This is a genomic window from Streptoverticillium reticulum (assembly GCF_047456005.1).
Lineage (GTDB): Bacteria > Actinomycetota > Actinomycetes > Streptomycetales > Streptomycetaceae > Streptomyces > Streptomyces reticulum.
This window is the reverse complement of record NZ_CP179755.1, coordinates 3,327,644-3,776,174: the sequence shown is the minus strand read 5'-3', so window position 1 is coordinate 3,776,174 and position 448,531 is coordinate 3,327,644. Positions and strand designations below refer to the sequence as shown.

General features: G+C 71.5%; 413 protein-coding genes, 1 tRNA gene, 3 rRNA genes, 7 pseudogenes and 2 riboswitches (2 of these 426 cut by a window edge). Of the genes and pseudogenes, 253 read left to right on the top strand and 171 right to left on the bottom strand.

Annotated elements, in window-relative coordinates:
* Window positions 1-47, top strand: partial view of a DedA family protein gene (locus tag ACMATS_RS17040; protein WP_414168343.1) — the final stretch only. It extends 646 nt beyond the left edge of the window; the window shows 47 of its 693 coding nt (coding positions 647-693); its start codon lies beyond the left edge, outside the window; it ends in the stop codon at window positions 45-47.
* Between the two features lie 104 nt (window positions 48-151).
* Complete coding sequence (locus ACMATS_RS17035; RefSeq protein ID WP_414168342.1) at window positions 152-1,831, top strand: threonine/serine exporter family protein; 1,680 nt, start codon at window positions 152-154, stop codon at window positions 1,829-1,831.
* 222 nt (window positions 1,832-2,053) lie between these two features.
* Here ACMATS_RS17035 and ACMATS_RS17030 read toward each other — a convergent pair whose 3' ends face one another.
* A complete protein-coding gene (locus ACMATS_RS17030) occupies window positions 2,054-2,551 on the bottom strand; it encodes an inorganic diphosphatase (RefSeq protein ID WP_087926944.1) in 498 nt (165 codons plus the stop codon).
* Window positions 2,552-2,642: 91 nt separating this feature from the next.
* On the opposite strand from ACMATS_RS17030, the gene dacB reads away from it, so the two are divergent.
* From dacB to folE, 6 genes are all read left to right on the top strand, one after another.
* Window positions 2,643-4,112 (top strand): D-alanyl-D-alanine carboxypeptidase/D-alanyl-D-alanine-endopeptidase, encoded by a 1,470-nt coding sequence (dacB, locus tag ACMATS_RS17025; RefSeq protein WP_414168341.1) that lies wholly within the window; start codon window positions 2,643-2,645, stop codon window positions 4,110-4,112.
* A 256-nt stretch (window positions 4,113-4,368) separates the two neighbouring features.
* Window positions 4,369-5,502 (top strand): zinc-dependent metalloprotease, encoded by a 1,134-nt coding sequence (locus ACMATS_RS17020; RefSeq protein ID WP_390776862.1) that lies wholly within the window; start codon window positions 4,369-4,371, stop codon window positions 5,500-5,502.
* Window positions 5,503-5,702: 200 nt separating this feature from the next.
* Entirely contained in the window at window positions 5,703-6,725 is a 1,023-nt protein-coding gene (tilS, locus tag ACMATS_RS17015) for a tRNA lysidine(34) synthetase TilS (RefSeq protein WP_390776861.1), read from the top strand.
* Between the two features lie 92 nt (window positions 6,726-6,817).
* Window positions 6,818-7,357, top strand: coding sequence for a hypoxanthine phosphoribosyltransferase (gene hpt / locus ACMATS_RS17010; RefSeq protein WP_390777381.1), 540 nt, complete (start codon window positions 6,818-6,820; stop codon window positions 7,355-7,357).
* A 259-nt stretch (window positions 7,358-7,616) separates the two neighbouring features.
* Window positions 7,617-9,623 carry an ATP-dependent zinc metalloprotease FtsH gene (gene ftsH / locus ACMATS_RS17005; protein WP_390776860.1) on the top strand — a complete coding sequence of 669 codons (2,007 nt, stop codon included), beginning with the start codon at window positions 7,617-7,619 and terminating at the stop codon, window positions 9,621-9,623.
* Window positions 9,624-9,766: 143 nt separating this feature from the next.
* Window positions 9,767-10,375: a GTP cyclohydrolase I FolE gene (gene folE, locus ACMATS_RS17000; protein WP_336410734.1), complete on the top strand. Its 609-nt coding sequence runs from the start codon at window positions 9,767-9,769 to the stop codon at window positions 10,373-10,375.
* Window positions 10,376-10,443: 68 nt separating this feature from the next.
* Here folE and ACMATS_RS16995 read toward each other — a convergent pair whose 3' ends face one another.
* Window positions 10,444-11,553, bottom strand: coding sequence for an alpha/beta hydrolase (locus ACMATS_RS16995; protein WP_390776859.1), 1,110 nt, complete (start codon window positions 11,551-11,553; stop codon window positions 10,444-10,446).
* Between the two features lie 180 nt (window positions 11,554-11,733).
* On the opposite strand from ACMATS_RS16995, the gene ACMATS_RS16990 reads away from it, so the two are divergent.
* The 6 genes from ACMATS_RS16990 (at window position 11,734) to ACMATS_RS16965 (ending at window position 16,822) form a co-directional block, all read left to right on the top strand.
* Window positions 11,734-13,581: a phosphatidylglycerol lysyltransferase domain-containing protein gene (locus ACMATS_RS16990; RefSeq protein ID WP_390776858.1), complete on the top strand. Its 1,848-nt coding sequence runs from the start codon at window positions 11,734-11,736 to the stop codon at window positions 13,579-13,581.
* Between the two features lie 118 nt (window positions 13,582-13,699).
* On the top strand, window positions 13,700-14,566 hold the full coding sequence (folP, locus tag ACMATS_RS16985; RefSeq protein ID WP_414168340.1) for a dihydropteroate synthase: 867 nt from the start codon (window positions 13,700-13,702) through the stop codon (window positions 14,564-14,566).
* The gene (locus ACMATS_RS16980) at window positions 14,563-15,042 is read left to right on the top strand and encodes a nuclear transport factor 2 family protein (protein ID WP_390776856.1); all 480 of its coding nucleotides are present in this window, start codon (window positions 14,563-14,565) and stop codon (window positions 15,040-15,042) included. The genes folP and ACMATS_RS16980 overlap by 4 nt, the downstream gene beginning before the upstream one ends.
* 294 nt (window positions 15,043-15,336) lie before the next feature.
* Window positions 15,337-15,696, top strand: coding sequence for a dihydroneopterin aldolase (gene folB / locus ACMATS_RS16975; protein WP_390776855.1), 360 nt, complete (start codon window positions 15,337-15,339; stop codon window positions 15,694-15,696).
* Window positions 15,693-16,286, top strand: a complete 594-nt coding sequence (folK, locus tag ACMATS_RS16970) for a 2-amino-4-hydroxy-6-hydroxymethyldihydropteridine diphosphokinase (RefSeq protein ID WP_390776854.1) — start codon at window positions 15,693-15,695, stop codon at window positions 16,284-16,286. Before folB ends, folK begins: the two co-directional genes overlap by 4 nt.
* A 62-nt stretch (window positions 16,287-16,348) precedes the next feature.
* Complete coding sequence (locus tag ACMATS_RS16965) at window positions 16,349-16,822, top strand: DUF3180 domain-containing protein (protein ID WP_390776853.1); 474 nt, start codon at window positions 16,349-16,351, stop codon at window positions 16,820-16,822.
* 67 nt (window positions 16,823-16,889) lie between these two features.
* On the opposite strand, the gene ACMATS_RS16960 is transcribed toward ACMATS_RS16965, so the two are convergent.
* On the bottom strand, window positions 16,890-18,056 hold the full coding sequence (locus ACMATS_RS16960) for an ABC transporter ATP-binding protein (RefSeq protein ID WP_414168339.1): 1,167 nt from the start codon (window positions 18,054-18,056) through the stop codon (window positions 16,890-16,892).
* A gap of 129 nt (window positions 18,057-18,185) precedes the next feature.
* Between ACMATS_RS16960 and ACMATS_RS16955 the strand changes: the two genes are divergently transcribed.
* The 4 genes from ACMATS_RS16955 (at window position 18,186) to ACMATS_RS16940 (ending at window position 21,777) form a co-directional block, all read left to right on the top strand.
* Window positions 18,186-18,911, top strand: a complete 726-nt coding sequence (locus ACMATS_RS16955) for an ABC transporter permease (protein ID WP_414170741.1) — start codon at window positions 18,186-18,188, stop codon at window positions 18,909-18,911.
* On the top strand, window positions 18,911-19,606 hold the full coding sequence (locus tag ACMATS_RS16950) for an ABC transporter permease (RefSeq protein WP_414168338.1): 696 nt from the start codon (window positions 18,911-18,913) through the stop codon (window positions 19,604-19,606). The genes ACMATS_RS16955 and ACMATS_RS16950 overlap by 1 nt, the downstream gene beginning before the upstream one ends.
* Window positions 19,603-20,580 carry an ABC transporter substrate-binding protein gene (locus tag ACMATS_RS16945; protein ID WP_414168337.1) on the top strand — a complete coding sequence of 326 codons (978 nt, stop codon included), beginning with the start codon at window positions 19,603-19,605 and terminating at the stop codon, window positions 20,578-20,580. The genes ACMATS_RS16950 and ACMATS_RS16945 overlap by 4 nt, the downstream gene beginning before the upstream one ends.
* Before the next feature lie 126 nt (window positions 20,581-20,706).
* Window positions 20,707-21,777, top strand: a complete 1,071-nt coding sequence (locus tag ACMATS_RS16940; RefSeq protein ID WP_414168336.1) for a hypothetical protein — start codon at window positions 20,707-20,709, stop codon at window positions 21,775-21,777.
* Between the two features lie 30 nt (window positions 21,778-21,807).
* Here the strand turns inward: ACMATS_RS16940 and ACMATS_RS16935 are convergent, their stop codons facing one another.
* Together ACMATS_RS16935 and ACMATS_RS16930 are read right to left on the bottom strand one after the other, a co-directional pair.
* On the bottom strand, window positions 21,808-22,950 hold the full coding sequence (locus ACMATS_RS16935) for an NADH-quinone oxidoreductase subunit D (protein ID WP_390776849.1): 1,143 nt from the start codon (window positions 22,948-22,950) through the stop codon (window positions 21,808-21,810).
* Window positions 22,951-22,962: 12 nt separating this feature from the next.
* Window positions 22,963-23,988: an SAM-dependent methyltransferase gene (locus ACMATS_RS16930; RefSeq protein WP_391152784.1), complete on the bottom strand. Its 1,026-nt coding sequence runs from the start codon at window positions 23,986-23,988 to the stop codon at window positions 22,963-22,965.
* A 121-nt stretch (window positions 23,989-24,109) separates the two neighbouring features.
* Here ACMATS_RS16930 and ACMATS_RS16925 point away from each other — a divergent pair, with 121 nt between their 5' ends.
* Together ACMATS_RS16925 and ACMATS_RS16920 are read left to right on the top strand one after the other, a co-directional pair.
* On the top strand, window positions 24,110-25,309 hold the full coding sequence (locus ACMATS_RS16925) for a sensor histidine kinase (protein WP_414170740.1): 1,200 nt from the start codon (window positions 24,110-24,112) through the stop codon (window positions 25,307-25,309).
* Window positions 25,310-25,370: 61 nt separating this feature from the next.
* Window positions 25,371-26,048 (top strand): response regulator transcription factor, encoded by a 678-nt coding sequence (locus ACMATS_RS16920; protein ID WP_414168335.1) that lies wholly within the window; start codon window positions 25,371-25,373, stop codon window positions 26,046-26,048.
* 3 nt (window positions 26,049-26,051) lie between these two features.
* On the opposite strand, the gene ACMATS_RS16915 is transcribed toward ACMATS_RS16920, so the two are convergent.
* Entirely contained in the window at window positions 26,052-27,170 is a 1,119-nt protein-coding gene (locus ACMATS_RS16915) for a DUF5937 family protein (RefSeq protein WP_391152790.1), read from the bottom strand.
* Window positions 27,171-27,269: 99 nt separating this feature from the next.
* Here ACMATS_RS16915 and ACMATS_RS16910 point away from each other — a divergent pair, with 99 nt between their 5' ends.
* Window positions 27,270-27,584 (top strand): hypothetical protein, encoded by a 315-nt coding sequence (locus tag ACMATS_RS16910; RefSeq protein WP_390776845.1) that lies wholly within the window; start codon window positions 27,270-27,272, stop codon window positions 27,582-27,584.
* Here ACMATS_RS16910 and ACMATS_RS16905 read toward each other — a convergent pair.
* Window positions 27,504-28,691: a threonine aldolase family protein gene (locus tag ACMATS_RS16905; protein ID WP_414168334.1), complete on the bottom strand. Its 1,188-nt coding sequence runs from the start codon at window positions 28,689-28,691 to the stop codon at window positions 27,504-27,506. The genes ACMATS_RS16910 and ACMATS_RS16905 overlap by 81 nt on opposite strands.
* A 161-nt stretch (window positions 28,692-28,852) precedes the next feature.
* On the opposite strand from ACMATS_RS16905, the gene ACMATS_RS16900 reads away from it, so the two are divergent.
* The 10 genes and pseudogenes from ACMATS_RS16900 (at window position 28,853) to ACMATS_RS16855 (ending at window position 36,866) form a co-directional block, all read left to right on the top strand.
* Window positions 28,853-29,773 carry a Rossmann-like and DUF2520 domain-containing protein gene (locus ACMATS_RS16900; protein WP_414168333.1) on the top strand — a complete coding sequence of 307 codons (921 nt, stop codon included), beginning with the start codon at window positions 28,853-28,855 and terminating at the stop codon, window positions 29,771-29,773.
* The gene (panC, locus tag ACMATS_RS16895; RefSeq protein WP_390776843.1) at window positions 29,770-30,648 is read left to right on the top strand and encodes a pantoate--beta-alanine ligase; all 879 of its coding nucleotides are present in this window, start codon (window positions 29,770-29,772) and stop codon (window positions 30,646-30,648) included. The genes ACMATS_RS16900 and panC overlap by 4 nt, the downstream gene beginning before the upstream one ends.
* Window positions 30,645-32,315, top strand: a pseudogene (locus tag ACMATS_RS16890) (L-aspartate oxidase); the annotation flags it as partial. The gene panC and the pseudogene ACMATS_RS16890, both read left to right, overlap by 4 nt.
* A 30-nt stretch (window positions 32,316-32,345) precedes the next feature.
* Window positions 32,346-33,341, top strand: coding sequence for a carboxylating nicotinate-nucleotide diphosphorylase (gene nadC / locus ACMATS_RS16885; protein ID WP_390777378.1), 996 nt, complete (start codon window positions 32,346-32,348; stop codon window positions 33,339-33,341).
* Window positions 33,341-34,138: a type III pantothenate kinase gene (locus ACMATS_RS16880; protein ID WP_390776842.1), complete on the top strand. Its 798-nt coding sequence runs from the start codon at window positions 33,341-33,343 to the stop codon at window positions 34,136-34,138. The genes nadC and ACMATS_RS16880 overlap by 1 nt, the downstream gene beginning before the upstream one ends.
* 199 nt (window positions 34,139-34,337) lie before the next feature.
* Window positions 34,338-35,021 carry a hypothetical protein gene (locus ACMATS_RS16875; protein WP_414168332.1) on the top strand — a complete coding sequence of 228 codons (684 nt, stop codon included), beginning with the start codon at window positions 34,338-34,340 and terminating at the stop codon, window positions 35,019-35,021.
* Window positions 35,022-35,117: 96 nt separating this feature from the next.
* Complete coding sequence (locus ACMATS_RS16870) at window positions 35,118-35,297, top strand: hypothetical protein (protein WP_227723055.1); 180 nt, start codon at window positions 35,118-35,120, stop codon at window positions 35,295-35,297.
* A gap of 128 nt (window positions 35,298-35,425) precedes the next feature.
* A complete protein-coding gene (locus tag ACMATS_RS16865) occupies window positions 35,426-35,821 on the top strand; it encodes a BlaI/MecI/CopY family transcriptional regulator (protein WP_390776840.1) in 396 nt (131 codons plus the stop codon).
* A gap of 9 nt (window positions 35,822-35,830) precedes the next feature.
* Entirely contained in the window at window positions 35,831-36,367 is a 537-nt protein-coding gene (locus ACMATS_RS16860; RefSeq protein WP_390776839.1) for an amino-acid N-acetyltransferase, read from the top strand.
* A 163-nt stretch (window positions 36,368-36,530) separates the two neighbouring features.
* Window positions 36,531-36,866, top strand: coding sequence for a histone-like nucleoid-structuring protein Lsr2 (locus ACMATS_RS16855; RefSeq protein WP_171083693.1), 336 nt, complete (start codon window positions 36,531-36,533; stop codon window positions 36,864-36,866).
* Here the strand turns inward: ACMATS_RS16855 and ACMATS_RS16850 are convergent.
* Window positions 36,797-37,456, bottom strand: coding sequence for an SCO3374 family protein (locus ACMATS_RS16850; protein WP_390776838.1), 660 nt, complete (start codon window positions 37,454-37,456; stop codon window positions 36,797-36,799). The two genes, ACMATS_RS16855 and ACMATS_RS16850, sit on opposite strands and share 70 nt — an antisense overlap.
* A 480-nt stretch (window positions 37,457-37,936) precedes the next feature.
* On the opposite strand from ACMATS_RS16850, the gene ACMATS_RS16845 reads away from it, so the two are divergent.
* Window positions 37,937-40,465, top strand: coding sequence for an ATP-dependent Clp protease ATP-binding subunit (locus tag ACMATS_RS16845; RefSeq protein ID WP_390776837.1), 2,529 nt, complete (start codon window positions 37,937-37,939; stop codon window positions 40,463-40,465).
* Window positions 40,466-40,796: 331 nt separating this feature from the next.
* On the top strand, window positions 40,797-41,495 hold the full coding sequence (locus ACMATS_RS16840; RefSeq protein ID WP_414168331.1) for a M23 family metallopeptidase: 699 nt from the start codon (window positions 40,797-40,799) through the stop codon (window positions 41,493-41,495).
* A gap of 14 nt (window positions 41,496-41,509) precedes the next feature.
* Here ACMATS_RS16840 and cseC read toward each other — a convergent pair whose 3' ends face one another.
* From cseC to ACMATS_RS16815, 5 genes are all read right to left on the bottom strand, one after another.
* Window positions 41,510-42,811 carry a two-component system sensor histidine kinase CseC gene (cseC, locus tag ACMATS_RS16835; protein ID WP_390776835.1) on the bottom strand — a complete coding sequence of 434 codons (1,302 nt, stop codon included), beginning with the start codon at window positions 42,809-42,811 and terminating at the stop codon, window positions 41,510-41,512.
* A gap of 15 nt (window positions 42,812-42,826) precedes the next feature.
* The gene (gene cseB, locus ACMATS_RS16830) at window positions 42,827-43,534 is read right to left on the bottom strand and encodes a two-component system response regulator CseB (protein WP_390776834.1); all 708 of its coding nucleotides are present in this window, start codon (window positions 43,532-43,534) and stop codon (window positions 42,827-42,829) included.
* 7 nt (window positions 43,535-43,541) lie between these two features.
* Entirely contained in the window at window positions 43,542-44,204 is a 663-nt protein-coding gene (locus ACMATS_RS16825) for a hypothetical protein (protein WP_390776833.1), read from the bottom strand.
* On the bottom strand, window positions 44,192-44,740 hold the full coding sequence (locus tag ACMATS_RS16820) for a SigE family RNA polymerase sigma factor (protein ID WP_336410764.1): 549 nt from the start codon (window positions 44,738-44,740) through the stop codon (window positions 44,192-44,194). Before ACMATS_RS16820 ends, ACMATS_RS16825 begins: the two co-directional genes overlap by 13 nt.
* A gap of 255 nt (window positions 44,741-44,995) precedes the next feature.
* Complete coding sequence (locus tag ACMATS_RS16815) at window positions 44,996-45,901, bottom strand: A/G-specific adenine glycosylase (protein ID WP_414168330.1); 906 nt, start codon at window positions 45,899-45,901, stop codon at window positions 44,996-44,998.
* Between the two features lie 127 nt (window positions 45,902-46,028).
* On the opposite strand from ACMATS_RS16815, the gene ACMATS_RS16810 reads away from it, so the two are divergent.
* The 3 genes from ACMATS_RS16810 (at window position 46,029) to ACMATS_RS16800 (ending at window position 47,727) form a co-directional block, all read left to right on the top strand.
* Window positions 46,029-46,274 (top strand): hypothetical protein, encoded by a 246-nt coding sequence (locus tag ACMATS_RS16810; RefSeq protein WP_390776831.1) that lies wholly within the window; start codon window positions 46,029-46,031, stop codon window positions 46,272-46,274.
* Between the two features lie 53 nt (window positions 46,275-46,327).
* Complete coding sequence (locus ACMATS_RS16805) at window positions 46,328-46,816, top strand: pyridoxamine 5'-phosphate oxidase family protein (RefSeq protein ID WP_414168329.1); 489 nt, start codon at window positions 46,328-46,330, stop codon at window positions 46,814-46,816.
* 107 nt (window positions 46,817-46,923) lie between these two features.
* The gene (locus ACMATS_RS16800; protein ID WP_414168328.1) at window positions 46,924-47,727 is read left to right on the top strand and encodes a hypothetical protein; all 804 of its coding nucleotides are present in this window, start codon (window positions 46,924-46,926) and stop codon (window positions 47,725-47,727) included.
* Between the two features lie 246 nt (window positions 47,728-47,973).
* On the opposite strand, the gene disA is transcribed toward ACMATS_RS16800, so the two are convergent.
* Both disA and radA read right to left on the bottom strand, forming a co-directional pair.
* Window positions 47,974-49,098: a DNA integrity scanning diadenylate cyclase DisA gene (gene disA, locus ACMATS_RS16795; RefSeq protein ID WP_390776828.1), complete on the bottom strand. Its 1,125-nt coding sequence runs from the start codon at window positions 49,096-49,098 to the stop codon at window positions 47,974-47,976.
* Window positions 49,099-49,230: 132 nt separating this feature from the next.
* Window positions 49,231-50,679 (bottom strand): DNA repair protein RadA, encoded by a 1,449-nt coding sequence (radA, locus tag ACMATS_RS16790; RefSeq protein ID WP_414168327.1) that lies wholly within the window; start codon window positions 50,677-50,679, stop codon window positions 49,231-49,233.
* Window positions 50,680-50,947: 268 nt separating this feature from the next.
* Here radA and ACMATS_RS16785 point away from each other — a divergent pair, with 268 nt between their 5' ends.
* The gene (locus ACMATS_RS16785; protein WP_414168326.1) at window positions 50,948-52,435 is read left to right on the top strand and encodes a BACON domain-containing protein; all 1,488 of its coding nucleotides are present in this window, start codon (window positions 50,948-50,950) and stop codon (window positions 52,433-52,435) included.
* Between the two features lie 192 nt (window positions 52,436-52,627).
* Here ACMATS_RS16785 and ACMATS_RS16780 read toward each other — a convergent pair whose 3' ends face one another.
* Window positions 52,628-53,485 carry a hypothetical protein gene (locus tag ACMATS_RS16780; protein WP_390776825.1) on the bottom strand — a complete coding sequence of 286 codons (858 nt, stop codon included), beginning with the start codon at window positions 53,483-53,485 and terminating at the stop codon, window positions 52,628-52,630.
* A gap of 45 nt (window positions 53,486-53,530) precedes the next feature.
* On the opposite strand from ACMATS_RS16780, the gene ACMATS_RS16775 reads away from it, so the two are divergent.
* The 4 genes from ACMATS_RS16775 to ilvD all read left to right on the top strand — a co-directional run bounded on the left by ACMATS_RS16775 (window position 53,531) and on the right by ilvD (window position 57,955).
* Window positions 53,531-54,463, top strand: coding sequence for a Ppx/GppA family phosphatase (locus ACMATS_RS16775; protein WP_390776824.1), 933 nt, complete (start codon window positions 53,531-53,533; stop codon window positions 54,461-54,463).
* A gap of 88 nt (window positions 54,464-54,551) precedes the next feature.
* Window positions 54,552-55,376 carry a sugar phosphate isomerase/epimerase family protein gene (locus ACMATS_RS16770; protein ID WP_171083662.1) on the top strand — a complete coding sequence of 275 codons (825 nt, stop codon included), beginning with the start codon at window positions 54,552-54,554 and terminating at the stop codon, window positions 55,374-55,376.
* Entirely contained in the window at window positions 55,373-55,999 is a 627-nt protein-coding gene (locus tag ACMATS_RS16765; protein ID WP_414168325.1) for a TetR family transcriptional regulator, read from the top strand. Before ACMATS_RS16770 ends, ACMATS_RS16765 begins: the two co-directional genes overlap by 4 nt.
* A 111-nt stretch (window positions 56,000-56,110) precedes the next feature.
* Complete coding sequence (gene ilvD, locus ACMATS_RS16760) at window positions 56,111-57,955, top strand: dihydroxy-acid dehydratase (RefSeq protein ID WP_390776822.1); 1,845 nt, start codon at window positions 56,111-56,113, stop codon at window positions 57,953-57,955.
* 25 nt (window positions 57,956-57,980) lie between these two features.
* Here the strand turns inward: ilvD and ACMATS_RS16755 are convergent, their stop codons facing one another.
* Window positions 57,981-60,113: a protein kinase domain-containing protein gene (locus tag ACMATS_RS16755; protein WP_390776821.1), complete on the bottom strand. Its 2,133-nt coding sequence runs from the start codon at window positions 60,111-60,113 to the stop codon at window positions 57,981-57,983.
* Window positions 60,114-60,315: 202 nt separating this feature from the next.
* On the opposite strand from ACMATS_RS16755, the gene ACMATS_RS16750 reads away from it, so the two are divergent.
* From ACMATS_RS16750 to rrf, 5 genes are all read left to right on the top strand, one after another.
* Window positions 60,316-60,570 carry an SH3 domain-containing protein gene (locus ACMATS_RS16750; protein WP_336417362.1) on the top strand — a complete coding sequence of 85 codons (255 nt, stop codon included), beginning with the start codon at window positions 60,316-60,318 and terminating at the stop codon, window positions 60,568-60,570.
* A 28-nt stretch (window positions 60,571-60,598) separates the two neighbouring features.
* On the top strand, window positions 60,599-61,078 hold the full coding sequence (locus tag ACMATS_RS16745; protein WP_390776820.1) for a hypothetical protein: 480 nt from the start codon (window positions 60,599-60,601) through the stop codon (window positions 61,076-61,078).
* Between the two features lie 530 nt (window positions 61,079-61,608).
* Window positions 61,609-63,134: ribosomal RNA gene (locus tag ACMATS_RS16740) — 16S ribosomal RNA — on the top strand.
* Window positions 63,135-63,414: 280 nt separating this feature from the next.
* A 23S ribosomal RNA gene (locus ACMATS_RS16735) occupies window positions 63,415-66,538 on the top strand.
* A gap of 74 nt (window positions 66,539-66,612) precedes the next feature.
* Window positions 66,613-66,729 (top strand): 5S ribosomal RNA (gene rrf, locus ACMATS_RS16730).
* Together the 16S, 23S and 5S rRNA genes form the textbook arrangement of a ribosomal RNA operon.
* 57 nt (window positions 66,730-66,786) lie before the next feature.
* Here the strand turns inward: rrf and ACMATS_RS16725 are convergent.
* On the bottom strand, window positions 66,787-67,830 hold the full coding sequence (locus tag ACMATS_RS16725) for a hydroxyacid dehydrogenase (RefSeq protein WP_414168324.1): 1,044 nt from the start codon (window positions 67,828-67,830) through the stop codon (window positions 66,787-66,789).
* Window positions 67,831-67,899: 69 nt separating this feature from the next.
* On the opposite strand from ACMATS_RS16725, the gene ACMATS_RS16720 reads away from it, so the two are divergent.
* The 4 genes from ACMATS_RS16720 (at window position 67,900) to ACMATS_RS16705 (ending at window position 71,480) form a co-directional block, all read left to right on the top strand.
* The gene (locus ACMATS_RS16720; RefSeq protein WP_414168323.1) at window positions 67,900-68,463 is read left to right on the top strand and encodes a GNAT family N-acetyltransferase; all 564 of its coding nucleotides are present in this window, start codon (window positions 67,900-67,902) and stop codon (window positions 68,461-68,463) included.
* Window positions 68,464-68,680: 217 nt separating this feature from the next.
* Window positions 68,681-69,073: a histidine kinase gene (locus ACMATS_RS16715; RefSeq protein WP_414168322.1), complete on the top strand. Its 393-nt coding sequence runs from the start codon at window positions 68,681-68,683 to the stop codon at window positions 69,071-69,073.
* A complete protein-coding gene (locus tag ACMATS_RS16710) occupies window positions 69,046-70,152 on the top strand; it encodes a serine hydrolase domain-containing protein (RefSeq protein ID WP_414168321.1) in 1,107 nt (368 codons plus the stop codon). The genes ACMATS_RS16715 and ACMATS_RS16710 overlap by 28 nt, the downstream gene beginning before the upstream one ends.
* Before the next feature lie 158 nt (window positions 70,153-70,310).
* Entirely contained in the window at window positions 70,311-71,480 is a 1,170-nt protein-coding gene (locus tag ACMATS_RS16705) for a helix-turn-helix domain-containing protein (RefSeq protein ID WP_414170739.1), read from the top strand.
* Between the two features lie 127 nt (window positions 71,481-71,607).
* Here the strand turns inward: ACMATS_RS16705 and ACMATS_RS16700 are convergent, their stop codons facing one another.
* From ACMATS_RS16700 to ACMATS_RS16675, 6 genes are all read right to left on the bottom strand, one after another.
* A complete protein-coding gene (locus ACMATS_RS16700; protein ID WP_414168320.1) occupies window positions 71,608-73,113 on the bottom strand; it encodes a type VI secretion protein in 1,506 nt (501 codons plus the stop codon).
* A gap of 1 nt (window position 73,114) precedes the next feature.
* Complete coding sequence (locus ACMATS_RS16695; RefSeq protein WP_390781690.1) at window positions 73,115-74,581, bottom strand: ATP-binding protein; 1,467 nt, start codon at window positions 74,579-74,581, stop codon at window positions 73,115-73,117.
* Between the two features lie 20 nt (window positions 74,582-74,601).
* A complete protein-coding gene (locus tag ACMATS_RS16690; RefSeq protein WP_391153721.1) occupies window positions 74,602-76,155 on the bottom strand; it encodes an SCO6880 family protein in 1,554 nt (517 codons plus the stop codon).
* A gap of 2 nt (window positions 76,156-76,157) precedes the next feature.
* Window positions 76,158-77,558, bottom strand: a complete 1,401-nt coding sequence (locus ACMATS_RS16685; protein WP_414168319.1) for a hypothetical protein — start codon at window positions 77,556-77,558, stop codon at window positions 76,158-76,160.
* On the bottom strand, window positions 77,548-78,381 hold the full coding sequence (locus ACMATS_RS16680; RefSeq protein ID WP_414168318.1) for a hypothetical protein: 834 nt from the start codon (window positions 78,379-78,381) through the stop codon (window positions 77,548-77,550). The genes ACMATS_RS16685 and ACMATS_RS16680 overlap by 11 nt, the downstream gene beginning before the upstream one ends.
* A gap of 207 nt (window positions 78,382-78,588) precedes the next feature.
* The gene (locus ACMATS_RS16675) at window positions 78,589-78,897 is read right to left on the bottom strand and encodes a hypothetical protein (protein ID WP_171086940.1); all 309 of its coding nucleotides are present in this window, start codon (window positions 78,895-78,897) and stop codon (window positions 78,589-78,591) included.
* 284 nt (window positions 78,898-79,181) lie between these two features.
* On the opposite strand from ACMATS_RS16675, the gene ACMATS_RS16670 reads away from it, so the two are divergent.
* Window positions 79,182-80,411 (top strand): serine/threonine-protein kinase, encoded by a 1,230-nt coding sequence (locus ACMATS_RS16670; RefSeq protein ID WP_414168317.1) that lies wholly within the window; start codon window positions 79,182-79,184, stop codon window positions 80,409-80,411.
* A 4-nt stretch (window positions 80,412-80,415) separates the two neighbouring features.
* On the opposite strand, the gene ACMATS_RS16665 is transcribed toward ACMATS_RS16670, so the two are convergent.
* The 8 genes and pseudogenes from ACMATS_RS16665 to ACMATS_RS16630 all read right to left on the bottom strand — a co-directional run bounded on the left by ACMATS_RS16665 (window position 80,416) and on the right by ACMATS_RS16630 (window position 87,823).
* Complete coding sequence (locus tag ACMATS_RS16665; RefSeq protein WP_390781695.1) at window positions 80,416-80,646, bottom strand: DUF397 domain-containing protein; 231 nt, start codon at window positions 80,644-80,646, stop codon at window positions 80,416-80,418.
* Window positions 80,639-81,604 carry a hypothetical protein gene (locus ACMATS_RS16660; RefSeq protein WP_414168316.1) on the bottom strand — a complete coding sequence of 322 codons (966 nt, stop codon included), beginning with the start codon at window positions 81,602-81,604 and terminating at the stop codon, window positions 80,639-80,641. Before ACMATS_RS16660 ends, ACMATS_RS16665 begins: the two co-directional genes overlap by 8 nt.
* A 121-nt stretch (window positions 81,605-81,725) precedes the next feature.
* Window positions 81,726-82,526 (bottom strand): hypothetical protein, encoded by an 801-nt coding sequence (locus tag ACMATS_RS16655; RefSeq protein WP_414168315.1) that lies wholly within the window; start codon window positions 82,524-82,526, stop codon window positions 81,726-81,728.
* Window positions 82,527-82,795: 269 nt separating this feature from the next.
* Window positions 82,796-82,981, bottom strand: a complete 186-nt coding sequence (locus tag ACMATS_RS16650; RefSeq protein ID WP_414168314.1) for a DUF397 domain-containing protein — start codon at window positions 82,979-82,981, stop codon at window positions 82,796-82,798.
* Window positions 82,978-83,789, bottom strand: a pseudogene (locus ACMATS_RS16645) (helix-turn-helix domain-containing protein). Before ACMATS_RS16645 ends, ACMATS_RS16650 begins: the two are co-directional and overlap by 4 nt.
* A gap of 217 nt (window positions 83,790-84,006) precedes the next feature.
* A complete protein-coding gene (locus tag ACMATS_RS16640; protein ID WP_414168313.1) occupies window positions 84,007-84,900 on the bottom strand; it encodes a hypothetical protein in 894 nt (297 codons plus the stop codon).
* A gap of 125 nt (window positions 84,901-85,025) precedes the next feature.
* Window positions 85,026-87,446, bottom strand: a complete 2,421-nt coding sequence (locus ACMATS_RS16635; protein WP_414168312.1) for a hypothetical protein — start codon at window positions 87,444-87,446, stop codon at window positions 85,026-85,028.
* Window positions 87,443-87,823 (bottom strand): DUF6507 family protein, encoded by a 381-nt coding sequence (locus tag ACMATS_RS16630; RefSeq protein ID WP_414168311.1) that lies wholly within the window; start codon window positions 87,821-87,823, stop codon window positions 87,443-87,445. Before ACMATS_RS16630 ends, ACMATS_RS16635 begins: the two co-directional genes overlap by 4 nt.
* Before the next feature lie 154 nt (window positions 87,824-87,977).
* Here ACMATS_RS16630 and ACMATS_RS16625 point away from each other — a divergent pair, with 154 nt between their 5' ends.
* From ACMATS_RS16625 to ACMATS_RS16615, 3 genes are all read left to right on the top strand, one after another.
* Complete coding sequence (locus tag ACMATS_RS16625; protein ID WP_414168310.1) at window positions 87,978-89,630, top strand: serine/threonine-protein kinase; 1,653 nt, start codon at window positions 87,978-87,980, stop codon at window positions 89,628-89,630.
* 47 nt (window positions 89,631-89,677) lie between these two features.
* On the top strand, window positions 89,678-90,685 hold the full coding sequence (locus ACMATS_RS16620) for an NlpC/P60 family protein (RefSeq protein ID WP_414168309.1): 1,008 nt from the start codon (window positions 89,678-89,680) through the stop codon (window positions 90,683-90,685).
* Window positions 90,686-90,878: 193 nt separating this feature from the next.
* The gene (locus tag ACMATS_RS16615) at window positions 90,879-91,592 is read left to right on the top strand and encodes a phosphatase PAP2 family protein (RefSeq protein ID WP_390781706.1); all 714 of its coding nucleotides are present in this window, start codon (window positions 90,879-90,881) and stop codon (window positions 91,590-91,592) included.
* A gap of 22 nt (window positions 91,593-91,614) precedes the next feature.
* On the opposite strand, the gene ACMATS_RS16610 is transcribed toward ACMATS_RS16615, so the two are convergent.
* On the bottom strand, window positions 91,615-93,186 hold the full coding sequence (locus tag ACMATS_RS16610; RefSeq protein ID WP_414170738.1) for an FAD-binding oxidoreductase: 1,572 nt from the start codon (window positions 93,184-93,186) through the stop codon (window positions 91,615-91,617).
* 205 nt (window positions 93,187-93,391) lie between these two features.
* Window positions 93,392-93,559: a hypothetical protein gene (locus ACMATS_RS16605; protein ID WP_390781707.1), complete on the bottom strand. Its 168-nt coding sequence runs from the start codon at window positions 93,557-93,559 to the stop codon at window positions 93,392-93,394.
* Window positions 93,560-93,654: 95 nt separating this feature from the next.
* Between ACMATS_RS16605 and ACMATS_RS16600 the strand changes: the two genes are divergently transcribed.
* Both ACMATS_RS16600 and ACMATS_RS16595 read left to right on the top strand, forming a co-directional pair.
* Window positions 93,655-94,620, top strand: coding sequence for a hypothetical protein (locus ACMATS_RS16600; protein ID WP_390781708.1), 966 nt, complete (start codon window positions 93,655-93,657; stop codon window positions 94,618-94,620).
* Between the two features lie 125 nt (window positions 94,621-94,745).
* Window positions 94,746-94,925 (top strand): hypothetical protein, encoded by a 180-nt coding sequence (locus tag ACMATS_RS16595; RefSeq protein WP_336415391.1) that lies wholly within the window; start codon window positions 94,746-94,748, stop codon window positions 94,923-94,925.
* Window positions 94,926-94,991: 66 nt separating this feature from the next.
* On the opposite strand, the gene ACMATS_RS16590 is transcribed toward ACMATS_RS16595, so the two are convergent.
* Complete coding sequence (locus ACMATS_RS16590) at window positions 94,992-95,363, bottom strand: metal-sensitive transcriptional regulator (RefSeq protein ID WP_390781709.1); 372 nt, start codon at window positions 95,361-95,363, stop codon at window positions 94,992-94,994.
* Window positions 95,364-95,615: 252 nt separating this feature from the next.
* On the opposite strand from ACMATS_RS16590, the gene ACMATS_RS16585 reads away from it, so the two are divergent.
* Together ACMATS_RS16585 and ACMATS_RS16580 are read left to right on the top strand one after the other, a co-directional pair.
* Complete coding sequence (locus ACMATS_RS16585) at window positions 95,616-96,236, top strand: DUF47 domain-containing protein (RefSeq protein WP_171086924.1); 621 nt, start codon at window positions 95,616-95,618, stop codon at window positions 96,234-96,236.
* A 6-nt stretch (window positions 96,237-96,242) separates the two neighbouring features.
* On the top strand, window positions 96,243-97,241 hold the full coding sequence (locus tag ACMATS_RS16580) for an inorganic phosphate transporter (RefSeq protein ID WP_390781710.1): 999 nt from the start codon (window positions 96,243-96,245) through the stop codon (window positions 97,239-97,241).
* Window positions 97,242-97,426: 185 nt separating this feature from the next.
* Here ACMATS_RS16580 and pstB read toward each other — a convergent pair whose 3' ends face one another.
* The 4 genes from pstB to pstS all read right to left on the bottom strand — a co-directional run bounded on the left by pstB (window position 97,427) and on the right by pstS (window position 101,590).
* Entirely contained in the window at window positions 97,427-98,206 is a 780-nt protein-coding gene (gene pstB / locus ACMATS_RS16575) for a phosphate ABC transporter ATP-binding protein PstB (protein ID WP_414168308.1), read from the bottom strand.
* Window positions 98,207-98,273: 67 nt separating this feature from the next.
* A complete protein-coding gene (gene pstA, locus ACMATS_RS16570) occupies window positions 98,274-99,353 on the bottom strand; it encodes a phosphate ABC transporter permease PstA (RefSeq protein ID WP_414168307.1) in 1,080 nt (359 codons plus the stop codon).
* Window positions 99,350-100,345 (bottom strand): phosphate ABC transporter permease subunit PstC, encoded by a 996-nt coding sequence (gene pstC / locus ACMATS_RS16565; RefSeq protein ID WP_414168306.1) that lies wholly within the window; start codon window positions 100,343-100,345, stop codon window positions 99,350-99,352. Before pstC ends, pstA begins: the two co-directional genes overlap by 4 nt.
* Before the next feature lie 114 nt (window positions 100,346-100,459).
* Window positions 100,460-101,590: a phosphate ABC transporter substrate-binding protein PstS gene (pstS, locus tag ACMATS_RS16560; RefSeq protein WP_390781714.1), complete on the bottom strand. Its 1,131-nt coding sequence runs from the start codon at window positions 101,588-101,590 to the stop codon at window positions 100,460-100,462.
* Window positions 101,591-101,924: 334 nt separating this feature from the next.
* Here pstS and ACMATS_RS16555 point away from each other — a divergent pair, with 334 nt between their 5' ends.
* A complete protein-coding gene (locus ACMATS_RS16555) occupies window positions 101,925-102,998 on the top strand; it encodes an NlpC/P60 family protein (RefSeq protein ID WP_390781715.1) in 1,074 nt (357 codons plus the stop codon).
* Between the two features lie 278 nt (window positions 102,999-103,276).
* A complete protein-coding gene (locus ACMATS_RS16550; RefSeq protein ID WP_390781716.1) occupies window positions 103,277-104,518 on the top strand; it encodes a PP2C family protein-serine/threonine phosphatase in 1,242 nt (413 codons plus the stop codon).
* An 8-nt stretch (window positions 104,519-104,526) separates the two neighbouring features.
* Here the strand turns inward: ACMATS_RS16550 and ACMATS_RS16545 are convergent, their stop codons facing one another.
* The 3 genes from ACMATS_RS16545 to ACMATS_RS16535 all read right to left on the bottom strand — a co-directional run bounded on the left by ACMATS_RS16545 (window position 104,527) and on the right by ACMATS_RS16535 (window position 105,992).
* On the bottom strand, window positions 104,527-104,868 hold the full coding sequence (locus tag ACMATS_RS16545; RefSeq protein ID WP_336415383.1) for a DUF2516 family protein: 342 nt from the start codon (window positions 104,866-104,868) through the stop codon (window positions 104,527-104,529).
* Between the two features lie 135 nt (window positions 104,869-105,003).
* On the bottom strand, window positions 105,004-105,573 hold the full coding sequence (locus tag ACMATS_RS16540; protein ID WP_414168305.1) for a hypothetical protein: 570 nt from the start codon (window positions 105,571-105,573) through the stop codon (window positions 105,004-105,006).
* A gap of 17 nt (window positions 105,574-105,590) precedes the next feature.
* On the bottom strand, window positions 105,591-105,992 hold the full coding sequence (locus ACMATS_RS16535; protein WP_390781718.1) for a helix-turn-helix domain-containing protein: 402 nt from the start codon (window positions 105,990-105,992) through the stop codon (window positions 105,591-105,593).
* A gap of 179 nt (window positions 105,993-106,171) precedes the next feature.
* Between ACMATS_RS16535 and ACMATS_RS16530 the strand changes: the two genes are divergently transcribed.
* From ACMATS_RS16530 to ACMATS_RS16470, 13 genes are all read left to right on the top strand, one after another.
* Complete coding sequence (locus ACMATS_RS16530) at window positions 106,172-107,071, top strand: hypothetical protein (RefSeq protein WP_414168304.1); 900 nt, start codon at window positions 106,172-106,174, stop codon at window positions 107,069-107,071.
* Window positions 107,072-107,231: 160 nt separating this feature from the next.
* Complete coding sequence (locus tag ACMATS_RS16525) at window positions 107,232-108,167, top strand: alpha/beta hydrolase (protein ID WP_414168303.1); 936 nt, start codon at window positions 107,232-107,234, stop codon at window positions 108,165-108,167.
* A gap of 5 nt (window positions 108,168-108,172) precedes the next feature.
* Window positions 108,173-109,486 carry an acyltransferase family protein gene (locus tag ACMATS_RS16520; RefSeq protein WP_414168302.1) on the top strand — a complete coding sequence of 438 codons (1,314 nt, stop codon included), beginning with the start codon at window positions 108,173-108,175 and terminating at the stop codon, window positions 109,484-109,486.
* Window positions 109,487-109,538: 52 nt separating this feature from the next.
* Entirely contained in the window at window positions 109,539-110,840 is a 1,302-nt protein-coding gene (locus ACMATS_RS16515; RefSeq protein ID WP_390781784.1) for a sensor histidine kinase, read from the top strand.
* Window positions 110,837-111,523 (top strand): response regulator, encoded by a 687-nt coding sequence (locus ACMATS_RS16510; RefSeq protein WP_390781726.1) that lies wholly within the window; start codon window positions 110,837-110,839, stop codon window positions 111,521-111,523. Before ACMATS_RS16515 ends, ACMATS_RS16510 begins: the two co-directional genes overlap by 4 nt.
* A 219-nt stretch (window positions 111,524-111,742) precedes the next feature.
* Window positions 111,743-112,075 (top strand): hypothetical protein, encoded by a 333-nt coding sequence (locus ACMATS_RS16505; protein WP_390781727.1) that lies wholly within the window; start codon window positions 111,743-111,745, stop codon window positions 112,073-112,075.
* A gap of 20 nt (window positions 112,076-112,095) precedes the next feature.
* On the top strand, window positions 112,096-112,404 hold the full coding sequence (locus ACMATS_RS16500; RefSeq protein WP_414168301.1) for a pore-forming ESAT-6 family protein: 309 nt from the start codon (window positions 112,096-112,098) through the stop codon (window positions 112,402-112,404).
* Window positions 112,405-112,441: 37 nt separating this feature from the next.
* Window positions 112,442-112,858 carry a DUF6507 family protein gene (locus ACMATS_RS16495; RefSeq protein ID WP_390781729.1) on the top strand — a complete coding sequence of 139 codons (417 nt, stop codon included), beginning with the start codon at window positions 112,442-112,444 and terminating at the stop codon, window positions 112,856-112,858.
* Window positions 112,851-115,262: an ADP-ribosyltransferase gene (locus ACMATS_RS16490; protein ID WP_414168300.1), complete on the top strand. Its 2,412-nt coding sequence runs from the start codon at window positions 112,851-112,853 to the stop codon at window positions 115,260-115,262. Before ACMATS_RS16495 ends, ACMATS_RS16490 begins: the two co-directional genes overlap by 8 nt.
* 18 nt (window positions 115,263-115,280) lie before the next feature.
* Window positions 115,281-115,679: a hypothetical protein gene (locus tag ACMATS_RS16485; protein ID WP_390781731.1), complete on the top strand. Its 399-nt coding sequence runs from the start codon at window positions 115,281-115,283 to the stop codon at window positions 115,677-115,679.
* 27 nt (window positions 115,680-115,706) lie between these two features.
* Entirely contained in the window at window positions 115,707-116,828 is a 1,122-nt protein-coding gene (locus ACMATS_RS16480) for an ADP-ribosylglycohydrolase family protein (RefSeq protein WP_414168299.1), read from the top strand.
* An 81-nt stretch (window positions 116,829-116,909) separates the two neighbouring features.
* Window positions 116,910-117,281 (top strand): helix-turn-helix domain-containing protein, encoded by a 372-nt coding sequence (locus ACMATS_RS16475; RefSeq protein ID WP_390781785.1) that lies wholly within the window; start codon window positions 116,910-116,912, stop codon window positions 117,279-117,281.
* A gap of 10 nt (window positions 117,282-117,291) precedes the next feature.
* On the top strand, window positions 117,292-117,702 hold the full coding sequence (locus ACMATS_RS16470) for a VOC family protein (protein ID WP_414168298.1): 411 nt from the start codon (window positions 117,292-117,294) through the stop codon (window positions 117,700-117,702).
* On the opposite strand, the gene ACMATS_RS16465 is transcribed toward ACMATS_RS16470, so the two are convergent.
* From ACMATS_RS16465 to ACMATS_RS16450, 4 genes are all read right to left on the bottom strand, one after another.
* The gene (locus ACMATS_RS16465) at window positions 117,699-118,538 is read right to left on the bottom strand and encodes a phenylalanine 4-monooxygenase (protein ID WP_414168297.1); all 840 of its coding nucleotides are present in this window, start codon (window positions 118,536-118,538) and stop codon (window positions 117,699-117,701) included. The genes ACMATS_RS16470 and ACMATS_RS16465 overlap by 4 nt on opposite strands.
* 53 nt (window positions 118,539-118,591) lie before the next feature.
* Window positions 118,592-119,203, bottom strand: a complete 612-nt coding sequence (locus ACMATS_RS16460; protein ID WP_390781735.1) for an NADPH-dependent FMN reductase — start codon at window positions 119,201-119,203, stop codon at window positions 118,592-118,594.
* Between the two features lie 124 nt (window positions 119,204-119,327).
* Window positions 119,328-120,593: a GNAT family N-acetyltransferase gene (locus tag ACMATS_RS16455; protein ID WP_414168296.1), complete on the bottom strand. Its 1,266-nt coding sequence runs from the start codon at window positions 120,591-120,593 to the stop codon at window positions 119,328-119,330.
* Window positions 120,594-120,704: 111 nt separating this feature from the next.
* Entirely contained in the window at window positions 120,705-121,271 is a 567-nt protein-coding gene (locus tag ACMATS_RS16450; RefSeq protein ID WP_414168295.1) for an ABC transporter substrate-binding protein, read from the bottom strand.
* Between the two features lie 139 nt (window positions 121,272-121,410).
* Here ACMATS_RS16450 and dtd point away from each other — a divergent pair, with 139 nt between their 5' ends.
* Window positions 121,411-121,836, top strand: coding sequence for a D-aminoacyl-tRNA deacylase (dtd, locus tag ACMATS_RS16445; RefSeq protein WP_390781738.1), 426 nt, complete (start codon window positions 121,411-121,413; stop codon window positions 121,834-121,836).
* 43 nt (window positions 121,837-121,879) lie between these two features.
* Here dtd and ACMATS_RS16440 read toward each other — a convergent pair whose 3' ends face one another.
* The 6 genes from ACMATS_RS16440 to ACMATS_RS16415 all read right to left on the bottom strand — a co-directional run bounded on the left by ACMATS_RS16440 (window position 121,880) and on the right by ACMATS_RS16415 (window position 127,042).
* Window positions 121,880-122,860, bottom strand: coding sequence for a YgfZ/GcvT domain-containing protein (locus ACMATS_RS16440; protein ID WP_414168294.1), 981 nt, complete (start codon window positions 122,858-122,860; stop codon window positions 121,880-121,882).
* A gap of 10 nt (window positions 122,861-122,870) precedes the next feature.
* Window positions 122,871-123,308, bottom strand: coding sequence for a Fur family transcriptional regulator (locus ACMATS_RS16435; RefSeq protein ID WP_414168293.1), 438 nt, complete (start codon window positions 123,306-123,308; stop codon window positions 122,871-122,873).
* A 19-nt stretch (window positions 123,309-123,327) separates the two neighbouring features.
* Entirely contained in the window at window positions 123,328-124,344 is a 1,017-nt protein-coding gene (locus tag ACMATS_RS16430; protein ID WP_414168292.1) for an ABC transporter substrate-binding protein, read from the bottom strand.
* Between the two features lie 14 nt (window positions 124,345-124,358).
* On the bottom strand, window positions 124,359-125,132 hold the full coding sequence (locus tag ACMATS_RS16425) for an ABC transporter ATP-binding protein (RefSeq protein ID WP_414168291.1): 774 nt from the start codon (window positions 125,130-125,132) through the stop codon (window positions 124,359-124,361).
* Complete coding sequence (locus ACMATS_RS16420) at window positions 125,132-126,211, bottom strand: FecCD family ABC transporter permease (RefSeq protein WP_390781743.1); 1,080 nt, start codon at window positions 126,209-126,211, stop codon at window positions 125,132-125,134. Before ACMATS_RS16420 ends, ACMATS_RS16425 begins: the two co-directional genes overlap by 1 nt.
* 113 nt (window positions 126,212-126,324) lie before the next feature.
* Window positions 126,325-126,396, bottom strand: a riboswitch (cobalamin riboswitch).
* A gap of 31 nt (window positions 126,397-126,427) precedes the next feature.
* The gene (locus tag ACMATS_RS16415; protein ID WP_391153792.1) at window positions 126,428-127,042 is read right to left on the bottom strand and encodes an FABP family protein; all 615 of its coding nucleotides are present in this window, start codon (window positions 127,040-127,042) and stop codon (window positions 126,428-126,430) included.
* Between the two features lie 283 nt (window positions 127,043-127,325).
* On the opposite strand from ACMATS_RS16415, the gene ACMATS_RS16410 reads away from it, so the two are divergent.
* Window positions 127,326-127,694: a DsrE family protein gene (locus ACMATS_RS16410; protein ID WP_390781745.1), complete on the top strand. Its 369-nt coding sequence runs from the start codon at window positions 127,326-127,328 to the stop codon at window positions 127,692-127,694.
* A 21-nt stretch (window positions 127,695-127,715) separates the two neighbouring features.
* Here ACMATS_RS16410 and ACMATS_RS16405 read toward each other — a convergent pair whose 3' ends face one another.
* The 6 genes from ACMATS_RS16405 to ACMATS_RS16380 all read right to left on the bottom strand — a co-directional run bounded on the left by ACMATS_RS16405 (window position 127,716) and on the right by ACMATS_RS16380 (window position 131,971).
* The gene (locus tag ACMATS_RS16405) at window positions 127,716-127,973 is read right to left on the bottom strand and encodes a DUF3099 domain-containing protein (protein ID WP_414168290.1); all 258 of its coding nucleotides are present in this window, start codon (window positions 127,971-127,973) and stop codon (window positions 127,716-127,718) included.
* A gap of 90 nt (window positions 127,974-128,063) precedes the next feature.
* Entirely contained in the window at window positions 128,064-128,351 is a 288-nt protein-coding gene (locus ACMATS_RS16400) for a DUF1416 domain-containing protein (RefSeq protein ID WP_336415353.1), read from the bottom strand.
* Between the two features lie 29 nt (window positions 128,352-128,380).
* Entirely contained in the window at window positions 128,381-129,223 is an 843-nt protein-coding gene (locus ACMATS_RS16395; RefSeq protein WP_414168289.1) for a sulfurtransferase, read from the bottom strand.
* Between the two features lie 446 nt (window positions 129,224-129,669).
* A complete protein-coding gene (locus ACMATS_RS16390; RefSeq protein ID WP_390781748.1) occupies window positions 129,670-130,374 on the bottom strand; it encodes a DUF2993 domain-containing protein in 705 nt (234 codons plus the stop codon).
* 138 nt (window positions 130,375-130,512) lie between these two features.
* Complete coding sequence (locus tag ACMATS_RS16385) at window positions 130,513-131,649, bottom strand: hypothetical protein (RefSeq protein ID WP_414168288.1); 1,137 nt, start codon at window positions 131,647-131,649, stop codon at window positions 130,513-130,515.
* Window positions 131,650-131,659: 10 nt separating this feature from the next.
* Window positions 131,660-131,971: a MoaD/ThiS family protein gene (locus tag ACMATS_RS16380; protein WP_391153798.1), complete on the bottom strand. Its 312-nt coding sequence runs from the start codon at window positions 131,969-131,971 to the stop codon at window positions 131,660-131,662.
* Between the two features lie 135 nt (window positions 131,972-132,106).
* Between ACMATS_RS16380 and ACMATS_RS16375 the strand changes: the two genes are divergently transcribed.
* The 7 genes from ACMATS_RS16375 to ACMATS_RS16345 all read left to right on the top strand — a co-directional run bounded on the left by ACMATS_RS16375 (window position 132,107) and on the right by ACMATS_RS16345 (window position 141,346).
* The gene (locus tag ACMATS_RS16375; protein WP_390781751.1) at window positions 132,107-133,840 is read left to right on the top strand and encodes an ABC transporter ATP-binding protein; all 1,734 of its coding nucleotides are present in this window, start codon (window positions 132,107-132,109) and stop codon (window positions 133,838-133,840) included.
* A 68-nt stretch (window positions 133,841-133,908) separates the two neighbouring features.
* On the top strand, window positions 133,909-135,807 hold the full coding sequence (locus ACMATS_RS16370) for an ABC transporter ATP-binding protein (protein ID WP_414170737.1): 1,899 nt from the start codon (window positions 133,909-133,911) through the stop codon (window positions 135,805-135,807).
* Window positions 135,808-136,039: 232 nt separating this feature from the next.
* Window positions 136,040-136,843 (top strand): response regulator transcription factor, encoded by an 804-nt coding sequence (locus ACMATS_RS16365; RefSeq protein ID WP_390781752.1) that lies wholly within the window; start codon window positions 136,040-136,042, stop codon window positions 136,841-136,843.
* Between the two features lie 24 nt (window positions 136,844-136,867).
* Window positions 136,868-137,893, top strand: a complete 1,026-nt coding sequence (locus ACMATS_RS16360) for a LacI family DNA-binding transcriptional regulator (RefSeq protein WP_336415346.1) — start codon at window positions 136,868-136,870, stop codon at window positions 137,891-137,893.
* 98 nt (window positions 137,894-137,991) lie between these two features.
* A complete protein-coding gene (locus ACMATS_RS16355) occupies window positions 137,992-139,110 on the top strand; it encodes a S1C family serine protease (RefSeq protein WP_390781753.1) in 1,119 nt (372 codons plus the stop codon).
* A 104-nt stretch (window positions 139,111-139,214) separates the two neighbouring features.
* Window positions 139,215-139,955: a response regulator transcription factor gene (locus ACMATS_RS16350; protein WP_390781754.1), complete on the top strand. Its 741-nt coding sequence runs from the start codon at window positions 139,215-139,217 to the stop codon at window positions 139,953-139,955.
* The gene (locus tag ACMATS_RS16345; protein ID WP_390781755.1) at window positions 139,952-141,346 is read left to right on the top strand and encodes a sensor histidine kinase; all 1,395 of its coding nucleotides are present in this window, start codon (window positions 139,952-139,954) and stop codon (window positions 141,344-141,346) included. The genes ACMATS_RS16350 and ACMATS_RS16345 overlap by 4 nt, the downstream gene beginning before the upstream one ends.
* A gap of 8 nt (window positions 141,347-141,354) precedes the next feature.
* Here ACMATS_RS16345 and ACMATS_RS16340 read toward each other — a convergent pair whose 3' ends face one another.
* From ACMATS_RS16340 to ACMATS_RS16330, 3 genes are all read right to left on the bottom strand, one after another.
* Window positions 141,355-142,608 (bottom strand): DUF2993 domain-containing protein, encoded by a 1,254-nt coding sequence (locus tag ACMATS_RS16340; RefSeq protein WP_414168287.1) that lies wholly within the window; start codon window positions 142,606-142,608, stop codon window positions 141,355-141,357.
* 388 nt (window positions 142,609-142,996) lie between these two features.
* Window positions 142,997-143,212 carry a hypothetical protein gene (locus ACMATS_RS16335; protein ID WP_414168286.1) on the bottom strand — a complete coding sequence of 72 codons (216 nt, stop codon included), beginning with the start codon at window positions 143,210-143,212 and terminating at the stop codon, window positions 142,997-142,999.
* 142 nt (window positions 143,213-143,354) lie between these two features.
* Window positions 143,355-145,178 carry a bifunctional metallophosphatase/5'-nucleotidase gene (locus ACMATS_RS16330; protein ID WP_414168285.1) on the bottom strand — a complete coding sequence of 608 codons (1,824 nt, stop codon included), beginning with the start codon at window positions 145,176-145,178 and terminating at the stop codon, window positions 143,355-143,357.
* Between the two features lie 82 nt (window positions 145,179-145,260).
* On the opposite strand from ACMATS_RS16330, the gene mshD reads away from it, so the two are divergent.
* From mshD to ACMATS_RS16295, 7 genes are all read left to right on the top strand, one after another.
* Window positions 145,261-146,184 (top strand): mycothiol synthase, encoded by a 924-nt coding sequence (gene mshD, locus ACMATS_RS16325; RefSeq protein ID WP_390781759.1) that lies wholly within the window; start codon window positions 145,261-145,263, stop codon window positions 146,182-146,184.
* 89 nt (window positions 146,185-146,273) lie between these two features.
* Window positions 146,274-146,693 (top strand): GntR family transcriptional regulator, encoded by a 420-nt coding sequence (locus ACMATS_RS16320; RefSeq protein ID WP_336415337.1) that lies wholly within the window; start codon window positions 146,274-146,276, stop codon window positions 146,691-146,693.
* The gene (locus ACMATS_RS16315; protein ID WP_391153924.1) at window positions 146,690-147,640 is read left to right on the top strand and encodes an ABC transporter ATP-binding protein; all 951 of its coding nucleotides are present in this window, start codon (window positions 146,690-146,692) and stop codon (window positions 147,638-147,640) included. The genes ACMATS_RS16320 and ACMATS_RS16315 overlap by 4 nt, the downstream gene beginning before the upstream one ends.
* Complete coding sequence (locus tag ACMATS_RS16310) at window positions 147,637-148,644, top strand: ABC transporter permease (RefSeq protein ID WP_414168284.1); 1,008 nt, start codon at window positions 147,637-147,639, stop codon at window positions 148,642-148,644. Before ACMATS_RS16315 ends, ACMATS_RS16310 begins: the two co-directional genes overlap by 4 nt.
* Before the next feature lie 309 nt (window positions 148,645-148,953).
* The gene (locus ACMATS_RS16305) at window positions 148,954-151,296 is read left to right on the top strand and encodes an RNA degradosome polyphosphate kinase (protein ID WP_391153929.1); all 2,343 of its coding nucleotides are present in this window, start codon (window positions 148,954-148,956) and stop codon (window positions 151,294-151,296) included.
* A gap of 88 nt (window positions 151,297-151,384) precedes the next feature.
* A complete protein-coding gene (locus tag ACMATS_RS16300) occupies window positions 151,385-152,374 on the top strand; it encodes a CHAD domain-containing protein (protein ID WP_414170736.1) in 990 nt (329 codons plus the stop codon).
* The gene (locus ACMATS_RS16295; protein ID WP_414168283.1) at window positions 152,371-152,793 is read left to right on the top strand and encodes an NUDIX hydrolase; all 423 of its coding nucleotides are present in this window, start codon (window positions 152,371-152,373) and stop codon (window positions 152,791-152,793) included. Before ACMATS_RS16300 ends, ACMATS_RS16295 begins: the two co-directional genes overlap by 4 nt.
* On the opposite strand, the gene ACMATS_RS16290 is transcribed toward ACMATS_RS16295, so the two are convergent.
* Together ACMATS_RS16290 and ACMATS_RS16285 are read right to left on the bottom strand one after the other, a co-directional pair.
* Complete coding sequence (locus tag ACMATS_RS16290; protein ID WP_390781765.1) at window positions 152,790-153,599, bottom strand: class I SAM-dependent methyltransferase; 810 nt, start codon at window positions 153,597-153,599, stop codon at window positions 152,790-152,792. The genes ACMATS_RS16295 and ACMATS_RS16290 overlap by 4 nt on opposite strands.
* Before the next feature lie 11 nt (window positions 153,600-153,610).
* Window positions 153,611-154,333, bottom strand: a complete 723-nt coding sequence (locus ACMATS_RS16285) for a FadR/GntR family transcriptional regulator (protein ID WP_390781766.1) — start codon at window positions 154,331-154,333, stop codon at window positions 153,611-153,613.
* A 60-nt stretch (window positions 154,334-154,393) separates the two neighbouring features.
* On the opposite strand from ACMATS_RS16285, the gene ACMATS_RS16280 reads away from it, so the two are divergent.
* The 3 genes from ACMATS_RS16280 to ACMATS_RS16270 all read left to right on the top strand — a co-directional run bounded on the left by ACMATS_RS16280 (window position 154,394) and on the right by ACMATS_RS16270 (window position 157,630).
* Window positions 154,394-155,647 (top strand): MFS transporter, encoded by a 1,254-nt coding sequence (locus ACMATS_RS16280; protein ID WP_414168282.1) that lies wholly within the window; start codon window positions 154,394-154,396, stop codon window positions 155,645-155,647.
* A gap of 131 nt (window positions 155,648-155,778) precedes the next feature.
* Window positions 155,779-157,149 carry a D-inositol-3-phosphate glycosyltransferase gene (gene mshA, locus ACMATS_RS16275; RefSeq protein ID WP_390781768.1) on the top strand — a complete coding sequence of 457 codons (1,371 nt, stop codon included), beginning with the start codon at window positions 155,779-155,781 and terminating at the stop codon, window positions 157,147-157,149.
* The gene (locus ACMATS_RS16270; RefSeq protein ID WP_414168281.1) at window positions 157,142-157,630 is read left to right on the top strand and encodes a YbjN domain-containing protein; all 489 of its coding nucleotides are present in this window, start codon (window positions 157,142-157,144) and stop codon (window positions 157,628-157,630) included. The genes mshA and ACMATS_RS16270 overlap by 8 nt, the downstream gene beginning before the upstream one ends.
* Before the next feature lie 205 nt (window positions 157,631-157,835).
* Here ACMATS_RS16270 and ACMATS_RS16265 read toward each other — a convergent pair whose 3' ends face one another.
* Complete coding sequence (locus tag ACMATS_RS16265) at window positions 157,836-159,086, bottom strand: MDR family MFS transporter (RefSeq protein WP_414168280.1); 1,251 nt, start codon at window positions 159,084-159,086, stop codon at window positions 157,836-157,838.
* Window positions 159,087-159,240: 154 nt separating this feature from the next.
* On the opposite strand from ACMATS_RS16265, the gene ACMATS_RS16260 reads away from it, so the two are divergent.
* Window positions 159,241-160,002, top strand: a complete 762-nt coding sequence (locus ACMATS_RS16260; protein ID WP_336415327.1) for a phosphoglyceromutase — start codon at window positions 159,241-159,243, stop codon at window positions 160,000-160,002.
* Between the two features lie 328 nt (window positions 160,003-160,330).
* Here the strand turns inward: ACMATS_RS16260 and phoU are convergent, their stop codons facing one another.
* Window positions 160,331-161,023, bottom strand: a complete 693-nt coding sequence (gene phoU / locus ACMATS_RS16255; RefSeq protein WP_414168279.1) for a phosphate signaling complex protein PhoU — start codon at window positions 161,021-161,023, stop codon at window positions 160,331-160,333.
* A gap of 190 nt (window positions 161,024-161,213) precedes the next feature.
* Here phoU and ACMATS_RS16250 point away from each other — a divergent pair, with 190 nt between their 5' ends.
* A complete protein-coding gene (locus tag ACMATS_RS16250; RefSeq protein ID WP_390781771.1) occupies window positions 161,214-162,482 on the top strand; it encodes a sensor histidine kinase in 1,269 nt (422 codons plus the stop codon).
* Window positions 162,483-162,543: 61 nt separating this feature from the next.
* Entirely contained in the window at window positions 162,544-163,224 is a 681-nt protein-coding gene (locus ACMATS_RS16245; RefSeq protein WP_390781772.1) for a response regulator, read from the top strand.
* 95 nt (window positions 163,225-163,319) lie between these two features.
* Here the strand turns inward: ACMATS_RS16245 and ACMATS_RS16240 are convergent, their stop codons facing one another.
* Complete coding sequence (locus tag ACMATS_RS16240) at window positions 163,320-163,964, bottom strand: DUF461 domain-containing protein (protein WP_414168278.1); 645 nt, start codon at window positions 163,962-163,964, stop codon at window positions 163,320-163,322.
* 599 nt (window positions 163,965-164,563) lie between these two features.
* Between ACMATS_RS16240 and ACMATS_RS16235 the strand changes: the two genes are divergently transcribed.
* The 4 genes from ACMATS_RS16235 (at window position 164,564) to ACMATS_RS16220 (ending at window position 167,116) form a co-directional block, all read left to right on the top strand.
* Window positions 164,564-165,046, top strand: a complete 483-nt coding sequence (locus tag ACMATS_RS16235) for a CarD family transcriptional regulator (protein WP_003953493.1) — start codon at window positions 164,564-164,566, stop codon at window positions 165,044-165,046.
* Between the two features lie 275 nt (window positions 165,047-165,321).
* A complete protein-coding gene (gene ispD, locus ACMATS_RS16230; protein WP_390781774.1) occupies window positions 165,322-166,074 on the top strand; it encodes a 2-C-methyl-D-erythritol 4-phosphate cytidylyltransferase in 753 nt (250 codons plus the stop codon).
* A complete protein-coding gene (gene ispF, locus ACMATS_RS16225; protein ID WP_390781775.1) occupies window positions 166,064-166,561 on the top strand; it encodes a 2-C-methyl-D-erythritol 2,4-cyclodiphosphate synthase in 498 nt (165 codons plus the stop codon). The genes ispD and ispF overlap by 11 nt, the downstream gene beginning before the upstream one ends.
* Window positions 166,562-166,717: 156 nt before the next feature.
* Window positions 166,718-167,116, top strand: a complete 399-nt coding sequence (locus tag ACMATS_RS16220; RefSeq protein ID WP_336415321.1) for a PPOX class F420-dependent oxidoreductase — start codon at window positions 166,718-166,720, stop codon at window positions 167,114-167,116.
* A gap of 52 nt (window positions 167,117-167,168) precedes the next feature.
* Here the strand turns inward: ACMATS_RS16220 and ACMATS_RS16215 are convergent, their stop codons facing one another.
* Entirely contained in the window at window positions 167,169-168,377 is a 1,209-nt protein-coding gene (locus ACMATS_RS16215) for an acyltransferase family protein (RefSeq protein WP_390781776.1), read from the bottom strand.
* A 109-nt stretch (window positions 168,378-168,486) separates the two neighbouring features.
* Window positions 168,487-169,635, bottom strand: coding sequence for an acyltransferase family protein (locus ACMATS_RS16210; RefSeq protein WP_390781777.1), 1,149 nt, complete (start codon window positions 169,633-169,635; stop codon window positions 168,487-168,489).
* 154 nt (window positions 169,636-169,789) lie between these two features.
* Between ACMATS_RS16210 and cysS the strand changes: the two genes are divergently transcribed.
* The 3 genes from cysS to ACMATS_RS16195 all read left to right on the top strand — a co-directional run bounded on the left by cysS (window position 169,790) and on the right by ACMATS_RS16195 (window position 173,952).
* Entirely contained in the window at window positions 169,790-171,187 is a 1,398-nt protein-coding gene (cysS, locus tag ACMATS_RS16205; RefSeq protein ID WP_390781778.1) for a cysteine--tRNA ligase, read from the top strand.
* A 59-nt stretch (window positions 171,188-171,246) separates the two neighbouring features.
* Window positions 171,247-172,197: a 23S rRNA (guanosine(2251)-2'-O)-methyltransferase RlmB gene (gene rlmB, locus ACMATS_RS16200; RefSeq protein WP_390781779.1), complete on the top strand. Its 951-nt coding sequence runs from the start codon at window positions 171,247-171,249 to the stop codon at window positions 172,195-172,197.
* Window positions 172,198-172,326: 129 nt separating this feature from the next.
* Window positions 172,327-173,952: a DoxX family protein gene (locus tag ACMATS_RS16195; RefSeq protein ID WP_390781780.1), complete on the top strand. Its 1,626-nt coding sequence runs from the start codon at window positions 172,327-172,329 to the stop codon at window positions 173,950-173,952.
* Between the two features lie 249 nt (window positions 173,953-174,201).
* Here the strand turns inward: ACMATS_RS16195 and ACMATS_RS16190 are convergent, their stop codons facing one another.
* The 3 genes from ACMATS_RS16190 to ACMATS_RS16180 form a co-directional block, all read right to left on the bottom strand.
* A complete protein-coding gene (locus tag ACMATS_RS16190; RefSeq protein ID WP_390780336.1) occupies window positions 174,202-174,927 on the bottom strand; it encodes a nucleotidyltransferase family protein in 726 nt (241 codons plus the stop codon).
* Between the two features lie 69 nt (window positions 174,928-174,996).
* On the bottom strand, window positions 174,997-175,413 hold the full coding sequence (locus ACMATS_RS16185) for a hypothetical protein (protein WP_390780337.1): 417 nt from the start codon (window positions 175,411-175,413) through the stop codon (window positions 174,997-174,999).
* Between the two features lie 185 nt (window positions 175,414-175,598).
* Window positions 175,599-176,735, bottom strand: a complete 1,137-nt coding sequence (locus tag ACMATS_RS16180) for an ABC transporter ATP-binding protein (protein ID WP_414168277.1) — start codon at window positions 176,733-176,735, stop codon at window positions 175,599-175,601.
* A 161-nt stretch (window positions 176,736-176,896) separates the two neighbouring features.
* Here ACMATS_RS16180 and ACMATS_RS16175 point away from each other — a divergent pair.
* Window positions 176,897-176,969, top strand: a tRNA-Thr gene (locus ACMATS_RS16175).
* 69 nt (window positions 176,970-177,038) lie between these two features.
* Here the strand turns inward: ACMATS_RS16175 and ACMATS_RS16170 are convergent.
* On the bottom strand, window positions 177,039-179,186 hold the full coding sequence (locus ACMATS_RS16170; RefSeq protein ID WP_414168276.1) for an MMPL family transporter: 2,148 nt from the start codon (window positions 179,184-179,186) through the stop codon (window positions 177,039-177,041).
* 250 nt (window positions 179,187-179,436) lie between these two features.
* On the opposite strand from ACMATS_RS16170, the gene ACMATS_RS16165 reads away from it, so the two are divergent.
* Window positions 179,437-180,543, top strand: coding sequence for an aminopeptidase P family protein (locus tag ACMATS_RS16165; protein WP_336416081.1), 1,107 nt, complete (start codon window positions 179,437-179,439; stop codon window positions 180,541-180,543).
* A 121-nt stretch (window positions 180,544-180,664) separates the two neighbouring features.
* Here the strand turns inward: ACMATS_RS16165 and ACMATS_RS16160 are convergent, their stop codons facing one another.
* The 5 genes from ACMATS_RS16160 to ACMATS_RS16140 all read right to left on the bottom strand — a co-directional run bounded on the left by ACMATS_RS16160 (window position 180,665) and on the right by ACMATS_RS16140 (window position 186,156).
* Entirely contained in the window at window positions 180,665-181,153 is a 489-nt protein-coding gene (locus tag ACMATS_RS16160) for an N-acetyltransferase family protein (protein ID WP_414170735.1), read from the bottom strand.
* A 10-nt stretch (window positions 181,154-181,163) separates the two neighbouring features.
* Window positions 181,164-182,687, bottom strand: coding sequence for a DHA2 family efflux MFS transporter permease subunit (locus tag ACMATS_RS16155; RefSeq protein WP_414168275.1), 1,524 nt, complete (start codon window positions 182,685-182,687; stop codon window positions 181,164-181,166).
* A gap of 108 nt (window positions 182,688-182,795) precedes the next feature.
* Window positions 182,796-183,791 carry a zinc-binding dehydrogenase gene (locus tag ACMATS_RS16150; protein WP_414168274.1) on the bottom strand — a complete coding sequence of 332 codons (996 nt, stop codon included), beginning with the start codon at window positions 183,789-183,791 and terminating at the stop codon, window positions 182,796-182,798.
* Between the two features lie 121 nt (window positions 183,792-183,912).
* Window positions 183,913-184,407, bottom strand: a complete 495-nt coding sequence (locus ACMATS_RS16145; RefSeq protein ID WP_414168273.1) for a hypothetical protein — start codon at window positions 184,405-184,407, stop codon at window positions 183,913-183,915.
* A 129-nt stretch (window positions 184,408-184,536) separates the two neighbouring features.
* Window positions 184,537-186,156, bottom strand: coding sequence for a M4 family metallopeptidase (locus ACMATS_RS16140; RefSeq protein ID WP_414168272.1), 1,620 nt, complete (start codon window positions 186,154-186,156; stop codon window positions 184,537-184,539).
* Between the two features lie 507 nt (window positions 186,157-186,663).
* On the opposite strand from ACMATS_RS16140, the gene ACMATS_RS16135 reads away from it, so the two are divergent.
* Window positions 186,664-187,230: a GNAT family N-acetyltransferase gene (locus ACMATS_RS16135; protein ID WP_391153947.1), complete on the top strand. Its 567-nt coding sequence runs from the start codon at window positions 186,664-186,666 to the stop codon at window positions 187,228-187,230.
* A gap of 12 nt (window positions 187,231-187,242) precedes the next feature.
* Here ACMATS_RS16135 and ACMATS_RS16130 read toward each other — a convergent pair whose 3' ends face one another.
* The 4 genes from ACMATS_RS16130 to ACMATS_RS16115 form a co-directional block, all read right to left on the bottom strand.
* Window positions 187,243-187,431: an antitoxin gene (locus ACMATS_RS16130; protein WP_336416074.1), complete on the bottom strand. Its 189-nt coding sequence runs from the start codon at window positions 187,429-187,431 to the stop codon at window positions 187,243-187,245.
* A gap of 85 nt (window positions 187,432-187,516) precedes the next feature.
* Window positions 187,517-187,735, bottom strand: coding sequence for a hypothetical protein (locus ACMATS_RS16125; protein WP_390780345.1), 219 nt, complete (start codon window positions 187,733-187,735; stop codon window positions 187,517-187,519).
* 374 nt (window positions 187,736-188,109) lie between these two features.
* A complete protein-coding gene (locus tag ACMATS_RS16120; RefSeq protein ID WP_414168271.1) occupies window positions 188,110-188,727 on the bottom strand; it encodes a hypothetical protein in 618 nt (205 codons plus the stop codon).
* The gene (locus ACMATS_RS16115; protein ID WP_336416071.1) at window positions 188,724-188,909 is read right to left on the bottom strand and encodes a hypothetical protein; all 186 of its coding nucleotides are present in this window, start codon (window positions 188,907-188,909) and stop codon (window positions 188,724-188,726) included. The genes ACMATS_RS16120 and ACMATS_RS16115 overlap by 4 nt, the downstream gene beginning before the upstream one ends.
* Window positions 188,910-189,024: 115 nt before the next feature.
* Here ACMATS_RS16115 and ACMATS_RS16110 point away from each other — a divergent pair, with 115 nt between their 5' ends.
* The 3 genes from ACMATS_RS16110 to ACMATS_RS16100 all read left to right on the top strand — a co-directional run bounded on the left by ACMATS_RS16110 (window position 189,025) and on the right by ACMATS_RS16100 (window position 191,099).
* A complete protein-coding gene (locus tag ACMATS_RS16110) occupies window positions 189,025-189,864 on the top strand; it encodes a helix-turn-helix domain-containing protein (protein WP_414168270.1) in 840 nt (279 codons plus the stop codon).
* On the top strand, window positions 189,848-190,051 hold the full coding sequence (locus ACMATS_RS16105; protein ID WP_414168269.1) for a DUF397 domain-containing protein: 204 nt from the start codon (window positions 189,848-189,850) through the stop codon (window positions 190,049-190,051). The genes ACMATS_RS16110 and ACMATS_RS16105 overlap by 17 nt, the downstream gene beginning before the upstream one ends.
* A gap of 385 nt (window positions 190,052-190,436) precedes the next feature.
* On the top strand, window positions 190,437-191,099 hold the full coding sequence (locus tag ACMATS_RS16100; protein ID WP_414168268.1) for a pentapeptide repeat-containing protein: 663 nt from the start codon (window positions 190,437-190,439) through the stop codon (window positions 191,097-191,099).
* 28 nt (window positions 191,100-191,127) lie between these two features.
* Here ACMATS_RS16100 and ACMATS_RS16095 read toward each other — a convergent pair whose 3' ends face one another.
* Complete coding sequence (locus ACMATS_RS16095; protein ID WP_414168267.1) at window positions 191,128-191,502, bottom strand: ASCH domain-containing protein; 375 nt, start codon at window positions 191,500-191,502, stop codon at window positions 191,128-191,130.
* 171 nt (window positions 191,503-191,673) lie between these two features.
* On the opposite strand from ACMATS_RS16095, the gene ACMATS_RS16090 reads away from it, so the two are divergent.
* Window positions 191,674-193,344, top strand: coding sequence for a protein kinase domain-containing protein (locus tag ACMATS_RS16090; RefSeq protein WP_414168266.1), 1,671 nt, complete (start codon window positions 191,674-191,676; stop codon window positions 193,342-193,344).
* Window positions 193,345-193,526: 182 nt separating this feature from the next.
* Window positions 193,527-193,793 carry a hypothetical protein gene (locus tag ACMATS_RS16085; RefSeq protein ID WP_414168265.1) on the top strand — a complete coding sequence of 89 codons (267 nt, stop codon included), beginning with the start codon at window positions 193,527-193,529 and terminating at the stop codon, window positions 193,791-193,793.
* A gap of 49 nt (window positions 193,794-193,842) precedes the next feature.
* Here ACMATS_RS16085 and ACMATS_RS16080 read toward each other — a convergent pair whose 3' ends face one another.
* Both ACMATS_RS16080 and ACMATS_RS16075 read right to left on the bottom strand, forming a co-directional pair.
* On the bottom strand, window positions 193,843-194,994 hold the full coding sequence (locus tag ACMATS_RS16080; protein WP_414168264.1) for a methyltransferase: 1,152 nt from the start codon (window positions 194,992-194,994) through the stop codon (window positions 193,843-193,845).
* Window positions 194,991-195,128 (bottom strand): hypothetical protein, encoded by a 138-nt coding sequence (locus tag ACMATS_RS16075; protein WP_414168263.1) that lies wholly within the window; start codon window positions 195,126-195,128, stop codon window positions 194,991-194,993. Before ACMATS_RS16075 ends, ACMATS_RS16080 begins: the two co-directional genes overlap by 4 nt.
* A 372-nt stretch (window positions 195,129-195,500) precedes the next feature.
* Here ACMATS_RS16075 and ACMATS_RS16070 point away from each other — a divergent pair, with 372 nt between their 5' ends.
* On the top strand, window positions 195,501-196,010 hold the full coding sequence (locus tag ACMATS_RS16070; protein WP_414168262.1) for a DUF6879 family protein: 510 nt from the start codon (window positions 195,501-195,503) through the stop codon (window positions 196,008-196,010).
* Window positions 195,992-196,843, top strand: coding sequence for a helix-turn-helix domain-containing protein (locus ACMATS_RS16065; RefSeq protein WP_414170734.1), 852 nt, complete (start codon window positions 195,992-195,994; stop codon window positions 196,841-196,843). The genes ACMATS_RS16070 and ACMATS_RS16065 overlap by 19 nt, the downstream gene beginning before the upstream one ends.
* 92 nt (window positions 196,844-196,935) lie before the next feature.
* Here ACMATS_RS16065 and ACMATS_RS16060 read toward each other — a convergent pair whose 3' ends face one another.
* Window positions 196,936-198,102, bottom strand: coding sequence for a family 2 encapsulin nanocompartment cargo protein terpene cyclase (locus ACMATS_RS16060; RefSeq protein ID WP_414168261.1), 1,167 nt, complete (start codon window positions 198,100-198,102; stop codon window positions 196,936-196,938).
* A 366-nt stretch (window positions 198,103-198,468) separates the two neighbouring features.
* Between ACMATS_RS16060 and ACMATS_RS16055 the strand changes: the two genes are divergently transcribed.
* Together ACMATS_RS16055 and ACMATS_RS16050 are read left to right on the top strand one after the other, a co-directional pair.
* Window positions 198,469-199,908, top strand: a complete 1,440-nt coding sequence (locus tag ACMATS_RS16055; protein ID WP_414168260.1) for a family 2B encapsulin nanocompartment shell protein — start codon at window positions 198,469-198,471, stop codon at window positions 199,906-199,908.
* 56 nt (window positions 199,909-199,964) lie between these two features.
* Window positions 199,965-200,825, top strand: coding sequence for a geranyl diphosphate 2-C-methyltransferase (locus ACMATS_RS16050; RefSeq protein WP_414168259.1), 861 nt, complete (start codon window positions 199,965-199,967; stop codon window positions 200,823-200,825).
* A 56-nt stretch (window positions 200,826-200,881) separates the two neighbouring features.
* On the opposite strand, the gene ACMATS_RS16045 is transcribed toward ACMATS_RS16050, so the two are convergent.
* On the bottom strand, window positions 200,882-201,457 hold the full coding sequence (locus tag ACMATS_RS16045) for a TerD family protein (protein ID WP_336416055.1): 576 nt from the start codon (window positions 201,455-201,457) through the stop codon (window positions 200,882-200,884).
* A gap of 184 nt (window positions 201,458-201,641) precedes the next feature.
* On the opposite strand from ACMATS_RS16045, the gene arfB reads away from it, so the two are divergent.
* On the top strand, window positions 201,642-202,079 hold the full coding sequence (gene arfB / locus ACMATS_RS16040) for an alternative ribosome rescue aminoacyl-tRNA hydrolase ArfB (protein ID WP_390780362.1): 438 nt from the start codon (window positions 201,642-201,644) through the stop codon (window positions 202,077-202,079).
* A gap of 180 nt (window positions 202,080-202,259) precedes the next feature.
* Here the strand turns inward: arfB and ACMATS_RS16035 are convergent, their stop codons facing one another.
* Window positions 202,260-202,820, bottom strand: a complete 561-nt coding sequence (locus tag ACMATS_RS16035) for a flavin reductase family protein (RefSeq protein WP_414168258.1) — start codon at window positions 202,818-202,820, stop codon at window positions 202,260-202,262.
* Between the two features lie 312 nt (window positions 202,821-203,132).
* Between ACMATS_RS16035 and cdgB the strand changes: the two genes are divergently transcribed.
* Together cdgB and ACMATS_RS16025 are read left to right on the top strand one after the other, a co-directional pair.
* A complete protein-coding gene (gene cdgB / locus ACMATS_RS16030; protein ID WP_414168257.1) occupies window positions 203,133-204,896 on the top strand; it encodes a diguanylate cyclase CdgB in 1,764 nt (587 codons plus the stop codon).
* Between the two features lie 129 nt (window positions 204,897-205,025).
* Complete coding sequence (locus ACMATS_RS16025) at window positions 205,026-205,967, top strand: CBM35 domain-containing protein (RefSeq protein ID WP_390780365.1); 942 nt, start codon at window positions 205,026-205,028, stop codon at window positions 205,965-205,967.
* A gap of 136 nt (window positions 205,968-206,103) precedes the next feature.
* Here the strand turns inward: ACMATS_RS16025 and ACMATS_RS16020 are convergent, their stop codons facing one another.
* From ACMATS_RS16020 to ACMATS_RS16000, 5 genes are all read right to left on the bottom strand, one after another.
* Window positions 206,104-206,946, bottom strand: a complete 843-nt coding sequence (locus tag ACMATS_RS16020; RefSeq protein WP_414168256.1) for a class II fructose-bisphosphate aldolase — start codon at window positions 206,944-206,946, stop codon at window positions 206,104-206,106.
* Window positions 206,947-206,967: 21 nt separating this feature from the next.
* On the bottom strand, window positions 206,968-207,882 hold the full coding sequence (locus tag ACMATS_RS16015) for a 1-phosphofructokinase family hexose kinase (protein ID WP_414168255.1): 915 nt from the start codon (window positions 207,880-207,882) through the stop codon (window positions 206,968-206,970).
* A gap of 109 nt (window positions 207,883-207,991) precedes the next feature.
* Complete coding sequence (gene nagA / locus ACMATS_RS16010; protein WP_414168254.1) at window positions 207,992-209,152, bottom strand: N-acetylglucosamine-6-phosphate deacetylase; 1,161 nt, start codon at window positions 209,150-209,152, stop codon at window positions 207,992-207,994.
* Window positions 209,152-210,105 carry an ROK family protein gene (locus ACMATS_RS16005; protein ID WP_414168253.1) on the bottom strand — a complete coding sequence of 318 codons (954 nt, stop codon included), beginning with the start codon at window positions 210,103-210,105 and terminating at the stop codon, window positions 209,152-209,154. Before ACMATS_RS16005 ends, nagA begins: the two co-directional genes overlap by 1 nt.
* Before the next feature lie 269 nt (window positions 210,106-210,374).
* Window positions 210,375-211,271 (bottom strand): SIS domain-containing protein, encoded by an 897-nt coding sequence (locus tag ACMATS_RS16000; RefSeq protein WP_414168252.1) that lies wholly within the window; start codon window positions 211,269-211,271, stop codon window positions 210,375-210,377.
* 169 nt (window positions 211,272-211,440) lie between these two features.
* Between ACMATS_RS16000 and ACMATS_RS15995 the strand changes: the two genes are divergently transcribed.
* The 3 genes from ACMATS_RS15995 (at window position 211,441) to otsB (ending at window position 213,899) form a co-directional block, all read left to right on the top strand.
* Window positions 211,441-212,718, top strand: coding sequence for an extracellular solute-binding protein (locus tag ACMATS_RS15995; protein ID WP_390780372.1), 1,278 nt, complete (start codon window positions 211,441-211,443; stop codon window positions 212,716-212,718).
* A 19-nt stretch (window positions 212,719-212,737) separates the two neighbouring features.
* Entirely contained in the window at window positions 212,738-212,974 is a 237-nt protein-coding gene (locus tag ACMATS_RS15990; protein ID WP_336416044.1) for a DUF3263 domain-containing protein, read from the top strand.
* Window positions 212,975-213,038: 64 nt separating this feature from the next.
* A complete protein-coding gene (gene otsB, locus ACMATS_RS15985; protein WP_414168251.1) occupies window positions 213,039-213,899 on the top strand; it encodes a trehalose-phosphatase in 861 nt (286 codons plus the stop codon).
* A 4-nt stretch (window positions 213,900-213,903) separates the two neighbouring features.
* On the opposite strand, the gene ACMATS_RS15980 is transcribed toward otsB, so the two are convergent.
* The 3 genes from ACMATS_RS15980 to ACMATS_RS15970 form a co-directional block, all read right to left on the bottom strand.
* Entirely contained in the window at window positions 213,904-214,662 is a 759-nt protein-coding gene (locus tag ACMATS_RS15980) for a hypothetical protein (RefSeq protein ID WP_390780374.1), read from the bottom strand.
* Between the two features lie 154 nt (window positions 214,663-214,816).
* On the bottom strand, window positions 214,817-216,307 hold the full coding sequence (locus tag ACMATS_RS15975; protein WP_390780375.1) for an alpha,alpha-trehalose-phosphate synthase (UDP-forming): 1,491 nt from the start codon (window positions 216,305-216,307) through the stop codon (window positions 214,817-214,819).
* A gap of 42 nt (window positions 216,308-216,349) precedes the next feature.
* A complete protein-coding gene (locus tag ACMATS_RS15970; RefSeq protein WP_390780376.1) occupies window positions 216,350-217,324 on the bottom strand; it encodes a glucosyl-3-phosphoglycerate synthase in 975 nt (324 codons plus the stop codon).
* Between the two features lie 174 nt (window positions 217,325-217,498).
* Window positions 217,499-217,639: riboswitch (SAM riboswitch) on the top strand.
* Window positions 217,640-217,656: 17 nt separating this feature from the next.
* On the opposite strand from ACMATS_RS15970, the gene thrC reads away from it, so the two are divergent.
* From thrC to groL, 4 genes are all read left to right on the top strand, one after another.
* Window positions 217,657-218,931, top strand: a complete 1,275-nt coding sequence (gene thrC, locus ACMATS_RS15965; protein WP_390780377.1) for a threonine synthase — start codon at window positions 217,657-217,659, stop codon at window positions 218,929-218,931.
* A 54-nt stretch (window positions 218,932-218,985) separates the two neighbouring features.
* Window positions 218,986-219,261, top strand: coding sequence for a MoaD/ThiS family protein (locus ACMATS_RS15960; protein ID WP_390780378.1), 276 nt, complete (start codon window positions 218,986-218,988; stop codon window positions 219,259-219,261).
* A 411-nt stretch (window positions 219,262-219,672) separates the two neighbouring features.
* Entirely contained in the window at window positions 219,673-219,876 is a 204-nt protein-coding gene (locus ACMATS_RS15955; RefSeq protein ID WP_004954158.1) for a cold-shock protein, read from the top strand.
* A 355-nt stretch (window positions 219,877-220,231) separates the two neighbouring features.
* Window positions 220,232-221,854 carry a chaperonin GroEL gene (gene groL, locus ACMATS_RS15950; RefSeq protein WP_171079049.1) on the top strand — a complete coding sequence of 541 codons (1,623 nt, stop codon included), beginning with the start codon at window positions 220,232-220,234 and terminating at the stop codon, window positions 221,852-221,854.
* 98 nt (window positions 221,855-221,952) lie between these two features.
* Here the strand turns inward: groL and ACMATS_RS15945 are convergent, their stop codons facing one another.
* From ACMATS_RS15945 to ACMATS_RS15935, 3 genes are read right to left on the bottom strand one after another with little or no spacing between them, the layout of a single operon-like run.
* On the bottom strand, window positions 221,953-223,389 hold the full coding sequence (locus ACMATS_RS15945) for a PTS transporter subunit EIIC (RefSeq protein ID WP_414168250.1): 1,437 nt from the start codon (window positions 223,387-223,389) through the stop codon (window positions 221,953-221,955).
* Between the two features lies 1 nt (window position 223,390).
* Window positions 223,391-224,326, bottom strand: coding sequence for an N-acetylmuramic acid 6-phosphate etherase (gene murQ, locus ACMATS_RS15940; protein ID WP_390780380.1), 936 nt, complete (start codon window positions 224,324-224,326; stop codon window positions 223,391-223,393).
* A 48-nt stretch (window positions 224,327-224,374) separates the two neighbouring features.
* The gene (locus tag ACMATS_RS15935; protein ID WP_390780381.1) at window positions 224,375-225,292 is read right to left on the bottom strand and encodes a MurR/RpiR family transcriptional regulator; all 918 of its coding nucleotides are present in this window, start codon (window positions 225,290-225,292) and stop codon (window positions 224,375-224,377) included.
* A 54-nt stretch (window positions 225,293-225,346) separates the two neighbouring features.
* Here ACMATS_RS15935 and ACMATS_RS15930 point away from each other — a divergent pair, with 54 nt between their 5' ends.
* Window positions 225,347-225,718, top strand: a complete 372-nt coding sequence (locus tag ACMATS_RS15930) for a hypothetical protein (protein WP_390780382.1) — start codon at window positions 225,347-225,349, stop codon at window positions 225,716-225,718.
* The gene (locus ACMATS_RS15925) at window positions 225,691-225,987 is read left to right on the top strand and encodes a DUF4031 domain-containing protein (protein ID WP_390780510.1); all 297 of its coding nucleotides are present in this window, start codon (window positions 225,691-225,693) and stop codon (window positions 225,985-225,987) included. The genes ACMATS_RS15930 and ACMATS_RS15925 overlap by 28 nt, the downstream gene beginning before the upstream one ends.
* Here the strand turns inward: ACMATS_RS15925 and ACMATS_RS15920 are convergent.
* The gene (locus tag ACMATS_RS15920; RefSeq protein WP_390780383.1) at window positions 225,977-226,612 is read right to left on the bottom strand and encodes a hypothetical protein; all 636 of its coding nucleotides are present in this window, start codon (window positions 226,610-226,612) and stop codon (window positions 225,977-225,979) included. The two genes, ACMATS_RS15925 and ACMATS_RS15920, sit on opposite strands and share 11 nt — an antisense overlap.
* 68 nt (window positions 226,613-226,680) lie before the next feature.
* On the opposite strand from ACMATS_RS15920, the gene ACMATS_RS15915 reads away from it, so the two are divergent.
* Window positions 226,681-227,379: a copper homeostasis protein CutC gene (locus ACMATS_RS15915; protein WP_390780384.1), complete on the top strand. Its 699-nt coding sequence runs from the start codon at window positions 226,681-226,683 to the stop codon at window positions 227,377-227,379.
* Between the two features lie 226 nt (window positions 227,380-227,605).
* Here the strand turns inward: ACMATS_RS15915 and ACMATS_RS15910 are convergent.
* A pseudogene (locus ACMATS_RS15910) lies at window positions 227,606-229,620 on the bottom strand (HelD family protein).
* Between the two features lie 315 nt (window positions 229,621-229,935).
* Between ACMATS_RS15910 and ACMATS_RS15905 the strand changes: the two are divergent.
* The gene (locus ACMATS_RS15905; protein ID WP_414168249.1) at window positions 229,936-230,073 is read left to right on the top strand and encodes a hypothetical protein; all 138 of its coding nucleotides are present in this window, start codon (window positions 229,936-229,938) and stop codon (window positions 230,071-230,073) included.
* A gap of 42 nt (window positions 230,074-230,115) precedes the next feature.
* Here the strand turns inward: ACMATS_RS15905 and ACMATS_RS15900 are convergent, their stop codons facing one another.
* Window positions 230,116-231,780, bottom strand: coding sequence for a DNA repair helicase XPB (locus tag ACMATS_RS15900; RefSeq protein ID WP_390780387.1), 1,665 nt, complete (start codon window positions 231,778-231,780; stop codon window positions 230,116-230,118).
* A gap of 149 nt (window positions 231,781-231,929) precedes the next feature.
* On the opposite strand from ACMATS_RS15900, the gene ACMATS_RS15895 reads away from it, so the two are divergent.
* Window positions 231,930-232,508, top strand: coding sequence for a Uma2 family endonuclease (locus tag ACMATS_RS15895; protein WP_414168248.1), 579 nt, complete (start codon window positions 231,930-231,932; stop codon window positions 232,506-232,508).
* Between the two features lie 38 nt (window positions 232,509-232,546).
* Here the strand turns inward: ACMATS_RS15895 and ACMATS_RS15890 are convergent, their stop codons facing one another.
* Window positions 232,547-234,967, bottom strand: a complete 2,421-nt coding sequence (locus ACMATS_RS15890) for a helicase-associated domain-containing protein (RefSeq protein ID WP_414168247.1) — start codon at window positions 234,965-234,967, stop codon at window positions 232,547-232,549.
* A gap of 123 nt (window positions 234,968-235,090) precedes the next feature.
* Between ACMATS_RS15890 and ACMATS_RS15885 the strand changes: the two genes are divergently transcribed.
* A complete protein-coding gene (locus ACMATS_RS15885; protein ID WP_414168246.1) occupies window positions 235,091-236,050 on the top strand; it encodes a hypothetical protein in 960 nt (319 codons plus the stop codon).
* A gap of 52 nt (window positions 236,051-236,102) precedes the next feature.
* A complete protein-coding gene (locus ACMATS_RS15880) occupies window positions 236,103-236,780 on the top strand; it encodes an HAD family hydrolase (protein ID WP_390780391.1) in 678 nt (225 codons plus the stop codon).
* Here the strand turns inward: ACMATS_RS15880 and ACMATS_RS15875 are convergent.
* Complete coding sequence (locus ACMATS_RS15875) at window positions 236,738-236,995, bottom strand: hypothetical protein (protein WP_390780392.1); 258 nt, start codon at window positions 236,993-236,995, stop codon at window positions 236,738-236,740. The two genes, ACMATS_RS15880 and ACMATS_RS15875, sit on opposite strands and share 43 nt — an antisense overlap.
* Window positions 236,996-237,216: 221 nt before the next feature.
* Here ACMATS_RS15875 and ACMATS_RS15870 point away from each other — a divergent pair, with 221 nt between their 5' ends.
* On the top strand, window positions 237,217-237,600 hold the full coding sequence (locus tag ACMATS_RS15870; protein WP_390780393.1) for a cold-shock protein: 384 nt from the start codon (window positions 237,217-237,219) through the stop codon (window positions 237,598-237,600).
* 18 nt (window positions 237,601-237,618) lie between these two features.
* Here the strand turns inward: ACMATS_RS15870 and ACMATS_RS15865 are convergent, their stop codons facing one another.
* From ACMATS_RS15865 to ACMATS_RS15850, 4 genes are read right to left on the bottom strand one after another with little or no spacing between them, the layout of a single operon-like run.
* On the bottom strand, window positions 237,619-238,479 hold the full coding sequence (locus tag ACMATS_RS15865) for a 1,4-dihydroxy-6-naphthoate synthase (protein ID WP_391154095.1): 861 nt from the start codon (window positions 238,477-238,479) through the stop codon (window positions 237,619-237,621).
* A 5-nt stretch (window positions 238,480-238,484) separates the two neighbouring features.
* Window positions 238,485-239,213 (bottom strand): futalosine hydrolase, encoded by a 729-nt coding sequence (locus ACMATS_RS15860; protein ID WP_414168245.1) that lies wholly within the window; start codon window positions 239,211-239,213, stop codon window positions 238,485-238,487.
* An 11-nt stretch (window positions 239,214-239,224) separates the two neighbouring features.
* Entirely contained in the window at window positions 239,225-239,701 is a 477-nt protein-coding gene (locus tag ACMATS_RS15855; protein ID WP_171079033.1) for a DUF2771 domain-containing protein, read from the bottom strand.
* A gap of 27 nt (window positions 239,702-239,728) precedes the next feature.
* Window positions 239,729-241,069 (bottom strand): MFS transporter, encoded by a 1,341-nt coding sequence (locus ACMATS_RS15850; RefSeq protein WP_390780395.1) that lies wholly within the window; start codon window positions 241,067-241,069, stop codon window positions 239,729-239,731.
* Window positions 241,070-241,560: 491 nt separating this feature from the next.
* On the opposite strand from ACMATS_RS15850, the gene ACMATS_RS15845 reads away from it, so the two are divergent.
* The 8 genes from ACMATS_RS15845 (at window position 241,561) to ACMATS_RS15810 (ending at window position 248,702) form a co-directional block, all read left to right on the top strand.
* A complete protein-coding gene (locus ACMATS_RS15845) occupies window positions 241,561-242,445 on the top strand; it encodes a DUF3027 domain-containing protein (RefSeq protein ID WP_390780396.1) in 885 nt (294 codons plus the stop codon).
* 94 nt (window positions 242,446-242,539) lie between these two features.
* Window positions 242,540-245,662 (top strand): sacsin N-terminal ATP-binding-like domain-containing protein, encoded by a 3,123-nt coding sequence (locus ACMATS_RS15840; protein ID WP_414168244.1) that lies wholly within the window; start codon window positions 242,540-242,542, stop codon window positions 245,660-245,662.
* Between the two features lie 58 nt (window positions 245,663-245,720).
* On the top strand, window positions 245,721-246,005 hold the full coding sequence (locus tag ACMATS_RS15835) for a hypothetical protein (protein WP_414168243.1): 285 nt from the start codon (window positions 245,721-245,723) through the stop codon (window positions 246,003-246,005).
* A 294-nt stretch (window positions 246,006-246,299) separates the two neighbouring features.
* A complete protein-coding gene (locus tag ACMATS_RS15830; protein WP_390780399.1) occupies window positions 246,300-246,431 on the top strand; it encodes a hypothetical protein in 132 nt (43 codons plus the stop codon).
* Window positions 246,432-246,790: 359 nt separating this feature from the next.
* Window positions 246,791-247,186: a DUF5753 domain-containing protein gene (locus tag ACMATS_RS15825; protein WP_414168242.1), complete on the top strand. Its 396-nt coding sequence runs from the start codon at window positions 246,791-246,793 to the stop codon at window positions 247,184-247,186.
* A gap of 49 nt (window positions 247,187-247,235) precedes the next feature.
* A complete protein-coding gene (locus ACMATS_RS15820) occupies window positions 247,236-247,361 on the top strand; it encodes a DUF397 domain-containing protein (protein WP_414168241.1) in 126 nt (41 codons plus the stop codon).
* 278 nt (window positions 247,362-247,639) lie between these two features.
* The gene (locus tag ACMATS_RS15815) at window positions 247,640-248,458 is read left to right on the top strand and encodes a hypothetical protein (RefSeq protein ID WP_414168240.1); all 819 of its coding nucleotides are present in this window, start codon (window positions 247,640-247,642) and stop codon (window positions 248,456-248,458) included.
* A 55-nt stretch (window positions 248,459-248,513) separates the two neighbouring features.
* Complete coding sequence (locus ACMATS_RS15810; protein ID WP_336414694.1) at window positions 248,514-248,702, top strand: DUF1059 domain-containing protein; 189 nt, start codon at window positions 248,514-248,516, stop codon at window positions 248,700-248,702.
* A gap of 195 nt (window positions 248,703-248,897) precedes the next feature.
* Here the strand turns inward: ACMATS_RS15810 and ACMATS_RS15805 are convergent, their stop codons facing one another.
* Both ACMATS_RS15805 and ACMATS_RS15800 read right to left on the bottom strand, forming a co-directional pair.
* The gene (locus tag ACMATS_RS15805) at window positions 248,898-251,285 is read right to left on the bottom strand and encodes an HAD-IC family P-type ATPase (RefSeq protein WP_391154013.1); all 2,388 of its coding nucleotides are present in this window, start codon (window positions 251,283-251,285) and stop codon (window positions 248,898-248,900) included.
* A 56-nt stretch (window positions 251,286-251,341) separates the two neighbouring features.
* Window positions 251,342-251,614, bottom strand: a complete 273-nt coding sequence (locus ACMATS_RS15800; protein ID WP_390780404.1) for a DUF2530 domain-containing protein — start codon at window positions 251,612-251,614, stop codon at window positions 251,342-251,344.
* 285 nt (window positions 251,615-251,899) lie between these two features.
* Here ACMATS_RS15800 and ACMATS_RS15795 point away from each other — a divergent pair, with 285 nt between their 5' ends.
* From ACMATS_RS15795 to thpR, 4 genes are all read left to right on the top strand, one after another.
* Complete coding sequence (locus ACMATS_RS15795; RefSeq protein ID WP_414168239.1) at window positions 251,900-253,402, top strand: NCS2 family permease; 1,503 nt, start codon at window positions 251,900-251,902, stop codon at window positions 253,400-253,402.
* 132 nt (window positions 253,403-253,534) lie between these two features.
* Window positions 253,535-253,984, top strand: coding sequence for a MarR family winged helix-turn-helix transcriptional regulator (locus tag ACMATS_RS15790; protein ID WP_390780406.1), 450 nt, complete (start codon window positions 253,535-253,537; stop codon window positions 253,982-253,984).
* A gap of 80 nt (window positions 253,985-254,064) precedes the next feature.
* Window positions 254,065-255,474, top strand: coding sequence for an MFS transporter (locus ACMATS_RS15785; protein WP_414168238.1), 1,410 nt, complete (start codon window positions 254,065-254,067; stop codon window positions 255,472-255,474).
* 225 nt (window positions 255,475-255,699) lie between these two features.
* The gene (gene thpR / locus ACMATS_RS15780) at window positions 255,700-256,263 is read left to right on the top strand and encodes an RNA 2',3'-cyclic phosphodiesterase (protein WP_414168237.1); all 564 of its coding nucleotides are present in this window, start codon (window positions 255,700-255,702) and stop codon (window positions 256,261-256,263) included.
* Between the two features lie 191 nt (window positions 256,264-256,454).
* Here thpR and ACMATS_RS15775 read toward each other — a convergent pair whose 3' ends face one another.
* The 5 genes from ACMATS_RS15775 to ACMATS_RS15755 form a co-directional block, all read right to left on the bottom strand.
* A complete protein-coding gene (locus ACMATS_RS15775) occupies window positions 256,455-257,429 on the bottom strand; it encodes an aldo/keto reductase (protein ID WP_390780409.1) in 975 nt (324 codons plus the stop codon).
* Window positions 257,430-257,511: 82 nt separating this feature from the next.
* Entirely contained in the window at window positions 257,512-258,381 is an 870-nt protein-coding gene (locus ACMATS_RS15770) for an AraC family transcriptional regulator (protein WP_414168236.1), read from the bottom strand.
* A 101-nt stretch (window positions 258,382-258,482) separates the two neighbouring features.
* Window positions 258,483-259,166, bottom strand: a complete 684-nt coding sequence (locus tag ACMATS_RS15765) for a GDSL-type esterase/lipase family protein (RefSeq protein WP_414168235.1) — start codon at window positions 259,164-259,166, stop codon at window positions 258,483-258,485.
* Window positions 259,167-259,792: 626 nt separating this feature from the next.
* Window positions 259,793-260,371 carry a hypothetical protein gene (locus ACMATS_RS15760; protein WP_390780412.1) on the bottom strand — a complete coding sequence of 193 codons (579 nt, stop codon included), beginning with the start codon at window positions 260,369-260,371 and terminating at the stop codon, window positions 259,793-259,795.
* A 164-nt stretch (window positions 260,372-260,535) separates the two neighbouring features.
* Complete coding sequence (locus tag ACMATS_RS15755) at window positions 260,536-260,955, bottom strand: TIGR03668 family PPOX class F420-dependent oxidoreductase (protein WP_414168234.1); 420 nt, start codon at window positions 260,953-260,955, stop codon at window positions 260,536-260,538.
* Window positions 260,956-261,002: 47 nt separating this feature from the next.
* Here ACMATS_RS15755 and pip point away from each other — a divergent pair, with 47 nt between their 5' ends.
* The gene (gene pip, locus ACMATS_RS15750; RefSeq protein ID WP_414168233.1) at window positions 261,003-261,965 is read left to right on the top strand and encodes a prolyl aminopeptidase; all 963 of its coding nucleotides are present in this window, start codon (window positions 261,003-261,005) and stop codon (window positions 261,963-261,965) included.
* Window positions 261,966-262,034: 69 nt separating this feature from the next.
* Here pip and ACMATS_RS15745 read toward each other — a convergent pair whose 3' ends face one another.
* The gene (locus ACMATS_RS15745; RefSeq protein ID WP_414168231.1) at window positions 262,035-262,793 is read right to left on the bottom strand and encodes an SDR family NAD(P)-dependent oxidoreductase; all 759 of its coding nucleotides are present in this window, start codon (window positions 262,791-262,793) and stop codon (window positions 262,035-262,037) included.
* A gap of 118 nt (window positions 262,794-262,911) precedes the next feature.
* Between ACMATS_RS15745 and ACMATS_RS15740 the strand changes: the two genes are divergently transcribed.
* The gene (locus ACMATS_RS15740) at window positions 262,912-263,502 is read left to right on the top strand and encodes a TetR/AcrR family transcriptional regulator (RefSeq protein ID WP_414168230.1); all 591 of its coding nucleotides are present in this window, start codon (window positions 262,912-262,914) and stop codon (window positions 263,500-263,502) included.
* 106 nt (window positions 263,503-263,608) lie between these two features.
* Window positions 263,609-264,124: an RICIN domain-containing protein gene (locus tag ACMATS_RS15735; RefSeq protein WP_390780417.1), complete on the top strand. Its 516-nt coding sequence runs from the start codon at window positions 263,609-263,611 to the stop codon at window positions 264,122-264,124.
* Between the two features lie 25 nt (window positions 264,125-264,149).
* On the opposite strand, the gene ACMATS_RS15730 is transcribed toward ACMATS_RS15735, so the two are convergent.
* Window positions 264,150-264,581, bottom strand: a complete 432-nt coding sequence (locus ACMATS_RS15730) for an ester cyclase (protein WP_414168229.1) — start codon at window positions 264,579-264,581, stop codon at window positions 264,150-264,152.
* A gap of 139 nt (window positions 264,582-264,720) precedes the next feature.
* On the opposite strand from ACMATS_RS15730, the gene ACMATS_RS15725 reads away from it, so the two are divergent.
* Window positions 264,721-265,041, top strand: a complete 321-nt coding sequence (locus ACMATS_RS15725) for a hypothetical protein (protein ID WP_414168228.1) — start codon at window positions 264,721-264,723, stop codon at window positions 265,039-265,041.
* A 147-nt stretch (window positions 265,042-265,188) separates the two neighbouring features.
* On the opposite strand, the gene serC is transcribed toward ACMATS_RS15725, so the two are convergent.
* Window positions 265,189-266,307, bottom strand: coding sequence for a phosphoserine transaminase (gene serC / locus ACMATS_RS15720; protein ID WP_414168227.1), 1,119 nt, complete (start codon window positions 266,305-266,307; stop codon window positions 265,189-265,191).
* A gap of 101 nt (window positions 266,308-266,408) precedes the next feature.
* On the opposite strand from serC, the gene ACMATS_RS15715 reads away from it, so the two are divergent.
* On the top strand, window positions 266,409-269,210 hold the full coding sequence (locus ACMATS_RS15715) for an FAD-binding and (Fe-S)-binding domain-containing protein (RefSeq protein ID WP_414168226.1): 2,802 nt from the start codon (window positions 266,409-266,411) through the stop codon (window positions 269,208-269,210).
* 3 nt (window positions 269,211-269,213) lie between these two features.
* On the opposite strand, the gene ACMATS_RS15710 is transcribed toward ACMATS_RS15715, so the two are convergent.
* On the bottom strand, window positions 269,214-269,774 hold the full coding sequence (locus ACMATS_RS15710) for a Uma2 family endonuclease (protein ID WP_414168225.1): 561 nt from the start codon (window positions 269,772-269,774) through the stop codon (window positions 269,214-269,216).
* A 249-nt stretch (window positions 269,775-270,023) separates the two neighbouring features.
* Between ACMATS_RS15710 and ACMATS_RS15705 the strand changes: the two are divergent.
* Window positions 270,024-270,746, top strand: a pseudogene (locus tag ACMATS_RS15705) (RNA polymerase sigma factor); the annotation flags it as partial.
* Window positions 270,747-270,847: 101 nt separating this feature from the next.
* A complete protein-coding gene (locus ACMATS_RS15700) occupies window positions 270,848-271,030 on the top strand; it encodes a DUF397 domain-containing protein (protein ID WP_390780427.1) in 183 nt (60 codons plus the stop codon).
* Window positions 271,031-271,047: 17 nt separating this feature from the next.
* Here the strand turns inward: ACMATS_RS15700 and ACMATS_RS15695 are convergent, their stop codons facing one another.
* The 4 genes from ACMATS_RS15695 to ACMATS_RS15680 all read right to left on the bottom strand — a co-directional run bounded on the left by ACMATS_RS15695 (window position 271,048) and on the right by ACMATS_RS15680 (window position 273,371).
* The gene (locus tag ACMATS_RS15695; protein WP_390780428.1) at window positions 271,048-271,515 is read right to left on the bottom strand and encodes a hypothetical protein; all 468 of its coding nucleotides are present in this window, start codon (window positions 271,513-271,515) and stop codon (window positions 271,048-271,050) included.
* Between the two features lie 74 nt (window positions 271,516-271,589).
* Window positions 271,590-271,820: a DUF397 domain-containing protein gene (locus tag ACMATS_RS15690; RefSeq protein ID WP_391154030.1), complete on the bottom strand. Its 231-nt coding sequence runs from the start codon at window positions 271,818-271,820 to the stop codon at window positions 271,590-271,592.
* Between the two features lie 147 nt (window positions 271,821-271,967).
* Window positions 271,968-272,816, bottom strand: a complete 849-nt coding sequence (locus tag ACMATS_RS15685; RefSeq protein ID WP_414168224.1) for a helix-turn-helix domain-containing protein — start codon at window positions 272,814-272,816, stop codon at window positions 271,968-271,970.
* A 27-nt stretch (window positions 272,817-272,843) separates the two neighbouring features.
* Window positions 272,844-273,371, bottom strand: coding sequence for a DUF6879 family protein (locus ACMATS_RS15680; protein ID WP_390780430.1), 528 nt, complete (start codon window positions 273,369-273,371; stop codon window positions 272,844-272,846).
* A 759-nt stretch (window positions 273,372-274,130) separates the two neighbouring features.
* On the opposite strand from ACMATS_RS15680, the gene ACMATS_RS15675 reads away from it, so the two are divergent.
* The 8 genes from ACMATS_RS15675 (at window position 274,131) to ACMATS_RS15640 (ending at window position 285,478) form a co-directional block, all read left to right on the top strand.
* Window positions 274,131-275,423 carry a helix-turn-helix domain-containing protein gene (locus ACMATS_RS15675; protein WP_414168223.1) on the top strand — a complete coding sequence of 431 codons (1,293 nt, stop codon included), beginning with the start codon at window positions 274,131-274,133 and terminating at the stop codon, window positions 275,421-275,423.
* A 94-nt stretch (window positions 275,424-275,517) separates the two neighbouring features.
* Window positions 275,518-277,242 (top strand): acyclic terpene utilization AtuA family protein, encoded by a 1,725-nt coding sequence (locus tag ACMATS_RS15670; protein WP_414168222.1) that lies wholly within the window; start codon window positions 275,518-275,520, stop codon window positions 277,240-277,242.
* Complete coding sequence (locus ACMATS_RS15665; protein ID WP_414168221.1) at window positions 277,239-278,837, top strand: acyl-CoA carboxylase subunit beta; 1,599 nt, start codon at window positions 277,239-277,241, stop codon at window positions 278,835-278,837. The genes ACMATS_RS15670 and ACMATS_RS15665 overlap by 4 nt, the downstream gene beginning before the upstream one ends.
* A gap of 7 nt (window positions 278,838-278,844) precedes the next feature.
* A complete protein-coding gene (locus ACMATS_RS15660; protein ID WP_414168220.1) occupies window positions 278,845-280,767 on the top strand; it encodes an acetyl/propionyl/methylcrotonyl-CoA carboxylase subunit alpha in 1,923 nt (640 codons plus the stop codon).
* Entirely contained in the window at window positions 280,767-281,924 is a 1,158-nt protein-coding gene (locus tag ACMATS_RS15655) for an acyl-CoA dehydrogenase family protein (protein ID WP_390780435.1), read from the top strand. The genes ACMATS_RS15660 and ACMATS_RS15655 overlap by 1 nt, the downstream gene beginning before the upstream one ends.
* 29 nt (window positions 281,925-281,953) lie before the next feature.
* Window positions 281,954-282,694, top strand: a complete 741-nt coding sequence (locus ACMATS_RS15650; protein WP_414168219.1) for an enoyl-CoA hydratase family protein — start codon at window positions 281,954-281,956, stop codon at window positions 282,692-282,694.
* Complete coding sequence (locus ACMATS_RS15645; protein WP_414168218.1) at window positions 282,682-283,275, top strand: TetR/AcrR family transcriptional regulator; 594 nt, start codon at window positions 282,682-282,684, stop codon at window positions 283,273-283,275. Before ACMATS_RS15650 ends, ACMATS_RS15645 begins: the two co-directional genes overlap by 13 nt.
* 256 nt (window positions 283,276-283,531) lie before the next feature.
* Complete coding sequence (locus ACMATS_RS15640; RefSeq protein WP_414168217.1) at window positions 283,532-285,478, top strand: phosphocholine-specific phospholipase C; 1,947 nt, start codon at window positions 283,532-283,534, stop codon at window positions 285,476-285,478.
* Between the two features lie 117 nt (window positions 285,479-285,595).
* Here ACMATS_RS15640 and ACMATS_RS15635 read toward each other — a convergent pair whose 3' ends face one another.
* Window positions 285,596-286,696: a citrate synthase 2 gene (locus tag ACMATS_RS15635; protein ID WP_390780439.1), complete on the bottom strand. Its 1,101-nt coding sequence runs from the start codon at window positions 286,694-286,696 to the stop codon at window positions 285,596-285,598.
* Window positions 286,697-287,155: 459 nt separating this feature from the next.
* Between ACMATS_RS15635 and pdxH the strand changes: the two genes are divergently transcribed.
* Both pdxH and ACMATS_RS15625 read left to right on the top strand, forming a co-directional pair.
* Window positions 287,156-287,782 carry a pyridoxamine 5'-phosphate oxidase gene (gene pdxH, locus ACMATS_RS15630; RefSeq protein ID WP_390780513.1) on the top strand — a complete coding sequence of 209 codons (627 nt, stop codon included), beginning with the start codon at window positions 287,156-287,158 and terminating at the stop codon, window positions 287,780-287,782.
* Between the two features lie 547 nt (window positions 287,783-288,329).
* A complete protein-coding gene (locus ACMATS_RS15625; RefSeq protein WP_414168216.1) occupies window positions 288,330-289,733 on the top strand; it encodes a PAS domain-containing protein in 1,404 nt (467 codons plus the stop codon).
* A 63-nt stretch (window positions 289,734-289,796) separates the two neighbouring features.
* Here ACMATS_RS15625 and ACMATS_RS15620 read toward each other — a convergent pair whose 3' ends face one another.
* Complete coding sequence (locus ACMATS_RS15620; RefSeq protein ID WP_414168215.1) at window positions 289,797-290,552, bottom strand: SIS domain-containing protein; 756 nt, start codon at window positions 290,550-290,552, stop codon at window positions 289,797-289,799.
* 171 nt (window positions 290,553-290,723) lie between these two features.
* Between ACMATS_RS15620 and ACMATS_RS15615 the strand changes: the two genes are divergently transcribed.
* The 3 genes from ACMATS_RS15615 (at window position 290,724) to ACMATS_RS15605 (ending at window position 294,418) form a co-directional block, all read left to right on the top strand.
* Window positions 290,724-291,416, top strand: coding sequence for a metal-dependent transcriptional regulator (locus ACMATS_RS15615; RefSeq protein ID WP_336414740.1), 693 nt, complete (start codon window positions 290,724-290,726; stop codon window positions 291,414-291,416).
* Window positions 291,417-292,016: 600 nt separating this feature from the next.
* Window positions 292,017-292,883: an alpha/beta fold hydrolase gene (locus tag ACMATS_RS15610; RefSeq protein ID WP_390780441.1), complete on the top strand. Its 867-nt coding sequence runs from the start codon at window positions 292,017-292,019 to the stop codon at window positions 292,881-292,883.
* A 131-nt stretch (window positions 292,884-293,014) separates the two neighbouring features.
* On the top strand, window positions 293,015-294,418 hold the full coding sequence (locus tag ACMATS_RS15605; protein ID WP_414168214.1) for an FAD-dependent monooxygenase: 1,404 nt from the start codon (window positions 293,015-293,017) through the stop codon (window positions 294,416-294,418).
* 172 nt (window positions 294,419-294,590) lie between these two features.
* Here ACMATS_RS15605 and ACMATS_RS15600 read toward each other — a convergent pair whose 3' ends face one another.
* Window positions 294,591-295,265 carry a bifunctional DNA primase/polymerase gene (locus ACMATS_RS15600; protein ID WP_390780443.1) on the bottom strand — a complete coding sequence of 225 codons (675 nt, stop codon included), beginning with the start codon at window positions 295,263-295,265 and terminating at the stop codon, window positions 294,591-294,593.
* A 341-nt stretch (window positions 295,266-295,606) separates the two neighbouring features.
* Between ACMATS_RS15600 and ACMATS_RS15595 the strand changes: the two genes are divergently transcribed.
* The 4 genes from ACMATS_RS15595 to purU all read left to right on the top strand — a co-directional run bounded on the left by ACMATS_RS15595 (window position 295,607) and on the right by purU (window position 300,017).
* Window positions 295,607-296,995, top strand: coding sequence for a transcriptional regulator (locus ACMATS_RS15595; RefSeq protein ID WP_390780444.1), 1,389 nt, complete (start codon window positions 295,607-295,609; stop codon window positions 296,993-296,995).
* Window positions 296,996-297,185: 190 nt separating this feature from the next.
* On the top strand, window positions 297,186-298,535 hold the full coding sequence (locus ACMATS_RS15590; RefSeq protein WP_414168213.1) for a hypothetical protein: 1,350 nt from the start codon (window positions 297,186-297,188) through the stop codon (window positions 298,533-298,535).
* 71 nt (window positions 298,536-298,606) lie between these two features.
* On the top strand, window positions 298,607-299,053 hold the full coding sequence (locus tag ACMATS_RS15585; RefSeq protein ID WP_414170733.1) for an SCO4402 family protein: 447 nt from the start codon (window positions 298,607-298,609) through the stop codon (window positions 299,051-299,053).
* 70 nt (window positions 299,054-299,123) lie between these two features.
* Window positions 299,124-300,017, top strand: a complete 894-nt coding sequence (purU, locus tag ACMATS_RS15580; RefSeq protein WP_414168212.1) for a formyltetrahydrofolate deformylase — start codon at window positions 299,124-299,126, stop codon at window positions 300,015-300,017.
* 110 nt (window positions 300,018-300,127) lie between these two features.
* On the opposite strand, the gene ACMATS_RS15575 is transcribed toward purU, so the two are convergent.
* Both ACMATS_RS15575 and ACMATS_RS15570 read right to left on the bottom strand, forming a co-directional pair.
* On the bottom strand, window positions 300,128-301,390 hold the full coding sequence (locus ACMATS_RS15575; RefSeq protein WP_414168211.1) for a maleylpyruvate isomerase N-terminal domain-containing protein: 1,263 nt from the start codon (window positions 301,388-301,390) through the stop codon (window positions 300,128-300,130).
* Window positions 301,387-301,950: an RNA polymerase sigma factor gene (locus tag ACMATS_RS15570; RefSeq protein WP_390780448.1), complete on the bottom strand. Its 564-nt coding sequence runs from the start codon at window positions 301,948-301,950 to the stop codon at window positions 301,387-301,389. The genes ACMATS_RS15575 and ACMATS_RS15570 overlap by 4 nt, the downstream gene beginning before the upstream one ends.
* A gap of 349 nt (window positions 301,951-302,299) precedes the next feature.
* Between ACMATS_RS15570 and ACMATS_RS15565 the strand changes: the two genes are divergently transcribed.
* Window positions 302,300-302,680 carry an STAS domain-containing protein gene (locus ACMATS_RS15565; protein WP_390780449.1) on the top strand — a complete coding sequence of 127 codons (381 nt, stop codon included), beginning with the start codon at window positions 302,300-302,302 and terminating at the stop codon, window positions 302,678-302,680.
* A gap of 7 nt (window positions 302,681-302,687) precedes the next feature.
* Here the strand turns inward: ACMATS_RS15565 and ACMATS_RS15560 are convergent, their stop codons facing one another.
* The 3 genes from ACMATS_RS15560 to ACMATS_RS15550 form a co-directional block, all read right to left on the bottom strand.
* The gene (locus tag ACMATS_RS15560; RefSeq protein ID WP_390780450.1) at window positions 302,688-303,824 is read right to left on the bottom strand and encodes a sensor histidine kinase; all 1,137 of its coding nucleotides are present in this window, start codon (window positions 303,822-303,824) and stop codon (window positions 302,688-302,690) included.
* The gene (locus ACMATS_RS15555; RefSeq protein ID WP_390780451.1) at window positions 303,821-304,525 is read right to left on the bottom strand and encodes a response regulator; all 705 of its coding nucleotides are present in this window, start codon (window positions 304,523-304,525) and stop codon (window positions 303,821-303,823) included. Before ACMATS_RS15555 ends, ACMATS_RS15560 begins: the two co-directional genes overlap by 4 nt.
* Window positions 304,526-304,690: 165 nt before the next feature.
* Window positions 304,691-306,073: a helix-turn-helix domain-containing protein gene (locus tag ACMATS_RS15550; RefSeq protein WP_390780452.1), complete on the bottom strand. Its 1,383-nt coding sequence runs from the start codon at window positions 306,071-306,073 to the stop codon at window positions 304,691-304,693.
* An 87-nt stretch (window positions 306,074-306,160) separates the two neighbouring features.
* Here ACMATS_RS15550 and ACMATS_RS15545 point away from each other — a divergent pair, with 87 nt between their 5' ends.
* From ACMATS_RS15545 to ACMATS_RS15535, 3 genes are all read left to right on the top strand, one after another.
* The gene (locus tag ACMATS_RS15545) at window positions 306,161-307,474 is read left to right on the top strand and encodes an alpha/beta fold hydrolase (protein WP_414168210.1); all 1,314 of its coding nucleotides are present in this window, start codon (window positions 306,161-306,163) and stop codon (window positions 307,472-307,474) included.
* A 112-nt stretch (window positions 307,475-307,586) separates the two neighbouring features.
* A complete protein-coding gene (locus ACMATS_RS15540) occupies window positions 307,587-308,867 on the top strand; it encodes a M64 family metallopeptidase (RefSeq protein WP_414168209.1) in 1,281 nt (426 codons plus the stop codon).
* Between the two features lie 137 nt (window positions 308,868-309,004).
* On the top strand, window positions 309,005-309,430 hold the full coding sequence (locus tag ACMATS_RS15535; RefSeq protein ID WP_390780454.1) for a VOC family protein: 426 nt from the start codon (window positions 309,005-309,007) through the stop codon (window positions 309,428-309,430).
* A gap of 232 nt (window positions 309,431-309,662) precedes the next feature.
* Here the strand turns inward: ACMATS_RS15535 and ACMATS_RS15530 are convergent, their stop codons facing one another.
* Window positions 309,663-310,850 (bottom strand): winged helix DNA-binding domain-containing protein, encoded by a 1,188-nt coding sequence (locus tag ACMATS_RS15530; protein ID WP_414168208.1) that lies wholly within the window; start codon window positions 310,848-310,850, stop codon window positions 309,663-309,665.
* Between the two features lie 163 nt (window positions 310,851-311,013).
* On the opposite strand from ACMATS_RS15530, the gene ACMATS_RS15525 reads away from it, so the two are divergent.
* The 4 genes from ACMATS_RS15525 to ACMATS_RS15510 all read left to right on the top strand — a co-directional run bounded on the left by ACMATS_RS15525 (window position 311,014) and on the right by ACMATS_RS15510 (window position 317,213).
* A complete protein-coding gene (locus tag ACMATS_RS15525) occupies window positions 311,014-312,090 on the top strand; it encodes a serine hydrolase domain-containing protein (RefSeq protein WP_390780456.1) in 1,077 nt (358 codons plus the stop codon).
* Between the two features lie 82 nt (window positions 312,091-312,172).
* Window positions 312,173-313,759, top strand: a complete 1,587-nt coding sequence (locus tag ACMATS_RS15520) for a serine/threonine-protein kinase (protein WP_414168207.1) — start codon at window positions 312,173-312,175, stop codon at window positions 313,757-313,759.
* Between the two features lie 118 nt (window positions 313,760-313,877).
* Window positions 313,878-315,470: a succinic semialdehyde dehydrogenase gene (locus tag ACMATS_RS15515; protein WP_414168206.1), complete on the top strand. Its 1,593-nt coding sequence runs from the start codon at window positions 313,878-313,880 to the stop codon at window positions 315,468-315,470.
* A gap of 15 nt (window positions 315,471-315,485) precedes the next feature.
* Window positions 315,486-317,213 (top strand): GMC oxidoreductase, encoded by a 1,728-nt coding sequence (locus ACMATS_RS15510; RefSeq protein ID WP_414168205.1) that lies wholly within the window; start codon window positions 315,486-315,488, stop codon window positions 317,211-317,213.
* A 553-nt stretch (window positions 317,214-317,766) separates the two neighbouring features.
* Here the strand turns inward: ACMATS_RS15510 and ACMATS_RS15505 are convergent.
* Window positions 317,767-318,066, bottom strand: a complete 300-nt coding sequence (locus ACMATS_RS15505; protein WP_390780460.1) for a chorismate mutase — start codon at window positions 318,064-318,066, stop codon at window positions 317,767-317,769.
* A gap of 332 nt (window positions 318,067-318,398) precedes the next feature.
* On the opposite strand from ACMATS_RS15505, the gene guaA reads away from it, so the two are divergent.
* From guaA to ACMATS_RS15490, 3 genes are all read left to right on the top strand, one after another.
* Window positions 318,399-319,997 (top strand): glutamine-hydrolyzing GMP synthase, encoded by a 1,599-nt coding sequence (gene guaA / locus ACMATS_RS15500; protein ID WP_390780461.1) that lies wholly within the window; start codon window positions 318,399-318,401, stop codon window positions 319,995-319,997.
* Window positions 319,998-320,240: 243 nt separating this feature from the next.
* On the top strand, window positions 320,241-321,269 hold the full coding sequence (locus tag ACMATS_RS15495) for a L,D-transpeptidase (RefSeq protein ID WP_390780462.1): 1,029 nt from the start codon (window positions 320,241-320,243) through the stop codon (window positions 321,267-321,269).
* 172 nt (window positions 321,270-321,441) lie between these two features.
* Entirely contained in the window at window positions 321,442-321,933 is a 492-nt protein-coding gene (locus ACMATS_RS15490; RefSeq protein ID WP_390780463.1) for a DoxX family membrane protein, read from the top strand.
* 40 nt (window positions 321,934-321,973) lie between these two features.
* On the opposite strand, the gene ACMATS_RS15485 is transcribed toward ACMATS_RS15490, so the two are convergent.
* Together ACMATS_RS15485 and ACMATS_RS15480 are read right to left on the bottom strand one after the other, a co-directional pair.
* Window positions 321,974-322,198, bottom strand: a complete 225-nt coding sequence (locus ACMATS_RS15485; protein ID WP_414168204.1) for a hypothetical protein — start codon at window positions 322,196-322,198, stop codon at window positions 321,974-321,976.
* Complete coding sequence (locus ACMATS_RS15480; RefSeq protein WP_414168203.1) at window positions 322,185-323,537, bottom strand: PspC domain-containing protein; 1,353 nt, start codon at window positions 323,535-323,537, stop codon at window positions 322,185-322,187. Before ACMATS_RS15480 ends, ACMATS_RS15485 begins: the two co-directional genes overlap by 14 nt.
* Window positions 323,538-323,671: 134 nt before the next feature.
* Between ACMATS_RS15480 and ACMATS_RS15475 the strand changes: the two genes are divergently transcribed.
* The 4 genes from ACMATS_RS15475 to ACMATS_RS15460 all read left to right on the top strand — a co-directional run bounded on the left by ACMATS_RS15475 (window position 323,672) and on the right by ACMATS_RS15460 (window position 328,767).
* A complete protein-coding gene (locus ACMATS_RS15475) occupies window positions 323,672-325,465 on the top strand; it encodes a serine/threonine-protein kinase (RefSeq protein WP_414168202.1) in 1,794 nt (597 codons plus the stop codon).
* Window positions 325,466-325,554: 89 nt separating this feature from the next.
* Entirely contained in the window at window positions 325,555-326,823 is a 1,269-nt protein-coding gene (locus tag ACMATS_RS15470; protein ID WP_414168201.1) for a PspC domain-containing protein, read from the top strand.
* Window positions 326,823-327,506 carry a LuxR C-terminal-related transcriptional regulator gene (locus ACMATS_RS15465; RefSeq protein ID WP_390780468.1) on the top strand — a complete coding sequence of 228 codons (684 nt, stop codon included), beginning with the start codon at window positions 326,823-326,825 and terminating at the stop codon, window positions 327,504-327,506. The genes ACMATS_RS15470 and ACMATS_RS15465 overlap by 1 nt, the downstream gene beginning before the upstream one ends.
* Window positions 327,507-327,642: 136 nt before the next feature.
* Window positions 327,643-328,767, top strand: a complete 1,125-nt coding sequence (locus tag ACMATS_RS15460; RefSeq protein WP_414168200.1) for an alpha/beta hydrolase — start codon at window positions 327,643-327,645, stop codon at window positions 328,765-328,767.
* 45 nt (window positions 328,768-328,812) lie between these two features.
* On the opposite strand, the gene ACMATS_RS15455 is transcribed toward ACMATS_RS15460, so the two are convergent.
* Window positions 328,813-329,919, bottom strand: coding sequence for an NlpC/P60 family protein (locus ACMATS_RS15455; RefSeq protein WP_414168199.1), 1,107 nt, complete (start codon window positions 329,917-329,919; stop codon window positions 328,813-328,815).
* A 269-nt stretch (window positions 329,920-330,188) separates the two neighbouring features.
* Here ACMATS_RS15455 and ACMATS_RS15450 point away from each other — a divergent pair, with 269 nt between their 5' ends.
* Together ACMATS_RS15450 and pcrA are read left to right on the top strand one after the other, a co-directional pair.
* Window positions 330,189-330,542, top strand: coding sequence for a hypothetical protein (locus tag ACMATS_RS15450; RefSeq protein WP_390780471.1), 354 nt, complete (start codon window positions 330,189-330,191; stop codon window positions 330,540-330,542).
* 59 nt (window positions 330,543-330,601) lie between these two features.
* On the top strand, window positions 330,602-333,145 hold the full coding sequence (gene pcrA / locus ACMATS_RS15445) for a DNA helicase PcrA (RefSeq protein WP_414168198.1): 2,544 nt from the start codon (window positions 330,602-330,604) through the stop codon (window positions 333,143-333,145).
* 72 nt (window positions 333,146-333,217) lie between these two features.
* Here the strand turns inward: pcrA and ACMATS_RS15440 are convergent, their stop codons facing one another.
* Entirely contained in the window at window positions 333,218-334,669 is a 1,452-nt protein-coding gene (locus ACMATS_RS15440; RefSeq protein ID WP_414168197.1) for a M23 family metallopeptidase, read from the bottom strand.
* Between the two features lie 195 nt (window positions 334,670-334,864).
* The gene (locus ACMATS_RS15435; protein WP_390780474.1) at window positions 334,865-335,662 is read right to left on the bottom strand and encodes an esterase/lipase family protein; all 798 of its coding nucleotides are present in this window, start codon (window positions 335,660-335,662) and stop codon (window positions 334,865-334,867) included.
* Between the two features lie 374 nt (window positions 335,663-336,036).
* On the opposite strand from ACMATS_RS15435, the gene ACMATS_RS15430 reads away from it, so the two are divergent.
* Window positions 336,037-336,447 carry a cobalamin B12-binding domain-containing protein gene (locus ACMATS_RS15430; RefSeq protein WP_336414774.1) on the top strand — a complete coding sequence of 137 codons (411 nt, stop codon included), beginning with the start codon at window positions 336,037-336,039 and terminating at the stop codon, window positions 336,445-336,447.
* 139 nt (window positions 336,448-336,586) lie between these two features.
* Here ACMATS_RS15430 and ACMATS_RS15425 read toward each other — a convergent pair whose 3' ends face one another.
* Window positions 336,587-338,191: a DUF5691 domain-containing protein gene (locus ACMATS_RS15425; protein WP_390780475.1), complete on the bottom strand. Its 1,605-nt coding sequence runs from the start codon at window positions 338,189-338,191 to the stop codon at window positions 336,587-336,589.
* Between the two features lie 13 nt (window positions 338,192-338,204).
* On the bottom strand, window positions 338,205-339,584 hold the full coding sequence (locus tag ACMATS_RS15420; RefSeq protein ID WP_414168196.1) for an SWIM zinc finger family protein: 1,380 nt from the start codon (window positions 339,582-339,584) through the stop codon (window positions 338,205-338,207).
* Window positions 339,585-339,741: 157 nt separating this feature from the next.
* On the opposite strand from ACMATS_RS15420, the gene ACMATS_RS15415 reads away from it, so the two are divergent.
* From ACMATS_RS15415 to ACMATS_RS15390, 6 genes are all read left to right on the top strand, one after another.
* A complete protein-coding gene (locus tag ACMATS_RS15415) occupies window positions 339,742-340,860 on the top strand; it encodes an ATP-binding protein (protein ID WP_414170732.1) in 1,119 nt (372 codons plus the stop codon).
* Complete coding sequence (locus ACMATS_RS15410; protein WP_414168195.1) at window positions 340,857-343,883, top strand: DUF5682 family protein; 3,027 nt, start codon at window positions 340,857-340,859, stop codon at window positions 343,881-343,883. Before ACMATS_RS15415 ends, ACMATS_RS15410 begins: the two co-directional genes overlap by 4 nt.
* Entirely contained in the window at window positions 343,880-345,088 is a 1,209-nt protein-coding gene (locus tag ACMATS_RS15405) for a VWA domain-containing protein (RefSeq protein WP_414168194.1), read from the top strand. The genes ACMATS_RS15410 and ACMATS_RS15405 overlap by 4 nt, the downstream gene beginning before the upstream one ends.
* Window positions 345,089-345,293: 205 nt before the next feature.
* Window positions 345,294-346,472 carry an ADP-forming succinate--CoA ligase subunit beta gene (gene sucC, locus ACMATS_RS15400; RefSeq protein WP_390780516.1) on the top strand — a complete coding sequence of 393 codons (1,179 nt, stop codon included), beginning with the start codon at window positions 345,294-345,296 and terminating at the stop codon, window positions 346,470-346,472.
* A 24-nt stretch (window positions 346,473-346,496) separates the two neighbouring features.
* Window positions 346,497-347,381 (top strand): succinate--CoA ligase subunit alpha, encoded by an 885-nt coding sequence (sucD, locus tag ACMATS_RS15395; RefSeq protein ID WP_390780479.1) that lies wholly within the window; start codon window positions 346,497-346,499, stop codon window positions 347,379-347,381.
* A gap of 245 nt (window positions 347,382-347,626) precedes the next feature.
* Complete coding sequence (locus ACMATS_RS15390; protein WP_414170731.1) at window positions 347,627-349,486, top strand: DUF6350 family protein; 1,860 nt, start codon at window positions 347,627-347,629, stop codon at window positions 349,484-349,486.
* Window positions 349,487-349,605: 119 nt separating this feature from the next.
* On the opposite strand, the gene ACMATS_RS15385 is transcribed toward ACMATS_RS15390, so the two are convergent.
* The gene (locus tag ACMATS_RS15385) at window positions 349,606-350,364 is read right to left on the bottom strand and encodes a hypothetical protein (RefSeq protein WP_414168193.1); all 759 of its coding nucleotides are present in this window, start codon (window positions 350,362-350,364) and stop codon (window positions 349,606-349,608) included.
* A 239-nt stretch (window positions 350,365-350,603) separates the two neighbouring features.
* On the opposite strand from ACMATS_RS15385, the gene purN reads away from it, so the two are divergent.
* Both purN and purH read left to right on the top strand, forming a co-directional pair.
* Window positions 350,604-351,233, top strand: coding sequence for a phosphoribosylglycinamide formyltransferase (gene purN, locus ACMATS_RS15380; protein ID WP_390780482.1), 630 nt, complete (start codon window positions 350,604-350,606; stop codon window positions 351,231-351,233).
* Window positions 351,234-351,238: 5 nt separating this feature from the next.
* Window positions 351,239-352,828, top strand: coding sequence for a bifunctional phosphoribosylaminoimidazolecarboxamide formyltransferase/IMP cyclohydrolase (gene purH / locus ACMATS_RS15375; protein ID WP_414168192.1), 1,590 nt, complete (start codon window positions 351,239-351,241; stop codon window positions 352,826-352,828).
* A 164-nt stretch (window positions 352,829-352,992) separates the two neighbouring features.
* Here the strand turns inward: purH and ACMATS_RS15370 are convergent, their stop codons facing one another.
* Window positions 352,993-353,619 (bottom strand): RDD family protein, encoded by a 627-nt coding sequence (locus ACMATS_RS15370; protein ID WP_414168191.1) that lies wholly within the window; start codon window positions 353,617-353,619, stop codon window positions 352,993-352,995.
* A 95-nt stretch (window positions 353,620-353,714) separates the two neighbouring features.
* Between ACMATS_RS15370 and ACMATS_RS15365 the strand changes: the two genes are divergently transcribed.
* The 13 genes from ACMATS_RS15365 (at window position 353,715) to ACMATS_RS15305 (ending at window position 370,013) form a co-directional block, all read left to right on the top strand.
* Window positions 353,715-354,584, top strand: a complete 870-nt coding sequence (locus ACMATS_RS15365; protein WP_414168190.1) for a bifunctional methylenetetrahydrofolate dehydrogenase/methenyltetrahydrofolate cyclohydrolase — start codon at window positions 353,715-353,717, stop codon at window positions 354,582-354,584.
* Window positions 354,574-355,056: a DUF3017 domain-containing protein gene (locus ACMATS_RS15360; RefSeq protein ID WP_414168189.1), complete on the top strand. Its 483-nt coding sequence runs from the start codon at window positions 354,574-354,576 to the stop codon at window positions 355,054-355,056. The genes ACMATS_RS15365 and ACMATS_RS15360 overlap by 11 nt, the downstream gene beginning before the upstream one ends.
* Before the next feature lie 102 nt (window positions 355,057-355,158).
* Complete coding sequence (locus ACMATS_RS15355) at window positions 355,159-356,373, top strand: NADP-dependent isocitrate dehydrogenase (RefSeq protein WP_414168188.1); 1,215 nt, start codon at window positions 355,159-355,161, stop codon at window positions 356,371-356,373.
* A gap of 413 nt (window positions 356,374-356,786) precedes the next feature.
* On the top strand, window positions 356,787-357,962 hold the full coding sequence (locus tag ACMATS_RS15350; protein ID WP_414168187.1) for a helix-turn-helix domain-containing protein: 1,176 nt from the start codon (window positions 356,787-356,789) through the stop codon (window positions 357,960-357,962).
* Window positions 357,963-358,241: 279 nt separating this feature from the next.
* Entirely contained in the window at window positions 358,242-359,231 is a 990-nt protein-coding gene (locus ACMATS_RS15345; protein WP_390780489.1) for a malate dehydrogenase, read from the top strand.
* A 187-nt stretch (window positions 359,232-359,418) separates the two neighbouring features.
* On the top strand, window positions 359,419-361,035 hold the full coding sequence (locus ACMATS_RS15340; protein WP_414168186.1) for a hypothetical protein: 1,617 nt from the start codon (window positions 359,419-359,421) through the stop codon (window positions 361,033-361,035).
* Window positions 361,032-361,553 carry a hypothetical protein gene (locus ACMATS_RS15335; RefSeq protein WP_390780491.1) on the top strand — a complete coding sequence of 174 codons (522 nt, stop codon included), beginning with the start codon at window positions 361,032-361,034 and terminating at the stop codon, window positions 361,551-361,553. The genes ACMATS_RS15340 and ACMATS_RS15335 overlap by 4 nt, the downstream gene beginning before the upstream one ends.
* 13 nt (window positions 361,554-361,566) lie before the next feature.
* Window positions 361,567-362,322 carry a hypothetical protein gene (locus ACMATS_RS15330; RefSeq protein ID WP_414168185.1) on the top strand — a complete coding sequence of 252 codons (756 nt, stop codon included), beginning with the start codon at window positions 361,567-361,569 and terminating at the stop codon, window positions 362,320-362,322.
* 184 nt (window positions 362,323-362,506) lie between these two features.
* Window positions 362,507-364,009 (top strand): aldehyde dehydrogenase family protein, encoded by a 1,503-nt coding sequence (locus ACMATS_RS15325; protein WP_414168184.1) that lies wholly within the window; start codon window positions 362,507-362,509, stop codon window positions 364,007-364,009.
* Between the two features lie 38 nt (window positions 364,010-364,047).
* Window positions 364,048-365,589, top strand: coding sequence for a GMC family oxidoreductase (locus ACMATS_RS15320; RefSeq protein ID WP_391157184.1), 1,542 nt, complete (start codon window positions 364,048-364,050; stop codon window positions 365,587-365,589).
* Window positions 365,590-365,990: 401 nt separating this feature from the next.
* Complete coding sequence (locus tag ACMATS_RS15315; protein ID WP_414170730.1) at window positions 365,991-367,085, top strand: quaternary amine ABC transporter ATP-binding protein; 1,095 nt, start codon at window positions 365,991-365,993, stop codon at window positions 367,083-367,085.
* Entirely contained in the window at window positions 367,082-369,052 is a 1,971-nt protein-coding gene (locus ACMATS_RS15310) for an ABC transporter permease (RefSeq protein ID WP_414168183.1), read from the top strand. The genes ACMATS_RS15315 and ACMATS_RS15310 overlap by 4 nt, the downstream gene beginning before the upstream one ends.
* The gene (locus ACMATS_RS15305) at window positions 369,039-370,013 is read left to right on the top strand and encodes an ABC transporter substrate-binding protein (RefSeq protein ID WP_414168181.1); all 975 of its coding nucleotides are present in this window, start codon (window positions 369,039-369,041) and stop codon (window positions 370,011-370,013) included. Before ACMATS_RS15310 ends, ACMATS_RS15305 begins: the two co-directional genes overlap by 14 nt.
* Before the next feature lie 70 nt (window positions 370,014-370,083).
* Here ACMATS_RS15305 and ACMATS_RS15300 read toward each other — a convergent pair whose 3' ends face one another.
* The 3 genes from ACMATS_RS15300 to ACMATS_RS15290 all read right to left on the bottom strand — a co-directional run bounded on the left by ACMATS_RS15300 (window position 370,084) and on the right by ACMATS_RS15290 (window position 372,458).
* The gene (locus ACMATS_RS15300) at window positions 370,084-371,181 is read right to left on the bottom strand and encodes an alpha/beta hydrolase (protein WP_414168180.1); all 1,098 of its coding nucleotides are present in this window, start codon (window positions 371,179-371,181) and stop codon (window positions 370,084-370,086) included.
* Window positions 371,182-371,256: 75 nt separating this feature from the next.
* Window positions 371,257-372,012: an isocitrate lyase/PEP mutase family protein gene (locus ACMATS_RS15295; protein WP_414168178.1), complete on the bottom strand. Its 756-nt coding sequence runs from the start codon at window positions 372,010-372,012 to the stop codon at window positions 371,257-371,259.
* Entirely contained in the window at window positions 372,009-372,458 is a 450-nt protein-coding gene (locus ACMATS_RS15290; protein WP_414168177.1) for a carboxymuconolactone decarboxylase family protein, read from the bottom strand. The genes ACMATS_RS15295 and ACMATS_RS15290 overlap by 4 nt, the downstream gene beginning before the upstream one ends.
* An 80-nt stretch (window positions 372,459-372,538) precedes the next feature.
* On the opposite strand from ACMATS_RS15290, the gene ACMATS_RS15285 reads away from it, so the two are divergent.
* Window positions 372,539-373,930, top strand: coding sequence for a PLP-dependent aminotransferase family protein (locus tag ACMATS_RS15285; protein ID WP_414168176.1), 1,392 nt, complete (start codon window positions 372,539-372,541; stop codon window positions 373,928-373,930).
* 198 nt (window positions 373,931-374,128) lie between these two features.
* Here ACMATS_RS15285 and ACMATS_RS15280 read toward each other — a convergent pair whose 3' ends face one another.
* The gene (locus tag ACMATS_RS15280; protein ID WP_414168175.1) at window positions 374,129-374,551 is read right to left on the bottom strand and encodes a MarR family winged helix-turn-helix transcriptional regulator; all 423 of its coding nucleotides are present in this window, start codon (window positions 374,549-374,551) and stop codon (window positions 374,129-374,131) included.
* A 73-nt stretch (window positions 374,552-374,624) separates the two neighbouring features.
* Between ACMATS_RS15280 and ACMATS_RS15275 the strand changes: the two genes are divergently transcribed.
* Both ACMATS_RS15275 and ACMATS_RS15270 read left to right on the top strand, forming a co-directional pair.
* Window positions 374,625-375,641 carry a hypothetical protein gene (locus ACMATS_RS15275; RefSeq protein ID WP_414168174.1) on the top strand — a complete coding sequence of 339 codons (1,017 nt, stop codon included), beginning with the start codon at window positions 374,625-374,627 and terminating at the stop codon, window positions 375,639-375,641.
* Between the two features lie 29 nt (window positions 375,642-375,670).
* Complete coding sequence (locus ACMATS_RS15270) at window positions 375,671-376,999, top strand: aldehyde dehydrogenase family protein (RefSeq protein WP_414168173.1); 1,329 nt, start codon at window positions 375,671-375,673, stop codon at window positions 376,997-376,999.
* On the opposite strand, the gene ACMATS_RS15265 is transcribed toward ACMATS_RS15270, so the two are convergent.
* Window positions 376,924-377,517: an HD domain-containing protein gene (locus tag ACMATS_RS15265; protein WP_414168172.1), complete on the bottom strand. Its 594-nt coding sequence runs from the start codon at window positions 377,515-377,517 to the stop codon at window positions 376,924-376,926. The two genes, ACMATS_RS15270 and ACMATS_RS15265, sit on opposite strands and share 76 nt — an antisense overlap.
* A gap of 208 nt (window positions 377,518-377,725) precedes the next feature.
* On the opposite strand from ACMATS_RS15265, the gene ACMATS_RS15260 reads away from it, so the two are divergent.
* Window positions 377,726-378,832, top strand: a complete 1,107-nt coding sequence (locus ACMATS_RS15260) for an amidohydrolase family protein (protein WP_390780505.1) — start codon at window positions 377,726-377,728, stop codon at window positions 378,830-378,832.
* A gap of 303 nt (window positions 378,833-379,135) precedes the next feature.
* Here ACMATS_RS15260 and ACMATS_RS15255 read toward each other — a convergent pair whose 3' ends face one another.
* Window positions 379,136-379,597, bottom strand: coding sequence for a MarR family winged helix-turn-helix transcriptional regulator (locus ACMATS_RS15255; RefSeq protein ID WP_390780506.1), 462 nt, complete (start codon window positions 379,595-379,597; stop codon window positions 379,136-379,138).
* An 81-nt stretch (window positions 379,598-379,678) separates the two neighbouring features.
* A complete protein-coding gene (locus ACMATS_RS15250; protein WP_390780507.1) occupies window positions 379,679-380,296 on the bottom strand; it encodes a TetR/AcrR family transcriptional regulator in 618 nt (205 codons plus the stop codon).
* Window positions 380,297-380,451: 155 nt separating this feature from the next.
* Between ACMATS_RS15250 and ACMATS_RS15245 the strand changes: the two genes are divergently transcribed.
* Complete coding sequence (locus ACMATS_RS15245; protein ID WP_414168171.1) at window positions 380,452-381,369, top strand: ABC transporter permease; 918 nt, start codon at window positions 380,452-380,454, stop codon at window positions 381,367-381,369.
* Window positions 381,370-381,373: 4 nt separating this feature from the next.
* Window positions 381,374-382,129 (top strand): ABC transporter ATP-binding protein, encoded by a 756-nt coding sequence (locus ACMATS_RS15240; RefSeq protein WP_414170677.1) that lies wholly within the window; start codon window positions 381,374-381,376, stop codon window positions 382,127-382,129.
* 65 nt (window positions 382,130-382,194) lie between these two features.
* On the opposite strand, the gene ACMATS_RS15235 is transcribed toward ACMATS_RS15240, so the two are convergent.
* Window positions 382,195-382,548 (bottom strand): zinc ribbon domain-containing protein YjdM, encoded by a 354-nt coding sequence (locus ACMATS_RS15235; protein WP_390782121.1) that lies wholly within the window; start codon window positions 382,546-382,548, stop codon window positions 382,195-382,197.
* Between the two features lie 57 nt (window positions 382,549-382,605).
* Between ACMATS_RS15235 and ACMATS_RS15230 the strand changes: the two genes are divergently transcribed.
* The 4 genes from ACMATS_RS15230 to ACMATS_RS15215 all read left to right on the top strand — a co-directional run bounded on the left by ACMATS_RS15230 (window position 382,606) and on the right by ACMATS_RS15215 (window position 388,597).
* Window positions 382,606-383,553 (top strand): alpha/beta hydrolase, encoded by a 948-nt coding sequence (locus ACMATS_RS15230; protein WP_414168170.1) that lies wholly within the window; start codon window positions 382,606-382,608, stop codon window positions 383,551-383,553.
* A gap of 116 nt (window positions 383,554-383,669) precedes the next feature.
* Entirely contained in the window at window positions 383,670-384,122 is a 453-nt protein-coding gene (locus ACMATS_RS15225) for a hypothetical protein (protein ID WP_414168169.1), read from the top strand.
* A 3-nt stretch (window positions 384,123-384,125) separates the two neighbouring features.
* Window positions 384,126-385,490: a lanthionine synthetase C family protein gene (locus tag ACMATS_RS15220; RefSeq protein WP_414168168.1), complete on the top strand. Its 1,365-nt coding sequence runs from the start codon at window positions 384,126-384,128 to the stop codon at window positions 385,488-385,490.
* Complete coding sequence (locus ACMATS_RS15215; protein WP_414168167.1) at window positions 385,487-388,597, top strand: lantibiotic dehydratase; 3,111 nt, start codon at window positions 385,487-385,489, stop codon at window positions 388,595-388,597. The genes ACMATS_RS15220 and ACMATS_RS15215 overlap by 4 nt, the downstream gene beginning before the upstream one ends.
* Window positions 388,598-388,663: 66 nt before the next feature.
* Here the strand turns inward: ACMATS_RS15215 and ACMATS_RS15210 are convergent, their stop codons facing one another.
* The 3 genes from ACMATS_RS15210 to ACMATS_RS15200 all read right to left on the bottom strand — a co-directional run bounded on the left by ACMATS_RS15210 (window position 388,664) and on the right by ACMATS_RS15200 (window position 393,601).
* Window positions 388,664-392,365 carry a helix-turn-helix domain-containing protein gene (locus ACMATS_RS15210; protein WP_414168166.1) on the bottom strand — a complete coding sequence of 1,234 codons (3,702 nt, stop codon included), beginning with the start codon at window positions 392,363-392,365 and terminating at the stop codon, window positions 388,664-388,666.
* A gap of 352 nt (window positions 392,366-392,717) precedes the next feature.
* Entirely contained in the window at window positions 392,718-393,143 is a 426-nt protein-coding gene (locus tag ACMATS_RS15205) for a hypothetical protein (protein WP_390782127.1), read from the bottom strand.
* Window positions 393,144-393,277: 134 nt separating this feature from the next.
* Window positions 393,278-393,601, bottom strand: coding sequence for a hypothetical protein (locus ACMATS_RS15200; RefSeq protein ID WP_414168165.1), 324 nt, complete (start codon window positions 393,599-393,601; stop codon window positions 393,278-393,280).
* 119 nt (window positions 393,602-393,720) lie between these two features.
* Here ACMATS_RS15200 and ACMATS_RS15195 point away from each other — a divergent pair, with 119 nt between their 5' ends.
* Window positions 393,721-394,569 (top strand): helix-turn-helix domain-containing protein, encoded by an 849-nt coding sequence (locus ACMATS_RS15195; protein ID WP_414168164.1) that lies wholly within the window; start codon window positions 393,721-393,723, stop codon window positions 394,567-394,569.
* A complete protein-coding gene (locus ACMATS_RS15190; RefSeq protein ID WP_391156994.1) occupies window positions 394,545-394,745 on the top strand; it encodes a DUF397 domain-containing protein in 201 nt (66 codons plus the stop codon). Before ACMATS_RS15195 ends, ACMATS_RS15190 begins: the two co-directional genes overlap by 25 nt.
* Here ACMATS_RS15190 and ACMATS_RS15185 read toward each other — a convergent pair.
* The gene (locus ACMATS_RS15185) at window positions 394,686-395,576 is read right to left on the bottom strand and encodes a hypothetical protein (RefSeq protein WP_391157013.1); all 891 of its coding nucleotides are present in this window, start codon (window positions 395,574-395,576) and stop codon (window positions 394,686-394,688) included. The two genes, ACMATS_RS15190 and ACMATS_RS15185, sit on opposite strands and share 60 nt — an antisense overlap.
* A 143-nt stretch (window positions 395,577-395,719) precedes the next feature.
* Here ACMATS_RS15185 and ACMATS_RS15180 point away from each other — a divergent pair, with 143 nt between their 5' ends.
* Both ACMATS_RS15180 and ACMATS_RS15175 read left to right on the top strand, forming a co-directional pair.
* Window positions 395,720-395,998: a hypothetical protein gene (locus ACMATS_RS15180; protein WP_390782131.1), complete on the top strand. Its 279-nt coding sequence runs from the start codon at window positions 395,720-395,722 to the stop codon at window positions 395,996-395,998.
* Window positions 395,999-396,003: 5 nt separating this feature from the next.
* Window positions 396,004-397,209, top strand: a complete 1,206-nt coding sequence (locus tag ACMATS_RS15175) for a glutathionylspermidine synthase family protein (protein ID WP_414168163.1) — start codon at window positions 396,004-396,006, stop codon at window positions 397,207-397,209.
* Between the two features lie 87 nt (window positions 397,210-397,296).
* On the opposite strand, the gene ACMATS_RS15170 is transcribed toward ACMATS_RS15175, so the two are convergent.
* Window positions 397,297-397,707 (bottom strand): hypothetical protein, encoded by a 411-nt coding sequence (locus tag ACMATS_RS15170; RefSeq protein WP_414168162.1) that lies wholly within the window; start codon window positions 397,705-397,707, stop codon window positions 397,297-397,299.
* Between the two features lie 71 nt (window positions 397,708-397,778).
* Entirely contained in the window at window positions 397,779-398,984 is a 1,206-nt protein-coding gene (gene rocD / locus ACMATS_RS15165; RefSeq protein ID WP_414168161.1) for an ornithine--oxo-acid transaminase, read from the bottom strand.
* A 103-nt stretch (window positions 398,985-399,087) separates the two neighbouring features.
* On the opposite strand from rocD, the gene trpS reads away from it, so the two are divergent.
* From trpS to ACMATS_RS15150, 3 genes are all read left to right on the top strand, one after another.
* Window positions 399,088-400,101, top strand: coding sequence for a tryptophan--tRNA ligase (gene trpS, locus ACMATS_RS15160; RefSeq protein WP_390782137.1), 1,014 nt, complete (start codon window positions 399,088-399,090; stop codon window positions 400,099-400,101).
* Window positions 400,102-400,215: 114 nt separating this feature from the next.
* Complete coding sequence (locus ACMATS_RS15155; RefSeq protein ID WP_390782138.1) at window positions 400,216-400,815, top strand: 2'-5' RNA ligase family protein; 600 nt, start codon at window positions 400,216-400,218, stop codon at window positions 400,813-400,815.
* Window positions 400,816-400,834: 19 nt separating this feature from the next.
* Window positions 400,835-401,662: a YihY/virulence factor BrkB family protein gene (locus ACMATS_RS15150; protein ID WP_391156985.1), complete on the top strand. Its 828-nt coding sequence runs from the start codon at window positions 400,835-400,837 to the stop codon at window positions 401,660-401,662.
* A gap of 173 nt (window positions 401,663-401,835) precedes the next feature.
* On the opposite strand, the gene ACMATS_RS15145 is transcribed toward ACMATS_RS15150, so the two are convergent.
* Window positions 401,836-403,122 (bottom strand): D-alanyl-D-alanine carboxypeptidase family protein, encoded by a 1,287-nt coding sequence (locus tag ACMATS_RS15145; protein ID WP_414170729.1) that lies wholly within the window; start codon window positions 403,120-403,122, stop codon window positions 401,836-401,838.
* A 187-nt stretch (window positions 403,123-403,309) separates the two neighbouring features.
* Here ACMATS_RS15145 and ACMATS_RS15140 point away from each other — a divergent pair, with 187 nt between their 5' ends.
* The 5 genes from ACMATS_RS15140 (at window position 403,310) to ACMATS_RS15120 (ending at window position 407,317) form a co-directional block, all read left to right on the top strand.
* Window positions 403,310-403,552 carry an SCO4848 family membrane protein gene (locus ACMATS_RS15140; protein ID WP_336416182.1) on the top strand — a complete coding sequence of 81 codons (243 nt, stop codon included), beginning with the start codon at window positions 403,310-403,312 and terminating at the stop codon, window positions 403,550-403,552.
* A gap of 129 nt (window positions 403,553-403,681) precedes the next feature.
* Entirely contained in the window at window positions 403,682-405,238 is a 1,557-nt protein-coding gene (locus tag ACMATS_RS15135; RefSeq protein WP_414168160.1) for an ABC transporter substrate-binding protein, read from the top strand.
* Window positions 405,239-405,298: 60 nt separating this feature from the next.
* Complete coding sequence (locus tag ACMATS_RS15130; protein WP_414168159.1) at window positions 405,299-406,318, top strand: alpha/beta hydrolase; 1,020 nt, start codon at window positions 405,299-405,301, stop codon at window positions 406,316-406,318.
* Between the two features lie 305 nt (window positions 406,319-406,623).
* Window positions 406,624-407,034, top strand: coding sequence for a hypothetical protein (locus tag ACMATS_RS15125; protein WP_414168158.1), 411 nt, complete (start codon window positions 406,624-406,626; stop codon window positions 407,032-407,034).
* A gap of 40 nt (window positions 407,035-407,074) precedes the next feature.
* Window positions 407,075-407,317, top strand: coding sequence for a DUF6087 family protein (locus tag ACMATS_RS15120; protein ID WP_336416123.1), 243 nt, complete (start codon window positions 407,075-407,077; stop codon window positions 407,315-407,317).
* Here the strand turns inward: ACMATS_RS15120 and ACMATS_RS15115 are convergent.
* The gene (locus tag ACMATS_RS15115) at window positions 407,285-408,073 is read right to left on the bottom strand and encodes an alpha/beta fold hydrolase (RefSeq protein ID WP_414168157.1); all 789 of its coding nucleotides are present in this window, start codon (window positions 408,071-408,073) and stop codon (window positions 407,285-407,287) included. The genes ACMATS_RS15120 and ACMATS_RS15115 overlap by 33 nt on opposite strands.
* Window positions 408,074-408,126: 53 nt before the next feature.
* Window positions 408,127-408,912, bottom strand: coding sequence for an alpha/beta fold hydrolase (locus ACMATS_RS15110; protein WP_414168156.1), 786 nt, complete (start codon window positions 408,910-408,912; stop codon window positions 408,127-408,129).
* A 60-nt stretch (window positions 408,913-408,972) separates the two neighbouring features.
* Here ACMATS_RS15110 and ACMATS_RS15105 point away from each other — a divergent pair, with 60 nt between their 5' ends.
* Window positions 408,973-409,311 (top strand): MerR family transcriptional regulator, encoded by a 339-nt coding sequence (locus tag ACMATS_RS15105; protein WP_414168155.1) that lies wholly within the window; start codon window positions 408,973-408,975, stop codon window positions 409,309-409,311.
* Window positions 409,312-409,514: 203 nt separating this feature from the next.
* Here ACMATS_RS15105 and ACMATS_RS15100 read toward each other — a convergent pair whose 3' ends face one another.
* The 5 genes from ACMATS_RS15100 to ACMATS_RS15080 all read right to left on the bottom strand — a co-directional run bounded on the left by ACMATS_RS15100 (window position 409,515) and on the right by ACMATS_RS15080 (window position 413,461).
* The gene (locus ACMATS_RS15100) at window positions 409,515-410,273 is read right to left on the bottom strand and encodes a succinate dehydrogenase iron-sulfur subunit (RefSeq protein ID WP_390782147.1); all 759 of its coding nucleotides are present in this window, start codon (window positions 410,271-410,273) and stop codon (window positions 409,515-409,517) included.
* Window positions 410,273-412,027, bottom strand: a complete 1,755-nt coding sequence (sdhA, locus tag ACMATS_RS15095; protein WP_390782148.1) for a succinate dehydrogenase flavoprotein subunit — start codon at window positions 412,025-412,027, stop codon at window positions 410,273-410,275. The genes ACMATS_RS15100 and sdhA overlap by 1 nt, the downstream gene beginning before the upstream one ends.
* A gap of 20 nt (window positions 412,028-412,047) precedes the next feature.
* Window positions 412,048-412,521 (bottom strand): succinate dehydrogenase hydrophobic membrane anchor subunit, encoded by a 474-nt coding sequence (locus tag ACMATS_RS15090; RefSeq protein WP_390782149.1) that lies wholly within the window; start codon window positions 412,519-412,521, stop codon window positions 412,048-412,050.
* Window positions 412,522-412,530: 9 nt separating this feature from the next.
* Entirely contained in the window at window positions 412,531-412,911 is a 381-nt protein-coding gene (gene sdhC / locus ACMATS_RS15085; RefSeq protein WP_390782150.1) for a succinate dehydrogenase, cytochrome b556 subunit, read from the bottom strand.
* Window positions 412,912-413,065: 154 nt separating this feature from the next.
* The gene (locus ACMATS_RS15080) at window positions 413,066-413,461 is read right to left on the bottom strand and encodes a hypothetical protein (protein ID WP_390782151.1); all 396 of its coding nucleotides are present in this window, start codon (window positions 413,459-413,461) and stop codon (window positions 413,066-413,068) included.
* A 41-nt stretch (window positions 413,462-413,502) separates the two neighbouring features.
* Between ACMATS_RS15080 and ACMATS_RS15075 the strand changes: the two genes are divergently transcribed.
* The 8 genes from ACMATS_RS15075 to ACMATS_RS15040 all read left to right on the top strand — a co-directional run bounded on the left by ACMATS_RS15075 (window position 413,503) and on the right by ACMATS_RS15040 (window position 422,849).
* Window positions 413,503-415,128, top strand: coding sequence for a family 20 glycosylhydrolase (locus tag ACMATS_RS15075; protein ID WP_414168154.1), 1,626 nt, complete (start codon window positions 413,503-413,505; stop codon window positions 415,126-415,128).
* A gap of 225 nt (window positions 415,129-415,353) precedes the next feature.
* The gene (locus ACMATS_RS15070) at window positions 415,354-417,429 is read left to right on the top strand and encodes a glycosyltransferase family 4 protein (protein WP_414168153.1); all 2,076 of its coding nucleotides are present in this window, start codon (window positions 415,354-415,356) and stop codon (window positions 417,427-417,429) included.
* 248 nt (window positions 417,430-417,677) lie between these two features.
* Window positions 417,678-418,691 carry a DUF4328 domain-containing protein gene (locus ACMATS_RS15065; protein ID WP_414168152.1) on the top strand — a complete coding sequence of 338 codons (1,014 nt, stop codon included), beginning with the start codon at window positions 417,678-417,680 and terminating at the stop codon, window positions 418,689-418,691.
* 34 nt (window positions 418,692-418,725) lie between these two features.
* Window positions 418,726-419,412, top strand: a complete 687-nt coding sequence (locus ACMATS_RS15060; protein ID WP_414170728.1) for an RNA polymerase sigma factor — start codon at window positions 418,726-418,728, stop codon at window positions 419,410-419,412.
* The gene (locus tag ACMATS_RS15055) at window positions 419,412-420,446 is read left to right on the top strand and encodes a hypothetical protein (RefSeq protein ID WP_414168151.1); all 1,035 of its coding nucleotides are present in this window, start codon (window positions 419,412-419,414) and stop codon (window positions 420,444-420,446) included. Before ACMATS_RS15060 ends, ACMATS_RS15055 begins: the two co-directional genes overlap by 1 nt.
* Window positions 420,447-420,627: 181 nt before the next feature.
* Complete coding sequence (locus ACMATS_RS15050) at window positions 420,628-422,265, top strand: methylmalonyl-CoA mutase (RefSeq protein WP_390782156.1); 1,638 nt, start codon at window positions 420,628-420,630, stop codon at window positions 422,263-422,265.
* A 44-nt stretch (window positions 422,266-422,309) separates the two neighbouring features.
* The gene (locus tag ACMATS_RS15045; protein ID WP_336416138.1) at window positions 422,310-422,525 is read left to right on the top strand and encodes a hypothetical protein; all 216 of its coding nucleotides are present in this window, start codon (window positions 422,310-422,312) and stop codon (window positions 422,523-422,525) included.
* A 183-nt stretch (window positions 422,526-422,708) separates the two neighbouring features.
* Window positions 422,709-422,849 (top strand): hypothetical protein, encoded by a 141-nt coding sequence (locus ACMATS_RS15040; protein ID WP_391156964.1) that lies wholly within the window; start codon window positions 422,709-422,711, stop codon window positions 422,847-422,849.
* A gap of 844 nt (window positions 422,850-423,693) precedes the next feature.
* Here the strand turns inward: ACMATS_RS15040 and ACMATS_RS15035 are convergent.
* Window positions 423,694-424,425 (bottom strand): GAF and ANTAR domain-containing protein, encoded by a 732-nt coding sequence (locus tag ACMATS_RS15035; RefSeq protein ID WP_390782158.1) that lies wholly within the window; start codon window positions 424,423-424,425, stop codon window positions 423,694-423,696.
* Window positions 424,426-424,430: 5 nt separating this feature from the next.
* A complete protein-coding gene (locus ACMATS_RS15030) occupies window positions 424,431-424,913 on the bottom strand; it encodes a hypothetical protein (protein ID WP_414168150.1) in 483 nt (160 codons plus the stop codon).
* Between the two features lie 539 nt (window positions 424,914-425,452).
* Here ACMATS_RS15030 and ACMATS_RS15025 point away from each other — a divergent pair.
* The 5 genes and pseudogenes from ACMATS_RS15025 (at window position 425,453) to ACMATS_RS15005 (ending at window position 431,240) form a co-directional block, all read left to right on the top strand.
* A complete protein-coding gene (locus ACMATS_RS15025; RefSeq protein ID WP_390782160.1) occupies window positions 425,453-425,815 on the top strand; it encodes an STAS domain-containing protein in 363 nt (120 codons plus the stop codon).
* Window positions 425,816-426,909: 1,094 nt separating this feature from the next.
* Window positions 426,910-427,689 (top strand): annotated as a pseudogene (locus ACMATS_RS15020) (IS481 family transposase); the annotation flags it as partial.
* 536 nt (window positions 427,690-428,225) lie between these two features.
* Window positions 428,226-430,028 carry a reverse transcriptase domain-containing protein gene (locus ACMATS_RS15015; protein ID WP_414168149.1) on the top strand — a complete coding sequence of 601 codons (1,803 nt, stop codon included), beginning with the start codon at window positions 428,226-428,228 and terminating at the stop codon, window positions 430,026-430,028.
* Window positions 430,029-430,131: 103 nt separating this feature from the next.
* A pseudogene (locus tag ACMATS_RS15010) lies at window positions 430,132-430,305 on the top strand (integrase core domain-containing protein); the annotation flags it as partial.
* 53 nt (window positions 430,306-430,358) lie between these two features.
* Window positions 430,359-431,240: an IS5 family transposase gene (locus ACMATS_RS15005; RefSeq protein WP_390776174.1), complete on the top strand. Its 882-nt coding sequence runs from the start codon at window positions 430,359-430,361 to the stop codon at window positions 431,238-431,240.
* A 73-nt stretch (window positions 431,241-431,313) separates the two neighbouring features.
* Here ACMATS_RS15005 and ACMATS_RS15000 read toward each other — a convergent pair whose 3' ends face one another.
* The 4 genes from ACMATS_RS15000 to ACMATS_RS14985 form a co-directional block, all read right to left on the bottom strand.
* The gene (locus ACMATS_RS15000; protein WP_390776175.1) at window positions 431,314-431,478 is read right to left on the bottom strand and encodes a rod shape-determining protein; all 165 of its coding nucleotides are present in this window, start codon (window positions 431,476-431,478) and stop codon (window positions 431,314-431,316) included.
* A gap of 103 nt (window positions 431,479-431,581) precedes the next feature.
* Window positions 431,582-431,794, bottom strand: a complete 213-nt coding sequence (locus ACMATS_RS14995) for a hypothetical protein (protein ID WP_390776176.1) — start codon at window positions 431,792-431,794, stop codon at window positions 431,582-431,584.
* Between the two features lie 177 nt (window positions 431,795-431,971).
* Window positions 431,972-433,432 carry an alpha/beta hydrolase gene (locus ACMATS_RS14990; protein ID WP_390776177.1) on the bottom strand — a complete coding sequence of 487 codons (1,461 nt, stop codon included), beginning with the start codon at window positions 433,430-433,432 and terminating at the stop codon, window positions 431,972-431,974.
* 75 nt (window positions 433,433-433,507) lie between these two features.
* On the bottom strand, window positions 433,508-433,708 hold the full coding sequence (locus ACMATS_RS14985) for a DUF4287 domain-containing protein (protein WP_390776178.1): 201 nt from the start codon (window positions 433,706-433,708) through the stop codon (window positions 433,508-433,510).
* A 187-nt stretch (window positions 433,709-433,895) separates the two neighbouring features.
* Here ACMATS_RS14985 and ACMATS_RS14980 point away from each other — a divergent pair, with 187 nt between their 5' ends.
* Window positions 433,896-434,291 carry a hypothetical protein gene (locus tag ACMATS_RS14980; protein ID WP_390776179.1) on the top strand — a complete coding sequence of 132 codons (396 nt, stop codon included), beginning with the start codon at window positions 433,896-433,898 and terminating at the stop codon, window positions 434,289-434,291.
* Window positions 434,292-434,362: 71 nt separating this feature from the next.
* Here the strand turns inward: ACMATS_RS14980 and ACMATS_RS14975 are convergent, their stop codons facing one another.
* Window positions 434,363-434,911, bottom strand: coding sequence for a DNA-binding response regulator (locus ACMATS_RS14975; RefSeq protein WP_390776180.1), 549 nt, complete (start codon window positions 434,909-434,911; stop codon window positions 434,363-434,365).
* Between the two features lie 755 nt (window positions 434,912-435,666).
* On the opposite strand from ACMATS_RS14975, the gene ACMATS_RS14970 reads away from it, so the two are divergent.
* From ACMATS_RS14970 to ACMATS_RS14935, 8 genes are all read left to right on the top strand, one after another.
* Complete coding sequence (locus ACMATS_RS14970; protein WP_414168148.1) at window positions 435,667-436,887, top strand: S8 family serine peptidase; 1,221 nt, start codon at window positions 435,667-435,669, stop codon at window positions 436,885-436,887.
* 287 nt (window positions 436,888-437,174) lie between these two features.
* On the top strand, window positions 437,175-437,888 hold the full coding sequence (locus tag ACMATS_RS14965) for an ABC transporter ATP-binding protein (protein WP_390776772.1): 714 nt from the start codon (window positions 437,175-437,177) through the stop codon (window positions 437,886-437,888).
* 5 nt (window positions 437,889-437,893) lie between these two features.
* Window positions 437,894-439,825, top strand: a complete 1,932-nt coding sequence (locus tag ACMATS_RS14960; RefSeq protein ID WP_414168147.1) for an FtsX-like permease family protein — start codon at window positions 437,894-437,896, stop codon at window positions 439,823-439,825.
* A 199-nt stretch (window positions 439,826-440,024) separates the two neighbouring features.
* Window positions 440,025-442,676 (top strand): class III lanthionine synthetase LanKC, encoded by a 2,652-nt coding sequence (gene lanKC / locus ACMATS_RS14955; protein WP_414168146.1) that lies wholly within the window; start codon window positions 440,025-440,027, stop codon window positions 442,674-442,676.
* A gap of 108 nt (window positions 442,677-442,784) precedes the next feature.
* Window positions 442,785-442,895: a SapB/AmfS family lanthipeptide gene (locus ACMATS_RS14950; RefSeq protein WP_390776184.1), complete on the top strand. Its 111-nt coding sequence runs from the start codon at window positions 442,785-442,787 to the stop codon at window positions 442,893-442,895.
* A gap of 55 nt (window positions 442,896-442,950) precedes the next feature.
* On the top strand, window positions 442,951-443,061 hold the full coding sequence (locus tag ACMATS_RS14945; protein WP_390776185.1) for a SapB/AmfS family lanthipeptide: 111 nt from the start codon (window positions 442,951-442,953) through the stop codon (window positions 443,059-443,061).
* Between the two features lie 75 nt (window positions 443,062-443,136).
* Window positions 443,137-444,909, top strand: a complete 1,773-nt coding sequence (locus tag ACMATS_RS14940) for an ABC transporter ATP-binding protein (protein WP_414168145.1) — start codon at window positions 443,137-443,139, stop codon at window positions 444,907-444,909.
* Complete coding sequence (locus ACMATS_RS14935) at window positions 444,906-446,630, top strand: ABC transporter ATP-binding protein (protein WP_414168144.1); 1,725 nt, start codon at window positions 444,906-444,908, stop codon at window positions 446,628-446,630. Before ACMATS_RS14940 ends, ACMATS_RS14935 begins: the two co-directional genes overlap by 4 nt.
* Window positions 446,631-446,642: 12 nt before the next feature.
* On the opposite strand, the pseudogene ACMATS_RS14930 reads toward ACMATS_RS14935, so the two are convergent.
* A pseudogene (locus ACMATS_RS14930) lies at window positions 446,643-447,107 on the bottom strand (GNAT family N-acetyltransferase); the annotation flags it as partial.
* Window positions 447,108-447,286: 179 nt separating this feature from the next.
* Between ACMATS_RS14930 and ACMATS_RS14925 the strand changes: the two are divergent.
* Window positions 447,287-448,531: the 5' portion of an amidase gene (locus ACMATS_RS14925; protein ID WP_390776773.1), read on the top strand. Its footprint extends 201 nt past the window's final position; only the first 1,245 of its 1,446 coding nucleotides appear in the window; its start codon is at window positions 447,287-447,289; its stop codon lies off the right edge, out of view.

Here is a 448,531-nt window from a genome sequence, read left to right as displayed (position 1 = left end):
GGGAGCGCCCGGTGCCGGTGCAGCGCGGGCGGCACGCGCGCCGCTGAGCCCCGTATTCCGGATAGGTGGCCCCCGTTGAGCGGCCGTCCGGCCCATCGTGCATCGTGGCCCTAGGGCAGGAGACTCCCGGGGACACGACGAGGAGCGCGTGGTGGCGGATCGGCAGCGGGGTGGCGACCCGGACGGAGCACCGGGGGAGGACCGCAAACCGGCCTCCGACGAGGCGCACAGCGCCTTCACACCGCCTCTGGGGGTGCCGCTGCCGGCGCCCCCGGAGGACGAGCACCCCACCTCTGAGTTCGCCCTTCCGCAGGGCATCGCCGCCGACGCCGGGAGCCGCTCGGAGCGCTCGGCCTTCACCCTCCCCGCAGGCACCACGGCCCCGGCCGGCTATGCCGCCTTCACCCCGCCCTACGGCATACCCAGGGTCAGCCTCACCAAGGAGGAGCCCTGGCAGGACCGCATGCGCACCATGCTGCGCATGCCCGTGGCGGAACGGCCGGTGCCGGAGCGCGTCGAGAAGACCGAGGGCGAGACCGGGCCGGCCGTCCCCCGCGTCCTCGACCTGACGCTGCGCATCGGCGAGCTGCTGCTCGCGGGCGGCGAGGGCGCGGAGGACGTGGAGGCCGCGATGTACGGCGTCGCGCACGCCTACGGGCTCGGCCGCTGCGAGCCGACCGTCACCTTCACCCAGCTGTCCGTCAGCTACCAGGCGTCCCTCGTCGACGACCCGGTGACCGTCGGCCGCACCGTGCGCCGCCGCGGCACCGACTACACCCGGCTGTCCGCCGTCTACCGGCTCGTCCACGACATCACCTCCGTGGGCCAGGGGCTGACCCTGGAGGAGGCGTACGGGCGCCTCGCCGAGATCCGCCGCAACCGCCACCCGTACCCGTCCTGGGCGCTGACCGCCGCCGCGGGGCTGCTCGCCGGCGCGGCGAGCATGCTCGTGGGCGGCGGCGTCGTGGTCTTCCTCGCGGCGATGGCCGGGGCCATGCTCGGCGACCGGCTCGCCTGGCTGGCGGCGGGGCGCGGGCTGCCGGAGTTCTACCAGTTCGTCGCCGCGGCCATGGCGCCCGCCGCGATGGGCGTCGCGCTCAGCGCGGCGCACTCGTACGTTCACGTCCAGGCCTCCGCCGTGATCACCGGCGGGCTGTTCGCCCTGATCCCCGGGCGGGCCCTGGTGGCGGGCGTGCAGGACGGCCTGACGGGCTTCTACATCACCGCCGCGGCCCGGCTGCTGGAGGTCGGCTACCTGATCGCGGGCATCGTCTGCGGCGTGCTGATGGTGCTCTACGGGGGCGTGCACATCGGCGGCGCGACGCTCAACCCGGAGGCGGCGCTGGAGCGCCAGGTGCGGCCGGTCGTCCAGACGATCGCGGCCATGCTGCTGTGCTTCGCCTTCGCGGTGCTGCTCCAGCAGGAACGTTCCACGGTGCTGTACGCGACTCTGAACGGCGGGGTCGCGTGGGTCGTCTACGGGGCGCTCGCGGACACCGTACGGCTCGACACGGTGCCGGCCACGGCCGTGGCGGCCGGGCTCGTCGGCCTCTTCGGGCAGCTGATGGCCCGTTACCGGTACGCGTCCGCACTGCCGTACGTCACGGCGGCGATCGGGCCGCTGCTACCCGGTAGCGCGGTGTACTTCGCGCTGCTGAACTTCGCCAAGAACGACCTGAACACGGGCATCGCCGGCCTCACCAAGGCGGCGGCGCTGGCACTGGCCATCGCGATCGGCGTCAACCTCGGCTCGGAGATGGCCCGCCTGTTCATCCGCATCCCGGGCTCGGGAGCGGGGCGGCGTGCCGCCAAGCGGACGCGGGGGTTCTAGGGGTACCCCTGCGCGGGGCTGCACCACGGCGCCCCGTCAGGGGCGCGGGGCTGTTGACATATGCGGCTCCGCCGCGTGGGCGCGACAAGCCCCCACCGGCCCGCAGCCGACGCACTACCCCGGGGGTCCGGGGCGAAGCCCCGAGAACGTCGACTGCGGGCGCGTCGTGGCTGATCGCGCAGTTCCCCGCGCCCCTTCGGGGCGCCGAGCCGATCCGCAGGATCAGTGGTGGGCGCCGCCCGCGGCCTCAAGGCGCTTGTAGGAGGCCTCGATCTCGGCCTCGGCCTCGGCGCGGCCGACCCAGTCCGCACCCTCGACGGACTTGCCGGGCTCGAGGTCCTTGTAGACCTCGAAGAAGTGCTGGATCTCGAGGCGGTCGAACTCCGACACGTGGTGGATGTCGCGCAGGTGCTCCACGCGCGGGTCGTTCGCCGGGACGCACAGCAGCTTGTCGTCGCCGCCGGCCTCGTCCGTCATGCGGAACATGCCGATGGCGCGGCACTTGATGAGGCAGCCGGGGAACGTCGGCTCGTCGAGGATGACCAGGGCGTCCAGCGGGTCGCCGTCCTCGCCGAGGGTGTTCTCGACGAAGCCGTAGTCGGCCGGGTAGCTGGTCGAGGTGAAGAGTCGGCGGTCCAGACGGATGCGACCGGTCTCGTGGTCCACCTCGTACTTGTTCCGCGAACCCTTCGGGATCTCGATGGTGACGTCGAACTCCACGGGTGGCTCCTTCATGATCAACACATACGTCTGGTGATGCGGTGATTAAGTGTCCCCCACGCAGTGGTGTGGTGGCGAAAGGGGCTGGTCCATGGTGCCCGAGGTGCTGCGACGGCAAGCCGGGCGGTGGCGGAACATCCCCCGAGCGCAGCGCCGTACGGTCCGGTTCGTCGCGGCGTCCACCGTCGCGGGTCTCGTGGTCGCGACCGGCGCGGTGGCGGCCGCCGGTCCCTGGGACTCGGGTCAGCGTAAGGCCGAACGGGACCGGGCGGCTGCCGCTGCGCGAGCAGGTGGCGAGCGTCACGCTGCCGGAGGCCCGTCCTCCGGTTCCGGTTCCGCGCCGCCCGTGCTGGGGGCGCTCGGCACGGGCCGGCCGCCGGCCCGGGCGGCGCTCGCCGCGGCGCTGGAACCGCTGCTGCAGGATTCCGCGCTGGGGTCGACGCATGCGGCGTCCGTCGTCGACGCGCAGTCCGGCGACGAGCTCTACGGCACCGGGCAGGACGTCGCGTACACCCCCGCCTCCACGATCAAGCTCGCCACGGCGGCCGCCGCGCTCTGCGCGCTCGGCCCGGAGCACCGCATCGCGACCACGGTGGTGGCCTCGGGATCCGACGGCATCGTCCTCGTGGGCGGCGGCGACCCGACGCTGACGGCGCTCCCCGCGCAGGGCGAGGGGCCGCGGTTCGCGAGTCTGCGCGACCTGGCGGACGCGACGGCGAAGGCGCTCAAGGCGCGGGGGACGAACCGTACGAAGCTGGCGTACGACACCTCGCGCTACTCCGGTCCCGTACTGCACTCGATCGGGCCCAACGACAACATCGCGCCCGTCACCGCCCTGATGGTGGACGAGGGCCGCCTGGACGGCTCGGACAAGGGCCCCGCCGAGCGCTCGGCGGACCCGGCGGGCGACGCGGCCCGCACGTTCGCCGGGCTGCTGCACGAGCGGGGCGTCGAGGTCGACGGCGACCCGGCGGAGGCGCACGCGGACGCGTCCGCGCAGCGCATCGCGGCGGTCTCCTCCGCACCGCTGTCGGCGCTGGTCGAACGGGCGCTGACCAACAGCGACAACGACATCGCCGAGGCGCTCGCCCGGCAGACCGCACTGGCCTCCGGGCAGCCGGCGAGCTTCGAGGGCGCGGCGAAGGCGGTCACGGACCGGCTGGGGAGGCTGGGACTGCCGTCCGGCCCGGCCAGGATCGCGGACGGCAGCGGCCTGGACCGCACGGACCAGGTCCCGGCGGCCCTGCTCTCCCGGATCCTCGCCCGCGCCGCGGACCCCGCCCACCCCGAACTCCGCCCGCTCCTCACGGGCCTCCCCGTGGCCGGCTTCACGGGCACCCTGCGCGACCGGTACGCCTCCGGCGACGGCAAGGGCGTGGTGCGGGCCAAGACTGGCACCCTGACGGGCGTGAACACCCTGGCGGGCACGGTGGTCGACGCCGACGGACGGCTGCTGGCGTTCGCCTTCATGGCGGGCGGCACGGCGGATCCGGACGCCGCCCAGCGCGCCCTCGACCACCTGGCATCCACCCTGGCGGGGTGCGGCTGCCGGACCGGCTGACGCCGGGTCCGCTGCGCGGGAGGCCGGGGCGGCTCCGGCACCGCCGGACTCCGCCGTCGTGGCTGCTCGCCGCTGCGGCGGGGCCGCACTCTTCTCACCCGCCGCAACGGCGCTCAGCCCCCACACGGCAGTCCGGCGGTGCCATCCCGGCGTCAGCCCCCTGAGCGGCGCGCCGCCGGGCCGCACCGCGCAGCGGGCCCGCGGCGGCGCGGCAACCCCTCCACCCGGGCCGTGCGCAGCACGTACCGTGAAAGCCATGACGAGCATCGGTGATGCGGAGATGGTCGACTGGAAGCTCGCGGTGGCCACCGCGACGCGCCTGGTGAAGCCGGGGCCCGAGGTCAGCCGGGACGAGGCGCGCGAGGTCGTCGCGGAGCTGCGGCGGCACGCGAAGGCCTCGGAGCGGCACGTCCGGGAGTTCACGCGGATGACGTCGGCGGGGGAGGGCGCCGACACCCCGGTCCTGGTCGTGGACCGGGCCGGCTGGGTCCGGGCCAACGTCGCGGGATTCCGCGCGATCCTGGGCCCGCTGCTGGAGAAGATGCAGGACCGCCGCGGCAATGTGCCCGGCGGCGCCGTCCTGGGCGCGGTCGGCGGCAAGGTGACCGGCGTCGAGCTCGGCATGCTGCTGTCGTTCCTGGCCTCGCGCGTGCTGGGTCAGTACGAGACGTTCGCCCCGGGCACCCGGGACCTGCCGGGCTCCCCGGCGGGCGGCGGCCGGCTGCTGCTGGTGGCCCCCAACATCGTCCAGGTCGAGCGCGAGCTGGAGGTGGACCCGCACGACTTCCGGCTGTGGGTGTGCCTGCACGAGGAGACGCACCGCACCCAGTTCACGGCGGTGCCCTGGCTGCGCGACCACATCGAGGGGGAGATCCAGGCGTTCCTCGGCGAGACCGAGGTCGACCCGGTCACGCTGCTGGAGCGGATCCGCGAGGCCGCGCAGTCGCTGGCGGGCGGCAGGCCGCCGGAGGAGGACGGGGAGGCCCGCGCGGGCCGCAGCATCGTGGAGCTGGTCCAGACGCCCGCACAGCGCGAGATCCTGGGCCGTCTGACGGCCGTGATGTCCCTGCTGGAGGGGCACGCGGATTATGTGATGGACGGGGTCGGGCCACGCGTCGTACCGTCCGTCGTCGAGATCCGGGAGAAGTTCCAGAAGCGCCGGGCCACCGGTGCCGGCCGCCTGGACGCGGCCCTGCGCAAGCTGCTGGGCCTGGACGCCAAGCTGCGGCAGTACCGTGACGGTGAGCGTTTCGTCCGGGCCGTCGTGGACGAGGTCGGCATGGAGGGCTTCAACCGCGTGTGGACGTCCCCGAACACGCTGCCCACCAAGGCCGAGATCGCCAAACCGGCGGACTGGATCGCGCGGGTGCACCGGCACCCCGAGGGATGAGCCGATCGCGCCCCGTGGCGGATGAACGCTCCCGTAATCACCCGTCCGAGGGACCGTGTGCCAAGGGTGGGCGTGCGATGCTCGGGTAAAGGCTCATCTCTGTCACCATCGACGCACACAGCGTGACGGAATCCGGGGGCCAGTACTGCAGTCGTGCGGCTCCCGCACCCCCCTCCAATGGAATGATTGGACACACGGACATGGGTCCACACCCCGCGGTCGCGGCGATACGCCTGGCGGTCCGCCGCGTACTCCACGACGTCCTCACCCTGACGCCGCCCGCCTCCGTCCCCTCCGCCGCCGGCGACCGGTCGCCGCTCGTCCTGGTCGCCTGCTCCGGCGGCGCCGACTCCATGGCGCTCGCCTCCGCCCTCGCCTTCGAAGCCCCCCGGCTCGGCATCCGGGCCGGCGGCGTGACCGTCGACCACGGCCTCCAGGAGGGATCCGACCTCCGGGCCTCGGAGGTCGCGATCCGGCTCGCCTCCTTCGGCCTGGACCCCGTGGAGACCGTGACGGTGACGGTCGGCAGGGACGGCGGTCCCGAGGCCGCCGCCCGTGACGCGCGCTACGCCGCCCTCGACGCCGTCGCCGACCGGTACGGCGCCGCCGCCGTCCTCCTCGGCCACACCCGCGACGACCAGGCGGAGACGGTGCTGCTGGGGCTGGCCCGCGGATCCGGCATCCGCTCCCTGTCCGGCATGGCCACCGCCTCCGGCGCCGGCGGCCGCTACCGCCGGCCCTTCCTGGGCCTGGACCGCCAGACGGCCCGCAAGGCGTGCCTGGCCCAGTCGCTGCCCGTCTGGGACGACCCGCACAACACCGACCCCGCCTACACCCGCTCCCGGGTTCGCCACGAGGCCCTGCCCGTCCTGGAGAAGGCCCTGGGCAAGGGCGTCGTCGAGGCCCTCGCCCGCACCGCCCAGCTCTCCCGGGACGACGCCGACGCCCTCGACTCCTGGGCGGCCGCCGTGGAGCCGTCCGTGCGGGACGACGCCGGCGGCCTGGAGGTCGCGGGGCTCTTCGCCCTGCCCCCCGCGGTCCGCCGCCGGGTCATCCGCCGCGCGGTCATCGAGGCGGGCTCTCCGGCCGGTTCGCTCTTCGCCCGGCACATCGAGGAAGTCGACCGGCTGATCACCGGCTGGCGTGGCCAAGGAGCGATCAACCTGCCCGGGCGCGTCGCGGTCCGCAGGCAGGGTGGCAGACTGGTCCTTCGGCAGGGCTGATCCGAACGGTGCCGAGCAGGCCTCGGAGCCGGTCTTCCGGAAGCCAGATGAGCCTTAACCAAGCGAGAGTGGCGCGGGTGGACGAAAAGGACATGGGCACCGACCTGAAGTCGGTGCTCATCACCAAGGAAGAGATCGACGCGAAGCTGGCCGAGCTGGCCGCGAAGATCGACGTGGAGTACGCGGGCAAGGACCTGCTCATCGTCGGCGTCCTCAAGGGCGCCGTGATGGTGATGGCGGACCTGGCGCGTGCCCTGTCCACCCCCCTCACCATGGACTGGATGGCGGTGTCCTCGTACGGCGCCGGCACCCAGTCCTCCGGCGTGGTGCGCATCCTCAAGGACCTCGACACCGACATCAAGGGCAAGCACGTCCTGATCGTCGAGGACATCATCGACTCCGGCCTGACGCTGTCGTGGCTGCTGTCGAACCTGGGTTCGCGCGAGCCCGCCTCGCTCAACGTCGTGACCCTGCTGCGCAAGCCGGAGGCCGCCAAGGTGGCCATCGACGTCAAGTGGGTCGGCTTCGACATTCCGAACGAGTTCGTCGTCGGTTATGGTCTCGACTTCGCGGAGAAGTACCGCAACCTGCCCTTCGTGGGCACGCTCGCGCCGCACGTCTACGGCGGCTGAGCGCGGACGGCCCCGGCACCACCGGGCCCGACGGCCGTGCGGGAACCCTTGCCGGGTTCCCGCCGTTGGAGCAGGGCAGGACGGCTTTGTTGACCGTCTGCGGCGGCATCGGGTGACAATGCTGGGGTACCGTCCGAAGGTAAGTCTTTTCTTTTCAAGCTTTCAAGGTCGACTAGGACACCGCACGCACTGGCATCCCGCACCGGGATGACCGTGCCTCACTGTGGCAGGAGGGACGGGGCGTACGCGCCCCGTATGGATGGACGTGAAGCGCTACTTCCGTGGGCCGGTCATGTGGATCGTGCTGGCCGTCCTCGCCGTGGTCGTGTTGATGCAGGTCGTCGGTTCGTCCGGCGGCTACAAGTCGGTGGACACCAGTCAAGTCATCCATGCGATCGACAAGAACCAGGTGAAGTCGGCCGAGCTGACCACGGGCGATGAGAACAAGATCAAGGTCGAGCTCAAAGACGGCGTGAAGGTCAAGGGCTCCAGCAAGATCCAGGCGAACTACATCGGCGACCAGGGCGTCGAGATCTCCAAGGACCTGCAGGCCAAGGCCGATGACGACGACCCGAAGACGCTGCCCGACGGGTACAACGTCTCGACGTCGAAGCAGAACCCGTTCATCGGCGTGCTGCTCTCGCTGCTGCCCTTCGTCCTGATCGTCGTGGTGTTCCTGTTCCTGATGAATCAGATGCAGGGCGGCGGCTCCCGGGTGATGAACTTCGGGAAGTCCAAGGCCAAGCTGATCACCAAGGACACCCCGAAGACCACCTTCTCCGACGTGGCCGGTGCGGACGAGGCCGTCGAGGAGCTCCACGAGATCAAGGAGTTCCTGCAGGAGCCCGCCAAGTTCCAGGCCGTCGGCGCCAAGATCCCCAAGGGTGTGCTGCTCTACGGCCCGCCCGGTACGGGCAAGACGCTGCTCGCGCGCGCCGTCGCCGGCGAGGCGGGCGTGCCGTTCTACTCGATCTCCGGCTCCGACTTCGTCGAGATGTTCGTCGGTGTGGGTGCCTCCCGGGTCCGTGACCTGTTCGAGCAGGCCAAGGCCAACGCCCCGGCCATCGTCTTCGTCGACGAGATCGACGCCGTCGGCCGGCACCGCGGCGCGGGCCTCGGCGGCGGTCACGACGAGCGCGAGCAGACGCTGAACCAGCTGCTCGTCGAGATGGACGGCTTCGACGTCAAGGGCGGCGTCATCCTGATCGCGGCCACCAACCGGCCCGACATCCTCGACCCGGCGCTGCTGCGCCCGGGCCGCTTCGACCGGCAGATCGCCGTCGACCGCCCGGACATGCAGGGCCGTCTGGAGATCCTCAAGGTCCACCAGAAGGGCAAGCCGGTCGCCCCGGACGTCGACCTCGCGGCCGTCGCCCGCCGGACCCCCGGCTTCACCGGTGCCGATCTGTCGAACGTGCTGAACGAGGCCGCCCTGCTGACGGCCCGCAGCGACAAGAAGCTGATCGACAACCACATGCTGGACGAGGCGATCGACCGCGTCGTGGCCGGCCCGCAGAAGCGGACCCGGATCATGTCGGACAAGGAAAAGAAGATCACCGCGTACCACGAGGGCGGACACGCCCTGGTCGCGGCGGCCTCCCCGAACTCCGACCCGGTGCACAAGATCACGATCCTGTCCCGCGGCCGTGCGCTGGGCTACACCATGGTCCTGCCGGACGAGGACAAGTACTCGACCACGCGCAACGAGATGCTCGACCAGCTGGCCTACATGCTGGGCGGCCGCGCGGCCGAGGAGCTGGTCTTCCACGACCCGACCACGGGTGCGGCCAACGACATCGAGAAGGCCACGGCCACGGCCCGCGCGATGGTCACCCAGTACGGCATGACCGAGCGCCTCGGCGCGATCAAGTTCGGCTCCGACAACTCCGAGCCCTTCCTGGGCCGCGAGATGTCGCACCAGCGCGACTACTCGGAAGAGGTCGCGGCGCTGGTCGACGAAGAGGTCAAGAAGCTGATCGAGACCGCGCACAACGAGGCCTGGGAGATCCTCGTCGAGAACCGTGACGTCCTCGACAACCTCGTTCTGGCCCTCCTGGAGAAGGAGACGCTGAACAAGGAGGAGATCGCCGAGATCTTCCGGCACGTGGTCAAGCGCCCGGCCCGCCCGGCCTGGACCGGCTCCTCCCGCCGGACCCCGTCCACCCGCCCGCCGGTGCTCTCCCCGAAGGAGCTCGCGCCGAGCAACGGCGGAGTGACCATGGAGAAGGTCGAGCTCCCGCAGGACGGCCCCGGCACCGAGGGCTGATCCGCCCGGCCCCCGGGGCCCGGAATGGATGCCGCGTCACCCAGGTTTTAGCCTTGGGGGCGCGGCATCGCGCTTTTCTCCCGATCCGCACGCGTGCACACACGCCGTCGCGCAGTAGAGAACCGAGAGAACGAGGCAACTCCATGACCGACCCGGTGACGCTGGACGCCGAGCACTCCGTCGGCGGATTCGACGAGAAGCGGGCCGAGAACGCCGTTCGAGAACTGCTGATCGCGGTCGGGGAGGACCCGGACCGGGAGGGGCTGCGCGAGACGCCGGCCCGGGTGGCGCGCGCGTACAAGGAGATATTCGCCGGCCTGTGGCAGGAGCCGGAGGACGTGCTGACCACGACCTTCGACCTGGGCCACGACGAGATGGTGCTGGTCCGCGACATCGAGGTCTACAGCACCTGCGAGCACCACCTGGTGCCGTTCCACGGAGTGGCGCACGTCGGGTACATCCCGGCGACGAGCGGCAAGATCACGGGCCTGTCGAAGCTGGCCAGGCTGGTGGACGTCTACGCCCGCCGTCCTCAGGTACAGGAGCGGCTGACGACGCAGATCGCCGACTCGCTGATGGAGATCCTCGAACCGCGCGGCGTCGTCGTCGTGATCGAGTGCGAGCACATGTGCATGTCCATGCGGGGCATCCGGAAGCCCGGGGCCAAGACGCTCACGTCCGCGGTCCGGGGCCAGCTGCGCGACCCCGCGACGCGCGCCGAGGCGATGAGCCTCATCATGTCGTCCCGCTGAGGGGACCGAGCGGGAGTCCCGAGGCCCGGCGCCCCGTGAGGGGCGCGGGGACCTGGGAGGGATCGCCGTCAGGCGGAGAGCCGGCTGCCCATCCACTGCAGCGTGCCGGGGATCTCCCGGCGCCACGTGTTGAAGTTGTGGCCGCCGCTGTCGAGGATCATCGACGAGACCCGGGTCGGCTTCTTGGCCGCCAGGCCGATGAACTTCATCGTGTCCGCGTAGTTGTGCTCGCCCTGCTTGCTGCTGGTCACCAGCAGCGAGACGGGCGGAAGCGGCTTGTTCTTCAGCCGCCAGAACAGGTCGTTCTCCTTCTCCAGCTGCTTGCTGCCGCCGAAGAGGTCACCGGTGGTCGGGTCCTGGAGGGCCTTGTAGTAGCCGGACAGCGCGGCCGCGGCACCGTAGGAGTCGGGGTGGCGCATGGCGAACTTCAGCGCGCAGTAGCCGCCGGTCGAGTCGCCGATCATGCCCCAGTTGGCGGCCTTGTCGCCGATCCGGTACTGCTGGGCCAGCGCCTTGCGCAGGTCCTTGGTGAAGAAGGTCTCGGTCTGGGGGCCGTTGGGTATGTCGATGCACTCCGTGTCCCGGGGCGGGGCGACGGTCGGCCGCATCATCACCAGGATGGTGGGCTGCATCTTCTTCTCTTTGGCCAGCTTCTGCGCGGTCTGCGGGTAGTGCAGGCCCTTGTAGAGCGCCTCCGCGGTGCCCGGGAAGCCGGTCAGCACGACCGAGGCGGGAAAGGTCTTGTGGGCGTACTGGGGCTGAAAGTACTCCGGCGGCAGGTAGACATAGGCCGGGCTGCTGATCCTGGACTCGGTGCCCCGGATGTTCACCTTCTCGACCTTGCCCGCGATGCGCGGCACCGTGCCGTGGCCCTTGAGCTGCGCGACGCCGACGACCTGGACCGGCGTGTGGGCGGCGCTGTGGTCGACGACCACACCCTCGCCCTTCTCCAGGCCGAAGAGGTCGGCCCAGGAGGCGAAGAAGCCGAAGGACTGGTTCGCCCACAGCCCGATGGCGGCGAACATGGTCAGCTGGGTGGCGAGCAACATGCCGACCCGGCCCAGGACGCCTCCGACGCTCTTCCTGCCCAGGCGGGGCCAGAGCCAGATGGTCAGAGCGAAGAGCAGTACTGCTGCCACGATGGCGAGCAGCAGAACCGCCATGCTGGTGAGACCCATGAGGTGCTTTCTGCCGTTTTCTGCCGAGCGACCCGGTCCCGGGTCGCGGAATGGTTACTTCTTTCCGGGCTTGGCCCCCGGCGGAACCTCAGCCCCGAAACCGTCGTCCTACAGGGCGCACATTGTCCGGGCACAGCCTCCACATGGCGCAGGCCCACTCGACATGGACGACGGGAAGAGATGTCTGTCAGGGTAGATGGCAAAAAGTCCGACGAGGTTCCTCAGGGACCCAAGTGGCTGTCGGGGCTTGCGCGTATCGCCAAGGGGCCGAGGCCGGAGAAGGTGCCCGCCGTCGTGGGCACCGTCGCCGCGCTCGTCGGGCTGCTGAACATCGCGTCCGGCGTCGTCCCGCGCTTCCGGTTGAGCCGGGCCCACACCTTTGCCGAGGTGCTGCCCGGCACGGTGACCCAGCTGGCCGCGGCCGGCTCGATCATCGTCGGCATTCTGCTGTTGATGCTCGCCCACGGCCTCAAGCGCGCCAAGAAGCGCGCCTGGCAGGCGGCCGTGCTGCTGCTGCCGCTCGGCGCGGCCGCGCAGCTGATCTACCGCCACAACCGTCCGGGCGCCGTCCTCTCCATTCTGCTGTTCATCTACCTCCTGCGCCACAAGAAGTCCTTCGCAGCGCTGCCGGACCCGCGCAGCCGCTGGAAGTGGGTGGCCAACCTGATCCTCATGGGCGGCGTCAGCTTCGTCCTCGGCTGGATCATCGTCGGCGCGCACCCGGACCAGATGGTCGGTGACCCGTCCGTGCTGGAGCAGGTCGAGCACGTCGTCTGGGGCCTCTTCGGCTTCGAGGGCTCGGTCCGCTACACCGACCACGTCGACTACACCGTCGGCTACTCCCTCGGCGCCCTCGGCCTGGTGACGGTCGCCACCACCGCCTACCTGGCCTTCCGCCCCGAGTACCCGGCGGCCGTCCTGACCGACGCCGACGAGGACAAGCTGCGCGAGCTGCTGGACAAGCACGGCGCCCGCGACTCGCTCGGCCACTTCGCGCTGCGCCGCGACAAGAGCGTCGTCTTCTCCCCGAGCGGCAAGGCCGCCGTCTCCTACCGCGTCGTCTCCGGCGTGATGCTCGCCAGCGGCGACCCCATCGGCGACGTCGAGGCCTGGCCGGGCGCGATCGAGCAGTTCATGGAGCTGGCCAAGAAGCACTCCTGGACCCCGGCCGTCAACGGCTGCAGCGAGACGGGCGGCGAGGTCTGGACCCGCGAGACCGGCCTGGACGCCCTGGAGATGGGCGACGAGGCCATCGTCGACGTGGCCGACTTCAGCCTGACCGGCCGCGCCATGCGCAACGTCCGCCAGATGGTCAAGCGCATCGAGCGCAACGGCTACACCACCAAGGTGCGCCGCGTCGGCGATCTCTCCGCCGAGGAGCTGGAGGTCGTCCAGAAGGCCGCCAACGCCTGGCGCGACACCGAGGAGGAGCGCGGCTTCTCCATGGCGCTGGGCCGGATCGGCGACCCGAAGGACCTGGACGCCATCATCGCCACCGCCCACCGGGACCCGGAGGAGGGCGAGGAGGCCCCGTTCGGCGACCTCAAGGCCATGCAGCACTACGTGCCGTGGGGCAAGGACGGCAGCTCGCTGGAGCTCATGCGCCGCGACCGCAGCGCCGACCCGGGCATGAACGAGCTGCTGATCGTCGCCTTCCTGCAGGCCGCGCCCGAGCTCAAGATCAAGCGGCTGTCGCTCAACTTCGCGTTCTTCCGCTCCGCCCTGGAGCGCGGCGGCAAGCTGGGCGCGGGCCCGGTGGTGCGCATCCAGAGCAAGGTGCTGATCTTCCTCTCGCGCTGGTTCCAGATCGAGTCGCTGTACAAGTTCAACGAGAAGTTCCGCCCCCGCTGGGAGCCGCGCTTCATCGTCTTCCCGAACAACCGCGACCTGCCCCGCATCGGCTTCGCGATGATGCAGGCCGAGGGCTTCCTGGAGCTGCCGAGGCTGCTGCGCCGCCGCCCGGCCGCACCGAAGCCGTCCGGCCTGGAGTCGCAGGTCGATCCTGCGGAGGTCACCCGCGCGGCGTGACGGCCGTGCGCGCGACGCCATGACGAGGGCGCCTTCCCCGGGCAGCGGGGAGGGCGCCCTCGCCGCATGTCCCGCCCGGGCCCGCACCGACCCATCCGGCACGCCCTAGGCTGGGTGCATGAGTACGTTGCGCGGCCGTACCAGGCCGGTCGGACTGCCCGAGTGGGACCGTTGTGCGGTGATGGGCGTGGTCAACGTCACGCCCGACTCGTTCTCGGACGGCGGGCGCTGGTTCGACCCGGCGGCGGCCGTCAAGCGCGGCTTCGACCTGGTGGCGGGCGGCGCCGACCTGGTGGACGTGGGCGGCGAGTCGACCCGCCCGGGCGCCGTGCGGGTCGACGAGAGCGAGGAGCTGCGCCGGGTGGTCCCGGTGGTCCGCGAGCTGGTCGGCGAGGGCGTGGTGGTGTCGGTGGACACCATGCGCGCGAGCGTCGCGGAGGCGGCGATCGAGGCCGGTGCGGTGCTGGTCAACGATGTGAGCGGCGGGCTCGCCGACCCGGCGATGGTGCCCGCGGTGGCGACGGCCGGGGTGCCCTTCGTGGTGATGCACTGGCGGGGCTTCAGCCAGGACATGAACAGCCGGGCGGTCTACCGGGACGTGGTCGGCGAGGTGCTCGCCGAGCTGCGGCAGCGGGTGGACGCGGTGGTCGCGGGCGGCATCGAGCCGGACCGGATCGTGGTGGACCCCGGCCTGGGCTTCGCCAAGAACGCCGAGCACGACCTGGCGCTGGTCGCCCACCTGGGCCGGCTCCGGGCGGAGCTGGAGCTGCCGATGCTGGTGGCCGCGTCCCGCAAGCGGTTCCTGGGCCGGGTGCTGGCCGGGCAGGAGGGTGATCCGCCGCCGCCCGCCCGGGAGCGGGACGCGGCGACCGCCGCGGTCTCGGCCCTCGCCGCGCGCGAGGGCGCCTGGGCGGTCCGGGTGCACGAGGTCGGGGCCAGCGCGGACGCCGTGCGGGTGGTACGTGCCGTGGAGGGAGCCGCGTGACCTCGGTCCCGACGGACAGCGAGCAGGTCGAGCGGGCGAACACCGCGCTCTACGAGGCGGTGGAGCGCGGCGACACGACGGCGATGGACCGGCTGTGGCTGGACGACCCCGAGGTCGAGGTGTCCTGCGTGCACCCGGGCTGGCCGGTGCTGCGCGGGCGGAGCGAGGTACTCCGGTCGTTCGCCCTGATCATGGCGAGCACCGAGTACATCCAGTTCTTCCTGACGGACGTCGAGGTGGCGGTGGCCGGTGACACGGCCCTGGTGACGTGCACCGAGAACATCCTCAGCGGCGGCCCGGCCGAGTCGGAGGGCGAGCTGGGGCCGCTGGTGGGACAGCTGGTCGTGGCGACCAATGTGTTCCGGCGCAGCGGCGACGAGTGGCGGATCTGGTCCCACCACGGCTCCCCGGTCCTCGCGAGCGAGGACGAGGAGGAGCCCGAGGAGGGGGAGAGCCCGGGGCCGTCGGCAGCCTGATGCGAGCCTGATCCGGAACGGTCCGGGGCATGTTCGGGGCGTGTTCGGGGCGTGTTCGGGGCGTCAGTGTGAGGGATATGTGATCACTCGTTCGAGCTGTATGAGGGCCGGGTAAGGGTGGATCACGGGGCCTCCGGGTAAGCGCGGCGGGAGTCGGCTAGCACCGCGCGCACTCCTTGTCCATAGCCCCCGTGGGCGAGCGCTGTCGGTGCTCGCAGGTAGATTCGAAGTGGGCGACCCGGCCCCGAGGGGATGGGACGCACCCCGTCCCGACGACCAGCAGGAGTGATTCGTGTGGATCGTGTCGCGCTGCGCGGCTTGAAGGCTCGCGGCCACCACGGGGTCTTCCCCCGCGAACGCGAGGAGGGCCAGACCTTCATCGTGGACCTGGTGCTGAGCCTGGACACCCGGCCCGCCGCGGCCTCCGACGACCTCACGAAGACGGTCCACTACGGCATCGTGGCGGAGGAGGTCGCCGCGATCGTCGAGGGCGAGCCGGTCGACCTCATCGAGACGCTCGCCGAGCGGATCGCCCAGCAGTGCCTCAAGCACGATCCGGTGCGGGAGGTGGAGGTCGTCGTGCACAAGCCCGACGCCCCGATCACCGTGCCCTTCGACGATGTGACGGTCACGATCACCCGGAGCCGAGTATGAGCAGCAGCGACCCGACCGTGCAGCCGGTGCCCGCCTCCGTGGTGGAGCAGGTGGACGCCGCCGATGTGACGTTGAGCAATCCCCAGTGGGCCGTGATCTCCCTGGGCAGCAATCTGGGCAACCGCCTGGAGACGCTGCAGGGCGCGGTCGACGCGCTGGAGGACACCCCGGGCCTGCGGGTGAAGGCGGTGTCCCCGGTCTACGAGACGGAGCCCTGGGGCGTGACCCCGGGCTCGCAGCCGTCCTACTACAACGCGGTCGTCCTGGTGAAGACGACGCTCCCGCCGGATTCCCTGCTGGAGCGCGGCCACGCCATCGAGGAGGCCTTCGAGCGCGTGCGCGACGAGCGCTGGGGCCCGCGGACGATCGACGTCGACATCGTCACCTACCAGGACGTGATCTCCGACGATCCGCGGCTGACGCTGCCGCATCCGCGCGCGCACGAACGTGCCTTCGTGCTGGCGCCGTGGTACGACGTGGATCCGGAGGCTGTTGTTCCGGGCCGTGGCCGGGTGGCCGAGCTGCTGGACGGGCTCGGCCGCGAGGGCGTCGAGCCCCGGGCCGACCTGGAACTCCGACTGCCCGACTGACCGTTGGGCGGAGTGGTTCATCCCGTGCATGAGAACGAAGGACGACGAGGGGCGACGGACAGGTGAAGCAGCTGCGGATCGGAGTGCTGGCCGGCCTGTTCGTCGTGGCCGGGGTGGTCTCCTGGGGCGGCGCCCGGCTGTGGGACGCCTTCGGCACACTGCCGAGCGTGCCCGTGGCGGCTCCGATCGTCCTCGCCGTCATCGCCGTGACCCTCGCGGCGACGGCCCTCTCGCTGCGCGCCCGGCTGCGGGCGCAGCGCGAGCGGCGCCCCGGCGCCAAGGGCGTCGACCCGCTGGTGGCGGCCCGCGCGGTCGTCTTCGGCCAGGCGAGCGCCCTGGTCGCGGCCCTGGTGGCCGGCATGTACGGCGGCGTCGGAGCCTTCCTCCTCATCGACGGCGTCCAGGCCCCGGCCCGCCGCGACCAGGCGATCTACGCCGGCGCATCGGTCCTGGCGGGCGCGTGTGTGGTAGCGGCGGCCTTCTTCATGGAGCGCGTCTGCAAACTCCCGGAGGACGAGGACGAAGAGGGGGCGTAGCCCCCGCCCCGAAGGGGCGCGGGGAACTGCGCGACCAGCCACAACGCACCCGCACCCGACGACGAACCTACGCCCCCGGCACCGTGGCCACATCCACCTCGCTGCGCGCAGCGCCCACGGCATCGGCCCCGATCGACCTCCGCAGCGCCTCGTGCAGCAGGGCAGGGGTGAGTACGCCCACGAAGTGATCGGCACCGTCCCCGCCGAGCACCGCGATCCACCCGGCGTCGTGCTGCAGCATCGTGCTGAACGCCTGCTTCAGCGAAGCCCCCACCGGCACCCAGGCATCCATGCGCCGCGCATGGTCCCGCACCGTGCCACTGCTCCCGTGGAGCGCCCCCGCGTCCACCCACCCGTGCAGGTGGTCCGCGTCGTCGAGGACCACTGCCCACCGCGCCCCCTCCCGGGCGAGCCGTTCCGCGGCCTCCGGAAGCCGGTCCTCCAGGTGCACCACCGGCGGCTGTTCCAGGTCGCCCGCCTCGATCGCGGTGACGGAGAGCCGCTTGAGTCCCCGGTCCGCCCCGACGAAGTCGGCCACGTACGGGGTGGCCGGTGCCCCCAGCACCGCAGCCGGTGCGTCGAACTGTTCGATGCGTCCGTTCCCGTAGACCGCGATGCGGTCGCCCAGCCGGACGGCCTCCTCGATGTCGTGGGTGACGAAGAGCACCGTCTTGCGCACCTGCGACTGCAGCCGCAGGAACTCGTTCTGCAGCCGTTCGCGCACCACGGGGTCGACGGCGCCGAAGGGCTCGTCCATCAGCAGGACGGGCGGGTCCGCGGCCAGGGCGCGGGCCACTCCGACGCGCTGGCGCTGGCCGCCGGAGAGCTGGTCGGGGTAGCGGTCGCCGTAGACGGCCGGGTCGAGGCCGACCAGGTCGAGCAGCTCCGCCGCCCGCTCGCGGGCCTTCCTGCGCTGCCAGCCGAGCAGGTGCGGCACGGTGGCCGTGTTCTCCAGCACCGTCTTGTGCGGGAAGAGGCCCACCTGCTGGATGACGTAGCCGATGCGGCGGCGCAGCTCGACGGGGTCGACGGCCGCGATGTCCTCGCCGTTCACCAGGATGCGGCCACTGGTCGGCTCGATCAGCCGGTTGACCATCTTCATCGTGGTGGTCTTGCCGCACCCCGACGGTCCGACGAGCGTGACGAGCTCGCCCTCCGCCACCTCGAAGGACAGGTCGTCCACGGCGGTCGTGCCGTCGGCGAAGCGTTTGGTCACGTGCTCGAAGCGGATCATGACACCCCATTGTGGTCGAACAATGTTGCTGCCGGATGGCAGGAGGCCTCGCCGGAGGCGATTGTCGGTGCCGGGGGTTAGGGTCGCCAGTAACCGACGGTGAATGCCGAGGGGGAGGTGAGCGCACGGATGGCGGCGGACGGGAACTGCCTGATCACCAACGACTGGATCTGCGGTGAGTACGTGCGGACGCGGGGGCAGGAGCTCACGGATGCCGTGCTGCAGCACGTCGGCATCACGGTGGCATCGGTCGCGCTGGGGCTGCTGGTCGCCCTTCCGCTGGCCCTGCTGGCGCGCAGGCGGCGCAGCGTGGCGGGCCCGGTCCTCGGGCTGACCACGGTGCTCTACACGGTGCCGTCGCTGGCGATGTTCTCGCTGCTGGTGCCGGTGTTCGGGCTGTCGGCGGCCGTCGTGGTGACGGGCCTGGTGCTGTATTCGCTGACGATCCTCGTGCGCAACATCCTGGCCGGTCTGGCCGCCGTCCCGGAGGAGGCCCGCGAGGCGGCGCGCGGCATGGGCTACGGGCCGGTCCGGCTGCTGTTCGGCGTCGAACTCCCGCTGGCCCTGCCCGCCTTGATGGCCGGTCTGCGGATCGCCACGGTCTCCACCGTCTCGCTCACCACGGTGGGCGCGATCATCGGATACGGCGGCCTGGGGAATCTGATCTATGAAGGCATGCACAGCTATTTCAAGGCGCAGGTGCTCACGGCCTCGGTGCTGTGCGTGGTCCTCGCCGTAGGGGCCGATGTGTTGTTGCTGCTGGTCCAGCGGCTGCTGACGCCGTGGACGCGTACGCGCAGACGTACGGGCCGCCGTGCCGAACGGCCCGCGGGCACCGAGGCGGTGGCGGCCTGATGGACGTCGTCTCACGGACGTGGACGTGGCTGTCCACCGGCTCCCACTGGACGGGCGCGGAGGGCGTGTGGCACAGGCTCGGCCAGCACCTCTTCCTCACCGCTGCATGCCTGTTGATCTCGTGCGCGATCGCGCTGCCCGTGGCCGTGCTGCTCGGCCACCTGGGCCGCGGCGGCGCGTTGGCGGTGAACATCTCCAACGCGGGGCGCGCGGTGCCGACGTTCGCGGTGCTGGTGCTGTTGTTGCTCAGCCCGCTGGGTACGCACGGTTCGTGGCCCACGGTCATCGCGCTGGTCCTGTTCGCGATACCGCCGTTGCTCACCAACGCCTATGTGGGCATGCGCGAGGTGGACCGGGGCGTCGTGGAGGCCGCCCGCGGCATGGGTATGACGGGCTGTCAGATAGTGGCCCGGGTCGAACTGCCGCTGGCCTTCCCGTTCATCGTCACCGGCATCCGTTCCGCGGCCGTCCAGGTCGTGGCCACGACGACGCTGGCCGCCCTGCCCGGGGGCGGCGGCCTCGGGCGCATCATCACCGCCGGTTTCCGGCTCACCGACACCGCACAGGTGGTGGCCGGCGCCCTGCTCGTGGCCGTGCTGGCCCTGCTGGTCGAGGGCGTCTTCGTCCTCGCGCAGCGCGGGCTGGACCCGCTGCGCCGGCGCCACGGCCGCCCCGACGGAATGGAGTACGCATGACCAGGACCCCGCGCAGGGCGCGGACCGCCCGCGCCCTGCCGGCGGCGATAGCCGCCGTGGCCCTGACGGCCGGCCTCGCCGCGTGCGGCGGCAACAGCCTGGAGAAGTCCGGCGAGGGCGGCAGCTCCGGCGGGGGCTCGGGCTCGCTGGTGATCGGATCGGCGTCGTTCACCGAGTCCAAGGTGCTCGCGGAGATATATGCGGGGCTGCTGAAGGACGCCGGATATTCGACCTCGATCAAGACCGTCGATGCGCGTGAGCTGTATGAACCGGCGCTGGAGAAGGGGCAGGTCGATGTCGTCCCGGAGTATGCGGCGACGCTCGCGGAATTCCTGAACAAGAAGCAGAACGGCAAGGACGCCCCCGCCGTCGCTTCTCCCGATGCCGATGCGACGGTGAAGGCCCTGCGCAAACTCGCCGAGCCGCGCGGCCTCAAGGTGCTCGACCCGGGCCGGGCGGTCGATCAGAACGCCTTCGCCGTCACGGCCGAGTTCGCGGAGAAACACCACCTCAAGACGCTTTCCGATCTTGGAAAGTCGGGGGAGGCGGTACGCATCGCGGCCGGTGACGAATGCTCCCAGCGGCCCTTCTGCCGGCCGGGCCTGGAGAAGACCTACGGGATCAAGGTCACCGGCATCGACCCGCTGGAGGTCGGCAGCACCCAGGCCAAGCAGGCGGTCAAGGACGGCAAGGACCAGCTGCTGCTGACCACGACCACGGACGCCACGCTCAAGCAGTTCGGCCTGGTCCTGCTCGCGGACGACAAGAAGCTCCAGAACTCCGACAACGTCCTGCCGGTGGTGAATAACCGGAAGGCGGGTTCGCAGAAGATCGAAGAAGCGCTGGCCAAGCTCACCAGGGTGCTGACCACGGCCGATCTCACCGAACTCAACAAGAAGGTCGACGCCGAGCGGCTCAAGCCCGCGGATGTGGCCGCGAAGTACCTCAAGGACAAGGGACTGGTGGCCAAGTGACGCAGTGACGGGAGACGGCGAAGAGGGGAAGCCGGGGAACGCGTGAAGTAGGGGAGAAGTAAGATCAAGGGAAGAGTTTGGTGGTGGGGTCACACGCGTGTGGCAACGCACGGTAAGTTTCAGGCCATGCCACGAGGACGCCACCGCCATTCCGCACCCCTGCACCGGCTTCTTCCCGCATCGACGGTCGCCGCGACATCGGTCGCCTGCGCCGCCGGTGCCTGGTTGGTGGAGGAAACGCTCCTCATCCGCAGCCTGGCCGTCGCGGCCTCCGCCGCCGCGGTCGTCGGTGCTGTGCTGATGCGCCGTTGGGACCGTTCCGCGGGCAAGCGGGTCGCCCAGCTCACCGCCGCCCGGGCGCGCGACGAGTGGAAGACCGACGAGCGCATCGCCGAGCTGGAGACGGACCTGGAGGAGGCGGGCCTGGCCAAGGCCCGCGTCGAGGCCAAGCTCCGCACCAAGCGCGCCGAGCTCGCCCGGCTCCGTACCGAGCACGCCGACCTGCTGCGCCGCTACGCCACTGCCGAGACCGGGCGCGCGAGCGCCCTGGAGGGGCGGCGCCTGCTCGCCCGGGCGAAGACGGCGAACGAGCTGGAGCCCGCCACCGCGGACCGCCCGGGCGCCGAGGAGGCGCGGCCCGGCGCGGAAGTCTTCCGCAAGGCCGCCGACGCGCTGCGCAACCTGGAGCGCAACGCGGCACGGCAGCAGGCGGCCGCCGCCCGCAGCCCGGAGCCGGTGACCGGGCCGGAGTCCGCGCCCGAGCCGGAGTCCGCATCCGAGCCCGCGCCGAAGTCCGAGGCGAAGCCCGCACCGAAGGCCGAGGCGAAGAAGCCGGAGGCCGACGCGGCGGGCGAGCCCGAGGCCCCGTCGGAGGCCGCCGCCAAATCCGAGGCCCACGCCCCGTCCGGGGCGAAGCCGGCGGCCGGGCCCTCGACGGCCCTCGTCCCGCAGACCCCCGCGCGGCGGCCCGCCTCCCGCGCCCAGGGCGGCTTCGACTTCTTCGGCACCGGCCGCGTCCCGGCCGCCTCCTCGAAGCCGGTGGAGGAGCAGGATCTGGCCGATGTCGTCGGCGAGGAGGCGCTCGCCGAGGCGGAGGCCGAGGCCGGGGCTGACGCGGACGCCAAGGTCATCGACCTGACCGCGCACGACGAGACCGAGCAGATCGACGTCGCGGAACTGCGCAGCGCGATCTCGTAGCGGCCGGGGGTCCCGGCCGCGGCCGGGACCCTACTTGTCGATGTCGCCCACGACGAAGAACATCGAGCCCAGGATCGCGACCATGTCCGCGACCAGGGTCCCCGGGAGCAGCTCGATCAGCGCCTGGATGTTGTTGAACGACGCCGAGCGGAGCTTCAGCCGGTACGGCGTCTTCTCGCCCTTGGAGACGAGGTAGTACCCGTTCAGGCCGAGCGGGTTCTCCGTCCAGGCGTAGGTCGCGCCCTCGGGCGCCTTGAGCACCTTGGGCAGCCGCTGGTTGACCGGGCCGGGCGGAAGCTCCGCCAGCCGCTCCAGGCAGGCGTCCGCCAGCTCCAGGGAGTTGTGCGTCTGCTCCAGCAGGCACTCGAAGCGGGCCAGGCAGTCGCCCTCCTCGCGGGTGACGACCTTCAGCACGTCCGCCAGCTCGGCGTAGGCCAGGTACGGCTCGTCGCGGCGCAGGTCGAAGTCGACGCCGGAGGCACGGGCGATGGGCCCGCTGACCCCGTAGGCGTGCACCGCCTCCGGGGCGAGGACGCCCACGCCGCGCGTCCGGCCGCGGAAGATCTCGTTGCCGAGGACCAGCCGGTCGTAGACGTCCATCCGGGAGCGGACCTCGGCCACCGCGTGCCGGGCCCGGCCGAGCCAGCCCGCGGGCAGGTCCTCCTTGAGGCCGCCGACGCGGTTGAACATGTAGTGCATCCGGCCGCCGGAGACCTCCTCCATCACCGTCTGGAGCTCCTCGCGCTCGCGGAAGGCGTGGAAGACGGGGGTGATGCCGCCGAGCTCCAGCGGATACGAGCCCAGGAACATCAGGTGGTTGAGCACCCGGTTGAGCTCGGCCAGCAGCGTGCGCAGCCACACGGCCCGCTCGGGCACCTCCATGCCCAGCATCCGCTCCACGGCCATCACCACGCCGAGCTCGTTGGAGAAGGCCGACAGCCAGTCGTGGCGGTTGGCGAGCATGATGATCTGCCGGTAGTCGCGCGCCTCGAACAGCTTCTCCGCGCCCCGGTGCATATAGCCGATGACCGGCTCCGCGCTGCGGACCCGCTCCCCGTCGAGGACGAGGCGCAGCCGCAGCACACCGTGGGTGGACGGGTGCTGAGGGCCGATGTTGAGCACCATGTCGGTGCTCTCCGCCGCGCCGCCGATGCCGACTGTCGTCTCCGTCATGAGGACAGTTTCTCAGCTGTCCCCGGCACCCGCGCCCAGCACGTCCGCGCAGGCCGGCCCCACCGGCTGGAGCAGCCAGCCGAAGCTGCCCAGGCCGCCGGGGGAGGTCAGCTCCGTCGCCTCGCCGGCCGCGCCGAGCGCCCGTACGTAGGCGGCCGGGTCGGACGAGGCGAGCGCGAGCGGCGGACGGCGGCCGTCGACGCCGAGCGCGCGCAGCGCCTCGCGCTGGCTGAGCACCGAGGCGCCCGGGCCCGCGCAGGCGTCGAGCGCCACGTGCGCGGTGATGTCGCACGAGCCGTCGGGCACCGGCCGCACCTCGCGGCCCTCGCGGAAGCCGGCCAGGGTGCCGAACGGCGGCCGTGCGGCGCGCTCGTGGGCGTAGTCCACGGCGACGGCCAGCCCCGCCCGCAGTCCGCCCACGGCCCGGGCCCAGGCGGCGTCGCGGGGGCGGCCGATCTCGGCCCGGCTGCCGGGCGGGGCGCCCTCCAGCGGCCACCAGCGCTCCAGCCAGGCGGCGTCCTCCCCGGAGACCGGGTCGCCCAGCAGCTCCTCGCCGTCGGGGCGGACCAGGACCCGGCGGGCCGTGCCCTCGCCGTCCGCCTCGGCGACGTCGAGCGGCACGTTGTCCAGCCACTCGTTGGCGAACAGCAGGCCCTCCGTCCCCGTCGGGGGTTCGTCCAGCCAGGTGATGCGCCCGTCCAGCCCGGCGGGCCGGTCCGCGAGCTCCACGGCATACGGGCGCAGCCGCCCGGCCAGCTCCGGCGGGCACCGGTCGAGCACGCTCGTGACGAGCTCCCCGCGCCCCGCGCCCATATCGGTGAACGCCAGCTCCGCCGGATGCCCGAGCGCGGCGTCGACGCGGCGCAGCAGCTCCACGACCGCGCCCGCGAAGAGCGGGGAGGCGTGCACCGAGGTGCGGAAGTGACCGGCCGGGCCCTCGGGGCGGCGGTAGAAGCCGCCGGGGCCGTACAGTGCGGCCTCCGCCGCCTCCCGCCAGGGCCGCCACGACGGGTCGGGCCTGGTCCTCTCGCTTCCCATAGGCACACCGTATGCGCGCACGGCGGTCCCGGTGCCTCCACCTTGGGGAGTAGAGGAGGAGTCGACGGATCGATCGTCCGGTTGACCCCGGCACGTACCCGACGTGCCTACGCTGGGTGACGTGCAGCGCCTCTACGACTTCCTCCGCAGACACCCCACGGGAGTGGACAGCTTCTGGGCTCTCCTGCTGCTGATGCTGAGCGCCCTGTCCATCGCGGACGGGGGCAGCAAGGGGCCGACCGCAGTCAAGATCGTCGCGGCGTTCGCGCTGTGCGCGGTGATCGCCCTGCGGCGGCGGGCGCCGGAGAAGATGCTGCTGCTGGCGGCCGCGGTCGGCGTGGGCCAGGTGGTCACCGGTGCCTCGGCGGACGTCGCCGACTTCGCGATGCTCGTGATCGTCTACACCGTGGCGTCCGGCGGCACCCGCTGGGCCTCCCGGTTCGCCCTGATCGCGGGCCTGCTCGCGCCCACGATCGCCACCCTCCGCTGGCCGGAGCCGCACCAGTCGGTGCCCGGCGAGGTGATAGCGACGGTCTTCGTCACCGTGCCCTTCCTGCTCGCCTGGGTGCTGGGCGACTCCATGCGGACCCGGCGCGCGTACTGGGCCCAGCTGGAAGAGCGCGCCGAGCGGCTGGAGAAGGACCGCGAGCAGCAGTCGCGGATGGCCGTGACCGCCGAACGCGCCCGCATCGCCCGCGAACTGCACGACGTGGTCGCGCACAACGTGTCCGTGATGGTGGTGCAGGCGGACGGCGCCGCCTACGTCCTGGACTCCTCGCCCGAGCAGGCCAAGCAGGCGCTGGAGACGATCTCCGGCACCGGCCGCCAGGCGCTGACGGAGATGCGCCGGCTGCTGGGCGTGCTGCGCACCGAGGAGGGCTCGGGGGAGGGCGGCGAGTACGTCCCGCAGCCCGACGTGGAGCAGATCGGCGAACTGGTCGAACAGGTGCGGGGCGCCGGGATGCCCGTGGAGTTCAAGGTCGAGGGCGCGCCGCGCCCGCTGCCCAGCGGCGTGGAGCTGACGGCCTACCGGATCGTGCAGGAAGCGCTCACCAACACCCGCAAGCACGGCGGACCGGACGTCGGGGCCAGCGTGCAGCTGACCTACTTCGACGACGGGCTGGGGCTGCTCGTCGAGGACGACGGCCGGGGCGCACAGCACGAGCTCTACGAGTCCGGGGGCGCGGACGGCATGGGCCACGGCCTGATCGGCATGCGCGAGCGGGTCGGCATGGTCGGCGGCACCCTGGACGCGGGGCCGCGGCCCGGCGGCGGCTTCCGGATCAGCGTGCTGCTGCCGATCAAGCCGGGCGGCCGCTGACGTACGCGTGGCCCGCTGATATGAACCCAACCGAACCGAACGGCAGAGAAAAGGAACCCGCATGTCGATCCGCGTGATGCTCGTCGACGACCAGGTGCTGTTGCGCACCGGCTTCCGCATGGTGCTGGCGGCCCAGCCCGACATGGAGGTCGTCGCCGAGGCCGGGGACGGCGTGGAGGCGCTCGAGGCGCTGGCCGGCACGGCCGTGGACGTGGTCCTGATGGACGTCCGGATGCCGCGGCTGGACGGGGTCGAGGCGACCCGGCGCATCTGCGCCCGGGAGAACCCCCCTAAGGTGCTCATCCTCACCACCTTCGACCTCGACGAGTACGCCTTCTCCGCCCTCAAGGCCGGCGCGAGCGGCTTCATGCTCAAGGACGTGCCGCCGGGCGAACTGCTGGGCGCCATCCGGTCCGTGCACAGCGGCGACGCCGTGGTCGCCCCGAGCACCACCCGTCGGCTGCTGGACCGCTTCACGCCCATGCTGCCGAGCACCGTCAAGGAGCCGACCAGCGCCGAGCTGGGCCGGCTGACCGACCGCGAGCGCGAGGTGATGCTGCTGGTGGCCCAGGGGCTGTCCAACGGCGAGATCGCGGCGCGGCTGGTGCTGTCCGAGGCCACCGTGAAGACCCATGTGGGCCGCATCCTCACCAAGCTGGGGCTGCGGGACCGGGTCCAGGTCGTGGTGATGGCCTACGAGAGCGGCCTGGTACGGGCCGGGGGCGGCGGACTGCAGTAGCCGTCAGCGCAGCACCCCCTCCAGGAAGTCGCTGCCCAGCCGGGCCACCACGGTCAGGTCCAGCTGGTGCAGCACGTAGCGGCCGCGGCGGCGGGTGGTGATCAGCCCGGCCTTCTTCAGCACGGCCACGTGCCGCGAGACCTCGGGCGCGGTGATGCCGTTCGCTGCCGCCAGCTCGCTCGTGGTGAAGGCGGCGCGGGCCAGGTAGCGGCACATCCGCATGCGCATCGGGTGGGCCAGGGCGTCCAGCCGCCGCTGGAGCAGGTCCAGCGCGGCGGGGCCGGGGAGCTCGGGCGCGGCCACCGGGTACTGGACGACCGGACGCCAGCCGGGCGCGTGCAGCACCAGCAGGTGCGGCCAGCCGACGGAGGACGGGACGAACGTGACGCCCGCGCCGACGGCCGGGTCGAGCGCCGTGGTGCGCCCGCTGCCTATCTTGTCGACGCTGATCCGGCTGCCGTCCGCCTCCAGGGACACCGCCGCCGAGATCTGGGCCATCGCCTCGGCCAGGCCCTTGTGGCGGAGCACCTCCGCCTTGTGCCGCGCGTCGGCGGCCAGTTGGACCCGCACCCGCTGCCACAGGTCGTCGAAGAACGCCTCCGCACAGTCCTCGAACAGGCGGCGGATCCAGGCTCGCACCGTCGGCGGATCCTCCAGGAGCCGCCGGGCGAAGGCCAGTTGCCGCGGGCCGCGCGCCGTGGCCCGCTCCAGGGCCTCCGCACGGGCCGCGGGGTCGGACAGCGGCGACGGGCCGCCCTGGCTGTACCGCTGGGTGCAGGAGATCTCCAGGGCGGCGTTGACATAGATGTCGTCGTCGAGCCGGTCGAGGATGTCCAGGTCCTCGGAGAGCGTGGCGCCGGGCCTGCCGTGCGTGCCGGGCACGGCCGCGAACGGCATGGAGATGTCCGAGAACGTCGAGCTCCACAGGAAGTCGGCCTCGCACAGCCGGTCCGCGAGGTCCGGCTTCAGGGAGGCGTTCGTCGCGGTCGTCCAGCCGTGCAGCCCGGGGTGGTGCCCGGGCTCGGCCAGAGCGTGCAGCGAGGCGCACAGCTCGGCCAGGGGCGACGGGCCGAACACGAGGCGCTCGGGCGGCAGCCCGGCGATGTCGATCGTCACGCTCATGAGCTCATCGTGCCTCTCTTCTCCGCAGGTCGGGCCGTCGATTGACGGTCCTGGTCAATCCAGGTGCGGGGGCTTTCCGGGCGCCGCACGGTGGGATGCATGAACGCGATCCAGCAGCACATGCTCGACCTCCACCGCGCCGCCCGTCACCACGAGCCCGCGCCGCCCGCGCCGGGCACCGGCGAGGCGCAGGCCGTCCGCGAATTCCTCACCTGGCGGCGCTTCCGGGCCGTCGTCGACGAGCGCACCGCCGCCCGCCGCGCACGGTGGTCCGCTCTGCTCGGTCTGCTGCGGCCGGGCCGCCGCGCCGCCGCTGCCGTCGTGCACCGCCCGTCAGCCGCGCAGCCCGTCCGCCCGCTCCAGCACGGCGCCGACCGCGTCCCCGACGTCTGCGGGCGTCCAGTCCAGCGCTGACGCGGCGACCGTGACCTCGGTGAACGCCATGCCGGGCACCGGAGCATCGGACCAGCGGTTGAACACCCAGGTGCCCGTCTCCTCCGCGAACCGCACCCCGGCCTCCTCCAGCACCTCGGCCGGATACGGCAGCCACACCTGGAACTGGTGGGTGTGCGGCACCTCCGGATGCACCCGGAACCAGGGCACCCCGGCGGCGCGGAAGGCCTCCTCCAAGGCCCGGGCCACGACCTTCGCGTGCGCCACGTACGACGGCAGCCGCGGCAGCTCGCGGTCCAGCCCGGCCAGCGCGGCGAGCGCCGCGGGCCACTGCTGGAACAGCTGCCCGCCGTACCGGTGCCGCCAGGCGACGGCCTCCTCGATCAGCGAGGCCGGGCCCGCGAGCGCGGCTCCCGATATGCCGCCGAGCGACTTGTAGAAGGACACGTACACCGAGTCGGCCAGGCCGGCCAGCTCCGGCAGCCTGACCCCGAAGTGCTCCGCGCACTCCCACAGCCGCGCCCCGTCGAAGTGGACCACCGCGTCCCGCTCGCGGGCCGCCTCCACGACCTCGCAGAGCTCCTCCCACGTGGGCAGCAGGAAACCGGGCTCGCGCAGCGGCAGCTCCAGGGCAAGGGTGCCGAAGGGCTCCTGCAGCTCCCGCACCTCCGCCGCCGTGGGCGGCCGGGGCTCCTGCGTGGTGTGCACCGCGCGCAACCCGCTGAGCTGCGCATACGCTCTCCGCTCGTGCATCTCCAGATGGGACAGCGGATGCATGGCGACCGCGTTGCCGCCCGTGCGCCCCGCCCAGCAGCGCAGCGCCACCTGCTGGGCCATCGTCCCCGTGGGGAAGAACGCGGCCGCTTCCGTGCCCAGCAGCTCCGCCACCCGCCGCTCCAGCTCGGCGACCACCCCGTCCCCGTAGACGTCCGGCCATTCGGCCAGGTCGTACGCGTCCGGCGCCTCGGCCGCCAGTCGGGCCAGCCGCTCGCCGAGCCGTTCCTTGAACGGGCTCGCCGAGAGCATCCGCTCCGCGCCGTGCAGGGCCGCCAGTCTGCGGGCGCGGTCCACACCCGTGCCCGTGCCGTCCGTACTCGTACCGTCCGTCTTCGCACCGTCGTCGGTCATGGGCCGATCATCGCGCACCGGCCCGACACCCGGCCGGAGTTATCCACAGGGCCGCCCCGGTCATCGGATAGTCGGACCGGAGGGACGTGGGGGCACTCGCGTAGCATGACAAAGGAATCGTCCGGTACCCCCGCGGACTGGAACGGAAGGCATCCCGCCGCGTGAACGCACACCTTTCCTCGGAGCACCCGAGCCCCCAGGACCGCCCCGCCCGGCTCACCGTCGGCGTCGTCGGCGCGGGCCGGGTCGGCCCCGCACTGGCCGCCTCGCTCCAGCTCGCCGGGCACCGCCCGGTCGCCGTGTCCGGCGTCTCCGACGCCTCCCGGCGACGTGCCGCGGCCATGCTCCCCGGCGTCCCCGTGATGGCGCCCGCCGAAGTACTGGCCCACGCCGAGCTCGTCCTGCTCACCGTCCCCGACGACGCCCTGCCCGGCCTCGTCGCCGGCCTCGCCGAGACCGGCGCGGTCCGCCCGGGACAGCTCCTCGTGCACACCTCGGGGCGGCACGGCACCGCCGTCCTGGACCCCGCCCGGCGGGCCGGCGCCCTGCCGCTGGCCCTGCACCCGGCGATGACCTTCACCGGCACCCCGGTCGACGTCCAGCGGCTGGCCGGGTGCTCCTTCGGCGTCACGGCCCCCGAGGAGCTGCGGCTGGCCGCCGAGGCGCTGGTCATCGAGATGGGCGGCGAGCCCGAATGGATCGAGGAGGCCGCCCGCCCGCTCTACCACGCGGCCCTCGCCATCGGCGCCAACCACCTCGTCACCCTGGTCGCCCAGGCCATGGAGCTGCTGCGCACGGCAGGCGTGGAGCACCCCGACCGGATGCTCGGCCCGCTCCTCGGCGCCGCCCTCGACAACGCCCTGCGCAGCGGCGACGCCGCCCTCACCGGGCCCGTCGCCCGCGGCGACGCGGGCACGGTGGCCGCCCACGTCGCGGAGCTGCGCGCCCACGCGCCCCAGGCCGTCGCCGGGTACCTGGCGATGGCCCGCACCACCGCGGACCGTGCCCTCGCGCACGGCCTGCTCAAGCCGGAACTGGCGGAGGACCTGCTCGGCGTCCTCGCGGACGGAGGCAACAAGTGACCACCCCCCGACTCGCCCGTACGGCAGCGGAGCTCCACGGGCCGCCGCGCAGCGGCCGCCGTGCCGTCGTGATGACCATGGGTGCCCTCCACGAAGGCCACGCGACCCTGATCCGCACCGCCCGTGAACTGGTCGGCGCGGACGGCGAGGTGGTCGTCACGGTCTTCGTCAACCCGCTGCAGTTCGGCCCCGGCGAGGACCTCGAGCGCTACCCGCGCACCCTCGACGCCGACTTCGCCGTCGCCGGAGAGGCGGGCGCGGACGCCGTGTTCGCCCCCGCCGCGGACGAGGTCTACCCCGGCGGCGAGCCCCAGGTCCGCGTCACGGCGGGACCGATGGGCGAGCGGCTCGAAGGCGCCTTCCGCCCCGGCCACTTCGACGGCATGCTCACGGTCGTCGCCAAGCTGCTGCACCTGACGCTCCCGGACGTCGCCCTGTTCGGTCAGAAGGACGCACAGCAACTCGCCCTGATCCGCCGCATGGTGCGCGACCTGAACTTCCCCGTCGAGATCGTGGCCGTCCCCACGGTCCGCGAGGCCGACGGGCTGGCCCTCTCCAGCCGCAACCGCTATCTCTCCGACGCAGACCGGGCCTCCGCGCTCGAGCTGTCGCGCGCCCTGCTCGCCGCCCACAACGTCGTCGAGCTCGGCCCGGGCGCCGTCCGGCACGCCGCTCACGTCGTCCTGCACGCGGCCGCGCAGATGACGCCGCCGGTCGACCTCGACTACCTCGCCCTCGTCGACCCGGCGGACTTCACCGAAGTCCCCGACGACCACACCGGCGAGGCCGTCCTCGCCGTCGCCGCCAAGGTGGGCACCACTCGTCTGATCGACAACATGCCTCTCGTCTTCGGGGCGTTCGGAGAAGACCGATGACCGGTATACGTCTGCACGCGCCCCGCCCCGGCTGGTCGGTCGACGCCGACGTCGTCGTGGTGGGCTCCGGCGTCGCAGGCCTCACCGTCGCGCTGCGCTGCGCAGCGGCCGGGCAGAAGGTCGCCGTCGTCACCAAGGCCCGCCTGGACGACGGTTCGACGCGCTGGGCACAGGGCGGCATCGCAGCCGCCCTCGGCGAAGGCGACACCCCCGGGCAGCACTTGGACGACACCCTCGTCGCCGGTGCGGGCCTGTGCGACGAGGAAGCCGTGCGCACGCTGGTCACCGAAGGCCCCGACGCGGTCCGCAGACTCATCGCCACCGGCGCGCAGTTCGACACCGACGATGTCACCGGCGAAATCCTGCTGACCCGCGAGGGGGGTCACCACCGCAGCCGCATCGCCCACGCCGGCGGCGACGCCACCGGTGCCGAGATCTCCCGGGCACTGGTCGAGGCCGTGCGGGTCGCGGGCATCAAGACGATTGAGCACGCGCTGGTCCTCGACCTCCTCAAAGACGCGGACGGCCGGGCCGCGGGCGTCTCCCTGCACGTGATGGGCGAGGGACAGAACGACGGCGTCGGCGCCGTACGGGCCGGAGCGGTCGTCCTGGCGACCGGCGGCATGGGCCAGGTGTTCTCCGCGACCACCAACCCGGCCGTCTCCACGGGCGACGGCGTGGCGCTCGCCCTGCGCGCCGGTGCGGAGATCTCGGACCTGGAGTTCGTCCAGTTCCATCCGACCGTCCTGTGGCTCGGTCCCGGGTCCGAGGGACAGCAGCCGCTCGTCTCGGAGGCGGTGCGCGGCGAGGGCGCCCACCTCGTCGACGCCGACGGTCACCGCTTCATGGTCGGGCAGCACGAACTCGCCGAGCTGGCACCGCGCGACATCGTCGCCAAGGGCATCATGCGGCGCATGCAGGAGACCGGCGCGGAGCACATGTTCCTCGACGCCCGGCACTTCGGCGCGCAGATGTGGGAGCACCGCTTCCCCACCATCCTGGCGGCCTGCCGGTCACACGGCATCGACCCGGTCACCGAGCCCATCCCGGTGGCCCCGGCCGCGCACTACGCCTCCGGCGGTGTGCGGACGGATCTGTACGGGCGGACGACGGTTCCCGGCCTGTACGCATGCGGCGAGGTGGCGTGCACCGGAGTGCACGGTGCGAACCGGCTGGCGTCCAACTCCCTGCTGGAAGGGCTGGTGTTCGCCGAGCGGATCGCCTCGGACATCGGCACGTCCGCCGTCGCCGCGGCGGGCAGGGAGCCGGCGGACGAGGCCGTTACGGCGTCGTGCCTCGTCGCCCCCGAGGCCCGTCGGGCCGTCCAGCGCATCATGACCGCCGGCGCGGGCGTCCTGCGCTCCGCAGAAAGCCTGAGCACGGCGGCGGAGCAGCTGGAGCGGCTCCACGCCGAATGCGCGGCCCCTCCGGAAGCCGCCGGCACCGAGAGCTGGGAGGCCACCAACCTCCTGCTCGTCGCCCGCGTCCTGGTCGCCGCCGCGCTCCGCCGGGAGGAGACCCGCGGCTGCCACTGGCGCGAGGACCGTCCCGACCGCGACGACCCCGCCTGGCGCCGCCACCTGCTGGTGACGCTCGGCCCCGACCGCACCCTCGCGGTCTACACCACCGGGACGGCCGCCTTTCCGCCCGTAACCTCCGCTGCCACCGCTGCCACCGAGGAGAAGCACGTGAGCACCATGTCCGGCACCCCCGAGGAACTTCCGCTGCACCAGATCGGTGAGGAGGCGGCCGGCTGCGGCGCCGGCTGCGCGTGCGGCGAGGCGGACGCCGAGGCCATGGAGTGCGGCCTCGACCCCGATCTCTCCGCGCTCCTGGCCGCCGCAGGACTGGACCCGCTGCAGATCGAGGACATCGCCCATCTCGCCATCGACGAGGACCTGGACGGCGGCAAGGACATCACCACCTTCGCCACCATTCCCCACGACGCCGTCGCCACCGCGGACTTCACCGCCCGGGAGGCGGGCACCGTCGCCGGGCTGCGCATCGCCGAGGCGATCCTGTCCGTCGTGTGCACCGAGGAGTTCGAGGTCGAGCGGCACGTCGAGGACGGCGACCGGGTGGTGGCCGGCGAGAAACTTCTGACCGTCCGGACGCACACGCGCGACCTGCTGACCGGCGAGCGCAGCGCGCTCAACATCCTGTGCCACCTGTCGGGTATCGCCACCGCCACGAGCGCATGGACCGACGTGCTGGAGGGCACCAAGGCCGCCGTCCGCGACACCCGCAAGACCACGGTCGGACTGCGCGCCCTGGAGAAGTACGCGGTGCGGTGCGGCGGTGGCGTCAACCACCGCATGTCGCTGTCGGACGCCGCACTCATCAAGGACAACCACGTCATCGCCGCGGGCGGCGTCGCGGAGGCGTTCAAGGCCGTGCGGGAGCAGTTCCCGGACGTGGCGATCGAGGTCGAGGTGGACCGGATCGACCAGATCCCGCCGATCCTCGCCGAGGGCGCGGAGCTGATCCTGCTGGACAACTTCACCCCCGAGCAGACCCGCGAGGCCGTCGAACTCGTCGCAGGGCGCGCCCTCCTGGAGTCCTCCGGGCGGCTCACCCTCGACACCGCCCGCGCCTACGCCGAGGCGGGCGTCGACTTCCTCGCCGTCGGGGCGCTCACCCACTCCTCCCCGATCCTCGACATCGGGCTGGACCTCCGGGAAGAAGCCGTCTGATGCTGCTCACCATCGACGTCGGCAACACCCACACCGTCCTCGGCCTGTTCGACGGCGAGGACATCGTGGAGCACTGGCGCATCTCCACGGACGCCCGCCGCACGGCCGACGAACTGGCCGTGCTCATCCAGGGACTGATGGGCAGGCACCCGCTGCTCGGCGACGAACTGGGCGAGGGCGTCGAGGGCATCGCCATCTGCTCGACCGTCCCGTCCGTCCTGCACGAGCTGCGCGAGGTGACCCGCCGCTACTACGGCGACGTGCCGGCGATCCTCGTCGAGCCGGGCGTGAAGACGGGGGTGCCGATCCTGATGGACAACCCCAAGGAGGTCGGCGCCGACCGCATCATCAACGCGGTCGCCGCCGTCGAGCTCTACGGCGGGCCGTGCGTGGTCGTCGACTTCGGGACGGCCACCACGTTCGACGCGGTGAGCGCGCGCGGGGAGTACGTCGGCGGCGTGATCGCCCCGGGCATCGAGATCTCGGTGGAGGCGCTGGGCGTCCGGGGCGCCCAGCTGCGCAAGATCGAGCTGGCCCGGCCGCGCAGCGTCATCGGCAAGAACACCGTCGAGGCCATGCAGTCGGGCATCCTCTACGGCTTCACGGGCCAGGTCGACGGGGTCGTGAACCGGATGGCGCGGGAACTGGCCGACGACCCGGACGACGTGACGGTCATCGCGACGGGCGGACTCGCACCGATGGTGCTGGGCGAGGCGTCGGTGATCGACGAGCACGAACCGTGGCTCACGCTGATCGGTCTGCGCCTGGTCTACGAGCGCAACGTCTCGCGCACCTAATCCGATCCGGAGCGGATCCGGAGCCGATCCGGATCCACTCGGGGAACGTTCCGGACACTGCCCGGCATTCGAGGGTATTCGGCGGCATTCGCGCCCGGGATATTTGCGGGGGAACCCGGCGCCGGCCGGGTTCCGGCGCATGCCACGCCGAAATGACGGAATATGCCAAAATTGTCCGTTTAGCACTTAAAGTCGGCCCATGCCCACGCCTTATGGATCCCGCGGCGGCATGGCGTTCAGCGCGGACGAGCTGCGCATTCTGCGTCGTGCCCTCGCCATCGCACTCCGGCCCCACTCCGTCCTCCGGCACCCCGGCCCCGCGCGGGCCGAGGAGGTGCGGGACTGCCTCCGGCTCGCCGAAGCCGTGGACGAGGCGGCCCACGAGGGCGACAGGCTGCGCGCCTTCCTCCTCGCCGACCTCGCCCGCTACCGTTCCGCTCTGCCCGGGGCCGCGCCCGGCTATCTGGAGCGCCTCCAGGACGCCCTGGCGGCGGGCTGCCGGCCCGGCGCGGAGGACGTGGCCGCACTGCGCACGCTCTGCGCGGCCACGTCCGGCAGGGCCGAGGCGGGCCGCCGCGCGGCGCTGCTGCAGCGCTGCGAACGCCTGACGCAGGCCGCCGTGCCGGCCTCGCGCACGGACGGCGCGCCGGTGGCTCGGCGTACCCGGCTGCTGGCCCTGCCGGGAGGGCGGACGGCGCCGCAGGAGGCGGACGGGCCCAAGCCGGGCGCCCGGCCCGCCGCGCCGGAAAGGCCTGCGGAGAAACCCGCGGCGCCGCCCAGCCCGCCCCGCCCCGACCGCCCCATTCCGACCCCCGGCGAGGTGTTCCCGCCGCGCCGCAAGCCCACCCCTCCGCCGACGGGCCTGACGGCGCGGCCCGCCTGACAGGCCCTAGCGGAGATCGCCGCGGCCGTACGCGTAATCTGGACGGGTCGCTCAGCAACCGCAGCATTCCAGACCCATCAGAAGGAGCCGACGGCCATGGACTATGTCGCCGCGCTGGTCCCGCCCGTGGTGATGGCGGTGGCTTTCATCGCGCTGATCGTGACGATCGTCAAGAGCCAGGGCGGTGCGAACAAGGCCAAGGAGGACGCTGCCGTCGACGCCGCGTTCGCCCGCGCCGAGGCCGCACGGCAGCCGGCCGAGGGCTCCGGGGCCTGAAGGTCCCGGCCCGCACGGCCCCCGCTCTGCACAGGGCGTACGTTCCGGGAGGGAATTTCCCGGAACGTACGCCCTTTTTGCTGCCGCGATAAACCGGCATTCGAGACATCTCCCACTATTATTCGCGTGTGGTTCGACGCCTGGGTGAACTGGAAGACGCCGTGATGACGCGCGTGTGGGAGTGGAACCGGCCGGTCACTGTTCGGGAAGTCCTCGAGGACCTTCAGCAGGAACGGTCCATCGCCTACACGACCGTGATGACCGTAATGGACAACCTGTATCAGAAGGGCTGGCTGCGGCGGGAAGCCGAAGGCCGGGCCTATCGATATGAGGCGGTCTCGAACCGGGCGGCGTACTCGGCCGCACTGATGAACGAAGCCTGGTCGGTCAGCGACAACCCGGCGGCCGCCCTCGTCGCCTTCTTCGGCATGATGTCGGCCGAACAACGCGAGGCCCTGCGCGATGCGATCCGGGTCGTCCAACTCGACGGGCCCGGCGAGACCCCCGGCACGCCGGGACGATAGCGTCCGGCTGTGTCCACTGCATCTGTCAAGGCTGCTCTATCAAATGCCGTCACCGTCCGTCGGGCCCGGACCAGCGATGTGCCCGCGGTGCGCGAGCTCATCAACACCTACGCCCGCGACCGCATCCTCCTCGACAAAGCCACGGTGACGCTTTACGAGGACATCCAGGAGTTCTGGGTCGCCGAGCGCGACGAGGACGGTACTGTCATCGGGTGCGGTGCACTGCATGTGATGTGGGAAGACCTCGCCGAGGTCCGCACTCTCGCCGTCGACCCGGACGTCCGGGGTGCGGGAGTCGGGCACCAGGTACTGGACAAGCTGTTGCGGACCGCCCGCTGGCTCGGCGTGCGGCGCATTTTCTGCCTCACCTTCGAAGTCGACTTCTTCACGAAGCACGGCTTCGTCGAGATCGGTGAGACCCCGGTGGACGGGGATGTCTACAGCGAGCTGCTGCGTTCCTATGACGAGGGCGTTGCCGAGTTCCTGGGTCTCGAACGAGTGAAGCCGAACACCCTTGGCAACAGCCGGATGCTTCTGCATCTGTGAAGCGCGGTCCCTATGTCCGAATCGCGCCCCTATCGTGCGGGCCCGGAAGGCATCGTTCCCACCGGGAAGGCGGGCTGAACCTTCCCCGGGGGTTTGTGTTTTTCCGGGAAAGGCGGTTTGCTATTCCTTCGTAATCCCTTTTCCGCTGATGAAAGGAATCCCCGTGGCGCAGAAGGTTCAGGTCCTTCTTGTCGATGACCTCGACGGCGGCGAGGCGGACGAGACCGTGACGTTCGCCCTGGACGGCAAGACCTACGAGATCGACCTCAACACCGCCAACGCGGACAAGCTGCGCGGTGCACTCGAGGACTTCGTGAAGGCGGGACGCCGTACCGGTGGCCGCTCCGCGGGTGCTCGCGGGAAGGTCCGCGCCGCGTCCGTCGGCAGCCCGGACACCGCGAAGATCCGCGCGTGGGCCAAGGAGAACGGCTACAACGTCAACGACCGCGGCCGGGTCCCCGCCGACATCCGTGAGGCGTACGAGAAGGCCAACGGCTGATCCTGCCGATCTCCCGGCGGCTGACGCCTGCGTGCCGCACCGGCGCGCAGCAGCCGGGCCCGGTGGCACTCCGTGGCCGCCGCGCTCACGAGCCGTACGAGACCGGGGGCGGCACCTTCGCCCCCGAGGCCGGTTGCCGGCAGCGTCGGCTCGACCTCGCACCCCGGCCGGGGAGGCCGCAGCCAGACGGCCTCCTGTGAGGCTCCGGGGCCGCCCCCCGGGACGCCGTGACCCCTGCCCGCCGGCGCGGGAGCGGTGATCCGGCCGCCGGACCCCTGTGCGGTCAGATCCAGGGCGACCCCGCCCCATTCCAGCCATTCGATCAGCCCCGGCAGCTCGTCGGCACTGCCCGCCGCGGTCAGGAACCAGACCCTCCGGGCCCGCGGGTCGAAGGCGACGGGACCGGCCGGCGGCAGCCGCTGCAGCACCGCGAGACCGGCGTCCACGGGCAGCCCCAGGGCGTCGAACCGCACCCCGGTGAGCAGCTCCACGGGCGGCCCGTCCGCGACCGGCCAGCCGAGGTCCTGCTCGTACCACCGGCGCCGGGAAACCGGCGCGGGACCATGGAGGTGCGAAGGGGCCGCCGTCATGAACGGTGCAACTGTGAAAGCCCCAAGAAGTTACGCAGAGTGGGGAGTTGGGCACGCTGTGTGTAAGGAATGCGGGGCGCACAGGCGCTCCCGGTGGCGCGAGGGTGTTCGCCCGTAGCGGAGGGCCGGTGCCCGCGCCGCATGGAGTGTCCGTGCCCTCGGGTAGGACATTCCCCGTGGGGAGAGGCGGTATAGCAGCGCGCTCGGCGTATCACCGGGGTGGTGCGCGGGTCCGGGGCGGGCGTGTCGGGCCAAGCGGGCGTTCGCCATGGGCGTAGTGGTGGTGGGCGTATATGCCTGGCCTGCGGGAACATCGTCTCCCAACATCGGGTTGGAGCAGATGTCGGCTGTTCGGGGCAGGAGGCCAAGGACGGGTGTCGGCAGTTGGAATGAGCTGTCCCGCCCAGCGGGACTAGCATGCGGAAGGACAGGGAGGGGACCGACCCCTAACTGCCTGACCGCTCTGAGGAGCGATTAACGATGTTCGAGAGGTTCACCGACCGCGCGCGGCGGGTTGTCGTCCTGGCTCAGGAAGAAGCCCGGATGCTCAACCACAACTACATCGGCACCGAGCACATCCTCCTGGGCCTGATCCACGAGGGTGAGGGTGTCGCCGCTAAGGCCCTGGAGAGCCTCGGGATTTCGCTCGAGGCGGTCCGCCAGCAGGTGGAGGAGATCATCGGCCAGGGCCAGCAGGCCCCGTCCGGCCACATCCCCTTCACCCCCCGTGCCAAGAAGGTCCTGGAGCTGTCGCTCCGCGAGGCCCTCCAGCTCGGCCACAACTACATCGGCACGGAGCACATCCTGCTCGGCCTGATCCGCGAGGGCGAGGGCGTCGCCGCCCAGGTCCTGGTCAAGCTGGGTGCCGATCTGAACCGGGTGCGGCAGCAGGTCATCCAGCTGCTCTCCGGCTACCAGGGCAAGGAGGCGGCCACCGCCGGCGGCCCGGCCGAGGGCACGCCCTCGACCTCGCTCGTCCTGGACCAGTTCGGCCGCAACCTGACGCAGGCCGCCCGCGAGTCCAAGCTCGACCCGGTCATCGGGCGCGAGAAGGAGATCGAGCGGGTCATGCAGGTGCTGTCCCGCCGCACCAAGAACAACCCGGTCCTCATCGGCGAGCCCGGCGTCGGCAAGACCGCCGTCGTCGAGGGACTGGCCCAGGCCATCGTCAAGGGCGAGGTGCCCGAGACCCTCAAGGACAAGCACCTCTACACCCTCGACCTCGGTGCCCTCGTCGCGGGCTCCCGCTACCGCGGTGACTTCGAGGAGCGCCTGAAGAAGGTCCTCAAGGAGATCCGCACCCGCGGCGACATCATCCTGTTCATCGACGAGCTCCACACCCTGGTGGGTGCGGGCGCCGCCGAGGGCGCGATCGACGCGGCCTCGATCCTCAAGCCTATGCTGGCGCGGGGCGAGCTGCAGACGATCGGCGCCACCACGCTCGACGAGTACCGCAAGCACCTGGAGAAGGACGCCGCCCTCGAGCGCCGCTTCCAGCCCATCCAGGTCGCCGAGCCGTCGCTGCCGCACACGATCGAGATCCTCAAGGGCCTGCGCGACCGCTACGAGGCCCATCACCGGGTTTCCATCACGGACGAGGCCCTGGTCCAGGCCGCCACCCTGGCCGACCGCTACATCTCGGACCGCTTCCTGCCGGACAAGGCGATCGACCTGATCGACGAGGCCGGATCCCGGATGCGCATCCGCCGGATGACCGCTCCGCCGGACCTCCGCGAGTTCGACGAGAAGATCGCCGACGTGCGCCGCGAGAAGGAGTCCGCGATCGACTCGCAGGACTTCGAGAAGGCCGCTTCCCTCCGCGACAAGGAGAAGCAGCTGCTGGCCGCCAAGGCCAAGCGGGAGAAGGAGTGGAAGGCCGGCGACATGGACGTCGTCGCCGAGGTCGACGGCGAGCTGATCGCCGAGGTCCTGGCCACCGCCACGGGCATCCCGGTCTTCAAGCTCACCGAGGAGGAGTCCTCCCGCCTGCTGCGCATGGAGGACGAGCTGCACAAGCGCGTCATCGGCCAGAAGGACGCCATCAAGGCGCTCTCCCAGGCCATCCGGCGCACGCGTGCGGGCCTCAAGGACCCGAAGCGCCCCGGCGGATCGTTCATCTTCGCCGGCCCCTCGGGTGTCGGTAAGACGGAGCTGTCCAAGACGCTCGCCGAATTCCTCTTCGGCGACGAGGACGCCCTGATCTCCCTCGACATGTCGGAGTTCAGCGAGAAGCACACCGTCTCGCGGCTCTTCGGTTCCCCGCCCGGATACGTGGGTTACGAAGAGGGCGGCCAGCTCACCGAGAAGGTGCGCCGCAAGCCGTTCTCCGTCGTCCTCTTCGACGAGGTCGAGAAGGCCCACCCGGACATCTTCAATTCGCTGCTGCAGATCCTGGAGGACGGTCGCCTGACCGATTCCCAGGGCCGCGTGGTCGATTTCAAGAACACGGTCATCATCATGACCACCAACCTCGGCACCCGGGACATCTCCAAGGGCTTCAACCTGGGCTTCGCCGCCCAGGGCGACGTCAAGACCGGGTACGAGCGGATGAAGGCGAAGGTCAACGAGGAGCTCAAGCAGCACTTCCGGCCGGAGTTCCTCAACCGTGTCGACGACACGGTGGTCTTCCACCAGCTCAGCCAGGAAGACATCATCCAGATCGTCGACCTGATGATCGCCAAGGTGGACGAGCGCCTCAAGGACCGCGACATGGGCATCGAGCTCAGCGGGGACGCCAAGCAGCTGCTCGCGAAGAAGGGCTACGACCCGATCCTGGGTGCCCGGCCGCTGCGCCGCACCATCCAGCGCGAGATCGAGGACATCCTCTCCGAGAAGATCCTCTTCGGGGAGCTGCGCCCGGGCCACATCGTCGTCGTCGGCACCGAGGGCGAAGGCGAGGAGAAGAAGTTCACCTTCCGTGGCGAGGAGAAGTCCGCGCTTCCCGACACCCCGCCGGTGGAGTCGGCGACGGGTGGCGGCGCCGGGCCCAACCTGTCCAAGGACGCGTGACGGCGCCATAGGCGCCTGCTGTACCGGGTGAGCGGCCCCGGAACCGTGAAAGCGGTTCCGGGGCCGCTCTCTTTTGCCCCGTCACCTGCCCCCGTCACCGCCTGCAGGCCGTGACAAGCCGCACAGCCCGATCCCCCGGTACTAGGCGGGATAGCAGGAGGGGACGGCTGCAGCGGCCTGCCGTGCGCCGAGTTCCCGGTACTGCTGTTACGGCCCTCCTTAGGAGGTGCCCGCTTTGGTCCGGCATGCGGAAACGCGCTACCAAGGGAGACCGCCCCCGGCCTGTGGCCGGGGCTTGTTCATGTCCGGGATCCTTGGAGGCCTTGTCCGTATGCCGAAGCGCACCGTTTTCTGCAACGTCAGCACGTCCGTCCGCACCCGTGCAGCCGTCGTGCTGGCCGCCGGGCTGGGGGCGTCGCTGGCCTGCGGACCGGGCGCGGCGCTGGCGGCGGAGTCGGAGCCGAACGAGATTCCGGCGTACGCGGCCGCGGCCGCCGTCGGCGACGCCCTGCAGGCGCAGGCCGCCACGCAGCTGCGGGCCGCGGAGAAGGAGAAGCGGGCCGCCGAGACCGAGCGGGCCGGCCGCGCCGCGGAGGAGCGCCGCCGGATCGAGGCGTGGGTCGCTCCGGTCGACGGGTACGCCATCGGCCAGCCCTTCGGCATCGACGGCAGCCACTGGGCCAACAAGCACAGCGGCCAGGACCTCGTGGTCCCCACCGGCACCCGGGTGAAGGCCGTGCACGGCGGCACGGTCGTCAAGGCCGGCCCGAACGGCGGCGGCGACGGGCCCGCGTACGGCAACGCCATCGTCGTCAGGCACGGTGACGGCACGTACTCGCAGTACGCCCACCTGTCGGCGGTCGAGGTGAGCGTCGGGCAGACCGTGGTGACCGGCCAGGAGATCGGTCTGTCCGGCTCCACCGGGAACTCGACCGGGCCGCATCTGCACTTCGAGATCCGTACGACGGCGGATTACGGCTCCGCCGTGGAACCGGGTCGCTTTCTGCGGGATCACGGGGCGGAGCTTTAGTCAGTCAGGCGCAGTCAGTCCGGCACCTGGATGATCGGGAACGTGCTCGTGTCCGTCGGGGACGACTCCGGGAGCCAGAGCACCGCGATCGCGCCCCCGCCGCCCGGCCCGGTCGGGTCCGCGTTGCGGAAGGTCAGGCGGGCGCCCAGGACGCGGGCCTGGCCCGCGGCGATGGTCAGGCCCAGGCCGTGGCCCTTGCCGGCGCGGTCCGCGCTGCCGGTGCGGAAGCGGCTCGGGCCCTCCTTCAGCAGCTCCTCGGGGAAGCCGGAGCCGTGGTCGCGGACCCGGACGACCCGGCCCTCGACCGTGACCTCCACGGGGGTCTTGCCGTGCTTGGCCGCGTTGGCCAGCAGATTGCCGAGGATGCGCTCCAGGCGGCGCGGGTCCGTGGAGACGTAGGCCTCGCGCAGCACCCGCACCCGGGCCTCCGGCAGGAACGCCCGCACCCGGCGCAGCACGAACTCGCCCAGCTCGATGTCCTGCATCTCGGCCCGCTCGGCGAAGCCGTCCAGCCGGGCGACCTCCAGGACGTCCTCGACCAGGGTGCGCATGGCCTGCGCCCGGTCCCGGACCAGCTCGGTGGGGCGGCCCGGGGGCAGTAGTTCGGCGGCGGTGAGCAGGCCGGTGACGGGGGTGCGCAGCTCGTGGGCGATGTCGGCGGTGACGCGCCGCTCGGCCTCCAGCCGGCTGCGCAGCGCCTCGGCCATGCCGTCGACGGCGCGGGCCAGGTCGTCGGTCTCGTCGCGCACCCGGCCGCCGATGGCGTCGCGGACCCGCACGTCGGTCTCGCCCTCGGCGAGCCTGCGGGCGGCGACGGAGGCCTTGCGCAGCCGGCGCGAGAGCTGGCCGCCGATGAGGATGCCGAGCGCGGTGCCGCCGAGCACGACGGAGACCGAGCCGATGATCAGGGCCCGGTCGAGGTCGTCGAGGATGTCGAAGCGGTCGTCGAAGCGGTTGTGGATGGAGAGGATCTTGCCGTTGCGCAGCGGCACCGAGGCCCACACCTCGGGGGCGCCGCTGCCGCTGTCCTGCAGGTACGTGGCTCGCTGGCCCAGGTCGGCGGCCTCCCGCAGGGGCTTGGGCAGGGCGGGGTCGTCCAGCTTGGCGCGGAGCATCAGCTTGCCGCCCGAGGACTCGTAGAAGCGCTGGGCGATCTGCACCCGGGAGTCCATGACGTCGCGCGCGCTGTTGAGCATGGAGACGCGTGCCGCGTTGTGCACCACGAGGCTCAGCGCGACGGCGACGAGCGCGCCCACGGCCGCGATGGCCAGGCTGACCTTCCAGCGCAGGCCACTGCGGAGGGCTAGCTTCACCACGGGACCACCGGACGCTCAGCCTCTGAGCTTGTAGCCGAAGCCGCGGACCGTCTCGATCCGGTCCTGGCCGATCTTGCCGCGGAGCCGCTGGACGTGGACGTCCACGACCCGGGTGTCACCGCCCCAGCCGTAGTCCCACACGCGCTCCAGGAGCCGGTCGCGGGAGAGGACGGTGCCCGGGGCGGCCGAGAACTCCAGCAGCAGCCGCATCTCGGTCGGGGTGAGGGCGACGGGGTCGCCGGCCTTGCGGACCTCCATGCCGTCCGTGTCGACCTCGAGGTCGCCGAAGCGCAGTACGCCGCCGTCGATGGCCTCGGGGGCGCCGTCCGCCGTGCCCGTGCCGTTGCCGCTGGCGTGGCCGAAGCGGCGCAGCACGGCGCGGATGCGGGCGACGAGCACGGCGCCGTCGAAGGGCTTGGTCACGTAGTCGTCGGCGCCGGCCTCCAGACCGAGGACGACGTCGATGGAGTCCGCCCGCGCCGACAGCATGATCACGGGGACGGTGGACTCGTCGCGGATCCGGCGGCACAGGCTGACCCCGTCCAGACCCGGCACCATCACGTCGAGCAGGGCGATGTCGGGCCGCTGGGCGCGGAAGCGCTCCAGGCCCGTCAGCCCGTCCGGCACCGCGGTCACCATGAAGCCGTCGCGCTCCAGCGCGAGCTGCGTCGCCTCGCGGATGACGTCGTCGTCCTCGACGAAGAGCACATGCGTATCGGCCACGCCGCTCTCAGCCCTCCGTTCCCGTACTCGGCACCTTGCCGGTGTTGCCCACCTTGCTGTAGTCGGTGTGCGTCCGGCCGGTTTCCTTGAATTCGTCGTTCGCCCACTGGTACGTCAGCACATCCTGCCCCGAAGGACAGCACACCGCGTCGCCCGGCGCGTAGACCTGTCTGGTGACCTGGAGGTCCTTGCGGTCTATGTCGGCATAGACGGGCGACTGCTCGGCGGTGAAGACGTTCTCGTAGGCGTCGCCGGACTCGTCCTTCGCACGGTACACATACGACCCCACGCCGAACGAATCACCGCAGGTCAGGATGTTGACGACAACGTCGGGCCGGGGGCCGCCGGTGAGATTGCCGTAGGTCACGTCGACCGGGTACTGGTCCTTCGTGCACGGCTTGAGGTTCTTCTTGATCTGATCGCTGACCTTGGGGTCGTTCTTGATCAGCTTGACGGCGTCGACCTTCTCCTGGACGGGAGCGGCCGACGCCGAGGGGACCCGTGTCGCCTTGGCGGCGGACTGGGTCTGCGCGGGGCCCTCCTTGCGCACACCCTCGCTGCTGCCACTGCATCCGGCCAGCAGAAGACCGGCGGCCGCGGCCATTGCGGCGACCGCGCCACCGGTGATCAGCGCCGGCTTGTTCTCAGCCGCCTTTTTCAGGCCGCGCACCGTTCCTGCCCCCGCTCGTTGCGCTCCAGGGCGTGGAAGTCGAGGTCCCGGGCCTCCAGCTCCTGGCGCAGCCGGGCCAGGGCCCGGTGCAGCGTGCTCTTGACCGTGCCGGTCGACATGCCGAGCGCCTCCGCGGTCTCCTCGGTGCTCATCTGCTCCCAGTGTCGCAGCACGACCACGCTGCGCTGCTTGGGCGCCAGGACTCCGAGGACGTCCATCAGCAGGGCGCGGTCGGCGTGCTGCTCGGTGCCGTCCTCGACGCTGGCGTCGGGGAGCTGCTCGGTGGGCACCTCGTCGAGCTTGCGGGCGCGCCACCACTCCGTACGAGTGTTGATCATGACACGGCGCAGGTAGGCGTCGGCCAGCGACTTGTCCGCTATGCCTTCCCAGCGGCCGTAGGTGCGGACGAGGGCGGTCTGGAGCAGGTCCTGCGCGTCGATGGGGTCCGGGACGAGGCGGCGGGCGCTGCGCAGGAGAGCGTCCTGACGGTTGCGCACGTACTCTTCGAAGTCCAGAACCTTGCCGCTGCTGGCCATACTCGCAGCCTCCATTCCGCTTGCAGTCCCCGTGCCTCGCTGGTGGTCCTCCAGCACGAGAAGGACGCTACGGAGACGCTGTTGCGGCGTGATGTGCGAGAGCCCGTCGGCTGGAGCACAGCTATCCATAGGTTGTGTAACAGCGGGACCCGTGGGGCGGGAAAGAACGCGGAAACAGCGGCTCTGTCCCATTCCGTGCTGTGTTCCCGGGCGGGCTTCCGTAACGGTCCCGGCGTACCGCCCGCGGAACTCCCGTCAGGTCAGCGGCAGCCGGTACGTGCCGTCCGGCAGCGGCTCCACCAGGCCGTCGGACACCAGCCCGTCCAGCGCCCGGGCGCGCTGCACCGGCTCGTCCCACACCGCGTCCAGCGCCCGCTGCGGCACGGGCGCGACCGCCTCCCGCAGCACGGCCAGGAGCTTGCCGCGCACCTGCCGGTCCGTACCGGCGTACGTCTGGCCGCGGCGCGGCGGGCCGTCGTGGGCCGGGGAGCCCGCCGCCCGCCACGCACAGCGGTCCGCGATCGGGCAGCGCATGCACGCGGGCGTGCGCGCCGTGCACACCAGCGCGCCCAGCTCCATGGTCGCCGCGGCCCAGCGCGCGGCCACCGGCTCCTCGTCCGGCAGCAGGGCGCGGGCCAGCCTGCGCTCGGCGGCCGTCGTGGCGTTCGGCGGGTACTGGGCCCCGCTCACGGCGCGCGCGAAGACCCGGCGGACGTTGGTGTCCAGCACCGCGTGCCGCTGCCCGTACGCGAACGACGCGACCGCCGCGGCCGTGTACTCGCCGACCCCCGGCAGCGCCAGCAGCTGCGCGTGGTCGCTCGGCACCTCGCCGCCGTGCTGCTCCGCTATGGCCGAGGCGGCGGCGTGCAGCCGCAGCGCGCGCCGCGGATAGCCGAGGCGGCCCCAGGCGCGCACCGCCTCGCCCGGCGGCTCGGCGGCCAGCGCCGCGGGCCGCGGCCAGCGGGCCAGCCACTCCTCGTACACCGGCAGCACACGGCTGACCGGTGTCTGCTGGAGCATGAACTCGCTCACCATCACGCCCCACGCACCGGCCTCCGGGCGGCGCCACGGCAGGTCGCGGGCGTGCTCGTCGAACCAGTCGATGACGGGCGCGTGCAGCAGGGACGGGACGGCGGCGGGGGTTTCGGGCATGGCAGTCATGGCGTTCCCGATCCTGGCACGGGTGGGCGTGCGGGCGAAACGCGCGGGGGCGGCGGGCCTTCCCGTTCGGGTGATCGTCCTCGTCAACCCGTGCGTGCGGAAAGCGCGTTCGGCGACGATGGGCGGCATGGAAACCGGCCGTGACGCCCCGCCCGTGGTCTGCTGCAGGGTGTGCGCGAACCCGCTGTGGTGGGACGTCACACCCGTCCCCGGACTTGCGCCGGGCTGGTACTGCTCGACCTGTCGGCACCCGCCGGAGCGGTTCCTGAACTCCGCGGCCGCACCGCCCGTCTGCCCCGAGGGGTGCCCGAGCTCGATCGTGGAGGCGGGATCGGCCGGGGGAGCCCGGAAGTTCCTCTGCCACCGGAACTGACCCGCACCGGCTCGTCGGACAGGCCCGAGGGGACGCGGTGATGGAATGGGATCATGACGCCGCACACCCCCGGCCCGTCGCTGCCGCCCGACATCCGGGCCGCCCTGGACGCGCACACGACCATGACCCTGGCGTACGCCGACGAGGACGGGCCGCAGGCCTGCGCCGTCCTCTACGCCGTCGCGGCCGGCCCCGTCGGGCCCGCTCTCGTCTTCGTCACCTCCGTCACGACCCGGCACGGCCGTGCCCTGTCCGGCGGGGAGGGCCGCGTCGCCTTCACCGCCCAGCGCGACGGACAGGAGTGGTCCGCCCTGACCGGCCTTCAGGGGCGCGGCACCTGCCGCCGCCTGGAGGGCGAGGAGCGCGCCGCCGCGTGGGACGCGTACCGCGCCCGCTACCCCTACGTCGAGCAGACGGAGCGGCTGCGGCAGGCGATAGAGCGCACCGACCTCTGGGAACTGCGGCCGGACTGGCTGCGTTTGATCGACAACGCGAAGCGTTTCGGCCACAAGGCCGAGTGGGATATGACGAAGCGTCACTGACCGTCACCGGCAACAGCCCTCTGTTACCGGGCAGATGATGAGAAAAGCAGGCACTCCTACGGCGGGTACTGGCTGGTGCCCCGCCCGATCTCTCGTAGAGTTTTCGCGTGGGATCACTGCGCAATCCGATCGGGCCGCTTCCCTCCTCCATCTATTGGCGGCGGAGGGGAGTTGCGCTGGGCGTGCTCGCCCTTCTCGCCCTGCTGGCGTTCTGGCTGTTCTCCTTCGGGGGCGGCGGCGGGTCCAAGGACTCCTCCGACGGCTCCTCCGACGGCAAGGGCGGGCCCGCCGAGACCACCATCACCCCCGGGCCCACCCCGTCGGGGCCGCACTACAGCCAACGGCCGGGCGGGCGCGGTGATTCGGGTGGCGGCGGTGACACCGGAGGCGGCAGCGGCGGTGCCGCGGGCCGTGGCGGTGGCGGCGGTGGTGTCGTCGCGGGCGGCTTCGGCGGCGGGCCGGGCCTGGCGGTGAGCACGGACGGCAAGGCCGTGCTGTCCGCGTCGAAGCTGCCGGACTGCGCCCCCGGTTCGGTCAAGCTGGCCGTGCGCAGCGTCAAGGACTCCTACGGTCCGGGCGAGAAGCCGAAGTTCGAGGTCGTGGTGGAGAACACCGGGGGCAGCGCCTGCAAGGTGGACTTCGGTGCGGCCGCCGCCCAGCTGAAGATCACCAACACCGTCGGCGACGACCATGTCTGGGCCTCCGACGACTGCCCGCGCGGCACCTCCTCGCTGTTCGTCGAGCTCCCGGGCTCGGGCGAGACCAAGCGCACGCTGGAGTGGGACCGCAAGCGCAGCGTTCCGCAGTGCGCGACCCCCTCCGGCAGCCAGACCGCCGGGCCCGGCACCTACCGGGTGGAGGTCAAGGTCGCGGGTGTCACCGAGAAGGTGGATTTCAAGCTGGAGCAATGACGAAAGGGCGCGAGGGCGCGCCCTTTCGCATACGCACATCTGCGTATGGCCTCTACGTACGACCTCGACAGCGCCCCGTAAGGGGCGCGGGGAACTGCGCGATCAGCCACTGCCGGCCCGTAGTCGGAGCACGACCTCGGAGTCCGGGGCGAAGCCCCGGGGAACGTCGGCTGCGGGTGCGTCGTGGCCGGTCGCGCCCACGCGGCGGAGCCGCACATGTGTCAGCCCCGCGCCCCTTACGGGGCGCTAGACGTAGCGCTCCAGGATCGAGGACTCCGCCAGCCGCGAGAGGCCCTCGCGGACCGAGCGGGCACGGGCCTCGCCGACGCCGTCGACCGTCTGCAGGTCGTCCACGCTGGCGGCCAGCAGCTTCTGCAGCCCGCCGAAGTGGTCCACGAGCCGCTCGATGATGGCGCCGGGCAGCCGGGGCACCTTGGCCAGCAGCCGGTAACCGCGCGGGGAGACGGCCGAGTCGAGCGTCTCGGGGGAGCCGCTGTAGCCCAGGGCCCGGGCCACGATGGGCAGTTCGAGCAGCTCGGCGTGGGTGAGGGAGTCCAGCTCGCAGAGCGCCTCGGGGACCGTGCGGGTGCGCTTCGCCGTCGGCTCGGGCACGTAGTCCCGCACGACCAGCTCGCGCTCCGGCTCGACGCCGGCGATCAGCTCGTCCAGCTGGAGCGACAGCAGCCGGCCGTCGGTGCCCAGCTCGACCACGTACTCCGCGATCTCGGTGGCGATGCGGCGCACCATCTCCAGACGCTGGGAGACGGCGGTGACGTCGCGCACGGTCACCAGATCCTCGATCTCCAGGGCGGAGAGGGTGCCCGCGACCTCGTCGAGGCGGAGCTTGTAGCGCTCGAGGGTGGCCAGCGCCTGGTTGGCGCGGGAGAGGATGGCGCCGGACTCCTCCAGCACGCGCCGCTCACCGCCCACGTACAGCGCGATCAGCCGCATCGACTGGCTCACCGAGACCACCGGGAAGCCGGACTGGATGGACGCCCGCTGCGCCGTGCGGTGCCGGGTGCCCGTCTCCTCGGTGGGGATCGAGGCGTCCGGATAGAGCTGGACGCCGGCCCGCACGATCTTGGTGACGTCCTTGTCGATGATCAGCGCACCGTCCAGCTTGCACAGCTCGCGCAGGCGGGTGGCGGTGAACTCCACATCGAGGACGAAGCCGCCGGTGCACATCGCCTCGACGGTCTTGTCCATGCCGAGGACGATGAGCCCGCCGGTGTTGCCGCGAAGGACTCGCTCCAGGCCGTCGCGCAAGGCCGTGCCGGGCGCGACGGCGCTCAGCGAAGCGCGCATCAGACCGTCGGAACCGGAGCCACCCCCGGCCCTGCCGGGGCCCGATGCCCGGTCGTTGGCTGCCACTGCACTCCTCCGGTCGCAAGGTCAACGGTGCCGCAGGCCGCCCTGCTGTCGCGTACGTGACGGGACCGCTGTCGGAACGATGCCGTGTACGTACGGGCGGGACCAGGGCAAAGTCTACTGGCGCCCAGCCTATTAAAGGGGGCTCTCGTCCGGTCGGGCCTGCGCCCCCGCCTCCGGCCGCTCCGTCCGGCGGCTCTCCCGGCGCGGACGCCCCGGCAGCACCCGGAGCGCATCGCCTATGTCCGCCACCTCCTGGACCCGCATGCCCGGTGGGATCTTCCCCGGGTCGGCCGGGACCAGGGCGTGGGTGAAGCCCAGCCGGGCCGCCTCGGCCAGCCGCCGCTGGACGCCCGTGACCCGGCGGACCTCGCCCGCCAGGCCCACCTCGCCGATGGCCACCAGGTTCTTCGGCAGCGGGGTGTCGCTCGCGGCGCTGGCCAGGGCGAGCGCGACGGCCAGATCGGCCGCGGGCTCGGAGAGCTTCACGCCGCCGACCGTCGCGCTGTAGATGTCGCGCTTGCCCAGCGCGCTGATCCGGCCGCGCTGCTCCAGGACGGCGAGCATCATCGAGACGCGGGACGTCTCCAGGCCCGAGGTGGTGCGCCGCGGGGAGGGGATCTGGGAGTCCACCGTCAGCGCCTGGACCTCGGCCACCAGCGGACGGCGGCCCTCCAGGGTGACCGTGAGGCAGGTGCCGGGGACGGGCTCGGCGCGCCGGGTGAGGAAGAGGCCGGAGGGGTCGGCCAGGCCCGTGATGCCCTCGTCGTGCAGCTCGAAGCAGCCGACCTCGTCCGTCGCCCCGTAGCGGTTCTTCACGCCGCGCACCAGGCGGAGGCGGGCGTGCCGGTCGCCCTCGAAGTGCAGGACGACGTCGACCAGGTGCTCCAGCAGGCGGGGGCCCGCGATGGCGCCGTCCTTGGTGACGTGGCCGACCAGGAGCGTCGACATGCCGCGCTCCTTGGAGGCCCGGATCAGGGCGCCGGCCACCTCGCGCACCTGGGCCATGCCGCCCGGGGCGCCGTCGATCTCCGGCGAGGCGACCGTCTGCACCGAGTCCAGGACCAGCAGCGAGGGCTTGACCGAGTCGAGGTGCCCGAGCACCACGGACAGATCCGTCTCGGCCGCCAGATACAGGTGCTCCGAGAGGGCGCCGATGCGGTCGGCGCGCAGCCGCACCTGGCTCGCCGACTCCTCGCCCGTCACATAGAGAGTGCGGTGCTCCTCGGAGGCCGCGCGGGCGGCCACGTCCAGCAGGAGCGTCGACTTGCCGACGCCGGGCTCGCCGGCGAGCAGCACCACCGCGCCGGGGACGAGCCCGCCGCCCAGCACCCGGTCCAGCTCGGGCACGCCCGTGCCGCGGGCGGTGGCCTGCCGGCCGTCGACCTGGGCGATGGGCAGCGCCGCCGAGGTGACGCGGCCGGGCGCCGTCGTGCGCACGGCGGGCGCGCCGTACTCCTCGACCGTGCCCCACGCCTGGCACTCCGGGCAGCGGCCGAGCCACTTGGCAGTGGTCCAGCCGCACTCGGTGCAGCGGTAGGAGGGCCGGTCCTTGGCGGACGATCGGGAGGTACGGGCAGCCATGCGAGCCACCGTAGCGGTGGGCACCGACAAGACGGTGCCGCGGGCGCTCCCCGACCCGGGCACAGGGCGAGCCGCCCGGGCACGCGGCGGTGCCTGTGCCGTGGTTCGCGCCCCGCGCGCCGGAGTCCTCCCGCCGAGTGCGCCACCTACGCAACTCGGGACGGAATGAACGGTTCCTGTCCCCTTTCGAGGGAGCGATTCACCTGAACGGCGTAATCCTCAGTGAGCCAGGCGGACGAGGCCTCGGGGTCGCCCTACCGTCGCCGGGATGACGAGCAGGCCCGAGCCCCCCACGCATGCCACCGGCGCGCTCCGCGCCTCCCGCCGTGCGCCGCGCGCGGCCCAGCCCACGGTCGTCGCCCCGGACCGCGCCGCCGCGCCGGACGGCCCGCCCCGCCGGCCGCTGCCCGGCGACGGCCGGCGCGCCGCCGCCCAGGAGCCGGCCGCGCGCCACGAGCCGTACCTGGACGGCCTGTTCACCTACTGCCTGTCCGTCCTGTGCGAGCACGACGCCGCCACCGCCGCCCTCGGCGAGGTCCTCGCCCTCGCCGAGCGCCGCGCCGACCGCGCCCCCGCCGCCGAGGAGCTGCACCGCGCCTGGCTCTACGCCCTCGCCCGCTGGGAGTGCCTGCGCCGGCTCGCCGGGCCGGGCCCCGGCCGCGGCCCCGACGGCACCGCCGACCCCCGGCGCCGGGCCGAACTCGCCCTGCTCGCCTGGCCCGAGGCCGCCGGCACCACGGCCGAGCAGCGCGAGGCGCTCGAACTCGCCGTCCGCCACGGCCTCGCCCCGCACGAGGTCGCCGTCGTGCTGCGGCTGGACCCCGACGCCGCCCGGACCCTGCTCTCCACCGCCGCCTGCGAGGTCGAGCGCACCCGCACCGCGCTCGCCGTCGTGGAGTCCGGCCGCTGCCCGGTCGTCTCCCGGTTCGCCCAGGGCACCGAGGTCCTGCTCGGCGCGGCCCTGCGGCGCGAACTCGTGCGGCACGTCGACGAGTGCGCCGACTGCCGCCGCACCGCCGAGCGCGCCACCGCCGGGGAGCCGTGGCCCGGCACCGCGGCCTCCTCGGCCACGCTGCCCGTGCTGGAGGCGCCACGGGCGGCGGCGCGCGCCGCCATGCTGCACGCCCTCGACCCGCGCCTGCAGCGCCAGCGCGTGACGCCGCGCTTCGACCGCGGCGGCTTCCCCCTCGCCCCCAAGGACCGCGCCGCTCGGCGCAGCCGGCTGCGGAGCGGGGCGGTGACGACGACCGTCGTCGCGACCGTCGTCGCCGCGCCCGTACTGGCACTGTGGGCCGCGTACCGGGGGGAGGAGCAGGGGGCGGCCTCCGTGTCGGCCACCGAGACCGACAGCCTGGGCGGGCACCCCTACGAACAGGGGCAGGAGCCGTACGAGGAGGCGTCCGCACGGGAGTCGGTCGGCCACCGGATCTCCGACCTCTCGGTGGCGGTGACCGGTCCGGACGGACGCACCGCCGCCCGCGGCCCCGGCCGGCTGACCGTGGAGGCCCAGCCGAGCGGCGGGGCCACGCTCATCACGCTCGCCGCAAGCGGCGGAGAACCGGTGAGCTGGTCCATGTCGGCGAACGCCCCCTGGCTCCGCCTGAGCCAGCCGGGCGGGGTCCTCCGCCCGGGCCAGTCGATCACGGTCACGGTGACGGTCGACCACACGAGGGAGCCTGCGGCGCACTGGCGGGCAAGGGTGGCCATCGCGCCGGGGCGTTCAACGGTGACGATCGAAGGGGGCAGTGCCCCTTAGCGCCCCAAAGGGGCGCGGGGAACTGCGCGTTCAGCCACGATGCGCCCGCAGTGGAGGTTCCCCCAGCTACCTCCCCCAGCTACCTCTGGGGGTACCCCCAGGAGGTGCCCCCAGGGGCTGCGCCCCGAACCCCTCGGGGTGGTGCGTCGACTGCGGGCCGGTGGGGGCTTGTCGCGCAGTTCCCCGCGCCCCTTACGGGGCGCTGCGGGGCACCGGATCCGCCGGGTGCGGAGCCATCGGCAGCGCCGCTGCCATCCGCTCCTCGCACAGCTCCACCAGCCGCGCGTAACCCTCCTTGCCCATCAGCTCCATCAGCTCGGCCCGGTACGACACGAACACCGGCTCTCCGGCGCCGTGCGCGGACTTCGCCGACGTGCACCACCAGTGCAGGTCGTGGCCGCCGGGGCCCCAGCCGCGCCGGTCGTACTCGCCGATCGTGATGCGGAGCACCTGCGTGTCGTCCGGCCGGTCGATCCAGTCGAACGTCCGGCGCACCGGCAGCTGCCAGCACACGTCCGGCTTGGTCTCCAGCGGCTCGCGGCCCTCCTTGAGGGCCAGGATGTGCAGGGAGCAGCCCGCGCCGCCGGCGAAGCCAGGGCGGTTCTGGAAGATGCACGAGCCCTTCCATCGCCGCGTCTGCCGCTCACCGTCGTCGTCCGTCTGGGTCCAGCCGGAGTCGGTGCCCACCTCGTGGAACTGCCAGATGTCCGGCGTGAGCCGGGCCACGTGTCCCGCGACGCGCTTCTCGTCGTCCTCGTCGGAGAAGTGCGCGCCCAGCGTGCAGCAGCCGTCGTCGGCGCGCCCGGCCTTGATGCCGTGGCAGCCGCTGCCGAAGATGCAGGTCCAGCGCGACGTGAGCCACGTCAGGTCGCAGCGGAAGAGCTGTTCGTCGTCGGCGGGATCGGGGAATTCCACCCATGCCCGGGCAAAGTCGAGCCCGACCTCGTCGGAGGCCCTGAGGGCCTTGGCGGCCTTCTCGGCGAGCTTCGCCTGCTTCTTGGCGGCTTTGTCCCGCGCTTTGTCCGGGTCGGCCTTCTTCGTCTTTGCCACCCCTCAAGCCTATGCGGCCCCCGACCCCGCAGTAGCGTTCAGGCCATGAGACTCGGTGTCCTCGACGTGGGTTCCAATACCGTCCATCTGCTGGTGGTCGACGCGCACCCCGGTGCGCGCCCCCTGCCCGCCCACTCCCACAAGGCCGAACTGCGCCTGGCGGAGCTGATCGACGACGAGGGCGCCATAAGCGATGCCGGGGTCGAACGGCTCATCGCCGTGATCAAGGACGCGCTGGAGGCGGCCGAGGACAAGGGCGTCGAGGAGGTCCTCCCCTTCGCCACCTCCGCCGTCCGCGAAGCCCCCAACGCCGACGACGTGCTGGCCCGCGTCCACCACGAGACCGGCATCACCCTCCCCGTCCTCACCGGCGACGAGGAGGCCCGGCTCACCTTCCTGGCCGCCCGCCGCTGGTTCGGCTGGTCGTCCGGAAAGCTCCTTGTCCTCGACATCGGCGGCGGCTCCCTGGAGGTCGCCTACGGCATGGACGAGGACCCCGTCGTCGCCTCGTCCGTCCCCCTCGGCGCCGGCCGGCTCACCACCGCCTGGCTCCCCGGCGACCCCTCCGACCCCGCGGACGTCCGGGCGCTGCGCCGGCACGTCCGTACCGAGATCGCCCGCACCGTCGGCGACTTCGCCCGGCACGGCGAGCCGGACCGCACCGTCGCCACCTCCAAGACCTTCAAACAGCTCGCCCGCATCGCCGGCGCCGCCCGCTCCGCCGAAGGCCTCTACACCCAGCGCACCCTCAGCCGGAAGGCCCTGGAGGACTGGGTGCCCCGGCTCGCCGAGATGACCTCGGCCCAGCGCGCCGCCCTGCCCGGAGTGTCCGAGGGGCGGGCGTCCCAGCTGCTCGCCGGGGCCCTCGTCGCGGAGGCGGCCATGGACCTGTACGGCGTGGACGAACTGGACATCTGCCCCTGGGCCCTGCGCGAGGGCGTCATCCTGCGCCGCCTGGACCACCTGCCCACCGGATGACCCGGTGCCGGCCCCTGCCCGCCGGGTGACGTGCCGCACGCCCGGACCACCTGCCCCCGGCGGGAGGGGCGGGCATACGCTGTCCCTCGTGACAGAGCCAGTGGTGCGCATTCCGGATGCGAAGGTCGCGCTGTCCACGGCTTCGGTCTACCCGGAGTCGACGGCGACGGCCTTCGAGATCGCCGCCCGCCTCGGCTACGACGGCGTCGAGGTCATGGTGTGGACCGACCCCGTCAGCCAGGACATCGACGCCCTGCGCCGGCTGTCGGACTACCACCAGGTGCCCATCCTGGCCGTTCACGCCCCCTGTCTGCTGATCACCCAGCGCGTGTGGTCGACGGACCCCTGGGTCAAGCTGCAGCGCGCCCGCACGGCCGCCGAGAAACTCGGCGCGAGCACCGTCGTCGTCCACCCGCCGTTCCGCTGGCAGCGGTCCTACGCACGCGACTTCGTGCGCGGCATCTGGCGCATGGCGGACGAGACCGACGTCCGGTTCGCCGTGGAGAACATGTACCCCTGGCGCTACCGCGACCGCGAGATGCTCGCCTACGCGCCCGACTGGGACGTCACCAAGGACGACTACCGGCACTTCACCGTCGACCTCTCCCACACCTCGACCGCGCGGACCGACGCCCTCCAGATGATCGACCGCATGGGCGACCGCCTGGCCCACATCCACCTCGCCGACGGCAACGGCTCCGCCAAGGACGAGCACCTCGTCCCCGGCCGCGGCAAGCAGCCCTGCGCCGAACTCCTGGAACGGCTGGCCGTCAGCGGCTTCGACGGCCACATCGTCATCGAGGTCAACACCCGCCGCGCCATGTCCGCGGCCGAGCGCGAGGCAGACCTCGCCGAGGCCCTCGCCTACACCCGTCTCCACCTCGCCTCCCCGACGGGCGTGCCCCGGCCGTGACCGCCACCCCCGCCACCCCGGCCCCGCGCAGACGCGGCCGCCCCGCCCGCGCGGACGCGGACGGCGGCCCCGGCGCCCGCGAGCGCATCGTCGCCGCGGCCCGCGCCGAGTTCGCCGAGCACGGCTACGACAAGGCGTCCATCCGCGGCATCGCCCGCGGCGCGGGCGTCGACCCCGCCCTCGTCCACCACTACTTCGGACCCAAGGAACAGGTCTTCGCGGCCGCCGTGGAAGTGGTCGCCGCGCCCGTGCTCGAAGCCCCGGACATCGTCCTGGCAGGCGGCCGGGACGAGGTCGGGGAACGGCTGACGCGCTTCTTCCTCGGCGTGTGGGACAACCCCGTCAGCCGCGCGCCGCTGCTCGCCGTCGTCCGCTCGGCCATCGCCAACGAGACCGCCGCCGCGATCTTCCGCGACCTGCTCAGCACCCGGCTGATGGCCCGGATCGCCGACGGCCTGGACGTCCCGGACGCCCGGCTGCGGGCGGAGCTGGCCGCGTCCCAGCTGGTCGGGGCGGCGCTGCTGCGCTACGTCATCAGGATCGAACCGCTGGCGTCGGCGGACGTCGAGCAGGTCGTCGCCATGCTCGCGCCGGCCGTGCAGCGGCACCTCACGGGGGAGTGAGCACGGCCGCGGACCTGCATTCCCGTCTCACATTTCGGAGACCCCGTCCGGATCCCGGATCACGGGCGTAGTCTCGGGAGACAGGACTGCGACGACGAGTGGAGCAGCGCAATGCCCGAGCTGAGGTCCCGTACCGTCACCCACGGCCGCAACATGGCGGGCGCCCGAGCCCTTCTGAGGGCAGCAGGCGTAGCGCGCGAGGACTTCGGCAAGCCGATCATCGCGGTGGCGAACAGCTTCACCGAATTCGTCCCGGGCCACACCCACCTCCAGCCCGTCGGCCGGATCGTCTCCGACGCGATCAAGGCGGCGGGCGGCGTGCCCCGCGAGTTCAACACCATCGCCGTCGACGACGGCATCGCCATGGGCCACGGCGGCATGCTCTACTCGCTGCCCTCCCGCGACCTGATCGCCGACTCCGTCGAGTACATGACCGAGGCGCACTGCGCCGACGCGCTGATCTGCATCTCCAACTGCGACAAGATCACGCCCGGCATGCTGATGGCCGCCCTGCGGCTGAACATCCCCACCGTCTTCGTCTCCGGCGGCCCCATGGAGGCCGGCAAGACGACCCTGGTCGACGGCACCGTCCGCACCAACCTCGACCTCATCAGCGCCATGTCCGAGGCCGTCTCCGAGAGCGTCTCCGACGAGGACCTGGCCCGCATCGAGGAGGCCGCCTGCCCGACCTGCGGCTCCTGCTCCGGCATGTTCACCGCCAACTCCATGAACTGCCTCGTCGAGGCCCTCGGCCTGGCCCTGCCGGGCAACGGCTCGACGCTCGCCACCCACACCGCCCGCAAGGACCTCTACGAGGCCGCCGGCCGCACCGTCGTCGAGATCACCAAGCGCTGGTACGAGCAGGACGACGCCACCGTCCTCCCGCGCTCCGTCGCCTCCCGGGCCGCCTTCGAGAACGCCATGGCCCTCGACGTGGCCATGGGCGGCTCCACCAACACCGTCCTGCACCTGCTGGCCGCCGCCCAGGAGGCCGGGCTCGACTTCGGCATGCCGCACATCGACGCCGTCTCGCGCCGCGTCCCCTGCGTCTGCAAGGTCGCCCCCAACGGCTCGTACCACATGGAGGACGTCCACCGGGCCGGCGGCATCCCCGCCATCCTGGGCGAACTCCAGCGCGCCGGGCACCTCCACGAGGAGGTCCACAGCGTCCACGCCGACTCGCTCGCCGAGTGGCTCAAGCGCTGGGACGTGCGCGGCGGTTCCCCGAGCACGGAGGCCGTCGAGCTGTTCCACGCCGCACCCGGCTGCGTCCGCTCGGCCGAGGCCTTCTCCCAGTCCGAGCGCTGGCAGTCCCTCGACCTCGACGCCGCGGGCGGCTGCATCCGCGACACCGCCCACGCCTACTCCGCCGACGGCGGCCTGGCCGTCCTCCACGGCAACCTCGCCGTCGACGGCTGCGTGGTGAAGACCGCCGGCGTCGACGAGTCGATCTGGACCTTCGAGGGCCCGGCCGTCGTGGTCGAGTCCCAGGAGGAGGCGGTCGACGCCATCCTCAACAAGCGCGTCAAGGAGGGCGACGTGGTCGTCGTCCGCTACGAGGGCCCCAAGGGCGGCCCCGGCATGCAGGAGATGCTCTACCCCACCTCCTTCCTCAAGGGCCGCGGCCTGGGCGCCAAGTGCGCCCTGATCACCGACGGCCGCTTCTCCGGCGGCACGTCGGGCCTCTCGATCGGCCACGCCTCGCCCGAGGCGGCGTCGGGCGGCACCATCGCCCTCGTCGAGGACGGCGACCGGATCCGCATCGACATCCCGGCCCGCTCGATCGAACTCCTCGTGAGCGACGAGGAACTGGCCGCCCGCCGGGAGGCGCTCGGCGGCACGTACGCGCCGAAGGCCCGCGACCGCAAGGTCTCGCAGGCCCTGCGCGCCTACGCCGCGATGGCCACGAGCGCTGACAAGGGCGCGGTCCGGGACATCAGCCGGCTGGAGAGCTGAGCCCCGGTGGCGGTGACGGGCCCCGTCACCGCCACCCCGCCGGATTCAGCCCGTCCACCGCGAACACGGTCCCGTCCGGCGCCGTCCCGAACACCTTCCCCTCCGCCACCACCGGCGCTGGCACCAGGTCCACCAGACCCCCGGCCGCCCTGCCCGGACGCGCCCCCGTCTGCCCCAGCAGCGCACCCTCGCTGCTGTCCACGGCCAGCAGCCGCCCGTCCGCGGCCGAGAAGTACAGGCGGTTGCTCTCCGAAGCCACCAGCTGCGACGCATTGGAGACGGACGTCTCCAGCCGCCACAATCGCCCCCACTGCCTGCTCCCGCCCGCCTGCTCCGTCCCGACGGCCGTCAACCCGCCGTCCGCAGACAGCAGATACACCTGATCGCCCTGTGCCACGGCGCTCGCCACCTGCAGCCGCGTCGGCAGCGGCACCCGCACCTCCCGCGCCCCGCCCGGCTCGTAGCGCACCACGGACGTGACGCGCTGCTCGACGTCGTTCTCGGTGAAGAACACCGCGTCCTCCGGCCCCGTGCCCACGGTCGACAGGTTGCCCATGCCCGACCAGTCCCACAGCGTCCGGCCGGTCACCGGGTCGACGGCCACGACCCGGGTGCGCCGCCCGTCCGGCGCCGGGGCCACCGCATACGCGGGCCCGTTCCCGTAGAAGGAGAAGACCGGCTTGATGCCGTCGGGAAGCCCGTGGCTCCACCGCTCCTTGTTCGTCGCACCGTCGACCGCCGTGACCGTACCGCCCGCCCCGACCAGCAGCACCGTGTCGCCCGCGTAGAAGATCCGGCCCCCGTACGCGGACACGTCGCGCGTCCAGCGTGGTTCGCCGCTCCGGGGATCGAGCGCGGACAGCTCCCGCTTGTCCGGCGACAGGGCATGCACCAACCCGCCGGACACGTGCGGCGCGCTCGGTGCACCCCGGCCCGGCAGCGTCGCAACAGCCGCCCGCCGCCAGGCCACCTTGCCGCCCGTGACATCCACCCGCGCGGCGTGCACACCCCGCGCCGCGCAGTACAGCGCACCGTCCCCGTACGTGCAGAACCCGGAGCGCACCTCACCGTCCTGTCCGGCGCCGCCCTCCGGGACGGTCGTCTCCCAGGGCTGCCACGAGGAGCCGGCGGCGTGCGGCTGCTTCGGGCGTTGAGACTCGTCAAGTTTGTCTATCTCTTCGCTCAGCAGCCACGTGCCACTGGCTGTGAGCGCCACGATGGTCACGGCAGCGGCCGCGAGCCACCGCCCGCGAGGTCCCCGGCGGGACGCGGGTGAGGGAGCGGACGAAGGATCGGGTGCCGACACGGGCTCTGCTGTGACCGGCACGGGCGCAGGCACGACCGCCGCCTCCGGCGGCACCGGCCGGGACAGCCGGGCCATCAGCACGTCCGGCGTGGGCCGCTCCGCCGGTTCCTTGGCCAGACAGTCGCGGATCAGCGGTACGAGATCGTCGGGCACGCCGGCCAGATCGGGATCGTCGTGCACGACCTGGTACGCGACGATGTACGGACTGTCCGACTCGAACGGCCCCCGCCCCGTCGCCGCGAACACCAGCAGCGACGCCAGCGCGAACACATCCGCCGCAGGCCCCACCTCGCGCGGCCGCTGGAACTGCTCGGGCGCCATGAAGGGCGGTGTACCGATCAGCTTCCCCGTCTCGGTGCGCAGTTCGCTGTCGTACGGGCGGGAAATGCCGAAGTCGATGACCTTCGGCCCGTCGTCCGCGAGCAGCACATTGCTCGGCTTGAGATCGCGGTGCACCACCCCCGCACGGTGAATGTCCCGCAGCGCCTCCGCCAGACCGGCCGCCAGACGCCGCAGTTCACCGGGCGCAAGCGGACCGTTCCGCTTCACCCGGTGGGCCAGCGTGGGACCGGGGATGAAGACCGTGGCCATCCAGGGCCGCTCGCCGTCCGGGTCCGCGTCCACCACCGACGCCGTGAACGCCCCGCTCACCCGCCGCGCCGCGGCGACCTCCTGCCGGAACCGCGCCCTGAACTCGGGGTCCACCGCGTACTCGGCGTGCACCACCTTCACCGCGAGGCGTCGCCCCGAAGCGGAACGGGCCAGGTGCACCACCCCCATGCCCCCTGAGCCGAGCCGGCCCTCCAGGCGGTACCGACCCGCGTACTCGGGATCGTCCGCTTCCGGGCGCATGGTCCCCACCCCCGTGTTGTTCGGCCGTAGACGGCGGCGCGAGCCTAATCGATGACACCCGTCAGACCCGGGAGCGCGTACGGCGGGTTGTAGCCTGCCGTTGCATTTACATACGTCTACATACGTCTCACGTGCCCCAGGGCTCCCGGACGCCTCTTGTGCGCCGCCGGGGCCCTGAGCACTCTCACGGGGGAGAGCCGCGATGGCCGACACCTACCCGATCGCACCCGGCTACCAGGTCAACGTCCGCCGCGGTCCGAGCACCGACAGCGAGCTCGTGAAGGTCCTCCCGCAGGGCTCCCGGATCCCGATCCGCTGTCAGACCTACGGCGAGACCGTCTCCGGCCCCTGCGGCACCTCGAACATCTGGGACAACATCGGCCCCGGACAGTACGTCGCCGACGCCTATGTGAAGACGGGCAGCAGCGGCCTGGTGGCGGACCGCTGCTCGGGTTGAGAGCGGGACGGACCGTAATAATCGAGCCATGAGCGGCGAGCACACGGCAGCGGACGGTCCCCGTCCCGAGCCGATCCGATTCTTCGGCACGACCTGGCTGCACCACGACGGCGGCTATGCACTGCGGCGCGCGGGCGTGGGCCTCGGCGCCCTGCTCGCAGCGGCGGCGGGGGCACTCGTCCTGCGCTTCGGCTTCGAAGGGCTGACGATCGCCAAGGTCGGCAGCCTGGTGAACGTGCTGGTAGTGGCGGGCTTCGCGATCTGCAGCGCGCTCGCCTTCCGCCGCACCTGGGAAGGCTTCGTCCGCCGCCGGGCCTCCGCGGCGGACGCGGCGGCCGAGCGGTCGATGCAGAACCTCCTGCTGATCGGCTTCGTGGGAACGCTGCTCGCCTACGCCGTCCGCTGCCTCGTCGAGGCGCCCGGGGAACAGCTGCACCGCAGGGAGTACGAGGAGGCCTGCGCCCGCCACGACCGCCGCAAGCGGAAGGGGCGGCGCAAGCACCCCTGAACCTCGTGTAGAGTTCTCCGAGTTGCCACGGGGTCCGCGAGGAAGCCGGGGCAGCGGTTCGAGCCGCATCGGCGGCGATCCACCACTTGTACGGCCCTTGAACGGGATGGATTTCGGCGTGCCCGAATTCCGGAACGGACTCCGATTAGGAGTCGCGGGGGAAATCCGGTAAAGTAGTGATCACGCCGAGAGGCGCGAAAGACCCCGCTCCAGCAGGGGGCCGGAAACGAAATTCCGAACCGGAAACGGAACGGAAAACGGATCTGGTAGGGTTGGAAACAATGAAGGGAAGCGCCCGGAGGAAAGCCCGAGAGGGTGAGTACAAAGGAAGCGTCCGTTCCTTGAGAACTCAACAGCGTGCCAAAAGTCAACGCCAGACTATAAAACAACCCCGTCCCGCTTCGGTGGGATGAGGTTCCTTTGAAACACACAGCGAGGACGCTGTGAACAGCCGGGCTTATTCCGCTTGGTTGTTCCGCTCAACGCGAGTGTCAGCCCGCAGTTTTTAATTAAACGCAGTCGGGTAAGCATTCACGGAGAGTTTGATCCTGGCTCAGGACGAACGCTGGCGGCGTGCTTAACACATGCAAGTCGAACGATGAACCGGTTTCGGCCGGGGATTAGTGGCGAACGGGTGAGTAACACGTGGGCAATCTGCCCTGCACTCTGGGACAAGCCCTGGAAACGGGGTCTAATACCGGATACGACCTTCGAGCGCATGCTCGGGGGTGGAAAGCTCCGGCGGTGCAGGATGAGCCCGCGGCCTATCAGCTTGTTGGTGGGGTGATGGCCTACCAAGGCGACGACGGGTAGCCGGCCTGAGAGGGCGACCGGCCACACTGGGACTGAGACACGGCCCAGACTCCTACGGGAGGCAGCAGTGGGGAATATTGCACAATGGGCGAAAGCCTGATGCAGCGACGCCGCGTGAGGGATGACGGCCTTCGGGTTGTAAACCTCTTTCAGCAGGGAAGAAGCGCAAGTGACGGTACCTGCAGAAGAAGCGCCGGCTAACTACGTGCCAGCAGCCGCGGTAATACGTAGGGCGCAAGCGTTGTCCGGAATTATTGGGCGTAAAGAGCTCGTAGGCGGCTTGTCGCGTCGGATGTGAAAGCCCGGGGCTTAACCCCGGGTCTGCATTCGATACGGGCAGGCTAGAGTTCGGTAGGGGAGATCGGAATTCCTGGTGTAGCGGTGAAATGCGCAGATATCAGGAGGAACACCGGTGGCGAAGGCGGATCTCTGGGCCGATACTGACGCTGAGGAGCGAAAGCGTGGGGAGCGAACAGGATTAGATACCCTGGTAGTCCACGCCGTAAACGTTGGGCACTAGGTGTGGGCGACATTCCACGTCGTCCGTGCCGCAGCTAACGCATTAAGTGCCCCGCCTGGGGAGTACGGCCGCAAGGCTAAAACTCAAAGGAATTGACGGGGGCCCGCACAAGCAGCGGAGCATGTGGCTTAATTCGACGCAACGCGAAGAACCTTACCAAGGCTTGACATACACCGGAAACGGCCAGAGATGGTCGCCCCCTTGTGGTCGGTGTACAGGTGGTGCATGGCTGTCGTCAGCTCGTGTCGTGAGATGTTGGGTTAAGTCCCGCAACGAGCGCAACCCTTGTTCTGTGTTGCCAGCATGCCTTTCGGGGTGATGGGGACTCACAGGAGACTGCCGGGGTCAACTCGGAGGAAGGTGGGGACGACGTCAAGTCATCATGCCCCTTATGTCTTGGGCTGCACACGTGCTACAATGGCCGGTACAATGAGCTGCGATGCCGTGAGGTGGAGCGAATCTCAAAAAGCCGGTCTCAGTTCGGATTGGGGTCTGCAACTCGACCCCATGAAGTTGGAGTTGCTAGTAATCGCAGATCAGCATTGCTGCGGTGAATACGTTCCCGGGCCTTGTACACACCGCCCGTCACGTCACGAAAGTCGGTAACACCCGAAGCCGGTGGCCCAACCCTTGTGGAGGGAGCCGTCGAAGGTGGGACTGGCGATTGGGACGAAGTCGTAACAAGGTAGCCGTACCGGAAGGTGCGGCTGGATCACCTCCTTTCTAAGGAGCATATGGCCGACTGCGAGCGAATGTCTTGCACGGTTGCTCATGGGTGGAACGTTGACTATTCGGCACAGTCCTGGAGGGACGTTAGTACTGCTTCGGCGTGGAACACGGATTCTGGAAAGGGCTGGGCCGGGCACGCTGTTGGGTGTCTGAGGGTACGGGCTACGGTCTGAACCTTCTGCGATGCCGGCCCCGGTGTAGCACTGCCTGATGGTGGTGTGTGACGGGTGGCTGGTCGTTGCTTGAGAACTGCACAGTGGACGCGAGCATCTGTGGCCAAGTTTTTAAGGGCGCACGGTGGATGCCTTGGCACCAGGAACCGATGAAGGACGTGGGAGGCCGCGATAGGCCCCGGGGAGCTGTCAACCGAGCTGTGATCCGGGGGTGTCCGAATGGGGAAACCCGGCAGTCGTCATGGGCTGTCACCCGCTGCTGAACACATAGGCAGTGTGGAGGGAACGCGGGGAAGTGAAACATCTCAGTACCCGCAGGAAGAGAAAACAACCGTGATTCCGGGAGTAGTGGCGAGCGAAACTGGATGAGGCCAAACCGTATGTGTGTGATACCCGGCAGGGGTTGCGCATGCGGGGTTGTGGGATCGCACTTTCATGGTCTGCCGGCCATGAGGCGAGTCAGAAACCGTTGACGTAGGCGAAGGACATGCGAAAGGTCCGGCGTAGAGGGTAAGACCCCCGTAGCTGAAACGTCAGCGGCTTGCTTGTGCGACACCCAAGTAGCACGGGGCCCGAGAAATCCCGTGTGAATCTGGCGGGACCACCCGTTAAGCCTAAATATTCCCTGGTGACCGATAGCGGATAGTACCGTGAGGGAATGGTGAAAAGTACCGCGGGAGCGGAGTGAAATAGTACCTGAAACCGTGTGCCTACAAGCCGTGGGAGCGTCGCATCAAGTGCTTGCACTTGATGTCGTGACTGCGTGCCTTTTGAAGAATGAGCCTGCGAGTTAGCGGTGTGTAGCGAGGTTAACCCGTGTGGGGAAGCCGTAGCGAAAGCGAGTCCGAACAGGGCGTTTGAGTTGCACGCTCTAGACCCGAAGCGGAGTGATCTAGCCATGGGCAGGTTGAAGCGGAGGTAAGACTTCGTGGAGGACCGAACCCACCAGGGTTGAAAACCTGGGGGATGACCTGTGGTTAGGGGTGAAAGGCCAATCAAACTCCGTGATAGCTGGTTCTCCCCGAAATGCATTTAGGTGCAGCGTCGTGTGTTTCTTGCCGGAGGTAGAGCACTGGATAGGCGATGGGCCCTACCGGGTTACTGACCTTAGCCAAACTCCGAATGCCGGTAAGTGAGAGCGCGGCAGTGAGACTGTGGGGGATAAGCTCCATGGTCGAGAGGGAAACAGCCCAGAGCATCGACTAAGGCCCCTAAGCGTACGCTAAGTGGGAAAGGATGTGGAGTCGCAGAGACAACCAGGAGGTTGGCTTAGAAGCAGCCACCCTTGAAAGAGTGCGTAATAGCTCACTGGTCAAGTGATTCCGCGCCGACAATGTAGCGGGGCTCAAGCGTACCGCCGAAGTCGTGTCATTCACATGTATAGCCCTAACGGGTGTGTGGATGGGTAGGGGAGCGTCGTGTGCCGGGTGAAGCAGCCGTGGAAACGAGTTGTGGACGGTTCACGAGTGAGAATGCAGGCATGAGTAGCGATACACACGTGGGAAACGTGTGCGCCGATTGACTAAGGGTTCCTGGGTCAAGCTGATCTGCCCAGGGTAAGTCGGGACCTAAGGCGAGGCCGACAGGCGTAGTCGATGGACAACCGGTTGATATTCCGGTACCCGCTTTGAAACGCCCAATATCGAATCAGGCGATGCTAAGTCCGTGAAGCCGTTCTGGATCCTTCGGGTGAAGGAAAGTGGTGGAGCCGACGACCCAGACTTGTAGTAGGTAAGCGATGGGGTGACGCAGGAAGGTAGTCCAGCCCGGGCGGTGGTAGTCCCGGGGTAAGGGTGTAGGCCGTGTGATAGGCAAATCCGTCACACGTTGAGGCTGAGACCTGATGCCGAGCCGATTGTGGTGAAGTGGATGATCCTATGCTGTCGAGAAAAGCCTCTAGCGAGTTTCATGGCGGCCCGTACCCTAAACCGACTCAGGTGGTCAGGTAGAGAATACCGAGGCGTTCGGGTGAACTATGGTTAAGGAACTCGGCAAAATGCCCCCGTAACTTCGGGAGAAGGGGGGCCATGTCCGGTGATGGGATTTACTTCCTGAGCTGGGTGTGGCCGCAGAGACCAGCGAGAAGCGACTGTTTACTAAAAACACAGGTCCGTGCGAAGCCGTAAGGCGATGTATACGGACTGACGCCTGCCCGGTGCTGGAACGTTAAGGGGACCGGTTAGCGCATCTTCGGGTGTGCGAAGCTGAGAACTTAAGCGCCAGTAAACGGCGGTGGTAACTATAACCATCCTAAGGTAGCGAAATTCCTTGTCGGGTAAGTTCCGACCTGCACGAATGGCGTAACGACTTCTCGACTGTCTCAACCATAGGCCCGGTGAAATTGCACTACGAGTAAAGATGCTCGTTTCGCGCAGCAGGACGGAAAGACCCCGGGACCTTTACTATAGCTTGATATTGGTGTTCGGTTCGGCTTGTGTAGGATAGGTGGGAGACTGTGAAGCATGCACGCCAGTGTGTGTGGAGTCGTTGTTGAAATACCACTCTGGTCGTGCTGGATGTCTAACCTGGGTCCGTGATCCGGATCAGGGACAGTGTCTGGTGGGTAGTTTAACTGGGGCGGTTGCCTCCTAAAGGGTAACGGAGGCGCCCAAAGGTTCCCTCAGCCTGGTTGGCAATCAGGTGTTGAGTGTAAGTGCACAAGGGAGCTTGACTGTGAGACCGACGGGTCGAGCAGGGACGAAAGTCGGGACTAGTGATCCGGCGGTGGCTTGTGGAAGCGCCGTCGCTCAACGGATAAAAGGTACCCCGGGGATAACAGGCTGATCTTCCCCAAGAGTCCATATCGACGGGATGGTTTGGCACCTCGATGTCGGCTCGTCGCATCCTGGGGCTGGAGTCGGTCCCAAGGGTTGGGCTGTTCGCCCATTAAAGCGGTACGCGAGCTGGGTTTAGAACGTCGTGAGACAGTTCGGTCCCTATCCGCTGCGCGCGTAGGAGTCTTGAGAAGGGCTGTCCCTAGTACGAGAGGACCGGGACGGACGAACCTCTGGTGTGCCAGTTGTTCTGCCAAGGGCATGGCTGGTTGGCTACGTTCGGGAGGGATAACCGCTGAAAGCATCTAAGCGGGAAGCCTGCTTCGAGATGAGGACTCCCACCCACTTGATGGGGTAAGGCTCCCAGTAGACGACTGGGTTGATAGGCCAGGTGTGGAAGACCGGTAACGGTTGGAGCTGACTGGTACTAATAGGCCGAGGGCTTGTCCTCAGTTGCTCGCGTCCACTGTGTAGGTTCTGAAGTAACGACCCGTGTGAACATCCGGTTCGATATCTTCATAGTGTTTCGGTGGTCATAGCGTTAGGGAAACGCCCGGTTACATTCCGAACCCGGAAGCTAAGCCTTTCAGCGCCGATGGTACTGCATGGGGGACCGTGTGGGAGAGTAGGACGCCGCCGAACTAATGTTGAAGAAAGCCCTGACGGGGAACTCCGGTTCCCTGTCAGGGCTTTCTTGCGTTATGCCAGCCTTTCCAGTTCCTCCCGCCGCACCCTCCCCAGCAGCGGCATTCCCCGTACCCATCTCTCGACCTCTCCCACCGCGAACGCCCCGAGCCGCCGTACCTCGCTGCCCTGGGCACCGGCGATATGCGGAGTGAGCAGGACGTTCGGCAGCGTGATCAGCGGATGCCCCCGCTCCAGCGGCTCCGGATCGGTCACGTCGAGAATGGCGTCCAGACGCCCCGAGGCGCACTCGCGTGTCAATGCCTCCGTGTCGATCAGGGAGCCCCGCGCCGTATTGATGACCGTGCCCCCGTCGGGAATGAGCGCGAGCCGTTCGGCATCCAACAGCCACCGGGTTTCGGGGCGTTCGGGGGCGTGCAGCGTGACGATCGTGCTCGTCCGGCACAGCGTGTTCAGGTCGACGCGTTCGACTCCCAGCCGTGCGGCCTCCGTTGCGGAGACGTAGGGGTCGTACAGCAGGACCTGGCAGCCGGCCTCCGAGGCGTTGAGCCGGGCGATGACCTTCCGGCCGATGCGGGAGGCGCCGACGACCCCGATGCATCGCCCGTCCAGGCCCTGACGGTCCTGGAATCCGGGCCACCCGGTCCCGTCGATCCCGTCGGCCCCGTACGCCGCTGCCGTGCTCAGGGCCTTCTTTCCTGCCAGCACCACGGCGGCCATGGTGTAGTCGGCGACGGGGCCGGCATTGGCGTCCGCTGCGGAGGAGACCACCAGCCCGCGTTCCCATACGGCCTCCGTCACCAGTGACTTCACCGAACCCGCCGCATGGATGACGGCCTTCAGCCGGGGTGCGGCGGCGAGGAGATCCATTGTCAGGGCGGGGCATCCCCAACCCGTGATCAGGAGGTCGGCCGGCCCCAGGGCGGACTCCCGGCCCGGCTGTGACGCCAGCGATTCCGGCACCGCACAGGGCCCCGGTTCCGCCACCTCCGCGAGCCGGGCCCGGAGTTCGGTGTGCAGGACGGCGGCGGCCAGCTCCGCATCTCCCATGACCACCACAACGGTCGGCCGCGTCGGGCGCTCGGTGTTCACGGGCATCCGTATGCCCTGTCCCCCGAGAGGGAAAACACATTGCCCGCGGCTTCGTCCGGGAGCGACGATTTTCCGATGGACCACACCATCAGATCCGTACTGGCCGATGAATGGCGGCAGGTAAGGGAGTTGAGGCTGGAGGCTCTCCAGGACCCGGCCGCCCCCGTCGCCTTTCTCGACACCTATGACCAGGCGGTCGCCCGGCCCGACAGCTTCTGGCAGCAGCGGGCCGCGGACAATGCCGAGGGGAAGGCCGTCATCGCGTTCGTCGCCGAGGGGCCCGACGGCGCATGGATCGGCACCGCGACCGTCCTCGTCGAACTTCCCGGCGGCGAGGGAGGCTTCGCCGGTGAGGCCGCTGTGCCGCAGACCCACATCGTCGGCGTCTATGTGCGCCCCGAGCACCGCGCCACCGGTGTCTCGCGTGCCCTGTTCGAGGCGGCTCTCGAATGGTCCTGGGCGCTCACCGAACCTCCCGTGGAGCGTGTGCGCCTCTTCGTGCACGAGCAGAACGACCGCGCCCGCGCGTTCTACCGGAAGATGGGCTTCGAGCCGACCGGTCTCACCCTCGCCCTGCCCGACGACCCGGCGCAGAAGGAATACGAGCTGGCGATCGTCCGCCCGCGCCCGACCATTTGATGCTTTCCGCACGACAGTTCTCCGCACGACAGCTTTCCGCACGGCGGATAAAGCTCCGCAGCCCCTGGGCCGTTGATGCGCTGGTCGCCGTCGTGGTCCAGGCGGCGATCACGATCCCGTTCGTCGTGCCGCGCGCGGTGGACGTGCCGCCCGCCACCTGGGCCACGTACGCCGGGACGACACTTCAGGTGCTGCCCCTGCTCTGGCGTACCCGGGTGTGTGGCAGCGGCGGGCAACCCTGGCGTTTGCTCTGCCGTTCACCGCGGTCGCCGCGGCGGTGCGTGCCGACTCGGCTCGTGAGTACCTCTTCGCCTTCTTCCTCTTCGGCATGGTGTACGCCCTCGGCGTGCTGACCCGTACCCGGCAGGCGTACACCGAGGCGGTGGAGGCGCGCGCCACCGAGCTGGAGCGGGCGCGCGTGGTGGAGGCCGAGCGCGCGGCGGAGCGGGAACGGGCGCGCATTGCACGGGAGATGCACGACGTCCTCTCGCACGCCGTGAGCCTGGTGATGGTGCAGGCGGAGGCCGGTCCGCTCGTCGTGCGTCCGACAGCAGTTGCCGACGATTTCACCGGGGAACCACCGTGCGCCGTAAGAAGATTGCCCTTGTAGCCGCCATTGCCGCTGCCGCCGTGAGCATGGGCGTGGCCGGTCCCGCCGCTGCCGCCCGGCCGGACGACGCCGCGCTGCGCCAGGCCATAGCGGGGCTGCCGAGCACGGACGCGACGGCGGCCCAGGTGCGGGTGGGCGGCACGGACGGGCACTGGGCGGGCGTGTCCGGCCAGTCCGACATCCGCACGCACCGGGCGGTGCACGGGAACGAGCGCTTCCGTGCGGGCAGCGTCACGAAGGCGTTCACGGCGGCGGTGGCGCTCCAGCTGGTGCACGAGCACAAGCTGGACCTCAAGGGGACCGTGCAGCAGTACCTGCCGGGCCTGCTGCCGGCCGACTACCCGGAGGTGCGGGTCGAGCAGCTGCTCAACTACACGAGCGGGCTGCCCAGCGGCGACACCGGCGGGCGCTTCACCACGTGGGACCACCGCAAGCTCGTCCAGGCCGGCTTCGGCCAGGGCATGGAGTTCCAGCCGGGCACCCAGCAGCACTACAGCAACATCGGGTACAACGTGCTCGGCCTGCTGATCGAGAAGGTCACCGGGCGCAGCTACGAGCAGGAGCTCCGCGACCGCGTGCTCGAGCCGCTCAGGCTGAAGGACACCTACAGCCCGGGGAACGCGACCGGGATCCGCGGTCCGCACACCCACGGCTACCAGGCGGTGAAGGACAAGGACGGCACCACGCACCTGGAGGACGTCACCGCGTGGGACCAGTCCTGCACCTGGGCCTCCGGCGACCTCATCACCACGACGGCCGACATCGAGCGGTTCATGACCGCCCTCTTCACGGGCCGGGTCGTGCCGCAGCAGGAGCTGGAGCTGATGTTCACGGTTCCGGACGTTCCGATGTACGGCGGCGGCAAGGCGGCGTACACGAGCGGCCTGAGCCGGATCAAGGTCGGGAACAAGGTCGTCTACGGCAAGACGGGCGCCCGCTACGGCTATCAGGACGGGTTCGGCGCCACGCGTGACCTCTCGCGGACCCTCGTGTACTCCGTGAACGCGACGGACGCCAAGGGCGAGGAGGGCAACGCGGTCGTCGGCCGGATCGTCGAGGCCGGCTTCGGGGACCGGTAAAACCGATAGAACCGGTGAAACCGGTAAAACGACGGGCCCGGATGCGTTCCCCCGTTGCGCATCCGGGCCCGTCGTCTTCCCCCGTGACTCGATTGCCACTCTCTCCTGCACCATCGGCGTTCGGTAGTGGCATTTTTAGGGGCAAGATTGTGTCCGTGATGATCGGCGATCTCATCAGGGACCTGCGCAAGGCGCAGGGGTGGAGCCAGGGCAGGCTGGCCGCGGAGCTCAACCGCACCTCCGGGGCGAACCTCACGCGCGAGTACGTCAGCGGGTGGGAGCGCGGCAAGGTCCGTCCCGGGCCTTTCTACCTGCGGCATCTGGCCGTGGCTCTGGGCGTCCCGCTGAGCGTGCTCGAAGGGGCGGGGGCCGGGCGGGGCGTCGCGGGGGTACCGGACGGCCTCGTGGCCAAGGTCGCGCCCGCGGTGGCCGACGACCTGCTGAGCCGGGGGTTCGCCGTGCGGCTGCGGGGCGGACCCGCGCTGGAGGAGTGGGAGGCCAGGCTGGCCCGGCACGGCGTCGACTACCTGGTCCTCGGGGCGGCCGAGATGCAGCGCCGGCTCGCCGACGACCTGGTCGTCGTCCAGCAGCAGCTCGACGAGCCCCGGATGTGGGCGGTGGCCGCGCTGCTGATGACCATGTATGCGACGACCTTCTCGCAGGCCGAGGAGGCCAGGGCCGCCTCCTGGTACCGGTCGGCCGCCGAGGCGGCGGACCGCTCGGGGGACCGCGGGATCCGCGTCTGGGTGCGTGGCCGGGCCGTGCTGTCCCTGGGGTACTGGGGCACCTCCCTCGGTCTCGCCGACATGTTCGCCGACCAGGCCCTGGCCCTCGGCGGGAAGCCGTCGCCGGGGCTCGTCGCCGCCAATCTGAGCAAGGCCTGCTCGGCCGCCATCCGCGGGGAGCGGACGGAGGCCCTGCAGCTCGCCGACGACGCGCGCAGGGCCTTCGACGGCGCCGAGGCCTCCGGGAGCCCTCGGCCCTTCTCCATATCCGGGAAGGTGAGCGACTTCGACATACCCGCCTGGCGCGTGAACGGCTTCCTCTCCCTGCTGTCGACCCGGCTGGGGGACGAGAAGCGGGCCGACCTCGCCTACGACGAGACGCAGCGCGAACTGCCGCCGCAACTCCTGCGGTTCGCCACGCACATGGAACTGCACCGGGGCCTCGTACTGGCCCGGTCCGGGGACGTGGCCGGCGGCCTCGCCTACGCCCAGGCCGCCCTCGACGCCCTGCCTCCTGGCAACTCCACCGACCTGCTGCAGCTGCTCATCGCCGAGATCAGGTCACAGGCGCCCGACCGCACGCCGGACGAGTGGGTCGCGTAGTCGACGTCCCGGGGCTTCGCCCCGGACCCCTGGGTGGTGTGTCGGCTGCAGGCCGGCGGTGGCTGGTCGCGCCCACGCGACGGAGCCGCATATCAAACAGAGCCCCGCGCCCCTTCGGGGCGAGGCCCTACGCCCGTGCCCCGAAGGCGGCGGCTCGCGGCCACCGTGCCCGGCCCTGTTCCTGCGAGCGCATCAGGGCCAGCACCGGCAGCCCCGACTCCTCGCCCTGCTCCAGGAGTTCCGGCAGGGACGGCAGCGGCGCCACGGCCGCCACATCGTCCAGCACCAGGGTGAGTGGTGGGTCGAGCCGACCGGAGGATGACCGTTCGGCAATGCCCCGGCCGCGCTCGACCACGCTTGCGGCGAGTGCGGTCAGCAACGGCATCGCACCCGGGCGGGTGCGGGGATCCTCAATCGCCTCACCCACCACGTAGAGCGTTCCCCCTTCGGCGATGAATGATTCCAGCGCCAGCGAATCCGCCCGGTGGGGGTTGCACGCGTCGCGGATGTGGATGGAGTCGAGCGCGCCCAGCGCACGCGCCGTCAACTCCTGCGCGATGTCGCGCCGTTCGGGGTGCGCCGTGAGCGCGGACTCCAGCTCGCCCGCCGCCCCGCCCGTCGCCTTGGGGTGCGTGCGCAGGATGCGTACGGGCTCGTGCGCCGCCGACCCCTGTGCCCAGCGGTGCAGTTGACGAAAGGGTCGGCCGTCCACGGCGGCGGCGTGCAGCCAACAGCGCAGCAGTGTCTCGGCGGTGTCGGCGGTGGCCGAGTCCAGGGCGCTCGGGGGGCGTACGGGCGCGAGGAGCGCGGCCGCGCGGGCGCCGGCGGTGGCGCGGGACTCGCAGCCCGCGGTGGGGCTCCAGCGGAGGCGGTCGGGGGTGTCGAGGAGGTGGCTGGGGTCGAAGACGTGCACCGGGCCCAGCTTGGCGCGTGATCCGCGGGTGTCCGCCCAGAGTTGGGGGTCGCTGGTGGTGACGAGGACGGGCCCGGCGGCCTCGAGGACCGCGCGGGTCGCGATCGGGCGGCGGGCGGCGCCCGTTGCGTAGACGAGGCGCGCGGGCGTGGTTGCCGGCGCGGTGGCTTCCGTGGCGGGGGCCGGGGCCGGGGCCGGGGCAGGAGCGGGCACGGGGACCGGCTGTGTCACCGGGGGTTCCGCGACCACAGGCGCTGCAGGAGCCGCAACGCCCGTCGCCGCAACGGCCGTCGCCTGCGCAGGCACCGTTCCGTCCGCCGCGGGCTCCGCCTCCCGCGCCCCCGCCCGGGCCCGTTCCCGGACCGCCCGCCACCGGGCCAGCGTGCCTATGACGAACACCATCAGCACGACGGCGACCAGCAGTTCGCCGACGAGGATGCCCCAGAAGAGCCCGTACCCCGACAGTTCGCCCCGCGTGGTCTCCGGCCAGGCGGCGGGCAGGTCGCGGGGCTGGGTCATCAGGTGCCGCATCGCCTGCGGGGTGTGCAGGACGGTCACCCCGTGCGGCCAGCTGCCGTGGACGAGCAGGGCCGCGAAGCCCGTCGCCGTCCAGACCAGGAGCGTCAGCCCCAGCAGGAACGCGATGACGCTGACGAGCACCCCGTCGGGAATTCCCCGTTCCGGCCGGGACGTTCCCGGCTCGCCGCCCCCCGGCGTCATCTCACGCCACCGTCGATTCGGAAGACTCGGAAGATTCAGAAGATTCGGCCGATCCGTACGGCTCGTCCGCGTACGGCGTGCTTATTGCCGCGTGCGCCCGTTCCGCGGCCTCGGCCTCGGCGGCGAGTTCGCGGGCGGTGCCCTCCTCGGTCATGGCCCGGTCGGTGTAGACCAGCGGGCGTTCGGCGTCGGTGACGAGGTGCTTGACGACCTGCACGTTGCCGTTGACGTCCCAGACGGCGATGCCCGGCGTCAGGGTCGGAATGATCTCGACCGCCCAGCGCGGCAGGCCCAGCACCCGGCCGGTGGCCCGGGCCTCGTCCGCCTTCTGCGCGTAGATGGTGCGCGTGGAGGCCATCTTCAGGATGGCCGCGGCCTCCTTCGCCGCCGCGCCGTCGACCACGTCCGACAGGTGGTGCACGACCGCCACGAACGACAGGCCCAGCCGCCGTCCGAACTTCAGCAGCCGCTGGAACAGCTGGGCCACGAATGGGGAGTTGATGATGTGCCAGGCCTCTTCGACCAGGAAGATGCGCTTCTTGCGGTCCGGCCGGATCCAGGTGTGCTCCAGCCAGACGCCGACGATCGCCATCAGGATCGGCATGGCGATGGAGTTGCGGTCGATGCGGGAGAGGTCGAAGACGATCAGCGGTGCGTCGAGGTCGATGCCCACGCTCGTGGGGCCGTCGAACATGCCGCGCAGGTCGCCGTCGATCAGGCGGTCCAGCACCAGGGCGACGTCCAGGCCCCAGGCGCGGACGTCGTCTATGTCGACGTTCATCGCCTCGGCCGACTCGGCCTCGGGGTGCCGCAGTTGCTCGACGATGTCCGTGAGCACCGGCTGCCGGCCGGTGATGGTCTCGTTCCCCTCGGCGGAGCCGAATCCATCGAGCACGGCCGCGTGCGCGACCTTGAGCGCGAAGCCCGCCCGCTCGTCCAGGCCGCGGCCCGTCGCGACCTCGATGATGGTGCGCAGCAGGGCCAGCTGCCCGGTCGTGGTGATCGCCGGGTCGAGCGGGTTGAGCACGGTGCCGCCCTCCCGGGCGGACATCGGGTCCAGCCGGATGGGCGCTATGCCCAGCTGCTCGGCGATGAGGTTCCACTCGCCGACGCCGTCCTCGCCCTGTGCGTCCAGGACGACGACCTGCCGGTCGCGGAACCGCAACTGCCGCAGGACGTACGTCTTCTCCAGAGCCGACTTGCCGTTGCCGGACTCGCCCAGGACGAGCCAGTGGGGTGCGGGCAGCTGCTGCCCGTACAGCTGGAACGGGTCGTAGATATAGCCCTTGCCGGAGTACACCTCGCGCCCGATGATCACTCCCGAGTCGCCGAGGCCGGGGGCCGCGGTGGGGAGGTAGACGGCCTGCGCCTGGCCGGTGGAGGTCCGCACCGGCAGCCGGGTGGTCTCCACCTTGCCGAAGAGCAGGCTGGTGAAGGCGTCGGTGACGGCGGCGAGCGGATCGAGCACGGGAAACCCCTCACATCCCTCTATCGTCGGATGCCGGTCGCGAACGGCAGCGTGTTGACGAAGGCGCGGTGGTGCTCGCGGTCGCACCACTCGAGCTTGAGGTAGCTCTTGCCCGCCGAGGCTCTTATGGTCCGCTTGTCGCGGGCGAGCGCCTCCGGCGACCGGGACGAGACGGTGATGTACCCGACGAGGTTGACGCCGGCCGCTCCGCTGGCGAGGTCCTCGCCGCGCTGGTCGACGCGCGAGTGGTGGGCGACGTCGCGGGGGTCGACGACCCGGTTCATCTTGGCGGCGCGCGAGGCGTCGGCGTCGTCGTTCGTCTTCTCGGTCAGCATCCGCTCGATGGCCACCTCGGTCGGCTCCAGATCCATGCACACGGCGACCGTGCGGATGACGTCCGGCGTGTGAACGAGCAGCGGGGCCAGGAAGTTGACGCCCACCGGCGTCATCGGCCACTCCTTCACCCAGGCGGTCGAGTGGCACCAGGGCGCCCGGGTGGCCGACTCGCGCGTCTTCGCCTGCAGGTAGGTGGCCTCCATCGCGTCCAGCTCGGCCGGCCAGGCGTTGCGCTGGGTCATCGCCTGGATGTGGTCGATCGGGTGGTCCGGGTCGTACATCGAGTGCACGAGCGAGGCCAGCCGGCTCTGGCCGAGCGGCTGCCGGACCCGGATGTCGGCCTCGGCGAGCCGGGCGCAGATGTCCGTCAGCTCGCGCGCCATGACGACGGCGAGTGCACCGTCGCGGTCCAGCTTGCGCCTGCCGCCCTCGTGCTTGGAGGCGCGGGCGATGGCCTGGGCCTCTGCGGACAGCTCGCGGCCGTAGTGCATGCACGCGACCAGGTACGCGCGGTGCTGCTCGGACGACGTCGACACCATCGACTGCAGCTGGTCGTACGAATCCTTCAGCCAGGCCGGCGCGGTGTCGTTACCGCGCCGCTCGACGTCCTTGGCGTGCGCGTCCGGGTCGGCGGGCAGCGTACGGGCGAGCATCTGGATGCGGGTGACGTAGCCGTCGCCGTTGGCGACGTGCTTGAGCAGCGTGCCGAAGCGTTCGACGAGCGCCTCCTGGTCCTCCGAGTCGCGCAGGCCGACGCCCGGTCCCTCGATCTCGATGGCGGCCGTCACGGTGCGCCGGTCCGCGTGCAGCAGGACGGCGATCTCGTCCGGCCCGAAGGGCGCGGCCAGCCAGTTGATCCGCCCGATGCCGGGCGGCGGGCCGACCTCGACCTCGCGCCCGTCCAGGCGCGTACCCGCCTCGGCGACGCCGGAACGGTACGTCGTGCCGCGGCGCAGGGTCCGCTTGTACGAGCGGTTGATCTCGAACCACTTGTAGAACGTCCGGCCCTTGTACGGCACGTAGACGGCGGCGAGCGCGAGCGCGGGGAAGCCGCTGAGCGTGACGATCCGCAGCGGGAGGATCGGCACCAGCAGCCCGCACATCATGCCGAGGAACGCCCCCGCGATGATCAGTGCGATCTCGCCGGTCTCCCGGTTCTTGCCGACCACCGCGTTGGGGCGGGCGCGGCCGATCAGATACGTACGGCGGGCCGCGATCGGCTGGGACTGCGCCGGCATCGTCAACTCCGCTCACCTCCGGAAGACTTGCCGTTGCTGTGGTTCTGCGCCGTGCGGGGCGCGGGGACTGCGGAGGGAGCGCTGCCGCCGCCACTGCCGCTGCCGCCACCGGGCGCGGCCGGGGGGCCCGGGCGGGCGCCGTGGGCGGTCACGCCGCCCGAGACGGGGTTGGCGGGGCGGGCCTGCTGCGGGGCGGCGCCGTTGCCGTTGCCGTCGCCGCGGGCGCTGTGGGTGGTGATGCCCTGCTTGACGAGGGCGGCGGGCGAGGAGATCACGGCGGCCGCCTGGCGGGACGCCGCGTCCTTGCTGGCGTTGCGGCTGCTGACGATCTCGTCGCCGAAGCCGGGGACGAAGCGGTAGATCATCGCGCTGGCGAAGATGGCCAGCACGATGATCGCGAGGCCGGACACCACGGCGGAGAAGGAGTTGGGCCCCTTGCCGGACGACAGCGCCCCGGCCAGGCCCAGCACGACCACGATGATCGGCTTCACCAGGATCACCGCGATCATGATGCCCGCCCAGCGGCGGACATGCCCCCACATGTTCTTGTCGACGAGCCCCGCGTACACGGCGGTTCCGAGCAGCGCGCCGACGTAGAGCAGCGCGGCCCGGATCACCAGCTCCAGCCACAGCACGCCTGCGGCGAGCACGGAGACGAGCGAGACGACGATCAGCATGATCGGGCCGCCGCCGATGTTGTTGCCCTTCTGCAGGGCGTCGGCGAACCCGCCGAAGAACGTGTCGTTGTTGGACGACGCGCCCGTGGCGATCACGTCCGTGACGGCGTCGGTGGCGTTGACGACCGTGTAGAGGATCAGCGGCGTGAACGCGGACGCCAGCACGGTGAGCCAGAGGAACCCCACGGCCTCGGTCACCGCCTCGCTGAACGGCACCCCGCGCACGGCCCGCTTGGCGACGGCCAGCAGCCACAGGACCAGGGTCAGGACGGTGGACGCGGCGAAGACGACGGCGTACTGGCGGAGGAAGGACGCGTTGGTGAAGTCGACGTTGCCGGTGGAATGGACGGCCTGCGACAGCTTCTTGATGATCCACGCGGCGGCGTCGGCACAGCCTTTGGCCAGGGAGGAGAGGGGGTCGAGGGTGGATTGGGGGTCGTTGGGGGACGGCGCCGTGCCCGTGTTGCCTTTGCCCCTGCAGTAGTCCTTGGCCTGGCCCACGATGAGGTCGCACGGGTCGCTGCCGCTCTGGGAGGGGCTGGGCGTCGGCGTGGCTGCGGGGGAGCCCGAGGGGAGCGTGGAGGGCGTGGTCGCGGGCGTCGGCACCGGCGTCGCCGTCGGGCCCGGGGCTGCGGACGCCCGGGCGGCCCAGGACATGAGCGTCACCTGGACGGCGACCACTGCCGCGGTTGCCGAGAACGCGCGTGTACGGCGGCTACCTGGCATATGTGAACCCTCCGTAACCACTGACCGCGTTGGCGATCTCGTCGGCCCCCGCTGCGCGGTCGTCCCCGCTCACGGGCGCTGGTCCCTGCTTCTGGCTGGACGACGCGACCTTCCAGTCGTTGTCCACCCAGCGGAGCTTCTCGGTGAGGGTGAACCAGGTCTGCGCCACAGGCTTCGTCGACCCTTGGCCCGCGAGGCCCACGAGGCCGGTGCACCAGACCTCGACGGTGGCGCTGTCGTCGCCGTACTCGGTGGCTTTCGACCCCACCGGAACGGTGCGCGAGACGAAGGTCAGGCCCTTGGGGGCCGTACCGTCGGGCTGGAGGCCGACGTTCTTCAGGAAGTCCGGAGAGTAGGCCTTGTCGAGGTCGCCTTGAAGGGCGGATCCGGCATCGGGCGTGTGAACGGCTGCGACGATCGCATGCCGCGTATCCGCCCGGAACATCCCGTCACTCCCCAACGCCACCGCAAAGTTCGCGGCAGCGGACTGCACCCCCTGCTCCGAATGGGCGAACCCCGAAGGAAGCCCGGAAGCCCCCTTCCCCTCCACGGGTTTGGTGCCCGTGGGCGCCGTCGCCCGGCTGCTCGCGCCCTTGTCGGTGCCGGAACCGGAACCTCCGTTCCCCGAACTGCCGTCGCCCCCGCCGCGGTTCGCAAAGGCGATGGCCGCAATGAGCAGCACCACCACCCCGACGACCGTCATCAGGTTCCGCCGGGAGGGAAGCCCGCGACGTGGCTGCGCGTGCGGGGCGAACTCGCCCTCGGGGAGACGCGTGCGGGTCATGTGGCGGTCGTCGCCGTAACCGTCGTCGCCGAGACTCATCGCTCGCCTGCTCCCTCGTACGTCGTCGCTGGCTTGCCGTCCCCGTAAGACGGTAGCGGGGTGAACGGATTCCGGGGGGAGCACGTGGGGGTGTGAGGGGGCATCAGGAGGCAGCCTCGGTGGCGGGGGGAATCAGGGACGGGAGGGCCTGCGCGGGCGGATGCGCGGGTGGATGGGGGTGAGGGGTACCGAAAAGACAGCCGGGCGTCAGACCGCCATGCCGTAGACGATGGTGAACAGGGTGCCGAGCGAACCGATGATGAACACACCGGTCAGGCCGGCGACGATCAATCCCTTGCCCTGCTCGGCGCTGAAGGTGTCGCGCAGGGCCGTGGCGCCGATGCGCTGTTTCGCCGCGCCCCAGATGGCGATGGCCAGGCAGAGCAGGATGGCCACGGCCATGATGACCTCGATCATCACGCGGGCCTCGTTGCCCAGGGTGCCGAAAGGCCCCCAGTTGGGGGCGATTCCGCCAATAATGGTGTTGATGTCGCCCTTACCGGCCGCCAAAAACATTTGTAACTCACCGCCCCAAATGGGTAGTTGTTCCCGCCCCGCCTCAGGGCAAAGGTCGGGACCTATCTTCGCCGAAACCCCGCCGCCGCATGTCGATTTGGCGGCAATTTTTGCCGGAACCCATACGTGGCCCGTCGTCACTGCACTGACCTGCGGTGACTCTGTGTATCACGGGTGTGAACGCGGAGCAATTTCCATCGGAGGGCGGGGTTCGGGCGACAGGGTGTTCGGTCGGTACCCTGCTGCCTCAGCGCATCGCGGGGTTCGAGTTCAAGGTGGTACGGGTGCTGGTTGCCGGTCGGTACCGGTTGGGGGAGCCGCTCGGCCGCGGCGGAATGGGCGAAGTCTGGCGCGGGTCGGACGAAGTGCTGGGCCGTCAGGTCGCGGTCAAGCTGCTGCTCCCCGACGGGGGTGACGAGTCGTCGGCGGCCCGGTTCCGGATGGAGGCGCAGACCGCGGCGCGGCTGAACCACCCCCAGGTCGTCGCCGTCTATGACTTCGGCGAGTGGGACGGCCGCTTCTACCTGGTCATGGAGCTGGTCAACGGCCCGAGCCTGGACCGGGAGGTCGCGACGCACGGCCCCCTCGCCCCGGAGCGGGTCGCCCGCATCGCGGCCCAGGCGGCCGGCGGGCTGGCGGCGGCCCACGGCCAGGGCGTGGTCCACCGTGACATCAAGCCGGCCAACCTGATGCTGGCCCCGAACGACACCGTCAAGATCGGCGACTTCGGCATCGCCCGCTTCGTCGACGCGACCTCGGCGGGGCTGACCCGCGCGGGCCAGATCGTCGGCACGAGCACATACCTCGCCCCCGAACGGGCGCTGGGCCGGCTGGCGGGCCCGGAGTCGGACGTCTACGCGCTGGGCTGCGTGCTGTACCAGCTCCTGACCGGCCGCCCGCCGTTCTGGTCGCAGAACCCCACGGCACTGCTGTACATGCACGTGGACGACACCCCGGTGCCGCCGAGCCGGCACCGTCCCGGCATCCCGCACGCCCTGGAGCAGTTCGTGCTGCGCATGCTGGCGAAGGCGCCGGAGGAGCGGCCGTCGGCGCAGGAGGCGGCGGAGTGGTTCGCGGGAGGGCAGGGGGCGGCGCCGGTACGGCCGTTGCCGCTGGAGCGGCCGTCGGCGCCGCCGGTGCCTGCGTCGACGCCTGCGCCGATGCCGGTGCGCCCGTCGGCGCCCGCGCCGATGCCCGCGTATGCCCCGGCCCCTGCGCTACCGACCCCGACCCCGGGCCCGTCGCCCCGGCCGCCGAAGCGGCGCAAGACGCTGATCGGAGTGGTTGCCGGGGTGGTGGCGTTCGTGGTGGCGGCGCTGATCGGCGCCTCGCTCTTCAGCGGCGGTGACAAGGGGGGAACGGGAACAGGCGGAACCGGAGGCGGAGGAACGGGCTCAGTGGTCCCGGCTGTCCCTAGCGGCCCGCCTTCCGCAACCGCACCAACCATTCCAACTGCCCCGAAGCAGAAGCCCCACAAGCACCACAAGCCACTGCACTCGGCCCCGCCGGGCTGAGTGGTCAGTCCGCGACGCCCTCAACGTCTTCGACGAAGTGGTCGAACTCCCCGGCCTTGACGCCAAGAACAAAGGCATCCCACTTGCGCTGCGTGGTGATGACGATGTTGTCGGGGTCGGTGTTGACCCGGATGTAGACGTTGTCGACGTCATCGCCTTCCCCGAAGGCGACTTCGAAGTACTCGGGTTCGTCACCCTCGGCCGCTTTGATCCACTTCAGCTTCGGCTCAGCCATGGTCCCCCCTCTTGGGATGCCTGTCCGCGCCCACCATAGGCATAGGACCCGCGCCGCGAAGCCGCTGGAGCGCTTCCTGCACAGTGCGGATGAACCGGCGGGGCCGTCGGAAGACGTCGTCCCGGGTGAACCGCAGGATCTCGCGTACCCCGGGGCACCCGAGGAGTTCATTGAACCGGATGGCGTCGTTCTGGTGTGCACTGCGGCTCCCGTGCCAGGCGAACCCCTCGATCTCGACGCCGAGCCCTTCGGCCCGGAAGAGGAAGTCCAGCCGCCGCACCCGACCGTTGCGGGTGACGACCCTGGCCTGCGACTCGGGAAACAGCCCCGCCTCACGCATCTCCAGCCGCGCCTTCGACTCGGCGGGCGACCCGGAAGCGGGATCGGTGAGGGTCAACGCCCGCCGCGCGGCGCCGACGCCGATGCGGCGGGGATACAGGGGAGCGAGCGCGTCGGCGATGTGCTGCTGGCGCAGGGTCCCCTCGGCGAGCATGGAGTCGGCGGCGATGACGGCTTCGTGGAGGGGGAGGGTACACATCAGGTCGCAGGTGGTGCGGAGAACCGTGGTGACGCGTACCCCTGAGGTGACGGTGACCTCATGGTCGGCCAGGGGCAGGGCATGCAGAGTGACCCCGTCCCGTGATTGCTGACGGCGCCGGGGGACGGTGAGTTCGACGGAACACGGCCGCACCATCTCGATGCGGTGCAGTACGGCGGCGGAGCTGTGGCTGGCGATCCAGTCCGGGTGCTTCATCTGGACGGCGAGGAGCCGCAGCCGTAAATCCACGTCCCGCCCCGGCTGCGCCCACACGCCGAGGGGCAGTTGGGTCCATTTGGCGCGGCGCAGGATGTCGGCGGCGCCGTTTGACCGCAGCCCGCAGGCGATGGCCTGGGACGTGAGGAGGAGGCCGTTCTGGGAGGCGGCGAGGTCGTGCAGCGGCTGGTGGTGCGGCTTCATGTGCCCAGGACACCGGAAATTGCGGATGGGCGGGGGCCCTTGTGGATAACCCCGGGAGGACCGACAGCGGAAACCCTGAATTTCGCGGCCGGATTTTCGGGGTTTCTGCTGTCGGAAGCACCTAGCGGGCTGTGCGGGCGAGGGTTCGCAGTCGGGCGACGTGGGCGCGGACGTGGGTGTCGACGGCCGCCGTCTCGGCCTCGCGGTGTTCGTGGCGGCAGGTTCGGCAGAGTCCGCCGGGGAGGGCTTCGGGTCGGCCCGGGATGCCGCAGCCGGTGCATTCCATGATGCGGGTGGGCTGGGGTTCCGGTTCGGGCGGCATTTTGTCGGTGAGCCGCTTGCGGGCGAGGGCGCCGGGGGCGTGGACGGGGTCGGGGAGCCGGTCGGTGAGCACGTGGAGGAGGTGCGGTACGGGGACGCCGCGGGCGAGCCATTCGGCGGCCAGGGGTTCAAGTGCCGTGCACTCGGCGGCGGACAGGGTCATGCGGGGGTCGGTGCGGGCGAGTCCGGCGAGGGCGGTGTAGGCGGCGGTGCGCTCGGGCGGGTGAACGGGCGGTGGTGGTACGGATGACGCCTCTGCGGGCGAATCGCCGGACAGGAACTGCCCCCACCAGGCATCGCTGCGTGGGGTGCGGGAGAAGTAGGTGCGTTGGACCCACTGCGTACGTTCACCGTCGAGGCGTTCGCGGACGCGGCGCAGGTGGCCGGCGGCGGAGATGGCCTTGAGGGCGGAGGCCACGGCCTGCTGCCCGTACGCAGCGATCTCCTTGGCCAGCGTCTTGATGTCCATGGCGGCACCCTCGGGCAGCCGGTCGATGTGCGCGGCGACGGAGGCCTCGCGGGACGGGAGGTGGGCGAACGTGCGGGCGGTGCAGGGGCCTTGGTCGGGTACGGAGCGCTTTCCGTATCCGGGGCGGGCCATGGGCGGGGCGGAGCTAAGCTGGGCGGCAGCCATTGGATCGTCCTTGGGCGTCGATCGTGATGGTCAGACCCCCGTTCCGGTGTTGCGAGCACCGGGCGGGGGTCGTTTGTTGCTGCGCACGCTACACGGCGACGGAGGGTCGGGGCGCCGCACTCGCGAAATGTCATCCGCACGTGTGCGTACGGGAGTTGGGGAGGGTGGGTGGGTCTGACGACCCACCATTCCTTGGAAAGAACGCTCGGGTCCCGGGACCCGAAACTCGGGGTGGGTCAGGGTATGGATATGCGGTCTATGAAGGCCTCCCAAGCGGGCGATGCGAGAGACAGCTGCGGGCCGCCGTCCCTGAGCTTCGAGTCTCGGATGGCCACGGCGCCTGGGCTCGCGGCGACTTCGACGCACTCGGCCCCTTCGGCGTCGCTATAGCTGGACTTGAACCACGACCGCTCGGTGCTCACAGTTCCTCCACTACCTTGCCGATGAACTCTGCCGATGCCTCCGGGCAGAGGGCCTGCTGGGCGACCACCGTATGGACCTGGGAAATCGCGCTGACCCTTTCAGGAGTGGTGTACAGCGCGTTCATTCCCTGCGACTCCACATAGGCAAGGTGCTCGTGTTCAGGAGTCTCCAACAGCACGAGGGCGCCGCCCAGTCCCGGGTGCCAGCCTGCGGCCGTCGCCATGACCTGGATGGTCACGTTGCGCTGTTCGCCGACCTTCAGTAAGTGGAGCAGCTGCCGCCTGTGTGCACCCACCTCGCCAACCTGAAGGCGCAGACCGACTCCTGGATCACAAAACTGAAGGCCGTAGTTTGCTTCGCCAACAGCGCTTGCCGGGCCTGACGGGCCACGACCCGCTCGTTGACCGTCTCGTCATCCACGAGCGGCCGGAGCCTGGAGAACATGACGCGCATGGTCTCCTCGGTCTGCAGCAGCCCGGGAATGAGGAGCGGCTGATACGAGCTGATGGCGACCGCCTCGCCCTCGTACCGCATGTAGTCCTGGGCCCGGGCCGGGATGGGCTCAGGCCTGAGATAGTCCTTCCCGGCGAGCAACTTGCCTCGTGCCCCGCACATTTCATCCGCGATCTGCAGTAGCCGTTCCATCGGCCGTCGCCGCCCGAGCTCGACCGACTCGATGGTCGCGTACCCGTACCCGGCTTCCTTGCCGAGGTCCTCCCGTGTGAAGCCGGCATCCGTCCGCCACAGCTTCAACTGGTTCCCGACGTACCGCCAGCCGAGCGGCGGCTGGGACGTCTCGTCCGTCACCGCACCCCACCTCCCCGGTGCCCGAGGGGCGCAGGCCCGTCACCCGCACCCACCTCGCTACCGCGGATCCTGCTCGGGAACCAGCCCGACTTTCAGCCGGAACGGCCGAACTCACCGCTTGCGGGTGATGTTCCAGAGGTGCGGTCAACGCCCCTACGTGCTGCGGTCCTTCGCTGATCACCAGTTATTCGGCAAGTGCGTGCGGGGGGGCGAGTGTTCACGCCCGCCCAGCGAGGTCTCTCAACTCATCCAGGCTCGCGATGTCGGCTTCCATGCCGGGAATCACATGGCCTGCCTCTACGTCACTGCCAGCCGACAGCTCCCGCAGTGCTTCGGTCGGTGACAGGCCACGCGCCTTCGCGTCGCCGAGTCGTTGAAGCCAGAACGCACCCGCATCGAAGGCTGCATCGCCAGAAGCGCTCCGTGGCTCGAAGCCGGCGGCATCATCAGCGTCAGAAGCCCACAGGTAACCCAGCACCCTCTCACCCTTGGCTACCGGTACGTAGTGGACCGATGATTCGGCCTCTTCCTCGTATCCGCCCGCACCGTCTGGCAGCGCGGACCGCAACCTCTTGTAGCGATAGGGAACTTCGAACATGTCCCACGAGTCGAGGAGCTCCGGGTCCTCGTCCGGTAGCGCCTCGAACCCACTGGGTGTAGGCGTCGCGTACCACGTCGGATCACCGGGATCCACCTCGTCTCCAGTGAACTCTGAAACAGTTCGAAGCGCGTCACTCAAGCGCGAAGCATTCGCTGCTTGAACCTCCGGCTGCGGGTAGCCCCGCAAGTTGTGGGACAGCCAGGCATCAGAATACGTATGGAGAGTGACAACGTCAGGGGATTGTGTCCAGGCGCCCACGTCGATCGCGAAGAGCTGCGCGGCAGAGATTTCTCTCCCCTCGTCGAGCCACGAACCCGGGCAGGACAGCCAAAACGTCACAAGGCCAACAGCCCCATGGGTTTCGGTTTCCGCGTCCTGAAGGGCCCGAGCCAGTTCCTCTCCGCCATCCAGCGAATCTGTTACGACGGCGATCCGCGCTCGGGAGAAAATCACCTTTCTCGCCGAACCCTCACTCCGCACCTCAAGGAGGGCCTCTGGGCTCCCAGTCACGCATCCGTGGTGAGCCAGGATGCCGTATACGGCACAAGCGGTGCGGATACTTCTCTGCAGCGGGCCGCCCTCGGCGACATGAGCCTTGGTCTCCCAGGTCCAGCTACCAACTGGAGTCGACGTGATCACTGGACACCCTTCGGGTAGAGACTGCCATCCGGAGGAATGATGAGGTTGCCGTCATCGAGCCGAATCACGAACGACACTCCTTCCCCCTTCTTCAACTTATCCGGATGTACTCCGTCATAGACCTTCTGGAGCTCATCTGCGATTCCTCTGGCCTTCCAATCGGCCAGGGTACCCTGCCCGTCGACGAGCATCACTCTGCGGTCGACATCGGCCCTCTGCAACTGCAGCACGTACTTGTCGCGCGTGATCTCGTCGAACGGATTCATCGGGTTTTCGAGCCGCTTCATCTGATAGCCGACTGTGCCCGCATCTGTCCGCGCCCAGACGTCGACATCGCTCCGGTTGGCCTTCATCTCGAAGGCGAGATCGTGAACGCCATGCTCGTACAGTTCGTTGGCAAAGCGAATCTGATCAATGGCAGGTTGCATCAACTGATCGCGCGCTGCACCCATACTGGAGACAACCTGTCCAAAGTTCTCGCTGTCCTTGAAACGCCCGGACCCGACAATTTCGGCAATCTCTTTTCCTTGAGGATGCTTGGCGAGCCGCTCAAGAATGTTGTCCACGATCTTCGGCTTCGGGCGCAGCTTTCCGGGGATTTGCCGAATCCCATCCCGGAACTTTTGTTCCGCTTCACTGCCCCGCTCCAGCGGAGCGTGATCACCCTGGGGAGAATGGCCGTGACCAACGCCGACCCCGTCTTCGCCCGGGCCACCTGTCCCGGTCGAATCGGCGTGGCCCGAGTGGTCTCCGTTGTGTAGCGGGTCGTCGGCGTGGTGAGCCCCGTCGTGGCCGTGCGGAGTGGGCTCGGGGCCATGGTGGCTTCCGTGGCTGCCCGAACCTGCGCCCGTGGCGCCGTCCCCAGGGTGAGCCGACGTGCTGTGGCTGACATTCTCGCTCGGCGTGGGCGAAGCGCTCCCAGAGTGGCCGACGGGCTCACTGGCGTGACCGCCCGAGTGCGAGCCGGCGTTCTCGGCAGCCTCGCTTCCCATGCGGGCAGAAGCCTGAGGGTGCGAAGCACCCACGCCGACAGGAATGCGATGGTCGGACGGGCTGGCTTCGTGAATGTTGGGGAGGTCGTTCTTGTGGGGCTCCGGGTGCGGCTCGGCCAAGTTGCCGTGTTCGTCGAGGAAAGTGCCCTCTTTGGTGAGGGTGCGGGGCCGACCCTCGTGGTCGATGTACTGGATGCCGTCGGGGGTGCCGACCAAGGCGCCCGGGTGTTTCGATGCACCGTTGAGGAAGTCGCCGGTGGGCCCGGTGCGGGTTTCCTTGAGGGATGTCAGGAGTTCGCCGACCTGGATCTTTGCGTACTTGGCCGCTCCGCCGATGTAAGTCATCGGGTCCACGAGCTGCCCGGCCCTGCCGAGTGCGCCCGCCACCTTGGCCACGTTGCTCCCGGCTTCGCCTGCCTTGCCCATGTTGCCGAGCTCGCCTGCTTTGCCGAGCTTGAGCAGGGGGCCCATGCCCAAGGTGATGCCGTTGAATGCGACGGTTCCGATGGCCCGTCCCGGGTTTTTCTTCCACTCATCCCAGGCCAGCAGGGACTTGCCGAACTCCCTGGCGGCCTTCTTCGCACGTTCATGGTCCGGATTGGGTGCATACGGGCCACCCATGGGGTTCATGGCTCGTTCCAAGGGCTCGACCCCGTACATGGCAATGCCCTTGCCCACCAGGCCGATGCCGTGCCAAGTCTCCTTGAACTTCTTCCAGTCGAAGACGTTGGCCATGTGACCAAGGCCCGTCAAGGTGTTCCAGATACCGTCCTTGAAGAAGCCCTCTACCATGCCGCCCACGAAGTGGGTCCCGTGGTGCCAGAGCCACTTCACACCGGTGTATTCACGCTTGTCGACCGTCCCCCACGGCGTCTTGTCGGCCTTGGCCGCATCGTCCGCGGAAAACCCGTACATGCCCTTCTTGTGCGAACCGTCGTCCGGCACCCAACGGGTGTTCCCCACAAGGGCGCTGATCTTGTCCGCGGCCGAGCGCTCGGCGTCCTGGAACTCGCCCCAGACGCGGCCCACCTCATGCATCAGGCGGGCGTTCTCCTTCTGCTTCTTGGCGTCGCGCTGCCAGTGCTTGTCGTCCGCCACCGACTTCGCGAAGGCCTCGGCCTCGTGCCGGAGCTCGTCCATCCGCTTGGCCAGTGGGCGCCCGGTGTGGGCGAAGTCGGACAGTGCACTGCCGACCGTCGCCAGCTTCGACGCGAAGTGGTCCGCCCCCTCGCGCACCGGAACGGTGGTGTGCAGCAACGCATCCTTCTCCGGGGCCTCGTAGACCGGGTCCAGGCCCTGGAAGGTGCTGTGGATGTCACCACCGGTCGTGCGGATGCTGGACGCCGTCTTCTTCAGCGCCGCGGCGTCCTTCTCCAGCTGGTCGAAGTTGCTGGTGCAGTGGGGTATCTTCCCGGGCTCGATCACTTCCCGGCCTCGCCCTTCAGCTCCTTGGGGGTGGGCGCTTGAGCCGCCGCGTTCTGAGTGTCCTGCGCCATCTTCAGGTCGCCGGCCTCGTAGCACTGCGTCGCCTCCGCAGCGCCGCGTATGGACTTGGCCGAGCGGACTATCAGGAACTTCAGGTCGTCCTGCGTGTTCTTGCCGAACTCGCCCAGCGCTCCGGCCACCGGGCCGAAGGCGCCGTCCTTGGGGGCCTCGCCCTGGATCATCGTGCCGGCCGACTTCGCCGCGCTCTCCATGGTTGTGGCGTAGGCCTGCAGCTCTTCCCCGAGCTTCTCGGCCTTGTCCCGTGTGTTGCCCAGCACCACACGCACCGCATCCGGCTTGATGTCCCACCCAGGCATGACGCCGCCCGCCCCTCCCTACTGATGTATCTCGCAGCTAACTCCGCATCAGTATCACCTGGGCCACTGTCAGTGCTCATGAGTATCCGTACTCAGACCGGAGGCCAGAGGTGGGTGCGTCCGGCCGGACACACGTGTGAGAGAGTCCACCGCCGTGGAAGCGCTACGTCCTCAGGACCCCACCAGCATCGGCACGCACACGGTTCTCGCCCGTATCGGGGCGGGCGGCATGGGGCAGGTGTATCTCGGTCGCACGCAGGGCGGGCGGCAGGTGGCCATCAAGGTCATCCGTGAGGACTTCGCCGGGTCGGCCGAGGCCATGGCGCGGTTTCGGCGTGAGGTCGAGACCGTCAAGGCCGTACGGAGCGCGTACACCGCGCAGTTGATCGACTCTTCTCTCGCCGCCCCGCCGTACTGGCTCGCGACCGAGTACGTGCCCGGGCCCACGCTCGTGCAGGCCGCGGCCGAACGAGGTGCGCTCCCCGCCGAGACGTGCTTCCGGTTGTTCGCCGCGCTGGCAGAGGCCCTTGCGCAGGTGCACGAGTACGGGGTGCTGCACCGGGACCTCAAGCCGCACAACATCCTTCTCTCGCCCGTCGGGCCGAAGTTGATCGACTTCGGGATCGCGCGCGGCGCGGAGCAGACGGCGCTCACCCAGGCGGGCTCCGCGCCCGGTACGCCCGGTTACACCGCGCCCGAGGTGATTACGCACGATCAGGTCAGCACCGCGTCGGACGTCTTCGCGCTCGGCGCGACCATGGCGTGCGTCGCCACGGGCCGGCCCCCGTACGGAACGGGGACGATGGAGTCCGTCACCTACCGCGTGGTGCACGGCGAGGTCGACGTGGCCGGAGTGGAGCCGCGGCTAGCCGAGTTGATCCGGGACTGTGCCGCGGCCGAGCCGGAGAAGCGGCCCGCGCCCGCGCAGATCATCGCCCGGTGTGGGGTGACCTCGGCGCTGGTGGACGATCCTGTGTATCGGGAACTGGCGGGCGGCGCGCAGAGCACCGTGCCGCAGGCTGTCGGCGGCGGTTACGTGCCGACCGTCGCTCCCGGTGTCGCGCCGGACACCCCGTCGTCCAACGCCCGGCGGAAGACCTGGCTCGCCGTCGTGGCGGCCGTGGCCGCGTTCTCGGTCGGGACGGGAATCGCCCTGTGGGCGACAGACGGTTCGGATGCGAAGAGGGAGGAGCAGGGCGCCAAGGCCGTCGTGCAGGCCAGCAGTACGCCCGCCTCCGGCGTGACGACACCACCGGCCCCGCTCGCCTCCACCGTCCCCTCCACCAACCAGGAGCCCGGGTATATCGAGGCCACCAATCCCAACCGCGACTACTGGGCCCCCAACAGCAACGGCCTCGCCGGCGGAACGTGCAATCTGCCCTCCGAGGAACGCGCCTCGAGCCTCCAGATGTCCATCAGCGATGTCCACGACGGCAAGGCCAAGGTCTCGTTCCGCCTCAAGTTCCCCGATCCGGCCCTCGCCAAGCCCTATTTCGTCTCGGTGGCCGTCAAGCCTCCCCACGAGATCGACTCGGACGTGGGCAAGCCGATCGAGGGGCTGAAGCAGCAGAACCTGGGCCTGGGGTACACCAGTAAGCCGGTCGACCTCTTCGCGAAGGACCCCACGCAGTGGGTCGGCCTCACCTACCCTGACGACTTCCAGCAGTTCGTACGCGGCAAGCCGATCGGCGGAGGCATTCCGACCGGGAACGATCCGGGCAACTGGACCGTGCTCTTCTACCACGTCAAGAGCCCCGGCGAGTACGCCAACATCGCCTGTGACGGCTTCACCGCGAACCAGCCGTGAACTAGGCGGCGTAGACACGCACCTGAGGAACCCTGAGACTGTCACGCGTGCGGAAGATCTGGGTGGTGGGCGGGGCGGCCTTCGGGCTGTTCGCTGCGTTCTTGGCGCTGCTCGTGCTCGGTGTCTACACGGCCGCGTGGAAGCTGGGCACCCCGGGGTCGGGGGCCGTCGGGCTGGCCGAGGGGTCGGTGCCCGCGCAGTATCTGCCGCTCGTGCAGAAGTGGGGGAACCTCTGCCCGGCCCTCAACCCGGCCGTGCTCGCGGCGCAGCTCTACACCGAGAGCAACTGGGACCCGAAGGCGGTCAGTCCGGCCGATGCGCGGGGGATAGCGCAGTTCATCCCCGAGACGTGGGCCGTCTACGGATTCGACGCCGACGGGGACGGCAAGGCGGACATCTGGGACCCGGGCGATGCGATCCCGTCCGCCGCCCGCTACGACTGCGCGCTCTCGGGTGACGTGAAGGGCGTGGGCGGCGATCTCACCGACAACATGCTCGCCGCCTACAACGCCGGCCCGTACCGCGTCATCAATTCCGGCGGAGTGCCGTCGATCAACGAGACGCAGGGCTATGTGAAGGAGATCCGCACGCTCGCGAAGAGCTTCGCCCGGCCCATCGGGCGGGTGGCGCCGCCCTCGCAGCAGGCCGCCGCCGCGATCTACTTCGCGCAGGAGAAGCTGGGCACCCCGTACCTGTGGGGCGGCGAGGGCGGCAAGGAGGACAACGGGCGGTTCGACTGTTCCGGGCTGACCAAGGCCGCGTACGAATCCGTCGGGATCCAGCTGCCGCGCGTCGCCAACGACCAGTGGAACGCCGGGCCGCACCCGAACCGGGACCAGCTGCTGCCGGGGGACCTGGTGTTCTTCGCGCACGACCTGAAGGACCCCCGGTCCATCCACCACGTGGGGCTGTACGTCGGCGGTGGCTACATGATCAATGCGCCGTACACGGGAGCCGTCATCCGGTTCGACAAGATCGATCTGCCCGACTACATCGGTGCCACCCGGGTCACCGCGGACGGAGCCAAGGCACTGCCCAGGACGAACGGGGCCTGAACACCCGCCCCGGGAGGCGGGTCTGAGTCACCCTTGGGTAACGTCCTGGTGATCATTGAGTGGAGAGTGGAACGCCTGGCCGGATCGGGGCGTTCCATGGATGTGGACAGCAGCGGCAGCGCCGTCGCTGCGGCGCACGACCACGGGGGTCAGCAGCGGATGTAGGCACAGGCGACAGACAAGGGGCCGGGCAGTGGCTGGACTCGCGATGGGGTACACCGTGCCGGAGGCCCAGGGTGGGTCCAACCCGGACGTCGGCCTGCTGTACGACATCAACGGCATGGCCAAGGGTGCACCCAACTGGGCCGACAAGGCCATGGAGTTCGTCGGCGAGTACGGGATCCTGCTCGCGCTCTGCATGCTGATGGTCTGCGCCTGGTGGAGCGTCCGCAAGAAGGACGACGCGGTTCCGGCGGTGGCCGCCCTCGCCTGGGCGCCGCTCGCCGCGGGGATCGCGGTGCTGGTGAACATCCCGATCAGAGGGTTCGTCAAACGGCCGCGGCCGTTCCTCGACCACCAGGGGCTGGACGTCCTGGTGAAGGGGAAGACCGACTTCTCGTTCGTCAGCGACCATGCGACCTTGGCCATGGCCCTGGGGGTCGGCTTGTTCGTAGCGAACCGGAAGTACGGGTTCCTCGGTATCGCCCTCGCCCTGTTCGAGGGCTTCAGCCGGGTGTACCTGGGCGTGCACTACCCCACGGACGTCATCGGTGGGCTGGCCCTCGGGACGGCCGTCGCGCTGCTGCTCGCGCCGCTGGCGATGATGTTGCTCACGCCTGCGGCGGGCTGGATCGCCCGGTCCCGGGCCGGGTGGTTGGTACGGGCGCCCGGAGCGCCCGCGTCCCTGATCGCGGTACCGGATCAGTCCACGAGCGTGCCGCACCGGCACAACGACCTCGCCGCCTGAGGGGCCGCGCCTCTCACGAGGCTCACAGCGCCTGCGGGAAGTCGAAGACCCTGTCCGGGTCGTAGCGGTTCTTGATCTTCTTCAGGCTGTCCGCCGCGCTGCCGTAGTACGCCTGCCGCCAGTCCTTGAGCGCCGGGTCCGTGTAGTTCTGGTACGCCGCCCCCGAGGCGTGCCGCAGCATGGCCGCGTGGATGCCGTCCAGCCAGGACAGCTGCGAGGTGCCGGAGCCGCCCTCCTGCCAGGAGGTCAGGTACTGGGCCAGGAAGCGGGAGCGGCGGTGGACGAAGGCCGTGGCCAGCGGCTGTACGCGGTTGACGGCGCCGCCCAGCGCGGTCAGCTGCACGGAGGCGCCGCCGCTGCCGCCGCTTGCGCTGAATCGTTCCAGCTGACCGAGCAGCGCACGGATGCCGTCCTCGCTCAGCGAGCTGTCGTAGAAGTCCGAGCGCGCCGCGTAGGTCTCGCGCTCCAGGGTGCCCGCGGCGTCGTGGCCGGGGACGGCGCCGGGGAGGTGGCACTGCTCGGCGGACTTGTCGCCGCAGCCGGCGTAGGCGCGCACGGTGTCCAGGTAGGAGTGGCTGCGCAGCCGCGGCGGGTGGCCCGCGGGGGAGCTGCCGGTGTTCTCGATCAGCTGGTCCAGGGCGTTCTCGAGGTCGCTCCGGCTGCCCAGGGTGAAGGCGGCGACGGATATGTGCGGGGTGCCGCCCGCCGTGGCGGACAGGTCGCACGCGGACCAGATCTCGTCGGGGAGCGTCGGCCCCCACTCCTGCCAGGCGCGCAGCACCTCCGCGGCCCTGGACCAGGGGAAGGAGACGTAGCCGGTGACGCCGTTGCCCGCGGGGCGGGTGCGGAAGCGCAGTTCGGTGACGACGCCGAAGTTGCCGTTGCCCGCGCCGCGCAGGGCCCAGAAGAGGTCCGTGTAGCGGTCGGCGGAGCAGTCCAGCGTCCTGCCGTCGGCGGTGACGAGGGTGGCGCCGGTGAGGCTGTCGCAGGTCAGGCCGTAGGCCCGGGAGAGGATGCCGTGGCCGCCGCCGAGGGCGAGGCCGGAGACGCCGACGGTGGGGCAGGAGCCGCCGGGGATGGTCACGCCGTGCGCGGCCAGGCCCGTGTAGACGTCGATGAGCTTGGCGCCCGCGCCGATGACGGCGGTCGTGGCGGAGTCCGTGCGGACGGTCTTCAGCCGGGAGACGTCGAGGACGAGCCGGTCGTCGCCGCTCGACCAACCCGCGTAGCTGTGACCGCCGTTGCGTATGGAGACGGGTATGGAGAATCGGCGCGCGAAGGCGAGGCAGGTGGCGATGTCGGGGGTGCCCGCGACGTAGGCGACGCCGGCCGGGCGCAGGCCGTCGTAGCGGGTGTTGTAGAGCCGGCGGGCCGTCGCGTAGTCGGCGTCGTCGGGGCGGACGAGGCCGCCGGAGAGGCCCTTGGCCAGGGCCGTCCAGTCGGCGGCGGCCGCCCTGGCGGAGGGGGCGACGGTGCGGCCGGCGCTGGCCATGCGGCCGGGGGCCACCCGGCCCGCTGCGCCGTCGCACGAGGCGGCCCAGATGCCGGTCGCCGCCAGCCCCGTGCCCGCTCCCAGCAGTTGGCGCCTGTTGATGGCCATGTCTCCCCCTTGACGCACCGGAATTCCCTGCCCCCGTGCCGAGTCAGATGGCGTGCCGGGGCAGGTGGTTCCGGCCGGGGGTGACCCGGTGTCGTCTCAGGTCATCGCATGGCCGGTCTCGTCGGCCTCATGGCTGGCCTCGCGGTTGTCCTCGCGGTCGGCCTCATGGTCGTCCTCGCGGTCATCCTGGTCATCCTGGTCATCCTGCAGAGGCGAGGTGGGTGTCGGCGTCCTCGCGGGCCAGCGAGCGGGCCCGGCGGGCGGGACCGTACCAGCCGCAGCTGCAGCGGGCCGTACAGAACGAGCCGCGCTCGCTGGTGCTGGTCGAGTGTTCCGCGTGGGGGTGTGCGGGGGCTGCTTCGGACACGCGACCACGCTACCCGGCCGTGACGGCGACGAGGGAGCGGTCGTTGAAAGGAAAGGGTTCCATCTGGCGTGCGGCGGACAGGGGGCTTTACGGACATGGCGGTGCGCGGACAGGGACGCAGACGCACGGTCGCGACGGCCGCCGGAGCGGTGCTGGGCGGGGTCGCCGCGGCCCTGCTGGTGTCCGGGTGCGCCGATCCGCAGCGGGCCGGGGCCGGGCAGGACGGCAAGCACGGCGCCGCCGGCCAGGTCCGCCAGGCGCTCGGCCCGGCCGAGCCGAGCCAGGCGCTCACCGCCGTGCGCCGGGCCGCCGGGGTGCTCGCCCGCTCGGGCGGTGCCCGGGTGCGCACGTCGATGGAGACGGTCAGCGGGGGCACCCGGCTGACCATCCACGGGCAGGGCGTGTACGACTTCAGCCGGCCCGTCGGGCAGTTGACCGTGATGCTGCCCGAGGACGCCGAGGGCGCCGCGGAACACCGGCCGATCACCGAGGTCTTCACGCCGGGCGCGCTGTACATGAAGAACCGGGGCGCGGGCGTGCCCACGGGCAAGTGGGTCCGGCTCGACGCGGGTTCGCTCGCCGACGGCGACCTGCTCACCAGCGGCGCCACGGATCCGCTGGCCGCGGTGGAACTGCTGGGCGGGGCGCGGGGGGTGGCCTATGCGGGGTCCGAGCAGCTGGACGGGGAGCAGGTGGCGCACTACTGGGGGACGATCGACCTCGGCCGCGCGGCACGCACGGCGCCCGAGCGGGACCGGGCGGCACTGGCGGCCGCGGCGAAAGGGTTCACCACGGGAACGGTCGCGTTCGATGCGTACGTGGACGGCTCGGGCAGGCCCCACCTGCTGCGCTACCGCTTCGGGGTGGCCGAGGCCGGGGCCCCGGCGGGCCGGGGGCGGGTGACCACGGCGGCGGCTGCGTCCACGGTGTCCGCCGCGCCCGAGGCGCCGATGACCGTGGTCTCGACGGTCGAACTGTTCTCCTTCGGACCCAGGCCCGAGGTCTCTCTGCCGGCACCCGCAGATATCTATGCGGGGACCGTTGCCTCGCCCCAGAAATAGCGCGGCGAGGCGCAGTTGGCCATGGAAATGGTCCATCTGTGTCATGCCCACTGTGGGAGCAGCTCACTACGCTGGACAGCCGGGGCCCGAGGGGGTGCCCCGGGGAACGCGAGGAGGTGAATCACGTGGTTTCGCGACGCGGTTCGTCGTGCGGGACGGATCCCGTGGCCCTCGTCGAGATCGACCTCTACGGCGATTTGATGATCGCCGCATCCAGCGCCGACGAGGACCGGCTCAGCGCGGACCGGATCGACCAGGTCCTGGGCGTGGGCCCATGGGCCCCACCGGAGGACGGGGCGGAGTAGGCGCCCCGAAAGGGGCGCGGGGAACTGCGCGATCAGCCAGGGACGGCCAGCAGGCACAACACGACGCTAGGTCCGCAGCAACCGCGCGATAGCCGCACTGGCCTCCGCCACCTTCGCGTCGATCTCGTCGCCGCCCTGCACGGCCGCCTGCGCCACGCAGTGCCGCAGGTGTTCCTGCAGCAGCTGCAGCGCGAACGACTGCAGGGCCTTCGTGCCGGCCGACACCTGCGTGAGTATGTCGATGCAGTAGACGTCTTCCTCGACCATCCGCTGCAGGCCGCGGATCTGGCCCTCGATCCTGCGCAGTCGCTTGAGGTGCTGGTCCTTCTGCTTGCTGTAGCCGTGGGGGCCCGCTGCGCCGGGGGTCTCCGGCGCGCCGTGGCAGGCCTCCGTGGCCGGATCAGTGGTGCTGGTCACTGTGGCCTCCGTGGCCGTCATGCTGCCCTCCGTGCTTCCACCGGCGTATATGCGCTGGTCATCCACACTGCATTCACAGTGCACGGGACCGCGCTCAGAGCCGATTCGTATACCCCCTATGGGTATATTCTACCGAAATTCCCCGTCGGAGGCGGTACCGCCTTGGTGAGCACTCTGCCCGATGGGCGACACTGAGGGAATGCCAGTTAGCTGTGGCCGGATGATGCGCCTAGCATCGACGAGACCGATTCCGCTGCACCCCGAGGATCCCACGTGCGCTTTCGTCTGACCCCCAGGGAGACGAGCTTCTACGACATGTTCGCCGCATCCGCGGACAACATCGTCACGGGCTCCAAGCTCCTGATGGAACTGCTCGGCGCGGAGCCCTCCGCCCGGGCCGAGATCGCCGAGCGCATGCGGGCAGCGGAACACGCGGGGGACGACGCGACCCACGCGATCTTCCACCAGCTGAACTCCTCCTTCATCACGCCGTTCGACCGCGAGGACATCTACGCCCTCGCCGGTTCGCTCGACGACATCATGGACTTCATGGAGGAGGCCGTCGACCTGGTCGTCCTCTACCAGATCGAGGAACTGCCCAAGGGCGTCGAGCAGCAGATCGAGGTCCTGGCCCGGGCCGCGGAGCTGACCGCCGAGGCGATGCCCAACCTCCGCACGATGACGAACCTCACGGAGTACTGGATCGAGGTCAACCGGCTGGAGAACCAGGCCGACCAGATCCACCGCAAGCTCCTGGCTCAGCTCTTCAACGGCAAGTACGACGCCATCGAGGTGCTCAAGCTCAAGCAGGTCGTGGATGTGCTGGAGGAGGCCGCCGACGCGTTCGAGCACGTGGCGAACACCGTCGAGACCATCGCGGTCAAGGAGTCCTGACCTCCGGTGGATACGTTTGCACTTGTCGTGACCATCGCGGTCGCGCTCGGATTCACCTATACGAACGGCTTCCACGACTCCGCGAACGCGATCGCGACCTCGGTCTCCACGCGGGCGCTGACCCCGCGCGCGGCCCTCGCGATGGCCGCGGTGATGAACCTCGCCGGTGCGTTCCTCGGCAGCGGCGTCGCGCACACCGTCAGCAAGGGCCTGATCGAGACGCCGACCGGCAACCAGGGGATGCTGATCCTCTTCTCCGCCCTGGTCGGCGCGATCGTCTGGAACCTCGTCACCTGGTACTTCGGCCTGCCGTCCTCCTCCAGCCACGCGCTCTTCGGCGGCATGGTGGGCGCGGCCCTCGCCGGTTCGTCGACCGTCTACTGGTGGGGCGTCTGGGACAAGGTCGTCCTGCCGATGTTCCTGTCGCCGCTCGTCGGACTGGTGCTGGGCTACCTCGTCATGGTCGCCATCATGTGGCTCTTCCGTAAGGCGAACCCGCACAAGGCGAAGCGCGGCTTCCGGATCGCCCAGACGGTGTCGGCGGCGGGCATGGCCCTCGGCCACGGTCTGCAGGACGCCCAGAAGACCATGGGCATCGTGGTGATGGCGCTGGTCATCGGCAACGTCGAGGGTCCGAACGACCCGATCCCGGTCTGGGTGAAGATCGCCTGTGCCGTGATGCTCTCGCTCGGCACCTACGCGGGCGGCTGGCGCATCATGCGCACGCTGGGCCGGAAGATCATCGAGCTGGACCCGCCGCAGGGCTTCGCCGCGGAGACCACGGGCGCGTCGGTCATGTTCAGCACGGCGTTCCTGTTCCAGGCGCCGATCTCGACGACCCACGTCATCACCTCGGCGATCATGGGCGTCGGGGCGACCAAGCGGGTCAACGCGGTGCGTTGGGGTGTCGCCAAGAACATCATTCTGGGCTGGTTCATCACCATGCCGGCTGCCGCCGCCGTCGCTGCGCTCAGCTACTGGGTCGGTCACTTGGCGTTCGCCTAGCGGTCTGCCCCTGACGGGGCACGGCATACGAAATGTGGGCCCGGTCCCCCTGGTACGAACAGGGGGACCGGGCCCTTTCGCCTTTGCGGCGGCACCGCCATGCAGCGCCGCAAGGCGAGTCCTGGGCCGCGCCCCAAAGGGGCGCGGGGAACTGCGCGACCAGCCACAGCCGGCCCGCAGTCGACTTATCCGAAGCGACCCGAGATGTAGTCCTCGGTCGCCTGGACCGACGGGTTCGAGAAGATCCTCGCCGTCTCGTCGATCTCGACGAGACGGCCCGGCTGGCCCACGCCCGCGAGGTTGAAGAAGGCGGTGCGGTCCGAGACGCGGGCCGCCTGCTGCATGTTGTGGGTCACGATGACGATCGTGAACCGCTCCTTCAGCTCGCCTATGAGGTCCTCGATGGCGAGCGTCGAGATCGGGTCGAGCGCCGAGCAGGGCTCGTCCATCAGCAGGACCTGGGGCTCGACCGCGATGGCCCGCGCGATGCACAGCCGCTGCTGCTGGCCGCCGGAGAGGCCGGTGCCCGGCTTGTCGAGGCGGTCCTTGACCTCCTTCCAGAGGTTGGCGCCCTGCAGCGACTTCTCGACGACGGCGTCCAGCTCGGACTTGCGGACACGGGTGCCGTTGAGGCGGAGGCCGGCGGCCACGTTCTCGTAGATGGACATGGTCGGGAAGGGGTTCGGCCGCTGGAAGACCATGCCGACCGTGCGGCGCACGGAGACCGGGTCGACGCCGGGGCCGTAGAGGTTCTCGTCGTCCAGCAGCACCTTGCCCTCGACGCGGCCGCCGGGGGTGACCTCGTGCATGCGGTTGAGGGTGCGGAGGAAGGTGGACTTGCCGCAGCCGGAGGGGCCGATGAAGGCGGTCACGGAGCGGGGCTCGACGGTCATGGAGATGTCGTCGATGGCCTTGTGGTTGCCGTAGTAGGCGGAGAGGCCGCTGACGTCGATTCGCTTGGCCATGGGGATCACTGCTTCTTTCGTTTACCGATAACCGCGTCAGCGGGAGGCCACGCGGCGGAGCCGCAAATTAATGCCGCGGGGCCTTCCAGCGGGCGATGCCGCGGGCCACCAGGTTGAGGATCATGACGAAGGCGATGAGGACCAGGGCTGCCGCCCAGGCGCGGTTGTAGCTGGCCTCGTTGCCGGCCGCCCACTGCTCGTAGATGTAGTACGGCAGGGAGGACTGGGCTCCGTCGAAGGGGTTGTTGTTGATGACCTGGGAGCCGAAGACCAGGAGGACGATCGGGGCGGTCTCGCCCGCGATGCGGGCGACGGCGAGCATCACGCCGGTGGCGATGCCGCCGAGGGCCGTGGGGAGGACGACCTTGAGGATCGTGCGCCACTTCGGCACGCCGAGGGCGAGCGAGGCCTCGCGCAGCTCGTTCGGCACGAGCTTGAGCATCTCCTCGGTGGAGCGGACGACGACCGGCATCATCAGGATCGCCAGGGCCATCGATCCGGCGAAGCCGGAGTAGCCGTTGTCGAGCATGATGATCCAGAAGCTCAGGATGAACAGGCCCGCGACGATGGACGGGATGCCCGTCATCACGTCGACGAAGAAGGTGACGGCCTTGGCCAGCCTGCCCCGCCCGTACTCCACCAGGTAGACCGCCGTGAGCAGGCCGATGGGGGCCGCGATGGCGGTGGCGATGCCGACCTGTTCCAGGGTGCCGATGATGGCGTGGTAGACGCCGCCGCCGGGCTGGATGGTGAGGACGCCGCCCATGGAGTGGGTCAGGAAGCTGGCGTCGAGGACCTTCGCGCCGCGGGAGACGGTCTCCCAGACCAGGGAGACCAGCGGGACGACCGCGAGGACGAAGGAGACCCAGACGAGGCTGGTGGCCAGCCGGTCCTTGGCCTGCCGGCGGCCCTCGACGCGGGCGGCGAGGACGTACATCGCGGCGACGTAGAGGAGGGCGGCGATCAGGCCCCACTGCATGTGGCTGCTCAGTCCGGCGCCGAGGCCGATGCCGGTGCCTGCGGCGACCGCGGCGGCGGCGAGGGCGGCGGGGGTCCAGCGGGGGAGGCGCGGGTGGCGCAGGCTCGACGAGGGGCGCGGGGTGCCGGCCTCGGCGGTCAGCGTGGGGTCCATGGTCACTCCGCTCATGCCGAGTACTCCTTGCGGCGGGCGATGATCATCCGGGCCGCGCCGTTGACCAGCAGGGTGAGGACGAAGAGGACGAGACCGGAGGCGATCAGGGCGTCCTTGCCGAGCTCACCGGACTCCTTGAAGCTGCTGGCGATGTTCTGGGCGAACGTTCCGCCGCCCGGGTCCAGCAGGCTGGTGCTGATGGTGAAGCTGGGGGAGAGGACCGTCGCGACGGCCATCGTCTCGCCGAGTGCACGGCCGAGGCCCAGCATCGACGCGCTGATGACACCCGAGCGGCCGAAGGGCAGGACCGAGAGCCGGATGACCTCCCAGCGGGTGGCGCCGAGGGCGAGGGCGGCCTCCTCGTGCATCCTGGGGGCCTGGCGGAAGACCTCGCGGCTGACGCTGGTGACGATCGGCAGGATCATGATCGCCAGCAGGATGCCGATGGTGAACAGCGAGCGGGCGGCACCGTCGTGGTAGGCGAGGATCCCGGTCCAGCCGAGGTAGTCGTTGAACCAGCTGTAGAGCCCGCCCAGGTGCGGCACCAGGAAGAGGGCGCCCCACAGGCCGTAGACGATCGAGGGCACGGCGGCCAGCAGGTCGATGACGTACGACAGCGGGGTGGCCAGCTTGCGCGGCGCGTAGTGCGTGATGAACAGCGCGATGCCGATGGCGACCGGGACGGCGATGGCCATGGCGATCAGCGAGCTGACGATCGTGCCGAAGGCCAGTACCGCGATGCCGAAGACCGGCGGGTTGGCGTTGGCGTTCCACTCGAAGGTGGTGAAGAAGTTGCCGTGGTCCTGGGAGAGGGCGTGAGCGGCCCGGACGGTGAGGAAGACCGCGATGGCGGCCATGATCACCAGGAGCAGGATCCCGGATCCCCGGGAGAGCGCGAGGAAGACGCGGTCACCGGCGCGGGCGGCCGTCTTGGCCGGTCGGCCGGCGGGGGCGGGGCCGTTGCCCGGTGCGGGCGGTGGGCTTGCTGTGGCGGGAGTTATGTCCATGGGGTTTCTCCGGTCTGCGGAGCCGGACCCGGTCGTGGGTCACGGCTCCTGGCGCGGCGGTGCACCGGATGGCGCGGCCGGCTCCCGGGTGAGGCGGGAGCCGGCCGCACCGGGTCAGGAGATGTTCGCGACGGTCTCGCGGACCTTCTTGGCGATCTCGGCGGGCAGCGGGGCGTAGCCGAGGTCCTTCAGCACGGACTGGCCGTCCTCACTGGCGATGTAGGTGAGGAAGGACTTGGTCGCGGCGAGGGTCTCGGGCTTGTTGCCCTTGTCGCCGACGATCTCGTACGTCACCAGGGTGATCGGGTAGGCGCCCTCGGCCTTGGTGGTGTAGTTGAGCTGGAGCGCGAGGTCCTGGCCGGTGCCGGTGATCTTGGCTTCGGCGATCGCCTTGGAGGCGTTGTCCGAGGTGGCCTCGACCGGGGCGGCGGCACCGGTGTTGAGCTTGACCGTCTTGATGGAGTTGGCGGTCGCGTAGGACAGCTCGAAGTAGGAGATGGCGCCCGAGGTCTGCTTGACCTGCGAGGAGACTCCGGACGAACCGTCGGCCGACTGGCCGCCCTTGACCGGGAAGGCCTTGCCGGACTCGTGCGGCCAGGACGAGCCGGCCGCGGCCTTGAGGTACTTGGTGAAGTTGTCCGTGGTGCCCGACTCGTCGGAGCGGTGGAAGGCCTGGATCTTCAGGTCGGGGAGCTTGGCGTCCTTGTTGAGCTTGGCGATCGCCTCGTCGTTCCACTTCTCGATCTTGCCGTCGAAGATCTTGGCGAGGGTGTCGGCGTCGAGGACCAGGTTGTCCACGCCCGGCACGTTGTAGCCGATCGCGATCGGGCCGCCGACCATCGGGAGGTCGATGCCCTGGCCGCCCTTGACGACGCTCTTGGACTTCTCGGTCTCCTCCGGCTTGAGCGCCGAGTCGGAGCCCGCGAAGGCGGTCTTGCCCGCGAGGAACTCCTGGATGCCCGCGCCCGAACCGGTGGGCTTGTAGTTGATCTGGATGTTCTTGCAGGCCGCTGTGAAGTTCTTGACCCACAGGTCCATGGCGTTCTTCTGCGCGGACGAGCCCGAGGCGAGCAGCGAGCCCTGGCCGTCGCACTTGATGTTGCCGGCCGCCTTGGTGGAGTCGCCGCCACCGTTGGAGCCGCCGCTGTTGTTGTCCGAGCCGCACGCCGTGAGGACCAGGGCGCCGGAGACGGCGATGGCGCCGAAGGCGACGGCGCGGAGCCGGTTCTTGCGCTGAAGCTTCACTGTTGGGGTGTTCCTTCCGGGAGCCGCCGCTGGGGCGGCGTGCGAGAGGTGTGTCGTGCTGTTCAGCCGTTCGATACGACCGAGCCGGGTGGAGGCCGTCCGGACGGTGTGGCTCTCTCACCCTCAGGGCCGAAATTAGGCAGATCAGGTGAAGCCGTCGATGGGTGTGAGTGAACGGAGGGTGAACCTCGGCCATCAGGGTGGTGGCCGGGGTCGCGGCTGGTTCCGCACGAAGTGTGACCCAGGTCTCTGTTCCAATCCAGGCGGGCATGGCACGATCCGAGCTTCGGGTGACGCAGTGTCAGGCGTGGGGGCGGAGTCGCGGAGGTGTCCTGTGCGGGTTCCTGGACGACGGACGGGCGCTGCGGCGGGCCGCGGCAGGCGGGTCGCCACCGCCACCGCGCTCGTGTGCGCGGCGGGGACGCTCCTCGCGCTGGCCGCCCCCGGGGCGTACGCCGAGCCCGGCCCCCCGGCCCCGTCCCTGGAGGACGTCCACAAACAAGTGGAGACCCTGTACCGGCAGGCCGAGGTGGCCACCGACGCCTACAACGCGGCGAGTGCGCAGCAGCGCCTCCAGGAGAAGAACGTCGCCGACATCGCCCGCGCCCTGACCGAGGCGCAGCAGCGCCTGGACCGGCTGAAGAACCAGGCCGGCGCCCTGGCCCGGGCCCAGTACCGCAACGGCGGGATGTCACCGCAGGCCCAGCTGTTCTTCGCGCCCTCGCCCGGCGCCTTCTTCGACGGCGTCTCCCTGCTCCGCAAGGGCCAGCAGGCCACGCGCGACCTGATCGCCGAGCAGACCGCCGCCCGCGCCGAGCTCGACCGGTACGCCAAGGCCGCCGACGAGCGCCGGAAGCGGCTCGACGCCGACCGCCGGGAGAAGGAGGACGCGAAGAAGGAGGTCGAGTCCCGCCTCTCGGCCGCCAAGGAGCTGGAGTCCCGGTTGCAGGAGAAGGAGCGGGAGCGGCTGCGGCAGCTGGAGGAGGAGCAGGCCCGGCAGGCGCAGGAGAAGTGGCTGGCCGGGCAGGGCGGCGTGCTCACGGGCTCCGGCGCGACGAGCTCCGAGGGCCGGCAGGCCGTTGCTTTTGCAACGGCGCAGATCGGCAAGGACTACGTCTGGGGCGCCGAGGGCCCGGACACCTACGACTGCTCGGGCCTGACCCTCAAGGCCTGGGCCGCGGCCGGGCGCGCCATACCGCGCACCTCGCAGGAGCAGTGGCGGCAGCTGCCCCGGGTGGACGTCAAGGACATGCGTCCCGGCGACCTGATCATCTACTTCGCCGACGCCAGCCACGTGGGGATGTACGTGGGCGACGGCATGATCGTGCACGCGCCGCGGCCGGGGCGGCAGGTGACGACGACGGGCGCGGGCTCGATGCCGGTCCTCGGGGTGGTGCGGCCGGGCTAGGGCGTGCCCGACGGTCCGGCACGGGCTTTGCGCATCCGACGCCCGCCGCCGTCCGCGGAACGAGACGGGAGCCTGAGCAGACGCTCGTCCCACGTGACTCTGGTCATGTCATGTCCGCAACGTTATGCGGCTGAAAGGGGCATTGGCATGGGCATATGACAGAGGCGGATGGCTCCGTACCATTCCGTTCGCCCGGGCCCTGGCGCTAGGGTCACGTTCGGTCCCCGCCCATCGGCGGAGCGCCGTGCCCGCGGGGGGAGAGAAGGAAACCGAGAGTGATGTCCGTACCCGCGCAAAGGCAGGCGGAGCCCTCCGTCGTGCTGCCCGAGGGCGGACTGACGCTGCTCGTGATCGAGGACGACCCCACGGGCTCGCTCTCGGTCCCCGCGATGGCGGAGACGACGTGCTCCGCGGGCCGCCCCGTCCGCATCCGCACCGCCCGCAACCTCACCGAGGCGGAGCGGCTGCTCACCGACGACGTCCACTGCATCCTGCTCGACCTGTCCCTGCCGGCCGTCGGCCTCCCCGAGGGCGCGGCCGAGGGCCCGCCCGAGGAACTGGCCACCCTGCGCCACGTGCTGCGCCTCGCCCCGCGCCAGGCCGTCCTGGCGCTGACCGCCGAGGCCGACGCCGAGCGCGCGGCCGAGGCCGTGCGCGTCGGGGCGCAGGACTACCTCTTCCGCGACGAACTCGACGGCCGGGTGCTCAGCCGGGCCATCCGCTACGCCGTGGAGCGCAAGCGCGCGGACCTGGCGCAGTGGCAGCTCACCGAGTCGCGGCTGCGCGCCCAGGAGAACGCCCGGCTGGAACGCGGCCTGCTGCCGACCCCGCTGCTGGCGGGCTCCGACCTGCGGTTCGCCGCCCGCTACCGGCCCGGCCGCAGCCGGGCGCTGCTCGGCGGCGACTTCTACGACACGGTGCGCACGCCCGACGGCACCGTGCACGTGATGATCGGCGACGTCTGCGGCCACGGTCCGGACGAGGCCGCCCTCGGCGTCGAACTGCGCATAGCATGGCGGGCGTTGACGTTCGCGGGACTGTGCGGCGACGAACTGCTCGGCACGCTCCAGCAGGTGCTGGAGCACGAGCGCGCCGACGAGGAGATCTTCGCGACGCTGTGCACCGTCGACATAGCGCCGGACGGGCGCTCGGCGGGCCTCTGCCTGGCCGGTCACCCGGCCCCGTTGCTGGTGCGCCACGGCCGGGCCCCGGGCCTGCTGCCGCAGGAGGGCGGCGGCCCCGCGCTCGGCCTGCTCCCGCAGGCACGCTGGCCGCACCGCCGGGTCGAACTCGGCGACGCCTGGAGCCTGTTGCTCTACACGGACGGCCTGATCGAGGGCAAGGTCGGCGCCGGGGCGCGGCGGCTGGGCCAGGAGGGCATGACCGAGCTGGTGACCCGCCAGGTCAAGGAAGGGCTGGTCGGCGAGGAACTGCTGGACGCGGTCGTCGCCGAGGTACGCGCCCTGAACGGCGAGGAGTTGACGGACGACCTGGCCGTGCTGCTCCTGGACCGGGGCTGACGGCCGGGCTAACGCCCGCCGTTGTAGGGCCCGTACGGCCCGTCCGAGCTGGAGCCCCGGCGCCGGGGGCCGCGGCCGCCCGAGACCTGCCGGAGCGCCGGGCGCACGTCCACGAAGTAGACGATGGTGGCGATCAGTCCGAGGATCGGCAGGAAGGACATGACCCCGAGGAAGACGTTCACGGCCACCGCGATGCCGAGGATGAGCAGCCAGAAGCCCTTGCTCTGCTTGTCGGCCGCGCGATAGGCGTCCTCGCGGCGCACCACGGCGTCGAGGAATGCGACCACCGTGAAGACGAGCAGGCCGAGCGAGACCCAGCCCAAGATCTGTTGGAATCCTTCGACGAGCATGCCGCCACCTCTTGTCCGTCCGTACGATCCACCGTACAGGCCCCACGCCCCGAAGGGGCGTGGGGCCTGTGTCATCGTGCGGCTCCGCAGCGTGGGCGCGGGCAACCACAGCCGGCCCGCAGTGGACCGGCCGGCTCAGCCCTCGGTCTTCCTGGCGGCGGCCGGCTTACGGGCCGCCGTGGTCCGCCGCGCAGCAGCCGGCTTCGCCTCGGCGTCCTGGGCGCCGCCGCGGTTGTCGGCGGTGCCGGCGGCGTCCGCCGGCTTCTCGTCGACCGGCTCGGTGGCCACCGTGATCTCCGAGGCGGGCGCCTCGGCCTCGGCGTCGCCGCGCCACGTCTTCACGGCCTCGCGACCGCGCGCGGCCAGCTTCTCGTAGCCGTCGCCGGCCGCGGCGGCCAGGCTCACGGCCTGCCCGACACCGCGCAGCGCCAGGTCCTGGACCTGCTGGCCCACCTTCTTGACGTCGGTGTCGATCGACCCGGCGATCTCGGTGAACTTGGCGGTGACCTGCGCCTGTGCGTCCTTGGCGCCCTTGGTCACCCGCTCCTGCACGGTCTTGGGGTCGGTGTTGCGCAGCTGCTCGATACGGCCCGGCGCCTCGGCGACGAGCTGCCCGATCTTCTCCGCCGTGAGGTCGGCGGCACCGGCGGCCGCGTAGCCGGCGGTGGTGGCCGTCTTGCGGATGTCCTGGGTGGTGAGGGCCATGGCGATGATCTCCCGGGTCAGCTGGAAGGTTTGGTGTCGCCCGAGCTGTCGCTCGGGCGGTCGTTCTCCGCCTCGGCGGCGTTCTCCTTGCGGAAGGACTCGTAGATCTGCAGCAGCACCTGCTTCTGCCGCTCGTTGATCGTCGGGTCGGCGAGGATCACGCTGCGGACCTCGGCCTCTTCGCGGTCCCGCTCGTCGAGGATCCCGGCCTGCACGTACAGCGTCTCGGCGGAGATCCGCAGCGCCTTGGCGAGCTGCTGCAGGATCTCGGCGCTCGGCTTGCGCAGGCCGCGCTCGATCTGGCTGAGGTACGGATTGGACACTCCCGCGGCATCGGCGAGCTGCCGCAGGGTCAGCTGCGCGGTGCGCCGCTGCTCGCGGAGGTACTCGCCGAGATTGCCGACGTTGAGTGAAGCCATGTCTGCGATGCTGCCGCACGTTGCTAACTTTTGCAAGCAGACTGCTAGCAAGAGTGTGTCTCGGTTCGCCGGGGCCAATACCTCGGCCGCGACGGCTCCGTTCGGGAAATCGTACGGTCGTCCCTCGAGTGAGTGGCCGCCCTGGCGGTCGGCGGAGGGGTGCCAACTAGCTTCGGAACATGGTCACTTCGCACCACGAGGCCGCGCACCGGATCTTTCAGGACCGTCCGGAACTGCTCGTGCCCGTGTTCCGGATTCTGGATGTGCCGCTGCCGGCGAAAGCGTCCGTCGACGTGCTCTCGGCGGACGTCACCGAGATGCGGCCCTTGGAGCGGCGCGTGGACAGCGTGCTGCGGGTCAAGCCGTCCGACGGCGGCGACGGCTTCCTCCTGGCCATCGAGGCGCAGGGCCGCCGCGACCGGGACAAAGCCGTCAGCTGGGCGTACTACCTGTCGCATCTGAAGGCGAAGTACAACTGCCCGGCGCTGCTCCTCGTGATCTGCCGGGACAAGGTGACCGCCGACTGGGCGGCGGGGCCCTTCCGGCTCGGCCCGGAGGGCTGGACGGCGCTGTCCGTGCACCCGCTGGTCCTGGGGCCGGGGAACGTCCCGGTGATCACCGACCCGGAGGAGGCCGCACGGGATCTGCCGCTGGCGACCTTCTCGGCCATGACACATGGGCGGGACGGGGGCGCTCCGGACATACTGGAGGCGCTGGCGCTTGCCCTGGGGACGGCCGACCCCGAGTCGGCCGAGTACTACTCGGAACTGCTGGAGATCGGCCTGGGGGACACCCGGGCGAGAGAGACCTGGAGGAAACTCATGGTGAGCAGCTACTTCCCCGGCCGCGGCACTCTCTTCGAGGAAAAGTTCCTGGAGGGGAAGGCTGAAGGGAAGGCTGAAGGGAAGGCCGAGGGGACGGCCGAGGTGGTCCTGCGGGTGCTGCAGAACCGCGGAATCCCCGCTTCGAACGATATCCGGGAGCGCGTCATGGGCTGCCGCGACCTGGACGAGCTCGGCCGCTGGCTGGACCGTGCCTTTCACGTGACCAGCGCCGAGGAACTCTTCGACGGCGAGTAGCCGAGGAACTCTTCGACGGCGAGTAAAAGCGAGTGAAGTGAGGGGGCGGGGCGGGCATCGGGCCCGCCCCGCCCCCTACCCGTAGTACCTCAGAGCTACGCGGCAAGTGGGCTCCCCGGTGTGACGCGGGCGAGGGTGCTGGATTCCTAACGTCCTGTTCATGCTCATCCGTCTGCGCCGCGGCCTGATCGCCGCACTCGTCGCCGCGTCCGTGGCCGTGCCGGTCTCCGGTGCGGCCCGTCCCGCGGCCGTCCCGGCGCCCGCGCCCGATCCGGCCGCGGTCGCGCCTCTCGCCTCCGCCGATCCGGCGGCCCTGGCGGCGCGTTACGCCGCCGGCCGCGAGGGCGTCCGGGCCGCCGAGCGCATGGCTGCGGGGCACGGCGACCGCCGCCGGGCCGCCGGGCTGCACGCGATGGCCGGTCCGGCGCGGCACTTCCTCTCCTTCGACGGGCGTGACGGCGGGCGGACGGCCGAGGTCTTCGGCGACCTGTCCCGCGCCGAGCGCATCGCCGTTCTCGTACCGGGGTCGGACACCAATCTCGACACCTACGAGCGCTTCCGCTCCGGCGCCGTCGCCCTCCAGCGCCGGCTCGGCGGCTCCCGGGCCGCCGTCGTGGCCTGGCTGGGCTACCGGACGCCGGGCACGGTGAGCCCGGCGGTCGTGACGGCGGGCCGGGCGGACGGCGCGGCGGCCGGACTCCGCGCATTCGTCGGCGAGTTGACGCACGCCAAGCCCGGCGCCCGGATCGCGCTCCTCTGCCACTCCTACGGCTCCGTCGTCTGCGGCCGCGCCGCGCCGGGCCTGCAGGTCGCCGACATCGTGCTGTACGGCAGCCCCGGCACCGGCGCCGACACCGTCCGTCAGCTGCACACCACGGCCACCGTCTGGGCGGGGCGCGGTGCGGACGACTGGATCGCCGAGGTGCCGCACGTCCGGCTCGAACTCCCCTTCACCACCGTCGGGTTCGGTGCCGACCCGGTGTCGAAGGAGTTCGGCGCCCGGATCTTCGATGCGGGAGGCGGTGGTCACAGCGACTACCTGAAGCCCGGCTCCGTGTCCCTGAAGAACCTCGCCCGGATCGTGGAAGGGGCGTAGCCGCCATGCCCGTACTCCGTTCCCTGCGCGGACTTGCGCAGCAGATCGACTCCGCAACCCCGCCCGGCCGCGACCGGGCCGTCGACGCCCTGCGCGCCTTCGCCATCCTGGGCGTGGTGCTCGGCCACTGGCTGGTGACGGCCCTGGTCGCCGACAGCGGCACGGTGCACGGCGCCAGCCCGCTGCAGTACCTGCCCGAACTGACCCCGGTGTCCTGGGTGTTCCAGACCCTCGCGGTCTTCTTCCTCGTCGGGGGCCAGGTCGGTGCGCAGAGCTACGCGTCCGCCCGGGCCCGCGGCACGACGTACGGGCAGTGGCTCGGCGGCAGGTGGGCAAGGCTGTTCCGGCCGGTCGCCGCAGTCCTGACGGTGTGGGCCGTGGCGGCGGTGGCGATGCTCACCGCCGGGGTGGGCATGGAGACCCTGCACACGCTCCTCAAGCTCGTGCTCTCGCCCCTGTGGTTCCTGCTGGTCTTCGCCGGGCTGACGGCGGCGACCCCGCTGGTCGCCCGCCTGCACCCGCTGTGGCCGCTGGCCGTCGTGCTGTACGTCGACCTGTTCCGGTTCGGCTACGGCGGCCCCGCCTGGACCGGCTGGATCAACGTGGCCGCGGGCTGGCTCGTCCCGTACTGCCTGGGCGCCGCCTGGGCGCGCGGCGGCCTGCAGAGCCGGGCGACCGGGTGGGTGCTGCTGCTCGGCGGTGCCGCAGTCACGGCCGGCCTGGTCCTGTGGGGCGGATACCCCGCCTCGATGGTCGGGGTGCCCGGCGCCGCGATATCCAACCTCAACCCGCCGACCCTGGCCGCCGTCACCTTCGGCCTCGCCCAGTGCGGAGCGGCGCTGCTGCTGCGCGGCCCGCTGCGCCGGGTGCTCGCGCGGCCGGCCGCGTGGGCGGCGGTGGCGCTGGTCAACCTCTCGGCGATGACGGTCTTCCTCTGGCACCAGACCGCGATGATGGCGGTCACCGCGACGGGCCTGCTGGTGGGGGACCCGCTGCCGGGGCTGCACACGGTGCCCGACGGCGCGGGCTGGGTGCTCGCCCGGCTGGCCTGGCTGCCGGTGTTCGCGGTGGCGCTGCTGATCTGCTGGGCCGCGTTCCGGGGGTACGAGCAGCGGGGGCCGCGGAAGCGGCGGCGGCCCGGCGGCCGGGCCGTGGCCGACGGGACGGCGGTCAGACGGCCGGTGGCCGACCGGCCCGTGAGCGGCCGGCTCGTAAACGACCGGACCGTGGTCAACCGGCCTGTGATCAGCCGGGCCGTGGTCAACCGGCCCGTCAACGCGGTGTATCCCGCCCGACTGATGGAGGTGCGGCGTGCCTAAGGTGACGGATGTGAAAACGGGGGATGGGGCGGGGCGGCGTTTCGTGCGCGCTCTGCGGGCGGTGCCGGGGGCGCTGCGCGAGGACTTGTGGACGGGGCCGGTCGAACCGCTGACGGCGGCCGGGGGCCGGAGGCCGCGCTGGCAGGACTGGTGGCCGGTGTTCGTGCCGCCGCTGGGGCTGATCGGGATGCTCCTGTGGATCGTCCTCCAGCGCGACTACGGGTACCAGTACGGGCTCGGCGCCCACACCGGCCTGCTGCTCGGCGGGGTCCAGGCGGCGGCGTTCGTCGCCGCGGTGTTCCGCCCGGTCCAGGCGTGGTGGGCGTCGACGGCCGTGGTGTTCACGGCCGCGTGGGCGACGCACGCCGATCTCCACGGCAGCACGATGTACCCCTGGGTCGGCTACGGACTCCTGGTGCAGGCCTGGGTGCTGTTCCTGGTGGCACTGCGGTGCCGGCCCCGGGTCGCGGCCGAGGCGCTGGTGATCTCGCTCGTGACGCCCCTGGCCTGCAGCCCGTTCCGCGCGTGGGGCCGCCACGACGACGTCCGCTTCGCCTTTGCGGTCCTGACGTTCACGGCCGTGGTCGGCGCCCTCGTGCGCGCCCGCCGCGTGGTCCGGACCCAGCTCGTCGTGCAGGAGGAGCTCACCGCCGAGGAACGGGCCCGGCGCACCCAGCTCGAGGAGCGCAACCGGATAGCGCGCGAGCTGCACGACGTCGTCGCCCATCACATGTCGGTCATCTCCATCCAGGCGCAGGTCACCCCGCACCTGGTCGACAACCCCTCCGACGCGCTGCGGGAGAACGTCGCGGGCATCCGCGAGAACGCCGTCGAGGCCCTCGCCGAACTGCGCCGGGTGCTGGGCGTCCTGCGCTCCGAGGACGCCGTGCCGGACGGTGTGCGGCACGCCCCGCAGCCCACCCTCGACCAGCTCGGGGAGCTCATCGAGAACGTGCGCGCGGCAGGTCTCACGGTCACCGAGGGGACGACCGGCGACCGGCGCCCGCTGCCGCCCGGCGTCGAGCTGTCGGCCTACCGCATCGTGCAGGAGGCGCTCAGCAATGCGATGCGGCACGCACCGGGGGCGGAGGTGCGGGTCGAGACCGGGTACGGGTCCATCGGGGTCACGGTCCGCGTCACCAACTCCGCGCCGGACCGGGCCGCTTCGTCCTCGCCGGGTGCCGGGCACGGCCTGCTCGGCATGCGCGAGCGCACGGCGATGCTGGGCGGCGAACTGGCCGTCGGCCCCACGCCCGAGGGCGGCTGGGACGTGACCGCGGTCCTGCCCGATTCCCCTTCTGCTTCCTCTGCATCCTCTGCTGCCTCTGCTGCTCCTGTGAGGGACGTCCCATGACGACAACGCCGCCCATCCGCGTACTGATCGCCGACGACCAGATGATGGTCCGCCAGGGCTTCACGGTGCTGCTCAACGCCGAGCCCGGCATCGAGGTGGTCGGTCAGGCGGTGGACGGGCTCGATGCCGTCGCCAAGGTCGCCGAAGTCGCCCCCGACGTCGTCCTGATGGACATCCGGATGCCCGGCCTCGGCGGCATCGAGGCGACGCGCCGCGTCACCGCCCCGGCGGACGCCGCGGTGAAGGTGCTGATCCTGACCACCTTCGACCTGGACGAGTACGTGTACGAGGCGCTGCGCGCGGGTGCGTCCGGTTTCCTGCTGAAGGACGCGTCGGCCGCGGAACTCGCGCAGGCGGTACGGGTGGTGGCGGCCGGCGAGGCGCTGCTCGCGCCGAACATCACCAAGCGGCTCATCGCCGAGTACTCCCGGGTGACGGCCGGTATCGCCGTACGCACGCCGGTCAGGCAGCGCGCCGGGGTCCTGACGGAGCGCGAGACCGAGGTGCTGGTCCTGATCGCCCAAGGGCTGTCGAACGGGGAGATCGCCGAGCGGCTGGTCGTGGCGGAGCAGACGGTGAAGACCCACGTCGGCCGCATCCTGGCCAAGCTGGGGCTGCGGGACCGGACGCAGGCGGCGGTCTTCGCGTACGAGACGGGGCTGGTGCGGCCGGCGGGGTACTGAGGGGGTGTTCCTGTGAGGTTTCCATGGAGCTTCTGTGTGATTCCTGTAGGGTGCACCTTTCCGGTTATGGCGGAAATCGCGGGCGAATGGAGCCGCCCCTCCCTCCGGGTTATTGCTGATTAACCGTCAGAGCAGGGGGTGCTTTGTGACCGCCGCGTCGATGTTGATAGACATGACGGCGTCGCCGAGTGGCGGCGCGTGAGACGCGGGGGTGAGCTCGTGAAGTTCGACATGGGCAATACGACGCTGTCGGGCCTGGTGGGCAAGACGCGGGGTTCGAGCGAGGATCTGGGCGGTCTGATCCGCCAGTTGATCGCTGCGGCGCAGCCGTTGGAGGGCAAGTTCAACGGTGCGGGCAAGCAGGCCTTCGACTCGTTCAAGTCGCATTCGGACCAGGTGACGGCGGACCTGAATGCCGCGTTGAGCGCGATTCTGGGTGGTCAGTCCGGTATGGACACGTCGTTCGGCCAGGGCGACCAGGAGTCGGCGGACAATGCGCGTCAGCAGATGGCGTCGGCGAACTTCGACGCGGCGCGTTTCTCGGGGCGCTAGGAGTACGGGGGAATTCGATCATGGTGAGTGCAGACCGCCGCAGCTATGACACGGGCGCTTCGGGCGAGGTGCAGGGCTCTTTGCAGGGCATCATCTCCCGCCTGGAGACGGTCCTGACGGAGCGCGACGCGGCCGTGAAGGCGGCGATGGCGGACTTCCAGGCCGACGGCGTCTCGGACCAGTACCACGGCAAGGAACAGCGCTGGCAGAGTGCCGCGCACGAGGTCCGCCAGATCATTCATCTCCTCCGCACCACGATGGAGAAGAACGACGGCACGGCCCAGTCCACCCTGGCCAAGGCGAAGGCCGCCGTCGACGGCATCGGCTGAGCTGCCGCAGCAACGCAGTAACGGGGAGTGCATCGTCGTGTCCACGTGGGACATCAGCGTGAGCGGTGTGAGCTCGGTGCTCAAGACGACCGGCGAGACGGCCGGCAAGTTGAAGGACGAGCTCGATTCGTACCAGGGCAACATGAAGGGCGCTGCCGGGCACGCGGGGACGCTCGCGCCCGGCGGTGAGGCACCGAAGGACGGCGGTGGAGGTCTGGTCGGTGCCGCCCTCGCCGAGTTCGCACAACACACGCAGGACGACCTGAAGTTCATCGCCGCACGCACGAGCAAGTCGCTGAACGGTGCGAAGGACGCCACGGTTGCGTATGCCAACGGCGATCAGGAGATGGCCGAACGCCTGATGCACGAGGCGGAGAAGGCGGTCACGCCGCAGGAGATCGCGGCGATGACCGGCAAGGGCGGCGGGGGCAACGGGGGAACGAAGGATGCTTGATCCCAGCCAGATCTGGCTGTTCACCGGGGACTTCGACGCGCTGGAGAGGGACGCGACGGGCCTGAAGAAGGATGCGGGCAGCATCCGGGGCACGGGCGGGGACATCCACTCCCAGTTCCAGGGGCTGTCGGCGTACTACCACGCGCCTGAGGCGGACGAGCTCTTCAAGACCACGCTCCCCGTGCGTGACAAGTCCAAGGATTTCGCGGGCGACTTGGAGAAGGTCTCCTCGGCCCTGACGGAGTTCGCGTCGGAGGGGCGTCCGCTGGCGGCGAAGCTGAAATCGCTCAAGCAGGAGGCCGAGCAGTTCGTTGCGTCCGTGAAGGACGACAAGGACTGGGAGTACGACGAGAAGAAGACGGATCACCACAACCGCATCCGGGACGACATCGATGCGGCGGTGGCGGCGTTCCAGGAGGCGGAGCGCCGTTGTGCGAACAAGATCACCGGCCTGTACAAGGGCGGTACGCACTGGACGACCGATGACGGTTCGCACGGCAAGGGCATGTACGGCTTCAAGGCCGAGGACCTGAAGCACGCCAAGCTGCCGTGGGGCGATCCGGTGGACCAGAAGCACCACTGGTACGAGGTCGGCCACTGGATCAAGTCGTTCGTGTGGGACGGCATCGTCGTCGACGGCATCTGGGGCACGGTGAAGGGCCTGGGCACCCTCGTCGGCTTCGACGGCTGGGACAAGGCCGGCCAGGCCTGGACCGGCCTGGCCAAACTGGCCACGGGGCTGGCGATTTCGTCGCTCCCGGGTGTGGGCCCGGCGTTCTGGGCGATGCCGGCCGACAAGATGCCGTCCTGGCTGCGGGATTCGCGTACCGCGGTGAAGGAGACGGGCAAGGCGCTGGTCGCCTGGGACGAGTGGAGCAAGAACCCGGCGCGTGCGGCGGGCGGCGTCACGTTCAACGTCCTGACGACGGTCTTCACGGGCGGTTCGGGCGGCGCGGCCAAGGCCGGCGCGATAGCGAAGACGGTCTCCGTGCTGGGCAAGGCCGGTGAGGTCATCGACCCGATGACCTATGTGGCCAAGGGCCTGGGCAAGGGCATGAGCGCCCTGAACATCTCGGTGCCCAGGGTCGGCGACCTGATGGCCGGCCTGCGCGACGGCCTGGGCGGCCCCAGGATCTCTCCGGCCGGCATCTCCCTCCCGCACGACATGAACCTCCACATGCCGGAAGCACCGGCGGCCGTGCCCGCGGCGTTCCACGACGCCCCGGTCAAGCTCCCCGACGGCACGCTGCTGCACGGGGACGGCACGATGGCCACACCGGCGGGAGTGCCGCACCAGGACCCGATCCCGGTGGAGGCGAACGCGGCCGACCGCGCGGTGCACCAGCAGTTGTCGGCGCCCGAGGGAGTGCCGGGGCACGCGGCACCTGCCGCCGCCCATGCCGATCAGCCGACCTTCGCCCACGCGGGAGGCGCGGACAACGCCGCACCCGCGGGCGGGCACGGTGGGTACGACCCGCACCCGGGCGGCGATCACGGCACGCCGCCGCACTCCGGCGGCGACCACGGTGCACCGCACGACCACCAGCCGTCGGGGCACGGGCACGACGCCCCGCACCACGGCGACGAACCGGGCTCCCACGGCGACCAACCGGGCTCTCACGGCGATCACGGCACGCCTGCCGATCATGAACACGGTGCGCCCGCCGACCACGGCGGTACGGACTCCGCCCCCGGGCCGCACGGTGCGGGGGGCGCGGGCGGGGTGCATCCGGCGGGCAGTCACACGCCGCACGTGTCGCACGCGGAGTGGGAAAAGCTCGACGCTGCAGGGCGTCATCAGGCCGCCCTGCAGGAAGTCGCTTCCGGCACACGGCACTTCCCGGACGACCGGGCAGCCGTCAAGTACGGCGGCGACCACTGGAACGACTACGCGGAGAACCTTCCCCCGGAGCAGGCGAAGGCCATTCACGAGTACACCTGCGAGCCCACGCCCGGCATGGCGACGTACGTGGAGATGAACGGCTATCTCCGCGGCAAGGCACACCTGGGTACGCCCCACGTGCTCCACAACATCGAGGAAACCGACAAGGTGTTGGCGGGCCGTCCCCTGCCGGAGGACGTCATGGTCGTGCGGGGCACCGGCCTGAGCCACATCGACGTGGATTCGCCGCTCGAAATGGTCGGCGACACGTTCCCGGACAACGGGTACATGTCCACGTCCCTGGGCAATCACCCTGTTCCGAGCTTCGGTGGCAAGGAGGCCATCCTCCGTCTCCGCGTGCCCAAGGGGACCCCGGCCCTCTGGGTGGAGAGGATCAGCGAGTTCGGTGTGAGCGAGCGGGAACTGCTGCTCGGCCGTGGTGTGGAGTACAGGGTGACCAGGGTCTTCAGGGACAATGGCCAGTGGCAGATCTACGGTGAAGTTCTGCCGGTGAAGAAGTAGCGGGAGAAGGGCAATCCCATGAGCGACGAGCGGCGCGTCAACCCGCGCTTCGAAGAAGACCTCGTTTTCGAGCGGAGCAGCGGTCCGGCCCGATATGCGTCGAAGACGGACAAGCCGGTCCGTTACTTTGCAGTGGCCAACGACTCCGGTGCCGTGCTCGGTTACGTCTGGGCCAACGACGAGGACGACGCGGCCGGTTGGGTGACGCGTCCGGCCGGCGGGGACGAGGCGTACAACGGCGGCTACATGTGGCTGATGAAGCTGCGGGACGCGAAGGCCCGTGGCATCGCCCCCACCCGGGCCCTCGCCGAACTGCTGCAGGGCTCCGAGGACATCGTGACCACGCATGTCGTTCCCGGGTCCGAGGCCGAGGCACCGAGCCAGGCGGCCCTCAAGCAACTGGCCGCCCAGGCCTGAAGCGACCCCGACGAAGAGGAACTCCCCGTGACCCACATCGTGCCCGTCGCCACCCTCCGCGCCCGCATCCGCGGCTGTCTGCTCGGGGGTGCGATCGGCGATGCCCTCGGCAATCCGATCGAGTTCCTCTCCCTGTCCGCGATCCGCGGCACCTACGGCGCGGCCGGCACCACCGGGCTCGTGCCGGAGGGCGACGGTGTCGTCGGGAGGATCACCGACGACACGCAGATGACCCTCTTCACCGCCGAAGGGCTCATCCGCGCCCGGGAGACCCCGGGGGCGGCCACCGGTGCCGTCCGCAACGCCTACCTCCGCTGGCTGGACACCCAGAGTCACTCCGCCCCGCCGCCCGCGGCGGACCGGCACGACGTGGTGCGGCTCGCAGGGTGGCTGCGGTACCAGCCGTGGCTGTACGCGCGCCGGGCGCCCGGCAACGCCTGCCTCTCCGGGCTGCAGCACACCCACGTCCCGGACCCGCGCCGTCCCCTCGACGGCACCCCGGGACCGGTCAACTCGCAGTCCAAGGGCTGCGGAACGGTCATGCGCTCGGCGCCCTTCGGGCTCACCGGCGCGTCCGCCGCCGAGGCCTTCGACCTGGCCGCCCGCTGCGCGCAGATCACGCACGGGCACCCCACCGGGTACTACGCGGCCGGTGCGTTCGCCGCCATCGTGCGGCACCTGCTGGACGGCGACTCCCTGGAGGGTTCCGTGCTCCGTGCCCTGGAGCACCTGGCCCGCTTCCCCGGCCACGAGGAGACGACGGCGGCGCTGCGCGCGGCCCTCGCGCTGGCCGCCGACGGCGCACCCACGCCGGAGAAGACCGAGACCCTCGGCGGCGGCTGGATCGCCGAGGAGGCCCTCGCCATCGCCGTCTACGCCGCCCTCGCCCACCCGCACCCCGGCTCCGTCGCCGAGGCGCTCCTGCTGTCCGTCAACCACTCCGGCGACAGCGACTCGACCGGCTCCCTCTGCGGCAACCTCCTCGGCGCCCTGCACGGCGACGCGGCCCTGCCGCCGTACTGGCTGGCGCAGACGGAGGGACGCGCGGTCATCGCCGAGCTCGCCGACGACCTGGCGTACGCCTTCCACGGGCCGGCTCGGTCGGAAGGCCGGCCGCTGTTCCCCGCGGAGCGCTACCCGTACAACTGAGCATGAACGCCGTGGTCTGATGGCACCGTGAACCGTGCCGTCGAGGACTCCAACCGCCGTCTGCTGCGCGCCCGGGACGCGATGGACCGTGCCTACGCGGAGCCCCTCGACGTCCCCGCGCTCGCGCGGATCGCGCACGTCTCCGAGGCGCACTTCACGCGGACCTTCCGGGCCGCCTTCGGAGAGACGCCGCACCGGTACCTGCAGCGGCGGCGGGTCGAGCGGGCCATGTTCCTGCTGCGGGAGACCCGGCGGCCCGTCACCGAGATCTGTTTCGAGGTCGGGTTCGGCAGTCTCGGGACGTTCAGCCGGACGTTCCGCGACATCGTGGGGCACTCCCCGCGGGAGTACCGCAAGCGGACGCCGCCCACCACGCACGTGCCCAACTGCTTCGCCATGGCGTGGACGCGGCCGAGCAGTTTCGGAGAAGTTTCCGGCGACGGGGTCTCCTAGGCTGATGCACATGTTCAACGCCATCACGCAATCGCAGATATACGTCCTCGACCAGGACGAGGCCCTCGACTTCTACGTCGGCAAGCTCGGCCTGGAGGTGGCCGCCGACGTTCCGCTCGGGTTCATGCGGTGGCTCACCGTCTCCGTCCCCGGTGAGCCCGGCCGGCAGATCCTGCTGGAGAAGCCCGGCGCCCCGGCGATGTCCGAGGAGACGGCCCAGCAGGTCCGCGAGTTGGTGACCAAGGGCGCCATGGGCGGCTGGCTCATCTTCACCACCGACGACTGCCGCAAGACCTACGAGACCCTGCTCGCCCGGGGCGTCGAGTTCACCGAGGGGCCGACGGAGCGGCCGTACGGGATCGACTGCGGGCTGCGGGACCCCTTCGGCAACCGCATCCGGTTCACCCAGCCGCTCGCCTAATCGGCCTCCGCGTCCAGGAACGTCCCCAGTTCCTCCCGCACGTGCTCCAGCGACCGGCCCGCGAAGAGCACCGGCTGGTACGCCGCGGAGTAGTACGGCGTCCGTGCCATCTCCCGCATGTCCAGCGGGCGGACCTGGCAGCCCGGCAGCCGGGCCAGTTCGCCGTACGACGACAGGAGCGCCGCACCGTACGCCTTCGGTTCCCCCGCCTCCGCCAGGACGCCGAACTCCAGCACGTACCAGTACACGCGGTTGATCCGCCGCAGCGCCCCCTCGTCCGCCGCCCGCAGCGCCGCCTTGCCGAACATGCGGTAGAGCTCCGCGAACAGGGGGGAGGACAGGTGGATGCCGTGGCCGAACATGTCGTGGATCACGTCGGGTTCGGGGGTGTAGAGCGGTATCGCCGGGTGCCGGACGAACGGGACGGCGTGGAACCAGCCGTCCGCCATCGCGCCCAGGAAACGGCGGGTCTCCACCGGGCCGCCGGTCAGGGTGAAGCCGAAGCCCGTCAGGCCGCGCAGCCGGGCCCCGGTCTCCGCGAGCCCGGGGATGCGGTCCGGCGGGACGGGGAACCCCTCACGCGCCCCCAGCACCTCGCGGGACGCGTGCGCGCGGTGCGCGACGGCGAGCGCGGCGTGGACCGCGCGCCAGGTCGCGTGCTCGGTCTCCGTGTAGTCCACGTCCGGCAGCCGGTCGCCTGCCCGGTGGCCGGCGGCCAGCCGGGCCAGCGCGTTGCGGCGCTCCAGATAGCGGGCGTCGGACCGGCCGGGGTGGTGGGCGGCCGGGCCGAGGCGGCCGTCGGGCGTCACCGGGGTCTGCCTCCGTGGATCGTCCATGGGACAGAGGGTTCCCGGACGGACGCGCGTGGTAACCGCCGTCGCGGCAGCGCTCAGGCGCCGTAGGGGCGTGCCGCCCGGGCCCCGCGCAGGGCCAGGGCCCACCAGCCGAGCTGGTCGAGCAGCACCTTGGCCGCGCCGGCCGCGGACTGGCCGGCCGCTTCGTCCAGGTGGCGGCCGGAGTCGTCCAGCTTGCCCCAGGGGCTGTGGAAGCTGACCGTCTCGCGGATGGTCACCGCGTGCAGCTCGGAGAAGACCGGGCGCAGGTGCTCCACCGCGCGCAGGCCGCCGGAGAGCCCGCCGTAGGAGACGAAGGCGACGGGCTTGGCCTGCCACTGGGTGTAGTGCCAGTCGATGAGCTGCTTCAGGGAGGCGGGGTAACTGTGGTTGTACTCGGGGGTGATGACGACGAAGGCGTCCGCCTCCGCCAGCCGCGGCGTCACGGCGGCGAGGGCGGCGGCGTCCTCCGGGCCGGGGTCGCGGCTGAGGCTGACCGGCAGCGGGTGGTGGGCGAGGTCGATGACGTCGGTCTCGACGTCGTCGCGCTGCGCGGTCTGCAGGGCGAGCCAGTTGGCCACCGTGGGGCCGAAGCGGCCCTCACGGGTGGAGGCGACGATGACGGCGAGGCGGTAGGGGCGCTCGGAAGCAACAAGCGTGTCGGTCATGGAGGTTCTTCTCCCCGTGTCGTGACGTGTCGTGTCGTGTCGTGACGTGAAGTCGTGGCGTGAAGCGGTACGAGGAGAAGCCTCCAACCTCAACAAAGGTTGAGGTCAAGTCCGGGCCCGGATGTCAGAAGACGTCCGGGCACCACGGCCGCGCCGCCGTCCGCAGCACCGGCTCCGCACGCGCGGCCGCACCCGGGCTCTCCTCCCCGGCCCGGCCCAGCGCGGCCAGCCGCAGCACGGACTCGTCGCCGAGGTACAGCGCCCCCAATGCGCCGACGTCCAGCACGAGTTCGGCCGGGCGCCGGGTGGGCGCGCAGCTCGCGCCGTCCGGCCCGGCCTCCAGCAGCCAGCGCCCGCCGGCCAGCCCCTGCGGGTCGGTGACCTCCAGGACGAGCGAGCCGGGGCAGGCGTAGGTGCGGGCGGTCAGCAGGGCCGGCACGTCGAGCGGGCGCAGCCACAGGAAGTCGGCGTGCGTGAGCACCCGGGCCGCACGGGGGTCCGGCAGCAGCAGCGGGAGCAGGTCGTCGGGGGCACGCAGGTTCGTGGTGACCTTGGTGACCCAGTCGATCGTCAGCAGGAAGTGCCACAGGGCACGCACCGCGGCGGGGGAGACGGCCACGAGGTCGCGCACATGGGCCGAGCACAGCGGGCGCTTGGCCTCCCAGGCGTCGTCGGCGGTGTAGGCGGCCAGGCCGTCGACGCTGCCCTCGGGCGAGCGGTACACCGCGTAGAACGGCTCGGTCCAGGCGAAGCCGTGCCGCGGCAGGTCGCCCGTGGCGATCCGCCACCAGCGCTCGGTGCGGTCGACGGCGCCGTGCTGCAGTGTCCGCAGCCGTTCGTGCAGGGCGGGGCCGAGCTCGCGGACGGCGGCGCCGTCGACAAGGTCGATGCGGCCGCCGCACTCCGGGCCCGCGTAACGGTCGGAGAGCCCGGTGCGGGCCGTCTCCACCTCCCACTCGGTGACCCAGGTGGCCGGGCCGAACCCGTAGCGCCCGTAGATCGGGTACTCGGCGGAGATCAGCGTGGCGGCCGCGTCGCCGCGCTCCTTGGCGGCCCGCAGGTCGCGCTCCATCATCGAGCCGAGCAGCCCGCGCCTGCGGTGCGTCGGCGCGACGGTGACGTTGCAGATCGCGTTCGCCGGTACGGAGGCGCCGCCCGGCACGGAGATCTGCTGCGCGAAGCTGCGGAACGTGGCCACGCAGCGCCCGTCGTCGAAGGCGCCCTGCGTGCGGTTCAGGTCCATGCCCGCCAGGCGTATCTCCACCTCCTCCTTGGGCACCACCGGCGGCCTGAGGAAGCCGGTGCGCATGGTGCGCAGCCAGTCGGGCAGGTCGGAGTCGTCGAGCGTACGGATCCGGGGGACGGCCGGGCGAGGGCTCAGGGGGCTCATGGACGCACGCTAGGGCCGCCCCCGCACGGCCTGCACGCCATTTTTCCGGGCCGCCACAGGGCGCTCACACGCGCGCGTGTCATGCAGTCATGCAGTCATGCAGTCATGCAGTCATGCGAGGAGGTCGTCCACCTGTGCTTCGCCGTCGCGGTAGCGGCGGGCGATCTCCGCACCGCAGTCGTCCGCGGTCTGCTGCAGCAGGCGGCGGCGCGCCGACACCTGCCGCTCGTACCCCGTCAGCCGCGCCATCCCCTCGCACAGCTCCTGCTCGGTCCGGGCCTCCGGGTCCGAGAGCCCCACCTCGGAGAGCATCTCCTCGGCCAGCTGCCGGCACTCGTCGCCGACCGGCGTGCCCAGCCGCACGTGCCGGGCGGACGACCGGTGCGCGGAGGGGCCGTCCGCGAGGATCTCCGGCAGCCGCTCCACGACGGGCGAACCCGGCGCCGAGCGGCGGGACAGCTCGGCGCGCAGGATGTCGATACGGCCCTGGAGCAGCCGGCGCACGTAACTGAGGTCCGCCTCCTCCCGCTGCGCCGCGCGGCGCCGCGACCGCAGCTCCGCGAGGCCGACGTCGGCCAGCCGGCCGGAGCGCTGGCTCGGGGGCCGGGGCGCGAGGGCGCCGCGCAGGGCGCCCGCCGTGTCCACTGCCGTGGTGTCCAGTGCCTTGCGTGTCGTCATGGCCGTCTTCCGTCCCCTCGGGCCCGTGGGGCGGCGCGCATGGAACACCGCCTGCACGCATCGTGCCACCGAGCGCGCCCCCCGCGCAGGGTCTCTCCACCCGAACGGCCCTGATGCCGTACGAGGCATCATGGTCGGCATGCGTGCTGTGGTGCAGAGGGTGAACGGGGCGAGCGTCGTCGTGGACGGCGAAGTGGTCGGCGAGATCATCGGAGCCGGGCTGTGCGTGCTCGTCGGGGTGACGCACGACGACACGGCGGCGAAGGCGGCGCAACTGGCCCGCAAGCTGTGGTCCCTGCGGGTGCTGCAGGACGAGAAGTCCTGTTCGGACGTGGGGGCGCCGCTGCTGGTGATCTCCCAGTTCACGCTTTACGGTGACGCGCGCAAGGGACGCCGGCCCACGTGGAACGCGGCGGCGCCTGGGGACGTGGCGGAGCCGTTGGTCGACGAGGTCGTCGCTCAACTCCGGGCGCTGGGGGCCCAGGTGGAGACGGGGCGCTTCGGCGCCGACATGAAGGTGTCGCTGACGAACGACGGGCCGTTCACGGTGCTGGTGGAGGTCTGAGGGGGCAGCGCCCCGTCAGGGACGGGGACGCCCCCCCAGGGCGCTACGGCTCGACCACGACCTCCTGCGACGCCGCCGTGCCCTCGTCCACGAGCAGCGCCGCGTCCAGCGGCACGTTCCGCTTGACCAGGGCGAGGGCGATCGGCCCCAGCTCGTGGTGGCGGGCCGAGGTCGTCACGAAGCCCAGCCGGCGGCCCTCCGGGCCGTCGGACGCCAGGCGGACCGGGGCGCCGTGGCCCGGCAGGGTCACCCCGCTGCCGTCCAGGTGGAGGAAGACCAGCCGCCGCGGCGGCTTCCCCAGGTTGTGGACGCGGGCCACCGTCTCCTGGCCCCGGTAGCAGCCCTTCTGCAGGTGGACGGCCACGCCGATCAGGCCCAGCTCGTGCGGGATGGTCCGGTGGTCGGTCTCCAGGCCGAGCCGCGGCCGGTGCGCCTCGACCCGCAGGGCCTCCAGGGCGAGGACGCCCGCCGCGGGGCCGTGCGCCCCGGCGAACGCCTCCAGCCGCTCGCGCGGCAGGAAGAGGTCGCGCCCGTGCGGCGTCTCCCGCACCACCACGTCGGCGTCCGCCTCGGCGATCGAGCCGGCCGGCAGGTGCACGACGGCGATGTCCGCGGTCCGGTCGGCGACCTCGACCTGGTAGAAGAACTTCATGCTCTCCAGGTAGGCGATCAGCGCCTCCAGGGTCCCGGGCTCCACGTGGGCCCAGGTCGTCTCCCCGTCGTCGACCAGGTACAGCGCGTGCTCGATGTGACCGTGCGGCGAGAGGATCAGCGCCTCGGTCGCCTGGCCGGGCGGCAGTTCGCTCAGGTGCTGGGTGAGCAGCAGGTGCAGCCAGGCGAGCCGGTCGGGGCCGGTGACGGTGACGACCCCGCGGTGCGAGAGGTCGACGAAACCGGACCCGTCGGCGAGGGCGCGCTGCTCGCGGAACGGGTCGCCGTAGTGCGCGGCGACGCCTTCGTCCGGACCCTCGGCGGGGACGGCGCCGGGCAGCGACAGCAGAGGGCTCTTCGATGGAAGCGGCATGATCTCAAGCCTACGGCGCCTCGGAGCGCTCCTTCGCGGAGCACTGCTCGCACCGGCCGAAGATTGCGAAGTGCTTCATGTCCGTGTCGAAGCCGAAGTCCTCGCGCAGCTTCGCGGTGAAGTCCGCGGCCACCGACAGGTCGGCCTCGATCACGCTCGTGCAGTCGCGGCACACGAGGTGTATGTGATGGTGCCGGTCGGCCAGATGGTAGGTCGGCGCGCCGTGCCCGAGGTGGGCATGGCTGACCAGCCCCAGCTCCTCCAGCAGCTCCAGCGTCCGGTAGACGGTCGAGATGTTCACCCCGCCCGCGGTCTTGCGGACCTCGGTGAGGATGTCGTCCGGTGTCGCGTGCTCGAGACGGTCGACCGCCTCCAGGACGAGCTGGCGCTGCGGGGTCAGCCGGTAGCCGCGCTTACGGAGGTCGCTCTGCCAGTCGGTGTCCACCACGCCTCCAGTCTAGGAGGCTTCACCGGCTGCGTACCTCCTTCAGATATCCGGCGAGGGCGGCGACCGCCGCCGGGTTGCGCGGGCTCTCGACCAGGTCGACGTAGTCCAGCACGAAAATACGGTCGTTCTTGACGGCCGGGACGTCCGCCAGCGGCGGGTAGGACGTCAGGAACTTCTTCTTCTGCTCGGCGCTCACATCCCCGTAGTTGTTGATCACGATGACGTCGGGTGCGCGCTCGACGACGGTCTCCCAGCCGACCTCCGTCCACGAGTCCTTCAGGCCCTTCATCACGTTCTCGCCGCCCGCCTTGGCGATGATGTCGTGCGGGGCGGCGAACGCGCCCGCCGTCGTCGGCTTGTCCTGGCCGCTGTCGTAGAGGAAGACCTTCGGGCGGCCGCCGTCCTGCGGCACCTGCGCCTGCGCTTCGGCGACCTGCTTCTTCGAGTCCGCGATCAGCTTCGCCGCCCGGTCCTCCACATCGAAGATCCTGCCCAGGTTCTCCAGGTCGGTGTAGAGCGCGTCCAGCGGGGGCATCACGCCGCGTGCCTTGCTGCTCCCGCCGTTGTGGCAGGACTCGGTGAGCACGTACGAGCCGACGCCGAGCTTCTTCAGCGCATCGGGCGTGAAGCCGCTGCCCTCGCCGAAGCCGTAGTTCCAGCCCGCGAAGACCCAGTCGGCCTTGGCGTCCAGGACGAGCTCCTTGGTGATCTCCTTCTTGGAGAGCCACTTGACCGTGCTGTAGCCGTCCTTCCACGGCACGGAGATGCGATCACCCTTGTAGTCCGGCGCGACGTAGCCCGCCATGTGGTCCTCCAGGCCGAGCGCGAACATGATCTCGGCCATGTTGACGTCGTTCGTCACGACCCGCTGCGGCGCCTTGTCGTACGTGGTCTTCACACCGCAGTTCTCGATGGTGACGGGATAACGGCCGGAGGCCTTTGCGGTGTTGTCGTCCGGGCCTTCAGCCACTTTCGCGCCGCAGCCCGTCAGAGCGAACGCGGCGAGCAGGGCAACGGCGGTACGAGGGGCGCGCATGAGGTCCTTACGGTTCACTGGGCGGTCAGACGGTCGAAGAGCAACTGCGGTGCGCCGGTCACCGGATGCGGCACGCGGTGCGCCCGTACGCCGAAGACGTCGGCGAGCAGTTCCGCGCTCAGCACGTCGTGCGGCGGGCCGGAGGCGACGATGCGGCCGCCCGCGATGACGTACAGCGCATCGCAGTGCGTGGCCGCGAGGTTGAGGTCGTGCAGGGCGGCAAGAACGGTCAGACCCGAGGCGCGCACCAGGGCCAGCACCTCCAACTGCTGGGCGATGTCCAGATGGTTGGTCGGCTCGTCCAGGACGAGCACCTCGGGCTGCTGCGCCAGGGCGCGGGCGATCAGCACGCGCTGCTTCTCGCCGCCGGAGAGCGTCAGGAAGCCCCGGTCGGCCAGGTGCGCGGCGCCGGTCCGGGCGAGGGCGGCGGCGCACGCCTCGGTGTCGTCCGCCGTGACGCGGCCCGCCGCGCCCTGGTGCGGCAGCCGGCCCATCGCGACGACTTCGGCGACGGTGAAGTCGAACTCGCTGACCGACTCCTGCGGCAGCGCCGCCAGTCGGCGGGCGCCCTCGCGCGCGCTCAGCGCGTGCAGGTCGTCACCGGCGAGCAGGACGCGCCCGGCGGTCGGCCGCAGGGCGCGGTAGACGCAGCGCAACAGGGTCGACTTCCCGCTGCCGTTGGGGCCCACGAGCCCCACGAACCGCCCGTTGCCCGCCCGGAGCGCGACGTCCTCGACGAGCCGGGCCCCCGCGATCTCGACCGACAGGTTCTCGATGTCCACCTGCATCAGGCACCTCCGAAGGTGTAGCCGCGGCGGCGCATCAGCAGCACGAAGCAGGGCACGCCGAGCAGGGCGGTGATGACGCCGACGGGCAGTTCGACGGGCGCCAGCAGCAGCCGGGAGAGCGTGTCGACCCACACCAGCAGCACCGCGCCCAGCAGCGGCGCCACGGCCAGCACCCGGCGGTGGTCGGCGCCGACGAGCATGCGCGCGACGTGCGGGACCATCAGCCCCACGAAGCCGATGGCCCCGCTGACGGCGACGACGGCCCCGGTGACGGCCGCCGTGACGACGAACAGGCTGCGGCGCAGCCGGGCGGGGTCGACGCCCAGCGCGGCCGCGGTCTCGTCGCCCATGGCCAGCGCGTTGAGACTGCGCGCGCACCACAGCAGCCACGCCAGTCCGGCGAGGACGGCGGCCGCGGCGATCGGCAGGTTCGCCCAGGTGGCCCCGCCCAGGCTGCCCAGCAGCCACATCATGGCCGAGCGGGCGGCCTCGCCGCGCTCGGCGCTGAAGACCATGAGCGTGGTGACGGCGGAGAAGCCGTAGAACATGGCGCTGCCGGTCAGGACGAGCCGCAGCGGCGTCAGCCCGCGCGGGGTGCGCGCGGCCGCGTAGACGAGCGCCATCGCCCCCAGCGCGGAGGCGAACGCGGCCGAGGACAGCGCCCACACGCCGAGCGAGCCCAGCGCGCCGAACAGCAGCACGGCGTTGGCGCCGACCGCGGCGCCGGAGGAGATGCCCAGGACGAACGGGTCGGCCAGCGCGTTGCGGACCATGGCCTGCACGGCCACGCCGACGGCGGAGAGCCCCGCGCCGACGACGGCGGCCAGCAGGGCGCGCGGGAAGCGCAGTTCCCAGACGATGGTGTAGGCGGAGGACTCGTCCGCGGAGAGGGTGCCGCCGGTCAGCCCGGCGTGCAGATACCGCAGCACCGCGGACCAGGACAGGCCGGAGGCGCCGAGCGCCACACCGCACAGCAGCGAGACGAGGAGGGCGGCGCCGAGCCCGGCGATCAACGGCGGCAGCGGCAGCCGGCGGGCCGCCCGGGTCGTCGGTGCACGGTGCTGATGGGTGATCGCCACGGGGCGTACGCCTTCGCCTCGTGCCGCTTCCGTACGTACAGGGCGTCCCCGGGGAAGGGCCTCCCCTCGCAGTCCACGGCGAGTGTGCAGGGAGTTGCACGCGCCGCGGGCGATCGGACTCGCGGAGGGGACCCGGGGGTTCCCCTCCGCCTACCGTTGCGGGTCAGCGCCGGATTTCGACCGGCTTTCCCCGCGGTGCGCTGAGATGGTGCTCGGTCAGGCTTCCGGGTTCTCCGGGTTGTACGGGGTGCCGTCCTGACGGTAGAAGGCGACGCCGTCCGGGCCGTCCTCGGGCAGGTTCTGCGCCCACTCCTGGAGGCTGCCGGCGCCGGCGACCTTCTTCAGGTGCGCCGACATGTACGGGCGCAGCGGCACCTCGGGGGTGGCCTTCTCGCCGACCCACATCAGGTCGCCCTTGACGTAGCCGTACAGGCGCTTGCCGCCGGAGTACGGGCCGGAGGCCTCGGTCCGGGCGACGGCGTCGGTGACCAGGTCGATCTGCGGCTTGTTGTCCGGCGCGAGCTCGCCGTACCAGACCTCGGCGACGCCGGAGTCACGCGTCATGACGACCTCGACCTTGCGGTCCTTGGTCACCCGCCAGAAGCCGCTCTCGGTCTCGATCGGCTTGACCGGCTTGCCCTCGGCGTCGAGCACCCACGTGTGCGAGACGTACTCCAGGAAGTCCCGGCCGTCGTGCGTGAAGATCACTTCCTGGCCGAAGTTGCACTTCTCGGCGCCGGGGAAGTCCGCGACGCCCGCACCTTCCCAGGTGCCGACGAGGAAGAGCAGCGGGGCGACGTCCGGGTGGAGGCCGGAGGGAATCTCGATCATGAGTGGGCTCAGACGATCTGTAGGGGACGGATGCTCGGGCGGCCGACGGGAGGCGTCGGCGTCAGCGCTGGCCCTGGTACAGCTTCTTCCAGGTCAGCCCGGCGAACGCGACGACGCCGACGGCGACCAGGACCAGCAGGGTGGTGAAGAAAGCCTCAAGCACGAGCGCGCTCCTCGGTCGGAAGGTGTGTATGTGTACGGAAGTACGGACCGGGGACGAGTCTAGTCGGCCGTGCCGGGAGCGGCGCTGTGAGGTGGATCCGGCCGGTCCTAGAGTGATCGCATGGCGAACAAGAAGCTCGTGATCAAGGTGACGGCGGGCGCGGACGCGCCCGAGCGGTGCTCCCAGGCGTTCACGGTGGCGGCGGTGGGCGTCGCCAGCGGCGTCGAGGTGTCGTTGTGGCTGACGGGGGAGTCGACGTGGTTCGCCCTCCCCGGGCGCGCCGCGGAGTTCGAACTGCCGCACGCGGCCCCGCTGCCGGACCTGATCGAGGGGATCCTGGCCGGGGGCGGCACGATCACGGTGTGCACGCAGTGCGCCGCGCGCCGGGACATCGAGGAGTCGGACCTGATCGAGGGCGCGCGCATCGCGGGCGCGCAGGTCTTCGTGAGCGAGGCGATGGCGGACGGCGCACAGGCGCTGGTGTACTGAACCGCACCCCGAGCGGAGCGGCTACCGCTTGGGTTTGCCGTCCAGCTCGTCCCACCACTTGTCGGACTCCTCGTCCCCCGACGGATCGTCCCACCACCGGTCCTCCGGCCCGCGGCGATTGGCCACGATCGCCGCGGCCGGCGGGATGACCATCGCGAACAGGCACATCCCCACGGCCGCCGGCACGGACCACAGGCGCACGACCGCCCAGGCCAGGACGAACATGCCGATGCAGGTGCCCATCATGGCGAAGTACATGCGCCGTCGCCGTGCGTACACAGTTCAACGGTACGACCGGATCCCGCGGCGTGCGAAGGGCCGCACTCACCCCTCATGGCGTCCAACCCGGGGAGTGCGGCCCTCCGGTCCTCAGACGGCGATGGCCACCTCGGTCAGCCCGCCCTGCTGGGCGACGACCTTGCGGTCCGCCGTGGCGCCCGGCACGAGTGCCCGGACGGTCCAGGTGCCCTCGGCCGCGTAGAAACGGAACTGTCCGGTCGCCGAGGTGGGCACCTCGGCGGTGAACTCGCCGCTGCTGTCGAGGAGTCGGACGTAGCCGGACACCGGCTGCCCGTCACGGGTCACGGAACCCTGGATGGTGGTCTCACCGGACTTGGCGGTCGACGCGTCGGGGCCGCCGGCCTTTGCTCCACACATGCTGTGATCCTTCGGGGTAGAGGACGGGGTCAGTTGGCGCCGAGCTCGATCGGCACGCCGACGAGCGAGCCGTACTCGGTCCACGAGCCGTCGTAGTTGCGCACGTTCGTCTGGCCGAGCAGCTCGTGCAGGACGAACCACGTGTGTGCGGAGCGCTCGCCGATGCGGCAGTAGGCGATGGTGTCCTTGCCCAGGTCGACGCCCGCGCCCCGGTAGATCTCCTCCAGCTCGGCGTCGGACTTGAAGGTGCCGTCGTCGTTGGCCGCCTTGGACCACGGGATGTTGCGCGCGGTGGGCACGTGGCCGGGGCGCTGCGACTGCTCCTGCGGGAGGTGGGCGGGGGCCAGCAGCTTGCCGCTGAACTCGTCGGGGGAGCGCACGTCGACGAGGTTCAGGATGCCGATGGCGGCGACGACGTCGTCGCGGAAGGCACGGATGGAGGTGTCCTGCGGCTGCGCCCGGTACTCGGTGCGGGGACGCTGCGGGACCTCGGCGACCAGGTCGCGGGAGTCCAGCTCCCACTTCTTGCGGCCGCCGTCGAGGAGGCGGACGTCCTGGTGGCCGTAGAGCTTGAAGTACCAGTAGGCGTACGAGGCGAACCAGTTGTTGTTGCCGCCGTAGAGGACGACGGTGTCGTCGTTGGCGATGCCCTTCGCCGACAGCAGCTCCTCGAAGCCGGCCTGGTCGACGAAGTCGCGGCGGACGGGATCCTGGAGGTCGGTCTTCCAGTCGATCCGGATGGCCGTCTTGATGTGGTTCTTGTCGTAGGCGGACGTGTCCTCGTCGACCTCGACGATCACGGTCTTGGGGTCGGCGGCGTCGATGCGGTCCTGGACCCAGTCGGCGTCCACCAGGACGTCACTGCGGCTCATGCTGTTCTCCTCCGGGGCAGTTGCGGGAAGTGCGCGCGGCTGTGCGGCGGTAAGGCAGAAGACGGCCGGAGGGCCGTGGGGGGGAGGGTGCGGGGGAGAGCGTGAGGAAGCCGTCCCCGTCAGACACGGCGACAGAGCATGGCGGAGAGGCGGCACAGGTCGACTGCCCGCCGCTTCGTGAGATCCGCCTGTCGCTTCATAGAAGGGATCGTAGGGACGGGCGGGGACGCGTGTCACCGTCGTGTCGCATATTGGGATGCGCCGTCTCGCTTGGCGGGATTTTGTGGAGTGCCCGGCACCCCGGAGCGCCCGTCGGGTGCTGCCCGTACTGCTGTGCGGGCATAAGTGTCTCGCACATTGGGACGTGCGGGCCGTCCGTGGTTGCTCGCGCAGTTCCCCGCGCCCCTGACGGGGCGCTGTTCGGGGCGATAAGCCCCCCGCCTTCATCAGCCCGCCAGGCTGACGTCGGAGCCGGTCAGTGTGATGTCGACGCCCGTCGGGGTCGCCTCGACCTTGTCCAGCTTGAGGCCCTTCGGCAGGCCCGTGATCTGGCGGTCGAAGTCCGTCTTCTTCCGGACGGCCTCTTCCACGCCCGGGATGCCCTGCGCCGGGACCTCGTCCGCGTGGACCCGTACCGTGCTGCCGTCCGCGATCGTCACCGAGGAGATGACGCTGCGCTCGATCTCCTGGCCCATGATCTTCGCCCGGCCGGTGACCTTGACCTTGCCCGCCTGGCCCTGGCCGGCGTAGCCGACGGTGACGCCGGGGTCGGCAACGGCCTTTGTCAGGTCCTCGTAGGAGATGTGGGCGGTGCCGGTCGCGCGGTTGGCGACGGCGGAGGTGAAGCTGCTGTTGATGCGGACGCCGCGCAGCTGGGCGTCGAAGCCGCTGACGCGTATGGAGCGGCCGCCGGACTCGGCGGTGATGCCTCCGTCGAGCTTGACGTCGACCTCGTCGAGGCGGGAGTCCGCGATCTGGGTCAGGAAGGGGAAGCCCTTGATGGACACCTCGGGCGTGCCCGAAAGCCCCTGGCTGGTGCGGATCTTGTCGGCGGCCTGGTTCTCGGCGATGTAGACGGCCGCCCGGTCGGCGCCCACGAAAAGGGCCCCCAGGACGATCACGACGATCAGTGTTGCCCGTATTCCACGCATCCGCTGTCGCTCCCCCTCCAGTTCAGATCGGTTTCGGCACCCCCCGGCATGTCCGTCGAGCCTAACCGGACAGATCAGCGGAAAGCCGGGGGGTGGGTGCAACCGTTCTGTAACTGATCAGGTCGGCGAACCGGCCGGTCAGGCGAGCGCCCTGCCGAGGACGTAGACCACCGGCGCGGCCAGCGCCAGCGGGAGCGCAACTCCCGCCGTCATGTGGACGAAACGGGACGGATAGTCGTAACTCGCCACGTGCAGGCCCACCAGCGCACAGGCGCCGGCCGCCAGGCCCAGCAGCGCGGCGGACGCGCCGAGCCCGGTCAGGCTCCCGCCCGCGACCCCCGCGCCCGCGGCCGCGATCAGCGCGACGACGGGCGAGGCGGCCGACGGCAGCGGCAGCGCACGGGCCAGCACGGCCGCGGCCACGCCGAGCGCACCGGTCACCACGGCGCGGTGGTCCGCGGCCAGGTGCCCGGCAGCCAGGACCGCCAGCGCCGCCGACCCGGTCGCCGCCGTCAGCCCGTACAGCCGCTCGTCGGGCGAGGCCTGGCTGCGCAGCTGCAGCACGACGACCAGCAGCACCCACACGCCCAGCGTGCCCAGCACCACCTTCGGCGCCTGCCCGGCGTCCGTGGCCAGCAGGCCGATGTCGGCGGCCACGCCGCCGAGGAACGCCAGCGCGATGCCCTGCCGCGCGGGCCACATGCCGTTCAGCCGGAACCAGCCCGCCGCGGTCACCGCCTGCAGCAGCACCACGGGCACGGCCAGCGCGGGCCGCCCCAGCGGCGCGGCGGCCGCCAGCAGGGCCGCGAGCACGGTCGTCAGCAGGGCGGGCCGGAACCCCGGCGACAGGATCTGCGCCCGGCCCTCCGCCTTGGCCTTCTCCGCCGCGGTCATCGGCCGCTCGGCGAGCGCCGGTTCGGCACCGGCCGCGACGACCAACGGCGCGGGCGCGGGCTCCGGCTCGTACGCCGGAACCTGGTGCGCGGGCATCGGCTGCGACGCGTAGGAGCCGTAGGAGTCCTGGGGGACCGGGTCGTCCTGCACGAGGGGCTGTTGCCAGGTCGAGGTGTCCCAGGTCTGCGTCTGCCAGGTCTGGGTCATCGACTCGTGCTGGGCGGGGTCGTGCTCCGGCCAGGCCGCGGGCTGCGGGTGCTGGGGCTGCTGCTGGTGCGGATAGGACCCGTAGTCGTAGGACGAGCCGTACGAACCGTAGGGGTCCTGCTGCTGCCCGTAGGGGTCGTGCTGCTGGTACGGATTGTGGTGCTGATCGCTCATGCTGCCGGGGTCACCCTCCTGCGAAGGGCGGGAGCACCTCGACCGTGCCGCCCTCGGCCAGTTGGACCGTCGAGTGGTCGCGCGTGCCGACGGGGGCGCCGTCCACCAGGAACGAACAGCGCAACAGCACGCGCGCGAATTCCGGACTGCGCTCGTGACGCACGCGGGCCGCGCCCAGCGCCTCCGCCAGCGTGCGCGCCGCGTACGGCTCCTCGGCCGTGCCGGCGGCGGCCTTGGCCGCGGCCCAGTACCGGATCGTGCCGGCCGGTACCGGCCCCGGCTGCGCCGGGATCCCCGGCCCTGCCGTGTGTGTCGTCGCCACGGCGACCCCTCTTGTCTGCATTCATGCTCTGCATTCGGCTTCTGCCGCATCCATGATGACGGGTGCCGGGGCGCGTCAGGTCCGCAGCCGGTAAAGCAGAAGCCCGACGCCCTCTTGCTCGCATAGGCTTCTTGTGTGTTGGTGCGACTTCTGCGGGCCTATCTGAGGCCCTATTCCAGACCGATCGCGCTGGTCGTGCTCCTGCAGCTCGTTCAGACGCTTGCCACGCTCTATCTCCCTACCCTCAACGCGGACATCATCGACAAGGGCGTCGTGAAGGGCGACACCGGTTACATCCTCGGTACCGGTGGTGTGATGCTCGCCGTCACGCTTCTGCAGATCGTCTGTGCGGTCGGCGCCGTCTACTTCGGTGCCCGCACGGCCATGGCCCTCGGGCGCGATCTGCGCGCCGCGGTCTTCGACCGGGTCCAGTCCTTCTCGTCGCGCGAGGTGGGCCGCTTCGGGGCGCCCTCGCTGATCACCCGGACCACCAACGACGTCCAGCAGGTCCAGATGCTGACGCTCATGGGGTTCACGCTGATGGTCTCGGCACCGATCATGTGCATCGGTGGCATCGGCCTGGCGCTCAACCAGGACGTGCCGCTGTCCGCGCTGCTGCTGCTGATCGTTCCGGCCCTGGGCATCGTCGTCTCGCTGATCATCTGGCGGATGCGCCCGATCTTCCGGGGCGTCCAGGAGCGCATCGACACCGTCAACCGCGTGCTGCGCGAGCAGATCACCGGCATCCGGGTCATCCGCGCCTTCGTCCGCGACACGCACGAACGGAAACGATTCCGTAAGGCGAACGCGGAGCTGATGGACGTCTCGCTGCGCGCCGGGCGGCTGATGTCGCTGATGTTCCCGTCCGTGATGCTGATCGTGAACCTGTCGTCGGTCGCCGTCCTGTGGTTCGGCGGGCACCGCATCGACAGCGGGCAGCTGGAGATCGGCGCGCTGACGGCGTTCCTCAGCTACCTCATGCAGATCCTCATGTCGATCATGATGGCCACCTTCATGTTCATGATGGTGCCGCGCGCCGAGGTGTGCGCCGAGCGCATCCAGGAGGTGCTGGAGACCGAATCCAGCGTCGTCCCGCCGCTCGCGCCCGTCACCGAGCTGCGCCGGCACGGTCATCTGGAGCTCAGCGGCGTGGAGTTCCGCTACCCCGGCGCCGAGGAGCCCGTCCTCAAGGACGTCTCCCTCGCCGCCCGGCCCGGCGAGGTCACCGCCGTCATCGGCTCCACCGGCAGCGGCAAGTCGACGCTGCTGGGCCTGATCCCCCGGCTGTCCGACGCCACCGCGGGCACCGTGCTCGTCGACGGCACGGACGTCCGTGAGCTCGACCCGGTCGTGCTCTCCGAGGCCGTCGGGCTCGTCCCGCAGAAGCCGTACCTCTTCTCCGGCACCGTCGCCTCGAACCTGCGCTACGGCCGCCCCGACGCCACCGACGAGGAGCTCTGGAAGGCCCTGGAGGTCGCTCAGGCCCGGGACTTCGTCGAGGCCATGGACGCGGGGCTGGAAGCGCCCATCGCCCAGGGCGGCTCCAACGTCTCCGGCGGCCAGCGCCAGCGCCTGGCCATCGCCCGGGCCCTGGTCCGCAAGCCGGAGATCTACCTCTTCGACGACTCCTTCTCCGCGCTCGACTACGCCACCGACGCCCGGCTGCGGGCCGCCCTGGCCCGCGAGACCGGCGAGGCGACCGTGCTGATCGTCGCCCAGCGCGTGTCCACCATCCGCGACGCCGACCGCATCGTCGTCCTCGACGAGGGCCGCGTCGTCGGCACCGGCACCCACTCCGCACTCATGGAGTCCAACGAGACGTACCGGGAGATCGTGCTCTCCCAGCTCACGGAGGAGGAGGCCGCGTGAGTTCCGACGGGAACCAGAGCCCCCCGCAGCGCAGAGGCCCCGCGCCGGCCAGCGGGCCCGCGCGCTGGATGGGCGCCCAGCCCACCGAGAAGTCCATGGACTTCGCCGGCTCCAGCCGTCGGCTGCTGGCGCAGCTGCGCCCCGAACGCGGGCTGATCTCGGTCGGGTTGTTCCTCAGCGTCGCCGGCGTGGCGCTGACCGTCATCGGGCCGAAGATCCTCGGCCATGCGACGGACCTGATCTTCGCGGGTGTCATCGGGCACCAGATACCCGCCGGCACCACCAAGGCCGAGGCCCTGGCGCACATGCGGCAGCAGGGCGACAACAAGATCGCGGACCTGCTGTCCGGCGTGGACTTCACCCCCGGCCAGGGCATCGACTTCGACGCCGTCGGCGTCGTCCTGCTGTGGGTGTTCCTGATCTACGTCGCCGCCTCGCTGTTCGGGTTCGTCCAGGCCCGGATCGCCACGACGGTCGTGCAGCGGGCCGTGTACCGGCTGCGCGAGGAGGTCGAGGAGAAGCTCGGCCGGCTGCCGCTGAGCTACTTCGACAAGCAGGCGCGCGGCGAGGTGCTCTCCCGTGCCACCAACGACATCGACAACATCGCCACCACGCTCCAGCAGACGCTGAGCCAGATCGTCACCTCGGTGCTGACGATCGTCGGCGTGCTGGCGATGATGTTCTGGATCTCCTGGCTGCTCGCCCTGGTCGCGCTGGTCACCGTGCCGGTGTCGATCGTGGTCGCCACCAAGGTCGGCAAGCGGGCGCAGCCCCAGTTCGTCACGCAGTGGAAGTCGACGGGCAAGCTCAACGCCCACGTCGAGGAGATGTACACCGGCCACTCGCTGGTGAAGGTCTTCGGCCGGCAGCAGGAGTCGGCGGAGACCTTCCGCAAGGAGAACGAGGAGCTCTTCCAGGCCGGTTTCAAGGCCCAGTTCATCTCCGGCGTGATCCAGCCCGCGATGATGTTCATCGGCAACCTCAACTACGTGATGGTCGCCGTCGTCGGCGGTCTGCGGGTCGCGAGCGGTGCGCTGTCGATCGGTGACGTCCAGGCCTTCGTCCAGTACTCGCGCCAGTTCAGCCAGCCGCTCACGCAGGTGGCCTCGATGGCCAACCTGGTGCAGTCCGGCGTGGCCTCCGCCGAGCGGGTCTTCGAACTCCTCGACGCCGACGAGCAGTCGCCGGACGCGGCGGACGCGGTGCGGCCGGAGCACGTCCGCGGCGAGGTCGCCTTCGAGCAGGTCTCCTTCCGCTACGAGATGGACAAGCCGCTCATCGAGGACCTCTCGCTGACCGTGCGCCCCGGCCAGACCGTCGCCATCGTCGGCCCGACCGGCGCGGGCAAGACCACCCTGGTCAACCTGCTCATGCGGTTCTACGAGGTCAACAGCGGCCGCATCACGCTCGACGGCATCGACGTCGCCGGGATGTCCCGCGAGGAGCTGCGCTCGCACATCGGCATGGTCCTGCAGGACACCTGGCTGTTCGGCGGCACCATCGCCGAGAACATCGCCTACGGCGCCCAGGACGTCCCCATGGACAAGATCGTCGAGGCGGCGAGGGCCACGCACGTCGACCGTTTCGTGCGCACCCTGCCCGACGGCTACGACACCGTCATCGACGACGAGGGCGCAGGTGTCTCCGTCGGCGAGAAGCAGCTGATCACCATCGCCCGGGCCTTCCTGGCCGAGCCGGAGATCCTCGTCCTGGACGAGGCGACGAGCTCGGTGGACACCCGCACCGAGGTCCTCATCCAGCAGGCCATGGGCCGGCTCCGCACGGGACGTACGAGCTTCGTCATCGCGCATCGGCTGTCGACCATCCGCGATGCGGACGTCATCCTCGTCATGGAGTCCGGCCACATCGTCGAACAGGGCACTCACGATGCACTGCTCGCCGCCGGGGGCGCATACGCGCGGCTCTACGAGGCGCAGTTCGCGCAGCCGGTCGTGGAAGAGGCCTGAGTCCCGTCGTGGCTGGTCGCGCCGTTCCCCGTGCCCGTTCGGGCGCGGGGAACGGCCGTCAAGAGGGCATGGCCACGACCACCCGAAGTGACCGACGGAACACAAGGCTGTGCAAAATCTTCCATGCCGTCGAATGCCCTGTGGGTTATCCTGCTGGGCAGAGAGGATCCGGGCAGAGTCGCCCCCGGGTCCTTTTGTGCATTCGGAAGCCCTCAGAGCGGAGGAACCGACGATGAGCTCCCTGCTGCTGCTGACCAATGCGCTCCAGCCCTCTGCGGAGGTGCTCCCGGCGCTCGGCCTGCTGCTGCACAGCGTGCGCGTGGCCCCCGCCGAGGGCCCCGCACTGGTGGACGTGCCCGGCGCCGACGTCATACTGATCGACGGCCGCCGCGATCTCCCGCACGTCCGCAGCCTCTGTCAGCTGTTGCGCTCCACCGGCCCCGGCTGTCCCCTGCTCCTCGTGGTCACCGAGGGTGGCCTGGCCGCTGTCACCGCGGACTGGGGCGTCGACGACGTGCTCCTCGACACCGCGGGCCCGGCCGAGGTGGAGGCCCGGCTCCGGCTGGCGATGGGCCGGCAGCAGATCTCCATGGACGACAGCCCCATGGAGATCCGCACCGGCGACCTCTCCGTCGACGAGGCCACCTACAGCGCCAAGCTCAAGGGCCGGGTCCTGGACCTGACCTTCAAGGAGTTCGAGCTGCTGAAGTACCTCGCCCAGCACCCCGGCCGGGTCTTCACCCGGGCCCAGCTGCTCCAGGAGGTCTGGGGCTACGACTACTTCGGCGGTACGCGCACGGTGGACGTGCACGTCCGGCGGCTGCGGGCCAAGCTGGGCCCCGAGCACGAGTCCCTGATCGGCACCGTCCGGAACGTCGGATACCGCTTCGTGCTCCCGGAGAAGCCGGAGCCGGAGGGGCGGTCGGAGGGGTCCGGATCCGGTAAGAACCCCGGCCCCGCCACCGGTCCCGAGGACTGTGGTCCCGAGCCCTCGCGGGCCCTGACTACGAAGTCATCACGACCTGCCAAACCCTAGGTGGACCCGCGTAGACTGCCGCGCGTGGCCAAGGTGACGCGGGACGATGTGGCGAGGCTGGCGGGGACGTCGACCGCAGTGGTCAGCTACGTCATCAACAACGGACCGCGACCGGTGGCACCGGCGACGCGGGAGCGGGTGCTGGCCGCGATCAAGGAACTGGGGTACCGGCCCGACCGGGTCGCCCAGGCGATGGCCTCCCGCCGGACGGACCTCATAGGCCTGATCGTCCCGGACGCGCGCCAGCCCTTCTTCGCGGAGATGGCGCACGCGGTCGAACAGGCGGCGGCCGAGCGCGGGAAGATGGTCCTCGTCGGGAACTCCGACTACCTCGACGAGCGCGAAGTGCACTACCTGCGGGCCTTCCTGGGCATGCGCGTCTCGGGCCTCATCCTCATCAGCCAGGGCCCCAGCGAGCACGCGGCGACCGAGATCGACGCGTGGGACGCCCGCGTCGTGCTGATGCACCGCAGGCCCGACGCCATCGACGACGTCGCCGTGGTGACGGACGACATCGGCGGGGCCCAGCTCGCCACCCGGCACCTCCTGGAACACGGCCACCCCTACGTGGCCTGCTTCGGCGGCACCGAACACACCCCGGCCATCGGCGACCCGGTCACCGACCACGTCGAGGGCTGGCGGCGCGCCATGCGGGAGGCCGGCAAGTCGCTGGAGGGCCGGCTCTTCCAGGCCCCCTACAACCGCTACGAGGCCTACAAGGTCGCCCTGGAGCTGCTCAGCGGCCCCGACCGGCCCCCCGCCCTCATCTGCGCCACCGACGACCAGGCCATCGGCGTCCTGCGGGCCGCGCGCGAACTGCGCATCGACGTGCCGGGCGAGCTGGCCGTCGCCGGCTTCGACGACGTGAAGGAGGCGGCGCTCACCGATCCGCCGCTGACCACGGTGGCGTCGGACCGGCAGGCCATGGCGCGGTCCGCGGTGGACCTCGTGCTCGACGACGGCCTCCGCTACGCGGGGACGCGGCGCGAACGGCTGAAACAGTTCCCCTCGGCGCTGGTGATCCGGCGCTCGTGCGGCTGCGGCGGCTGAGGAGTGTTCCGGGGCCTTACGCCCCGCATACGCCGTTCTGCCGGGCTTCTCAGTACGCACTCAGACTGTTCTCATGAACGGGGCGCACAGTCGTACACATGACGGACAGCACTCGCCGCTACGGCCACCAGGACCCTGACCACCAGCAGCCCTTCGGCTGGCCGGCGCCTCCCGCCCAGCCGCCGCAGGCCCCCGTCACCACGCCCGGCGGCGCCACCGTGTGGCCCGGCGGCGGCAGCGGTGCCGGAGGCGACGGCGGCGGCCACGCCGGCTTCGCCCAGCCCGCGCCCGTCCCCGCACCGCAGCCCGGCAGCCGCCGCCGGGGCCGCGCCCGCGGGCCCATCGGCCTGCTGGCCGCCTGCGCGCTCGTCGCAGCCGTGGCCGGCGGCGGCGCGGCGGCCCTCGTCAGCGAGTTCACCGGCGGCTCCGGCGGCACCAGCCAGAGCACGCCCGTCGAGAACGCCTCCTCGAAGGTCTCCGGCGTCTCCGCGGTCGCCCAGGCCGTCAGCCCCAGCATCGTGGAGATCAAGGCCACGACCGGCCAGGGCCAGTCCACCGGCTCCGGCGTCATCGTCACGGGCGACGGCGAGGTCGTCACCAACAACCACGTGGTCGCCGGGGCCGACACCGTCCAGGTCTCCCTCAGCGACGGCAGCACCAAGACCGCCAAGGTCGTCGGCACCGACCCCGACAAGGACCTCGCCCTCATCAAGATCCAGGGCGCGAGCGGGCTCAAGGCCGCCAAGCTCGGCGACTCCGGCAAGCTGCGCGTCGGCGACCAGGTCGTCGCCATCGGCTCCCCCGAGGGCCTGACCGGCACCGTCACCAGCGGCATCGTCTCCGCCCTCAACCGCGACGTCACCGTCGCCAAGGAGCAGGGCAGCCAGGGCCAGGGGCAGGGCCGGGGCCGTGACGGCCGCGGACTCCCGGGCTGGCCGTTCGAGTTCGGCGGCAACCAGTACAACGGCGACACCGGCTCGTCCAAGACCACCTACAAGGCCATCCAGACCGACGCCTCCCTCAACCCTGGCAACTCCGGCGGTGCGCTCATCAACATGAGCGGCGAGATCATCGGCATCAACTCGGCCATGTACGCCCCCGCTTCGGGCTCCGCGTCCGGTGACTCCGCCGGCAGCGTCGGCCTCGGCTTCGCGATCCCGGTCAACACCGTCAAGGCCGACCTCGCCAAGCTGCGGGCCGGCGGCAGCGGCAACTGATCCGCGAGGGAGCGGGGTGACGTGCGACGCTGAGGGGGATCCTGCCCGCAGACGTCCGCAGCTGTCCGCAGACGTGACCCCTGTGACCCCCGTGAGGTAAGCCGATGAGCCCCGCCGAGCACGGCGACCAGCCCTCCCGCATCCTGATCGTCGACGACGAGCCCGCCGTCCGCGAGGCCCTGCGCCGCAGCCTGGCCTTCGAGGGCTACACGACCGAACTGGCCGTCGACGGGCTGGACGCCCTCGCCAAGGTGGACTCCTACGCGCCCGAGCTGATCGTCCTCGACGTGCTGATGCCCCGCATGGACGGCCTCACCGCCGCCCGCCGGATGCGCGCCTCCGGCGTCACCGTGCCGATCCTCATGCTCACCGCCCGGGACACCGTCGGGGACCGCGTCACCGGCCTGGACGCGGGCGCCGACGACTACCTCGTCAAGCCCTTCGAGCTGGACGAACTGCTGGCCCGCATCCGCGCCCTGCTGCGCCGCAGCTCGTACGCGAGCGCGGCGGCCGCCCCGGGCGCAGACACGGCAGACATCCTCTCCTTCGCCGACCTGCGCATGGACCTCGCCACCCGCGAGGTGACGCGCGGAACCCGCTCCGTCGAGCTCACGCGCACCGAGTTCACACTGCTGGAGCTGTTCCTCGCCCACCCCCGGCAGGTGCTCACGCGCGAGCAGATCCTCAAGACCGTGTGGGGCTTCGAGTTCGAGCCCTCCTCCAACTCCCTGGATGTGTACGTGATGTACCTGCGTCGCAAGACCGAGGCGGGCGGTGAGCCGCGCCTCGTCCACACCGTCCGGGGCGTCGGCTACGTCCTGCGGGGAGACGGCGGCAGCGAATGATCCGCAGGTTCCGCAAGCTCCCCCTGCGTTCGCGGCTGGCCCTGCTGACGGCGGGGGCCGTCGCCTTCGCGGTGGCCGTGGCGGCGGGGGCGTGCTGGCTGGTCACCAAGCAGCAGCTGTCCCACCAGCAGGACACGACGCTGGCCAACGTCAACCCGGGCAACGACTACCTGCGCGCCCTGATCACCAACTGCGACACCCGCGTCCAGGGCCAGCCGCTGCCGCCCACCTCGTACACCGTGCAGATCGTCACCGCGGGCGGCGGCGTCTGCACGACCCTGGGCAAGACGCCGGTCAAGGTGACCGGGACGGACCTGGCCGTGGCCCAGGGCCGGATCGACGACGTCGTGCTGCACGACTCCCGGACCGTCGACGGCGAGCCGATGCGCGTCGCGACCTCCGCCAGCGCGCAGCTGCCGAACGCGGCGATCTCGGTCGCCCAGCCGCTCGACGTGGTGAACAAGCCGCTCAACTCGCTCGCCCTGGTCCTCGTGATCACGGCCGGCATCGGCGTCCTGGGCGCGGCCACCGCCGGCCTGGTGATCGCACGGGCCGCCCTGCGGCCGGTGGACCAGCTGACGGGCGCCGTCGAGCACATCGCCCGCACCGAGGACCTCGCGGTCCGCATCCCCGCGGAGGGCGACGACGAGATCGCCCGCCTGTCACGGTCGTTCAACTCCATGACGGCGGCGCTGGCCTCCTCCCGCGAACGGCAGCAGCAGCTGATCGCGGACGCCGGGCACGAGCTGCGCACGCCGCTGACGTCCCTGCGGACGAACATCGACCTGCTGGCGAGGAGCGAGGAGACGGGCCGGGCGATCCCGCCCGAGGACCGGGCGGAGCTGCTGGCGAGCGTCAAGGCCCAGATGACGGAACTGGCCGCCCTCATCGGCGACCTGCAGGAACTCTCCCGCCCCGAAACGGCCCCGGGCAGCGGCCCGTTGCAGGTGGTCGCCCTCCACGAGGCCGCGGAACGGGCCCTGGGCCGGGCCCGGCTGCGCGGCTCCAACCTGACGATCGAGGCGGACCTGCAGCCGTGGTACGTCCGCGCCGAGCCGGCCGCCCTGGACCGGGCGCTGGTGAACCTCCTGGACAACGCGGTGAAGTTCAGCCCGGCGGGCGGCGTGATCGAGGTGCGCCTGACGCACGGCGAACTGACCGTGCGCGACCACGGTCCCGGCATCCCCGAGGACGAACTCCCGCACGTCTTCGACCGCTTCTGGCGCTCGCCGTCGGCCCGCAGCCTGCCGGGCAGCGGCCTGGGCCTGTCGATCGTGGCCCGCACGGTGCAGCAGGCCGGGGGAACGGTGACCCTGCGCTCGGCAGAAGGCGGCGGCACGGTGGCGTCGCTCCGGCTGCCGGGAGCACCGGTGGAGCCGCCGGCGCTGTAGCAGGCCCCTCACTGGCTGACGGACAGTCCGCTGCCCGACACGTCGGCGCGAACCCCGTCACGCTGGACGGTCAACTTGTCCAGATGCAGATGGAGATCCTCGGCCTCTTTGGGGAGCCGGAAGGAGAAGGACAGCCGGTCGCTCAGTTCCGGCGGCCGCAGTTGCGTGACGCCGTCGAGCACCTTGGGGTCGATGCCCACCTTCCCCAGCAGCCACGGATGATCGACCACAACGTCGATGAGATTGACCTGCATCAGCCGGTCGACGAAGCGGGGCGCCCCGGTGACCTCGTGCAGCCGCTCCTCGTCGTCCAGCACGGCGGCCGCGTCGTCCGGCGACAGGCCGAGCCGCTGTGCGATCGACGGCACCGAGAAGAGTGCTTTGACGCGCGCCGCGTCGCGGCTGATGCGCTCGGCCGTCTCCCGGTGCAGCAGCAGGCTCTTGTCCCCGCCCCCGGGGCGGTAGACGGCGATGCCGGGCAGGTCCAGGCTCATGCCGTCGATGTCCGTGGACACGCCCTGGTCACCGGCCCGGCGCAGGTGCGCCTGGGCCCGGAGCACCAGTTCCTGGCCGGCGACGTTCAGCGAGCCGCGGGCGGCGATGACATTGCCGCCGCCATCACTGAACTTGACCTGCGAAGCGGCGAGTTCACGGTTCATGTCGTCGAACGACAGGAGAACGTTCCCCTCCATCTGCCCGACCACGGCTCCGCGCACGTCGTTCGGCAGGCTGCCGGTCAGCCGGATGTCCTGGGCGGAGGCGTGCACGCGGGCGATCGACACCCGGTCGGCGGCGAGGTGCGGCACGGTCACGTCGACCCGGGTCAGCCGTTTGTCCAGCACCTGGGTCAGGAAGGGGAATCCGCGGATGTCGACCTGGGGTGCGGCCTCCAGGTGCAGGGCCTGCTGGAGCTTCTGCTCCGCCTTCTTCTCCGCGTACATCGCGGCACAGCGGTCGGCCAGCAGGAGGATCACGGCCAGTGCCCCGGCGGCGATCAGCAGCTTGAGGAGACGGTGACGGTGACGGGGCTTGCGGCGTGGCCGGCGCCGTCGACGGCGTGGCCCCGGCCGCCTGGCGCGGCGATGGTCGGGGGGCGACCAGGGCTCGTCGTCGCGTTCGCCGAGGTCACCGAGGTCACCGAGGGATATCGGCACCGGCTCCGGCACGGCTATGGGTATCGGTTCGGTGATCGGTTCGGTCACCGGTTCCGGATCGGCGAGCGACGCGAGTTCGTCATAGGGGTTGGAGGGACGGGGAGGCATGCGTGTGGGGGTTCGCATCACCACATCCCACCATGCGTGCGGCCCTCGGACGCAAGGGCTACCGCCAGTACGTTAACAAACGCCTTACCTGTTCCGGCCGTTGGGGGAACCGGCCGTATCCGGGCGATGCCTCGAACGCGAGTCTTAGCATCAATACGCGCAAAAAGCGGGACACTTTTCGGCCGTTGTGGCGGGGTTTCCGCATTCCCGCGGAATGTGGCCGTAACGTGTACCTCATGGCAGGAACTCGAGGGTTTCGGGGGAGTCGCGACGACCACGCGACGGCTGTGCATGCCGTCTGGCCTCTGCCGGCGCAAATCTTCACGACGCGCGGGTGTGGCTGAAGATTTTGCGCCGGCGGACGTTCTGCGCATACCGGGGGATTCGGTCAGCCGATACCCGCGATCGGGTTGGCGATATTGAGGATCGTGGCGCCGAGGGCGCCCACGGCCACCGCGTTGTTCACGAGTGCCTTGGCCGTCCCCCCGAGGACGTCCGCATCCACGTCCGCCGCCGCAGCCGGCGTCGCCAACGCCCCGCCCCCGAGGCCGAGTACGGCCGTCACCGCAATCGTCGCCAGTGCACGCTGCACCTGCTTCTTCATGAACTCCTCCAAAACCAAAGGGCGGTAGATCCGTCCCCGGATCTACCGCCCCTCGGAACCGCTCATTCGAGCCATGCGCTCAGGCGCTGCACCGCGCGCCCGTGCGCCGCCGGTTGACGCGGAACCGCCCCGCAAACACCGGCTACTTGATGACCGTGATCCGCTCCGCCTTCGGCGGCGCCAGCGGCGAGGTCTTCGACGAGTGGGCCGTCAGGTACGCGACGAACACGTCCAGGTCGGACGGGCCGACCAGTTTGTCGGTGCCGTCCTTGAAGGCCGGGAAGCCGTCCCCGCCACCCATCAGGAACTCGTTCGCGGCGACGCGGTACGTCTTCGCCGGGTCGATCGGCGTGCCGTTCAGCTTCACCGAGGACGTGACGATGCGGTCGGCGCCCTTCTTCGTCAGGTCGAGCGTGTACGTCAGGCCGTTGCTCACCTGGAGGATCTTCGGCTCGGCCTCGTTGGGGCCGGTGACCTGCTGCTGCAGCACCTTGATGACCTGCGCGCCGGTCAGGTCCTTCAGCTGCATCATGTTGGTGAACGGCTGGACGGTGAACGCCTCGCCGTACGTGACGACGCCGTCGCCCTCGTTGCCGGAGGCCTTGTAGGCGAGGTCGGACCGGATGCCGCCGGGGTTCATGAAGGCGATCTGGGCGCCGCCCTTGGCGGCGGGCGACAGTGCCTCCAGCTGTGCGTCGGTGATCACGTCACCGAGCGGTTCCTCGTAACTGCCCGCGCCCCGGCCGTTGATGTCGGCGGAGATGTAACCGACCGGCTTGTCGGCCACCGGAGCGGCCAGCTTGTTCCACCGGCCGATCAGCTTCGTCATGTCCTTGGCCTTCGGCTGCTGCCGGCTGACCACGTGGTTGACGGCGCGGGGCGACTTGACGGCGGTCCGGACGATGTTGTTCGTCCGCAGGTCGTACGTCAGCGTGGTGTCCGTGTACAGGCGGCCGAAGGAGGCGGCCGACGTCACGGTGCGCGGTGCGCCCGACGGGTCGGGGATGGTGCAGCTGTAGGCCGCGTGCGTGTGGCCGGTCACGAGGGCGGCCACCTTCGGGGTGACGTGCTTCGCGATGTCGACGATCGGGCCGGAGATGCCGGCGCCCGCACCGGGGGTGTCGCAGTTGTAGTTGTACGAGCCGGAGGCCGGGTAGCCGCCCTCGTGGACGAGGGCGACGATCGCCTTGACGCCCTGGCGGTTGAGTTCGTCCGCGTACTTGTTGATCGTCTGGACCTCGTCGCCGAACTTCAGGCCCTTGACGCCCTCGGCGGTGACGACGTCGGGGGTGCCCTTGAGCGTGACGCCGATGAAGCCGATCTTCACGCCCTTGTGCTTCCACACCGTGTACGGCTTGAGGATGGGCTTGCCGGTCTTCTCGTCGGTGACGTTCGCGGCGAGGTACGGGAAGTCGGCGCCGCGGAACTTCCGGCCCTTCTCGTAGCAGCCGTCCTTGGGGTGGCAGCCGCCCTTCTGCATGCGGGTCAGCTCGGCGCGGCCCTCGTCGAACTCGTGGTTGCCCACGGAGGTGACGTCGAGGCCGAGCTTGTTCATTGCCTCGATGGTCGGCTCGTCGTGGAAGAGGCCGGACATCAGCGGGCTGGCGCCTATGAGGTCGCCCGCGGCCGCGGTGACGGAGTACTCGTGACCCTTGCGGGCCGTGCGCAGCGAGCTGGCCAGGTATTCCATGCCGCCCGCCGGGACGACCATCTTCGTGCCGTCCGGCTCGGCTTCGGTCACGGTGCCGGAGGAGCCCTGCGGGGGCTCCAGGTTCCCGTGGAAGTCGTTGAACGACAGCATCTGGACTTCGACCGTCCGGTCGTGCCGGTGGCCGTTCCCGGGGCCGCGGTCGTGGGCGTTCGCGGGGGCGGCGGCCGTGGAGAGGACACCGGCCGTCGCGGCGAGCAGGGCTGTCGCGGTGGTCAGCCGGCGGGCGAGTCGCCGTATCGGCGGCTTCGCTGACATGAGTTCCCCTTTGTGGGTGGTGGGGTTTGGCAGGTCGGCCGCAGCATACGGTTGCCCGCCGCGGGCTCGTAGGCTCGGGCCCATGAGCAACGTGGTGAATGACGTGAGCGGGCAGCGCCGGATCGTGGTGCTGGACGAGCTGACGGACGAACAGATGCGCGACGTCCTGGACATGGTGGCCGCCGCGGCGGCCGAGGACGGCCAGCAGGCCGTCTCCGAACAGGGCCGTCTGCAGCTCAAGGGGCGGCGCGAGGGCGTGCGGCACGTCCTGGTGCGCGATGTGGCCGGGGAATTCGTGGGGTACGGGCAGCTGGAGGAGAGCGACCCGGTGGAGGCCCCGGCGGGCGAGTTCGTGGTGCACCCCGTGCACCGGGGGCGGGGTCACGGGCGGGCGCTGGGCAATGCCTTGTTGCAGGAGTCGGGCAAGCGGCTGCGGGTGTGGGCGCACGGCGGGCACCCCGCGGCGCGGCACCTGGCGCAGGTGCTGGGCATGAGCCTGTTCCGCGAGTTGCGGCAGATGCGGCGGCCGTTGGAGGGCCTGGACCTCGCGGAGCCGGTGTTCCCGGAGGGGGTGACGGTGCGGACGTTCCGTCCGGGCGTGGACGACGCGGAGTGGCTGGCCGTGAACGCGGCCGCCTTCGCCCACCATCCGGAGCAGGGTTCGCTGACCCAGCGGGACCTGGACGACCGCAAGGCGGAGCCGTGGTTCGACCCGGAGGGCTTCTTCCTCGCGGAGCGCGGGGGCGAGATCGTCGGCTTCCACTGGACGAAGGTGCACGAGGGCGAGGGCCTGGGCGAGGTGTACGTGCTCGGGGTGCGCCCGGGCGCCCAGGGCGGCGGCCTGGGCAAGGCGCTGACGACGGTGGGCCTGCGGCACCTGGCGGCGCGGGGGCTGCCGACGGCGATGCTGTACGTCGACGCCGACAACCTGGCGGCGGTGGCGGTGTACGAGCGGCTGGGGTTCGTGACGCACGAGACGGATCTGATGTACCGGACGGAGAGCTGAGGCGGGTGCCCCGGGGCGCCTCTCCTTGACAGCGGGCGAACCCCTGCATCACCCTTTCACTAATCAAGTAGTGAAAGGGTGATGCTCCGGTGGTCGACTTCCGCATCGACCGACGCACCGGCGTCGCCACGTACCTGCAGATCGTCCAGCAGGTCAAGCAGGCCCTGCGCCTCGGCCTGCTCGCCCCCGGCGACAAGCTGCCCACCGCCAAAGAGGTCGTGGCCGCGACGGCCATCAACCCCAACACCGTCCTGAAGGCCTACCGCGAGCTCGACCGCGAAGGCCTCGTCGAGGCACGGCCGGGGCTCGGGACCTTCGTGCGGCGGTCGTTGGCGCGGCCCGGGGCCGGCGCCGACTCGCCGCTGCGCGGCGAGCTGGCCGACTGGACGCAACGCGCCCGCGCGGCCGGGCTCGACCGGGAGGACGTGGCCGCACTGGTCGCCTCCGTCCTGGACGAGCACTTCGGGGACCCCGCGCGGCGTCCGAGCGAGGGGACCGCAACCGGATGACCGACCTGACGTACCTTCCGGACCGGACCGCCCTGGAGGCGGCCGGCCTGGGGGTGAAGCACCGGCGCGGCTGGGCGCTGCGCGACTGCTCCTTCCGCATTCCCGCCGGGCGGATCTGCGCCCTTGTCGGGCCCAACGGAGCGGGCAAGTCCACGCTGCTGTCGCTGGCCGCAGGGCTGCGCAGGCCCACCGCCGGCGCCCTGCACGTGCTCGGCGGCGGGCGGCCGTCCGACCGCGCCGTCCGGCCCCGCATCGGCTACGTCGCCCAGGACAAGCCGCTCTACCCGCACCTCACGGTCGGCGAGACGCTGCGCGTGGGCGAGGAGCTCAACCCCGCCACCTGGGACTGGGCGACGGCCGAGCGGATCGTGGCGGCGGGGGGCCTGCCGCCCGCGGCCCGCATCGCCTCGCTCTCCGGCGGCCAGCGCACCCGCGTCGCCCTCGCCCTCGCGCTCGGCAAGCGGCCCGAACTCCTGCTGCTGGACGAGCCGATGAGCGACCTCGACCCGCTCGTGCGGCACGAGATGACGGCCGCCCTGATGACCGCGGCCGCCGAGCACTCCACCACCGTCGTGATGGCCTCGCACGTGCTGGCCGAGCTCGACGGCGTCTGCGACTACCTGCTGCTGGTCGCGGACGGCCGGATCCGCCTCGCGGGCGAGGTGGAGGACCTGCTCTCGGTGCACTCCCTCGTCATGGGGCGGCACGAATCCGAGGGCCTGCCACGGGAGTTCACCGGACACACGGTCGTCGAGTCGCGCGTGACCGGACGCCAGATCACTGCGCTGCTGCGCACCGACGGGCCGGTCGCGGGGGAGTGGGAGGTTGCCGAACCGTCCCTGGAGGAGCTCCTCCTCGCCCACCTGCGCTCCCCGGACGCCCCGCCCCTGCTCACCCCGACCGCCGAACCGCGCACGATCGCTCCCGCACCGAAGGAGGCGGCATGACGGCCACCACGACCCCGCTCGCCGCCGCACCCGTCGGCGCCCGCCCCCGCGCCGGGCTGCGCGGGCTGCCCTGGCTCGTCCTCCGGCAGCACCGCGCCACCGTCTGGTGCGCGGCGAGCACGCTCGCCGCGCTCGTCGTCGGCCTGCTGTGGCTGCGCAACGGGATGGACGACTTCATCGACAGCCGGGCCATCCGGGACGCCTGCATCACCTCCGCGGACTGCCCGACGGCCCAGGCCACCGTGGACTACTTCCGGAACACGGCCGGTGACCTGCTGCACTACCTCGGCTACCCGCTCCGGCTTCTGCCGCTGGTCGCGGGCATGTTCGTCGCCGGGCCGGTGGTCGCACGCGAGCTGGAGAGCGGTACGTACAAGCTCGCGTGGACGCAGTCCGTCTCGCCGCTGCGCTGGTTCGCGGTGAAGCTGTCGGTGCCCGCCGTGGCCGTGCTGGCCGGCGGCTCGCTGCTGTCGGCGGCCTACACCTGGGCCTGGCAGGCCGTGCCGGAGGTGCTGCTGCCCGGCCAGGCCTGGTACCTCTCGTTCGACATGCTGGGCCCCGCGCCCGTCGCGCACGCGCTGCTCGGCATCGCCGTCGGAGCGCTGGCGGGCCTGTTGGTCAAGCGCACGATGCGTGCCATGGGCGCGGCACTGGTCGGCTACCTCGTGCTGACGGGCGCGCTGCTGGACGCCCTGCGCCCGCACCTGGTGAGCCCGGTGACGCAGCTGTCCGCGGAGGTGCCGGGGCTCATCCGGGACCGCACCTGGATGCTGGAGCGCGGCATCGTCACCCGTACGGGCGAGCACCTCGCGGAGCCCCACTGCGGCGTCGGCGTCTCCCCGGAGCAGTGCCTCGCCCGGCACGACGGCGCTGGCTGGTACCTCGACTTCCATCCGTACGGAAACTTCTGGCCGCTCCAGTGGGCCGAGGCGGGCGTCTCCCTGGCCCTCGCGGCGGTCGTCACCGCGGTTGCGGTGCGGCTGCTGCGCCGGATGTACCGCTGAGCCGTCCGGCCGCATTGCGCGGGCGCGTGCACACGATCCGTGCATGCGCCCGCGCAGCCGTTCGTGCCGGCGTCCGCGCACCTGCCCGTGCACCCGTCCGTGCAGGCCACCGCCGTGCTCCGGCCGTCGCCGCGGGGTAGGACCCCGCTTTCCTGCGCGCCATGTGCGCGTTACCCGTGATTCACGAGCGGTTGCGAGCCTGGCCGAATGCAGCCCGCTGTGCCCCACGCACCCGCAAGACGGCTCCGCGCCGCCAGGGCGCCCCTCTCCGGCGCGCCCGACCTGCCGCCGGCGCGGAACAATGAAGGTATGACCCAGTCCTCCAGCGCTCCGGCACAGGACCGACCGCACGGCGAACAGGAAGATCACGGAGGTCGTTCGGGGAGGCCGCAGCCCTCCGTCGGGTTCGTCGCGGCCCACCGTCCGCGCACGGACGACTCCGCGGGCCTGCCCGGCCTGGAGCCGGATCTGGACGTCGATCTGGACGCGTACGAGGTGCGGTACGACGACACCTTCGAGGACGGGTTCACGGAGCGCGACCAGCCCGAGGCGGAGGGCGCTCCACGGCGTCCCGAGGAGGACCCGTTGCCCGAGGGACGGTTCCTGGACCGGGAGCGCAGCTGGCTGGCGTTCAACGAGCGGGTGCTGGAACTGGCGGAGGATCCGGCCACTCCGCTGCTGGAACGCGCCAATTTCCTGGCGATCTTCGCGAGCAACCTCGACGAGTTCTTCATGGTCCGCGTCGCCGGTCTCAAGCGGCGCATCGCGACCGGGGTCGCCACCCGCTCCGCCTCCGGGCTGCAGCCGCGCGAGGTCCTGGAGCTCATCTGGACCCGCTCGCGCGAGCTCATGGCCCGGCACGCGGCCTGCTTCCAGCAGGACGTGGCGTCCGAACTGGCCGAGCAGGGCATCCACTTGATCCGCTGGCCCGAGCTGACGGAGAAGGAGCAGGAGCGGCTCTTCACGCTCTTCCGGCAGCAGATCTTCCCCGTGCTGACCCCGCTGGCCGTCGACCCCGCGCACCCCTTCCCGTACATCTCCGGCCTCTCGCTCAACCTGGCCGTGGTCGTCCGCAATCCCGTGAGCGGCCATGAGCACTTCGCACGCGTGAAGGTGCCGCCGCTGCTGTCGCGCTTCCTGGAGGCCTCGCCGCAGCGCTACGTCCCGCTGGAGGACGTCATAGCGGCGCACCTGGAGGAGCTGTTCCCCGGCATGGAGGTGCTCGCGCACCACATGTTCCGGGTGACGCGCAACGAGGACCTGGAGGTCGAGGAGGACGACGCCGAGAACCTCCTGCAGGCGCTGGAGAAGGAGCTCATGCGGCGCCGCTTCGGTCCGCCCGTGCGGCTGGAGGTCGAGGAGACCATCGACCCTTACGTCCTGGACCTGCTGGTGCGCGAGCTGAAGATCTCCGACGCCGAGGTCTACCCGCTGCCCGGCCCGCTCGACCTCACCGCGCTCTTCGGCATCGCCGCGCTCGACCGGCCGGAGCTCAAGTACCCCAAGTTCGTGGGCGGCACGCACCGCGACCTGGCCCAGGTCGAGTCCGCCTCCCCGCCCGACATCTTCGCGGCCCTGCGCGAGCGCGACGTGCTGCTGCACCACCCGTACGACTCCTTCTCCACCTCCGTCCAGGCCTTCCTGGAGCAGGCGGCCGCTGACCCCGACGTCCTGGCCATCAAGCAGACGCTCTACCGGACGTCCGGCGACTCGCCCATCGTGGACGCCCTGATAGACGCGGCCGAGTCCGGCAAACAAGTACTTGTGCTCGTCGAGATCAAGGCACGCTTCGACGAACAGGCCAACATCAAGTGGGCGCGCAAGCTGGAGGAGGCCGGCTGCCACGTCGTCTACGGGCTCGTCGGGCTCAAGACGCACTGCAAGCTCTCCCTGGTGGTCCGCCAGGAGGGCGAGACGCTGCGCCGCTACTCGCACGTCGGCACGGGCAACTACCACCCCAAGACGGCGCGCCTGTACGAGGACTTCGGCCTGCTCACCGCCGACTCGCAGGTGGGCGCCGACCTCTCCGACCTCTTCAACCGGCTGTCCGGCTACTCGCGGCGCGAGACCTACCGGCGACTGCTGGTCGCCCCCAGATCGCTGCGCGACGGGCTGGTCAAACGCATTGCCAAGGAGGTCGCCCACCACCGCGCAGGGCTGCCCGCCTACATCCGCATCAAGGTCAACTCGATGGTCGACGAGGCCGTCATCGACGCCCTCTATCGCGCGGCCCGCGCCGGGGTGCCCGTGGACATCTGGGTCCGCGGCATCTGTGCCCTGCGGCCCGGTGTGATGGGCCTGTCGGAGAACATCCGGGTGCGCAGCGTCCTCGGACGATTCCTGGAGCACTCCCGCGTGTTCGCCTTCGGAAACGGCGGCGAGCCGGAAGTATGGCTCGGGAGCGCGGACATGATGCACCGCAACCTCGACCGGCGCATCGAGACGCTCGTACGGGTCGCCGACCCCGGCCACCGAGCCTCGCTCAGCCGCCTCCTGGAGGTGGGCGTGTCCGACCGCACCGCCTCCTGGCACCTGGGCGCGGACGGCAACTGGACGCGGCACGCCACCGACGGGGACGGACAGCCGTTGAGGAACGTGCAGGAGATGCTCATCGACGCCCGGAGGCGCAGGCGTGGCTCGGCTACCCCATGACCCGCCCATCGGCAGCGTCCCGGCAGCCGGGGGGCAGGAAGTGACAACGGCGAAGAGTGTGCAGGAGACGGCGGATGCGGCCGACGGCATGGCTGCGGACGTGTTGTCGGCCTATCTGCACGCCCAGGCAACGGAGTTCCTGCGCAGCCTGCGGCTGCACCGGGAGAGCGGGGCGGACGCGGAGGACGCGGGCGAGGCCAGCCGCCTGCTGCGCCGCTCGGCGCGCCGCATCTCGGGCACGCTGCACGTGTACCGTCCGCTGACCGACGCGGTGTGGACGGATCAACTGCGCGGCGAGCTGGCCTGGTTGTCCGACGTCCTCGCCCGTGAGTACGCGTACGCGGCACGGCTCGCACGGCTGCGGGGCGCCCTGCACCGGCTGTCCGGCACGGAGGAGGCGAGCGGCGGGGGCGGCGGCCTGACGGTGGGCGCGGCACGGGCCGGGGCGCTGCTGGAACGGCAGTTGACGCTTGCGCGGACGCGCGCCCACTCGGCGGCGCTGCAGGCGCTGGGGTCCTCGCGCTTCCACGGCGTCGCCGACGCGGTGGCGGTGCTGGCCTCCGACGTGCCGCTCGACCCGGCGGCCCGGGGCCTGTCCGCCCGCGACGCGCTGCCGCGCCTGGCCGAGCAGGCGCACGCCCGGATGACGGAGGCGGTGGCCGCGCTGCCGCTGTCGGTCGCGGGGCTCCCCTACAACTCCGAGGCGCTGGTGCACGGCCTGGCCGCGACGGCCGCAGCCGACGCGCCGCCGCCGGAGGGGCGGCAGGACGCGCCCTGGCACCAGGTGCGCCGACTGGTGCGGCTGCGCCGCTATGCGCAGGAAGTCCTCGACGAGCAGCAGCAGACGGAGGCCGAACCCTCCCTCTCCGTGCGCCTGTTGAGCGCGAGCCAGGCCCTCGACCGCCACCGCGACGCGGCGGAGGCCGCGGCTGCGGCCGCCTCCGCGGCCCGCACGCCCCGCATCGCCCCCGCCACGGCGTACGCGCTCGGGGTGCTGCACGCGGACCAGCGGCACGAGGTGGAGGCGGCACGCTACTACTTCGGCCGCGTCTGGCAGCGGCTCACGGGGACCCCGTGAGCGCACAGATCGTCCGCGCGGCCGGCTGCGTGCTGTGGCGGTACGCGGAAGGGGAAGGGGCGGACGGCGCGGTGGAGGTCGCCGTCGTCCACCGGCCGAAGTACGACGACTGGTCGTGGCCGAAAGGCAAGCTCAAGCGGGGCGAGACCCCGCTGGCGGGCGCGATACGCGAGGTCCTGGAGGAGACGGGCATGCACTGCGAACCGGGCCCGCCCCTCCCCACGGCCCGCTACCTCGCCGCAGGCCGCCCGAAGGAGGTCCACTACTGGGCGGCCCGCGTGACGGGCGGCTCCTTCGAACCGAACAGGGAGGTGGACCGCCTGCTGTGGCTGCGACCGGAGGCGGCGAGGGCCCGGCTGACGCAGCGGCGGGACCGGGAGCTGGTGGACGATCTGCTGAGGGCGTTGGCGGGGGATTAACCCCGTGGCGCCAACGCCTCCCAGGCCAGGGTCACTTCACCCTGCCGCCACCGCTGCGGCCCGTCCACGACGGGCCACTCCGACCGCACGGTGGCCACCGCACGAATCCACCGCTGCCTGGCGCTCAGCGCAGCGTACGGTGCGGCCGCCGCCCACGCCCGGTTGAAGTCCCGCAGGAACGCGTGCACCGGCTCACCCGGAACGTTCCGGTGTATGAGCGCCTTCGGCAGCCGCTCGGCCAGATCCGACGGCGTCCCCAGCGACCCCAGCCGCGCGGCGAACGTCACCGTCCGCGGCCCCTCGGGGCCGAGCGCGACCCACACATGGCGCCGCCCTATCTCGTCGCACGTGCCCTCGACCAGCAGTCCGCCCGGCGCGAGCCGCCCGCACAGCCGTGCCCAGACCTCGGCGACCTCGTCCTCCCCGTACTGCCGCAGCACGTTCGCGGCCCGTATCAGCGCGGGCCGCCGCGCACCGGCGAGCGGCACCTCGAAGCCGCCGTGGGCGAAGGCCAGCCCGTCCCGGGCGTACGGCTGTGCCGCCGCGACCCGCTCCGGGTCTATCTCGACCCCGACGACCTCCGCGTCCGGCCGCACGGTGCGCAGCCGCCCCAGCAGCTCCACGGCCGTCCAGGGCGCGGCCCCGTAGCCCAGGTCCACGGCCACCGGGTCGGCGCTGCGCCGCAGCTCGGGGCCGTACGCGGCGGCGATCCACCGGTCCATGCGGCGCAGCCGGTTCGGGTTGGTGGTACCGCGTGTCGCCGAACCTATGGGCCGGCGGGGAGGGGCGGCGGTACGGGAACTCATGATGAACAAGCCTAAGGGCGTGCCGCGTGCGGCTGGTGTGCCCGCGGTTCCTGGGCCCGGGTGTCCCACGCGCGCGTGTCGGCGACGTTGGCGCCGGCCTGCTCGGCGGCGCCGTCCGGATCCCGGTCCCGCAGGGCGGCCAGCAGCGACTCGTGGCCCACCGGGTCCGCGCCCTCGAAGCCGGGCGTGGACCACGTGTCGGCCATGGCGGCGTGCAGCGGCTCGGCGAGGTTGCAGTAGAGCTCGGACAGGAGCGGGTTGCCGGCGGCCTCGGCGACCCCGGAGTGGAAGGCCCAGTCCGCGGCGATCCAGCCCTCGAAGTCCCCGGCGCGCCAGGCGTCGCCGCGTCGCTGGAGCGCCAGGGCGAGCTCGTCGAGCGTGGCGTCCTCGGCCCGCACGGCGGCCAGCCGGGCGGCCTGCGTGTCGAGGGCCTCGCGCACTTCGAGCAGCTGGCCGAGGCCGCTGTGGCCGTAGAGGCGGGAGACCGCGCCGGACAGCTCGCTGGTCGCGCGGACGTACGTGCCGTCGCCGCGCCGCACCTCCAGCAGCCCCGCGTGGGCGAGCGCGCGCACCGCCTCGCGGACGGTGCCGCGCGCGACCTGCAATTGGCGCATCAGCTCGGGTTCGGGAGGGATGCGGGAGCCGACGGGCCACTCGCCGGAGGCGATCCGGGCCCGGAGCGCCTCGATGACCTCGGCCGACAGGGCCGGCCGGCGGACCGGTTCCAGAGTCATGGATTCACGGTACCCGTTCGGGGCATGGACATAAAACGTCGGACGTCTTACGTTTGATGTATGTCCTTCGTGTCCTCGTCCGTGCCGTCCCGGGACTCCGCCCCGGCCCCGCCCGTCACTGCCGCCCCGCCCGGCCCCCGCCGCGCCCGCCCCGCCTGGCTCACCGCCGTGGCCGTGGTGCTCATCGCCCTCAACCTCCGCCTCGGCATCAGCAGCGCCTCCGCCCTCCTCGAAGCCCTGCGGACGGATCTCGCCCTGCCCTCCGCGGTGGCGGCCCTGCTGCCCACGCTGCCGACGCTGTGCTTCGCGGCCGCCGGGGCCGGCACGGGCGCCCTGGCCCGGCGTGTCGGCGCCGAGCGCGCGGTGCTGCTGGCGCTCGCCGCGCTCACGGCGGGCCTCGCGATACGGGCGGTGCCGGCCGTGTGGGCGCTGCTCGCCGGCACGGCGCTCGGCATGTCGGGCCTCGCACTGTGCAACGTCCTGCTGCCCACGCTGGTCCGCACCCACTTCCCCGGCCGCACGGGCCTGTTGACCGGCGTCTACACGACCACGCTCGCCCTGGGCGCGGCCGCCGCCTCCGCCGTGTCCGTCCCGCTGGCCGACTCCGTCGGCTCGCCGTCGCTGGGGCTGGCGGTCTGGGCCGTGCCGGCCCTGGCCGCTCTGGTGGTGTGGGCCGCGGTGCGGGCCCGGGCGCCGCGCGCCGCGGACGGGTCCGTGGGCGGGCCCGGTGGGCGGATATCCCTGCGGGCCGTCGCCCGCACTCGGCTGGGCGCGCTGGTCACCGTCTACTTCGGCCTCCAAGCGCTCAACGCCTACGCGGTGGTCGGCTGGCTCCCGTCCCTGCTCTCGGGGCAGGGCATGTCCGAGGGCGCGGCGGGCGCGGTGCTGGCGGTCACGCAGGCGGTCGGCATCCCCGTGTCCTTCGTGGTGCTCGCCGCCGCCAAGGGGCCGGGCCGGCTGCGCGGGGCGTTCGTCGGCGTCTCGCTGGCGATGCTCGCGGGGTTCACCGGCCTGCTGCTGGCGCCGGTCGCCCTGCCCATGGTGTGGGCGGTGCTGGTGGGGCTGGGGATGTGCTCGTTCCCGCTGGTCCTCGCCGTGATCGCGCAGAGCGGCAGCAGCCCCGCGGAGACCACGGCGCTGTCCACGCTCTCCCAGTCCCTCGGGTATCTGCTGGCCGCACTCGGCCCGCTGGCGGTGGGCCTGCTGCACGGCGCCACCGGCGGCTGGACGGCGCCCATGGCGGCCCTGCTGGTGACGGCCGCGGCCCAGCTGGCGGCCGGCGTGCTGCTGTCCCGCTGCCGGGGCGACGGCTGAGAAGACCGAGGGGCTGAGGTGGATGGCTACATCACGCTTTGGCAAAGTGGGAAGGGGAGACCGCCTCCGCAGCGTTGGCCCCGGTGAACGAGAGAGTGGTGCACGTCCCAGGCACACGGAGGAATACGCAGGTGAGCCAGTACGCATCCCGGCTCGGCGCTCGCCGCGGCCGAACGCTCGGCCCCTTCCACAAGCCCCAGTTGCCCCAGATCCGGCGCATCGGCACCCCTCGGCGGCCGCGTCGCATCGCCATGCTCAGCGTTCACACCTCCCCGCTGCACCAGCCCGGCACGGGCGACGCGGGCGGCATGAACGTCTACATCGTCGAGCTCGCCAAGAGGCTCGCGAGCATCGACATCGAGGTCGAGATCTTCACCCGCGCCACCACCGGCGCCCTGCCCCCCGTCGTGGAGCTCGCCCCCGGCGTCCTCGTCCGGCACATCGACGCCGGTCCGTACGAGGGCCTGGCCAAGGAGGAGCTCCCGGCGCAGCTGTGCGCCTTCACCCACGGCGTGATGCAGGCCTGGGCCGGCCACCGGCCCGGCCACTATGACCTGGTCCATTCCCACTACTGGCTCTCCGGCCACGTCGGCTGGCTCGCCGCCGAGCGCTGGGGCGTGCCGCTCGTCCACGCCATGCACACCATGGCCAAGGTCAAGAACGCCGCCCTGGCCGAGGGCGACACCCCCGAGCCCGACACCCGGGTCATCGGCGAGACCCAGATCGTCCGGGCGGCCGACCGGCTCATCGCCAACACCGACGGCGAGGCCGAGGAGCTCGTGCACCACTACGACGCCGATCCCGGCAAGGTCGCCGTCGTGCACCCGGGGGTCAACCTCGACCGCTTCCGCCCGTCCGACGGCCGCGCGGCCGCCCGGGCGCGGCTGGGCCTGCCGGCCGATGCGCTGATCCCGCTGTTCGCCGGGCGCATCCAGCCGCTCAAGGCCCCCGACGTGCTGCTGCGTGCGGTCGCCGTGCTGCTGGAGCGGCGGCCCGAGCTGCGTTCGCGGATGGTCGTGCCGGTCGTCGGAGGCCCCAGCGGCAGCGGTCTCGCCAAGCCGGAGGGGCTGCAGAAGCTCGCCGCCCGGCTGGGCGTCGCCGATGTCGTCCGCTTCCGCCCGCCGGTCGGCCAGCAGCAGCTCGCCGACTGGTACCGGGCGGCGTCCGTGCTCGTCATGCCGTCCCACAGCGAGTCGTTCGGCCTGGTCGCCGCCGAGGCGCAGGCCTGCGGCACGCCGGTGCTGGCCGCGGAGGTCGGCGGCCTGCCGGTGGCCGTCCGGGACGGGGTCAGCGGCTTCCTGATACCCGGGCACGACCCGGCCGACTACGCGGAGGCGCTCGCCCGCTTCGCGGACGCACCGGAGCTGACGGACCGTATGGGTGCCGCGGCCGCCCGGCACGCGCAGTCCTTCGGCTGGGGCGCGGCGGCCGCCGCCACGGCCGACGTCTACACCGCAGCGATGCACGAGCGCCGCCGTCGCCTACGCTCGACCCATGTCTGACGCGAAGACCACGATCGAGCAGGCGCTCCGCGAGGCCGGGCTCGAATGGGAGAGCCCGGCCGACGGTTCGTACGTCGTCAAGCTCCCCGGCACGCGCAAGCTCTCGACGACGGTCTCCCTGCTCGTCGGCAGGCACTCGCTGTCCGTCAACGCCTTCGTCGTGCGCTGCCCCGACGAGAACCACGAGGCGGTGCACCGCTGGCTGCTGGAGCGCAACACCCGCCTGTACGGCGTCGCTTACGCGATCGACCCCCTGGGCGACGTCTACCTGGTGGGCCGCCTGCCGCTGCCGGCGGTCACGCCGGAGGAGATCGACCGCATCCTGGGCACGGTCCTGGAGGCGGCGGACGGCAGCTTCAACACCCTGCTGGAGATGGGCTTCGCGTCGGCGATCCGCAAGGAGTACGCGTGGCGCACGTCGCGGGGCGAGTCGACGCGCAACCTGGACGCGTTCGCACGCCTGACGCGGGGTGAGAACTAGGGCGTGTTCGGCGCCTCGTAAGGGGCGCGGGGAACTGCGCGACCAGCCACCGGCGGCCTGCAGTCGACGCACCACCCCAGGGGTCCGGGGCGAAGCCCCGGGACGTCGGCTGCGGGTGCGTCGTGGCCGGTCGCGCGGTTCCCCGCGCCCCTTACGAGGCGCGAAGATCCGCCGGACGCGCCCTGGGGGCGACGGGCCGAGGTCCTCACCCTGACACCCGCTCCTCCTCGGTCTGCGGTGCCGCCACCGCACCCCCGGCGGAGCCTGCCGCAGGCAGCCCCCGCATCAGCAGCCAGTACCCCGCGGCGGCCACGGTGCCGACCACCGCGCATCCCGCCCAGAGCGCCGCGGGCCCGAAGTTGTCGATCACCGTGCCGCCGGTCAGCGGCGCCACCAGCGCCGCCACCGACCACGACAGCGTGTAGACGCCCTGGTAGCGCCCGCGCCCGTGCGTGGGCGACAGCCGCACCACCAGCCCCATCTGCGTGGGCGAGTTGACGATCTCCGCCACCGTCCAGACGCACACCGTCAGGACGTACATCGCGATCGACCCGGCGAAGGCGGTCAGCCCGAAGCCGTACCCCGCGAGGAGCGCGGACAGCACCAGCAGCCGCTGCGGGTCCCGGTGCTCGATGAAGCGGGTGACGGGAATCTGCAGGGCCACGATCAGCACGCCGTTCACCGCGATGACCATCCCGTAGTCGCCGCTGGAGAAGCCGCTCCCGCCCATGGCCACCGGCAGCGCGACCGAACTCTGCTGGAAGATCAGGGCGATGAGGAACGACAGCCCGACGACGCTCATGTAGCGCCGGTCGCGGAGCACCGTGCCCATCCCGACGGCCGGTTCGTCGGCGGCCGTACCGGAGGACGTCCGCTCGGGCCGCGACTCCGGCAGCTTGAGGAAGACGAGCACGGCGCACGCCAGCGTCATCGTCCCTTCCGCCAGGAACCCGATCAGATAGCTGTGTTCGGCGATCAGCCCCGCGGCCAGCGACGAGAAGGCGAAACCGAGGTTGATGGCCCAGTAGTTGAGGGCGAACGCCCGGACCCGGTCCTGCGGGGCCACGATGTCGGCCATCATCGCCTGCACGGCCGGGCGTGAGGCGTTGGCGGCCATGCCCACCACGAAGGCGACGGCCGCGATGGCCGCGGGGTGCTGCATGAAGCCCAGCAGTGCGACCGAGAAGGCGGTCGAGGTCTGGGCGACGAGCAGGGTGGGCCGCCGCCCGAGGCGGTCGGTGAGCACGCCGGAGCCTATGGAGGAGATCACTCCGCCGAGCCCGTGCAGCGCCGCGACCATCCCCGCGAACGAGGCCGAGTAGCCGCGCTCCAGGGTCAGGTAGAGCGCCAGGAACGTGGAGACGAAGGAGCCCAGCCGGTTGATCAGTGTGGAGGTCCACAGCCACCAGAACTCCCGCGGCAGCCCCGAGACGCTCCGCCGCACCGCCGTTCCCATGCCCACCCGTGCCCCCTGTGTAAGTGGTGATCAAGTGATCCGCAACTTACACAACCTCGACGTGTGCACGCCATTGAATTGACGATCGTGATCAAGTGACCGGCGCCGGGCGGGCGCGCGCGGGCCGCCCGCGCAGTCGATTACGCTCAAGGGCATGGCCGACGCACCGTACAAGCTGATCCTCCTCCGCCACGGCGAGAGCGAGTGGAACGCCAAGAACCTGTTCACCGGCTGGGTGGACGTCAACCTCAACGAGAAGGGCGAGAAGGAGGCGGTCCGGGGCGGCGAGCTCCTCAAGGACGCCGGCCTGCTCCCGGACGTGGTCCACACGTCCCTCCAGAAGCGCGCGATCCGCACCGCGCAGCTCGCACTGGAGTCCGCCGACCGCCACTGGATCCCGGTCCACCGCTCCTGGCGGCTGAACGAGCGCCACTACGGCGCCCTCCAGGGCAAGGACAAGGCCCAGACCCTGGCCGAGTTCGGCGAGGAGCAGTTCATGCTCTGGCGCCGCTCGTACGACACCCCGCCGCCGGCCCTCGAGGACGGCACCGAGTTCTCGCAGAGCGACGACCCGCGCTACGCCTCGATCCCGCCGGAGCTCCGGCCGCGCACCGAGTGCCTCAAGGACGTCGTCGCCCGCATGCTGCCGTACTGGTACGACGGCATCGTCCCCGACCTGACGGCCGGCCGCACGGTCCTGGTCGCCGCGCACGGCAACAGCCTGCGCGCCCTGGTCAAGCACCTCGACGGCATCTCCGACGCCGACATCGCGGGCCTGAACATCCCCACCGGCATCCCGCTCGCCTACGAGCTCGACGCCGACTTCCGCCCGGTCGTCCCCGGCGGCAAGTACCTCGACCCGGAGGCCGCCAAGGCCGCCATCGAGGCCGTGAAGAACCAGGGCAAGAAGAAGTAGCCCTTCTCACTGCGCGACTCACTGCGTGACGGAAAGAGCCCCCGGCCGGAATCCCGGCCGGGGGCTCTCCCCGTGAGTGACATGTCCGAGGCGTCAGCCGCAGCCGCCACCGCACTGGCACGATCCGCCTTGCTGGCAGCCGCAACTGCATCCGGGTCCGCACTGACAGCCGCTCATTCGGTACCTCCTCGATGGAGTGGTCTGCCTGCCCACCAGTCAAGGACGGCACAGAGCGATCGTCAATGCCCGGCGCGTACGTATGAGCGGGCGCGCAGGCGCATTCGCAGCGTGCAGAGGCATTTGCAGGCGCACGCTACGGTCACGCGCCCTACGCGTTCTCGCCCGAACCCGCGCCCGTGCCGGAGGACTGCACGATCTCGTCCGCGTGCTCCCCGGTGACCAGGTAGACAACGCGCTTGGCCACCGAGACCGCATGGTCGGCGAAGCGCTCGTAGTAGCGGCCCAGCAGCGTCACGTCCACGGCCGTCTCGATGCCGTGCCGCCAGCGGTCGTCCATCAGGTGCTGGAAGAGCGTGCGGTGCAGCAGGTCCATCGCGTCGTCGTCCTGCTCCAGCTGGAGCGCCAGGTCGACGTCCTTGGTGATGATCACCTCGGCCGCCTTGGCCATCAGCCGCTGGGCCAGCTGGCCCATCTCCAGCACCGTGGAGTGCAGGTCCGAGGGCACCGCCGTCTCGGGAAAGCGCAGCCGGGCCAGCTTGGCCACGTGCTGGGCCAGGTCGCCCGAGCGCTCCAGGTCCGCGCTCATCCGCAGCGAGGTGACCACGATCCGCAGATCCGTGGCGACCGGCTGCTGCCTCGCCAGCAGGGCGATGGCCCGCGCCTCCAGGTCGCGCTGGAGGTCGTCGACCCTGGCGTCCGCCGCGATGACGGACTCCGCCAGCTTGAGGTCCGCGTCCAGGATCGCCGTGGTGGCGCGCCCGATCGCGGACCCGACCAGCCGGGCCATCTCGACCAGGCCCTCGCCGATCGAATCCAGCTCCTCGTGGTACGCGTCCCGCATGTCCTGTCCTTCTCTCGCTCGGAGTCCGACGGGTTGCCCCGTCACGGTCCCACGTTCCGGCCGGAATCCGACGGCTTCCGTCATCAGGAGTGAACCGGTGCTGACCTCAAGGTGAACTCTCGGCAACGTGTGTTCGAGGTGCCCCCCGTTTGGCTGTGGAGGTGTCGGTGCGCCCGCATAACCTGGATGCATGAACGTGAACGCGGCGGTCGCCGCCGCAGCAGCGGTCGCCGGTCTGTGCACCGGCGTGATCGCCATGCTGGCGTTCCGCTGGAGCGAGCGGGACCAGGCCCGCCCCACGCGGAGCTCCCTGCACACCGACGCCGTCCTGCCGCCCGGAGTGGACACCGTCCTGTCGGTGCTCCGTTCCTCCGCCGTCGTGCTCGACGAGGGCGACGCCGTCGTCAAGGCCAGCTCCGCCGCGTACGCGCTCGGGCTCGTCCGCGGCGGCCGGCTCGCCGTCGAGCCCATGCTGCAGATGGCCCGCGACACCCGCCGCGACGGCGAGATACGCCAGGTCGAGCTCGACCTGCCGCGCCGCGGCACCGGCCGCGGCGATGCCCTCGCCGTCTCCGCCCGGGTCGCCCCGCTCGGCTCCCGGCTGGTGCTGCTGCTCGTCGAGGACCTCACCGAGGCCCGCCGCATCGAGGCCGTCCGCCGCGACTTCGTCGCCAACGTCAGCCACGAGCTCAAGACCCCGGTCGGCGCGCTCTCCCTGCTCTCCGAGGCCGTCATGGACGCCGCCGACGACCCCGAGGCCGTCACCCGCTTCGCGGGCCGGATGCAGATCGAGTCGACGCGGCTGACCAACCTGGTCCAGGAGCTCATCGACCTCTCCCGGGTGCAGAACGACGACCCGCTGGAGGACGCCGAGCCGGTCCGGGTGGACGAGCTCGTCGCCGAGGCCATCGACCGCTGCCGCCACCAGGCCGGCACCAAGCAGATCACCATGGCCGCGGGCGGCACCGCCGACCTGCACGTCTGGGGCAACCGCGGCCAGCTCGCCGCCGCCCTGGGCAACCTCGTGGAGAACGCCGTCAACTACAGCCCCGCGCGCACCCGCGTGGGCATCGCCGCCCGCCGGGTGGCGGCCCCCGGCGGCGACCTCATCGAGCTCGCCGTCACGGACCAGGGCATCGGCATCTCGGAGAAGGACCGCGAGCGCGTCTTCGAGCGCTTCTACCGCGTCGACCCCGCCCGCTCCCGGGCCACCGGCGGCACGGGCCTGGGCCTGTCGATCGTCAAGCACGTGGTCGCCTCGCACGGCGGCGAGGTCACCGTGTGGAGCGCCGAGGGCCAGGGCTCCACCTTCACCCTCCGGCTGCCCGAGGCCGGCTCCGTCCGCGACCGCGAGCGGGCCGAGCGGGTCCGCAGCCGCATGACGGACGGCTCCTTCGACGACCCGGCCGACGACCCCTTCGTCCCCGAATCCCTTCCCGCCCCGGGGGTCCACCCATGACACTCGAGGTCCCCCTTTCCCCCACTGCGTACTTCCCAGAGACCCGACCGGAGGTCTTTCCGTGACCCGAGTGCTCGTTGTAGAGGACGAGGAATCCTTCAGCGACGCGTTGTCCTACATGCTCCGCAAGGAGGGCTTCGAGGTCGCCATCGCGACGACCGGGCCCGACGGGCTGGACGAGTTCGAACGCAACGGCGCCGACCTGGTCCTGCTCGACCTGATGCTGCCGGGCCTGCCCGGCACCGAGGTCTGCCGGCAGCTGCGCAGCCGCTCCAATGTGCCCGTGATCATGGTCACGGCCAAGGACAGCGAGATCGACAAGGTCGTCGGCCTGGAGATAGGAGCCGACGACTACGTCACCAAGCCCTTCTCCTCCCGGGAGCTGGTGGCCCGCATCCGCGCCGTGCTGCGCCGCCGCGGCGAGCCCGAGGAGGTGACCCCGGCGGCCCTGGAGGCCGGCCCCGTCCGGATGGACGTCGACCGGCACGTCGTCACGGTCGCCGGCGGCAAGGTCGACCTGCCGCTCAAGGAGTTCGACCTGCTGGAGATGCTGCTGCGCAACGCGGGCCGCGTGCTGACGCGCATGCAGCTCATCGACCGCGTCTGGGGCGCGGACTACGTCGGTGACACCAAGACGCTCGACGTGCACGTCAAGCGCCTGCGCGCCAAGATCGAGCCGGACCCGGGCGCCCCGCGCTACCTGGTGACGGTGCGCGGGCTCGGCTACAAGTTCGAGCCGTAGGCCGTACGGCGCGCACGGCGCGTACGGCAAAGGGGAGGGCCCGGAAGCGGATGCTTCCGGGCCCTCCCCTTTGCGATCTTTCGATGTTCCCGGTCTCAGTGCCCGGCGTGCTGCTGGCCGGCCTGGGCCGACTGGCTCGCGCTCGGCTGCTGCTGCCCGGGCTGGCCCGGCTTGGCGGGCTGCTGCTGGGCGGGCTGAGAAGCCTGGGAGGCGGCGGGCGCCGGGGCGGGGTTGCTCGGGCCCCAGTCCTTGAAGAAGCTCTTCGCGGGGTACACGAAGGCGCCGATCTTCACCTCGCCCGTGTTGCTGAAGTCGAAGGCCAGCTGCTGGGAGTCGCCGTCCTTGAAGCCCTCACGGCCCTTCGGGAGCACGGCGGAGGCGTTGTCCTTGCCGCCCAGGGTCAGCGAGCCGCCCGCGGGCACCACCAGCGCGCCGGCGCCCTTGGCGGGGCTGAGGTTCACGGTGACGTTCTTGCCCGCGAAGGTGATCGAGCGCAGCTGCTGGTCCGTACGACCGTTGTTGAAGATCTTGCCGGTGACCACGGCGGGGCCGTTGGCGGACTCCGGCTGGGTGATGACGTTGATGTTCTGCAGCTTGATGTCGCCGACCGAGGTCTCGGCGTTGTCCGGCTTGACCTCCAGCGTCTGCGCGCTGTTGCCCGCCGCGCAGGCGGAGAGCGGGGCGATCGAGAGCACGAGGGCGGTAGCGGCGAGAGCGCCGCGTCGAAGGCTGCTGCTCACGGCGGCGGCATCTCCTTGGACGAGGTAGACGAGATAAAGGGTGTGTCAGCGCGCTTAGGTTACCGAGCCGTCGTGGAGCCGCCGCACCCGACCCGCCCCATGGTCCACTCCGGTGCTCGTCCGTCCCCTCCCGCGCGCCCCTCGCCGGACCCCGGTCCGGCACGGCCGAATATCGCCGGTGCGGAGGCCGGGAAGTCGTTCATGGAGTGCGCGGGGGCGCTCGCGCGGATTATCGGCGCAGAATGCGAAGGCGGCCAGGAAGAACTTCCGGAATTGATCAAGTACGGCTTGATCAATTCCGGAATCGGCATGCGGAAGGCCGGGCGCGCCCCGAACGGAGTACCGGAACTCGGCCGACCGGACCCCGGCAAAACGGGACGTTCAGCCGCCTGCGGGCCCCGCCCGGGGCGGGTGACGCGCACGTTTCGTCCCGCCCGGAGACCGGCTCCGACCTGCGAATACCCGCTTCCGGAAGCCCTCCGCAGCACGTTGCGGTTGCTGTTGTCAAGCCCCGAGATATGCCCTGACCTGCGGAAACGCCATTCAGAACGGGCAGTTCACGTGTTAGACTGGATAGCCACGGAAGGGGTACCTGTCACATGACGTTCAAGGTTGGCGACACCGTGGTCTATCCCCATCACGGGGCCGCGCTGATCGAGGCCATCGAAACTCGCCAGATCAAAGGCGTGGACAAGACCTACTTGGTGCTGAAGGTCGCCCAGGGTGACCTGACGGTTCGGGTGCCGGCGGACAATGCCGAGTTCGTCGGCGTACGCGATGTGGTCGGCCAGGACGGGCTCGACCGGGTCTTCGAGGTGCTCCGCGCGCCCTACGCGGAAGAGCCGACGAACTGGTCCCGTCGCTACAAGGCGAATCTCGAGAAGCTCGCGTCCGGTGACGTGATCAAGGTTGCCGAGGTCGTGCGCGACCTGTGGCGCCGGGAGCGCGAGCGCGGTCTTTCCGCAGGCGAGAAGCGGATGCTCGCCAAGGCGCGGCAGATCCTGGTCAGCGAGCTCGCCCTCGCGGAGAACACCAACGAGGACAAGGCCGAGGCCCTGCTCGACGAGGTTCTCGCGTCCTGACACACAGCACGCACAGCTTGACCTGACGCACAGCTTGACGCCAGACGGTTCGGCGACCTACCGGACGCAATGCAATGCCGCGGTGCCCGCGTGATGACGCATGTCATCCGACGGGCGCTGCGGCATCTCCGGCTCCGGCTGCGCCGTACTCGGTGTGCCGGGCCCGGGCAGCCGGCCCGACCAGTGTCACGGAAGGGGCTGGTCGGGGCATCGTGCCCGGCACTCCCCAGGCCATACCCAATTCGGCCGAGGAAGCAAACCTGAACGCCATCCCCATGTCTGATCGAGCCACCGCAGCCGCCCCCTCGCGCACGGCCGCCGTCATCCCGGCCGCCGGCCGGGGCGTCCGGCTGGGCCCCGGCGCGCCCAAGGCCCTGCGTGCCCTCAACGGCACTCCGATGCTGGTCCACGCGGTGCGGGCCATGGCGGCCTCCCGCGCGGTCTCCCTCGTCGTGGTCGTCGCCCCGCCCGAGGGCACGGCCGAGGTGCGCAGCCTGCTGGACGAGTTCCCGCTGGGTGAGCGCACCGAGGTCCTGGTCGTCCCCGGCGGCGCCACCCGTCAGGAGTCCGTGCGGCTGGGCCTCGCGGCCCTCCCCGACGACGTCACCGTCGTCCTGGTCCACGACGCCGCCCGCCCGCTGGTGCCGGTCGACACCGTCGACGCCGTCGCCGCGGCCGTGCGCGACGGCGCGCCCGCCGTCGTCCCCGCGCTGCCCCTCGCGGACACCGTCAAGCAGGTCGAGCCGCGCGAGGGCGGGCCCGAGCCCGTCGTGGCCACGCCCGACCGCGCACGGCTGCGCGCCGTCCAGACCCCGCAGGGCTTCGACCGCGCGACGCTGCAGGAGGCCCACGAGAAGACCGTCTTCGACGGCGAGGGCGCCACGGACGACGCCGGCATGGTCGAGCAGCTGGGCGTCGAGGTCGTGGTCGTCCCCGGCCACGAGGAGGCCTTCAAGGTGACCCGCCCGCTGGACCTCGTCCTGGCCGAGGCCGTACTCGCCCGCAGGAGGGCCAACGATGGCTTCTGAGTCCCCCCGGGTCCCGATGCCCCTGGTCGGCATCGGCACCGATGTGCACGCCTTCGAGGAGGGCCGCGAGCTGTGGTGCGCGGGCCTGCTGTGGGAGGGCGAGACGGGCCTCGCCGGCCACTCCGACGCCGATGTCGCCGCGCACGCCGCGTGCGACGCGCTCTTCTCCGCCGCCGGGATCGGTGATCTCGGCGCGCACTTCGGCACGGACCGGCCGGAGTGGTCGGGTGCCTCGGGTGTGGCCCTGCTGACGGAGGCGGCGCGGATCGTGCGCGCGGCCGGGTTCGACGTCGGGAACGTCGCCATCCAGGTGATCGGGGTGCGCCCGAAGATCGGCAAGCGGCGGGACGAGGCGCAGAAGGCGCTGTCGGCGGCCGTCGGGGCGCCCGTCTCGGTGTCCGGTACGACGACGGACGGCCTCGGCCTGACGGGCCGTGCCGAGGGTCTGGCGGCGGTGGCGACGGCACTGGTGTATCGCGCCCCGTAAACGCGTCCCGAAGGGGCGCGGGGAACTGCGCGACCAGCCACAGCGAACCCGCACCCGACGGGGGTCCGGGGCGAAGCCCCGGTTTCGGGAAGGGGCGGGTCAGGGGAAGAAAAAGATCACCCCGAACCCCGCCCCACCCCTCCGGAAGGAGCCCCCGTGCTCTCCGACGACCTCAAGAAGTACGTCGACGACAACCCCGTCTTCGCCACCGTCGCCACGGTCCAGCCCGACGGCAGCCCCCAGCTCTCCGTGACCTGGCTCAAGCGCGACGGCGACGACCTGCTCGTCTCCACCACCGTGGGCCGCCGCAAGGAGAAGAACCTCCGCCGCGACCCCCGCGTCACCGTCATGATCAACCCGCCGAACGCGCCGTACACCTACGCCGAGGTGCGCGGCACGGCCACGCTCGGTACCGAGGGCGGCCAGGAGCTGATCGACGAGCTGGCGCGGAAGTACACCGGCAAGGACTACGCGGACTTCAACCCTGCCGCCAAGGACGACGCCCAGCGGGTCGTCGTGCGGATCACCCCGCGCAAGGTGGTCGGCTCGCTGTGAACCACATGTGAACCAAAAGGGCCCGCCCCCATCCGGGGGCGGGCCCTTTTGGTCAGCGGTCTGCCGCGGCGCGCGGCACTTCCGCGTAGCCGTGCGCCTGCCTCGGCGCGGCCACCGGCTCCTGTGCCGGTTCCTGCACGGCGGGGCGCGGGCCCCGCTCCGGCGTGTTGCGCCGGACCTCCTCCATGCCCTTCAGCAGCGCCTTGCGCAGCCACTTGCCGAGCGGGCGCTCGACGTAGCGGTGCAGCAGCCACGCGGCGCCCAGCATCACTGCGATGAGCCCGGTCACCAGCAGCGGCGGCGACACCTTCTCGCGCAGCCCGTAGATGACCGTCATCCCGATGTACTGGTGCAGCAGGTACAGGGGGAAGGTGAGCGCGCCCGCGGTGGCCAGCCAGGGCCACTGCACGCGGTCGAGCTTCCGCAGTGCCACCAGCGACATGACGACGAACGCCGCCAGCACGCCCAGCTGGGCGGGGAACAGGGCCATCACATGGTTGGCGTTGTCGTGCACCCGCTTGGCCACGTGGTGGTTGGCGAGCAGGTACGAGACGACGACGATGCCCCACAGCAGGGCGGTCGGCTTGAACCGGTGCATCAGATAGAACGCGATGCCCGCGATGAAGTAGGGCGCGTACAGCGGCATCGCCCACAGGTCGAGCAGCTTGTTGTTCACCGCGGGGGCCGTGGCGGCGGCCACCGTCCAGATGCCGCAGAAGAGCACGCATCTGCGGTAGGTGACGCCTCTGGCGACGACGAGTGCGAAGAGCACGTAGAACTTCAGCTCGACGAAGAGCGTCCAGTAGACGCCGTCCACGTCCCAGACGCCCAGTCCGTGCTGGAGCATGCTGAAGTTCGTGACGACCGTCTCCCAGCCGGCCAGGGAGCGCACCTGCGGCCAGGTCATCACCACGGTCCCGGTGAGGGCCACCGCGACCCAGTAGGCGGGGTAGATGCGGGAGGCGCGGGAGACGACGAAGTCGCCCAGGGAGCGTCCCCAGGCGCTCATGCAGATGACGAAGCCGCTGATGAGGAAGAAGACTTCCACGCCCAGCCAGCCGTAGCGGGTTATCGGTTCGATGGCGGAGAACATCCGTCTGGTGTCCCGGGTGCCCCAGCCGCCGGTCAGGTACGTGTAGTGGTACAGCACGACCATGAGGGCGGCGACGAGACGCAGCCCGTCCAGGGCGTAGAGCCTTGGCGTCTTCCCGGGAGCGGCCGGTCGGCCGCCATCGATTTCGCCGCGGTTGGCGAAACGCATGTCGTCCTCTCCGGTAGAGGTGTCGGCCCGCCGCGGCGGGCCCGTTCCGAGCATGCTGACACACCCGCCGTCCTGCGTGCCGCGACAGCCCCGCGGCCCGGGAGCCGGTTCACGCCTGCGCGTGCCCGGCCCGGATCTCCGCCAGGGCGCGCCGCAGCCCCTGCCGTACGAGGCGGGCCAGGGGCCGCTCCACCAGGCGGTGGACCAGCCAGGCGGCCGCCAGCATGACCATGACCAGCATCATGAGCAGCAGCGGCCGGGGCAGCAGGCCGTCGGCGTACTTGATGACGATCCAGCCCATCCGCTCGTGCAGCAGGTACAGCGGATAGGTCAGCACGCCCGCCGTGGACAGCCAGCCCCAGGTGATGCGCCGGGTCAGGCCGAGGGCCACGGCGGCGAGGGCGCCGAAGAAGAGGGCGAGGAGCAGCACGCTGGGCCACTGCGGGACCCGGTGGCCCATGTAGTGCTCGGCGTTGCGGTGCGCCTCCAGCACGAAGCGCTGGCCGGCCAGGAAGCAGCCGGCGACGATCAGCCAGAGCAACAGGTTGGGCCGGAACCGGTGCATCAGGTAGAAGGCGATGCCGGCGATGAAGTACCAGGCGTCGCCGGGCATCAGCAGGGTGGTGAGCAGCGGGCTGCCGGCCGTGGAGGCGACGGCCGCGCCGACGCCCCACAGCAGGCAGAAGGCCACGGCCCGCCGGTAGGTCAGCCCGTGCCAGGCGACGACGAGCGCGAAGAGCAGGTAGAAGCGGACCTCCACCCACAGGGTCCAGTAGACGCCGTCGACCGGAGCCACTCCGAAGGGGTCCTGGAGCATCGTGAGGTTGACGGCGATGTTGCTCAGCCGCGGCGCTTCATTGACGACCGGAAAGAGGGAGACGGCGAGCGACACGGCGAGAACGGCGAACCAGTACGCCGGATACAGCCGTGTCGCGCGCGATACGGCGAAATCCCCGACGCCCTTTCCCCAGGCGCTCATGCAGATGACGAAGCCGCTGATGAGGAAGAACAGCTGGACGCCCAGCCAGCCGTAGGAGGCGGGCACGTGGGCGACGGGGAAGAGTTTCTCCGAGGGTGCCGGCCAGGCTCCGCTGTTGAAGGCGAGGTAGTGATAGGCGACGACCATCAGAGCGGCCAGCAGTCGCAGGCCGTCCAGTGCGGCGAGCCGTCCCTGCGGTCTTCTGCGGGCCGGGGGCGGGACGGGAACGGGCGATCGTTCCTGCTGGCTGATGACGGTGGAGTGCACGGTGGAGTGCAACGTCCCTCCTGGGTCCCCGCGGAAGTTGCCGTGCGGCTCCTTATGATGTGCAGATCGTAAATAGAGGTCAAAGACCGGCGGTCGAGTTGCCGGATTGCATCCCGCTTCCTCCCGGGGGAGCGAGGCACTGCCCAGGGCCCACTACCCTGGTTCCGTGACTATTCGCCTGTACGACACCAGCGCCCGGCAGATCCGTGACTTCACCCCGATCGCTCCGGGCTGTGTCTCGATCTACCTGTGTGGTGCGACCGTGCAGGCTGCGCCGCATATCGGGCACATCCGTTCCGGCCTGAACTTCGACATCATGCGTCGCTGGTTCGCCTACCGCGGCTACGACGTGACGTTCGTCCGCAACGTCACGGACATCGACGACAAGATCATCGCGAAGGCCGCGGACCAGGGCCGCCCGTGGTGGTCGATCGGCTACGAGAACGAGTGCGCGTTCAACGCCGCTTACGACGCGCTGGGCTGCCTGCGTCCGACCGTCGAGCCGCGGGCGACCGGGCATGTGCCCGAGATGATCGAGATGATGCGCGGGCTGATCGAGCGCGGTCACGCCTACGCCGCCGACGGCAACGTGTACTTCGACGTGCGCTCCTTCCCCGGCTACCTGGCGCTGTCCAACCAGGAGCTGGACAACCTGCTGCAGCCGTCCGGCGAGGGTGAGACCGGCAAGCGCGACCCGCGCGACTTCGCGATGTGGAAGGCGGCCAAGGAGGGCGAGCCCAGCTGGGAGACCCCGTGGGGCCGCGGTCGTCCGGGCTGGCACCTGGAGTGCTCGGCCATGGCGCACAAGTACTTGGGCGAGGCCTTCGACATCCACGGCGGCGGCATCGACCTGATCTTCCCGCACCACGAGAACGAGATCGCCCAGGCCAAGGCCTTCGGCGACACCTTCTCCCGGTACTGGGTGCACAACGCCTGGGTGACCATGAGCGGCGAGAAGATGTCCAAGTCGCTGGGCAACTCGGTGCTCGTCTCCGAGATGGTCAAGCACTGGCGTCCGATCGTGCTGCGCTACTACCTGGGCACCCCGCACTACCGCTCGATGATCGAGTACAGCGAGGACGCGCTGCGCGAGGCCGAGGCGGCGTTCGCCCGGATCGAGGGCTTCATGCAGCGGGTGTGCGAGAAAGCGGGGAAGGCGGTCGAGCCCGCCGCCGAGGTGCCGCCGGCCTTTGCCGAGGCGATGGACGACGACCTGGGCGTCCCGCAGGCGCTCGCGATCGTCCACACCGCGGTGCGGCAGGGCAACTCCGCGCTGAGCGCCGATGACAAGGAGTCCGCGGTCGCCCGCCTGGCCGAGGTCCGCGCGATGCTCGGCGTGCTGGGTCTGGACCCGCTGGACGAGCAGTGGGCCGCCGCCGGCGACGGCCGTGGCGAGGACCTGCACGGTGTGGTGGACTCGCTGGTCAGGCTGGTGCTCGAGCAGCGCGAGGCGGCCCGCGGCCGCAAGGACTGGGCGAGCGCCGATACCATCCGCGACCAGCTCCAGCAGTCCGGCCTCGTGATCGAGGACACCCCGTCGGGCCCGCGCTGGACGCTCGGCTGAGCGACACTTTTCGTAAGAACGTTCACGCAGTAACTGCAGTAACAGGAAACAGGTGACCCATGGCCGGCAACAGCCAGCGCAGGAACCGCCGCACGTCCAACAAGAAGGGCGCGCAGGTCGGCAGCGGCGGCCAGCGGCGCCGAGGCCTGGAGGGCAAGGGCCCCACGCCGCCCGCGAGCATGCGCAAGGGGCACAAGAAGAACCGCGTGGCCAATGCCCAGGCCAAGCAGGCGGCCCGCCGTCCGGCCCCGCGCCGCGGCGGCCCCAAGGGCACCAACGAGCTCGTCGTCGGCCGTAACTCCGTGGTCGAGGCGCTGCGCGAGGGCGTGCCCGCGAACACGCTCTACGTCCAGCAGTTCGTGGACAGCGACGAGCGGGTGCGCGAGGCCCTGCGGCTCGCCACGGAGAAGGGCCTCAACCTCATGGAGGCCCCGCGTCCGGAGCTCGACCGGATGACCAACGGCCTCAACCACCAGGGCCTGGTCCTGTCCGTGCCGCCGTACGACTACGCGCACCCCGAGGACCTCTCCGCCGAGGCCCTCGACAACGGCGAGGACCCGCTGATCGTCGCGCTCGACGGCATCACCGACCCGCGCAACCTCGGCGCCGTCGTCCGTTCCGTCTGCGCCTTCGGCGGTCACGGCGTGGTCGTTCCCGAGCGCCGTGCGGCCGGTATGACCGCCAGCGCCTGGAAGACCTCCGCCGGCACCGCCGCCCGCACGCCGGTGGCCCGCGCCACCAACATGACGCGCGCCCTGGAGGCCTACCAGAAGGAAGGCCTCATGGTCGTCGGCCTCGCGGCGGACGGTGACACCGAGCTGCACGAACTCGAGGCGCTCGAGGGCCCCGTGGTGATCGTCGTCGGCAGCGAGGGCAAGGGTCTGTCCCGTCTGGTCGGCGAGACCTGCGACTTCCGCGTGCGGATCCCGATGCCGGGCGGCGCGGAGTCGCTCAACGCCGGTGTCGCCGCCGGTGTCGTGCTGTACGAGGCCGCGCGCCGGCGCGCCTGAGCCGTGCCCCGGCGGGTCAGCGCGCGAGCGCCGATCCGCCGGAAGGGGCGCGGCAGTTGATGATCTTGACGGGTCTCGGACACATCGGGGCGGTCAAGGCAGTGTCCTAATCTCAAGTCACTCGGTTAGATGAGTGTGGACACCAGAACACCCCGCACGCCTACGGGGGGAAGCTCTTCGGGGTACGACGACCAGCCCGCGCTGAGTACGGTGAAGGTCCCGTCGGACCCGGCGCAGGTCTCCGTCAACCACCTGAGTTTCCGCGTGCAGCTCGCGCGGCCCCCGCGCGCCGCCCGGCAGTTCGCCGGCGCAGACCGGACGGACGGGCTGCCCACCCTCAAGAGCGCGGCCCGGCGCCGCGCCCCCGTGGTGTGGAGCGGGCGGACCGGGCCAGGCGATTCGGCATCCACCCAACTCCTCGACGCCGTACGGGAGTCCGGACTCTCCGGTCCCGCCCGGACGGCCGGGGGAGGGGATGGCGGAGCCACCCAGGTGCTGCCGCGCATCGCGGTCGACGAGGCCCCGGCCACCGTCATCGGACCCCGCGGTCCCGGCGGGCCCACCGGCCCGGCCGGCGCCGACGCCACCCGACTCCTGCCCCGCGTCCGCCCGAACGGCAGCGCGCGCGACGAAGACCCGTACGGATACTCCCAGTTCGACGAACCCGGCTCGGACTACGAGACCGAGGACGACGAGGACATCCCGCGCAGGCAGCGCCCGGGCGACTCCGCCCGGCACGCCTACTACCCGGACCGCCGGATGAACCTCGGCGTCGTCCTGCTGCCCCTGCGCATCTTCCTCGGCCTGATCTCCATCTACGCCGGCATGGGCAAGCTGTGCGACCCCGTCTACTTCGACGGCGGCAAGCGCGGCTCGATGGTCGCCTGGCTCACGGCCCTGCACCCCTGGGCCGTCGCCGCGCCGCTGCGCTCGCTCGCCCTGAGCCACCCCGTGGGCTCCGGGCTGACGGTCGCCTTCCTGCAGATCATCGTCGGCATCCTCACCATCTTCGGCCTCTGGCAGCGGCTCGCCGGGGCCGTCGGGATGCTGCTGTCGGCCGTCCTGCTCGTCACCGTCAGCTGGCGCGCCGCCCCCGTCTACCAGGCGCCCGACATCATCTGCCTGGCCGCCTGGAGCCCCCTGGTCATCGCCGGGGCGCCGTGCTACTCCGTCGACGGCAGGCTCGCCGGCGAGGCCTGGCGGCGGCTCGGCCCGCGCGCCGAGCTCTGGGCCCTGCGGCGGCGCGTCCTGCGCCGCGGCACGGTCATGGCCACCGTCCTCATCGGCCTGTCGCTGCTGACCGGTTCGATGCTCGGCGGGGCCGTGCGCTCCTCCCGGTCCGTCCAGACCCCCGGCCTCCCGGCCGCACCGCCCAGCAACAGCCTCCCCGGTACGCACCTGCCGCAGCGGCCCGGTTCCTCGTCCACCACTCCCGGTGCGCACGGCGCCACCACGCCGGGCGTCGTCAAGCCCAGCCCCACCGGGCACAAGCAGTCCGGCCCGTCGGCGACGCCGAGCGCCCCGGGCACCTCGCACAGCCCCGCAGGCACTCCGGGCGGCGCCGGCACCCCCGGCCACGGCGGCGTCCACAGCGCGCCGCAGACGCCGCACCAGCAGCCGGCTCCGGCTGCGCCGCGCAGCAGCTCGTCGTCCGCGGGCGGCTCCGGCGGCAGCACGGGCGAGTCGTCCGGCAGCTCGTCGGGCGGTTCGGGCGGCGGCCACGGTGGCGGTGCGCTCGGGGGTCTTCTGGGCTAGGGCCCGGCCGACTGCGCCCCGTCAGGGGCGCGGGGCTGTATTCGATTTGCGGCTCCGCCGCGTGGGCGCGATCAGCCACGACGCGCCCGCAGTCGAGGTTCTCGGGGCTTCGCCCCGGACCCCTGGGGTGGTGCGTCGGCTGCGGGCCGGTGGGGGCTGGTCGCGCAGTTCCCCGCGCCCCTGACGGGGCGCTATGGGGAGCCGCATGAGTCAGCTGCCCCGCGCCCCTGACGGGGCGCGGGGATTCGTCTATGCGCCGCGCAACTCCTTCGCGGCCTCCGTCAGGTCCTTCGCCGTGTCGATGGCCCGCCAGTACGCGCCGTGCGGCAGCGGGAAGCCGGCCAGGCGGCGCTCGCGGGCCAGGCGCGGGAAGGTGGCCCGCTCGTGGTCGCCGCGCTCCGGCAGCAGGTCGCGGAAGGCGGCCGAGAAGACGTAGACGCCGGCATTGATCAGATAAGGCGACGGAGGCGCTTCGATGAAGTCCAGGACGTTCCCGAACTCGTCGGTCTCCACGGCTCCCCATGGGATCCGCGGCCGTGCCAGCGCCAACGTGGCCGTGGCGTCGCGCTCTTGGTGGAAGGCGGCCATCTCGCGCAGCGAAAAGCGGGTCCAGATGTCCCCGTTGGTGGCGTACCAGGCCTGGTCGGGGTGGGGCAGCGAGGCGGCCGCGTGCTTCAGTCCGCCGCCGCGGCCGAGCGGCTCCTTCTCCACCACCGTCGTGACGCGGAGCGGGAGTTCGGCCGACACGAGCCAGTCCTGCAGGACTTCGGCCAGATGGCCGCACGAGACGACGGCGTCCGTGACGCCCTCGGAGGCGAGCCAGGCCAGCTGGTGACCGATGATCGGGACGCCGGTACCGGGGATCTCCACCATCGGCTTGGGGCGGTCATCGGTGTACGGACGAAGCCGTGACCCCTGGCCGCCGGCCAGGATCACGGCTTGCGTGGGGTACGAAAAGGCGTGGGTACTGGTCATGTCCGCACGATATGCGGTGGCTCCGGGCCGGGAGGGACCGGCCCGGAGCTTCCCGCAGGCCCGTGCTGTTCAGTGGCCCTGGGCGACGACGCCGGAGGCGAAGGAGGTGTCGCAGACGGGCCGTGAGAAGCCCTGGGCCTTCTTGGAGCCGTACTTGGCGACGGCCGCGCGCCCGAGGGCGCGGGCGATCTGCCCGCAGTAGCGGGCCAGCGAGGGACGGCTCTCCGTCTCCCGCTGGAGGTCCGTGAGCGCGACCCCGGGGTTCTTCTGCTGCAGCTCCGTCAGCAGCCGGTCGCGCAGCACCTCGTGCGGCGCGCGGGCCTTGGCCTGGCTGGAGGCGGTGCCGGACGAAGCAGTGAGCACCTGCGACTCGGCGTTCGGGGCCGCCCACGGGACACGGGTGACCGCGAGGGTCCCGGAGAGCACCAGAACGACGGGAAGGACGAGGGCGAGAGTTCTGCCGATGCGGCGGGCGGCCTGGTTCATGCCGCAGATGGTAGCGAGGGGTAATGATGCGGCGACATTTAGTCACCCGGTCGAGCGACGTCACGGGCTGCCGTTTGTTCGCCGTGTTGACGTACGGGAGTCGAAAAGCGAGGAGTGTCAAGGCATGTCCCGACACGGCGGGCGGTGCGGACGACCGTCACCCCGGCCGCCCGCACCGGTCACGCTCAGTCGCCGATGCGCTCGCCCGAGGACGTCGAGAACACGTGCACCTCGCCCGGCCGCGGCACCACGTGCAGCACGGAGCCCTTCTCCGGCACGCGGCGTCCGTTGACGCGCACCACGAGGTCCTTCGGCGCGCCGCCGACCTCGGCCGTGCCGTACACGTAGCCGTCCGCGCCGAGTTCCTCGACCACGTTCACCGTGACCGCGAGACCGGCCGGGGCGTCCGCGGCCTCCTTGCCCAGCGAGCGGGCCGCCTCGCCGTTCTGCTCGACCACGTCGAAGTGCTCGGGCCGCACGCCGACCGTCACCGTGCGGTCGCCCCGGTCGGCCGCGGCCGTCAGGGCCTCGCGCGGGACGGGCACGACGCTGTTGCCGAACTTCACGCCGCCGTCGGTGATCGGCACCTCGACCAGGTTCATGGCGGGGGAGCCGATGAAGCCGGCGACGAAGAGGTTGGCCGGGCGGTCGTACATGTTGCGCGGCGAGTCCACCTGCTGCAGCAGGCCGTCCTTGAGCACCGCGACCCGGTCGCCCATGGTCATGGCCTCGACCTGGTCGTGCGTGACGTAGACGGTCGTGATGCCCAGCCGCCGCTGGAGCCCGGCGATCTGGGTGCGGGTCTGCACGCGCAGCTTGGCGTCGAGGTTCGACAGCGGCTCGTCCATGAGGAACACCTGGGGCTCGCGCACGATCGCGCGCCCCATCGCGACGCGCTGGCGCTGTCCGCCGGAGAGCGCCTTGGGCTTGCGCCCCAGGTACTCGGTGAGGTCCAGGATCCGGGCCGCGTCCTCGACCTTCTGCCGGATCTCGGCCTTGGGCACGCCCGCGATCTTCAGCGCGAAGCCCATGTTGTCGGCGACCGTCATGTGCGGGTAGAGCGCGTAGTTCTGGAACACCATGGCGATGTCCCGGTCCTTCGGCGGGAGATGGGTGACGTCCCGGTCGCCGATCCGGATCGAGCCGCCGTTGACGTCCTCCAGCCCGGCGAGCATCCGCAGCGAGGTGGACTTGCCGCATCCGGAGGGGCCGACGAGCACCAGGAATTCGCCATCTTCGATGGTGATGTCCAGCTGATCGACGGCGGGTTTGTCGGCGCCCGGATAGATGCGGGTCGCCTTGTCGTACGTGACCGTGGCCATGGTGATGCAGTCCCTTCACCGGCAGGAACGTGCCGGACGATCCGAGTAGAGGGAGTGGTCCAGTCCAATCGGACCGGCTGTCGAGGACGCTACCGGGGCGGTGGCCGGTTGTCAGCAGGTCGCGGGCCACCAAATCGTTGTGGGTAGACTGCATCGCACATGCCGCCTTAGCTCAGCTGGTAGAGCACCGCTCTTGTAAAGCGAAGGTCGTCGGTTCGAGTCCGACAGGCGGCTTGGCAGGAGCAACGCACAGAGCCGCAGACCCTTCCGGGGTCTGCGGCTCTGTGCGTTTGGGGCGTACGGCTACGGCCGCACCTCCTCCAATTCGCCTGCGCGCTCGACCCCTGCGGGCGTGACGGGCTCGTCCTGGTGGCCCGGCCACCACGCCTTGTGCCCGAGCAGCGAGGTGACCGTCGGGACCAGCAGCATCGCCATGATGAAGGCGGTCAGCAGGATGCCGAACGCCACGGCGAAACCCATCTGCTGGAGCATCGAGTTGTCGGCGAGCATCAGGACGCCGAAGGTGCCGGCGAGGATGATCGCCGCGGAGGCGATGGTGGGTGCCGAGCGGGCGACCGCGGTGCGGACGGCCTCGCGCGGGGCCGTGCCGCGGCGGACCTCCTCGCGGAGACGGGCGACCATGAGGATGTTGTAGTCGGTGCCGATGGCGACCACGAAGAGGTAGACGATCACCGGCAGCATGAACAGCAGGCCGTGCTTGCCCTGCAGGTCCTGGAAGAGCCAGACCGTCGAGCCGAGCGTGGCGCCGAAGCCGAGGGCGACGGCGGCCATCAGGTACCAGGGGGCCACGAAGCTGCGCAGCAGCAGACCCAGGATGAGCATGATCGCGAGGCCCGCGACCGGGAAGACGACCGTGTAGTCGTGGTTCACGGCCTTCTTGACGTCCGCGAGGACGGCCGAGGTGCCGCCGACGAGGGCTTCGGTGCCCGCGGGCGCGGCCTTGTGGGCCTGGTCGCGCAGGGCGCCGCCGGCGAGCTCGATGGCCTTGTCGCTGGTGGGCGCGTACTTGAGGACGACGCTGTACTGGGCGACCGTGCCGTCGGGGTTCGGGAGGCCCGGGGAGGCCTGGCCGACGCCCTCGATGCCGGCGAGGCCGGCGCGGAAGGACTCCATGGCCGCCTTGTCGAGGCGGGCGCCGCCGGTGGACTTCAGGTAGACCATCGCGGGGTCGGACTGGCCGGCCGAGAAGCCGCGCTGGAGGTCCTTCATGGCCTGGACGGACTCCAGCTTCTGGGGCATCTGGCTGGAGGTGTCGAACTCGGGCCGGAAGGACAGCGCGCCCACGGCGAGGGCGGCCAGGACCCCGGCGGAGACGAGGGCGACGAGGCCGGGGCGGCGGGAGACGGTGCCGCCGACGGTGTTCGCGAAACGGTTCCGCGGCTGCCGCTGCCAGGCCTTGGAGGGCCAGAAGGCCTTGGTGCCCAGGAGCGAGAAGACCGCGGGCACGAGGGTGAGGGCGGCGACCAGGGTCACGGCCACGGAGATCGCCAGCGAGGGGCCCATCGCCCGCATCATGCCCATCGTGGACAGCAGCAGGGCGAGGAAGGCCACGATGACGGCGCCGGCGGCGGAGGCGATGGTCTCGCCGACCCGGGCCACGGCGGCGACGAGGGCCTCCTTGGGCTCCTGTCCGGCCCGCAGGTGCTCGCGGTAGCGGAAGAGCAGGAACAGCAGGTAGTCGGTGCCGACGCCGAAGAGGACGACGATGAGGATCGCGGAGATCGAGCTGTCGGCCTTCAGCCCGCCGAGCGAGGCCGCGGTGCCGATGAGGCCCAGGGCGACCATGAAGACGATGCCGATGATGATCACCGGCAGCAGGGCGATCAGCGGGCTGCGGAAGATCACCAGCAGCAGGATGACGATCAGCAGCAGCGTCGCGCTCATCACCATGGAGTCGGTGTTGCCCGAGGACTCCTGGGAGTCCACGTTGGTGGCCACCAGGCCGGTGATGCCCATCTTCAAGTGGGTGCCGTCCAGCAGGGGTTTGGCGTCCTCACGGAGCTGCTTGACGGAGTCGGTGAGCTTCTTGTCGTAGACGTCCTTGGTGGTCGCGACGATGTTCGCGAGGGCGATCTCGCCGTTGGGGGAGACGGCCTGCGGGCCCGTCTCCACCTTGGCGATCTCCGGACGGTGCTTCGCCTGGAGGCCCTCCGCGACCTTGATCACGTCGCGCCGGTCGTCCGCGCCTAACCGGCCGCCGTCGGAGCGCTGGAACACCGCGATGGAGGCGGGCTGTTCGGTCTTCGGGAAGGCGTTCTTCTGCAGGTTGGCCACCTGCACGGACTCGTAGTGCTTCGGCAGGAACTCCGCCTCGTCCGTCGTGGACTTGAGGCCCGGGGCCAGTACGGCGAGGGCCACGGCTGCGACGACCCAGCCGAGGATCGTGAGCCAGGGCCGGTGGACGGCGAACCGCCCGACTCGTTGGAACATGGTGCTCCTTCGCTGGTGGGGTGTACGCGGCCGGGGGAATCGTGCGAGCGTCGTATGGACTTGCGACCCGGGCATGTTCACGCTAGGGAGCCGGGTTCCCGGAAAACAACGAATTCCGGGTGAATCAGGGGGCGGAACAGGGAAATCGGCCCTGGGGTGGGGGGCCTTCTCATCCTGGGGGAGGAGAGCGCCTCACCCGTGGGGTAGAGGCCGCTCTGCCGACCGCCTGCGGGCGGATTACGCTGCCCCCATGACGGATGTCGAGGTGTACCGCGCACGCATGGAACGGGCGGTCGTGGCCGCCGCCCAGGAGGGGCTGGCGGGTCTGCTCGTCGCTCCGGGGCCCGACCTGGTCTGGCTCAGCGGCTACCGGGTCCCGGCCGACACGGAGCGGCTGACCGCACTGCTGCTCCTCCCCGGGCACAAGCCCCGGCTGTTCGTACCGGAATTGGAGCGTCCGGACGCCGAACACGCGGCGGGCGCAGGGGCGATGGACATCAGCGGCTGGACGGACGGCGAGGACCCGTACGCGGCCGCCGCCAAGCTGCTGGAACCGCACGGCCGTTACGGGGTCTCCGACAACGCCTGGGCGCTGCACCTGCTGGCGTTCCAGCGCGCCTGCCCGGGGACGGCGTACGAGGCGCTCACCGAGGCGCTGCCCATGCTGCGGGCGGTCAAGGACGCGTTCGAGATCGAGCGGCTGGCCGCGGCGGGCGCCGCCGCGGACGCCACGTTCGAACGGATCGCGGAGCTGCCGTTCGCCGGGCGGCGCGAGCGCGAGGTGGCCGCCGACCTCGACCGGCTGCTGCGCGAACACGGCCACAGCCAGGTCGACTTCACGATCGTGGGATCCGGCCCGAACGGCGCCAACCCGCACCACGAGGCGGGCGACCGGACGATCCAGGACGGCGACATGGTCGTCCTGGACTTCGGCGGCCTGCTGGACGGCTACGGCTCGGACACCACCCGCACGGTGCACGTGGGCGAGCCGACGGCGGAGGAGCGCAAGGTCCACGACCTGGTCCGGGAGGCCCAGCAGGCGGCCTTCGAGGCGGTGCGCCCCGGCGTGGCCTGCCAGGACGTCGACCGCGTGGCCCGCCAGGTGATCCGGCGGGCCGGCTACGGCGAGTACTTCATCCACCGCACGGGCCACGGCATCGGCGTCACGACGCACGAGCCGCCGTACCTGGTGGAGGGGGAACACTTGCCGTTGGCTCCGGGGATGTCCTTCTCGATCGAGCCGGGGGTCTATCTGCCGGGCCGTTTCGGGGTGCGGATCGAGGACATCGTGGTGTGTACGGAGTCGGGGGCGCGGAGGCTGAACAACACGGGGCGGGAGCTGAGGGTGGTGCGGTAACGCTCCGCTGGGGTGTGGGGTGCGTGCGGGTCCGTTGTGGTTGCTCGCGCCCACGCGGCGGAGCCGCATATCGAAGCTGCCCCGCGCCCCTGACGGGGCGGGACCGGGGCCCCGACTCCCCCTACAGCACCCGGTGCATGATGTGCAGCCCCGTGTAACTGCCGTCAGGCAACCGGTATCCCTCCGGCAGCGTCCCGATCACCTTGAAGCCGAGCGACTTCCACAGCGCAACCGCCCGCACATTGCTCTGCACCACGGCGTTGAACTGCATCGCCCGGTACCCCTCCCCCTTGGCCCAGGACAGGACGTACTCGCCCAGCGCCCGCCCCACCCCCCGGCCGGCGGCCTCCGGGGCGACCATGAAGCTGGCCGTGGCGATGTGGGAGGCGGGGCCCATGTGGTTGGGCCCCGCCTTGGCCGAGCCGAGGACGGTGCCGTCCCCGTCGACCGCCACGACCGTGTGCCCGGGGGCACGCAGCATCCAGGTCGCCCGCGCCGTCCCGCTGTCGATGTCGCGGGGATACGTGTACGTCTCCCCGGCCGCCGTGATGGTCCGGAAGAAGGGCCAGATGGCGGCCCAGTCGTCGTCGCGCGCGTCTCTGATGTGGATCTGCATGGCGTCAGGATGAGGGCGGGCAGTCGCACATGCCACTGGATTTCGCGGCGCCCCGCGCCGCGATCTGGTGCTTCGGGGCGCGCGCCGTGACCATCAGCCCGGCGACGAGGGAGGCCAGCAGCATGATGCCGGCGCCCCAGCCGATGGCGACGTGGAAGCCGTGCACGATGCCCTGCTTCACGACGACGGCCCGCGGTCCCGGAGTCGTGGCGACGTACGCGGAGGCGGCGGACGTGGCGATGGTGTTGAGCAGCGCCGTGCCGATCGAACCGCCCACCTGTTGCGAGGTGTTGACGGTGGCCGAGGTGACGCCCGAGTCGCGCGGCGGCACACCGGCGGTCGCGGTGGCGAGGACGGGCATGAAGACCAGGCCCATGCCGAGGCCGACCAGGATCTCGGAGGGCAGGACGTGGGAGGCGTACGCGGGCTCGACCGGCAGGGAGGTGAGCAGGAAGAGCCCGGCGGCGACGAGCAGGGTGCCGGGGACCATCAGCATGCGCGGCGGCAGGTGGTTCAGCAGCCGGGCCGAGAGCTGGGTCGAGGACAGGACGAGTGCGCCGGTAAGCGGCAGGAAGCCCAGGCCGGTGCGGACGGGGGAGTAGCCGAGGACGACCTGCAGGTAGTAGGTCATGAACAGGAACATGCCGAACATGCCGATGACGGTGAGCGCCATGGTCACGAACGAGCCGGCCCGGTTCCGGTCGCGGATGACGTGCAGCGGCAGCAGCGGGCTGGGCGCCCGCGTCTGCCACCACGCGAACGCGGCCAGCAGCACCGCGCCGCCGCTCAGCAGCCCCAGGACGAGGCGACTGGTCCAGCCGTGGGGCTGGGCCTCGCTGCAGGCGTAGACGAGGGCGACGAGACCGCTGCAGCCGAGCAGGACGCCGGGGATGTCGAGGGACGGCCGGTCGGCCCGTGAGGGCCGGTGGTCGTGCAGTAGCCAGACGGCGCCGGTGAAGGCGACGAGGGCGATGGGGACGTTGACGTAGAGGCACCAGCGCCAGTCGAGGTACTCGGTGAGCAGGCCGCCGGTGATCAGCCCGATGGCGGCGCCGCCGCCGGCGATGGCGCCGTAGATGCCGAAGGCCTTGCTGCGCTCCTTGAGGTCGGTGAACGTGGTCGTCAGCAGGGACAGCGCGGACGGCGCGAGGACCGCCGCGAAGGCGCCCTGGAGAGCGCGCGCTGTGAACAGCATGCCGGGGGCGTGCGCGGCTCCGCCGAGCGCGGAGGCGGCGGCGAAGCCGATGAGGCCGGTCATGAACGTGCGCTTGCGCCCGGCGAGGTCGGCGACGCGGCCGCCGAGGAGGAGCAGCCCGCCGAAGGCGAGGGTGTAGGCGGTGATCACCCATTGCCGGCTGGTGTCGGAGATGCCGAGGGCGCGCTGTGCGGAGGGCAGGGCGATGTTGACGATGGTGGCGTCGAGGACGACCATCAGCTGGGCCATGGCGATGATCACCAGGGCCCACCAGCGGCTGGGGGTGGACGGGGGCTCGGCTATGAAGGGCTTGTCCTGGTCCGTGTCGCGCATGCGACCCCCTGGGTGGCCGAAATTGTGCGTACCTTTCAGGCTAGGCCGGACGGGGGCGCCGCGCCTGTCGGGTTTGGTGCGGCCTTTTCCCCTCCCTGACCCGTTCTTTCACGGGCAGAGCACCACCTTGCCCACGGTTCCCCTGGTCTCCAGCGCCCGGTGCGCCTCGGCCGCCTCGCGCAGCGGGTACCGCTGCACCAGCGGGATCACCGCCCCGGCCGCCGCCTGGGCCAGGGACAGGGTTTCCAGCTGCCGCATTCCGGCCATGCCGCCGCCGAACCGTTCGAGCATCGCGGGCCCCAGCGCGCTCCGCGACACGATGCCCCGCGCGTCCGCCCCGTGGTCCGGCCCGGCCGGCCCGTCGCCCGCGGACCAGCCGAAGACGAGGTGGAGTCCGCCCTCGCCGAGCAGGCCGACCGCCGCGCGGGCGGCCTCCCCGCCGACCCCGTCGAAGACGACCGTCGCGACACGTCCGTCCAGGGCCGTACGGGCCTGCTCCGCCCACCCGTCGACGGTGTAGTCGAGGGCGATGCCGGCGCCCAGCGCACGGACCTGTGCGACCTTGGCCCGGCTGCCCGCGAGTCCGACGACCGTGGCTCCGGCGTTCCTCGCGTGCTGCACCAGCAGCGAGCCGATCCCGCCGGCCGCGGCCGTCACGACGACGACGTCGTCCGCGGACAGCTCGGTGAAGCCGAGGATGCCGAGCGCCGTCCGCCCGGTACCGATCATGGCGATGGCCTGGGCGGCGTCCAGCCCGTACGGGATCTCGTGCAGCCGCTCCGCGTCGGCGACGGCGGCCTCCGCGTAGCCGCCGGGGGCGGTGCCCAGGTGGGTGACGACGCGGCGGCCCAGCCACCGCGGGTCGGTGCCCTCGCCCAGGGCGTCCACGGTGCCGGCGACCTCGCGGCCGGGGACGGTGGGCAGCTCGGGCAGCGGGACGGGGCTGCCGCCGGCGTCGCCGGCGCGCAGGCTGGTGTCGAGCAGGTGGACGCCGCAGGCGGCGACGGCGATGCGGACCTGGCCGGGGCCGGGTTCGGGGGTGTCGGTCTCCTCGTACACGAGGTTCTCGGCGGGGCCGAAGGCGTGCAGGCGGACAGCGTGCATGAGGTTGCTCCTCGTGAGGCGGTGGCCGGACGGTCCGGTGATCACGAGTGTTCAACCTCAAGGATGGTTGAGGTCAAGACCGTTGTCGGTGCCGCCCAACTTCCCGGTCACGCACGGGAGTTCACACCCGGGGGAAGCGGGCGAGCAGGTCCCAGACGGCGGGGTTGTCGGCGAGGCCCTCGTGCATGTCCGTCAGGTCGGCGACCAGGTCGTGCAGGAAGTCGCGGGCCTCGCGGCGCAGGGCGCGGTGGTTGAAGTTCAGCGGGGCCTCGTCCGGGGCCCAGTCGGCGGTGACGTCGACCCAGCCGAAGCGGCGCTCGAAGACCAGGCAGTCGGTGGACTCGGTGAAGTCCAGCTCGGCGAACTGGGTCTGCGCCGAGCGGTTGCCGCGGGGGTCCTGGTCGAGCAGCTCGATGACGTCGCACAGGGCCCAGGCGAAGTCGAGTACGGGCACCCATCCCCAGGCTGTGGACAGTTCCCGGTCGGCCTTGACGTCGGCCAGGTAGACGTCGCCGCAGAAGAGGTCGTGCCGCAGGGCGTGCACGTCGGCGGTGCGGTAGTCCGTCTGCGGGGGGTCCGGGAAGCGGCGGGAGAGGGAGTAGCCGAGGTCGATCACGCTTCCGATGGTACGTACGAAACGCGCCGCGGTACGAAACGCGCCGCCCGTGCTCCCGCCGCTTGGAGGGCGGCGGGAGCACGGGCGCCGGGGTGGGGGGTGTTGCGGGGACGTTCGTGCGGCGTGCGGCTACTTGACGTTGATCGCGGCCCAGGTGGCGGCGACCGTCTTGTACTCGGTGCTGGTGGCGCCGTAGAGGTCGGAGGCGGCCTTCAGGGTGCCGGTGCGGGCCGCCTTGTAGTTGGTGGTGGAGGTGAAGTACGTGGTCAGCGCCTTGTACCAGATCTTGATGGCCTTGTCGCGGCCGATACCCGTGATCTTGGAGTTGTTGGCGGTGGGGCTGTTGTAGCTGAAGCCGTTGATCGTCTTCGCGCCGCTGCCCTCGGACAGCAGGTAGAAGAAGTGGTTGGCCGGGCCGGAGGAGAAGTGCGGGTCCAGGCCGCCGAGGCTGGAGGACCAGTAGTCCTTGGAGCGGCCGTCCTTGCTGGGCTTGTCCATGTAGCGCAGCGGCTTGCCGTCACCGTTGATGTTGATCTGCTGGCCGACGAAGTAGTTGCCCGGGACGGACTTGTTGTTCGCGTAGAACTCGACGGCCTTGCCGAAGATGTCGCTGGTCGCCTCGTTGAGGCCGCCGGACTCGCCGCTGTACTCGAGGCCCGCGGTGGCGGAGGTCACGCCGTGGGTCATCTCGTGGGCGGCGACGTCGAGCGCGGTCAGTGGGTGGGAGTTGCCCTCACCGTCGCCGTAGGTCATGCAGAAGCATTCGTCGTCCCAGAAGGCGTTGACGTAGTTGTCGCCGTAGTGGACGCGGGAGTACGCACCCTTGCCGTCGCCCTTGATGCCGGAGCGGCCGAGCACGTTCTTGTAGAAGTCCCAGGTGACCGCGGCACCGTAGTGCGCGTCCACGGCCGCGGTCTGGGCGCCGCCGCCCCACACGTCGCTGGAGTTGGTGAAGAGCGTGCCCTGGCCGTCGGTGCCCTGCGCCAGGTTGTAGGTGCTGTGACCGCCGCGGGCGCCGTCGGTGAGCGCGTAGCCGGAGCCGGACTTGGTGGTGGTCAGCGGGACCTTGCCGCTGTAGGTGCTGGTGCCCTCGCCGGTCTCGATGGCCTCGTGCTGGTAGAGCTTCTTGCCGGTGGCCGCGTCGGTGACGACGTGCAGCCTGCTCGGGGTGCCGTCCTTCTGGACGCCCTTCACCACGGTTTCGTACGCCAGGACCGGCTTGCCCTCGGCGGCCCAGACGATCTTGCGCGGCGCCTGCGAGTCGGTCTTGGAGTTCTGCGCGTCTGCGGCGACGCTCAGCGCGCTCTTCTTCGCGGCGGAGGGCGCCACCTGCGGGTTCGTGGTGGGCACGGATATCTCGGCGTCGGTCGCCTTGGTCACGCTGCGCGCGCCGCTCTTGGTCTCGTGCACGACCAGGTCGCCGCCGAGCACCGGCAGACCGTCGTAGGTGCGCTCGTAGCGCGTGTGCACCGTGCCGTCCGCGTCCTTGACGACGTCGCGGACGACCAGCTTCTCCTTGCTGCCGAGGCCGATCTTCGCCGCGGTCGTGGAGGTCGAGCCCTGTGCGTCCTTGATGGCCGAAGCCTTCTGTCCCGCGGACAGCGCGAGCGGCAGCCCGCCGCTGTCATGGCTCCCGGAGGCGGCACCCGCCGAGCCGGCCTGCACGCCCACGACGACCATGGCGGCGGAGGCGACGAGCGCGGCGGCGCGCAGGGAGTTCTTGCGGGAGGGGGTGGTGACGCTTCTCAACTCTGTCTCCTATGAGGGGGGTTGGGGCAGCCCACGTCGACTGCCCTGATGCAGGAGTGGTGCAGGAGCGAATTGATTCGAGCGTGCCACCGATTCCCCGTCATTGGCAGGGGCGCAACAAGGATGTGATCTGGCGTTATCCGAAGGACGGAGCAAGGAATCCGCTATGCGGTGAACTGGGCGGGAATGGCCGTGACTTGAAATCGTCACCTGCTGTTCAAGTGCCGGACCGTCCGTTTGGCCTCGATGTTCGGAAATCTACCCGCACGGTCCGGACGGGATATGACGGGGGGTGAGTCCGGGGTTACCGTCGCGCGCCGCGGCAGCAAGTGAACCGTATGGTTCCGGTTGGAAACGCAATCGTGGCGGACGCGCATCCCATTCCGCGAGACGGTGTTACGGCCGTGCGGGGCGGAATCGGTGGACCGGGCCCACTTGGCGGAGGATGGCCCGCTGTCGGGCGTCGGTGAGGAATGTCTGCAATCGCCGAGCGAGAGGAGAACGAAGATGACCGGCGTACGCATCCACGTCTACGAGGACGGCGCGATACCGGCGGAACTCTTCGCGCGGGCCGAGGCCCTGCGCGAACAGGCCTGGCCCGGCGGCGGGCCGCACGACCCGGCCCTGCGGCCCGTCGCGATGCTGCTCGTCGCGCCGGACGGGACCGTACCGGCCACGCTCGACATCCTCAACAAGGACATCGTCCACGGCGGCCGCAGCTATCGGGCCTCCGGCCTCAGTGCGGTCGTTACCGACACGGCACAGCGGGGCAAAGGTCACGGGCGGCAGCTCGTGGCTGCCGCCCGTGCGGAGATGGCCGCGCGCGGCGCGGACGTGGGGCTGTTCACCTGTGACCGCTCACTGCGCGGCTTCTACGGGAGCGCAGGGTGGGACGTGCTGGAGGGATCCGTACTCATCGGCGGAACGCCGGAGGATCCTCTGCCCAGCGACGCCCCGGAGTTCGACATGATCACCCTGGGCGCCTTCTTCACGGAGAGAGCGCGACGGAACGCGGATGTCTTCCGGAACAGCCGCATCGCGCTCTATCCGGGCGAGATCGACAAGCTGTGGTGAGCGCGGCGCCGCCTACGGCTGGTCGTCGGTCGGGGGCCGGTTGCCGAGCTGTTCGTCCAACTTCTGCTTGGCCGTGTCGACCTGGCTCTGGTACTTGTTCTGAGTCCGCTCGTTGAAGGCGTCACCCGCCTTGTCGACGCCCTGCCGGGCCGTATCCTCGTGGCCCTTCAGCAGACCCTTGAGCTTGTCGAGCATGGACATGGCTGTCCTCCTTAGGAGTGCCTGACCCCTCCAGGATCGCCGGAGGGGCCGTACGGCGCATCCCGGCCGCGGGCCGGCGCGCGGGTCACTCCGGGTGGTCCAGTGTGGGGTCCTGGGCGGCGTCGTACACCCCCGTGCCCCGGCAGTGCCGGCACTGCCCCGCGCGCCGTACGGTCTCGGCCGGGCCGCCGAAGGGGTCGATGCCGGACACGTACGCGGCCGCGCGCGCCGCGAAGCCGGTGCCCTGGCACCACTGGCAGGCGAACGCACCGCGCGGCGCGGGGGAGGACTTGCGGTCTGTCATGGAGGCCGTTCGTTCGGTACGGGGGAGGAGCCCTGGGATGCCCCGGTTTCCGGTTGTATCAGAGCTGGTAACCGCACTTGGGGCAGACGTACACGTCACCGTGTCTGGTCATCGTCCCGCCGCACTCCCCGTTCGGGCAGGTGATACCCAGCGGCCGGGCTATGGCAGGCTCGCGCACTTCCGATCACACTCCGCTCTCACATTGACAGCCGGCGGGCTGCTGCTTCCCGTCGTCGCTTCCTCCGTGGCAACGACCTGCGTCTGCGTACCGCACACGGGACAGCGGCGGGTGGCGTCGTCACGCTCCCGCTCGACTGCCTCCGCGATCCTCCGGAGCGCCTCGGCTGCGTCTTTGCCCATGGCTCCATCTTCGCTCAACGCGCGCGTGGACCGACCACATTTCCGGGGGAGTCGAGCCAGACAGCGTGCCCGCTGCGGGTGACGGTCAGACCGAAGCGGTCGTGCCGCGGTTCGCCCTGGCGGGCCCACCAGGCGTAGGCCTCCTCCGCCTCGTCCCACAGGCGGCGCGGACCACCCTGCCAGACGAGGGCCTCCGGCCGGTCGTCACGGAACATCACACAGGCCCAGGAGTGCGCTTCTTCGGCGCCGCCCAGCCCGTGCAGCCACACCGGCCGCGCGCCGCGCCGCTTGTACGCCACCTCCTGGCGACAGTGCGGCAGCCGGATGCCGAGGACGAACGCGAGCGCCGTGCGGTCGCAGAACTCCGCATCGGTGACCGCCGTCGTGGACACCTCGCCCTCGGCGACTACGTTGCGCGGCTGCGGCGGGCACGGCGACGGGGTGAGCACAACCGGGCCCGTGAACCGGCCCTCCGCGCGCCGGTGCGCACCGTAACCGCTCACGGTGAGCCGGGCGAGCGCGCCGTGCTCGCTGAACGGTGTCCCCCAGGGGGTGACGATCACGGTGCCGGGGGTGGCCCGCGCGACCAGTCGCGCGGTGTCGGGGGCTGGTGCGGTGACCTGCTGTGTCATGGGCGCACCCCCGCGGCCACGCACTCGTCACGGGTCGCGAGCCGCAGGGCGCGCGGGGGCGCCTCCCATTCACGGCCGCCGTCGGGGCGTCTGATCTGCACGCGCGGTCCGACGTGCCCCATGACTTGCGCGAGTGTGCCGGTGCGCTGGTCGACGACGTATGCCCCCACGCGGTAGGACACGGAACGCCTCCTTCGGGTTGTGTGCGTTGGGTGTCCTCACAGAGTGGCGGGGCGGGGCTATGGTCGGGAGAGGGGCGCGCCGTGCAACGGCCTTGTAAACGAGGGGAGTTAGGCTTTGGCCAGTACCGGGAGGTCGGGACAGCCTCGGATCGGATGGGGCTTCTTCGGGACCGAGCTGAAGCGGTGTCGGGAAGCTGCCGGGCTCACGCAGCAGGAGCTGGGCAGGCGTGTTTTCTGCTCCGGCGGGTACATCGGTCAGTTCGAAACAGGTATCCGCAAGCCGCAGTTGGATGTTGCGCTGCGGATCGACGCGGAGCTGCGGACCGGCGGGTTCTTCGAGCGGATGTGGCGCGAGCTGATCAACAAGTCCCCGTACGCCGATTCCTTTTCGGAAACCGCCTACCTTGAGACGCTCGCCGCCACGATCATGGAGTACGCGCCCACGTACGTCCCCGGTGTGCTGCAGACGGCCGCTTACGCCCGTGCCGTGTTCCTGGGCGGCCTGCCCCTCGCGCCGGAGGACGAGATTCAGGCCCGGGTCGCCGCCCGGCTGGCACGGGCGCGCATCCTCGATGATCCTGCGAAGCCGTCATTCTGGAGCGTTCTCGACGAGGGCGTCATCAGGCGCAAGATCGGTGGGGCTGCTGTGATGCACGAGCAGCTGAAGCATGTGATTGCGCTGATTCGGAAGCGGCGAATCGGCGTGCAGGTGATGCCGTTTGGGGCAGGCGCCCCTGTCGTGGACGGCTCACTGACGCTCATGACTTTCGAGGATGCGCCGCCGGTGGCGTACAGCGAGGGCTACAGGACCGGAAGCTTGCTGGACGATCCGGCGACGGTGGCGTGGTGCGAGCGTGCCTACGATCTTGCGAGGTCAGTCGCGCTGTCGCCGGAAGCGTCCGTGGACTTGATCGAGTCGGTAGCGGAGGAATACGCAGATGAGTGCTCGAAGTGACCTGCGCCCGGCGAGCTGGCGCAAGAGCAGCCACAGCGGGATAGGCGACGAGAAGGGAGGCAACAGCTGTCTCGAAGTCGCCGACAACATACCCGGCACGGTCCCGGTACGGGACTCCAAGAACCCCCACGGCCCAGCCCTGGCGTTCCCCGCCGCGGCCTGGGCCGCATTCGTCGCCCGGTACTAGGGGCGGGCCGGCTTGTCCAGGACGGCCTGTGAGCAGGACCTGCGGATCCGGCGATCATGGGGCGGGGCGCAGAATCAATTTCAGGGAACTGTGCCTCGGGCGGCGCCGGGCCGCCGGGCCTGAGGCGCGCGGACTCGAAGTCCCCTGCCCTGTAGGCATCTTGGCCGCCAGGGCAGGGGCCGGAGCAGGGACCCTGCCGCCCGCAAGCCGTGAGAACGTCACAACAACAGCATGATCGAATGCCCTATTCATCACGTATATGTACATTCCAGGGCGGTAGCCGATCGGCTTTCGCGGCGGTTTCCCTGGTTCGCGCCGATTGGGCAAAACCGTGCGGGCGGCGCCAGCATGGGGCGTCCCCGCCCGCCTGTCCCGGAAGGAACCCATGCGAGTCCGTGCCCCCCGATCCCTGGCCGAACTGCCGTATGCGGACCGCCTAGAGCCGTTCGCCGGAGAGGAACTTGAGCAGGCAGGCGTCTACGAATGGCGCCACTTCGACGGCTCCTCCTTCCAGGACGCGGAAGCAGGCAGGTCCCTCTTCAGCGAATCGGCCTTCTCCTCGGTCACGTTCGACCGCGGCCGCCTGCGGCGCTCCCGGTTCGACGAGGTGTGGCTGCACGCCGTTCGCATGGTCGGTACCAACCTCGCGGAGACCACCTGGCTGGACACCGAGTGCACCGCCGGCGTCCTCGCCGGAACGGAGATCCACGGCGCCGAGATGCGCCGCACCGTCTTCCACCAGTGCAAGCTCGACTCGGTCAACCTGCGCGCGACCTCGCTGAAGGACGTCGTCTTCGTCGACTGTCTCCTGCGCGACGTGGACTTCAGCGGGGCCACACTGGCCGACGTCAGCTTCCCCGGCTCGACCCTGGACCGGGCACGCTTCGACAGGGCCACCCTGACCAGGGTCGACCTGCGCGAGGCCACCGCGCTGCGCATCGCCTCCGGGATCGGCTCCCTGAACGGCGCCACGATCAGTACGCCCCAACTGTTCGACCTGGCGCCCGTCCTGGCGCAGCATGTCGGCCTCACCGTGAAGGACGCCTAGGGTTTGTCCGGCGGCCGGCCTGAGGCGGTCAATCCCCGACGAGGCGGAAGGCCAGGCAGACCACAGGAGTGCCGTCCTCGACCGTCGTGCCCAAGCGATGCCAATAGCCGCGGTGACCGGCGCGCCACTCCTCCAACGAGGCATCGCCCTCCCCCTCGGCCCGGGCATGCTCCCAGGTCACCTCGCTGAAGGGCTTCACCTCCACGCCGGTGATCTCGATGACGGCGATGGACTGCCCCTGGTCGTCCAGCAGCGCCAGCCGTTCGCCGAGGTGTTCCAGGTCCTCGGTTTCCTTGGCGTAGTCCTCCAACAGGCCGGTGGTGGTGGTCTTCTGCCCGGCCAGCACCAGGGAGTTCAGTTCTGTCCGCATCCCGTCCGGAGTGCCGAGCTCCATCGAACGCATGCCGTTGACCCGAGGCCACACCTGTCATCACCTCTCTTGAGCGCCGCCGACAGGCGGATCGCCTCCACCCGACAATAGGCGGGCCGAGACGGTCAACGTGCGTGACGAATGCTCCCGCTCTTTATGCTCTCTTCGCACACGCGACGCGATCACGAGAGGAAATCGGGCTCGATGGGCGGAATGTCGCCGGTGGAACCGCAGTGGATAGGCCGGTACCGGGTACTGCGGAAGCTGGGTGAGGGCGGCATGGGCCAGGTCTTCCTCGCGCGGTCGGAGGGCGGGCGCACGGTGGCCGTGAAGGTGATCCGGCCGGAGGTCGCGCACGAGCCCGAGTTCCGCCGCCGGTTCCGGCTGGAGGTCGAGGCGGCGCGGAAGGTCGGCGGGGCCTGCACGGCGCCCGTGCTGGACGCCGACACCGAGGCCGCGGTGCCGTGGGTCGCCACCGGCTACGTCGCCGGTCCGGCCCTGCACACGGTGGTGGCCGAGGACTACGGACCGCTGCCGGAGCACTCCGTACGCACTCTCGCGCACGGTCTGGCGTCGGCACTGCAGGAGATCCATGCCGCGGGACTGGTCCACCGCGACCTGAAGCCCTCCAACGTCCTGGTCACCGTCGACGGCCCGCGCGTCATCGACTTCGGGATCGCCCGCGCCCTGCACCCGGCGGCAGGCGGTCCGGCCACACAGACGGGCGCGGTGCTCGGCTCACCCGGCTTCATGTCGCCCGAGCAGGTGCGCGGCGAGCGCGTCACCGCGGCGTCCGACGTCTTCTGCTACGGCGCGGTCCTCGCCTTCGCGGCCACGGGGCGGCTGCCGTTCGGCACGCCGGAAGGCGGGCTGCACGCGCTGATGTTCCGGGTGGCCACGGAGGAGCCGGATCTGACGGGGCTCGCCGAAGGCCCCCTCCGCGACGTGATCGTGTGCTGCCTGGCCAAGGACCCGGCAGGGCGGCCGGACGTTGCCGAACTGGTGGAGTTCACCCGGCAGCACGCGCCGGCCGCAGGCCCCTGGCTGCCGGGGGAGGTCCTCGCGGGCCTCGGGCGGCACGCGGCGCAGCTGCTGGACGCGGAGTCGCCGGCCGCTGCCGCCCCGGTGCGGGTCGCCACGGTGGCGGACGCCCCCGTCGGCGCCTTCGGACCGCCGCTGCCGCTGCCGCTGCCGGAGCCGACCGCGCCGCGCGAGGACGTCGACACGACCGAGTCCCCCCGCGGCATGGCGATCGCACTCCAGGCCCTGATGGTGGTCCTGGGACTGCTGATGCTCGGCTATCTCGCCTTCCAGGTCGACACGTTCCGGACCCTGGCCGATGCCGCCGATGCGGGCTCGGGGCTGCCCGACGCCGAAGTCGACCGGGCCAAGACGCTGTTCGGGCTGCTGGAGAACGTCGAGGCGGTGGTCATGGTGCCGACGACGGTGATGTGGCTGCTCTGGTTCTGGCGGGTCCGTATCAACGCCGAGGCCTTCGCACCCGGCCGCCACCGCTACCGCCGCGGCTGGGCGCTCTGGGGCTGGTTCACGCCCGTCGCAAGCCTCTGGATACCGAAGCTCATCACCGACGACATCTGGGCCGCCAGTGACCCGAACGGGGGCAGCGCACGGCGCGTGCCCCGCGGATTCCTGAACGCCTGGTGGGTCTTCTGGGTCGTTGAACTGATCTTTGGGCTGGTCGGCTTCTCCGGCGTGTACCCCTGGTACGACACCGACGATCCGGTCGAGTCGATGCTTCTGCTGCTCCCCAACGTCATCGACAACGTGCTGATGATCGCGGCTGCCGGTTTCGCCACCGCGGTGGTGGGCCGGCTCACGGCCATGCAGGTGCAGCGGCGCGCAGCAGGGGCCTGAACCGGTGGGCCGGGTCAGATGGTTGTCCACCACCACCGCTTCGTGTCACTCGCAGTGACGAATCCCGTCGGGCAGTGTTACTGATCGTCTTGTCTCAATCACCCTGCTCCGCAACGCTCTTGCTGCATGCCGGGCCGTGGGTCCGGCCTCCACTGGTGGTGTGAGAGGGAAGGGCGGGCCGGTTGGAGAACCTCAACGTCAGGGTCACGGATGCGGACACCGGGCAGCCCCTGGAGGGCATGCTGGTGAAGTTCTACTTGGCCAGTGGCAAGGCCGTCGGCAGCGCTGTCACCAACAGCCGGGGTGTGGCGATCACCAATGGCCCGCTGAGCATCGCCCCGTCGACAGTTCAGGCCGTCGCCGGCGGCGGCTACTACGCCGATCTGGAGGGGGATGGGACCCATCGTGGGGCCCAGGCCCATGGTCCCATCGAGCTGGGCACTGTCTGAATGCTCTGGGCCGAACGTCCTTGGTGAGGGGCCTGTTTGCGCGGAGGGCTCAGCGCGTTACGGGGCAGGCCGGATCGTTCAGCCAAGTACGTTGTCCGGCAGGGTGGATCGTGAGGCCGAAGCGGCCGGGGGTGGGGCGGTCGTGTCGCACGTACCAGTCGTGCGCCGCCTCGACCTCGTCCCAGAGGCGGCGGGTGCCGTGCTGCCAGACCGTGAACCGGTCCTTCCTCTGCCCGTCGTAATCCACTGCCGCCCACGCCGTCGCGTCGGTTGTCGCGATCCACAGGCGTGTGGCGACACCGTCCACGGCCGGTGCGTCGTGCCACGCGTACCAGAGGTCCGGGCAGCGCAGCCCGAGGGCGAACTGGAGGTCCCAGTCGTCGTCGGCGACGGTCCAGGGGGACAGGGCGGTGCACGACTCCTCGGGCCGGTGGTCGTCGTGGACGACGTCGCGGAAGACGCGCAGGTTGCGGCGTTGTCCGCGCATGAGCATGAACGCTGAGTGCGGGGAGAAGCGGCCTTGTGCCGTGCCGTCGTCGTGGACGGTGAGGTGGAGGAGCCCGTAGTCGCACCAGGGGCTGCTCCACGGGGTGAGAACGGTGCCGTCGGGGCGCGTCTGGCGGATCCATTCCGACGGGACGGTGCTGACGGCGCATGTGGCGAGCACGCGGTCGTACGGCGCACCGGGCGCCCATCCCTGTGCGCCGTCCCCGGTGACGACGCAGGCGGCACCGTCCAGTGCGACGGCGGCGCGCCGGGCGAGCTCACGGTCGACTTCGACCGTGGTCACGCTGCCGGCGCCCAGGACGTGGGCGAGCAGGGCCGCGTTCCAGCCCGTACCGGTCCCGATCTCCAGGACACGCTGGCCGGGTTGAGGGTCGAGCATGCTGAGCATGCGGATGACGATCGCGGGGGACGAGGCGGAGGAGGACGGCAGTACGGGTGCATCCGGCCCGGCTGTCCGGCCGTCGTTGACTTGCGTGATGACGGGAGCGTTGGCGTAGGCGGTGGCGAGCCAGGCGTCGGGTTCGGCATGGGCGTCGAGAGCTGTGTACGTGCCGTGTCCGTCGGCACTCCAGATGGTGTCCGGCAGAAAGGCGTGCCGGGGGACGGCCAGCAGCGCGTCTCCCCACCGTCCGGCCGATTGCCCGTTCTCCGCCACTACGGCAGCCAGCAGCTCCCGCGCTGCGGGCACGATCACTTCCCTTCCTTCTTGTGCTTCGGCTGCTGAGCAGGTCGCGAGTGATCCTGCGACGGCTTGTCGGCGGAGGGATCCTTCTTCCCGGAGTGCTTCCCGTCCCCGCCTTCGCTGCCCTTGCCGGTGCCCCATCCCATGCGGATTCTCCTTGTTCGGACCGGAGTTGAGAGATTCAGCAGACCACGGTGAAGGGACCGCGTCCACCGAATCGGCTGCCCTTTCCCGTGTTGGAAAGACCGCGTTCTTGACCTGTGGACCGTCCCCTCGGGAACATCGGACGCGACAGGGACGAGCCAGGCATGACGAGGGGGCGAGGATGCTGCGAAAACTGTCGGGTGACCCCGACTGTAAAAACGGAACATGCCCGACTCTGTGGGCCACCGAGGATTCCGGGAGCTATGTCGTGCAGGGCTATGTGATCACGGATCCTGGGCGGCTCGCCCAGCTCGATCTGCCAGAAGGGGAAACTGCCGTCATGGTCCCTGCTGCTGTTCTGGAGGACTACTTCAGTGCTCGACGGGGATGAATTCGGCCGTCTTTTCGAGACGTTCGAGCAAACCGCCTTCCGACTGGAAACGCTGAGCGTCTACGACGTCGAGGAGGAGCGGGAGGAGTTCGAGGCATTCCTGGCAGGGAAACCGATGCCGCCCGAATGGAGCGACAACCCCTGGGTCCGGTCGATGACCGACCTGGGAAAGACGGTGTCCCGGGTCCACGTTCTGTCCTCGCCGCTCACCGACTACCTGCGGTACGAACTGTCCGCGTACCCAGGGAACATCACCGCTGGCGAGACCATCGGCATCATCGACCTGGCACGGCAGCGGGTGACCGGACTGCCCGACCACGACTTCTGGTTGTTCGACGACGCGGAGGTCTACCGCATGCACTACACCGGGTCGGGGAAGTTCGTCGGGGCGGAACGGCTGGCGCCTGCCCGTCTGGCCGAGTACCGCAGGTACCAGGAGGTTGCGGAGGAGGCTGCGGTGCCCTTCGCCGACTACTGGGAGCAGTTCCGCTGACACGGCACACCGAGCTGGGCAAGGCTCTGCGGGCTCTGAGGACGGCATCCGGGCGTACCGGCGAGTCCGTGGCCCGCAGGGCTTCCATGTCCGCCGGGAAGCTGTCGAAGATCGAGAACTGCCGGATCCGCCCGACGCTCACGGACGTCGACCTCATCCTCGGTGCGCTGGGCGTGTCCGACGAGGCCAAAGCGGAGTTCCTGGAGGCGGCGCGAGCGGAGGCCACCGAGGCCACGGCCTGGCGGTTGCTGCGCCGGATGGGGCCGTGGAAGCACCAGCAAGCCATCAAGGCGATCGAGCAACAGACCGCTGTGTTCCGGGTTTTCCAGGGGCAGTTGATCCCGGGCCTGCTGCAGACCCCCGAATACATGACGGCTGTCTTCTCTCTGCCGCCTGCGCTCCCGGAGGAGACGCGGGCACGTACCGTGGCTGCACGGTTGGAGCGTCAGGCGGCACTCTACGAGGCAGGCCGGGCGTTTCGGTTCCTGATCTGCGAGCACGTCCTGCGCTGGCTGATCTGCGATCCCGTGGTCATGGCCGTTCAACTCGACCGGCTGGTCTCCCTCTCCCGGCTCCCGAACGTCACCGTCGGGGTGCTTCCGCTCGAACGGCGGATGCCGGATTTCCCCATGACGTGCTTCAGCTTGTACGACGACAGGTTGGTCTTGGTGGAAACGTTTCATTCGGAGATCGCGACACGTGAACCGAAGGACGTGGAGACGTACGCCGAGACATTCGAGAGGTTTGCTTCAGCGGCACGGTACGGGGAACAGATGCGGGGGTTGGTCGAGGCCGTCAGGGACGGGTTCTTGTGCGGTGAGGAACACGGCTAGGAGTGCACAGTGACACCCCCCGCCGGTACCAACGCCATCCAGTGGTCCGCCCCCGGCGGCGACAACCAGAAATGGCGGCTCACGCCCGTCCCTCAGGGCGACGTCGCGTACCGCGTCCCCACGTTCCCCGCGTGCCATTCGTGGTTGCCGGTCATCCAGTTGTGCAGGCCGGTCACGAAGCGGGCCACGAGGGGGTTCATGGTGGCGAGTTCGGCGGCCTGTTCCTCGAAGAGGTGGACGATCTCGTTGTGGACCTCGATCGCCTTCTGGAAGGCCTCGTCGATGGAGCAGTCCTCCTCGGCGGCGATCACCGTCGGCAGGCTGTAGTGGAAGCGCCCGCTCGCCTGCTCCTTGCGCAGTGAGTAGAGGTCGTTGCAGAGGGTCGCGACGTTGGAGGACAGGGCGACGGCCCGCTGTACCGCCGGCTCCGCGAAGAGGTGGGCGGGGAGCTCGTAGCCGCCGACCGAGTCGGTGAGGGTCAGGCACGGGCGGAAGCTGTTGAACTGCCGCTGCACCAGGTACTCCCACGCGGAAGGCGTGCGGCGCTGGTTGATGCAGTCGCCCTCGGCGTTGTAGCCGAGGTAGAGGTTGACGATGTCGTGCCGGAAGCGGTGCGCCTGGGCCGGGGTGGACAGGGCGTAGAAGTAGTCCATGGCCGACCGCATCGAGCGCAGGGCCGGGTGGGCTTCGAGTCCGGCCCGCCAGTCGGCCTCGTAGCGCGGGGTGTTGTGGGCCGGGTCGATCGCGGACTGGGCCACGGCCAGCGCCGCGCCGCGGCGGTCCGCGGTGCCGCCGTACTGCGCTTCGCAGAAGTAGTCGTCCACGGCGTTCTCGCCGATGAGGAGACGCGCGGCGGCCATCAGGTGGTCGATGCTCGGCGCGTCCGGGTGGCACAGGACCACCGACCGTCCCGCGTCGAAGGCCACGAGGTCGTCCCGCAGATCGGTGTCCGGGTAGAGCTCCACTTCCTTCTCGGCCCACTCGACGAGCCGTTCGTTGATGTCGTCGGCCAGTGCGCGGTCGTCCCGGACGGCCGGCGGGCAGTACAGGCCTTCGATCCGCTCCGACGACGGATGCAGCGTCGGTTCCGACACCGGCGGCTCCGGAAGCTCCGGCGGTTCCGGCAGTGCTGTGTCCAGCGCCAAGTCCTGTGCGAGGCGCAGGGAGTTCGTCCCGATCCCCGTCGGCCCGGACAGCAGGCGTGCCACCGGGGGGATGGGCCCGGCGTCGGTCGTGCCGGCGGGGATTGGCGCCTTCATCCGCAACAACTCCGTCCACAGATCCGTACAACTGAGTACACCTGAGTACACGCGGAGACGGCGCAAGGGCGCCCTCCCGCACCCGTTCCTTCCCAGCACCGGGCCGGATATCCCGGGCCGGTTCACCGGATTCCGGCCGTACTGAGGAGCGATGGCTCCCGTTGTCGAGGGACGCCGCAGACGTCTGAACTCGGCATCCGTGCTCTGCGGCCGGTGGCGCAAACGCACGGCATACGTTTCGCCACCCTCGACCAACATCGTTACGCGCTGCTTCACTTGCGGCTCGCATCGCCTGCGGCAGGCCCGGCGGCCGCCGCGGCCGATGCCCCCGACATGCCTCCCCATACCGTCTGGAAGGGAACAGGGATGACGACCGCAGTGACGCCTGAGCAGCCCCAGCAACCTGGGCAGGACGAAGCGAACGCAGGGCGGGCCCAGTTGAGCCTCGGAGTCGCGGCTGCCCGCAATCTGGCGACCACCACCAAGACCGTTCCGCAGATGCAGAACATCAGCTCGCGCTGGCTGCTGCGGACGCTGCCCTGGGTGGAGGTCAAGGGCGGTACGTACCGGGTCAACCGGCGACTGGTCCACGCGGTCGGCGACGGGCGGGTGACCTTCGTCCAGGAAGGGGCCGCGGTCCGGGTCGTCCCCGCCGAGCTGGGCGAACTGCCCCTGCTGCGCGGCTTCGACGACGCCGGCGTGCTGCAGGCGCTGGCCGGACGCTGTGAGCAGCAGGAGTACGAGCCGGGCGAGGTCCTGGTGCAGGCCGGGCAGCCGGCGGACCGGGTCGTGCTGATCGCGCACGGCAAGGTGGAGCAGACCGGCACCGGGAAGTACGGGGACGAGTCGCGGCTGCGAGTGCTCGCCGACGGCGGGTTCTTCGGCGGGCAGGCGGTGTCGGAGGAGCCCGGCGCGTGGGAGTTCACCGCGCGGGCGATGACCGCGTGCACGGTGCTGGTGCTGTCGCGGCGGGCGTACGAGGAGGTGGCCGGGCAGAACGAGCGGCTGCGCGAGCACGTACGGAGCCGCCGGGCCGAAGGCGACCGCCCGCAGAACAAGCGCGGCGAGGCGGACATCGCGCTGGCCGCCGGTCACTCCGGGGAGCCCGTCCTGCCGGGCACGTTCGCCGACTACGAACTCGCACCGCGCGAGTACGAGTTGAGCGTGGCGCAGACGGTCCTGAAGGTGCACACCCGGGTCGCCGATCTCTACAACGACCCGATGAACCAGATCGAGCAGCAGCTGCGGCTGACCATCGAGGCGCTGCGCGAACGCCAGGAGTACGAGCTCGTCAACAACCGCGAGTTCGGGCTGCTGCACAACGCCGACCACGGCCAGCGCATCTCCACCCACTCCGGGCCGCCCACTCCGGACGACTTCGACGAGCTGCTGAGCATGCGCCGCCAGACCAAGGCGTTCTTCGCCCACCCGAAGGCGGTCGCCGCCTTCGGCCGCGAGTGCAACCGGCGTGGCCTCTACTTCGGCGACGTGGACGTCGACGGCCACCGCGTCCCCGCCTGGCGCGGCGTGCCCATCTACCCGCTGGGCAAGCTGCCGGTCTCCGATCAGGGCACCACCTCGATCCTGGCGATGCGCACCGGCGAGGAGGTCCAGGGCGTGGTCGGGCTGCGGCAGACCGGCATCCCGGACGAGTACGAGCCGGGCCTGAACGTCCGGTTCATGGGCATCAACGACCAGGCCGTCATGTCCTATCTGGTGAGCACCTACTCCTCGGCGGCCGTGCTGGTCCCCGACGCGCTCGGCGTGCTGGAGAACGTCGAGGTCGCCCGCACCCCCGACGCCTGAGCCGCGCACCGCCTGTTCGACCCATCGGAACGTTGAACGTTAAGGAGCACCCTCTCATGACCACCACCCCGGAAGCCCCTGCCCAGGTCCTGCGCACGGCCTATCAGCAGTCGGTCGCGGACTACTGGAACAGTGAGAAGGACCCGGTCAATCTGCGTCTGGGTGATGTCGACGGCCTCTACCACCACCACTACGGCCTCGGCGACTACGACCCCTCGGTCCTGGAGGGCCCCGAGGACACGCGTGACGCGCGCATCATCGCCGAACTGCACCGCCTGGAGTCCGCCCAGGCCGACGTCCTGCTCGACCACCTCGGCGACGTGCAGCCCACCGACCGCCTGCTCGACGCGGGCTGCGGCCGCGGCGGCACCAGCATCATGGCCAACGCCCGCTTCGGCTGCCGGGTCGACGGCCTCTCCATCTCCCACACCCAGGTCGACTTCGCCAACGACCAGGCCCGCAAGCGCGGTGTGGACGGCCAGGTGCGCTACCACTTCCGCAACATGCTCGACACCGGCCTGCCCACCGGCGCCTTCCGCAGCATCTGGAACAACGAGTCCACCATGTACGTGGACCTGTTCCAGCTCTTCGCCGAACACGCCCGCCAGCTCGCCTTCGGCGGCCGCTACGTCACCATCACGGGCTGCTACAACGACGTCACCGGTGGCCGGTCCAAGGCCGTCAGCCGCATCGACGAGCACTACACCTGCAACATCCACCCCCGCAGCGCCTACTTCAAGGCGATGGCGGCCAACGGCCTCGTCCCGATGAACGTGGTGGACCTGACGGCGGCGACGATTCCGTACTGGGAGCTGCGCGCCCAGTCCTCCCTCGCCACCGGCGTCGAAGACCCCTTCCTGACCGCCTACAAGGAAGGCAGCTTCCACTACCTGCTCATTGCGGCCGACCGCATCTGACCCGTCTGCCGAGGGTCGTGGGGCACCCCGCACCGCGGGTGCCCCTTGCGCGTCCGTCAGACGTTGACGCCGAAGTCGCGCGCGATGCCGACCAGGCCCGACGCGTAACCCTGGCCCACCGCGCGGAACTTCCACTCCGCGCCGTTGCGGTAGAGCTCGCCGAAGACCATCGCCGTCTCCGTCGCCGCGTCCTCGCTGAGGTCGTAGCGGGCTATCTCCTGGCCGCCCGCCTGGTTGACGATGCGGATGTACGCGTTGCGCACCTGGCCGAAGTTCTGCGCGCGCGTCTCGGCGTCGTAGATGGAGACCGGGAAGACGATCTTGTCGACGTCGGCCGGGAGGGCGGCCAGGTTGACGTTGATCTGCTCGTCGTCGCCCTCGCCGGCGCCCGTCGTGTTGTCGCCGGTGTGGACGATGGACTGGTCCGGGGTGGACTTGTTGTTGAAGAAGACGAAGTGCGCATCCGAGTAGACGCGGCCGCCCGCGTTCACGCCGATGGCGCTCGCGTCGAGGTCGAAGTCCGTGCCCGTGGTGGTGCGGACGTCCCAGCCGAGGCCGACCGTGACGGCCGTCAGGCCCGGGGCCTCCTTGGTGAGGGAGACGTTGCCGCCCTTGGAGAGGCTTACAGCCATGGGATGGGTCCCTTCAGATCGAGCAGATCGGGATCTCGGATCGAGATCGACGAGGTCGTCATCCGGGAGAACGCTCGGTGGGGGCGGTGGGGTTCCAGGGTTTCTTTACTTTCTTTGCCCAGCCGTGGTTCTCCTCTTGCCCCGGCGTAAAACGATGTGACGGTGCGGCGGGCCGTGCAGGATCATGGGACGCATGTCCGGTCCCTACGTCATCCGCGGCTCCGTCTCCCTCCCGGAGGCCGAGCTCATGTGGCGTTTCTCCCGGTCCTCGGGTCCGGGCGGACAGCACGTCAACACCAGCGACAGTCAGGTGGAGCTGCGCTTCGACCTCGCGCGCACGGACGCGCTGCCGCAGGTGTGGAAGGAGCGGGCCCTGGAGCGGCTCGCGGGCCGGCTCGTCGACGGGGGCGTGGTCGTCGTACGCGCCTCCGAGCACCGCTCGCAGTGGCGCAACCGTGAGACCGCCGCCGTCCGGCTGGCCTCCCTGCTCGCCGAGGCGTCCGCGCCGCCGCCCAAGCAGCGCCGGGCCACGAAGATTCCGCGCGGCATCAACGAGCGGCGGCTGCGCGAGAAGAAGCAGCGCAGCGAAACCAAGCGGGGGCGTACCGGGCGGGATTGGTGACCGTCGGATCTTCGCGCCCCGTCAGGGGCGCGGGGCTGTTGACATATGCGGCTCCGCCGCGTGGGCGCGATCAGCCGCCACTGGCCTGCAGTCGGCGCACTGCCCCGGGTACCTCGGCTGCGGGAACGTCGTGGCCGGTCGCGCAGTTCCCCGCGCCCCTGACGGGGCGCGAAGAAGGCTCTAGCCCAACTGCCGGTAGCGGCCGCGGAAGTACGTCAGCGGTCCGGCGTCCGTGCTCGGCGCCGTCGCCGTGAGGACGCGGCCGATGACGAGCGTGTGGTCCCCCGCCGGCACCCGCTGCTCCGTGCGGCACTCCAGCACCGACAGCGCTCCGTCGATCAGCGGGGCGCCCGTCGCCTCGCCGTGTGTGTGCGGGACGTCCGCGAACAGCAGCCGGTCGCTGATGCGGCCCTTCATGGCGAAACGTGCCGCCACCTGCCGCTGGTCCTCGGCCAGGACGGAGACCGCCCACAGGGGCTGGCGGGCCAGCAGGTCGTCCATCCGGGAGTCGTTGCGTACGCTGACCATGACCAGCGGCGGCTCCAGGGAGACGGACAGGAAGGCCGTCGCGGTCATGCCGACGTCCTCGCCGCGCGGGCCGTCCTCGGGGTCGTGCGCGGTCACCAGCACCACGCCGGCGGCGAGGCGGGCGAGGGCGGCACGGAATTCGTCGGCGCTCACCCCTTCAGGATGGGCTATGCCGGACGCGACGGGCGGGGTGGCGGAGGTCGTCTGCAACACGGTGTGCACGCTAGCCGCCTTTCCCCGAGGGGCGCATCGGGCTGTGGGACCAGGCCCTGGGCCTAGGCCTGTGTCATGTTCCGTATCGTTCCCGCACGGCCGCGGATTTGCGTTCGTAAGGCGTTCGCGAGGCACAAGGAATCTCCGAACGCCAGTGCCCGGACGGCCCCCACGCTTGTGACATGAGTCACATGGAGCGGTAATTGTTGACCCTGTGTACCGAGCAGTCAGCTCGCTGTGATTCAGTGGCCGTGGTAAGCGGACGACAAAGAATCCTGGAGTTGCTGTTTAGGTCTCGGGGGAGAGCGAGCTATGGAGACCGAGTCGGAGCCATATGTCCGCCTGGCCACCTTGCGACAGGTGCATCAGGCAGTCGCGGAGCTGAACACCGCGCGCAGCCTCGCGGACACCTTGCAGACCGTCGCGGACGGCATCGTCACCGGGCTCGGGTACGAGCTCGCAGCCGTCAACCTCGTCCGGCCGGACGGGGATCTGGTGGTGGCCGCGGTGGCCGGAAGCGCCAGCGCAGAGGCGCTGATGTCGGGCCGCGTCGGCTCACGGGTGTCGTGGGAGCGGCGGCTCACCATGGGCGACCAGTGGGGCGATCTGCGGTTCATTCCTTACACGGAGGGGTGGGTCCTCGACGAGGACGACGTCCCCCAATGGCACACCGCCGGGCCCGCCCCGCGGTTCGCCGACGAGTGGCATCCCATGGACCGCCTCTTCGCCCCGATGTACACGACGGGGCCCTCCGGGGGCGAGCTCCTGGGCGTCATCTCGGTGGACAAGCCGCACAACGGGCGGCGCCCGGGCGCCTGGGGCCGCGAAGCGCTCCAGATGTACGCATCGCAATCCGCCATTGCGATCAGCAACGCTCGTCTACGCGCAAATATGCAACGCGCCCTGGTCCGGCTCGAGCGCGAGCAGCAGGCCCTGCGCGCCAGCGAGGAGAGCTTCCGGCAGGCCTTCGAGTACGCGCCCAGCGGCATGGCCATCGCCGAGCTCGGCGGCGACCAGCACGGGCGGCTGCACCGCACCAACGACGCACTGTGCCGGCTGCTCGGCCGCTCCGCCTCCCAGATGCGGCGGTACTCCTTCTCCGACCTCGTGCACCCCGAGGACATAGGCACCCTGCTCCGCACCTCCGCCGAGGGCGGCCGGGCCGAGCTGCGGCTGGCCCGGCGCGACGGCACGTACGTGTGGGTGTCGCTGCGCAACTCGGTCGTCGCCGACGCCGCGGACGGACCGCGCTTCCTGCTGACGCACGTCGAGGACATCGAGGAGCGCAAGCGGCACGAGCTGCAGCTCGCCCACCGCGCCAGCCACGACTCCCTGACCGGCCTGCCCAACAGCGCCGAACTGCGCGCCCGGCTCAGCGCCCGGCTGTGCGGGAGACCGCCGGGCAGCGAGACGCACGCCGCGGCGGACGTCGCGCCGTACGGCTGCCTCGACGGCTTCGCCGAGGTCGAGAGCGTCGCGCACACCGCACCGTACGGGCACGGCTTCGGCTCGGACACCGTGCCGGACTACGCGCCGGACTTCGCTCCCGACGAGTACGCGGACGGGGGCTACGCGCACGGCGGTTACGCCCACCATCACGATCACCACCACGTGCACACGTTCGCGCCGGACGAGGACGGCGGAGACGGCGGGGAGGGCGGCGACGGCGACGCCGACGCCAGGGGCCTGGCCGTCCTGTTCTGCGACCTCGACGGCTTCAAGGCGATCAACGACCGCTACGGGCACCACACCGGCGACGCCGTCCTCATCGAGGTCGCCCAGCGGCTGAGCAACGGGGTGCGCGAGGGCGACACCGTCGCCCGGCTCGGCGGCGACGAGTTCGTCGTCCTCGCGGACGGACTGGGGCCCGCGGACGCGGAGGACCTCGCGGTGCGGTTGCGCAATGCCATCATTCCGCCCATAAGGGTCGACGGGCGTGCGGTGCGTGTCGGAGCGAGCTTCGGCATCGGCTGGGCAGGCTGCGGGATGTCCGCCGACGAAGTGTTGCACTCCGCTGACCAGCGGATGTACATCGAGAAACGGTCCCGCGCCAAAGCCGGCCGCCGGGCAGGATAGGTGGCGCACGGCGTGATCCGGCCCGCTCGGGGTAGGCTGCGCCGATGCGGCGCAGCCGCCGAGCGTGTACGAGCGAGCGCGTGCAGAACGTGGGCGCCGATGGGCACACCATGTGGGGAGTGACAGGGGATGACGGCCGGCAACAACGGCAACGGCACCGGGGCGCCGGAGAACGACGACCCGTTCGGCTACCTCTACCGCTCTGAGGGCGGCGAGGGCACCACGGAAGCGCCTGCCGAGCGCCGGCCCGGGGTGCCCCGCACCTCGTACAACCAGGTACGCCCCGTCGGCTCACGCCAGTACGGCCAGCCCGCGGGCGCCCAGCGCCCGCAGCACCCGCACTACGCGGCCCCGGAGACCCTGCCGGGCGGGGCTGCGCCCCAGGCCCCGACGGGCCCTGCGGGGTACGCGGCGGGTCCGCCCGCTCCGGCACGGCCGAAGCGGCGGGGGCCGCTGATAGCGGCGATAGCGGTGGTCGCGGTGGTCGCGGGCGGCATCGGGGTGGCGATGCTGACGAACAACGACTCGTCGTCGAAGGACGACAAGCAGAACTCTGCCGGTGAGCAGAAGTCCGGCAAGGGCGACAAGTCGGGTGACGACTCGAAGAAGGCGAGCGACGAGCCCCAGAACCCGTCGGCAGCCGGGATATTGAAGCGTGACGCGGCGAGCCTGCGCCTCAGCGGCGGTGCCACGACCGCCAAGGACGTGCAGGGCGCCAAGGCCGACGGCGGAACGTACATCACCGGCATGAACAAGCCGGGTGCCGCGGTCGAGTGGAGCCTGGAAGTGCCGCAGGCCGGCGAGTACACCGTCTTCGTGGGGTACGGCGTGCCGGGCACGGACGCCAACTCGACGCTCACGGTCAACGGCCAGGCGAGCAGCCGACAGCTGAACATGAAGAACTTCGCCCAGGCGAAGAACGGCGAGTGGGACAAGGGCTGGACGCGTACGTTCGCCTGGATCGACCTCAACAAGGGGACGAACACCATCAAGGTGTCCTGCGAGCAGGGCAATCAGTGCAACTTCAACCTGGACCAGGTGTGGCTGAAGCCGGGGCATGTGAACGGTTAGTGGTGACCATGGTGAAGGGCCCGACCGGAGGTCGGGCCCTTCACCATGTACCAAGCGCTCCACGGGAAGTGCAGTGCGTCGACTGCGGGTTCGTCGTGGCTGGTCGCGCAGTTCCCCGCGCCCCTTTGGGGCGCGATCACACACTGCGCTTCGCCGAGCTGACCGCCCGTACGTAGTTCGCCACCGTTTCCGCCATGGCTTCCCGCGCCGGTGCGAGGTACCTGCGCGGGTCGGCCGTCGACGGGTGGGTCTCCAGGAAGGCGCGGACCGCCCCCGTGAAGGCCGTGTTGAGGGCCGTGCCCACGTTGATCTTTGTGATGCCTGCGGTGACCGCGCGGCGGAGTTCCTCGTCCGGGACGCCCGACGAGCCGTGGAGGACCAGGGGGACCGGGACCGCCTCGCGGAGTGCCGTGATCAGGGTGTGGTCGAGGGTGGCCGTGCGGGTCGTCATGGCGTGGGTGCTGCCTACCGCTACCGCCAGGGCGTCGATGCCCGTCTCCGTCGCGTAGGCCGCCGCCTCGGCGGGATCCGTGCGGACGCCGGGGGTGTGGGCGTCGCCCGCCTTGCCGCCGATGCGGCCCAGTTCGGCCTCCAGCCAGAGGTCGCGGTCGTGGGCCCAACGGGCCGCGGCGGCCGTTGACTTGACGTTGTCGGTGTACGGGAGATTCGACGCGTCGAACATGACCGAGCTGAAGTCGTGCGTGTGGGCGGCGTGGAGGAGGTCCGTGCTCTCGACGTGGTCGAGGTGCAGGGCGAGGCGCGCGGTCGACGCGCGGGCCACCGCCGCGGTGGCGGCGGCGATGGGGGCCAGCCGGTTGCCGTGGTACTTCACGGCGTTCTCGGAGATCTGGAGGATGGCGGGGGCGCCCGCCGCCTCGGCTCCCGCCGCGATGGCCTCGGCGTGTTCCACCGTGATGACGTTGAAGGCCGTTACGGCTCCGCCTGCGGTCATGAGGTCTGCGGTGCGGATGAGGGGCATTCGGTTCCCTTTCCGTTCTGGTCACGCCACTGTGACCCTGACCTTCGGCAGCAGCTCCTCGTACAGCGTCGCGTCGAACTCGCCCGCCACCGGGGCGCCGACCGTCGCCGCCGACAGCGCCACCGCCCTCGCCAGGCGGTCCGGCCAGGGGAGGTGCCAGGCCGAGAGGAGCCCGGCGACCGTCGCGTCGCCCGCGCCCGTCGGGTTGCCGCGGACGGGGCGCGGCGGGGTCGCGCGCCACGTGCCGTCGGGGGTGACGGCCACCATGCCGTCGGACCCCAGCGAAGCGGCCACCGCGTGGGCGCCGCGGCGGCGGGCGTCGCGGGCCGCCTCCAGGGGGGCCGTCGAGCCGGTCAGCGCGGCCAGTTCGGCCGCGTTCGGCTTGACCACGTCGGGGCGGGCGGCGATGCCGCGGCGGAGCGGTTCGCCGCTGGTGTCCAGCACCACCGGCACCTGGTGCGCCCGCGCCTGCCGCACCAGGTGCGCGTACGCCCCCACCGGCACTCCGGGCGGCAGGCTGCCGCACAGCGCGACCGCCTCCGCATCGGCCAGCAGGCGTACGTAGCGCTCCTCGAACGCGGCCCACTCCTCCTGAGTGACCTGCGGGCCCGCCTCGTTGAGCTGTGTCGTGTCGCCGGTCGACTCGTCGACGACGGCGACCGTGCGCCGGGTCGTCCCGGATATGGAGGCGAGGGCGTCGGTCACGCCGGGCGCGCTCTCCGCGAGGAGGCGCTGCAGGGTCTCGCCCGTCGCGCCGCCCACGAAGCCGGTCGCCACCGTGTCGTGGCCGAGCGCGGCCAGCACGCGCGCGACGTTCAGGCCCTTGCCGCCGGGCCGTTCGACGGCCCGGGTGACGCGGTGTTCGGTGTGCGGGAGCAGGCGCGGGACCCGGTAGGTCAGGTCGAGCGCGGCGTTGAGCGTGACCGTGAGGATCATCGGCGCCTCTCTCTCGCAACAGTGCGACATCGCGCGAGCGATCATGCCAAAACAGCGGCGGCAGGCCCAGTCCCCCGGGCCCGTCGCCGCTGTCGAAGTGGGGTGACAATCAGCGCACTTCGGGAGTGACCACCCAAGTGCCCTTGCGCATCACGCCCACGAGCTCGTACGCATCGTCGAACACGACCAGGTCCGCGTCCTTGCCCGGCTCCAGCGAGCCGACCCGGTCGGCAACGCCCAGCAGACGGGCGGGGTTTGCCGACAGGGCCTGCACCGCGGCCTCGACCGGGAGCCGGTCGATCGTCACCGCGCGCCGGAACGCGGTGTCCAGCGTCAGCGTCGAGCCCGCGATCGAGCCCGCCGTCGGGCCGTCGGCGATCCGGGCCACGCCGTCCTTGACCTCGACGCGCATCGGGCCGAGCGGGTACATGCCGTCGTTCATGCCCGCCGCGCCCATCGCGTCCGTGATGAACGCGACCCGCTCCGCGCCCGCCCGGGCGAACGCCAGCTCCAGGACGGACGGATGCAGGTGCGTACCGTCGTTGATCAGCTCGACGGTGACCCGCTCGTCCTCCAGCAGCGCGGCGATCGGGCCGGGCGCTCGGTGCAGCAGCGAGGGCATCGCGTTGAAGAGGTGCGTGGCGACGGTCGCGCCCGCGTCGATCGCCTCCAGCGTCGCCTCGTACGTGGAGTCCGTGTGGCCGACGGCCGCGATCACGCCCTGGTCGGCGAGCAGCCGGACGGAGTCCAGGCCGCCCGGCAGTTCGGGCGCGAGCGTCATCATCCGGGCCGCGCCGCGCGCCGCGTCGACGAGCTTGCGCACGTCCGTCGGGTCGGGATCGCGCAGCAGCTCCGGCTGGTGCGCGCCGCAGCGGTGCGGGGAGATGAACGGGCCCTCGAAGTGGATGCCCGCCAGGTCGCCCTGCTCGGTGAGCTCGGAGAGGACCGCGGCCTGCCGGGCCAGGTCGTCCAGGTCGCCGGTCACGGTCGACGCGACCATCGTGGTCGTGCCGTGCGCGCGGTGCGTGCGGATCGCGGTGAGCGCCTCCTCGGCGCTGCCCGCGGAGAAGGACGCGCCGCCGCCGCCGTGGACGTGGAGGTCCACGAAGCCGGGGACGATCCAGTGCCCGGACAGGTCGAGGGTCCGGTCGCCCGTGGCCCGCGGGGCGATCTCCGCGATGCGGTCGCCCTCGACCGCGAGGGCCGTCTGCTCCGCCACGCCCGTGGGCAGGACCAGCCTGGCTCCTGTGAGAACTGTGCGTTCGGCCATCAGGCGGATACCTCCGTGGCGTCCATGGCGTGCTGAGTGATGAGGTCCCAGGCGAGCAGGCCCGCGCCCAGGCAGCCGGCGGTGTCCCCGAGGGCCGCCGGAACGATGCGGGGGAGCTTCTGGAACGTGAGGCGCTCCGCGACCGCCGCACGCAGGGGTGCGAACAGCGTCTCCCCGGCCTCGGCCAGCCCGCCGCCGATGATCAGGGTGCCGGGGTCCAGCAGGGTGACGGCCATGACGAGGCCGTCCGCGAGGGCGTTCACGGCCTCGGCCCAGACCGCCGCCGCGCGGGGGTCGCCCGCGGCGACGGCCTTCGCGCAGTCCGCGGCGTCGGCCTGTGGGTCGCCGCCGACGCGGGCCCAGGCGCGGCTGACGGCGCTCGCCGAGGCGACGGTCTCCAGGCAGCCGCGCGCGCCGCAGCCGCACGGCTCGCCGCCGGGGCCGGGGCGGACGGCGACGTGGCCGATCTCGCCCGCGCAGCCGTTGGCGCCCTCCTCGACGCGGCCGTCGATGCCGATGGCTCCGGCGATGCCGGTGCCGAGCGGGACGAACAGGAAGCGGTCGGTGCCGCGGCCGGCGCCGATGCGGCCCTCGGCGAGGCCTCCGGTGCGCACGTCGTGCCCCAGGGCCACCGGGCCGCCGACGCGGTCGGCGAGGAGGGTGCGCAGCGGGACGTCGCGCCAGCCGAGGTTGGCGGCGTACACCGCAGTGCCGGTGGCGGTGTCGACGATGCCGGGCACCGCTATGCCGGTCGCTGCCGCCGGCTTGCCGTAGCGGCGCTCGCCGAGGTCGCGGAGCTCTGCCGCGAGGTCGAGGATGCCGGTCACGACTGCGTCGGGCCCCTGGTCGCGGCCGGTGGGCCGCCGGGTCTCGTGCAGCAGGGCGTGGTCCGCTCCGACGAGGGCCGCCTTGATGGCGGTGCCGCCCACGTCGAGCGCGATGACGTGTTTCACGGGGACAGTTTCGCGCGGCGGGGGGTGAAAGGTCTAGTCCACTCGGTCGTGGCGGCACGGTTTGTGCCCGCCCACCCGCCCGTTTGCCCGGCGCCAGGCCGGTGCCGGTGCGCCCCGTAAGGGGCGCGGGGAACTGCGCGACCAGCCCCCACCGACCTGCAGTCGACGCACCACCCCTGGGGGTCCGGGGCGCAGCCCCGGGGACGTCGACTGCGGGCGCGTAGTGGTTGCTCGCGCAGTTCCCCGCGCCCCTGACGGGGCGCCCTGGCTCACGGCGCCAGGATCACGCTCCGCGTCAGGTTCCGCGGCGCGTCCGGCGACAAGCCGCGCCGCTCCGCCACCGCCACCGCGAGCCGGTGGACGCGGACCAGGTCCGCCATCGGGTCACCGCCCCCGGCGGTGACCAGCGTGGCCCCGGTTGCCGTGACGTCCTCCGCCAGACCGGCCGGCAGCGGTCCGAACGCCCACACCACCCGTCCCGGCCGGGCGACGGCGATCGGTCCGTGGCGGTACTCCATCGCCGGGTACGCCTCCGTCCACGCCCCCGCCGCCTCCCGCATCTTCAGCGCCGCCTCCTGCGCCAGGCCGTACGTCCAGCCCGTTCCCAGGAACGTCCACTGCTCGGCCTCCAGGGCCGCCGCGGGCAACGCCGAGGCCACCGCCGTCTCCGCGTCGGCCGCGGCGGCGGTCATGTCCTCCCCGAGACCCGCGCGCAGATACGCCAGGGCCGTCGTCGCGAAGCGGGTCTGGACGACGGACTGCTCGTCCGCCCAGTCCAGGACCACGACCTCGTCCGCGGCGTCGCGCACCGGCGTCGCCGCGTCCGCCGTGATCGCCACCGTGGGTATCCGGCCGCGTACCGCGTCCAGTGCGCGCAGCACTTCCGTCGTCGTCCCGGAACGGGTGATTCCGACAAGACGGTCGTACCGTCGCCCGGCCGGGAACTCCGACGACGCGAACGCATCCGTCTCGCCCTGTCCGGAGGACTCCCGCAGAGCCGCGTACGCCTGTGCCATGAACCACGAAGTGCCGCATCCGGTCACGGCGATCCGTTCGCCGGGAGCCGGCGAAAAGGCGGGCCGTGCCGCGGCCCTGCGCCAGCAGTCCGGCTGTGTTGCCAGCTCAACGGCCGTACGGGAGGCGGGAGTAGAAGAGGACGGCGCCATGTGCTGCTCCTCCTTGCGGGGTGTGATCGCGGGGTTGATCAGGATGCGATCCTCGCGGAAGGGCGATACCGAAGCGAGACCCCGTCGAGCTAGACCGTAAGGTGGCGAGCGGGAGAGACTCGCGGTCTCCATCGAACACACACCATCCACACAAAGGTGGGAAGCAGTAGTGCAGCGGCGGCGGTTCTTGGGTCTGACGGCGGCGGGTGCCGCCACAGCGGCGCTGGCGCCCACGCTGACGGCGTGCGGCAGCTCGGGCCCCGGCGGGGACAAACACCTCAAGCTCGTCGCAGCGGACTACGGCGACAAAAAGGACAACAGCTCCAAGAAGTACTGGGATTCCCTCGCTCGCGACTACGAGTCGAAGAACAAGGGCATCAAGATCGACGTCGAGGTCTACAGCTGGACCGAGGTCGACAAGAAGGTCGCCGACATGGTCGCGGCCGGCAAGGCGCCCGACATCGCGCAGATCGGCGCCTACGCCGACTTCGCCGCCGCGGGCAAGCTCTACCCGGCCGACCAGCTGCTCTCCATACCCACGCAGGCGGACTTCATCTCCTCGATCTCCGCCGCGGGCGAGGTGCACCGGGTGCAGTACGGACTGCCGTTCGTCGCCAGTTCGCGCCTGCTCTTCTTCAACAAGAAGCTCTTCGCCAAGGCCGGTGTCACCAAGGCCCCCGAGAGCTGGGACGAGCTGCAGGCCGCTGCGATCAAGCTCAAGGCCGCGGGCGTGAAGATCCCTTACGGTCTGCCCCTCGGCCCCGAGGAGGCCCCGGCCGAGACCATGATGTGGATGCTCGCGGGCGGCGGCGGTTACACCGACAAGAACGGTTCCTACACGATCGACTCCGCCGAGAACGTCAAGGCCTTCGAGTGGCTGCGCGACGAGCTCGTCGGCAAGGACCTCGTCGGTCCGAACGACCCCGGGCGCACCAACCGGCAGGACCTCTTCGACGCCTTCGGGGCCGGCGACGTCGGCATGCTCAACGGCCACCCCACGCTGATCCAGCAGGCCAAGGCCAAGGGCCTCGACTTCGACATGACGCCGCTGCCGGGCATCAAGGGCAAGGCCCGCTCCACCATGGGCGTCGCCGACTGGATGATGGCGTTCAAGGCGAACAACAACCGTGACCGCATCGGTCCCTTCCTCGACTTCGTCTACGCACGCGACAACGTGCTGTCCTTCACCGGCCAGTACAACCTGCTGCCGGTGACCACCGCCGCGTCCAACGCGATGCACGAGGACCGTGCGCACGGCGAGCTCTGGCCGTTCCTGGAGCAGCTCCAGGACGCCTCGTTCTACCCCGCCGACAAGGTCTCCTGGGCCAAGGTGAGCGTGGCGATCAAGGAGAAGATCGGCGCGGTCGTCCGCAAGGGCGGCGACCCGGCCTCGGTCCTGTCCGAGATCCAGCGTCTGGCGGACGCCACGGAGAACGCGGACGGCTAGGACGGCTAGGTTGGAGACCGTGGACGAAGCGCAGGGGCTCTCCGAGCAGGACCGGGCCGTGCTCGCCATCGAGCGGGCCGCCTGGGCCGGCCCGGGTGCCAAGGAGCGTGCCGTGCGGGAGCGGCTGGGGATCACCCCGGCCCGCTACTACCAGCTGGTCAACGCCCTCATCGACGATCCGCGGGCGCTCGCGCACGACCCGGTGACCGTCAACCGCCTGCGACGGCTGCGGGACGCCCGGCGCGAGCGGCGCTGAACCGCGCGCACGAGGCGCGTCAACGGCCCTCCCCGGAGGCGGGCGCACCGGTAGGGTCGGCCGTATGGGCAGCCATCCCTTCCCGGATCCTGTGACGTCCGCCGGCCGCGACGGCCTGGCCGCACTGCTGGCACGGCCCGAACGGGCGGTCGTCGCGCTCGACTTCGACGGCACGCTCGCACCGATCGTGCCGGACCCCGAACGGGCCCGCGCCCACCCCGGGGCCGTGCCGGCCCTCGCCCGGCTCGCCCCGCACCTGGGCTCGGTCGCCGTGATCACCGGGCGCCCGGCCGGGGTCGCCGTCCGCTACGGCGGCTTCGCCGGCGTCCCCGGCCTGGACCACCTCGTCGTCCTCGGCCACTACGGCGCCGAGCGCTGGGACGCCGTGACCGGCACCGTGCACGCCCCCGCCCCGCACCCCGGCGTCGCGGCCGTCCAGGCCGAGCTCCCCGGGGTGCTCGACCGCTCCGGCGCCTGGCGGGGCACCTGGATCGAGACGGCGCACATCGAGAACAAGGGCGGCCGCGCCGTCGCCGTCCACACCCGCCGCGCCCCCGACCCGCAGGCCGCCTTCGAGGCGCTGCGCGCCCCGCTCGCCGAACTGGCCGAGCGGCACGGCCTGATCGTCGAACCGGGCCGCCTGGTGCTGGAACTCCGCCCGCCCGGCGTGGACAAGGGCGTCGCCCTCGCCGACTACGTCCGCGAGACGGGCGCCGGGTCCGTGCTCTACGCCGGCGACGACCTCGGCGACCTCGCCGCCTTCGCAGCCGTCGAGAAGCTGCGGGCGGAAGGGGTGCCGGGGACGCTCGTGTGCAGCGGGAGCAGCGAGGTCACGGAACTCGCCGGGCGCGCCGACCTGGTGGTCGACGGGCCCGGCGGGGTCGTGGAACTGCTGACGGCGCTCGCGGAGCGGCTGGGGTCCTGACCGGCTACTCGCCGCCGTCCGCGTCCTTGGTCTCCTTCGCGCCCTTCGCGGGCGACTTGCCGTCGTCCTTGATGCCGAGGGTGTTCAGCGCCGTCGTCCAGTCGTGCGCTATGGCCTGCTGGGCCTTCACCAGGTCCGTCTTGCCCGAGCAGATCGCGGTCTTGAGCTTGGTCTCGACCACGTCCTTGGGGTTGTTCGGGCCCGCGCCGTCCTTGTGTCCCGGGGACGGCGGCTCGACCCACAGGTTGCGCGGGTCGTTGGGGTCGCCGCCGAGCTGGAGGCTGATGAGGTGGTCGTACTCGGAGTCGCGCGGCGAGCCCTTGTAGCCGTACGACTCGGCGTTGGCCGTCTTCTCCTTGCCGGTGACGCTCACCGGAGGCCGGATCGTCGCGGTGTAACCGCTCTTGCAGATCGTCTCCTTGAGGGTCGCCTGGGTGACCTTCGGATTGGTCGCGCCCGGCGTGCACTTGGGGTCGGGGAGCGGCTGCTTGTCGGCGGTGTACTGGTAGTGACAGGTGCCGGGGGCGGGCTGCTTCTGGACGGTGTACGAGGTCTGGGGGCCGGCGCCGGTGGGGATGGCGGCCGTCCCTCCGGGGGCTGCGGAGCCGGGGGCTGCGGAGCCGCTGCTGCCGGATTCCGCCGGGGCGGAGGGCGAACCCTTGGCGTCGGACTTCTTGGAGTCGGAGGACGAGCAGCCGGTGGCCGTGAGGACCAGGGCTGCGGCGGCCGCGGCAAGTGCGGCCCAGCGTGGGGCGATTGACATGGGTGCATGTCTACCCTGGCCCCTGCGGGGGGCACACCGGGGGTTGCGGTGCGCGGGCGTGCCCCGGCGTGCGTGGTTCTTCGGGTGCGGGTGCGTCGTGGTTGCTCGCGCAGTTCCTCCCCCAGCTACCGCTGGGAGGTGCCCCCAGCGCCCCTTACGGGGCTTGCAACGCCCTCAACTGGTCCATGAACCACCGTGCCGGCGGCAACGCCGTGGCCGCCGCTGCCAAGCGCTTCGTGCGTTCCGCGCGCTCGCCCGTGTCCATCAGCAGGGCCTCGTGCAGGGCCCGCGCCGTCGCCTCCACGTCGTACGGGTTCACCAGCAGCGCCTCGTCGCCCAGCTCGGCCGCCGCGCCCGCCTCGCGGGAGAGGACCAGGGCGCAGCCGTGCTCGGAGACCACCGGGACCTCCTTCGCGACCAGGTTCATGCCGTCGCGGATGGGGTTCACCAGGGCCACGTCCGCCAGGCGGTACGCGGCCAGCGACCGGGCGAAGTCGTCCTTCACATGGAGGGCCACCGGCTGCCAGTCCTCCTTCCCGAAGGCCGAGTTGATCTCGCGCGCGACGCGTTCGACCTCGGCCGTGTAGTCGCGGTAGACCGCCAGGTCCTGGCGGGAGGGGTAGGCGAAGGCGATGTGGACCACCCGGCCGCGCCACTGCGGGCGCTCCTCCAGCAGGCGGCGGTAGGCGCGCAGGCCGCGGACGATGTTCTTGGACAGCTCCGTGCGGTCGACGCGCACGATCGTCTTGCGGCCGGGGCCGATCTGCTCGCGCAGGGCCGCCATCCGCTCCTCGACGTCCGGGCGGTGCGCGCGCTCGCGCAGGAAGTCCGCGTCCGCGCCCAGGCCGTGCACCCCCAGCCGGGTCGTACGGCCCTCGAAGCGCACCGCCGTGGCCGTGCCCTCCGCCGATCTCAGCACCTCCGCGCCGAGCACGGCCGCGCAGCACGCGGCGAAGGCCTCGGCCCAGCGGGCGGTGAGGAAGGCGGCGCGGTCGCCGCCGAGGATGCCGCGCAGGACCTGCTCGGCCACGTCGTCCGGCAGCAGCCGGTAGTAGTCCGGCGGGGCCCACGGCGTGTGCGAGAAGTGGCCGATGCGCAGGTCGGGTCGCCGGTCGCGGAGCATCCCGGGGACCAGGGTCAGGTGGTAGTCCTGGACGAGCACGCAGGCGCCGTCCGCCGCCTCCTCGGCGAGGGCGTCGGCGAAGGCCGCGTTGTACGTCTCGTAGGCCGCCCACTGGGAGCGGAACTCCAGGTCGAAGACGGGCTCCAGCGGCGTCTGGTAGAGCAGGTGGTGGACGAACCACAGCACCGAGTTGGCCACGCCGTTGTACGCGGCGGCGAAGGTGCCCGGCGGGATGTCCAGCATCCGCACCGGGTGGCCCCCGGTGTCGCCCGGGTCGAGTCTTCGGCCCGCGCGGCGCACCGCCTCCCGGTCGCCCTCGCCGAGCGCCGCGCACACCCAGACGGCCCCGCCGTCGCCGTCCCCCTGCTGCCCGATCGCGCTCAGGCCCGAGACGAGGCCGCCGCCGCCCCGGCCCGCGGCCAGCGAGCCGTCCGCCTGCAGCGCGTAGGAGACCGGGCCGCGGTTGGAGGCGACCACGATCTGCGCGGGCGGCATGTGCAAGTGCATGTGCTCAGCGACCATGACCGCAGCCTTGCCGTCCGGCGAACCGCTCAAACGTACGCCCTAAGCGGCCCGCCGCCGTACGTACTCCGGTATCTCCGCCATGGGAGGCCGCTCCTCCGTGTCCACCGGGAACGTCCTGGGGACGAAGCCGTCCGCGGTGCGCTCGAACTGGGTGAGCGCGGGCCGCACCAGGTGGCCGCGGGCCAGCCGCAGCTGGGCGGTGCGGTAGATCGCGGCGGCCATCCGGCCCAGGGCCTGCTCGTCCTGGTGGCGGTGCTTGCGTACGCCCACGTCCACCTGGGCCAGCGCGTCCAGGCCCACGGTGTGCAGCGCGTCCACCAGCAGGCCCAGCTCCACGCCGTAGCCGACGGGGAACGGCAGCCGCTCCAGCAGCGAGCGGCGCGCCGCGTACTCGCCGCCCAGGGGCTGGACGACCCCGGCCAGCTGCGGCCAGTGCAGGTTCAGCAGCGGGCGGGCCACCAGCTCGGTCACCCGGCCGCCGAGGCCCGGCGTCCCGCCGGGGGCGGGCGAATCAAACTCAGTGCCGAGCGGGCGGTCGTACATCGCCTTGACGAACTGCACGTCCGGGTCGGTCAGCAGCGGGCCCACGATCCCGGACACGAACGAGGCGGAGAAGTCCCGCAGGTCGGCGTCCACGAAGCAGACCACGTCGCCGCTGGTGACGAGCAGCGACCGCCACAGCACCTCGCCCTTGCCGGGCAGCGCGGGCAGCCGCGGCAGCACCGTGTCGCGGTGCACCACCCGGGCCCCGGCCGCGGCCGCCACCTCGCCGGTGCGGTCCGTGGAGCCCGAGTCGAGCACCACGAGCTCGTCGACCAGGGGCACCGCCTCCGTCATCAGCTCCGCACGGATCGCGGTGACGATGGCGCCGACCGTCGCCTCCTCGTTCAGCGCCGGCAGCACCACGCTGACCGTGGTCCCGGTCTCGCGTTTGGCGGCGAGCAGCTGGTCGAGCGGACGGTCTGCTGCGGTCCAGGAGCGGCGGTCCAGCCAGCGCTCCACCTCTTCCAGCACGTGTACGACTCCTTGTGTGTCCGGTGCGTCGTGCGCGAGATGTGATGCATCTCGCGGTTCGGACGGCCCTCTCACGGCCCCGCCCCTTCCGTTACAGTCTTGAACAACGCGAACGGCCCTCGCATGTCGGGGTCGCCCCGCGCACAAATGCCTGGGCCATGCCCAGCGCCATACCGCTCATCCAGAGGGGCAGAGGGACACGGCCCGTTGAAGCCCCGGCAACCCTCCAGCCGGTCTTGCTCATGCAGCGAGGCTCCCGGCGGGGAAGGTGCCAATTCCGTCTCGTGGCGAGGTTCGCCGCGGGGAAGATGAGGAGAAAGGGCCTCGCCTCCATGGCTGTGCAAGCCGTTGAAAGTGCTACCACCCGTCCGGTGTTCGGTCCCGCCGTCGCACTGTCCTGCCGAGAGTGCGGCGAGCGCGTCCCGCTCGGTCCCGTCTTCGCCTGTGCCGTGTGCTTCGGCCCGCTCGAAGTGGCCTACGACCTCGCGGCCGACGACCCCGAGGCGCTGCGCCGCCGGATCGAGGCCGGCCCGCCGAACATCTGGCGCTACGCCCCGCTGCTTCCCGTACCCGAGGACGTGGCGGACAGCCCGAACCTGGGCCCCGGCTTCACCCGGCTCGTCCAGGCGGACAACCTCGCACGCGAACTGGGCGTGACCGGCGGCCTGTTCGTCAAGGACGACTCCGGCAACCCGACGCACTCCTTCAAGGACCGCGTCGTCGCGATCGCCGTCGAGGCGGCGCGGGCGTTCGGCTTCACGACGCTCTCGTGCTCGTCCACCGGCAACCTGGCCGGCGCGGTGGGCGCCGCGGCGGCCCGCGCGGGCTTCCGCTCCTGCGTGTTCATCCCGCACGACCTGGAGGCCGGCAAGGTCGTCATGGCCGCGGTCTACGGCGGCGACCTCGTCGGCATCGAGGGCACCTACGACGACGTGAACCGCTTCTGCTCCGAGCTGATCGGCGACCCGATCGGCGAGGGCTGGGGCTTCGTCAACGTCAACCTGCGCCCGTACTACGGGGAGGGCTCGAAGACCCTCGCCTACGAGATCTGCGAGCAGCTGGGGTGGCGGGTGCCGGACCAGATCGTGGTGCCGGTCGCGTCCGGCTCGCAGCTGACGAAGATCGACAAGGGGCTGAAGGAGCTCATCGCCCTGGGCCTCGTCGAGGACCGGCCCTACCGGATCTTCGGCGCCCAGGCGGCCGGGTGCTCACCGGTCTCGCAGGCCTTCAAGGGCGGCCACGACGTGGTGCGGCCGGTGAAGCCGGACACGATCGCGAAGTCGCTCGCGATCGGGAACCCGGCGGACGGGCCGTACGTGCTGGACATCGCCCGGCGGACGGGCGGGGCCGTCGAGGACGTGACCGACGGGGAAGTGGTCGACGCGATCCGGCTGTTGGCACGGACGGAGGGGATCTTCGCGGAGACGGCGGGCGGGGTGACGGTCGGGGTGACCCGGAAGCTGATCGAGAACGGGCAGCTGGATCCCGACCTCACGACGGTCGTCCTCAACACGGGGGACGGGCTGAAGACGCTGGATGCGGTGGCGGCCGGTCCGACGGCCGTGATCCGGCCGAGCCTGGACGCGTTCCGCGCTGCGGGCCTCTGACGGGGCGCCCTCCCACCCGATTACCCCGAACCCCAGCGAGAAAGGCGTACTCCCATGTCCGTCACCGTCCGCATCCCCACCATCCTGCGCACCTACACCTCCGGCCAGGCCGAAGTGGAAGCCGCCGGGGCCACCCTTGCCGAGGTCATTGCCGACCTCGAAGCGCGGCACACCGGTATCGCCGCCCGTGTGCTCGACGACAGCGGCCGGCTGCGCCGGTTCGTCAACGTCTATGTCAACGACGACGACGTCCGCTTCGAGCAGGGGCTCGAAACGCCCACCCCGGACGGCTCCGCCGTCTCCGTGATTCCCGCCGTTGCGGGGGGCTGACCTTTACACAGGGTTGCTGCGCAATGCCCCGGAATCGCTCCGCCCGTAAAACGGACGGGGCGATTCCGTCTGTTGAAGCGCGATAGAGTTGAGGCGTTCCCCCTCCGGTGTCACTGCCGAACGCATATGAGAACCCGTCAAGTTGTGCGCGAAACGCGTGCACGAATTGTCGGGTTGGTTGGGTTTTGCCCGGCCCGGCTTGCCCGATAATCCCCGCGATTCAGCGGTTATTTCCGATCGGCCACGCCCGGAATTCTCGTCCGAGTGACCTGTTGCAGACGGCATCCGTGCAGATACATTCAGCCGCGGTCGACGCGTTCCGGCGCACACCCCCACCTGTCAGGGGGTGAGGTCTGACCCGGGCCCGCGAAGTGCGGTCCTGTGCAAGGGCCAGTAATAGGGGAGTTAGGCATGGCTCAGGGCACCGTCAAGTGGTTCAACGCGGAGAAGGGGTACGGCTTCATCGCGGTCGACGGTGGTGCGGATGTATTCGTCCACTACAGCGCGATCCAGATGGACGGTTACCGCACCCTCGAGGAGGGTCAGCGGGTCGAGTTCGAGATCTCGCAGGGCCAGAAGGGTCCGCAGGCGGACATGGTCAAGGTGACGGCCTGACGGTCGCGCGTCGGTCACCCGGCTCAATCGGCTTGCCGAGGGGGTCCGCACTCTCCGGAGTGCGGGCCCCCTCGTGCATGCGCGCTCGTGCGTGTGGGTAGCGGTCATACACGCCTGCGCCCTCCCGTCACCCGACCACCACCCCTCACTGACACCCCTTCGGGGCGACCTTGCACTCTCGGGGGTCGAGTGCTAATCATTGGGCTAGCACTCTCCGGGTGAGAGTGACAGATTTGGACCGTCGGTGAGGTCCGCGGGCCAAGCGGGGCAAGGAACCGTGAGGCACGCAGGCCGTCCGTCGCGGGCGCCTGTGCGGTCCGGAGCAATCCACCCCGTCCTGGGAGGACCACTTCACATGGCCAAGATCATCGCGTTCGACGAGGAGGCACGGCGCGGTCTCGAGCGCGGGATGAACCAGCTCGCCGACGCCGTCAAGGTCACCCTCGGCCCCAAGGGCCGCAACGTCGTCCTCGAGAAGAAGTGGGGCGCCCCCACGATCACCAACGATGGTGTCTCCATCGCCAAGGAGATCGAGCTCGAGGACCCGTACGAGAAGATCGGCGCCGAGCTGGTCAAGGAGGTCGCGAAGAAGACGGACGACGTCGCCGGTGACGGCACGACGACCGCGACCGTCCTCGCCCAGGCGCTCGTCCGCGAGGGTCTGCGCAACGTGGCCGCCGGTGCCAACCCGATGGCCCTGAAGCGCGGCATCGAGAAGGCCGTCGAGGCCGTCTCCGGTGCGCTGCTCGACCAGGCCAAGGAGGTGGAGACCAAGGAGCAGATCGCCTCCACCGCCTCCATCTCGGCCGCCGACACCCAGATCGGCGAGCTCATCGCCGAGGCCATGGACAAGGTCGGCAAGGAAGGCGTCATCACCGTCGAGGAGTCGCAGACCTTCGGTCTGGAGCTCGAGCTCACCGAGGGCATGCGCTTCGACAAGGGCTACATCTCGGCGTACTTCGCCACCGACATGGAGCGTATGGAGGCCTCCCTCGAGGACCCGTACATCCTGATCGTCAACTCGAAGATCTCCTCGGTCAAGGACCTGCTCCCGCTGCTGGAGAAGGTCATGCAGTCGGGCAAGCCGCTGCTGATCATCGCCGAGGACGTCGAGGGCGAGGCCCTGTCGACCCTGGTGGTCAACAAGATCCGCGGCACCTTCAAGTCCGTCGCCGTCAAGGCCCCGGGCTTCGGCGACCGCCGCAAGGCCATGCTCGGCGACATCGCCATCCTCACCGGTGGCACGGTCATCTCCGAGGAGGTCGGCCTCAAGCTGGAGAACGCCGGTCTCGACCTGCTCGGCCGCGCCCGCAAGGTCGTCATCACCAAGGACGAGACGACCATCGTCGACGGTGCCGGTGACAGCGACCAGGTCCAGGGCCGCGTCAACCAGATCCGCGCCGAGATCGAGAACAGCGACTCCGACTACGACCGCGAGAAGCTGCAGGAGCGCCTGGCGAAGCTGGCCGGCGGCGTGGCCGTCATCAAGGCCGGTGCCGCCACCGAGGTGGAGCTCAAGGAGCGCAAGCACCGCATCGAGGACGCCGTCCGCAACGCGAAGGCCGCCGTCGAGGAGGGCATCGTCGCCGGTGGTGGCGTGGCCCTGCTGCAGGCCTCCTCGGTCTTCGAGAAGCTGGACCTGGAGGGCGACGAGGCCACCGGTGCCAACGCCGTCAAGCTGGCCCTGGAGGCCCCGCTGAAGCAGATCGCCGTCAACGGTGGTCTCGAGGGCGGCGTCGTCGTGGAGAAGGTCCGCAACCTGGCCGTCGGCCACGGCCTGAACGCCGCGACCGGCGAGTACGTGGACATGATCGCCGAGGGCATCATCGACCCGGCCAAGGTCACCCGCTCCGCGCTGCAGAACGCCGCCTCCATCGCGGCGCTGTTCCTCACCACCGAGGCCGTCATCGCCGACAAGCCGGAGAAGGCCGCTGCGGCCGCTCCGGGCGGCATGCCGGGCGGTGACATGGACTTCTGAGCTGAATCCTCCTGACGCGCCCTCGACACTGTTCGGCCGTAGCCGGCCTCACAGGCTTCGGGACGCTGCACCGGACTCCGTCCGGTGACCGGGAGCAGCTACAGTCCAGCAGAAGGCGGTACCCCCTGCTCAGGGGGTACCGCCTTCGGGCGTTCCGGCCGAGGCTGAGCCGCCCTCGGCGTATTCAGTTCCGCGAGTGCCTCGCGGCTCAGGCCGAAGACGTACGTGGCCGCGAAACCCGTCGCGTACCCCACCAGCAGTCCCGTGCCGTAGACCGCCACTGCCTCGGCCGGGCCGTGGCTGCCCTTCAGCAGGGGGAACAGGGCCCAGCCGGACGGGCCGATGGCCGTTGCGCCGACCGTGCTGCCCAACTGGCCGAGCAGGCCCACGAAACCGCCGCCGAACGCGCCGCCCACGCAGGCCGTGACGAACGGGCGGCCCAGGGGCAGCGACACCCCGTAGATCAGCGGCTCCCCGATGCCCACGAGCCCCGCGGGCAGCGCCGACCTGATGGTGCTGCGCACCCGGCCGTTGCGCGCCAGCCGGACGTAGAGCGCGAGCGCCGCCCCGACCTGGCCCGCGCCCGCCATGGCGAGGAGGGGCAGCAGGACCGTCGAGCCCTGCTCCGCGATCAGCGTGGTGTGCACCGGGATCAGCGCCTGGTGCAGGCCCAGCATCACCAGCGGCAGGAACAGCCCGCCCAGCACGAAGCCCGCCGCGGCGCCGCCGTCCGCCAGCAGCACGTGCGTGAACCGGCCGATCGCGGCGGAGACTTCACCGGCCGCGTACATCAGCCCGTAGAGCGTCACCAGCCCGGGCAGCAGGACCGTGAGCGCCGGGGTGAGCAGCACGTCCAGCGCCGAGGGCAGCACCCTGCGACACGTCTTCTCCACCCGCACCGCCAGCAGCGCCGCGCCCATGGCACCCAGGACCCCGCCCTGGCCCGGTGCGAGCGTCAGGCCGAAGGCGTGCACGTGCGTCACGCCCGGGTGGACGACGACGGCCGCCACCGCCCCGCCCAGCACGGGGGTGCCGCCGAACTCCCGTGCCGTGCCGTGCCCGACGAAGACCGCAAGCAGTGCCATGAACCCGCCCGCGACGGCCGACAGGGCCGGTACGAGCGTGGGCAGCAGGTGCAGGTCGGCCAGCACCCCGGCCAGGCCGGCGACCAGGCCGCAGCCGATGAGGGCGGGAACGAGCGGGATGAAGATCTGGCCGATGCGGCGCAGGAAGGTCTTGAACGGCGTGGCGTTGCGGGCCTGTTGAGCCGCCTTGAGGGCGGCGCCGCGGGTGGCGAGGGGGTCGAGCAGCCGTTCCAGCTCCGCGGTCACCCGGGCCACGGTGCCCGGGCCCAGGACGACCTGGAGGGCGTCGGCGTCCTCGACGAGCCCCAAAACTCCTGTCAAGGCGCGCAGTTCACCGTCCCGTACCGAGGTCCGGTCGTGCAGCTCGACCCGCAGACGGGTCATGCAGGCGGCGACGGAACGGATGTTGCCGGGCCCGCCGAGAAGAGGGAGGAGGTCGGTGGCGTCCATGTCAGCCCCGGGCCGTGTCCAGGGCCGCGCGCAGATGGCCGTCCGACTCCTGCAGCAGCCGGGCGGCCGTGGGGCCGTCGACGCCGCCGAGGAGGACGAGGATCGCGTTCTTCACCTCGCCGTCCGTCGCGTGCAGGGCCTGCTCGATCTCCGCGTCCGCGGCGCCCGTGGCGAGCGCGACGATGCGGCGCGAGCGGGCGTGCAGCTTCTCGTTGGAGGCGCGGACGTCGACCATCAGGTTTCCGTAGGTCTTGCCGAGGCGGATCATGGTGATCGTCGAGAGCATGTTGAGGACGAGCTTCTGTGCCGTGCCGGCCTTCAACCGGGTGGAGCCGGTGAGGAGTTCGGGCCCGACGACGACCTCGATCGGATGCTCGGCGGCGGCGCCCAGTGCGGAACGGGCGTTGCAGGAGAGCCCGATGGTGAGCGCGCCGGCGGCGCGGGCGTGGGCGACGGCGCCGACCGCGTAGGGCGTGCGGCCGGATGCGGAGATCCCGACGACGGTGTCGCCGGCGCCGATGCCGAGCCGGTCCAGGTCGTCCGCCGCCAGTTCCGCACGGTCCTCCGCTCCTTCGACGGCCGTCACCAGGGCGTCGGGTCCGCCCGCGACGAGGCCGACGACCCGGGCCGGGTCGGTGTTGAAGGTGGGCGGGCACTCGCTGGCGTCCAGCACCCCGAGCCGGCCCGCCGTGCCGGCGCCGGCGTAGACGAGCCGTCCGCCGCGGGCCATCCGGGCGGCGGTCGCGTCGATGGCCGCGGCGATCTCCGGGAGCCGCTCGGCGACGGCGGCCGCGACGCCGGCGTCCTCGGCGTTCATGATCTTCGCGATGGCGTCGGTCGGCAGCCGGTCGATCTCCGCGAGATCGGGGCGGAACGCCTCGGTCGTGAGCGATGCCAGCTGGGCGCGCAGGGCGGCGGAAGCGGCGGGCGACGTCATGATGAGGAGGCTCTTTTCCTGGGGGGTTCCTGTCAGGGGTTCCGATGGTCAGCGGGGGACGGTCCGGGGGGAGTGGCGGTGGGCCAGGGCCTCGTACGAGGCGGACAGGGCCGGTGCCGCGGCGTCGTACGTGCGCTGGGCGACGCCGATGAACAGGCAGTCCACCACGAGGAGCTGGCTGGTGCGGCTCGACATGGCCGCGGGGCGCAGCTCGCTCTCCCGTGCGGAGGACGTGGTGAGCACGTGATCGGCGTACTGGGCGATCTCGCCCTGCGGGCGGCCGGTGACGGCGACGGTGGTGGCGCCGTTCTCGAAGGCGACCCGCAGCGGCTCGATCACGTCGGTGGTGCGGCCCGAGTGGGTGATCGCGACGGCGACGTCGCCGGAGCGCAGCTGCACGGCGTTGGTGACGGCCAGATGGGGATCCGCGGGGGCGTGTGCGATCAGCCCGATGCGCAGCAGTTTCTGCACCAGGTCCTGGCCGACGAGGTTGGAGGCGCCTATCCCGTACACGTCGATGCGGCGGGCGGCGGCGAGGGCGGCCACCGCGGACTCCAGCTGGGCGGTGTCCAGGCCGGCCGCGGTGTCGGCCAGGCAGCGGGTCTCCTCCTGGGCGAGCTTGGCGACGACGCTCGCCATCGGGTCGTCCACCGCGATGTCGGCGGTGACGGCCGGGGCGCGGCCCGCGGCCTGATCGGCGGCCAGGGCGGCGAGGGCGAGCCGCAGGTCACGGTAGCCGGGATAGCCGAGCAGCCGGGCGGTGCGCACGACGGTGGCCTCGCTGGTGCCGGTGCGCTCGGCCAGGCCGGTGACGGTGAGGGCGGCGGCCGCCGCGGGATCGGCGGCCAGCGCCTCCGCCACGCGCTGCATGGAGCGGGTCATGGAGGGGATCAGGGTCCGGACCTTGGCCGCGAGAGCACCGGGCGAAGGCGTCCGTGGGGCAGTTTCCTTCACATTCCGGTCCACTTTTCGAAAGCTATTTTCGAGTCGGCGCGCAGTCAACCCTCCCGCTCCCGGACAATGGCACTCATGGAGCTCGAACAGGCACTGCACACGGCGCGGGCGCTCGTCCTCGCGGACCTGGCGGCGGGGGACGTGGCCGAGGCGGACGTCGTCTCGCTCGTGGAGGATGCGGTGGCGCAGCGCCGCTGGTGGGTCGAGCAGTGGCCGGAGGGCGCGGAGTTCCTGCCCGGGCTCGTGGCCCAGGACGTCCAGGACGCACTCCTGGACAAGTACGGCCGCTGGCCGCTGTGCCCGGTGTGCACGGAGTCGGGCGACCTGCACGCGCTGGAGGTCGAGCCGGAGCTGGGCCCGGACCCGCACTGGGCGTGCACCAAGCAGGCGGTGCTCGTGGCCCCTGTGGGATCGCTGAACTCGGTGCGGCGGCGGTAGTGCTGTACATCGACCCGCCCAACTGGCCGGGGCACGGCCGGATGTGGTCCCACCTCGTGAGCGACGTCAGCTTCGAGGAGCTGCACGCCTTCGCGGCACGCCTGGGGATGCCGCCGAGGGCGTTCGACGGCGATCACTACGACGTGCCGGAGGGGACGTACCCGGAGGCGGTGCGGCTGGGCGCGATCGAGGTGAGCAGCAAGGAACTGGTGAGCAGGATGACGGGAGCGGGCCTGAGGCGCCGCAAGCATCCGCCGCTCACAGGGTGAGCAGGTCGAGCTCCCCGCGGAGATTGTGCCGGGCGGTCCGCTCCCACCGCTCGTGCCCGAGCGGGGTGCGGAAGAGCACGGGAAGATCCAGCAACTCCCGGAGCACGGCGGCACGCCCCGCCCGGAAATCCGCATCCGGCACGAAGCCGTACTCCTGCCGCACCTCGGCGGCATAGGCGGCATAGGCGGAGGGCGGCCCGCCGAGCACGGCCAGGTCCGCATCGCAGAGCACTTCGCCGTTGCGGTCGCCGGGGGCGGGATCGTGCGTGACGGTGAGCCGCACAAGACGCACGACTTCGGCCGTACGGGCATCGTCAACACCCAACTCGGCCAGCGCCAGCCCGGCAAGATGTGCACTGCGCTCTTCGTTCTCGGACCGGTCGGGCCGGTAGACGACGTCGTGGAACCAGGCGGCGAGCCGGACGGTGTCGATGTCGTCGGCGTACTCGGCGAGATCGTCAAGGTGCCGCAGCACCGCGTCGAGATGAGCGACGGTGTGGTAATGCCGCTGTGGCTCGCCCCAACGGGCGAGAAGATCGTCGGCGTACGGCCCGGGGTCGGGCCCGACCCCACCCCGCACACGGTCCACGGTCTGCACCCACTGGTCACGCAGCTCGCCGCTCATGGGCCAATTGTGGGCCACGCGGGAGGCCTGCTTCCGGTGCACGTGCCGAATGTGGCAGGCTTGCGTACATGTCTAGACCAATTCTTGAGGTGATCGCGCTCGACGCCGGGGACGCGGTGGCGGCGCAGGCCGGCGGGGCGGACCGCCTCGAACTGGTCACCGACATGGCTGCGGACGGCCTGACCCCGCCCCCGGCCACGTTCGCGGCCGTACGGGCCGCGGTGGACATCCCGGTGAGGGTGATGCTCCGCGCGTCGGACGGCTTCTCGGCCGGCGGCGCGGGGGCGCTGGAGGCGCTCTGCGCGGACGCGCGGGCGCTGCGCGCCGAGGGGGCGGAGGAGTTCGTCCTCGGCTTCCTGACGGACGACGGCCGGGCCGACCTGGCGGCGGTGGCCGCCCTGGTGGACGCGATCGGCCCGAGGGCCCGGTGGACGTTCCACCGGGCGGTGGACCGCGCGGCGGACCGCGACGCGGTGCGCAAGCAGCTGGCCGACCAGCCGGGGCTGGACACGTACCTGACCGCCGGGTCGGCGTCGGGTGTGGACGACGGCCTGACGACGCTCGTAGCGGAGGCGGCCCGCGGAAACGACCCGGGGTACGAACCGCAGATCATGGCCGGGGGCGGCCTCAAGCTCAAGCACGTACCCGTGCTGAGGGCGGCGGGGGTCGCCGCCTTCCACATCGGCAGCGCGGCCCGCCCGGCCGGGTGGGCTTCGCCCGTGGACGCGGGGGCGGTGCGGGTCTGGCGCGAGGCCGTCTCCGGCTGACCGCCGGTGGGTGGTTGCACGCGCCTCCGGCGCGTGAGTACGCCCTCCCGTCCACCCGTAAAGGACACGCCATGGGCGAGGTTTCTCGTGGGGGCGGGCTGCCGTCGGCGTCGTACGGACGTGAGGGGGCGGGGCGGGAGCGGGGTGGACCCTGGAGAGGGACGTAAAGACTTTTTGTGGCGATGGTTCGGGGCACCCTCACGCGGAACGGACCGTCACAAAAAGTTCAGTCCCCGGAAGGGTCCGCCCCGCTCCCGCCCCGCCCCCGACCCAGCGCCACCGGCAACGGTTCCGCGTGGATCACGGTCAGCCCGGAGACCGCACGCGTCAGTGCGACGTACAACCGCCGCAGCCCGGTCCGCTCATCCGGCTCACCGGCCACCACCGCGGCAGGCTCGTCCAGAACCACGTAGTCGTACTCCAGCCCCTTGGCCAGCGACGCCGGCACCAACGTCAGCCGCGCCTCAGCACTCGTCTCCTCACCCGGGGCGAGGTAGGCCAACCCCGCCTCGTCCAGCAACACCCCCAGCGCAGCGATCCGCGCATCCGCCGCAATCAGCCCGATCGACCCCTCCCGCCGCAGCGCGGCCCCGCACGCCGCCACCACCGCCGCGTCCAGCTCCGCCGCCGGAACCTCCCGCACCGCGAAGTCCCCCGCGGCCTCCCGCACCGACGTCGCCTCCGACAGCTCCGGCGCGATCGACGGCAGCAGCCGCGACGCGTACGCGATGACCTCCCGAGGCACCCGGAACCCCTGCGTCAACTCCTCGACAACAGCTTCGGGCTTCCCCAGATGAACCAGCGCCTCACCCCAACTAGGAGTGGCCCAGGGCGTAGTCCCCTGTGCGATGTCCCCCAGCACGGTCGCGGACCCGGTCGTGCAGCGTCGCCCGACGGCCCGGTACTGCATGGGCGAAAGATCCTGGGCCTCATCAAGCACCACGTGCCCGAGCGAAGCCGTCCGCGCCACAAGATCAGCGGCCTCATCGACCAACACGGCATCAGCGGCAGACCACTTGGCAGTCTTCACACTCCGCGCGGGCTTGGCCCAAAGAACAAGCGCCTGCTCCTCCTCCGTCAGCAAGCCCTCCGCATGCTCCGCAAGGAACCCCGCATCGGACAGCAGCTGCAGCACCAGCTTCGCCGGATCCACCACCGGCCACAGCTCCTTGACGGCGGCCTTGACCGCCGCGTTCCGCGCGACCGCGTCCTGCACCCGGTCGTCGGGCGCCTCGCCCGCGGCCTCCATGCGCAGCAGCACCGCGTGGGCGATCCGCTGCGGCAGGGCCTCCCGCGCGGCGCCGTAACGGATGTCGCGGTCCAGGAGCTCCCGCACCATCTCCTCGACCTCGTAGGCGGGGACCCGCCACCGTCGCGACCCGCGCACGACCACGACGGGCTCGACGGGCATCGTCACCCCGGCCCGCACGGCGCGCCGCAGAACTTCCGCCATGCGCGCATCGCCCTTGACGAGCGCGCCGCGGCGGAGTCGACGCCCCGCACCTCGACGCGCCCGCCGACGAGGTCGTCAACGGTGGCCTGTCCCACGTTCAACTCGCCGAGGGCGGGGAGCACTTGCTCGATGTACTGCAGGAACGACCGGTTGGGCCCGATGACCAGGGTCCCGGTCCGCGCCAGCCGCTCACGATGTGCGTACAACAGATAGGCGACCCGGTGCAGCCCGACGGCCGTCTTCCCGGTGCCGGGGGCGCCCTGCACGCACACGGTGCCGCCGATGCCGGCGCGCACGATCTCGTCCTGCTCGGGCTGGATGGTGGCGACGATGTCGCGCATGGGGCCGACGCGCGGCCGCTCGATCTCGGCCTGGAGCAGCTTGCTCGCGCTGCCGTCCCCCGCCGCGTCGGTCAGGTCCTCGTCCTCGTAGGCGGTCAACTCGCCGCCGGTGTAGCCGAAGCGGCGCCGCAGGCGCACGTCCATCGGCTCCTTCTTCGAGGCCCGGTAGAACGGCTGGGACACGGGTGCGCGCCAGTCGATGACCATGGGGTCGCCGTCGGCGTCGTGCACGTGCCGCCGCCCGATGTAGAACTGCTCCCCTTCCGCGCCCTCGGCGCGGTCCGCACCGGGGGCGTGCAGATAGTCGAGGCGGCCGAAGAACAGCGGCGTGTCGGCGAGGTCGGCGAGCGCGGTGATGCGGTCCTCGATCTGGCGCTCAAGGACGGCGGCGTTGACCCAGTTCGCGGTGACGTCCTTGATGTCGAGCGCTTCGACGTCGGCCCGCATGGCCCGCAATGCCGAGCGGGACGAGGCGAGATGGGTCCGCTCGCGCTCCAGAGGATCGACGGACGGTGCGGACACAGCGAGGCCTCCAGTACATACGGCAAGGGAAAGGGGGGAGATTTTAGTGAACGGCCCACCCGGGCGCGAACGAATTTCGCACCGCACCCGAACCGAACGCGAACCGAACCCCGGAACCCCTCAGGGGCGCCCTCCACCTTGCGTAGGGGACGCCATGCGCCTGGGGTCGGAGGCCGGCCCGTCCGCGTTTACACCGGCAGGCCGATGTAAGGAGGCCGCCGGGGCGGAACCATGGAGGACATGACCACCGCATCCATGACCCCGGCCCCGAGCGCCTCGTCGGCGTTCTCCACCGCTCTCCGCGCGATCAAGGCGTTCGCGGGTGCGGCAGTGGACGTAGCCGTCCTCGGCCAGTACGCGGACAAGCGCCGCGCCTGAGGCAGAACGCCAGAACGCCAGAACGCAGGACGCCGGACGGCGTCAGACGATCTCCTCGTCCGCCCCCTCCGCAAGCAGCGCATCCGCATCCACGATCCGGTACGCGTACCCCTGCTCGGCCAGGAACCGCTGGCGGTGCGCCGCGAAGTCCTGGTCGACGGTGTCGCGGGCGACGACCGAGTAGAAGCGGGCCTCGTGCCCGTCCGCCTTCGGCCGCAGCACGCGGCCGAGCCGCTGCGCCTCCTCCTGGCGGGAGCCGAACGTTCCCGAGACCTGGATGGCGACCGTCGCCTCGGGCAGGTCGATGGAGAAGTTGGCGACCTTGGAGACGACGAGCACGCTCAACTCGCCCTCCCGGAAGGCGTCGAAGAGCTTCTCGCGCTGGGCGTTGCTGGTCTCGCCCTTGATCACGGGGGCGTCCAGGTGCTCGCCCAGCTCGTCCAGCTGGTCGATGTACTGGCCGATGACCAGGGTCTGCTCACCGCGGTGCCGGCGCACGAGCGCCTCGGTGACCTTGCGCTTGGTCGCGGTGGTGGCACAGAAGCGGTACTTCTCCTCGGTCTCGGCGGTCGCGTAGGCGAGCCGCTCGGAGTCCGTCAGATTGACGCGCACCTCGACACAGTCCGCGGGGGCGATGTACCCCTGGGCCTCGATCTCCTTCCACGGAGCGTCGAACCGCTTCGGCCCGATGAGCGAGAACACGTCCGACTCGCGCCCGTCCTCGCGCACCAGCGTGGCCGTGAGCCCGAGCCGGCGCCGGGCCTGCAGGTCGGCGGTGAACTTGAAGACCGGTGCGGGCAGCAGGTGCACCTCGTCGTAGACGACGAGTCCCCAGTCGCGGGAGTCGAACAGCTCCAGGTGGGGATAGATCCCCTTCCGCTTGGTGGTCAGCACCTGGTAGGTGGCGATGGTGACCGGGCGGATCTCCTTCCGCGTCCCGCTGTACTCGCCGATCTCGTCCTCGGTCAGCGACGTCCGCTTCACCAGCTCGTGCTTCCACTGCCGCGCGGAGACGGTGTTGGTGACCAGGATCAGCGTGGTGGCCTTGGCCTCGGCCATGGCGCCCGCGCCGACCAGCGTCTTGCCTGCGCCGCACGGGAGCACGACGACACCCGACCCGCCGTGCCAGAACCCGTCGACGGCCTGCCGCTGGTAGGGACGCAGCGCCCACCCGTCCTCGCGCAGCTCGATGGGGTGCGCCTCGCCGTCCACGTACCCGGCGAGGTCCTCGGCGGGCCAGCCCAGCTTGAGCAGCGACTGCTTGATCTGCCCGCGCTCGGAGGGGTGCACGGCGACGGTGTCGGGGTCGATGCGGGCGCCCACGAGCGGCTGGATCTTCTTCGAGCGGAGGATCTCCTCCAGCACCGGCCGGTCGGTCGTCTCCAGCACCAGCCCGTGCGTGGGGTGCTTGAGCAGCCTCAGCCGCCCGTACCGGTCCATGGTCTCGGCGATGTCGACGAGCAGCGCGTGCGGCACGGGGTAGCGGGAGTGGGTGACGAGGGCGTCGACGACCTGTTCGGCGTCGTGCCCGGCGGCCCGGGCGTTCCACAGGCCGAGCGGGGTGATCCGGTAGGTGTGGATGTGCTCGGGGGCACGCTCCAGCTCCGCGAAGGAGGCGATGGCCCGGCGGCAGGCCTCGGCCTGCTCGTGGTCGACCTCCAACAGCAGGGTCTTGTCGCTCTGGACGATCAGAGGGCCTGAATTCACGGGAGCACCTTTCCGGACGGCCAAACTTCAAGTGTGCCGCATCGCTGCTGCTGCGCGTTCGAGATCGCGGACGGGAGCGGAGAACCCGGGCCGGTGTCGGTGGTGGGCGCCACACTGATGGCGACAGCTTCTGCGAAGGAGGTGGCGTGATGAGCGTTGCGCACGATCCCCACTACGGGCCCTGGACGATAGAGGAGGTCCTGGCTCTGGGAGAGGACCGCGGGCAACGTCGTGAACTGGTGGGGGAAGCGCTCTTGCTGTCACCGGCTCCGGGGACCAAGCACCAGCGGGCGTCATCTCGGTTGCGGCACCTGCTGGACGCGGCCGCCGAGGCGGCGGGGGCTCCGGTCGAGGTGCTGACGGCCGTCAACGTGGTGCTGCCCGACGGGCTGTTCATCCCGGACATCGCCGTGGTGGACGCCGCCGCTGCCGCCGAGGATCCGGTCACCTTTGATGCCGAGGCCGTGCTGCTCGTAGTGGAGATCGTCTCGCCGTCGTCGTCCGGGCGCCGTACCGACCGGCTGCTCAAGCCGCCGTACTACGCGGAGGCGGGTATCGAGCACCTGTGGCGGCTGGAGCTGGAGCCCCGGCCCGCGCTGATCGTCTCCGAGCTGGAGAACGGCCGTTACGCGGAGCGGGGCGTGGCCGAGGCCGGGCGCAAGACGCTGGTCGAGAAGCCGTTCCCGGTCGAGCTGGATCCGGGGGCGCTGGTCCGGCAGGGGCGCTGACGGTTCGGCGTGCGGCCCGTGCAGGCCGCACGCCCGCACTACGCGTGGTCGTCCGCCAGCTCGGCCACGCCGGTGATCCGGTGCAGCGGATACGTCCGCACCTCGTCCGCCGTGTGGTCGTACGCCGTGACGAAGCCGCCCTCCACCCGGACCGGGGCGATCACGCGCTGGCTGGCGGCGCCCTCGGCGTTGACGTAGCCGATCCAGACGGCGGCGCCGGTGAGGACGGCGGCCTGCATGGTGGCGAGGGTCTCGGCGGAGGTGGTGCGGGGGAGGCCGCCGTCCGCGGGGGCCGGGGCGGCGAGGGGTTTGCGTTCGGCGGTGGCCGCCATGTCCCCGGCGCGGATGGCGCGGACGGCGGCGCCGAGGAGGGTCGCGTCGGGGACCGGCGGGCCCTCGGGCACGGGGGCCGGGGCGGTGCGCGGCGGGGTGCGGTGGACGTCGGCGCGGGTGATCAGCACGTCGCCCTCGGCGGACTCCGCCGCGGGCGCGTAGCCCATGGCGCGCAGGCCCTCCAGGAGGGCGTCGGGCGCGGCCTGGGCGGCCAGCACGGTGGGGGCGAGGCGGCGCAGGCGCAGCGGGGCGGAGCGGCGGTCGGCGAGGAGTTCGGCGAGCACGGCCTCGTCGTCGCAGCGCAGGTAGGAGGAGGCCGCGCCGACGCGGAGCCGGCCGTGCCGGCGGGCCACGTCCTCGACGAGGTAGGCGAGGGGCTGCGGCACGGGGGTGCGCGAGTGCTCGCGCAGGAAGGCGAGGACGTCCCCGGCGGTCCGGCCCGCGTCCAGGGCGCGGCGCACCGACTCCGGGGTGAAGCGGTAGACGGTGGCGCCGCCCTTGGACTCGATGTCGGCGAGGACGCCCAGCATGTGGGCGAGGGGCCGGCGGAGCGGGCCGGGGGCGACGGCCGTGAGGTCGGCCTGGAGGAGGACGTGGTCCAACGGTTCGGGGAGCAGCGGCGCGAGCCGCTGGGCGGCCGTCGCCTCGGAGCCGTCGAGGAGGGCGCGGCCGTGGGCGGAGAGGGCGCCGCGGCCGGTGACGCCGAGCAGCTCGGCCTCGTCCAGGGCCCACTGGGCCAGCCGGGCGCGCAGGTCGTCGGTGGCGGTGCGCGGCGGGCGTTCCCACTGCAGCCGGGCGAGGAGGGCGTCGGGGGAGACGGACGCCCCGGCGGGCAGCGAGGCGAGGAGCTCCAGGACGCGGCGGCGCACCTCGGGGGCGGGGGAGCGGTCCAGGTCCGGGCCGAGGGCGGCGAGGGTGCGGCCCTTGGCGTCCTTGTCGCCGACGAGGCCGGGGGTGCGGGTGGCGGCGAGCCAGGCGCCGGCCAGGTGCGCCCAGCGCTGCTCGGCGGGCAGGGCGAGCCAGTCGTCGGAGGCGGGGGTGGGGGCGTAGCGCTCGTCGACGTCGCCGTCGGAGGCCAGCAGTCCGGCGGCGTGGGCGAGTTCGGTCCAGAAGGCGGCCGCGGTCTCCGTGGTGTCCAGGGCGGTGGCGGTGCGCTTGAGGTCCCGTACGCTCAGGCCGCCCGCGCGCAGGACGAGGGGGCCGTCGGTCTCCCAGGTCTGCAGCAGTTCCTCGACGGTGGCGAGGGCGGTGAACGCCTGCCCGGCGGCGGTGGCGTCGGCGAGCCGTTCCGCGTGGGCGGTGACGGGTTCCAGCGCGGGGGCGGCGGGTTCGGGGGTGCGGTGGGCGCGGCCGGCGCGCAGGTGCAGGGCGGCCTCGCGGGGGAGGACGACGCTGCCGGGTGCGGTCGGCAGGAGCAGCCCGCGGTCGAGCAGCCAGCGCAGGTGCGGGGCGGGGTCGGAGGTGACGGTGCCGTAGGGCGGGCCCCACAGCAGCTTGCCGAGGACGGCGCGGGCCTCCTCGGGGGCCGCGGCGAGGAGCTCCGCCATGCGCGTGCGGTCCTCGAAGAGGGCGGTCAGGGCGGCGACGGCGGTCACCGGGTCGTGGGTGGCGGGCAGCCCCGCGGTGGCGATGATCTGCTGCATCCTGCCGGGGGACATCCCGGCGGTGGCCTCGGCGACGGTGGGGCCCAGGCCGGTGGGCGAGGGGCGCGAGGCGCTGGGCGCGAGCAGTTCGCGGACGGTGCGGACGAGGCGCAGCCGGTCCTCGCCGCCCCAGACGAGGGCCTGGTCGCGCAGGGCGGCGACGGCGCGGGGGAGGGCGTCGGCGATGCGGGGGTCTTCCGGCTCGTCGCCGGTCATCAGGTTTTCCAGGACCGGGTACGGGCACGGGTCCGGGGCCGCCGCGAGCGCCTCGGCGACCTGGAGGGCGAAGCGGTCCAGGCGGTCCAGGGCGCGGACGACCGAGGCCCGGGTGGCGGCGCGGGTGGCGAGCTGGGTGAGGTCGCCGGGCACCGGGTTCAGCAGGTCGGGCCGGGCGCGCAGGAGGGCGGCCAGGGCGTCGTCGGGACGGGTGCGCAGTTCCTCGGCGAGGGTGCGCGGGGCGCCGGTCTCCCGCGAAGTGGTCATTCTGCTTACGGTACCGGGTCGCCGTGGCTTCGTTCCGGTGCCCGGCGCAACGGCTCCGCCGGGAGAGGTGCGCGGTGTCCGTTCCCGGTCCGGGGGCGGGAGGGAGGCGGTACCGTCGGTCGGGTGGGGATCGAGAGTGATCAGCTTGTGTACGACTACCTGAGCAGGGTCGGGGACCTGGCTCAGCGGAAGTCGCTCACCTCCGGCGAGCGGATGCGGCTGGTCTCCCGGCTGCGCACCGAGATCGAGCAGCGCAGGGCGGTGGAGGGCGCGGAGACGCCGGCCGCCGTGCAGCGGATCCTCGACGGGCTGGGGACGCCGTCGGAGGCGGTCGCCGGGGCGGCGGGCCGGCCGGGGGAGACGGCCGGGAAGGTGCCGGCGCAGCGGACGCCGCCGGGGGCGGCGCGGCCGCCGCACCTGGCGACGGAGGAGGAGCTGGGTTCCGGCGGCAGCCCCGACTGGTGGCGGGTGGAGCCGGGTCCGTTCACGGCCGGGGACGCGGTGCACGGTTTCGTGGGCGGGATCGAGATCCCGGACATGCTCAAGCCGCCGGGCGCGCCCGGGGCGCCTGCGACAGTGCCTGTGCAGCCCGTGCAGAAGGAGCCGCAGGATCAGGTTCCGGGCCAGGTTCCGGGCCAGGTTTCGGGTCAGGGGGAGGCCGTCGAGGCCGAGGAGACCCCGGCCCGCGGCCTCGCCCGCCTGCGTCGGCGCCGGGGTCGGGTCCGGGGCCGGGGCGCGGGCGGGACGGTGCCGATGAGCCCGCTGCTGGTGCTGGTCGCGGTGCTGCTGGTCGCCGGCGCGGTGCTGGGGAACCTGCTGGTGCTGGTTGCCGGGTGGGGGCTGGCGTACGTGACGCGGCGGCTGACCCAGACCGAGTCGAAGTGGGCGGTCATGGGGGTGCCGGGGCTGGTGGTGGCCGGGGGCGTGGTGTGGCTGTGGGGCCGCATGGACGGGCGGTGGGGAGAACCGATACCGCAGGGGGCGATGGCGGGCGCCCTGTCGTCGACGTGGCCCGTGGTGGTGCGGGTGGCGGCGGTGGCCTCGGCCGCGTTCGTGCTGTGGCGGGCGAGGCGGCCGGGATGAGCAGGATGACGGGGACGACTGCGACGACCGGGACAAGTGGGGCGGCAGCACAATGTGGAGCATGACCCCGCAGCCCGAAACCCCGCAGCCGGAAACCCCGTTCACCGTCGGCTTCGACCTGGACCTCACCCTGGTCGACTCCCGCCCGGGCATCCGGGCCACGTACGAGGCGCTGGCCGCGGCCACCGGCCGGTCCATCGACGTCGACCTGGTCGTCAGCAGGATCGGTCCGCCGCTGACCTGGGAGCTGGCCAACTGGTTCCCCGCGGACGAGGTGCCGGAGGCCGAGGAGATCTACCTGTCCTCCTATCCCGCCCACGGCATCGAGCCCTCGCCCGCGCTGCCGGGCGCCCGCGAGTCCGTCGCCGCGGTGCAGGAGTCGGGCGGGCGGGCGATCGTCGTCACGGCCAAGTACGCGACCAACGCCCGCCTGCACCTGGAGCACCTGGGCATCGAGCCCGACGAACTGTGCGCCGGCCTGTGGGCGGAGGGCAAGGCGACCGCCCTGCGCGAGCACGGGGCGAGCGTCTACGTGGGCGACCACGTCGGCGACGTGCGCGGTGCGCGGACGGCCGGTGCGCTGTCGGTGGCGGTGGCCACGGGGCCGTGCGACGCGGCCGAACTGCGCGCGGAGGGCGCGGACGTGGTCCTGCCGGACCTCACCGGCTTCCCCGCCTGGCTGCGCCGCTACCGGGCGGGTGCCGTCCCCGACGCGGCCTCGCGCGCCTGACGCCGCTGTTCGGCCACCGAGCGCAGCACTCCGGCCGCGGCGATCAGGAAGCCGGCGCCCATCAGCATGCACACGAAGTACGCGACGGGCGGCAGCGGATCGGCGCCGAGGAACAGCGGGGCCACCGTGGCCAGGGTGGCCACTGCGCCGACGAGGAACACGACGGCACCGGTGCGTACCAGCAGATCCCCGGCTCGGGGCGTTTCGTTGCTCACCTGACCAGGGTAGATCCCTGACCGGTGGGGTGACGGCCGGATGGACGGGGACGGGAGCGGACGCGCAGAGGTACGGCCCGGGGACGTCTTGTCACCGGGCGCGGGACCATTAGCCTTGGGGTGGCGGGTCTTGCGGCCCGCTGTAGTGCTATCCAGAGCTGTTTTTCTGTTGATTGCTGAAGTTTCCGTAATTCCGACGAGACACGAGGACGAGGACAGACGTGCCTACCGGCAAGGTCAAGTGGTTCAACAGCGAGAAGGGCTTCGGCTTTCTCTCCCGCGACGACGGCGGAGACGTCTTCGTCCACTCCTCGGTGCTCCCCGACGGGGTCGAGGCCCTCAAGCCGGGCCAGCGTGTGGAGTTCGGCGTCGTCGCGGGCCAGCGTGGTGACCAGGCGCTGTCGGTGACCCTGCTCGACCCGACGCCCTCGGTCGCGGCCGCCCAGCGCCGCAAGCCCGACGAACTGGCCTCGATCGTCCAGGACCTGACGACCCTCCTGGAGAACGTCACGCAGCAGCTGGAGCGCGGCCGCTACCCCGACAAGGCGCACGGCGGCAAGATCGCGGGCATGCTGCGCGCCGTGGCCGACCAGCTGGACGTCTAGCCGTCCGACGGGGCCGGGTCAGGCCTTCGGGGCGAACTCCAGTGCGCCCGGGCCGAGGGGCGGCACCAGTCCCTCGGCCGCCGCGCGGGTCAGCAGCCCGCGCACCGCGGCATAGCCGGACTCCCCGAGGCCGGCGGTGAACTCGTTGACGTAGAGCCCGATGTGCTGGTCCGTCACGGCCGGGTCCATCTCCTGCGCGTGCGCGAGCACGTACGGCCGGGAGGCCTCCGGGTCGTCCCAGGCCATGAGCACGGAGGCCTTGGCCGCGTCCGCCAGCCGCTGCAGCATCTCCTCGCCCAGCGAGCGCTTGGCGATGATCGCGCCGAGCGGGATGGGCAGCCCGGTGGTGTCCTCCCAGTGCTGGCCCATGTCGGCGAGGCAGGCCAGACCGTAGTCCCGGTACGTGAAGCGGGCCTCGTGGATCACCAGGCCCGCGTCCACCTTGCCGTCGCGCACCGCGGGCATGATCTCGTGGAACGGCAGCACGACGACCTCGCCGACGCCGCCCGGCACCTCGGCGGCCGCCCACAGGCGGAACAGCAGGTACGCGGTGGAACGCTCGCTCGGCACCGCGACCGTCTTCCCGGTCAGGTCCGCGGGCTTCCCGGGCTCCCGGGTGAGCACCAGCGGGCCGCAGCCGCGGCCCAGCGCGCCGCCGCAGGGCAGCAGCGCGTACTCGTCCAGCACCCAGGGCAGGACCGCGTACGACACCTTGAGCACGTCGAGCTCGCCGCGCTCGGCCATGCCGTTCGTGATGTCGATGTCCGCGAAGGTGACGTCCAGGGCGGGCGCCCCGGGGACGCGGCCGTGGGCCCAGGCGTCGAAGACGAAGGTGTCGTTGGGGCAGGGCGAGTACGCGATGCGGATCGGCTCGGTCATCTCGGTCACGGGGAGACGGTCCTTTCCTGGAGGACGGCCGGAAGCCGGTCGAACGGGAACGCCCGGAAGGCGTCCGTGAGCGCGGCCAGCGCGTCGCCGATGCGCCAGGCGGCACGGTCGCGCGGGCCGACGGGGTTGGAGATCGCGCGGACCTCCAGGGCGGGCACGCCGTGCGCGGCCGCCGCCTCGGCGACGCCGAAGCCCTCCATGGCCTCGGCCAGCGCCTGGGGGTGCCGGTCCGTCAGCCCGGCGGCCCGCCCGGCGGAGCCGGTCACGGTCGACACGGTGAGCACCGCACCGCGCGCGGCGCCCGTGGCCTCGGCCACGGCGGCCACCAGGGCCGGGGGCGGCAGGTGCTCGACGGCGCCGAAGCCCAGGTCGGTGACGGGCACGAAGCCGTCGGCGGTCTCGGCGCCCAGGTCGGCGGCCACGATCGCGTCGGAGACGACGAGGGACGCCACCGGGGCGCCCGGTGCGAAGCCGCCGCCGATCCCGGCCGAAACCACCAGGCCGTACGGGTCACCGGCGGCCGCGGCGGCGGCCAGCGCGGACGCGCCCGCAGCGGCGGCCGCGGCGGGGCCGACCCCCGCCGCCAGCACGTCGACGGCCACGGACGGGGCGTCCGCCCGGCGCAGCACCGCGCCCGGCACGGAGACCTCCAGGGGCTCCGCCGCCAGGGCGCGGACGACCGCGTCCGCCTCGGCGGCCACGGCGGTGACGACCAGAACGCGCATGGGAGGGGTCGTCAGGAGGTCTTCTCGAGCGTGAAGTTCCAGATGCCGAGCGCCTTGCCGGAGCTCGCCTCGACAATGCTGACCTGGGTGTTCTTCACCATGGCGCCCTGGCCGGAGGAGAAGAAGGCGCTGGCCGGGATGGTCCGGAAGGTCTTCTTGTTCGGCTCCTGCTCGGCCGGCTGGCCGTTGATGAAGAGCGTCCAGCCCTCGTCGGCGATCTTCGGGTCGACGCCGAAGCGGACCTTGTCCTCCATGGACGCCTTGACGGTCTTGCCCTCGGACTTGAAGCACGCGGGCAGCTTGTCGTTGGCGATCGCGTCGCCGCCCTCGTAGCAGGCGGCCTCGGAGGTCACCGTGGTGGAGCCGACGGTCACCGTCGCCAGCGGCGTCGGCTTGTCGCAGGCGGAGAGGGCGACGAGCCCGAGGGCCACGACGCCGGCAGCGGCAGCGGCGCGGCGGCGCCTTCCCTGGAAAATGGCAGCGGTCATGGGGGGCAGGCTATCGGGCCGCCCCGGTCAGGCCACGCGCGGGTGCGGCGAGCCGCGCCGGGCCGCCGTCAGCAGGCCCCGTACGGCTGTGGCGGCGCCCAGGGCCAGGAACGCGGACGCGACCGACATGCCCACCACGCCGTTGAGCGGCAGCAGGATCCCGATGCCGCCGCCCACCACCCAGCACATCTGCAGCAGCGTCTCGGAGCGGGCGAACGCGGAGGTGCGCACCTGCTCCGGCACGTCCCGCTGGATCAGCGAGTCCAGCGACTGCTTGCCCAGCGCCTGCGAGATCCCGGCCACGGCGGCCACGGCCACCACGAAGAACGGGTTGTAGAGCACGGCCGTCGCCACCGTCATGCCCAGCGCGGCCGTCAGCACCGCGGCGATCGTCTTCTCCGGGCCGCGCGAGCGCAGCAGCGCCCCGACGGCCGTCCCCAGGGCGTTGCCCGTGCCCGCCGCCACGGCCACGATGCCCAGCGAGACGGCCGGGCCCAGCCCGCCCAGCGGGTGGACGCGCAGCAGGAACGCCAGGAAGAACGTGAGGAACCCGGACAGCATCCGCAGCGCCCCGTTGGCCTGCAGCCCGTGCAGCACGGAGCTGCCGACCGTGCGCAGCCCCGGCTTCGTCCGCCGCGACGGGCGCCGCTGGTGCTCGGGCGCGACGAGCATGGCCCGGGCCTCGCCCTTCGCGGAGTCGACCTTGGGCGGGAGCGAGAGCGAGAGGTACGTGCCGCACGCGAAGACGGCGCACGCCCCGTACAGCGGCCAGGCCGGCCCCAGCTGGTGCAGCCCCGCGCCGAGCGGGGCCGCCAGTCCCGTGGCCAGCAGCCCGCCGAGGGTGACCCGGGAGTTCGCCTTGACGAGGGAGATCCGTGGCGGCAGCAGCCGGGGCACCACGGCCGAGCGCACCACCCCGTACGCCTTGGACGCCACCAGCACGCCCAGGGCCGCCGGATAGAGCTCCAGTCCGCCGCTCGCGACAGCGCCGGACATCATCAGGGCCAGCACGGCGCGCGTCAGCATCGCGCCCGCCATGGCCGCCCGGCGGCCGTGCGGGAGCCGGTCCAGCAGTGGCCCGATCACCGGGGCCAGCAGGGTGAACGGTGCCATCGTCACCGCCAGGTACAGCGCGACCCGCCCGCGGGCCTGGTCCGTGGGCACCGAGAAGAACACCGTCGACGCCAGGGCCACCGTGATGAGCATGTCGCCCGCGGAGTTGACCGCGTGCAGCTCGATCAGCTTGGCGAGGCCCGACTCGCCCGCGCCGTGCGCATGCGTGGCCTTCCGGACGCCCCGCACGGTCCCGGCGACCGGGCGGCGCAGCGCCCGGCCCGCGCCCCGGGCCGTACGGCGGATGGCTCCCACCACGCCATACTGCCCCAAGCGGAACCCGGCGCGGTGCTTTCGGCCCGCTCACGGGGCGTACGGGATTTTCGAGCGCCCCGTCCGGTTCGATCGCCCCGTCAGGGGCGCGGGGAACTGCGCGACCGGCCACGGCCGGTCCGCAGTCGACGCACCACCCCGGGGCACCCGGTCGGCTGCGGGCGCGTCGTGGCTGCTCGCGCAGTTCCCCGCGCCCCTGACGGGGCGATCCGCCGGACACCCCCTGGGTGGAGCCCGGGTATCCCCCGAGCCGCTTTGCGGGGTAGCGTGCACAGCGCGCCGTCGCTGGTCGTTTGGTTGGCCGCACTCCGGGTCCTGATCCCGCAGAATAGGGAGGACCAGGTGCGCTCGAAACCGATCGGGCGCGGACGTCGACGCGGTCCCCCGGTCCGCTCCGTCCGCCGCCCCGGTCGTCCGGCAGGCGCACTCGTGAGACGGCGTGGAAGAGAGAATCGATTCTTGTGAGTGCTGCGATGCGAAGCCGTACCCCGGACCGCCTGTGCGCCGAGGCGGTCGAACTCGCCCGGGAGGCCGCCGAGGAGGCCGCGCTCCCCGGGAAGGTCGGCGAGCACGTCGAGGCCCTCGCCGACGGGGACCGGGTCGTCACGCACTACTTCGCCTGCGAGGACCCCGGCTACCGGGGCTGGCGCTGGGCCGTCACCGTCGCCCGCGCCTCCCGCGCCAAGGCCGTCACCGTCGACGAGACGGTGCTGCTGCCCGGGCCCGACGCCCTCCTGGCCCCCGAGTGGGTGCCGTGGAGCGAGCGCCTGCGCCCCGGCGACATGGGCCCCGGCGACCTGCTGCCCACCGACGCGGAGGACCTGCGCCTGGAGCCGGGCTGGACCGGTGAGGACGTGCCGCCGCCGAACTCCGCCGTCTCCCGGGAGATGACCGAGCTGGTCGAGGCCGAGGACGCCGAGGTCTCCGCCGGGCCGCCGTCCGCGCAGCCGACCACGCCCGCGCGCGGCTCGATCGCCTCCCTGGCCGAGGAGCTCGGCATGCGCCGCGCCCGCGTCCTGTCCCGCTACGGGCTGCACACGGCCGCCGACCGCTGGGACGAGTCGCACGGCGCGAAGACCCCGATGGCGCAGGCGGCGCCCGCGTCCTGCGTCAGCTGCGGCTTCCTGATCCCCATCGGGGGATCGCTCGGCCAGGCGTTCGGCGTCTGCGGCAACGAGTTCGGTCCTGCGGACGGCCATGTGGTGTCCCTGTCCTACGGCTGCGGCGGGCACTCCGAGGCGGCCGTCATGCCGAAGCCGCCGCGGCCGGCGCCGCCGGTCATCGACGAGACGCTCGTCGACCTCATGCCGTTGCGGCCGGAGGCCGCGGAGGCCGAGGAAGACCTCGGGCACTCCTGACGCACGTTTGCTGCGGGCCGGCTGTGGTTGCTCGCGCAGTTCCCCGCGCCCCTTTCGGGGCGCGGTTCCGCTCAGCAGCTAGGAGACCACCGACGTGACCGACGACCTCTTCGGCACCGCGCGCCTGCGGCGTGGAGTGCTGGACGCGTGGGCCGCGTCCCCCGCGCGGTTCCGGGAGGACGCCAACGCCGAGGAGGACCTGGTCCTCGGCGGCTACCGCGACCGGCTCGTGGTGGAGCTCGCCCAGAACGCGGCCGACGCCGCCGCCCGGGCCGGCGTGCCGGGCCGTCTGCGCCTGACGCTGCACGCCGCCGGTCCGGGCGAGCGGCCCGTTCTGGCCGCGGCCAACACCGGTGCCCCGCTGGACGCGGCCGGCGTGGAGTCCCTCTCCACCCTGCGCGCCTCGGCCAAGCGGGACGACGAAACGGTGGGCCGGTTCGGCGTCGGCTTCTCCGCCGTCCTCTCCGTCACCGACGAACCCGCCGTCATCAGCCGTACCGGCGGCGTCCGCTGGTCCCTGTCGGAGGCGCACGACCTGGCCGTGGCCGCCGCCGGGAACACCCCCGAGCTCGCCGAGGAGATCCGCCGCCGCGACGGCCACGTCCCCCTGCTGCGTCTGCCGCTGACCGCCGAGGGCACCGCTCCCGAGGGCTACGACACGGTCGTGGTCATGCCGCTGCGCGACGGCGCCGCGGAGGACCTCGCCGAGCGGCTGCTCAAGGACGTCGACGACGCGCTCCTGCTCGCCCTGCCCGGCCTGGCCGAGGTGGCCGTGGAGACCCCGGACGGGCGGACCCGCACCCTGACGCGCGGTCAGGACGGCCCGTACGTGCTGGTCGACGACTCGGACCGCGGCACGGCCACCCGCTGGCGCGTGGAGCACGCCGGGGGCCGGCTCGACGCGGCCCTCCTCGCGGACCGCCCCGTCGAGGAACGCCTGCGCCCCGCCTGGTCCCTGACCTGGGCCGTCCCGGCCGGTCCGGACGGCGCCCCGGTCCGTCCCGGCACGGCCCCCGTGCTGCACGCGCCGACCCCCACCGACGAGCCCCTGGGCCTGCCCGCGCTGCTGATCGCGAGCTTCCCGCTGGAGCCCACCCGCCGCCGCACGGCCCCCGGCCCGCTCACGGACTTCCTCACCGAGCGCGCCGCCGAGACCTACGCGGCGCTGCTCGCCGACTGGCACCCCGTCTCCGCCGGCACCCTCGACCTCGTACCGTCGCCGCTCGCGGCGAGCCCGCTGGACGCCGAGCTGCGCCGCCGGATCCTGGACCGGCTGCCCCGCGTGGCCTTCCTGCCGAGCGCGGGCGCGGCCCGCGAGCCGGAGGAGGGGGACGAGGGGGAGACCACGGAGGAGCCGCACGCCCTGCGGCCCGTGGAGGCCGAGATCGCGGAGGGCGCGGGCGCCGGGACCGTCGCCGTCCTGGGCGAGCTGTTCCCCAGCCTGCTGCCCGCGGGCCTGGAGCGCCGCCAGGAGCTGCGTGCGCTCGGTGTGGCCCGCGTGCCGCTGGGCGAGGTCGTCGACCGGCTGGCGGGCGTGGAGCGCGAGGCGGGGTGGTGGTGGCGGCTCTACGAGAGCCTCGCCGGCGTCGACCCGGACCGGCTCACCGGCCTGCCCGTGCCGCTCGCCGACGGGCGCACGGCCGTTGGCCCGCGCCAGGTCCTGCTTCCGCTCGCGGACGAGACGGGCTCGCAGCGCCTGTCCCGGCTCGGTCTGAAGGTCGTCCACCCCGACGCGGCCCACCCGCTGCTGGAGAAGCTGGGCGCGACCCCGGCGTCGCCGCGCGCGATCCTGACGACTCCCCAGATCCGGGCGGCGGTCGCCGCGTCCCTGGACGCCGACGAGATCTGGGACGAGGAAGGCCTCGACCCCGACGCGCTGGTCGAGACCGTCCTCACCCTCGTCCGCGACGCGGACCTCGCCCCCGGCGACGAGCCCTGGCTCGCCGCCCTCGCCCTCCCCGACGAGGACGGCGAATTGGCACCGGCAGGCGAACTCGTCCTCCCCGGCAGCCCGTTCGAACAGGTCATCCGTCCCGGTGAACTCGCCGCGTGCGACGCCGAACTGGCCGGACAGTGGGGCGAACAGCCCCTCACCGCCGTCGGCGTGCTGGCCACCTTCGCGCTCGTGCGCGCCACGGACGTCGTCCTCGACCCCGACGAACTGGAGCCTCGCGACGGCGACTTCGCCGAGCCAGACGACGTGGGCCTCCTCGACGCCGTCGACGTGTGGTGCGAGGACGTGCTGGACCGCCTCCCCGACACCTCCGTGCCGCCCGTCGCCACCGAGATCATCGCCGTGCGCGACCTGGACCTCGTCGACGACGACGCCTGGCCGCAGGCCCTCGCCCTGCTCGCACAGCCGCCGCTGCGGGACGCGCTGACCGCGCCCGTACGCGTCCTGCTGCCGGACGGCACGACCGAGTCCGTACGCCCGTACACCGCGTGGTGGCTGCGCGGCCACCCCGTCCTGGACGGCCGCCGCCCCGCCGGCCTGCGCGCGGAGGGCGGCGACCCGCTGCTCGCAGGCCTGTACGAGGCCGCGGACGCGGCGGGCCTCGCCGACGAGCAGGTGCTGCGCGCCCTGGGCGTGCGCACGTCGGTCGCGGCCCTGCTGGACGAGCCCGGCGGCGCGGCGGAACTCCTCGCCCGCCTGGCGGACCCGGAGCGCGAGGTGACCGCTGCCCAACTGCACGGCTTGTACGGCGCGTTGGCGTCCATGGACCCGGAGGAGGTCACCCTCCCCGACGAGTTGCGCGCCGTTGTCGACGGCGAGGTCCGCGTCGTGGACGCGGCGGAGACACTGGTCGCGGACGCCCCCGACCTGCTCCCCCTGGCGTCCGGGCACGCCCTGCTCCCGGTGCCGCCGGCCTGGGCCGCGGAACTGGCGGACCTGCTCCAGGTGCGTCGCCTCGGCGAGTTCGTCGTGGCGACGGCGGAACCGGGGACGGGCGAGACCCGCGAGGTCCCGGAGGAACTGCGGTCACTGCTGCCGGGTGCCCCGGCGACGTACGTGGAGCACGAGGAACTGCTGGTCGACGGCGTCGAACTGGACTGGCGCCTGGGCCCGGACGGCACCCTCCACGCGGCCACCCTGGAGGGCGTGGCGGCGGGCCTGGCCTGGTCGGCGGGCGCGTGGGCGCGCCGCTTCGAGGTGGCGGCGTTGCTGGAGGATCCGTCGCGGGGTGAGGAACTGGGGCGGTTGCGGTGGTTCGAGTAGAGGACTGAGGCAGCCTCCCTGCGCGTACGTATGCACCGAGCGCCCGTTTCATAACCCAATGGGCCAGCTCATCAACACGGACTCCGGGGCCACGGAGCGCCTCACCGCAGTTGCACTCGACACCGCAGTGGAACTGGGTGAAGGGAGTACGTCGGAACCCGGCAACGGCGGGAACGAGGGCTACACCGTCCCGCTCACCCTCGACCTCGGAACGGTCCGCAACGGGGAGATCTCGCACGTCACGGTCACCGACCTGCAGTCCAACGCTTCGACTGAGAGTGTCGCCGACATCGCCACCCTCACCTGCCACTTGAACGCCCTCGGCAACGGTTCGTGCAGCTGAGTGCTCCGTGGGAAGTGCGGTGCGTCGACTGCGGGCTCGTCGTGGCTGGTCGCGCCCACGCGGCGGAGCCGCAAGATACAGAGCTGCCCCGCTCCCCTTCGGGGGCGCGAACACGCACTGCACTTCGCCAGCGGAAACCCTCACCCGGGTGACACGGCGTTCCGGTGTCAGAAACCAACACTGTCGACACCTCATGGTGTTGGCTTCTGACACCGGAGCGAGCTGATCCGTAAGAGGACCAAGCGCGGCGGCGGCCCGGGGAGCCATCGCTGCGGTGCCGGGTTCGCGAACCGCATGAAGGTGATCGCGGTGGCCACCGGACGCAGCAGCGCGAACGAACTGGCGCAGGCCGGCGCCCATACCGTCCACACCGACCTGACGGACACGGCGACCGTTGTGGTGTTCTTTCGATGCCCCACACGGTAGGCCCTGCCTCCGGCAGCAGAAACCTCGATCTCCGGGCTGCAGAAATGAGGGTTTCCGCTGCCGGAGTGCAGCGTGATGTGCGGTGGCGAAGTCCGTGGTGGGGTAAGGGTGTTGACAGTGCCGGAGGAAGTATCACCCGCGAGCAGTGTCTTTCGGCGTTCGGGCTGAGAGCGGGCTGGTTCCCGAGCAGGATCCGCGGTAGCGAGGTGGATGCGGGTGACGGGCCTGCGCCCCTCGGGCATCGGGGAGGTGGGGTGCGGTGACGGACGAGACGTCCCAGCCGCCGCTCGGCTGGCGGTATGTCGGGAACCAGGTGAAGCTGTGGCGCACGGGTGCCGGGTTCACTCGGGAGGAGCTCGGTGGCAGCACGGCTGGCTCGGCAGTCACTCCTGCAGAAGCTGACGACATCATTCAGCTTTGTAGTCCAGGAAGCCGTGTTGCGTCACCGGCTCGGGGACGCCGAGGCGCACCGGCGACAGCTGCGACGTCTGCTGGAAGTGGGTGGCCAGCGCAACGTGAACGTTCACGTTATGGAGACCGGGGGATGGCACTCCGGTCTCAACGGGGCCTTCACCCTCATGGAGTTGCCGGATCATGACCGCCTGGCCTACGAGGAGGGGCAGCTGAATTTCTCTTTCTACAGCACTCCTGAACAGGTGGGTCTTCTGACGCAGCGCTACTCGGCGATCGCTGGGCAAGCCCTCGGCCCCAAGGAATCAGCTGAGTTCATCGAAAGGTTGGCGGAGGCGCAGTGAACGCAGACCGAATATGGATCAAGTCCAGCTACAGCAACGACGGGGGTGAGTGCTCGAAGCCGCCGCTCATCCATGCGCCGTCCGCGTCCGGGACTCGAAGCTCGGCAACAGCACGCAGATAAGGCTCTCGACGGTCGCTTGGACAGCCTTCCTTCAGCGCATATCCATCCCCTGACCCACCCGAGATTCGGGCCCCGGGACCCGAGCGCTCTTTCCAAGGAATGGTGGGTCGCTAGACCCACCCACCCTCCCCAACTTCCGTGCATACACGTGCGGATGACATTTCGCTGGCGCGGCGCCCCGGCCCGTCCCCGCCGTGTAGCGTGCCCATCAACAAGCAACCCCCGCCCGGTGTTAGCGCACCGGAACGGGGGTCTGACCATCTTGATCGGTAAGGACGATCCAATGGCTGACGCCAAGCTTAGCCCTGCCCCGCCCCCGTACGCGGCCCCCATGGCCCGATCCGGCTACGGGAAGCGCAGCGTTCCCGATCAAGGACCCCGCACCGCGCGCACGTTCGCGCACCTCGCGCCCCGTGAAGCCTCCGTTGCCGCCCACATCGACCGGCTGCCCGACGGTGCCGCCATGGACATCAAGACCCTGGCCAAGGAGATCGCCGCCTACGGCCAGCAGGCCGTGGCCTCCGCCCTCAAGGCCATCTCCGCCGCCGGGCACCTGCGCCGCGTCCGCGAACGCCTCGACGGCGACCGCACCCAGTGGGTCCAGCGCACCTACTTCTCCCGCACCCCGCACACCGACGCCTGGTGGGGACAGTTCCTGTCCGGCGATTCGCCCGCAGAGGCGTCATCCGTACCACCGCACCCCGTTCACCCGCCCGAGCGCACCGCCGCCTACACCGCCCTCGCCGGACTCGGCCGCACCGATCCCCGCATGACCCTGTCCGCCGCCGAGTGCACGGCACTTGAGCCCCTCGCCGCCGAGTGGTTGGCCCGCGGCGTCCCCGCAGCGCAGCTCGTCCAGGTGCTCACCAGCGGGCTTCCCGACCCTGTGCACGCTCCCGGCGCCTTCGCCCGCAAGCGGCTCACCGACAAGATGCCGCCCACCCCGGAACCCGAGCCCGTCCGCACCCGCATCATGGAGTGCACCGGCTGCGGCGTCCCCGGGCGCCCCGAGGCCCTCCCCGGCGGACTCTGCCGCACCTGCCGCCACGACGACGAGCCCCCGACCCCCACAACCCCGATCGACGACAACGTCCGCGCCCACGTCGCCCGCCTGCGGGTCCTGGCCCGCTCCGGAACGGGTGCCTCGTAACGCCCTGACCAGCACAAACATCCCGTCCTAAACTGGTCGTGGAGGCGAGGCCACCATGACCAGAAAAGTTGCCGACTGCCGCAAGTACCCCAGTGAGTCCCACTGCACCCTCACCATCGCCGGTGAGGAGGAAGAGGTCCTGCGCGCCGCCACCGCGCACGCCGTCTCCGTGCACAAGCACGAGGACACCCCCGAGCTCCGCGAGCAGATCCGCGGGCTGCTGGAGGACGAGAAGGCCGCCTAGCGCCTGTCCGGCGGGTCTTCGTGCCCCGTCAGGGGCGCGGGGCGGTCACATTTGCGGCTCCGCCGCGTGGGCGCGAGCCACCACGACGCGCCCGCAGCCGAAGTACCCGGGACTTCGCCCCGGACCCCTGGGGCAGTGCGTCGGCTGCAGGCCGTCGGTGGCTGGTCGCGCAGTTCCCCGCGCCCCTTCGGGCGCCTAGGCCGGCCAGCGCCGGCTCACCCACCGCCACGTGAACTCCAGCGCCACGGCCGCCGTGACCGCGATCCCCACGGCGGCCCACGGCATCGTCGTGCCCACCAGCTGCAGCGCGAAGAAGCGCTGCAGCCACGGTGTGAGGAGCACGATCACGAAGCCCGCGCCCATGGCCAGGACCAGGGCGATGCGCCACCACGTGTACGGGCGCGCGATGATCGCGAGGACCCAGAGGGAGACGAGGAAGAGCGTGAGCGTCGCCGCGCTCGTCTCCGCCCCCAACGCGCCGTCCTGGCCCGCGTAGTGGGCGCGGGCCAGGAGGTAGGCGACGAAGGTGGCCGTTCCCGCGATCAGCCCGGAGGGGATCGCGTAGCGCATCACCCGGCGCACGAAGTGCGGCTTCGCGCGCTCCTTGTTGGGGGCGAGTGCCAGGAAAAAGGCGGGGACGCCGATCGTCAGCGTCGACAGCAGGGTCAAGTGCCGTGGCAGGAAGGGGTACGGGACCCGTGTGCACACCACCAGGATCGCCAGGAGCACCGAGTAGGCCGTCTTCGTCAGGAACAGGGTCGCCACGCGCGTGATGTTGCCGATGACGCGGCGGCCCTCGGCGACGACGGACGGCAGCGTCGCGAAGCTGTTGTTGAGCAGCACGATCTGGGCGACGGCCCGCGTCGCCTCCGAGCCGGAGCCCATCGACACGCCGATGTCGGCGTCCTTGAGGGCGAGTACGTCGTTGACGCCGTCGCCGGTCATGGCCACCGTGTGGCCCCGCGACTGCAGGGCGCCCACCATGTCGCGTTTCTGCTGCGGGGTGACGCGGCCGAACACGGCGCCCCGGTCGAGGACTTCGGCCATCGCCTCCTGCTCGGCCGGAAGCCGCCGCGCGTCGACGGGCGCGTCGGCGCCCGGCAGGGCGAGTTTGGCGGCGACGGCGCCGACGGAGACCGCGTTGTCGCCGGAGATGACCTTCGCGGAGACGTTCTGCTCCGCGAAGTAGCGCAGGGTGTCGGCCGCGTCGGAGCGCAGCCGCTGTTCCAGGACGACCAGGGCGGTGGGGCGGGCTCCCTGTGCCACCTGGGGATCGTCCAGCTCCCGTGAGGCGCGGGCGAGCAGGAGCACCCGCAGCCCCTGGGCGTTGAGCTGTTCGATCTCCGTGAGCGCCGTGTCGCCCTCCGGCAGCAGCACGTCGGGGGCGCCCAGCAGCCAGTTGCTGCTCTCCGCGTCGGGGCTGTTGAGGGCGGCGCCGCTGTACTTGCGGGCGGAGGAGAAGGGCAGCGACTCGGTGCAGCGCCAGCCGGAGCCGTCGGGGTAGGCGTCGATGATCGCCTGGAGGCTGGCGTTGGGGCGCGGGTCGGACTCGCCCAGGGCGCCGAGGACCTGGCGCACGTAGGTCTCGTCGGCGCGGGCGCCGGGCAGGACGCGCAGTTCGCTGACGTCCATGCCGCCCTCGGTGAGGGTGCCGGTCTTGTCCAGGCAGACGGTGTCGACGCGGGCGAGGCCCTCGATCGCGGGCAGCTCCTGGACCAGGCACTGCTGCCGGCCCAGCCGGATGACGCCGATGGCGAAGGCGACGGACGTCAGCAGGACGAGGCCCTCGGGGACCATGGGGACGATGCCGGCCACCATGCGGCGCACCGCCTCGCGCCAGTCGTGCTTCTGCACCACCAGCTGGCTGACGATGAGGCCGAGGGCGGCCGGGAGCATCATCCAGGTGACGAACTTGAGGATCTGGCTGATGCCGCTGCGCAGTTCGGAGTGGACGAGCGTGAAGCGGGAGGCCTCCTCGGCGAGTTGCGCGGCGTAGGCCTGGCGCCCGACCTTGGTGGCGGTGAAGGCGCCGTTCCCGGCGACGACGAAGGAGCCGGACATCACGGGGTCGCCGGGGCGTTTCAGCACGGGGTCGGCCTCGCCGGTCAGCAGCGACTCGTCGATCTCCAGTCCGTCGGCCTCGGCGACCTCGCCGTCCACGACGCACTTGTCGCCCGGGCCGAGTTCGATGAGGTCGCCGAGGACGATCCGGTCGGTGGGGATCGCGACGGGCGCGCCGTCGCGGCGCACGGTGGGGCGGACCTCGCCGATGAGGGCGAGGGAGTCCAGGGTCTTCTTGGCGCGCAGTTCCTGGAAGATGCCGATCGCGGTGTTGGCGACGATCACGAATCCGAAGAGACCGTCCTGGATCGGTCCGACCACCAGGATGATCAGGAAGAGCACGCCGATGATCGCGTTGAACCGGGTGAGGACGTTGGCGCGGACGATGTCCGCCAGCGAGCGCGAGGAGCGGACGGGCACGTCGTTGACCTCGCCCCGGGCGACGCGCTCGGCGACCTCGCGGGCGGTCAGGCCGGGGGCGGAGGTCGCGGTCTGCACCGGATCGCTCCTCGGATCGCTCATGGATCCGACGGTACGGGCGGACGGGCCCGTTCACCTTCCGGAGCGTTGCGAAGGAGTCAGCCCCGGGCGGATGCGGCCTGCTGTGCGGCCTTGTGCCGCTTGATCGCGGCGTCCCGCTTGCGGACGTACCAGATGCCGACGAGGCCGAGCCCGCCGCCGGCCAGGCAGGTCCACAGCCACCACAGGTGTCCGTGGTCCCGGAACCAGCCGTAGAAGGGCAGCTGGACGACGAAGAGGACGAACCACAGGATCGTGCCGCCGGTGATGGTGCCGACGACCGGGCCCTCCAGGGGCTCGGGCGCTTCGTGCCGGGGAGTCCATTTCGTCATGGCGTTCAGCCTATGCGCTCCGCAGGCAGGGGCGTTCTGCGGGTGCGGGCCCGCTGTGGCTCGTCGCGCCCACGCGGCGGAGCCGCTGGGGGTACCTCCCAGCGGTAGCTGGGGGAGTAACCGCCCGCGCCCCTTACGGGGCCTGAGCTCTGCGATTGGCCATCCGGGCCTTTGTTTGTTCATACTGAATAAGCCTGGATTTGATTGAGTGGTTTTGTTTGATCCTCCAATCGTGATCCTTTTCTTCCGTCCGGCCTCCCCGGCCCGAACGACTGAGGACCCTGCATGACCACCTCGGCCAGCCCTGCGGTCGAAGACCGGCAGCAGTCCGCCGCTGCCCCGAACCGGATACCGAGCCAGACACCGAAACCTGAGCCGCGAAACGCCCTCGACCGGTACTTCCGGATCACCGAGCGCGGCTCGACCGTCTCCCGCGAACTCCGCGGCGGCCTGGCCACGTTCTTTGCGATGGCCTACATCGTCGTGCTGAACCCGATCATCCTCGGGGCCGGTCACGACAAGTTCGGGCACCAGCTGGACAACGCCCAACTCGTCACCGCCACCGCCCTGATGGCCGGGCTCTCCACGGTCCTCATGGGCGTGATCGGCAATGTGCCGATCGCCTGCGCCGCGGGCCTCGGCATCAACGCCGTCGTCTCGCTCCAGCTCGCGCCCAAGATGAGCTGGCCGGACGCCATGGGCATGGTGGTGCTGGCCGGTCTGGTGCTGATGCTGCTGGTGGCCTCGGGGCTGCGGCAGCGGGTGATGGACGCGATCCCGGGCGGGCTGCGCCGCGCGATCGCCATCGGCATCGGCCTGTTCATCTCGCTGATCGGCCTGGTCGACTCGGGCTTCGTCTCCCGCAACCCGGACGCCGCGCACACCACCGTCCCGCTCGCCCTCGGCCAGGGGGGCCAGCTGCGCGGCTGGCCGGTGCTGATCTTCGTGCTCGGGCTCGCGCTCACCTTCGTCCTGGTCGTCCGCAAGGTGCGCGGCTCGATCCTCATCGGCATCGTGGCCATGACGGTGCTCGCGATCGTCGTCAACGCGGCCGCCGGGCTGCCGGACACCGCCTGGGGCCTGAGCGTGCCCAAGGTGCCGTCGCACATCGTCGGGACGCCCGACTTCGGCCTCATCGGCCACATCAGCCTCTTCGGCGGCTTCCGCGAGGTCGGGCTGCTGACCGGCTGCCTCTTCGTCTTCACGGTGCTGCTGTCCGGCTTCTTCGACGCGATGGGCACGATCATCGGCGTCGGCGAGGAGGCCGGGCTGATGGACGAGAAGGGCCAGCTGCCCCACATGGGCCGGATCCTCATGGTCGACGGCATCGCCGTCGCGGCCGGCGGCCTCGGCTCGTCCTCGGCGAACACCTGCTTCGTGGAGTCCACGGCCGGCGTCGGCGAGGGCGCCCGCACGGGCCTGGCCAACCTGATGACCGGCGGCCTCTTCCTGCTTGCCCTGGTCTTCACCCCGCTCGCCACGGTGGTGCCCTCGCAGGCGGCGACCCCCGCCCTGCTGGTCGTCGGCTTCCTGATCATGGCGTCCAACGTCCGGGAGATCGACTGGAGCGACTTCACGATCGCGATCCCGGCGTTCCTGACGGTCGTCTCCATGCCGTTCACGTACTCGATCACCAACGGCATCGGGATCGGCGTCCTCGCCTTCATCCTGCTGCGGATCGCCGACCGGCGGGCGCGGGAGATCCCCTGGCTGCTGAACGCGGTCGGGCTGTGCTTCCTCGTGTACTTCATGCTCGACCCGATCGAGCAGGCGCTGGGCGTGAAGTAGTCAAGCCGCGCTCAGCAGCGTACGAGGCCGCGACGGGCGGCCGGGCCGCGTGCCCGGCCGCCCATGTGCTTTCTCCCGCACCTGTGCGCCCTCGTGTCCCACTTTCATTAGCCGAGGTAATGAGTTAATCTAATGAACATGCCGGATTCATCCCGCACCAGCCCCGAGGACACGGCCGCCGTCAATGCACTGCGGTCGGGTGTCATGCGCCTGTCGCGGAGGCTCAAGCACCAGCGTGTCGACGAGTCGCTCAGCCCCACCGAGATGTCGGTGCTGGGCACCCTCGCCCGCTGCGGCTCCGCCACCCCGGGCGAGCTCGCCCGCAAGGAGCACGTGCAGCCTCCGTCGATGACGCGCATCGTCGCGCTGCTGGAGGCCAAGGGACTGGTCCGGCTGGAACCGCACCCCGAGGACCGCCGACAGAAGGTGGTCCGGCAGACCGAACAGGCCGAGGCGATGCTCGAGGAGAGCCGCCGCAAGCGCAATGCCTGGCTCTCCGAACTGGCCGGACAGCTCGACGAGGACGAATGGGCGACGCTGCGCGCCGCCGCGCCCGTCCTGGAGAAGCTCGCGCACCTGTAGGGACCTGAAGACCCGGCCGGGCCGGGGGCCTGCCGCACGCCGCACGGAGTACGCCGCACGGAAAGAGAGGCGAACCCACCTTGAGTACGGGACCCGGAGCAGACTCCGCACCCGCACCGAACCGCCACGACGACGACACCCGCACCACCTCCCTGCAGACCGGGACGGCGCCCGCTGCGCCCGACGCGCCCGTCGCGCCCGCCAAGGGGGGCACCTTCAGCTCGCTGCGCATCCGCAACTACCGTCTCTACGCCGGCGGACAGGTCGTCTCCAACGCCGGTACCTGGATGCAGCGCATCGCCCAGGACTGGCTGGTCCTCGGCCTGACCGGCTCCTCCGCCGCCGTGGGCATCACCACGGCCCTGCAGTTCCTGCCCATGCTGCTGTTCGGGCTCTACGGCGGCGTCATCGCCGACCGCTGCCCCAAGCGGCCCCTGCTGGTCGGCACACAGGCCGCGATGGGCGCCACCGGGCTGGCCCTCGCGGCGCTCACGCTCTCCGGACATGTCCAGGTTTGGCATGTCTACCTCATAGCTTTCGTGCTGGGCGTGGTGACCGTCGTCGACAACCCCGCCCGCCAGGCCTTCGTCTCCGAGATGGTCGGCCCCGCCGACCTGCGCAACGCGGTCAGCCTCAACTCCGCCAACTTCCAGTCGGCCCGGCTCGTCGGCCCCGCCGTCGCCGGTGTGCTGATCACCGCCGTGGGCAGCGGCTGGGCGTTCCTGCTCAACGGGATCTCCTTCGCCGCACCCGTCGCGGCGCTGCTGATGATGCGCACCTCGGAGCTGCACAGGGCCGAGCGCGCCCCGCGCGGCAAGGGGCAGTTGAGGGAAGGGCTGCGGCACGTCGCCGAACGGCCCGAACTGATCTGGCCGATCGTGCTGGTCGGCTTCATCGGCACCTTCGGCTTCAACTTCCCCATCTGGCTCACGGCGTTCGTGAACAACGTCTTCCACGCGGGCGCCGGTACGTACGGACTGCTCAACACCCTCATGGCGGCCGGGTCGTTGGCGGGCGCCCTGCTCGCGGCGCGGCGCGGCACGTCGCGGCAGCGGCTGCTGATCGGCGCGGCCGCGGCGTTCGGCGTCCTGGAGATCGCGGCGGCGCTGGCGCCGGAGTTCTGGGTCTTCGCGCTGCTGCTCGTCCCGATAGGGATGTTCGGCCTGACGATCAACGTCACCGCGAACTCCAGCGTCCAGCTGGCCTCCGATCCCGCGCTGCGGGGCCGGGTCATGAGCCTGTTCATGATGGTCTTCATGGGCGGTACGCCGCTGGGCGCTCCGCTGGTGGGCTGGGCGACGGACGCGTACGGGCCGCGGGTCGGCTTTCTGGCGGGCGGCGTGATCTCGCTGGCCGCCGCCGCGGGGGTGGGCTTCGCCCTTGCCCGTGCCGGGGGCTTGCGGCTGAGGGTGGATCTGCGGCCGGGGCGGCCGCATCTCACGTTTGTGCCGCGGCAGGCTACGGCGGAACGGGTGACCGCCGTCGCGTGAGCGGCTCCCCTTCCGGGGTGCGGGGTTCTTCGGGTGCGGGCCGGCTGTGGCCGGTCGCGCAGTTCCTCCCCCAGCTACCGCTGGGAGGTGCCCCCAGCGCCCCTGACGGGCGCGCGAACCGGGGGTATCCGTGCCCCGTAGGGGCGCGGGGAACTGCGCGACCAGCCACGACGGGCCCGCAGCCGAAGAACCGCACATCCAGTGGATCCACGCGACACTGGTCCCATGCGTCTGTTCGCCGCAGTGACCCCGCCCTCGTCCGCCCTCGACGAACTCGCGGAAGCCGTGGCTCCGTTGCGTTCGCTGCCGGGGGCCGGGCGGCTGCGCTGGGCCGAGCCGGACACCTGGCACTTCACGCTCGCCTTCCTCGGCGAGGTCGACGAGGAGCGGCTGCCGGAGCTCGCCGAGCGGCTCGCGCGCGCCGCGCACCGGCATCCGCCGCACGAGCTGCGGTTCGCCGGCGGCGGGCGGTTCGGTGACCGGATCCTGTGGGCCGGGGCGCAGGGCGAGACGGAGACGCTGCGCGGGCTGGCCCGCTCGGCCACGGCGGGGGCGCGGCGGGCCGGGGTGGCGGTCGACGACAGGCGCCCCTTCCACCCCCACCTCACCCTCGCCCGCTCGGCCACCGGCCGGGTGAGCCTGACGCCGTACGCGGCGGGGCTCGCGGACTTCCGGGGCGCCCCGTGGACGGCGGGGCGCCTGGAGCTGATCCGCAGCCGGTTGCCTGCCGACGGCGTTCCCGGTGAGCGGCCTCGCTACGAGCTCGTCGAGGCCTGGGACCTGGGGTGATGACGGGCGGCGCGCCCGGCCGGTTAGGCTCGGGGGGTGGACCCGAAGACCAGGAACCGGATCATGACCGGTGCGCTCGCCTTGATACTCGTCGTCGTCGCCGTGGTGGCCGCGGTGAAGTAACTGCGCTGCCCGCGCCCGTAAGGGGCGCGGGGAACTGCGCGAGCAACCACAACGGACCCGCAGCCGAACTACCAGGCAAATGCCTCCGGCGCCGGACCCGGCCCGGGGAAGATGTCTTCGAGGGACGCCAACAGCTCCTCGGGAAGGATCAGTTCGACCCCCCGCAGCGCCGAGTCGAGCTGATCCCGGGTGCGCGGCCCGGTGATCGGGGCGGTGACCTCGGGCCGGGTCAGCAGCCAGGCCAGGGCCACCTCGCCGGGCTCCAGCCCGTGCTTGTCGACCACGTCCTCGTAGGCCTGGATCCGATCGCGGATCCCGGTCTTCGCCAGCGCGTCCGCGGACCGGCCGCTCTCCGCGGCCTTGCGGATCGCGCCGCCCAGCAGGCCGCCGCCGAGCGGGGACCAGGGGATGACCCCGAGCCCGTACGCCTCCGCCGCCGGGAGCACCTCCATCTCGGCGCGCCGCTCGGCGAGGTTGTAGAGGCACTGCTCGCTGACCAGGCCGAGTGTGTTGCGGCGCCGGGCGGCCTCGTTGGCCCGGGCGATGTGCCAGCCGGCGTGGTTGGAGGAGCCGACGTAGAGGATCTTGCCCTGCTGGACGAGGACGTCCATGGCCTGCCAGATCTCGTCCCAGGGCGTGGCCCGGTCGACGTGGTGGAACTGGTAGAGGTCGATGTGGTCCGTCCGCAGCCGCTGCAGGCTGGCGTCGACGGCGCGCCGGATGTTGAGCGCGGAGAGCCGGTCCTCGTTGGGCCACGGGTCGCCCTCGGCGTGCATGCCGCCGAACACCTTGGTGGCCAGGACGACCCGGTCGCGGCGGTGGCCGCCGCGGGCGAACCAGGTGCCGATGATCTCCTCGGTGCGGCCCTTGTGGACGCCCCATCCGTAGACGTTGGCGGTGTCGAAGAAGTTGACGCCGGCGTCGAGCGCGGCGTCCATGATGGCGTGGCTTTCGGCCTCGTCGGTGCGGGGCCCGAAGTTCATCGTGCCGAGAACGATGCGGCTGACCTTGAGTCCCGTACGTCCGAGCTGCGTGTACTCCATGGGCCCTTAGCCAACGCCCTGAAGTGCACTCGGAGCAAGGGGCTGTTCGGGTGTGCACACCAGGGTGTGCACACCCGAACGGTCAGACGTGGGCGGGCTCGCGCTCCACGGGTATCCACAGCTGGGCGTCCGCCTGTCCCTCGTGGATGATGCGCACGCGCAGGATCTCCGGCCCCGGCCGGCTGCGGTACGGGTTCGACGGGAACCACTGGGTGAACACGTCGCGCCACAGGAACTGGAGCGCCTGCGGGAACGGGCCCGAGCTCTCGAAGACGGCCCAGGTGCCCGCCGGGACGGTGAGCGACTCCAGGTCCTCGGGCACGGTGGCGCTGCTCACGACACCGTGCCAGTAGTCGAGTTCGGTTCCCTCCGCGCGGCTGGGGTCGAGGTCGTCGCTCACGGCGAGGATCCCGCCCGGCTCGCCGTCGGACAGCGCGGTGATGCGCTGGACGGTCTCCTGCCCCAGCCCCTTGACGAACCCGGCGATGACCGGGTTCACGCCCTGGTGCACGAGGGGGACGCGGGCCTTCCGCCCGACGATGCGGAACTCGTCCTTCTCCACGATCCGGTACTGCATGGTGCTGCTCCCTTCGACGATGAGACGGAAGGACATCCGGGGCTGGGAACACAGGGCCGCACCGGTCCGCCGGGCCTCGCCCGGGCCGATGCCGTGCACGGCGCGGAACGCCCGGGCGAACGCCTCGCCCGACGTGTAGCCGTGGCGCACGGCGACGTCGAGCAGGGTCCGCTCCCCGGCGAGCACCTCGGCACCGGCGACGGTCAGCCGCCTGCGCCGGATGTACTCGGACAGCGGGATCCCGGCCAGCGCGGAGAACATCCGGCGGAAGTGGTACTCCGACGTCACGGCGATCCGGGCCAGTTCGGCCACGTCGATCTGCCGGTCGAGGTGCTCCTCGATGTGCTCCAGGGCCCGGTTCAGCTGTTCCAGCATCGCCCCCGGTCTCCTTCCTTCCTACGGTCGTTCACGCTACGGAGGGGGCACCTTCCCGGACCCGACATCCTGTGCCCGGAAAGATCGGGTCACGCGGCGGGTCACGCGGGGTCGTAGGGCTCGCCGATTCCCCAGCCCTGGTGCATCGCGTCCGCGAAGGCGGCGGCGAGGCGGTGCTCGCCGTGCGGGCTCGGGTGGGTGCCGTCATAGGTGTCGAGCGTGACGTCCCAGTGGGGCGGGGGAGAGGCGAGCAGCAGTGGCGAGCCAGGCCGGTCGAGGTCGGCGACGGTCTTGGCGAGCAGCTCGTTGAAGTCCTCGCACTGCGCGGCGAAGGCGGGGTCGCCCAGGGCGCGCACGTTGGGGAGCACGGGCAGCAGCACGGCCTGCACGCGCGGGCTGGCGGCGCGGGCCTCGGCGAAGAAGCGGCGGACGTTGTCGGCCGTCTGCTGGGGGTCCGTGTAGAAGCCGAGGTCGATGAGGCCGAGGGAGACGAGCAGCGTGTCGGCCCGGTGGGTGCGGACGGCGTCGTGGATGAGGGGTGCCATGTGGAACCACCCCTCGCCCCAGCCGGCGAGGTGCACCCGGCAGTTCTCGGGAAAGCCGGGGGCGCCGTAGGCGTGCGAGACGGGGGCGTCGGCGGCGGGCTCGTAGAGGGCGTCCCGCGGCCCCACGATCCGGAACGGCCCGCCGTGGGTGGCGCACAGGTGCTGCCACATCCGGTAGCGCCAGGTGAGGTCACCGGCGCTGCCGATGGTCATGGAGTCGCCGACGAACATCAATCGCATTGCTGCATCCAAGCACGCCGGGGCCGCTCCGCTGGGGTGCGGGGGTTTCGGGTGCGGGTCCGTTGTGGCTGGTCGCGCAGTTCCCCGCGCCCCTTACGGGCGCGGCCCATTCTTGCGGCCCGTTCTTCGGGTGCGGGCCGGCTTCGGTTGCTCGCGCAGTTCCCCGCGCCCCTTACGGGGCGCCTCGGCAGAGGCCCCGCCCCGTAGGGGCGCGGGGAACTGCGCGACCAGCCACAACGGACCCGCACCCGCAAACCGCCTACCCAGTGAACCCCCGCGCCGCCGAGCGAGCCATCCCGCAGCACGGAACCGACGTCGGCAAGGCCCCGGACGAGATCCGGCGGACGGATCACGTGGGACGGCACCGACATCACGGAGCTGGACCGCAGCAGTCTCTTCGAGCATGTCACCCTGATCGCGCAGGACTTCATGCGCTGGCCGTTCACCGCCCGCACCGACATCCTCATCGGCAGGCCGGACGCCGGGCCGGACCCCGGCCGGATCGACCGGGTCGTCGCCTACGCGGAGGCCGACACGCCTCGTACTGCAACCTCCAGGCGGACCAGTTCGCCTCGTGACCGGTGCGGCCGGTGGTGCGGGACGCGCCCGTACCACCGGCCGACTGTTCAGCTCACGTACAGCTTGCCCGGATGCGGGTAGTTGTTGTACCGGCTCTGCAGCTCTCGGATGTCGTTCGGGCTGAGCTTGATGCAGCCGTTGGAGGCGTAGTTGCCCGTCCAGTGGTAGGGGCCGCTGCCCTGGGCGCCGCTGGGGAGCATCCTGCTGTGGATGAACAGCTCGGTGCGCCACTTGCCGCTGTGGCACTGGTGGTTGCCGATGTCCCACGCGATGCCGTTGACGCCGTGCGGGCCACCGTTGTGGTGCGGGTAGTAGGTGCCGATGTTGTATTCCCCGTTGGGCAGCCAGCCCCGGTTCGACGCGCAGGTGTCCTTGCTGCCGTCGCCGGAGCCCGCGCGCCAGCTGTCGAGGATCGTGGTGTGGGTGCGGTCCCCGCTGATCCGCTGGACGTAGACGAAGCGCAGGCGCGAGTTCAGCGGGTCGGAGCCCTTCTTGAACTCGAGGTAGGTGTAACTGCTGCTCGCTGCTTGTGGGGTGGCGTTCGCGACGGTGGGCGCCAGCCCGACCGTGGCGGTGGCGACCGACAGTGCCGCGAGTGCCCCGAGTTTGCTCCGCAGAGTGCGCATGGACGTGTTTCCCCCTGTTGTCGTTGTCGCCGTCGTTGTCGTGACGGCGCGTCCCAGACGTTACGGATCCGCGCACCCGGCGGCGTCCCGCAACGGGTGGAATCCGGACGCAACTTGGGCGGTACCTCCTCACCGGTCTCCACCCCGCGCGGTAGGCGCAGCCGTCACTCCGCTCCCGTCCAGCCGCTCCAGCGTGTGACCTCGACGGCCACCACCTGGCCTTCCGGCGGATGCGTCGCGTACTGCGGGTACTTCCGCTGCAGCAGCCCCACCGGGCCGCCGCACTGGTCGCGGTCCGTCCAGACCTCGGCGTGCCCGTCGGCCCGGGCCCACCACAGCGCGGTCCAGTCGTCCGCGTAGTGGTCGGCGAGGATGCTGACTTGGGGGTTCTGCCGGATGTTGCGCAGGCGGTGCAGGAGTTGTGTGCTCTTCGGCTTGTCGTCGACCGCGAAGTACAGCACATCCTGGCCCAGCGCGAAGGTGATCGGGACGACATGCGGCCTGCCCGTCAGATCCGACGTGGCGAGGCGGGCCACCCGTGCCTGCTTGAAGAGCTCCCGGGCCTGTGCGGGTTCCAGTCGCATGATGCCGACCGTATCCTCACGGAGCCGAATCCTCACGGAGGACAGACATGACCGATCTGTACCCGCCGGTCGAGCCGCACGACACGGGCATGCTCGACGTCGGCGACGGCCACCTCGTGTACTGGGAGGTCTGCGGCCATCCGGACGGCAGGCCCGCCCTCGTCGTCCACGGCGGCCCCGGCTCCGGGTGCACGGAGCGGGCCCGGCGGTACTTCGACCCCGCCCGCTACCGCGTCGTCCTCTTCGACCAGCGCGGCTGCGGGCGCAGCACCCCGCACGCGAGCGATCCCGCGAGGGCTCCGCTGCTCCACAACACGACCCACCACCTAGTCGCCGACATGGAGCGGCTGCGCGAACATCTCGGCGTCGACCGCTGGCTGCTGTACGGCGGTTCGTGGGGCTCGACGCTGATCCTGGCCTACGCGGAGCGCCACCCGGACCGGGTCACCGGGATCGTCATCCCGGACGTCACCACGACACGGCGCTCGGAGACGGAGTGGCTCTACGGCGGCGTCGGCCGTTTCTTCCCCGAGGAATGGGAGCGGTTCCGGGCGGGGTCCGGCGTGGACGGCGGCGTGGCCGGCGTCCTCGGGGCGTACTCCCGTCTTATGGACGACCCGGACCCTGCGGTGCGGGAGCGGGCCGCCGCCGACTGGTGCGCCTGGGAGGACGCCGTGCTCTCGCAGGAGCCCGCCGGAACGCCCCGTTTCTACAGCGGCCGTCCGTCCGCCGCCCGCCAGGCCTTGGTCCGCATCTGTGCGCACTACTTCTCGCACGGCGCCTGGCTGGAGGAAGGCGCACTGATCCGGGATGCGGGGCGCCTGGCCGGCATCCCGGGCGTGCTGATCCACGGCCGCCTCGACCTCGCCGGCCCGCTCGTGACGGCGTGGGAACTCGCCCGCGCCTGGCCCGGCGCGGAGTTGACGGTCGTCGACGATGCGGGACACCTTGGCAGCGCCACCATGCGCGGCCACGTGCTGGCGGCGCTGGACCGGTTCGCGCCCCGTTAGGGGCGCGGGGAACTGCGCGACCGGCCACAGCCGACCCGCACCCGAAGAACCCCGTACCTCAGCGGAGCGTTACAGGTAACCACCGTCGATGTCGAGCGTCGTCCCCGTGATGAACGACGCCGACGGACCGGCGAGGAAGGCGACCCCGGCCGCGATCTCCTCCGGCCGCCCGTAGCGGCCCATCGCGTTGGCGGCGCGCTGCGCGTCGGAGGTCGGCCCGTCCTGCGGGTTCATGTCGGTGGCGACGGAACCGGACTGGACGACGTTGACGGTGATCCCGCGGGGGGCCAGGTCGAGGGCGGCGCCCTTGCTGTAGGCGACGACGGCGGCCTTGGTCGCCGCGTAGTCGGCGACGCCGGGGAAGGCGGGCCGCGCACCGAGGTTGGAGCCGATCGTGATGATGCGCCCGCCCTCGCCGAGCACGGCGGACGCGGCCCGTATCGCCGCCGTCACCCCGCCCACGTTGACGGCGAGCTGGTGGTCGAGCGCGGCGGTGTCGGGGTCGGCCTCGTCGACCGTGGCGTGCGCGAAGACGCCCGCGTTGTTGACGAGGACGTCCAGCTGCCCGAAGTCCGCGGCCACGCGGGCCACCAGCTCCGCGACCTGGGCGGCGTCCGCCTGGTCGGCCCGGTACGCGGCGGCGCGGACGCCGTGGCCGTCCTCGATCTCCCGCACGACCGCGTCGGCCTTCTCCGCCGAGGCGGCGTAGCTGATCGCCACGTGCGCGCCGGCCTCGGCCAGTGCGCGCGCCGTGGCCGCCCCGATGCCGCGCGAACCGCCCGTCACCAGTGCGACCTTGCCCGCCAGCGCCTTGGTGCTGCTGCTCATGAGAGCCCTCCCCTGAAGACGTCCGTAAAGACTTCCGATTTCTGTACCGCTCGGTACGTAAGTAATGAGGAAGCTATCATATCGATCGGTACAGAAGTCTTCCGAGGGGGAGTGGGCGGTGGCGACGACAGGACGTCCGCGCGAGTTCGACGTCGACGAGCGGCTGGACCGCGCCCTGCGCGTGTTCTGGCGGCACGGCTACGAGGGCACCGCGCTCTCCGACCTCACGGCGGCGATGGGCATCAACCGTCCGAGCCTGTACGCCGCGTACGGCAACAAGGAGGCGCTGTTCCGCAAGTGCCTCGACCGCTACCGGGAGGGCCCGGCGAGCCATGTGCAGGAGGCCCTGGAGGAGCCGACGGCGCGGGCCGTGGCGGAGTACCTGCTGCGCGGTGTCGTCGGGGTGATCACCCGCGAGGAGGGCCCGGGCTGCCTCATGATCCACGGCGCGCTGGCCACGGGCGAGCAGGCCGGCCCGGTCCGTGACGAGGTGATCGCGCGCCGCCGGGCGGCGGATGCCGCGCTGCGGGAGCGCTTCGAACGGGCCCGCGAGGAGGGGGAGTTCCCGGAGGGCACGGACGTCGCCGCGCTCGCCGGCTACGTCAGTACGCTCTCGTCCGGCCTCGCCGTCCAGGCGGCGGGCGGCGCCACGCGCGAGGAGCTGCAGCGCACGGTCGAGATCGCGATGAGCGCGTGGCCGGGGCGCTAAGGGCGCGTTGATGTTTGGTCGTACGCGGGCAAAAGGGGGTCTGCCGCCGCTCGGCCGGTGACAAGATCACGCCACCAGTCGTGAAGTGAGAAAGCGGCAAAACCACATGTCGAAGAAGCACGTCGGCCGTGTTGTCATGGCGGCCGTCTCCGCCCCTGCCCTCGTTCTGGCCTTCTCCGCCTCCGCGCACGCGGACGGCAAGGTCACCTGGCGCAATGCGGCGACGAAGGGCTGTCTGAGGACGTACACCCCGCACCAGAACCTGCACACGGTCGACACGACCGCCGGTGCGGTCGTGCACTGCTGGAGCGACGGCAGCCAGACGACGGACTGGTACGACTCGCAGTCCAACCTGCAGGACCCCAACGGCGCCTGGACCGAGCGCGAGAGCGGCAACGACGAGTGCCTGACCAGCTATTGGGCCGACGGCTCGGGCCGCGGGGCGGTCTACATCGAGCCATGTGCGAGCCCGGCGAACTACTACGAGCAGTGGTACGAGAAGTGGACCGGCAACGGCTTCAACCTCGTCAACCGGGAGACCGGCCTGTGCCTGGACAGCAACGCCCAGGGCGACGTCTACGCCATGCGCTGCAACGGCGGTGACTACCAGCTCTGGAAGTGACCGCGGGCCGCGCGGTGCAGCGGCGTCAGTCCGCCGTCGGCCAGTCCCAGCCGAGCTGGAGGAACATGCCGAGACGGTCGCTGACCGCGCGGATCTCGCGGATCTTCCCGTCCGTGACGGTGAGGATCCAGATCTGCTCCACCTCGCACGAGCGGTGCGTCGGCTCCGGCATCCGCGGGTGGTACCCGGAGTGGGTGCCGGTGACGACCACCCGGGCCACGACGCGGTCGCCCTCGGCGATGAGCTCCTGCGGCTCCATCCGCCCCTCGCCGAACGCGTCGAGCTGCTGACGGAAACCGTCGAACGCGGCGCCGGGCTCGTCGGGTTCGCCGAAGACGACCTTGTTGTGGTCGACGACGTCGAGCGCCATGTAGCGCGGGAGGTCGGCGAGCCGCCGCTCGTTGATCGCGCGGAAGAAGCCCGTGACGACCTGCTTGTTGGTGATGATCAGGGTCATAGTGTGGCCCGCCCCGTTCCCCGCTCCGGTAGGAGGGTGCTGAACGAGAGCACTCGCTCTGCACGTTTTCCCGCGGTTCATGCCGCGCAGCGGGCATAGTCGGAGTGACCACCGCGGATCATCGAGGAGGGAGCAGAGCATGGCGAAGACGTTCACGACCACGATCGGCGGCCGGACAGTCGAGTTGCCGGGCACCATCCACGCCATTCGTGAAGCGTTGCCCGCCGAACAGCGTGCAGAGTTCGAGAGTGAAGCGGAGCAGGCCGGGGCGGACGAGATCTCCGGCGTCCTGGCCCGTTGGGCCTTGCGGACTCCGCAGGCGTACGACCCGGAAGAGGAGGACCTGATCGCACGCCTGAAGGCGGGGGACTTTTCCGGTGTCCGTTTCGACGATGAGACGGACGCGCCGTACCTGGGTTGCCGGCTCCCTGTCGTCGCGCGGTACCACGGTGCCCCGTAAGGGGCGCGGGGAACTGCGCGACCAGCCCCCGACAGCCCGCAGTTGACGCACCACCTCGGGGCCCGGAGCGAAGCCTCTGGGGGCACCCCCCAGCGGTAGCTGGGGGAGTAACAGCCCCGCGCCCCTTACGGGGCACTGCCGCGGCTGCTAAAGCCGCTCGATCACGTAGTCGATGCACACCGTGAGCGCCTCGACGTCCGCCGGGTCGATCGCCGGGAACATCGCCACGCGCAGCTGGTTGCGCCCCAGCTTGCGGTACGGCTCCGTGTCCACGATGCCGTTCGCCCGCAGGGTCGCCGCGACGGCCGCCGCGTCCACGTCGTCCGAGAAGTCGATCGTGCCGATCACCTGCGACCGCTTCGCCGGGTCCGTCACGAACGGCGTCGCGTGCTTCGACGCCTCCGCCCAGCCGTACAGCGCCTGCGACGAGGCCGCGGTGCGGCGCACCGCCCAGTCCAGGCCGCCCTGGCCGTTGAGCCACTCCAGCTGCTCGTTGAGGAGGAAGAGGGTGGACAGGGCGGGGGTGTTGTACGTCTGGTTCTTCAGCGAGTTGTCGATCGCGGTCGGCAGCGAGAAGAACTCGGGAACGTGCCGGCCCGACGCGTGGATGCGCGCCGCCCGCTCCAGTGCCGCCGGGGAGAAGGCGGCGAGCCACAGGCCGCCGTCCGAGGCGAAGGACTTCTGCGGGGCGAAGTAGTAGACGTCGGTCTCGGCGATGTCGACGGGCAGGCCGCCCGCGCCCGAGGTCGCGTCCACCAGGACCAGCGCGCCCTCGTCCGCGCCCGCCACCCGCCGCAGCGGGGCGGCGACGCCGGTGGAGGTCTCGTTGTGGGTGAACGCGTAGACGTCGATGCCCGCCTCCGCCTCCGGCTCCGGGTGGGTGCCCGGCTCCGAGGAGATCACCGTCGGCTCCTCCAGCCACGGGGCGAGCTTCGCGGCCTTGGCGAACTTGGAGGAGAACTCGCCGAACGACAGGTGCTGCGACTTGCGTTCGATCAGGCCGTGGGTGGCGACGTCCCAGAAGGCCGTGGAGCCGCCGTTGCCCAGCACCACCTCGTAGCCCTCGGGCAGTGAGAACAGCTCGCGGATGCCGGACCGCACCCGGCCGACCAGGTTCTTCACCGGGGCCTGGCGGTGGGACGTGCCGAGCAGGGAGGTTCCGGTCGCGGCCAGGGCGGCGAGCGCCTCCGGACGCACCTTGGACGGGCCCGCGCCGAAGCGACCGTCGGCGGGCTTGATGTCAGCGGGGATCTGGATATCAGCCACGGGGGCACACTATCGGCCGCACCTGCCCGCCGAGGAACGGCGTCCACCCGATGAGACGATCTGTCCGGTGACGTCCGGTCCCGGACGGGCAGGCTCTCCCCATGGCCGATCTTGCTGCTCTCCATGCCGCACTGCGGGCCGTCGTCTCCGGCACCGTCGACTTCTCCGCCTCCGCCCGCGCGCTGACGACCATGGACGCCTCCAACTACCGCCGCGTGCCGCTCGGGGTCGTGTCCCCGCGCGACGCGGACGACGTCGCCGCGGCCCTCGCCGTGTGCCGCGAGCACGCCGTGCCCGTCACCGCCCGCGGCGGCGGCACGTCGATCGCCGGACAGGCCACGGGCGAAGGCGTCGTCCTGGACTTCACCCGCCACATGAACGCCGTCGTGGACGTCGACCGCGAGACGCGCACCGCCGTCGTCCAGCCCGGTGTGGTCCTCGACGAACTCCGGGCCGCGGCCCGGCCGTACGGGCTCACCTTCGGCCCCGACCCCTCCACGCACGGCCGCTGCACGCTCGGCGGCATGATCGGCAACAACGCGTGCGGCGCCCACTCGGTGGCGTGGGGGACGACGGCCGACAACGTCCGCACGCTGGACGTCCTGACGTACGGGGGCGAGCTGGCCCGGCTGGGCCGGGGATACGGCGGGCTGCCGGAGCGCCTGGCGGACGGCGTACGCGCCCTGGTGGGCGGGCAGTTGGCGGCCCTGCGCACCGGTTTTCCGGCCGGCCTGCCGCGCCGCATCTCCGGCTACGCCCTCGACGCGCTGCTCCCGGAGCGGGGCACGGACGTGGCCCGGGCCTTCACCGGCAGCGAGGGCACGCTGGGGGTGCTGACACAGGCGACGGTCCGTCTCGTCCAGCCGCCCGCGGCCCGGGCGCTGGCCGTCCTCGGCTACCCGGACGAGAGCGCGGCGGCGGACGCGGCCCATCTGCTCCTCCCGTACGGCCCGTTGACGGTGGAGGGCATGGCGGCGGACCTCGTCCGCGGACCGAACGCCTCCGATTTGCCGAAGGGAACGGCCTGGCTGTTCGTGGAGACGGGCGGTGCCACCGAGGCGGAGGCGGCGGCGCGGGCGGAGGCGCTGCGCGGCACGGGAGACGCGTGCAGCCACCTCGTCCTCACCGACCCGGCCGCGCGGCGCACCCTCTGGCGGGTGCGCGAGGACGCGGCCGGCACGGCGACCAGACTGCCCGACGGCGGCGAGGCCTGGCCCGGCTGGGAGGACTGCGCGGTTCCGCCCGCGCGGCTGGGCGCGTATCTCCGCGACTTCCGGGCCCTGTTGACCCAGTACGGACTGCAGGGCGCGCCGTTCGGGCACTTCGGTGAGGGCTGCGTCCATGTGCGCATCGACGTGGACCTGCTGAGCACGGAGGGGGTGCGTCGCTACCGCGAATTCTCCGGTGCAATGGCGGAACTCGTCGTCGCGCACGGCGGCTCGCTCTCGGGCGAGCACGGCGACGGCCAGGCGAGGGCCGAACTCCTGCCGCGGATGTACGGGGAGGGGATGGTCCGGCTCTTCGAGCGCTTCAAGGACCTGTGGGACCCGGCGGGCGGCCTCAACCCGGGGATGCTCGTCCGTCCGTACCGCCTGGACGAGAACCTGCGCTTCGCGGTGCTGCGGCGGCCCGTGGACGTGGAGTTCGGCTACCCGGAGGACGGAGGGGACTTCACCGCCGCGGTGCGGCGCTGCGTGGGCGTCGCCAAGTGCCGGGAGACGGCGTTGTCGGGTGATACGGGAGTGATGTGCCCGTCGTACCGGGTGACGAGGGACGAACGGCACTCCACGCGGGGCCGGGCACGGTTGTTGCACGAGATGCTGGCGGGGGAGGTGGTACGGGACGGCTGGCGCTCGGAGGAGGTGCGCGAGGCGCTGGACCTGTGCCTGTCGTGCAAGGGGTGCCGCAGCGACTGCCCGGTGGGGGTGGACATGGCGACGTACAAGGCGGAGTTCCTGCACCACCACTACGCGGGGCGGCTGCGGCCCGCGGCGCACTATGCGCTGGGCGGCCTCCCGGCGTGGCTGCGGGCGACGTCACGGGCGGCTCCGCTGCTCAACCGGCTGGCGGAGGTGGGCCCGTTGGCGACGGTGGCGAAGCGGGCGGCGGGCGTGGCGCCGGAGAGGGAGATTCCGGAGCTGCCGGGTGAATCGTTCGTGCGCTGGTGGCACAGACGACGACCGGCCTCCGCCGGAGGCAGGGAGATCATCCTGTGGCCGGACACGTTCACGAACTACTTGTCGCCGCAGGTGGGCCGATCGGCGGTGACGGTCCTGGAGGCGGCGGGCCTGCGGGTGACCGTCCCGGCGGCCCCGGTGTGCTGCGGCCTGACGTGGGTCTCGACGGGACGGCTCGGCCGGGCCCGCAAGGTCATGCGCCGCACGCTGGACGCGATGGAACCGGCGCTGGCAGCGGGCCTGCCCGTCATCGGCCTGGAACCGAGCTGCACGGCAGCCCTCCGCAGCGACGTTCCGGAACTGCTCCCGCACGACCCGCGGGCCCGGCGACTGGCCGCCTCCGTCCGCACCTTCGCCGAGGCGCTGGAGGAGTCGGCGCCCGACTGGGTACCGCCTCGCCTCGACCGCCCGGTGGCCGGCCAGACGCACTGCCACCAGCACGCGGTCCTGGGCGACGCGGCGGAACGCCGCCTCCGCCAAGCGGCGGGCCTGGTCGGCGACTTGAGCGGAGGCTGCTGCGGCCTGGCCGGAAACTTCGGCTTCGAGCGCGGCCACTACGCCGTCTCCGTGGCCTGCGCGGAGGAACAACTCCTTCCGGCACTCCGCAACCGCCCGGAGGGGACGGAGCTCCTGGCGGACGGCTACTCGTGCCGCACCCAGATCGCCCAGCTGGGGGAGGGGCTCCGGGCGCGCCATGTGGCGGAGGTGCTGGCGGAGGGGCTGTGAGGCTCAGAAATCGTCGGTGTCCAGGACGAGTCCGAACGGCTCCGGCAGCTGCAACGCCGTGCCGAACGGGTGCGGCCCTTCGGCCCGCTCGTAGCCGATCGCGCCGGGTGCGGAGTACAGCGTCCAGGTCTCGTCCTGCCGGTCGACCACCAGGTACAGCGGAGCGCCGAACTGGGCATAGCGCCTGCGTTTGGTCACACGGTCGGTGTCTCCGTTGGACGGCGAGGTCACCTCGACGATGAGCAGGCTCTGATCGGGAACGATGCTCGGCGCGTCCTTGGCCACGACCTCGCGCGGTACGACGGCGAGGTCGGGGACGTACCAGTTGGGCGTGCCGGGGAGGTCGACGTTGCCTGATCCGGTGCGGCATCCCAACTCGCGTACACGAGCGTGGATCTGAGCCCTGATGGACTCGGCCGCACCCTCATGTCCCCATGTCGGCGACACCGGCTGGATCACTCCCTCGATGATCTCGGCGCGGTCCCCCGCGACATGCTGAACGGCGATCTTCAGCGCCCGTTCCAGGTCGGCGGGGTCAGCCGGTTGATAGGGCTGCACACTCACCGTGCACTCCTTTGCTGTGGTGGCGGATCCGGAGCCGCCGAGGTGCCTCACCGGACGCTATCGCCGCATCAGGGACGAGCGCGTCCCCCGCAGGAGTGCCGTCCGGGTGACCTGAGTCATGTCGGGCCGGGGCGGGCGTCGTGCTGGACAGAGTCAACGGCACCGGTCGCTTCGCCGGAGGGGAGTCGGACTTACTCCTCTAGATTTGCTCACCGGGGGATGTCGAAAAGCGCCGACCGGCTCCGACTCCCAGTCGAGCCGCCCCCCGGGGAGGTGGCGCTGACGCTCCGGGCGGTCGGCGGCCTCACCACGGGCCAGATCGCGCACGCGTTCCTGGTGCCGGAGGCCACCATGGCGCTGGGGGTACCCCCGGCCGGAGGCTGGGGGAGGATCAGCCGGGCGAAGCAGACGATCAGGGGCGCCGGTTTCCCGGACGGCCCCGAGCGACTGCCGGCGGTGCTCCAGGTGTTGTACCTGATCTTCAACGAGGGCTACACCGCCACCTCCGGCCCCGGCCTGCAACGGACCGAGCTCGCCGCGGAGGCCATCCGGCTTGCCCGCGAGGTGCACCGGCTGCTGCCGGACGACGGCGAGGCCGCCGGGCTGCTCGCGCTGATGCTGCTCACCGACGCCCGGCGGGAGGCACGCAGCGCGGACGGCGCGCTGGTGCTGCTCGCCGAGCAGGACCGCAGCCTCTGGGACCGCGCGCGGGTCGCGGAGGGTGTCGCGCTGGTCCCCGGCACCCTGCCCAAGGGCCCTGCCGGGCCGTACCTGTTGCAGGCCACGATCGCCGCGATCCATGCCGAGGCGCCGTCCACCGAGGAGACGGACTGGGCCGAGGTGCTGATCCTCTACAAGATCCTGGACCGGATGGCGCCGAACCCGATGGTCACCCTGAACCGCGCGATCGCCACCGCGATGGTGCACGGCCCGGCCGAGGGCCTGGCCCTGCTCGCGACGCTTGACGACGACAAACACCTCATTTTCCGGCGCGCTGAAGAGGCTGCTCTCGACCCCGAGGATTCACGGGATTTCATCGACAAGGTTGCTGGTGAGCTGTGAAGGGCTGGACGATGTCTGATACCGCCTGGCAGAAGTCTTCTTTTTCTGGTGACAGAGACGAGTGTGTCGAGCTCGGCCGTCATCGCGGAAAGGTTGTCGTACGTGAGAGCGCCGAGCCGAGCGTTGTGATATCAGTCGGCGCGGTGCACGTACGAGCTTTGATCGGAGGGCTAAAGGAAGGGTGTTTCGACTGAACTGACGGCTGAGGTGGCTATTCGGCGGGACACGGCTGACCGGGAATCGCACGATTCGGCGAGCACGCCACCGCGGCAAGGCTGAGGAACAGCGGTCGTCCCAGGTAGTACCCGAGCGCCACGTCCCCACCCCAGCCCATCGTCTCCGCTGCATACGAGACCGTCTGCGCGAGTCGGGTCTTGTTCTGGTCGGCGTGCGACATGAAGCGCACTGCATACGCGGCGAGTTGACCGCTCAGCCAATCGGCGGCCTCCTTCGGGCGCCGCCACGTTCCCCGGATCAGCGTGGCAGGCTTCACCAGCCAGTACGCCGTTTCGAGCGGCGGAACCTCGGTCACCCGCCACTCCGTCACCGCTTCCCGATACCGCTCAACTACCTCCTGAGGGCTCGTCGGTGTCGGCTCCACCGGCGATGGCGGGCGCCGGACGCTCTCCTTGTCGAACACGGCCTTGTCACCGACCCACAGATAGCCGTGGAAGTGCATGGGGCGTCCTCCGCGCAGACGGGAGCAGCTCCCGCCCTCCCGGAGCGGAGGGCGGGAGCTGCCGGGTGTCGGGTTCAGGCCGTGAGGCCGAAGCGGCTCGGGTCGATGCCGGCCGAGTCCAGCTCGGCCGTCGTGAACCTCAACGGTTCGGCCTGGGGTCGCTTGCTGTCCCCCAGGGCCCAGGCGTGCTCACTGATCCGGGCGAGTGTCACGCACGATTCACCGTCCGGGTGCGTGTTGCCGCCGCATGCCTTGGCGAAGTGGGCCCCGTTGATGTCGAGCCCGTACAGGTCGGTTCCGTTCATGGTCGTACCTTCCTGAAAGGGTGGAGTCGACGCCGGTCAGTCGCCGTAGCCCTGAGGAGCGGCTCGACCGGGCGCCGCGGTCGTGAGCAAGACGCTAGAGAGTGCGGTCAGTTGGCGGCTATGTGGTTGCAGCAGATTGCAGAGCAATCACCCGAGCGCGTCGATTGCGCTGGTGATCAGCGACCGCGCGTGGGAGCCGTACACCGCGTGCTCCTGGAGCTCGACGAAGGCCTTCACGTACATGGCGACCTCACCGGGAGCGGTCACGGTGACCTGTGCGGTGAGGAGCTCGACGGCGGCTTGCCTGTCGTCGAAGACGTTGAAGGTCTCCAGCGGCCACAGGGTGCGGGATGCCGTGAAGGGGATCACTCCCAGGGAGACGGACGGCAGGGACATCACCGAGAGCAGATAGCCGAGTTGCCCGGCCATGGCCTCGGGTTCACCTATCCGGTAGCGCAGCACCGACTCCTCTACGAGCATGGCGAACCGCCTGGCGCCGTCGTGGACGACGTGGGAACGTGCGAGGCGGGCCGCTACGGCATCGGCGACGTCGTTGGGCGCTTCACGGAAGTCGGCGACTGACGACAGCAAAGCAGTCGCGTACGCCTCGGTCTGGAGGAATCCCGGCATGACGCTGGAGCAGTAGACGCGGAAGTGACGCGTCTGCTCGTACAAGGGGACGTAGGACTCCTGGATCCTGCGTAGCCCAGTCCGGTGCAACCGCTTCCATTGCACGTACAGGGAGTCAGCGGTGCGGTTCGCCGCGATGAGATCAGCGGCTTGCTCCGGTGCACCGCAGGCCTCGCACCAGGCTCGGAGGTCGGCATCCGACGGAGCGGTCTTGGCATTCTCGATCCGCGATGACTTGGCAGGATGCCAGCCGCACTGGACTGCCAGGTCACGTCCGGTGAGACCTGCGTCCAGCCGGATCTCCCGCAGTCTTGCGGCGAGTGCTTCACGGGCGGCTTGGGCGCTGGAGGATGGCGACGTGGGCATGTGCTGGCAGTCCGGTGGTGGCGTGTGTCAGACCGTGTACCTCTCGTGTGGGGTACCCCGTTCCCACACTGCCTCGAACGCAGAGGCGCACAGTTTTGCGACGGCAGGGTCCTTGCTCACGGAAGGTCCTGCGGACGTGCCGTCCCCGGTGAAGTGATTGAACATGACGAGCCGTTCGTCGAACAGCCAGAAGTCGTTGCCAGGAAGAGCGATGTCCGATGCCTTTCGGCGCGCCAGCCAGCGGACTTGTTCCCCGGCTGCGATGTTGACCTGGGTGCCTGCGTGCTCGTACTTGATGTAGTCGGTCACCGGCTCGGAGACGATACGGGCGCGGCGCACGACGACTCCTCGGGCGATGGTCCGGCGGATGAGATCGACCCACGGGGCCCAGTAGGCCGACGCCACATCGACGTCCCGCTGACCCGTGCGCTTCCAACCCGCGAAGTCCTCCGCCTCCGGCCCGATCCCGTAGGCGTCACGCATCTCCAGGTGTACGGCTGACACCTGCGCCGACTCCAGCAGCTCGGTGAAGCTGGGCTGCTTGCTCTGCGACATCACACGCCTTCCTGATCAGCGGCACCATCCGTGCCGGGATACGGACCACGGCCTCCGTGTCGGGCTTGGGGCTGTCCTTCAGACACTCGGCCAGGGTTGCCTCGCCGGCGATCCAACCCTGGAAGATGAGTTCGGGTTCGGTGCCCGTCTCCGTGTCGACCCAAACCGCGGGGCACTCGTTGTGTCCGGTGTTGGGATCGATCCCGATGAACCGTAGAGCCATGACTGCCTCCCATGCCGAGCCAGTTGCGGTTGGTTGCACGACTGTCCGCCCTTCGTGCCCGTCCGTCAAGAGCGCCTGGGTGCGGGCAACGCCGGACGTGGTTGCCCTGTCCGTTCGACGAGCTCGTCCGACGACTCAGCTGTTGCTCGACCGCATGTCCTCTGGGGCTGACCCGTGTTGTGGCCGCGTCCTATCGGATCAGTAGGTACAGGGCGAGCGAGGCCGCTGTCGGCAGGGACAGGGCCGCACAGACCGTGCAGAATCGCAGCGTTGCCTGCCAAGTGGCGATGGCTGAAGTGATCAACGCTGCCAGGTGCTGCCCGACAGCAGCCATCGCTCCCGCATCCGGATGCACACTGTCGTCACGTGTGCCTGCAGTGCCACAGCGCGAAGCGCGAGTGGCGGGGGCTTGATGACGCATCGCAGGTTCCTCCCGTATCGGCAGGCGTCGCTTGCCGACGCCGTCGCCTCCGAGTGCACTGGATCCGCTGAACTTGCACAGGAGGCAATCCCCTTCGTGCCACCCAGGCGGCAAGATGTCGCCCGACAACATCAGCGGGGGAAAGGCGAGGGCGATGGTCAGGGAGTCGCAGGAATCGGAGGAGGCCGGGCAAGTTCGCACGGGCCGCGGCCTCGAACCGCTCGAGGGCAAGGGACTCACGCAGCAGGTGCGGGAACTGGCCCTGTACCTGCGACGACTACGGTCACAGAGCGGGTTGACCAGCGCTGCCTTGGCCGAACAACTGGGCTTGGACGCCGGCACGGTATCGCGCTACCTGAGCGGCGATCGGCTCCCCGAACTGTCAGTCCTGGGAGTGATGCAGGATCTGGCTGTCTCCGCGACCGGGCAGGCCGTCAGCGACGAGGAGCGGCGGGAAGGGAGGAGCCTGTTGTACGAAGCCGCACGGGCGCGGGGTCCCCTGCCCTTTTACCAGGTCGAGTTGGCCTTGGCGCGGGAGGCACTGGCAGAGCAGGAAGCCCGGAGCCGTCGTGAAATCGCCGAACTGACCGACGAGCTCGCCAGAGAGCGGCTGCGTCGTCAGGAGGCGGAAAAGGTCCTCGAGACCCTTCAAGGCGCCGTTGACCTCGGGGCACAGGTCGACGCCGAGCGGCTTGAAACACTGGGTCGTGCACGGGACCAAGCCGCTGCTCGCGTCGCCGAGTTGGAAGACAGAGTCAGACAGTATGAGGCCCTCTCCAGGCTGCTGCACGAGAACCGCGAACGGATTGCCCGAATGGCCACGGACACTGTGACCGAGGTGGAGGCCTGGTACACGGGAGCGCGCATCTCCGTGGAACCCGACGTTGCCCGGCTCGAGACGGCCGACGAGATTGTGATGGCCCTGGAGGATGCGCGGGACACCGTTGACTTGGATCGTGCATCGGTTGTTATCGCGGAGCTCATCTCCCGGTACGACTCGGAACTCGTGGCCAACGTCGTCGGGCTCCTGCATGATGGCCTGCGGCCGAGGGAGGCCGATCGGATAGCGGTTCAAGCCGCAGTGCGCTGGCCTGTACAGAATCTCGTCCGGCTTGCCATCACATTTCGTGAAGCGAATGGCAACACTTCTTGGGGATACGAAAAAATGGGATCGAGTCGCAAATCATTCTTCACCACCATTGCGTCCCAACGCACTTCGGGCGACCTGGCGAAGCTGCTTGTCGCGATGGCGGAACGGGCCGATGCTGATGTCGATGTCAATAGCTTGGCCAGGGCAATCCGCAATAAGCGTGGGTCCGCCTTCGCGGAGGGACTCCGTGTCGACCTCTGGAGGTACGAAGCCGATGTACGGCTGTCCGACCTCTTCAGGCTCGATCCGGGCACGTAGGCGCCACAGAGGGGTTCCGCCCGGCACCCCGCCCCGGCCGAAAACCGTTCAAGCGTGCTTGCTTGTTTCCCGCCCCCCTGCCACCCTCCTCTGCATGTCCGCGTCAACGCCAACGCGCTTATTCCCGCCCCCGCCCCCACTCCGCATCGGGAACGCCTCCGGCTTCTACGGCGATCGGTTCTCCGCGCTCCGCGAGATGCTGACCGGGGGGCCGCTCGACGTCGTGACCGGGGACTATCTGGCCGAGCTGACCATGCTGATCCTCGGCCGGGACCGGCTGAAGGACTCCGGTGCGGGGTATGCCCGCACGTTTCTGCGGCAGTTGGAGGAAGGGCTCGGGCTCGCCGTCGAGCGCGGGGTCAAGGTCGTGACGAACGCCGGGGGGCTCAACCCCGCCGGGCTCGCCGAGCGGATCGGGGATCTCGCCGAGCGGCTCGGGGTGCCCGTGCGCGTCGCGCACGTGACCGGTGACGATCTGAGTGCCGAGCGCGAGCGCTGGGGCAAGGGGGTCATCACCGCCAACGCCTACCTCGGCGGCGCCGGGATCGCCGAGTGTCTGCGGGCCGGGGCAGACGTCGTCGTCACCGGCCGGGTGACCGACGCGGCCCTCGTCAGCGGGCCCGCCGCCGCGCACTTCGGGTGGTGCGCCGAGGACCTGGACCCGCTCGCCGGCGCCGTCGTCGCCGGGCACATCCTGGAGTGCGGGGCCCAGGCGACCGGCGGCAACTACGCCTTTTTCCGCGAGCACGACGTCCGCCGCCCCGGCTTCCCCCTCGCCGAGATCCACGCCGACGGCTCGGCCGTCATCACCAAACACCCCGGCACCGGCGGTGCGGTCACCGTCGGCACGGTCACCGCGCAGCTGCTCTACGAGACGGCCGGGCCGCGCTACCCCGGGCCCGATGTGACCGCCCGGCTGGACACCGTCCGGCTCGCGCAGGACGGGCCGGACCGGGTGTGCGTCAGCGGAGCGCGCGGCGAGCCGCCGCCGGCCACGCTCAAGGTCGGGCTGACCCGGGCGGGGGGCTGGCGCAACGAGGTCGTCTTCGTGCTGACCGGGCTCGACATCGAGGACAAGGCACGGCTGGTGCAGGACCAGGTCGAGGAGGCCTTCGGCGACCGGCGGCCGGCCGAGGTGCGCTGGACCCTGGCCCGTACCGACCACGCCGATGCGCCCGTGCAGGAGGAGGCGAGCGCGCTGCTGCGGCTCGTCGTGCGCGACCGCGACCCGGAGACCGTCGGCCGGGCGGTCGGTGCCGCCGCCGTGGAGCTGGCCCTGGCCTCGTACCCCGGGTTCCACCTCACGGCCCCGCCCGGGCAGGGCTCGGTGTACGGGGTGTTCGAGGCCGCGTGCACCGAACCGGAGAGCGTGCGGCACGTGGCCGTGCTCCCCGACGGCACCCGGGTGCCGGTGCTTCCGGCGCCCGTACGGGAGGTCCACGGACCGCCGTTGCAGGACGCGTTGCCCGAGCCGCTGCCCGCCGGACCCACCCGCCGGGCACCGCTCGGCCTCGTCGCCGGGGCGCGCAGCGGGGACAAGGGCGGCAGCGCCAACGTGGGCGTCTGGGCCCGCGACGAGACCGCCTGGCGCTGGCTCGCCCACGAGCTCACCGTCGAGCGGTTCCGGCAACTCCTGCCCGAGACCGCCGCATTGCCCGTCGAGCGGCACGTCCTGCCCCGTCTCCGGTCCCTCAACTTCGTCGTCGACGGCCTGCTCGGCGAGGGCGTCGCCGCGCAGGCCCGTTTCGACCCCCAGGCCAAGGCCGTGGGGGAGTGGCTGCGCGCCCGCCACCTGGAGATACCGGAGGTGCTGCTGTGACGGTCCTGGCCTCGGCGCTCGACACCGGCAGCCCGGAATACGCCGCCCACCGCGCCGCCATGCTGGAGAAGCTCGCCGCGCTCGACACCGAGCATGCGAAGGCCCTCGCCGGGGGCGGGGAGAAATACACCGCCCGGCACCGGGCCCGCGGCAAACTGCTCGCCCGTGAGCGGATCGAGCTGCTCCTCGACCCGGACACGCCCTTTCTCGAACTCTCCCCGCTCGCCGCCTGGGGCAGCGACTACGCCGTCGGCGCCTCGATGGTCACCGGCATCGGCGTCGTCGAGGGCGTCGAATGCGTCGTCACCGCCAACGACCCGACCGTGCGCGGCGGGGCCAGCAATCCCTGGACCCTGAAGAAGTCCCTGCGGGCGCACGAGATCGCGCACGCCAACCGGCTGCCGCTCATCGGGCTCGTCGAGTCCGGCGGCGCCGATCTGCCGTCCCAGAAGGAGATCTTCATTCCCGGCGGGGCGCTCTTCAAGGATCTCACCCGGCTCTCCGCGGCCGGAATTCCCACGGTGGCCGTGGTGTTCGGCAATTCGACGGCGGGCGGGGCGTACGTCCCCGGAATGTCCGACCACGTCGTCATGGTGAAGGACCGGGCCAAGGTCTTCCTCGGCGGCCCGCCCCTGGTGAAGATGGCAACGGGCGAGGAGAGCGACGACGAGTCGCTCGGCGGGGCCGCCATGCACGCGAGAACGTCCGGCCTCGCCGACCATTTCGCGGTCGACGAGACCGACGCGCTGAGACAGGCCCGCCGCATCGTCGCCCGCCTCAACTGGCGCAAGGCGCACCCCGATCCGCCGCCCGGTGCACCCCCGCTGCTCGACGAGGACGAACTGCTGGGCATCGTCCCGGGCGACGTCAAAATCCCCTTCGACCCCCGCGAGGTCGTCGCCCGCATCGTCGACGGCTCGGATTTCGACGAGTTCAAGCCGCTCTACGGCCCGAGCCTGACGACGGGGTGGGCGGAGCTGCACGGATATCCCGTCGGCATTCTGGCCAATGCGCAGGGCGTGATCTTCAGCGAGGAGTCCCGGAAGGCCGCGCAGTTCATCCAGTTGGCCAACCAGCGGGACATTCCGCTCGTCTTCCTGCACAACACCACCGGCTACATGGTGGGCCGCGCCTATGAGCAGGGCGGCATCGTCAAACACGGCGCCATGATGATCAACGCGGTGTCGAACTCCCGGGTGCCGCACCTGTCCGTGCTGATGGGCGCCTCGTACGGGGCCGGGCACTACGGGATGTGCGGCCGGGCCTACGACCCCCGGTTCCTGTTCTCCTGGCCGAGCGCCAAGTCGGCCGTGATGGGGCCGCAGCAGCTCGCCGGGGTGCTGTCGATCGTGGCCCGGGCGTCGGCGGCGGCGAAGGGGCAGCCGTACGACGAGGACGCCGACGCCGGGCTGCGGGCCGTGGTGGAGCAGCAGATCGAGTCGGAGTCGCTGCCCGCGTTCCTCTCCGGGCGGCTGTACGACGACGGGGTGATCGACCCGCGCGACACGCGGACCGTGCTGGGCATCTGCCTGTCCGCGATCCACACGGCACCGGTCGAAGGGGTGCGGGGCGGTTTCGGTGTCTTCCGGATGTGAGGCGGAAATGATCGCACCAGCCATCACGACAGTGCTCGTCGCCAACCGGGGCGAGATCGCCTGCCGCATCTTCCGCACCTGCCGGGAGCTGGGCATCCGCACGGTGGCCGTCCACGCCGACCCGGACGCGGAGTCCCTGCACGTCCGCGAGGCGGACAGCGCGGTGCGGCTGCCCGGGGCGGCGCCCGCGGACACGTACCTGCGGGGCGACCTGATCGTCCGCGCCGCCCTCGCCGCGGGCGCGGACGCCGTGCACCCGGGATACGGATTCCTCTCCGAGAACGCCGAGTTCGCGCGCGCCGTGACGGACGCGGGGCTGGTGTGGATCGGCCCGCCGCCGGAGGCCATGGCTGCCATGGCCTCCAAGACGCACGCCAAGCGGATCATGGTGGAGGCCGGGGTGCCGCTGCTGTCGCCGGTCGCCCCGGACCGGGCCGGCGCCGCCGACCTGCCGCTGCTGCTCAAGGCGGCGGCCGGGGGCGGCGGCCGCGGGATGCGCGTGGTGCGTGATCTTTCCGTTTTGCAGGGCGAGTTGGCCTCGGCGCGCGCGGAGGCGGAGGCCGCCTTCGGGGACGGCGAGGTCTTCGCGGAGCCGTACGTGGAGGGTGGCCGGCACGTGGAGGTGCAGGTCCTCGCGGACGCCCACGGCACGGTGTGGACGCTGGGGACGCGGGACTGCTCGCTGCAGCGCCGCCACCAGAAGGTGATCGAGGAGGCCCCCGCACCCGCCCTGCCGGACGCCCTGCGCGCGGAGCTCGCGGCGGCGGCGACGGCCGCGGCGCGGGCGGTGGGCTATGTGAGCGCGGGGACGGTGGAGTTCCTGGTCGGCCAGGACGGCCGTCCGTACTTCCTGGAGATGAACACCCGGCTCCAGGTGGAGCACCCGGTCACCGAGCGCGTGCACGGCGTGGACCTGGTGGCCCTGCAGATCCGTGTGGCGGAGGGCGCCCGGCTGGACCCGCAGGGGCCGCCTGAGCCGCGCGGGCACGCGGTCGAGGCGCGGCTGTACGCGGAGGACCCCGGGCGGGGGTGGCAGCCGCGGACGGGGACGGTGCACCGGCTCCGCGTCCCGGCCGACGGCGCGGTCCGCACCGATGCGGGGGTCGCCGACGGCGACACGGTCACGTCCCACTACGACCCGCTGCTCGCCAAACTGATCGCCTGGGCCCCCACCCGGCCGGAGGCCGTCCGCCTGCTGGCGGGCGCGCTGGAACGCGCCGAGATCCACGGCCCGTTCACCAACCGCGACCTCCTCGTGCGCTCCCTCCGCCACCCCGAGTTCGCGTCCGCCCGCATGGACACCGGCTTCTACGACCGGCACCTCGCCGGACTCACGGCCCCGTGCGAGGGGACCCGGCTCGCCGCCCTGGCCGCCGCCCTCGCCGACGCGCAGGGCCGCCACCGCTTCGGCGCCTGGCGCAACCTGCCCTCCCAGCCGCAGGCCAAGCGCTACCGGTCCGAGCCGGACGGCACGGAGCACGAGATCCGCTACCGCCTCACCCGCAAGGGCGGATTCACCGCCGAGGGCTTCGACGGCGTCCGCGTGCTGCAGGCCGCACCCGGCCGCGTTGTCCTCGAAGTCGACGGTGTGCGCCGCCCGTTCGACGTCACGGCCTACGCGGGGGGCACCTGCGTGTACGTAGGCGGCCACGCCCTCACCGCCCTGCCCCGCTTCCCCGACCCCGTCGCCCCGCGGGAGTCCGGCTCGCTGCTCGCCCCCATGCCGGGCACGGTCGTCCGGGTGGCCGAGGGCATCGCCGTGGGCGGCCCGGTGGAAGCCGGACAGACCCTGCTCTGGCTGGAGGCCATGAAGATGGAGCACCGCATCGTCGCACCGGCCTCCGGCACGCTCACCGCCCTGCACGCGATCCCCGGCCGGCAGGTCGAGGTCGGGGAGGTCCTCGCAGTCGTCACGGAGAAGGAGGCCTGATGGCCCTCATCGAGACCGACGAACAACGCACCCTGCGCACCGCCGTCGCCGCGCTCGCGGCCCGCTACGGCCACGACTGCTTCGCCGCCGCCGCGCGCGACGGCCGCACGACCGACGAACTGTGGGCCGAGGCAGGCAAATTTGGCTACCTCGGCGTCAACCTCCCTGAAGAGTACGGCGGCGGGGGCGGCGGCATCACCGAGCTGGCGATCGTCCTGGAGGAACTCGGCGCCGCCGGCTGCCCGCTGCTCCTGCTCGTCGTCTCGCCCGCCATCTGCGGAACCGTGATCGCCCGCTTCGGCACCGACGAGCAGAAGCAGCGCTGGCTGCCCGGTCTGGCGGCCGGCACCCTCCGCATGGCCTTCGGGATCACCGAACCGGACGCCGGGTCGAACTCCCACCGCCTCACCACCACCGCCCGCCGCGACGGCGACGGCTGGATCCTCACGGGACGCAAGGTCTTCATCTCCGGTGCGGACATCGCCGACGCGACCCTCGTCGTCGGGCGCACCGAGGACGCCCGGACGGGCCGGCTCAAGCCCTGCCTCTTCGTCGTCGAGCGCGACGCGCCAGGCTTCGTCCGCCGCCCGATCCCCATGGAACTGGCCGCGCCGGAGAAGCAGTTCGAGCTCGTCCTGGACGACGTCCGGCTGCCCGCCTCCGCCCTCGTCGGCGACGAGGACGCCGGGCTGCAGCAGCTCTTCGCCGGCCTCAACCCCGAGCGCATCATGACCGCGGCCTTCGCGATCGGCATGGCCCGCTACGCGCTCGCCCGCGCCGTCGGCTACGCGCGGGTCCGGCAGGTGTGGGACGAACCGATCGGCGCCCACCAGGCCATCGCCCACCCGCTCGCCCAGGCGCACATCGAGACCGAACTGGCGCGGCTGATGACGTACAAGGCGGCGTACCTCTACGACACCGGGGACGACGCGGCCGCGGGCGAGGCTGCCAACATGGCCAAGTACGCCGCCGCGGAGGCGGCCGTCCGCACCGTCGACCAGGCCGTGCACACCCTCGGCGGCAACGGCCTCACGAAGGAGTTCGGCCTCGCGGCGCTGATCACGGCGTCGCGCGTGGCGCGGGTCGCCCCGGTGAGCCGGGAGATGATCCTCAACTACGTCTCGCACCGGACGCTGGGCCTCCCCAAGTCCTACTGAAGCCCCCTTCTGGAAAGGACGGTCTGATCATGCCGGTGGTCCGCCGCGCGTACGAGCAGGGCGTCACGACGCTGACGCTCGACTCCCCGCACAACCGCAACGCCCTCTCCGCCCGCCTGCTGGCGGAACTGCACGAGGAACTGTCCCGGGCGGCGGAGCACCCCGGAACCCGCGCCGTCGTCCTCACCCACACCGGCACCACGTTCTGCGCCGGGGCGGACCTGCGCGACCGGGTGCCCACGGGCCCCGACGGGATGGCCCGGCTGCTGCGCAGCATCGTGGAGCTGCCCAAGCCCGTCGTCGCCCGGGTCGCCGGGCACGTACGGGGCGGCGGGATCGGGCTGTTGGGGGCCTGCGACATCACCGCGGCCAGGGCGGACGCGTCCTTCGCCTTCACCGAGGCGCGACTGGGCCTGGCGCCCGCCGTGATCTCCCTGCCGCTGCTGCCCCGCCTCGAACCCCGGGCCGCGTCCCGCTACTACCTGACCGGCGAACGGTTCGGCGCGGCGGAGGCGGCCCGCATCGGCCTCGTCAGCGTGGTCGCGGACGACGTGGACGCCGCGCTCGCTCCCGTCCTCGACGGCCTGCGCCGCGGCTCCCCGCAGGGCCTGGCCGCGTCCAAGAGACTGGCGACGGCGGAGGTACGGCGCGCCTTCGACCGGGACGAGGCGGAACTCGTCGCCCTGTCGGCCCGGCTGTTCGCCTCGGCCGAGGCCCGCGAGGGCATGACGGCCTTCCTGGAACGGCGGGACCCCGCATGGCTGCGGTGACGGCCCCCAAGCAGGACCGCAGCCGCCTCACCCGGCAGCGCCTCCTCCAGGCCGCGATCGCCTGCCTGGCCGAACACGGCTGGGCGGGCTCCACGGTGACGGTCGTCGCCGAGCGGGCGGGAGTGTCGCGGGGCGCGGCACAGCACCACTTCCGCACGCGCGAGGACCTGTTCACGGCAGCGGTGGAGTACGTGGCCGAGGAACGCTCGGCAGCCCTGCGCGCGCTACGGGGCCCCGCCTGCCGGACAGCGGTCGTCTCCGAACTGGTCGCCCTCTACACGGGCCCGCTGTTCCGCGCCGCACTGCAGCTGTGGGTGGCCGCGTCGTACGAGGAACAACTGCGCCCGCGCGTCACGGTATTGGAGGCCAGGGTGGGCCGCGAGGTCCACCGCATGGCGGTGGACCTGCTCGGCGCGGACGAGTCCGTCCCCGGGGTGCGGGAGACGGTGCAGGGCCTGCTGGACATGGCACGGGGGCTGGGCCTGGCGAACCTGCTGACGGACGACGCTGCGCGGCGGGACCGGGTGGTGGCGCAGTGGGTGCGGATATTGGACGGGGTGCTGGGGGGTGGCGCTCCGTAGGGGTGCCCCGGTCCCGCCCCGGCGGTGCGCCCCGTAAGGGGCGCGGGGAACTGCGCGACCAGCCACGACGCGCCCGCACTGTTGACAGGGGTCTGGGGGCGAAGCCCCCAGGAAACGGCGAAAGGGTGGGAGCGGGGCCTAGAACACCACTTCGCCTGACGGTCGCCTCAAGTCAACCTCCCGTCCGTTCCGTTGCACGCACACCCCGGCTACCGTGCGGGCCGGTTCGCACACCGACCCGACGAGGAGCCGCCGCATGTCCCCTATCACCCGCCGCACCTTCGTAGGCACATCGGCGGCAACCGCAGCCGCGGCAGCGGTAGGCGCCGGCACGGTAACCCCCGCCGCGGCGGCCACCCCGGCGGTTGCCGCACCCCGCACCCCCTCCGACGTCGGAGACGTCAGACACGTGGTCGTCCTCATGCAGGAGAACCGCAGCTTCGACCACTACCTCGGCACCCTCCACGGCGTCCGCGGCTTCGACGACCGTCAGGGCCTCGTCTTCCCCGACGGCAGCAGTGTTCTGCGCCAGCCCGACCCCGCCCGCAAGGACGGCGGCTATCTCCTCCCGTACCGCATGGACACCACCCGCTTCAACGCGCAGAACGCCGACGGGCTGCCGCATGACTGGACCTCCGGCCACAACGCCATCAACCACGGCGCGATGAACAAGTGGGTCTCCGCCAAGGGCGAGCGCTGCATGGGCTACTTCACGCGCGAGGACATCCCGTACCAGTACGCCCTGGCCGACGCGTTCACCGTCGCCGACCACTACTTCTGCTCCATGGCCGGCCCCACCGACCCCAACCGCCTCTACCTGTGGACGGGCACGCCCGGTCCCGGCACGGACGGCACGACAGGCCCGTTCACCGACAACAGCGTCGTCACCGACAACCCGGTAGCCGACTGGACCACCTACGCCGAACGGCTCCAGCAGGCCGGCGTCAGCTGGCGCGTCTATCACAACCCCGGCAAGGACGACCGCTACGGCGACTACGACGACAACGCCCTCTCCTACTTCCGCCAGTTCCACGACTTCCCGCAGGACGACCCGCGGTACGTCAACGCGATGACGAAGTTCGACCTGTCGGCCTTCGACCAGCACTGCAAGGACGGCACGCTGCCCACCGTCTCCTGGCTGGTCGCCCCGTACCTCTTCTCCGAACACCCCTCCGCCAGCCCGGACTACGGCGCCGACTACGTCAACACGGCCCTGCAGTCGCTCTTCTCGAACCCCGAGGTGTGGAAGCACACCGTCTTCCTGGTCATGTACGACGAGAACGACGGCTACTTCGACCACGTCGTACCGCCCTTCCCGCCCGCCGGCACGCCGGACGAGTTCGTGAACGGCCAGCCGATCGGTCTGGGCAACCGGGTCCCGCTGTGGGTGATCTCCCCCTGGTCGCGCGGCGGCTGGACCAACTCGCAGGTCTTCGACCACACCTCCGTACTGCGCTTCCTGGAGCGTGTGACGGGCGTGGAGGAGCCCAACATCAGCGCCTGGCGGCGCGCGGTGTGCGGCGACCTGACGAGCTGCTTCGACTTCTCCCGGCCGGACTACTCCGTACCGTCCCTGCCCGACACCAAGGATCTCGTCCGCAAGGCCGACCAGGGCGCCAAACTGCCGCCGGTGAAGCTGCCGGCCGGCGGGCACCAGACGACCCCGGTCCAGGAGCCGGGCACCCGCCCGTTCCGCCCGCTGCCGTACGCACCGGATGCGACAGTGAGTGTGGACGCGCAGAGCGGCAAGGCGGTGTGCACGCTGCGCAACGCGGGCAGTGCGGCCTTCCACTTCACGGTCTTCCCGAACGCTCATCTGCCCTTCGCCGGAACGCCGTTCACGGTCGAGGCGGGCGGTAGCGCGGAGTACGTCTGGGACATGTCGGCGACCGGCGGTGCGTACGACTTCACGGTCTACGGCGCCGACGGATTCGTGCGCCGCTTCAAGGGCACGGCGGCCGCCCACGCCACCGAGGTGACCGGCACGCCGGGCCGCTCCGGCCTCGCCCTCAAGGTCACCCACGCCGACTCGGCAGCCTTCACGTTCACGCCGAACGGTTCGGGCGGCACGCGCCGGACGGTGACGGTGCAGGGCTCGCACCCGGTGAACTGGCCGACTGCATCGGGCCGTTACGACGTGACCGTCACCGGCCCGGACGGCTTCCTGCGCCGGCTGGCGGGCACCCACTACGGGCACCACTGAGCAGGAACGGTGTGCGGGGCGCGGTGGTGCCGCGCCCCGCAAGGTCTGCTCGGCCTGTTCAGCCCGTCAGCCCGTCAGCCCGTTCAGCTCGTCAGGCCGTTCAGCTCGTCAGGCCGTTCAGCTCGCGATGTCGGAGTAGCCCTCGACCTCGCGCGGGTTGCGCGGCCCGGGGCCCACGTAGCGCGCCGTGGGGCGCACGAGGCGGCCCGTGCGCTTCTGCTCCAGGATGTGCGCACTCCAGCCCGCCGTGCGGGCGCAGGTGAACATCGAGGTGAACATGTGCGCCGGGACCTCCGCGAAGTCCAGGACGATGGCCGCCCAGAACTCCACGTTGGTGGCCAGGACCCGGTCCGGGCGGCGGTTGTGCAGCTCCTCCAGCGCCGCCTTCTCCAGCGCCTCCGCGATCTCGAACCGCGGTGCGGCCAGCTCCTTGGCCGTGCGGCGCAGGACGCGGGCGCGGGGGTCCTCGGCGCGGTAGACGCGGTGGCCGAAGCCCATCAGGCGCTCGCCGTTGTCCAGGGCGGCCTTGACGTAGGCCATGGCGTCGCCGGTGCGCTCGATCTCCTCGATCATGCCGAGGACGCGGGAGGGCGCCCCGCCGTGCAGCGGGCCGGACATGGCGCCGACCGCGCCGGACAGCGCGGCCGCCACGTCCGCGCCCGTCGAGGCGATGACGCGGGCGGTGAAGGTGGAGGCGTTCATGCCGTGCTCGGCGGCCGAGGTCCAGTACGCGTCGACGGCCTTGACGTGCCGCGGGTCGGGCTCGCCGCGCCAGCGCTTCATGAAGCGCTCGACCACGGTGTCCGCCTTGTCGATCTCGCGCTGCGGCACCATCGGCAGTCCCTGGCCGCGGGCCGACTGGGCGACGTACGACAGGGCCATGACGGCCGCCCGGGCGAGGTTGTCGCGGGCGGTGGCCTCGTCGATGTCCAGCAGGGGTTTGAGGCCCCACACGGGCGCGAGCATCGCGAGGGCCGACTGCACGTCGACCCGGATGTCACCCGAGTGGACCGGGATGGGAAAGGGCTCGGCCGGCGGCAGTCCCGGGTTGAAGGAACCGTCGACCAGCAGGCCCCAGACGTTCCCGAAGGACACGTGGCCGACCAAGTCCTCGATGTCGACGCCTCGGTAGCGGAGCGAGCCGCCTTCCTTGTCGGGTTCGGCGATCTCTGTTTCGAACGCGACGACTCCCTCTAGTCCGGGTACGAAGTCGGACATCAGGCGGCTCCTCATGATGTGTTCGACAAGCGACTGCTGACCGTCCGGCGGGATCTCCGGCCGATGGTCAAAGAATGTCTGCTGCGGTCTGCTTCTGGCGGCGCCGAGCGGGATACGCGGCTGCGTGGCGCGGCTCGCGGTCCGTTTCGGTCAACCCGGTCATGCCCCGTGCAGCTGTACTTCACCCGGTTCTTCACCCGGCCTCCGCAGAAGGCCTGCTCCGCTCCGGGCCGGAATCGACAGCCGGTGGGGCGGATGTGGCACAGCTGTCCACTGCGTGATTCTGCGCGCTCGCCGCGCGCGGGGGAAGGTGATGTCTGGCACACGCCCCTTTCCCGCACCCGGAGGTTTGGAACGGGTGGCGCGGGGCAGGCTCAGCGCCCCCTCCGCCTTCCCCGGTCCCCGCCCGTCCGGCAGGATGAGCCCGTGTCCCATGCCGATGATCTCGATCCCGCCGCCATGCGCGCGCAGTACCAGTCCACCGGCCTCGCGGAGGAGGACCTGGCCACCGACCCGTACGAGCAGTTCGGCCGCTGGTTCGCGCAGACCGCCGCGAGCGGGCTGCACGAGCCCAACGCCATGATCGTCTCCACGGCGGACGCCGCCGGACGGCCCAGCTCCCGGACGGTCCTGCTCAAGGCCTACGACGGCCGCGGCTTCGTCTTCTACACCAACTACGGCTCCCGCAAGGCCCGGGAGATCGCGGAGAACACCCACGTCTCCCTGCTCTTCCCCTGGCACCCGATGGCCCGCCAGGTCATCGTGACCGGTACCGCCGCCCGGGTGGCGCCGGAGGAGACGGCCGCGTACTTCCGCTCACGGCCGCACGGTTCGCAGATCGGCGCCTGGGCCAGCGCCCAGTCGACGGTGGCCGCCTCGCGCGCAGAGATCGACGAGGCCTACGAACGCGCCGCCGCCCGCTGGGCCGAGGGCGAGGAGGTGCCGGTGCCGCCGCAGTGGGGCGGCTTCCGGGTGACCGCGGAGACGGTGGAGTTCTGGCAGGGCCGCGAGCACCGGCTGCACGACCGGCTGCGGTACGTGCGCCGGGAGGGCGCCGGCTGGCGCGTCGAGCGGCTCTGCCCGTAGCGCCCGAAGGGGCGCGGGGCTGTTGACATATCGGCCGGTCAGTAGGGGGCGCCCCGAAGGGGCGCGGGGAACTGCGCGACAAGCCACGACGCGCCCGCAGTCGACGTCCCGGGGCTTCGCCCCGGACCCCTGGGGTGGTGCGTCGGCTGCAGGCCGTCGGTGGCCGGTCGCGCAGTTCCCCGCGCCCCTTACGGGGCGCCCCGCCCCGTAACGCAGACGATCCGTGGGCCGGTTACCGCCGCGCCTTGCGGCGCGGCGGTGCCGAGCGGACGACTCGGCGGCCCACGGATCGGGTGACTGCCTGGGATTGGGCCGGCGGTTCCCCCAGAGCCTGAACGGCCTGGGCGGTACCCCCAGCGCAGCGCTGTACGCGACGACGGGCGCTAGCCCGCAGTCACCTCACGCGTCCGGATGTAAACCATGTCCCGAACCACCTCCCTTCTCGTGTGCCCCACAGCCTAGGAAGGCCCCTCGCGGGGTCACAACCGGTTTTTCCCGTGAACGGATTTCACGGAAGACGGCGCGGTGTCCGTCACGGTCGAGTTGAATGACCCGTCGTGCAGGACATGCAGACGCGTCCAGCAGGGGGTACCCCGTGACCGTTCCACATTCCTCAGGCCCTGCCGCAGCCGCCTCCGACAGCGACGACCACGACCTTCTCGTCGCGCTCCTCGACGGTATGGACGCCGCGCTGTTCGCCTTCGACGCGAACGGCACGGTGACGCACTGGAACCGCGAGGCCGAGCGGATACTCGGCTGGCCCGCGGAAGAGGCCGTCGGACGGTGCGGCCTGACGGGCTGGGCGGTGCGCGACGCGGACGCGGAAGAAGTGACCGCCCGGCTGCTCGGTGCGATGAAGGCGCACGGCCGGCAGGTGGACGAGTTCGCCCTGCTGACAAAAGAGGGCGGCCGGATCCTCGTCCGCGTGCAGTCCTCCGTGGTGCACGGCGCCGACGGCAGACCGGCAGGCGTGTACTGCGCGTTCAGCGAGGTGCACACGCAGATCGACCTGGAGCGCTCGGTCGCCCTCAGCGAGGCCCTGTTCGGGGACGCGTCCTGGGGCGTGGTGCTGGTCGACGCGGACCTGCGGCCCGCGCTGGCCAACGCACACGCCGCGCGGGCGCTGCGGACGAGCCGCACGGCCCTGCTGGGCCGGCCGCTGGGGGAGCTGCTCGAACAGGGCGTGGAGGACCTGGAGGGCGCCCTCCAGCACGTCCTCGCCGCGGGCGCGCCGCCCGCGCCGACGGACCTGTGGGTGACGCTGCGCGGCGACCGGGGAGCCCCGGTGCCGGAGCGGCGCTGCTGGCGCTCGGGGTTCCTGCGCCTGGCCACCCCGCTGGCCGAGGAACCGGTGCCGCTCGGAGTGGCCTGGCTCTTCCTGGACGTCACCAAGACGCGGCTCGCCGAACAGGAGAGCGCCAGGCTGCGGTTCCGGGGCAGCCAGCTGCACCGCGCGGGGCGCGCGGTGGCGGAGTGCGAGGACCCGATGGAAGCGGCGGCGCTCTACATGGACTTCGCGCTGGCCGGCTTCGCGGACCACGCACTGATCGATCTGCTGCCGTCCGCCGAGGCGGCCCCGGACGGCCCGATCCGCCTGGTCCGCGCCGCGGCCACGCCGGCCGGCGCCCCCGGCCAGTCGCTCCCGCCGGGCGGCGGCCTGCCGGTCCCGTACATGGACGGCCACCCTGCCCTCCAGGCGGTCGAACGCTGTGGCTCGGTCCGCGCGGCCTCGGACCGCACGGAGGACTGGGCGGCGGCCCGCAAATGGCCGGACGGCACGCGCCACGCCCTGTCGACGGCACTGCGGAGCCGGGGCAGGACGGTCGGAGTGGTGACGTTCCTGCGCGGGGCGTCCCGCAGGGCGTTCGACCGGGCGGACGCGATGTACGCGGAGGACATCGCGTCCCGGGTGGCGGCGTCGGTGGATCTGGCGGGGGAGGCAGGCCGTTAGGGGGCGCGCCCCGTCAGGGGCGCGGGGAACTGCGCGATCAGCCACCGACGACCTGCAGCCGATTCAGTACCGGAAGAAGATCCGGTCTCTGTACTCGGCCAGTACCCGCCCGTTCCATTCGTGGCCACCGTCGACGTTGCCGGAGCGAAGCACCGGCGGATTGACCCCCCGCGCGGCCAGCTCTCCCGTGGCGGACGCCACGATGGCCTGCAGAGCCGCGCTGGCGACAACGGTCGACGCAGGCCCGAACCGCCCCCCAACCCCCTCGGCAGAGAGCTCCGCATCGCCGGGCGCCACCTTGCTGTCGATGACGACGTCGCAGTGGTCCTTGAGGAACGTCCCGGACACGTGCCGGGACTTCGTCTCCTCCGCGTACGCCAGCGACGTCAGGCCGACGACCTTCAGCCCGAGCGCCCGCGCGTTCATGGCCATCTCCACCGGCAGCGAGTTCCGCCCGGACAGCGAGATGACGATCAGCAGGTCGCCCGGCTGCGCCGGACTCGTGTCGAGGACGGCTCCGGCGAGCCCGTCCACCCGTTCGAGCGCGCTGCCGAGCGTCGCCGGCATCACGTCCACACCCACGGCCCCCGGCACGGACAGGAGGTTCATCAGGGCGAGGCCGCCAGCCCGGTAGACGACGTCCTGCGCGGGCAGCGAGGAGTGGCCGGCGCCGAAGACGAACAGCCGCCCGCCCGCGACGACCGTGTCGGCGATCAGCGTCCCGGCCGCGGCGATCGCCCCGGCCTCCTCGTCGCGCACCCGCTGGAGCAGTCCGATCGCGGCGTCGAGGAACTGCCCGGCCAACTGGTGCTCGCTCATCGCTCACGGACTCCTTGTGCGTCGGGGGCGCGCGGATCACGTTGCGGTCTGGACCAGCACCCTGTCAATACGGGGAGGCCCCGGCCGGGCCGTACGCGGCACCCTTGTCGGTGGTATGCGTCAGAATTGAGTCCAGGGCCAGGCCAGCGCACTACTTATCGAGGGGCACGCATGTCCGGACTGATCGACACCACGGAGATGTATCTCCGCACCATCCTCGAGCTGGAAGAGGAAGGTGTGGTCCCCATGCGCGCCCGCATCGCCGAGCGGCTCGACCAGAGCGGCCCGACGGTGAGCCAGACCGTGGCCCGCATGGAGCGTGACGGGCTGGTGACGGTCGCCGGCGACCGTCACCTGGAGCTCACCGAGGAGGGTCGCCGCCTGGCCACGCGCGTGATGCGCAAGCACCGGCTGGCGGAGTGCCTGCTCGTCGACGTGATCGGCCTGGAGTGGGAGCAGGTGCACGCCGAGGCCTGCCGCTGGGAGCACGTGATGAGCGAGGCCGTGGAGCGCCGGGTGCTGGAGCTCCTGCGGCACCCCACGGAGTCGCCCTACGGCAATCCGATCCCGGGTCTGGAGGAGCTGGGGGAGAAGGCCGAGGCCGATCCGTTCCTCAACGCCGGCATGGTCAGCCTGATGGAGCTGGAGCCCGGGACCGAGGGCAAGACCGTGGTCGTCCGCCGCATCGGCGAGCCGATCCAGACGGACGCCCAGCTGATGTACACGCTGCGCCGCGCCGGGGTGCAGCCGGGTGCGGTCGTCAGTGTGACGGAGTCCCCCGGTGGGGTGATGGTGGGCAGCAGCGGCGAGGCCGCCGAGCTGGAGCCGGACATCGCCTCGCACGTCTTCGTCGCCAAGCGCTGACCCCCGCCGCAGCTCCTGCGGCACCCGCTGCGACCTGCCGGGCCGTGCCCTCGCCCGGCGGGTCGGTGACGCTCCCCCAGCTACCTCTGAGGTGCCCCCAGGGGCGGCAGGTGCCGCCCCTTCCGATCGACTTCCCCTGTTTCCGCCCGGAGTCGGCGGAATCGGCGCGCCCGGGCCCGAGCCGTGCCAGGCTGGCGCTGAGGCATATGCACACGCGCGCCGCCGACCGGGGGAGGGGGCTTGGGTCCGATGAGGCCGCTGGGGCGTCCCGATGCTCCGTATGCCGCCGTTGTCCTGCACGACGAAGGGCCCCGGCGCCCTGTCGGGCTGCCGGGGCCCCACCTCCCCGTAATCCCCCGTGGCGACCCGGAGCCCCGAGCTCCCAGGGTGCGCCGCGCGGACCTTCTTCCCCGAGCGGTCCGCGCCCAGGTCGATTCCTCCCCGTGGTGCAGACGGCCAATCCTGCCGCCCGGTCACTCGAACGAGGGGTGTTGCGCGTCGTAACCGTGTATTCGAATAGGCGTTCAATAAAGTGAAGCTGCCAGTCAGGCTGCCGGTTCAGGTGGAGCTGCTCGGGGGAGAAGCGAGGTGCCAGGAGTCATGGTGCGGCGTATCGAGGTGAGCGGTAGCGGCGGAGTACGGCTTGCCGCCTGGGAGTTCGCCGACCCGCCGGCGGCCGCCGGGGCCGGTGGCCGGGGTCCCGGCGGAGTGCTCCTGCTCCACGGCCTGCTGGGCCGCGCCGCGCACTGGACGGAGACCGGTCGCTGGCTCTCCCCGCGCCACCGCACGGTGGCCCTCGACCAGCGGGGCCACGGCCGCAGCGACAAGCCGGTCGGCGGCCCGTACGTCCGCGAGGCCTATGTGGCCGATGCGGTGGCCGCCATCGAGCAGCTCGGCCTGGCGCCCGTGACCCTCGTCGGCCACGCCATGGGCGCCCTCACGGCCTGGCAGCTGGCCGCCCGGTACCCCGAGCTGGTGCGGGCGCTGGTCATCCTGGACATGCGGGCCTCCGCCCTGGGCGCGGCCACCCAGCGCCAGTGGACGGAGTGGTTCCGCTCCTGGCCGGTCCCGTTCGCGACGCTGGCGGACGTGCGCAAGTGGTTCGGCGAGGAGGACCCGACGCTGGAGAAGCCCGCCCCGGCCCGCGGCGACTTCTATGCCGAGGTGATGGCCGAGCGGGCCGACGGCTGGCGGCCGCTGTTCTTCCGCCGCCAGATGCTGGCCGCGCGCGAGGCCTACGCGCACGACGCGCACTGGGAGGAGCTGGCCATGGTCACGTGCCCGACGCTCGTCGTGCGCGGCCTGGACGGCGCCCTCGGGCGGGCCGAGGCCCAGGAGATGGTCCGCGTCCTGCCGCGCGGTCAGTACGCGGAGATCCCCGACGCGGGGCACCTCGTCCACTACGAGCGGCCGGACAGCTGGCGGCGGGTGGCGGAGCCCTTCCTGGACGCGGCTGTTCCGGCTTAGGAGGCTTGGGGGGAGAGCGGAGGCGCGTTAATTCAACGGGCGTTGACATAACCCGCTGCCGGGTGTCCACTGGCAGTAGGCACAGCACCGTGCCGCGCAGCCGCACAGCGGCCGTCCCTCGGGAGTCAGCCATGTCCGCCATGCCCGCTCGCCCCGAACGCACCGCAGACGTCCTCGTCGTGGGAGCCGGCCCCACCGGGCTGCTGCTCGCCGGCGATCTCGCCGCCGCCGGCGTCCGCGTCGTCGTGCTGGAGAAGCGCGCGCAGGAGTCCAACCTCACCCGGGCCTTCGCCGTCCACGCCCGCACCCTCGAGGTGCTCGACGCCCGCGGCCTCGCCGAGAAGCTCCTCGCCACCGGCAGCTTCCTCCCCGGCATCCGCTTCTTCGGCCCCACCCGCGCCGACCTGACCCGGCTGCCCACCCGCTTCGCAGGTGTCCTGATGACCCCGCAGTACGAGACGGAGCGCGTCCTGGAGGAGCGTGCCCTCAAGCTCGGAGTCGACATCCGGCGCGGCGCCCGGCTGACCGGACTGCGGCAGGACGCGGACGGGGTCGAGGCGGACGTCGAGGGCGCCGACGCACCGCTCCGCGCGCAGTACGCGGTCGGCACGGACGGGGTGCACAGCGCGGTCCGGGAAGCGCTCGGCATGCCGTTCCCCGGGCAGTCCGTCATGCGCTCGGTCATGCTGGCGGACGTCCGCCTGGACGCCCCGCCCGAGGCGCTGCCCGCCTTCCGCGGGGTCGGCGCAGGATTCGCCTTCCTCGCGGCCTTCGGCGACGGCTGGTACCGCGTCATCGCATGGGACCGCGGCAGCGACCTGCCGACGGACGCGCCCGTCGACATGGACCGGCTGCGCGCCGTCGTACGCGCCGCGTTCGGCACCGACTTCGGCATCCGGGACGAGCGGTGGACCTCCCGCTTCCACAGCGACGAGCGCCAGGTGCCGCGGTACCGCCAGGGCCGGGTGTTCCTGGCGGGCGACGCGGCCCACGTGCACTCGCCCGCGGGCGGCATGGGCATGAACGCCGGCCTCCAGGACGCGGCCAACCTGGGCTGGAAACTGGCGGCCGTGCTCGCCGGCCGCGCGGACGACACCCTCCTCGACAGCTACCACGAGGAACGGCACCCCGTAGGGGCGGCGGTCCTGCGCATGAGCGGCGCACTGATCCGCGCGGCGCTCGCCGACACCCGGCTCAAGCGGGGTGCACGCAACGCGGCGGTCGCGGCAGGCTTCCTGGCGCCGTTCGCCATCGACCGGGCGATGATGTTCGTCTCGGGCATCGGCATCGCCTACCCGGCACCGCCCGGCGCGCACCGCCTGGTCGGACACCGCGCACCGGACGTTCCCCTGGCGGAGACGGAGGAGGGGCCGTCACGGCTGTACGAGGCGCTGCGCGCGGGGTCGTACGTACGGGTACTGCCGCGGGGGGCCAAGTCCGCGCCGGAGGGCGGGGTTCTCACTGTCGTGAGGGCGGATGCGGGGCAGACGTCGTTGCTGGTCCGCCCGGACGGGTATGTGGCGGAGGCCAGTTGAGAGGCAGCGCCCCGAAGGGGCGCGGGGCTGTTGACATATGCGGCTCCGCCGCGTGGGCGCGACCAGCCACAGCGCGCCCGCAGACGACGCACTGCCTCAGGGGTCCGGGGCGAAGCCCCGGGGACGTCGACCGCGGGAGCGGGGCGCTGCCGAACACCCCGGTGCCGCCGCGTCAGCGGCACCGCGCATCGGCCGCCTCGCGGCCACACGCATACGCCAACGAGCTGACAAGCTCCTCCGCGTCCGGCAGCCACCGATTGGCTGCCGTCGGCTGCCGCGCCCACAGCACCCGCCCCCGGTTCCCGACGCGGGTCGGCGGTGCGACCACGTAGTCGCCCTCGCCCCGGGCGACCAGGTCCAGCGTGGCCGGCGACCAGCCCAGCTTCCGCGTCGCGTCCGGCACCTTCAACGCCCCGCCCGGCAGCACGAAGAACAGCATCCGCCGGAACGGCGTGCAGGTGACCGGGCCGAGTTCGATGCCCATGCGCTCCATGCGCGCCAGCGCCAGGAAGCCGGCGGATTCGGAGACGTCGAGCGCGTCGAAGGTGCGACCGGTCGGCAGGATGATCGCGGCACGGGGATGTTTCGTCCACATCCGGCGTGCCGTCGAGGCGCTGCCGGTGGCCTGTTCCGCCCAGTCGGGCCGGGTCGGATGGGCGCCCGGGGCCGGGCAGTCGGGCTCGCCGCAGGAGCAGCGCTCCCTGCCGTCGACGGCCTCCAGCCAGGTGCCTGCGATGACGTCCCAGTGCCGCTCTTCCGCGTATCGTGCCGCGGCCTCGAGCACGTGCTCGCCGCGTTGTTGGGGGATGCGCGGTGCTCCTACTCCGATGGTCTCTTCCACGCTCATCACAACTCCCCTTGTCACCAGGGGTTACGGCTGTCGCACGGGGATGTGGCGGATCGGGTGTCGGACGAGGTTGACAGCAGCCCTTGATCCGTAACAGCACGCGGGGCGCACGGAGGCATGGACGGGGGCGCAGGTGCGGCTTCACCGCCGCGAAGGGGTAGCCACTGGGGCGGCGGGCGCCGACCTCGTCATTACGGCTATAGATGGCAATACCCGTAATTCCTGCATTCTCCGGATATTCAGGGGGCAAAGATCACAGGGGAAGGCGTTCACAGCTGTCTCAGCTTCTCCGCTTCTCGCGGTCCACATCGCGAACGCATAGCAGTCTCAGGGGGTTCAGCATGGCGGCAAGGCCGCTTGTGGCGCGGCAGCCGAACGAACGGCTGCAGGCGCTGATCCAGGAAGCCGGCTGCTCCAACGCCGGGTTGGCGCGCAGGGTCAACATGTGTGGCGCGGAGCACGGTCTCGATCTGAGGTACGACAAGACCTCCGTCGCGCGGTGGCTGCGCGGTCAGCAGCCGCGCGGCCGCGCCCCGGCCGTCATCGCCGAGGCGCTCGGGCGGAAGCTCGGCCGTACGGTCACGATCGACGAAATCGGCATGGCGAACGGCAAGAACCTCGCCTCCGGCGTCGGACTCCAGTTCTCCCCAACGGTGTTGGGTGCGATCGAACAGGTCTGTGAGCTGTGGCGCAGTGACGTCGGGCGGCGCGACTTCCTGAGCGGGACGTCCGTGGCGTCGTCCGCCCTCGTGGAACCCAGCCGCGACTGGCTGATCACCGCGGCCGATCCACAGGTCGCCCGGAGCGCGGGCGCGCGGGTCGGGGTGTCCGACGTGGAGGCCGTGCGTGCCACGACCGAAGCACTGGTCGAACTTGACCACCGTTACGGCAGCGGGCACGTGCGCCCGGTCGTCGTGCACTACCTCAACAGCGTGGTCTCCGGACTGCTGGCCGGTTCCTACCGGGAGGCCGTGGGGCGGGAGTTGTTCGCCGCAGTGGCCCGCCTGACGGAACTCGCGGGCTACATGGCCGTGGACACCGGGCAGCCCGGTCTCGCCCAGCGCTACTACATCCAGGCCCTCCGGCTGGCCCAGGCGGCCGGGGACCGGGGGTACGGCGGGTACGTGCTGGCGGCGAGCATGAGTCATCTGGCCGCCTCGCTGGGCAATCCGCGGGAGATCGCCCAACTGGCGAAGGCCGCGCAGGAAGGGGCGCGGGGCCAGGTCACACCGCGGGTGGAGGCGATGTTCTACGCGGCCGAGGCGCGCGGTCACGCGCTCCTGGGGGACGCGCGCTCCTGCCAGACCGTCGCGGCCAAGGCGGTGACCAAGCTCGAGGAGGCCGACAACGGGCCGGACTCCGGCGACGACCCGGCCTGGATCCGGCACTTCGACCGGGCGTACCTGTCGGACGAGTTGGCGCACTGCCACCGTGACCTGGGCCAGGCGGAACCGGCCCGGCGGCATGCGGAGGACGCGCTGCACAACCACCCGCAGGGCCGGGTGCGGCGCCGGGCGATCGGCATGCTCGTCCTGGCGACGGCGCACGTGCAGCAGCGCGAGGTGGAGGAGGCGTGCGTCACCGGGACGCGGGCCCTGGAACTGCTGGGCACACTGCGGTCGAACCGGGGCGCCGAGTACCTGGACGACTTCCGGCAGCGGCTGGAGCCGTACCGGGACGAGCCGGTGGTACGGGAGTTCGGGGCGCGACTGGAGATGCAAGCGGCATAACGGGCGGCGCAAAGAGAGGCAAAGCGTGATGTACAGAGCGACGTAAGGAGGGACGACCCAGGACGCCGGGCGGGCCGGCTGCGACCTGCCCGGCGTCCGGGAGCGCATGGGGTTCACTGTCCCGGCGCGGAGCGCACCCGGTAGCGTGAGCTGCCGGTTCACACGCCCCGTACAGCCTGAGGAGTCCCCGGTGACGCAGAACGGACAGGGAAACGAGCCGCAGTTCCCTGCGGTGCGTGCCCCGTTGCCTCCGGAGGTTCCTCCGGGTGCCTCGGACGCCGCCACCCAGTACCTGCCGCCGCTGCCGGGCGGCCCTCCGCCGATACCGGGGCCGATACCCGGGTCGATACCCGGGCCCATGCCGGCCCCCGAGGCGGCATCGGCGGCGACGCAGTACCTGCCGCCCGTGGTCAACGAGAGCGCGGCGACGCACTACCCGACGCCCGTTGCCCACGAGGCCGCGGCCACGCAGTACCTGCCGCCCGTGGTCAACGAGGGCTCCGCCACGCAGTACCTGCCGCCCGTTGCCGACGGGGACTCGGCCACCCAGTTCCTGCCGCCCGTGGTCAACGGGGACGCCGCCACCCAGTTCATGCCTCCCGTCGGGGGCGCCGCCGAGGCGGCCACCCAGTACATCGCGCCCGTCGCCGGACCGGCCGGCGCACCCGGCCCGCTGCCCGCGCCCCACGGGGACCGCACGCCCCCCAGGGAGTTCGACACCCTTTTCCGTGCGGCCGCGCCCACGCAGCAGCTGCCGCCCGTTCCGCCGGCCGCACCGGCTGCCTCCCGGCGCAGACAGCCGTCACCCGTGGGCCCGCCGCCCGGCAGCACGGCACCGCCGCTGCCCGGGCACGCGACCCCGCCGCCCGCCAAGCGGAAGAAGTCACCTGTCGTACTGGTCACGGCCGTTGTGGCCGGCTGCGCCGTCGCCGGGCTCGGTGCCGGTGCGCTGCTCAGCGGCGGTGGTGACGACAAGAGCAGAGACCAGCGGACCTCCGAGAACACAGCGGCCAGTGCGCCGCCCGCCTCGACCGCGCCGAGCGACAGCCCTGCCGCCACGACCCCGGAGCCGAAGCCGGCCGACCCGGCCGAGGGGCAGGCCAAGGCGCTGGACGCCCTGCTGAAGGACAGCTCCGGCAGCCGGGACGCGGTCATCAAGGCCGTCGACTCCACCCGCAGCTGCAAGGACCTCGACAAGTCGGGCGCCGACCTGCGCACGGCCGCGGACCAGCGCAACGGCCTGGTGGGCCGGCTGCAGCAGACGCCCATCGACAAGCTCCCCGGCAACGCGGACCTCTCCGCCCAGCTGACCAAGGCCTGGCAGTCCTCCGCCTCGGCGGACAGCCACTACGCGGCGTGGGCCGGCCAGGTCGGCGGCAAGCACGGCTGCGAGAAGGGGCATGCCCGTCCGAGCGGCGACAGCGTGGCCGGCGACCGGGCGAGCGGGGACGCGACCGCGGCGAAGAAGAAGGCGGCCGACCTGTGGAACCCGATCGCCAAGAAGTACGGGCTGACGCAGCACGAGTGGTCCCAGCTGTGAGTGGGAACGTACGATCGACTGCTGTGCAAGGTTCGGAGAAGTCTTCCCGTCGCGGCCGCCGCTCGACCACCATGGACGGCATGCCGCTCAATGACATGCCGTGGTGGCGCTGGCGCGTGAACGTCCGCTCGGCGCTGCACATGCTCTCGGACCCGGCGTTCCAGCAGGAGTGCTGGCTCACCGGCCGCGAGGGCTACGGAGATGTGACCGACGCCGTCTACCGCCTGGTCGAGGACACCTGGCTGGACAACTGGTCGGCCGAGAAATACGTCGGCACGGTCTTCCGGGACTCGGGTGAGGCCGCGCTCGTCGACGTCGCCGTCCTGCGGGTGCTGCGGATCATGCACCAGGTCGGGGCGGACGCACCGGTCTCCGCCTATCTCGAGCACCACGGCTGGCCCGAGGCGGTCCGGGCGGCACGCGAGGCACACGTCCGGATGGCCGTGAGCGACGGGGACGACCCGGACGCGCCGCCGCGCTCGATCGGCGTGCTGGAGGCGCTGCTCACCCACGCCTGAGCCACGGGCGGGGGTGAGAGGGGAAGCTGGGGGTCCGGAAGGGGCCGCGGGTGTGCGACGCTATTGGGCTATGAACGCCTCGCAGCCCCCCGTCGCCGAAAAGGCCCCCGAGCAGTCCGGCCAGTACGTCCTCACCCTCTCCGGTCCCGACAAGCCGGGCATCGTGCACGCGGTGTCCAGCTACCTGTTCATGACCGGCTGCAACATCGAGGACAGCCAGCAGTTCGGAGACCGCGACACCGGGCTCTTCTTCATGCGCGTGCACTTCAGCGCGGAGGCGACCGTGACGCTGGAGAAGCTGCGGGCCAGCTTCGCCGCCGTCGGGGACTCCTTCCGCATGGACTGGCAGATCCACCGCGCCGACGAGAAGATGCGCATCGTGCTGATGGTGTCCAAGTTCGGACACTGCCTGAACGACCTGCTGTTCCGCAGCCGGATCGGGGCGCTGCCCGTCGAGATCGCCGCGGTGGTCTCCAACCACACCGACTTCGAGGAGCTCGTCGGCTCCTACGGCGTTCCCTTCCACCACATTCCGGTGACGAAGGAGAACAAGGCGGAGGCGGAGGCGCGGCTGCTGGAGCTCGTCCAGTCCGAGAACGTGGAGCTGGTCGTCCTGGCCCGCTACATGCAGGTCCTCTCCGACGACCTCTGCAAGGTCCTCACCGGCCGGATCATCAACATCCACCACTCCTTCCTGCCGAGCTTCAAGGGCGCACGCCCGTACCACCAGGCGCATGCGCGCGGTGTGAAGCTGATCGGTGCGACCGCGCACTACGTGACGGCCGACCTCGACGAGGGCCCGATCATCGAGCAGGAGGTCGAGCGGGTGGGCCACGAGGTGACGCCCGACCAGCTGGTCGCGATCGGCCGCGACGTGGAGTGCCAGGCGCTGGCGCGGGCCGTGAAGTGGCACAGCGAGCACCGGGTGCTGCTGAACGGGCGCCGGACGGTGGTGTTCACGTAGAACGCGCCCCGTAAGGGGCGCGGGGAACTGCGCGAGCAACCACGAACGGCCCGCACGGGCCGACATTGGCCGCCGCGGCGGGGGAGCTGGGGGCGAAGAGCCCCCGGCCCTCACAGCCGCGACAGCGACGCGGCGGCGTACAGCACGTCCCGAATGGCCTCGGCATCCCCGAGCCCACCGGCAGCCGCATCCCCCGGCGCAACCCGGCCGGAGGCCAGCCGGCAGAACTCCACCCCCTCCACCGCCACATGCGCCACTTCGCCCTCCGCGCTGCCCACCGCTCCGGGTGAGTCCAGCGGGATGTACCAGTGGCCGCCCCCGCTGCCCTCGATCTCCAGGTGCAGCGACCGGCCGACCGTCCCGACGGGTACCAACTCCCGTGCTGGCGCGGCCAGTCCGGCCCGCCGTCGTCCGGCGATCACGGTGGGCAGCAGCCGGGCCGCCAGGTCGATCATGCGGTGGAGGTGCGTCGAGGAGGGTGCCGTGTACGGATAGGCGACCGCCTCCGCGATGTCCCCGGCGTGCACCCAGCATTCGAAGGCGCGGTCCAGGAAGGAGTCCCGCAGCGGCAGGGCGAACGGGCCGTACTCCACGGCGAGTCCGGCCACCCGGTCGGCATCGAAGGACGCCTTCCGTATCAGTGACCGCCCCTGGTCCCGCCACGCCGCGTGGACGGCTGCGGGCTCGCGCCCGGCGCCGTCGGCGGCCCAGTACGCCTCCGTCCGCGCGGTCGGCGAGCGGAGCGAGGCACAGGCGTCCCGGTCCACCGCCTCCAGCGGGTCCCGCAGCCCCAGCGCGCCGGCGACGATGCCGTCGACCGTCATCAGGTGCGTGATCACCGCGGCGACCGTGGTGTCGCGCCCCACCGTCTCCCGTCCGTCGAACCACATGAGCCGCACCGGCGCCCGCCACTCCGCCTCGCCGATGTCGTGCAGCAGGGCGTCGAGCCGGGCGGCCTCGGCCTCGTAGGGCGCGGCCCAGTCGGGCACGGGGATGCGGGCGGGGCGGCGGCTGAGGGCACCGGCGAGAACGCGGGAGCGCAGTCCGGGGTCGAGGTCGAGGCTGTCCTCGGGGTGCAGCAGGGCGACCGCGTCACGCAGGCGGACGGCCTCGTCCGCGCAGCTCGCGCAGTCGGTCAGGTGCCCCTCGACGGCTGCCGTCTCCTCGGCCGAGCAGGCGGCCAGTGCCCAGGCGCCGAGCAGGGACTTGAGCACCGGGTGCGGGAGCGCCGGGTGCGGGAGCGCCGGCCGCGGCGCGGCCGTCTCCGGTGCGTCCGGTGCGCCCGCCCACGGCGCACTGTCCTCCGCAGCGGCGCGCGGTCCCGGGACGCGCGGGGGCGCATCGGAGCGCCGGGGGTCGTCCGTGCCGCTCATCGCGCCGCCCCGCAGCCGGGCGGGGGGACGGGGCGCGGGCCCTGGTGCGCGGTGGAGAGCAGCTGCAGGCCGAGGCGGAGCCGGCGGCGGGCCTCGTCCTCGGTGACGCCCAGGCGGGCGGCGGCCTGGCGGTAGTCGAGGCGCCGGAAGTAGGCGAGGTCGAGGGCGGCGCGCAAGGGGGCGGGCATGGAGGTGACGATGTAGTCGGCGCGGGCGGCGGTGGAGGCGGTGCGGACCTTCTCCTCGATCTCCTCGGGCCCGGCCGTGCCGTCGTCCTCGGTGCGGCGCAGCCGGCCGACCGCCTGCCGGTGGGCGAGTCCGGCGATCCAGGCGCGCAGCGAGCCGTGCCGGGGGTCGTAGGCCTCGGGGTGCTCCCAGGCCTGGCCGAAGACCTCGCGCGTGACCTGGTCGGCGCCGTGCTCGTCGTCGAGGACCCGGTGGGCGATGCCGTGCACCAGCGAGGCGAAGCGGTCGTAGAGCTCGCCCAGGGCCGCGGCTTCGCCGTGGGTGAGCCGTTGGTGCATCCGGCGGTCCCACCGGGGTGGTGCCTCGTTCGTCATGCCGCCCCTTCCGTACGTACTCCCCTTCCGTACGTAGTGACGAATGTAGCCGCGGGCCTCCGTCGGGGATATGAGTTTGCGGCAAACTCTGGATCTTCGGTTGCTGCGGATGGTATGGGGCCGGTCACTTTGGGTCGATCTGGTCGATCGGTACGGATCGTACGTGCACGAATGTGCCGATGTGTTATGCGGGTGTGACCGGAACCAGGGGAATCCAGGGTTCGGGCTGGGCATAGGCTCAACAGCGGCCGGCTTATGCCAGGTGGTGTTTCACGGGGGAGCTCCCGGGCAGCCACCAGGGGAAGGGTCCATTCCGGATAACGAACGAACTGGGGAAGGGGCTCGGCGCGTGACATTGAAGGTGGTGGGGCACGAGCAGGGGGAGTGGGCCGTGCTCCGGGTCTGCGGCGAGATGGATCTGGTGACCTCACCGGCGGTCCGGCAGCATGTGCACGACGCGGTCGCCGAGGGGCGCAGGTCCCTGGTGCTCGATCTCGGCGAGGTGCGGTTCTGCGACTCCAGCGGGGTGGGCGTGCTGATCGCCGCCCGTCGGCTGATGCGCTCCTGCCAGGGCAGGCTGCGGCTGATCCTGCCCGCCCAGGGAGCCGTGGAGGGCTCCCACGTCAACAGGGTGCTGGCCGCGCTGGGGGTGCGCCGCCTCTTCGAGGTCTACCCGGATCTGGACAGCGCCACGGCGGAGCCCACCGGCACCCGCCCGCTGTCGGCCTGAGCGCCCGCTACGGCCGCTCCTCCCGCGGGAACCGGGCGCGTACGACGAAGCCGCCCTCCTCCGTGGTGTGTGCCTCCAGCGTGCCGCCCAGACTCTGGGCCCGCTCGCGCAGCCCCACCAGGCCGTGGCCCCCGCCGGGCAGCCCCGGCGCCGGCACGGCCGAGTCCGCCGGGCCGTTGCGCACCTCCACCAGCAGGCCCCTGCCCCGCTCCTCCGCCACCCGCACCAGCACCTTCGAACCCGGCGCGTGCTTGCGCACGTTGGTCAGCGCCTCCTGCACGGTGCGGAAGGCCGCCCGCTCGACGGCCTCCGAGCGCCGGGCGTCGGGCGCGGTCACGTCCTCGAACGCGACGTCCAGCGCGCTCAGTTCGATCAGCCGGGGCAGATCCGCCAGCCGCGGCTGCGGCGTGAGCTCCTCGGTGTCGGCGCCGGCCGCGCGCAGGATCCCGACCATGTGGCGCAGCTCGTCGAGCGTGCGCACGGACAGTTCACGGATGGTGCCGGCCCCGGCCCGCGCCCTGCTGTCGTCGGTGCTGACCTGCACGGCCCCGGCCTGGAGGCTGATCAGACTGACCTGATGGGCCACCACGTCGTGCATCTCCCGGGCGAGCCGGGCGCGTTCGGTGGCCAGCACCTGGTCCGCCAGCAGCCGGTCCTCGCGGGCCCGGCTGCTGGTCAGCTCGTCGAGCCGGTCGGCGAGTTCACGGCGGGTGCGCACGAGCAGACCCAGGGCGATGGGGGTGGCGGCGTTGACGAGCGCGTCGGCGGCGGACAGACCGGTCTGCCGCGCGCTGCCCCACTGCGAGGCGGGATACGGGACGAAGTGCGCCACGGCCAGCAGCAGGCCCGTGCCGAGCAGCAGCCGGCGGTCCGGCCTGCGGACCGCGATCGTGTACAGCGCGATGAGCGGCGCGAACCAGATGTAGCCGATGTGCAGGCCGGGCAGGGTGACCAGGAAGACGGCCACGGGGAAGCGGCGGCGCCACAGCAGGACGACCGCGGCCAGGAGTGACAGCCAGAGCGCGAGGGACGGCGCGGTCCCGTTGACGAGCAGCGCGTCCGCCGTGGCGAACAGCATGGGCGCGACGACCGGGGCCCACGGGGGCCACGGGAACGTCCTGAGCCGCGCTGCCACGGTGCTCATCGGGCGCCGCCCTCGCTCCGGGCCGCGTCCGTGGGTCTTCGGGGCTCCGTGGGGCGGCAGGCGGTGACCAGGCCCGCGCGGTCGGCGACGATCGCGGCCTGCACCCGGTTGACGCCGCCGAGCTTGCCGAGGACGGCCCGCACGTGGTCCTTGACCGTGCTGGGCGCCAGGCCCATGCGCTCGGCGATCTGCGGGTTGGCCAGGCCCGTGCCGAGGTGGGCCAGCACCTCGCGCTCGCGCGGGGTGAGGGACCGTACGGCCTCGGCCGCCGCGGTCTCGGCCTCCGCGGCCAGATAGCCGCCGATCACGGCACGCGTCACGCCCGGGTCCAGCACGCTGCCGCCGGAGGCGAGGGTGCGCACCGCGCGGACGAGCTGTTCCGGGTCGGTGTCCTTGAGGAGGAAGCCGGCGGCGCCGTGGCGGAGCGCGGCGGCGAGGTACTCCTCGGCGTCGAACGTCGTGAGCATGGCGACGGCCGGCGGCTGCGGGGCGGCGCGCAGGGCGCGCAGCACGGTCAGGCCGTCCACGTCCGGCATGCGGATGTCCAGCAGGACCACGTCCGGGGTGCAGGCGGTGATCACGGCCACGGCCTCGCCGCCGCCGCAGTCGGCGATCACTTCGATGTCCGGGGCCGTGCCCAGGATCATCCGCAGCCCGGACCGGACGAGCTGTTCGTCGTCCACCACCGCAACACGGATCACCGGCTGCTCCTCGTTCGTCCTACTGTTCGTACCCCTCCAGCCTGCCGTACGGCTCGGACATCCGCGGATTCGAGCGCCGTAAGGGGGCGCCCCGTAAGGGGCGCGGGGAACTGCGCGAGCAACCACAGCCGGCCTGCAGCCGAAATGCGGCCCTACCGGCGGAGCCTACGGCCGAGGCCACTGAGGCGGCGCGGTAGGCGCCGGCCCGAGCGTGGTGGTGCCGGGCGCAGCCCGATGCCCCAGCCCCGTCCGATAGGCGTCCAGCGCCGCCTCCGTACGGCCCGTACGCCGCAACAGATCACCGAGCAGCCGGCACAGATCGGCCAGATCCCCGGCGGCACCGGTCCGCTCCAGCAGGGAGAGGGCGGCACAGTAGTGCTCCTCGGCCCGGTCCGTGTCACCCCGGTCCTCGGCGATCAGCCCGAGGAGACGGTGGGCCCCGCCCGCATGCACCGCACCCCGCTCCGCGCCCAGCGCATCGGGCGACAGCAGTGGATGCAGCAGCTCCTCGGCCTCCGCCGTCTTGCCGCGCCGCCGCAGCACGTCCGCCAGCTCCACCTCGACCTGGACCGTGAAGAGGGCGGCCCGCTTGGAGGCCAGCATGTCGCGCGCGGTGCGCAGCTCGCTCTCGGCCTTGCGCAGATTGCCGTCCTGGGCGTGCACGTAGCCGCGCATCCAGTGGCAGTGGGCGAGCTCGGTGCGGATGTGCAGCTGCCGGTAGAGCTCCTGCGCCTTGGCCAGGGAGGCGTCGGCCTCGGCGATCCGGCCCTCGGCGATGAGCGTGCGGGCCACGCCCCGGTGCATGCCGGCGACCAGCGCGGGGTTGTCCACCTGGGGCGCGAGGGTCAGTGCGAGCTCCGCGGCGTGCGCGGCGCGTGCGTGCGCTCCCATGTCCATGTAGGGCGCGATGGAGGCGGTGTAGAGCAGCAGGAGCGCGTCCGGGTCGTGCATGCCGGAGGCGTTGAGCTCGTCGACGGCCGTCTCCAACAGGTAGCAGGAGTAGCGCAGTTCGCCGGCCAGGAGGTGGGCCGTGGCGCGCCCGCGCAGGGCCGGGACGCGGCGCGGCAGCGGTTCGTCGGCCAGCAGCGCCTCGGCCTCGGCGAAGCGGTCGCGGGCGTCGGTGAGGTCGCCGGTCTCCAGGGCGCAGTCGCCGAGGCCCTGCAGGGCGGCGGCCTGCTCGGGGACGAGGCCCAGGGCGGCCGTCTCGTCGTGGAGGGCACGGAAGAGGGCCGCCGCGTCCTCCGCCTCGCCGGTCGCCAGCGTGCGGCGGGCGTCGGTCAGCCGCATCCGCAGGCCGGTGGCCAGGTGCGGCGGACGGCCGGTGGTGAGTTCCTCGACGGTGGTGCCCAGCCGTCCGGCGAGGTGCCGCAGGGCGGTCTCCGAGGGGCGGACCTTGCCGGCCTCGAGCGTGGAGATGTAGGCGGCCGTGTAGGCCGGTTCGGCCAGCTGTTTCTGGGTGAGCCCTGCCTTCGTGCGCAGCCGCAGGACGCGCCGGCCGATGTCGGCGGGGTCGTCCGTCCGTATGCCGTGGGTGATGTTCTCGGCCACTTTCGCCCCTCGGTGCCTCGCTCGGTACATTGCGCCGTGTTTCACACCGTGCCGTAAATCTGCTTACGTGAGGATGCGATCGTGCCGATGTCCCCCGAAAGGGCTGCTGCCTCTTCCGTCCGCCAGCCCGGCCTCGTCCTCACCGACCACTTCTTCGACGTCCCCCTCGATCATGCGGTTCCCGGCGGCGAACGGATCCGGATATACGCGCGCGAGGTCGTCGCCGCCGGGCGTGTGCGGGACGAACTGCCCTGGCTGGTCTATCTGCAGGGCGGTCCCGGCTGTGCGGCCGGCCGTCCGGTGGGCCGCGAGGGCTGGCTGGACCGGGCGCTGGACGAGTACCGCGTTTTGCTGCTCGACCAGCGCGGGACCGGACGGTCCACGCCCGCGAACCGGCAGACCCTTCCGCTGCGCGGCACCCCGGCCGAACAGGCCGCGTACCTGGCCCACTTCCGGGCCGACTCGATCGTCCGCGACTGCGAGTACATCCGGCCGCTGCTGACGGGCGGGCGGCCGTGGAGCGTGCTGGGGCAGAGTTTCGGCGGTTTCTGCGCGGTGACGTACCTGTCGTACGCGCCGGAGGGGCTCGCCGAGGTGCTGATCACCGGCGGCCTGCCGTCCCTGGATGCCGATGCGGACGACGTCTACCGCGCCGCCTACCCGCGCATGGAACGCAAATGCCTTGCGCACTACGCCCGCTACCCCGGTGACGAGGCCGCCGCACGGCGCATAGCCGCGCACCTGGCGGCGCACGAGGAAGTGCTCCCCGACGGCACGCTGCTGACCGTCGAGGCCTTCCAGCAGCTCGGCATCCTCCTCGGTACGGGCGACGGCTCGCACCGCCTGCATTACTTGCTGGAGGACGCCTTCGTGGACACCGTCTCCGGGCCGCGCCTGTCCGATGCTTTCGGTGAACAGGTCGCAGCTGTGCTCACACGCGCCGACAACCCGCTCTACGCCATTCTCCACGAGGCTATTTATGCCCAGGACGGGCGCGCGACGCACTGGTCGGCGGAGCGCATACGGGCGGAATTCCCGCAGTTCGAATGCCATTTCGAGCCCGGTGGGCGTTTTCTCTTCACCGGAGAGACCGTCCATCCCTGGATGCTGCACACCCATCCCGCCCTGCGCCCCCTGCGGCACACCGCCGAACTGCTCGCCGGACGCAAGGGCTGGACGCCGCTGTACGACGCCGAGCGGCTCGCCCGCAACGAGGTGCCGGTGGCTGCTGCCGTCTATCACGACGACCTGTACGTCGACACGGAGCACTCGCTGCGCACAGCGCGCGCCATCGCGGGGCTGCGGACGTGGGTGACGGACGAGTACGAGCACGACGGGGTGCGGGCAAGCGGCCGGGTGGTGCTGGACCGGTTGATAGGGCTTGTCAGGGGAGAGGTCTGAGCGGTCGGTTGAGCCGCAGGCATTGTCATGGGACGGTCGCGCCTCTACGTTAAGCCGCGCATTAAAGCGACTTGAGTCGCCGCTTTTGCGGCGGTCTTCGAGAGGACCCCCCATGCGCAGACGAATATCGCTGGCGGTGGGCGTGGCGGTCATGGCCGCGCTCGCCGCCCCTGCCGCTGCGGCACAGCAGCCGCACCCCCAACGACAGCAGGACGTCGAGTACTTCACGGAGCCGGGCGGTCACCCGCATCACGCCCGGCTCCCCGTCTCCACTACCCCGGTCAGGCCGCTCAGACCCTCGTTCAAGGGGGACGGCGACGTCACGTCGATCGTGAACAACGGCCCGGTGAACAGCAAGCTGGACGTCGTCTTCATCGGCGACGGCTACACCGCCGGCCAGCAGGAGGCGTTTCACGCCGCAGTGCGCGCCAAGTGGGCCAAGATGTCGGCCGTCGAGCCGTACGCCTCGTACCGCAATCTCTTCAACGTGTGGGCTGTGGACGCCGTTTCACGGGACTCCGGCGTGTCGGGCGACCCCGCGCAGGGCGTGAAGAAGGACACCGCACTGGGCTCGGGCTTCTTCTGCGACGGCATCGAGCGGCTGCTGTGCGTCGACACGGCGAAGGTGGAGCCGTATGCCGCCAAGGCGCCCGCGGCGGACCTGGTGGTGGTGCTCGCCAACTCCGCCAAGTACGGCGGTGCGGGCTACAACGACGTGGTGTCGAAGGTGGGTTACGACGGCATAGCGACGGCGTCGTCCGACAACGACCGCTCGGACCAGATCGCGGTCCACGAGACGGGACACTCACTGGGCAAACTTGCCGACGAATACCAGTACGACGAGTACGGCACCTACACGGGCGCCGAGCCGCACGAGTCCAACATCAGCACGCTGAGCGCAGGGCAGATGCAGGCGCAGCGGACGAAGTGGTACCGCTGGCTCGGACAGCCGTCGCCCGACGGCGGTGTCGTCGACACGTTCGAGGGGGGCGGCTACTACCCCAAGGGCCTGTTCCGCCCCACCGACAACTCGATCATGCGGTCGCTGGGCAGGGAGTTCAATCTGCCGGGACGCGAGGCGATGATCGCGGGCTTCTACCGTCATGCGAGCGTCCTGTCGAGCAGTGCGCGGACGGATGTGACGGTCCGGAGGAGTGAACGTCTGACCGTCCGGTTGGCCGCACGGTCGGTGGCGGTGCGCTGGTACGTGGACGGTCACGAGGTGGCGGCGGCGCGAGGCCGGCTCGCGGTGGTGCCGCGCTCCCTGGGTGTCCGGGCCGACGGGCGCACTCACACGGTGACGGCCCGCGCGACCGACCGGACGGGGGCGGTGCGCGACCCGGAGATCCTCAAGCGGATGTCGGGCGACCTGACGTGGCGGGTGGCCGGCTGAGGGGCTTGGCTGTCGACGGGCTACAATTTTAGACAAAGTCCAATTCTTCCGTGGTCCGTCCCCTCGGGCCGCGGAAGAATGGTCCGAGCAGGCAGCCGAAGACAGCCTGATCGCCAGTCGAAAGGTTGGGGTCCGCCATGGCAAACGAGCTGAACCACATCATCGTGCACGTCAAGGACCGTCATCGGACGGCCGAGTTCCTCACCGAGCTGACGGGCACCGGCAAACCGGTGGACTGGGGGCGCTTCACCCAGGTCGCCTCGTCCAACGGGGTCGGCGTCGACTTCGCCGACGACCTGGTGCCCGCGGACGCCATCAACGGGAGCCACCTCGCCTACCTCGTCACCGACGAGGAGTTCGACGCCATATTCGGCCGAGTCACGGAACGCGGACTGCGCTACTGGGCCGACCCCGCGCACCGCGTCGAGGGTGAGATCAACACCGAGTACGGCGGCCGGGGCTTCTACACCGAGGACCCGGGCGGCACCCTCAACCTCGAGTTCATGACCACGCCGTACGGGGACGAGCCGACCGGTCGGACGTCGCCGCCGTCACGCCACTAGGGTCTAGCGCCCTGTCAGGGGCGCGGGGAACTGCGCGATCAGCCACCGACGGCCTGCAGTCGGCGCACTGCACCCGGGTCCGGGGCGAAGCCCCGAGAACCTCGGCTGCGGGTGCGTCGTGGCCGGTCGCGCAGTTCCATGCGCCCCTTCGGGGCGCACCGCACCCACGAGCGAAGATCCGCCGGACAGGTCCGGGCCCAGCGCCCCGAAGGGGCCCGGGGCCGCAGCCGGACTACCGCACCTCCCGCGGAGCGCTCAGCTCCCGCTCCAGCGGCGTGCGAAACCGGGGCGTGACCCGGACCTCCCCGATCCAGGCGGACAGCCGCTCCGCCTCGGCCGCCACCGCCGCCTTCGCCTCGCGGCCCACGCGGTCCAGCGCGCGCCAGACGACCTCGCCGTCCGCGCGCTGGGCCCAGCCGCCCACGATGCGCCCGTTCCACCAGACGGTGGGCCCGATGTTGCCCGCGCGGTCGAAGAGCGCGGGGACGTGGCCGGGGGACAGGTACCAGTCGCGCTGCCGCCAGCCCATGGAGGTCGGGTCGAGCCCGGGGAGCAGGGCGGCCCAGGGCTCGGCGGCCTCCCCGCCCTCGAGATCCTCCGGGAGCACGTACCCCGTCCCCTCCGTCAGCTCCACGTCCACGGCGCCCACGTCCGCCAGCGCCTTGCGCGTGTCGCCCAGCGTCCAGCCCGTCCACCACTTGAGGTCGGCCTCGGTGGCGGGCCCGTACGAGGCGAGCCAGCGCCGCGCCAGTTCGGCCTTGGCCTCCCGCACCGGGAGCTCGGGCAGTTGGGGGACGAGCGCCCACGGGTACATGCTGCTGGTCCACGAGCCCCGCGGCCGTGCGCGGCGCAGGTGCCCGTCCGAGGCGAGCAGCCGAAGGACCCGCGAGCCGACGCTCTGCCGGGCCTCGTACGGCTTGCCGGGCGAGACGACCATCGTGTCGCGCAGGGCGGGCACGGCCTTGCCCAGTTCCGCGGTCGTCGCCTCGCCGCGCTCGGCGAGGGCGGCGAGCACGGCGCGCTCGGTGCCGGCGAGGCGCTCCTCGTCCCAGTCGGGCAGGTGCGCGTGGAGGTGTTTGACGAGGACGGCCCGCTCGCGGACGGCGATGGCGCGGGCGGTGGACGAGTAGACGTACGGGGCGAGTTCGGTGGTGACGGCGAAGAGGGTGCGCCGCATGGAGAGCAGCTTGACGAGGGAGACGTCGTCGTAGAGCCCGCGCTCCACCTCGCCCGCGGAGGGCTCGGCGAGCCGGGCGCAGGCCGAGAGGTAGACGGTGGCGGCGTCGCTGGCGTGCAGGCCCACGAGGGCGTCGGCGACATCCTCGACGCGCGCCGCGCGCCGGCCGGGGGCGAGGAGGTGCCGGTGCCCGAGCCGGGCGCGGCGCTGCTCGTCGGTGATGCGGGGGAGGACGGTGCTCATGGGGCGACGGTACGGGGTGAGTAGGTCGGTTCCTGTCCTCGTTCCGGGAGGGGCGCGTCGCCGGGAGCGGTGCACCCGAACACACCCCGTAGGGGTCCGGCTGGGGGCAACGTCCGGGCTCGTCCCGGATGTTCGGCGGCGGCCCCGCGGACAGACTCGACGCATGGACACGCTGAAGCGCAACGCCTGGGGGCCGGCCTTCGCCGCCCTGCTGGCGGCGACCACCGCCGGACCGTCGCTCGACAGGGACGCCCTGCGCCGTTCCGTCGCGGGACTTCCGGATGCCGACGTCACGGGCGCCCTGGTCAGGGTCGCCGGATCCGCCGGCCACTGGTGGGGCGTGTCCGGCGTGGCCGACGCGGGCACCGGCGCCCCGGTGCGCTCCGATTCCTCTTTCCGTATCGGCGGCATCACCCGGCTCTTCACTCACGCGGTGATGCTCCAGCTGGCGGGCGAGCAGCGCGTCGACCTCGGCACCCCGGTCGTGCGGCACCTCCCCGGCCTCCTCCCGGAGTCCCACCGGCAGGTCACCGTCGGCCAGTTGCTCGACGGCACGAGCGGCCTGCCCGCACTGCCCTCCCTGACATATGGGGACGGCTCGAACGAATGGTTCACGGAGCACCGTTTCGATTCTTGGAGTCCGGAGCGGATCGTGCGCGAAGCGCTCAAGGAACAGCGGGAGTTCACCCCGGAGGCGGCCGAGCCGCGCAACGGCATCGAGGACCTCCTGGCCGGCCTCGTCATCGAGGAGATCACCGGCCGCTCCTTCGCCCGCGAGGTGCGCGAGCGCATCGCGCGCCCGCTAGGCCTGCGCTGTACGCACGTGCCGGACGCGGACGACGTCACGCTCCCGGAGCCGTGCTCCCACACCTACGTGGCGACCGGCGGCGGCCTCACCGATGTGACGGCGCGCAGCCCGCACGCCTGGGCGGCCGGGGGCATGGTCTCCACGGCGGCCGATCTGGACCGCTTCCTCACCGCCCTGCTCGAAGGACGCCTGCTCGGCCCCGCACAGCAGGAACTCCTGGCCACCCACGGCGGGTTGGAGCGCACCGTCCTGCCGGACGGCAGGGAGCTGCTGGGTGCGACGGGCTCCGGCCCCGGTTTCGTCTGCGGTGTCCTGGCCGCCCCGGACCTCTCGCGACGCGTGGCGTACTCCCTCGCCTGCATACGCGCACAGGGATCCGGCGAAATACCTTGCGTACAGGGCATCGTCGAGGCGGCGTTCCGCACCGGCTGAGGCGCACTGCAGCGCCCCGAAGCACCCCGACGCGTGCCGCACGGACGCCGTCGGCCGGGAGACGTTGCGGCAAGATGGGCACATGGGGACCTTCGCTGCCCCCGGCGGCCTGCTCGCCGGGCGCTACCGGCTCGGCCGGCGGATCGGGCGCGGCGGGATGGGCACCGTATGGCGTGCCACGGACGAGCTGCTCGCCCGCGAGGTCGCGGTCAAGGAACTGCACGTGGGCGACGCCGACTCCGCGCGCGACAACGAGGCCCAGCGGGAGCGCACCCTGCGCGAGGCGCGCACGGTGGCGTTGATCAAGCATCCGAACGTGGTCGTGCTGCACGACATCGTCGAGCAGGGCGGGCGGCCCTGGATCGTCATGGAGCTGGTCGAGGGGCGTGCGCTGTCCGATCTGCTGGCGGCCGACGGCCCGGTGGGCGCGGGGGAGGCTGCGCGGATCGGGGTCGCGATGCTGGGGGCGCTGCGTGCGGCGCACGCGCGCGGCGTGCTGCACCGGGACATCAAGCCGCCCAACGTCCTGCTGGAGGCCGGCACGGGGCGTGTCGTCCTGACGGACTTCGGCATCGCACAGGTCTCCGGGGCGACGACGATCACCGAGACCGGCGCGTTCGTCGGCTCCCCCGAATACACCGCGCCGGAGCGGATGTCGGGCGGGCGCGCGGGGCCGGAGTCCGATCTCTGGTCGCTGGGCGTGCTGTTGTGCACGGCGCTCAGCGGGTCGTCGCCGTTCCACCGGGATTCACTGGGCGGCATCCTGCACGCGGTCGTCCACGACGAGATCCGCCCGCCCGCCGCCGCGGGCCCGCTGCTGCCGGTCGTCCGGGGGCTGCTGGAGCGCGACCCGGCGCGGCGGATGAGCACCGACCGGGCCGAACAGCTGCTGCGCGCCTACCTGGAGACGGGCAACGCCTCCGTGGGGGTGGCCTATACGCCCACGGAGCGGAGCGTCCAGCTGCCCGTGCTCCCGGCCACCGCGCTCACCCCCGGCCGCGGGCGCACCGCGCTGATGGCCGCCCTCGCCGTGGCGACCCTGGCCGGCATGGGCGCCGGGCTGGCCGCGCTGCTGATGCACCCGGGCGCGGGCCGCACGGACGGCAGGCCCCCGCACTCCGCCGTCACGGACATCACCGGCACCAGCGCCTCGGCCCCGTCCGTCCCGGAGGCGTCGGCCAGCGCTGCCGTGTCCGCCCCGGAGGGGTTCCACGCGGTGCAGGACCCGGCGGGCTTCGCCCTCGCTGTCCCCGACGGGTACGTCCGCTCCTTCGAGCCGCCGCGCGTCTTCTACTACTCGCCGGGCAAGGAGTTCCGCATCGGCGTCCTCATCCAGGACCCGCAGGAGGGCGGCCCGATCGGGGTGATGCGCAGTGCCGCCGCCCTCGCGCCCGACCGCTACCCCGGCTATCGCGACGGCCAGGTCGAGCGGACCACGTACAAGGGACTCAAGGCCGCCTCCTGGGAGTTCAGCTGGGACGGCTTCGCGGAGAGCGAGAGCAAGGCACCGCAGGGCGACCGTCACACGTACGACATCTCGTGGGACGAGGCGGACAAGATGTACGACGTCTGGGTGTCCTCGCCGCTCGCCAAGTCGGCAGAGGGCAAGCGGTACTTCGACGTCGCACTGGACACCTTCGCCCGCATCAGGCCACGGTCGGGACCGTAGGGCCTGCCGTAGGGCCTGACCCAGGGCCTGTCCTGGGCCGTTGCCCGAGTGGCCCGGGTCGCAGAATGAGGCTACTGACGGGTACCCAAAGCGTCCGAGCACGCCTACGCTCGCCCCCATGACGGAATCGCGGCACAGCAATCCCCTCGCCCCGGCCGGCGCCCGTACCGCTGCCGACGTGGTCACCCCGGCTCTCGTGGCCCGTCTCACCGCCGGCGTCACCGGCTCCGGCAGCACCGTGAGCCACGCACCGTTCACCGGCGAGGTGCTGGCCCAGCTGCCGGAGTCCACTCCCGAGGACGTCGCCGCCGCGTTCGAGCGGGCCCGCGAGGCACAGCGGCACTGGGCCGCCCGCTCCGTGCGCGAGCGCGCAGGCGTGCTGCTGCGGTTCCACGACCTCGTGCTGCGCCGCCAATCCGACATCCTCGACCTGATCCAGCTGGAGACCGGCAAGGCCCGGCTGCACGCGCACGAGGAGGTGCAGGCGGTCGCCGTGGCCGCCCGTCACTACGGCCGCAGTGCCCCCGCCTACCTCCGTCCGAAGCGTCACACCGGCGTCATCCCCACGCTCACCCGGGTCACCGAACTGCGCCGCCCGCGCGGTGTCGTCGGGCAGATCGCGCCCTGGAACTACCCGTTCGAGCTGTCGGTCGGCGACGCGTTGCCCGCCTTCGTCGCGGGCAACGCCGTCGTGATGAAGCCCGACACCCAGACCGCCCTGACCGCGCTGCTGGCGCGCGAGCTGCTGATCGAGGCGGGGCTCCCCGAGGGCGTCTGGCAGGTGGTGCTCGGCGAGGGCCCGGTCGTCGGCCCGGAGGTGACGGACCGGGCGGACTACGTCTCCTTCACCGGCTCCACCCGCACCGGCCGCGAGGTCGCCCGCAGCGCGGCCGTCCGGCTGGTCGGCTGCTCCCTCGAACTCGGCGGCAAGAACGCCATGCTGGTGCTGCGCGACGCCGACATCGAGAAGGCGGCGGCCGGTGCCGTCCGGGGCTGCTTCTCCTCCGCCGGACAGCTGTGCATCTCCATCGAGCGCCTCTACGTGCACGCCTCGGTCGCCGACGACTTCCTGGCCCGCTTCGCCGCCCGGACCCGGGCGATGCGGCTGGGGACGGCGCTCGCCTACGGCGCCGACATGGGCTCGCTGGTCTCGCAGAAGCAGCTGGAGAACGTCACCCGGCACGTGGACGAGGCCGTGGCCAAGGGCGCCACGCTCGTCGCGGGCGGCCGCCACCGGCCGGACGCCGGGCCGCTGTTCTACGAGCCGACCATCCTCGACGGCGTCGAGCCGCCCATGGCGGTGTGCACGGAGGAGACGTTCGGCCCGGTGGTGTCCGTCTACCGCTTCACCGACGAGGACGAGGCGGTCCGGCTGGCCAACTCCACGCCGTTCGGCCTCAATGCGAGCGTCTGGACGGCCGACGGGCGGCGCGGCCGGGAGATCGCGGCACGGCTGAAGGCGGGCACCGTCAACGTCAACGAGGCGTACGCGGCCGCCTACGGCAGCGCCCAGGCACCCATGGGCGGCATGGGCGACTCCGGGCTGGGCCGCCGCCACGGCTCGGAGGGCATCCTCAAGTACACCGAGGCCCAGACCGTCGCGCAGCAGCGGGTGATGCCGCTCGGCCCGGCGTTCGGCATGGACGACGAGAAGTACGCACGGCTGATGACGGGCGGACTGCGCGCGCTGAAGGCGCTGCGCCTGCGCTGAGGAGGACGCGTCGCAATGACCGAGCTCGACAACTTTGACTACGACGTCATCGTCGTGGGCTCCGGCTTCGGCGGCTCGGTCTCCGCGCTGCGGCTGACGGAGAAGGGCTACCGCGTCGGCGTCCTGGAGGCCGGCCGTCGCTTCACGCCCGAGACCCTCCCCAAGAACTCCTGGGACCTGCGCAATTACCTGTGGGCGCCCGCGCTCGGCCTCTACGGCATCCAGCGCATCCACCTGCTGGGCAAGGTGATGGTGCTCGCAGGCGCCGGCGTCGGCGGCGGCTCGCTCAACTACGCCAACACCCTCTACGTCCCGCCGAAGGCGTTCTTCGACGACCCGCAGTGGTCCGGCATCACCGACTGGCAGCAGGAGCTGGAGCCCCACTACGCGCAGGCGCGTCGCATGCTGGGCGTCCGGCTCAACCCGACCGTCACGCCCTCGGACGTCCATCTCCGGGCCGCCGCAGAGCAGATGGGCGTCGGCGACACCTTCCACTTGGCGCCCGTCGGTGTGTTCTTCGGCGACGGCAAGGACGCCGACGGCACTGCGCGGACGCTGCCCGGACAGGAGGTGCCGGACCCCTACTTCGGGGGCGCGGGCCCGTCCCGCCGGGCCTGCCTGGAGTGCGGCGCCTGCATGACCGGCTGCCGGTACGGCGCGAAGAACACCCTCACCGAGAACTACCTGTACCTCGCCGAGCGCGCCGGGGCCGTCGTCCACCCGATGACCACGGTCGTCGCCGTCACCGAACACCGCGACGGCGGCCACCGCGTCGTCACCGTCCCCACGGACCGGCGGCGGGCCCGGCCGAAGGTGCTGCGCGCCCGCCACGTGGTGATCGCCGCAGGCACGTACGGCACCCAGACGCTGCTGCACACCATGCGGGACAAGGGACTGCTGCCCCGTATCTCCGACCGCCTGGGCGCGCTCACCCGCACCAACTCCGAGGCCCTGGTGGGCGCCCAGACCGACACCCGCCGCTACGGCGAACGGCCGGACTTCACGCGGGGCGTGGCGATCACGTCCTCGGTGCATCCGAACGCCAACACCCACATCGAACCGGTCCGTTACGGCAAGGGCTCGAACGCGATGGGCTTCCTGTCCATCCTGCAGGTGCCCGTGGGCACCCGGGCGCCGCGGGCGCTGGCCTTCGCGGGCCGCTGCGTGCGCCACCCGGTGCAGCTGGCACGGTCGTTGTCGAACTGCCGCTGGTCGGAGCGCACGATCATCGGCCTGGTCATGCAGTGCCTGGACAACTCCCTGACGACGTACCGCCGGACGCACGGTTTGGGCAAGGGCCTGCTCACGGCGCGCCAGGGCCACGGCGCGCCCAACCCCCAGCAGATCCCGGAGGCCACGGCGGCCGCGACCCTCCTCGCCCAGGAGATCAACGGCTTCCCCGGCAGCAACGTCGGCGAGCTGATGGGCACTCCGCTCACCGCCCACTTCCTGGGCGGCTGCCCGATCGGGCCCGACCCGGCGCACGGCGTCGTCGACCCCTACCACCGCCTGTACGGCCACCCGGGCATCTCGGTGGTCGACGGTGCGGCCGTCTCGGCGAACCTGGGCGTGAACCCGTCCCTGACGATCACCGCCCAGGCGGAGCGCGCCATGTCCTTCTGGCCGAACAAGGGCGACAAGGACCCCCGCCCGCACCAGGGTTCGGAGTACGAGCGGGTGGCCGCGGTGTCCCCGCGCAACCCGGCTGTCCCGAAGGGTGCGTTCGGCGCCCTGCGCACCTGAGGCCGTCCGGCGGCCCGTCGGCACGGCGAAGGGCCCCGGGCCGCTCCGCGGGGGCGTGCGGGCGGCCACGGGGCCCTTGACTGCCGGCACCGAGGTCAGGGCAGGTCGGTGCCGCAGGAGCGGCGCCGGGGGGAGCGCCGCAGGCCGAGGTCGGTGGTCGGACCAATGGCGGTACGCCGGAAGGGATTTGGTCTTCCCTTTGCATCGTGGGGGATGAGCCAGGCAGTGCGCAACCGTTTCGACCGGATACGGTCGGTTCCAGGCGTCCCCGGAACCGACCGCCCCTTGGATGGCGGCCGGGCTGCTGTCCCCTGCTGACCGGTCGCCGCGCCACCGGAGTGAGGTCCCACGACGCGCGTGCTCGCACGTCACACACTCCAGTGGATCCGCCCTGTCGTTGTCGGGCGCCCGGATGAACAGGGGCGGAAGCCACGCGTGGATTTCGGTGGGCCGCTCCTGGCTGGCGCGGACGACCGGTCCAACGAAGGCGGCGGCAGGCCGGTCACGCTCCGTACGGGTGACGGTCGGGGGACGGTCCGACGCCCCTGAACGGTCAGATGCGTCCGCGGCACAGCTCCAGCAGCGTCATGGCGAGCGCCGTCCCCGGCTTGCCGAGCTGACCGCTGTAGTGGTTGAGGATCTCCAGCTCCCGGGCGAGGTTCACGCGGCCCCCGCCGGAGGCGATGCGCTCCTTCTGGATCACGGCCGAGACGGCCATCCGTTCCTGGACGAGCCCGATGATCCGGCCGTCGAGATCGTCGATCTTCTCCCGGGCTCCGGTGATCACCGAGGCCGCGGCCTCGGTGCGGGCGCCGGTGTCCTTCGTGGCGGCGGTGGTGGTGCTGGTGCTCATGTCGGTGGTCGTTCCTCTCCGGGGGCTGTCTGCGCCCCGTGGCCGGTCGGCCGGCCCGGTGCGGAGGGAAACGACAGGCGCCCCGGGCCTTGACCGGCCCGGGGCGCCTGGGAAGTGCTTGTCAGCGGTTCAAGCAGCACGACCATGGCAGCCGGACGGGCCGGTGCCATAGGTAAAGACGAAGGTCGTGTGCTTGCGCATGGCCGACAGTATGGCCCGGGGACGGCCCCGGGGCCAATGCGGATTCGGATGGTGAGACAAAAGCACGTACCCGTTCCCCGGTAGAATCGACAAATACAGACCCCCTCCACCGACCGCCGGAAGGCCGCCCCGTGTCAGCAGCACCTCCCGCCGCCGCCCACGACAACACCGCGGAACCGGTGCTCGTTGTCGACTTCGGCGCGCAGTACGCCCAGCTCATCGCCCGCCGCGTCCGCGAGGCCCGGGTCTACAGCGAGATCGTTCCGTCCACCATGCCGGTGGCCGAGATGCTTGCCAAGAACCCGAAGGCGATCATCCTGTCCGGCGGCCCCTCCTCGGTCTACGAGGAGGGCGCCCCCACCGTCGACCGTGCCCTCTTCGAGGCCGGCGTCCCCGTCTTCGGCATGTGCTACGGCTTCCAGCTGATGGCCACCACCCTGGGCGGCACCGTCGACAACACCGGCGCGCGCGAGTACGGCCGTACGCCGCTGCACGTGAGCAAGCCCGGCTCCACGCTCTTCGAGGGCACCCCGGAGGAGCAGTCGGTCTGGATGTCGCACGGCGACGCCTGCTCGGCCGCCCCCGAGGGCTTCACCGTGACCGCGTCCACGGACGTCGTCCCGGTCGCCGCCTTCGAGAACGACGAGAAGAAGCTCTACGGCGTGCAGTACCACCCCGAGGTGATGCACTCCACGCACGGCCAGCTGGTCCTGGAGCACTTCCTCTACCGCGGCGCCGGCATCGAGCCGACCTGGACCACGGGCAGCGTGATCGAGGAGCAGGTCGAGGCCATCCGCGAGCAGGTCGGCACCAAGCGTGCGATCTGCGGCCTGTCCGGCGGCGTGGACTCCGCCGTGGCCGCCGCCCTGGTGCAGAAGGCCATCGGCTCGCAGCTGACCTGCGTCTACGTTGACCACGGCCTGATGCGCAAGGGCGAGACCGAGCAGGTCGAGAAGGACTTCGTCGCCGCGACCGGCGTGCAGCTGAAGGTCGTCGACGCGAAGAAGCGCTTCCTGGACGCGCTCGCCGGGGTCTCCGACCCCGAGGAGAAGCGGAAGATCATCGGCCGGGAGTTCATCCGGGTCTTCGAGCAGGCCGAGGCCGAGATCGTCGCCGAGGGCTCCGCGAGCGGCGAGCCGGTCGAGTTCCTGGTGCAGGGCACCCTCTACCCGGACATCGTGGAGTCGGGCGGCGGCACCGGCACCGCCAACATCAAGTCCCACCACAACGTGGGCGGCCTCCCCGAGGACCTGGAGTTCAAGCTCGTCGAGCCGCTGCGCCAGCTGTTCAAGGACGAGGTCCGCATGGTCGGCGCCGAGCTGGGCCTGCCCGACGAGATCGTCCAGCGCCAGCCCTTCCCGGGCCCGGGCCTGGGCATCCGGATCGTCGGCGAGGTCACGCAGGAGCGCCTGGACCTGCTGCGCGACGCCGACGCCATCGCCCGCGAGGAGCTCACCGCCGCCGGTCTGGACCGCGAGATCTGGCAGTGCCCGGTGGTCCTGCTCGCGGACGTCCGCTCCGTCGGCGTCCAGGGCGACGGTCGCACCTACGGCCACCCGATCGTGCTGCGCCCGGTCTCGTCCGAGGACGCCATGACCGCGGACTGGACGCGCATGCCGTACGAGGTGCTGGCGCGCATCTCGACGCGCATCACCAACGAGGTCCGGGACGTCAACCGCGTCGTGCTCGACGTGACGAGCAAGCCGCCGGGGACCATCGAGTGGGAGTGACCGCTCCCCGCTGACCGCCGCCGCGCCGCCCTCCGCACCTCCGGAGGGCGGCGCGGCCGTTTTCGTGCCCGAGCCCTCACCCCCGCCCGTCGGCGGGGGTGAGGGCTCGTCCTTCAGGTGCCTTTGGGGGGTATTTGCGCTGCTTAGGATGGTTGCGAGCCGGGGCGTAGCCGCCTCGGCTCCGTCGTGCCCTCAGTGGTGCACACACCGGAACACCGGACCGGAACACCGGATAGGAGAACCATGCGCCTCTCCCGTTGCACAGGGCTGTCCGCCGCCCTCGCCCTCACCGGCCTGGCCGTCACCGCCTGCGGTGGCGGAGCCGAGGCGGAGGAGCGGCCGGCGAAGTCCGGGAAGGCGTCCTCCTCGCCGTCGGCCTCCGCCTCGCCCTCGCCGACCGCGGTCACCGAGAAGCCCGCACCGCCCGCCGAGCTGCTGACGAACGCCGCCCGGGTCGTCCGGCCCGAGATCGCCCCCGAGAACGGCGAGAAGGTCGGCGTCGGACAGCCCGTCGCCCTCGTCTTCAAGAAGCAGAAGATCGCCCAGGAGCTGCGCGCCGGGATCGAGGGCCGGCTGAAGATCTCGAACAGTGCGAAGGTGCCCGGCGCCTGGCACTGGAACGAGACCAAGGGCGACACCTATCTGCACTTCCGCCCCGAGAAGTTCTGGCCCGCCGGCACCAGGGTCACGCTCGACGCGAAGCTCGCGGGCGTGAAGCTCGCCCCGGGCGCGGCCGCCGACCGCGACCGCTCGCTCTCCTTTACTGTCGGCGACTCGATGGTCAACACCGTGGACCTCAAGGCCCACACGCTGACGGTCGTCCGCAACGGGAAGACGCTGCGCACCATTCCGATCAGCGGTGGCGACGAGTCGAAGAGCTTCCAGACCCGCCAGGGCATCAAGACGATCCTGGCCAAGGAGGGCCGGGTCGTCATGGACTCGCTCTCCATCGGCATCCCCCGCAACCACCCCGACGGCTTCTACGGCTCGTACGACTTCAGCATGCGCGAGACGGTCAGCGGCGAGTACGTGCACGCGGCCCCCGACAACGCCGAGTCCTTCGGCAAGGAGAACGTCAGCCACGGCTGCATCGGCATGTCCACGGAGAATGCCAAGTGGTTGTACGGGATGAGCCTCAAGGGCGACGTCGTGCAGGTGAACGGCAGCTCCAAGCCCAAGCCGATGGACCACTTCGGCAACGGCTACGGCGACTGGAACCTCGGCTGGGAGGAGTGGCTCGCGGGCAGCGCCCTGGGCGTCCGGGCCGGCTGAGGCCGGAGAGGGTGGGCGGAGGCCTGTGGGTGAGCGCGTTGTCCACATGCGGGCCGCTGTCCACAAGGGCGAGCGCGGAACGTCTTCCGTACGTATGGTCGGTTGCAGGCCCGGTCTTTCGAGGGCCTGGTCGTTCGAGGACCACGACGGGTACGGAAGGCGGGCGGCACGCATGGCACGCAGGGGTGTGCTCGGGAAGAGCGACGACCTGACCCGGTACGCGCTGCTGCCGCTGCGCGTCTTCCTCGGCGTCACCTTCATCTACGCGGGCCTCGACAAGCTCACCGACTCCGCCTTCCTGGCCAGTACCGGACAGGGGTCCCTCGGGGCCCTGATGCAATCAGCGCGCGACACCGCCGCGATCCCGGCCCTGGTGGACCTGGGCCTGAAGAGCCCGGTCGGCTTCGGCTACGGCCTCGCCCTCGGCGAGCTGGCGGTCGGGCTGGGGACGCTGCTGGGCCTCTTCGCCCGCCTCGCCGCAGCCGGCGGTGCACTGATCTCGTTCACCCTGTGGATGACGGTCAGCTGGCCGGCCACGCCCTACTACTACGGCAACGACCTGGCCTATCTGATGGCCTGGCTGCCGCTGATAGTCGCGGGTGCGCCCCTGCTGTCGGCGGACGCGATGCGGTCCCGCCGACGAGGGGGGCGCACCCGGCGCTGAGCCCGGCCCCCCTAGGGCGTGTCCGATGGGTCGCCCCACGTCACAGCAGCTCGCGCTGCTCCGTGCCCCGGGCGCGGTGGCGGCGTACCGCGAAGGCGAGGGAGGAGATCAGGCCCGCCACGCAGAAGCCCCCGACGAGCGTCGGCAGCAGAAAGTAGAAGGGGAGGTGCACCCAGCCGCGCACGGACGCGAGATGCCCCAGGCAGCCGCCGATCAGCACCAGGCCGACGACCAGCTTCCCCGGCTCGAACTCATGGCGTCCCACGGGTCACCTCCACCTGTCCGATGCCGGTCTTGAGCCGGAGCTCCAGCGTGCCGCGGGAGGGGTGCCCGGCGACGGGGGCCAGGGTCACCTTCCGGTGCTGCCCGGGCCGGATCTCGATGTCGTCGCGCCCTTCACCGGGCAGCTGGATGTCGCCGACACCGACCTCGATGGTCAGCTGCGTCGTCATGTCGTCGGGCAGCACGGCCTTGAGCCGACCCGCGCCCACCTCGGCGCCGGCGCTGACGGGCTGTCCGCCCTGCCCGTCCGGCGGGTGCAGGCCGCTCAGGTCGAGCACGCCGACGCCGCTGCCCACCGCGTAACGGCTCTGCACGTCGGCCGCGCTCGCCGGATGCCACGTGATGTGCGTCCAGTCCGGGGTGACCGACTTCGGCAGGGCGGCCGCGCCCGTCAGCAGGACGGCGGTGAGCACCCCGAGGAAGACCGTGCCGCCGCCCGTGCGTCCGTAGAACGAACTGAGCACGATGCCCAGGCCGAAGACCCCGAGCGCACAGGCCAGGCCCGTCTCCAGGGAGGTGCCCAGCGGCTGCTGGTGCCAGTGCACGGCGGTGCCCGCCCAGCCGGCAGCCAGGGCCAGCAGGAACGTCCAGCCGCCGAGCCGGGGGGCGCGGCGGGCCGGGCGGGCGTGCTCCACGGCGGTGCCCCACGCGTTCTCCACGGCGGTCCGGACGGTCCCTGCCACCCCGGTGGGCGCGGCCCCGGCCGCGCCGGTGCCCTCGTCGGGTCCCCACAGGTAGCCCGTGCCGATGCGGGTCGCCGCCATGACGTCCCGCGCCAGGGGGTCGCGCCACCAGGAGGGGGTGCCCGCCATGGGCGGGGCCTGCGTCTCCGGGGGTGCTTCCACCGTCTTCGGGGCCTTGAAGGGCTTCTGGGAACCGGCCGCATCGGGCACGGCCTCCTCCGCCTCGGCCAGCCGACGGCGCTGCGACCAGTACGCCGCGCCGCTGAGGGCTATCAGCAGCATCAGCCCGAAGGCCAGCACCCCGCCGTTGTTGAGCATGGACAGGAACAGCCCGCAGCCCACCAGCGCGCACAGCACCGCCGTCAGCGCGGGGCCCTCGACGCGGCCCGACAGCATCCGGCGGGCCTCGTTCTCCTCCTCGCCCTCCAGGGGGATCAGCAGCCAGGCGAAGCCGTAGAGGATCAGGCCGAGCCCGCCGGTGACCGCGAGCACGCCCAGCACCACCCGGAAGACGACCGGGTCCAGGTCGAAGTACCGGGCGAGCCCTCCGCACACGCCGGAGATCAGCTTGGGCTCGCGGCTGCGCCGCAGCGGCGGTCTGCCGTCGTGGCGGTCGGCGGGAGGTGCTTCGTCGGTCATGTGCACATGGTGTCAACCGGAACGCACGTACGGCATCCGTGACGACCCTGGCCGTTCCCTGAGATCGTCCCTGAGACCGATCCGGTTAGGGTGGCGCTGCTCGAACACACATGGGGAACCGGAGGGGGCGCGCGGTGACGGAGTCATGGCCCGGGGCGTGGCCCGAGGGCGTATCCGGCCCCGGACCGGACGCCGGACGCCTGATCGCCGGGCGGTACCGGCTCCTGGAGCGGATCGGCCGTGGCGGCATGGGCACTGTCTGGCGCGCCGAGGACGAGCTGCTGGCACGTCAGGTCGCGGTGAAGCGGCTGCACGTCTCTCCGGGCCTGGACGACGAGGACCTCGCCACCCTCTACGAGCGCACCCGCCGCGAGGCGCGCAGCGCGGCCCGGATCAACCACCCCAACGTGGTCGTCGTCCACGATGTGGTCGACGACGCCGGCCTGCCGTGCATCGTGATGGAGTACGTGCCGTCGACGACGCTCGGCGACGTGCTCAAGCGCGGCACGATCGGCCCCGAGGAGGCCGCCCGGATCGGTCGCGGCATGATCGCGGCGCTGCGTGCGGCCCACGCGGCCGGGGTGCTGCACCGCGACGTCAAGCCGGGCAACGTGCTGCTCAGCCACGACGGGCGGGTCGTGCTGACCGACTTCGGCATCGCCCAGTCCACCGGCACCTCGACCCTGACCAAGACCGGCGAGATGGTCGGCTCGATCGACTACATCGCCCCCGAGCGGGTCAAGGGCGCCAGGCCCGGCCCCGCCGCCGACCTGTGGGCGCTGGGCGCCACGCTCTACCAGGCGCTGGAGGGCCGCCCCCCGTTCCGCCGGGACACGGGCGTCGAGACGGCCTACGCCATCGCCATGGACCCGCTGCCGCCGCCGCGCCACGCAGGGCCGCTGGCGCGGCTGATCGAGACGCTCCTGGCCAAGGACCCGTCCCTGCGTCCCCCGGCGGACCTGGCCGAACAGATACTGACCGAACCGGGCGCCCTCCCGGCCGGGGTCCCTGACGAGACCGTCGCGGCACCGGCGGGCACGGGCGTCGTGTGGCCGGAGGCCGGAACTGCAGCCGCAGCCGCCGCGACGGCCCCGGCACCGCCCGTCGTCCCGCAGGAATCCACCGTCCCGCAGCCGGAGACCGGGACGCACCCGCGCCTGCCCGGCTCAGGGCAACTCCCCGGCGTCCTGCAGCAGTCCGCGCCCACGGCGGACGCACCGGCCACCGCCGCCGTGACCGTGCCCTCCCCCCGCCCCGAGCCGCCCGCACGGGCGAAGGGGCGGCGGCGCGGCGTGCTGTGGGGTGCCGCGGCCGCGGTCGCGGCGGCCGGGCTGGCCGCCGGGGCGTACATGTTCCTGCAGCAGGACGACGGTGGCGGTGAGGACACCACGACCGAGCCTGCCGCGTCACCGAGCCCGCAGCCGAGCCGTTCCGCCTCGCCCAGTGCTTCGCCCGCCTGGACGCCCCCGCCCGTGCCGCAGGGCTACCACCTCGTCAAGGAGGACAAGCTCGGCGTCTCCTTCCCCGTCCCGGACGGCTGGCACCGTGACGCGGCGACCTCGACCTCGACCGAGGTGAACTACCTGGACGTCACCGGCCGCGTCGGCATCAAGATCAACGTCCTGGAGTTCGCGAGCTCCGACCCCGTGCAGCACTTCAAGGAGGTCGAGGAGCAGACGAAGAAGAACGTCGACGGGTACAAGCGCGGCCGGCTCCAGGCGACCAGCTTCCGCGGAGAGCCCGCCGCGGTCTGGGAGTTCACCCTCAACGGCCGCGTTCGCCCCTACCGTGCGATCGACCTCGGATTCGGGCGCGAGGGCGGCAACGAATACGCGATCTACCTCTCCGCGCCGGACGCGGAGTGGGACCGTCACCGTCCGGTCTTCGACGTCGTCCGCGACGGCTTCCGCCCGGCGAAGGGCCGCTGAGGCCGACCGGGTCCGCAGGCCCGGGGATGGGGGTTCGCTCAGGGACGACCCTGATGCCGTGACCCCTCCTGACGTGTGACGATCAAGGTATGACCACAGCCACGCCCCCGGACGCCCCACCCCTGCGCAAGCTCTACCGCAGCGCGGAGGGCCGCATGCTCGGCGGCGTTGCGCGCGGGCTCGCCGGGCACCTCGGGGTGCCGGTGTCCTGGGTGCGGCTGGTGTTCGTGGCCCTGTTCCTGGCGCAGGGCATGGGCGCCCTGCTCTACGCGGTGTTCTGGTTCGTCGTGCCGCTGGGCGTCGGCGGGGTGGAGGTGCCGCGGCCCGCGGTCGCGGAGGTCTCGGCGGACGGGCGCAGACGGGTCTTCGCCCGCAAGCCCGACCGCGGGCAGGTCTTCGCGCTCGTCGCGCTCGTCGTCGGCGCCGCCATATTCCTCGACCGGCTGCACCTTGGCCGGGCCAACGCCTACGTCTGGCCGCTGGTCCTCATGGGCGCCGGCGTCGCCCTCGTCTGGCGCCAGGCCGACAACGCCCGCCGCTCCCACTGGGTGGAGGTCGGCCGCAGCAAGCGCGTCCTGCCGCTCGCGCGCGGCGCGGCCGGCGTCCTCCTGGTCGGCGTCGGCGCGACGGGCATCGTCGTGCTGCAGAGCTCCGCGGAGCACCTGGGCACCGTGCTCCAGGCCTCGCTGGCCGTCCTGGTCGGCATCGCCCTGCTCGCCGGTCCCTCGGTGGTGCGGATGACGCAGGACCTCTCCGCCGAGCGCACGATGCGCATCCGCGCCCAGGAGCGCGCCGAGGTCGCCGCTCACGTCCACGACTCCGTCCTGCACACCCTCACCCTCATCCAGCGCAACGCGGAGGACGCGCGCGAGGTCGCCCGCCTCGCCCGGGCCCAGGAGCGCGAGCTGCGCGCCTGGCTCTACAACCCCGAGGGCCGCGGCAAGGACGAGGCCGAGGAGCCCCGGACCCTGGCCGACGCGGTCCGGGCCGCCGCGGCCGGGGTGGAGGATCATCACGGGGTGCCCATCGAGGTCGTCGTCGTCGGCGACTGCCCGCTGGACGAGCGGCTGGACGCACAGCTGCAGGCCGCCCGTGAAGCCATGGTCAACGCGGCCAAGTACGGTGGCGAGGGCGGCGCCGTCCAGGTGTATGCCGAGGTCGAGGGGCGTACGGTCTTCATCTCCGTACGGGACCGGGGCCCCGGCTTCGATCCGGACGCGGTGCCGGAGGACCGGATGGGCGTCCGCGAGTCGATCATCGGCCGGATGCAGCGCAACGGCGGTACGGCGCGGCTGCGTTCCGTGCCCGGCGGGGGGACAGAAGTGGAGCTGGAGATGGAGAGGGCGGAGAAGGCGTGATGACGACCGAACAGATGCCGGAGCGGCACGTCAGGGTGGTGCTGGTGGACGATCACCGGATGTTCCGCACGGGCGTGCAGGCCGAGATCGGCGCCACCGAGCGCACGGGCGTCGAGGTCGTCGGCGAGGCCGCCGACGTCGACCAGGCCGTCACGGTCATCACCGCCACCCGCCCCGAGGTCGTCCTGCTGGACGTCCACCTCCCGGGCGGCGGCGGTGTGGAGGTGCTGCGCCGCAGCGCGGCCATGATGGCCGACCAGCAGAATCCGGTCCGCTTCCTCGCCCTGTCCGTCTCGGACGCCGCCGAGGACGTCATCGGCGTCATCCGCGGCGGCGCCCGCGGCTACGTCACCAAGACCATCACCGGCACGGACCTGGTCGACGCCGTCTTCCGGGTCAAGGACGGCGACGCGGTCTTCTCGCCGCGCCTGGCCGGCTTCGTCCTCGACGCCTTCGCGTCCACGGACGCCCCGCCGGTCGACGAGGACATGGACCGGCTGACGCAGCGCGAGCGGGAGGTCCTCCGGCTGATCGCGCGCGGGTACGCGTACAAGGAGATCGCCAAGCAGCTGTTCATCTCCGTGAAGACCGTCGAGTCGCACGTCTCGGCGGTGCTGCGCAAGCTGCAGCTGTCCAACCGACACGAGCTGACGCGCTGGGCGACGGCACGCCGGCTGGTCTGAGGCAGTAACGGCGGGCGCGGTGGGCCGCGTGACGGGGCGGCCCGCTGTGCCGTGGCTCACCCCGGCGGAACCTCCGGGCCCCGCCGGGCATCTACCACGGGCGAGACCACCTCCGCCGAACGAGAGCCACCGCCCGATGAGCCTGACAGGAACGCCCTTCTTCCTGACCGCGATCGTCCTGGTGGTGCTGGCCCTCGCCCTGCCGCTCACCCTCTGGGCGAAGATCGGCGGACCCACGCTGGTCCGGCAGGTCACGCGCTTCTTCATGCTGCTGTTCGCGCAGGTCACGGCGGTCGTCCTGGTCTTCGTGATCGTCAACAACAGCAACGGGCTCTTCGACAGCTGGGCCGATCTGTTCGGCACCGGCAACCACGTCAAGGCGGCGGCCGACCTGGGGCCGGACGGCACCGGCGGCCGCAAGGCCGACGAAGGCCCCAAGGAAGTGCAGAAGTTCAAGCCCGTCTCCGACAACCGGATGGGCCCGGGCGTCCAGGAGACCGAGTTCAAGGGCCGAATATCGGGCGTGGAGGGCGAGGTCTACGTCTGGCTGCCGCCGCAGTACAACGACCCGGCGTACCGGAACAAGAAGTTCCCCGTCGTCGAGGTACTGCCCGGCTTCCCCGGCTCCGCCAAGGCCTGGTTCGGCTCCCTCAACGTCAACACGCAGCTCAAGCCCCTGATGGAGAAGGGCGAGGTCGCCCCGTTCATCATCGTGGCGCCCCGCACCACTCTCCTCGGCGACACCGATTCCGGCTGCGCCAACATCCCCGGCAAGGTCAACGCGGACACCTGGCTCAGCGTCGACGTCCGCAAGATGGTCACCGACACCTTCCGGGCCGAGGACTCCGCCGACGGCTGGGCGGTCGCGGGCTACTCCGCCGGAGCGCACTGCGCGGCCAAGCTCGCCATCGCACACCCGGACCGCTACCGGGCCGGCGTGAGCCTGTCCGGCTACAACGACCCCAACGGCGAGCCCGCTTCGCTCACCGCCAAGACCCCGCAGCTGCGCGACGAGAACAACCCCTGGAAGATGCTCCAGCGCGCCCAGACCCCGCCCCGCGTGGCGCTGTTCCTCTCGGGCGCGGAGACCGACGGCTACCAGGCGGGCATGGCGATCAAGCAGTCGGCCAAGCCGCCGACGACCGTGCAGGTGACCCTGATACCGGCGGGCGCCGGCGGCCACGGCACCGCGGTGTGGAGGAAGCAGGTGCCGGACGTCTTCCGGTGGCTGACCAAGCAGCTGAAGGCGCCCACGGCGTAGGCCCGTTCGACGGCGGCCGTGAGAAGCAGGTGTCGAAAGCGGCCGTCAGACCGGCCGCGTCGCCCCCGCGAACGGCATCTCGTCGATGGGCGCGATCCGCACGGGCGCCCCGGGGTGCGGGGCGTGGATCATCCGGCCGCCGCCGATGTAGAGCCCGACGTGGGTGATGCCCGGGTAGAAGAACACCAGGTCGCCCGGGGCGAGCCGGTCCCGGGCGATCCGCTGCCCGGCGTTGATCTGGGTGTAGGTGGTGCGCGGCAGCGACACCCCGGCCGCCTGCCAGGCTGCCTGCGTCAGGCCCGAGCAGTCGAAGGAGGACGGGCCCGTCGCCCCCCAGACGTAGGGCTTGCCGAGCGCGGAGTAGGCGAACGCCACCGCCTGCGCGGCCCGTCCGGAGACGGCCGAGGCCGCCTCGTGCACCACGGTGGAGGAACTCCCGTCCCCCGTCACGGACTTCACCGCTCCGCCCGCCGCACTGCCGGCCGCCCGGACGGCCGTTCCGGTGTCGCCGCTCTCGACGACCGCCCGCTCCTCGGACGGCAGCTGGTCGAGCACCTCCCGGGCCTGCGCCAGCTTGGTCTCGATGGTGTGCTTGTGCTGCGCCAGCCTCGCCTCGTCCGTCCTGAGCTCGGCGAGCTGGGCCTCGGCGGTGGTCCGTACCTGCCGGACGTCCCGCAGGTCGTGCTGGACGGCGGCGACGGCGGCGGCCTGCCGGGAGCCCGCACGGTCGGCCAGGGAGGCCCGTTCCAGGTACCGGCCGGGGGAGGAGGACAGGAAGAGCCGGACGGTCGCGGGGATGCCGCCCTCGCGGTACTGGGCGGTGGCGAAGGACCCCAGGGCGTTGCGGGCGGCATTGAGCCGTTCGGTCCTGCGGGCGGCCTCGTCCTGGAGCCCGTCCAGCTTCTGCTGGGCCCGGTCGGCCCGCTCCTTCACCCCGTCGTACTGCTCGGTGGCCGCCTCGGCCTGCTGGTAGTAGCGGGCGACCTGGGCCTTGGCCTGGGCGGGGGAGAGGTCGGGCGAGGCGTGGCCGGTGCCCTCCAGGGCCGTGGCGGTGGCGGCGCCCGCGAGGGCGAGGGTGGCCGCCGTCCGGACGGTCGTGCCGGCGAGCTGGTGGAGCCTGGGCTTGCGGTGCGACGCCACGGTGGCCGTCACTTCCTTCCGGTACGGCAGAGACGATGCCCGGCGGCGGCCCGCACGAGGGGGGAGAGAACGGGCCGCCGCCGTCTGCAGGAGGACGCTAAACCGCGGGATCCACGGGAAACGGGCATGACCGGTAATGCCCGCAATCGTCGGTTTGACGATCGTGTCCGGCAGGCTGCCCCGGCGGGTGCGGAAGGATCAATGCCTCCTGTGACCGATGCGGTGTTCCAGCCGGACCTCATGACGAGCGGGTGCTATGCGTCCGGTTAATGTCGGTTCTCATGGACGTACTGATTCACGCCGTGATCGCTGTGCACATCATCGGCATCGCCTCGCTGCTCGGCGGCTTCCTGACCCAGATCAAGGCCATGGGCAAGGGGGAGGCGCGCATGGTCCCCGCGATGCTGCACGGCGCGCTCACCATGCTGGTCACCGGCGTTGCGCTGGTCGGCCTCAACCAGGCCCAGGGCGACACGCTCAACAATTTCAAGATCGGCCTGAAGCTTGCGCTGTTGGTCGTGATCCTGGGGCTGGTGTACGTCAAGCGCGACGACGAGAAGGTCGAGGCGGCGGCCTTCGGCACGGTCGGCGCACTGACGACGGCCAACATCTTCATCGCCCTGCTGTGGGTGTGACCACGGCCTGACCGGATCCGGGACCGGCTGTCGGCGGGGCGGCCTAGACTCGGGAGGCGATGAGCAGCCTCTTTGACGACAGCTTCCTGGCGGACCTGGCCCCCTCCGACGAGGAGCCTCCTCCGCCGCCCCCGGAGGACGACGCGGCCCCGGAGCCCCTGCCGGACGACCTGTTCGGCGAATGGGGTCTCCCCGGGGCCGCAGGGCCCGAGGGGAAGTTCGACGTGCCCGTCCCCCGCGAGGCGTACTACCGCGACGGCGCCGTGCGCCCGGCCGTCGATCCGGCGGCTCTGCTGGAGGGGATGAACGAGCAGCAGCGCGAGGCCGTGGTGCACACCGGTTCGCCGCTGCTGATCGTCGCGGGTGCCGGCTCCGGCAAGACGCGCGTCCTCACGCACCGCATCGCCCATCTGCTGGGCGCGCGCGGCGTGCACCCGGGCCAGATCCTCGCGATCACCTTCACCAACAAGGCCGCGGGCGAGATGAAGGAGCGCGTCGAGCAGCTCGTCGGCCCGCGGGCGAACGCGATGTGGGTGATGACCTTCCACAGCGCGTGCGTCCGCATCCTGCGCCGCGAGAGCAAGAAGCTGGGCTTCACGTCCTCCTTCTCGATCTACGACGCGGCCGACTCCAAGCGGCTCATGGCGCTCGTCTGCCGCGACCTGGACCTCGACCCGAAGAAGTTCCCGCCGAAGTCCTTCAGCGCGAAGATCTCCAACCTCAAGAACGAGCTCATCGACGAGGAGGCCTTCGCCGGGCAGGCCGCGGACGGTTTCGAGAAGACGCTCGCCCAGGCGTACGCGATGTACCAGGCCCGGCTCCGCGAGGCCAACGCCCTGGACTTCGACGACATCATCATGACCACCGTGCACCTGCTGCAGGCCTTCCCGGACGTGGCGGAGCACTACCGGCGCCGCTTCCGGCACGTCCTGGTCGACGAGTACCAGGACACCAACCACGCCCAGTACACGCTCGTGCGCGAGCTGGTCGGCACGCCGGGGACCGCGGGCGAGGAGGGCCCCGGCGAGCTGTGCGTCGTCGGTGACGCCGACCAGTCGATCTACGCCTTCCGCGGCGCCACCATCCGCAACATCCTCCAGTTCGAGGAGGACTACCCGGACGCCACCACGATCCTGCTCGAGCAGAACTACCGCTCCACGCAGACGATCCTCAACGCCGCCAACGCGGTCATCGAGCGCAACGAGAACCGCCGCCCGAAGAACCTGTGGACCGAGGCCGGCGAGGGCGCCGCCATCACCGGCTACGTCGCCGACACCGAGCACGACGAGGCCCAGTTCGTCGCCGACGAGATCGACCGGCTGACGGACGCCGGCGACGCCAAGGCGGGCGACGTGGCCGTCTTCTACCGGACCAACGCCCAGTCCCGCGTCTTCGAAGAGATCTTCATCCGGGTCGGCCTGCCCTACAAGGTCGTCGGCGGCGTGCGCTTCTACGAGCGCAAGGAGGTCCGCGACGTCCTGGCCTACCTGCGGGTGCTCGCCAACCCCGAGGACACCGTGCCGCTGCGGCGCATCCTCAACGTGCCCAAGCGCGGCATCGGCGAGCGTGCCGAGGCCATGATCGACGCCCTGTCGCTGCGCGAGAAGGTCAGCTTCGCGCAGGCGCTGCGCCGCGTGGACGAGGCCTACGGCATGGCCGCCCGCTCGGCGAACGCCGTCAAGCGCTTCAACGTCCTGATGGAGGAGCTGCGCACGGTCGTCGAGTCCGGCGCCGGGCCCGCCACGGTCCTGGAGGCGGTGCTGGAGCGCACGGGCTACCTCGCCGAACTCCAGGCCTCCACCGACCCGCAGGACGAGACCCGCATCGAGAACCTCCAGGAACTCGCGGCCGTCGCCCTCGAGTTCGAGCAGGAGCGCACGGAGGAGGAGCCGGGCACCCTGGCCGACTTCCTGGAGAAGGTCGCGCTCGTCGCCGACTCCGACCAGATCCCCGACGAGGCTGAGAGATCAGCGGCTGGCGCCGCGGGGGCGGGCACCGGCGTCATCACGCTGATGACCCTGCACACGGCCAAGGGCCTGGAGTTCCCGGTCGTCTTCGTCACGGGCATGGAGGACGGCGTCTTCCCGCACATGCGCGCCCTCGGCCAGACCAAGGAGCTGGAGGAGGAGCGCCGGCTCGCCTACGTGGGCATCACGCGGGCCCGCGAGCGGCTGTACCTGACCCGGTCGAGCATGCGCAGCGCGTGGGGCCAGCCCTCCTACAACCCGCCGTCGCGGTTCCTGGAGGAGATCCCCGACCAGTACGTGACCTGGCGGCGCACCGGGCCGGCGACGCCCTCGGCGACGATGGGCTCGATGGGGTCGGGGCGCAGCGGCTCGGGCATCACGTCCGGCTTCGCGTCGTCGCGCGGTTCGGGTCCCGGTGCGGGCAAGGCGGGGCCGAGCGGGTTCGCCACGCGCCGCGCCAAGGACCGTCCGGTGGTCGCCCTGGCCATCGGGGACCGGGTCACACACGACTCGTTCGGGCTCGGCACGGTCGTCGGGGTCAAGGGCAGCGGGGACAACGCCGAGGCGACGATCGACTTCGGCGAGGAGAAGCCGAAGCGGTTGCTGCTGCGCTATGCGCCGGTGGAGAAGCTTTAGCTTTGTCGTTTTGCTGCGGGTTCGCTGTGGCTGATCGCGCAGTTCCCCGCGCCCCTTTGGGGCGCGGGGAACTTACGTCGGGTCCAGGTCGTGGCTGCGGAGCCACGGGAGGGGGTCCACGGCCGAGCCGCCGGGGCGGACCTCGAAGTGGAGGTGCGGGCCGGTGGAGTTGCCGGAGTTGCCGGAATAGGCGATGACGTCCCCGGCCTTGACCTTCCCCGAGCGCAGCTTGTAGCTGCTCAGGTGGCAGTACCAGGTCTCGGTGCCGTCCGCGGACGTCACCTTGGCCATGTTGCCGTAGGCGACGTTGTACTGCGTGCTGACGGTGCCGTCGGTGGCGGCCATGACCGGAGTGCCGTAGCTGACGGGGAAGTCGATGCCGGTGTGCACCGACATCCAGTTGACGCCCGCCTGTCCGAAGAAGGCGCTCAGGCCGTGCTGGCTGACGGGGAGCGCGAACTTCGGGCGCTCCGCCTCTTTTCGGGCGGCTTCCTCCGCCTTGCGTTTGCGCTCCTCCTCCTGGCGGGCCTGGAGGTCGAGCCGCTCCTGGTTGCGGCTGGCGCGGGAGGCGAAGTCGTCGGCGCCCTTGCTGAGACCGGCGAGCTGGGTGTCCAGCTTGCTGTTGGCCGCCGAGAGCTTCACCGGCTGCTCGGGGGCGGCCTGCGTGTGCGGGGTGTCCTTGTGCCCGCCGGCCACCACGGACGCGGCGGCGATCCCGGCCACGCCCATGACGGCCACCGAGGGCACGGCGACCGTGAGGAGCGCCCGGCGGCGGGGGCGGTAACCGGCGCGCGAGGCAGCGCCCTTGCGGCGGCTGCGGGCGGGGGCGGCCGGGGACGGCTCCGCCGCCGGGGCCTCCGTCTCCTCCATGTCGAGGACCGACATGGTGCAGGTCTCGGCGTCGGCCACACCGGAGAACCCGGAGACGGCCGAGACATCGGTCATGAGGGTCGGGGTGGGGACGACCACGGGCGTCGGCTCGGGCTCCGGGGCCGCCTCCGGCGCGGTCTCGGCGTAGCCGCTGGTGTCCCAGGCCTGGGTCTGCGAGTAACCGGTGAAGTCCCACTGGGCGGAGGTGTTCCAGGACGGGTAGTACCCGGAGGTGTCCCAGGTCTGCGTCATGGCCTGGTCGACGGGCGGTTGCTGCTGCCCGGCCTGTGCCGCGGCGTGCGCATCCGTCCCCCAGCCACCGGGCCCGGAAATGCCGGAGCCGTACGTGTCGTACGAACCGGCCGCGGCCCAGCCGGAGCCGTCCCACGACTGTCCGCCGTCGCCGAGGTCGTAGCCGCTGAAGTCCCAGGTCTGGGTCTGCCCGCTCGTGGCGCCCCAGGTGCTGGTGGTCTCCCAGTGCCCCGAACCGCCGGAGGCGTACGTGTCGTAGGCGTATCCGGCGTAGCCCTGCGGTGCGTTGTTCTGCGCGTTGTTCTGCTGCTCGTACGGCGACGGGGCGTAGTGCCCGTAGGCGGAGGCATCGGGAGCGGGAACGGTCGGAGCCGGGCCCGCCGACGGGTGACGGTCGTTCACCACCACTTCCATTTCGCCTTGGGGGCAGGAGAATTAGCGGCGACTGTACCCGGCGGTATGCGACGGCGACAATCTTCCCCACGTTTCGGGCATGCGGACGCCGGGCATTTAGCCGCCTTTTGGTGGACTGAACCCGGGCGGCTCGACTTGACGTTCGATATACGTTCGACAAGAGGCCGCCCGGGACCCCGTCGGTCAGGCCACCGAGGCCGCCCCGGCACGGCCGTCCGCCGTCTCCTCCGTGGTCAGCGCCTGCCGGATGCCGGCGGCCACCTCCGCGTGCACGGGGAGGGCGAGATGACCGACGCCGCTCACCCGCACACTGCGCGAGATCAGATCCGGATGATCGATCCGTGCAGTCTCCACGGGGATCATGATGAGATCGAGGTCGCTCCAGAAACTGACGAATTGCGTGCCGCATTGCGGCGCCGGTTCCGCGAGCTCCGCGACGATCTCGGAATCGGGGCGCATCTGCCGGGCCAGCGGGTGCCCGGGCACGATGCCCGCCAGGTGGGTGCCGGCATGCGGGGTGCCGAGCGTGACCAGGGTGCGGACCCGGGTGTCACCGCCCATCCGCTGCACGTAGTACCGGGCGATCAGGCCGCCGAGGCTGTGCCCGACGACGTCGACCTGCGGACTGCCGGTGCGGGCGCAGACCTCCTCGACATGCCCGGCGAGGAGCGCGGCCGCGGCGCGGACGTCGCACGTCAGCAGCGAGAAGTTGAGGGTCAGGACGTGCTGCCAGCCGTGCCGCCGCAGGGAGCGGCGGAGCAGGGCGAAGACCGAGCGGTTGTCGATGAAGCCGTGGAGGAGGAGCACCGGCGGGCGGTCCTCGCCGTCGTCCTCCTGCTCGCTCCGCGGCCCGGTGACGGCAGGCGGCGGGGGGCGGCGCTCCTGCGCCAGGCCCGTCGGATAGAGCAGGACGTGCACCGTGAGGATCAACAGCTCGAGCACCGTGGACCGCAGCAGCGCGGCAGAAGGGCGTACGAGCATGCGGAGATAGGGCAAGGCCCCCATTGGCCGACCTCCCGAACGGCACACATGCAGGGCATCTGTCCCCCGTGTGCCCTGGCGGGCAGCTGTGCGCTGCCTGCCGCACCGCTGAGCCATGCGGCTGGGACGGCTCTGCGGCGCGGCGGCCTCGTCGCGGCTCCCCTTGCGGCCGCCCCGCGGCCCGGCGGCTCTGGAGATCCGGGCGGCGCTGCGGCCCGTGAGACGCGGGAACGGGAGCGGTGAGAAGCGAACGTGGTGTCCCACGTGTGATTTCCCCCTCGCTCTCCACCGCGAAACGGCCGGTTGCGGGATGCTGTGGATAACGTTCGTTCACATCCCCGGCCGGTTGGCGGCGGTAGTGCATGGAGGCAGTGATGGGAGTGACCGGTCCGATCCGCGTGGTGGTGGCCAAGCCGGGGCTCGACGGCCATGATCGCGGCGCCAAGGTCATCGCGCGGGCGCTGCGCGACGCGGGCATGGAGGTGATCTACACCGGGCTCCACCAGACGCCCGAGCAGATCGTCGACACCGCGATCCAGGAGGACGCCGACGCGATCGGGCTGTCCATCCTGTCCGGCGCGCACAACACCCTGTTCGCCAAGGTGCTGGAGCTGCTCCGGGAGCGCGACGCCGAGGACATCAAGGTCTTCGGCGGCGGCATCATCCCGGACGAGGACATCCCGCCGCTCAAGGCGCTGGGCGTCGCGGAGATCTTCACCCCGGGCGCCACGACGGCATCGATCGTGGAGTGGGTCAACGCCAACGTGCGCCACGCCGTGGGCTGATCCGGTGCGGGGCCCCGGGGCGGGGCCTGTCCGGCGGATCTTCGCGCCCCGTAAGGGGCGCGGGGAACTGCGCGACCAGCCACCGCCGGCCCGCAGCCGACGCACTACCCCAGGGGTCCGGGGCGAAGCCCCGCGCCCCTTACGGGGCGCCCAACTCCTCCCGCATCACCCCCCGCAGCCGCAGCGTGCCCACGAGCCGGCGGAACGCCTCCGCCCAGTAACCGGAGGCCCCCGGCGGAGCCGACTCCTCGTCCGGCACCGAGGTGAGCACCTCCAGCCGCCCCGCCTCCGCCGGATCGAGGCAGCGCTCCGCCATCCCCATCACCCCGCTGAAGCTCCACGGATAACTCCCCGCGTCCCGCGCGATGTCGAGCGCATCCACCACCGCCCTCCCCAGCGGCTCCGCCCACGGCACCGCGCACACCCCCAGCAGCCGGAACGCGTCCGACAGCCCGTGCGCGGCAATGAAGTCGGCCACCCAGACGGCCCGTTCGGCGGGCGGCAGGGCCGACAGCAGCTTCGCCGGGTCGCGCCACGTCCCGCCTTCCGGCGCGGGCGGCGCCGTCGCCGGGCCGAGCAGCGCCCTCGCCCACGCGGCGTCCCGCTGCCGCACGGCCGCCCGGCACCAGGCGGCGTGCAGATCGGGCTGCCAGCCGTCGGCCACCGGCAGGGCCACCGCCTCGGCCGCGCCCGTGACGCCGAGCCGCTCGTACCACGTCGCCAGGGGCGCGGCCTCGACCAGCTGGGTCAGCCACCACGACCGCTCGCCCCTGCCGGACGGCGGCTTGGCGGCCACACCGTCCCGCTGCATCGCGCTGTCGCACTCGGGCGGCGCCTCCACCGCTATGCGCCGGTCCTCGCGGGTGCCCGTGAGGTCCAGGGACACGCAGGCGCGGGCCCGTTCGGCCATCCGGGCCGCGAGGGCCGAGCCGGGGAGGGCGGACAGGAGCTCGGCCGCCAGGGCCCGCACATTGCGGCTGCGGTCCGACAGGGCCTGCTCCAGGAACGGCTCGTCCGCGAGGGAGACGCCCTCCCGCAGGGTGTCGAGGAACATCAGCCGGTCCTCCGCGCGCTCCTCGGCCCACGTGGTGGCCAGCAACTCCCGGGCGGCCGCCGGATCGCCGCGCCGCAGGGACGCCAGCAGAGCGGCCCGCTCGGCGAACAGCCCCTCGTGCCAGAACTGTTCACCGGCTGCCGAGGGCAGCGCCGCGCTGCCCGCCGCGGTGCCGCGCAGGGCATACGCCCACTGCGGGTTGAGCCGGGCCAGCCACAGCGCGCGCGGCCCGGCCAGGGCGAGGGCCTCCGCCCGCAGGTCGCTGCGCGCCCGGGCCGCGTCGAGCAGGCCGGGCAGCAACGGGGCGGGAGCCCGGTAGCCGTGGCCGTTGGCGGCGGTGAGCCACTGCGGCAGCAGCTCGGTCAGATCGGGCGCGGAGCCCTGACGGCCCGCGCCGCCGGGGCCCGCCCGGTCGGCGAGCAGCAGCGCCAACCGCCGTGCGGCAGCGGGCGGCAGCGGCGGACGGGGATCGTCCGGGGCCGCCTCGGGACGCGCCCCGGCCGCCGCCGGCAGCAGGGCGGCGCGCCGCTGCACCGTGCGCAGCGCGGCCTCGTCCAGCAGCGCTGCCGCCGGATCCTGCCCCGGGCGCGGCTGCACGGGCGGGGTGCGCCGCTCGGTGCCGAGCAGGGCGGCGGCGACGAGCTCGTCCCAGGCGGGCGTGTGCGCGGTGGCGCACGGGGTGGTGGTCATGCCTCGATTCCCTTCACAGTGTCACGAGTTCCGGCGCCCACGTGGCCAGCGGTGCGAAGCCCCGGTGACCGCATTCACCGAAGACCGTCACCGGGCCCCCGCCGGATATCGCCGCGAGCTGCCACAGGCCCGTACGGTCGCTGCACCGCGGGTCGACGGGCAGCGCCGACTCGCCGTCGGCATCGGCCAGTTGCCAGCCGTGCTCGGGATCCGGGACCGGGACCACGCCCGACAGGACCACCGGCCACGCGTCCAGCCAGGGATCGTCGCGCAGGGCCTCGCCGTAGGCGCGCAGAGCCGCCTCCGCGCCGCCCCCCGGCGGGGGTGCGAGGGAGGGGGCGGGAGGCGCGTGGCGGGTGCCCAGGACGGCTCGCAGCGGGCGGGCCGATGGGTGGAAGGCGAGGTCGGCGTCCAGCACGAGGCCTGCGGGCAACGAGAGTTCGGGCGCCTTGCCCCCTCCGTCGTAGGAGAGGAGGAGCGCCATCCGGCCCGTCGCCGTGCCGCGGAGCCAGATGCGACGGGTGATCAACCGGCCGTCGTCGCCGTCCTGCTGGGCCAGGACCAGCCAGCGGTCGCGGACGGGCGCGGCCGAGGCCAGCACGGCGGCCGCGCCCGTACTGACCCCGACGCGGCTGCGCACTGTTGCCGCGAGCGGACCGGGGAGCCGGTCCGCCTGCAGAAAGCCCTGGTTGAGGGCGTGGAGCAGGGCGCACTCCTCCAGCAGCCGCGACGCCCCGGCCGCACCCGACAGCGGCGCCAACTCCCTTGCGCGCGAGGCCAGGCCCGGCGCCTGGGCGTCGACCATGCGGGCGGCCGTCTCCTCCCAGTGCCCGTACGCGGACCCTTCGGCGGCCGCGAGGCCGTGCCGCAGCAGATCCACCAGCCGCTGCTCCAGCTCCACGGCACCCGCGGCCATGCGCTGCGCCCGGCGGTCCGCCCGGCGCCGGGCCGACTCGCCGTCGGCCGCGGGTTTCCCGGGCCCGCCGCCCGGCCCCTCCACGGCCTCCGGCGCCGTGCGGGCGCGCTGCCTCCGCCGGTCCAGCCATGCACCCGCCCAGGCCGGAGGATCCTCCGCCGTGGCCGGTACCGCCTCCCCGCCCGCGGACCACAACAGCAGCAGCCCCAGGGCGTGTTTGCACGGGAACTTGCGGCTCGGGCACGTGCAGTGGAAGCCCGGGCCGGCCTCGTCCGCCAGATCCACGACCGTCCGGTACGGCGTGCTGCCGCTGCCCCGGCACTCCCCCCAGACCGCGCCCGCGCCCCCCTTCGCGCGGGCACCCGCGCCCGACCACGGGCCCGGCACCCCGAGCCGCGCGCCCGCCTTGCGTGATGCGGCGTCAGGTGCGAGCGCGAGCACCTGATCCTCCGTCCGGCGTTCCCCCTGCGGATTCATGCCGACCATGCTGGACCCAGGCACTGACAATCGGCCTCGGCGCGGAGAACTAGCAGGTCAGGGCGATTGTCAGTGGGCTGGTGCAGGGTGGTTCACGCATCCCGGAACCGCACGACGAGGGGGACTTGTGACCGTGTCCGGAATCCCAGCCACCACCATGCCGTCCACCGGGGCCCAGGCCCTGACCCAGGCCCTGACCCAGGCCCTGCGACCGCACGCCGAGGACGCCTTCGCGGACGAGCTCGCGGCCCTCGCCGCCGCCGACGACCGTCCCAGGCCCGCCCGTTGGCGCCTGTCGCCCTGGGCCGTGGCCACGTACCTGCTCGGCGGCACGCTGCCCGACGGCACCGTGATCACGCCCAAGTACGTGGGCCCGCGGCGCATCGTGGAAGTCGCCGTCACCACGCTCGCCACCGACCGCGCACTGCTCCTGCTCGGCGTGCCCGGCACGGCCAAGACGTGGGTGTCCGAGCACCTCGCCGCCGCCGTCAGCGGCGACTCCACCCTCCTGGTGCAGGGCACCGCGGGCACCGCCGAGGAGGCCATCCGCTACGGCTGGAACTACGCCCGCCTCCTGGCCCACGGCCCCAGCCGCGAAGCGCTCGTGCCCAGCCCCGTCATGCGCGCCATGGCCGAGGGCCTGACCGCCCGCGTCGAGGAGCTCACCCGCATCCCGGCCGACGTCCAGGACACGCTCATCACCGTCCTCTCCGAGAAGACCCTGCCCATCCCCGAACTCGGCGAAGAAGTCCAGGCCATTCGCGGCTTCAACCTCATCGCCACCGCCAACGACCGCGACCGCGGCGTCAACGAGCTCTCCAGCGCGCTCCGCCGCCGCTTCAACACCGTCGTCCTGCCCCTGCCGGAGACCCCCGAGGCCGAGGTCGACATCGTCGCCCGGCGCGTCGAGCAGCTCGGCCGCGCTCTCGACCTGCCGGCCGCGCCCGACGGGGCGGACGAGATCCGGCGCGTCGTCACGGTCTTCCGCGAGCTGCGCGACGGGGTCACCACGGACGGCCGCACCAAGCTCAAGTCGCCCTCGGGCACGCTCTCCACGGCCGAGGCCATCTCCGTCGTCACCGGCGGCCTGGCGCTCGCCGCACACTTCGGCGACGGAGTGCTGCGCGCCGGCGACGTGGCCGCGGGCATTCTCGGCGCGGTCGTCCGCGACCCGGCGGTCGACCGGCTGGTCTGGCAGGAGTACGTGGAGACGGTCGTCCGCGAGCGGGACGGCTGGAAGGACTTCTACCGCGCGTGCCGCGAGGTGTCCGCATGACCACGGCCCCCGCCCTGCTGGGCGTACGCCACCACGGCCCGGGCTCGGCCCGCGCCGTACGGGCGGCGCTCGACCGGTGCCGGCCGAGCGCCGTACTGATCGAGGGCCCGCCGGAGGCGGACGCGATCGTCCACCTCGCCGCGGACCCGCGGATGCGCCCGCCCGTGGCCCTGCTCGCCCACGCCACCGACGACCCCGGGCGCGCGGCCTTCTGGCCGCTCGCCGAGTTCTCCCCGGAATGGGTGGCCCTGCGCTGGGCCCTGTCCCACGACGTGCCGGTGCGCTTCATCGACCTGCCGGCCGCCGTGTCGCTCGCGCTCGGCGATGAGCGGTTGCCCGGTGCGGGGGACCCGGGCGAGGAAGGGGGTCTGCCCGCGGGGCGGCCGGATGCTGCGTCGGTGGGGAGTGCTGTGCAGGTGGCTGCCGCGTGCGGCGGTCCGTCCCGGCGGAACGGCCTGTTCGGACAAGGGGTGTTGCCCGGCACGCAGTGGTCGGGTGAGGAAGAGGTTCTGCCCGCGGGGCGGCCGGATGCTGTGTCGGCGGAAGATGCTGCGCAGGCGGCTGCCGAGCGCAGCGGCTTGTCCCCTCGGGACGGCTTCCTCGGTCAAGGGGCGCTGCCCAGGGGTCTGCCTGTGGGCAGGCCGGGTGCCGCGTGCAGCGGGCCGTCCCATGGGAACGGCCGGTTCGGCCGAGGGGTGTTGCCCGATGCGGGGTTCCTGGGTGAGGAAGAGGACCGCCCCGGTGTCGCGTGCAGCAGGCCCTCTCGCGGGAACGGCCTGTTCGGCGAAGGGGCGTTGCCCCGTGCGCGGCGCCTGGGTGAGGAAGGGGCTCCGTCCGCGGGGCGGCCGGACGGTGCGTCGGCGGGAGGTGCTGCGCAGGCGGCTGCTGCGTACAGTGGCTCGTCCCGGGCGTTGCCCGGTGCCCACCGCTCGGACGTTGATGGGGCTCTGCCTGCTGGCCGGCCGGACGTCGCCCCGGCGGGCGCCGCACCCCGCCGGGACGGCACGCTCGGCCGCACCGCATTCACCGGTGCGGCGTGCCCGAACGCCGCGCCGGATGGCGTCGCGGCGCCCGGCCCCACCGGTCGGGACGACCCGCTCGGTGCGCTCGCCGCAGCCGCCGGGTACGACGACGCCGAGGCCTGGTGGGAGGACGCCGTCGAGCACCGGCGCGGACGTGGCGCCGATGACGATGCCCTGGCGCCCTTCCTGGCCCTCGCCGAGGCCATGGCGGAGCTGCGGGCGGACAGTGGTCCCGTCGGCGCGCGGGACGCCGTGCGGGAAGCGCACATGCGGCTGAAACTCCGCGAGGCGCGGCGGGAGTTCGGGGACGGTGTCGCCGTCGTCTGCGGCGCCTGGCACGTGCCCGCCCTCGCCGAGAAGCGGACGGTGGCGTCCGACCGGCAGTTGCTCAAGGGGCTGCCCAAGGTCAAGGCGGCGATCGGCTGGGTGCCGTGGACGCACCGGCGGCTGGCCCGGCGCAGCGGCTACGGCGCCGGGGTCACCTCGCCCGGCTGGTACGCGCATCTCTTCCACGCGCCCGACCGGGTGGTCGAGCGCTGGATGACCACGGTCGCCCGGCTGTTGCGCGAGGAGGACCGTCCCGTCTCCTCGGCCCACGTCATCGAGGCCGTACGGCTCGCCGGAACCCTCGCCGCGATGCGCGGGCGCCCGCTGGCCGGGCTCGCCGAGACGACCGACGCCGTGCGCGCGGTGATGTGCGACGGATCCGACGTGCCGCTCGCCCTCGTGCAGGACCGACTCGTCATCGGGGACGTGCTCGGCGAAGTCCCCGACTCCGCACCGGCCGTGCCCCTCCAGCGCGACCTGGACCGGCTGCAGCGCAGCCTTCGGCTGAAGCCCGAAGCCGCCGTCCGCGAGCGCGAGTTCGACCTGCGCACCGACAACGACGCGGCCCGCAGCAGACTGCTGCACCGCCTGCGGCTGCTCGGCGTCGCCTGGGGCGAGCCCGTGCGCTCGCGCGGCTCGCTCGGCACCTTCCGGGAGACCTGGCGGCTGTGCTGGGAGCCCGAGTCGGCCGTCCGCGTCGCCGAGGCCGGCATCTGGGGCACGACCGTGGAGGGCGCGGCCACGGCCAAGGCGGAGTCCCTGGCCCGCGAGTCCGACAGCCTCGCCGAGGTCACGGCGCTGGCCGAGCAGTGCCTGCTCGCCGGGCTCCCCGACGCCCTCCCGGTGGTCATGCGCGCCCTCGCCGACCGGGCCGCGCTCGACACGGACGTGGGCCATCTGGCCCGGGCCCTGCCCGCGTTGGTCCGTTCCGTGCGCTACGGGGACGTCCGCCGCACCGATATCGCTGCTCTCGGCGAGGTGGCCGAGGGGATCGCCGAGCGGGTCTTCGTCGGGCTCCCCGCCGCCTGCGCAGGGCTCGACGCGGACGCGGCGGCGGAGACGCGAGGGCACGTCGACGCGGTGCACCAGGCCGTCGGCCTGCTCGGCAAGGAGCCGCTGCGGGAGCGCTGGGCCGCCGTCCTCGGCACCCTCGCCGCCCGCGAGCACCTGCCCGGGGGCATCAAGGGCCGGGCCGTCCGGCTGCTGCTGGACGACGGACGGCTCCCCGAGGGCGAGGCCGCCCGGCTCATGGGCCTCGCGCTCTCCGCCGGCGCGGCCCCGGCCGAAGCGGCCGCCTGGATCGAGGGGTTCACCGGCAGCGGCGGATCCGGCGGCATGCTGCTCGTCCACGACGAGCGGCTCCTCGCCCTCGTCGACGCCTGGCTCACCGGCGTGCCACCGGATGCGTTCACGGACGTCCTGCCCCTGCTGCGCCGCACCTTCTCCGCCTACGAACCGGGGGTGCGCCGCAGCCTCGGCGAGCTGATCCGCAGAGGCGGCGCGGGCGCGCCGGCACCGGCCGGGGACGGCATGCCCGGATTCGGCCCGGAGCTCGACGCCGCACGCGCGGCGGCCGTCCTGCCCACGCTGCGCCTGCTGTTGGGCCTCGACGCCCGGACGGAAACAGAAGAAGAGGACACCTCACCAGCACTCACCGGGGGAGCACCGCAATGAACGCCACCGTCGTCGATGCCACCGCCACCGCCACCGCCACCGCCACCGCCACCGCCACCGACGAGCGGCTGCGCCGCTGGCGCCTCGTGCTCGGCGACGACAGCGGTGCCGACGGCACCGGCTGCGCCCTCGCCGGCACCGACGCCGCCATGGACCGCACCCTGCAGGCCCTCTACGGCGACCGCTCCGGCGAGGACCGGGCCGACGGCACCCGGCGCGGTGCCGGGCTCGGCGGCTCCGCGCCGCGGGTCGCCCGCTGGCTGGGGGACATCCGTACGTACTTCCCGACATCAGTCGTTCAGGTGATGCAGCGCGACGCCATCGAGCGCCTCGGCCTGTCCGCCCTGCTGCTGGAGCCCGAACTGCTGGAGGCCGTCGAGGCGGACGTCCATCTCGTCGGCACCCTCCTCTCCCTCAACCGGGCCATGCCCGAGACGGCGAAAGAGACCGCGCGGGCCGTCGTCCGCAAGGTCGTCCAGGACCTGGAGCGGCGCCTGTCGTCCCGCACCCGGGCCACCCTCACCGGCGCCCTCGACCGCTCCTCCCGCGTCGCCCGCCCCCGCCACCGCGACATCGACTGGGACCGCACGATCAGGGCCAACCTCAAGCACTACCTGCCCGAGCACGGCACGGTCGTCCCCGAGCGCCTGGTCGGCCACGGGCGTGCGGCGCAGTCCCTGCGCAAGGAGGTGATGCTGTGCATCGACCAGTCCGGCTCGATGGCCGCCTCCGTCGTCTACGCCTCGGTCTTCGGTGCCGTCCTGGCCTCGATGCGGGCGCTCGACACCCGGCTGGTCGTCTTCGACACCTCCGTCGTGGATCTCACCGACCGGTTGGCCGATCCGGTGGACGTTCTCTTCGGCACCCAGCTCGGCGGCGGCACGGACATCAACCGCGCCCTCGCCTACTGCCAGTCCCGCATCACCCGCCCGGCCGAAACGGTCGTGGTCCTCATCAGTGATCTCTACGAGGGCGGGATCCGGGACGGGATGCTCAAACGGGTGGCGGCCATGAAGGCCTCCGGGGTGCAGTTCGTGTCCCTGCTGGCGCTCTCCGACGAGGGCGCCCCCGCCTACGACCGTGAGCACGCGGCGGCCCTGGCGGCCCTCGGCGCCCCCGCCTTCGCCTGTACGCCGGATCTCTTTCCCGATGTGATGGCGGCGGCCCTGGAGAAGCGTCCGCTGCCGATACCCGAGTCCGGATGAGGCCTCCGCCTGTGAGGCTAATCACGGCCGGAGTGTGAGCTGTGATTTAGGGCCGCCCCTCCGGCGGGGATAACCTGCGAGACGGACATGCCGCGTCAACGGTGATCGTGTGCCGCCCTCGTAATAGATCGCGTCCTCACGCTGCCCCGCGGCACGCCCGCGCAGACAACGAACCGCGATATCCATGGAAAAGGGACTGACGCGCGTGGACCTGTTCGAGTACCAGGCGAGGGACCTCTTCGCCAAGCACGGTGTACCGGTGCTGGCCGGTGAAGTCATCGACACGCCTGAGGCGGCGCGCGAGGCCACTGAGCGTCTGGGCGGCCGTTCGGTCGTCAAGGCTCAGGTGAAGGTCGGCGGCCGTGGCAAGGCCGGCGGCGTGAAGCTGGCCGCCACCCCGGACGAGGCCGTTGCCCGCGCGACGGACATCCTCGGCATGGACATCAAGGGCCACACGGTCCACAAGGTCATGATCGCCGAGACCGCTCCGGAGATCGCCGAGGAGTACTACGTCTCGTACCTCCTCGACCGGACCAACCGGACCTTCCTCGCCATGGCGTCGGTCGCCGGCGGCATGGACATCGAGGAGGTCGCCGCCACGACCCCCGAGAAGCTCGCGAAGGTCCCGGTGGACGCCAACGAGGGCGTCTCCATCGAGAAGGCCCGCGAGATCGTGGCCCAGGCGAAGTTCCCGGCCGAGGTCGCGGAGCAGGTCGCCGAGGTCATGGTGACCCTGTGGAAGACCTTCGTCGCCGAGGACGCCCTCCTCGTCGAGGTCAACCCGCTCGCCAAGGTCGCCGACGGCCGCGTCATCGCCCTCGACGGCAAGGTCTCCCTGGACGAGAACGCGGACTTCCGCCAGCCCGGCCACGAGGAGCTGGTCGACAAGGCCGCGGCCAACCCGCTGGAGGCCGCCGCCAAGGAGAAGCACCTCAACTACGTCAAGCTCGAGGGCCAGGTCGGCATCATCGGCAACGGCGCGGGTCTCGTCATGAGCACCCTGGACGTCGTCGCCTACGCCGGCGAGAAGCACGGCGGCGTCAAGCCCGCCAACTTCCTCGACATCGGCGGCGGTGCCTCGGCCGAGGTCATGGCCAACGGTCTTGAGATCATCCTCGGCGACCCGGACGTCAAGTCCGTCTTCGTCAACGTCTTCGGTGGCATCACCGCCTGTGACGAGGTCGCCAAGGGCATCGTCCAGGCTCTCCAGCTCCTGAAGGACAAGGGCGAGGACGTCTCCAAGCCGCTCGTCGTGCGTCTCGACGGCAACAACGCGGAGCTGGGTCGCAAGATCCTTTCCGACGCCAACCACCCGCTGGTGCAGCGCGTGGACACCATGGACGGTGCGGCCGACAAGGCCGCCGAGCTCGCGGCCGCGAAGTAATAGGGACGAGGTCAAAGACACATCATGGCTATCTTCCTCACCAAGGACAGCAAGGTCATCGTCCAGGGCATGACCGGCTCCACGGGCATGAAGCACACCAAGCTCATGCTCGCTGACGGCACCAACATCGTCGGTGGCGTCAACCCGCGCAAGGCCGGCACCTCCGTCGACTTCGACGGCCACGAGGTCCCCGTCTTCGGCTCGGTCGCCGAGGCGATGGAGAAGACCGGTGCCGACGTCACCGTCGTCTTCGTCCCGCCGGCCTTCTCCAAGGCAGCGGTCGTCGAGGCGATCGACGCGGGCATCGGCCTGGCCGTCGTCATCACCGAGGGCATCGCCGTCCACGACTCGGCCGCCTTCTGGGCGTACGCCAAGGCCAAGGGCAACAAGACCCGCATCATCGGCCCCAACTGCCCCGGTCTGATCACCCCGGGCCAGTCCAACGCCGGCATCATCCCGGGCGACATCACCAAGCCCGGCCGCATCGGTCTCGTGTCCAAGTCCGGCACGCTGACCTACCAGATGATGTACGAGCTCCGTGACCTCGGCTTCAGCTCCTGCGTCGGCATCGGTGGCGACCCGGTCATCGGCACCACGCACATCGACGCGCTGAAGGCGTTCCAGGACGACCCCGAGACCGACCTGATCGTCATGATCGGCGAGATCGGCGGCGACGCCGAGGAGCGGGCCGCGGACTTCATCAAGGAGCACGTCACCAAGCCGGTCGTCGGCTACGTGGCTGGTTTCACCGCGCCCGAGGGCAAGACGATGGGCCACGCCGGTGCCATCGTGTCCGGCTCGTCCGGCACCGCCCAGGCGAAGAAGGAGGCCCTCGAGGCCGCCGGTGTGAAGGTCGGCAAGACCCCGTCCGAGACGGCCCGCCTGGCGCGCGCCGCCCTCGCCGGCTGACCCTCCGCCGCTTCGGCCGCACGGCCGGTCCGTGGGCCCGCACCCCTGTCCGGGGGTGCGGGCCCACGGCCGTTTCCGGTGCTCGCGGCCGGGGTGAGGGCCCGTGAACGCGACACGACGACCATGTGACCGAATACCCGGACCAAAGCCGCGTTCTTGGCAGCATGTCTCTCGTGACCCACTACGCCGACCCTGGCCCGTTGTTCCCGTCGCGCCAACGGCCCGCCCTGCACGGCCAGTCCGCGGTGAGCACGGTCTTCCTCGGCGGCGTGGTCGCCGCAGGGCTGGGGCTCGGGGCCTTCGCCGTGGGCGTCCTGATGCTGTGGATCATCTCCCCGTACCCCGACAGCGGGCCCACGGGGGCGCTGCGCGTCGCCGCCGACCTGTGGCTGCTGGCGCACGGCGCCGAGCTCGTACGGACCGAGACGCTGTCCGGCGCGCCCGCCCCCGTCGGGCTGACGCCGCTGCTGCTCTCGCTGGTGCCGTGCACCCTGCTCTACCGCACGGCGCGGCATGCGCTGGAGCCCGTCGCCGACGAGCCGCCGGAAGAGGAGGAGGACGGCAGGTTCGTCTGCGTGGAGGACCTCATGCACGCGGACGAGGCCGTCGGGACCGAAGAGGCGGAAGCGCCGCCTGCCGCTCCTGGCTCCGCCCCCGCCATCCGGCTCCCGGTGCGCACGGCGCTCGGCGTGTACCTGGGCGGCTACCTGCTCGTGGGCACCGCAGCCGCGCTCTACGCCGCCCCGTCCCCCGTGCACGTCTCGCCGCTGAGCGCCCTGCTCCATCTGCCGCTCTTCGCCGCACTGTTCGCGGCCGCCGGGATGTGGGCGGCAGCGGGCTGGCCGGCCTGGTCGCCGGCCGGCCGCGCGCGGCGCGTGGTGGACGCGGTGCCCGGGTGGGTGCGCCACTGGTTCACGCGCCGACGCGTGATCGCGATCCTGTGGACCGCCGCCGTCGGCACCGCCGCGCTGCTCGCCGAGGGGATGCTGGTCGTCGCCGTGTCGCTGGCCGTGCACGCGGGCGGGGTGCGGGAGGCCTTCGCCCAGATCGCGGCGGGCTGGGCCGGGCGGGTGTCGGTGGGGCTGCTGAGTTTCGTGCTGCTGCCAAACGCCGTGGTCTGGGCGGTGGCGTACGTGCTGGGGGCCGGGTTCGGCGCCGGCGCGGGCAGTGTGGTCGCACCGCTCGCCGTGCAGAGCCACCACCCCGCGCTGCCGCACTTCCCGCTGCTCGCGGCGCTGCCGGGGCCCGGGGCCGCCGGGGCGCCGGCGGTGGTGGCCACGGTGGTGCTGTCGGTCGCCGCGGGGGCGGCCGTCGCCCATGCCGCGGTGCCGGGGCGGCCGGTGGTGGCGGGACGCCGCGAGGTGACCGTGACGGCCGCGCTCGGGGCGGTGCTCTGCTCGGTGGTGGTCACCTTGCTGGCGTACGCCTCGGCCGGTTCCCTCGGCACGTCCGTCCTCACGCGCTTCGGCCCGTCGTGCCTGCACACGGGGGAGGCGGCGCTGATGTGGACGGCCTCGGTCGGGGTGCCGGGCGCGCTGGTGCTGCGGTGGCTGCGGCGGAGGGCCGAGCGGGTGCCTGCGGCGGGCGGAGAACCGGTGGAGGTGCCGGCGCCGCCACGGGCGCGGAGCAGGGCGCGGGCCAGGCGGCGCTCGGCGTGGCCGGTGCGGGCCTATCGCGCGGCGGCGGCGTGGTTCGGCTTCGCGGTCGGGGGCGCCGCCCCCGAGCCGGCTGTGACGTACGCGTCGGAGACGCTGCCGTTGAAGCCGACGGTGGAGGAGGCGGTGGCCGCGGCCTCGGCGGCCCCTGCCCCCGAGGCCGCGGCGGAGCCGGAGCCGGAAGAAGTGACGGAGACGGAGGCGGAGGTGTCGCCGCCCGCGCGCCGGCGGCGGGCCAAGCCGCAGCCGAAGCGGGTGTTCCGGGGCCGTCGGCGCAAGGCGACGACGCACGGGGCGGTGCCGATTCCGGGGTCGGTGTTCTCGGCCTCGTACCACGGGCCGCCGGCGGAGGCGTGGCACGAGACCGGGTCCCGGCGGGTGCGGTGGGCCGCGCTCAAGGAGTCGGGCGGCGGGCTGATGCCGGACTTCGAGCCGCCGGAGGGTGACTGAGCGCCGGCGCTCCGCCGGGGGCCGTACCTTCGACTGCGGGTTCGTCGTGGCTGGCCGCGCCCACGCGGCGGAGCCGCACGATGTCACAGCCCCCGCCCCTTGCGGGGCGCGACCGGGCCCTAGTCCTGCACCTCCAGCAGCGGGCGCAGTTGCTTCGGCAGGTGGGTCTCGCACGACTGGCGGGACGTCTGCGTCAGTGCGTCGTCCACGCACGTGTAGTAGTCCCGGTACGCCAGCTGGAAGGCGAACGTCGTCGCCACGATCACCAGGGCCAGGCTGCCCGTGACCAGGCCGCTCACGGCCGCCGTGGTCTGCGGGCGGAAGCCGCCCGGCGGGGGCGGCGGGGCGTCCGGGTCGCGCGGCTTCGGCTTGGCGCGCAGTGAGCTGATGCCCCAGTAGACCGAGAGCGCGCCCAGCAGCAGGGCCACCTGCGGGATGCTGAACAGGGCGAAGAAGAAGCCCCACATGCCCGCCAACAGGGCGTAGCGGGCGCGCCGTTGGGCCGGGTCCGTCGGGTCCCAGCGCAGGCCGCCGTTGCCGCCGGGCAGCGGGCCCTGCGGGCCGCCGCCGGGGCCGCCGCCGAAGCCGCCGTCGTGGCGGCCGGGCTGGCGGCTGCTCCACTGGCTGCCCCAGCCCGGGGGCTGCTCCGGGGAGCCGTCGCCGGAGGAGCCGTCCTCCCCGGAGGGCGTTCCCGAGGCCCCCGACGACTGCTGCCGCGGCTGCCAGGGGCGGTCCGCCCGGCCCTCGGGCGGGGGCGCGAAGGGGTTGTCGTCCCGCTGGTCCGCGGAGGGCGGCGCCTGGCGGTCGTGCGGCGTGCGGAACGCGTGCGCGGCGGGCAGCGGGGGGCGGTGAGCCGCGTGGCGGCGTCGGTCCGGCATGTGGAGTGTGTCTTCCCCTGGTCTCGTCGTCCTGCACTTCGAGCCTACGGCGGCGTGCGTGAAGCGCCCGCTTGCAGACGCTACCTCCCGTGCGTGCCCCCGTCCCGTGGGGGCCGGGCGGTGTGCCGGTATCGTTGCTGGCGGCCGTCGGCTTCGTAGGGATCCCCGTATCGGGGAGCCTCTCCTTTTCGTACGTCCATACAAACCAGTTGTCCCGCCCCGCGAGAAAGGGCCCCACCGTGGCTGCCCCTGCTGGACGTCCTGCCCGACTCGTCGTGCTGGTCTCGGGTTCCGGTACGAATCTGCAGGCCCTGATCGAGGCCATCGACGCCGATCCGGACGGTTACGGCGCGCGGATCGTGGCCGTGGGTGCCGACCGGGACGGCATCGCCGGGCTGGAGCGCGCCGAGCGCGCCGGGCTGCCCACCTTCGTCTGCCGGGTGGAGGACCACCCCACGCGGGAGGCCTGGGACGCCGCGCTCGCCGAGGCGGTGGCCGCCCACGAGCCGGACCTGGTGGTGTCCGCCGGCTTCATGAAGATCGTGGGGAAGGCCTTCCTGGCACGGTTCGGCGGGCGGACGGTCAATACGCACCCCGCTCTGCTGCCCAGTTTTCCCGGCGCCCACGCCGTGCGCGACGCGCTCGCGTCCGGGGTGAAGGTGACCGGCTGCACCGTCCACTTCGTCGACGAGGGCGTCGACACCGGACCCGTCATCGCGCAGGGCGTGGTGGAGGTCCGGGACGAGGACGACGAATCCGCGCTGCACGAGCGGATCAAGGAAGTCGAGCGACAGCTGCTCGTCGAAGTCGTGGGCCGACTGGCCCGGCACGGCTACCGCATAGAGGGACGAAAGGTACGGATCCAGTGAATCCCGTGACCGCCGAAGGCACCAAGCGGCCCATCCGCCGCGCGCTGGTCAGCGTCTACGACAAGACGGGGCTGGAGGAGCTCGCCCGCGGCCTGCACGCGGCGGGCGTCGAGCTCGTCTCGACGGGCTCGACGGCCGGGAAGATCGCCGCGGCGGGCGTCCCGGTCACCAAGGTCGAGGAGCTCACCGGTTTCCCCGAGTGCCTGGACGGGCGCGTCAAGACCCTGCACCCGCGCGTCCACGCGGGCATCCTCGCCGACCAGCGCCTCGACGCGCACCGCGAGCAGCTCGCCGGGCTGGGCGTCGCGCCCTTCGAGCTCGTGATCGTCAACCTCTACCCGTTCCGGGAGACCGTCGCCTCCGGCGCCACCCCGGACGAGTGCGTCGAGCAGATCGACATCGGCGGCCCGTCGATGGTCCGCGCGGCCGCCAAGAACCACCCGTCCGTGGCCGTGGTCGTCGACCCGGCCCGCTACGACGACATCCTCGCGGCCGTCGCCGCCGGCGGCTTCGACCTCGCGCAGCGCAAGCGCCTTGCGGCGCAGGCCTTCCAGCACACCGCCGCCTACGACGTGGCCGTGGCCAACTGGTTCGCCGCCGACTACGCGGCCGCCGACACTGCGGCTGACAGCGGCTCCGCCGCGGGTGGCTTCCCGGAGTTCGTCGGCGCCGTCTACTCCCGCGCCAACGTGCTGCGCTACGGCGAGAACCCGCACCAGCCCGCCGCCCTCTACACCGACGAGGGCGGCAAGGGCCTGGCCTCCGCCGAGCAGTTGCACGGCAAGGAGATGTCGTACAACAACTTCGTCGACACCGAGGCCGCCCGCCGGGCCGCGTACGACCACGACGAGCCCTGCGTCGCGATCATCAAGCACGCCAACCCCTGTGGCATCGCGACCGGTTCGGACGTCGCCGAGGCGCACCGCAAGGCCCACGCCTGCGACCCTCTGTCGGCGTTCGGCGGCGTCATCGCCGTCAACCGCCCGGTGTCGGTGGCCATGGCCGAGCAGGTCGCGGAGATCTTCACCGAGGTCCTCGTCGCCCCGGACTACGAGGACGGCGCGGTCGAGGTCCTGGCCCGCAAGAAGAACATCCGCGTGCTGCGCTGTGCCGAAGCCCCGTGCGCGGTCAAGGAGGTCCGGCCGGTCGAGGGCGGGCTGCTGCTGCAGGTGAAGGACCGGCTGCAGGCCGAGGGCGACGACCCGGCGCACTGGACGCTGGCGACCGGCGAGCCGCTGTCCGCCGACGAGCTGGCCGAGCTGGCGTTCGCCTGGAAGGCTTGCCGCGCGGTGAAGTCCAACGCGATCCTGCTGGCCAAGGACAGCGCGACCGTCGGCGTGGGCATGGGCCAGGTCAACCGGGTCGACTCCGCCAAGCTGGCCGTGCAGCGCGCGGGCAAGGAGCGGGCGCGCGGCTCGTACGCCGCGTCGGACGCGTTCTTCCCGTTCCCGGACGGGCTGGAGGTGCTCACGGCCGCGGGCGTCAAGGCCGTTGCGCAGCCGGGTGGTTCGGTCCGTGACGAGCAGGTGGTCGAGGCCGCGAAGGCGGCCGGGGTGACCATGTACTTCACGGGTACGCGGCACTTCTTCCACTGAGTGGTCGGCTGCGGGCCGGTTCGTGGCTGATCGCGCAGTTCCCCGCGCCCCTTTGGGGGCGCGGGGCTGTGCGTCGGCTGCGGGCTCGTCGTGGCTGGTCGCGCCCACGCGGCGGAGCCGCACATGTAACCGTCCCACGCCCCTTTGGGGCGCGGGGGACACGCTCAGCGCGTGCGGACGACCACCGTGCCGACCATCTTGTCGGCGAAGGTCTGGTTCTTCTCGTCCCACAGCGGCCACAGGTAGCCCAGGTAGAGGAAGCCGTCGAAGAAGTGGCACAGGCTGCGCACGAAGGTCATGCCGAAGCCCAGCGGCATGCCGTCGCGCTCACGCAGGACGGCGATGTTCATCGCCTTCTTGCCGGGCGTCTGGCCGGTCTTGCCCTGGCGGTACATCATCCAGAAGCCGATGATCACGGCGACGAGCCAGCCGGCGCCCATCAGCGCGATGCCCCCGAACATCTCGCCCTTCGACGACGGCTCGCAGACGGAGTAGCCGTCGGTGCTGAACGTGCAGGTGCGGTGGGACCCCAGGACGATCATCACGGCCCCGGCGACGAACAGGGCCATCGGCAGCAGCCCGCCGATCAGGCCGTCGAGCATCGTCGCGCCCACGCGCGACCACCAGCCAGCCAGCGGCGGGCGCTGCGGCATGGCGGGCGGCATCTGCCCGTACGGCATCTGGCCGTACGGGCCGGGCTGCTGGGGGAACGGCGGGTAGCCGCCCGGCTGGGGCGGGTACCCCGGCGCGGCCGGCTGCTGCGGGTACGGGGGGTAGGGCGGGTGGGTCACCTGGATCCTTCGAGCGGTGGGGCTGTGACGGCCGACATCGTAGGCGCAGGCCACCTGAGTGGAACCGGGGCCGTCCCATCCGCGAGGATGGGGCCATGACCGCCCAGATTCTCGATGGCAAGGCCACCGCGGCCGCGATCAAGTCCGAACTCACCGTCCGTGTGGAGGCGCTGAAGGCCGAGGGCGTGCAGCCCGGCCTGGGCACCCTCCTCGTCGGAGACGACCCCGGCAGCAAGTGGTACGTGGCCGGAAAGCACCGCGACTGCGCGGAGGTGGGCATCGCCTCCATCCAGCGCGAACTGCCCGCGACGGCCACCCAGGAGGAGATCGAGACGGTCGTCCGCGAGCTGAACGAGAACCCCGAGTGCACGGGGTACATCGTCCAACTCCCGCTCCCCAAGGGCATCGACACCAACCGCGTCCTGGAGCTGATGGACCCGGCCAAGGACGCCGACGGCCTGCACCCGATGAGCCTGGGCCGCCTGGTGCTGAACGAGACCGGCCCGCTGCCCTGCACCCCGAACGGCATCATCGAGCTGCTGCGCCGTCACGACGTCGAGGTCAACGGCGCACACGTGGTGGTCGTCGGCCGCGGCATCACCGTCGGCCGGTCCATCGGGCTGCTGCTGACCCGCCGGACCGAGAACGCCACCGTCACCCTCTGCCACACCGGCACCCGCGACCTGTCGGCGCAGCTGCGCCAGGCGGACATCATCGTGGCCGCCGCGGGCGTCGGGCACCTGATCAAGCCGGAGGACGTCAAGCCGGGCGCGGCGGTCCTGGACGTGGGCGTCAGCCGGGACGGCGAGGGCAAGATCCAGGGCGACGTGGACCCGGGCGTGGCCGAGGTGGCCGGCTGGATCTCCCCGAACCCGGGCGGCGTCGGCCCGATGACGCGCGCCCTGCTGCTGGTCAACGTCGTGGAGGCCGCCGAGCGTGCCGCCGGAATCGACCATGCAGGCTGAGTCCGGCTCCGGCTCCGCCTCCGGGGCCGGCGAGCACAAGCCCGCCAAGGCCGGTAAGCCTGCCGAGGACGCCAAGGCCGCCAAGCCGGGTTCCCGCCGTCCTCCCCGGCTCACGCAGGACACCGCGCGCCCCGAGGGCGGCGGGCGCGCCGCGCCCGGCGGTGCCCCCGCGCCCGCGCGGCAGTGGCCGCTGCTGGCGGTCATGGCGGGGACCGGGCTGGGCCTGCTGGTCGTCGCCTTCGACGCCTGGCGGGTCGGCGCGATCATCATCGGGCTGGCGATGATCGGCGGCGCGGTGCTGCGCTGGATGCTGCCCTCGGTGGGCATGCTGGCGGTGCGCTCGCGGTTCACGGACCTGTTCACGTACGGCGGGCTGGGCGTGGCGATCGTGCTGCTGGCCCTGATGGCCCAGCCGCACGCCTGGCTGAAGATCCCCTTCCTGGACGACGTCCTGCACTTCACCGTGCAGTAGGTGTGCGTATCTTGAGGGCGAGGTGTTCCTTCCCCGCAGGGCCGGGGAGGGGCACTGCCTCCCGGCGGGGGACCCCGGCTGCGTGAGAGGGACGGTCCGCTCATGACGAAGATCAAGGTTGCCAACCCGGTCGTCGAGCTCGACGGCGACGAGATGGCCCGCATCATCTGGCAGTTCATCAGGGACCGGCTGGTCCTGCCGTACCTCGACGTCGAGCTGAAGTACTTCGACCTAGGCATCGAGCACCGCGACGCCACCAACGACCAGGTCACCATCGACGCGGCGCACGCCATCGCGGAGCACGGCGCCGGCGTGAAGTGCGCGACGATCACGCCGGACGAGGCGCGGGTCGAGGAGTTCAACCTCAAGGCGATGTACCGCTCGCCCAACGGCACCATCCGCTCGATCCTCGGCGGGGTGGTCTTCCGCGAGCCGGTCATCGTGAGCAACGTGCCCCGCCCGGTCCCGGGCTGGACGAAGCCGATCGTCGTCGGCCGCCACGCCTTCGGCGACCAGTACCGCGCGACGGACCTCAAGGTCCCGGGCCCGGGCACGCTCACCCTGGCCTTCGCCCCGAAGGACGGCTCGGAGCCGGTCGAGCTGGAGGTGTACGAGTTCCCGGGCCCGGGCGTGGCGCTGGCGATGTACAACCTGGACGACTCGGTCCGCGACTTCGCGCGGGCCTCGTTCCGCTACGGGCTGGAGCGCGGCTACCCGGTCTACCTGTCCACGAAGAACACGGTCCTGAAGAAGTACGACGGCCGCTTCAAGGACCTCTTCCAGGAGGTCTTCGACGCAGAGTTCCGGGCGGACTTCGAGGCCAGGCGGCTGGTCTACGAGCACCGGCTGATCGACGACATGGTCGCCACGGCGCTGAGGTCGCCGGGCGGCTACGTCTGGGCGTGCAAGAACTACGACGGCGACGTGCAGTCCGGCGTCGTCGCGCAGGGCTTCGGCTCGCTGGGCCTGATGACCTCGGTGCTGATGTCCGCGGACGGCCGGACCGTCGCGGCGGAGGCGGCGCACGGCACGGTCACCCGCCACTACCGCCGCCACCAGCAGGGCAAGGAGACCTCGACCAACCCGATCGCCTCGGTCCACGCCTGGGCCCGTGCCCTGGCCCACCGGGGCAGGCTCGACGGGACCCCCGAGGTGACCGGGTTCGCGCAGACGCTGGAGCGGGTGTGCACCGAGACCGTCGAGCGCGGCCGGATGACGAAGGACCTGGCCCAGCTGATCGGCCCCGAGCAGCCGTGGCTGACCACCGAGGAGTTCCTGGCCGTGCTGGAGGAGGGCCTCAAGAAGAGTCTGTCGTGAGCCGTGCTTTGACCCCGGCGGTGCGCGGGTAGGAAGGGGGGTGGAGGAGAGCCGGCGACCGGTCCTCCACCCCCGTGGGAGGACAGGCCGCCGCTCGTCCTTGAGGATCATGAAAACGGGAATCCGGTTCAAGACCGGCCGGTGTGCTGTGGCCCGGGGGTGACCGTTCCGGTACGAGGTCCGCATCCCGTACCAAAACCCGGCCGAATGTCACCGCCCGGTGACGCGACACGCCCCCGGGGGCGTGCGACCGGCGAGTTTGATCAACCCCAAATGCCACCGTGCGCCGCCCTGTTGGGAACTGACATGCTGAGTTGTGCCATCCCCCTGGGTAGCCGGAACCGAGGCTGTGGAGGGGGAAGCACAGCGGCACGGGGAAGACGACCGTTCGCATCGGGGGACAGGGGAGGGCAATGCCTCGTTGGAGGGCGCTACCGGAGGAACTCGATCCGCAGGTCCGCGAGTTCGCCGAACAGTTGCGCAGACTCGTGGAGCGGAGCGGCCTGAGCATCGCCGCCGTCGCGGACCGCACCGGCTACAGCAAGACGTCCTGGGAGCGCTATCTGAACGGCCGTCTGCTGCCGCCGCGCGGCGCCGCCGAGGCGCTCGCCGAGGCCACGGGTGCCGACCCGGGCCACCTCGGCACGATGTGGGAGCTGGCCGAGCGGTCCTGGAGCCGCTCGGAACTGCGGCACGACGTGACGATGGAGGCGATCAAGGTCGCCGAGGCGCGGGCCGCGCTGGGCGCGTTCGGCCCGCCGCCCGAGGAGGCGGGCCGCGGCAGGAGGTCCGGAGGCGGCAGGCGGATCCGCTCCGCCCTGCGCAGCGAGGGCGCGCTGCGCACGGCGGGGGCGGCGACGGCCGCGGCCGCGGCGGACCCGCCCGTCGGCGCGGACGGGCCGGAGGAGCGCCCCGAGCCGCAGGGCGGGTCGGGCGATGCCGGCAGGTCCGGGAGGCGCGGTCGGCTGCTGTCCCGCCCCGGCGGCTCGCCGGACGTCCGGGCGCGGGCCATCCCCGTGGACGAGGAGGGCAAAGGGGGTAAGGGCGGCAAGGGTGGCCGTAATGGCGGCCGTTCCCCGCGGCGCACCGCGGTGCTGTTCGCCCTCGGCGGAGTGGGCACGGCGCTGGTGATCGTCTCCGCGGTGCTGCTGCTCGGCTCGGGCGACGACGGCGGGAGGAAGGCCGAGGGGCCGCTCACCTCGCCGAGCGTCAGCAGCAGTCCGGCCCAGGTGCCCGCCGGGGTGAAGTGCACGGGTGCCGAGTGCGCGGGCAAGGACCCGGAGACCATGGGCTGCGGCGGCCAGCACGCGACGACGGCCGGCTCCACGACGGTCGGCACCTCGTACGTCGAGGTCCGCTACAGCAAGGTCTGCGGCGCCGCCTGGGCGCGCCTGACGCAGGCCGTGCCGGGGGACTCCCTGCGGATAAGCAACGACGCCGCGACCCCGGCGCGGACCGAGCGCGGCCGGGTGGACCGGGGCACGGACGCCCACACGAACATGGTCCCCGCCGACGGGCCGCGCCAGGCCACGGCGTGCGTGACGCTGGTCTCGGGGCGCAAGGGGTGCACGGTGCCGAGCGCCCCGTAAGGGGCGCGGGGAACTGCGCGACCAGCCACGACGTACCCGCAGGTGACCCGGACGCTCGGGGGTGGTGCGTCGGCTGCAGGCCGTCGGTGGCTGATCGCGCAGTTCCCCGCGCCCCTTACGGGGCGCCCCCGTGGCAGACGGTGAGGCGTCCCACACCGGGTCGGCCGCGGAGCGGCGGCCGGGTCGGATAGCCTGACGCCGGATCTCTCTTGATACCGAGAGAGATCCGCACACCCGGGCAGGGACACACCCACCGCCGTTTTGCAGCAGGAGATCGCCATGACCCGCACTCCCGTCAATGTCACCGTCACCGGCGCGGCCGGTCAGATCGGCTACGCGCTGCTCTTCCGCATCGCCTCCGGTCAGCTCCTCGGCGCGGACGTGCCGGTCAAGCTGCGCCTGCTGGAGATTCCGCAGGGCCTGAAGGCCGCCGAGGGCACCGCGATGGAGCTCGACGACTGCGCCTTCCCGCTGCTGCGCGGCATCGACATCACCGACGACCCGAACGTGGCCTTCGCCGGCGCCAACGTCGCGCTGCTGGTCGGCGCCCGCCCCCGCACCAAGGGCATGGAGCGCGGCGACCTGCTGGAGGCCAACGGCGGCATCTTCAAGCCGCAGGGCAAGGCCATCAACGACAACGCCGCGGACGACATCAAGGTCCTGGTCGTCGGCAACCCGGCCAACACCAACGCCCTGATCGCCCAGGCCGCCGCGCCGGACGTGCCGGCCGAGCGCTTCACCGCGATGACCCGCCTCGACCACAACCGTGCGGTCACGCAGCTGGCGAAGAAGGCGGGCGTGTCCGTCGCCGACGTCAAGAAGCTGACGATCTGGGGCAACCACTCCGCCACCCAGTACCCGGACATCTTCCACGCCGAGGTCGCGGGCAAGAACGCCGCCGAGGTCGTGAACGACGAGCAGTGGCTGGCCGACAAGTTCATCCCCACCGTCGCCAAGCGCGGTGCGGCCATCATCGAGGCGCGTGGCGCGTCCTCGGCCGCCTCCGCCGCCAACGCCGCGATCGACCACGTCCACACCTGGGTCAACGGCACGGCCGCGGGCGACTGGACCTCCATGGGCATCCCGTCGGACGGCTCCTACGGCGTCCCGGAGGGCCTCATCTCCTCCTTCCCGGTGGTCTGCAAGGACGGCAAGTACGAGATCGTCCAGGGCCTGGAGATCAACGAGTTCTCCCGCACCCGCATCGACGCCTCGGTGCAGGAGCTCGTGGAGGAGCGCGACGCCGTCCGCGGTCTCGGCCTCATCTGAACGAACCGAATCCGAGCAATCCGACGATTCGTACACGCGTAGCGCGGTACGTACGTACGGGGCGAGAATCGGCCCGTCATCTGCTCCCGGGAGGGGTCGATGGCGGGCCGTTCGGCTTATTCTGAGTTCTTCCGAACGTACGTCAACTCATGTAATCCGCAAGTGAGTTAGACGGATCGGGGGACCCGTGAACCACTCCGCTCAACAGGACTCCCGCAGCGAGGCCACCAGGCTGCTCTGTGCGGGGACCTATCTCGACATCGACTTCCGCCGTCGCGTCATCGAGGAGCTGGTCGAGCACGAGGAACGGCCCATCGCCCCCTCGCTGGGCGTGGACATCGTGCCGGTGCTCGGCCACGCCCTGCGCGCCCGCAGGCAGGACAACCAGACGGCACTCCTGCTCCTGGCACTCTGGCTGATATTCGTCTTCGTGGACGCGGTCTCCGGCGGGGCGCCGGTCTGGGCGGCGGCGTACGCCGGGGTGTGCTTCCTGCACTGGGGCGTCCAGGCGGCCGCCGGGCGCGGCTCGTCCGTCTACGTCGTCGACAGACGCACCCTGCGCCAGGCCCTCAAGGGCAGCGGCGCCCTGCGCGCCCTGCGCGCGGCCCTGCCCGTGCTGCCGCCGCTGCTCTCGCTCGGCTACTGGATCCTCGCGCTCGGCGCCCTCGCCTTCGGGGCGGACGACTGGGCCGCCGTGATCTTCCCGCTGCTGCTGGTGCTCCCCGTGTGGAACCACCGCACCCGCGTGGCGGCCGTGATGCGCGATGAACTGGGCCGGCAGAGCTTCGACCGGCAGCCCCGGGCCTTCCCGACGAGCACCTACCACCGGCGGATCGCCGAGGCCATCGCCCGCGAACAGTACGCGGGGCTCACCATCTACGACCCCTCCCGCCCCTTCATCGGCATGGGCCGCCCGTACGAGCCCTGGTCCTTCGCCCTGGAGCTCAGGCGGGCGAAACACGCTGCCGGCGCGGCGGGGGCGGACGGGGCGGCGGGGACGGTGCCGTTCACCGGCCGGCTCGTCGTCGACCTGATCCGGCCGCGGCTGGAGGCCCTGCGCGAGGCCGCCGCCGCGACCAGCCGGGACCGGCTGAAGGACCTGGAGATCGAAGAGTTCGTCTATCTGCCCGTCGGCCCCCAGCGGTTCGCGGTGGACTACACCGACCTGACGGTGCGCCGGCATCTGGACGACTCCGTCGACGAGGGCGGCGAGGGCCGCCGGTACTTCCTGCGGGTGCGCATCGGCGCGTGGGACGAGCAGGTCGTCGTCTCCGTGCTGGTCCGGGTGCACACGCAGGGCGGGATGCTGGTGCTGGAGGTCGTGCCGCATGTCCTGACGCCGATCCGGCCCGAGTTCCGGGCGGTCGACGTGATCGCGGGGCGCGGCGAGGAGGACCTGCTGCGCGACGGCCTGCGCGCGCTGCTGAGCGCGCCCGCCGCCGGGTTCGCGGCCGCGGTCTCCTCGCTCCGCTCGGCGGTCTCCGGCTTCCGCACCTGGCTCCACGACCCGCAGCGCGCCGTGCCGGACGGGCCGGCCGACTCGGTGCGGGAGCTGGCCGGGGTGGAGCGGGTGTCGCTGTTCCAGGAGATGGACATCAGCCGCTACGTGAAGACGGTCCAGGACCGCATCGCGAGCGGGGTCCGGGAGGCGCTGCGCTCCCAGGGCTACCAGACCGACCAGTTCGAGCAGCAGATCGTGCAGATCAGCGAAGGCGGCACGTACATCGGCTCGATGAGCGGCGGCGCGGTCGCCGTCGGCGCCGGGGCCGAGGCCAAGAGCACGACGGGAAGCGGGGGACGATGAACGGGCAGCAGGAAGGCGGCGGTTCCGGTGGGGGCATCTCCATCGGCCGGATGACGGGCGGCGCGGCCGCCGGCGGGAAGGGCGCGAAGGCGGAGGACCGCTCGGAGCGGGTCGGGCCGCAGGTGCCGGTCGGACCGTCCGGGACGCCGGTGCCCGCCGAGGTGCCCGTCGAAGGGGGCGTTGCCGTCGGCGAGATGAGCGGGGGTGCCGTCGCCGCGGGCGAGCGGGCCGAAGCGGTGGACGCCTCGCGGCAGTTGTTCCTGGTCACCCCGGAACTCCTGGACGCCGTACGGCTGGTGCAGCAGGACCTGCCGCTGCTCGCCCGTACCGACGGGGACCGGCTCGACGAGGTCGACGCCGAACTGGCCGGACTGCGCGAGGAGGCGTGGCGCACGGGCCGCACCGGGCGCCCCCGGCTCGAACGGCTCAGGTCCCTGCTGAGCGCCGGGGCCACGGCCGCCGGAGGACTGGCGTCGGCGGTGACCCTCGTCCAGGCGATCACCTCGTTACTGGCGTGAGGCGGCGAGGCACATGAGCCATTGGGATGCCGATCGCCAGGAGTGGGTGGAGGGCCCGCCGCAGGAGCCGTCGGACCGGCTGCCGGGGGACCGCCCTCCGGCCGGCCGCTCGCACGCGTCGGTCCTGGTCGCCTCGGTGGCCGGGGTGGTCCTCGCGGGCGGCCTGGGCGTCGGGGTGTGGGCCCTGGTACGGGACGGCGGCGGCGGGGGCGGGCGTCCGGACCCGGTGCCGTCGTCGGCGGCGCCGGGCGTGCCGGGTGCGAGCACGCCGGCGCCGGGCGTTGTCGGGACGCCGCCGTCGTCGCCGCCGGCTTCGGTCCCGGCGCCGACGGCCTCCGGGTACGTGCGGACCCAGGATCCGGCCGGGTTCCGGCTGGACGTGCCGGCCGGGTGGCTGCGGTCCACGAGCGGCAGCAGCGTCTTCTACAAGCCGGCGGACGACCGCAGCGTGATCCAGGTGTTCCAGATGACGGAGTCCGGCGTGGACTCGTACGGGGCCCTGAGCGCGACGGAGAAGGACGTCTCCGGAAACCCCGGCTACCAGCGGATCGCCCTGATGCGGCTGAGCGGGGATGCGGCGCAGTTCGAGTACACGTACACGCGGGACGACGGGAGTGCGCGGCGCGTCGTGATCTACGCGTACCTGGCGCCGGACCGGCACCGGTACGCGCTGCTGGTGGGTGGGCCGGTTGTGGACTGGGCGGCGCACCAGGAGATTTTTCGGAGGGTGGTGACGGGGTTCTGCCCTATCGGCTACTGCACGAGTTGAGCGCAGTTCCCCGCGCCCCCTGACGGGGTGCAACACGACGGCGAAAGGGCGGGTCAGGGGCACAACACCCTCCGTAACAACAAGTGACCCGCATCACTCTTTGTGAACGGCGACGCATAAGTCGCCGCCTCCCGGTAAGGCGCCACCCGTTGATCGCCGAACAGGGAAAGAAGGCAGCAAGGTCATGTCGTCAGCCGAGACCATCCATGTGAACGGCGTGTGGCGCCCCGCCGCATCCGGCGCGCAGCGGGAGGTGCTCGATCCCGCCGACGCCAAGGCCCTTGCCGTCGTGGCCGAGGGCGGGGCCGACGACGCCGACGCCGCCGTCGAGGCCGCCCGCCGTGCCTTCGACGAGGGCACCTGGCCGCACACCCCCGTCGCCGAGCGCGCCCGCGTGCTGCGCCGGGTCGCGGAGCTCCTGGAGCGCGACCGCGAGGAGATCGCGCTCACCGAGAGCCGCGACACCGGCAAGACCCTCTCCGAGGGCCGTGTCGACGTCGACGACGTCGCCAACGCCTTCCGCTACTTCGCCGATCTCGTCATCAACGAGAGCGGCGGCCGCGTCGTCGACACCGGCTCCCCGGACGTGCACAGCGTCGTCGTCCACGAGCCCGTCGGCGTCTGCGCGCTGATCACGCCGTGGAACTACCCGCTGCTGCAGGCCAGCTGGAAGATCGCCCCGGCGCTGGCCGCGGGCAACACGTTCGTCATCAAGCCCAGCGAGGTGACGCCGCTGTCGACCGTGCACCTGATCCGGCTGCTCGCCGAGGCCGGTCTGCCGGCCGGTGTCGCCAACCTGGTGACCGGCGCGGGCGACCCGGTGGGCGCGCGGCTCTCCGAGCACCCGGGCGTCGACCTCGTCTCCTTCACCGGCGGCCTCGCCAGCGGCACGAAGGTCATGCAGGCCGCCGCGCCCAGCGTGAAGAAGGTCGCGCTCGAACTCGGCGGCAAGAACCCCAACGTGGTCTTCGCCGACGCCTGCGCCACCGACGAGGACTTCGACACCGCCGTCGACCAGGCCCTCAACGCGGCCTTCATCCACAGCGGCCAGGTGTGCTCGGCCGGTGCCCGGCTCATCGTCGAGGAGCCGGTGCGCGAGCGGTTCGTCGCCGAACTCGCCCGCCGCGCCGACCGCATCCGCCTCGGCCGCGGCACCGAGGAGGGCGTCGAGTGCGGCCCCCTCGTCTCCGCGCAGCAGCTGGCGAAGGTGGAGGCCTACGTCGCCTCCGCGCTCGACGAGGGCGCGGTGCTGCGCAGCGGCGGCGTCCGGCCCGAGCCGAACGCGGTGCGCCCGGCGACCGGTTACTTCTACGCGCCGACCGTGCTCGACCGCTGCCACCGCCGGATGAAGGTCGTCCGCGAGGAGACCTTCGGGCCCCTCCTCACCGTCGAGACCTTCCGCACCGAGGACGAGGCCGTGGCCCTCGCCAACGACACCGAGTACGGGCTCGCCGGCGCCGTCTGGACCAAGGATGCGGGCCGGGCGCGCCGGGTCGCCGGGCGGCTGCGCCACGGCACCGTGTGGATCAACGACTACCACCCCTACCTGCCGCAGGCGGAGTGGGGCGGCTTCGGCAAGTCCGGCATCGGCCGGGAGCTGGGGCCCTCGGGGCTCGCCGAGTACCGCGAAGCCAAGCACGTGTACCAGAACCTCGCGCCGAAGCCGGTGCGCTGGTTCGCCGGCTGAGCCCCCGACACCCCCGGCCCCACAAGGAGTTCACCCCCATGCCCGTCTACGACTACGTGGTCATCGGTGGCGGAACCGCCGGTTCCGTCATCGCCTCGCGGCTCACCGAGGACCCCGACGTCACCGTCGCCGTCATCGAGGGCGGTCCCTCGGACATCGACCGCGACGACGTCCTGACCCTGCGCCGCTGGCTCGGCCTGCTCGGCGGCGACCTCGACTACGGCTACACCACCACCGAACAGCCGCGCGGCAACTCGCACATCCTGCACAGCCGCGCCAAGGTGCTGGGCGGCTGCTCGTCCCACAACACCCTGATCTCCTTCAAGCCGCTGCCCGGCGACTGGGACGAGTGGGCCGAGGCGGGCGCCGAGGGCTGGGACCACGCGTCCATGGACCCGTACTTCCACAAGCTGCGCAACAACATCGTCCCGGTGCACGAGAAGGACCGGAACGCCATCGCCCGCGACTTCGTCGAGGCCGCGCAGAAGGCGATCGGCGTGCCGCGCGTGGAGGGCTTCAACAAGGAGCCGTTCCACGAGGGCGTCGGCTTCCTCGACCTCGCGTACCACCCCGAGAACAACAAGCGCTCGTCCGCCTCCGTGGCCTACCTCCACCCGCACATGGAGGCCGGGGACCGCCCCAACCTCACGCTGATGCTGGAAACGTGGGCCCACAAGCTGGAGCTGGACGGCAACCGGGCCAAGGGCGTGCACGTCCGCACCAAGGACGGTGCGGAGATCCTGGTCGAGGCCGCGCGCGAGGTGCTGGTCTGCGCGGGCGCGATCGACTCGCCGCGGCTGCTGATGCACTCGGGCATCGGCCCGAAGGCGGACCTGGAGGCGCTGGGCATCCCCGTCGTGCACGACCTGCCGGGCGTCGGCGAGAACCTGCTGGACCACCCGGAGTCGGTGATCGTCTGGGAGACGGACGGCCCGATCCCCGACAACTCCGCGATGGACTCGGACGCCGCCCTGTTCGTGCGGCGCGACCCCGAATCCCGGGGCCCCGACCTGATGTTCCACTTCTACCAGATCCCGTTCACGGACAACCCGGAGCGGCTGGGCTACGAAAAGCCGGAGCACGGCGTCTCGATGACGCCGAACATCCCCAAGTCCCGCAGCCGCGGCCGCGTCTACCTCACCAGCGCCGACCCCGAGGTCAAGCCGGCCCTCGACTTCCGCTACTTCACGGACGAGGACGACTACGACGGGCGGACCCTCGTCGACGGCATCAAGATCGCGCGCGAGATAGCCGGGACCGCTCCGCTGGCGGGCTGGCTGAAGCGCGAGGTGTGCCCCGGCCCGGAGATCACCTCGGACGAGGAGCTGAGCGAGTACGCGCGCAAGGTCGCGCACACCGTCTACCACCCGGCGGGCACCTGCCGGATGGGCTCCGCCCTGGACGAAACGGCCGTGGTGGACCCGCAGTTGCGGATCCGCGGCCTGGAGGGGATCCGCATCGCGGACGCGTCGGTCTTCCCGACGATGTTCGCGGTGAACCCGATGATCGGCGTGCTCATGGTGGGGGAGAAGTGCGCGGAGCTGCTTGCAGCAGGCTCCGAGGAGGGGGTGGAACGGTGACCGGCACCCGCACCGCGACGGCGGTGATGACGGCCCGCGTGCCGCGGCCGTGCCAGGAGGGTTCCCACCCGGGGGCGGGCGCGAACGGCTCCGCCGTGAATGGCGGCGCACCGGAGGGCACTTCGGCGTCCGGTGCGTCGACCGCCGGGGCTGACAGCCGGGACGACCGCGGTGCGAGCACCCGTCCCGCCGTGAACGGCGCAGCGGCAGCGGGCGTTTCGGCGGCTGCCGTGCCCGGCACCACCGGCCTGCTGCTCGCGGCCGGTGCGCAGGACGAGCCGTCTTCCGCTGTCCCGGGCGTCGACGGCGCGGGCACCGGTGCCGCCGCAGTGGGCACGCGCCCCGAAGGGGCGCGGGGAACTGCGCGAGCGGCCACGGACGGCCCGCAGTCGTCGGACCGCATGCCCGCCGAGGCCCCCGCCGCCCCGGCCCAGGGCGGCGAGCCCCCCGTGTTCTCCGTCCGCAACCTGTGGAAGGTCTTCGGGCCGAAGGCCGCCCGCGTGCCCGGCAGCGGGCTCGCCGAGCTGTCGGCCGAGGCGCTGCGCGAGCAGACCGGATGCACCGTCGCCGTCCGCGACGTGTCCTTCGACGTGCGGCCCGGCGAGTGCTTCGTCGTCATGGGGCTGTCCGGATCCGGCAAGTCCACGCTCGTCCGCTGCCTGACCCGGCTCATCGAGCCGACCAGCGGCACCATCGCCATCGACGGCGAGGACGTGCGCGGCATGGACAAGGGCGCCCTGCGCAACCTGCGCCGGCACCGCGCCGCCATGGTCTTCCAGCACTTCGGCCTGCTCCCGCACCGCACGGTGCTCGACAACGTCGCCTACGGGCTGGAGATCCAGGGCGTGGGCAGGGCCGAACGGCGCGCCCGCGCGGCCGAGATGGTGGAGAAGGTCGGGCTCGCGGGGATGGAGGGGCGCCGCCCCAGCCAGCTCTCCGGCGGGCAGCAGCAGCGCGTCGGGCTGGCGCGCGCCCTCGCCGCCGACCCCGAAGTGCTGCTCTTCGACGAGCCGTTCAGCGCGCTCGACCCGCTGATCCGCCGCGACATGCAGGAAGAGGTCGTCCGCCTCAACCGCGAAGAGGGCCGCACCATGGTCTTCATCACCCACGACCTCGCGGAGGCGCTCCGCGTCGGCCACCGCATCGCGCTGATGCGCGACGGCCGGGTCGTGCAGTGCGGCACCCCCGAGGAGATCGTCGGCTCGCCGGCCGACGACTACGTGCGCGACTTCGTCCGGGACGTGCCGCGCGAGCAGGTCCTCAGCGTCCGGCGCGCCATGCGCCCGGCCGGGGACGCGCGCGAGGCCGAGGACGGGCCCGCCCTGGACCCGGCCACGACCGTGGCCGAGGCCATCGAGACCGTCGCCCGCACCGGCGGGCCGGCCCGGGTCGTCGAGGGCGAACGCTGCCTGGGGGTCGTGGACTTCAAGAGCCTGCTGCGCGTCGTCGCGGGGCTGGGAACCGGGGGCCGGACCGAGGAGAAGGCCGCCGCATGAGCAGCACCACCATGACGGCGCCCGCCAGGGTGGCCGTCCTGCGCCACCGCGCCGTCCGCAAGCTCCTGCTGCTCGCGGCCGTCGCGGCGGTGCTCGTCCCCTTCGCCGACGCCCGCTGGGGCAGCGGCAGCTGGCCGCACGCGCTGACCGTCTCCCTGGACGCGCCGCTCAAGTCGACCAGCACCTGGATCATCGACAACCGTGACAGCCACTGGCTGTTCCTGTACTTCTTCGGGTACATCAGCGGCGCCATCATCACCGCGATCCACGCGGTGTACGTGGTGCTGCTCGCCCTCGGCTGGGCGGGCGTGACCGCCGGCGCCGCCCTGCTGGCCTGGCGGGCCGCGGGCGTGCGGGCCGCGGTCACCGCGCTGCTGGCCTTCGCCGTGTGCGGAGCGCTCGGCATGTGGGTGCCGACGATGCGCACGCTCGCGCTGATGATCGTCGCGGTCGCGGCGTCCGTCGCCGTCGGCGCGCTGCTGGGCCTGGCCGCCGGGCTGTCCGACCGCACTTTCCGCGCCCTGCGCCCCGTCCTGGACACGATGCAGGCGCTGCCCGCCTTCGCCTACCTGCTCCCCGTCGTGCTGGTCTTCGGCATCGGCGTCGCGCCCGCGGTCCTGGCCACGGTCGTCTACGCCGCCCCGCCGATGGCCCGGCTCACGGCACTCGGCCTGCGCGGCACCGACAAGGGCGTCCTGGAGGCCGTCGACTCGCTCGGCGCCACGGCCCGCCAGCGCCTGCTGACGGCCCGGCTGCCGCTGGCCCGCCGCGAACTCCTGCTCGGCGTCAACCAGACCATCATGATGGCGCTGTCGATGGCCGTCATCGCGTCGGTCATCGGCGCGGACGGCCTGGGCGACCGCGTCTACCAGGCGCTGTCGACCGTCGACGTCGGCAGCGCGCTGGCCGCGGGCATCCCGATCGTGCTGCTGGCCATTGTGTTCGACCGGACGACGGCGGGCCGCCCCGGGTTGTGGGCAGGCGTTCCGCAGGGCGGAACGGGTGGGCACAACCCGACCACGGCCCGCACCCGAAAGATCACGGCGTGGACCACCGGCCTCGCAGTCTTGGCGGCCACCGCCCTGCTGTCGGCCGGCCACACCTGGCCCGACCGCTGGACGGTCGCCATCGCCGCGCCCGTCAACACGGCCAAGGACTGGATGGTCGACCACCTCTACTCCGGCCTGCCCGGCATCGGCGGCACCGCCGACTGGGCCGCGCACTACACCGGCTGGGTGCTCGACCCGCTGCGCTCCGGGCTCCAGGGCCTGCCCTGGTGGGCCGCGCTGCTCCTCGTCGCCGCGCTCGCCTGGCTGATCGGCACCTGGCGCACCGCCCTGACCGCGGTGCTCTCGCTCGCGCTGATCGGCGTGCTGGGCCGCTGGGACGCGTCCATGGACACGCTCTCCCAGGTCCTGGCCGCGGTGGCCGTCACGCTCGTCCTCGGCTTCGCCGTGGCCGTCGCCGCCGCGCGCAGCACGCGCGTGGAGCGGCTGCTGCGGCCCGTGCTGGACGTGTGCCAGACGATGCCGCAGTTCGTCTACCTGATCCCGGTGGTCGCCCTGTTCGGCGTCGGCCGTGCACCGGGCGCCGCGGCGGCGATCGTCTACGCGCTGCCGGCCGTCGTCCGCATCGTGAGCCAGGGCCTGCGCCAGGTGAACCCCGGCGCCCTGGAGTCCGCCCGCTCGCTGGGCGCGACGGGCGGGCAGCAGCTGCGCCAGGTCCAGTTCCCGCTGGCCCGGCCCCAGTTGCTGCTGGCGGTGAACCAGGCCGTGGTGCTGGTGCTCTCCGTCGTCATCATCGCCGGCCTGGTCGGCGGCGGCGCGCTCGGCTACGACGTCGTCTTCGGCCTGGCCCAGGGCGACCTGGCGACCGGCCTGGTGGCGGGTGTGGCCATCGCCTGCCTGGGGCTGATGCTCGACCGGGTCACGCAGCCGACGAAGGGAGTCCGTGATGGCAACGCGTAAGTTCCTGACCGCCGTGGCGGCACTCGGCCTGCTGGCCACCGCCACCGGCTGCGGTGCGGCCGACATGACCAAGCAGGGTTCGCCGTACGCGGATGCGGCGGGTGCGAAGACCGTCACCCTGTCCGTGCAGTCGTGGGTGGGCGCCCGCGCCAACGCGGCCGTCGCGCAGTACCTGTTGGAGCACGAGCTCGGCTACCGGGTCGACACGGTCCAGGTGGACGAGGTCCCCGCCTGGGACGCCCTCAGCCAGGGCCGTGTGGACGCGATCCTGGAGGACTGGGGCCACCCGGACCAGGAGAAGCGGTACGTCGACGACAAGAGGACGGTCACCCCCGGCGGCGACCTGGGCGTCACCGGCCACATCGGGTGGTGGGTCCCGAAGTACTTCGCGGACGCACACCCCGACGTGCTGGACTGGCGGAACCTCGACAAGTACGCGTCCCAGCTGCGCACCGCGGAGAGCGGCGGCAAGGGCCAGCTGCTCGACGGCTCGCCGTCGTACGTCACGAACGACAAGGCGCTGGTGAAGAACCTGAACCTGAACTACCAGGTGGTCTTCGCGGGTTCCGAGGCGGCACAGATCACCCAGATCAAGCAGTTCGCCAAGGAGAAGCGGCCGTTCCTCACCTATTGGTACGAGCCCCAGTGGCTCTTCAACGAGGTGCCGATGGTGGAGGTGAAGCTCCCGGAGTACACGGATGCGTGTGCGGCGAAGGGGGCGAAGGATCCGTCGACGTTCGACTGCGCTTATCCGACGTCCCAGTTGAAGAAGTTCCTGAACACGGACTTCGCCGAGAAGGGCGGCAAGGCCGCCCGTTTCCTGGAGAAATTCCACTGGACGAAGGCCGATCAGAACGAGGTCGCCCAGATGATCGCCGAGGACAAGCTGTCGGTTGAGCAAGCGGCCAAGAAGTGGGTGCAGCAGCACCCGGACGTGTGGAAGGCGTGGCTGCCCCGATAGGGACGTGGGGAACTGCGGGCCGTCTTCGGCTGGTCGCGCAGTTCCCCGCGCCCCTTACGGGGCGCTGCCCTTACGGGGCGAGCCGCCCGCTCAGCCACTTCAGCGCCGGCGGGATCTCCCGCCGCCACGTGTTGAAGTTGTGACCGCCACGGTCGAGGATGATCGACGACACGTGCGCGGGCGCCTTCACCTTCTTGATGAACTGCTGCGTGTCCTTGATGTTGGGCTCACCCTGCTTCGAGGACGTGACCAGGAACGAGGAGTTGCCCTGCGGCTTGTGGTCCAGGCTCCACAGCAGGTCGGATCGTTTTTCCTCGTTCTTGTTCCCCTTGAAGAGGTCACCGGAGTCGCCGTCGATCTCCGGCTTGTAGTCCGCCGACAGGCCCACCCCGGCCGAGTAGGTCTCCGGGTGCTGCAGGGCCATCTTCAGCGCGCAGTAGCCGCCGGTCGAGTCGCCCATGATGGCCCAGTTCTTCGGGGAGGTGCCGACACGGTACGTGCTCGAGATCGCCTTGGTGACGTCCGCGCCGAAGAAGGTCTCGCTCTGCGGGCCCCCGGGGACGTCGATGCACTGGGTGTTGGCCGGCGCGATGGTGGGCCGCATCATCACGAGGATCATCGGCTGCATCTTCTTCTGCTTGGCCTGCGTCCACGCCGTCTTCGGGTACCGCAGCCCCTTGAGCAGGTTCTCCGACATGCCCGGGAAGCCGGTCAGCACGACGGACGCGGGGAACTTCCGCTGCTCGTTGCCCTTCTGGAAGTACTCCGGCGGCAGGTACACGTACGCCTGCACGGCGGTGCGGGAGCGCTCCCCGTGCAGCGTGATCTTCTCGATCACGCCGCCTCCCTGCGGGTTCGCGCCGCCGGGCACCTCCGGGGCCTGCCGCCCGAGGACCTGCACGGCCGCGGCCCCGGCGGGCGCCGCCGCCTGCTGCTTCGTCTGGCCGAGCAGGTCCGCCCACGAGCTGTAGAGCAGGAAGCTGCGGTTCGCCACGAGTGCGACCGACGCGAAGACGAAGGCCTGCACGAGGACGAGCATCCCCGCCCGCCCCAGCACCTGTCTCGCGCCCGGACTCACCAGCCGCGGCCACAGCCACACCGTGACTGCGAACATCAGCGCCGTGCACAGCACGGCACATATCAGGAGCGTGTCACTCGTCAGACCCATGGAACTGCAAACCCTTGCGACGTCTCGGCCTGGACGCACCGGTCCAGCAGCACCGGCAGACCGGTGCGCACCTGGCTAGAGCGCTGCAGAGGGCAAATCGTTCCGCAATCCGACTGCCATATCCGCCACACCTGCGAGCGTCCGCCGGAACAGCCCGCCGCCGAAGGTGATCCGGGCGGCACCCAGCCGCCCCAGCTCCCGCGGTGCGGGACCCCCGTCCCGGGCCATCGCGTTGACCGGCAGCCCGGTCGCCTCGGCCAGCGGGGCGAGCAGCTCGCCGGGGGCGAGGATCGGGTAGACGCAGTCGGCCCCGGCGGCCGCGTAGAGACGACCCCGCTCCACGGCGGGGCCGAGCTCGGTCCCGCCCTTCAGGAAGGTGTCGACGCGGGCGTTCACCACGACCGCGTCGCCGGCCGCGGCCCGCACGGCCGCCAGCCGGTCCGCCTGCTCCTGCGGGTCCGCGAGCCGTCCCGAACCCCGTGCGGAGTCCTCCAGGTTGCAGCCCACCGCGCCCGTTTCGAGCAGCCGCTCCACCAGCTCCTGCGGCGCGAGCCCGTAGCCGTCCTCCAGGTCCGCGGTGACCAGCACCCCGTCCGCCTGCACGGCGCGCACGATCCGGGCCACCGCCGCGAACATCTCCGCGGGCGGCGCGGTGCCGTCCGCGTACCCGAGCGACGCCGAGACCCCCGCGCTCGGCGTCGCCAGGGCGCGGAACCCGGCCTCCGCGAAGGCCCGCGCGCTCGCCGCGTCCCACGGGCCGGGCAGGACGAGCGGGTCGTCCGCGGCGCGGCCGTGGTGCAGGGCGCGGAAGGCAGCGGCGGCGGCCGTCATCGCATGCGCCCGACGGGCGTTCGGAACGCGACGTTGATGCGGTTCCAGACGTTGATCGTGGCGATCAGCGAGACGAGCCGGGCCAGTTCGGGCTCGGAGAAGTGCGCGGCGGCCCGCTCGAACACCTCGTCCGGCACGAAGCCGTCCGTCAGGACGGTCACGGCCTCCGTCAGCGCGAGCGCCGCCCGCTCCTTCCCGGTGTAGATCTCGCCGGCCTCCTCCCAGGCGTTGAGCAGGTTGATGCGCTGCTCGCTCTCGCCCGCCTTCCGCGCGTCCGTGGCGTGCATGTCGATGCAGAACGCGCAGTGGTTGACCTGGGAGGCGCGGAGCAGGACCAGTTCGACCAGGGTCGGGTCCAGGTCCTTCTTGGCGGCCTGGGTGAGGGCGAGGGTGGCTTCGTAGACATCGGGGGCGTGCTGGAGGAAACGCATGCGAGGAGCAGTCATGCGACCGACTCTAGATCGGCAGTAGCCCACGTGTATGGTCCACTTCCATGCCGGAAGACAGGGCCACTTCGGTCCCGGGAATGGACCTCCACCTCGACCTGCCGGGGAAGGGCCACGGCGTGCGCGCCGCCCTCACCCGCGCCCTGCGCGACGCCGTGCGCTCCGGCCGCCTCGCGCCCGGCACCCGGCTGCCCTCCTCCCGCTCGCTCGCCGCCGATCTCGGGCTGGCCCGCAACACCGTCGGCGAGGCCTACGCCGAACTGGTCGCCGAGGGCTGGCTCACCGCCCGGCAGGGCTCCGGCACCCGGGTCGCCGAGCGCGCCGCCGCCCCGCCGCGCCCGCCCGCCCGGCGGCTCGCCCCGCTGCGCGCCCCCGAACGCCCCGCCTACGACCTGCGCACCGGCACCCCCGACGTCTCCGCCTTCCCCCGCGCCGCCTGGCTCTCCGCCGCCCGCCGCGCCCTCACCGCGGCCCCGCACGAGGCCTTCGGCTACGGCGACCCGCGCGGCCGCCCCGAGCTGCGCGCCGCCCTCGCCGACTACCTGGCCCGGGCCCGCGGCGTCCGGGCCGACCCCGAACGCATCGTGATCTGCGCGGGCTTCAAGCAGGGGCTCGGCATGCTGAGCCGGGCGCTGCGGGCGCGCGGCACCGAGGAGATCGGCGTCGAGGACCACGGGCTCCGGTACCACCGCGGCGTCATCGAGGAGGCGGGCCTGCGCGGCGTGCTGCTCCCGGTCGACGAGCACGGCGCCGACGTCCGCGCGCTGGACGGCAGGCCGGACGTCCGGGCCGTCCTGCTCACCCCGGCCCACCAGTTCCCCACGGGCGTCCCCCTGCACCCCGACCGCCGGGCCGCGGTCGTCGACTGGGCGGCCCGCACCGACGCGGTGATCCTGGAGGACGACTACGACGGCGAGTTCCGCTACGACCGCCAGCCGGTCGGGGCGCTGCAGGGGCTGGCCCCGGACGACGTCGTCTACTGCGGCACCGCGAGCAAGTCCCTGATCCCCGGGCTGCGCCTCGGCTGGATGGTCCTGCCGGACCGGCTGCGGGACGAGGTGCTGGACGTGAAGCGCAACGGGGCCTGGGGGACGAGCGTCCTCGACCAGCTCACGCTCGCGGAGTTCATCACGTCGGGCGCGTACGACCGTCACCTGCGCTCGATGCGGCAGCGCTACCGGCGCCGGCGCGACGCGCTCGTCGCTGCGCTGGCCGAGCAGGCGCCGCACGTCCGGGTCACCGGGATCGCCGCCGGCCTGCACGCGGTGCTCGAACTCCCGCCGGGCACCGAGCGGTCCGTGGTCCAGGCGGCGGCCTGGCAGGGCCTGGCGGTGGAGGGCGTGAGCCGCTTCCGGCATGCCGGGTCCGCTCCCGCGGGGGACGGTTTGATCATTGCGTACGGCACCCCGCCGGACCATGCGTTCGCGGGGGCACTGGATGCCTTGCTGAGGGCGTTGCCGCCGGCCCCGTAAGACGGGCGGCTCCGCCGCGTGGGCGCGACCAGGTGCCCCGTCAGGGGCGCGGGGAACTGCGCGACCAGCCCCCACCGGCCTGCAGCCGACGCACCACCCCAGGGGTCCGGGGCGAAGCCCCGAGAACCTCGTCTGCAGGCGCGTCGTGGCTGATCGCGCAGTTCCCCGCGCCCCTGACGGGGCGCCCGGCAACGGGCGCTACCCCGCCGCGTTGTACCGCCGGAGGTACCCGGCGAAGCGTTCCAGGTCCTCGTCCCCCCAGTCGGCGAGACGTTCCTCGAACGTCTCCCGCCGCTGCCGGTGCGCCTCCTCCAGCAACCGCAGCCCGGCCGCCGACGGCCGGAGGATCTGCCCCCGGCGGTCCCCCGGATCGACCTCGCGAACGATCAGCCCGAGGCGTTCCAGCACGGCGGTCTGCCGGCTGACCGTCGACTTGTCGAGCAGGAAGTGCTCGGCGAGGTCGATGCCACGGCAGCCGCCGCTCGCCTGCATGTGGTCGAGCATGCTGTAGGTCACCAGCGAGAGATCCGGATGGATCTGGGCGGCCTTGTGCCGCGCCCGCCGGGCGAAGGCGGTGAGTTCGCGCTGGATGGTGCCGAGGGTCACATCGCGGTCGGGCATGGCATCGTCCTCCAAATCAGTTGCATAATACATCTGAGTTAGTTGTATTTGCCAACCGAGGAGCGTTCCTCCCATGACCGCACACGCCGCCCACGGGCCGCGCCACCACCTCAAGCACGTCACCGTGCACCTGCTGACCCCGCTCCTCATGTGCCTCGGCATGGGCCTGGCCTACCTCGGTGCCTTCCACCAGCCCGAGCCGCACGGCATGAAGGTCGCGGTCGTGGGCAGCTCGGCCAGAGCGCAGGTGCTCGCCCAGACGATCAAGGACAAGGCGGGCGACGCGCTCGACGTCACCACCGTCGCCGACCGTGACGCCGCCGTCGCGCAGCTGAAGGACCGCGACCTGGCCGGCGCGTACGTCCCCAGCGCCACGCACCCCGAGGCGCTGGTCGCCAAGGCCAACTCCGACACCACCGCCGTCGCCGCGACCACCGTCTTCCGCACGGTCGCGGACCAGCAGGGCGTGCCGCTGAAGGTCACCGACCTCACCGGGCTCGCCAAGGGCGACCCGACCGGCCAGGGCATCTTCTTCCTGCTCGTCGCGCTCAGCATCGGCTCGTACGGCAGCGTCGCCGCCATCGGCGCCGCGGGGGCCGGGCTCGGGCTGTGGATGCGGGCGGCCGTCGGGCTCGTCACCTCGCTCGTCGTGAGCGTCATCGGCATCGCCCTCGCCGGGCCGGTCTTCCACGTCGTCGACCACGACTACACGGCCGTGTGGGGCATGGCCTGGCTCTACTCCGCGGGCGTCGTCACCATCGGCATCGGCCTGCACACCTTCCTCAAGCGCTGGACGACGCTGACGATGATGGTGCTGTTCGTGATGCTCAACTTCACCACGTCCGGCGGGGTCTTCCGCCCCGAGCTGCAGAACGGCTTCTTCGGCTCGCTGCACGCCTTCTGGAACGGCGCGGGCTTCGTCGAGGGCGCCCGCAGCCTCCTCTACTTCGACGGCGGCGCCGGCCTGGACGGCCGCGTTCTGTCCCTGGTCCTGTGGCTGCTCGGCGGGGCGGTGCTGCTCGCCGCGGCGGCCCGGGCGGAGACTCGGTGGGCGGCGAGGCGGCACCTCGCGGCACCGGCGACCGCCTGACCCATCGACCAACCGTGAGACGAGACATCATGACCACCCCGAACACCCCCGACACCCCTGCCGAGGTCCTGGCCCGCCTGCGCGCCACGTTCCGCACCGGCCGCACCAAGCCCGCCGCCTGGCGCACCGAACAGCTGCGCCGCCTGCGCGCGATGCTCACCGAGCAGGACGCGGCCCTCCTCGCCGCCCTCCACGCCGACCTCGGCAAGAGCGAGTACGAGGCCCGCCGCACCGAGATCGACTTCACGGTCCGCGAGATCGACCACACCCTCGCGCACCTCGACGCGTGGCTCCGCCCCGAACCGGCCCCGGTTCCCGCCCACTTGGGCGGGGCCACGGCCTGGACGCAGTACGACCCGCTGGGCGTGGTCCTGGTGATCGCCCCCTGGAACTACCCCGCGCAGCTCCTGCTCTCGCCCATGGTGGGCGCGCTGGCCGCGGGCAACGCGGTGGTGGCCAAGCCGAGCGAACTGGCCCCGGCCACCTCCGCCGCGCTCGCCCGTCTGCTGCCGCAGTACCTCGACACCGAGGCGGTCGCCGTCGTCGAGGGTGGCGTCCCGGAGACGACGGCCCTGCTGGCCGAGCGCTTCGACCACATCTTCTACACCGGCAACGCCGTCGTCGGCCGCATCGTCATGACGGCGGCGGCCAAGCACCTCACCCCGGTCACGCTCGAACTGGGCGGAAAGTCCCCGGTGTTCGTCGACCGCGGAACGGACGTCACGGCGGTCGCCGCCCGCCTCGCCGCCGGCAAGTTCCTCAACGCCGGCCAGACGTGCGTGGCCCCCGACTACGTCCTGACCGACCCGGAGACGGCCCGCGCCCTGGAACCCGCCCTGGCCCGGGCGGTGGAGGGGCTGTACGGCGCCGACCCGGCCGCGTCCGGCACCTACGGGCGCATCGTCAACGAGCGCCACTTCGACCGGCTCGCCGCCCTGCTCGGCTCCGGCCGCGTGGTGACGGGCGGCGGCCACGACCGTGCGGCGAAGTACATCGCCCCGACGGTCCTGGCGGACGTCGCCCCGGACGCCCCTGTGATGCAGGAGGAGATCTTCGGCCCGATCCTCCCGATCATCACCGTCGAGGGCCTCGACGAGGCCGTGGCCTTCGTCAACGACCGCGAGAAGCCGCTGGCGCTGTACGCGTTCACGGAGTCGGAGGCGACGCGCGAGCGCCTGGCCTCCGAAACCTCCTCCGGCGGCCTCGGGTTCGGCCTCCCGCTGGCCCATCTCACGGTCTCCGACCTCCCGTTCGGCGGCGTCGGCGAGAGCGGCATGGGCAGCTACCACGGCCGGTACTCGATGGAGACGTTCAGCCACCGCAAGGCGGTGCTCCGCAAGGACCTGACGGAGGCCTGAGCAGCCCCCGGTCGACCGCGGCGGCCCTGACCTCCTCGTACAGGGCGATGAGGGTCCCGCTCACCTGCAGCCGGGGCAGCTGGAGCCGGTCCAGCGCCCCGCACGAGCCGGGCCTCGGGCGTGACGCCCTCCTCGTGCTCGCGCCACACCGCCAGGAACTCGGCGCCCAGTTCGCCGGGCAGCGCCCCGTACCGGCGCTGAGCGACCTCCTCCTCGACGCGGGCCTTCTCCTCCCGGCGCCGGGTGCTGTCCTGGGTGCGCCAGGCCGAGGGGTCGCCCGCCTCGATCTCCACGAGGTCGTGCATGAGGCACATCTTGAGCATCTTCTCCAGGTCCAGCGTGTGCCCGCACTCCCGCTCGAACTCGCGGTGCAGGACCCAGCAGACCAGGGCCAGGTGCCAGGAGTGCTCGGCCACGCTCTCCTTCCGCTTCGGGGTGGCGTTGTTGTGCCGCTCGACCTCCCGGAGCCGGGCGGAAAAGGCGATGAAGTCGAAAATTTGACGGAGCTCGTCACCCACGCTGTCTACCTTCCGTATCCATATCCCTGTGCTTCGTCCGCACCGGCGACATGTTCCCCCGCCATCCATCCGGGGCGACCGAGTACCGGCCACGGGGGCCGCGCCGTGGCGGAGGTTCGGTAAAGGCGGAATGGGTAGTCATCACGCCCGTCACAGGATCACACCGAGCCGACCACGGGAGGTCACCATCAACAGCTCTGGAACGTCGATGAAGTTACGGATCGGCAGAAGACTCGGCCTGGCCGGCGCGGCCCTGACGGCGGCGGTGGCCGTCGTCGCCTCCCCGGCCGGTGCCGGGCAGGCTTTGGCGGCGGCGGACCACGGCTGCTTCGACCGGGCGAAGGAGCCGTACACCTCGAAGGTCGACAGCCACCTCCACTTCCGCCCGTTCGGCGGCAAGGCGATCCCCTTCGACGAACTCACCGGCTACCTGCGCAAGACCGGTGTGCAGCACGCCAGCATGTACGGCATCGGGCAGACGCTCCCGGTGAACTCCAGCTGTACGTACTACCTGGACTGCCCCGGCACCCCCGTGGTGCCGAGCATGAAGAACGACTTCGTCAACGCCGAGAACTGGCTGGAGACGAAGCCGGAGGACCCCGAACTCGCGGTCTCCATGACCTTCATGGACCTGGCGAAGCCGGAGACGATCCCGGCCGGAATCGCCTTGTACGACAAGGAGTTCCCCGGGGTGTTCCGCTGGGCGGGCGAGGTGAACGTCGTCAAACAGGCCCTGTTCCCGAACCACCACAAGGCGACGACGACAGAGAACATCAAGCACTGGGCCCCCTTCATGAAGGTGCTCCGTGAACGCGGCATCCCGATCACGCTCCATTCGGACCTGGGGAGCGACGCGGAGCCGACGAAATACCTCCCGCTGATGGAGGAGGTCCTCCGCCGCTACCCGCACAACAAGATCGTGTGGGCGCACATGGGCCTGTCGAAGGAACTGACGAAGATGGACCCGGACCGCCACATCCGCCTCATGGAGCGGATGCTCGGCGAACACCACAACCTGACGGTGGACTTGAGCTGGCGGGTGCTGGAGGACGCGTACTTCAGCAAGCCGGGCGTGCGGGCGAAATATGCGGCATTCCTCGACCGCCACCCGACACGGGCGATCCCCGGGACGGACTTCGTGGCGTCGGCCAACAAGGACTACAAGGTCTACGAGGAGGAGCTGGAGGTCACCAGCCGCATCAACAAGGCACTGGGTGACGAGGCGTTCCGCGACATCGCGCTGGGGCAGAACTACTTCCGCCTGCTGGGGATCAACGAGACGGCGCCGCGGGTGTGCGAGGCGGCTGCACGCTGACGCTCAAGCACCCTTTGGGGAAAGGTGGTTGACGCCCTCCATGGCTGTGTGAAGCCCCCGTCGGCGCTTCAAGAGCGCCCCCCTTCACGAGGTCCCGCCATCGGGGCACCTGCTCCAGGGTGCCCCGCCTCGGGCTCCCTCCGGCGCGGTCACCGGCGATGGCCGCAATCCGGCGCGGCGCAGGCCGGGGGTGAAGAGCAGGTCGGTCATTGCGGTGGCGATGTCGGTGCGGTGCATGGAAGCCGACCTCCGGACTGGTATCCCAATAAGCGTGCGCCGCACACGCTTACCGCTCCGTGCCGGTCAGGAGCCGGCAGGCGCCTGCCCGAAGGGCCCTTCGGTGGTGAACCGGTGCAGCTGGCGGGCGAAGGCCCGGGCCTCCTCGGGTGGCCAGGAGTTCAGTGAGGCGGTGATCCTGGCCGCCAGGCGCGAGCGCGTGGCGGCCACGGCCCGTTCGCCCGCGTCCGTCAGCAGCAGCAGGGACGCGCGGCGGTCGGCGGGGTCGGGCTCCCGGCGCACCAGCCCCGCGGACTCCAGCTGCGAGGCGCGGCGGGTCACTCCGGAGCGGTCGAGTCCCACCTCCGGGGCCAGGTCCGCCGCGCTGCGCGGCCCCGTCCTGGCCAGGCCGCTGAGGACGGGGTACGTCAGCTCGTCCAGCCCCTCGGCGATCTCCACTGTCAGATCCCGGTACAGGTGTGCGCGTGCCGAGCGCCGGAGCAGCAGCCCCAGCGCGTCGGCGATCTCCAGTCCCACGGTGTTCTCCACGCGCCTACGGTAGCGTGCGCGGCGCACGGGCTCAGAGGGTGTTGTACACGCCCGCGAGGGCCTCCTCGGTTCCCGGCCTCGTCAGGCCTTCGCCCCCAGCGCCGTTGTGATCGCCGTCGTCAGCGAGTCCAGGTAGCCCTTCGGCAGTGGTGAGCGGCCCATCACCAGGCGCCAGTACAGCGGGCCGCTCGCCAGGTCGACCGCCAGGTCGATGTCCGCGTCCGCGGGGAGTTCCCCGCGGGCGACCGCGTTGCGGATCACGGCTTCCGCGATCGTGCGCTGCGAGTCGCGGATCGCCGCCTGCACCGCCTGGGCGATCTCCGCGTTGCGGGCCGCCTCGGCCATCAGGTCCGGGATGATCTGCGCGACCATCGGGTGCCGCATCACCCGCGACGTCAGCTCCAGCAGGGCCCGGACGTCGCCGTGCAGCGCGCCCGTGTCCGGCGTGGGCAGCCCCTGGACCGCCAGGGCCGACACCACGTCCAGCACGATCGGCAGCTTCGACGGCCAGCGCCGGTAGATGGCCGCCTTGCCCACGCCCGCCCGGCGCGCCACGCGCTCGATCGACAGCCGTCCGTAGCCGACGGCGGCCAGCTCCTCGAAGACGGCGGCGCGGATCGCGTCCGTGACCTCCTCGCGCAGCACGGCGGCGCCGGCGGGGGTGCGGCGCGGTCGGGGGGACGGGGGCTCGTTCTCCATGGACCCGAGCCTACCGTGACGACGGAACGGTTGCGTTCCAGCCGTTCCGTGTCCTAGCGTGGGCCCACCAACGCCATGGAACGATCCCGTTCCGTCGTGGTGTGTGCGCACAGCGACACGGTGCGCATCCGATCAAGACCGACGAAAGCGTCCAGGTGACCGACACCATCCCCGCCCCCCGTGACTGGGCCCCGGCGCAGGGCAACGCCGCCGAGCTGGCCGAGAAGTACGGCCTGTCCGTCAGCGGAGCCCGGCCCCCGCTCGGGGAGTACGTGCGGCAGCTGTGGGGCCGGCGGCACTTCATCGCCGCCTTCTCCAGCGCCAAGCTGACCGCCCAGTACACCCAGGCCAAGCTGGGCCAGGTCTGGCAGGTGGCCACGCCCCTGCTGAACGCCCTCGTGTACTTCTTCATCTTCGGTGTGCTGATGAACACCCGGAGAGGGATGAACACGGAGACCTACGTCCCGTTCCTGGTGACGGGTGTGTTCGTCTTCACGTTCACGCAGAGCTCGGCGATGGCAGGCGTGCGGGCGATCTCGGGGAACCTGGGCCTGGTGCGGGCGCTGCACTTCCCGCGGGCGGCGCTGCCGGTCTCCTTCGCGCTGCAGCAGCTCCAGCAGCTGCTGTACTCGATGCTCGTCCTCTTCGTGGTCCTGATCAGCTGCGGTCACATGCCCAAGGCGTCGTGGCTGCTGGTCATCCCTGTCCTGATGCTGCAGTTCGTCTTCAACACGGGCCTGGCGTTGGTCCTGGCGCGGATGGGCAGCAAGACGCCGGACCTGGCGCAGTTGCTGCCGTTCATCATGCGGACGTGGCTGTATGCGTCCGGTGTGATGTACCCGCTGGTCTACAACCTCAAGAGGGCGCACGCCGCCCCGTGGCTGATCGATGTGATGAGTGCGAATCCGGCCGCGGTCTACATCGACCTGATGCGTTACGCGCTCATGGGCCACTTGAAGACGTCGCCGCTGCCGCATCATGTGTGGCCGCTGGCGGTCGGCTGGGCCCTGGCCGTCGGGATCGGTGGTTTCGTGTACTTCTGGAAGGCTGAGGAGCGTTACGGCCGTGGCTGACGAGATGATTCCCACCGTCATCGCCGATGACGTGCACATCGTGTACCGCGTCTACGGCGCGGACACCGGCCGCGGGAGTGCGACCGCGGCGCTGAACCGCATCATCAAGCGCCGGCCCGGCACGGGCGTGCGCAAGGTCCATGCGGTCAAGGGCGTGAGCTTCACGGCCTACCGCGGGCAGGCGATCGGTCTGATCGGTTCGAACGGTTCGGGCAAGTCGACGCTGCTGAAGGCGATCGCGGGTCTGCTGCCGACGGAGAGCGGCAAGGTCTACACCGACGGCCAGCCCTCGCTGCTGGGCGTCAACGCCGCCCTGATGAGCGATCTGACCGGTGAGAAGAACGTGATGCTCGGCGGTCTGGCGATGGGCATGACGCGCGAGCAGATCCGCGAGCGCTACCAGTCGATCGTCGACTTCTCCGGCATTAACGAGAAGGGCGACTTCATCACCCTTCCGATGCGCACCTACTCCTCCGGCATGGCCGCCCGCCTGCGCTTTTCGATCGCCGCGGCCAAGGACCACGACGTCCTGATGATCGACGAGGCCCTCGCCACCGGCGACCGCGCCTTCCAGAAGCGCTCGGAGGAACGGATCCGCGAGCTGAGGAAGGAAGCGGGCACGGTCTTCCTGGTCAGCCACAACAACAACTCCATCCGTGACACCTGCGACCGGGTGCTGTGGCTGGAACGCGGCGAGCTGCTGATGGACGGGCCGACGGACGAGGTCGTCCGGGCGTACGAGAAGGAAACGGCGCGATAAGCGAGACCCGCGCCCCGTAGGACAGGGGCGCGGGTCTGTTGCATGCGGGCACCGCCCGCGCAGCGCTACGCCTTCTTCACCACGCTCGACTTCAGCTGCATCGAGCCGAACCCGTCGATCTTGCAGTCGATGTCGTGGCCGTCCACGCCGTCCACGAGGCGGATGTTGCGCACCTTGGTACCGGCCTTGATCCCGGACGGGCTGCCCTTGACCTTCAGGGTCTTGACCACCGTGACCGTGTCACCGTCGGCGAGCACATTGCCGACCGCATCCCTGATCACCCCGTCCTCGGCGCCGCCCGGGGCGTCGGCGGACGCGGGCGTCCACTCGTGGGCGCATTCGGGGCAGACGAGCAGTGCGCCCATCTCGTAGGTGTAGGCGCTGGAGCATTGCGGGCACGGGGGGAGGTTCTCGGTCACCGCCAAAGGGTACTCGGCCCGGGTGCACCCGCCGCGCTCCCGCGGCATCCTGGGCCCATGGCCTTGGACCCGGAGATAGCCGCCCTGCTCAAGGAACTCGGACTCGACGTGCCGGAGCCCGCCGAACCACCCACGGTCGCCGAGATGCGGGAAGCCACCCGCGCCTTCTCGCTCGCCCTCTCGACCGGCCCGCCGATCGAGGTCGGCGCGGTCACCGACGACCGGATCACCGGAGTGCCGGTACGGATCTACCGCCCGGAGGACGAACCGGCGGGCGAAGGGGCCGTGCCCACCGTCGTCTACTTCCACGGCGGCGGCTTCGTCACCGGCGACCTCGACACCCACGACGGCATCTGCCGCCGCCTCTGCCGCGACCTGGCCGCGGTCGTGGTCGCCGTGGCCTACCGGCTCGCCCCGGAGTTCCCCTTCCCCGCCGGCTTCGACGACTGCGTCGCGGTGACGAGCCACGTCGGCGACCACATCGCCGACTACGGCGGCGGCAGCCTGGCCGTCGCGGGCGACAGCGCCGGCGGCAGCCTGGCCGCCGGGGTCGCCCTCGCCTTCCGCGACGAAGGGCGCCCGCTGGCCGCCCAGTTCCTCGCCTACCCCGGCACCGACCTCAGCGACGAGCGCCACCACCGGTCCCTCACCGAGCACGCCACCGGTTACGTTCTGACCAGGGCCGGGATAGACCGGTTCAAGGACTTCTACCTCTCCGAGATCCCGGCCGCCGCCGCCGGCGCCCCCGCCTCCCCGCTCCTCGCCGACAGCCACGAGGGCCTGCCGCCCGCGGTGATCGGCTGCGCCGAGTTCGATCCCCTGCGGGACGAGGGCCTGGCCTACGCGGACGCCCTGCTGGCCGCCGACGTGGTGGTGGACAAGCACGTGTTCCCCGGCCTCGTCCACGGCTTCCTCCACCTCGCCGCCAGGTCCCAGGCGGCGGAGGCCGCGACGGCCCGTCTGATAGCCGAGTTCGGGGAGCTGCTCCGTTCCCTGCCCCGTTAGCCAATTCGTGTAGCCAATTCGTGTGAAGTCCGGTCAAGGACCTTCCATGAATCTTGAAAAGCCAGGACCCTCTCGGCTAAGGGGCATCGGGGGCCCCGTGGGGGAGGCGACGGGGCATGGTCACCAACGGCACAGACGGCACCGACGACCCGGGCAGGGACGACGAGTTCGATCTCGACATCCGTCTCGGCGGGCCGGAAGGCCCGGCATCCGCACCGCAGATCCCGCCCTCCGACGGGGGCGTCACCTGCGACACCTGCGACGGCCCCACCTGCCTCGACACCTGCGGCGACGCCACCTGCCAGGCCACCTGCGAAGACGACACCTGCGGACACGCGACCTGCCTCCGCACCTGCGACGGTGCGACGTGCGACACGTGCCACGGCACGTGCAACGAGGCCACCTGCGCGGGCACTTGCGTCAACACCTGCGCGGCCACCTGCGCGGCGACGTGCCAGACCTGCGACACCGCCTGCGGCCAGGCGACCTGCAGCACGTGCCGGACCGACTGCGGCGGAGCGACCTGCCACACCTGCGACACGTGCAACATTCACGCGTGCACGGACTGACGCATGGCCGAAACGCGGAGCACCGGCGGCGAGGACGCCGGGAGCAAGAGATGGACAGCGGTGCTGTCCGGCGCGACGGCACGGTCGGCGGCCTCGGCCGGCGAGGACGTGGCGGAACGGCTGCGCGACACGGAGCGGGTACGGGCCTGCGCCGAGGCGGCGGCCCGCCAGACCACGCTCCCCGCCGCGGTGCGCTGGCGCCCGCATGACGTGGCGCAGGGCGACACCGGTCTCGCCCTGTTCTGCGGACACCTGAACTCCTGCGCACCGGGCCGCGGTTGGGACCGCGCGGCCCACGGCTACCTGGCATCCGCCGCCCGCGGTGCCGAGCAGGCCGGACGGCTGCCGCCCAGCCTGTTCGGCGGGCTCGGCGGCCTGGCGTTCGCGGCCTGGTTCCTCTCCGACGACGGCACCCGCTACCGGCGGCTGCGCGGCGAGCTCGACCGCCGGCTGCTCCCCGAGGCGGTCCGGCGCGGCCGTGCGGCGGCCGGAGCCGCACCGGGCTGCTCGGTCGGGGTCTTCGACGCCATCTCCGGACTGGCCGGGACCGGCGCCTGCCTCCTCGGCCGCCGCGACGAACCGGCGGCGGCCGAAGCACTGCGCGCCGTGCTCGCCGGACTGGTCGCCCTGTGCGGCGAGCACGACGGCCTCCCGCACTGGCACACCCCGCCCGCGGTCATGGCCGATCCGTCGATGGCCCGCCAGTTCCCCGGCGGCAACCTCAACTGCGGCCTGGCACACGGCATTCCCGGCCCGCTGGCCCTGATGGCCCTCGCGCTGAGCGCGGGCGTGGCCGTCGACGGCCAGCGGGAAGCGGTCCGGTCCGTCGCCGACTGGCTCACGGCACAGCGCTGCGACGACGCGTGGGGGCCGAACTGGCCGTCCGCCGTCGCCCTGCCGGACGCCTCCGGCACGGCACCGGACGCCACGCCCGCCCGCAGCGCCTGGTGCTACGGCGCCCCGGGCCTCGCCCGCGCCCTGTGGCTGGCCGGCCGGGCGCTGGGCGACGGCCGGCTGTGCTCGCTGGCCGTGGAGGCCATGGCCGCCGTCTTCCGGCGCCCGCGCGAGCACCGCGGCATTCCCTCGCCCTCCTTCTGCCACGGAGTGGCGGGCCTGCTCCAGGTCACCCTGCGCTTCGCCCACGACACCGCGGACCCCCTGTTCGTCCACGCCGCCACCGAACTCACCGAGCAACTGCTGGAGATGTACGCACCCGAACGCCCGCTGGGCTACTGCAGCATCGAACCGGGAGGGACCCGCGTGGACCAGCCGGGACTGCTCGACGGCGCACCCGGGGTCGCGCTGGCCCTGCTCGCCGCCGCCACCGACGTCCCACCCGCATGGGACCGGCTGTTCCTGCTGTCATGAGCCGCACGAGCGGTCCGCTGTACCGCCCCCTCGACTGGCTCATGGTGCGCACGCCCCTGCTCCCCGTCGCGGAGTACCTCGCCCTGGCCGGGTACGGGGACGAATGGCCCGCGGACACCCTCCCCGGCGGCCTGCTGCCCGCCGACCCCCGGGTGCGCCGCGCCCTCGCCGTCGGCGGCGGTGACCTTGCGCGCGCACTGGAACGGCCGCCCCGCGACGGGCATGCGCAGCGACGGCTGTCCGGCAAGCTGCTGCGCTATCTGATCCGGATGTCCACCCGCCCCACGCCGTACGGGATGTTCGCCGGTGCCGCCCTCGGACACTGGGGCGACCGCACGGACCTCGCGGTGGCCCCCGGGGAGCCGCGCACCCGCGCCCGGCCGGACATGGGCTGGCTGACGGCCGTGGCCGCCGCCCTCGAACTCCGCCCGGACGTACGGGCCGGCCTGCGCTGGTACGCCAACCCCACCGCGCTGGTCCGGGGCGGCCGGGTGTTCCTGGCCGAACCGGAGCCGGGCGGCGGCGCCCCTGCCGTCCCCGTCTCGCTCCGCGCCACCGGCCCCGTCCGCCGGGCGCTGGAGCTGGCCCGTACCTCCGTGCCCTACGCGCGCCTCCTCGACGAGCTGGCCGTCGGCACCCCCGGGGCGACCCCGGCCAAGGCCGGGCGGCTGCTGGAGCAGTTGTGGGAGCACACGGTCCTGCTGACCGACCTGCGGCCGCCGTTGACCACGCGCGACCCGGCCCGGCACATGGCGCAGCGGCTCGCCGGCATCCCCGCGGCCCGCGCCGACGCGGAGCAACTCCTCGCACTCCTGGAGGAGATGAGCACATGGGACCGGCTGCCCGCCGAGGAGGGGGCGGCCGGATACCCGGAGCTGGCCGCCCGGGCCCGTTCCGCGCAGCCCGCCGTGCCCGCCGACGCCGCCGCACACCCCGTGCAGGTCGACATGGCGGTGCCCCTCGCGGCCCGGCACGTCGGCCGGGCCGTCGCGGCCGAGGCGGCGCGGGCCGCCGAACTGCTGCTGCGGCTGTCGCCCGCCCCCGGAGCCGGCGGGCTGGACGCCTACCGGCAGGCGTTCCGCGCCCGTTACGGACCCGGCCGCGAGGTGCCGCTCCTGGAACTGCTCGACCCGGAGACCGGCCTCGGGCCGCCCGGGCACGTCCACGGCAGTGGTCCCGGCGGACACCGTCAGCAGATCCGCTCCCGGACCCTCCAGAACCTCGCGCTGGAAGCCCTCCGGGACCACCGGACGGCCGTCGAGCTGGACGCGGAGACCCTGTCCCGGCTGGAGACCTGGACACCGGCCCCGGCCACGGCACCGATTTCGCTCGACCTCTCCGTCTTCGTACTGGCCGCCTCCGCCGAAGCGGTGGACGCGGGCGACTTCACAGTGGTCGTCGGCCCCAACCTCGGCGGCCCGGCCGCCGGGCGGAACCTGGGCCGCTTCGCCGATCTGCTCGGCCCCGACGCCGAGGCCGCGCTGCGGGCCGCGGCCGCCGCCGAGGCCGCCGTGTGCCCCGGCCGGCTGTGGGCCGAAGTCGTCTACCGGCCCCGGCGGGCGCGGTCGGCCAACGTGGCGGTCCGGCCGCCGGTCCGCGACCACGAGCTGGCGCTGGGCACGGTGCCGGGCGGCCCCGCCGAGGGCCGCGTCCCGGTCCGGGAACTGGTGGTCGGCCTGCACGACGACCGCTTCACGCTGCGCTGGCCGGCCCGGGACCTCGAAGTGACGCCCTGCGCAGGGCACATGCTCAACACCCGCCACGCCCCGGCGGTCGCCCGCTTCCTCGACGACGTCAGCCGCGACGGCCGCGGCCGGCTCAGCTCCTTCGACTGGGGCCCGGCCGCCGGATTCCCCTTCCTGCCCCGGGTGCAGGCCGGCCGCGCCGTCCTGGCCCCGGCCACGTGGCGCCTCGACACCGGGGCGCTGCCGGCCAAGTCGCCGGAGCAGTACGCCGATTCGATCGCGGCCTGGCGCGACCGCTGGCAGGTGCCGAGACACGTGTACCTGGCCGCGGGCGACAACCGCCTCCTCCTCGACCTCGACGCCCCCGCCCAGGCCGACCAGCTCCGCGCCGAGACCGCACGCCTGCCCGCAGGCGGCACGCTCCTGCTCCAAGAAGCCCTCCCCGGCCCGGAACACGCCTGGCTCCCGGGCCCGGACGGCTGCCGCATCAGCGAGTTCGTCGTCCCGCTGGTGCTCCGCACCCCACAGCCGCACCCCGCACCACGCCCCCCGGAGGCCCGCCCGCAGACCGTCCGGACCAGGCCCCCGGTGACCGGGCGGCTGCGGGCACCCGGCAGCGACTGGCTGTTCGCAAAGCTGTACTGCCCGCCCGCGGCCGAGGAGGATCTGATCGCCGGCCCGGTCCGCGCCTTCTGCACCGACGCCGTCGCCGCCGGCCTGGCGACGGACTGGTTCTTCCTGCGCTACACCGACCCGGACCCGCACCTGAGGATCCGCCTGCACGGCGACCCCGGGACACTGGCCGCCGCACTCGCCCCGCAACTCTTCGCCTGGGCCGCCCCGTTGATCGAGGACGGGCGCTGCCGGCGACTCTGCATCGACACCTACGACCGGGAGGTGGAGCGCTACGGCGGCCCCGCCGCCATGCCCCTGGCCGAGGCCCTGTTCGGCGTCGACAGCACGGCCGTGGCCGACCTGCTGCACCTCGCCCCCGGTCCGGACCGCACCCTGCTCGCCGTCCGCACCGTCGACGACCTCCTCGCCGCCCTCGGCCTCGACGAGGCGGAGCGCCTGGCCTGGTACCGCGAGCGGTCCGCGGACCGCCGGGCCGGCGGCCGCGACTACCGGGCGAGACAGGTCGAGCTGCGGGCCGTGCTCACCGACCCCGGCTGGCCGAAGGCGCAGCCGGGCGGCGCGGAGGCGGCGGACGTCCTGGCCCGCAGGCGCACGGCCATCGAGCCGCTCGCCCGTCGCCTGCAGGACCTGGCCGCGAGCGGCGAACTGTGGCACTCGCCGGGCGAGATCGCGCGCAGCCACGTCCATCTGCACTGCAACCGCCTGCTGGGCATCGGCCGCGCGGCCGAACAGGAGGTCCTGGGCCTGCTGCTGAGGACACGGGAGAGCCTGCGGCACGTGCGGTAGGGGCAGTTCCGCCAGCCCACATCTTCACGCCACGCCGCCCGCCATGAAGATGTGGTGCCCCCGCACTCACCCCGAGCCCGGGCACACCGGCTTCGTCGCCTCTCCCCGTAGGTACGTATCCCGTTCGGCCTCGGTGAAGTCCCGGTGGAGGGCCGCACAGATTCTCCGGCCGGCTTCCTTCGTGTCCGGGAGGTACACGTCCCAGAGCCGGGTGGCGCCGTCGCTGCCGCCGGTGGCGAGCGTGGTGCCGTCGGGGCCGAAGGCCACCGATTCCACCGGGGTGACGTGGCCCGTGAGGACGTTGCGGGTCTTGCCGGTGGCCACGTCCCACAGCCGTACGGTCTTGTCGTAGCTGCCGCTCGCCAGGGACTTGCCGTCGGGGCTGAAGGCCACCGAGGTCACGGTGTTGGTGTGGCCGGTGAGGACCTTGCGGGTCTTGCCGGTGGCCACGTCCCAGAGGCGGACGGTGTCGTCACCGGGGCCCATGGCGTAGGAATTGCCGTTGTCGCTGCTGCCGGTGGCGAGTGTGGTGCCGTCGGGGCTGAAGGCGGCCGACGTCACCAGGGTGGTGTGGCCTTCGAGAGCCTTGCGGACCTTGCCCGTGGCCACGTCCCAGAGTCGTACGGGGCCGATGCCGCTGCTGCTGACGACGGTCTTGAGGTCGGGGCTGAACGCCATCAGCGACACCGGACCGGGTTGGCCGGTCAGGGTGTTGAGGGCTGCGCCCGTGGCCACGTCCCACAGCCGTACGGTGCCGTCGTAGCTGCTGGTGGCGAGGGTGGTGCCGTCGGGGCTGAAGGCGACCGACGCCATGATGCCGGCGTGGCCGGTGAGGGTGATGCGGGTGGTGCCGGTGGCCACGTCCCACAGCCGTACGGTCTTGTCGACGCTGCCGGTGGCGAGGGTTTTGCCGTCGGGGCTGAACGCCACCGAGGTCACGCCGCTGGTGTGGCCGGTGAGAGTGGCGCGGGTTCTGCGCGTGGCCACGTCCCACAGGCGCACGGTGCCGTCGTAGCTGCCGGTGGCGAGGGACGTGCCGTCGGGGCTGAAGGCAGACGACCCCACGGTGCTGGTGTGGCCGGTGAGGGTGATGCGGGTCGTGCCCGCGGTCAGGTTCCACAGGCGCACCGTGCCGTCACTGCTGCCGCTGGCGAGGGACTTGCCGTCGGGGTTGAACGCCACCGATTCCACCGGGGCGATATGGCCGGTGAGGGTGGTGCGGAGTGTGCCGGTGCCCACGTCCCACAGGCGGATGGTCTTGTCGCTGCTGCTGGTGGCGAGGGTCTTGCCGTCGGGGCTGAAGGCGGCCGACGCCACGGTGCCGTTGTGGCCGGTGAGAGTGGTGCGGGGTGTGCCGGTGGCCACGTCCCACATGCGGACGGTGCCGTCGTAGCTGCCGCTGGCGAGGGACTTGCCGTCGGGGCTGAACGTCACCGAAGCCGTGGTGCCGGTGTGGCCGGAGAGGACGTGGTGGGTCGTGCCGGTGGCCACGTCCCACAGGCGGACGGTGTCGTCATGGCTGCCGCTGGCGAGGGACGTACCGTCGGGGCTGAAGGCGATCGATGCCACGGTGCTGGTGTGGCCGGTGAGGGTGCCGCGGTGCGTGCCTGTGATGACGTCGCTGAGCCGGACGGTGCCGTCGTAGCTGCCGCTGGCGATGGTCTTGCCGTCAGGACTGAACGCCACCGAAGCCACTGGATAGGTGTGACCGGTGCGGATGATCCGGGTTCTGCCCGTGGTCACATCCGAGAGTCGCACGGTGTCGTCGTGGTTGGTGATGGCGAGGGTTCTGCCGTCGGGGCTGAATTCCACCGAGCCCACCGACTCGGTGAGGCCGTCGGCGAGGGTCTTCCGGTGTTTTCCCGTGGTGGCGTCCCACAGCTGGACGCTCCCCTCCTCGCCGTCGGTGGCGAGGGTCTTGCCGTCAGGACTGAACTTCACCGCGGGTACCCCGTAGGTATGGCCGGTGAGCCGGTTGCGCAACGGGAGCGCCGCGGCCGCATAGAGACTGCTGACGGCCTCGCCGGTGGGGCTGATCCGGTGGGCCTGGACGGCCAGCAGGGAGGCCAGGTCGGGGTCGGTGTCGATCAAGGCGGCGGACTGGGCGGCCAGTTGGCGGGACTGGGCCTCCCGCTGCGCGGCGAGCGCAGCCTCCCGCTGCCCGTACGCCACCCCGGTGGCGATCAGGGCCAGGGCCAGCAGCACCGCGAGGCCGGCGAGCAACTGGCGCAGCCGCCTGGCCTGGTGGCGGTCCCGTCGGCGTTCGGCGCTCTCCTGGTCGATGCCGGCGTCGAGGAACGCCCATGCCGCAGGCCCCAGGGCGGCCCGGCTCACCGGGTCTGCGGCCCACTCGCGGGCGACGGCCAGCCGCGTGCCCCGGTAGAGCAGGCCCGCATCGCGGCCTTCACGCTCCCACGCCTCGGCCGCCTCCAGCAGCGACTGCCGGATGCGGAGCCCCGCGCGGTCCTCGTCCAGCCACGCGCGCAGCCGCGGCCAGGCGTGGAGCAGGGCCTCGTGCGCCAGCTCCACGTGATCCGCGTCCAGCGTCAGCAGACGGGCCCGGGCGAACGCGTCGAGGACGGCCGCCGCCGCTTCCGGCGCCGGGTCCCGTTCCAGCAGGCGGCTGCGTTCCACGCGGCGTCCGGTCACGCCGGTGTCGTTGAGATGGACGAGGTGCAGCAGCAACCGGCGTGCGACAGGCTGCTGTTCCGGTGGCAGTGCGGAGTAGGCGTGCTCGGCCGTGGTGGCCACCGCCCCGGATATCCCTCCGGTCAGCTGGTAGCCCCCCACGGTCAGCGTGGTGTCCGTCCGCTGCTGCCACGTGGCCAGGAGGGCGTGGGAGAGGAGAGGCAGCACCCCCGCCCGCGGCGCGGCGGTGCCGCCCGCGTCCCGGAGCATGAGCTCCACGAGCCCCGGTTCCACCGACAGGCCCGCCCTCTCGGCCGGACCCGTGATGGCCTCGCGCAACTGCGCCGCGTCCATGGGCCCCAGGGGGACGTGACCGTGCCGCAGGGCGGCAACAAGCTCCGGGTGGGCCAGGCAGTGCCCGTAGAAGTCGGCGCGGATGCCCAGTACGGCCAGACAGGCCGGGCCTTCGGACTGCGGCGGCCCGGACGTCAGCGCGTGCAACAGCTGGATGAAGGTGCGCTGTTCGGCGTGGTCCTGGCACAGGGTGAACAGTTCCTCGAACTGGTCCACCACCAGGGCGAGACGGGGACCGGGGAGATCGCGTACCGCGGCAGCGAACCGCTGCGGTGAATCGGCCGGCACCGACGCCAGCAGGGCCAGCAGCCCTTTGACGGGGTGTTCGCCCGGCGTCAGCAGCAACGGCTCCCAGTTCCCCGGGAGCACCCCGCGCGTCAGAGCGGGAATCAACCCGGCTCGTAACAACGAGGACTTCCCCGTTCCCGACGGAGCAACGACCATCAGCGGTCCGGATCCGTCCAGGCGTTTGGTCAGTTGGGCGACAAGGCCCGCAGTGGCCTGTTCCCGTCCGAAGAACCAACGGGCATCCTGTGGCCCGAACGCCGACAGTCCCCGGTACGGGCAACCCCCGCCGTCCTGAAGCCCGAGGACGAGTTGCTCCAGCGTCCCGCCGGTGCCGAGCGCCTGGTCGCAGGCGCGTGCCAGTTCCAGCGTCATCGGCTTGTCGCCGTTCTCGACCTTGCTTAGATAACCCTTGCTGTAGAAGGCCAGAGTGGACAGTCCGGCCAGCGACACTCCGCGCTCTCGCCGTAGTTTCCGCAGGAGTCCGCCACCGTTGTCCACGGTGAAGATCGTCCCAGCGGGGTCCGGGCCCCTCAAGGGCAATATTGAGCCGCGGCGGCGTTTCCGCAGGCCGGCGACGGTTTCCCGGTCGCCTGTCGGTTGAGGAAACCGGGAAACCGCTTGGCCTGCGGCCCGCCATGGGCTGGACTGCCGGATGTCTGCCGAGACGGGTGGACCCGTCACGGGGGTACGGGCCCACCTTCCGAATCTTCAGGAGTCGTGCCAGCCGGCGCGGGGAATGCCCAGATCGAGCGATCAGTGTTGAGCTTGCGCTCGTCCCAGCGCGTCGCCAAGGCGCGCCGGTGCCGGGCGCGTTCGGCCGACGACGTGGCCAGATACGAGGTGCTCGGGGCTACTTCTGGGTGTACGTGTAGGGGCTGGTGAGCGTGATGTCCGTGCCCTTGGGGTCCCAGATGCCGATGCGGAAACCGTTGGTTTCCCCGTCCTTCGGCGCCCACCCGAAGCAGGTCGGAACGGACGTGTCGCACTGCCACTGGGGTACGACCCAGATGCTCCCGTGCTCGCCACCGTTGCCGGTCAGGTCAATCGTGTTGCACGTGCCGGACTGGACCACGTTGGTGTAGACCTGCCGGTCCGTGAGGTGTACCTGAACCCCGACGGCTCCGTACGGCGCCGGGCCGGACTTGTTGCACAGCGTGAGCTTGTGGGGGGTGACGGCCGAGGCCTGGCCGGTGCCGACGAGGCCGGCCGCTGCGGCGGTGGCGCCGAGGACGGCGAGCGTACGGGCGGTCCGCCGCTTGAAAGCGGTGAGCTTCATGGTGGTGCTCCTGGGGGATCCGACGGGCCGTGTGGCCCGCCGGACGAATCGGTGCGCGGAAGTGCGCAGGACCACCATCACGCTCCGGTGTTGCCAAAAGGTTGGCGGGTCGTTGACGCGGCGGATTTGCGCCCTCAGACGTGGGCGTGCCGCTGGTGCACGCCCATCGCCCGCAACGTCTCCGTTGCGGCCGAGCTGTTGGCGGTTCGCACCGCCTCCGCCCACGTGCGCTTGTGCGCGCGGCACTCTTCGCAGGGCGGCGGCCGGTACGCTTTCAGGGCCGCCGTGAGCAGTCGGGCCTCGGTACCGCTCAACGGGTCGTAGATGGCCAGGTACACCTGCCCGTTCACGGGCGGCTGCGGTACGACCTCGACGCTGCAACCGTGCGAGCGGAACGCGTCGTGCAGGTCGCGGGCCGCCTGGGCGGCGGCCGCGCGGACGTGTGGGGAAGTGGGCATGGGGTACCTCGGTGGTGGGGTGTGTTCTCCGTTCCGGGGTTCAGTGTCGGGGCGTGGGGCTACGCTCACCAGGGGTAACGGCTTTCGCCGCCTCGACCCGAAAATTGGGGGCATGAACGGTGCCTGCACCCAAGGAACTTGACCCGTCGGTGTCCCTGGAGGCCTTGTACGGGGCCAAGTTGCGCAAGCTGCGCGTACGGGCCGGCTGGACGCAGAGGGAGCTGGGCGACCAGGTCCCCATCGCCCACAGTCGGATCGCCCAGTACGAGCTGGGGAAGGAAGTGCCGACCGAGACCGTGTCCGGTCGGCTGGACAAGCTGCTCGGCGCGGACGGTGATCTGCACGACCTGTGGCAGCACATCAAGCGTTTCCCGTTCCCGGATTCGATGCGTAAGCACCTGGAGTGCGAGGCCAAGGCCACAGCCATTCACAAGTACCTGGCTCACTGCGTGCCTGGCCTGTTGCAGACCGAGGCGTACGCTCGCGAGGTGATGCGCGTGGGACAGCCGTGGTGCACCCCGGAGGAGATCGAGGAGAAGGTGGCCGCGCGGCTCGCCCGGAAAAGCGTCCTCACGAAGGAGGATCCGCCACTGCTGTGGTCGGTGCTGGACGAGGCGGTGGTCAGGCGGCCGATCGGCGGTCCGGCAGTCATGCGTGAGCAGTTGGTGTACGTGCTGGAGGCATCCACTGCACCGAACGTCGAGGTGCAAGTTCTCCCGTTCGCTGCCGGTGCGCACTCAGTGTTGGGCGGGTCGTTGACATTGTTCTCCTTCGACAATGCTCCGACCTTGGCCTACCTCGAAGGCGACAGCACGGGGCAGCTGGTAAGGGACCGGAAAACGGTGGCGAGGTACTCCCATCGTTACGATCTTGTCCATGCCGCAGCGCTCTCGCCGGCCGCGTCAGCAAGGTTGATCGAAAAGGCAATTGAGGAGTTGGGCACATGCAAAGCGAGCGAGTCGACCTGAGCAGCGCCAGGTGGCGCAAGTCGACGTACAGCAACGGGCAAGATGACTGCCTGGAGATAGCCGACAACATACCCGGCGGCGAAGCCGTCACCGTCGTCCGCGACAGCAAACGGCCCTCAGGCCCCGCCCTGCTCCTCCCGCACGCCGCCTGGGCCAAGTTCATCCGCACCCTCTGAAAGAGGCACCGTTTCCGTCGGCGCCTCCCCGAAACGCGCCAGCGCCAACGCACCCAGCACCGCCAGCACGAACCCCGCCACGGCCATGGGCGCGAGCCCCTCCCGCGTGCGGTCGCCGAGCCAGATGACGCCGACCAGGGAGGGGCCGAGGGTCTCGCCGATGACCATCCCCGCCGTGGCGGCCGTCACCGAACCGCGCTGTAGCGCAGAGGTCAGCAGCAGGAACGCCGAACCGCCGCCCACCAGCACCGCATAAGCCGCAGGGTTGGTGAGCACCGCCGCAGGCGACACGTCGTCGACGAGCCGCACCGCGACCTCGACCACCCCGAAGCCGACGCCCGCGCCGAGCCCGAGCACGGCGGGCCGCGCCCGCCCGGGGAGGCGCCCCCCGGCGGCACCGATGGCCAGCACGGCGAAGCCCACGCACAGCGTGCCCACCTTCAGGGCCATGGACCCCGTCTCGTGCCCCTCGGCACCGGAGGCGAGGCCCAGCAGCCCGAGCCCGCCGCACACGGTGAGCACGGCGGCCCACTCGATGCCGCTCAGGCGCGTCCGCAGCACCCGCGAAGCGGTCACCGCGGTGACCGCGAGACTCGAAGCCAGCGCAGCGCCCACCGCATAGATCGGGATCAGCCGCAGCGCGGCGACCTCCAGCACGAAGCCCACCGCGTCGAGCGCGAGCCCGGCCACGTACCGCCACTGCCGTACCACCCGCATCAGCAGCACGGCGTCCACGCCGGACCCGCTGCCGGGGGCCGTGGCGCGAGCGGCAACGGCCTGGAGGACGGAGGCGGTGCCGAAGCAGACGGCGGTGCCGAGTGCGCAGAACATTCCGAGGATCACGGGACCGACTCTAGGGGTGTCGGAGGGCGGGTTTATGGTGGGCCGCACTCTTCAGTACACGGGGGCGAGAAAAGATGGGACAGGCAGGACAACCACGCCGCTGGCGGTCGAGCACGGTCATACTCGGCGGAATGGGTCTGCTGGCCACGGCCCTGACCTCCTGCGGGTCCGAGCCGGACAAGCGGTGCGTCGACCCGAACAGCTATGACGTGTCCAAGGGTTACAAGGTCCTGGACAGCAAGGCCTGCAAGGACAACAAGGGCGGCGGCGGGGCCGGCGGTGGCGCCGGGCGCTGGTACTACGGGGCGGACCGCTCCAGCGGCTACGCGGACCGCGGCACGTTCACGAAGAGCCAGGCCGTCAACCGGGGCGGTTTCGGCTGCTCGGGCAGCCACTCCGTGGGCGGCTGAGCGCGATGCAGCGCCACCGCATCACCCCGCGCCCGGACTGGCAGGCGACGGTCGAGGAGCAGGGGCTGATCTACCCCTTGTGCCGGCACCCGGACGGTTCGCTGCGGCCGTACTGGGACGAGAGCGCGTACTACTCCTTCACGCTGCCGGAGGTCGAGGCGCTGGAGGCGGTGGTGGCGGAGCTGCACGGGATGTGCCTGGAGGCGGCGGGCCACATCGTCGAGAAGGAGCGGTTCGCGGAGCTCGGCATCACGGACCCGCGGCTGGCGGCGCTCGTCGCGGAGGCGTGGGAGCGCAGTGACGAACTCCCGTCCCTCTACGGGCGGTTCGACCTGCACTACGACGGGCGCACGGGTGCGCCCGCCAAGATGCTGGAGTACAACGCGGACACCCCGACCTCGTTGGTGGAGGCGGCGAGCGCGCAGTGGTTCTGGATGGAGGACCGGTTCGGGGACGTGCCGGGCACCGACCAGTGGAACTCGCTGCACGAGCGGCTGGTCGACGCGTGGCGGCGGCAGGCGCCGCTGCTGCCGCCGGGCGCGCCCGTGCACTTCGCGCACTCGGCGGGGGACGAGCTGGGCGAGGACCTGATGACGGTCGCGTACCTGCGCGAGACGGCCGGGCAGGCCGGCCTCGCGACGGAGGCGATCTCGATGGAGGACATCGGCTGGGACCCGCTGTCGGGCCGCTTCGTGGACAAGTCGCTGCGGTTCATACGGGCCTGCTTCAAGCTCTACCCGTGGGAGTGGCTGGCGACGGACGAGTTCGGTCCGCATGTGCTGGACACGCTCGACAACGGCGGGGGTACGGGCTCGACGCTGTGGATCGAGCCGGCGTGGAAGATGCTGCTGTCCAACAAGGCGCTGCTGGCGGTGCTGTGGGAGCTGTTCCCGGGGCACCCGAACCTGCTGCCGGCCTATCTGGACGGCCCGCGGGAGCTGGCCCGTACGACGGGGTACGCGGCCAAGCCGCTGCTGGGGCGCGAGGGGGCGGGCGTCACGCTCCATGAGGCGGGCGTCCCGGACCTTGTGGTCCGGGACGAACCCTGCTGCTACCAGGAGCTGGCACCGCTGCCGGACTTCGACGGCAACCGTGTGGTGCTGGGCGCGTGGACGGTGGAGGACGAGCCGGTCGGCCTGGGCATCCGCGAGTCGGCGGGGCCGGTCACGGACGGGTACGCGCGGTTCGTGCCGCACATCATCGCCCCGTAAGGAGGGGCGCCCCGTCAGGGGCGCGGGGAACTGCGCGATCGACCACGACGCGCCCGCAGACGACGTGCTGCGGGGTGCTGCCGCACCCTAGTGGGGGCCGCCCAACAGTCCGCCGATGATGGGCAGTCCGCCGAGCATCCCGAGAACCGGTTGCAGCGGCCCGGCGTCGGGCGCGCGCTCCGGTCCGCCCTCCTCCTCGCCCCCGTCGGGCGAGGGCATCGGCGCCTTCTTGGCCGCGGGCTTGGCCGCAGGCGCCTTGGCCTGCGGGGCGGCTTGCGGCGCCGCCTGCGGCGCAGGGGCCGCCTCCGGCGCCGTCAGCTCCTTGTCGAGATCCCGGATGTCGGAGGCCTTCGGCAGATCGGCCTGCGCGTTCAGCGCCACGGCCTCGGGGACGATGGGCCGCGCGGCCGGGGCGTCGGCCGCCGCCGCGTCCAGCGGGGCGACGGCGGCGACGGACAGGGCGGCGGCCAGGGGGGCCAGTGCGTAACGGAGGCGCATGGGGAGTTCTCCTTCGGCGCGAATAGACAAGCTTCGCAAGGAGAACGAACCGGGACAGGTGGGGTCACCCGTCAGCTGCCCAGTACCGCCCGCAGTTGCTCCAGCCCCCAGTCCAGGTCCTCCTTGGAGATGACCAGCGGCGGTGCGATCCGGATCGTCGAGCCGTGGGTGTCCTTCACCAGCACCCGGCGCTCCATCAGCCGTTCCGAGACCTCCCGTCCCGTCCCGTGCGACGGGGCGATGTCCACGCCCGCCCACAGGCCGCGGCCGCGGACCGCGGTCACCGAGCCGGAGGCGGTCAGGCGGTTGAGTTCGCGGTGCAGGTGGTCGCCCAGTTCCGTCGCCCGGTCCTGGTACTCGCCGGAGCGCAGGATGGCGATGACCTCCAGGGCCACCGCGCACGCCAGCGGATTCCCCCCGAAGGTGGAACCGTGTTCGCCGGGCCGGTAGACGCCCAGGACATCCTTCGACGAGACCACCGCGGAGACCGGCACCACGCCGCCGCCCAGCGCCTTGCCCAGCACGTACACGTCGGGCACGACGCCCTCGTGCTCGCACGCGAACGTCTTTCCCGTGCGGCCCAGGCCGGACTGGATCTCGTCCGCGATGAAGAGGACGTTCCGCTCGGCCGTCAGTCTGCGCACCCCCGCCAGGTAGCCCGGCGGCGGCACCAGCACCCCCGCCTCGCCCTGGACCGGCTCCAGCAGCACGGCCACCGTGTGCTCGTCGACCGCGGCCTCCAGCGCCGCCAGGTCGCCGTACGGGACGATCTCGAAGCCGGGGGTGTAGGGGCCGAAGTCGGCCCGCGCCTCCGGGTCCGTCGAGAAGGAGACGATCGTGGTCGTGCGCCCGTGGAAGTTGTTGTCCGCCACGACGATCTTCGCCCGGCCGTCCGGCACGCCCTTGACCCGGTAGCCCCACTTGCGCGCGGTCTTCACGGCCGTCTCGACCGCCTCCGCACCGGTGTTCATGGGGAGCACCATCTCCATGCCGCACAACGCGGCCAGCTGGGCGCAGAAGTCGGCGAACCGGTCGTGGTGGAAGGCCCGCGAGGTGAGCGTCACGCGGTCGAGCTGGGCCTTGGCCGCGTCGATCAGACGGCGGTTGCCGTGCCCGAAGTTGAGGGCCGAGTAGCCGGCCAGCATGTCGAGATAGCGGCGGCCCTCGACGTCGGTCATCCATGCGCCCTGCGCGGTCGCCACCACGACCGGCAGCGGGTGGTAGTTGTGCGCGCTGTGCTCCTCGGCGGCGGCGATGCTGCGTTCTGTGGACGTCAACACGTGCTCCGTTCGGGTCGGTGCATGCTGCTGCCGCCTTTTCTACACCCCTGTCGCTCAACCGTCGGCCCGAGTCCGCCGCCGCACCTGAGAGAATGTGTGCATGGCCCTTGATCGTCCGCGCGCCCTGTCCGGTATCCAGCCCACTGCAGGCTCGTTCCACCTCGGGAACTACCTCGGTGCCGTCCGCCAGTACGTGGCTCTGCAGGAGACCCACGACGCCTTCTATATGGTCGTCGACCTGCACGCGATCACCGTGCCGCAGAACCCGATGGAGCTGCGTGCCAACACCCGCATCGCCGCGGCCCAGCTGCTGGCCGCCGGGCTCGACCCGGAGCGCTGCACCCTCTTCATCCAGAGCCACGTCCCCGAGCACGCGCAGCTCGCGTGGGTGATGAACTGCCTCACCGGCTTCGGCGAGGCCTCCCGCATGACCCAGTTCAAGGACAAGTCCGCCAAGCAGGGCGCCGACCGCACCACCGTCGGCCTGTTCACGTACCCGATCCTCCAGGTCGCCGACATCCTGCTCTACCAGGCCGACTCCGTGCCGGTCGGCGAGGACCAGCGCCAGCACGTCGAGCTGACCCGCGACATCGCCGAGCGCTTCAACGGCACCTACGGCCAGACCTTCAAGATCCCGTCCGCGCACATCGTCCGCGAGACCGCGAAGATCTACGACCTGCAGGACCCGACGGCCAAGATGAGCAAGTCGGCCTCCACCACCAAGGGCCTGATCAACCTGCTCGACGAGCCCAAGGTCTCGGCGAAGAAGATCAAGAGCGCGGTCACCGACACGGACACCGTGATCCGCTTCGACCCCGAGCACAAGCCGGGCGTCAGTAACCTGCTCACCATCTACTCCACGCTCACGGGCACCGGAATCGCGGAACTGGAGGAGAAGTACCAGGGCAAGGGCTACGGTGCGCTCAAGACCGACCTCGCCGAGGTGATGGTGGAGTGGGTGACCCCGTTCCGCGCCCGTACGCAGGAGTACCTGGACGACCCGGAGACCCTGGACGCCATCCTGGCCAAGGGCGCGGAGAAGGCCCGCGCCGTCGCGGCCGAGACGCTCGCCCAGGCCTACGACAAGGTGGGCTTCCTGCCCGCCAAGCACTGAGGCCGATGGTCCCCCGGCCCCCGGGACCAGGGAACCTGGCCGCGGACCCGGCACAGCCGCCACACTGACCACGGGCACATACAGGCGCACAGGAGCAGCAGGAGGGAGAACGCAATGGGAACCGTGACGCTCGGCGTTTCGATCGCGGTCCCGGAGCCGTACGGCAGCTTTCTCCAAAAGCGCCGGGAGGGCTTCGGGGACCCGCACGCCCATGGCATTCCCACGCACGTGACCCTGCTGCCGCCCACCGAGGTCGACGCGTCGTCGCTGCCCGCGATCGAGGAGCACCTGGCCGGGGTCGCCGCCCAGGGCCGGCCCTTCCGCATGCGGCTGTCCGGGACGGGCACGTTCCGCCCGCTGTCGCCCGTCGTCTTCGTCAACGTGGTCGAGGGCTCGTCCTCGTGCGCCTGGCTGCAGAAGCGGATCCGCGACGGGTCGGGCCCCGTCGCGCGGGAGCTGCAGTTCCCGTACCACCCGCACGTAACCGTGGCGCACGGCATCGCCGAGGAGGCGATGGACCGGGCGTACGCGGAGCTCGCCGCGTACGAGGCGGAGTGGATGACGGCGGGCTTCGCCCTGTACGAGCAGGGGGAGGACGGTGTGTGGCGCCTTGAGCGCGACTTTCCGTTTCGCGGATCCGCACCGGCCGTGACGCCCGCCGTGCCGCGGCAGGGCGGCTCACTGCTTCCGGGAGCCGCACCGCAGGTGCCCTGAATCGGGTAGAAGAGCCCGCATGGACCGGCTCACCCAGCTCCCCGTCATCGGCCCCGCCTGCGCCCGGCTGACCCGCACCCACGCCTGGCACGCCTACGAGACCCTCACCCGGGTCAAGTGGAACCGGCTCGCCGCCACCATCACCTTCAGCAGCTTCCTGGCCCTCTTCCCGCTCCTCACCGTCGGCGCGGCCGTCACCGCCGCGCTGCTCAGCGAGGAGCAGAGCAAGAAACTCCAGCACCGGATCGCCGAGCAGGTGCCCGGGCTCGACCTCGGGTCGCTCACGAACAACGCCGGCACCGTCGGGCTGATCGCCGGAGCCCTGCTCCTGCTCACCGGGATCAACTGGGTCGGCCAGCTGCGCGAGTGCCTGCGGGCCGTGTGGGAGCTGGAGGAGGACCCCGGGAACGTCGTCCTGCTCAAGCTCAAGGACGCGGCCGTGCTGCTCGGTCTGGGGGCGGTCGCGCTGGTGTCCGTCGGCTGTTCCGCCTTCGCGACCGCCGCCGTCGGCTGGGTCGTTGAGCACACGGGGGTGGGCGGCGGCGCCCTGCTCACCGCCGCCGGGTTCTGCGCGGCGGTGCTGGCCGACTTCCTGCTGATGCTCTACGTGTTCTCGCGGCTGCCCGGCGTGCATCCGGACCGCCGCCGCCTCGCCGTGGCCGCGCTCATCTGGGCCGTCGGCTTCGAGGTGCTCAAGCTCGTGCTGAGCGGCTATCTGCGCGGGGTGGCCGCCAGGAGCATGTACGGCGCCTTCGGGACGCCGGTCGCGCTGCTGCTGTGGATCAGCTTCACGGCGAAGCTGACGTTGGCTTGCGCGGCGTGGACGGCGACACGGGACGCCCCGTAGCGGGGCGCCCCGTAAGGGGCGCGGGGAACTGCGCGCTCAGCCACCGACGGCCTGCAGCCGACGCACCACCCCAGGGGTCCGGGGCGAAGCCCCGGGGACCTCGACTGCGGGCGCGTCGTGGCTGGTCGCGCAGTTCCCCGCGCCCCTGACGGGGCGCTCTTGACGGGGCTCGGTCAGCCCTTCGGTCGACGCCGGACCAGGTCCGGCAAGGGGTGGCGGCGGTGCACCACGAAGCCCGCCACGCCCAGGACGGCCAGCGCGCCGCCCGTGAGGCCCAGGGCCGTCCACATGCCGTCGTCGGACGAGCCGGCGACGGACGCCTGTGCGCCGCCGCCCCGGCCGTCCTTGCCGCCCGACGTGTCCGCCCCGCCCTTGGGCGCCACGAGCGTGCCGACCGGCTTGACGTGGCCGGCGGCCTCGAAGCCCCAGTCGAGGAGGCGCTGGGTCTCCTTGTAGACCTCGTTGGCCTCCTTGATGTCCGGGTTCATGACCGTGACGAGCAGCTTCTTGCCGTCGTGCTGGGCGACACCGGTGAAGGTGTTGCCGGCGTTGGTGGTCGACCCGTTCTTGACGCCCGCCATGCCCTTGTAGGGCTGCAGGCCGGAGGCGCCGGTGAGGAGGCGGTTGGTGTTCTGGATGCCGAAGGTCTCCCGCTTCTTGCCCGGCTTCTCCTCGCCGGGGAACTGCGCGGAGACGGTCGAGCAGTACTCGCGGAAGTCGGCGTTCTGCAGCCCGGAGCGGGCGAAGAGGGTGAGGTCGTAGGCGCTGGAGACCTGGCCGTCGGCGTCGTAGCCGTCGGGCGTGACGACGTGGGTGTCGAGCGCCTGGAGGTCCTCGGCGTGCGCCTGCATGTCCTGGACGGTCTTCGCGGTGCCGCCGTTCATCGCGGAGAGCGCGTGCACGGCGTCGTTGCCGGAGCGGAGGAAGACACCGAGCCACAGGTCGTGGACGGTGTACGTCGAGTCCTCCTTGATGCCGACCTGGCTGCTGCCCTCGCCCATGCCCGCCAGGTCGGAGGGGAGCACCTTGTGCTTCTGGGTCTTGGGGAACTTCGGCAGCACGGTGTCCGCGAACAGCATCTTGAGCGTGGAGGCCGGCGGCAGCTTCCAGTGCGCGTTGTGCGCGGCCAGGATGTCGCCGGACTCGGCGTCCGCGACGAGCCAGGAGTCGCCGCTGATCTCCTTGGGCAACTGGGGCGCCCCCGGCCCGAGCTGCACCTGGGTGCCGGGCTTGCCCAGCAGTTCGCCGCCCACCGTGGACATCTGGGCGGGCGGCTCCTTGGCCGGCTTGCCCGGCGGCTTGGCCTTGCCGTCGGGTGCCGTCGCGCCGTGGGACGCGCCGGGGGAGGCGCTCGCGCTCGGCGACGCCGGCCCGGGGGCGGCGAGGGCGGGCGCGGCCGTCGCCAGGGGGATCAGCAGCGAGGCGGAGGCGGCCAGCAGGGCCGCGCCCCCGCGGCGCATCGCGGCGGACCGCGAGGGGAATGATGTCGTCGTCGGCACGATCGTGAACGTACCGCCCCCTCCCGCCACCCGGTACGGCGCCTCACGGCGGTCCTCCGGCGAGGACCCGATAGGAGGAGTGCGGGACGCGAAACGCATACTCGGACCCATGGTGAATTCTTCCGGGGATGCCGCTCCCCGAACCCCTCTGACGCTCACTCGCCCCGTGTCCTGGTTCCTGCTCGCCTTCGGGGCCTGGAGCTGGTGCATCTGGATCACTTTCGTCAAGAACCTGTGGAAGGACGCCAGCGGACTCGCATTTGACCGTGCGGGTGACCCGACCGCGTACTTCTGGGTGCACCTGCTGCTTGCGATCACGTCGTTTCTTCTGGGGACGGCTGTAGGGGTCATCGGGTTGCGTGGGGTGCGCGCGTTGCGGCGTACGTCATAGCCGTCATAGCGCCAGGACCCCGGCATAGCGGACGCGCGGAATCCTGGTGATCACTTGACCGATTCCCCGGACGCGTGTGCGCCCTCGTGTTTACGGTGATGCGCATCACTGGGCGGGAGGGGCGCGGCGATGCGTGGGGTCGGGGTTGCGGTACGCAGGAACACTGTGGTGCCGGTGTTGTTGGCGTTGCTCGCAGGAGGGTGCGGCTTCGCCTCGGGGAGCGAGGACCGCAGCCCGCTCGCGGTCGGCACGACGGACCGCGTCACCTCGCTCGACCCGGCCGGCGCCTACGACGCGGGCTCCTGGGCGCTGTTCGGCAACGTCTACCAGTCCCTGCTGACCTTCGCCCCCGGCTCCAGCACCCCCGTGCCGGACGCGGCCCGCAGCTGTGGCTTCCGCGGCGACGGCCTGCGCACCTACGCGTGCGAGCTGCGCCCGCACCTGACGTTCGCCAACGGGGACGAACTGACGGCGAAGGACGTGAAGTTCTCCTTCGACCGCATCAAGCGCATCCACTCCGACCAGGGGCCGGGTTCGCTGCTGGACACGCTGGAGTCGGTGGGGGCCGACGGCTCCGAGGTCGTCTTCCGACTCCGGGTGCCCGACGCCACGTTCCCGCTGAAGATCGCCACGGGCGCGGGCTCGATCGTCGACAGCACCCGCTACCCCGCGGACCGGCTCCGCAAGGGCGACACGGTCGACGGCTCCGGCCCGTACGGCCTCGCCTCGTACCGGGCGGGGGAGAGGGCGGAGCTGCGGCCCAACACCCGTTACACGGGCGCGGTCAAGAGCCTCGGGGGCCCGGTGGCGGTCCGGTACTACGCCGACCCCGACGCGCTGGACGAGGCCTGGAAGGAACGTTCCGTCGAGGTCGTCGGCCGCCAGATGCCGCCGGCGGAGATCGCCGGCATCTCGCCGACGGACTCGGGTGTCCGCGTCGTCGAGACCACGGCGCCGAACATCCGCTCGCTCGTCTTCAACGTGCGGGACGGCGCACCGCTGAAGGAGACCGCGATCCGGCAGGCGATCGCGGCCGTGATCGACCGCGAGGCGATCGCCCGCGACGTCCACCGGCGCACGGTGGACCCGCTGTACTCCCTCGTCCCGCAAGGCATCACGGGCCACGCGACCTCGTTCTACGACGCCTACCCGAGGCCGGACGCGACGCGGGCGCGGGAACTGCTGCGCGAGGCGGGGGTGACCGTGCCGGTCCGCTTCGGCCTGGCGTACTCGCAGGGCGCGGCGACGGACCAGGAAACCGCGACGGTCAAACGGCAGTTGGAGGCCACGGGCCTGTTCCGGGTGACGCCGAAGCGGGTGGGGTGGCAGGAGTTCCAGGAGGGGTACGCGCGGGGTGCGTACGACGCGTACTGCGTCAGCTGGGTGGCGGACTTCCCGGACCCGGACACGTTCACCACTCCGCTGGTCGGCGCGGACAACGCGCTGCACTCGGGCTACTCCAGCGCGCGGGTGGAGAAGCTGATCGCGCAGGCGCGGCAGATCTACCAGCGGAACCGGGTGACGGAGGACTTCCGGCAGATCCAGAAGATCGTGGCGGAGGACGTGCCGATGGTGCCGCTGTGGCAGAAGAAGGACTACGTGCTGACGAATTCGTCGATCTCGGGGGCGGAGTACCTGTCGGACGGGACCGGGATCTGGCGGCTGTGGCGGCTGGGGAGGATCTGAGGGGGCCCGGGGCCGGGGCTTCTTAGAAGCCCTCTTACACCGCACGCCCACCCTGGCCGCATGGCTACTGCACCCCAACGCCGGCTCGCCGTGGCGGCGGTCATCGCCGTCGCCCTCGGCCTCATCGCCTGGCCCGTTCTCAGTTCCTTCGGCCTGTTCTCCGACAAGGGCGACTCCATGAGCTTCGGCCAGGGGAACGGCGGCGGCTCCGCCGGCGAATCCGGCACGCTCATGCCCACCGGCCCGAAGGCCGACTTCAAGGTCGCCGGCACCGTCCAGGACGGCACCAAGATCGGTGTCGTCACGCTCGACGGCAAGAAGTCCGGCTTCAAGGGCAAGGTCTGGGTCTGGGCCCCCAAGCAGTACGACGACCCGAAGTACAGGAACAGCGGCTTCCCCGTGCTGATCGCCCTGCCGGGCGGCAACGGCTATCCGGTCAACTACTGGATGGGCACGGACCTCAAGCTGCAGCAGTCGATCAGCGAGTGGTCGAAGGAGGGCAAGAGCCTGCCCTTCATCGTCGCCATGCCCGTCCTGAACCCGGACGACAAGAACTACTACGACGGCAGCGACATCCCGAATCAGCCCAAGATGGGCACCTGGCTCACGGAGGACGTCCCCGACCTGGTCAAGGCAAACTTCCGCACCCTGAAGCAGCGCGAGGGCTGGGCCTTCATGGGCTCCTCGTCGGGCGGCTTCGCCGGACTGAAGGCGGTGCTGCAGAAGCCGGACCGCTTCAAGGCCGTCATCGCCTCCGGGCCGGACATCGTCCCCGACTCGCCGCTGTGGGCGGGGCACGAGAAGGAGAAGGCCGCCAACAACCCCCAGGTGCTGGCCAAGCAGTTGATCAAGGCCAAGGGGCCGGACGTCTATCTGGCCTTCCAGGTCGGCACGAAGGAGAAGACGGCGATGAAGAACGTGAAGGATTTCATCGGCACGTACGGCAACAAGGGGCCGGTGCACACCCTGCTCAGCGAGATACCCGACGGGGAGCACAACGCCAAGACCTATGTGCCCAACATGGGGACGGGCCCGATCGAATGGATCAGCAAGCAGATGCAGGGGCCCGTGGCGGAGTGAGGGGCGCCCCGTGAGGGGCGCGGGGAACTGCGCGATCAGCCACGACGCACCCGCAGATGACGTGCCGCCCCTTTCGGCGGTGTGTCAACTGCGGGCCGGCGGTGGCTGGTCGCGCAGTTCCCCGCGCCCCTCACGGGGCCCGGCTGCTGCCAACGTCCCCAGCATCGCCGCGAGTCACGACATGCGGTGCGGCGCTCCCGGCACCGTAGCAACGCACAAGGACACCAGGTGTCCTGATTCCGCGCAACGCACGCCACCGCAGCACCGTCTCACCGGACGAACACCCGTACAGGGAGGGGACGTCCGTGAAGTGGCTTCGTACGACGGCGTCGGCAGCGGCGCTGGGCATCGCGTCCGCCGGACTGGTGGGACTGGCGTCGGCGCCCGCCGTCGCCAAGGGCGGCATCGACTTCAAGGTGGCAGCGCACCGCACGGTGCGCGCCGGGCACGCCATCGCGATCCACGCCCGCGGGGACGACGACGCGGCGACGTACACGAAGGTCTGCATCCAGGAGCGCACCGACAAGCGCGGGTCCTGGCACACGCTGAAGTGCGGGCGAATGGCCGTCCTGGCCAAGGCCGACGTCAAGGTCACCCCGAGGCACCGCGGGACCGTCCTCGCGTTCCGCGCCGTCCTCTTCGGGGCGGACAGCCGCAACGACAAGCACCCGGTGGAACTGCGCACGTCACCGGTGAGGACGGTGCGGGTGCGCTGAAAGCCCCACCCGCACCGGCGGCTTGCGGCACCCTGGTGGGATGGCCGAATACCGCCGCCCCGACGACCCCCTCGCCGCCTACGAACGGCGGCGCCTGGCACCGCAGGGGGAGGCGCGGCGGCACCGGCCGTGGCACGGCGGCGGGAGCCATGTGCGGCCCGGCGAGCCGCGCGTGCTGCTCGAGTGGGACGGGTTCGCCTACCAGGTGGCCGGGATCGCCCCCGACCTCCCGGCCGCGCGGGCCTGGGTGTCAGAGGCCGTGCCGCCCCAGGAACTCCAGTAGCAGCTTCTGCCACTCCTCCTGGCGCTCGACCATCACGGCGTGCCCCGCCTCGATCTCCGCGTACTCGGCCCCCGGGATGCGGTCCGCCAGCAGGCGGGAGTTGGCGGGGGACACCAGGTTGTCCCGGGTCGTGGCCACGACCAGCGTCGGCACCGCGATGCCCGGCAGGTCGGCCGTCGTGTCGGCCGTCGCGACCAGGCCCGCCTGCTCCGCCGTGCCGTCGGGAACGGTCGAGGCCAGGAGGTGCAGCAGCGCCGGCACCTGCTCCTGCGGCAGCGCGTTGAAGAAGTCCGTGCTGAAGGAGCTCAGCGCGCTGAAGCGGGCGAAGGCCCTGCGGTCGTCCGCGGCCAGCAGCGTGCGCCACAACTCCAGGGAGGCCAGCATGGCGTTGTCCGGCCGCGCCATGCCCGCGGTCAGCACGAGGCCCCGGACGCGCCCGGGGTGCCGCGCCGCCGCCCGTACGGAGACGAGCGTGCCGAGCGAGTAGCCGACCAGGGTGAAGGACTCCACACCCGCCCCGGTCGCCGCGGCCACCAGTGCGTCGGCCAGCCCGTCGAGGGTGAGCGGACCGGGCGCCAGGGGGGACCCGCCCGACCCGGGGTAGTCCGGGGCCACGACCGTGTGCCGCTCGGCCAGCACCGGCATGAGCGCGGCGAAGTGCGCCGCGACGCTGCCGCCCGCGCCGTGTGCGAGCAGCAGGCCGGGGCCCGTCCCACGGACGGTGGTGCGGAGCGGCGGCAGGGATGTGGATGTCATGGGCACGAGATTGCCACGCGGCACGGGCCCCGGCTGTGTGAGCCGGCTCACCGTCAGAGCGCGTGCCTGCGCAGGAAGTCCAGGATCAGCTCCTCCCACTCCGCGTACCGCTCGTGCATCACCACGTGCCCCGCCGCGATCTCCGCGTACTCCGCGCCCGGGATGTGGTCCGCGAGGTAGCGGGAGTGCGACGGGTGGAGGAGCTCGTCCTCCGTCGTCGCGACGACGAGCGTCGGCACGGCGATGCCCGGCAGGTCGCCGGTGGTGTCCACGGTCCGTACCAGCGCGGTCTGTTCGGCGGAGCCCGCGGGCCACAGCGCGGGGTCCGGGGTGAGCAGCGCGTCCGCCTCCGCCTGCGGAAGGCCGTTCAGGTGCCGGCGCGACCAGCCGGTCAGCGTGCGGGACCGGGCGAAGGCCGCGTGGTCGCCCCGCTCCAGCAGGTGCGCCCACAGGCCGAGCGTGATGTCCGCGTGCCGGTCGGGCCGGGCCAGGCCCGCGGTCAGGACGAGCCCGCGGACGCGCTCGGGGTGCCGCGCCGCCGCCCGTACGGAGACGGCGGTGCCCAGGGAGAAGCCGACGAGGGTGAACGTCTCCACGCCGGCCGCCACGGCGCGCTCGACCACGGCGTCGGCGAGCCCGTCGAGCGTCAACGGGGCGGTGGCGCGCGGGGTTTCGCCCGAGCCGGGGTAGTCGGGGGCGACGACCGTGTGGCCCGCGGCCGCCAGGGCCGGGGCGAGGGCCGCGTAGTTGTCCGCGATGCTCCCGGTGGCGCCGTGGGCGAGCAGGATGCCGGGGCCCGAGCCGGTGACGGTGGTGTGCAGGGCCGGAATGTTTGTCATGTGCGACAGGTTGCCCCTTGACGCCGGTGTCAAGGTCAAGTCCGGAGGGGGAAACGGGGCATGCGGATCGGGGAACTGTCGCGGCGTACGGGGGTGAGTCCGCGGTCGTTGCGCTACTACGAGGAGCGGGGGTTGCTCGCAGCATGCCGTGATGCCAGTGGGTACCGCCGGTACGGGGCCGATGCGGTGGAGACCGTCGGGCGGATTCGCGAGCTCATCGTGGCGGGGCTGGGCACCGAGGCCATCCGCGAGGTGCTGCCGTGCGCCCACGGGGGTCCGGCGCTGGAGAGCTGTGACCTCACGCTGCGCGTGCTGGGGGAGCAACTGGGGCGGATCGACGCGGAGATGGCGGAGCTGCGGCGGCGCCGCGAGGCGCTGGTGGCGCTGGGCGCCCCGTAAGGGGCGCGGGGAACTGCGCGAGCAGCCCCACCGGCCTGCAGCCGACGCACTGCCCCGGGGGTCCGGGGCGAAGCCCCGGGTACTTCGGCTGCGGGCGCGTCGTGGTTGCTCGCGCAGTTCCCCGCGCCCCTTACGGGGCGCGAAAGGCCCCGCTCCCGGGAGGGGAACGGGGCCTTCGGTGAATTCGGCGAACCGAACCGGGACTAGAAGCGGCGCGTGATCAGCGCCCGCTTCACCTCCTGGATCGCCTTCGTGACCTCGATGCCACGCGGGCAGGCGTCCGTGCAGTTGAACGTCGTGCGGCAACGCCACACGCCGTCCTTGTCGTTCAGGATCTCCAGGCGCTGCTCACCGGCCTCGTCACGCGAGTCGAAGATGAAGCGGTGCGCGTTGACGATCGCCGCCGGGCCGAAGTACTGGCCGTCGTTCCAGAACACCGGGCAGGAGGAGGTGCAGGCCGCGCACAGGATGCACTTCGTCGTGTCGTCGAAGCGCTCGCGGTCCTCCGCGGACTGCCGGCGCTCGCGCGTCGGCTCGTTGCCCTTGGTGATGAGGAACGGCATGACATCGCGGTACGCCTGGAAGAACGGCTCCATGTCGACCACGAGGTCCTTCAGGACCGTCAGGCCCTTGATGGGCTCGACCGTGATCGGCTTGGCCGGGTTGATGTCCTTGATCAGCGTCTTGCACGCCAGACGGTTCTTGCCGTTGATGCGCATGGCGTCCGAGCCGCAGATGCCGTGGGCGCAGGAGCGGCGGAAGGTCAGCGAGCCGTCCTGATCCCACTTGATCTTGTGGAGGCCGTCGAGGACCCGCTCCTTGGGGTCGATCTCCAGCTCGTAGTCCTGCCAGATCGCCTCGTCCGACACCTCCGGGTTGAACCGGCGGATGCGGAAGGTGACCTTGATGTTGTGCGAGGTCTGCGCCTCGGCCTCGAGCTTGTCGAGAGTCGCGGTGCTCATCAGTACTTACGCTCCATCGGCTGGTAGCGGGTCTGCACGACCGGCTTGTAGTCGAGGCGGATGCCGTCCTTGCCGGACGCGTCCACCTCGCGGTACGCCATGGTGTGCCGCATGAAGTTGACGTCGTCGCGGTTCGGGTAGTCCTCGCGGTAGTGACCGCCGCGGGACTCCTTGCGTGCCAGCGCGGACACGGCCATCACCTCGGCCAGGTCGAGCAGGTTGCCCAGCTCGATGGCCTCCAGCAGGTCGGTGTTGAAGCGCTTGCCCTTGTCCTGGATGGACACGTTCTTGTAGCGCTCGCGCAGCTCGGCGATCTTCTCGACGGCCGTCTTGATGGTCTGCTCGGTGCGGAAGACCATGACGTTGGCGTCCATGGTCTCCTGCAGCTCCTTGCGGAGCACCGCGACCCGCTCGGTGCCGGTCGAGTTGCGCAGGTTCTCGACCTGCTGCTCGACGAGCTCGGCCGGGTTCTCCGGCAGCTCGACGAACTCGGCCCGGTCCGCGTACTCGGCGGCGGCGATGCCGGCCCGGCGGCCGAACACGTTGATGTCGAGCAGCGAGTTGGTGCCCAGGCGGTTGGCGCCGTGGACGGACACGCAGGCGACCTCGCCGGCGGCGTACAGACCCGGAACGACGGTGTCGTTGTCGGCCAGCACCTCGCCCTGGACGTTGGTCGGGATGCCGCCCATCGCGTAGTGCGCGGTGGGCTGGATCGGGATCGGGTCCGTGTAGGGCTCGATGCCGAGGTAGGTGCGCGCGAACTCGGTGATGTCCGGCAGCTTGGCGTCCAGCTGCTCCGGCGGCAGGTGGGTGAGGTCCAGGTAGACGTGGTCGCCCTCGGGACCGCAGCCGCGGCCCTCGCGGATCTCCGTGTAGATGGAGCGGGAGACGACGTCGCGGGAGGCGAGGTCCTTCATGACGGGCGCGTACTTCTCCATGAAGCGCTCACCGTCCTTGTTGCGGAGGATGCCGCCCTCGCCGCGGGCGCCCTCGGTGAGGAGGATGCCCATGCGCCAGATGCCCGTCGGGTGGAACTGGAAGAACTCCATGTCCTCCAGGGGCAGGCCGCGGCGGTAGCAGGCGGCCTGGCCGTCACCGGTCAGGGTGTGCGCGTTGGAGGTCACCTTGAAGAACTTGCCGGTGCCGCCGGAGGCGTAGACGACCGACTTGGCCTGGAAGATGTGGATCTCGCCGGTGGCGAGCTCGTACGCCACCACACCGGCCGACTGCTTGACGCCGTCGACCTCGGTGATCAGCTGGTCCAGGACGTAGAACTCGTTGAAGAACTCCACGCCCTCCTTGACGCAGTTCTGGAACAGCGTCTGGAGGATCATGTGGCCGGTGCGGTCGGCCGCGTAGCAGGCACGGCGGACCGGGGCCTCGCCGTGGTTGCGGGAGTGACCGCCGAACCGGCGCTGGTCGATGGTGCCGTCCGGGGTGCGGTTGAACGGCAGGCCCATCTTCTCGAGGTCGAGGACCGCGTCGATGGCCTCCTTCGCCAGGATCTCGGCGGCGTCCTGGTCGACCAGGTAGTCACCGCCCTTGATCGTGTCGAAGGTGTGCCACTCCCAGTTGTCCTCCTCGACGTTGGCGAGGGCGGCGGCCATGCCGCCCTGGGCCGCGCCGGTGTGGGAGCGGGTGGGGTAGAGCTTGGTCAGCACCGCGGTGCGGCTGCGCTTCGTCGCCTCGATGGCGGCGCGCATGCCGGCGCCGCCGGCGCCGACGATGACGGTGTCGTACTTGTGGATCTGCATGGTCTCGTCAGCCCCGGGCTCTAGCGGATGTTCGGGTCGAAGGTGAAGATCACCAGCGTGCCCAGCAGGACGGTGAACACCGTGGCCGTGTACAGCAGCATCTTCAGCCAGAAGCGGGTGTTGGGCCGCTCCGCGTAGTCGTTGATGACCGTACGCAGGCCATTGGCGCCGTGCAGCATCGCGAGCCACAGCATGATGAGGTCCCAGGCCTGCCAGAACGGCGAGGCCCAGCGGCCGGCCACGAAGGCGAAGCCGATCTTGCTGACGCCGCCGTCGAGGACGAGCTGGATCAGCAGGTGGCCGAGGACCAGGACGACCAGCACGATGCCGGACAGCCGCATGAACAGCCAGCCGTACAGCTCGAAGTTCGTGCGCGTGGACTTCGGGGTCTTCTGGGTGCGCTTACGGGGCGGCTCGATGACCGGAGCCGGGTTGTCCGCGTCGTAGAGCGACACGGACTCGTTCACCGCGGGGGTGGTGGTTTCAGCGGACATCTCGCGTCATCAGCTCCCGAACAGCGTGCGCAGCGTGTGGCTGAGCACGGGGTAGAAGGCGCCTGCCATCAGCACGACCCAGACACCGACAACCGTCCACAGCATCTGCTTCTGGTAGCGCGGGCCCTTGGACCAGAAGTCCACGGCGATGACACGCAGGCCGTTGAGAGCGTGGAAGAGGATGGCGGCGACGAGGCCGTACTCCATCAGGTTGACGACGGGTGTCTTGTACGTCGCGACGACGTTGTCGTAGGCCTCGGGCGAGACACGAACGAGCGCGGTGTCGAGGACGTGCACGAACAGGAAGAAGAAAATGAGGACGCCGGTGACTCGGTGAGCCACCCAGGACCACATGCCTTCCCGGCCGCGGTACAGCGTTCCAGCCGGCACGGAAAACCCTCCGGGAGCGGGGATTGGGGCCAGCCGGCTCTACTGTCGGTCGGGCCCGGCCGGGTACGGTCCACCGGCCCTGGCCATCGTAGCGACGCCTTGTCGGTTCGGTCTCCCGGGGTATGTCAGGTGTGATCAAACAGGCACGTACGGGCTAGCCGCCGATGGCGTGAATCTGCTCGCCACGGGCCGTCAGCCGCTCGCGCAGGGTGCGCAGGAGCAGGTCAAAGGCCTCCTCGGGGCCGCTGTCCGGGGCCGGGGGAAGCAGCAGCGGCTCGCCGAACCGGCTCTCGTAGGCCGCATGGGCGACCCGCAGCGCCTCGTCGGCCTCCGCGGAGATGTCCGGCGTGCCCGGGGAAACCGGGGCGGGCCGGTCCTTTCGATCGAGTCGGTCGAGAACGTGCAGGGTGGGCTCCTCGGTGATCGTGGCGAAGCCTGAGCGGGACCAAAACGTAACGACAGTTCTCGGCCACTGTCCGACGGATGCGCGAATTTCCTTCGTACGGGTCGTACGGGCGTCCTTCCGGGCGGGTCCTCGCCGCGGATGCATGGAAAAAACCTATCTTCTCCGTGAATGGGAGGTTTTGCTCCATGCGACTGTCCAAGCGACTGCCCGTCAGGATCACCCGCACGGCGGCCATCCGGGGGACCGTCTCCGCCCTCGCCCTCCTCGCCGCCATGTCCGTCATGGGCTGCCCCCGCACCTCCGGCAGCCACCGCGCCAAGGACGACGCCCGCTCCCTCCCGGCCTCCGCCGCGCCCTCCTCCTCCACGGCCCCCGCACCCCCCGGCCCGCCGCGCGTCGTCCCCGCCGTGCGCTCCTTCACCGCCGCGGGCGGCCCCGGCTGGCGGCCCGGATCCGGGGCCCGGGTCGTCGCCGACCCCGGCGGGCCGCTGGCCGACGCGGGCCGCCGGCTCGCCGACGACCTCAAGCTGAAGACCGACGCCGGCCCCGCCCGCCGCGGCGACGTCGAGCTCGCTCTCCGCCCGGGCCAGAGCGGCGGGCCCGAGGGCTACGAGCTCACCACCCACGACGGCAAGGTCCTGATCACCGGCGCCGACGAGGCCGGCGTCTTCTACGGCACCCGCACCGTCGTCCAGGCCGTGCGCTCCGGCGGCGGGCTGCCCGAGGGCACCGTCCGCGACAGCCCCGACCGCCCCCAGCGCGGCCTCAACCTGGACATCGCCCGCAAGTACTTCCCCGCCGACTGGATCAAGGACCGGCTGCGGCAGATGGCCGACCTCAAGCTCAACCAGCTCGGCCTGCACTTCTCCGACGACCAGGGCTTCCGCATCGACAGCGACTCCCACCCCGAGATCGTCTCCGAGCAGCACCTCACCAAGACCGAGGTGCGCAGCATCATCGACCTCGCCTCGTCCCTGCACATCGCCGTCGTCCCCGAGATCGACTCGCCCGGCCACCTCGGCGCCGTGCTGAACGCCCACCCCGGACTGCAGCTGCGCGACGCCGGCGGCACCGTCGCCCGCGGCGCCGTCGACATCGCCGACCCCGACGCGGCCACGGTCGTGGACGACCTCATCCGCGAGTACGCCGACCTCTTCCCCGGCCCCTGGTTCCACCTCGGCGCCGACGAGTACCGCGCCCTGATGAGCAAGGATCCGCAGACCGCCTACCCCCGGCTCGCCGAGGCCGCCCAGCAGAAGTACGGACCCGACGCCAAGGTCCAGGACCTCGCCACCGGCTGGCTCAACGACCGCGCCGCCCTCGTGCGCTCCCTCGGCAAGACGCCCAAGGCCTGGAACGACGGGTTCTTCACCGACGGCGTCGTCACCCCCGACAAGAACATCGAGGTCGAATACTGGACCGGCAAGGAACTGGGCGCCAGGCCCCCCACCGAGTACCTGAACGAAGGACGCCCGCTGGTCAACCTCAACGACGAGTACCTCTATTACGTCCTCGGCGAGCCCAACCAGTTCCGCTACCCCACCGGTGAGCGCATCTTCCGCCAGTGGTCGCCCGCCGTCCTCCGCGGCACCACGCCCGTCCCCGCAGGACAGGCCGGGCCCGACCGGATCCTCGGCGGCCGGTTCGCGATCTGGTGCGACAAGCCCGACGCGCAGACACCCGACCAGGTCGCGAACGGCATCCGGCTGCCGCTGGCCGCCACGGCCCAGCGGCTGTGGGACCCGGCGGTGCCCCAGCAGTCCTGGCAGGACTTCACCGCTCTGGTGGGTCGGGTGCTTCGCGCCCCGTAAGGGGCGCGGGGAACTGCGCGAGCAACCACGACGCACCCGCAGTCGAGGTCCCCGGGGCTTCGCCCCGGACCCCTGGGGTAGTGCGTCGGCTGCAGGCCGTCCGTGGCCGGTCGCGCAGTTCCCCGCGCCCCTTACGGGGCGCGATCCCCTAACCTCCAGGGGTGAGGCGGGAGCGCGCTCGGCCGCGCCCCCGCGCACCGCACGCGCACCGGAACTGAGGGCACGATGAAGATCGAATTCCTCCTGCACAACGCCTACGGAATCGGCGGCACCATCCGCTCGACCGTCAACCTCGCAGCCGCCCTCGCCGACCGGCACGACGTACGGATCGTCAGCGTCAACCGCCCCGCCGACGAACCCGAGCTCACCATCGACCCCCGCGTGCGCCTCACCCCGCTGCTCGACTTCCGCGAGGGCGAGGAGAGCGAGGAGTACCGCTCCCCGCTCAACCAGCGGCCCAGCGCCCTCTTCCGCGACGAGCGCATCGACAACGGCCTGATGGCCGCCACCGCCCTCACCGACGAGAAGGTCGCCGCCCACCTCGCCGCCACCGACGCCGACGTCGTCATCGCCACCCGCCCCAAGCTCATCGGCTACCTCGCGGAGTACGGCACCGGCCGCTACCTGCGCCTCGGCCAGGAACACCTCACCCACGAGGCCCACGTCCCCGAGCTGCACGCCGTGATGGACCCGGCCATCGCCGCCCTCGACGCCTTCACCACCGTCTCCGAGGCCGACGCCGGCCACTACCGCGAGGCGCTCCCGGACGCCAAGGCGAGGATCCTCGCGATCCCGAACGCCGTTCCGGCCCCCGTGGCCGAGCCCTCGGACGGCACCTCGAAGCTGATCGTCTCCGCCGGCCGGCTCGTCTCCGTCAAGCGCTACGACCGGCTGATCGCCGCCTTCGCGCAGATCGCCGCCGAGCGCCCCGACTGGAACCTGCGCATCTACGGGCGCGGCCCCGCCAAGCCGAAGCTGCGCAGGCAGATCGAGGACCTGGGCCTCTCCGAGCGGATCACGCTCATGGGCGCCCGCTCGCCCATCGAGACCGAGTGGTCCAAGGGCGCTGTCGCCGCCGTCGCCTCCGACGCCGAGTCCTTCGGCATGACCATCGTCGAGGCCATGCACGCGGGCCTGCCCGTCGTCGCCACCGACTGCCCGCACGGGCCGCGCGAGATCATCACCGACGGCACCGACGGCATCCTCGTCCCGCTCGACGGCGACGCCACCGTCGACACCTACGCCGCCGTCCTGCTGCGGCTCACCGGTGACCCCGCCCTGCGCGAACGCCTGGGCGCCGCCGCCCGGCAGGCCGCCCACCGCTACGAACCCGCCGCCGTCGCCCGCCGCTACGAGGAGCTCTTCGAGGAACTGCGCCCCGGCAGCACCGCCGCCGCCCCCGCCCGGAAGGGCGGCCTGCTGCGTGGCCTGTTCGGCGGCGGACGCGACAAGCCGAAGCCCGTGCCCGCACAGCAGGCCGGCGCCGCGCACCCCGAGGCCCGCTGCACGGTCGGGGCCGACGGCTCCCTCGTCGTCCGGCTGCGCGCCGGCCAGCTCACCGCCGCCGACACGCATCTGCTGCTGCGTCACCGCGGCAGCAAGGGCAAGGAGGCGGTGCGGGTCGCCCTGCCGCAGCAGCCGGGCGGCGCGGACGGCTGGGTCGAGGCCCGGCTCGAGCGCGGGGCGCACACCCTGTCCGAGGGGCGCTGGGACACCTACACCGAGCGCTCCGGCGACAAGAGCCGCCGCCGGCTGACCGCTTCGCTCGTCGAGCAGAAGGCCCTGCTCGGACTCCCGCTCGGCCGCGGCCCCCAGGGCGTCACCGCCTGGGTGCCGTACGGGACCAGCGACGGCTACCTCGCCCTGCGCACCTGGCTGCGCCCGGAGCACGCCGAGGCGACGGAGGTCCGGGTGGGGAGCGAGGGCATCACGGTGACGCTGGAGGCCCTGGGCACGTCCTTCGGCGAGGGCGCCGAACTCGTCGCCCGGCTGCGGGGCGCCGACGGTGCCGTGGGCGACGTCCGCGTGCCCCTGGAGAACGGCACCGGCCGCCTGCCCTGCGCGCCGATGAGCACCCGGCGCGACCCGGAGCAGGACCTGTGGGACCTGTGGGTGCGCCCGGCGAAGGGCGCGGCGCTGGTACGGGTGGGGCGGATCGCGGGCGACTTCGCGGACCGCAAGGGCGTCGACACCTTCCCGGCGGCGGTGCACGGGGACGCGCTGCTGCGGCCGTACTTCACGGTGACGAACGACCTCACGGTGAGCGTGAAGGACGCGGCGGCCGCGGAGGCGGACGCCTGACGGTCCGGCACCGCGGACGGAGGACGGCCGGGGCCGCCACCCCCCACAGGAGTGGCCCCGGCCGTCCGCCCGTTGCGAACCCTGGCAGGGCACGCACTAACTACAGCGCCGTAGACGGAAAATCCGTCACACCCTCGCTCGGGCGTGCGAAGGCGATTCTGGACGTGGGCATGCCTATGCCCGTAACGTGCGGGTCCGCGCCGTTCGGCGCACCTGTTTCGCGTGCCGGTATCCGGGGGGTCAGCCAGATGTATCCGTGCGGTCGCTGCCGCGCCGTCGCCGTGGGGCCGGACGGCCGCTGTGCGGCGTGCGGGGCCGTCGGGCTGCCGCCCGCGCCGGCGCCTGCGTATCCGTACCCGTACCCGGCGGGGCCGGTGGCCGCACCGGCCGGCGGCATCGACCTGCGGCGGGGCGTGCGCATCGCGCTGACGGTGCTGCTGGTGCTGAACATCCTCCTGCTGCTCCTCATGGTCGCCGCGGCCGGCAACGAACGCGCCGCGCTCGACGCCATGCTGAGCGACGGCCTCACCGACGCCACGGCGCGGAAGGCCGACAGCGCGGACAACGCCGCCTCGGTGCTGTCGCTGCTCCACATCCTGGCGTTCCTCGCGTCGGGCGTGCTGTGGGTCGTCTGGTTCCGTCGGGCGCGCCTCAACGCCGAGGTCTTCGCGCCCGGTACGCACCGGTTCGGCAGCGGCTGGGCGGTCGGCTCGTGGTTCACGCCCGTCGTCAACCTCTGGTTCCCCAAGCAGATGGCGAACGACATCTACCGGGCCAGCTCCCCGGCGGGACCGCAGGCCACCCCCAAGGGCCTGCTCAACTCCTGGTGGGTACTGTGGATCACGGCGAACGTCCTCAGCTGGATGGGCAGCACGATGGAGGCGGTCGCCTCGGCCCGGGTGAAGACCGCGACCAAGGGCGGTCACTACAGCCTCGACGACTGGCGCAGCGACGCCGAGTCGCTGAAGTCCGCCCTCGCGGTCCAGGGCCTGTCGACGCTGCTGCTCGCCGTCGCCGCCCTGCTCGCCCTGCTCGTCGTGCGGCAGTTGTCGCGCATGCAGGAGCAGCGGGCCGCGCTGGGCCCGCAGTTCGCCCCGCCGTTCGCGCCGCAGTCCGCCCCGCCCATGGCCATGGGCGCCCCGGCGTGGCCCGGGATGCCGCCCGCCCCCGCGCCCTACGGCGCACCCGCCCACCCGCCCGTACCGCCCGTGCCGCCCGGACCGCCGCAGAATCCTTTCGGCAATGGTCCGGCGGGCTGCTGAACAGCGGAATCCGCACGTGGTGCAGGATGAGACCGTGCAGGGGGACGACGCCGAGCTGACGACCGCGGTGCACGCGGCGCAGGGCGGGGACGAGACGGCATTCCGTACCGTCTACCGCTCCGTGCAGCCCCGCCTGCTCGGATACGTCCGCACGCTGGTCGGCGAGGCGGACGCGGAGGACGTCGCCTCGGAGGCCTGGCTGCAGATAGCCCGCGACCTCGGACGGTTCAACGGCGACGCCGACCGGTTCCGCGGCTGGGCGGCCACCATCGCCCGCAACCGCGCCCTCGACCACATACGGATGCGCGGCCGCCGCCCCGCGATCGGCGGCGACGAGACCGAACTCACCGGCCGCGCGGGCGACGCGGACACCGCCGGAGAGGCCCTGGAGGCCCTCGGCACCGGACACACCCTCGCCCTCATCGCCCAGCTGCCGCAGGACCAGGCCGAGGCCGTCGTGCTGCGCGTGGTCGCCGGCCTCGACGCCAAGAGCGCCGCCGGGGTGCTGGGCAAGCGCCCCGGCGCGGTGCGCACCGCCGCGCACCGCGGTCTGCGCAAGCTGGCCGAACTCGTGACGGCGGGCGGGGCACACCAGGAGGCAGGGGCCGACGCAGTCCCCGGACAGCGGCAGACGCACGGGTCGCCCGGGAGCGGAAGCACCGGAGGCAGTGCTTCTGCAGGTGTGACGCAATTGCGCGCGCGGACGCAGAAGGACATGTGATGGCCGACGATCGCCGGTACGACTGGCTGGATGACGACGCCGTGGAGCGGCTGCTGCGCGGCGAGGCCCTCGCCGACACCCTGGCCGGGGACACGGCGGACGACCGTGCCCGGGCCGATGCCGCACGGCTGGACGCCGCCCTCGGCGCGTTCCGGGTCCCGGCCCCCGCGGACGGCACGCCCCTGCCCGGCGAGGAGGCCGCACTCGCCGCCTTCCGGACGGCCCGGGCCGCCGAGCGGGACGTGGCCGTCGCCGCCGCGCCCGCCGGCTCCGCCGCCCCCGTCGTCCGGATCGGCCGCACCGCCGCACGCGCCTCGGCCGCCCGCTCCCTCCTGCGCCGCCCCGCCCGCTCCGCGCTGGCCCTGGCGCTGGCCGGGTGCGCCCTGGGCGGGGTCGCGGTGGCGGCCGGCACGGGCGTCCTGCCCGCCCCCTTCGGGCGCGGCGGCCGCGAACCGGCGCCCGCCACGAGCGTCGTGGCCGACAGCGACACCGAGACCCGCGCACCCGCCACCGGCGAACCCCGCACCGGCCCGTCGCACGGCGCCGCCGACAGCGGGCACGGCCGCAGCGCCGCACCCTCGGCCCCCGGCAGCGCCGCACCGGGCAGCGGCGCGAGCGCCACACCCGGCGGCGGGCTGCCCGGCACCGCCTCCCCGACGCCCGCGCCGCCGCAGCCGGACCGCAGCCGCGGCAAGGACGACGGCCGGAAGGGCGACGACAGTCACCCGGCCGTGATCGCCAAACTGTGCCGCGACTACCGCGACGCCACGCAGCGGAACAGCGGCAAGGGAGTCGACGACGACACCCTGAACGCCCTGGAGCGCGCCGCGGGCGGCGCCGCCGTGCGCGCCTACTGCGACCACGTGCTCGGCACCTCCTCCGCACCGGGCGGCGGCTCCGGCGACCGGGGCGAGGACACGGACGGGGACGGCGACCCGCGTACCCCCCTGCGCTCGGTCCCGCACCCGCTCATGGGCCTCCCGGACCTCTCCCGGACGCCGGGTGTGACGTTTTCGGAGCCCCTGGCGCTGTAGAGAGTGAGCCGACTGGTCATCGGCGCGCAGGAGCCGGAGTTCCCCCCATACCGTCGGCTCCTCGCATGTGGCGCGGGCGGGACTCTTCCCCCGGTCCTGCCCGCGCCCCCCTCCTCCCTCCTCGTGTCCCGGCCCCGCACGGGACGCCCGCGCCTACAGTGGCTGTGGGAGGAGTGAAGCCATGGCACACGAATCCGAAGCCGGTCCGCTCGGGCAGGTCGAGGACACGTCCCGCCTGAGCGAGTCCGGACTGCCGCTCGAACCGGTCTACGGCCCGCAGGACCTCGCGTCCTGGGACCCCGGGAAACAGCTGGGCGAACCCGGTGCGTACCCCTACACCCGCGGTGTCCACCGCACCATGTACACCGGCCGCCCCTGGACCATGCGCCAGTACGCCGGCTTCGGCACCGCCGCCGAGTCCAACGCCCGCTACCGGCAGCTCATCGCCCACGGCACCACCGGCCTGTCCGTCGCCTTCGACCTGCCCACGCAGATGGGGTACGACTCGGACGCGCCGCTCGCCCGCGGCGAAGTGGGCAGGGTGGGAGTGGCCGTCGACTCCGCCGACGACATGCGGGTGCTCTTCGACGGCATCCCGCTCGGCGAGGTGTCCACGTCGATGACCATCAACGCCCCTGCCGCGATGCTGCTGTTGCTCTACCAGCTCGTCGCCGAGGAACAGGGTGTCCCCGGCGACCGCCTCACCGGCACCGTCCAGAACGACGTCCTCAAGGAGTACATCGCCCGCGGCACCTACATCTTCCCGCCCGCACCCTCGCTGCGCCTGACCGCCGACATCTTCCGCTACTGCCAGGCCGAGCTGCCCCGATGGAACAGCATCTCCGTCTCCGGCTACCACATGGCCGAGGCCGGTGCCTCGCCCGCGCAGGAGATCGCCTTCACCCTCGCCGACGGCGTCGAGTACGTCCGCGCGGCCGTGGCGGCCGGCATGGACGTCGACGACTTCGCCCCGCGCCTGTCCTTCTTCTTCGTCGCGCGCACCACGCTGCTGGAGGAGGTCGCCAAGTTCCGTGCGGCGCGCCGGATGTGGGCCCGGCTGATGCGGGAGGAGTTCGGCGCGAAGAACCCCAAGTCGCAGATGCTGCGCTTCCACACGCAGACAGCGGGCGTGCAGCTGACCGCGCAGCAGCCGGAGGTGAACCTGGTCCGCGTCACCGTCCAGGCCCTGGCCGCGGTGCTGGGCGGCACGCAGTCCCTGCACACCAACTCCTTCGACGAGGCCATCGCCCTGCCCACGGACAAGGCCGCCCGGCTCGCCCTGCGCACGCAGCAGGTTCTGGCCCACGAGACCGATGTGACGGCGACGGTCGACCCGTTCGCCGGTTCGTACGCGGTCGAGTCCATGACGGACGACATCGAGGGCGCGGCCCTGGAACTCATGGACGAGGTGGAGTCGCTCGGCGGCGCCGTCGCCGCCATCGAGCGCGGATTCCAGAAGAACGAGATCGAGCGCAACGCGTACCGGATCGCGCAACAGACGGACAACGGCGACCGGGTGGTCGTCGGCGTCAACCGTTTCCGCCTGGAGGAGGAAGAACCGTACGAGCCCCTGCGCGTGGACCCCGCCATCGAGGCCCGCCAGCGCGAACGCCTGGAACGCCTGCGGGCGGAGCGGGACGGCAAGGCGGTGACTGCGGCGCTGGGGAAGCTGCGCAGGACGGCCGAGGGGAAGGGGGGGAAAGGGGCGAACATCCTGTACCCGATGAAGGACGCCCTGCGCGCCCGCGCCACGGTGGGCGAGGTGTGCGGGGCGCTGCGCGAGGTGTGGGGCGCGTACACCCCGGGGGAGTCGGTCTGACGCCCCTGGTCCGGGGCCCTCCGCGCGTGGGTCACACTGGTGAGATGTCCTCACCCCGCCGGGCCTGCCCCGTTTGCTCCCGCGAGATCGCCGTCGTCGGCGGCCGCTACGCCCGTCACGACCCGCCCGGCCGCCGTGTCGTCTCCTACGAACTGACCTCCTGCCCCGGCTCGCGCCGCTCGGCCCCGCTGCTGTCGACGGAGCCGCGGCTCTTCGACCCGGAGGAGCCGCCGATGGCGGGGCAGCAGCAGCTGTTCTAGGCCTTGGGGCTAGGGCGTGTCCGACGAATCGTGTTACCAGGCCGTGAGGCACGCAGGCCCAGTACCGGGCTGGTGGTCTTCGGTGGTCGTCACCCGTATGGAGTAGTCGAGTGGGGATGTCGTGTGCGTGGTGGCTTTCCTGGGGAGAAGGGCAATTCGCACAGTCACCACGAGGAGGCCATGATGAGTGTGTTGGACAAGCTCAAGGGGCTGCTGAAGGGCCGTGAGGAGCAGGCGCCCGAAGTCGACACTGCCGCAGTCTCAGAAAGCGGCAAGCGCGGAGCAGACGACAACACTGCTGCTGAGCCCGAGTCCGACGAGTAGCCCTATAGCTAGGCGGGGGTCGGCGGGCAGCTTGTGACGATCTCTGTCGTCATATTCGGCGGTCTCACCATGTACCTCATCAACGCGATGGCAGAAAGGGGCCGCAAGCGGCATCGGCTCCTATGCGTTGTCTCAATCTCACTGTCCGCAGGGCAGAATCCGGCCCAGTGCTTGCCCGCTGTGCCGGAGCGCTCTAGCCTCCACCGCAGGACCAGGCAGCCAGCTGTCCGGCCCGGCTCTCCCAGACCCCGAGGCCATCTCTCCCCAGGACGGTCGGAGCCGCGCCCGGCAGCGCACATGCGGCTCCGGCTCCGCCCTCCCCGAGCGCTCGGCAGGTGTCTCCCGCGTGGTGCCGGCGTCTTCCAGGAAGGGCGGATCGTGCCGGGGCGCGGGGAAAGGAGCCCCGCCCCCCGGTGCCCGGCCGCCGTCAGCCATCGGTTCTCCTCCCGGCGGCGGCCGACCCTTTCAGCCTGTACGGAACCCGTTACGAAGCACAGTGCATCAGCAGGCGCGATCCGGCAACCCGGTCTGCGGGCCCTGTCTCCAGCTGGTACGGCCGGGTTGCCGTACATACCCGGCAACCCTCAACTCCCCGGCAGAAAAGGCTGGCAGGGGACCCCTGCTCGGCAGCAGCGTCCACCGGCTCCCTGGCCCGGGCGCTGCCAGCTTCAGCGGCAGTGCACCCTCGCAGGCGGCCTGGAGGGCCGCTGCGAGGCGGTCCGTCCCCGCGGGACATCCGCTGATGTACGACCGGCCGGTGGCTGTGGCGGCCGTGGTACTGGCCGCACCCCGCCGCGCACTTCATGCGGGCGTAGCGGTGAACTGGTCCTTCGCTGCTGTCGTGTCAGCCGTTGGCGGGCATGAGCAGGCCGGGTACCTCTCCGGTGACGATCCGGCGGGCGAGTTCGGAGATCTGTAACTGGTGGGCGCGGGCGTAGGAGCGGATCGAGGTGAAGGCCCGGTCGGGGGAAGTGCCCCAGCGCTCGGCTATGACGCCCTTGGCCTGCTCGATGACGACGCGACTGGTGAGGGCCGCCTGCAGCTGGCTCCGTTCGGTCTGGGACTGCTCCAGGGTGCGCTGTTGCAGGATGCCGATGGTGGCGATGTCCGCCAGCGCCTGGGCCAGGGCGGAGTTCTCGCTGCCCAGCACCGTGGATTCGGTGTGGAACAGGTTCAGTGCTCCCACCACGTGCTGCCGCAGCCGCAGCGGGAGGGCATGGGCGGAGGCAAAGCCGGCCTCCCGTGCCCGGCGCGTGAACTGGGGCCATTGCTCCAGCATGGACGGACCGGCCAGATCGATGTCGAGCCGGGCGGTGCCCCGGGCGTAGCACTCCACACAGGGACCCTGGTCGTGCTGGAGGGCGAACAGCTCCAGCAGCCGGGTGTTCTCGTCGGACGCTGCGATGATCTGCAGCCTGTCGTGAGGGTCCGCGAGCAGGATCCCTGCAGCCGAGACATCCAGAAGGGTCACGCACCGGGCGGACAGTCTCTGGAGGAACTCGATGACGTCGAAGTCGTCGACCAAGGTGTCCGCCAGCTCTACGAATACTTCAGTTACCTGTTGTTGGCGGGACATTCTCCTCATTCCTTGCTCTCATCGGGCGTTGTTGCCCCGTCGGAAGGGTCGCCGAACCGCAGCCGGCGGGAGACGGCGGCCCGGGCCGGCTCGGTGAGCGACTCGTTGTGGCCGAAGGCGGCAACCCGCAGGCGCAGCAGCGCCGTTGTCAGCGGCACGGAAGAGCTGAACGCTGGCCTGCCCGCTGCCTGGTGCGCCACGGCCCGCTGCCATGCGCCCGGCGCTTCGGCCGGCAGCGGGGCCGCCGGATCGTTGGAACCGTCGAGGAACAGCCTGGTGAGCGCGGGCGCCAGGGCAAGTGCATCATCCATCTGCTCAAGGGGGGACAGCGGGCTGGGGCGTGAACGCACCACGGTCAGGATGCCGATCCGGGCGGCTCCGAGGCCCAGCGGGAAACGGAAGACCGCGGCCACCGCGAGCTCAGCGACGGCACGCAGCAGGGGCCGACGGTCTGAGCGGACCGAGGCGAGATCGGACACCAGCCCCATCGAGGCGCAGGCTTCCAGGCTCGGGGCCCTCCTCGAACGCGAGCTGCAGCTCGGCGAGAGTGGCCATCACGCCGCCGACAGAGCACAGGGGCTCGGGGGAGTCCCCTGTCCCCAGCGCGATGGAAACCGCCGAGCCGTCGGCGTCCGGCGTTTCGGCGATCACGCGGAGAGGTCACCGCGGTCCGCGCTGTACAGGTAACACAGAATCTTGGCCATGCGGTCACTGATCATGCCCTCACGCTTTGGTGGTCGGGCTCATCGAGCACCCGCATCAGGCCACGGTGCCGTGCGCTCAATGTAGCGGAAGGGACGACAGCGAGCTACGCCAGCTCTCGGCCACATCCCCCCTCCACGATCACCCGACAAAATATCGACAGGTAACGCCAAGTAGTAAAGGGCTTTGGCCATGAGACCGCAGATTGCGTACTCTGCCGCCTGCCCGCCCCGCGGCAGTGGCACCCTGCTGACCGAACGCCCCAGACCCCGGCGTGCAGACATCGCAGATCCAGTGCACGATCCACGCAGGGGGCGACAGCTACATGTCAGACGTCTATCTGTTTCAGCGGGGCAAAAAGCAGACCCCATACCAACTGGTCACCGCTTCCGGCGAGCTCGACCTGCGCACCATGCCGACGGTGGCGAACGACCTCCTCCAGGCCCTGCGTTCGGCCGTCCGGCCACCCCGCGTCATCCTCGACCTCACGGAAGTCACCTTCGCGGACTGCGCCCTGCTGGCCGTCATCTGTCCCACCCGGGCGGAGCTCCACGAGGGCGGCGGCTGGATCCGGCTCTCCTACACACACCCCTCGGTGCACCTCCTGCTGACCGCGGCAGGGCTCGACAAGACCTTCCCCTGCTACCCCACGGTCACCCGCGCTGCCTGGGACCTTCCCCAGGGCTGACCCATCAGACCCACATCCGGTAGATGAGCGCCGTGGGGCGGGGTGGGGTCGTCCCGCAGGGGGAGGATGTCCACGAGCCGGCGTGCTGGATCGTTTGCCACGCGTCGTCCAGGTCTCCGGCGACAAGGCCGCTGTCCTCGCCCACCATGGTCAGGGTCCCGTGCAAGTGCGCGTTGCCGAGCTAATGCAGGCTCAGGGCGATCTGCCAGGGCGCGTCACGTGTCTCCACGCTGGCCACGACGTGCCGCCTCGAAGGGCACGTCCGTGCAGTGGTGGACATCGGTGTCAGGCTTCGTGCTCCTTGATCCGAGCCGAGAGACGGTCCGCAAGTTCTTCGGCTACGGCATCCAGCTCCGGGCTGATCCCGGCGGCAAGGGCGAGCATGGCGTAGATGGCCGCTGCTTCGCCCTTCGTCAGCAGCGCCAGACGGGTCCAGACTGATCGATCTGCGCGCGGAGCTTGGCGACTTCGTCTCTGATCTCCGTGGCTGAGGCTGCTGGCATGGTCCGCATTCCGTTGACGGTGACGTCTCTGCCGTCAGTGACGACCTCGATGTCGACCCCTTGGATCGCTACTCCGACCCTGCCACTTCCGCTGATGTTGTTCGTAACGCTGACCATGCCGAAGATTCCCCCCTCTGTGCTGTGCTGCTGTGACGATCTGTGGTTCGAGCGTGGCTCGCTCTATCGGCTTGTTCGCAGCCGGTAGTCGAACCCTACGCACTCGAACGATCTTGCGGCAGAGGGATCTTCCGGGGCTCTAGGGCTTGTTCGACAGGTCAGGGTCGTACGTACGGAGGGGCTTATTCGTTCATATGTAGCGGGCGTGCCCGGTCGGGGGGCGACTGTCGTTCCGCAGTAACCGCGCTCGCTACGGAACGTAACCGCAGAGTGATGGGGTCCAATGAGCGCCGCAGGTTGCAAACGTTCATCGCAGAGCAAGGGTCTTACCGCGGGGCTGGAGGCGGTCGCGGGTGGTCTGCCCTGGGGGCTAGGTGTATTGATCACGAGCGTTGTTGACAGCTGTGGGTCTTGAGCATGGCGAAGACCTCCGGTGTGGTGGAGGTGTCGAGTCTTCACCGCACGGAGGTCTTCGTGTCCCACCGTAATGCCCGGCTGACCGTTCACGGCAGACGGATCCTGATTGAACGGGTCTGTTCCGGACGCCCCGTTGCACATGTCGCAGCGGAGATGGGCATCTCGCGGACGACAGCTCACAAATGGGTCCGCCGGTGGCGGGCCGAGGGCGAGCCGGGACTGCGGGACCGCTCCAGCAGGCCGCGCACGACCCCGCACCGCACGCCCGCCGCCGTCGAAGCCCGGGTATGCGAGCTGAGAACGACACGGAAGCTGGGCCCGGCCCGGATCGGTCCGATCCTGGGCCTGCCCACCTCGACCGTGCACCGGATACTCACCCGTCACGCACTGCACCGGCTGGCCTGGATCGACCGGCCCACCGGCCAGGTCATCCGCCGCTACGAACGCGAACGTCCCGGCGAGCTGATCCACGTGGACGTTAAGAAGCTCGGGCGTATCCCCGACGGCGGCGGACACAAGGCCCTGGGCCGCCAGGCCGGCCGCACCACCCGCAGCGGTATGGGATTCGACTACATCCACTCCGCCGTCGACGACCACTCCCGCCTGGCCTACAGCGAGATCCACCCCGACGAGAAGGCCGCGACCTGCGCGGGTTTCCTCACCCGCGCGGCCACGTTCTTCCACGCGCACGGCATCACCCGGATCGAGCAGGTGCTCACGGACAACGCCTGGGCCTACCGCAAGGGCCTGGCCTGGAGACAGGCCCTGGCCGACCTCGGCGCGGCCGGCAAGCTCACCCGCGCCTACCGGCCCCAGACCAACGGCAAGGTCGAACGCTTCAAGTGCGCCACGAGGCGCCCGGTCGTATCCCCGGTATAGCCGGGAGGAATTCGGAGGGATATTCCTGGGTCTGATGGCTTACCTGGATCCGAAAGGTGAAGGGGACCGTAGCATGCCAGCTAACCAGAGGCCGGGTCCAGACGTCAGGGACGGTGCTCTGGGGGACCCGCGTGATATGGCGAAAGCTGAATTGCCTGAACCCTAATCTCCAGGAGATGGAAGTTCGCATCCACCGGAAAGACGTCCGAAACCGGTGCCGGTCCTGCGGTCGCGGTGAAAGAAGGCCAAGCAACCTCCGGGACAGGGAGCGATGCCCAGTGAGGGCATTTAAGGAGATGAGTGGGGCGCCTACGTCACGCTATTACGTACGACAGGGACGAACGTGGGATCGCCTAACGGGCGCGAGCCCTATGGTGACGGAGGGGCCGTAGTAGTCGCCGGAGTAACGACCGGCCAGGGAGGGCGGGAAAGCCGTCTACATTCGGGCGAAGGGCCCCAGGTGATCGGACACCCGAAGTCGGGAGGTATGCGAAATGCAGAGCGCCGAGACGGTGTTGGGTGTCCTGCGTGAGCGCGGCAGACGCGGTCTGCCGTGTGAGGAACTGTATCGACAGCTGTTCAACCCGCAGTTGTATCTGCTGGCCTACGGGCGCATCTATGCCAACAAGGGTGCGATGACGCCTGGGGTCACGCAGGAAACCGTGGACGGCATGTCCGTGCGGAAGATCGACCGCATCATTGATGCGATGCGCCACGAGCGTTATCGATTCCGCCCGGTGAGGCGAGTTCATATCCCGAAGAAACAGAGCGGAAATACTCGGCCTCTAGGTCTGCCAACGTGGACGGATAAATTAGTAGGCGAAGTGATGCGTCTCCTCTTGGAGGCTTACTACGAGCCTGCCTTCTCCGATCGCTCCCACGGCTTCCGGCCAGGAAAGGGCTGCCACACCGCGCTGCGGGAGGTGGCCAACACCTGGACCGGAACAACCTGGTTTATTGAGGGCGACATCGCCGACTGCTTCGGGAGCCTCGACCATGAGGTCACGCTCCGGTTGCTGGGCGAGAAGGTCCATGACCAGCGGTTCCTGCGGCTGGTGCGCAACATGCTCGAGGCCGGATACCTGGAGGACTGGGTCTGGAACGCGACACTCAGCGGGGCTCCGCAGGGCGGCGTCGTTTCCCCCGTGATCTCCAATATTTACCTGCACAAGCTGGACGAGTTCGTCGAGAAATCCCTGATTCCTGAATACACCCGAGCGAAGCTCCGAGCGCGTAATCCGGAGTATCGGAAGGTGGAGCAAGCGATCGTACGTGCCCGCCGGCGAGGTGACCGTGCTGAAGTGCGGTCCCTCTATCGGAGGTTGCATAGTCTCCCGAGCCAGGATCCGAATGATCCGAACTATCGGAGACTGCGCTACGTGCGGTATTGCGATGACACCTTGCTCGGGTTTGTCGGGCCGAAGGCCGAAGCCGAGGAAGTGAAGCAGCGGATCGCGAAGTTCCTGCGTGATGATCTCAAGCTGGAACTGTCGCAGGAGAAGACGCTGATCACTCATGCCCGCACCAAGAGGGCGAAGTTCCTCGGCTACGAGATCTCAGTAGCAAGCATGAACCAGAAAACGAGACGGCCATCGGCAAGCGACCGGCGAAACCGCCGGTCTGTATGCGGAACGGTAGTCCTGCATGTGCCTGCCTCTGTGGTCAAGGCCAAGAGCGTCCCGTACTTGTCGCGCGGAAAACCCGCGTGCCGAAACCCTCTCGTCAACGAGACCGACTACGTCATCGTGGGCAAATATGGGATCGAGTACCGGGGCATTGTCCAGTACTACCTCCTGGCCAGTGATGTCCAGCGGCTTCACCGGCTGCGCTGGGTCATGGAGACCTCCATGCTCAAGACCCTGGCAAGAAAGCACGGCTCGTCGGTGACGAAGATGGCGGCCCGCTTCAAGGCCAAGATCACGACGCCGCACGGGCCACGCACGTGCTTCGAGGCCACCTTGGCGCGAGACAACAGGAGAGAACTGGTCGCCCGCTTCGGGGGAATTCCTCTCAAGCGGCAGAAGACGGCAGAGTTGACCGACCGTCTGACCGGTCCGGTCTATCCGCATAAAGAGCTGATCCGTCGGCTCGCTGCGAATAGATGCGAGCTCTGCAAGCAGCCGGGCGAGGTGGAAGCCCACCACGTCAAGTCGCTCGACAAGCTCCAACAGGCCGGTGACGCATCCTCCGATTGGGTGAAGATGATGGTCGCGCGCCGCCGCAAGTCCATTGTGGTCTGCGGCAGTTGTCACGACCGCATCCATCAGAGGAAACCGACTGCAACGCGCACGCAGTAGTCACTGGAGAGCCGTGCTGCCCGGAAACGGGCATGGCCGGTTCGGTGGGAGGCCGGACGGAAAAGGACCTGTTCAGCAGGCACCTCGTCGTCCGGCCGACCCTACCCGCACCCTGCTCGACGAATGGGCCTATCTGCGGCCCTACACCAGCAACGACGAACGCACCGCAGTCCTGGCAGACTTCCTCCACACCTACAACCACCACCGATGCCACACCGCACTCGGAGGCGAGCCACCCATCACCCGCGTCAACAACCCTGCGGGTCAATACAGCTAGGGCGTGTCCGACGGGTCGTGTGACCAGGCGGTGTTCATGTCGTTCCGATCCTCGTGGGGCGGGGTGACCTATCCGACGCAGAGTGGGCTCAACTGGAGCCGCACTTGCCGAGGAACACGGGGCGGGGTGGGCGGTGGAAGAGCCACCGTAAGGTGGTCAACGGCATTCTCTTCCGCCAGCGGACGGGTATCCCCTGGCGGGATCTGCCACGACGCTTCGGAAAGTGGAAAACGGTCTACGACAGGCACCGTCGCTGGTCAGCGGACGGCACATGGGACAGGGTCCTGCGGGCCATCCAGGCCGATGCTGACGCGGAGGGCCGGATCGACTGGAGCATGGTCAGTGTGGACTCGACATCCTGCCGAGCTCACCAGCACGCCGCCGGTGCCCGTAACCGCCCACCACGCGTTCCGGGCCGGCGTGGCCGACCCACTCAGCACCGTGACGACGAGGCCCTGGGCCGCTCCCGGGGCGGGTTGACCTGCAAGATCCATCTGGCCTGTGACGGAGGCAGACGTCCCCTGGCATTCACCATCACGCCGGGCCAGTGGGGTGATGCCCCGCAATTGATCCCTGTGCTCGAACGCATCCGTGTTGCCCGCCCCGCCGGAGGGCATCCGCGCACGCGGCCCGACCACGTCAGCGGCGATAAGGCGTACAGCTCCCGGGGTAACCGGCACTACTTACGCCGTCGGCACATCAAGCACACTATCCCCGAACGCAAAGACCAGCGGGCCAACCGGCAGCGCCGAGGCAGCGAGGGCGGTCGGCCCGCCGGTTTCGACGCAGCGGTCTACAAGCGCCGCAACGAGGTGGAACGGACGATCAACGCCCTCAAGGGCTTCCGGGCCGTAGCCATGCGGTTCGACAAGCGGGCATACGTCTTCCACGGCACCGTGACCGTCGCGGCCGTACGCCTTTGGCTCCGCTCATGACTGCCGACAGTCACGGATTGGCGCCTTGGTGCTGATGAAGTGACGCGCTAGGCACAGCCTTTCCAGCAGTCAGTTAATGCTGGTCGGCATCCTCCTCGGCAAGGACCGCTGCGTCAGTGGTGCCACCCTCTATGGCGTTGACCAGATTTCCCGCAGGTTTGTAAATGTCGATACCGCCCCCAAGCGCGGCCATCTTCACTTCTTCCTCTACGAAAACCTTGTGCGCGCCCAGATTCATATGACTTCTCCCATCCTCTGGTCAGGGACCGATGGGCCCCACCTCAGGCATGTTGGTAACTGCGTTACCTTACCTTCTTGATCCAACCTGTCCGGTGGCCTTGTCAACCGCAGTTCGTCGGGTTACCCAATGCGACCTCCTCCGAGGTCGCATCACGGAAGACGCGCCACGGGTTGTTGTTCGGGTCCTGCTGGGCCTTGCCCGGACAGTGGGAGGCTTCGACCCACCACTTGTTCTCGAAGACCTTGCCGTCAAAGATGACTGTGAATGGTCCTGCTCCTGACTGGCCGTTCCACGGTTCTGCCCGGTTGTCCATGAGGGTGTCCTTCCTGGCTGGAGATAGTCCGGTCCCGCCGGAACGATCATGATCAGGGCCGAGTCATTGAGTTGACCAGACTTGCCGGCAAGGTTGGCTGAAAAGGGCACTCTTGAATGGGAGAACCCCAGATCAACGAGTGACGCTGCCCGCATGGGGTGACCTATCGGACAGGCCCTAGGCCTTGGGACAGAGGACGTCGCGGGCCGGCCGCTTCCCGTCCGTCAGGAACTCGGTCACCTTCCGGTTCCCGCAGGCGTTGCCGTTGGCGAGGTACGAGCCGTGCCCGCCGGCGTCGACGGACACGAGCCGGGCCCGGTCTCCGAGGGCGCGGCGCATCTGCAGGGCACCGCTGTACGGCGTGGCGGGGTCGCGCAGGTTCTGCACCATGAGGATGTTGGAGGGCCCGTCGGAGGTGATGCGGGCGGGTTTGTCGGCCGGGTCGTGGTCCCAGAAGGTGCACGCCGAGACGTTTGCCGGCATGCCGGCCGTGAGCGGGTGCCGGACCCGGTCGGCGGCGACGGCGCGCCGGTAGGAGTCGACGGAGCGCGGCCAGCGCGCGTCGTTGCAGATGACCGCCATGCCCACGGACGCATCGCGCGGCTGCAGCGTGAGGTACGCGGGACGGGGCATGGTCAGGGGCCGGTCGGAGAGGGCCGCGCGGAAGAAGTCGCCGAAGTCCGGGAACTGCTTGTCGGAGTACAGGGCCCCCTGCAGCATCTGCCGCAGCAGATTGCCGGTGAGGAGGTGCCCGTCCGTGAACTTCTTCGGCTCGCGGTCGAGCTTCGCGGCGGTGGAAAGGAACAACGGCCGTACGTCCTCGGCGCGTTGGGCGATGCCGTGCTCGGCCGCCCAGGCGGCGAAATCGGGGAAGCGGTCGTCGGCGCCGACGGCCATGTTGGCCAGCCAGCCGCGCTCGACGCGCTCCGGGTCGGGGTCGTCGTTGCTGTCCAGCACCCAACGATCGGTGTGCTGCGGGTACTTCTGGGCGTACTCGGCGCCCACGTACGTCCCGTAGGAGACGCCGTACGCGGACAGCTTCCGCTCGCCGAGGGCCTGCCGGAACCGCTCGATGTCGCGGACCTCGTTGGCGGTGGACATGCTGCGCAGGACGGAACCGCCGTTGCGGGCGCACTGCTCGGCGATGCGGCGGGAGTGCTCGACGTTCGCGGTGATGCTCCCGTCGGGGGCGGGCCAGGAACGGTAGGTGGTGATGTCCCGGTCGTTCTCGTCGAGCCCGCAGTCGGCGGTGGTGCTGCCGCCGACCCCGCGCGGGTCGAGCCCGACGATGTCGTACGCGCCACCGGTCTCCTTGCGGATCTGCTCCGCCCTGTTCTTCACCATGCCCACCCCGGATCCCCCGGGCCCGCCGGCGATGAGCAGCAGGGTGCCGCGGCGGTGCGCGGGCTGATCGGTGCGAAGTCGGCTGACTGCTATGTGGAGTTGCTCGCCGCCGGGTTTGCGGTAGTCGAGGGGGACGGGGAGGGTGGCGCACTCCCGGGCATCGGCGGCGGAGGCGCCGTCGCAGGGGTGCCAGGAGAGGGAAGGGGGTGCTGCTGCGTGGGCGGCGGGTGCGGTGAGGGTGGCGGCTATGGCAGTAGCGGAGAGGGTGAGGAGGAGGGTGCGGCGAAAGGTCATGGGGGCAAGTGTGGTTGTGCGGTGCGCACTTGCCCATCCGGCTGGCCGATCCCCTAAGGGTGGGGATATCCCCCCTCACTCGGCACGGGTGTGCGCCACGAGGGCGTTGGCGTGCCCGTGGCCCAGCCCGTGCTCGGCCTTGAGCCAGGAGACGAGCTCCATGTGCTTGGTCAGGGGCGAGGAACGGATGAGGTCCTTCCACTCCGCCACGGGGCGGCCGTACTTCTTCTCGATGGCGGGGAAATAGCTGGCGGGGCCCTTCACGGTCTCAGTCATGCGGGCAGCATGACACGGCCCTCTGACAGCGCCGCGGGGGCCGGAGCGGCTGCCGGCGTTTGCGGGCGCGGCTTCAGGCCGACTGGAAACCGTCAAGACGGCCGGTCTGGTGTTGATCTTGAGTAGGGGGTCGGGTGCAGAATGTGACCATCCGTTTCCGATCCTCTTCCGATCCAAGGAGTTCACCATGTCGCGACGCGCGTTACGCCTCGGTCTGGCCGCCATGACGGTCATCGGCCTCACGGCCTCCGCGGCCCCCGCCGCCACCGCTGCCGATTCCGGGGCCGGCACGTGCCGCAAGGGCGAGTTCTGCCTCTTCGGCGGCGCGCACCAGACCGGGAAGATCCTCTACCGGGTCAACGTCAAGGTCACCAAGACCGGCTTCACGTTCCCCGAGGTCGACGCCCTCGACCCCGTGATCACGCCCCGCTCGGCATACAACCCCATCCCCGACGACTTCGGCTGCATCGTGCGCCTCAACGACCAGACGCACTTCGCCGGTTCCGAGCAGGAGATCGCCGGCTTCGGCACGAAGGAACTGAGCGGTGCCCCGGTCGGCTCCATGGTGAGCGACTGCGGCTGACCCGCCGTGCGAGGCCGGGCGGCGCGGCGGCACCGCCCGGCCTGCGGGCGGGGGCGGGGTGGTGTGCGGGTTCACAGCCAGCCCTTGCGCCGGGCTATCCGTATCGCGTCGAGGCGGTTGCGCGCCCCGGTCTTCTGCACGGCCGACAGGAGGTGGTTGCGCACGGTGCCGGCCGACAAGTGGAGGCGCCGGGCCGTCTCCGCGGGGCCTTCGCCCTCGGCGGCGAGTGCCAGGATCTCCGTCTCCCGCGGGGTGAAGGGGCTGGGCGTGCTCGCGCTGGCCAGCAGGGCGACGTCCGGTGCGACGGCCCTCCGGCCGTTCTTCACATGCTTGATCGCCTCGATGAGCGTCTGCGGCGACGCGTCCTCGGTGACAACCCCGGCCGGATCGGCGGCCAGTGCCCGGCGCGCGCCGCCGGGGGAGAGGCTGCGGATCACCAGCAGGACCGGCCGCCGGCCGAAGGTCCGGCGCACGCCGTCGAGCACGGCGATCTCCTCGCGCTCCGCGCTGTCCAGGAACACCAGCAGGACGTCCGGCCGCCGCAGGCCGGGGACGGGCCGGGCCGAGGCCGGGTCGCCGGCCTCGCCCAGGACCCGGATGTCCGCCTGGGATGCCAGCATGGCTGAGATGGCCCCGCGCGGCAGCGCTCCTTTGGCCAGAACGAACAACTCGATGATGCCCTGCCCCGGATCGGCCGGGTCGCCCCGGCCGGTGCATCGGCACAACTCCGGGGCAGTGCAAGGACATCGGTCGGCGACCACCGTTTCGGTGAGGCATGCACCGCTCATCAATTCCCGTCCTCCCGTAGACGAAAATCATCGGAATACCTCGGCGGGCCTGCTCCGTAATCGGACAATCTCGCTGCCGAGTGGCTGCAGAGTGGAACGGGCAGGCAAAAGCAGAGCAAGGCTGCGGAAGATGGAGAGGCTGCGGCCGGTCAGGGGCGGCCCGGCGCCCCGCGGGGCGGGCCGGTGGCTTCGCCTGTGCTGACGAGCCGAAATAAGCAGCCGAAAACGCGCATCATAAAATCCCTTCCCCCGTGCCACCCCTCCGGACACTTCCCCAAGGCACCACAATGGTCAACTGGCCGTGGATTACCGGGGATCCGTGTCCGGGCAAGGTTGATCTGATCCGCACCATGGACAGTAGGCAGCCGCTTTGCCGGTGTCAACAACGTTACATGTGGGCTGCATTGGGGTGTACATGCACTTCGATGGTGTTCCGGATACGGATTTCGGCCATGTTATGGACCGTGGAAAACCCATGGTTTTCGCGCCCGATGGGCGGTGTGTGGGTGCCCGTGCCGATCAAAGAGGTATCAAGGGGGTGTCGACAAAGGCGCCGGAGCGGACGGGCGCCGGGGGAGGGGACACCGATGCTGAGGAACACCCGCGCCGTCACCCGCGTCGTGCTGCGGCGCGCGGCCGCCGGCTGCTGTTCCGCCGTGCTGTTGCTGTGGGCGGTGGCCGGCCCCGGAGGCGCGGTCGCGCCGGCCTTCGCGTCCACCCCGCCGGACGGGCCGAAGGAGCCGTCGCTGGCAATCCCATACGGTGCCCAGGAGTTGTGGCGCAACGGCATCACGGGCCGGGGCGCGACCGTCGCCGTCCTCGTCTCGTACGGGGACCCCCGCGTCGGGGAGTTCATGGCCGACTACGACCGCCAGTACGGGCTGCCGCCCGCCGACATCCGGCGCATCGAACCCGCGGGAAAGGTCCCCACGTGCACCGATCCCGGAGTGAACACCGGTAACTGCCGCACCTGGGAGTCGGAGACCCGCATCGACGTCGCGATGATCCACACAATGGCCCCGCGGGCCCGCATCCTGATCGCGGCGACCCCGGTCGACGAGACCCAGGGGGAGACGGGGATGCCCGAGATGATGCGCGCCCTGGACCACATCACCCGGCACCGGCTGGCCGACGTGGTGTCGATGAGCTTCGGTTCGCCCGAGGAGAACTTCCGCGACCCGCACTCGATTCCCGCGTACCGCAAGGCGTTCGAGAGGGCCCGCCGCGCCGGCATCACCCTGGTCGCCTCCTCGGGCGACCACGGGCCCACCGGACCGCTCCGGGACCGTCAGGACCGCGTGCACTCCCACCGCGTCGTGGCCTGGCCGGCCTCCGACCCGCTCGTGACCGCCGTGGGCGGGGTGCAGCTGCACGTGGACGCGAGCGGGCGGCGCACGTCCCCCGACACGCTCTGGCCCAGGTCGGGGGCGGGCCGCTCGGCGCTGTTCCCTCGCCCCGCCTGGCAGTCCCGGGTCGTGGACGACGGCGCCGACGGGCGTTCGGTGCCGGACGTGACCATGCAGGGCGCCAGCGGAACGTCGCAGGCGGCCCCGCTGTTCGCGGGTGTCCTGGCGCTGGCGGTGCAGCGCCACAACGGCCCGCTGGGCGACATCAATCCCGCGCTGTACCGGCTGGGGCGGCGCGGCGCGGCGGCGAACGGGATCGTCGACGTCACCGAGGGGGACAACTCCTTCGGCGGGGTACGGGGGTTCGCCGCGGGGCCCGGATACGACACCGCCAGCGGATGGGGCACCGTGGCACTGGACCGCTTCACCCGGGCGCTGGCCCACGAGGCGGACATGGCGTGATCGAGCCGTAACGACGCTGTCCCGGTACCTGCCGATGTGCTGCGTCTGCACCAACTGTGCTAGGACGAGCAGTATTTGAGACTCGGCGCCGCCGGTGACGCCACCGCCGCCGAGCACCGACCGACCGGCAGGGGAAGGACAGCGTGGACGAGCACGTCAGCACGGGCACCGACCGCATCGGGCAGCCCGACCGGGGGACGCCCCATCCGGGCTTACCCCAGGGGTGGGCCGGAGCCCCCACCCCCCGCCCCGCGCCGGATCCCGGCGCCCGGACCTGGGCCGTACGGCTGACGGGCGTCACCAAGACGCACGGCAGCGGCCGCAACGCCGTCACTGCCCTCGACGACGTGTCCGCCGAGCTCCCCCGCGGCAGCTTCACCGCCGTCATGGGCCCCTCGGGCTCCGGCAAGAGCACCTTCCTGCACTGCGCCTCCGGGCTGCAACGCCCCGACCGCGGCACCGTCGAGATCGGCGACCGTGACCTGGGCGGCCTGAGCGAGACCGCACTGACCGAACTGCGCCGCGAGCGCATCGGCTTCGTCTTCCAGGGCTTCAACCTGCTGCCCGCACTCACCGCGGAACAGAACATCACGCTCCCGGTACGGCTGGCCGGTCGCCGGCTGCGCCTGGACAAGCAGTGGCTCGAACAACTCGTGGACAGCACGGGCCTGTCCGAACGCCGCAGGCACCGCCCCGGCGAGCTCTCCGGCGGCCAGCAGCAGCGGGTGGCCATCGCCCGGGCCCTGATCACCCGGCCGGAGGTGGTGTTCGCCGACGAGCCGACGGGGGCGCTGGACACCACCACCGGGCGCGCCGTCCTGGAACTGCTGCGCCGCCTGGTGCACGAGACGGGCCAGACCGTCCTCATGGTCACACACGACCCCGTGGCGGCCTCGTACGCGGACGCCGTGCTGCTGCTCGTCGACGGGCGCATCATCGAGGTGCTGCACAGCCCGACGGCCGAGGCGGTCGCCGGGCGGATGACGCGGCTGGAGGGCTGAGCGCCGTGCTCCTTCGACTCGCCTGGTGGACGGTGCGGTTCCGCAAGGTCTCCTTCGCCGGCTCCTACGTCGCCATGGTCTGCGCACAGGCACTGGTCACGGCATGCGCAGTGCTGCTGGAGTCCGGCAGCCGGGCCGGTGCCGGGGACGGCGGCCCCGACGTGGTGTCCTTCGCCGTGCCGTTCGGCTTCATCTGCCTGTTCGTCGCGGCGTTCGCCGTGGCGGGCACCTTCTCGCTGTCCGTGCGCCAACGGCTGCGCGAGATCGCCCTGTTGCGGGCGATCGCCGCCACCCCGGGCCAGATCCGCCGCCTGGTGGCCTACGAGGCGCTGGTGGTCACCGTGGCCGCGGCACCGCCCGGCTGCGGCTTGGGCGTGCTGCTCGCCCTGGCCATGCGGGCGCAGCTCACCTCGCAGGGGATGCTCCCGGGTTCCTTCTCGCTCGACTTCGGCCCGGTGAGTCTCCTGTCCGCGGTGGGGGTGTGCTGGGCGACCGCCGAGGCCGCGGTGTGGGCGGGGGGCCGCCGCGCCGCACGTGTCCAGGCCATCGAGGCACTGGGCGAGGCGGTGGTGCCGAGGCGGCGGCTCGGGGTGGTCCGCGCCGCCGTCGGGCTGGCCGTGCTCGGCGGCGGACTGTGGGGACTCACGGCGATCGCGGATTCCCGGGGGTCGGACCAGACCAACACGGCGACGTCCATGGTCATGGTCCTCCTCGTGGCCGTGGCCCTGCTCGGGCCGTGGATCGGCCGGCTGGCCGGGGCCGTGTGCGGGCTGCTGTGCCGGGTGCTCTTCCCCACGGTGGGCCTGCTGGTGCGGGCGAACCTCCGCACCGGTCACCACAGGCTGGCCGCCGCGGTGACCCCGCTCGCCCTCACCGTGGCGTTCGCCGCCGTGGCGTTGTTCGTGCCGGAGATGAAATGGCACGAGCTCCAACGGCAGGACCAGGGGCGTCTGGTGGCCGACCACCTCGTGCGCGTGCCCGGCAAGGAGGTGCCTTCCGGGATCGCGGAGAACGGGCCGGTGGCCGACGTCGCACGGCTGCCCGGCACCGGGACGGCCGTCGGCGTCACCGGGACCTTCGTCGACGTGATCGCCGGGTCCGGCACCCGGCATCCCGGCGCGGTGACCCAGGCCGTCTCCGGCGGGCGGCTGGACCGGGTGCTGGACCTGGGCGCACAGGACGGTGGCCTGCCGGAACTCGGGGCGCACGACGTGGCGTTGAGTACCGGCCTCGCCCATCAGGTCGGCGTACAGGTCGGCGACGGGCTGCAGCTGGAGATGGAGGACGACAGTGTCCAGCAGGTGCGCGTCGTCGGCCTCTACACCCGCAGCCGGGGCTTCGGGGACGTGCTCGTGCCCGAGCGGCTCGCAGCCCCGCACCTGGACCGCGAATGGCCCGATGACGTCATGGTGTACGTGCGCAGTCTCCCCGGCGAGGATGGCATGGTCGCCCACGGGCTGGCCGCGCTCCGTACCGAGCACCCCGGCTGGCAGGTGCAGGACCGGGCGGAGCGCCGGGCCGAGGCCCGCGAGGCGCAGAACCGCTCGATGACCGCAACCTATCTGCTCCTCGGTGTGGTCACCCTCTTCACCTCCATCTCCGTCGTGAACACGCTGGTGATGACGACGATGGAGCGGTCACGCGAGTTCGCGCTGCTGCGCCTGGTCGGGGCGACCCGGAGGCAGGTCGTCCGCATGATGCGGCTGGAGCACCTCGTCACCGTCGCGGCCGCGCTGGCGGTCGGCGCCGCCGTCGCCGCGGCGGTGCTCGTGGCTGCGGCCAAGGCACTCACCGGCTCCGCCGACCCGTACCTGCCGGCCTCGACCACCTTCCTCATCCTGGCCGGTGCCGGGGCCCTGGCCCTGGCGACCGGAGTGACGGTCACCCGCATCGCCCTGAGACAGCGGCCGGAGGACGCGCTGCGCGGAGCGGAATGACTGCGGCTGCCCGAGGCAGACCGATGCGGGGTGGCGGGCAACCGCCGCCCCGCTCTTCGTATTCCGGTGCACGGCAACTGCCTGCCGACCGTGGACAATCCACGGAGCAAACCGTGGATTTCACGCTTGTCCCGCCCCGCCCGGTCCGGCGATCATTGTTAATGCCGGGAAGAAACCGAACGCTTGGGCAGGGGGAATAGTGGACAAGCGGTACGACGTCTACTGCATGGCCGATCGCCACTTCTACGACCTGCCGGAAAACACCGCGAGCGAGGAGGAGCTGCGTGAGCAGTCCTTTGTCGCGGACGGAATCCCGCTGCCGTCCGGCTGGCAGAAGACCGCGATGGGCGACTGGCTCGTCTGCAATCCTCCCGGCCTGCAACTCCCCGACCAGGGCTGGAAGATACACGCCTCCGCGCACAAGGGAAATGCCGACACCGTCCTGGAGACTGTCCTCCGTTACTGCATACCCCGTGGGATCTCCTTCAAATACCTGGCGAACCGCCAGGCGCTGTTCAACCGGAATCTGAAGTACGCCGACCGCGGGGCGAGCGGCAAGTTCATCACGATCTATCCGCTCGACGAGGAGATGTTCCAGCGCATCCTCGAAGACCTCGCCGCCGAACTCGAAGGCCAGGAAGGGCCGTACATCCTCAGCGACCTGCGCTGGGGCGACGGTCCCCTGTACGTGCGCTACGGGGGGTTCGTCGGACGGCACTGCCTCTCGGACACCGGAGCCCTGGTCGGCGCGATCGAGAACGACCGGGGAGAGCTCGTGCCCGACCGGCGGGATCCGGTCTTCCATGTCCCGGAATGGGTCGAACTCCCCGGCTTCCTGCGCCCCCACCTCGAAGCGCGCAGCAAGGGCACCGCGGACGACATCGGCTACACCGTCGAGAATGCGGTGCACTTCTCGAACGGGGGCGGGATCTACCAGGCCCGGGACCGCAGGACCGGCCGCAAGGTGATCCTCAAGGAGGCCCGTCCGTACGCCGGCCTCAGTGCGGACTCCACCGATGCGGTGACCAGGCTGCGGCATGAACGGCACATTCTGGAGCGCCTGCGCGGCATCGCCGCGGTGCCGGAGGTCCTCGACTACTTCGAGTGGGGCGGCCACGAGTTCCTCGTCCAGGAATTCGTCGAGGGCGACACGCTCAGCAAAATGTTCGCGCACCGCTGCCCGCTCAACGAGCGGGAGACGTCCGCGGCCGAGGCGAAGTCCTTCACCGAATGGGCCGTCGGCATCTCCCGGCAGGTGGAAGAGGCCGTCGACCGCATTCACGAACGAGGCATCGTCTTCGGGGACCTGCACCCGTTCAACATCCTGGTGAGCGAGGACGGACGGGTCTCGTTGATCGACTACGAGGTGGCCTCCGAGGACACCGAGAACTTCAAGCCCTCCCTCGTCAACCCGGCCTATTCTGCCCCGATGGACCGTGCCGGATTCGAGCACGACCGCTATGCCCTGGGCTGTCTGCGGCTGGCTCTTTTCCTGCCGCTTACCACACTGCTGCGCCACGACATGGGCAAAGTGGCAGACTTCGCCGAGGAGATCCGGCGGAATTTCCCCGTACCGCCGGGATACCTGGAAAAGGCCGTCGCGGACATCATGGGCGTGCCCGAGCGGGAGGCGACGGAGTTCCTGCGTACCCGGACCGGGCGCATGCCCGGCGCCGGTGCCGCCACCACCGCGCACCTGCCACCCCTGGCAACCGGGCCGGAGGACTGGCCCCTGCTGCGCGACTCGATCGCCCGCGCCATCGTGCGCAGCGCCACCCCGCAGCGGGACGACCGCCTCTTCCCCGGCGACATCGAGCAGTTCCACACCGGCGGCCTGAACCTCATGCACGGAGCCGCCGGCGTCCTCCTCGCCCTGTCCGATGCCGGCTGCTCGTACCCCCCGGAGTTCGACCGGTGGCTCGAACGCCGGGCCCTGCAACCGCGGCCGGAGGACCGGCTCGGCCTGTACGACGGACGGCACGGCGTCGCGTACGCGCTGCTGAAGCTGGGGTACGCGGACACCGCCGAGGAACTCGTCGGCCTCTGCCTCAAGGAGAGGTGGGAGGGCCTGGGCAACGACCTGCGGAGCGGACTCGCCGGCATCGGACTCAACCTGCTCGCCTTCGAGGAGGCAACGGGAGACGCCGACTACCTGCGCGCCGCACAGCATGCGGCCGGCCTGGTCGTCGAACGCCTGGGCACCGAGGACTCCGTGCCCGCCACGAGCGGCGGAACCCACCCGTACGCGGGTCTGCTCCGCGGCGGTTCCGGCACGGCACTGTTCCTCCTGCACTTGTACGAACGCACCGCCGACAGCGCCCTGTTGGCGGCAGCCCGCACGGCGCTGGGCCAGGACCTGCGCCGGTGCGTCACACGGGACAACGGCATGATGCACGTGGACGAGGGCTGGCGGACCATGCCCTACCTGGCCACCGGCAGCGTCGGCATCGGACCGGTCCTCGACCGGTATCTGAGCCACCGGCCGGAGGAGGACCTGATCCGGTCCTCCGACGCCATCGCCGAGGCCGCCTGCTCCCAGTTCTACGTGCAGCCGAACCTCTTCAACGGCCGGGCCGGCATGATCCTTCACCTCGCCCAGCGGGCCGGCGCCCGACCGGGCGACGAGCGAACGGCACATGACCTCGCCCAGCAGGTCAAGCTGCTAGGCCTGCACACGCTGCCCTTCGGCGGCGACGCGGCCTTCCCCGGCGAGATGCTGATGCGCCTGTCCATGGACCTGGCGACCGGTTCCGCCGGAATCCTGCTGGCCCTGGCGGCCGCAGCACACGACGGCCGGGTCGGCCTGCCCTTCCTGGCCGCCCCATCGGTGCCGCGCGGCACCGCCTCGTGAGCGGCCCGCACCCTCAGCTCCCTTTCCCCGGCCACGCCACGCAAGGGCAACCGGCGGAAGGGGTCGTGAAATCCCCATGTTCGACCGATCAGCGAAAGGAGAACGACCATGGCTCTGCTTGACCTCCAGGGACTTGAGCAGCCGGAGGGCGACGAGATGGCGCCCATGAGCAGCACGAGCAAGAACTGCAGCAACTCCAGCTGGATCGCCTGCAACTGATCCGGCGGTCCCGTACCGACCGATGACAGTTTTCGAATCGACAGGAGGAACGACCATGGCTCTGCTTGACCTTCAGGGACTTGAGCAGCCCGCGGGTGACGACATGGCGCCCATGAGCAACAACAGCGAAAACTGCAGCAACTCCAGCTACGTGTTCTGCAACTGACCCGCCGGTTCATCACACGCGAGCCGCGTGGACGTCTGCGTCCACGCGGCTCGCCGCGACATCAGGAGCCACACCATGCCGGTACTGGGTCCAGGACCGGGCGCCCGGCTGCTGCGCACGGCAGCGCGTGCCGCCGCTGCCCGGACGGCGCTCCTCGTACTCGCCAACATCGCGAGCACCGCCGCCCAACTCGCCCTGCCGGCTGTCCTCGGACGCACCGTCGACTCCCTGACCGGCCACGACGACTTCGTGCCGTGGCTGCTGTGCTGCGCGGCGCTGGTGGCCGTGTACGTGAGCACCGAGGCGCTCAGCGACTGGACGGCCGGTGTCGTCCAGGCCCGCTCCGCCCTCCTGCTCCGCCGCATAGCCACGCGCCGACTGCTGGACGCCGGCCCGTACGGAGGGGGAGCCACCCGGTCCGGCGGATTCGCCGCACTCCTCCTGGAGAGTGCGGCGGCGGCCTCCGCGGGGACCAACGCCGCCGTCTGGCTCGGCTTCTCCGCGGCGCCTGCCGTCGTGAGCATGTGCGCGCTGTGGTGGACGGACCTGTGGGTGGGTGCGGTCTTCACCTGCGGCCTGCCGGTGGCGGCCTGGTGCCTGAAGACCTTCGCCACGGACAGCTCCCGGCTGGTGACGCGCTATCTGGCCGACCAGAGCGAGATCTCCGAGCGGCTGACGGAAGCCCTGGGCGGGGCACGTACGATCGCGGCGTCCGACACCGCTGCCCGTGAACAGGAGCGCATTCTCCGGCCGTTGCCGAACCTGCGCCGCAGCGGCGAGGCCCTGTGGCGACTCCAGGGGCGGACGGTCGCCCGGAGCACCGTGCTGTTTCCGCTCGTACAGATCGCGGTGATCGCCACCGCCGGGCTCGCTCTCGCTCAGGGCCGCATCACCCCCGGGCAGATGCTGGCTGCTGCCGAGTACGCGGCCATGGGCACGGGGCTGGGCATGTCGATGATGTTCCTGGGCCAACTGGCACGAGCCAGGTCCGGCGCCGAACGCCTCGGCACGGTCACGGACTTGGAGCCCATGCGATACGGGCCGCCTGAATCGCCGGACGGACACCCGGATGTGCCTTCGCCCGTGCCGTCCCCCGCACCCGGCGCCCGCGTGGAGCTCAGGGGGGTGCGCGTATGTCGCGCCGGACGGCAGGCCCTCGACGGCGTCGGACTGACCGTGGAGCCCGGCCGCGTCACTGCACTGGTCGGCAGGTCGGGCGCGGGCAAGTCCACGGTCACCGCACTGTTGGGCAGGCTCCTCGACCCCGACCACGGCGACGTGCTCCTGGACGGAGTCCCCATCGCCCGCCTGCCCAAGGACGTGCTGCGCCACCAGGTGGCCTTCGCCTTCGAAAGGCCCCGCCTGTTCGGGCAGGACGTCGCCGAAGCCGTCGCCGCCGCGCCCGGCGTCCCCCACCGGGACGTGGTGCACGCGGCCCGCCTGGCGCGGGCCGAGTCGTTCATCGACAGACTGCCCGCCGGATATGCCACCCCGCTGGGGGACGCAGCCCTGTCCGGCGGCGAGATCCAGCGCCTCGGCCTGGCCCGGGCCTTCGTGCGACCGGCCCGGCTGCTCCTGCTCGACGACGCGACCTCCAGTCTCGACATGGCCACGGAACACGAGATCGACCAGGCACTGGCCGCCGGAAGGGCGGGCACGACACGGGTGATCGTCGCCCACCGGGTGTCGAGCGCGGCCCGCGCCGACCGCGTGGTCTGGCTCGAGAACGGCCAGGTGCGCGCCGTCGGCACCCACCGGGAGCTGTGGCGGCAGGCGGAGTACCGGGCGGTCTTCCAGCCGGCGGCGGCGACGTCGGCCGTCCCCGGGACCCGGGGAGCCGCGGGATGAGCGCCGCGTGGACCGTGAGCCGCAGGTACCTGTGGTCCTGGCTGCGCCGCTCCCCGTCGGATGCGGCCCGCGTCCTCCTGTGGACGGGCGTCGAGACCGTCCCGGCCCTGCTCTCGGGCCGGCTGGTGGCGCTGTCCGTCGACACGGGATTCCTCGACGGCGCACCGGTCGTGGGCGTGCTGTGGCTGGTGGCCCTCGCCGCCTGCGCCGCCGTCGGCGCCTATGGCGCCAGGGGCGCGCTGGCACGCACCGCGGCGATCGTCGAACCCCTGCGGGACGCGCTGGTCGCGTACACGGTCGCAGCGTCCCTGCGCCGGGCGACGCACGACGATCACTGGCGCCAGGACCTGTCCGGGGTGGCCCGTATGACACGACAGGTCGAGATCGTCCGTGAGGCGGTGGGCACCCTGATCACGGTGGTCAGCCGTTTCGCCTTCACGTTCGCAGGAGTGTGCATCGGCACGCTGACGCTGGACGGCGCCGCAGCGGCATTGATCTTCGCCCCGGTGATCGTGTCGGTGGCCTGCTACGTGCTGTCCCTGCGCAAGGTCGCCCGTGCGCAGCTGCGCGCCGCCGTCGCCTCGGAGGAACTGGCTCAGAAAGCGGGCGAGTTGGCGTCCTCCTTACGTGATGTGACCGCCTGCGGCACGGAGGAACCGGCCTTCCGCAGGCTGGAGGCCGCAGCACGGGAGACGGCCCGGGCCGAGGAACTGCTGGCCCGTCTGAACGCCGTGCGGACCGTCGTCCTGGGCCTGAGCGGCTGGCTGCCGCTGGTCCTCGTCCTGGTGTGGGCGCGGTGGGGGGACGCCGGGACGAGTGCGGGGACGGTGCTGGGCGTGCTGACCTACGTGGCGCAGAGCCTGCGCCCCGCCGTACAGGCCCTCGTCCAGGGGCTTGGGACGACCGGTGTGCGCCTGTTCGTCACACTGGGTCGCATCCTGGAGGGCGGCGAGGAACCCGCGGTCGACGCGCCGGGACCGGCAGTGGACGGCGACACGGGTACGGGCGGGGGCGCGGCAGTGACCCTGGACCACGTGTCCTTCGCCTACGCCGCAGGCGGCAACGACGTGCTCACGGACCTGAGCCTGCACGTGACACCGGGAGAACACCTGGCCGTCGTGGGCCCCAGCGGCATCGGCAAGTCGACCTTGGCCGCCGTCATGGCCGGCACCCGCACGCCCACGCGCGGGCACGTCACGATGGACGGCGCACCCCTGCGCGACATTCCCCCGGAGCGCCGTGCGTACCTCCCCCAGGAGGCCTACGTGTTCACGGGCACTCTCCGCGAGAACCTGGCGTACCTGTGCCAGGGGGAGGCCGAAGAAGGACGGCTGGCCGAGGCGGTGGAGAAGATGGGTCTGCACGAACTCGCCGACCGCATAGGCGGGTTGGACGGCGTCCTGGACCCCGACCGCCTCTCCTCCGGCGAACGCCAGCTGATCGCACTGGCCCGCGCCCACGCATCGCCCGCACGCCTGCTCATCCTGGACGAGGCGACGTGCCACCTCGACCCGGCAACGGAGGCCTGCGCCGAGGAGGCCCTGCGCCGACGCGGGGGGACGCTCGTCGTCGTGGCTCACCGCATCAGCTCCGCCCGGGCCGCGGACCGCGTGATGGTGATGGACGGCTCACAGGTCCGCACGGGCACCCACGCCGAGATGCTCGCCGCATCGCCGCTCTACCGTGACCTGGTCGGCTTGTGGCACGCGGATGCGGTGTGAGGTCGGCACACCCAAGTCCAGCTCACCCACCCGCTGTTCCCCGCTCGTCTCGCCCGTCGCCCGGAAGCCGAGACCGAGGTAGAACCCTCCGGGGCCGTCCTCGCCCGGGTGCCAGGTGGTGGTGAGGCGGGTGCCACCGCGCCGTCGGATCTCGGCGGCGACGGACTCGACGGCGAAGCGGCCGTAGCCGCGGCCCTGTTCGCCGGCGGCGATGTTGAGGCGCCAGAGGCCGGAACGGATGTCGGTGCCCGTGCCGTCGCCGGCGAAGTCGATATCGAAGAAGGCCATGAGGAAGCCGACGGCCCGGTCGCCGTCGAGGACGAGACGGGGCCACGCGGTGTCGGGGTGGATGTAGGCCTCGGCCAGGGACTTCACCACGGGTGAGACCAGGTGCTCCTGGTCGGGGCGGACCTTCAGGGCTGTTGCGGCGTCGAAGTTGGCGGGGGTGATGGGCTCAAGGCGGGTGGTGGTCGTCATGTGGCGACGATAGGAGAGGTGATCAAGTGAATTGCCGTGGTCCTCTCCTCGCGGGACGTGGCGGAGGTCCGCGTTCCGCCGCACCCCGCACCTGGCTGTTTTTGCCGCTGCATCGTCAACTGCCGTACCAGTAACCTGTGTTCGAGAACACGAAGGGGGATCGTGTGACAGGGTTCATGATGGACAGGCCGGACGGACTCGACGGGCTCGCCGACCAGGCGCGTGCCCTCGCCTCCGGCGAGGTGACCTCCCGCGAGCTCGTCGAACGCTCGTTGGGCCGGATCGCGGCGACGCAGCCGACGCTCAACGCCTTCCGGCGCGTGCGCGCCGAGGCCGCGCTGGAGGAGGCCGAGCAGGCGGACCGGCTGCTGGCGGCGGGGGAGCGCGGACCGCTGCTGGGGGTGCCCGTCGCCGTCAAGGACGACATGGACGTGGCCGGGGAGCCGACCGCCTTCGGGTGCCCGGGGGACTTCCCGCCGCAGCGCGCCGACGGTGAGGCCGTGCGCCGGCTGCGGGCCGCGGGGGCCGTGATCGTCGGCAAGACCAACACCCCGGAGCTGGGGCAATGGCCCGTCACCGACGGGCCGGCGTTCGGGGTCACGCGCAACCCGTGGAGCCCGGAGCACACGCCCGGCGGGTCGTCGGGCGGCTCGGCCGCGGCCGTCGCCGCAGGTCTCGTCGCGGGGGCGCTGGGGTCGGACGGGGCCGGCTCGATCCGGATCCCGGCCGCGTGGACGCACCTCGTGGGGATCAAGCCGCAGCGCGGACGGATCTCCACCTGGCCCGAGCGCGAGGCGTTCCACGGCATCACGGTGCACGGGCCGCTGGCGCGGACGGTCGCCGATGCGGCGCTGCTGCTGCAGGCGGTGAGCGGTTCGCACGCCGGGGACGTGCACCGGCCGCGGGCCGTCGACGTCGTGGCGGCCGCCCGGCGCGAGCCGGGGCGGCTGCGGATCGCGCTGTCCCTGCGGCCCGCCTTCGCCGCCGTGCGGCACTGGCTCTCGCCCGCCGCGCGCGAGGCGACGGTGCGCACGGCCGAGCGGCTGGAGGCGCTGGGGCACGAGGTGGCGGCGGAGGAGATCGCCTACGGGCCGATCGGGCCGGCCTTCCTGCCGCGGGCCATGGCGGGGGTGCGGGACCTGGCCCTGCGGGTGCCCGACCCGGCGCGGCTCGATCCCCGGACGCGGGCCACCGCGCGGAGCGGCCGGCTGCTGGAGGCGACCGGTCTGCTGCGGCTGGCGCGGGCCGCGGAAGGGCCGCTGCGGCACCGGGTGGGGGAGATGTTCGGGCGGTACGACGTCCTGCTCACGCCGACGACGGCGGTGCCGCCGCTGCGCACCGGCGATCTCGCGGGGCTGGGCACCCGGGACACCGACGCCGCGATGACCGCGGCGTGCCCGTACGCCTGGCCGTGGAACGTGCTG

What these genes read in the sequence shown, in the direction of transcription:
- ACMATS_RS15960 (WP_390780378.1), top strand. Translation starts at nt 218,986, where the DNA reads ATGTCCGTCACCGTCCGCATCCCCACCATCCTGCGCACCTACACCTCC.
- ACMATS_RS15790 (WP_390780406.1), top strand. Translation starts at nt 253,535, where the DNA reads ATGAACATGCCGGATTCATCCCGCACCAGCCCCGAGGACACGGCCGCC.
- ACMATS_RS15435 (WP_390780474.1), bottom strand. Translation starts at nt 335,662, where the DNA reads ATGCTCGTACGCCCTTCTGCCGCGCTGCTGCGGTCCACGGTGCTCGAG.
- radA (WP_414168327.1), bottom strand. Translation starts at nt 50,679, where the DNA reads ATGGCTGCCCGTACCTCCCGATCGTCCGCCAAGGACCGGCCCTCCTAC.
- otsB (WP_414168251.1), top strand. Translation starts at nt 213,039, where the DNA reads ATGGGCAGCCATCCCTTCCCGGATCCTGTGACGTCCGCCGGCCGCGAC.
- murQ (WP_390780380.1), bottom strand. Translation starts at nt 224,326, where the DNA reads ATGACGTCGCCCGCCGCTTCCGCCGCCCTGCGCGCCCAGCTGGCATCG.
- purU (WP_414168212.1), top strand. Translation starts at nt 299,124, where the DNA reads ATGAACGCCTCGCAGCCCCCCGTCGCCGAAAAGGCCCCCGAGCAGTCC.
- ACMATS_RS16105 (WP_414168269.1), top strand. Translation starts at nt 189,848, where the DNA reads ATGAGTGCTCGAAGTGACCTGCGCCCGGCGAGCTGGCGCAAGAGCAGC.
- ACMATS_RS15595 (WP_390780444.1), top strand. Translation starts at nt 295,607, where the DNA reads ATGGCGGCAAGGCCGCTTGTGGCGCGGCAGCCGAACGAACGGCTGCAG.
- ACMATS_RS15040 (WP_391156964.1), top strand. Translation starts at nt 422,709, where the DNA reads ATGAGTGTGTTGGACAAGCTCAAGGGGCTGCTGAAGGGCCGTGAGGAG.
- ACMATS_RS16215 (WP_390781776.1), bottom strand. Translation starts at nt 168,377, where the DNA reads ATGCGTTTCGCCAACCGCGGCGAAATCGATGGCGGCCGACCGGCCGCT.
- ACMATS_RS15880 (WP_390780391.1), top strand. Translation starts at nt 236,103, where the DNA reads ATGTGGAGCATGACCCCGCAGCCCGAAACCCCGCAGCCGGAAACCCCG.
- ACMATS_RS16150 (WP_414168274.1), bottom strand. Translation starts at nt 183,791, where the DNA reads ATGCACGCTGTCCGCCTGCACGCCTTCGGCCCCGCCGAGAACCTCGTG.
- ACMATS_RS15365 (WP_414168190.1), top strand. Translation starts at nt 353,715, where the DNA reads ATGACCGCCCAGATTCTCGATGGCAAGGCCACCGCGGCCGCGATCAAG.
- ACMATS_RS16700 (WP_414168320.1), bottom strand. Translation starts at nt 73,113, where the DNA reads ATGACGCCGGGGGGCGGCGAGCCGGGAACGTCCCGGCCGGAACGGGGA.
- ACMATS_RS15975 (WP_390780375.1), bottom strand. Translation starts at nt 216,307, where the DNA reads ATGGTCGCTGAGCACATGCACTTGCACATGCCGCCCGCGCAGATCGTG.
- ACMATS_RS15350 (WP_414168187.1), top strand. Translation starts at nt 356,787, where the DNA reads ATGCCTCGTTGGAGGGCGCTACCGGAGGAACTCGATCCGCAGGTCCGC.
- ACMATS_RS16455 (WP_414168296.1), bottom strand. Translation starts at nt 120,593, where the DNA reads ATGAGCCCCCTGAGCCCTCGCCCGGCCGTCCCCCGGATCCGTACGCTC.
- ACMATS_RS15675 (WP_414168223.1), top strand. Translation starts at nt 274,131, where the DNA reads ATGTCGCCCGACAACATCAGCGGGGGAAAGGCGAGGGCGATGGTCAGG.
- ACMATS_RS16680 (WP_414168318.1), bottom strand. Translation starts at nt 78,381, where the DNA reads ATGAGTCTCGGCGACGACGGTTACGGCGACGACCGCCACATGACCCGC.
- ACMATS_RS16350 (WP_390781754.1), top strand. Translation starts at nt 139,215, where the DNA reads ATGAGCCCCGCCGAGCACGGCGACCAGCCCTCCCGCATCCTGATCGTC.
- thpR (WP_414168237.1), top strand. Translation starts at nt 255,700, where the DNA reads ATGCGTCTGTTCGCCGCAGTGACCCCGCCCTCGTCCGCCCTCGACGAA.
- ACMATS_RS16460 (WP_390781735.1), bottom strand. Translation starts at nt 119,203, where the DNA reads ATGACCGACACGCTTGTTGCTTCCGAGCGCCCCTACCGCCTCGCCGTC.
- ACMATS_RS16910 (WP_390776845.1), top strand. Translation starts at nt 27,270, where the DNA reads ATGAACGCGATCCAGCAGCACATGCTCGACCTCCACCGCGCCGCCCGT.
- ACMATS_RS16705 (WP_414170739.1), top strand. Translation starts at nt 70,311, where the DNA reads ATGATCGGCGATCTCATCAGGGACCTGCGCAAGGCGCAGGGGTGGAGC.
- ACMATS_RS16935 (WP_390776849.1), bottom strand. Translation starts at nt 22,950, where the DNA reads ATGACGGAGACGACAGTCGGCATCGGCGGCGCGGCGGAGAGCACCGAC.
- ACMATS_RS16265 (WP_414168280.1), bottom strand. Translation starts at nt 159,086, where the DNA reads ATGGGAACGGCGGTGCGGCGGAGCGTCTCGGGGCTGCCGCGGGAGTTC.
- sucD (WP_390780479.1), top strand. Translation starts at nt 346,497, where the DNA reads ATGGCTATCTTCCTCACCAAGGACAGCAAGGTCATCGTCCAGGGCATG.
- ACMATS_RS15600 (WP_390780443.1), bottom strand. Translation starts at nt 295,265, where the DNA reads ATGAGCGTGGAAGAGACCATCGGAGTAGGAGCACCGCGCATCCCCCAA.
- ACMATS_RS16025 (WP_390780365.1), top strand. Translation starts at nt 205,026, where the DNA reads ATGACGGCCGGCAACAACGGCAACGGCACCGGGGCGCCGGAGAACGAC.
- ACMATS_RS15270 (WP_414168173.1), top strand. Translation starts at nt 375,671, where the DNA reads ATGACCACCCCGAACACCCCCGACACCCCTGCCGAGGTCCTGGCCCGC.
- ACMATS_RS15545 (WP_414168210.1), top strand. Translation starts at nt 306,161, where the DNA reads ATGTCCCCCGAAAGGGCTGCTGCCTCTTCCGTCCGCCAGCCCGGCCTC.
- ACMATS_RS15045 (WP_336416138.1), top strand. Translation starts at nt 422,310, where the DNA reads ATGTCCTCACCCCGCCGGGCCTGCCCCGTTTGCTCCCGCGAGATCGCC.
- ACMATS_RS16995 (WP_390776859.1), bottom strand. Translation starts at nt 11,553, where the DNA reads ATGGGTCTCACCAGCATGGCGGTTCTGCTGCTCGCCATCGTGGCAGCA.
- ACMATS_RS15515 (WP_414168206.1), top strand. Translation starts at nt 313,878, where the DNA reads ATGACGGAATCGCGGCACAGCAATCCCCTCGCCCCGGCCGGCGCCCGT.
- ACMATS_RS15860 (WP_414168245.1), bottom strand. Translation starts at nt 239,213, where the DNA reads ATGCGCGTTCTGGTCGTCACCGCCGTGGCCGCCGAGGCGGACGCGGTC.
- ACMATS_RS15130 (WP_414168159.1), top strand. Translation starts at nt 405,299, where the DNA reads ATGGCTACTGCACCCCAACGCCGGCTCGCCGTGGCGGCGGTCATCGCC.
- ACMATS_RS16270 (WP_414168281.1), top strand. Translation starts at nt 157,142, where the DNA reads ATGTCTGACGCGAAGACCACGATCGAGCAGGCGCTCCGCGAGGCCGGG.
- ACMATS_RS15745 (WP_414168231.1), bottom strand. Translation starts at nt 262,793, where the DNA reads ATGAGCAGCAGCACCAAGGCGCTGGCGGGCAAGGTCGCACTGGTGACG.
- ACMATS_RS16600 (WP_390781708.1), top strand. Translation starts at nt 93,655, where the DNA reads ATGGCGGTGCGCGGACAGGGACGCAGACGCACGGTCGCGACGGCCGCC.
- ACMATS_RS15150 (WP_391156985.1), top strand. Translation starts at nt 400,835, where the DNA reads ATGGACCGGCTCACCCAGCTCCCCGTCATCGGCCCCGCCTGCGCCCGG.
- ACMATS_RS15570 (WP_390780448.1), bottom strand. Translation starts at nt 301,950, where the DNA reads ATGACGAACGAGGCACCACCCCGGTGGGACCGCCGGATGCACCAACGG.
- ACMATS_RS16655 (WP_414168315.1), bottom strand. Translation starts at nt 82,526, where the DNA reads ATGGCCCGCCCCGGATACGGAAAGCGCTCCGTACCCGACCAAGGCCCC.
- ACMATS_RS15305 (WP_414168181.1), top strand. Translation starts at nt 369,039, where the DNA reads ATGGCAACGCGTAAGTTCCTGACCGCCGTGGCGGCACTCGGCCTGCTG.
- ACMATS_RS16310 (WP_414168284.1), top strand. Translation starts at nt 147,637, where the DNA reads ATGACGGCCACCACGACCCCGCTCGCCGCCGCACCCGTCGGCGCCCGC.
- ACMATS_RS15425 (WP_390780475.1), bottom strand. Translation starts at nt 338,191, where the DNA reads ATGACCACCACCCCGTGCGCCACCGCGCACACGCCCGCCTGGGACGAG.
- ACMATS_RS15080 (WP_390782151.1), bottom strand. Translation starts at nt 413,461, where the DNA reads ATGCATCCGCGGCGAGGACCCGCCCGGAAGGACGCCCGTACGACCCGT.
- ACMATS_RS16120 (WP_414168271.1), bottom strand. Translation starts at nt 188,727, where the DNA reads ATGACACAGCAGGTCACCGCACCAGCCCCCGACACCGCGCGACTGGTC.
- ACMATS_RS16250 (WP_390781771.1), top strand. Translation starts at nt 161,214, where the DNA reads ATGAACGTGAACGCGGCGGTCGCCGCCGCAGCAGCGGTCGCCGGTCTG.
- ACMATS_RS16125 (WP_390780345.1), bottom strand. Translation starts at nt 187,735, where the DNA reads ATGACAGACCGCAAGTCCTCCCCCGCGCCGCGCGGTGCGTTCGCCTGC.
- ACMATS_RS16955 (WP_414170741.1), top strand. Translation starts at nt 18,186, where the DNA reads ATGGCGGCGGACGGGAACTGCCTGATCACCAACGACTGGATCTGCGGT.
- ACMATS_RS15315 (WP_414170730.1), top strand. Translation starts at nt 365,991, where the DNA reads ATGCCCGCCGAGGCCCCCGCCGCCCCGGCCCAGGGCGGCGAGCCCCCC.
- ACMATS_RS16090 (WP_414168266.1), top strand. Translation starts at nt 191,674, where the DNA reads ATGGGCGGAATGTCGCCGGTGGAACCGCAGTGGATAGGCCGGTACCGG.
- ACMATS_RS16135 (WP_391153947.1), top strand. Translation starts at nt 186,664, where the DNA reads ATGACCGGCGTACGCATCCACGTCTACGAGGACGGCGCGATACCGGCG.
- ACMATS_RS15450 (WP_390780471.1), top strand. Translation starts at nt 330,189, where the DNA reads ATGGACGTACTGATTCACGCCGTGATCGCTGTGCACATCATCGGCATC.
- ACMATS_RS16840 (WP_414168331.1), top strand. Translation starts at nt 40,797, where the DNA reads ATGCCGAAGCGCACCGTTTTCTGCAACGTCAGCACGTCCGTCCGCACC.
- ACMATS_RS16060 (WP_414168261.1), bottom strand. Translation starts at nt 198,102, where the DNA reads ATGAAGGCGCCAATCCCCGCCGGCACGACCGACGCCGGGCCCATCCCC.
- ACMATS_RS14940 (WP_414168145.1), top strand. Translation starts at nt 443,137, where the DNA reads ATGCCGGTACTGGGTCCAGGACCGGGCGCCCGGCTGCTGCGCACGGCA.
- ACMATS_RS15070 (WP_414168153.1), top strand. Translation starts at nt 415,354, where the DNA reads ATGAAGATCGAATTCCTCCTGCACAACGCCTACGGAATCGGCGGCACC.
- ACMATS_RS16725 (WP_414168324.1), bottom strand. Translation starts at nt 67,830, where the DNA reads ATGCCCGTGAACACCGAGCGCCCGACGCGGCCGACCGTTGTGGTGGTC.
- ACMATS_RS15800 (WP_390780404.1), bottom strand. Translation starts at nt 251,614, where the DNA reads ATGACGAAATGGACTCCCCGGCACGAAGCGCCCGAGCCCCTGGAGGGC.
- ACMATS_RS15905 (WP_414168249.1), top strand. Translation starts at nt 229,936, where the DNA reads ATGACCACCGCATCCATGACCCCGGCCCCGAGCGCCTCGTCGGCGTTC.
- ACMATS_RS16520 (WP_414168302.1), top strand. Translation starts at nt 108,173, where the DNA reads ATGCCCGTACTCCGTTCCCTGCGCGGACTTGCGCAGCAGATCGACTCC.
- ACMATS_RS15525 (WP_390780456.1), top strand. Translation starts at nt 311,014, where the DNA reads ATGGACACGCTGAAGCGCAACGCCTGGGGGCCGGCCTTCGCCGCCCTG.
- ACMATS_RS15690 (WP_391154030.1), bottom strand. Translation starts at nt 271,820, where the DNA reads ATGAACGGAACCGACCTGTACGGGCTCGACATCAACGGGGCCCACTTC.
- ACMATS_RS16775 (WP_390776824.1), top strand. Translation starts at nt 53,531, where the DNA reads ATGAGACTCGGTGTCCTCGACGTGGGTTCCAATACCGTCCATCTGCTG.
- trpS (WP_390782137.1), top strand. Translation starts at nt 399,088, where the DNA reads ATGGCCCTTGATCGTCCGCGCGCCCTGTCCGGTATCCAGCCCACTGCA.
- ACMATS_RS16525 (WP_414168303.1), top strand. Translation starts at nt 107,232, where the DNA reads ATGCTCATCCGTCTGCGCCGCGGCCTGATCGCCGCACTCGTCGCCGCG.
- ACMATS_RS16130 (WP_336416074.1), bottom strand. Translation starts at nt 187,431, where the DNA reads ATGTCCATGCTCGACAAGCTCAAGGGTCTGCTGAAGGGCCACGAGGAT.
- ACMATS_RS15285 (WP_414168176.1), top strand. Translation starts at nt 372,539, where the DNA reads ATGGACCTCCACCTCGACCTGCCGGGGAAGGGCCACGGCGTGCGCGCC.
- ACMATS_RS15760 (WP_390780412.1), bottom strand. Translation starts at nt 260,371, where the DNA reads ATGCGCACTCTGCGGAGCAAACTCGGGGCACTCGCGGCACTGTCGGTC.
- ispD (WP_390781774.1), top strand. Translation starts at nt 165,322, where the DNA reads ATGTCTGATCGAGCCACCGCAGCCGCCCCCTCGCGCACGGCCGCCGTC.
- ACMATS_RS15050 (WP_390782156.1), top strand. Translation starts at nt 420,628, where the DNA reads ATGGCACACGAATCCGAAGCCGGTCCGCTCGGGCAGGTCGAGGACACG.
- ACMATS_RS15660 (WP_414168220.1), top strand. Translation starts at nt 278,845, where the DNA reads ATGATCGCACCAGCCATCACGACAGTGCTCGTCGCCAACCGGGGCGAG.
- ACMATS_RS15520 (WP_414168207.1), top strand. Translation starts at nt 312,173, where the DNA reads ATGGGGACCTTCGCTGCCCCCGGCGGCCTGCTCGCCGGGCGCTACCGG.
- ACMATS_RS16020 (WP_414168256.1), bottom strand. Translation starts at nt 206,946, where the DNA reads ATGCCCCTCATCCGCACCGCAGACCTCATGACCGCAGGCGGAGCCGTA.
- ACMATS_RS14985 (WP_390776178.1), bottom strand. Translation starts at nt 433,708, where the DNA reads ATGACTGAGACCGTGAAGGGCCCCGCCAGCTATTTCCCCGCCATCGAG.
- ACMATS_RS15615 (WP_336414740.1), top strand. Translation starts at nt 290,724, where the DNA reads ATGTCCGGACTGATCGACACCACGGAGATGTATCTCCGCACCATCCTC.
- ACMATS_RS15930 (WP_390780382.1), top strand. Translation starts at nt 225,347, where the DNA reads ATGGCACTCATGGAGCTCGAACAGGCACTGCACACGGCGCGGGCGCTC.
- ACMATS_RS16410 (WP_390781745.1), top strand. Translation starts at nt 127,326, where the DNA reads ATGGCGAACAAGAAGCTCGTGATCAAGGTGACGGCGGGCGCGGACGCG.
- ftsH (WP_390776860.1), top strand. Translation starts at nt 7,617, where the DNA reads ATGGACGTGAAGCGCTACTTCCGTGGGCCGGTCATGTGGATCGTGCTG.
- ACMATS_RS16785 (WP_414168326.1), top strand. Translation starts at nt 50,948, where the DNA reads ATGACGAGCAGGCCCGAGCCCCCCACGCATGCCACCGGCGCGCTCCGC.
- ACMATS_RS16300 (WP_414170736.1), top strand. Translation starts at nt 151,385, where the DNA reads ATGGCTGCGGACGTGTTGTCGGCCTATCTGCACGCCCAGGCAACGGAG.
- ACMATS_RS17020 (WP_390776862.1), top strand. Translation starts at nt 4,369, where the DNA reads ATGACGAGCATCGGTGATGCGGAGATGGTCGACTGGAAGCTCGCGGTG.
- ACMATS_RS16155 (WP_414168275.1), bottom strand. Translation starts at nt 182,687, where the DNA reads ATGCGCGACACGGACCAGGACAAGCCCTTCATAGCCGAGCCCCCGTCC.
- ACMATS_RS15890 (WP_414168247.1), bottom strand. Translation starts at nt 234,967, where the DNA reads ATGACCACTTCGCGGGAGACCGGCGCCCCGCGCACCCTCGCCGAGGAA.
- ACMATS_RS15895 (WP_414168248.1), top strand. Translation starts at nt 231,930, where the DNA reads ATGAGCGTTGCGCACGATCCCCACTACGGGCCCTGGACGATAGAGGAG.
- ACMATS_RS15065 (WP_414168152.1), top strand. Translation starts at nt 417,678, where the DNA reads ATGTATCCGTGCGGTCGCTGCCGCGCCGTCGCCGTGGGGCCGGACGGC.
- ACMATS_RS15955 (WP_004954158.1), top strand. Translation starts at nt 219,673, where the DNA reads ATGGCTCAGGGCACCGTCAAGTGGTTCAACGCGGAGAAGGGGTACGGC.
- ACMATS_RS15320 (WP_391157184.1), top strand. Translation starts at nt 364,048, where the DNA reads ATGCCCGTCTACGACTACGTGGTCATCGGTGGCGGAACCGCCGGTTCC.
- ilvD (WP_390776822.1), top strand. Translation starts at nt 56,111, where the DNA reads ATGCCCGAGCTGAGGTCCCGTACCGTCACCCACGGCCGCAACATGGCG.
- ACMATS_RS16940 (WP_414168336.1), top strand. Translation starts at nt 20,707, where the DNA reads ATGCCACGAGGACGCCACCGCCATTCCGCACCCCTGCACCGGCTTCTT.
- ACMATS_RS16290 (WP_390781765.1), bottom strand. Translation starts at nt 153,599, where the DNA reads ATGAGTTCCCGTACCGCCGCCCCTCCCCGCCGGCCCATAGGTTCGGCG.
- ACMATS_RS16540 (WP_414168305.1), bottom strand. Translation starts at nt 105,573, where the DNA reads ATGGCCCTCACCACCCAGGACATCCGCAAGACGGCCACCACCGCCGGC.
- ACMATS_RS15725 (WP_414168228.1), top strand. Translation starts at nt 264,721, where the DNA reads ATGGCGAAGACGTTCACGACCACGATCGGCGGCCGGACAGTCGAGTTG.
- mshD (WP_390781759.1), top strand. Translation starts at nt 145,261, where the DNA reads ATGAGCAACGTGGTGAATGACGTGAGCGGGCAGCGCCGGATCGTGGTG.
- ACMATS_RS15770 (WP_414168236.1), bottom strand. Translation starts at nt 258,381, where the DNA reads ATGCTGGAACAGCTGAACCGGGCCCTGGAGCACATCGAGGAGCACCTC.
- ACMATS_RS16055 (WP_414168260.1), top strand. Translation starts at nt 198,469, where the DNA reads ATGACGACCGCAGTGACGCCTGAGCAGCCCCAGCAACCTGGGCAGGAC.
- ACMATS_RS16960 (WP_414168339.1), bottom strand. Translation starts at nt 18,056, where the DNA reads ATGATCCGCTTCGAGCACGTGACCAAACGCTTCGCCGACGGCACGACC.
- ACMATS_RS16285 (WP_390781766.1), bottom strand. Translation starts at nt 154,333, where the DNA reads ATGACTCTGGAACCGGTCCGCCGGCCGGCCCTGTCGGCCGAGGTCATC.
- ACMATS_RS16355 (WP_390781753.1), top strand. Translation starts at nt 137,992, where the DNA reads ATGACGGACAGCACTCGCCGCTACGGCCACCAGGACCCTGACCACCAG.
- ACMATS_RS16000 (WP_414168252.1), bottom strand. Translation starts at nt 211,271, where the DNA reads ATGGCGCCGTCCTCTTCTACTCCCGCCTCCCGTACGGCCGTTGAGCTG.
- ACMATS_RS16805 (WP_414168329.1), top strand. Translation starts at nt 46,328, where the DNA reads ATGACGCCGCACACCCCCGGCCCGTCGCTGCCGCCCGACATCCGGGCC.
- ACMATS_RS14935 (WP_414168144.1), top strand. Translation starts at nt 444,906, where the DNA reads ATGAGCGCCGCGTGGACCGTGAGCCGCAGGTACCTGTGGTCCTGGCTG.
- ACMATS_RS15185 (WP_391157013.1), bottom strand. Translation starts at nt 395,576, where the DNA reads ATGTTCTGCGCACTCGGCACCGCCGTCTGCTTCGGCACCGCCTCCGTC.
- cdgB (WP_414168257.1), top strand. Translation starts at nt 203,133, where the DNA reads ATGGAGACCGAGTCGGAGCCATATGTCCGCCTGGCCACCTTGCGACAG.
- ACMATS_RS15290 (WP_414168177.1), bottom strand. Translation starts at nt 372,458, where the DNA reads ATGACTGCTCCTCGCATGCGTTTCCTCCAGCACGCCCCCGATGTCTAC.
- ACMATS_RS15560 (WP_390780450.1), bottom strand. Translation starts at nt 303,824, where the DNA reads ATGAGCACCGTGGCAGCGCGGCTCAGGACGTTCCCGTGGCCCCCGTGG.
- ACMATS_RS15460 (WP_414168200.1), top strand. Translation starts at nt 327,643, where the DNA reads ATGAGCCTGACAGGAACGCCCTTCTTCCTGACCGCGATCGTCCTGGTG.
- ACMATS_RS16545 (WP_336415383.1), bottom strand. Translation starts at nt 104,868, where the DNA reads ATGCTCGTCGAAGGATTCCAACAGATCTTGGGCTGGGTCTCGCTCGGC.
- ACMATS_RS16470 (WP_414168298.1), top strand. Translation starts at nt 117,292, where the DNA reads ATGTTCAACGCCATCACGCAATCGCAGATATACGTCCTCGACCAGGAC.
- ACMATS_RS15015 (WP_414168149.1), top strand. Translation starts at nt 428,226, where the DNA reads ATGCAGAGCGCCGAGACGGTGTTGGGTGTCCTGCGTGAGCGCGGCAGA.
- ACMATS_RS15945 (WP_414168250.1), bottom strand. Translation starts at nt 223,389, where the DNA reads ATGGACGCCACCGACCTCCTCCCTCTTCTCGGCGGGCCCGGCAACATC.
- ACMATS_RS16180 (WP_414168277.1), bottom strand. Translation starts at nt 176,735, where the DNA reads ATGGCCACGGTCACGTACGACAAGGCGACCCGCATCTATCCGGGCGCC.
- ACMATS_RS16195 (WP_390781780.1), top strand. Translation starts at nt 172,327, where the DNA reads ATGAGTGTGGACACCAGAACACCCCGCACGCCTACGGGGGGAAGCTCT.
- ACMATS_RS16950 (WP_414168338.1), top strand. Translation starts at nt 18,911, where the DNA reads ATGGACGTCGTCTCACGGACGTGGACGTGGCTGTCCACCGGCTCCCAC.
- ACMATS_RS15510 (WP_414168205.1), top strand. Translation starts at nt 315,486, where the DNA reads ATGACCGAGCTCGACAACTTTGACTACGACGTCATCGTCGTGGGCTCC.
- ACMATS_RS16820 (WP_336410764.1), bottom strand. Translation starts at nt 44,740, where the DNA reads ATGGCCAGCAGCGGCAAGGTTCTGGACTTCGAAGAGTACGTGCGCAAC.
- ACMATS_RS16660 (WP_414168316.1), bottom strand. Translation starts at nt 81,604, where the DNA reads ATGAAGCCGCACCACCAGCCGCTGCACGACCTCGCCGCCTCCCAGAAC.
- ACMATS_RS16335 (WP_414168286.1), bottom strand. Translation starts at nt 143,212, where the DNA reads ATGAAGAAGCAGGTGCAGCGTGCACTGGCGACGATTGCGGTGACGGCC.
- ACMATS_RS16330 (WP_414168285.1), bottom strand. Translation starts at nt 145,178, where the DNA reads ATGTCAGCGAAGCCGCCGATACGGCGACTCGCCCGCCGGCTGACCACC.
- ACMATS_RS16465 (WP_414168297.1), bottom strand. Translation starts at nt 118,538, where the DNA reads ATGGACGATCCACGGAGGCAGACCCCGGTGACGCCCGACGGCCGCCTC.
- ACMATS_RS14945 (WP_390776185.1), top strand. Translation starts at nt 442,951, where the DNA reads ATGGCTCTGCTTGACCTTCAGGGACTTGAGCAGCCCGCGGGTGACGAC.
- ACMATS_RS15645 (WP_414168218.1), top strand. Translation starts at nt 282,682, where the DNA reads ATGGCTGCGGTGACGGCCCCCAAGCAGGACCGCAGCCGCCTCACCCGG.
- ACMATS_RS15855 (WP_171079033.1), bottom strand. Translation starts at nt 239,701, where the DNA reads ATGACCGCTGCCATTTTCCAGGGAAGGCGCCGCCGCGCCGCTGCCGCT.
- ACMATS_RS16850 (WP_390776838.1), bottom strand. Translation starts at nt 37,456, where the DNA reads ATGACGGCGGCCCCTTCGCACCTCCATGGTCCCGCGCCGGTTTCCCGG.
- ACMATS_RS16675 (WP_171086940.1), bottom strand. Translation starts at nt 78,897, where the DNA reads ATGTTTTTGGCGGCCGGTAAGGGCGACATCAACACCATTATTGGCGGA.
- ACMATS_RS15810 (WP_336414694.1), top strand. Translation starts at nt 248,514, where the DNA reads ATGACCAGAAAAGTTGCCGACTGCCGCAAGTACCCCAGTGAGTCCCAC.
- ACMATS_RS15605 (WP_414168214.1), top strand. Translation starts at nt 293,015, where the DNA reads ATGTCCGCCATGCCCGCTCGCCCCGAACGCACCGCAGACGTCCTCGTC.
- ACMATS_RS15465 (WP_390780468.1), top strand. Translation starts at nt 326,823, where the DNA reads ATGACGACCGAACAGATGCCGGAGCGGCACGTCAGGGTGGTGCTGGTG.
- ACMATS_RS16475 (WP_390781785.1), top strand. Translation starts at nt 116,910, where the DNA reads ATGGACCGTGCCTACGCGGAGCCCCTCGACGTCCCCGCGCTCGCGCGG.
- ACMATS_RS15670 (WP_414168222.1), top strand. Translation starts at nt 275,518, where the DNA reads ATGTCCGCGTCAACGCCAACGCGCTTATTCCCGCCCCCGCCCCCACTC.
- hpt (WP_390777381.1), top strand. Translation starts at nt 6,818, where the DNA reads ATGGGCACCGACCTGAAGTCGGTGCTCATCACCAAGGAAGAGATCGAC.
- ACMATS_RS16945 (WP_414168337.1), top strand. Translation starts at nt 19,603, where the DNA reads ATGACCAGGACCCCGCGCAGGGCGCGGACCGCCCGCGCCCTGCCGGCG.
- ACMATS_RS16745 (WP_390776820.1), top strand. Translation starts at nt 60,599, where the DNA reads ATGAGCGGCGAGCACACGGCAGCGGACGGTCCCCGTCCCGAGCCGATC.
- ACMATS_RS15295 (WP_414168178.1), bottom strand. Translation starts at nt 372,012, where the DNA reads ATGACGGCCGCCGCCGCTGCCTTCCGCGCCCTGCACCACGGCCGCGCC.
- ACMATS_RS16930 (WP_391152784.1), bottom strand. Translation starts at nt 23,988, where the DNA reads ATGGGAAGCGAGAGGACCAGGCCCGACCCGTCGTGGCGGCCCTGGCGG.
- ACMATS_RS16165 (WP_336416081.1), top strand. Translation starts at nt 179,437, where the DNA reads ATGACGGATGTCGAGGTGTACCGCGCACGCATGGAACGGGCGGTCGTG.
- thrC (WP_390780377.1), top strand. Translation starts at nt 217,657, where the DNA reads ATGGCTGTGCAAGCCGTTGAAAGTGCTACCACCCGTCCGGTGTTCGGT.
- ACMATS_RS15765 (WP_414168235.1), bottom strand. Translation starts at nt 259,166, where the DNA reads ATGCGATTGATGTTCGTCGGCGACTCCATGACCATCGGCAGCGCCGGT.
- arfB (WP_390780362.1), top strand. Translation starts at nt 201,642, where the DNA reads ATGGGACGCATGTCCGGTCCCTACGTCATCCGCGGCTCCGTCTCCCTC.
- ACMATS_RS16550 (WP_390781716.1), top strand. Translation starts at nt 103,277, where the DNA reads ATGTCCGTACCCGCGCAAAGGCAGGCGGAGCCCTCCGTCGTGCTGCCC.
- ACMATS_RS15505 (WP_390780460.1), bottom strand. Translation starts at nt 318,066, where the DNA reads ATGAGCACCAGCACCACCACCGCCGCCACGAAGGACACCGGCGCCCGC.
- ACMATS_RS16190 (WP_390780336.1), bottom strand. Translation starts at nt 174,927, where the DNA reads ATGACCAGTACCCACGCCTTTTCGTACCCCACGCAAGCCGTGATCCTG.
- ACMATS_RS16100 (WP_414168268.1), top strand. Translation starts at nt 190,437, where the DNA reads ATGCGAGTCCGTGCCCCCCGATCCCTGGCCGAACTGCCGTATGCGGAC.
- ACMATS_RS15240 (WP_414170677.1), top strand. Translation starts at nt 381,374, where the DNA reads ATGATTCCCACCGTCATCGCCGATGACGTGCACATCGTGTACCGCGTC.
- ACMATS_RS16685 (WP_414168319.1), bottom strand. Translation starts at nt 77,558, where the DNA reads ATGCCAGGTAGCCGCCGTACACGCGCGTTCTCGGCAACCGCGGCAGTG.
- ACMATS_RS15715 (WP_414168226.1), top strand. Translation starts at nt 266,409, where the DNA reads ATGGCCGATCTTGCTGCTCTCCATGCCGCACTGCGGGCCGTCGTCTCC.
- ACMATS_RS15540 (WP_414168209.1), top strand. Translation starts at nt 307,587, where the DNA reads ATGCGCAGACGAATATCGCTGGCGGTGGGCGTGGCGGTCATGGCCGCG.
- ACMATS_RS15120 (WP_336416123.1), top strand. Translation starts at nt 407,075, where the DNA reads ATGGCCGAATACCGCCGCCCCGACGACCCCCTCGCCGCCTACGAACGG.
- ACMATS_RS16075 (WP_414168263.1), bottom strand. Translation starts at nt 195,128, where the DNA reads ATGGGATGGGGCACCGGCAAGGGCAGCGAAGGCGGGGACGGGAAGCAC.
- ACMATS_RS15915 (WP_390780384.1), top strand. Translation starts at nt 226,681, where the DNA reads ATGTCTAGACCAATTCTTGAGGTGATCGCGCTCGACGCCGGGGACGCG.
- ACMATS_RS14990 (WP_390776177.1), bottom strand. Translation starts at nt 433,432, where the DNA reads ATGACCTTTCGCCGCACCCTCCTCCTCACCCTCTCCGCTACTGCCATA.
- ACMATS_RS14970 (WP_414168148.1), top strand. Translation starts at nt 435,667, where the DNA reads ATGCTGAGGAACACCCGCGCCGTCACCCGCGTCGTGCTGCGGCGCGCG.
- ACMATS_RS14995 (WP_390776176.1), bottom strand. Translation starts at nt 431,794, where the DNA reads ATGGACAACCGGGCAGAACCGTGGAACGGCCAGTCAGGAGCAGGACCA.
- ACMATS_RS16385 (WP_414168288.1), bottom strand. Translation starts at nt 131,649, where the DNA reads ATGAGCGATCAGCACCACAATCCGTACCAGCAGCACGACCCCTACGGG.
- ACMATS_RS15205 (WP_390782127.1), bottom strand. Translation starts at nt 393,143, where the DNA reads ATGAAGCTCACCGCTTTCAAGCGGCGGACCGCCCGTACGCTCGCCGTC.
- ACMATS_RS15625 (WP_414168216.1), top strand. Translation starts at nt 288,330, where the DNA reads ATGACCCGTCGTGCAGGACATGCAGACGCGTCCAGCAGGGGGTACCCC.
- ACMATS_RS15145 (WP_414170729.1), bottom strand. Translation starts at nt 403,122, where the DNA reads ATGCGCCGCGGGGGCGCGGCCCTGCTGGCCGCCTCCGCCTCGCTGCTG.
- ACMATS_RS15620 (WP_414168215.1), bottom strand. Translation starts at nt 290,552, where the DNA reads ATGAGCGAGCACCAGTTGGCCGGGCAGTTCCTCGACGCCGCGATCGGA.
- ACMATS_RS15830 (WP_390780399.1), top strand. Translation starts at nt 246,300, where the DNA reads ATGAAGGTGATCGCGGTGGCCACCGGACGCAGCAGCGCGAACGAACTG.
- ACMATS_RS15155 (WP_390782138.1), top strand. Translation starts at nt 400,216, where the DNA reads ATGGGAACCGTGACGCTCGGCGTTTCGATCGCGGTCCCGGAGCCGTAC.
- ACMATS_RS15180 (WP_390782131.1), top strand. Translation starts at nt 395,720, where the DNA reads ATGGGTCTGCTGGCCACGGCCCTGACCTCCTGCGGGTCCGAGCCGGAC.
- ACMATS_RS16050 (WP_414168259.1), top strand. Translation starts at nt 199,965, where the DNA reads ATGACCACCACCCCGGAAGCCCCTGCCCAGGTCCTGCGCACGGCCTAT.
- ACMATS_RS16260 (WP_336415327.1), top strand. Translation starts at nt 159,241, where the DNA reads ATGGCCGACGCACCGTACAAGCTGATCCTCCTCCGCCACGGCGAGAGC.
- ACMATS_RS15100 (WP_390782147.1), bottom strand. Translation starts at nt 410,273, where the DNA reads ATGAGCACCGCGACTCTCGACAAGCTCGAGGCCGAGGCGCAGACCTCG.
- ACMATS_RS16880 (WP_390776842.1), top strand. Translation starts at nt 33,341, where the DNA reads ATGCTGCTCACCATCGACGTCGGCAACACCCACACCGTCCTCGGCCTG.
- ACMATS_RS15030 (WP_414168150.1), bottom strand. Translation starts at nt 424,913, where the DNA reads ATGGGGCTGGTGTCCGATCTCGCCTCGGTCCGCTCAGACCGTCGGCCC.
- nagA (WP_414168254.1), bottom strand. Translation starts at nt 209,152, where the DNA reads ATGGCCGAACGCACAGTTCTCACAGGAGCCAGGCTGGTCCTGCCCACG.
- ACMATS_RS15835 (WP_414168243.1), top strand. Translation starts at nt 245,721, where the DNA reads ATGGGCCAGCTCATCAACACGGACTCCGGGGCCACGGAGCGCCTCACC.
- ACMATS_RS15110 (WP_414168156.1), bottom strand. Translation starts at nt 408,912, where the DNA reads ATGACAAACATTCCGGCCCTGCACACCACCGTCACCGGCTCGGGCCCC.
- ACMATS_RS15530 (WP_414168208.1), bottom strand. Translation starts at nt 310,850, where the DNA reads ATGAGCACCGTCCTCCCCCGCATCACCGACGAGCAGCGCCGCGCCCGG.
- ACMATS_RS15865 (WP_391154095.1), bottom strand. Translation starts at nt 238,479, where the DNA reads ATGACCGAGCCGATCCGCATCGCGTACTCGCCCTGCCCCAACGACACC.
- ACMATS_RS15480 (WP_414168203.1), bottom strand. Translation starts at nt 323,537, where the DNA reads ATGACCGACGAAGCACCTCCCGCCGACCGCCACGACGGCAGACCGCCG.
- dtd (WP_390781738.1), top strand. Translation starts at nt 121,411, where the DNA reads ATGCGTGCTGTGGTGCAGAGGGTGAACGGGGCGAGCGTCGTCGTGGAC.
- ACMATS_RS16095 (WP_414168267.1), bottom strand. Translation starts at nt 191,502, where the DNA reads ATGCGTTCGATGGAGCTCGGCACTCCGGACGGGATGCGGACAGAACTG.
- ACMATS_RS16810 (WP_390776831.1), top strand. Translation starts at nt 46,029, where the DNA reads ATGGAAACCGGCCGTGACGCCCCGCCCGTGGTCTGCTGCAGGGTGTGC.
- ACMATS_RS16815 (WP_414168330.1), bottom strand. Translation starts at nt 45,901, where the DNA reads ATGACTGCCATGCCCGAAACCCCCGCCGCCGTCCCGTCCCTGCTGCAC.
- ACMATS_RS15220 (WP_414168168.1), top strand. Translation starts at nt 384,126, where the DNA reads ATGGCCGAAACGCGGAGCACCGGCGGCGAGGACGCCGGGAGCAAGAGA.
- ACMATS_RS16755 (WP_390776821.1), bottom strand. Translation starts at nt 60,113, where the DNA reads ATGCGCCCGGAAGCGGACGATCCCGAGTACGCGGGTCGGTACCGCCTG.
- ACMATS_RS16450 (WP_414168295.1), bottom strand. Translation starts at nt 121,271, where the DNA reads ATGACGACACGCAAGGCACTGGACACCACGGCAGTGGACACGGCGGGC.
- ACMATS_RS16905 (WP_414168334.1), bottom strand. Translation starts at nt 28,691, where the DNA reads ATGACCGACGACGGTGCGAAGACGGACGGTACGAGTACGGACGGCACG.
- ACMATS_RS15355 (WP_414168188.1), top strand. Translation starts at nt 355,159, where the DNA reads ATGACGAAGATCAAGGTTGCCAACCCGGTCGTCGAGCTCGACGGCGAC.
- ACMATS_RS16400 (WP_336415353.1), bottom strand. Translation starts at nt 128,351, where the DNA reads ATGTGTGGAGCAAAGGCCGGCGGCCCCGACGCGTCGACCGCCAAGTCC.
- phoU (WP_414168279.1), bottom strand. Translation starts at nt 161,023, where the DNA reads ATGCGGGACGCGTACCACGAGGAGCTGGATTCGATCGGCGAGGGCCTG.
- ACMATS_RS15335 (WP_390780491.1), top strand. Translation starts at nt 361,032, where the DNA reads ATGAACGGGCAGCAGGAAGGCGGCGGTTCCGGTGGGGGCATCTCCATC.
- ACMATS_RS16185 (WP_390780337.1), bottom strand. Translation starts at nt 175,413, where the DNA reads ATGAACCAGGCCGCCCGCCGCATCGGCAGAACTCTCGCCCTCGTCCTT.
- ACMATS_RS16630 (WP_414168311.1), bottom strand. Translation starts at nt 87,823, where the DNA reads ATGCCTGGGTGGGACATCAAGCCGGATGCGGTGCGTGTGGTGCTGGGC.
- ACMATS_RS15055 (WP_414168151.1), top strand. Translation starts at nt 419,412, where the DNA reads ATGGCCGACGATCGCCGGTACGACTGGCTGGATGACGACGCCGTGGAG.
- ACMATS_RS15535 (WP_390780454.1), top strand. Translation starts at nt 309,005, where the DNA reads ATGGCAAACGAGCTGAACCACATCATCGTGCACGTCAAGGACCGTCAT.
- ACMATS_RS15035 (WP_390782158.1), bottom strand. Translation starts at nt 424,425, where the DNA reads ATGTCCCGCCAACAACAGGTAACTGAAGTATTCGTAGAGCTGGCGGAC.
- ACMATS_RS16915 (WP_391152790.1), bottom strand. Translation starts at nt 27,170, where the DNA reads ATGAGCGTGACGATCGACATCGCCGGGCTGCCGCCCGAGCGCCTCGTG.
- ACMATS_RS16440 (WP_414168294.1), bottom strand. Translation starts at nt 122,860, where the DNA reads ATGCCGCTTCCATCGAAGAGCCCTCTGCTGTCGCTGCCCGGCGCCGTC.
- ACMATS_RS14975 (WP_390776180.1), bottom strand. Translation starts at nt 434,911, where the DNA reads ATGCTGGCATCCCAGGCGGACATCCGGGTCCTGGGCGAGGCCGGCGAC.
- ACMATS_RS16490 (WP_414168300.1), top strand. Translation starts at nt 112,851, where the DNA reads ATGCTTGATCCCAGCCAGATCTGGCTGTTCACCGGGGACTTCGACGCG.
- ACMATS_RS15410 (WP_414168195.1), top strand. Translation starts at nt 340,857, where the DNA reads ATGACCACGGCCCCCGCCCTGCTGGGCGTACGCCACCACGGCCCGGGC.
- ACMATS_RS15730 (WP_414168229.1), bottom strand. Translation starts at nt 264,581, where the DNA reads ATGACCCTGATCATCACCAACAAGCAGGTCGTCACGGGCTTCTTCCGC.
- tilS (WP_390776861.1), top strand. Translation starts at nt 5,703, where the DNA reads ATGGGTCCACACCCCGCGGTCGCGGCGATACGCCTGGCGGTCCGCCGC.
- ACMATS_RS16340 (WP_414168287.1), bottom strand. Translation starts at nt 142,608, where the DNA reads ATGCCTCCCCGTCCCTCCAACCCCTATGACGAACTCGCGTCGCTCGCC.
- ACMATS_RS16425 (WP_414168291.1), bottom strand. Translation starts at nt 125,132, where the DNA reads ATGCAGGTGGACATCGAGAACCTGTCGGTCGAGATCGCGGGGGCCCGG.
- ACMATS_RS15655 (WP_390780435.1), top strand. Translation starts at nt 280,767, where the DNA reads ATGGCCCTCATCGAGACCGACGAACAACGCACCCTGCGCACCGCCGTC.
- ACMATS_RS15980 (WP_390780374.1), bottom strand. Translation starts at nt 214,662, where the DNA reads ATGTCAATCGCCCCACGCTGGGCCGCACTTGCCGCGGCCGCCGCAGCC.
- ACMATS_RS15330 (WP_414168185.1), top strand. Translation starts at nt 361,567, where the DNA reads ATGAGCCATTGGGATGCCGATCGCCAGGAGTGGGTGGAGGGCCCGCCG.
- pcrA (WP_414168198.1), top strand. Translation starts at nt 330,602, where the DNA reads ATGAGCAGCCTCTTTGACGACAGCTTCCTGGCGGACCTGGCCCCCTCC.
- ACMATS_RS15075 (WP_414168154.1), top strand. Translation starts at nt 413,503, where the DNA reads ATGCGACTGTCCAAGCGACTGCCCGTCAGGATCACCCGCACGGCGGCC.
- ACMATS_RS15090 (WP_390782149.1), bottom strand. Translation starts at nt 412,521, where the DNA reads ATGTCCGCTGAAACCACCACCCCCGCGGTGAACGAGTCCGTGTCGCTC.
- ACMATS_RS15325 (WP_414168184.1), top strand. Translation starts at nt 362,507, where the DNA reads ATGTCGTCAGCCGAGACCATCCATGTGAACGGCGTGTGGCGCCCCGCC.
- ACMATS_RS16170 (WP_414168276.1), bottom strand. Translation starts at nt 179,186, where the DNA reads ATGTTCCAACGAGTCGGGCGGTTCGCCGTCCACCGGCCCTGGCTCACG.
- folP (WP_414168340.1), top strand. Translation starts at nt 13,700, where the DNA reads ATGAGTACGTTGCGCGGCCGTACCAGGCCGGTCGGACTGCCCGAGTGG.
- pip (WP_414168233.1), top strand. Translation starts at nt 261,003, where the DNA reads ATGACCGATCTGTACCCGCCGGTCGAGCCGCACGACACGGGCATGCTC.
- ACMATS_RS15470 (WP_414168201.1), top strand. Translation starts at nt 325,555, where the DNA reads ATGACCACAGCCACGCCCCCGGACGCCCCACCCCTGCGCAAGCTCTAC.
- ACMATS_RS15225 (WP_414168169.1), top strand. Translation starts at nt 383,670, where the DNA reads ATGGTCACCAACGGCACAGACGGCACCGACGACCCGGGCAGGGACGAC.
- ACMATS_RS15275 (WP_414168174.1), top strand. Translation starts at nt 374,625, where the DNA reads ATGACCGCACACGCCGCCCACGGGCCGCGCCACCACCTCAAGCACGTC.
- rlmB (WP_390781779.1), top strand. Translation starts at nt 171,247, where the DNA reads ATGGCCGGCAACAGCCAGCGCAGGAACCGCCGCACGTCCAACAAGAAG.
- ACMATS_RS16370 (WP_414170737.1), top strand. Translation starts at nt 133,909, where the DNA reads ATGGGCGCCCAGCCCACCGAGAAGTCCATGGACTTCGCCGGCTCCAGC.
- ACMATS_RS15420 (WP_414168196.1), bottom strand. Translation starts at nt 339,584, where the DNA reads ATGAATCCGCAGGGGGAACGCCGGACGGAGGATCAGGTGCTCGCGCTC.
- ACMATS_RS15135 (WP_414168160.1), top strand. Translation starts at nt 403,682, where the DNA reads ATGCGTGGGGTCGGGGTTGCGGTACGCAGGAACACTGTGGTGCCGGTG.
- ACMATS_RS15700 (WP_390780427.1), top strand. Translation starts at nt 270,848, where the DNA reads ATGTCTGATACCGCCTGGCAGAAGTCTTCTTTTTCTGGTGACAGAGAC.
- ACMATS_RS16870 (WP_227723055.1), top strand. Translation starts at nt 35,118, where the DNA reads ATGGACTATGTCGCCGCGCTGGTCCCGCCCGTGGTGATGGCGGTGGCT.
- ACMATS_RS16365 (WP_390781752.1), top strand. Translation starts at nt 136,040, where the DNA reads ATGAGCTCCCTGCTGCTGCTGACCAATGCGCTCCAGCCCTCTGCGGAG.
- groL (WP_171079049.1), top strand. Translation starts at nt 220,232, where the DNA reads ATGGCCAAGATCATCGCGTTCGACGAGGAGGCACGGCGCGGTCTCGAG.
- ACMATS_RS16875 (WP_414168332.1), top strand. Translation starts at nt 34,338, where the DNA reads ATGCCCACGCCTTATGGATCCCGCGGCGGCATGGCGTTCAGCGCGGAC.
- ACMATS_RS16665 (WP_390781695.1), bottom strand. Translation starts at nt 80,646, where the DNA reads ATGGCTGAGCCGAAGCTGAAGTGGATCAAAGCGGCCGAGGGTGACGAA.
- pstA (WP_414168307.1), bottom strand. Translation starts at nt 99,353, where the DNA reads ATGAGCGGAGTGACCATGGACCCCACGCTGACCGCCGAGGCCGGCACC.
- ACMATS_RS15430 (WP_336414774.1), top strand. Translation starts at nt 336,037, where the DNA reads ATGGGAGTGACCGGTCCGATCCGCGTGGTGGTGGCCAAGCCGGGGCTC.
- ACMATS_RS16305 (WP_391153929.1), top strand. Translation starts at nt 148,954, where the DNA reads ATGACCCAGTCCTCCAGCGCTCCGGCACAGGACCGACCGCACGGCGAA.
- ACMATS_RS16280 (WP_414168282.1), top strand. Translation starts at nt 154,394, where the DNA reads ATGTCCTTCGTGTCCTCGTCCGTGCCGTCCCGGGACTCCGCCCCGGCC.
- ACMATS_RS16045 (WP_336416055.1), bottom strand. Translation starts at nt 201,457, where the DNA reads ATGGCTGTAAGCCTCTCCAAGGGCGGCAACGTCTCCCTCACCAAGGAG.
- ACMATS_RS15815 (WP_414168240.1), top strand. Translation starts at nt 247,640, where the DNA reads ATGGCCCGATCCGGCTACGGGAAGCGCAGCGTTCCCGATCAAGGACCC.
- ACMATS_RS15845 (WP_390780396.1), top strand. Translation starts at nt 241,561, where the DNA reads ATGCGAAGCCGTACCCCGGACCGCCTGTGCGCCGAGGCGGTCGAACTC.
- folK (WP_390776854.1), top strand. Translation starts at nt 15,693, where the DNA reads ATGAGCAGCAGCGACCCGACCGTGCAGCCGGTGCCCGCCTCCGTGGTG.
- ispF (WP_390781775.1), top strand. Translation starts at nt 166,064, where the DNA reads ATGGCTTCTGAGTCCCCCCGGGTCCCGATGCCCCTGGTCGGCATCGGC.
- ACMATS_RS16315 (WP_391153924.1), top strand. Translation starts at nt 146,690, where the DNA reads ATGACCGACCTGACGTACCTTCCGGACCGGACCGCCCTGGAGGCGGCC.
- nadC (WP_390777378.1), top strand. Translation starts at nt 32,346, where the DNA reads ATGTCCGGCACCCCCGAGGAACTTCCGCTGCACCAGATCGGTGAGGAG.
- sdhA (WP_390782148.1), bottom strand. Translation starts at nt 412,027, where the DNA reads ATGCAGATCCACAAGTACGACACCGTCATCGTCGGCGCCGGCGGCGCC.
- ACMATS_RS15415 (WP_414170732.1), top strand. Translation starts at nt 339,742, where the DNA reads ATGCCGTCCACCGGGGCCCAGGCCCTGACCCAGGCCCTGACCCAGGCC.
- ACMATS_RS15310 (WP_414168183.1), top strand. Translation starts at nt 367,082, where the DNA reads ATGAGCAGCACCACCATGACGGCGCCCGCCAGGGTGGCCGTCCTGCGC.
- ACMATS_RS15260 (WP_390780505.1), top strand. Translation starts at nt 377,726, where the DNA reads ATGAAGTTACGGATCGGCAGAAGACTCGGCCTGGCCGGCGCGGCCCTG.
- ACMATS_RS15360 (WP_414168189.1), top strand. Translation starts at nt 354,574, where the DNA reads ATGCAGGCTGAGTCCGGCTCCGGCTCCGCCTCCGGGGCCGGCGAGCAC.
- ACMATS_RS15795 (WP_414168239.1), top strand. Translation starts at nt 251,900, where the DNA reads ATGACCACCTCGGCCAGCCCTGCGGTCGAAGACCGGCAGCAGTCCGCC.
- ACMATS_RS15650 (WP_414168219.1), top strand. Translation starts at nt 281,954, where the DNA reads ATGCCGGTGGTCCGCCGCGCGTACGAGCAGGGCGTCACGACGCTGACG.
- ACMATS_RS15190 (WP_391156994.1), top strand. Translation starts at nt 394,545, where the DNA reads ATGCAAAGCGAGCGAGTCGACCTGAGCAGCGCCAGGTGGCGCAAGTCG.
- ACMATS_RS16485 (WP_390781731.1), top strand. Translation starts at nt 115,281, where the DNA reads ATGAGCGACGAGCGGCGCGTCAACCCGCGCTTCGAAGAAGACCTCGTT.
- ACMATS_RS15585 (WP_414170733.1), top strand. Translation starts at nt 298,607, where the DNA reads ATGGACGGCATGCCGCTCAATGACATGCCGTGGTGGCGCTGGCGCGTG.
- ACMATS_RS15345 (WP_390780489.1), top strand. Translation starts at nt 358,242, where the DNA reads ATGACCCGCACTCCCGTCAATGTCACCGTCACCGGCGCGGCCGGTCAG.
- ACMATS_RS15300 (WP_414168180.1), bottom strand. Translation starts at nt 371,181, where the DNA reads ATGGGTCTGACGAGTGACACGCTCCTGATATGTGCCGTGCTGTGCACG.
- ACMATS_RS16690 (WP_391153721.1), bottom strand. Translation starts at nt 76,155, where the DNA reads ATGCCGGCGCAGTCCCAGCCGATCGCGGCCCGCCGTACGTATCTGATC.
- ACMATS_RS16235 (WP_003953493.1), top strand. Translation starts at nt 164,564, where the DNA reads ATGACGTTCAAGGTTGGCGACACCGTGGTCTATCCCCATCACGGGGCC.
- ACMATS_RS15920 (WP_390780383.1), bottom strand. Translation starts at nt 226,612, where the DNA reads ATGAGCGGCGAGCTGCGTGACCAGTGGGTGCAGACCGTGGACCGTGTG.
- ACMATS_RS15175 (WP_414168163.1), top strand. Translation starts at nt 396,004, where the DNA reads ATGCAGCGCCACCGCATCACCCCGCGCCCGGACTGGCAGGCGACGGTC.
- ACMATS_RS16530 (WP_414168304.1), top strand. Translation starts at nt 106,172, where the DNA reads ATGGTCACTTCGCACCACGAGGCCGCGCACCGGATCTTTCAGGACCGT.
- pstC (WP_414168306.1), bottom strand. Translation starts at nt 100,345, where the DNA reads ATGGACATAACTCCCGCCACAGCAAGCCCACCGCCCGCACCGGGCAAC.
- ACMATS_RS15200 (WP_414168165.1), bottom strand. Translation starts at nt 393,601, where the DNA reads ATGCCCACTTCCCCACACGTCCGCGCGGCCGCCGCCCAGGCGGCCCGC.
- ACMATS_RS16430 (WP_414168292.1), bottom strand. Translation starts at nt 124,344, where the DNA reads ATGCGCGCCCCTCGTACCGCCGTTGCCCTGCTCGCCGCGTTCGCTCTG.
- ACMATS_RS16345 (WP_390781755.1), top strand. Translation starts at nt 139,952, where the DNA reads ATGATCCGCAGGTTCCGCAAGCTCCCCCTGCGTTCGCGGCTGGCCCTG.
- ACMATS_RS15250 (WP_390780507.1), bottom strand. Translation starts at nt 380,296, where the DNA reads ATGGAGAACGAGCCCCCGTCCCCCCGACCGCGCCGCACCCCCGCCGGC.
- ACMATS_RS16415 (WP_391153792.1), bottom strand. Translation starts at nt 127,042, where the DNA reads ATGATCGAGATTCCCTCCGGCCTCCACCCGGACGTCGCCCCGCTGCTC.
- folE (WP_336410734.1), top strand. Translation starts at nt 9,767, where the DNA reads ATGACCGACCCGGTGACGCTGGACGCCGAGCACTCCGTCGGCGGATTC.
- pdxH (WP_390780513.1), top strand. Translation starts at nt 287,156, where the DNA reads ATGCGCGCGCAGTACCAGTCCACCGGCCTCGCGGAGGAGGACCTGGCC.
- pstB (WP_414168308.1), bottom strand. Translation starts at nt 98,206, where the DNA reads ATGGCCAAGCGAATCGACGTCAGCGGCCTCTCCGCCTACTACGGCAAC.
- dacB (WP_414168341.1), top strand. Translation starts at nt 2,643, where the DNA reads ATGGTGCCCGAGGTGCTGCGACGGCAAGCCGGGCGGTGGCGGAACATC.
- ACMATS_RS15695 (WP_390780428.1), bottom strand. Translation starts at nt 271,515, where the DNA reads ATGCACTTCCACGGCTATCTGTGGGTCGGTGACAAGGCCGTGTTCGAC.
- ACMATS_RS15805 (WP_391154013.1), bottom strand. Translation starts at nt 251,285, where the DNA reads ATGAGCGATCCGAGGAGCGATCCGGTGCAGACCGCGACCTCCGCCCCC.
- ACMATS_RS16395 (WP_414168289.1), bottom strand. Translation starts at nt 129,223, where the DNA reads ATGAGCCGCAGTGACGTCCTGGTGGACGCCGACTGGGTCCAGGACCGC.
- ACMATS_RS15635 (WP_390780439.1), bottom strand. Translation starts at nt 286,696, where the DNA reads ATGTCCGACTTCGTACCCGGACTAGAGGGAGTCGTCGCGTTCGAAACA.
- ACMATS_RS16500 (WP_414168301.1), top strand. Translation starts at nt 112,096, where the DNA reads ATGGTGAGTGCAGACCGCCGCAGCTATGACACGGGCGCTTCGGGCGAG.
- ACMATS_RS15610 (WP_390780441.1), top strand. Translation starts at nt 292,017, where the DNA reads ATGGTGCGGCGTATCGAGGTGAGCGGTAGCGGCGGAGTACGGCTTGCC.
- ACMATS_RS16920 (WP_414168335.1), top strand. Translation starts at nt 25,371, where the DNA reads ATGTCGATCCGCGTGATGCTCGTCGACGACCAGGTGCTGTTGCGCACC.
- ACMATS_RS16015 (WP_414168255.1), bottom strand. Translation starts at nt 207,882, where the DNA reads ATGATCCTCACGGTCACGCTCAACGCCGCGCTCGACCTGACCTACCGG.
- ACMATS_RS15735 (WP_390780417.1), top strand. Translation starts at nt 263,609, where the DNA reads ATGTCGAAGAAGCACGTCGGCCGTGTTGTCATGGCGGCCGTCTCCGCC.
- ACMATS_RS16390 (WP_390781748.1), bottom strand. Translation starts at nt 130,374, where the DNA reads ATGCGTGGAATACGGGCAACACTGATCGTCGTGATCGTCCTGGGGGCC.
- ACMATS_RS16845 (WP_390776837.1), top strand. Translation starts at nt 37,937, where the DNA reads ATGTTCGAGAGGTTCACCGACCGCGCGCGGCGGGTTGTCGTCCTGGCT.
- ACMATS_RS16750 (WP_336417362.1), top strand. Translation starts at nt 60,316, where the DNA reads ATGGCCGACACCTACCCGATCGCACCCGGCTACCAGGTCAACGTCCGC.
- ACMATS_RS15490 (WP_390780463.1), top strand. Translation starts at nt 321,442, where the DNA reads ATGGCACGCAGGGGTGTGCTCGGGAAGAGCGACGACCTGACCCGGTAC.
- ACMATS_RS14980 (WP_390776179.1), top strand. Translation starts at nt 433,896, where the DNA reads ATGTCGCGACGCGCGTTACGCCTCGGTCTGGCCGCCATGACGGTCATC.
- ACMATS_RS15000 (WP_390776175.1), bottom strand. Translation starts at nt 431,478, where the DNA reads ATGAATCTGGGCGCGCACAAGGTTTTCGTAGAGGAAGAAGTGAAGATG.
- ACMATS_RS15640 (WP_414168217.1), top strand. Translation starts at nt 283,532, where the DNA reads ATGTCCCCTATCACCCGCCGCACCTTCGTAGGCACATCGGCGGCAACC.
- ACMATS_RS15680 (WP_390780430.1), bottom strand. Translation starts at nt 273,371, where the DNA reads ATGTCGCAGAGCAAGCAGCCCAGCTTCACCGAGCTGCTGGAGTCGGCG.
- ACMATS_RS15170 (WP_414168162.1), bottom strand. Translation starts at nt 397,707, where the DNA reads ATGCGCCTCCGTTACGCACTGGCCCCCCTGGCCGCCGCCCTGTCCGTC.
- ACMATS_RS15230 (WP_414168170.1), top strand. Translation starts at nt 382,606, where the DNA reads ATGGCCTTGGACCCGGAGATAGCCGCCCTGCTCAAGGAACTCGGACTC.
- ACMATS_RS15775 (WP_390780409.1), bottom strand. Translation starts at nt 257,429, where the DNA reads ATGGAGTACACGCAGCTCGGACGTACGGGACTCAAGGTCAGCCGCATC.
- ACMATS_RS16535 (WP_390781718.1), bottom strand. Translation starts at nt 105,992, where the DNA reads ATGGCTTCACTCAACGTCGGCAATCTCGGCGAGTACCTCCGCGAGCAG.
- ACMATS_RS16990 (WP_390776858.1), top strand. Translation starts at nt 11,734, where the DNA reads ATGTCTGTCAGGGTAGATGGCAAAAAGTCCGACGAGGTTCCTCAGGGA.
- ACMATS_RS16590 (WP_390781709.1), bottom strand. Translation starts at nt 95,363, where the DNA reads ATGACGGCCACGGAGGCCACAGTGACCAGCACCACTGATCCGGCCACG.
- ACMATS_RS15685 (WP_414168224.1), bottom strand. Translation starts at nt 272,816, where the DNA reads ATGCCCACGTCGCCATCCTCCAGCGCCCAAGCCGCCCGTGAAGCACTC.
- ACMATS_RS15495 (WP_390780462.1), top strand. Translation starts at nt 320,241, where the DNA reads ATGCGCCTCTCCCGTTGCACAGGGCTGTCCGCCGCCCTCGCCCTCACC.
- ACMATS_RS15405 (WP_414168194.1), top strand. Translation starts at nt 343,880, where the DNA reads ATGAACGCCACCGTCGTCGATGCCACCGCCACCGCCACCGCCACCGCC.
- ACMATS_RS15115 (WP_414168157.1), bottom strand. Translation starts at nt 408,073, where the DNA reads ATGACATCCACATCCCTGCCGCCGCTCCGCACCACCGTCCGTGGGACG.
- ACMATS_RS15215 (WP_414168167.1), top strand. Translation starts at nt 385,487, where the DNA reads ATGAGCCGCACGAGCGGTCCGCTGTACCGCCCCCTCGACTGGCTCATG.
- ACMATS_RS15755 (WP_414168234.1), bottom strand. Translation starts at nt 260,955, where the DNA reads ATGCGACTGGAACCCGCACAGGCCCGGGAGCTCTTCAAGCAGGCACGG.
- ACMATS_RS15025 (WP_390782160.1), top strand. Translation starts at nt 425,453, where the DNA reads ATGTCAGACGTCTATCTGTTTCAGCGGGGCAAAAAGCAGACCCCATAC.
- ACMATS_RS15280 (WP_414168175.1), bottom strand. Translation starts at nt 374,551, where the DNA reads ATGCCCGACCGCGATGTGACCCTCGGCACCATCCAGCGCGAACTCACC.
- ACMATS_RS15385 (WP_414168193.1), bottom strand. Translation starts at nt 350,364, where the DNA reads ATGCCGGACCGACGCCGCCACGCGGCTCACCGCCCCCCGCTGCCCGCC.
- ACMATS_RS15105 (WP_414168155.1), top strand. Translation starts at nt 408,973, where the DNA reads ATGCGGATCGGGGAACTGTCGCGGCGTACGGGGGTGAGTCCGCGGTCG.
- ACMATS_RS14950 (WP_390776184.1), top strand. Translation starts at nt 442,785, where the DNA reads ATGGCTCTGCTTGACCTCCAGGGACTTGAGCAGCCGGAGGGCGACGAG.
- ACMATS_RS16510 (WP_390781726.1), top strand. Translation starts at nt 110,837, where the DNA reads ATGACGACAACGCCGCCCATCCGCGTACTGATCGCCGACGACCAGATG.
- ACMATS_RS16720 (WP_414168323.1), top strand. Translation starts at nt 67,900, where the DNA reads ATGGACCACACCATCAGATCCGTACTGGCCGATGAATGGCGGCAGGTA.
- ACMATS_RS15575 (WP_414168211.1), bottom strand. Translation starts at nt 301,390, where the DNA reads ATGAGCGGCACGGACGACCCCCGGCGCTCCGATGCGCCCCCGCGCGTC.